Source organism: Microbulbifer maximicatervae (SeqCode), assembly GCF_052467305.1.
Genome location: NZ_CP174306.1, coordinates 1,672,663 through 2,134,035, shown reverse-complemented (window position 1 = coordinate 2,134,035; position 461,373 = coordinate 1,672,663). Strand labels below are relative to the sequence as shown.

Here is a 461,373-nt window from a genome sequence, read left to right as displayed (position 1 = left end):
TTGGTACCGGTAGCGCCACTGTCTTCGCGATCAGCCCCTACGGCCAAGGTAAGGCCATCGGCGCTTAGGCTGATAGAGAATCCAAAATTGTTAACTGAGCCGGTATTGCTGGCTTTAAAGTAGCCAATGCTCGCTACTAGGCTGTCGCTGACAGAGAGCAGGTCTGAGTCACTACACTGTTCTTTCTCTCCGTCGCTGTTGCAAGCCCTCAGTAGATATTGTGCATTGGTGCGGGCGAAGAGGGGAACTTCCAAAGCTAGGGTTCCGTTGCCCTGGGGGATATTCTCAGCGACCGGGCTAAAGCCTGAACTCCCATCGGGGTTTTCCAGCAGGTGGTAATGGGTAGCCCCTTCCGCGTCGGTCCAATCAAAGCGGAAAATCTTGGCCGCCTCGAAGCTCAGGGTGAAATCCTGCACTATGCCAGGGGCGGCAGGTGGATCTTCCGCAGGTGGATCTTCCGCAGGTGGATCTTCTGCAGGCGACTCTGTTGCAGCCGGTTCTTCGTCGACAGTCTCTTTATCACTGGAACCTCCGCTACATCCAGAAAGGATCGAGAGAAGCAGCAGCATTAGTAGAACTTTGTAATATTGAATGGTCATTTTTGTTGGCTATTCGGAGTGGATTAGAAAAGTTGATTATCCTAATAGCCGATTTATTTTCTTTAATTTTCGGGCTTCTATTTTTAGGTTTTAGGCATTATTAGCGAGTAGTTGGTGCTGCTATCACGAGAGGAGTTTAATTGATAAAGCTGCGTGGTGATGTAAGTTGAACCAAGCTGTTGCGTTAATAGGTTTGTCGCCTTGAGGAAGTGCCCTTTTCAGCTTTGCTGACGTGCAGTGTTTCGAAGCCAGGTAGCTGATAAAGTTGCGATTGTTGGTATTTGTAAATTTAAGAATAGGGTGGGAGGGATAAAATCCTTGTATGGAACTAGGGAGTCTCTGAATAACTCCGTGATACCTCTGGCATGCAGAGCGGTTCACAATCAAGGCGCGGCTTCGCAGGAATGTCTAGACCTTTCAAGAAGTCGCAACGCGGAGTGTGAATCGCTCTGCAAGCCCCGAAGGGCGGGCCTTGAAGGCCACAGCTGCTGCGTTGCAGCTCTTGCAAAGGGCTACGGCCATTCGCGGCAAGCTGCGCCTTACATCTGCACCCTTCAAGACCCGCAGAGGCATTTCGGAGTTATTCAGAGGCTCCCTAGCAAGCCGAAATCCGGATTTGTTGCAATATAGGCACCTCGCTAGCCTGGCAGATGAGAGTTACTAATTATAATCATGGTTATGGCTGTTTCTTTTGGAAAAATACAGGTACGCTATTTAGAGTAAACCCCTCCATCCATAGCTGAAATGTATCGGCTGCGAAAGATTACCTCGCCCCGAATTAACCTTCTATATCTTTTAAGAGCCGGTCTTAATACTAAGAAGCCTCTTAATTATTTTGGAGTTGCTCTGCTGTAGATGTTAGTGCAGCTTGCCGTGATTACTCTCATTATCGTTCCCATAAAAATCTGGTGTAGATAAATGGCTCTATTAATCTCATTGATTGCTGATTTAAGCCTTAAAGGCGACCTTGCAGACTGCGCCTTTGCTGGGGGGAGATAAAAGTCTCAGCAAATGGGCTCTCAAAGTAACGATCTATTTCAGGATAGAAAATTCAACAAAAAAAAGCCCAAAAGCTAAAGAGAGAAGATGGGAGAAACCAGATAATGCCGGCATATGGTGAAATCTACAAGAGTTTATGAAAGTGATCATTCAGGCATATAAGGCCATTATTATGGCTGTATTTCTCTCCACCTTTGCTGGCTGTGATGGCGGGTCTAATAAAGACGATACTAGTGGCGAGGATACTGCTGTCGCAGAGTCACCTGCAGAAGACCCACCCGCAGAAGATCCACCTGCAGAAGATCCACCTGCAGAAGATCCACCTGCAGAAGATCCACCCGTAGGGGACCCACCTGCTGCCCCTGGTGTAGTTCAGGGTTTCACCCTGAGCTTTGAGGCGACTAAGATTTTCCGCTTTGATTGGGCCGACGCGGAAGGGGCTACTCATTACCATTTACTGGAAAATCCTGATGGGGTTTCCGGTTTCACACGTTTAGTTGAGAATATTCCCCAGGGTAGTGAGACCCTTGCGGTGCAAGTGCCTCTGCACGCCCAAACAAATGCGCAATATATTCTGCAAGCTTGTAACAAAGCGGGGGAGCAAGATCTCTGCACTGATTCAGACCCCCTCTCTGTGAACGACGCCTTGGTGGAGAGCATTGGTTACTTTAAGGCCAGTAATACTGGCGCTGGCGATATCTTCGGAGTATCAGTCGCTATCAGTGCTGATGGCCACACCTTGGCAGTAGGCGCTATCAGGGAGCAAAGCGATGCGGTCGGTATCAATGGCGACCAGGACAACGATGATGGCATCGGCCCGGCCGGTGCGGTCTATGTGTTTGTACGGATAGATAATAGATGGGTACAAGAGGCCTATATCAAGGCCAGTAATAACAATAGAGGGAATCTTTTCGGTGTTGTCGCTCTGAGTGGAGACGGCAATACTTTAGCCGTTGGTGCACCCTCTGAGAGCAGTAGCACAACAGGAATCAATGGCGATCAAGATAATACAGATGCTACAAGTTCCGGTGCTGTCTATACCTTTACACGTACAGATGGCAACTGGACGCAAGATGCTTATATCAAAGCGAGTAATACAGGTTCCTATGATAGGTTTGGTCGCTCTTTAAGTCTCAGTGATGACGGCCGCATTCTAGCGGTAGGTGCACCCTATGAAGATGGTGGTGCTACTGGTATCAATGGTGATCAAACCGATCCCACTGTTATTCTGACACTCCCTGGAGAAGGTGGTACTTTGCTGGTAGATGCTAGTGGTGATGGTAATAATGAGGATCAGGGAACTAGTGATACTTCGGACTCAGGAGCGGTCTATGTTTTTTCCCATGTTGATGGCTCCTGGGTACAGGAAGCGTATGTTAAAGCGAGCAATACCGGCGCCAATGATGAATTCGGAATTGCCGTCAGCCTGAGCGGCGATGGTTCTACGATGGCCGTTGGCGCAATTGGAGAGGGCAGTAGTGCTATCGGTATTGATGGTGAGCAAAGTAATAATGACGCCGGACAGGCTGGCGCTTGTTATGTTTTCTCCCGTACGGATGGTAATTGGGCACAGCAGGCGTATATTAAAGCCAGCAACACTGATTCAGAGGATTTTTTCGGCCAATCGGTTACCCTAAGCGCTAGTGGTGATATTTTGGCTGTTGGTGCCAACAGTGAAGACAGTAATGCAGTAGGCACTGATGGCGATCAAAGCAATGATGAAGCCAAAGACTCTGGTGCTGCTTATGTCTTTGCTCGCACAGATAATAGATGGGCGCAGCAGGCCTACCTCAAGGCCAGTAATTCAGATGCCTCTGACGCTTTTGGTGAGTCTGTAAGCTTGGCTGCCGATGGTCGAACTCTGGTAGTGGGGGCACCTAAAGAGGACAGCAGCGCAAAGGGAATAGGGGGAGACCAAAATAATAACAATGTTGAAAATGCTGGTGCAGCTTATATGTTTACTCAGGTTGATGGGACCTGGTTGCAAAAAGCCTATTTAAAAGCAAATAATAGCGATGTAGATGATAACTTCGGATATTCCACCAAACTCAGTGCGGATGGATATACTCTAGTCGTAGGTGCAACAAATGAAAGCAGTAGCTCTACCGGGATTAATAGTGAGCCTGATAATAACCAAGCTGAACTTTCCGGCGCGGTTTACATGTACTGATTGGAGTTTAACATTCGGTAAAATCCCATTTTATCTATTTGAAAGGGGTTTTTGTGGAGCTTACATAGTCAATTGGACTCCAGGGGCTTTCAAAAATTATTGCATTCTTAGAGCTCACTGATAAATATGGCTATCTAAGCAGTCCCAACCTAAAGTGTGGCATCACAGTCAAGCACAGATCTTTCAATAGGTCGCAAGGCAGAGCGTGAATCGCTCTGTCTTATTGGGCTCACTTGAAATAAAGTTTACAAAAGAACCCATTTTATTGACTCGCTGCATATCCTTCGTTGGTAAAACCACTGCGACAAGTCCCTTGCCTTCCTAAAACCCCTGATAAGTATTATCATAGTCCTGATAGGCACGTAGGAATGTGGTTTTATGAGTTAACACTTGGTTTCATGAAATCGACACCAAAATCTGATCTAAATCGCTCTTGTAAACGTGATGAGATCTCTCACACCCTGGTGATCCATATTTTGTAAAATCCAGTCTCCTAGGCCATTACGTAATTTCAAAACCTGATCTTCAGGTTCTTCTCTCGCCTTACATACGGCAGAGAATAAACAGTTTCCGTCCGCATCGACATCAACTAGCTGTAGAGATTTTGATTTAAACAGTTGATTAAGCTGCTTGGGATCGGTTGTTTTATTTTCTATCAATTGGAAGTGGTCATCCTTAAGCAATAAGTTAATTGTTTGTGAATCATTATTACTATACTCGTTGCCGAACTTCTGAGTAGTATTCATATTTGCGCAGACTACATTGATTGGGACCTTAAGGAAATGAGAAAGTAATCCTGGAAATAGATCTCCACTTTTCCCAGCCCAAGCTCCGTCAGTTTTGATATAGGTCACGAGATTTTGAATCCATTCTTCCTGTGATAATTCAGGATTATCAATCCACTCCGCGTCAGATAATCCGCAATTCTGATCAATCGTCTGAAATACCGAATGTGGTTGCCCTTTTGCAGGAGTGTTAGGCCAATTGGGTCTGGTAAGAGCCTCCCCTTTACATATTGAATTTGGGAGTTGAGCCTCGAAAGTGTCTGATAGTTTGTAATTTTCCTGCTGTGGCGACAAAATATATTTTGAAGCCTTATAAGCCATGTGGGCTAGCATTTTAGTCTTTTGGAAACTGCTGGAAATTTTTGAGGTTGACTCACCCACATCAGTTTTTTGGATCTTATTAATTGTTGGTAACTTAGGTATTTTAAAAGAAAAAAATGACACGGTTAAAATCCCAGGAAGTTCATTGATGGAATATGGAGGTGAGCTGATTATAATATCTGCAGCATGACAAATTCAAAATTTCAATTGAAAATAGTGGATAGAAGTGCTTAAGCTTTTAATCAATCCATCTATATTTCAGCTAGTGTTTTCTCCGCTCTTTGTATGGCCGTGTTAACAATATTTATTTTCTGATCAATACTTGCAGAGCGATCGTCTCCTATGACTTGGGTAAGGTAATCCATAAGGTCAATAAAAGTCTGTTTAAGGGGGGCTGAATTCATGGTGGGATCTATGTTGCTAATAGACTTTGGGGCATCTGCAAATATATCTCTTGTGCTGCCGTTAACCGTAGTCTGAGAACATTCTTGCAGGTGAGTAGAGTTGCTTACATTTGCCTGAGAGAGTTTTAAAGAGACTTGCGTGTTATCAATGTCTGGATTTTCTCCGATTAAATCACTATTATCTTTTGTGGTTGCAATTTTAGACATATTAAAAATTATTAACCTCAGTACGCTGTTTAATATTGACAAATGTCAGTTTTTTAGATGTGTTTCGGTTTAAGCGGAAATACCTTCTTGATCCCTACTAAACACAAATACATTTTCAAGTCGACCAATCGCAATTTATAGCTAGATACCACTTAAGTCTTCCCATTATATTTATACAGCTTTAGCTGAATAACCCAGATTATTATCTAAGGTTAGCGTGTTTAAAAGTGAATCGCTTTAGATTTTAGCTTCTTTTTTTGATTATTAGTCATTTTTTGTTGTGGTAGCTGTTAGGTGAAGAATCTCTTCCACAAAGAGGTAAGACGGATGCCTAACCATATGATTCCAGTAAATAGTGAGCACAGCATTCAAGGAAAATCTTGTGCTTCCTATAGGTTTCCCACAGAATATTTGAAGCCTCCAACGGCATTGATGATTTTGGGGGTATAGTAAATGGGGCAGGTGGCTTCTTTTGACTTTAGTGGCGAAGGACAAGAAAAGCCCACGCTTGAGCCAGGCTGGGAATAGATTCCTCTATGTTCGTAAATATATACGGTCCCGATTGGGGTCTACTCTTTCCTTCCACACATTTAATGTGACTCTACTATCCTCTCGCACGGCGATGAGCTTTTATCTTTAAGTTTTATAGATCAAGCTTGCTAATTATAAATCCCTAAGAGGAATATCCAGATTTTAAGTGGAAGACTTAATACATATCGGTCTACAGGCTATGTGAATAGAGTGGCCGGCCTCAGATAAGGGTAGGGGAAGAGAGATGAGTGTTGAATCTACTTTAAGAAGATTTTTGATCCATATCTAAACATATATGGAGCTCAAGGTACATTTGGTTTCATATGTAACTTTAATTGATGCTGATACCTTTAGAGTGTGCCAACTCTACAACCGCTTGATATATATCAAATTTCATCAAAATTTTGAGCTAGAAGAGTTCAAACGGTGGTTCAAACGGTAGTCGTATTTAATAGTCTCGACTGTTGGGGTTACCGCTTATATCTAGTGGTGCTGAAGTGAATAACCATAGGTTGCTTGATGGATAATTCTACCTTATGGGCTGGAAATAGAAGTTTAAACTTAGTTTTACCCCCTGGGCAGCTTAAAAGTTTGTGGAGTAGCGCGCTGTATGCCGATGCGGGTAGGCTAAAAGCCAATCAATCTAATAACTATCGTACAGCAAGGTTCAAACCTTTGGGCCTGGATTGCAAGCTATGCTCGCAGTTGTAATGAAACCTAAGTGGTCTGGTCGATTACCATAGTTCAAGATAATGCGGTTAACGATTTACAAAAAAATGCCTGAAATCAAAAAAAAACCATGAGAAATCTAAAGCGATAAGTTTATAGCTACGTACTATTGATGCTAGATCAGATAGTAATTGATAGTTGGGAAGGTGGCTCTCTAATAGAGTCCAGTGCTGTTGAGCTTGGCGGATACATAAATTTACTGATCATGCTGAAAATTGCCTGGGTATAAATAAGAAAGGAAAATGAGATGGAAGATAGTCTGGTGTCAGTAAACTCGATTATTCCCAGCAGTACTTTATCGAGTGATTCACTGACAAAAACTGTCAGTAATTCAGCTGTAAATGTAGGTGGCTCTGATTCATGGATGTTTGGGTCCTCTAACTTGCGCTTAGATGATAACGGGGAGATCAGACTTGCTACAACAGAAGAGCTTCTGAGTGAGACGAGAAGTTCTCCGTCAGCAATGGTTCAGGTGCTCTCAACTGGAGCGGACTTGTTACGCTTTGATGCGAATGGCTATTACCAGGAAGAGGTTGATGCAATTGCAGCATTGCATGCCCAATCGGACAAAACTCCCGAGGAAATAGCGAATGATGTTCAGCAAGCTACGGTAGCTTTGCGCAATAAGATGAGAGAAGACATTAAATACGGTGTATTTACCGTTAATGATTCTGGTCAGGTGTTCCACAACGGAGTAGAGATTCCGCCGGAAAGTGTTGGCTTTGAACTCAATGCACTACTGATAGAGTCACTTACTGACAAAGTCTCAGAGCTCACTGCACTAAAAAGTCAGATTGTATCTGTCGACGGGTGGCTTCAGGAGGCACTTGCTGAAAGTGGTGAAGATGAGATAACAGCCACCTATGAGTTCATGCAAAGGATATATGTTGAAGAAAAACGGACATGGGAGAATGGAACACAGGTTCCGGGGGCTGGTGATTGGGAGCGATCAGAAGTAATAATGGCATCGGAGTCGATGTGTGTATATAAAGTAGCAGACGGCAGAACAGATTTTGATGACTTTGCTCTCGACAACTTTCCAGAATTATTCGATAACTTACACACCGATAGACCCGGTGAAGCATTGATGGATGAACTATGGTACGACTATGAGCAGCTAATGTCCGATTCAGATTTAAATCTACCAGCCTGGTGGACTGAAGGAGAAGGCTCAGAATTTTTTTCTAGTGATATGATAAGAGGTGAGGATTTATTGGCCGAGGCAAACATTGCCAATAAAAACCTTTACTGGGAGACAAGGGATGACGGCCTTGCTGGTGGATATAAGTATCGATGCTGGGTGCAGACCTCAACCTTTGATAGACGAGTACTAAATTCCACCTCATTTTCGGCGGCAAAAGAAAATATCAATTCGCGAGTGTCAACTCTGTCAACTTTAACCGAACAGTTGGGCACAAACATGACTGTTGATAACACCAGATTCAATAACCTAATAGAGGCAATGAACAACTACAATAAATCTGTACTAGATTCATTGAAGAGGTTTTCTGTAATTTAAGCATGCTGAGAATGATATTCCTAAGGTGAAAGAAAGTGTCTTTTAATAAAAGCCCTAAGAGCAAAGTAAAGTTTGAATCAGAGGCAGGACTACATCGTTGCCAGCAAATATTAAGTGAAGTAAAAAACGCGATAAATTATAGTGATCTCCTTGAAGCCGGATTAACACGTTCGTTAGGGTGTTCCCGCCATCAATGGGCGCAGAGAATACGGGATACTTATGGTGAGCCAGGCCTAGACGAGAAGCATATAGCAAGAAAGTTAGTGGAAGAGCATATATATAAGAAGGATCCGGAATCAATCGTTCCAAAGCCGAGAACCTTTGTTGTAGCTAATCCAGTATAAATAGAGCAAGCAGATGTTACAGCAAAGTAAAGTCCCATCTTTGTTAGACGAAATATCCACGAAAGATTGGAATAACTTTTTGGAGCAAGGTGGAACGCTAGCAGACGCTCTTGAGATGACTCGTGAAGAGCTTAAAACAATATATGCCCTAGCTTATCAGAAATATCAAAATTGTAACTATCAAGAAGCACTACCTCTTTTCCAGCTTCTATGCCAATGTAATCATATGGAGTCTAAGTATTTACTAGGGCTAGGAGCCACTAGGCAGGCTTTATCTCAGTTTGAATTAGCTGGTGAAGCATATAGCCTGGCCGCAATCTTAAATCCATTCGACCCAAGACCTTCATTCCATGCGGCTGAGTGTCATTTGGCGTTGGAGAATTGGATGCAGGCTGGCAGTGGTTTTGAAATGACAATGTTGAGGTGTGAGGGTAAGCCTGAATTTGAAACCTTGAATAAAAGAGCTGTGAAAAAATTTTCTTCTGTTAAGGAGAAGTTAGGGATAGAAGATAGCAAAGAGGAAAAAAATAATGATACTAAATAATATAAATCCACAAGTTCTCAATAAAGGCAGTCAGAGTACAAGCGTTCAGGATTTGTCACAACAGAGCTTGGAGATTGCACAGCGTGAAAAATCAAAGCTAGAAATGGGGGCCTTGGCGCCTATTGCTAGGAGTGCTGTAGTTGGTAATTCTCAACAAGTCGAACTGGATATTCCAGATTCAGACGAGGACAAAGGTAGTTTTTATTCAACATTAACCGATGCACTATCAAGATTGGCGGGGCTGATGGGAGACATGGCGGACACCGTCCAGTTCGAACTCCAGTTTAAACGACAGGAAATTAAGAGAGTTCTTGAAGAGAAACTGAGAGACATCAAAGAAAATGCTGAGCTTGAGCAGGAACGAAAGAAAAACGAAGAAGAACTAGCAAGGCAAAAGAAAATACTAAAAATATGTGGGGCTGTATGTAATTTTTTCATGGGTGCTGCGGAAATGGTTGCCGGTGCTTGTATGGTTGTAGCTGGCGTTGTCAGCTTAAATCCGGCGCTGATAGCTGGAGGTGTTTGCCTAGCTGCAGCGGGTGCAGTGGAAGTTGCTGAGGGGGCGGTAAGGCTAGCCAATGGTAGCGAAGAGATGATCTCTCGCCTGTCAAACGCTTCTACAGGCCTAATGGTTGCAGGTGTCGCTCTTGTAACATTCGGTGCGGCGGCACCGGCTGCTAGTGCTATGGTTGGTGCCAAAAAGGGTATTAAAGAGGGGGCTGAAAAAGGTGTTGAATCAGCAGTTAAGAAGGGAGTAAAAGAGGGCGCTGAAAAAGGAGCCACGGAAGCAGCAGAAAAAACGGGCAAGCAGAGCATTGAAAAAAGTGCTAAAGAGTCTGTGCAGGACACTGCCGAGGAAGCTGGTAAAACAATGGCTGAAAAATTTCGGGATAGAGGAATACAAGTAGCTGCTACCTCAGGTTCTATTGCTGTTGCTGGAAATGGAGCGAAAGAGATTTATGCTGCCATAAAACAAAAGGGGTATGAGCAACGGGAAGCAGAATTAGATAATGAGATAAAAGCTTTACAAGCGCGCCTAGAAGGTATTGAAGCAAAACAGGAGTTTATCAATAAGCTTATCCAGCTGTTGCAAGAGCAGTGGACAAGGGCAATTATTAGCCCGGTTCAGGATGCGGTGAAAGTTTTAAATAATGCAATTCAAGATCGCGCTGGTGTTAACATGCGGATTGCTGCCAGTCATGGCGTTTGAGGAATTAAAAGAGCGCGCTATGTGGGATTTTTAGGGCGAATCATAGACTCAGCTGAATGTAAGATTAGGTAACAAATAGATTAGGTAAGTGTTCCTGTAACCCTAAGTAAGATCCACTGCTCATGTGTATCCCTTTATTGGAGAAAGTAATAGATCAGTGGTTGAATGAGAAGTTAACACAGCGATTACAGTTTAAATATATGTTTCTTTTCAGGCTTGCTCATTCTTAGTTTATAAGCGTGTTTTGTGCTATAGGCGATCGCTGAGTTAATGGAAGCAAGTGTGAGCATAAATAGATAGTGGTTTAGTAATAAACAGTGGAAAACAACAATACTTCCTCTTGTGGGAGGCAGAATAACTTGACATATAATGAAGCAGTTGTAGAGTGCCAACATTGTGGTGATTTATTTGAGTTGAAGACTCTGTTATTACCATCTGGCCACTCTATTTCCTTCACATTTTCACCATTTGTTAATCTGGTCATGATGGTAACGGGTTCTGCAAACATTATATCGTATCAATCGAGTTTTGAATTGACGATGGGGCAGGTATGGTTGGCTGGCTCAGAAGAAGAATATAAGTTGAGTAATAATGGAGGCGATCAGGAAGCGGTGTTAATATGCGTTGGAATCCGGGAGGCAATGCTAGCGCGATTTTATGAACGGCACGACAATGCACTACTTCGAAAAACGCAAGCGTTGAATGTTGTGAAATCCATGCTTCCAAGAGGAAAAGCACCAATTGTCTTTCCGAGTTGTGATCTAACTAAGCTAACTTTAGATTCATTTCAATTATTTAGGCAGCTGGGAGACGATCGGTTAAATGCCTTGAAGCTGGAAGAGTTACTTCTCCTGAAATTAAAAGGTGATCACGGACAAATACTTGCTAGCGAACTCCTAAATCGGGTTAATCCTGCTCAGGAAAAATTCAGACGTTTTATGGAGGCGAATGTTACTAAGAATTGGACTATTGCTACATATGCAGAACATATGGGTATGAGTCTGACTTCTTTTAAAGATATGTTTGGGCAGGTATTTAAAGAATCATCCCCGAAAATGTGGATTAATGAACGGCGACTTCGCCATGCAGATATACAATTACGCACATCAAGTAGGCGACTTATAGATATTGCTGTAGAAAGCGGCTTTTCGAGCCAGTCATATTTCACACAGCTTTATAAGTCGAAATATGGTATTGCCCCTTCGGAAGCGAGGCAAAAGAGAATTTAGATGATTTCTGAAAATTTTCAAGGTGCTTCCGATACTCGAGGTGATCCAGAATCAGTATACCAGTTCGCGGGAGCATTTAGATTCTGCAAAGGACTGTAAGGTCGAGGGTAAATTACTCTGAAAACCTAACTACGGGGGGCTTGAAGCCCTCAGTTCATGTATGGAACAGCCCAAGTCAATCGCTGCTAACTGTGCCTTTAGCCTACAACTTTGACCTGCAGAATTGTTGAGAGGCCCATTAAGGTGAGTATCCGCTCTACCATCAAAAATTCTTTAAATTCTATGGGGCGCGATAACTAGACGCAAATGCTAGTGGTATTTAAATAGTGATTAACACTACGAAAAATGATGCACGAATTCACTTTTGTCTGAGCAGAATGCAAATTAATGTGCTATATGATACTGAAGCTATGCGGAGTTTCGTCGGATAGACTTTGGGCAGTTCAATTCTAGCTACGACATCAATTCTTGGCTACCAAAGCTCATTGGGAGTCATCCAACTAAACTGAGTTTAGTACTGATCGAAAGAATCAATGGGCATCCCACAGAGAGTTTTATGGCACTGAATATGGCTGCCACTGCCAATGCCTATACTATCTTTGCTCCATTATTAACTAATAATAAACATAAAGAGTGTGACCCTAATTGCATAAAACCATACAAGTAATCGGTGGTATTTGGATATGAAAATTAATATCGGCATGAATGATACCATTGGGTTCAGCCAGACTATCGATTCAATAGATGCTTATTTATATTACCATACTTCAACAGGTAATTTTCTATATGGAAAAAAATAGATGGGAAGGGTTTGAAATTAAAGATGTGAATTTGCATGTTGCAAAGAACTGAACTTGCTTGAAGAATCGCCAAGGCCTTACTGAACTATGAGAGGCAGATAGATTATAGGTGTAGTTTAGGGGAAGTAGAGTATCCATTCCGATATATAAAACTATCTTAGGGTCGTGAAAAGCGCCTACCTGGGTTTAGATGAAGTATTTATCGGTCCTCCCTTCTGACCACCTTAATAACTTATGAATTGGGAAAAAGTATATTCCGATATAGGGGCAGTGCACCTTAAGATTGCTAACTACGGATTTAAAGCGGTGAAAGTGGAGGTAATCAATTATGGAAAATTTATAGTCGAGCACAAAATATCTATTTGTATTTATGTGAGCTGCGATACAGTGAAATAAAATTAATTAAAACCCGCCTGGGAATATGTAAATATGAAGACTATCTATCAAGCCATAAAGACTTGTGAGAGAAGGGGCGTTGAAGAACTGCAGATCGACAAAGTTAATAAGCCGAAAAGCACTATAGGAAAAATATGTGCAAGAATAACGAACATTTTTAGTAAATTACCATCCCCTAGAAGTCACCCTCCTAAGCCAGATAGTATTACCCATTCACCTGAGGGAATGGAAGAAAAATTAATGGGGGCAAATATTCATTTTTCTGGTAAATATACAGGTGTGGCAGAGGGTGAGGTCAAGGCTCCCGATAACTTTGTGGGTAAGTGCGAAGAACATTTGAAATGCACAGAGAACCTTCTAGTTAATGATGGCATAAGGGCCTATCCGAATGTTTTATTGTCGACTTTTATGAATTTTAAAGAGAATGTAATAGAACCTTTGATATATGAGGTGGAGAAGTTAATGGAATGTAAAGAGGAATTAGGAGAAAGGCTAACTAGTGATGCAAATATTAATATAATTAATCTTGAAGGTGATATAAAGTCATTCTTAAGTAAATATAAATCAAATTCTTCGGGCAAATCAGCAGCAGATAGCTTTAAATCAAATCCTTCGGGCGAATCACCAGCAGAGATCTTTATATCAAGTATTGGACACGCAAAGAAACTTTTGGCAACTTATAAAACAATCGATGTGACTTTAAACATTGAAGAGGCTATATGAGTGGATAAATAGAATATAGTAGTCAAATACTGTGGCTCCCATTATTGAATGTAATGGGAGTTTTACTTTATAGGCTTGGTTAATTCAAGTTTTACAAGTGAATAGTATTTTCGTCATGTTGTTGTGGGAAAACAAAACGGCTGTATATGGGAAAACTTTTGAGTAGTATTTTTAATGATTGACAGACAGCCCTTAAGGTTCTGGTAGATCATTAAGGTAGGTATTTTTTAAATTCTAATATGCTTAAATGAATTTTTGTTGTCGCTCAACATTTCTGCTCTTTAGATTGATCTGCACTCAGGCAGGAATATTTCGGTGCTGTAAGAAATTAATACCTAAATTGTGAGTCTCTAAGAAAGCAAGATCTGAAGGGTGACGTTATTGTGTTACATGTCATACAAGATACAGTTGGCCCTCTAGATTCGGCATACCTAGTATTTATAATCTCCAAGAGCTACAGAAATAATATCAAATTATTTATGAATATCCAAAAAATATCGATATCAGGAGGCTGAATAAAATTTAGCTTTTTACTACTTGATCAGTAGTTTATCAGAACTCCCCATATTCTGTTAATATGAGGAGTTAGCACCAAGTAATAAATATAAATAATGAACTTTGTAGGCTATAGTTCAGTTTAGAATTCAAAGGTATCTTTTTGAGGTATGTAACGATATTTCTCAGGAATTCCTAATTGATCAAAAATCATGTTAAATGCCTTTCTTCTATGTTTCCCTTCAATGCTGCTGCTATTTACTTGTTCTGGCCCACTGCCAGATTGATCTATATTGTAGTCATATCCATCCAGCACAATACTTTGGTATATTTTTTCTGTTTTAACCGATTGGGACTCAGATCCTTCAGAAATAGGGCACATCACTATATCTATGCCATCGTCTTTGTGTGGGTAGACTTCAAAAGGTAATGGTAATTTATTTCTGCTAAATATTTCCTTGTACTCATTAAGAGGAATACTGGGCACGTTCCCCTTAGATTTTCTGTAATTCACAATTTCTTGAATAGCTCTTTGTGCAGAAAGTGACATATTCGCCGGTAAATCGGTTAAAGTTATCTTTGTTTCTTTTTTAAGCTTTCTGCGTTTTGTCATAAAAGAAAGAATTGAATTTTTGTTTGGTGGGGCTTGATTCTCGCCAGGCGTTGAATCTTTTTTGTGCGATGACACTTCTTCAGAACTATTGGAAAAGTAGAAGCTTATGAGGTGATCAATTTTATTTCTAGTTTCTACACATCTATTGGTGAAATCAGATTTTATATCACATGCGCTTAGCTTGTATTTTTTTTGTGCCCATTCGATACCGCTCTCTGTGTGGGGGTAAGGGGTAGGTCGAGAAGGCGTAAAATTAAGTTTTTTTTGGAGGGTGTCTTTGTTTAAATTTACAGCTTTAGAGTTGCTAGAAATTGATTGGATATTATTGGGTCTAGAATTTATATTTGAGGTTGAAAAGGGGTTGGATAATTTTAAAAAAAAGCTTCTTGCTGTTCCACATACCGTAGAAAAAGGTCTGCATGAATTGAATCTACCAGCTGTTGCTTGAGTGTTGTGAACTTCCTGAGAGGAAGGGGAAGGCAACGACCTTGATTTGTCTATGACTGAGTTTGGCATAATTAATCTCCTTTAGCATAGAGATTTTTTCTGAACGAGAGAGTTGAATATATCACTATTGGTCATATTTTTATAAATTTATTTCTGTGGTGATTGTTGGGTATCAATATTGAAGCCTATAGCGTGGTTGCTTATTATGGCGGATATCTATATCTGGGGTTTTCGAATGATTCCGCGATGTCAAAGCGTCCATAAAAGCTGCAAACATTAGTCACAGTTCGTCTTGATTGGTCTTAACTTTTTGTAATAGCTACAAAGGGAAAGATGTAGCTTCCAAGGTCCGCTCTGCAGGGCTTTCAAAGCGATTAATGCTCCTTTTGCTAAAAAGAAGCTTATGGCTGACTGAATAACCTGATAGCTATAAGGATTTCCATGCTGTTGTTTAGGTGTTACATGAATACATGTTTGCATGCGGCGGTATCACTGTTTTATTTTTTTCTAAAAAAAAATGCCTAAAATATAAAGTTGATTTGACTTTTATTGTTTAGAGTAATAGATGACTATTTATTCTTATGTGAAGCAATCATGTTTGCTGATGTTACTGTACCAAAGTACCTTCGTTTATAAATTGGTTAGTTGCTAATATTAATCTATATGTTTTTATACAGGTTAGAAAGATGAAGTTTGAATCACCTATTGTCCCACGTGTATCACGCCAAATTATGGTGGGAAATGTACCTGTTGGTGGCGGAGCCCCGATTTCTGTGCAAAGTATGACAAACACAGAAACTTGTGATGTGACAGCTACTGCCGCACAAATTCTTCGATTACAACAAGCCGGGGCAGATATCGTAAGAGTGTCTGTACCAAGTCTTGAAGCTGCTGAAGCTTTCGGTGAAATCAGGAAGAAAGTATCCATTCCACTGGTGGCAGATATTCACTTTGACTATCGAATTGCATTGCGAGTGGCAGATTTAGGTGTCGACTGCTTGCGCATTAATCCGGGTAATATTGGTCGAGAGAAACGTATCCGCGAGGTAGTTGATAAGGCGAGCGACCTAAATATTCCGATTCGTATAGGCGTTAACGCGGGGTCATTGGAAAAAGATCTTCAAAAAAAGTATGGGGAACCAACGCCGGATGCAATGGTCGAGTCAGCCCTTCGTCATGTTGAAATCCTCGATCGGCTTAACTTTCAGAATTTTAAAGTGAGCGTCAAAGCATCTGATATTTTTATGGCCACTGCTGCCTATAGAAAACTGGCTCAATTGATTGATCAACCTCTTCACCTTGGTATTACGGAAGCAGGTGGATTACGGTCGGGTACGGTTAAGTCCGCGATCGGGTTAGGAGCGCTATTATTGGATGGAATTGGTGATACCTTAAGAGTGTCGTTGGCAGCAGATCCTGTTGAAGAAGTAAAAGTTGGGTGGGATTTGTTAAAAAGTCTAAGGTTACGCTCTAAAGGCATCAATTTTATTGCGTGTCCAAGTTGTTCACGTCAAAATTTTGATGTTGTTAAAACTATGAATGAGCTTGAAGCTCGATTGGAGGATATTACGACACCATTGGATGTTGCAGTAATTGGCTGCATTGTTAATGGACCCGGTGAGGCTAAGGAGGCAGACATCGGCTTGGCTGGCGGAACTCCGAGCCATGCAATTTATATTGATGGACTGCCAAGTAGGAAATTCAAGAATGAAAATCTTGTTGACGATTTAGAGAACTTAATTCGTGATAAGGCAAAAATGAAGGCGGAAATGGAAGACAGTATTATTGCAAAATCCTAGATACTTAGGGAGTCTCTGATAATTTAACAGCATCTATGGCGAACAATAAGTCTATAGATACTAAGTGGAGCTCACTGCGAACGGCCGTAGCCCGAGCAAGACTAAAATGAAGAAGTTATGGTCTTCAAGTGCTACGCCGTGAGTTAGCAAAGCATTAATGTTCTGCAGTGGAGCCTCTTGAAAGGCCTACATTCCTTGGAAATGAGTGTCGTTGTGGAATCCAAGGATATTATGGAGTTATTCAGAGGTTCCTTAGATCTCTTACCCGATGGGCCATACAAAGGGGACGATATTGACCTGAATTTATTTTCCAGTTAATGGTCAATTTTTGGTGATTTATTGTAATCATGATAATTTCAATAATACAAAATTACAAATCATTTTCGCCCCACGTCAACTGATATGCCAGACACTGATTCGGCCGGTGGGTGAATGTAAGGAAATTTTGTTAAGAGGAGCCCACTTTATAGAATTATCTCGGCTTCGGGCAGAGCTAGAGCAATATAGGTAACTTAAAGGAGCAATCAGTACTGGTTGATGTATTTCTTCAGTGGTAGCTGATTAATAAACGGAAAAGCAACGAAGAGATACAAGACGGTTGTCTATATCTGCCAATTCTAGGTCTTCGGAACACCCACGCTTTAGTTGATATTTGATGACATTCTGGTCTGGCAATAACGTTAGGCAAAATTCAGAGGCCGAACGGATTCGCACCATAGTAGAGAGACGTATATTCACAGCCATGATAGTACGGGTTTGGCAGCACTTGGCCGGAAGTGTTGATTAAATGTTAATCTAATTGGCTTGTATCATATTAATGCGGCAAGTGCTAGAATTAGGGGCCAGATGGGTTCAGCTTTAGTAGGTTGGCACCCGGATCAGTGCTCCATATTTATGTCGTTATTACTTCTCACCTATACTCCTACCTATCGGCGGCTAACCAATGTGATGGAGAATATAATATGCATATACCTTTAGCTTAATGAACTTAAATAGTTAATTAAGCCAGGGGTTTTGGTTGCTGTGTTCGGAGTTATAGTGAGTGTACTCACATTGATCTTGAAACTTCACTCATTTGGTTTAGAGCACTATTGTATTAATAAGTAAGTATTTAGGTTATGGGTATAACAATCCAATTACTTGGAGAACTGACCGTTTATCGTGATGGAGATCGGGTTAGTCTTCCCCGGTCTAAAAGGACACGCGCACTTCTCGCGTTCTTAGCGTTGGCCGCACGACCGCATCGTCGTGATCGATTATGTGAAATCTTCTGGGAGTTGCCTGATGATCCAAGAGCATCTCTTAGGTGGTCACTAAGCAAAATACGCCCTATTGTCAACACCCCCGACATAAACCGGCTGATTGCGGATCGTGAGAGGGTGAGTTTGGATACTGATGACATTCTAATTGATATTAGATCCATAGCTTGTCAGCTTGAGACCCCAGACCTATCAGTAGATGACCTAAAGGCCATCAACTCTGAACTAAAGGAGCCATTTCTTGAGGGGATAGATCTGCCTGACCAAGAGTTATTCCAGCAGTGGCTGCTTGCTGAGCGGGAGGAAGTAGGACGTTTGCGCGGTAAAATACTATCCCGCTTGTCGTCTCACCCTGAGATATCACTTCCCGACCAATTGAGATGGGCGCGCTACTGGGAAAGTCTTGAGCCATACAACTCTCTTGCTGCCACTCAGCTATTGACAAAGTTGGAGAGAATGGGGCTAACACAGGAACTGGCCAGAATAAGATCACAGTTGGCGGAAAGGTTTAGAAAGGCCGGAATTGCCTGGTCACCTTGTGCGCCAGCAGAGGAAGAGTCCGGCCTGCCTCCTGTCAATGAACAGCTTCTCGAGCGCAAACTTCTCACTAGTCAGAAGATTGAGTTTTGTACCGCTGCAGATGGTGCTCGAATCGCGTATGCAACGATAGGTAAGGGCGCCCCAATAGTAAAGGCGGCTAATTGGTTGAGCCACTTGGAGTATGATTGGGACTCTCCCATTTGGAGCCCCTTGTTTCGAGAGCTGTCTTTAGACCATAGGTTTATACGCTATGATGAGCGTGGGAATGGTCTTTCAGATTGGGATGTTGACAATATTACTTTTGAGTCATTCGTAACAGATCTTGAGACGGTTGTTGATGCCTGTGGCGTTGATAAGTTTACGTTGCTTGGTATTTCTCAAGGGGCTGCTGTATCTATCGAGTATGCCGTAAGGTATCCTGAAAAGGTAAAGCAACTTATACTGTTTGGTGGCTACGCAGCCGGCTGGCGTATTGGAGCTACAGAGTCTGTTGTTAAAGAGCGAGAAGCGGTAATGACTCTTACGAAAGTTGGCTGGGGACAAGATAACCCTGCATACAGGCAAATTTTCTCCTCAACATTTATGCCAAGCGCTAATGCAAACGAGCTGGCCTGGTTCAACGAGTTTCAACGCCTAACAACCTCTCCAGAAAATGCAGCTCGCTTTCTTTCAGTGTTTGGTAGCATTGATGTTCGCGATCAGCTAAGGAGAGTTACAGTTCCTACATTGGTTATTCACTCTCTAGGAGATCAGAGGATTCCGGTAAAGTCAGCATGTGATATTGCATCCAGCATACCTAACGCCAGCTTTGTTGGTCTAGAGAGTGATGGGCATTTATTGCTGGGACGTGAATCAGCCTCAAGGGTGTTTGTTGAGGAAGTGCGTAAATTTATCTCGAATAATAAATAAAGGGCTTTTTCCTATCAAAAACCTGAGGCCAGAAAGACTATTGGCCCCTAGTATGTCAAATATTTGGTGCTAAAACCAAGAAGACTATCTTTCACATGGCTAGATTTTTGCTTAAAGAAAGGTAGCTCGAAAATTAATGAGCCCATTTATAAAAGGTATGAACCTAATTCCCGAGCTTGAAGGTAGCGAATAGCTGCCTTCGCGTAATATCTAGCGCTACTATCGTGCGAATGCTTCATCAGGATGTCTTTCTGGCTTCTGTATATTTGATATTCGTCTATTTGACATATGGCAACACTTCAGATATAGAAACCGCTCCATTTGGTCCAAAATACTTCACTGGAATGCTTCCGAGGGAGGTGAATGGAGGCTTTCTTTTCTTTGAAAAATAAACCAGCCTTACTTTTCGACTTAATTCAGCAAGCTAGTTTAGCTATTGAGTATGATCGCTGGCAGTGATCTGCCATTTAAGAAAGCAATGCATAGTCTAAAACCATAGAAGCAATTGAAGGCTCCGATTAGCGAGAAACCGACCTTTTATAAATTCTTTATACCAGCATATTTTATAAAATAACTATTTTAATAGGGTTAAATGTTTGCAAATTTTATACTATTTGGCCGTCAAATATTCCACCTGAGATTTGAATATCATTAATTGCTATATGGTGTTCTTTTGCTGAATGGAAGTTGTTGGGATTCTTGCCCTAATACTTTCGACTCAAATTTTGAATTAAAGTCAATGAGAGAATTATCTTTGTATTGGTAATTCAACTGATGGGCCAGCCGAGTTGAAAGTGCGTCACTCAAATTCCTATCCCAAAATTTATCTTTCTTAATATTATTTGTTAGCTGGCTGGCAGTTCTTTTAGTTGGCAATCGGCTTTTGTTCTATTGAAACCCTAAAGGATCAAAGTCAGCATTTTCAGTTGTTTAATTTTAAATATGAAATTAGATAGAGAAAGGTCAACTGAAATCAAGCTGGAAAATGACTCCTTAAGGGTGTACCTAGGATATTTATAGCAAGGGCGCTGGCATAGCTGCGCTATAATAGCCGCCTAATAGCTATATGAAGTCTATAAGGGGTATAGGCAGTTAAGCTAATCTGACGCATTTGGCATATATCAAATAGGAATACCAAACCTGAGGGATCACCCACTGCCGCCTATCTTTCGTTCGGCCATTTGAATCATCATACTTATCTGCTTGATTTTCTCTGATGCAGAAGATGAATTATTTTCTGCAACTGTCACACTAAGTTGCTGTAGGAAATGAATAAAAGTTTGCTTTGGGTCGCCAAAATTTAAACGAGAATCTACATTGTCAATAGATTTAGGAGCAGGAAAAAAATTTTTTCTGAAGGTATCATCAGCATTAGGGCGCGCTGATTCTCGAATTTGAGCAAATTCGCTTGTAGTCTTTTGAGGACTCTTGTCTGAATGTAAAGCCCCTTTATTATCGGTACCTGGCGTTACAGTTGTATTTGCACCGTTCAACATAGTAATTTTAGGCATATGTAAATTAGCCCTTAATAATAATTTTCGGCGGTATCACCGAACTTTTGTTTCCATTTGTTAAGTTGGTCATGCGGGTCAAGGCTCTCCTATCTAATAGGATGTAGCTTAGAATCATCGCATTCTTAAAGACCAATCCTCTCTAGCTCTAATTTTTTAGATACTATACTGCTACTTAATTGTCATGTAGGTTTTTACTGCTTAATTGAGTAGGCTAGTAGTATTATATAAGGCTAGCTGATATGGAAGTGTTAAATTTTAGATTTTTAAGAAATTTTATAAGTATTGGTCATTTTTATCTTTAGGGTATAAATTCAGGCCTTATTTCTTTTAAATTTAGACCCCAATTGTTTCTGTATGGCTATTATCAATCGGGGATTTCTGGGGCTCAAGCATACCTTTATAGGGCAGTAAGATATGATAATTGCACCACTTTACTTCTTATTGTGATGAATCTGAGGAAGTGTAATTGTAAATTAAAATTATAAAGTGAAATTTGCTGAAATTTCCGCAGGATCTTCACGATCTAGCAGTAACACATGGAAAGATAGTGTCCGGTAGTAACTGCAAAAACCAAGCACAGTAAACACTTTAACTGATTAAATGCTCAGTTGAGCGATAATTTTGAGCCGATTTGCAATTGAGCCAAACTGTATGTCGGTATGAAATTTGATCTACTTGAGGTGGCGTCAGAAATACCGACTAAATGCAAAATTTTGAAAATAATCGTGCAGGAGTAATCGGTAACCTGGAGTGCACAAGGGTAAAGCAGTCTTTACTCACGAAGTTCTGAGTTAGCAAATAGTCGACTTCCATATCATAAAATACCTTACAGCTATCTGTTTATCGTCAGTGAATTCCAGGGCTACAGCAAGTTGACCGAAAGTGCGACTCCCCACTGGAGGGGAGTACCGCTATGTTCATCCGATATTTTTGTCTGCTATTGGGAGGGTAGGTCGTGGGTAATCGCCTCTATTGACCATCAGGTAGCTGGAAGACCCTTATGCCTTTTCAAATGTTCCTTCCCTCTAATCTACGAGTTCGACTACAGTCTTTCTATGGCGCTCTAGGTAGATATCTTAGGCTAGCTTCTCACCTTTTATGGTGCACTGAAATTGGCCATGAGCTCCACAAAAGAGCCCTGTTCATCCTTGGTGTTGACACTTGATGGAAAATGGGATTAGCAGTTTTGCTGAAGGTTGTTTTGCACGCTGAGCGTAAGCTTACCGCGGCATCACTCGCTAGCTATGCCACCCCCTATGAGACGCGCTCCTCCTGAGACAGGGAAGGGAAGCACCTCAATTTGAACCCGGGTCTCGGACAGTGACATAGATCAAGCCAGGATATCACCCATTGTATGCCTATCTACTTCCCTTGCAGCCAGAGCTACACAGTCGACTAAGTGTCGATCCTGGGGAGGGCTCGGAAATGAATGGCTCTCTAGGTATCGAGTAACAGTTCTGAATCAAGTAGCTTTGTTGCCAGTCACCTCAGGTTAAGGTCAAACAGCTCCTCGCTCCTTTGACTATCTGCCTACCAATGTAGGTAGAGACAGGAATCAACCTGGTTCCAAACATGCACTGGGTAATATCTGAACGACCTGTGATCACTCCGGAGCCAGACTTTACAAGATGATGAGAACACCTGAGCAGAGTAGATAAGTAGACCTTACCTCACTACTGAATAATTCAGAGGGCCACTAGCAACTCGGGGCGAAAGAATGAGTACGCTGGACGTGGGGCTGTATGAGTCATGGCTGACGGTTGAGAGTTCATAGGCATGTAATCAGTGCAGGTCTCGAACTGTGACAATCCTATTCTGTCGACTGGAACGTTACTGGCCTCACTTCACTACTTGGTGGTGAGAAAACGGTAATTCCAACGGTAGTTCAAACGGTGGCCCAAACGGTAATCAGTTTTACTAGCGAAAAGCTGGACTGGCCGAGGATAGTTAACGACTGAAGACCAATGATAAATCGATTTAACGGGTAACACTATATTTAACTATAAGCCTGAAAATTACGAAACTAAAATGCAAGAAGTAAGATATTGACAGAATTATATTCTTAGAGTGCTAGTAGTCAAAGGTAAAAAGGTATGGATACCATCACGTTTGCGAACTGGTTCTAGCTGTGGATGAGTTCGAATTTACTCTTAGATGGCGTTCACATTTTTGGCTTTTAGCGCTGATCAAAAGAGTTGCCTAATAAGTTCAATAATGAAGTAGTAAGCGAGTTCTGTGGCAAATCTGATACCACATCCGGGAAATATATTTCCGACGAAAAAAATGCCTAAAATCTAAAAAATGTGCAAGAAATCTAAAGCATCAAGTTCACGACTACGTACCATAGGTGAACAATGAGCAATCCAAATAATTGCGCTTAGATGAGTAATAAAGCACTAATCTGATAATTGAGACTAATGTCTTTGTAGTTACTAAAGCCTCTCAGAGCTATGAGTACAATGAAAGTTAGTTGTGTTGAATTACATCACAAGGGTTTAAGTAAAGAGAAAAATATGGCTGGCAATATGTTTGGATTCAAAGTCGGCGTCAGAGTTGATATTTCAACAGCCGAATTGACCTCGCCAAAGGAAATCAGGCCGAGTAATTTTTTGGTGAGCGGAGAATTACAGATATCTGCTTATTCAAGATTTTGATCAGGCAAAATGGAAGAATGTGCAGTGCTTCTCAAGGGTAACTCCTAGACAAAGCAAAAAATATTTCTTCTTCAAATTTGGTGTGGTTTCCGCAGGGCTAGCGGAAAAGGAATAGGTTAAACAATATATATAGTGATAACTGAAGCTACCATAAAAAGTTCCGCAGTGGTAGTGGATGATCGGACCAAAGAAGATACTAAAGAGCAGGAAGTCAACTTTCTAATAGCGGCAAATTTGATAGGTTTAAATATTTCAGTTGTTTAAGGAGGAAAATTATGAGTTCAGTAGATGGTAATGTTAGTTTCGGTCCCGGTATTACTTTTCGCTCAACAAAGATCGACTCCAATGGAGAGGTTGAGGGACCCCCTCAAGAGGCAAAGGCGTCAATAACCAAAGCTGAAGATGCTATTGATATCTACCAGCCGGTGCTCGATGAATCAGATGATGTACAAAAGTTTCTTAATGCTTTCTCTCACAACAACCATATCTACGGCCTGATAAATACGCTTAATAATAATCTTAAGTCTGTCTTTCGAGAGATGAGGGAAAGTGAGACTTCGATTCGTATCAAGAAATATATTGATCAATTTGACACTGCATTGGCGAAGCGTGATGAAATTATCGAAGCTGCGGAGGAAGTTAAAAATTTACGATTTCAAGCAGCGGACCTCAAAATGGGGATGGGTATCATGAGCGGCGTTATGGGGGTCGCTAGCCTAGCTGGTGGTGGTTCAGGAGGGGCGGGTAGCGGTCAACATTTAGCAGGGGCCGTGCAGAAAAATTTAGAAGCAAAAATAGATAGGCTCAATGCTGAAGCGGAGGAACTTCAAGCACTATTGCAAGCGAGGCAGGTAGAGTTGGATGCCGAAATGAATATCGACAAACAAGATGGAGAGTTAGCTAATGCGCATATTGCTTTAGTTGACAATCTGACAAGTACATTCTCATCGATGATTAATGAGCTTCATTCTCATCACAGCTCAACGATAAACGCACTATCAAAGTCGATAGTTTAGCTGATTTCCGAAGTGTAATTAAAATGAAATGTGAGCATAAATAGGTAGAGATTTCATAAAGAGAAGTGAAAGACATGAATACTCCCTCCTATAAGGGACAAGATGGATTCAGAAACAGTAGAGTGGCTATTGATTGCCAACATTGTGGTGATCTTTTTGAATTAAAAACATTCTCAATTCCACGTGGAGAATCTATCGTGCTCACATTTTCACCTTTTGTGAATTTGGTCATGATGGTGACCGGTTCTGCTGGAATTAGATACCATCAATCGAATTTTGAGCTGACAATAGGGCAGGTTTGGCTTGCTGGATCTGATGAAGATTTTGAATTAAGCAACAACCTACCAGACCAGGATATTGTTGTAATATGTGTAGGTATTCGTGCAGCAATGCTGACCAGATTCTATGAAAGGTATGATAACGCGCTGCTTCGTAAGGAGCAGGCGCTTAAAATGGTTAAATCTGTTTTACCGAAAGGCAAAGATCCGATTGTCTTTCCGAGTTGTGAGTTGACACGGCTGACATTAGATTCTTTTAGGTTGTTCAGCCGGTTAGATGATGAAGGATTGAATGCCCTCAAGTTAGAAGAGTTATTATTGCTGAAATTAAAGAGTGATCAGGGGCAAATACTCGCTGACGAACTGCTGAATCGGGTAAACCCGGTTCAGGAAAAATTTAGACGATTCATGGAGGCTAACGTCACAAAAAACTGGTGTATAGCTACTTATGCGAAGAATATCGGTATGAGTTTGACTTCGTTTAAGAATATGTTTGGTCAGGTGTTTAGTGAGTCTTCCCCAAAATCATGGATTAATGAGAGACGACTCAGGCACGCTAATATTCAATTACGTACGACAAGTAAACGGTTAGTAGATATTGCCTTGGAAAGTGGATTTTCCAGTCAGTCCTATTTCACGCAATTATATAAGTCTAAGTATGGCGTATCACCTTCAGAGGCAAGGCAGAAGTGTATTTAAGAGGTTTCATTGTTCATTTACTTAGTTTCTCTATGTTATGTGGTTGCGTAAGTGAACCAGTAAATGAGAAAGACTTGTTTCAAACCCTAAGTGTAGGTGTGCAAGCTAACAATGCCGTGACACAAAAAGCTGCAGAAATTCTATTTCCAAGTGACACATTTTTACAAGACGAAGCCCCTTTTTCTATCGAATTCCTGTCTGTTCGTGAACTCAAAAAAGAGTTGTTTTTGGGTAATTACGATATAGTGATTAGTGCTTCAAGCACCATTGAGTACGATTCGCAAGTCACCAACTGGAAATCATTTTCAATAGAAGAGTTATCTCTTCATTACCTGGCACTAACTGAGCGGAAAGGTCTCATAGATACATATAATAAGGATGTATTTTTCTCTAAAGTAAAATCGGTTGGATATATACAGCCAGAGCCTCTGCTAGCTGTCAATTCAAATTTGTTAAGCTCTCATATTTATTCGAAATCATTCATTAATTGTAGGTCAATTAATCAATGCCTTGATATGCTTAGTAGTAGAAAAATTGATGCGCTATGTATCTCTGGTATACAAATCGATCATGCCTCAAGTTATTTTCTGACGACTTATAATTTAGATGTATCTGAAGTGAAGTTCTTTGAGCTGGGGGAATTTTCTATTGGCTTGAATTCCCGAAGTCTTACTTTGAAAGAGAGAGGATTTCTAGAGAGAGCATTGAAGAAACTATTTAGTGATAGAGCTTCTACAAGTCTAATCAATGCAGGAAATAATGCAAATGCCTAACTACCACCTAATTGTTTGATAAATAAGGTATTTTGATGAATTCTCAGGGCGGTCAGTCAATCGGAGTAAATCGCATTGTCGAAAAACCCACAGCTATTGACAGTGTAAGTAGAGAAATACAGCCTGCTCAAACAGGTAAAACGATGTTTCAAACTATAAATAATAGTTTGGAGGAATTTTCTTCATTTTTACATAAGTATAAAAATTTAAACCGTAGCAGAGCAAGAGAGTCACGCCGAGACTTTGATGGCCTGGATGTAAAAAAGCTATCGAAATCAGTACTCAGCCAACATCAGGTCGACAAAGTTAGTGAAATTGCAGCAGCAATTAAACAAAATCGACATAACAAGTCGGAAGTGATTGAAGAGGTTAGAACGTTTTCTAAATCTATTTCATCAGATATAACGGAGAAAGGGATTGCTTTGCTTTCTCTCAGGGAGCAGCTTGAAAATTCTAATGGAACCGTTCCCAGTATATCTGAAATATATATTGAGATCGATAGGCAGCTAGCCCCGATATCAACGTCTTTGGAATTCAGAGCTGGTGTACTGGCCAATGGTGCTTTGGATGCCGCAAAGCAACGAGGACTGGATGAAAACCAATTAAGTGATCTGGCCAAGTCGAAGCACTCAATTAGCTTTGGTAATATTTTCAATTTACTTTGTGATCTTAGAGAAAAATTCGGAGATCACTATCTTGATCTTGGAGCTGGAGAGCTATATAAGCAGCTTTCATCACAATATCATGGAGGTGGCCGGAATATTGAGAGCTCAGAGCTCATCTCTGTAATGAGAAATATGAGCGAGTTGAAGACTCTGTTAGCATTACTTGATGCCTGCCGAGAGACTGCGAGAATACTCGAGCAACCCATGACTGGAGCAAATACTCAGAGAAGTTTAACAAGTAAGCTTCTAAATGAGGTCCTATCTTTACAAAAGAAAAGCTGGGTGGAAAGTTCCGATGTTAGTAAAATTGCGAGTAATTTAAAGATAAAAAATCTAGCGAAACTTAATATCTTAGGAGTGCAAATTAAACATATAGTAAGTCTTGTGCCTAATCACATTTATGGTAATGCTGAACAAAAAACTCAATGTATTGAAGCAATATTTAAATGTACAGATTTGTTCGCTCGGAGGGAATCAGCATATGCCTGGCTGGATTGAAGCAATACTGATACGTGTATTCTCCGCTTATAGTATAGAGATCGACAAGCGACAGCTTTCTCAGAATTATCTCCAGCTGGAATTTAATAATATTGGAAATCTTGAGTTAAACTATTTTCCTCATGATGAGTCATTGCTCATATCGTTGGGGGTAAAGCATCGGGTAGATGATGATACTATAGAGCATGTTCTAGAAGCTAACAAATATAGCAATCAGAATTCATTGTCCCCTACTGGGCATATTTATGAAGATAAAATTGTTCTCAGGCTGGTAATTCTTAGAGAAAACCTGGATTTTATCAATTTTGAAGCTGCGCTAAATAACTTCCGCCAAGTAAATCAAAGCATCTTAGGGGAGTAAGTCATGTTGTCTGACAAGACTAAGCACACGCTAAATTTCCATGGTGGAATCTCTAAGGTCTCATACCTAGAGCACGAGCCCGAAAATCTTAAAACACCATCAGCCACACGTATCATATTCTTTAACAACCACGCGGCTCCGTCGCATCTGTCTGAACTGTTCAAGCGTTCAAACGGTAAACGGCTATTGGATAAAGTATGTAGCCCTGAAAGGTCTGAATTGAAATCATTTGACGTTTGTCAGGGGGAACGACAGGCCATGGAGGCTGTGGAATGGATAAGAAATTTAGAGGACAAACTAGACACAGAACTAAGGGAGAAGTGTGAACAGATATTCATTGAGCTAGCGGAGCTGGAATTGAAAAATCAAGTTCAAAGAAATCTACTTAAAAAAGTTTGAGTCTTAAAGTGTTTACAAGTTTAATTAGACTAAGTTAGCGTTATGAGAGATTGGATACTCAAGCAAGCGCAATTGCAACTAGACTATGCTGATGTAAATAAGGCAGTCGCTCTACTGTTACTTATTGAAACTTTGTACGGAAAAAGTTTACCAACCGGGCTTATGTTGTGCAAAGCATGGATGTCTTTAAATGACCTTAAAAATCTGGAGTCAAAATCCAGAGAGCTTCTGAAGACGTGCAATCTAAGTCGGGAACAGTCAGCCGCAATATATTATTGTTTGAGTGAAGCACATTGTAAATCCGGAAACTCTGATGCCTCAAAATTAGCACGTAGAAGTTATTTGAATTTTATTAATGAAGGCCCTTCTAGTAAATGAAAAATGTATTGGTTGCGTTTAGTCGGCGAGCTGACCTTGCCCTGGCTATATTGTTGGTCGCCATCATATTTATGATGATATTGCCAATGCCAACAGGAGTGGTAGATACGTTAATAGCAATAAATTTTGCTATCGCGGTACTCCTAATGATGCTATCTGTTTATATCAAAACAGCATTGGAGTTTAGTGCATTCCCTGCAGTACTGCTTATTAGTACACTATTTCGTTTAGCGTTATCGGTCACGACGACACGATTAATTCTTATGAATGGAGATGCTGGAGATATTATTACTACATTCGGCAATTTCGTAGTTGGCGGCAACTTGGTGGTTGGGTTGGTTATTTTCCTTATCATCACTATTGTACAGTTTTTAGTGATTACGAAAGGTGCTGAACGAGTTGCTGAAGTGAGTGCTAGATTCTCCCTGGATGCCTTGCCCGGCAAGCAAATGAGTATCGATGGTGATATGCGAGCTGGGATGCTTGATATTGAAGAGGCAAGGGATCGGCGGGAATCATTAAATCGTGAGAGCCAGCTATTTGGGTCAATGGATGGCGCGATGAAATTTGTTAAAGGAGACGCAATAGCAGGTCTTATTATCATCTGTGTCAATATCATAGGTGGGATTTTAATCGGAACTACCCAGCACGGAATGTCTACTGGTGAAGCCCTGGAAATGTACTCTATTCTCACCGTAGGTGACGGGTTAATAGCACAAATTCCTGCGCTCTTTATTTCGATGACCGCTGGTATGATTGTCACACGCGTGACGTCAACAGAAGATGAGCTAGAGAGTAAAGATATAAACCTGGGCACGGTTATAGGTTCTCAAATCACAGCACACCCTCGTGCTCTCTATATGTCATCCGCACTTCTATTCGGATTGGCTTTGATACCAGGGTTTCCTACTAAAATCTTTATTGTATTGGCAATATTGATTGGAGGAGGAGGGTTCCTCTTAGCGCGATTGGCCACTAAAAATAGAATCCAGGAAGAGAATCTACCAGAAATTTTAGCAAAAGATGGCGCCTCTGCAGCGGCTGCAACGGCAGAAGCAAAACGAATTTCATCCCGAACAGCCGCTAGCAGCAGAGATGAATTCTCTATTACAGTGCCTCTTTTAGTTGACGTCTCTGTTGATCTTGAGGGTGTTTTAGATGCTACAGAATTGAATGCAGAACTAAGTCGCGTACGAAAAGCACTCTACTTGGATTTAGGGGTACCATTTCCCGGTGTTCACTTACGATTTAACGAAAATCTTAGCGAGCATGAATACTACATCTTGAATCAGGAGGTACCTGTTGGGCGTGGAAGATTGATGCCGGACTGTGTTTTGATAACTGAACCTAAAGATCAACTATCGATGTCGGGTATTGAATTTAGTGAAGAGGAAAAGTTTTTGCCTGACATCGAAAGTTTGTGGGTAAGCAATCAGCAGATTGAAATACTGGATACTAATCATCTGTCCTATTTTTCGTTCAATCGTATCATTACTTACCATTTGGCCTACATCCTTCGCCGATATGCAGAGGAGTTTATTGGGATACAGGAAACTCGTTACTTGTTGGAGCGAGTAGAGCCCCATTTTGGCGAGTTAGTCAAAGAAGTTGAGCGAGTAATGCCTATTCAGCGACTTAGTGAGGTATTCCAGAGACTGGTGTCAGAAGATATATCCATTCGAAATTTGAGGGTTATTTTAGAAGCGCTAGTTGAGTGGGGACAGAAAGAAAAGGATGTTGTTCAGTTAACTGAATACGTGCGTAGTAGTTTAAAGCGTCAGATTTGCTTTAAGTATTCTGGGGGAAATAGCACACTTCCTTGCTACCTACTGGATCAGGAGTTGGAAGATAGTGTTCGTAGTGCCATTAGACAAACTTCGGCAGGCTATTATTTAGCTCTAGATCCTTCGGTAACAAAACGATTTACCGAGAAGCTCGCTGTATACACCAGAGATAGTTTACAGATGGAGAGAAAACCTGTTTTGCTTATTGCCATGGATATACGTCGTTATGTAAGAAAGCTAATAGAAACAGAGTTCTATGAGCTTCCTGTTATATCTTTCCAGGAGTTAACAAAAGATATAAATGTTCAACCAATTGCGCGTATATCTATAAATTGAAGATACAGCTGTGAACGATTTAGATTCAAAATATAAAACCAAGCATGATATTCAGGAAACGCTGAAATCTAACTTGAGAGACACTGAAAGAAAATGGAGAGATAAAACACATAAGCTCCGGGGGCTCATCGCTGAATGTAAAAACATGAGGATGCGAGGTTGGGTAAATAATGTATCCGGAACCATAATTAAAGCCCAAGTTGTTGATGTCAAAATTGGAGAACTATGTCGACTGGTCTCACCGGATACTAATAAAACCTTGTTGGCTGAAGTGGTTGGGCTAGACAAATCTATTGCATTACTATCACCTTTGGGAGATGTGAAAGGGATTTCCAGTAAAACTGAAGTTATTCCCACCGGCCGTAGCCATGAGGTAGAAGTCGGCGATTTTTTGTTGGGAAGTGTCCTTGATGGTTTGGGAAATCCCATAAGGAAAGGAGAACGGTACGACATAGCCCCCTCTGAACGTTCACGGGTGACGGTCACTGCTGATGCTCCGGATGCAATGACTCGACAGCTAATCAGTCGACCAGTTTCCATGGGTATAAAGGCTATTGATAGTATTCTGACTTGTGGAGAAGGCCAGAGAATTGGAATTTTCGCCGCTGCAGGTGGTGGAAAAAGTACGCTACTTTCAATGATTATCCGCAATGCAGATGTTGATGTAATTGTTATTGCATTAATTGGCGAGCGTGGGCGGGAAGTTCGGGAGTTTATCGATCACGATTTAGGCCCTGGAGGTCTTACAAAAGCTGTACTGGTAGTCGCCACATCCGATAGACCGGCAATGGAGCGTGCAAAAGCTGCATTAGTAGCGACTGCTATTTCAGAGTATTTCCGGGAGCAGGGGAAGAAAGTACTATTACTTATGGATTCTGTAACGCGATATGCTCGATCTTTGCGTGAAATTGGACTAGCTGCAGGAGAGCCGCCTACCCGAAGGGGGTATCCACCATCAGTTTTCGCTGCTTTACCTCAATTGATGGAGCGCGCGGGAAATTCTGACAGGGGTTCAATTACTGCTTGCTATACCGTCCTCGTTGAGGGCGACGATATGACAGAGCCGGTTGCTGATGAAACGAGATCAATTTTAGATGGACACATTATATTGTCGCGGTCGTTAGCAGCCGCTGCTCACTTCCCTGCTGTGGATATATTGCTAAGTGCAAGTCGAGTAATGAATAATTTTGTAACACCTAAGCATAAATTAGCAGCAATGAAATTAAGAAATCTACTAGGTAAATATAAAGATGTTGAACTCCTAGTACGTATTGGCGAATACCAACGTGGCAATGATCGGATGACAGATGAAGCCGTAGATAGGATTGAAGAGATAAATGCTTTCCTTAAGCAAGGTACTCATGAATCTATTCCATTTGATGAGAGTGTAAACCAGCTCCTAAAGATGTTTCCGTAATTTATAAGGAACCGAGAAAGTCTATAACCTGAAGTTAGCTGCAAAAATCTATAAAAAAGGACTTTCTTCTAAAAAAAATTACCCAAAATATAAAGAAAGTTTTTGAGCGGCCAATACAATGTCAATCCGTCAAGATGGTGAATGATCACACATGGCTAGTCTAACTCGTGTTATGGAGATTAAGAAGAGGAAGCTCGACGTAGCCAAAAGAGAATATAGGCTAGCTGTTGAAGAGGTACAGCTTAGAGAGCGAGAGTACTCATCTGCTAAGAAGCAATATATGAGCCACAGAGAGTGGCGTATTACAGAGGAAGCGAAAAGGTACAAATCGATTATTGACCAGGTTGTCCAATCTAAGCAGTTGGATGAAATTCGTTCATCAATAGCTTCAATGTATGAAGAAGAAGCTAGCCTGAGTATGAAAGTCCTTGAAGCGCAAAAGCAGCTTGAAAAAGCACAAAAAAGAAGGGATAGCTGCCATGAGCATGTTCGGCAATGTCTAAAAAATGTTGAAAAATATGAACATATCACTGCCGAAATTTCCGCGTCTAAAAATATTGCAGTTGAGAGGGCTGCTGAAGAGACGATGGATGAATTTTCAAGTACTTTGAAGAGCTAGTATTACCGATGTCATCTGAAATTACCTCTAAAAAAAATACTATTTCGACATTTATGGAGTTATCCTCTCTATGCTCCCATTTAAGTCATAAAAGAACTATTGAAACGTCAGAAACTCAATTACATAGTAGTGGGGTGGATTTTCAGAAATATATCGATATAAATAAAGGTGATTTACAAAGTAATACCGATCCAACTAATTGGAGTAGTGAGTTAGCTAACCATATTGATGGTAATGCAAATGATTTAAATATCAATTTGGAGGACGCAAACAATTTTATTGTTATAACTGACTTATTGGTTGTTATTTCAAATAATCTATCATTGGACAGTAAAATAAATCAGAGTTACTTGCAGCACTATTTGCTGTCAATAAACAAACCGCCGGCTAATGGATCATCAAACTCTCAGATACATTGGATGAGTGGGCAAACTGTTAGACCTGTTACACTACTTGCCGAAGTATTGGATAATCCAATCAATGAGGTGTTGCACGATGGAGACAGTTTACAGCGAACTGAATTAACAGCAGCTTCTTTAAACTTTAAGCCATTTAAACACGTACATAGTTTACAGTCAGACTTGGGGAGTTCAGATCGCATTGAAGATGCAGATATAGACGTAGTCCAACAAGTCATACTACCGACTACCAATAGGATATTCGCTTCTCAGTTAAATAAGCTAAGCGATCAGAAATCGAACTCTACTCCATCGTTGCTCTATTCGCTAAATACTGAAATTGACACTGTTGTGGTTGATAAAGAAATGGTGCGCGCAGAGATTCTGATTAGATCGCTGCATGATACCAGAGTTAGCATTAGCTTGCATGAGGGTGCTCTGACAGTAAATTTTGATAGTGTCGATAAGGGATTTGATTTATCGGATTCGTCAACATTATCAGAGCTCCGAAGTATGCTGGAGCAGAAGTATTCACAGCTTCAAGTGTCGGTAACAACTTCTTGGAATGTCAGTTCTGACCTTGAGGAGGATATAAATGGTAGTTCAAGACAAAATGATGAAAATAGTTCTCAGGGTGAAAACAGTGAATCTCGGCATCAGTCTGATGATGGGTTAGACATAGAAGTTCTATTGGATGACGGTTTGAATACATGAGTATCGACGAGCTTACTTTGCCTAAATTTACCAGCCAGGTGATTGATGCACAGAACATCATTGTTAGTAGTGAAATTGGTTTTCAGCTAGATTTATCTAGTAACGCAAATCGACCGAATCTTAATGTGCGATCACGTTGTTTTACATATAGTTTACCTAAGAGAGCTTTAATCCTTGAGGTGTGTCAGCAAAACACCTCCACATACTGGGAATTCTATTTTAGTCTGGGAGATGCAAGCTTATTACTCTCAAGTTATCTCCATATAAGCCAGATATCAGAGCTGCCCATCGAATTGGTTTTTGCCGCATCTGAGCTTTTTTTTGAGCAGCTTATAAATGAGTTTGAGGAGTTTAAAAGTTGGCAGATAACCAGCGTTAAAATAGCAGATGTTGACGGAGGTAATAAAGACTATCAATACACCTATTTGTTTGAAGTAGATAAAGAAGGAAAATCAATTAGTGCCTTTTGCAAGGCAAATATTGATAGTTTGGCAACTCTGTTTGAAATATATGGTAAAAAAAGGAAGGGGCGCATGCAAATTCCTGTGCCAACCTCCTTCTTGGTGGGTCAGGTGCACCTGGATATTGAAGAACTAAGAACTCTTAGGTCGGGTGATGTAGTGCTTGTAGATAGCTCTAGTTCCTTTAAGGAAGAATGTCTCCTGCTGGTGAGCCGACAAGCAACTTGGTTGGCTCAAATAAATGAGAAAAGTATTAAATTAATAGATCGCTGGAGTGTGCAGATGGAAAGTCAATTGAAGGATTCTACCAAACCAATTAGCAAGGCAGATAATCCGGAAAGTCCAGAAGCGTACTTAACGCAATTAAATAATGTATCTTTATCTCTAAAATTTGAATTGCCCGGTAAGGAAATGACCATTGAAGAGATTCAATCTCTCACGGAAGGATATACATTCACATTAAATGATTCGGCCTCTAGCGAAATTCTAATATCCCTTAACCACTCAGTATTAGGAAAGGGGAAGTTGGTTAATATAGAGGGGCGGTTGGGCGTGCAGATTATTGGGTGGGGCAAAAATGGGGGTTAGTTTTTTAGGTGGACAATTAGACCACATATCAATAATTTTAGCCCTTGGTGCTTTAGCTTTAGTGCCTTTTCTTGCAGTAATGGGAACGTCTTTTGTAAAAATTGTAATTGTCTTTTCGCTACTTCGCAATGCTTTAGGTGTTCAACAAACACCCCCTAATATGGCACTATATGGTGTGGCACTTATTCTGACTTTGTATATTATGGCGCCCATAGGGTACGATATACAGGATTATCTGGATGCAAATACCCATCTAACTGAGTCATCAGAGAACTATAAGGAATTATTTTCAGGTGCGGTAAAGCCGTATGCTGCATTTTTACAAAAAAACACCACCGAAATTGAGAAAACCTATTTCCTAGATACAGCCAGGGAGATTTGGCCAGAGCGCCATGCCGAAAAGGTTACTGAAGATAGCTTACTGGTGCTAATGCCTGCATTTACCGTTAGCCAGGTGACAGAGGCATTCAAAATTGGATTCTTAATCTATCTTCCATTTCTGGTGATAGACTTAATTGTATCGAATATTCTTCTGGCGATGGGGATGATGATGGTGTCTCCAATGACGATCTCGCTCCCATTCAAATTATTGTTGTTTGTGGTTCTTGATGGTTGGACAACTCTAACTCATAGTCTAGTGATGGCCTATTAGTAACTTACCAAAGTTAGATATGATTAACATCGTAGCGGTGGATAATTGATAATGGATATTAGCGATCTTATGATGCTGGCTCAGGAGGCGATGATGCTTGTATTGATATTATCCCTTCCTACGATCGTAGCTGCTTCATTAGTGGGAACTTTAGTTAGTCTTATCCAGGCGTTAACACAAATTCAGGAGCAAACACTTGGGTTTGTGTTAAAGCTTGTTGCTGTGATTTTTGCGCTTCTAGCAACAGGAAGTTGGATGGGTGCTGAGTTAATTAATCTAGGGGCAACCGCGTTTAAGAGTATTTGACAAAGTGAAAAACCATAATTGATATGGATCTTGACTTGAATAGCCTGGAGAGAATGATTCAGGCATATATTTTGTCGTTACCACGTATATACCTAGTATTTACTGTTCTTCCTATGATGAGCAAAGGGTTTCTGGGAAGTTCAATGATTCGTAATGGTATATTGCTCAGTCTGGCGCTCTTTATCTTTCCTCTAACTGAAGGAAGTTTGTCCGATGACTTGGGAAAAGTGGGTTATATTTCAATACTCCTGAAAGAATCGGCTATTGGTCTGGTTATTGGTGTAGTGGTAGCAATTCCATTTTGGATAGCAGAAGGAGTAGGTTTTCTTATAGATAACCAGAGGGGGTCTACCATGTCAAATATGGTAAATCCATTATTAGGTGATGAAACTTCGCCTTTAGGGGTTTATCTTAGTCATTTGTTAAATACATTTTTTATTATGAGTGGTGCATTTTTGCTGATGATGGGTGTGATTTATCAGAGCTACGTATATTGGCCTATTGGTAAAATGTTTCCCGAGGATTTGACTGGTACTGATGTATACATATTTTCTCAGTTAGATTTTTTAACGAAGTCGATAGTTGTTTTTTCTGCTCCGATAGTAATATCTATGTTTTTAGCAGAATTCACTTTGGCTCTAATAAATCGATTCTCACCACAGCTAAATGTTTTCTTTATGGCTATGCCCATTAAGAGTGCAGTTGGGATCTTCGTTTTGGTTATATATATTCATTTGCTTTTAGGTAATATAGATAATGTGGTTGCGGACACGTTTGAAGACATGCAGTATTTTATGCAGCATGTGTTGGGAGAGGTCTAATGACATCTTCAAAGTCAGAGCCGCCAACGCCGAAGAAGATAAGAGATGCTCGTGAGAAAGGGCAGGTTGCAAAAAGTAAAGAGGTTGTTTCGCTCGTTCTTTTAGTTTCTGTTACTGGCTATTTTTGGCTTTTTGGGGAAGATATTTTCCTGAGAATTAAAAGTCTGTTTCAGGACCCTTCAAAATATATCGATCTTCCTCTTAGGCAACTATTTTTAAATGCTTCAATAGAGGCATTCTACATCGCATTCAGTGTACTGGCTCCGATATTAGTTGTCGTATTTATTTTTGCCATCATATCGAATGTTATGCAGACTGGTTGGATATTTAGTGGTGAGACCATAGCGCCAAAGTTTGAGAAGATAGGCCTGATCAATGGTGCAAAGAAAATATTCAGCGCACAGAATGCAATGGAGTTTTTAAAGTCCCTTATTAAAATTATAGTTCTCACTTACGTAGCCTGGTATGTATTAAAGGGTAATATCCAGCTATTGATGCAGATACCCGCCTGCGGTGCGGAATGCGCCATATATATCACAGGTTCACTAATGATGAAGTTGATATTGTATTGTTTGGCAGCATTTGTGTTCTTGGCGGCGGCTGATTTTGGCTTGGAAAGGTTTCTATATTTTAGGAAGCTTCGAATGTCTATCGATGAGGTTAGAAGAGAATATAAAGACACGGAAGGTAATCCTGAAATAAAGGGTAGAAGGAAAGAGATACATAGAGAATTGATGAGTGAAGAAGTTGTTAATAAAAGGGTTTCTCAAGCAGATGTTTTGATTACAAATCCAGTGCACTTTGCTGTAGGTATACGCTATGACCAACAGCTGTCACCATTGCCGTTTGTTACAATAAAAGGTGAAATGATTCTTGCTAAGAAGCTACGAAATATCGCGATTAAGAAAGGAATCCCTATCGTTGAAAATGTGCCTTTAGCAAGATCTCTCTATGCAAAAATAGACATAGATCAAAAAATAACAAATGAGTTTGTAGAGCCTATAGCTGATATTATTCGTTGGCTGCAATCTCAGGAAAGGCAGACCTAGATTGCTACTTATAAATACAAGAGTGTGAATTATGAAATTAGATTTCTCGCAGTTGATACAAGAGTTAGCGGTAAATTTACAGCAGCCGCTTATGGACCAGATTGAAGATGCATGCCGAATATCATGGGATAATATCGATATGCATATATATTATCATGAGGAGGATCAGGGTGAGCTTGTTATTATAACAATAGACATTGGTGAAATTCCCCATGGCCAAGATGAGCATTTTGCAACATTAATGTTGCAGGCGAATTACCTATGGATTGCTAGTGAATACGCAACCCTATCCCTGAATCCCGAAACACAAAAAGTGGTACTATGCGACAAAGAGAGAGCAGAGTCTATAGAAATCGAATCATTCACTAGGAGAGTAAAGTCGCTATATCAAGCTGCTATATACTGGCAGGGGGTCCTTTCTAGTAGCCCCAACGTTGAACAAACTGATCAGTCACTTGGGGCTATTGGAATGGAAAACAACTTTGGCATAAAAGTATAGAAGTATCAGCTTTCGGGTAATTTCCGGTACCTTAGATTCTTGATCTTAAATTGAGATGAAAGCAAAGGTGGAACAGGCGAGGGTGGGCGGCATTATTAGTATTTTATAAATCTAAGTATTTATGTCGCCTTTGGTAAATGGACATTTTCAAATGTCTATTTTATAAAAATAATCGGCTAATTTTGAAAGAATCTTCGTCTTATCATCGGTATGGTTATTACCCATGGCGATCTTGCTATATATGGGAAGCGACATGTCACTACGGGATAAGATATCTACATTGTGCTCGGAGATTCATATGCCTATGCCCGCTATAGACGATAATGAATCTTATACTTTGAATTTTGATTCAAAGTTTTCGATTCAATTTATTGAGCATCGAGGTGGATATGTGTTGCTAAGCTACGGATTTGGGTTGGTTGTTGAAGAACATTTACGTAAGCAGTTTCTGATGGAGGCAATGAGAAAAAGTTATGCTTGGAGTGGGCTAAATCTATCTTTGATTTCTGGAGAAGATGGCGACTTCGGTATTCAAAGCATAATGCCAAATAGCGTTTCATTTAACGTTTTTTTTGACATTACAAACTATCACTGCGGATTTTGTGATCTGCTAGTTAAACTGATACCTATTCACCAAATAACTAAGTTTGAATATCGTGAATTTATTACGCCATAATTTTATTTTACTGATGGCAATATTTTTTTCTCATCTGTTTAGTGGTGCGAATGCCCAAACCCTTATGGGGGAGTCATTTGAATTCTATGGTGAAGAGCAGCCACTTAGAGATGTTCTGACGGCGATTGCTACACATTCGCGCCTGGGGGTAGAGATAAATGAAGGGATCGATAGTGATTTTAGTGGGTACCTAATGAAGGCCAACAGCAAGGAAGCATTAGACTTCCTTGCCGGCGCATTTGATCTGGTATGGTACTTTGATGGTGCGACGTTGTATATCGATCCAATTAATGAAATGGAAAGCAAGCTTTTCTTGCTATCGAAGGTTGATTCATCCCTCTTAAAGAAGACAATGCAGGAATTGTCGATTTGGGATGAACGCTTTGAATGGCGCTCTTTAGGCGCAAATGGGATTGTTATGGTATCCGGTCCCCCTAGGTATCTCGAATTGGTCGATAAGACAGTGGAAATGCTAAATGAACGAGTTTCCGCTGAGATAAATGATGAATTAGTCATTCAAATTTATGGATTAAAATACGCATCCGCTATAGATCGAAAAGTTACCGCTAGAGATCAAGAACTTGTGCTGCCTGGGGTTGCAACTCTTCTAAGAGGTTTGATTGGTTCCGACTCGGCACTAGAGGCTACAACTGGTAGAAGCGCTTCTGCACATCGACGTGATGAAACACTAACCGACAGTGAATTAACCGCTAGTAAGTCTTTAAATCTCCGTGCGGGCGATATTTTACAAGAAAGCCGATCAGGCTATTCTAGCGGTGCTTCCCACCCACATGCAACGGTCTACCCGGACCCCAGTACCAATTCAGTTATTGTTCAGGATTACGCGTCAAGGCTTCTTTTATATGAAAATCTCATTACTCAATTAGACAGGCCTCGGGAACAGCTGGAAATCAGCCTGGTTATCATTGATCTTACAACCAATTCATTACGAGAGCTGGGTGTTCATTGGAATGTTGATGCCGTTAGTAAAGGGAGCGGCCTCTTAGATTTGATTTTGCCCGGGGATTCACTAACTGGTGATAGCTTGTTCACTGAGACAAATGCTGACTTTTTGGCAACGGTAAGAGCTTTAGAATCTGAGGGTAAAGCTCGTGTTACTTCTCGGCCCGCAGTGGTAACTGAAAATGGTACGGAAGCACTACTTGATAATAGTGAGACATTTTTTGTTCGAATTCAAGGTGAGCGTGTTGCGACTCTTGAGCAAATTACCTTTGGTACGCTATTAAAAGTCGTACCTCGTGTGGTTGAAGGTGCGTCCGTAATGGGAGATAGGGCCCTGATTAGCCTTGACGTGCAAATTGAAGATGCTAATCGATTAGCGGATGGTGGAGTAGATTCGATACCATCTATTAGAAATACGCTAATTAACACAAGATCGTCAGTTCCAAATGGCGGATCTCTACTTATTGGTGGTTACTACCGAGAAGCGACAACGAGTAATACTGAAGGTGTGCCTTTTTTGGCTGGGTTACCATTACTTGGGGGGCTATTTAAGCGAAACGATGATACTCAGTCTCAATTAGTAAGGCTCTTTATGTTGAGTCCAAGAATTTTACCAAATGCGCTTTTCGAGTCCTCATTTTCGCAGAAAAAGGAGAGCCTTGAGGACGATCACAGGCTTAATAAATTTGCTAACGTATCTAACTATAACCCGGATATACACAAATTAGGTTTGACCGGGCTTTGTGAATCAGCTTTAGAAGCAAGGCAAAGACGTAACAGCTTTAGATCCGTAAAGTTATCCACGCGTATCGTTCCATGTGAGGATACCGATGGGGAATCTTATCGTGTGGTAACGGTAAATTAATCTTAAACTGGAATATGGCGCAGTATAATGAATCGGTGGAAGCTAAGATTTTTAAATAGCGAGCATTATGGTGCTGAAGTACCGCTTCATGAAAATATGGTGGTGGGTAGTGATGAAGAACTCTCAGATTTGGTTGTTAAACCTAATCTGGCAACCGATCAGTTTGTTATCCTTAAGCCCGATGACACCGGTGTAAAATTAGAAGTTTGCGAAGCTACTATATCGGTTTTAATTGATGAAAATATATTTTCTCTCGATGATTATCTGCCAGAACAGAAGGTTATCTTTGCTGGTGATTTGTGCTTTGCCGTGAGAGCTGAGTCAGATGATTGGGAAGAAAAGATCTTAACGTTTAAAGTTGATGGTTCCGAAACTCTAAGCCCCACATCGGAGATTAAGAATTTAGCCAAAGAGGCATCTAAGATTTCTGGAAGGAAATTGTTGGCTCAAGTGGCTATCGGTGTAGGCCTAATATCCTTTGGGGCTTATTATTTTGTTGGCCAGAAAAGGGTCGACTCTAATGTGATGTCTGCAGATTTTTTCGTGGGACAAGCGGGCGAAGGTAGAGACATAGCTGTGGCGAGTCCACACTTTGGACCTATATCTGAGGAAAGTAGGAAGTTATCTGAGCTCCTCTTACTAAGTGAGTACAAGGAACTTTCGATTAAAGGTAATATTAAATCTGGAAATTTATTGGTTTCGGGATATGTAAAAGATGATATCCTTTTAGCAAGGCTACATTCTCAGCTTGAGCAGATTTCTTCAGCAATATCCATGGATGTTTTTAGTATCGAAAAGATGCAACATTCAGCACGTTTGATACTTTCGAATTTGGGGCTGGCTGCAGAAGATATTAAACAAGGGAGTAAACCTGGACACTTGATAGCAATAACCGATGGAGATTTCGCAAAATCTTGGGAGCAAGCCGAGAAAGTACTGCTCTCAGATATCCCAGGATTGAAAAATTGGGAAGCTATTTCAATTCGGGAATCTCAGCCTCTCGAACGTATTAAGAAACTACTTTCAAGTTACTCGTTTTCTGCTTCATTAATTTATGAAGATAAAGGTGATGAGATAAAAATTGTTGGCAGGCTGAACTCAGAGGAAAGGCGACTGCTTGAAACTGTCATGTCTGACTTTCGCGCAAGAGTGGGTGAAAGTCCTAGGCTGGCATATGTTAGTCCTGGAACCCAGAAGCAATCAAGAACACTATCAGACTTTGGAATTTCTGCCGTTCGTTCGGGTTCCACACCTTATTTAGTGTATAAAAATGGTAAGCGGTATTTGGTAGGAGCCAGGCTACCTAATGGGGTTAACTTACAATCTTTTTCCGAAGGCCAGGTTACATTGATCCGCGGTCAAAGATCCTATACGTTAAGTTATGAAGATTATATGACAAAAAGTCCAAGTGCTGAATATAGCTTTTTAACAAATTGATCTGGTTTTAATGATGATAGATTCAGATATATATAGACACAGATATGCAAATGCACCCAGTAGCTGTATTTTGGATTATTTAAATGATCAGCATTGTTATTGGGAGAACCAATTAAGATTACCCCAAGCACCAGCTGATTTTCAATCTATAAGAAATCGACTAATTGCAATAAAAAGTGCCCAGGCTATTGTTAAAAGGCTGGGTATCGAGTATTTGACGCAGTAGAAAATTTACAATAATTCTATAATTTATAGTAATTAAAAATTAAATGAGGAAATTATAATGGCTTATACACCAATCGATACCAGTTTTTCTATTGAATCTGCTTCAGCTGTGTTATCTCCAGCCGCCAGTCAGGTAAGTACAGAAATGAATACGCAATCGGCAACTTTGGCTGCAAATCCAGATGATCCGGCAGCGCTGGCGAATTTTAATGCGTCTGTTGCAAAGTGGTCGGTTGTTATGAATGTTGTGTCCACTATAAATAAAGTAGTCAAAGATGCATCTATGTCTATAGTTCAAAAAATGTGAAAAAGGAAATGGAATTAAATAAAGCGTTGGCTGAGATCGCAGTTAGTGGTCTCTTGGAGGGCATGATTGGCGAAGCTGAAAGCATTATAAGTATGTTGGAGGCTGAATCCATCAGTGATATTTCCAAGCTGAGCTTGCGTTCATTACTGTTTATTTACAGTGATAATATTAAGTCAGCGATAGATTTACTTGAGCCCTGGTGTAAAGCGCATAACGATCAATTAGATATCCCCCATGGTTATCTAGCGCTAGCTTTGTGGCGATTCGGCAAGATCGATGACGCTGAAAGGCTTTGTCATCGACTGATAGAATCCTCTGCTGATTGCGCAAGCAAAAAATTAGCTAACGAAATTTGTGCACAAATAGGAAAATAGTAAGGTATTGATATGGATGCAATTTCTGGTGTTCAGCCAGTCGCATTTGACTCGCCCCTTTCAGATCCGGGTGGATTTTCTCAAAATCAAGAAGATGTTTTGGCCTCGGATGTAACTCTTGGGGATAAGTTTTTTCAGATTATTTCAGATACTAAGCAGGAAATTGGAGCTAAGACGAATGAAATTGAGTCTGCACTAAGTGTCGATGAAATTAAGCCCGTCGATTTGCTTAGATTACAGTTTGAGATTGCAGAAATTACTATCCAACAAGAGCTAATTAGCAAAGGTATCTCAAAAAGTACACAGAATGTCGATACCCTGCTCAAGGCACAGTAATGTTTAATCTGAGAATTTTATTAATTGTTGTATGTGTTTTGGTCTCTTCATGTAAGGTTGACTTGTATACCGGCCTGGAGGAGCAAGAGGGTAATGAAATGCTTGCTTTGTTATTGTCTGAGGGAGTCTCAGCCAGTAAGGCCGCGGGCAAAGGGGGGAGTATTACTTTGTTGGTTGAGGAGTCTCAGCTTACCCAAGCAGTAGAGTTGCTATCTAGGCACTCATTTCCTCGAAAGAAGTACGCAACTATTAATGAGGTTTTCCCTCAGGGGGGGTTGATACAGTCACCAATGGCGGATAGTGCTCGTTATACATTCGCCATGTCCCAGGATATTGCTTCTACTTTGTCGAATATTGACGGTGTTCTTACCGCCAAGGTGCATTTGGTACTTCCAGCTGAGGATGGAAGTAAAAACTCTAAATCTAACACTAAAACTATGGTTAAGGCTTCTGTGTTTATCAAATATGATAGCAGGGTAGCAATGAAGTCTTATATCCCACAGATAAAGGCAATGGTTGCGAATTCCGTAGATCAGCTTGACTATGAAAATGTGGCAGTCGTTATCTTCCCTGGCACCTCTAATTATTCCGATATTTAATATTGATATTTGATGGAAACTATAAGTAAGAAAGAATACAAGAAGGAACTACAAAATCCGATTTTTTTGATGTGGCTCAGAATGACCTATTGCCCAGTCCAGTGGGTGCATGCCAGTCGCTTGGGAAGTTTGTTTGAAGAAACACCTGTTGAGCTTCTTAATAGACAATGTTCACAGGTACTGATCAGGCGTCATTTGGGGATAAGAAATCTCGATTGGTCATTTTTTAACGTCCCGCTAACGAAGCTCTTGTTTGCTTCGCCAGAGGCTCTGAAACGTATCATGTTGATGATGGGCTATTTGTGTCTTGATATGAAGTTGGATCATATTATTGAGCGGGCAACAAGGCATGACTTATTCACCCGATTATCTCATAATACTTTACGGAATCTAGAAGATTTATCACCTTTTCTCTTGCACAGTCGTCCATCAGTTTTTGATCAAATCAAATCAAAAGTTGACATGCCCAGTATTTCCAGATCGAAATCTGATGTTTGTATTGAGGTGGGTGAAGTAATTTTTTTCAATACCTTGCTATACATGATATCTCACTTTTACAAACTGCCGGATACTAATTTTTTGGAAAACTGGAAGACTCTTTATAGAGTGAGATTTCCAGAACAAGAATCACACGAATTAGTGGAAGAGTGGCAGTTGGATCCGTTAATCGATAGTCAGACATGTCTTTTAACAAGTAAGTTAGTGAAATATTTGGAGCCTGAATGCACAGCTTTGTTAAAATAATCCCCGGTTCTATTTGTACTCAAGCGGATCAGAGGATTATCAAAAAAGAGGATTATGCTGTATATCAAAAGTCTCAGGATATTCTTGCCCATGCTGAAGCATCTGCTTCTGAGATAATTGCCAATTCAGAGGCGTCAATAAAAGCGGGGTATGATCAAGGTTATAGAGATGGATTTGAGGCGGCGCTTTCTGAGCAAAGCGAAGCAATGTTATTAACGCTTCAGCTTTGTAGGAAGTTTTTGGATTCTCAACAAGATGAGATACTGCAGCTTGTTAAACTTGTACTTCAGAAAGTTCTTGGAGATCTGGATAATGATACGCAGCTGATTAAGCTTATCGAAAGCTCTGTAGCGGTTTATTATAATGTTGATAGCGCTAAGTTGCTTGTTGCGCCTGCCCAGTTTGAGCAAGCAAATCAGAAAATTATTGAACTTTTAAAAGACTATCCAACCCTGACTAACTTCGAAGTTGTTTCAGATGAAAAAGTTGCTCTCGGTAGTTGTATCCTTGAAACGCCAATAGGAATACTTAACTTGTCATTGGAATCTCAGTTATCTGTAATTCAGCGCTCACTTGGGTCGCATGTAGACTTTATGTAGGCTGTATTTTTAGATTCTTTTTTAATGTCTGTTTACAATGCCGGCTTGATGAATTAGTGTCAATTTTCTGATGCCACTACTATCTTAAGTTGTAGTTCATTAGTTTATAGTTGAGAGTTAATGGATAGTTAATACTCCATTTTCGGCCCAAATTAAGAAAAAATCCTACTTCCTCTTGGGTGGAAATATTATGTTCACATAAGTATTAGATACTATATTTAGTGTCGGGACTTCTCTCTATTGAGCGGAGTCGATGTTAATTTTTGTATCTTAAGAGTGGCATGATGCATAGTAATATCGTTGATTATATATCTGAGCTGGGACGTAGGATAGGTATTAACGATCTTGTGTTAGATGAGAATTTGCAGTGTGGACTTGCTACACCTCACGGCATGCTTATCACTATTACAGCTGATCAAGATAGTGATATCGTTATTTTTGAAGTCGATATTATGAATTTGGATTCTCCGGGAACGGCACGTGAAAATCATTTGCTTAAAATATGTATGTGGAACTATGTAAATTTTTCTCCGGGCCATCCTGTTCTATTGGCGAATGGAATTACCGAGATTGTAAATTTGGTGGGGATGTTTGATTGTTCTAAGGATGATTACGATAATTTTGAGGTCGTGTTAAGTCGATATATAGATCTTGCAGAAAGTTGCCGTAGTGAACTCTTATCGGCAGATTCGTTGCCTAATTCATCTTTGCAGCAAGATGATTACGCCTTACTCGAAAAAGGACTTTTATTGAAGGCTTAATAATCTAGGTGTCATTTTATGTGCGGTCCCGGTTCTGTATCCAGTAAAAAAAACAATGAGAGTTCTCGATCTGATAAAGTGTCAGAAAACCCTCTACCACCTAATTTGAGAAAGCTAGGTAAGAAAACGAGTAAGACGAATTCTACCTTATACCGATCTGAAAAAGTGGTTAAGACTCTGAAAGAACGCCATGGATCACTGGTTAGACAGCTTAAGCCTGTTGATACTAAAGGTTCTTTTTGGTCTGATCGAGGTAGAGTTAATTCCAAAAGGTTAGCTGAAATATTACCGCTATTGCCTGGGCGTGGTATTGATTTAAAAGATTATACAATTACTAGTATTGCTAGCTATGGAAAAAGTAATTCTCAAGACGTTCATGAAGAGATAAACTCTCAAGAGGTTCGGGTAATTATGCCTCGCAGTAGCAGGGTTTCAAAGCTTCGCAATCGTGTTTTGAAATGCTTTGCTATATTTAAATCTGATACTATAAAGAATGCTGCTAAAATTAATCAGAATATGATGCGCGGGGGTAAAGTTTCAGGTTCGAAGAGTGAGGTTGAAGGTAAAGTTGAAGATCAGATTAATACCGCTCTCAATGAAAAGGTAGTGCCCTCAAGCGTTGATAGCGCGACTACTAGTGTGGGGATTGTTGAATATCTTGCCGGCATAAGAAGTTGCATTAAACTACTAAGGGAGAATGCCTCTGAAAAGCTAGGAAAGGCCAAGTCGATACTGGTTCTGGATAGATTGGTTAAACGAGCGGATGCCTTGTTAAATCGAAAGCTAGAATTACTTAAAGAATTGGAAGTGTATGAACAGGCAACTCAGCAATATCAGTCAATTCAGAAGCAATTGGGCGGATTGGATGAGAAGTTAAAGGATATTTCTCTAAGAATAATATCGTTAAAAAATCGTATCGATAACTCCGATGTGGAACTTGTAGGGAGTACAGAAGATGCCATTGCTCGGGTAAAAATAGTTAGGTATTGCTTCAGTATTATTGGAGCATCTCTATCTGTTGCTGCAAAACTCACGCCTGAGGGTAATGCAGTTATGGTTGCAGCTTCTGCGTTTGGGGTATCCGGGGGGGCGCAGACACTTGCGGGTGTTTTAGATGTAATTTCTTTGAAGTCTGCGTTTAAATCTTCCATGCGTTCTGAACGTCTGAATTCAAGTTTAACCAATAAGATACGTAACCTTAATAATGAACTGAAGGAAGAACGCCAGGCTATTTCTGTTAAGAAGAAGGCACTGGAGGCAGCTGTGAAGCGGCTTTCGAAGGATGATTCTAGTACTGAAAAGACCATTTATCAGCTATTGAGTGGCCGTATTGTTACAGAATCCTCTGCTGATGCGATCGAAAATATATTAAGTGTCCCGGATTTCAATACCGTGAAAAATCTATTTAGAGATTTGATGTGTCTTTTCACGGCAATGGGGCGAAGGCAGGACCAGATTGAACTGCTGCAGGCGATTCTTAGAAAACAACCTGGTTTTACCAGTAATCTTTTAAAGCCCTATTCGAAAGTAATGACTACTGCAGGATATATGTCAGGCGCGGTTGCAGGTTCTGCTTCTCTCGCAATGGTATTAGGGGCCAGTGGAGCCGTTGGTGTTGTAGCCGTTGCCTCACCTGTTGGTCTTGTGTTTGCGGCAACTGGCGCAGCAGCAGCTTTGGGTATAACAGGATTAAATTCTTCTATTCAATTTGTGGATAATAGAAGAGTCTCCGTTGTTATCAATAATTTTGTGGGTAAAGGCAGAAAGATCAAGCAGAAATTGAAAGCAAGGGTGCCAGAGAAGACTCAGACTCAAAATTTGGTACGGGGCTCGCAGAGTACTTCTAATTCGGAAGAGGTATCTCGTTCTTCGAAAGGCGAGGTTCCAGGAAATGCTGCTGAAGAAGCAATCGCAGATAAAGGGGCAAGACTTATTCAGAGTGACTATGGTTTGGCTCATCAGGACTTATTTAGCTCGATAACTGAGTCAAACATTTTACCAAAGGTAATATCGGCTTCACCTAGGGGTGTTTTAGATAGAGTTTTTGATCAGCTCTGCTTAGAGTTTAGTGATATTCTTGATGACGATAAATATCTACCGGATATCAGTATTCCAAATAATCGATTGGCAGCTATTAGGATCAACAATCCAATTAAACAGCATGAAGACTATGAGGAAATTTGGCAAAAATCTTTGACGGTAAAACTCTTGAGAGATGTACTGAGCCCCATAATGAAAGATGAGACATTCGAGCAGACGATTGAAGGTGTTTTAGAGGCAACTCGAGTGTGCCAGGTCGATGTGGCAAAGGGCATTTTGGCGAAGCTTATCAATGTCAAATAATTTGGAATAGTTTAAGTAAAACCTGAAATATTCTCCTGAATATCGGGCCAATAAAACCGTACAGGTAAAAAATACCGATTGACCCCGAATCGGTCAAGCACCTTATAAAGTACTTTTCGCTGCTAAATACAAAAGGGCAGGGCGGTAGTATTACCGCTCCTCCTTTACCCGCTTACTCCGCCCACTTTCATGTCGCTCCCGCATATCAGAATCAATATAGCGATCGGTAGTGGCCATACTTGCATGACCCGCGTCATCGCGCACATGCTCGCGGGGACGGTACTTCACATCTTCAGAAATACCCGTATGGCGTAGCCAGTGAACAGTAGCTGCCTTGAGATCTTCAGCATCTTCCCCTAAGCCCTCTTCAACCATCCGTTGGTGGGCAGCATCAAAGCAGTTTTGAACAATCAGGCGAACCTGTCGGGTACTGGTAACCGGTCCCTTGCCACGGGACTTGTGCACCAGAGGTGTCTGCTCGTTAATACTGGGCAGAGCAGGGAGCTGCAAATAATTTCTGTAGCGCTTCAAGGCCTTCAACATTTGGTCGCAAACAGTGATCGCCCGGCCTTTGTTACCTTTACCCGTAACGTGAAACCACCAGTTTCCGTCGCGATCTTTCTTGAAATCACCCATAACTGGTGCCGATCTTTCATCCGCAACCAACTCAGAGATTCGCAAATACATAGCGAATAGGGCGTTCATAATGAATAAAGTTCGCTCGTGATCAGTTGGTGATGTCTCGGCCATGATCTCAGCAGTCTCCAGGACATAGTCCCACTGCAAGTTGCTGATTCGGCGCACAACCTGGCTTTGTTGCTCACGTCGAACAAACTTACTTTTCTGGCGAATCAGTGCCACAGGATTGGCTGGAACCAAGCCTTCTTGATAGAGAAAATCGAAGAAGGATGATAATGCAGTAAAGGTGCATTTGATCGCTGCCTGGGATGGCCGGAACTCCTTGGGAGAAGCCGTTTTACCAGCACGAAATTCAACTTTGGACACACTGACTACGAATGGCCGCCAATCGGCATTCACAACGCGCTCGCCATTTTGTGTTTTGAACCTGGCAACATTTTTAGTTCCGATCCAGGCAATTGGTGGCTCAATGCAAAACTGCACAAACTCCTCAATGTGTTCGCGCTTCAGAGTCATTATTGAAACTTCTTCAATGCGCCAAGCCCATTGCAGCAAGCGCTCAAGTTCACGGCGGTAGCTGTTAAACGTGGCCTGGCTGCCGTTATAGCTGTAAAGAAACTTAAGCGTGAACTCCAGATCGGTATCAGCACCAGGAATCTGCTTGCTGAGATAGCGGCTAGCTGAAAAGCTGGTGCAGCGGAATGGATTCTCAAGATTACTCAGGTTGTCGATAATTGGTGCTGGTGGCCGGTTGGAAGCAGACATAGAAATATGGAGTTGTTGTTGGAATGCGGCAAATTATACGGAAAATTGCCCATTTATAAAATATCCGATATTCACAAATATCGGAAATAATGGGAGCCCTGGTGGAGCCTAGGTTTGAATTTTTTGGACGTCCAACTAATGAATCTACCTATGAAATTCACTGGCGACCTCACGTGGATAAAACTGATCAAAAAAGAAGCTGTGAGATTGTACTCATACTCATAGCGTTCGCTCGTATTGGCCTGCTTCTTCAGTTCCCCATAATCTGTATATTCGTAGGTCCAGTAGCCTTTATCTGGACCATCCATGGTGAACCGACGACTTATATCGTCAGCGTCAGGTCGAATATGCTATGCGCCCACTAGTGCACTAACTACTAACGGTTAACGCTTCTAGATGTTCGGAGTCACCAAAAAACTCACTGAGAGACAATGAAGATTCAATAGCTGGCCTAACCGCCGAACAATCCGACAAAAAATTTATCACATTATCATCCGTTCCACTTTTCTCATAACTGAAAGGTAGCTCAAAATCATCAAGTTAAAGACTCTGAATTTTGAGAAGATCAAAAAAGAAAACTTTTCTATCCCTATTTTAATTGCGGATCCGCCAATTAAATAGCACGGTGAGCAAATTGACGTAGTCGAGCCTGTAGTCACAGGATTATTAACGTTCAGGTATTAGAATTAAAATTATAAGCTGTCGTACTATCTACGCTGACTGTATTACCAAACGGCCCTACTCCAACGGTAACTGGGTCACCATTTTCATCAAAATAGGTTCCTGGCACTGGAGAAAAATTACCGTTCGGCCCCTTTTGTGCAAGAGAATTACCTATTGATCACCTTAGTTGAGCCAACATATACAACTGAGCAGGAAAACAACGTTAGAGTAAACCCTACCAAAAAGGTTGTAATTCCATAAAGTAAACCGCTGCTACCGCCATATTCTGACATCGAGTTAGTAACCAAGCCCGACCATAAAAGGAGCACCCCAAAAATTAAAGAGGTAATAATTGATATAGCTATACCTCTTCCTCGTGATCGAACAATTACAACCGAGGCAATGAAAGACAACAAAATGACCGCCAGTGATCTAATTAATATGTGGATAACATCTAAATGCCCACTTTCATCAATATAACCAGTGCCGGCTTGAGAAAAGCCAAACCATGAGACCATTGCCAAATTTAGGGTAATTAGAGTCCAACGGAAACCTAATTTGTAATTCATTGTTGTTATCCTAGTCGATCGGTTAAAATTTGTGCGGTTAAGAGCTTTAGTTGACCAAAGTTATGGTAACTTATTGATTAATAACGGACTTTTATGAATACTGATTAATTGCTTTACTTGGCAGTCCACTTTTTCTTCGCGGTTTTTTTTCCGATATTCACGTGTCCCCTTGCTGTGGGAATGCCTGGTTGCGGTGTTCAGGTCGAATCTGGATGCAATCCAGTTCGCAGATGATTTCCTGTAGCGCTCCCATGACACTCTCCGTTTGTTTTGGGTCCTGGTTAACCAGGTCGGTATTTATGCTCGCGAGGAGCTACCGGAGCGGCTGAACTTCGTTAGTAAATATCGTTAGCTGCAAATCAAACATGGCTGGATTATCTACCAAAATTCCAGCTCCTGCACATCCGTCACAAATTCTCCATTGTTGATCAATGCCTGCCCCTGTACACGTACTACAAAGCCTCACAGAACCAGGACCATCATCAACCTTGGTCTTGATTTGAATCATTTCGATATTGCTAACTTTAGAGGGAACTTCATTGGAGAGGGTCAAAATATATTAATAGAGTATATTTGGCGTGTGAGGCTCACAAGGAAATATCAAATTAAAGGGGCCATTCTTTCAGTATATCATTAGTAATATACAGGTCAGGCTCATACTTACTTAGAAATCTCTTGAAATCCATCCCAAGCTTTCCCGGCGAGGATTTGGACATCGAATCTAAGTCTTTCAGTACAAAGCCTACCTTCACAGCCCCCTCGATATTAGCTTGGTACTTAGTCAGCACTGCATTCCAGAGGAAGGAAATAGGACGAGCCCATTCTCGCAAATTGCCGCTATAAGATAAAGGTACAAACTTCCCGCTAGAGTCTAGTATCCAACCATCTTTTGCTTTTGATCGCCGATTCTCCATAGTGACAAATGTCTTCTCGTCCAAAAAACGAGCCCCTAATGCTTTGAAGCTACTCTTTGTGTGCACTGTAATTTTTCCATTTAAAAAGCACACTACAGGAAATTTAATAACAGGACCCATTTATTATCCTCAACTAATTGCCCTTTCCAATGCACACTTAAATTCGAATGAGCCACTTTGCCGTTGAGTCTCATGCGTTTGGGTGGGTCGTGCCTTCCCTATTTCATTATGAGCTATTTGACACTGCGTTACAGTCGATTGTCCTCTAGGTACTTTAGCGCAACACTTAATGCTTCATCAGGCTTTGTATTGATATCTGGCTGGATTTTATATACTAGCTCGCCACGTATCTAGGTTGACAACCCTATTGGCAGCGCAATAATTCCCATTCCTCAGAAATTTGTAAGGTCTCCAAGTTTGATACAGGTGCTGAATCTAATCATTGCAGGAGGAAAAGCTCAGGATCTCATTGTATTAGCAAATAAAGTTTTATTAGCTGTAAAGGGTTCATTTGTACTAATTTATTGCGGTATATGTTGATAAAATATTAATCGGAACCGGGATTAAATTCTCATTTGATGTATCAGGGTGGAATTTAAATATTACTTCGACGCCACATGATAAAGGTCTTATGACATGGAATATCATCATATTAAATATGAGCAAAATGGCCCTGTAACCATCGTTACTTTTAACCGTCCAGAGGTTAAGAACTGCATTGGTACCCGCGCTCACCGTGAGCTGGTGGATGCATTCGATCGCTTCCGTACCGATGACGGAGCTAAAGTTGCGGTAATCACCGGCGCTGGCGATTCTGCATTTTGTGCAGGGGGTGATTTGAAAAGCAATCTTGCTGCAACCGAACCTACCAACCACCCCGATCCTGACGTGGCTGTTCTATGCCCTGTAGAACCCGCTGATATTGCCCGACATAATCGAGGTGAAGCTCCAGGCATTATAGGTCCATCCCGCTGGACCGATATTTATAAGCCTATCATTGCGGCTGTGAACGGAATCGCTTATGCGGGTGGCTTTGAGTGGGCATGTTTTGCCGATATGCGGATTGTAGAAGAACACGCATCCTTTGGAATGACTTGTCGTCGTTGGAATATCGGCTTAGCCGATGGTGGTACTCAGCGTTTGCCGCGTATTGTTGGTATGGGACGAGCGCTGGAGTTAATCATCACGGGAAAAGTTATCAATGCTGAAGAAGCTTATCGCATTGGGTTGGCCAACGAAGTGGTGCCAAAGGGAACCGCATTAGACCGTGCCATTGAGTTAGCACAGTATATCTCTACCCTTCCCCAGCCAGCGATTCACTCTGATAAAGAAGCCGCCATTCGTGGTTATGGAAAGGATCTTGATGAAGGTCTACGAATTGAGGCTGAGTGTTTTAACCGATTGTTCAGCGACTCTGAATCCAAAGCAGAGTTGTCTGAAGGCTTGAGACGCTTTAATGAGCGCGATCATCCTGACCGAGTACGGGGACAAGCCAAAACACCCGGCATTATTCGTAGCGAAATGGAGTAATTGTGATAAGCCAAAAGAAGGCTGTATTCAAGAGGATGTATTGTTTAGGGGCTTAGATACCACGAATATCTCGGACAATATAGTAGAGGCCCATAGTGGCTATATGGGCCTCATTACTTTGGTGAATCAGTGGGGTTCTTATCGTCACTTTTATGATCTGGACAGGCGCCCTCTTCCCAAGGCCCAGTCTTTATTAGACGCATGAATCGGATGCATGTTTTTTATTTGCTGTTACGCTCAACCATTCGAATCCATATCCTTACTCCAGGCCATTGGCAAAAACGCATCATCGAGACTGACATTCAGATTGTGGGTAGAGTAATTCGAGAGTACTTTTAGACTGGTTCCAACTATCACCTCTAGAACTGTCTCTTTCGTATAACCTACTGCAAGAAACGCCTCAACCTCCTCTTCTGTAGCCCATCCACGTTTCTCATTGATAATGACACTGAATGCTCGGAGCGCTTCGAGTTTAGGATCATCGAGTTTTTTGCCACTACGCAGCGCCTTGATGAGATTTTCATCTACACCGGCCATTTTGCAAACTGCGGTATGCGCAGCCATGCAGTAGGTGCAACCGTTTAGGCGGCTGTTTGTCATCAGGATTATCTCTCGCTCCGTTTCGCTCAAGCGAGATTTATCAAATATTCCCATAAGTGTTAGGTAGCTCTCTACCATTACAGGTGATTCGGCCATGGTTGCCATTAGATTGGGTACAAATCCCATTTTCTTTTTAGCGGCTTCTAGAGTGGGCTTAGAGGCTTCTGGTGCTGTTTCAATTGTGTAACGTGTAAAATTGACCATGAGTCTTACCATATAAGTTGGGTTTTACGGTGCTCGATATCGATTTACATTGAGTGCTTCCACCTCTTTGGCGCTAGTCAGCGCTAAAGAGGTGGAGGTGTTTACATACTATGCAGTTGTAGACTGACTCAGCTTTTCAAGTACGGGAAATAAGTCGCTGGGTTCGGGGCGACGTGTATAGTCAGGATTCACCTCCGCATATGCGATTGTTCCATCGGTATCTATGACATACCTTGCGGGCATAGGTAAGTTCCATTCGCCGTCACGATGGATAGTCGGGAGTTCGACTTTGAACATCTTGTGGAACTCAATTACATAAGGTTGTAATGTCCAGCGGATACCAAACTCTTCAGCAAGCTTTCCACTTTGATCAGTCAGAATTGGGAAGCTTAGCTTGTTATCCCTCTGAGATTTGCGGCTTTCAGCGGGCCCTTGCATGGAAATAGCAACCAGGGTTGCGCCACGCGCTTTGATCTCTGCAGCAACTTCTTCTAACGCTTGCAGCTCAATATTGCAGTAAGGGCACCACACGCCTCGATAGAACGTTAGAATAACGGGCCCTTTGGCTAGGAGTTCTTCCAGGACAAGGTCGTTACCTTCTGAATCTGGCAATGTAAAGTATGGGACTTTCTCCCCTACTTTAATCGAACGTTCAACTTGGCCACTAGCAGCCAACTCCTTGGATGATCTGGCAAAGGCTTCAAATGCTCCTTCCGGGGCCTGTTGCTTAAATACTTCTTTGAAAGCATCTAGTTTGTCTTGAAGAGACATAACCTATTCCTCTAATGGTTTAAAGTTTGGAAGCTCGAGCTTTGGGTAAGCCTTCGATGTGACCTGGCTAATTCTCCAATTGGTCTCTATGCAGGTACTTACGCCAAACCACTATTGGGAAGATTAGTTGCTTTGATTTGCGCTATAAACATGCTATTTTGATACTCATTGTATCCATTAGGGACACAATCTGTGTTTCAACAAGCCCATTTGAACGAAATAGTTGTATTTATTGCCGTTGCCGAACATGGAAGCTTTACAAAAGCGGCGGCATCATTGAACTCAACCAAATCAGGCGCTGGTAAGGCAGTGAAGAAGCTTGAGGAGGAATTGGGTCTTAAGCTATTCAACAGAACCACACGAAGTATCAGGCTGACAGAAGAAGGCAAAATATTTCTAGATGCCGCAAAACATGCGTTAGAAACAATCAATGAGGCCAGGCTTTTGCTGCATGCCAGGAAGGATGAGCCTGCTGGACGATTGCGTATCAATTTGCCAATAGGCATAGGCCGAACTATTGTCAGTGCTTTGAAGGGGTTCACGCAGTTGCATCCCAAGGTTACGGTCGAGGTCTCTCTTTCAGACAGTCTAGAGGACGCTATTAGAGGTGAATGGGATGTCGTCGTGAGGATTGGTGAACTGGAAGATAGTTCTTTTATCGCAAAAAAAATATGTGAAACCAGACGTATCCTGTGCGCTTCACCTGAATATCTTTCACAAAAGGGTATGCCAAAGACTTTGGAAGATTTAAAGGAGCATGATTCTCTTGTTTTCCGTGCACCTACAGGAAAATTGAGAGGCTGGTTGTTCCAAGAAGATGGAGGCCCAATTACTGAGTTTTCCCCCTCACCGCTAGCAATATTCAGAGACGGACGAACTCTGATTGACGCAGTGGTAGCCGGTATGGGAATAGCTCAGGTATATGATAAAGCGCTTGGCTTTTCTATTCAAAATAGTGAAGTTGTTGAGTTATTCCCAGAGAAAGTAGTTCCAGGACCGCCTGTTAGCGCACTGATTCCCAGTGGTCGAGCGATGCCGGCAAAGACCAGAGTCTTTATCGAGTTTCTAAAAAAGGAACTGAGTTAAGCCCCGGATTACTAGGTGGACTAGGAGCAACCTAAATTCCATCTAGTGCTGTTTCTATTGTTCTTTACAGTCCAGCTCTCGATAGTTGACGGTTCTTTACTGTTGCAAGGCTTTAAAGTTCGATATTACTTTCTGTAACATCCGATATTAATTAATGTATCTTTGAACCCAGGCTCCAATAACATTACCGACATATTCAGCATCTGATTTTTTCATAAGCAAATGATCGGCTTTGTCTAAAGAAATAAAACTTTTAGGATGGTTCGCAGCAGCGAATATTTTCGCCGCATGCTCAATTGAAACAGTGCTGTCTAGTGGTGAATGCATTACGAGCAGCGCTTTCCTTAATTCCTTAAGGTTAACCAAGACGTCTGCTTCATTTATATCATCAATGAACTGCTTCTTTAGCGTAAACTCTCGGCCAGCCAGAACCACTCTTGCCTGACCTGTTTTATTGATGCTATCGAGTTCATCTTTAAACATATGCTGGATGTGTTTAACATCACTTGGAGCAGCTATAGTAACAACAGCTTTAGCTGTCTTTATCATGCCAGCGGCTTTCAAAACGGCAGCACCTCCAAAACTATGCCCAATTAACAATTTTGGTGCCTCGAAGCGGTTTTCGATTTCACTGTAAGCACTAAGTAAATCTTCAACATTGGATGAAAAATTAGTATTGGAAAAATCTCCATCACTATTACCCAATCCAGTGAAGTCAAACCTTAATACTGATATTCCTTTGCTGGTTAATGATTTACAAATATTGCTTGCTGCAATAATATCTTTTGAGCAAGTAAAGCAATGTGCAAAAATTGCATAAGCCTTTGGGATTCCAGCAGATTCTTCTAACTTACCCTTTAATTCTACGCCATCACGATTTGGGAAGTTAAACTCCATGACGTTCTCCAATTTCAATTACTTATAGAATACTCTAATCTCAACAAGGAAAAACCCCTGTCTATCATAGAAAGGGGTATGTGAATATGTGATAGTTTTTTATATGTCAACTGATATAAGGTAGACCTGTATTTGCTTAGGCATCGATAGAATCTTCAGGCTTTATATAATCCATATTGGTTGTTCTAAGGCATTTACTTAATCCTGGTTCAGGCCTGCGACAATATTGCTAGCTAGACAGTTATCTTTCACTCTTCATGGGCCTATCGATAAGCTCTATGAGAGATTGATATTTTACCTCACTAGGCGGTACCTTTGAGAGTTGGGTTAGCATCTAAAGTCTGCGGCTTTGAGCTTTCAAAAACATGCAGAAACGTTGTCGGGTCTGGGCGTCTCCGATAATTGTCGGTCTCATCACCGAATATAACCGTACCATCTTCATTCAGTGCTATCACTGTGGCCATAACGGTATCCTTAGGGTACCCAGGCATTCCTGCAGGGGAACCACCAATATCTTCAATGCCTAGGGCTTTAGCACCCATTAAGTTGTCATCTTGAAGAATTTCAAAATGACCAGGTAGGTCAAGCTTGTCGGCTAACTTCCTTGAGTTGTCGTAGCCTTGGTTAGAGATAAACTTTACCTTCACATCATATTGCTTAAGTGTCTCAGCATACTTCTTCACTTCTTTTAACTGGTTCATACAAAATGGGCACCAGTTGGCTCTAAAGAACACTAATAGTGTTTTAGATTCGTCAAAAGAGGTGGAAGACACAGCCGATTTATCTAATCGATTAAAATTCATTTCAGGCAGTTTTTGGCCTTTTGATATGGCCTTGCTCTTTCTGCGGTTGTAAACGGAGAATGACCAGACATACCAATGAAGGGATACGAAGCCCAGGGCAGCAGCTGCAATAGGAACGTACTGAGACAAGGACATTGGAGCCTGGTTTGAATAAGTTGAATAAGCAACCAGTGCAACTCCTAAAAAGTTAACGGCTTGAATAACTGGCAGCCTTTCTGATGTTCTTGAAATGCTGAACACATTTGTCAGAACCATCAAGAAAAATGGTAAAGGCAAGGTCGCTAAAAGTGCGCCGACCCAAACCGGATCGCCGCCAGACATATAGATCATGATGCCGGACCCTACTCCGCCAAGCATGTTTAATAGAATCATTGGTAAAATAAGTTTTGCTTTCATTTCAAGCTCCTGAAGCGTTGGGTTAATGTCCAAAACTTGCGATCTATCCTAGTACATCACATTGACTCAATAATTAGTTCAAATAGAGAAACAATGTTGCGAAAACGGATACAATTGGATTTATTTTATCGATCTATTAGTAGTGGCTGGCATGAGTAACTTACACTCAGCTCTAGCAGGAATTTAGAATTTCTTAGCAAATAAAGGAGCTAGTAAGCTGGAAGAAGGTGTAAAGATGTAGACAAGATCAGACCACGATCTGACAGATCGTCTTGAATAAGAAGGGTTTACCGGTTTTGATGGAAGTGCCTAAACCTAAAAGCAAAACCAAGGATAAACCCCATGATCCATACTAATGATCGCATCATCAAACATTAACTGCTAGGTGATTTCGATTGCAATACCACTCCAAACGTAACTATGCCTTCCTGCGTTTTGATGACGCAACGTTCGCCATCCAATATCAGCCCTCCAAACTGGTTGATCTTCATTCGGGTTATAATATTTGACTGTGGTCCCATCCTTGGCAACCAGGATATTATGGAAACCCATTTCATGAGCAGACCCAGGGGAAGGGCCTCGAAACATCATAAAAGCGCAATTGTAATAGGTGTCGGTAAGCAAGTTCCTCGGCATTCCCCCATTACTAGCTGGCTGTATGAGATTTGTAAACAACGCATTATAATTAACTCTATTGCCCGGCTGCGCGAATTGAAGGCACATGTCTTTCTGGGTCGCGTCATATAAAATCCGACCGGTACGCCCAGGGCACTGGGTATTCACATAGTTTCGCACACGAATCGGTGAACTATTGTTGGCCGCCACTAAGGGATGGTCGGCACCGTTTGGCATCGGAGGTAGGTCCCCATTCTGCCATTTGATAGCGCGCCACAGAGTGTCTTCCACAAAACTCTGTGGCCTTGGCGCACGGAGATCAAATCCTGACACTGCGATCTCGGTGCAGTGAGCGGCGCAAGAATTACCGTTCTGACTCGGTAAAGTTTTAAGATTCAACATCAAAATTTCCTTTTTCGTTGTGCTTGACAGTGAGAGTAGTGAGTCCAATGTACCAATTTGATAGGCAGTAATATATAAAATGGAGTGAAAAATAAGATTACGAGTTATTACGTAACCAGCAGTAAAACCGCGTACTTCCCTTTCCTGATTTAAGGGCCATTTTTTCAATGCCACTTTCAAAGGACTTCGAGACTGAAGCAGCTCTGTCTGAGTGACAACACAGAGATATAAATTCTTAAATCAATCGCTATAGCAGTTCTACGGTCGTTAGTAACTATAGAAATTTTATTAATAAAAAAGGATAATGTTTTTAGTCAGCGTTTTAACCTCCACATCCTTGGCATAATCGTATAAATTTAATAATGCCGTTAGGAAGGGCTATAGATGTTTGATGTGGTCCCATACACTCCAAACTATTTTTTTATTTATAGATAACGCAGAAGACAGGCCCTTAACTTTCCGGGCCATCCTAATCTTCCATCTATGACAGTTACCAGCTGGAGAATAGCCTCATAAGGACGAGGTTTTCAGGAGTGTAAACTCGCTTTCCGTCAGTGCCTTCACTCTACCAATAACCTATTATTTTCTATCATACTCATTCCAGAGTTTTTATGAACGTGCTTTACTAGTGTAAAAAGTTCGGTTATTCCCTGAGCCTCTTTATCCAGCATCACAGGTTATTGGCGGTAGTTCTTTTTGAGAATCTAATTGTTCTAACTTTACTGGTTGCTCCACCAGATCCACCAGATCCATAGTTCTGCTTATCCTCCGTTAGGCTCCGTTTGCCCAAAATGCGTTTATCTCTGTTAGTGATCAGCGTATCTATCACAAGAACTTTTATGCCTTTCTGATAGTCAAAGTTTACCAACTAAACTCTGGAAAGTTTTTGAATAGGTGTTGATTGCCATGGAACGACGTGATTTCACAAAATTATTTCTTGGAGCTACCTCTGTATTTGCTGTCCCTCGACCACTCATCGCTTTAGATGCTTTATCAAGTCAACCGGTGAATGATGATGATGAGTTTCAACGTCTCATTCGCCATCGTATTCTTAAGCAACACGCGGCACATGCAGCAGTTGCAGGTATCCTAAATTTTTCTGATCGTAAAATTTTTACTGTCCGAGTGCCTGAATCCAAGGATACTTATCAACTAGGGGACGATACGATTTTTGAAATTGCGTCGTTGACTAAGATATTTACGGCCTTGCTATTGGCTGTTGAAGTTGTAAATAAGAGAGTGAAACTCGATGATCCTCTCCAGGATTACGTACCAGCCGGTGTAAAAGCTCCAACTTTTGAAGGGCAACAAATCACTCTCGCCGACCTGGCTACCCATGCTGCTTCTCTTCCTCTAAGACCAAATAATCTTACTGTATCGGCACCCGATGCGCCCAATAAGTACGCTGGTTATTCCTTTGAGCAGCTCTATGGTGGCTTGCCAAGCTATCATCTGAAAGCTAGCCCGGGTACTCAATTCAGCTATTCAAACCTGGCTTTTGGGCTCTTAGGTCAAGGACTTGCTTTGAAGGAAGGCCGCTCTTTTGCAACGATATTGCGAGAGCGTGTGACGGGACCTTTAGGGCTAAGTGATACCACTTTAGAGGATGATCCCAAGAAGTCTGCTCGGCGAGCTCAAGGCCATGACTTCTATCTCAGCCCGATCGGCCCAACAAGCGATGGGGTGCTCTCGCCGGCTGGCGGTTTACGATCTACAGCTAGCGACCTCCTCACACTTCTCGACTTGTTTATCAACGGTCGAGGCCCTAAGGATTTGGTTGCAGCATCGCGACTAATGCTGTCAATTGATAGGCCGGGAGGCAGTGATATCACTCGTATGGCCCTGGGTTGGCGCAGGACAACCACCAATGGAGAGACTTACTATTGGTCCAATGGCAGCAGTGACGGATCGCGTACATTTATGGGTTTTAACCCAGTGCGGAGAGCGGGTGTTGTTGCCTTGGCAGATACTGCCAGCGGTCAAGGGCTGGATGATATTGGTCATCACTTCTTGAACCCCGAGCAGACAGTATCTACTAAGGTTGTCCCTGTCCCAGACTTCATCACTTTATCAGAGGAGGTGCTTTTGAGAGGTGTCGGGCGCTATGGGCACGGAACAGATGATATTGTCGAAATCAGCCGCGGCTATACAGGTCTTATAGTTTCAGCGGAATATGGAGAGTTCGTAATTCGACCGCAATCGTCCACAATCTATGCATCGAAGATGGTTCCAGGGTTGACTATTGAGTTTGAGGAGGCCAATACGAGCCCTGCCCGCTCGTTTATTCTTCGTCAAGGCGGAAAAGCTTATTCCTATAAACGACTGCCCTAGTTTGAATGGTCAGTTAGTTAATACTGGGGTGGAAGGAAAGAATACATCGCACTCGAGACACGCTGAGAATACATCCTTGTAAGCTCCTAATCGGCACCCATGCCTCATAGGGTCCGAAGCGCGGTGTATCTTTCCCTTCTCCCTTTTTAGTAAGTGCAGCCTAGGGGAATATTGGACGAAACAGTTTTAACTTATTGATAAATTGAGATTTTTTATGTCAGTCAGATCATTGCTGCAAATTGATTTATTAATACCACATCTTAATTGGGCTGGATTAGGCAGGGTTTCGTAGTGGCCGACGTTCAGTAATTACTAGCCCAGTTAAAAATCAGTAAAAATCAGCAAAAATCAGTTAAAGTGACTCAAAATACTGCGAACTACCCCAATCCCTCCACAATATTAATCTATGAGTAATCTCCAGAAGAATTATTGCAAGACACATTAGGAAATTTTAATCCGAGGTGGATTGTTAAGAAGTGCTATTCCTGAATGATTTCAAGAATATTAATGTACAGTCGTGCTAAGTAATATTATATATTCTATTTTGCTCTGGTTTGGCATCAGAGCAAAAACAGTGGATTCCATCGCTGAAAGTAGCAGGAAAAGGCAGGAGAATAATTATGACAAAAATAGTGAGCCGCAGTATCAACCGGGAAGTGAGTTTTACTGTGTTGGTAGAGGATAATTCGCCGATACTTTTTCAAACGAAGGTCAAAAAATCACTCGAAAACTGGCTGGATGAAGCACAGACTATCTTAAAACGAGCGATAGATATGTGCACTGTAGCGATTACATACCCTGATAAGGTTCCTGATAAGTTTAAAAATTTAGTCTCCTACTACTTCGGCCTTCCTATGGATTGCCCGCCACAAAGATATTCAAATTGCGTAAATGCGATACTTCAAAAACTCAGTAAAACCCAGATAGGCTTGAGTGGTGATGTGGAGTGTGCGGATGTAAAAATGATGCCCACCTTGTGCAAGGTTCAATGCTCTACCATATCGACGATAGGATATCCATTTGGTATTGAGGACCCTTCGAAAAATGCGGCCGGGTTTGTGTTTGTGCCCTTTACGGAAAGTTGGGGCAGATCAATTTCAAACTTCTGTAAGTTGTCATGGGCTGGTGGAGGGCAACTTAAGGGGGGGAGCTTTATGGAGCCCAATCAAAACCCTATCTGCTTGAGTTTTAGTAAAATTTGGGAGAAAGGTGAGGTATTCTGCATTGTTACTCTGATTCATGAAGGAACACATAAATATGCGCAAACCGTGGATCATAAATATTTCAATGATGAAGGCATCGCGGATAAATTGGATAAAGCTATTAGTGAAGGTGGCGCTATATGGATGAAGTTCCATCAGGACAGTGGTAAAACCCATGAACAAGCATTCAAGCTTGTTGTACAGCAGGCATTCAATCAGTTACGCGGACAAGATGCAGCGGCAACACTTATGGCAGAGCTCACTGAAGTCAAAGCGGTGGAAAATGCAGACTCAGTGGCATGGTTCGCGTATGACGTAGCACAGCTTCCCTCTGAGCAGGAAGTTGGGAGAATTGTTACCGGGATGGTAGGTAAACGAAAAGTGCACCCAAGCCTACTTAATCATTAGAGGAAAACCCAGGGGGCAGTCTAATTAATTGAGACGATTACGTTTCCTGCAATTTGGGGTCCTATCCCGAAATCAGAGAACTGTCCCCAGGGCCCAAGGATTTCTATATTTGGGGTGTAGATGCTCGGGCCAATGCGTGAGTGGTGAAGGATTGGTTGATACTGGTCACCACTTCCCGTACGCCGAGTACACGGTAACAATTTACACTGTTACTACCTAGGATTTTATCGCTGGAATTGGAGAGGTACTTTAGGGAGTTGGCTAACGCGTGCGATGCAGTTGTTACCATCAAAATCAGTCGTGACCATGCCAACCCTATTGTTTCAACGGGATTTGGAACTTCGTAATTCGGCGGCAATCGTCCACAATTTATGCATCGAAGGTCGTATCAGCGCTAACTATTGAGTCCAAGTGAGGGGACATGAAGGCTCGCTGTTCGCTTACTCTTATAAGTGTGTATCTCTATTTGGATAAATGCGGCTCGCTAATCGCTAATACCTTGAAAGGAAAGATCAATGCCCTATCCAGAAGTTACGATGTCTAGTAACACAATCCACAACCCGAAAGAACCCCGACACCTTATGCGCGCCAAGATTGTGCCTAGGACAGTGCGTGTGCGTCGTGGTGGCAAGGTGATTGCCGAGAGTAGTAATGCTTTGAGAGTTACAGAACTCGCAAAAGATATGCTCGACCCCGTATTCTATTTCCCAAAAGAAGATGTTCTTGCTCCCCTCTCCCTTATAGAGGGAAAGACAAGCTATTGCCCACTGAAAGGCGATGCCAGCTACTTCTCAATCGATGATAGCGGAGAAGCTATTGCATGGGCCTATGAAGCTGCTTTTGACTTTGCCGGGGTGATCAACGGGCGTATTGCCTTTTATCCGGATCAAGTGGCAATCGAAGAAGTTGGAACTTCATCATGACCCTCTTCCCATAGACTCTTTTAGGTTAATGATACAAACCATGCCTAGAACCTGGTTGCAATAACACTCCGCCCTTTTATAGGCACTTGTAGCGAAGGACCACTCCGCCCATTTCAAGGGTATCTGCCCGCATCAGCTCAAAATTTTTCTGGATGCCGTCAGGCTTGAAGAGAGGTGAACCAGCTCCAAGTACGATAGGTGCTAGGCATATCCGGTACTCGTCTACTAGACCCTCTCTGAGCAGAGTAGCTACAAGATTCGAACTACCAAATACGAAGATATCCCTCTTCCCGGTCTCTTTTTTCAGCGCGCGAACATGTTCGGCCGCCTCGCCTTTCAGTAGACGAGTATTTGACCAATTGGCGGCTTCTAGCGTGCGAGAGATGACGGCTTTTTCAAGCGAGTTCATCATGTCCGCAATCGCTCCAGTTTCGTTTTGCCAATAATCGGCCATCCCTTTATAGGTGCGACATCCGAATAGCAAGGTGCCGATTTCATCACCCTGTCGAAGAGAGAAGGCTTCTAATTCGTCGCCCCACACTGTTGCGCTAAGTTTTATACACAAGTTTTTTCAGTTTTATTATAAAAATCAATGAGTTACAGTTTGTACGTTATAGGGGCTACAAATTTGGCTGGATAATTATGCAGGACTGGGTCAGGGACGAAGTGAAAAATCAGGTTATGGGTGATACACGATTGAATAAGCGCTTGTCCAATATTCTCAGTAATTTAAGTTCCGACCCAAAGGGTAGCATTCCCTGTGCAAACAAGTCTTGGGCAGAAACCTTTGCAGCCTATCGATTTATCGAAAATGATAAAGTCAGCTTTGACTCCATTATGAGTGGCCATAAATCAGCCACTCTTGAAAGAATCAAGGTTCAGCCAGTTGTTCTTATCCCTCAGGATACCACTTTCCTAAATTTTGCTACCGATTTAGAAAGCAAAGAAATGGGAACACTCCGACGCAAAGAGACTAATCAGCAGCTCCTACATACGTCTATCGCTATAACACCATCCAGAGATAATCTGGGCATTATTGAGGGTAGCATGTGGCAGCGAGATAAAGAATCTAGTGCTAATTCTCGCTATACCAAGTCGATACAAGATAAAGAGAGTCGACGCTGGTTAGACCATTATGAATCAGCTTGTGAGATACAAGAGCGCTGCCCTGAAACCACGATTGTGAGCATCGCGGATAGAGAGGGGGATATTCATGAGTGGTTTCAATTAGCTGAAGATCAAAATGAACAGCGGCGTGCAAGCTATATTGTTCGAGCCAAGGCTAATCGTAGTTTAGAGATCGAAGGAGAAGATACGACTTTACTTTGGGACTATATGACCAAGCAGAAGTCCATCGGGAAATACTCAGTAGGTATCCCCAAAAGGAATGGACAGCCAGAAAGGGAAGCTAAGGTCAGTGTATCCATTGCAGAAGTAAGATTGCAGGGAAAAGGAAAATCAAAGCGACCTCTTTCTCTCTACGCAGTCTTTGCTAAGGAATTAAGCCCACCAGAAGGGGAAAAAGGTATTGAATGGATGCTGCTGACCGATCTTGCAGTTGAGGACTTTAAGCAAGCGAGGATCATTATTGAGTGGTATCGAAGTCGATGGGAAATTGAAACCTATTTCCGAGTGGTGAAAGGCGGATGCCAGATAGAAAGTAATCGCTTTAGAACCGAGCAGCGAATGCTGAACTGTATTGCAATCTATATGATTATTGGGTGGCGTCTACACTCCATGACAACACGGGCACGAACGCTTCCTGATACGTCGTGTACGGAAGTCTACTCTGAAAAAGAGTGGCGTATGATATGGATAATGCAAGCTAAAACCTCCCCACCAAATGAAGCTCCAAGTATGAGAGCTATAACGCGTATGCTGGCAGGACTTGGAGGCTTTCTGGGGCGGAGCGGCGATGGTGAGCCTGGAGTTAAAACCGTTTGGCAGGGGTACACTAAACTTCTCCATTATATGGAGGCAGCAGAGGCTTTAAATGGACTTAAATGATGTGTATAAAACACAGCTGTTGCGTGATGGTCCAATGACCACGGAGCGGTACCTTCAAAGCAGCCGTCCAACGACATCACATTCCAAACCACTAACCGTCTCACAATCTGATCCTCATGTATTTGTCTCTTGTATTGTCTGTTGGGACTGAGCTTGATGAGGGCAGTGTCACTCAGCTTGTTAAGGCCTTGCGCTAGTAGCTCTGGGCTTCCGAGGCGGTTTGGCCATGCGTAGTTTAAATACTCTTTCGCGATATCTATCTGTTACTTCAAACCGAATTTGTCGCAGCTTGAATTGTCGCAATATCGATCTTTCTCATGGTCATCATCGCGGTAAAGGCGCGTTTTGCCTTGTTACGGTCGGGGTTCGTTGTAAGATCGAGTAGCAGTTTTGGCGTAATTTGCCATGAGTGGCCCCAGCGATCCTTACACCAACCGCAGGCGCTCTCTTGCCCACCGTTATCAACAATCGCATTCCAGTAGCGGTCAGTTTCCTCCTGGTTTTCGGTAATAACCATAAAACTGACCGATTCATTCGGAGTAAAATTTGGGCCACCGTTCAGACCTATAAACTTGCGCCCGAGGACAGTCAACTCAACAGTTAGCTTACTACCCTCATGGCCACCGGGGTAGTCGACGGCGGCCGCATTAACGCGGTCGACATGGCTGTTAGGAAAAGTTGCTGCATAGAATTCCGCCGCTTTCTTTGCTTCGCCGTAGTCGAACCAAAGACAGGTAACGAGTTCTGTCATTTTGATATCTCCTCGGGATTTAAACGGGTCGAATACTTACTCTGCTGAAAGGCTCTGGCATTGATAGTTATGTCGGGACATCTGGTGGGCGTTCCAGATCTGATCTTACTGCCGAGCGTATCGGCATAATGTGCCATCGCTTCTAGGCAGCTTCTCTTGAATACCAAGTCAGTGATGGGCTCCATAACTTTCGAGTTCCTATCTCTGCTTATCTATCCCAAATTGCGCTTAGACTGCCGGCCCTACTCTCGTTGCAGGGAGAAATCTCCAGTCGTGATACTTCCGCCTCGAACATAGGTCACACAAATTACACCGCTATCTGTCGTCATGGCTTGCTGTACATGGAACGCTGTAGGGATCACACCTGAACCGAAAAGACGTTTCCCGTTACTCAGGACCAAAGGAAAAATCAGTAATTTAAACTGATCAATTAAGTCCGCTTTGAGTAGAGTTTGAATAAAGTCAGCACTGCCTGGAACCAACAAATCAGGGCCATTGCTAGCCTTGATTGCACGAAGCCTTGAGATTGGGTCATCCCCCAGCCACTCGCTGCCTTCCCAGGTAAACTCAGGTTTCGTGCGAGAAGCCACGTATCGTGTTGTACCGTCGATTTTTTTGGCCAGCTGGATTTCACTTTCATCAACACCCTCAGGCGGAGGGTCAGCAGCAACTTTTGGCCAATGTGCAGCGAAAATATTGTGAGTCCGATGGCCAAGTAGTAACTCAAATGGCGCTGCGAACACATTGCCCATGAATTCACCAACACCTTCATCAAAATAGGAAGCTACCCATCCACCAAGCTCAAAGCCCCCTGAAGAGTCCTCTTCCGGGCCGCCAGGGGCCTGCATCACACCATCCAGGCTAATAAACGTGTTTACAATTATTTTTCGCACAAGTTCTTCCCTGTTGGTTCTATTGGCCCAAATGATGCTGCGGGTTGTACTTGGACTGTTACTCAATGGCTATTGAAGCCCGAAGAGAAGCAATATTGCCCTTTTCTATTCGGCTTCTACTTTTCTTGCTTCCATGTATGCAGTCAGATTAGAAAGAGCGCACTGCCATCCATTACGAGTTCCCTCGATAATTCCCGAGCCGGCCAGGGAGGCGATTTGTATCGTTACCTTGAGTTCTGTCACGCTTTCACTATTGCCGATCTCCACGCTAATCAAAGAGATACTCAGTGGAGAGCCATCCGTAGTTACACGTTCGGTGAACAATAGCCGGTATGGCCTTCTGATTTCGTAATAGTGTGTTTCAACCCTGAATCGCAGATCGTTACTTTGGCCGCATCGATGTACGTCAATGCCTCCTTCGCGAAAGTCGTTTTCGAGAAATTCGATTGTTTCATCTTCAGAGGGAGGCCCCCATATCGAGCGGGCTTGCGGGTCTTCCCATGCGGAAAATACCCGCTCTCTCGGTGCTTTGATCCTTCTACTGATCGATATGGTGTCGTGGGATAAATCTTGGCTCATGCGAATCCCTCTGCGATGTTTGCAAAGCGTGAACAGCCGAGTGCAAAAAATAACAATAGTTAGCTTTTTGGATAACTATAGTTAACAGTAATTGTTAGGTCAATGGATAACCGGCGAATGGCTCCGTGCGGTTAAAACTTCAACTCTAGGCGGGATGGAGGGCGAGAAATTGGCTTATGCCTATGGGATCCGTATTGTTGGGGCATCTACCCCTTTTGTACTAAGTCATCCTGCTCTTCTGCATCGAGCGTTTCGACATAGCTCGCCATTCGAGCCATCCGGCCTTCCCATATGGCCGTTTGTGTATTGATCCATTTTTGTGCCGCTGTCAGTTGCTTGGATTTTATCTCACAGGTTCGCACGCGACCGGTTTTCTTGGAGCGAATCAAGCCCGCATCCTCCAGCACACCAATATGCTTCATGAACGAAGGGAGTGCCATCTCAAATGGTTCTGCGAGCTCGGTGACCGACGCTGGTCCGTTTATCAAATGCTGAATGACAGCGCGTCGTGTTGGATCAGCCAGAGCTTGGAAAACAGTATTCAGGTTGTCGTGATTTTCTTCCATCTGAATAAGTATATCGGTGAAAAATTGTTAGGCAATGGCTACCGGGTGTAGCTACGTATTAAAAGCAGCTTAAGGTTACTTGGAAACCGCTTATTTAGTCATTCGATTAGTCTTGCCGCTTCAACGATAATGGATATGCTCTAGAGCGTCTGCAAGCGCTGGTTTGGCTCCCTACTATGATCATAGAGTCAGGTGGAGTCGATTAAATGGTGTTATAGGACAAAGATAAAATGTTTCAGTGTTAACAGGCTACTGGAATCCCCCTACTTAAAAGAATAAGGTGCAACAGTGATCGATTTTACTTTTCAAAAGGATGTTCGAATCGAACCGATCTCTTATACAGTCCGGGCAATGCCAGAGAAGGTCTTCGATGCCTGGATCATACCCAACATGGTTGAAAAATGGTGGGGGCCTGACGATTTCACGACACGTGTACTCAACCTCACTGCCAAGGTTGGTGGGTGCTTTGCTTTTGAGATGACTGCTCCAAACGGCAGTTCCTGCATTATGTCTGGTGTGTATCGCAGCGTTGACAGGCCAAAGCGATTAGTTTTTGAAGTCCACGAGCATTGCAATCTTAATCTGCCAAACAGCACCGAGCCGCAAGAGAATGCATCTTTGGTCGAAGTTGTTTTCAGGGGCAGTGAGCTTGGTACCATCGTTACTCTGACACATACGCTTCTCAACACTGACTACGCAAAACTGGCAAAAGTCAGTTGGACTCAATCAATTTGCCAAATGGAAGCTGTACTTACCGAATCTATCACGAGCTAGTGTTTTCTCTAATGGGCTGGATTAATGAGTTAATGTAAATTTTCTTTGGATCAACAATATAATCCAGCTAGCGATAACAAATGGTGCGGTTAATACAATAATATCAGCGCTCATAAAAGCTATTGCGATTGGAACGGTTAATATGCTCCCTACAATTGGGGCTAGCCATCGCTTACGACCATTTGATAATGCAATAGCGCTCAAAGATGCATTGTAACCGAAGAGCCCGGCAAGAATTAAGTTTTGCGGCATAGTTAAGAACATCGCCACCAATGTGGCAAGTGTCCCACCAATTATGCTCCAAAGCGCATGAGATTTGTTCGATATAAGAATCCCAATTAAAAATAAGATGCCGCTAATAGCATTATCTTGAAAAATAATTTGGCCTATACCTTCCATTATCCCCCAGGTTGAAATGTTTTCACTCATGGATATTGTAGCTGGTGCTAGATCCAGGTCAGGAGCCAATATCCATACACCCCATATCACTATAATGTATGGTGCAGTATAAGGCGGAAGGAAAAAATTGAGCATTAGGAAGCGTATGATCAAGACCGTAAGGATGCTTCCGATAATAATTAAGCAAACAGTAAGCGGAGATGGGGCATATAATAAGAACATAACTATGCCGATCAAAGCTCCATTGTATCCAAATAGGCCCTCTTCAATTTCTTTATTAGGATAATGCAAAATGCCTGCACAAGAAGTTGCGATAATAACACCAAGTATGGCCCCAACAGCCATGGTAACTGGGTTGACTGCTATTCCGAGTAAGAATAGAAAACCACTAACTGCATTCTTTTGAAGGATGACTTGACCAACTCCACGGAAGAGACTGACAAGGCAAAATCTGGTCTTCGCTATTGTCGGCTTCATCATGATGCTAACTATTTACATCAACCCAAAGCTTTTTTATAGAATTCGCTATATGCGAAGCAGCTTATCTGTAATGTTGTCCAGTCATAGTTTGCCGGACGGATTCAAGCTGTCTGTTTCTTTCATCTGTCCTCGGTGGTCGCCTATGGCGACAGTTGATCCGAGGTAGCCCCGATGTGTAAAACCTATGACATCTATAGTGTGGAATCTATGGATGTCCAGAAATATTGCTACACCCAGTAAAATTAGGCTAGTAGGCAGAAGGTACATTTCTTCTACCAATCTGTCCAAAAGAGTTGTTCCGACGCTTGCCGGAAGTGGATTTCGCTACAAATCCAATGCAATCATTAACATGACGGATACTCTTACCAAGGTGTACCCCCAAGGCGTTTTTTCGCTCAGCTGAGGTGTAATCCAGAGCACAGTAGAGGCCTCGACCTCCGCAAGCAATAACAATCGCTCTAACCACTCCCGGGATTACCCCTTTCACTGCCCGCTGCATCATATAGAGACGATAGCGCTAGTGTAAGCTTGGGTCGACCTGAGTAGCCTCTATTTACCAGGCCCCAATTATGGGATGGTGGTTAAAGCAAATGGGCATTTGCCCCTTTTGGTGGTTGGCTAGAATGATGGTACCTCAGTCGCCCCCCTCTCTTATCTACGGGCATGGTAGTTGAGGAGTCCCTTACTACCTAATCTCAGGTAGACCTGAACAAAATATCTTGCGACAGCATCTTCTATACCAGTTATTCATCTGTAGGTTAGCTCAGTGTCTCATGAGGAAATTAAGGACAATGTAATGTTATATGTGTTGTTCATAATATTTCTGCTAATAGATTAATATGATTTCCGGTAATGTGATATTTTTAGGCTGAAAACACTAATACATAAGTATGACTAAGGAGATTGGTTACATATTTTAATGTGAAAATTCAAGTGCAAATATATTATTAAGTGGCCATTGATAACCCTAAAAGGTAGAATTCTTGTGGTCAATCTAATGTATGGAAGGGGTTGGCAAGTTTTTCTGTATAGCCCAATAGAGCACAACACATTGAATTTGGATTGCAAGTTAGAGTTAGCAGGTTAATTGGTAAGTTAGTGCTGCTAATTTTTATTAGAAATCAAAATGATTACCTGAATGTCGTCTCTCGTTGCGGCTAAATTTGTCATTAATTAAATGGAATGAGGACGTAGCTTTGGGTGCGCCAAATGAATTTCTTATCGGGGGGCCAGATTTTTGGGCCGAAATGAATAACAGTAAGAATCTGAATGGTTATACCTTTTGCAAGGATGGTGGTATTCACTATGTGATTTTTGACGATACGGTAAAGATGGAGCCCTTTGTGAGATCTGAAGAGATCATGTTTGATGTTCTTGCTAGGTCAATGGCGAGAGATAAAGATTACTTGGCGATTATTAATGCTCAATTTTATGACCTAACCCCTCAAGGCTATGCCGACTATGCTATTGGCAATGACGCGGTAACTCCGAAAGGTATTGAGGTTGAGGGGTATACTGTATTTGGTAAGGAGATTATAGCAGGGAGGCCAGCTCCAAAGAATTTTCATATCGCCAATCATTCCAGCCACCCTAAGAAATATACATTTGGATTTGGACAAGCACCCACTAATGCTGATGCTGCAATTGGAGGTGCGGGCCCTATTATAATAAACGGACTGCCCTATGGCCCAACAAACCTCTATAAGAAAGGTGCCCCAAAAGGTAAGCTTGTAGGGCAGCCGAGCAAAGAGAATGCCCCAAACCTTATTCGTAGAAGTAATGCCACTTTTAAAGCATTTAGTAATCATAAGTCTGCTCCAAAGACAGGAATGACTGTTGTTGCTCACCATTCAACTCATAAAAAGCTGGGCTTATTTGTTAAACCAGATGGTAGAAGTAACACCACCCTTGAAAAGATGAAAAATAAGCTTGTCAATTGCGGTTTTGATAATGCAATATTTTTGGATGGTAGTAACTCTTCAATGTTAATGGTCGAGGGGGAATTCTATGCGAGGCAAGGAGTGAGTAAAAACAAAACTAATGTTGTAGGCATTGGGTTTAAATATTAAATCATGAAGATTAAAATATTCTCTGTTTTATGTGTTGGGCTCTTTCTGTCTTTGCTGATGGCTAGTATTCATAACACCTTCCTTTTAGCCGGAGGCAGTGAGGTTTTAGATGTGAATGAGATACCTAGCCCAGCTACACAGATAATAACAGTTACTTTGTTTTTAGCGTTTGCATTAGTAGTGGTGGTTTTTGGGGCTAAGTTAAGTAATGGGCAGTACCTTTCCGTCATTTTTATTCTGCTGATTTGTTTTCTGCTCATTATTGTTAGTGGTCATACTTTCACGATCTCAGGAAAGAAGCATGCAATGCTTGACAAATGGTATCACCTGACACTGCAAGAGTTACCATTTGACCCAAATGGTGACTTTGGAGCGATGCATTATAGGGAAACTTCTTTCGGAGTTATTATATCAAATGAAAATTCTGAGATATTTATTCTTACTTTTCCGCGTTTCGTTGGCACTAAAAAGGATGAAGTTATCAGAGTCATTGAGGATTTTGGTGTGCAAAAAAAAATAACTGAAAAGCCTTTGGGTAACTGATTCAACCGGTTTTGCGTTGTTTTATTAGACTGTGATACTACCAAATTGACTAGCGGGTACTGACCCTAAACTCTCTTTTAGTTACTAGATTTGAATTGGTCTATTCTGCCTGCAGCATGTAATTCTTCTGAAACCATCTACAATTCAACACACCACTTAAGCGCCGTGGGTAGTACTTTAAGCTCTTCCGGTGTATATGGTTAAACGATACTTTCGGTAGTGAGGTAGCAAGCATGTTTAACAACGTAGGTTGGATTATCGAGGGAAAGATAAGAAAGGGACATGAAGCGGAGTTCAAAGCTGTTGTGAATGAGATGGTCGCAGCAACTAAGAAAGAAGGTGGAACCCTGAACTACCAGTATTACGTAACCGATGATGGAAACGTGCTTATCTATGAGCATTTCAAGGATTCCAAGTCCGCTCATAAGCACATTGACTCGTGGGACAACTTCGCCGATCGCTGGATAGCGGCTGCTGAACCCACTCGCTTAGTACACCTGGGTGATATGCCACAAGAACTTCGCGAGCGTCACTCTGGCCTGAAGTCAATTCTGTATCACCCTTACGCTGGATTTGAGCGTTCAGGTGGTAAGGCTCACTAACCTTCAAGGGAAGACAGTAAAGGTGTAATACTTTCACCAGTTGAGTTGATAACTACATGTTTCAAGACAACTGGTGAAGGTTGGGTACCCTTTCATTTATAAAAAGTTACTCCAGCAGTTTTATGGAATCCCATATTTCTCAGCCAATCGATCGATTTCTGCTTGTGATCTGGAATTATCTGGACACTTCGCACCAAACCATGGATTTAGATCACTATCTGTATTTGTAGCAGGTAGCTCTTTAACATCAAAACAGCGGTCTCCAACTTGAACAAAGGTTCCTGTCGAGGTCTGGTATCTGTTTTCTGTAGGCTGATATCGACGGACTTTGTTGCGTTCCCTGGCTATTTTTCTCTCGAGAGCGGGATTGAATACAGTCGGTTGTCGCCCTGACCTTGGCGCAGTTGGGAAATCCCCGGAATGGGGCCTTGCCTCCAATGCTCCTTCCAATTTGGGGGGTGGCTCTTCTATTTTGGCTGGCTTCACCTTATTCAAACGATCAGGTATTGGCGGGCTAGTAATGGGTACTGCATCTGTCTGAGCGTTAATTTCTTGCTTTGATACTGCGCTCGGTTCTTCATCTGTTGGCGGAGACGTAGAAGGCAGAGGAGTAAATGAGGCCAGTAATTTGACTTCTAGCGACGTTTTGGTCCTAGGAGTTGGACCTGGAGCTATTGATACTGGAACAACTATCAGTGCTATATGGGTTCCAATAGCAATCAGTACTGAGACTGCAAAGCGCCAATTTTGGGTGGTTTTGATGTTGGAGAGTGAAGGTGTCGTCGTATTAAAATCCATCTACTTCGTAGACCATATCTCAATAGACCTGGCCAAAATCCTTTTCCGAAAAACTCTGTGATTAGTGCGATAACAGGTAGGACTCCCACAGATCTTATAAGTTCTTTGGAGCCTCCAACTTCACCTGGTTGTTACTTTATGGCAATGAGGCCATCGCCCTCCTCCTGTTAGCCTTCTTCGCTACTGAATACACAGAGAACAGCCCTAGGGTTCCTAATCAAACAAATCCTCTTTGCCTTACTGTAAGAATTTGCACTCCAGTACGACCAAGGTGGGTATCTAAACAGATTGTCTTCAAATTGGGGCTTATACCCTGCCACTAAGGATATGGATTGTATGAAATTTATCCGCTTAGCTCTTCGCACCTTGATCGCCGCTACATTAGTTTTTTCTATGCCATTCGCTCTAGCATCAGAGCCATTTTCCGAAGAACGATTCAAGGAGTTACAAGCCGCCAAACGACCCATTTTGATCGATGTGAGAGCAGATTGGTGCCCAACCTGTAAAAAGCAGGGCGAGATTCTGGCACAGTTTCAGAAGGACAATGCCCAGTGTGGCCTTACGATCCTGAATGTGGATTTCGACTCCCAGAAAAAGTGGGTTAAGCACTTCCGCGCTCCTCGGCAATCAACGCTACTACTGTTTAATGGGGAGCAACAGGTGTGGTTCAGTGTTGCCGAAACTCGTGCCGATGTAATTCAGGAGAATATCTTCGATTCAGTTAAGGCTTGCACTGACAATGCTTGAGCTTAGCGCCATCCCCCTGGCTTTGATCGCGGGTACTCTCAGTATTCTCTCCCCCTGCGTTTGGCCGTTGGTGCCAATGGTTGTCGGCGCATCTAATAGCGCCGGGCGCTGGGGGCCGTACGCGTTGGCGGTTGGGCTAAGCTTGTCCTTTGCATTGGCAGGTACTGTGCTGAGCTTTCTATTGGTCTCCTTAGGATTAGACCCAGAACTCTTCCGCTATATTGCCGCGATAATGTTAGTGGCGGTTGCACTCGTCTTGTTGATCAAACCACTTTCCGATTGGCTTACCTTGCGCTTATCAAAAATCACTGTAGGGGCGAGCATTACCGGTGATGGGGCTTGGGCTGGGCAGTTTGGTATTGGCTTCCTTACCGGAATCATCTGGCTGCCATGTGTCGGCCCTACCCTGGGTGCCGCTATAGCACTGGCTTCCATGGGCCAACAATTGGGACAGTCATTTATGGTGATGTTTGCTTTCGGACTAGGTACTGGTGCAGCGCTTTTAGTGGCTGGGGGGCTATCGAGGCAGATTTACACTCGACTATCACCATCAGTTGGGGCTTTCGCCATTGGAGGCAAAACAGTACTAGGTCTTATACTATTACTGCTCGGGGTACTGGTATTGAGTGGGCTTGATAAGGTAATGGAAGCCTGGGCTTTGAATTGGATTCCCGAGTGGACTTTCAGTTTTTGATGGTCTTTTAGTGGCAAGCCAAGCCATATTGGTTTTTATGGGCCGGGTATTCTTATTCGGCCTTCTTAACTTGGAATCACAAAATTAGCCTTACGACTCAATAGGTACTCGCTCCCTTCATCGGCGTGAATGCGCACTTTTCATATTGGAGGATTTACGGTGGTAGAAATCGAGTGCCTATGGGAGTGCAATGATGGGTTGGGCGAGACAACGATTTGGTTAGCGGAAGACAAGTCTATCTATTGGGCTGATCACGTTAACCCCGAACCTGATCCCACTGATGCCCGGCCTCCATCCATAAGAAGTTTCAATATCGAAACAGGCGAACGCAAGACCTGGGAGATGCCTGAACAAATAGGCTCCTTTGGCTTCCGCCGTGGAGGCGGAATGATCGGAGGTGGATGCTCCGGTTTCTTTGCGATCGACTTGGAAAACAGACGTGTCGATACAATCGTTAATCCTGAACCCGGTAGGCCTCACAGTCGTTTGAATGATGGCAAAGTGGACCGTTATGGGCGTTTCTGGTGCGGCAGTATGGATGTTCGTTTTAAAGACAAATCCTCCTATCTCTATTGTTTGGAGCCCGATCTAACCTACCGAAAGGCCGATAAGGATTTTCGCTTTGTTGTAGCCAACGGCATTGCTTTTGACCCTGAAGATACGCGAATGTACTTCGGGGATACCTTTGGACATATGGTTTACGTATTCGATCTGGATATCAATGACGGCCGGATTAGCAACCGGCGCCCTTTCTTTTCCATAGAAGACCGACAACCAGGAATTGTCGACGGTGCAACGGTAGATACGGAGGGGTTTTACTGGTTTGCGTTGAATCTTGGGGGCAAAATATTGCGAGTGGATCCCAAAGGAAGGCTTGATAGAGAGATCGACCTGCCGATTCGCAGCCCTACCTGTATCGCTTTTGGCGGTAATAATTATGAGACACTGTTTGTCACATCTCAGCAGTCATTCCTCACTAAAGAGGAACTGGCTCGACATCCTCAACCGGGCTGTATCTTAGCCGTTCACGGGCTTGGAGTTCAGGGGCTTCCTGAGCCAAAGTTCGGCAGTTAACTAGCTCTTAATTGCAACTCTTCAAATAGGCATCCCTATTCTTGCGTTCTGTCGGGCTAGAATCTTTGTGTGATAAATCTGAATCGCCAATTGGACAAGAGAGGTGTCAGTTGCGTATCCCTGCCATCCCACCAGAAGAGCTCAGCGAAGAACAGAAACCTCTTTACGAAGATATGAGTAATGAGATGAAGGGGTATTTCACAGGTTTCATCAAGAAGCGCAAGGATGGCGCTTTACTGGGGCCCTGGGCACCAGCACTGCAATATCCCAGGTTTGGAAAGCCCTGGTGGGACAATATCAAGGCTATTGCAGACAAACCCACGCTTCCTAAGGCTGCTCGGGAGGTTGCGATTCTAATCACCGCAGCTCATTTTAAAGCGGGTTATGAGCTGTACTCCCATACGGTTATTGGTGAGAAAAGTGAGTTGGCAAGGAGCAAAATTGCCACTATCGCAGCGGGCCAGCGCCCAATAGACCTAACTTTTGAGGAAACCGCTGCTTATGATGTCGCCGCATCACTTGCAGCTGGAGGCCGCCTGCCAAAGGCTACTTGGGAGATGGCCGTGAGTGCTTTCGGTAACGAGGGTGCCGCCGAACTGGTCTTTCTCGTGGCTGGCTATCATCAGGTCTCTGCCATTTTAAATGGTTTTGATATTTCCATACCTGGTGACGGGAGTTAAGGAAAATCTCGGTTCGGGAGGGGGCAAGAATGTTCTGGGTTTATCCAGCCCAACGACACACTCATCCCATATGTAAGTTGTGAAAAAAGTAGTGTCCTCTGAATGCTTGAAAGCAAATACCACTCTCTTCGAGGGTAATTGAGTGGAAGGTAAAGTGTGTAGTTGGGATAGGTTGCAGCGCCCTATTCCAGTGCTGTACAGATTCTATTGAGGTTACGAGATGGCATTCGCCATCTCGCAGGAAATAGCCCGTTATTGGGCGGCAACTGCTTGGGGCATATCTGCAGCCAGCTTTGACTGGGATACCTGCCTATAGATATATCTGCTCGAATAGAGGCAAATGACACCCATTACCAGGGCACCCAGGTCAGTGAAGACCACTGGTAAAGTGATGGACTTCCAGGGGACTAGCAGACCATTCCCTGTTACCAGTGCGTTCAGCAGCGGGATACCGCAAAGCAGCAGGCCTGCGCAAAGTGAGAGATCTGCTAATGCAGGTTTTATCTGGCGGCGTAACATCGCCCAGGCTATGGCTACTCCCCATACAGAGAGATACACCATTTCAATCCAGTGAAAGCGCTGATCGCCACCACCACCGGGAGGTAACAGCTTATTGGCATAGAAAGTGGCCGCGGTGGCGACAACCAAACCGGCACAAACCCCTACCGTGAGCAAACTGAGGAACCAGCCGGAACCTCGGGTATTAATATCACCAGAGGGGAGCTTTTGCCTCTGTGCCTTGCGAACCTGCCAGATAACGGTGCCCGTTACCATCATCAAACACAATGCCAATCCCAACACAAAGTACAGGGCTTTTATCAGGAAGCCACCGTAGAGTGCGTAGTGAAGCGGAGTCAGTGAAAAATATACCCGCATAAACGGACCTGAATCCTGCACTGGGTTATTGATGTTAACTACTTCGCCATCTTCACTACGGTATTTGACATCTACAAAGCGCACCAGCGCCTCGTTTGTTTGGCCCGAGACTTGGACAACTTGATTGCGATCCCCGTAGGCCTCCACATAAATGGCTTTGGGTTTCGCATTAGGCACTTGGTCATGGTAGCGCAGCAGCATTTGGTTATAGCTATTGGACAGCAAAGGCTCGCCAGTTATCTCAGGATGTTCCCCCACTACCGAGGCGACTGCAGCTTCCACATTACCTTCAAAAGCAGAAAATGCAGCAACCTGGATCATAATGCCATTCAGGCCAAGTATTGCGCCGGTAAAAGCAATCACTATATGGAACGGTAGCGGCCAGACCCCTAATACTTTGTGCAGGTCTGTCCATTTGAGCCGCCTGCTGCGATCCACACGGAATTTAAACATCTCTTTAAAAATTTTCTTGTGAATGATGATGCCACTTAATATGGAGAGCAGCATCACCAAGCCCATCAGTCCAACCAGGTAGCGTCCGAAAGGCCTGGGAAACAGTAGGTCAGTGTGCATATACGTCAATAGCTCAGCGAAATCAGAGCCGCTGGGCGGCAGCACTTCACCGGTATTGGGGTTTATATGGCGTACCTCGGTTTCCTCACTTTCAGCATCAGTCCAGAGCACTTCCAGCATAGGATGGTAGTAGTCTGGCATTGAGATCATAAAAAAGCTGTCCTCACCGATATTTGCCTCGGCGAGCACCGGAGCGACCAGTTGATCTACATCCACAGGCGCTTCAGCATCGAAGGCAATACGATGCTCGGGGCGTTCCCATTGGGTCAGCTCGTGGCCAAATAGTGCGACCACGCCGGAAAAGGAAATTACGAATAGCAGAATAGAAAATAACACCCCAATCCAGGAGTGAATTTCGTAAAAAAGGATATTGCTACGCTGTTGCATTTAAGTTGGCTAGACCGAAAATTATAAAAAAGAAAGAGCGCTTAGTCCGAGCATGATCAGCAACAGGGACAGTAGGTATGCCGCTGCGCGCCAAGTGGAGGCGGCGAGTAACCCCATACTCATATACCCGACCCATAAAAGTGTCGATAACATAGATCCCGCTGCCATCCGTTCTGTTGGCTCGGCGGACGGCCAGTAAATCGACAACATCACCGTGCTGGAAAACATCAAGATAATGCTCAGCACAATGGTCAGGGCGACCTGTTGCCAACTGATTTTTATTGAAGCAGCCATAGAGTTATCCGATAGTCAGAAGAGCCTGCTCTAATACCAACAAGCCCACTACTGACAGCGGAAAATGGCGAAGCAGCCAATTAGGTTTGATTGGGGCGAGCAGTGCTTGTAATAAAGCGCAGAACATCGCGACACAAAGCCAAATGGGTATCCCTACCTCCCAACCATATAGGAATCCATAAGGAATTGAACTCACCGGAAGCACCCACCAGGCAATTCTTTGTAAGCGCTTAAAACTACTGAGCTGTAGATCTTTATGTCTGGTTACAAAAATAAGTAGTACAGCCAAATAAGTAAGTAGGAAAGCCACCAGGTTAGACATTGAAGTTTTCCAGCCTTCTTTGCTTAGAGGTCGCGGATTTTTTGAACATTGCGCTTATTCTTTACAGAAATGGAGTTTCGTAGTTGCAAATATTGCCTTCAATACTGGGAAGCTTTGTATTTAGCGATCTACCGGGTTTAAATTTAAGTCACAAATAATAATCATTATCAGTTGTAGTCTATCTTAAGATACATGTTTGTTCAATTGGCTTGAAAATGCAGACAGACTGGAAGGTAGCAAGGAAGAGGTGCTAAGTTCTTTTACCTTTCTTCCATATCTTAACGTTCTTATCATGTGGATTATTGACTTCGAAGCCAGTGGCTTATCCAAGCAGAGTTACCCTATAGAAGTTGGCCTCTGCTCTGAAACAGTGGAATACCAGGCGCTAATAAAACCAATGCCACACTGGTCTTATTGGTCCGATGATGCTGAATCGATACATAACATTTCCCAATCAAAGCTGGAATCCGAGGGTATAGATCCAACTACAGTGGCTTATAGCCTAAACAGGATTCTTTCAGCGCAGATTGTCTATTGTGATGCCCTGCACTGGGACAGTTTTTGGTGCAATGCCCTTTTTTCTGATACTGGCATGCATCAGGAGTTTGAACTCAGGGATATTCAGGAGCTAATTGGTGGCTCTGAAAATCACCTAAGAGCATTCATTAAAGAGCGCGAAAAGCTGGAGGACTCTGACAAATTCACAGTTCATCGAGCGCTGGATGATGCAAAAATAATCAGGAAGGCACTAAAAGAAGCATTAGCAGGCCGACATGAGTGAGTAGCTTTAGAGCTAAGTAAAACGGTCGTCCTCCTTAGACTAACTAACAGAGAGCAGTAATTAGGGAGCCTCTGAGTAACTCCGTGATACCTCTGGCATGCAGAGCGGTTCACAATCAAGGCGCGGCTTCGCAGGAATGTCTAGACCTTTCAAGAAATCGCAACGCGGAGTGTGAATCGCTCTGCAAGCCCCGAAGGGCGGGCCTTGAAGGCCACAGCTGCTGCGTTGCAGCTCTTGCAAAGGGCTACGGCCATTCGCGGCGAGCTGCGCCTAACATCTGCAGCCTTCAAGACCCGCAGAGGCATTACGGAGTTACTCAGAGGCTCCTTAGGTCTATTACTTCTGCACCTTGTGGAGGCACTAACTCTTTGCCGCAATAAAAACACCACTTCCTATAAGCAAAGCCCCAGAGCCGTATTTTAGAGCCGGGGTCTTTCCTGATTGACTGATTGTTGACCGTGCCTTGCAGGCAAGGTACGCATAACCTGCCATCACACTGCCTACGGTTAGCGTTGCAATTGCAAATATAATTGCAATGTCCAAAGAAGCAACGCGAGTTAGATCGAGGAAGGCTGGAAAGAAGCTTACGTAGAAAAGAATAGCTTTCGGGTTACCCAGCGTGGTGACTAAGCCCAGTAGAAAACTTGAAAAGCTGCTATGGGAGTGGCTTGTTGCTATTTGGTTTTGGTCGACTTGTCTTTTCTTTGCTGAGAGAAAGAGATTCACTCCCAGCCAGATAAGATAGGCGGCTCCAGCATATTTAATAACGATGAATAAGCTCCCCAAGGTTTCAGCTAGCGTTGCTAAGCCAAGCAGAGCTAACAAAATAAAGAAATAATCACCTACAACAATTCCCACTACTGTAATTAACCCCTGGCGCAAGCCGAGTGTTACTGACCGGGAAACAACAGCTAATACTCCCGGCCCAGGTATCAGTGCTAGAACTAGCATTGAAATGAACAGAGCTAAGGATGTAGAGATTGTCATGAGGTACTCAGTGATAGTTAGAGCTTTTATGCATTGATTCTATATGCTCAAAAACTGTACGTAAATTGTGCTTTTGAGGCTTCTGGCTAGCAAATCCTTGGCAACTGCTCCCCAGGTAAACGCTGCAATAACCGACCACACCCCAAATTGTTTTTTAAAATAACCTGGGAGCTATTTCCTCCCCCAACAATACCAATAGCCGCAAAGCTGCTATCTGCGGTTGCTTTTCGAAGAATGGAAAGTGCCAACTTAACACCTGCTTCGGGGACAAAAGCCACAAAACGCCCCTCATTCGCTACATAGAGTGGGTCTAGCCCCAGTAGCTCACAAGCGCCCTGCACGGCATCACAAACAGGTATCTTGCTCTCCTCCAAGACAAAGGTCCGTCCGCAGTTTTCTGCTAGCTCCACCAATGCGGTGGCTAGCCCACCTCGTGTGAGATCTCGCAGACAATGAACTTCAATTCCGGCATTGATCATTTGTGCAACTACACCATTCAGTGGCGCACAATCGCTGACGAGATCACTTTCAAACTCGAGTCCTTCGCGGCAGGCCATTACCGCCATTCCGTGGCGGCCGAGATCGCCGGACAGGATAATAGAATCACCCTGGCAAATGCGGTTGGGATCAATGGGTTGTTCTCTTATCAGGGTACCGATGCCACTGGTATTGATATAGAGCCCATCCCCCTTCCCTTTCTCTACCACTTTGGTATCGCCGGTGACTAAGGTAATTCCTGAGTTCCGGGCAGCCTCAGCCATCGAGATCAGAACCCGTTGGAGAGTTTCCAGGGGTAACCCCTCTTCGAGAATCAAGCCGCAGCTTAGAAACTTGGGTTCCGCGCCTGCCATGGCCAAATCGTTGACGGTGCCATAAACGGCGAGCTCACCGATGTTTCCTCCGGGAAAGAAAAGCGGTGAGATGACAAAGGAGTCGGTGGTAAATACGAGCTGATCCGGCTTCCATGGAAGTGTTGCACTGTCATGAGCCTGGGATAGCCAGGGGTTAGAGAAGACAGGTTGAATATATTGATCGATCAAGCGTTGGGTCATCTCCCCACCGCTGCCATGGCCGAGGCGTACGACCTCGTCAGCGGTTGGTGGAATTGGACACTGCAGATTCATTCGATTCCACCTGGTTCTGGTAGCGATAGTAGGCCGCGCAAGCGCCTTCAGTGGAAACCATTGGCGCCCCCAGCGGTTGCTGGGGTTGGCAGGTCTTAGCGAAGTGAGGGCAGTCCCCGGGCTTCTTGAGCCCCAGCATAATATCCCCACTGATACAGCCCCTGTTTTCAGAAATGCTCAATGCTGGCAGATTGAATGTTTGTTCTGCATTAAATCCTGAGTAATCATCGCTCAATACCAGACCGCTAGCGGGAATCTCACCTATGCCGCGCCACTGTTGTGTAGCAACTTTAAAAACCTCTTTAATCAAGCCCTGGGCAATGGTATTACCTGTTTTAGTAACCGCGCGCTGATATTGGTTTTCTACTTCACTGCGACCACGCTCTAATTGATGGACACACCGGAGTACACCTTCGAGAATATCAAGGGGTTCAAAGCCTGTGATCACTATTGGAATCTGGTGTTTCTTTACCAAACTGCGGTATTGACGATATCCGGTTATTGCACAGACGTGACCTGCAGCTAGGAAACCTTGAATCCGGCAGTCTTCACGGGCACATATCGATTGAATCGCCGGTGTAACCAAAAACTGGGATATCAATGCGTAAAAGTTGTCGATTTGCTTTTGCTTGGCGAGGGACAGCGCCAGGGCATTGGCGGTAGCAGTCGTTTCAAAACCCACCGCAAAGAATACGACCTGTTTGGTAGGGTTCTGCTCTGCCACATTGAGCGCTTGCAGCGGCGAGTAGACAATACGGACATCGCCTCCGGCAGCTTTGACCTCTAGTAAATCTCGATCTGAACCGGGGACTCGCAACATGTCGCCAAAGGAGCAGAAGATAACATTGGGCATTGCAGCAATCGCAATAGCTCTATCGATGATTTCCTGAGGTGTGACACAAACCGGGCAACCGGGTCCGTGTACCAATTGAATCTCCTCGGGCAGTAATTGCTGCAAGTTATATTTTGCGATGGCATGGGTTTGCCCTCCACAGATCTCCATTAGAGTCCATGGGCGAGTAGTGACTTTCTGAATCTCTGCCGCAATTAGCTTGATGTTCTCGCCATTGCGGTATTCCTTGAGGTATTTCATTACAGGCTGACTCAACCCAGTGTTTTGAGGTACTCGAAAACCCTATTTGCTTCTTCTTCTCTCAACTTGCTGATCGCGACTCCAGCATGAACGATCACGTAGTCTCCTACTTCAGCCTCAGGTACCAGTGATAAATTTACAGCTTTACTGATACCGCCGAAGGAGATTTTTCCAGTGCGCTCCATGGCTGATTGTTGCTCTATTAATTCGATTCTTCCGGGAACTCCCAGGCACACTAGGAACTCTCCTCTCCCAATGATTGCCCAGCAGCATCCATACACTGTGCGTAGTGGATCTGGCCCAGCGATATTCCGCCATCATTTGGGGGGACCTCACTGTGGCTGTGAACGGAAAAGCCCTGGCTTTCCAGGAGCGCAGTGACGGTTTCGGTAAGCCGCTTGTTCTGGAAAACACCGCCGGACAGAAAGATATTCTTTTCACCTTGTTGCGTTGCTACTGCCAGCGCCATCTGTGCGAGTGTGTTGTGAAATGCAGCGGCCCTTTGTGGCAGTGATCGGTTTTCATCGTAGATCAAAGCACTAATACAGGGTGTCCAATCCAGTTCCAGCAGGTCCCCTTTTTGAATAAAGCTAAAGGGGTAGCTGTCTTTAGAGCTGACGCCACGGGCGCACTGTTCTAGAGCCATGGCTGCCTGCCCTTCAAAACTGGTATGCGTGGTCAGTCCGAGGAGTGCGGATACCGCATCGAATAGGCGGCCGACAGAGCTACACGGTGGACTGTTAATCTCACCTTTTAGCATGGTGACCAGGTTTTGACGCTCACCAAGGGTGAAGCAGCGCTTTAACTGTCGATTCTCCAGGGCGACAAACCCGGAGATTTCATACAAAAGTCCAGCCGCAGAGCGTCTGGGCTCCCGTACGGCCTTTTCACCGCCTGGCAACGGGAATGTGCGAAAGCTGGCGATGTGTTTGACTGGAGACTGTCCATTCCAATGAAAGAATTCCCCACCGCGAACAATGCCACTGCGGTCGTAACCAGTTCCATCCCAGCAGATTCCCAGTGCAGGTCCCGAGTGAGCGTGTTCTGCCATGCAGGAGAATAGATGGGCAATATGGTGCTGAACGCCAATACGCACAGCTCTTTGCTTCATGGCCCAGCGGTGAGAGGTATAGCCTGGATGGAGGTCGTGGATTAATTTTTTCGGGCGGCACTGCTGTAGTTTCGTGAGATCGCCAATAGTTTGGTTAAAGTGCTTCAGGGTATTGGCACTACCTAAGTCGCCAATATGTTGGCTCGGATAAGCCCACCCGGCGTGAGACAGTGCAACTGTGTTTTTCAGGTCCGCGCCCAGGGCCAGGAAGCTCTCTCGTTCACCTTCGCCCTTTGTGCCTGGAGCAGGCAAGGTGATGGGAAGTGGCGCGTAGCCCCGGGCTCGACGCAACATCAGCGGACGGTTATTGACCACCCTGAGTACAGAGTCATCCAGCGGGCGCAAAATTCGGCGATTGTGTATCAGAAAGTAGTCAGCGATTTTACCCAGGCGCTCGAACGCCTCATCATTTTCTGTACAGATAGGCTCTTCCGCAAGGTTGCCACTAGTAGCGACAAGGGGGGCTCGATACTTACGCGCAAGCAAGTAATGCAAGGGTGATGCAGGTAACATCACCCCCAAGTCGGCAAGATTTGGAGCGACCAACGGATGTATCCTGGAGTGATTGTCATCCTTTGCTTCCAATAGAACAATCGGTCTTTCTCGGGTTGATAGTAGCTGCGCCTCTTGCTCCGAGACGCAGCAATCCTGGCAGACACTTTTCAGCTCGTCATATAGAAGCGCGAACGGCTTATGCGGACGTTGTTTGCGCTGGCGCAAGTTGGCGAGCGCCTTACCATTGGAGGCGTCGGCTAACAGTTGAAAGCCGCCTACCCCTTTAAGGGCAATAATTTTCCCCTGGGCAAGGGCATCAAGGGCTTTGGATAGTGCCCGACTCATCTTCGCAATTGTAACGCCGGCAGTATTACAGAAAAGTAACTGAGGGCCGCACTGGGGGCAGGCATTGGGCTCCGCATGGAAGCGCCGATTGAGGGGGTCCCGGTACTCCCCAGAGCACTTTCCGCACAGGGGGAAGTGGTGCATGGAGGTGTTGACACGATCGTAGGGCAGTTTGTAAATGATGCTGTAGCGGGGGCCACAAAGAGTGCAGCTAATAAACGGATAGTCGTAGCGGCGATTATTGGGGTCTGACAATTCCTTGAGGCAATCATCACAGGGAGCCAGGTCTGGTAAGACGATGGTTGAGCTGCTGGCATCACGGACACTGGGTAAGATTCGAAAACCGTATTCTGCTTGAAGAGCCACCGGATAGGATTCAATGTGAGTGATGCGACTGTAGGGAGGCTTCTCTGAAGATAACTTATCGATAAACTTCTCGATTTCCCGGCTTTTGCCTTGGACTTCAATTCTCAAGCCGCCGCTATAGTTGGCCACCCAACCTTTTAATTGAAAGCTATCGGCCAAGCGATAGACAAAGGGCCGGAATCCTACTCCCTGCACCAATCCGGCGATTTCAATCCGGCGGCGTTCAGTGGCCATCGGTCTCCTCAAACTTTAAGCTCTCCAGGATTACATCCTGGGCTTCCTTGTGATTAATATCCTTAAGCTCATCAATTTCCAGCTTAATCCCCTCGAGAGAAGTCCCGAGTATCTCCCTGTCAAAATGCTCCCTCAGATGCGCTGCAGACATATGCGCCAGGGCACCCAAGCGCAAGCGAACGCCGATCGGCCTGCCGGGTTCATCAGAGGCCAGTTCCTGGATTTTATCGATCAGGTTTTTGATGAGATTCTGTTCGTGCATAGTGGTCTCCGCTGTATAGCGTTAGGTGCGCGATAATCATTTGCTCTGCTCGATGGGCTGCACTGGCCACTTTGGGCGATAACCCCTGTCCTTTTGCCAGACTTTCTGAGTTGATCGCAAAGACATCCAGATGTGCCGGCAGCGAATCAATATGCTTTCCCATGGTCAGCGCTTCGGTTAGCCCAAATCCATGGCTTGATGTATTGCACATCGATGGAGCAAGAGCACTCTCAAGCCCATCAATGGCGACGACCTCCCCGATAGGGTGCTGATCGCTTACCATGGCGTCTACGAGGCAAACCCATCGACCTTTCCATTGCGTGAGCAAATGTAAAATATCGCCACCGCTTTCGAGGTATTCCACCGCCCCTCCAAGTTTTTGGCGAAGTCGAGCGATGATATGTGGCCCTACTCCATCATCACCTCGCAGGGGGTTGCCCAGGCTTATCAGTAACCATGGATTGCTTACTTTGCGCTTGCCCATAATTCAAATGTAGCTGTAGGAAGTGAGTGGAGCAGGAAATGCAGGGGTCGTAATTCCTTATCGCCCGTTCACATAGCCCCCGTAATTTATCCTCAGGAAAGTGTATAAAGCTCGGCAACATCAAGCGGAGGTCATCTTCGATGGTCTTCTGGTTTTGTGAGGTGGGAGCGACAATTTTTGCCGTCGTAATCTTGCCTTTCTCATCAATATCATAGCGATGATACAGAAGCCCACGGGGTGCTTCGGTGGCTGCACAGCCGCTTGCGGTTCTCGGCTCTGTCTTTAAGTGAGGCTCGGCTGGGGGTTGGTATCTATCAATAATATGCAGGGCTTCTTCAAAGGCATGTAGTACCTCCAGGCTCCTAACGAGGATGCTTTGGAAGGGATTTAAACAGGGGGCGGTAAAGTTGATCTCCTCAGCTAATTGCAATGCTCGAGGCGACAGCTTGTCACGATTAAGGTTGTATCGTGCGATGGGGCCCACCAGATAGGCACCCCGCTCCCGTAAAGTACAGTGCAGCGCGGTGCTGTGAGCGACGTGCTCTTCTTCAAAGTGGTTCTCATAGTCTTGGGCGCTAATATTGAGTCCCGCACTGGAGGTGATCCTGCCCTCGTTCATTGGGTATTCTGACGGGTGCGTTAGAGCGACAAATTCGTAGTGATTATCCCTTCGCCATTCGTAGCTGGGGAAAGGCAAAGCTGCGGACCAGCGCACCAGTTGCTCGGTGAGATCCCGGGCCATTTCCAGCTGCGCTACCAAGGCTGTGAGTTCTCGAGTTTCCGGAACCTTGTAGAACCCCCCTACCCTCACATTAATCGGGTGTACTTCCCTCCCACCAATAAGACGAACCAGGGCATTGCCCGCCTTTTTAATCTCCAGCGCGTTCTTAACAATCTCTGGATGATCCTTAGCCATTGCGACTGCATTGGGGTAGCCGAGGAAATCCGGTGCATGGAGCATGCTGATATGCAGCATATGGCTCTCGATCCATTCACCGCAGTAAAGCAATCGACGAAGCATACGCAAAGCGCCGCCGGGCTTTAGGTTCAGGGCATTCTCCATGGCATGCACAGCACTCATCTGGTAGGCCACCGGGCAGATCCCACATATGCGTGCGGTGATATCTGGGGATTCCAAGTAATCGCGCCCTCTGAGAAGGGCTTCGAAGAACCTGGGGGGCTCAAAAATCTTGAGCTGTACATTTTGTACGCCGCTATCGTCGTAGTCGACTTGGAGGGCTCCCTCCCCTTCGACCCGAGCGAGATAATCTACCTTAATCGTTTTGCTGCGATCCGCCATAAAGCTCACCTGGGGGCAGATTTATCACCAATGTTTGGGGGGATTAACGCTCCCATCTTCTTGCCTATCTTCACTTTGTACTTTAAAAGAAGACGCTAGTGGATTGAAATTCCTAAGGTTTTCAACAATTAAAGTATTTTCTACATTTAGTTTTTCATCCCACCAGTGGCAAAGTGATTCGGTGTTGGGATTTTCCTTGGGACCGTAGCAAGCGTAGCAAGCGCGGTTGTAACTGGGGCAAATAGCGCCACATCCCGCGTGTGTAACAGGCCCCATACAGGGGGTGCCATGGGCAACCCAGATGCAAACATTGCCGCGCAATTTACAGTCAATACACACCGAGTGATTGGCAACCTGGGGTGCTCGCCGGTGCAGGAATGCACTGATTACTTCGAGCAGTTGATGCTTGTTGATCGGACACCCCTGCAACTCAAAGTCCACTGCTACCCTCCCTGATATTGGTGTGGATTCCTTGAGAGTGGCGATATATTCCGGGTGGGCATAGACCACATCGGTGAACTCCTGCACATCGGCAAAGTTGCGAAGTGCCTGAATCCCACCAGCTGTTGCACAGGCGCCAATACTGATTAGAAAGCGGGACTGACGTCTGACCTCAAGGATTCTCTCTTCATCTGCTGGCGTGGTAATGGAGCCTTCAACGAGAGAAATATCAAAAGGACCCTCTTTCACCTCACTGGAAGCCTCCAGGAAATAGGCGATATCTACCTGGGCTGCCAAAGAGAGAAGCTCATCCTCGCAATCCAATAGGCTCAATTGGCAACCATCACAGGAGGTGAACTTCCAGACGGCAAGCTTGGGGGTAGGATTACTACTCGCTATAGGCTGTTGATTTGAAACCATGAGCGAATATCCCGGTAGCAAAAGACAGGGCCATCTTTACAAACAAAGTTAGGTCCCCACTGGCAGTGGCCGCAGGTTCCAATGGCACACTTCATGTTGCGCTCCATGGATAGATAGATATTGGATTCAGTCACACCTTTATGGAGAAGAACCTGTATGCAAAAGCGCATCATGATCTCGGGTCCACACACAAACACTAAAGCATCATTGCACTCCAAATGAGTGACACGCAAAGGGTCGGTAATCACACCAATATGCCCGTTCCAGTCTGTGCTGGCGTGGTCCACAGATGTCACCAGTTCAAATGAGCTGCGCCAGTGACCAAGCTCTGGCTGGTAAAGCATTTCTTCGGGGCGACGCGCCCCATAGAAAACTTGTAGGCTCCTGGCCGGCAAGTGCCCGTTAAGAAAGCTGTAGATCAGGGGCCGCAAAGGCGCTAGCCCGAGTCCGCCGGTGATGATCACTAGGGGGCGATTTTCCGCCAAGTGAGTTGGCCACCCCTGCCCGAATGGTCCCCGGATGCCCAGTTGCGCTCCAACTTCCAGTTTGCAAAGCGCTTGGGTAGCAAGTCCCTGACCTTTAATCGTATGGGTAAGTGGCTCAGCGGATGTCGCACTGGGGCCACTCAAGGAGATAGCAGCTTCCCCGGCACCAAAGGCATAAAGCATATTGAATTGCCCGGGCTGAATGGGTGATGGGGTCCCAGCTACTCGCGTCAGGGATAGAGTGACAGTGCCAGGAAATTCTTCGCGCCGATGGGTAACACGCCATAATTCAGGGATCACAGCGAGGGATCCCCTGTGACGGATGTGGCCCGTAAAGGTCCAACAACTGTATTCGTGCTGCCTGCAGTCGTTCTGTAGCAACTTTGGTAAACCGTTTCATCAGCTCGAAACCGAGTCTCGGTTCTTTTTCGCACTTATCTCGGAGGCACTGCCCGCCAAGTTTAAGGCTGCGAACTGAGGTCAGGGCCCGGGCATCGAAAGCGCTCAAGTAAGGAGGATAAAGCCAGGACCAGCCGAATATATCTCCACCATGCAGTGTCATCAGGCAAAGAGGCCCATAGTTGGGGACAAAGGTTTCTACGGCGACACGTCCAGATCGAATTAAGAAGAAATGGTTAGCTGGAGTGTTTTCCCTGGCAAGGTATTCGCCTTCTTTATAGTGACTATTGCTTGTACACCCGGAGAGAAATGCCAGGTCCTTGTCTGCCAGCCCGGTAAAGAAAGGGTGCTCCTTGAGTAAAGTGGTGACAACTTTCATTTTTGTTCCTGGACGCGAATATTCTGTATCTCTTCCGTGATATCGATGCCTACCGGGCACCAGGTAATACAACGTCCACAGCCGACACAGCCAGAGCTATCAAATTGGTCGTACCAAGTGGCCAGTTTGTGAGTCATCCACTGCCGATAACGGCTGCGGGTATCCGCCCTTACCGGGCCGCCAGACAAATAGCTCAACTCAGCCGTAAAGCAGGAATCCCAACGCTCCCAGCGCTGTGCTTCATTTCCGGTTAAATCTGTTGTGTCCTCAACGGTTGAGCAGAAGCACGTTGGGCAAGCCATAGTGCAATTGGCGCAGGAGAGGCAGCGCTCCGCGACTTTATCCCAGTTGGGGTTGTCATAATTGCGATAAAGCAGCGTCTTCAGGTCAGAGCTATCAAAGCTGCGGCTACCGTTACTCACTTGATTTTCGGCTTGCTGAACGGCAGCTTGCCCCTCTTGTTTCTCCGTTTCTGAGGCATCAACAGTGGGTAGTTGCTTTAACACTCTGTTGCCTTGAGGGCTGCCGCTGCGTATGAGGAAGAAGTGGGCATCGGAGGTCAGAACTTCGGTGATTACCAGATCACTGGACAGTCGCACCTGCGGGCCTGTGTTCATTGCGGTACAGAAACAGGTATTTGCTGCTGTTGTGCACTCCACAGCAATAGTGAACAGCTGCGCTCGACGTGCCTTATAGCTGCTGTTTGCGTAATCCCCCTGTGCGAGGACACGGTCCTGGATAGCAATGGCGTGTAGCTCGCAACTGCGAACACCGAGAAACGCTAACTTGACCGGAGGCTCTTCAATTTCCAGAATCTGGACATCCTCTCCATAGCGGCTAGCGCTCCAGAGCTGGCGTTGGGGCAGCTGAAGAAACTGCTTCCAGGAATGGGGTCCAACGGCGTAGCCAAAATAAGCCTTGTCATTGCGGCGCTCCACCCGGTATTGCCCCGCCTCTTGCTGATCCGTCCATCCTTGGGGTAGATCTGTGGGAGTTTCAATCTCACCATAGGTAATAGCCCCGTTATGCAGTATCGGGCCAAAGAGCTGGTAACCTTCACTGCGAATGACCTGAATCAAAGAACCCAGGTCATTCGCTGCCAGTTTAAGTATTTCCACGAATAGCCGAGAGCCGGCTCCGAAAGAGCAGTAGTTGGTGACCTACTGATTTTTAGGTCTGTACCGGCGAATTGCACTAAGACAAAAGTGCCAAAATGCTAAGAATAAAGTTTAGAGAAAAGCTATAGCTCCGACTACTTATTGAGGTGGGGTACATCCTTTAGGCAAAGTATTTCATAACCTTCTGATACTTATATACGACATACCATCTAAGCAAGATGATTGGCGCAGTACTTGCCATCACAAGGGCTACACCTGCCCCGAGTTTGTTTAAGTTGATGGCGAGTAAAGAAAATTCAAAAATATCGATAAGCACAATAACTGGAATAAAAAAGACCCAAAGTTGTTCGAATCCTATTCTTTTGGCAAACGCTAATCCAAACAGTACGACGTAGAAAAGGGAGGAAACAACCAAGCTGATTACCAACCACCAAAAGGGGATGCCTGTGGAGCCATCGGTCAAAACCGTATATTGGGAATACAGCTCCAGTGGTAGAAGGATAAAAAAGACAATTTTCCAGCCTACACTAGGGCTATAGACGGGGGGGCGATTGTCGAGTTCGCTCTCAGGTGCTTGATAAGGATTTTGCACGCTCTGCCCTTTTATTGGCCTTTGAAATTTAAAACTGTCGGCCACTTCAATCCTATGGATTAGTGCACTTATAAGCAATTCTTGCCGGCTATTACTACAGCCAAAATGTAGAAGTAGTTTGCCGTTTATCGCTTGGCCATTGGCATTCGATTGACATCATGGCTTCACCTTGTTAACACTGCAGCAAAGCAGGTTATATTGTCACACGTATGCGATGAGCTGCCTCACATTATCGATAAACACTTGGGTCAAGTATTGACTTTGAAGCTACAGATAATATTCTCGCTGTTCAAATTTTGATAGTCACAGAGCCTAGCTGGTAAGTATTGATCATCTCTATTTAGCTCAGGGAATGGCGAGAAGTAACTTTCGGATTGGTAATTGGTGCCTATCCAGAATAGTGGTAAATAATAAGGAAGTTTCGAGATGCAGGATATGTATCAGACACCAGATAGCCCCCTTACAGACTCTATTCCACACTACAAACCCAGTGCTGGTTGGAAGGTACTCCTTTTTGTTCTCACCCCGCTGGAAGTCTATTCCCAATATCTTGGTTTCGCCGCCGATGAGTGGGACCTCCCTATTTGGTGGATGATTTTTAGCCTGCTAGTTTATATTGCATTTTTTGTTGCTTTGTTTGGATTGGCCTTCTCGAAAAGAATTGCCTTCTCAAATGCTTGGCGTATCTATTTACCTATTTTAATCTGCACTGACGTATTTGAATTTTTCTCCGTCATCCATGAGTTCAATATGTCGGTACTGGAAATCCAAATCATTACTATGATTTGGATTTCAGTGATATTTTTTACTTGGTACGTCGTGTACCGATATCAAAAGGTGATGCGATATTTTAAATAATATCTACACTGGCCTTAACCACTTTCAGTTAGTATTTTATTGGAAGGTATTGCCTACATTACCTGTCCCAGTTTGCGTGGTTAATGCGATTTCACCACTGCCAACCTGAGAGATTGTTTGAATATTGGAAGTGCCGTTTTGTGTCGCCAGAATGCTGCTACTAATACCGCTATGTTGATTAATCTGGGAAGAATTAGAATCGCCAATCTGATTTAGTATCAATGAACTGGTGAGCAAAGAACCGTCCTGCCCCTGATCTATTTGTGCTGTATTGGCTGAGCCATCTTGGATTACTAGAGTGGTACAGGAAATAAGTTCAATAGCGGCAATATTTTCGTTCCCTTGATCAAGATTTACCGTATTAGAAGAGCCAGTTTGCATTACTTCACCGCTGCTTGAGGTAATATTCTCCTGATCCACATTTGCAATGTTATTATCACCAATCTGGGTGACTATCCCAGTAGCAGCTGAAACATCAGTTTCCTGTTCTATTCTTCCGGTATTCGAATCACCTATCTGCGTTATTATTGCAGTGCTCGTCGTCGTGACTTCATCCTGCTCGATATCTAAAAAGTTGGAAGAGCCAGTCTGGCTGGCCATAGCAAAGGTAAAGGTTACATCTCTATCCTGATCTATATTGGCGAAGTTGGAGTCACCAACTTGGGTGAATATGGCGCTAGTGCTATCCACCCTTATACGCTGATCTAAAACCAGTGTGTTAGACATTCCTTGTTGAGATGCGACAAGTGTGGTGGAAGTAACATCTTCCTGTTGCCGGACTTGGATGTCGTTCAAGTCTCCAGCCTGAGTGCTGGTGAAGGCGCTGAATTGAGCATCGTCCTGCAGCAAGGTCGCTGTATTATCACTGCCATTCTGGGTCAGGGAGGACGTAGTAAGCTGCGTTGCATTCTGTTGCACTGCTGAGGCCTGATTCAAATTTCCCGTCTGCACCAGCTCAATAGTGCTTTCAGAAGTGCCTGTAGTTTGGGATGCATCCGAGTCATTGAAATCTCCGATTTGGGTCTGAACAATCAAGTTGTTATGCACAGTACCATCGGACTGATCAGAAGTTGCACTATTGCCAGTACCTTCCTGGAATACCAGGGTGACATTATTATCAGCTAGAGCAGATACGCTGGCGGCAAATAGCGCGACTGCAGTCACAGAATTTGTCACTTTCATAGAGGTAATCCCTTATTGGTTAAATCTTATGGGGCGACCGCTTATAAGCCTCGACTGCAAGCCTGGATGAGCATCAAGGGAGTTGCCATAGGAAAAAATGGCTGAATAACTAAGAAGAAAGCTTGGGATTGTTGTTTGTTCACCGGGCTAACTTGCTGTATAACCATACAGCCCCAGAGTAACCTCTGCCTCATTGTTTGCATATCACGTCATAAGGAACTGGTGTGCGGTATCGACGATAGATAGATCGAAAAACTAGCGCTTGTGCCATGACCCAACCGATAGAATTGCCAACTGGCTACTACCTGGACAACTTCAAAGCGTTGATTGAATTTGTTCGCCAACATTATTCCCGGCTTATCACCACATCTGAGCAAAATTTTTTTAAAACCTTCCAAGAGTTGGATATTTATAGCCAGCGGCTCTATGTGCGTTTGCTGTCCCGTAAAGGAGTACCCTCCTCTAGAGGATCGCTTTTCCGCCTGGAGAAGCTTAGCTATGGTGAGATAGAGAGCATTGAAAGTGCTGCAGCTGTTTTGGATCGCGTTGGACTACTTTGTTTTAATCCGGTGCTAACGGCGCAAGAATATCTACCACTATTTACCAAAGCTGAATTGCTTGCGGCAGGACCCTCGGGTATATCCAAGTCTCTCAGCCGGCCTTCCCTCGAGCAACTATTGCTTGAAGAATCCAGTTCGAGTGACTGGTTTGTGAAGTTGCTTTCTCAGCACAGGGTACTAGCCGTCCAGGGTGCTGAGCATTTCCAGACTTTCAAACTGTGTTACTTTGGCAACTTGAATCAGGATCTTACCGACTATGTATTGCGGGATCTTGGGCTTTATCGGTATGAATCCTATCCGCTGGATAAGCAAAATCTCACCTTTCAAAGCCGCTCGCAAATTGATCAGTATCTGCTTTACTACCAATGCTTGGAGCTGTTAGAAGAGCCATTACTGGAAGATGCAGAAGCCATAATAGCCTTATCTGCTCAACTGCCAGAAGGTATTGATGGTGACTCAACCCTGGCTCGTCGGCTGGACAGAATACGTCTTAAGTTGGCACGGCAGCTTGAGCGGCTCAATGCTCTTGAGCAGGCCGATGCACTATATCAACTTTGTAAAACCCCTCCCGCCCGTGAGCGCCGCGCACGCATTGCCGTAAAGCAAGGGTACGACACTCTAGCATTGGAAATATGCGAGGAAATAATAGCTTCCCCTATGGACCAGGCAGAAAGAGAGTTTGCTCTTGGCTTTGGTTACCGCACAGCCAAACGAAGTGGAGGCCTCAATAATTGGCAGGCACCTCATAAAATCCAAGCCCCCACTGAAGTGATAAGTTTGGCGCAGGGGGAAATCTGTGTTGAGCTGCTGGTGGCAGAGCACCTTGAAGGTTCTAGCGGTGGTGAGTGTTTTTATGTAGAGAACACCCTATTCACCGGTGTGTTGGGCCTCTATATTTGGGACATACTATTTGCACCTGTGCCTGGTGCTTTTTTCAATCCCTTCCAGGTAGCCCCAGCTGATTTTCGCACCGCGGATTTTTACTATTCCCGTCAAGCGCTATTCACCCAGCGATTGGCCGAAATAGAGCATGAGTCCTTGAAGTCCCGCGTCATCTCTACCTTTGCAGAGAAACAAGGTATTGCCAACCCTTTAGTTGCTTGGGAGGCTTTGTCTACAGAACTACTTGAGAAGGCGCTGGATAGAATCCCCCCAAGTCATTGGCGTTCAATTTTTACTCGCATGCTCAGTGATATCACACAGAATAGAAATGGGCTGCCAGACCTTATTTGCTTTACTCCCTCCGGTCACTATGAACTCGTGGAGGTTAAAGGTCCTGGGGATCGCTTACAAAAAAACCAAGAACGCTGGCTGGCGTTTTTTGCTGAAGAGGCGATCCCTCATCGCGTAATTCATGTGGAATGGCACTAGCTTTGGATAGCTTAGAGTCGGCTGAGACTTTGAATCTTTCTGTGGGAGAGCTAGTCGCTTTTTCCTGCCGCAGCGGAGATTTGATTCGGGAACCAACTTCAGGGCCCTCTGCCCAGGAAGGGATTCGGGCTCATCAGAAGCTACAAAATCAGCGGCCCAAAGGCGCTGAGGCAGAATACAAGCTCAAGACCCAAATAGATTGGATGGAACAGCAGGTTACTTTGAGCGGCCGGGTTGACATTTTTCACCCGAAAAGTGATTTGCATAAACCGGCTCAGCTGGATGAAATTAAGACCACTTATTTACCCCCATCGAAGTTGCCCGAAGCCGCCAAGCAATTGCATTGGGCCCAGCTAAAAATTTACGGCTATTGCCACTTGGTAAATGAAGGCGCTACAGATGGTACAGATACAGTTGCCTTGCAAGTTGTCTGGTATAACCTCAAGGAGCGCAAGGCCTATCCAGAGTGCATAGAGTACCGCTTTAGTGAGTTAGAGGCCTTCACTCTTGAGGCGCTCACAAAATATTTGTGTTGGCACAGGGCTTGGCAGGAACATCGGCAACAGCTTATTGATACTGCGAAACAGCTCGCTTTCCCTTTTCCACAATACCGCCCCGGCCAGCGCCAACTGGCAGTGGAAGCCTACCGGTGTTTCCGGGACGGTGGCGAGCTGGTGGCCGAAGCTCCAACGGGGACCGGTAAGACAATCAGCACCCTATTCCCAGCCATAAAGGCAATTGGCGAGGAAAAACTGGATCAGCTGGTTTACCTGACCGCAAAGAATTCCGGTCGGCAAATGGTGCGGGAAACCATTGAGGCACTTCAGGCGAGTGGTTTGCAGTTATCTTTACTTGAAATTCAAGCAAGGGAAAAAACCTGTGCCTGTAACCTGGGGCTTTGTACCCGTGATGATGACGGCATCTGTCCGAGAACAAGAGGGTTTTATGATCGACTTCCAGTTGCAATGGATGCCCTGCTCGGCCGGCCCCAGTTAACTCCCAAAGAAATTGCTGATGTGGCGGATCAGCAGCAAATCTGCCCCTTTGAACTCTCCCTTCAAATATTGCCTTGGGTAGACTTGGTGGTATGTGATTTCAACTATGTATTTGACCCTTTGGTACGCCTGACCAGTTTTCAGGACCAGCGCAATCGCCGCGCATTGTTAGTCGATGAAGCTCATAATTTGATCGACCGCGCCCAGGAAATGTACAGTGCAAAGTTATCCCGCCGTGATAGTCGCCGCGCAGCTAATGCTTGCAAAGGGCACTCTCCGACATTGCAGAGAAGTATCCAGTCTCTGGTTCGGGCAATTGAAAATTGGATCAAGCGATTGCGAGAAGTTGGTGTAGCTCAACGCCGCAGTACTTTTGAAGGGAGTGAAGTTTGGGTCACTGCAGCAACAGGTGAAGCAGAGCATCCAGAATCGGTTTCTCGATCCGTGCAAAAAGTGCTCTCCACAGTCAGCCAACTTATAGAAAGCTCTCAGTCGCCCCCGGAAGAAATAGCGGAGTGGTTAAGGTCTGTCTATCGTTACGCAGTTATTGAGCAGGAGCTTTGCGGTCAGCATAAAGTCGTCACACGGGTGATTGACCGGGATGCTCCCTGGCAGGAGCAGGAAATTAAGCTACTTTGTTTAAATGCTGCACAGTTTTTACAGCGATCCTATCAGCAAAACCAAGCCGCTATACTCTTCTCTGCGACTTTGCGCCCAGCCAGCTATATATATAGTCAACTGGGCGTAGAGCATGAGTCGCCCTACTTAAGACTGCCCTCGCCTTTTCAGCCGCAGCAACAGGGCGTTTTCCTGTGTCCATATATAGATACGCGCTACCAAGCCCGCGACCGCTCAATAGAGAACCTCGTCGACATTATTTCCCGTACCTTTTACAGCCGAGCAGGAAATTACCTGGTATTTTTTCCCTCTTTTCGTTACCTGGAGCAAGTTGCTGAGAGTTTTAAGGCGAGATTCCCGGAAGTGCCCTTGTTACAACAGCTGCCGGGACAGGGAGAGACAGAGCGCGCTGAGTTTTTGTCCGGATTCAACGGAGGTAACAAGAGCCTTGGGTTTGCCATTATGGGGGGCATCTTTGGTGAAGGCATTGATTATGTTGGGGAGAAGCTGGTTGGCACTATTATTGTCGGTACTGGGCTCCCGCAAGTTAATGTTGAGCGGGAGCTACAGCGCGATGCTGCGGAAACCACTGGCATCCATGGATTTGATATCGCCTACCGCTATCCAGGGATAACTCGCGTACTGCAAACCGCCGGTCGGGTTATACGTTCCGAATCTGATAAAGGTGTGATCATTCTGGTAGATAGCCGCTTTTCGGAACCTTTTTATTGGCAGCTTTTTCCCGAGCACTGGCAACCGGCGGTTTGTAGCAACACTGATCAATTAACGGGCAACTTGGAGCAGTTCTGGAGTTTAAGCTAAATCAGGTTTAGGAATTTCTCTCCCTCAACCCGAACTTTCCCAACACCCAAGCGATAAGCGTGCCGCTCAATATCCCCGCCGTATTGGCCGCGAAATCCAACCACTCACCTGTACGATTCACGTAAGGTTGGAGCAACTCTATGCCACCGCTCCACAGTACAAAAAATAATCCTATTAGCCACCAGTAACTAGGCCTGCGCAGAGCGACGGGGAACATCAGTGCACTATAGGCAATTAGGTGATTGGTTTTGTCGGTGCCGGGTATATTGGGTACTTCGGGAAGCGGAAACAGGGATAGGCTCGTAATAATGCACAAAAATACCACTGTTAGCAGAATCCAGTAGTTGTAGACGAGCCTTAAGGGAAGTTGAATTATCATTAGTTCCTACAAATTAGGGTTACATTGTTAGCCTAGTGGCACTGCATCTGCATCCAAACATCTGAGAACTTCAACTGCGCAAGGTCTTCACTGTGTATAGAGAAATACAATCTTCCTGCATCTCCCCACATAAAGCCACCAAGACTATTGAGTTCCAATAGCAACTGCCAATCTTCAGCTTTGCCTTTACCCATAACCCTTGCCGCATCTTCAGTAATACCATCGTACTGTACTGGATTGGGGTAACCAGAAATTTGGAGTAATTTTGATCCTGTAAGGTTTTCCTTCAGGGTGCAATATGCATCAAGCAAGTAATCATCTTCTTCAAATATCTTTAACTCCTCATAAGGATACTCGCCTAAATCTGGAAGGGAAAAAGAGCGCTTGAACGATATTTTACTTTCAGGATAAATCGAAGGTAGTCTCTTTGGCTTTAACAGTCCCCCAAAGCGCTTTTTATGGATACAGGGGGCTTGGTGATTCGAGAGTGCTACATCAGCTGGGATATAGATTATCCGTATAAAATCTTTCTCACCTCGCACATCCGCCCAAACTCCATCACAGTAAAAAAAGAGCAAGTAGCCAGCCGATGGCAGGATAGGTGAATTGACTTCTGCGCAATTGAGCTGAAGGAGAAACTCCAAAGGTAAACCTCGATAGAATGGCCACTCAAAGTCAGCAGGGACATCAGGGTGCCCCCCAATCTTAGATGAGCCCTGCTCAATAATATCAGAAGACAATTCAGCGGTAGTACATTCAACACACAGCGACTCTATTTCATTCAAAAAAGCTTCAAGACCGACCGCTTTAAGTTCTTTCAATAACAACGCTATATACATCCTTCAATATTCGCCCTGGCACGCTTTTCATATCTCTTATAGAAGAAATCAGTGTGATAAAGCCTCTCTTGAGACAAAAATTCCTTTAATAGTTCCCTACGTTTCTTTTTGTAAATCAATATCGGTACCAGCCGATATTCTTTACGGACTTGTTTTTCATAAGCTTCGAAAGCGCTTGTGCTGGCTCCCAGGATCGTTAGGTCAATGTCGATTATTAGCTTTTCATCAATACTAACTGGCGTGTAATTGTGGCAGGTTGCCATAATCAATTGGTACACCCTATCCACCCCTGCGGGACAATACCCGGAATCGATCAGGAACTTTTTTGCCCATAGAGCACTGTTTTCTTCATTCTTAGAGGAAAATGGCTTGTAAATCGCATCGTGAAACCAGATAGCGAGCTCGACCTCATGGGGGTGCTCGGCAAGCTCTGCAACTTTATCAAAGTGCCTCAGCATCGCATCAATGTGATGCCCCGTATGATAATACCTGTGATTCTCTGCATACGAAGAAACTAGCTTTTCGAAGCACTGAAGGGATTCAGGAAGATTGAGTGCCCCCATTAGGTTGAGCCATCTATTTTGGTTCATTGGCTAACCCTCGGAGCGTCATCTTTCCGTAAACCCGTAGCTTGTAAAATGTTTTTCCCTGCCAATACCAAATAAAGCCATGCCTTTCTCCATCGATTTCCCAATAATACGATATGAATATGCCAGCCTTTTTCCCGTCGGGCACTATAACCACTGTAAAGGAGAGTATAGGCTTCTGGGTCACCGACTAGTGATTCGGCAATGCTTCTTGCATGCTCAATGCCAAGTGAAACCATCTCACTAACCTCCTCCTTACTTGGTTCTCCCTGGGATTTTGGAAAAACCAAGAGGTGGTAATTCGGTATTAGGTCTCTACGAACCCTGATCAACCGGCAATTGTTCCCAGAGGCTAAAGTAATATTCGCGTTGTCGTTCGATGAATTGCCAAATACCCGCTGCTTCATGAATCCTCAGATACTTATTTACTTTTTGTACCATCGTACAAATTGAGAGTTGGCAAAGACGCTATTTGCGCCTATTCCGCATAGTAAATATCGGGAGGCCATTCTGACAAGCCGCTGGCCACTTCATTGGGGAGGCAAGCCAGCTTTGGCAGGCAAACTTTAAAGGCAGTTGGCCAACGTTGCGGTTAACTCCTGAGTTTTGAGGAAAGCTCGTTTAATTGAATCCCGGTGCCTTTCATCAGAAAATTCCTGGTACTCCGCATTGATTTCATGAAACTCCTCAACCCCCAAATAGTGGCTTAAGGTTCGGATATGTGGCCCCAGGTGATTCATTTGCTCACGGATTCCTCCTTGTCCAAAGCCAAACTCCCCGGCAGAGGTGATAAGCACCAGCTTTTTGCCAGACATAATAGGCTCTAAGGGGAAGTCACCACGGTCTAAATCAAAGGTGAACGTCTTGTTGATACGAACAACTTGATCGAACCAGGCCTTGAGTGCGGCAGGCATGCCGTAGTTATACATCGAAGTGGACATCACAATGATATCCGCCTGGGATAGCTCATCAATTAAGATGTCAGAAAGCGCGACCAGGGACTGCTGCTCCTTGGTGCGATCCGCTTCAGGCGTAAAAACCGAGGCAATCCAATCTTGATTAATAAAGCCTGGTGGGTTTAAACCGACATCTCTATGGATAACTTTATCTTTAGGCCTCTTTTCTAGCCAGCTGCTTACAAAACTCGCGGCAACTGCTTTGGAGATTGAGGTATGCCTGGGGATATTCGCACTTTCATGTGGTGCTACTAAGCCGCTCCACTTCTGGGCACTAGCGTCAATATGTAATAGTGTTTTCATGGTCTGGAACCTTTACTAAACCGCCTGAAGGTTCATCTATGGTGATGCTGGGGAGTATCCTTGACAAACGAGTTATTTCTTCTTATAGATGAGGAAAACTCATCTATAAGAGATTCTGATCGGTGTACCCAAACCTACCCTCCCTCAACGCCCTCAAAGTATTCGATGCCGCCGCCAGACTGGGCAGTTTCAAGAGAGCTGCGGAAGAATTCTTTATAACGCCGACAGCCGTATCACATCAGATAAAGGGTTTGGAGGAGTCCCTGGGTACAACATTATTCGAGCGCAAAACCCGTGCCGTACAGTTGACCAGTGAGGGGCGGATGCTCGCTCAAACTACCTCTCAAATTTTTCAGCAGCTCACTGAAACGGTGAGTGAAATAACAAGTTCAAAGAAAACACTGACCGTTAGTACGACTTCAAGCTTTGCTGCTATGTGGCTTGTGCCCCAGCTGGAGAATTTTTATCAGAAATTTCCAGATATCATTGTTTCAGTAGTGACCGGGGAAGAAGTGAGTGATATCGAGCGAGATAGACGCATCGACATCGCTATTCGGTACGGGAAATATGATGAAAGTACAAAAAATGCCCTCTACTTGGCCACCGAAACAATCGGTGTCTACGCTGCACCAAGCTACCTGACTCAGATTAGGGATATTTCTGAAGCTCAACTTCTGGAAACAAAATGGGTCAACTCATCACTTCCACCGCTGAACTGGCAAACTCTCCTCAAAAGAAAACTTGATGGCATTCGCGTGCGGCAGTTTGACCAGGAGCATCATGTAATCCAGGCCGCCTTAGCTGGCCAGGGTATTGCGTTAGTTAGCTCGTTTCTTGTTCAAAATGCTTTACGCAACCAATGGCTGGTCCCCTATAGAGGAGACTCCAAGCTTTCAGGAATCGAGGGATTTACCTATTCCGCATTAATACCTGGCCGCCATTCAAGAAATGGAAATGTGTTGGCTTTCGTTACCTGGCTGAAGGAAGCACTACACAATGCTCCCTATAGTTAGGTACATCCGACTGGCACTGAACTCGCCTTCGGGCTTGCCGAGAGTAGGTATGTTCCTAACCTAAGCCCACACCAAGAGCACAACATATTGTGCTCATCTATTAACCAGCACGCCATATATAGTGATCTGGATCAATTGGCATTCCTGTCTCTTCGATATGCTCTCCCCACAAATTGTGAGGAAGTCCGATGACCAGTACCGCTATACCCGACAGCGAAGCCGCACCAGCTTCAGAACAGATTTCGCAGGTAAGTTCAGATCAACGGTTGGTGCGTAAGCGAGATGGCAGGACACTGGCTTTTGATGCTCGCAGGATCACTTTGGCTCTTCTCAGTGCTGGCCAGGCAACGGAATCTTTTGATCAACAGGAAGCGGAACAACTTACCGAATCTGTCCTTAAGGTGATCAAGCACCGCTTTGATAGTGGTGAGCCCATTGATATTGAAGAGATTCAGAATATTGCTGAACAGGTATTGATCAATAACGATTACATTGATACTGCCCGCGCCTATATCGCTTATCGGGGGCGGCATGCGCAAATGCGCACTGATCGGCAAACACTGGTGGATGTCGGTGCTTCTATTGAAGAGTATTTAGAGCAAGCGGATTGGCGAGTTGCAGCCAATGCGAACCAGGGATATTCCCTAGGGGGATTGATCCTGAACAGCGCAGGTAAAATGATTGCCAACTATTGGTTAAATCATGTTTATTCCCCTGAGATCGGCGCAGCACATCGGGATGGCGATTTACACATCCACGACCTGGATATGTTGGCTGGATATTGTGCAGGTTGGTCGCTGCGCACCCTATTACATGAAGGGTTGAATGGTGTTCCGGGAAAAGTCGAATCGGCACCGCCGGCCCACTTGACCAGCGCGGTCGGACAGATTGTTAACTTTCTTGGGACACTGCAAAACGAATGGGCAGGCGCGCAAGCATTTAGCTCTTTCGATACCTATCTCGCGCCTTTTGTGCGCAAGGACCAGCTGGACTACGCGACCGTACGCCAGTGCATTCAAGAGCTGATCTTTAACCTGAATGTGCCATCCCGCTGGGGTACCCAGACCCCTTTTACTAATCTCACTTTCGATTGGGTTTGCCCCCAGGATTTGCGCGAGCAGGTGCCTGTGATTGCCGGTCAGGAAATGTCCTTCACCTATGGCGACCTGCAAGAAGAAATGGATCTAATCAACCGCGCCTATATCGAAGTCATGAGCGAGGGGGATGCGCGCGGTAGGGTATTCACCTTCCCTATTCCTACTTACAACATCAGTGAGGATTTCCCTTGGGAGAGCGAAAATGCTGAGCGGCTGTTTGCCATGACCGCTCGCTACGGTCTGCCCTATTTCCAAAACTTTATAAATTCAGACCTGAGCCCAAACATGGTTCGCTCCATGTGCTGCCGCTTACAGCTTGATCTACGCGAACTGTTAAAGCGCGGCAATGGCCTTTTTGGCTCCGCCGAACAGACAGGTTCGCTCGGCGTAGTAACTATCAACTGTGCCCGCCTTGGGTATCTCTATAAAGGAAACTGGCAGCTTCTGCTCACCCAACTGGACAAATTGCTGATACTTGCCCGTGATTCACTTGAAGTGAAACGGAAAGTCATCCAACGGCATATGGATGCAGGTCTGTTTCCCTACACTCGCCGCTACCTGGGGACTCTGCGCAATCACTTCTCCACGATCGGGGTGAACGGCATCAATGAAATGCTGAGAAACTTTAGTGGCGACAACGAAAGTGTGGTTACGGAAGATGGGAAAGAACTGGCCGAGCAATTACTCGACCATATCCGTATGCGCATGACTGAATTCCAGGAACAAACCGGGCATCTCTACAATCTGGAGGCAACTCCGGCAGAGGGCACTACTTATCGGTTTGCCCGCGAAGATCGCAAACGTTACCCGGATATTATGCAGGCAGGTAGTAGTGAAGCGCCCTACTACACCAATTCATCCCAGCTACCAGTGGGCTTTACCGATGATCCCTTCGAGGCCCTGGCCCGACAGGAATCCCTCCAATCCCGTTACACCGGTGGCACTGTGCTTCATCTTTATTTGGGCGAACAGTTGCCTGATGCCGATAGTTGCCGCCGCTTATTGCGGCGTGCTCTGGAAAACTACCGCCTGCCCTATATCACCGTGACCCCGAGCTTTTCTATTTGCCCGGTCCATGGATATCTGAGTGGCGAACACGAATTCTGCCCACGCTGCGACGAAGCTCTCCTGGCCCGTGAGCATTCCTGTTGTAGCGACTAAACCATACTTTCAAGGAGAAAGACCATGAGCCAACAAGATACTTTATTGAGAGAAGAAGATCGCACCCGCTGCGAGGTATGGAGCCGGGTAATGGGGTACCACCGCCCAGTTTCATTTTGGAATCCGGGAAAACAATCAGAGCACCGGGAGCGCCAATTCTTTGTGGCGGACAACAGCAGGAATGCACTAAAAACTTATGAGTAATAAGTTACGTGTCGGTGGATTCACGTCGTTTACGGCAATCGACTTCCCCGGCGAGTTGGCAGCGGTGGTTTTTTGCCAGGGATGTCCCTGGCGCTGCCGCTACTGCCATAACGGCGATCTACTGCCTGCGCGAGCACCCAGTGCCTATGACTGGGATCAGATCCGCACATTTTTAGACAGTCGCCGGGGCTTGCTGGATGCCGTTGTATTTTCCGGTGGGGAACCCACCGCCCAGAGTGCCCTGGAACCGGCGATTGCCCAAGTCAGGGATCTGGGATTCAAGGTCGGGCTTCATACTGCGGGAATCTACCCCCGCAGGCTCGAACGCCTGATCCAAAGTCTTGATTGGGTGGGGTTGGATATCAAAGCAATGCCGGAAAACTACCCTTCCATTACGGGTGTCGATGGCAGTGGCGTGACCCCCTGGCAGTGTGCGGAGCTTCTCGCTCAATCCAGTGTACCTTTGCAAGTGCGCCTTACCAGGCATCCGAGTCTTACAACTGATGCTGAACTGAACCAAATACGGGAGAAACTTAGCGGTATTGGTATTGAAAAGTTGGAGGTCCAGCGCTGCAATAGTGAGCAAGCTATAGATCAGACGTTGAGGTTCTTAACTTGAATGATAAAACCTAGTTTAGCTGTGCTAATGCGTCAGGAATCGGGGTTTCGCCCCCAATGAATTCAAAAACCGCACCGACCGTTTTGGGCTCATCTAGCGCAGTGGTAATTACCTCTGCAACATCGGCTCGGCTGATTTCTATGTCTGGCCCAGCAAATAAATCGCTTATGCTGATTAACCCCGTTCCCAAGGTGTCAGTTAGGGCACCAGGTCTCAATATCGTGTAATCAAGGCCACTTTCTTTTACATATTCATCCGCTATATGTTTGGCTTTTAGATAGGGTTGGAGCTTTTCAGGCCCCTGCTCTGGTCGCCCGGCAAAAATGGAACTCAATAGAATAAAGCGCGAGATACCCGCGCTTTTCGTTGCATCACAAAGATGGATAGCACCATCCCGATCCACAGACTCCAATGCTTTCCCCTTGGAGCCCGCAACAAATATGACTGCATCTTGCCCCTTTACCGCATTGTTCAGGGACTCCTTCTTTGTCAGATCTCCAAGAATGGGGCGCGCACCTGTACTAAGCAAATTATCTTGTTGGGACTCTTTGCGGACCATAGCGGTTACCTCGTGCCCTTTGTCGACAAGTTTACCCACAAGGATTTGACCGATTGCACCGTTAGCACCCGCCACAAGTACTTTCATTGCTGTGCCCACGTCTATATTGCGCTACTTAGAAGTACCGTATCAGTTTTTGATTGACAAACTCTTTAATACCTAGCTCTCCCAGCTCCCGGCCATAGCCGGATTTCTTCACTCCTCCCATAGGCATACTGGCGTAGCTTGAAGCGGCATGGTTCACGAAGGCAGTACCACATTCCAACTGTTCCGCGACACGGCGCCCCCTTTCATGGTCCTGGGTATAGACAGAACCACCCAGGCCAAAGGGGCTGTCATTAGCCAGCTTAACTGCTGCCTCCTCATCGGGAACCACCCAAACACAAGCGATGGGGCCGAATAACTCCTCTACTGCTGCCGGGGAACCAGCAGGTATTTCAGTTAATATACCCGGCTCAATAAATGCGCCATTGCGCTTACCTCCCACTAGCAATTGAGCGCCAGCCTTAACGGACTTGCTGACTTGATCCTCTAGTTGCTCAGCGGCCTTTTCAGTACATAACGGACCGTAATCTGTACTTTCTACAAGAGGGTCACCGGGTTTCAGCGCTTGGAACAGCTTGGTAGCTCGGTCTAGGAATTCTTCAGCAATGGGCTCAGTTAGAATGATTCTCTTCGCAGCCAAACATATCTGCCCGCAATTACCCAGCTTTCCCTCCGCAAATCGCTGTATCGTTAAATCCATATCCGCATCTTCGAGCACGATAAATGGATCAACACCACCCAGCTCCATAACAGTTTTCTTTACATTGCGGCCAGCTTGCTCTGCAACCATTGCACCGGCGGCATTGCTGCCAGTAAATGAGATTCCTTTGACCCTATCGTCATCAATAATTGAGGCAGCCCCACCGGATGTGATCGGTAGATTGGTATAGACTCCTTCCGGTACCCCTGCATCAAACAGCAGCTGTGCGAAGGCTTCGGCACACTGGGGAACATTAGAGGCATGTTTAGTAAGTACAACATTGCCGGCGATCAAGTTGGCGGCGGTAAAGCGAGCCGGTTGGTAGAAGGGAAAGTTCCATGGTTGGATGCCGTAGACCACTCCTAAGGGCTGGAAGACTAAAGTGCCCTCCCCTTCGCGGGTGGAAAGCTGCTGTGGAGCTAGTATTTTTTCGCCCTCTTCGGCGTAGTAGTCAAAAATTTCAGCACAAAGTGCCAATTCACCTTGACCATCACTGAGCTTCTTACCCATCTCTAACGCCATCAGGCGGGCAAGATCTTCGGATCGCTCCTCAAATAGGTTGCTTGCACGCTTTAGTATCACTGCTCGATCACTAAAACTTCGGTTTCTCCAGCTTACAAAGGCTTTGTCTGCGCGACCGATCGCCTTGTCGAGATCCTCTTGTGACATTTCGTGATAAGTCTTCAGAGTTTTACCATTCAAGGGGTTGACGGAAATCAGTGGACGTTTTGACTTTGTCATGAATAAACTTCCAACGGTTGCTTTGGGAACCGCTAAAGAACTATTTGGAATAGTACCAGTGCGGCATCTTCGAGTGTTTGCAAAAGTGTAGTTGCTGAGGTTTGGCATACCACTGCTTGATGAATCAGCTAAAGTCACATCATTCTTTCTTATAGACAGCTGATAGGCAGTAATCTTTGGTGAATAGCACTTAAAGCTAATGGAACACCATTAAGAGATTTAGGTGCTTTACGAATACCACCGTGGCATAAAGATCAACTGCGGAGCTTTTAGAACATACCGACTGCATAAAATCGAATCTGCTCAAACAAGCTGCATGATATTCATCGTTAAGTCACTAGCCCTTCTGAAACAAGCTTTAATTCACAAACTATAATCGCAGGGCTTAGTAGCTCTTACTTCCTTATCAGTGCTTGATTGCAGGTCTATGAATGTTTTCTGCTTATTAACGCCTTTGTAACAGGACCGTAAGAGCGACAGCAGCCGCTTCAAGGATCACAGTGTGGCCAAATAATCGGTTAATCTGCCATGGATAACAACGCCCTGTATAAAAAGAAACAGCTAACACCTGAAGAAGCAGTTAATTTAATCCCAGACGATAGCGTTATTTCTATCGGCATGCGCACCGCTAGCCCACCAGCCCTACTTTCAGCACTAGAGAGGCATATTCGAAATGGATTTATTACACACTTAAAAGTCTATTATATGCGTTGCGGAAAGGTCGCAACAGAAACCATTTTTCAAGAAGATCTAATGGACCGGGTTAGGCCTTACTCTTCAATGCTAACTAAAGACGAAGTTAAATTAGCAAATGCTGGATTTTCAAAAGGGGAAAAATATATTAACTATGTCCCTATATCTTTTAGTCGATATCCTCAAATAATCAGAGAGCAAGTTAAAATAGATGCTTTCCTGGTAACTGTGGCGCCGATGGATAAGCATGGTTATTTCAACTTTGGTACCAATGGTGATTATGCTATTGAGTTGTCGCGCCACGCAAATCGATTAATTGTGGAAGTGAATGAAAATATGCCACGTACAGCGGGGGCCACCTTGTTGCACATTAGTGAAGTGGATGCCATTGTTGAAAATAATATGGAATTAGCGGAGGAATCTCCAAAAGAGATTACCGATTTAGATAGAAAAATTGGTGACTACATTGTTCCGTTAATACCTGATGGCGCAACTATCCAAATGGGTATTGGTGCTATTCCGAATGCAGTTTGTGAACAACTAACTAAAAAGAAAGATCTGGGCATTCATACCGAGGTAATAACACCAGGTATGATTAAGCTTATTAAGTCTGGAGCAGTAACTAATGCCCGAAAGACAATTAACCCTCATGTGAGCGTATTCACTTTTGCAGCTGGAGACAAAGAACTATTTGACTTTATAGATGGCAATCCATCTATGTTCTGCCTGCCCGTGTCATATGTGAATGAACCCCAAATAATAGCCCAGATCGATAACATGATTTCAGTTAACTCATTTATTGAGATTGATTTCAGTGGACAGGTCAATGCGGAATTCATTGGACATCAATTCTCGGGTGTTGGCGGGCAACTGGATTTCGTGAGGGGAGTTTACTACTCAAAAAATGGGAAGACTATTCTGGCCAGTAGTTCAACGGCACAGCGTGGTAAAACCTCCAGGATAGTTCCACGTTTGAAATCTATAACCACAGACTCTCGGTTAGATATCGATTACGTGGTAACCGAGTACGGATCTTGCAGACTTATGGGGAAATCAACCACAGAGCGGACCCTTGCCTTGATTGAAATCGCACACCCTAAATTCCGTAAGAGCTTATTGGAGCAGGCCAAAGAGCAAAACTTTATTTGAGCGATAAAATGATCAATTTAAAGCTTTTCCCCGCATTGTTATTCACCCCTGGAAACCAACCGAAATGCTTTGCTAAGGCGTCTGAAGTTGGGGCGAATGGAATAATCATTGATCTTGAAGATAGCGTACCAGTGGAGGACAAAGATAGTGCCAGGGATATCGCGATCAATTTTTATTCAAGGCCAAGCTCGAATGGTGTTATAAGTGCAATTCGGATAAATAGTTTGTCAACGATCAATGGAATAAAAGATTTGGCCGAAATTATTGATAAAAAGCCATTTATAGATGTGGTGCTTTATCCGAAAACAGAATCTCAACATGATATCAACCTTATCAGTGAGCTCTTGAGCGAAGCCTATAAGGATATTTCGATTATAGCCTTAATTGAAACCGCTCAGGGAACATCCAATTTATATAATATCGTTAACTGTAGCTCTGAAAAGTTGCAAGGTTTGATGTTTGGGGCCGCTGATTATGCAGCCGATCTGAATTGTGAATGCACCCCACAAGCACTCATATGGGCGCGTATGAAAATGGTCGAAGCTGCCGCACTCAAACAGATAGCTTGCTATGACTCCCCCTGTTTTAACTTTAAGGATGAAGGTGGACTAGTTAATGAACTTAATGAGGCTCAATCGCTTGGCTTTAGTGGCAAGGCAGCTATTCACCCTAAACAGGTAGAAACTATCAAGTTATCTTTTAGGCCTACACTAGACCAGTATAAGGAAGCAAAGGAAATCGTTCGTATCTACAATGAATCCTCAGGTAAAGCCTGCCAATATGAAGGCCGAATGATAGATATCCCGATCTACTCTAAGGCCCAGCAAATAATCTCAAACTTTAATAATCTTAGCTAAAGGCTACTCCAGCGCAAATCTGCCAGTGCTCCGGGTATATCCAAGCGAACTTACAATCACTCAATCAAGGAGGCAATCTTAAATGGAATTTAACCCCTATAAACAGATTGACAACAATCGATATCGCGAAGATTTTGGCTTCTACTTCGAGGACTTTGTAGAAGGTATCATTATCGAGCACCGCCCAGGTAGGACATTGACGCGAACAGACAATACCTGGATGACCCTGTTAACTATGAATACGGCACAACTCCATTTTGATGCCCATTACGCAGAGAGCACTGAATGGAACCTTCCATTAGTAGATAGTACTCTGACATTGGCTATTGTCACGGGTATGACTGTAAATACTATTAGCAAGAAAGTTGTTGCCAATCTTGAGTGGGACAAAGTTAAACTGCTCAAACCTGTTTTTGAAGGTGACACGGTTTATGCAGAAAGTGAGGTCATTTCTAAGCGTGAGTCCAAGTCTAGACCAACACAGGGTATTGTTAGCGTAGAAACCCGTGGTATTAATCAGCGAGGAGATACTTTTATGAGCTTTCAGCGAACAGTACTGGTTTATAAGAAAGGCCACGCCCCTAATTATGAGATCAAAAAATAACCTAACAGAAGGGCTATCTCATTGGTATATATGCACTTCTTTAAGATGATGTCCGATTAGACTCACTTCAATGAAAATGAAGGTATTGATGTTGTAAAAGTAAGATTACAAAAAGTTGCAATATAAAATAACGGTTGTGCTAGATAGTTTTTACCTCCGTATATTTTTCGATTCTTGCCTCCGCAGCAAGAAGTGGATTCAGCTTTGCAATGATGGTTTTTAAGTGATCTGTATTCCAATGCTGCATTTCAGCTTCAGAAGACTCCCAAACTTCTAGTGTAGTGAAAACATTGTCTTCATCCAGTGAGGGTAAAATTTTATATGATAAACAGCCTGACTCTTGTTCTGACTTACATGCCAGCTCGATTAACAGTGCTGATGCCTGAGAAGTATATTGTGGGCGGACTGTGACTTTTGCCATAACGATTAAATTTGCCATATGCTCTCAGTACATAACGATTTGTATTGTGAAATTATGGAGCCTCTGAATAACTCCGTAATGCCTCTGCGGGTCTTGAAGGCAGCAGATGTTAGGCGCAGCTCGCCGTGAATGGCCGTAGCCCTTTGCAAGAGCTGCAACGCAGCAGCTGTGGCCTTCAAGGCCCGCCCTTCGGGGCTTGCAGAGCGATGCACACTCCGCGTTGCGACTTCTTGAAAGGTCTAGACATTCCTGCGAAGCCGCGCCTTGATTGTGAACCGCTCTGCATGCCAGAGGTATCACGGAGTTATTCAGAGGCTCCTTAATACGTGCGCTTTACTACCAACAGTACGCCAACAACCATCATGGCGAGACCGATAAGGCGCTTGGTATCCAAGCTGGTTTGCTGCGCACCCAGTAACCCAAAATGGTCGATAACGCTGATGGCGAGCAGTTGCCCCAGAAGAACGGAAGATACTGCATTACCCACACCATACCTTGGCGACACCCAAGTCACACTCAATATATAGAAAGCCACCAGAATCCCACCCAAGTAAAAGTACCAGGCAATATCTTTGCTAAAAACAGCACTGGGTAACCCCTCCGTTTTCAAGAGATAGGCTGCGGAGATTACAAGTCCAACGAGAAATAGCAGTGTAGTTGCCAGGGCTGAACTACCAAGCTTGATACCCAGTCCGCTATTTAGTGTTGCCATTACCGGTATGCCGATGCCTGCAATAAGCATTAGAGATGGGTAGATAATCGCATTTTGCACTTGGGATACCTCTACTCAGAATCGCAGCCGACCCAGGAGGGTCGGCTGCGAAGGTCACTTAGTTAGCCAGTTGCTTGACAATGGCAACGCCAACACCGTGGGCACTCGCTGGGTTCTGGCCACTAATCACCCGCCCATCTTCAATAACAAATTCCTGCCATGGCTGTACTTTGCTGTAACGTGCAGCTCCCCTTGCCAGAGATTCTTCCAGCAAAAACGGAGTATCATTAATAGTGCCGAAGTCGATCTCCTCCTCACGGGTGAAACCAGTTACGGATTTGCTGGCCAGAAGCTTCTCACCATTACTGAGAGTGATAGGCAGGAAACCGGCAGGGCCATGGCATACTGCTGCTAAGATACCGCCCTCTTCGTAGTGCTTGGCACTCAACTTTGCGAAATCTTCATTAGTTACCAAGTCAGAAAGCAGACCAAATCCGCCCGGATAAAAGACCGCATCATAGTCAGAAATATTCAATTGACTCACAGGAATGGTGTTATTGATACGATTTTGGAATTCAGAATCATTTAGTACTTTTTGATTGACATCGTCACCCTCGATATCGGTGCCATAGATTGGTGCTTTACCCCCTTCAATGGAGGCGATGTCGTAGTCGAGCCCACTCTCCATAAATACGTGAATCGCGTGAGTCAACTCAGGTGAGTAGGTGCCATTTGCCTGGTCAGTTTCACCAAGAGTGGCGTGGTTGGTCACTGGAATAAGTACTTTCTTCATGTTTCTTTCCTCTGTTGGTCAGCATTCAGTGGGGAGGGATTGTAGATTGTCCCTCTTCTGCTGATAATGCGTAAAATCTGTTAAATACCTTTGCAGAATGGCAACAATCGAGATTGAGAAACATGGAAAATTTTGACGGTATAGTCGAGTTTGTAGCGGTGGCAGAAAGCCAAGGTTTCTCAGCGGCTGCCAAGCAACTTGGCTGCAGTACTAGCCATGTGAGTAGGCAGGTCTCCCGCCTGGAGGAGCGCTTGGGTTCATCCCTTTTGGCCCGCTCAACACGTCAGGTAAGTCTGACCCAGGCTGGGACCGCCTATTACCAGCGGTGTAAAGAGTTAGTGATTGGCCTGCAACAGGCGAATGAGCAGGTTAGCCAGCAACAGTTTCAGCTCAATGGAACACTAAGAGTTAGCGGTGCTGGTATCTTTGCTGAGCAATATGTTGCCCCTGCCTTGATGGACTTTGGCTTGAAACATCCGGGGTTGAAAATCGACATGGACTTCAATAGCAGGATGGTCAATTTCGTCGAGGATGGGATTGATTTTGCCATACGCTATGGTCGCCTTGAGGATTCTGGCTTAGTTGCTCGTAAACTGGCCGACCGCCAAATGATGGCCGTCGCAAGCCCGAGTTACCTGAAAGAGAATGGTATTCCCAATCACCCCGATCAACTAAAAACGCAGAGTTGCTTGGTGGCTAACAATGATGAATGGGTTTTTGACCTGAATGGAGAGCCTGTAAGCGTAAAGGTTAGTGGGCGCTGGAGAACAAATAATGCCCATGCGATCGTGAAAGCTTGCGAGCAAGGCCTGGGTATAGCTTATATGCCCAAAAGCAGTTTCAGTGGTTCAATTCAACAGGGCTTACTGGAGCCTATCTTGGAATCTTTTTGTGGGCGCGGAGCCAGTAGCTGGATCGTGTATCAGAACCGTCGCTTTTTACCGATGCGAGCGCGAATGGCGATTGACTATTTGGTTGATTACTTTTCTGACTGGGTTGAATAGAAAGCGATTGGATTCGTTGAAAGGAATAGAAGCACTTCCCATTTCTTGCAAGCCTTCAATCCGGAGGATTAATATCCACCCTCCTCTAATCGACTGGCATTGATTATGGTCCTGACCAGGGCATTTTATCGCAGTGGTCACACTGCAACTCAGCAACGACAACCCGTTTCGTTTGTGGATGTCAGGAAGCGATTCGGCTTTCGCTCAATTGCTGTTGGCCGATGGGTCACTCGCGAAGAGCGCGATCGGGCCGCTGGGCTTTTTTATGATGCACTTGTTGATCTAATGGCCATTCTTCAAGGACCGGAAGCGTTGGTATCCCTCCGAGGTACATTGTCTTTTCAATATGGAATCGGCGGGCGCCCGGGGATGGCTGCCTTTTATGACCCTACTGCCCGGAGCTTTTCTCTTGCCAAGAATGCGGGGCCTGGCTCCATTGCCCATGAATGGTTTCATGCATTTGATCATTACTTGGCGCAAAAAGCGTTCAGTGATACGTCCAGTACCATGTATGCCTCAGAGGCCTGGTTGCGGAATGCAACTCCAGTACCCCACCCGCTCAATGACTTACTTTTTGCGTGCTTTAAAACTGTGATGCTGGATGAGAGTGGTAATAACCCCAGTGACATGGTGACTGCTTCCGTCAGTGCCGATAAAGCTAATGGTTCTGTCTATTACAGTAAGCCTGTAGAGCTGAGTGCTCGGGCTTTCGAAGCATTTATTCAGGATGCCAGTATCAACAATAATTTTTTGGTTGCTGGCTCAAAGGCTAGTCAAGAGGCAAAGTTGGGACTGTATCCACAGGGGCAGCAACGCAAAAGAATTAACCAGGCTTTCACAGCCTATTTTTCCTATTTAGGACGAAGCCTTAGGGCTTCCACAGGTGGAGACATTGACGTCAACTCTTAGAAATACCTTTCTTCTGGGCACGGGCCTTCTCGCTGGTGTAGTCGCTTGGGGATGGGCTGAACTTTCAAAAAGCTATGAATTGATTGCAATAGCCAGCGATCCCGTGCTGTCAGCGGAGCGTGGATTCATTGATGCGGAAGATGATTTTATTCATAAACGGGCTAAGTTCGTGGATGTTTATTCTCCAGGGGTTGGTCATGTAGCGCCCGGGATACTAGAAGAAGACTTGCAAGGTAAGTATGCTGAGTTCAGACCTCAGGAAACTTTTTTCTTATGTGGAACCGGCTTCCATATTGAAGATTACGCTCTGGATAGCGAGCAGCACGAACACAATAAATTTTATGCTCAAGCATACAATGCCAAGTTATTGGAGCTCATCAGCAGTTCAGCCCAGCGCTATGATTGAACAAATACTCATCTCTTCAACTAACTATATTTAGGCTTTGCTCATTGTGGTAATTTGCTCCACAACCAGTTTGCATACAGCCAATGTCTTCATGAGCCAAAAACCTTCCACACAATCCAACATCCTTATCGTTGAAGACGATCGCGGTCTCAACGACCAACTTTGCGAAATGATCCAAAGCGCAGGATACCAGGTCAACGCTTGCTTTGATGGCAATACCGCATTGCTGGAAGCTGCCAGGCAACAACCTCAATTAGTTTTGCTCGATTTGATGCTGCCGGAAATGGACGGTATTTCTCTACTCAAAATTTTACGCAAAACCAGTCAGGTTCCGGTCATCATCCTAACTGCCAAGGGCGCTGAAGAGGAGAGAATCGCCGGTTTTCGTCACGGAGCGGATGATTATGTGGCGAAGCCATTTAACAAGACCGAACTGTTACTGAGAGTTGAGGCGCTATTGCGCCGCAGTCAACCAGCGATGATGGAGGCCGTCCACCATACAGAAATCGACAACCTGCAACTCGATTTGAATGCTCAGCAAGCATTCACCGGCGATCTTGCAATTGATTTTACCGCTACCCAGTTTAAATTGTTGTGGGAGTTAGCGGTTCACCGGGGAGAGGTATTGAGCAAAGCCTATCTCTCACAGCAAGTTCTCAACCGTACTCTGGGTGCCTATGACCGCAGTTTGGACATGCACTTGAGTCGAATCAGGCGCAAGCTGACTGGAGCAGGATGGCGTGGAGACCGATTACAAACAGTGCATGGCAGAGGGTACTGTTTGAAATGAACCGCAAACTTTTTTGGAAACTATGCCTTCTGATTACTGCGGGCATTGTCTCTCTCTTTTACCTGATCAACTCCCTGACTATTCGCACCGAGGAGCAGATGAGTATGCTGGAGGCATCTCATCGAGAGGAATTGAAAGAGTGGGGAAAGGAGGCGGAAGCGCGGTTTCTCTCCGGCAACGAGGGGGAATTGGAACAGTGGTTAAAAGAATTACAGGAGAAGGAAAACACCTGGGCCACAGTTACCCAGTATGAGTTAATCCATGTAGCTGGTGCGACGGGAAATGAACATCGTTACATCGGCTATAACCTCGGCCGGGATGTGGATTGGAAGGTCCACCTGTATTTTGAAGAAAACCCGGTGATGGAAATTCCTTTTGCAACCGAGCAAACCAGCCTCTTAGTACTTCTTCCCGATAGGATGCGCCCTGGCAGCTACTGGAAAACAACGCGACTCTTGCTGCAAATACTCCTACCAATGGGAATCTTAGCTTTAGTTTCCGTGATGCTCTATCGCCATATTATGCACCCGCTGCGCAAACTAGAGCAGGCAACACGTGAGTTTAGTCGGGGAAACTTTGATGTTCGAGTGCACCGCCAATTGGGAAATCGTGACGATGAGATTTCTGAATTAGCCAAAACTTTTGATCAAATGGCAACTCGAATAGGCGAGCAAATCGTCAACCAGCGCCAGCTAATCGCGGATCTATCTCACGAACTCAGAACTCCACTCACCCGACTGGATATTGCCATAGAGGGAGCTGGAGCAAGTCACGCTGATGATAAAAATATCCAGAGGATTCAGCGGGAGTCTGCTCATATCAGGCGCCTGGTAGATGATACGCTCACCCTTGCCTGGCTGGATAACGAACAGCCTTCTATAGGTATCGAAGACTTGGATCTGGTCGACCTTATCGATGTGATTGTCGAGGATGCCCGTTTCGAATTTCCCGATCGCACTATCTGCACTCATTTGCCAGACTCGGCTGAAATAAGACAGTCTAATCACAAGGCAGTGGGACAAGCCTTGGAAAATATCTTGCGTAACGCCATGCGCTATACTCCGAAGGGACAAGCCGTTCATGTCCTTCTGGAGGGAAATACGAAAAATAAATTTGTTATTGATATTGAAGACTCTGGCCCCGGAGTTCCTGAAGCACTACTGGACAGTATCTTTAAGCCTTTCTTCCGAGCAGATCAGTCTCGCACATCAAAATCGAAAAATTTTGGGCTGGGCCTGGCGTTGGCGCGACGCCAGCTACATAGCGTGGGCGGAACCATAGAAGCCTCCAACCGCTCTGTAGGAGGATTGTGTATGAGAGTAACTCTCCCCACTCAATCTTTGGAGCCTGCATAAGGTAACTCTCCAACACACTGATGCAACTAAATGTAACAAATGCAACACTGCTGTACTTCACAGTTGCCAATAGGAATAATTCGCATTAGCAAATAGGTAACTCTGTGAAGGACAGCCAATGGCCCGCAATATTTCCCACAATAAATACGCGTTACTCCCCTTGATGGTATCCAGTGCCCTGGCCTCTGGCATCAGCCAGGCACAGGAAGTACAAAAGCAAGAAGATAACGCTGAAGCCGCGATGGAAACTGTAGTAGTTGTCGGCGTGGCGACTGATACCGAGATCACCCCAGAAGAGCTCGATAAGCAGCAGGCAAATGATCTCAGTGATGTCTTCCGCCAGATTCCGTCCGTATCTGTTGGTGGATCGGTGGGTATTGCGCAGAAAGTCTATATCCGTGGCATGGAAGACACCCTTCTCAACGTTACCGTTGATGGTGCTCCTCAAACCAGTACCCTCTTCCACCATATTGGCCGGGTATCCATAGAGCCGGAGTTGCTGCAGAAAGTTGAAGTGCAAGCTGGCGCAGGCGAAGCTACCAGCGGTGCTGGCGCTATTGGCGGTGCTATCCGCTTTGAGACCAAAGATGCGGACGACCTACTCGATGAAGGCGAGCAGTTTGGCGCAATAGTGAAAGGCTCGTTCTTTAGCAATGATGGCGAAAAAGCCAGTGCTTCAGTGTATGGAAAGATCACTGACGACTGGGGACTGCTGGGGTCATTTGTGACCGTTGATCGCGACGACATGGAGGATGGTGACGGTGACACAATCAATGGCTCAGCTTCCGAGCAGGATCTTGCCTTTATAAAATTAAGTGGCGATTTATCTGAAGATCAAAAACTGAATATCAGCTTTGAGCAGCGGGATGAGTCTGGAGAATTCAGCCGACGTCCCAACTGGCCTGTCCTTGAGGGAGATACTCTCTACCCTATCGACTCTGAACGCCAGACAGTTGTTGTAAACCACCAATTTGCTCCCAGTGCGCTGATCAATCTCGAGACAACGGTTTATCACACAAAATCAGAGATAGAACAGGACGTATTTGATATATGGGGTACATACGGTGCTTCAGTCGAAACCATTGGTTTTGATTTACGTAATACCAGTAGTATCGGCGAACATACCATTACCTACGGTATAGAGGCCCGCGAGGATGAAGTGGACAGCGGCTTTGTCTCAGGACCATTTGTCGGTATCTCGTTCAGTGAGGAAGGCCAAGTTCGCAGTGCTTACGTGCAAGACCATTGGCAGGCTACAGACGAACTATTACTGAGTTTTGGTCTGCGCTACGACGAATACGAGTTGGAACAAGTAACCCATGGCGATGAGACTGATAGCCAGGGCTTCAGCCCCAATATCGGTATGAGTTACTCTTTGACTGATGCGATCACCCTTACTCTCGGCCATGCAACAGCGATGCGTGGCAAGGAAGTTGGAGATGGGTTTACACTGGAATCGGCTGAACTTGCACCTGACCTGGATGCAGAAACCGTCGAAAATACCGAGCTGGGACTGGAATACAGCCAGGATGGCCTTGAGTTAAAAGCCGCTGTTTACCGCAGTACTATCGACGACGTTATTCTCGATCAGCTCGGAGGTGGTACTTACTACGAAAATGTCGGTGAGTTGGAAACCGACGGCTTTGAACTCAGTGCTTCTTATGCATGGGATAATTTAACGCTAAGCGCGGCTTTCAGTCACAATGATTCAGAGCTCAATGGGAATACCGTAGAGGCCTATGAACACAATGGCTTGGCGAATGCCCGTGGCGACACCTGGAACCTGAACGCCAACTATGCAATTACTCCTAAGTTAGAACTGGGCTGGAACTACACTCGTGTTGATGAACTGAGTAATATTGAGGTTTTGCACCGTGCAGTAGAAATTGAATGGATCGATAGCACCCAAACCGTAGATAAGTCTGGTTACGATGTGCACGACCTTTACTTGCACTGGGAACCTTTGGCAGATGATCGCCTGAATGTGAATTTAGCAGTTCAAAACGTGTTTAATGAGCAGTACCGGGATCACTCCAGCGTGGCCGATTATACTCATATTACTGGCTGGAAAATTGTATCTGGAGTTTATGAGGCGGGCCGGGACGTTCGACTGTCAGTAGACTACCGCTTCTAATTTGTTTTACTTGATTTACTATCAGGGCGCAATGCAGTTGCATTGCGCCCTTTGTTGCCTATGAAATCCAGATACCGTTTACTGTGGATCAAGCTCCACACCTATTTTTCCTGCTTTTTTCTACCCATTGCCATTTTGTATATCGCCACGGGCGTGCTCTATCTATTTGATATAGAGGGGGGCGTCGATGAACAATTTGAGTACACAGTTTCTCTACCCAAGGGCCTGCCCAGCAATGAGCAAGAGACTCTGGATACCATATCTCCGTTTGTTCAGCCCTCAGAAGTATCATTGCCAGCAGATTTCTATTTGGAAGATGAGTGGATTGGTTGGTATGGCTACAAACGCCAAGTCTATTTGGAGCCAAGCCAGGATAAGGAATCAGCGATACTGCATGTAAAAGAACACGATCTATGGCATCAATTTCTGCTGATTCATAAAGGTCATGCCGGTCCCCTCTTCTGGTTCTCAGCCATTATGCTTGGTGCAAGCCTGCTATTTAGCCTGATTAGTGGATTAGTGGTTGCCTTTGCGGTACCAAAATTCAGGAAGACCGCTATACAATTTACTTCTCTCGGTTTTGTTGCGCTGGTAGCTGCCTTTTTTATAGGGGGCTGAAACCCGTTACTTAAGGGAGTTTTAGTTAGGGAGCCTCTGAGTAACAATCTAGTATCTCTACAGCTCTTAAAGGTCTGCGATAAGCAACTTTAAGAGCGGGTTCATGGAATTACTCAGAGTCTCTTAGATCAAGCTTAAAAATTTTAAGCAAGTTGACAAATCTTATCTTCCAACTGCTGTTTAAATTGATAAAGATGGATGCCATCCAGAAAGCAGTGATTAACTTCAACATACATCGAGGTGACAAGGCGGCCCTCCTGGCGATGGTATTTACCCCAGAAAATAAAAGGTATTCCTGGATCACAACCTTCTTTCTGTACAGGCTTTACCTGTAGACCAGAGAAGTCACCCCAGGGGTAGCAGCTGATATTCAAGATATCATGGCGGCTGATGAAATTTTCTACGGGGAGGTACTCAGATTGTGCCTGTGAAAGTTCCCTTGCCTTGTGGACGAACTCTGTCAGATTCGTTTCCATTCTTGCCATAACGAGTTTGAATAACTCATTATCCCCTAAATCAGAAAATAAGGGGTGCAGCATGTCATGCTCAATGGGCTGGCCATTGACGATACGATGCCTGAAACCCGCTATTTCATTTCCCACCTGCGTGACAAGAAAAATAAGGCTGTAATAAAAAGGGAGTGTATTCTTTTTACAGAAAGATACCAGATTTGTCACATCGACCGGCTGGGTTAAGCCTATCCGAGTTGACCCTGCACTGCTCATAAAAAATTCAAAGTGGGCCTTTCTATTCCAGCGTTCGATATCAATAGGAGTCATGGACATATGAATATCGAGCCTTCAATGGATATTCATAGTTTAGGGTAGATTATAAGCAGCATCGGTGTTGCTAGTAGCTTTTATCTAGTTAGGACACCTGGAATATATTTAGAGGCATTAGCTACCATGCTGTAATCGCCATATCAAAACGCTCTTCCCTTCCGACTAATACCATTTTAGTAACGCTACTATTTCTCTCTTTCGCTCCTGTTTGAGGCACTAAAATAAGTCCCAACAACAGACTGTGCCACCTCATAAAAAGCGTTCATCTGTGCATAATTTGCAAAAGTGATGTTCCTGCTTATAAGTTTTAAGAAGGATAGAGCTCCCTATAATAACTTCCAGCTGTTAAAGCGAAATATCATCTAGATAACCAGGACTATTAACTATGACTACCAAGTACGAAAATGCCGTTTTGGATGATCAAGCATTGATCGAGGGACTTAAGTCTATTAACCCGGTATGGGGAGATCTAGCTGTACGAGTCGCAGGCGAGGTATGGGGAAAGCCGCTTCTGGATCAAAAAACCAAAGCACTAATCACTATCGCTATTGACCAAATGGCGCTCAATGTAAATGGTGAAGGTAACCCGTTTGGAGCCCATGTTGATATGGCACTCAAACAAGGGGCAACGTATGAAGAGATTGAGGAATTGATTGTTTTTGCCTCAATGTATACGGGCTTCAATAAAGGGGCTACCACCATGGGCGCACTGAATAAGCTTCGCCATGATCGAGGAGACATCTAATGGCTATCCCCGGACTTAAAAAAGCAGATCATATAGGATTCACCGTCCCCGATGTTGATTTGGCCGTTGAGTTCTTTAGTACACACTTTGGTTTTGAATTGGCTTATACGTTTGGGCCATTTGCCTCAGACGATACCTGGATGACGGATCACCTTAATGTAAATCCTCGTGCAGAGATCAAGAAAATTGCTGTTATGAATGCTAACAGCATCAATCTGGAAATATTCGAGTATGCCGACAACATAGATCGAAATAAGGTGGCACCAAACAATGCTGATGTTGGGGGGCATCATTTAGCATTCTATGTTGAAGATATTGATGCTGCGGTTGAATACCTCAAGAAACAGAATATAGAGGTGCTCGGCGCCCCTACGGTAATGACTGAAGGGCCAACTGAAGGAGAGACCTGGGTATATTTCATGGCTCCATGGGGCATGCAACTTGAACTCGTTTCATACCCTAATGGAAAGGCCTATGAGCATTTGACTAACGTACGCTTATTTGACCCTCGATGAATATTCTCGCCACTATTTTGGTTGTTATTGCAGGTATGGGGCTCTCCGTCGAGGCGGGATTGTTAGGGCCCTTAGGTATGCAGGTTGGTCACTTGTGGGCCACCTTAAGCATATTTGGTGTTGGGGCAGCCCTACTTTGGCTCATCAGTCTATTTGTCCCCAGTGCAAAATATATAAGCTGGCGAGAGGTTCCAAAGTGGCAGCTTTCAGGTGGCTTATTGGGACCTGTTTACGTTGTTGTTCTAACTTTAGCCACTCCTATACTTGGAGTAGCTATGACCATGATCGGGATTCTTGTGGGGCAAACAGCCAAAAGCTTCCTAATTGACTCACTGGGGTGGTTTGGGGTGCGTAAACAGCCCATTAATCTCCTGAGAGTATGTGGGGCAACATTTTTATGCCTTGCATTATATTTTACCTACTTGGGAGCCAAATTATGATTGGGCTGATGTTACTCGCAGTACTATCCGGCGTAGCGTTGAGCTCCCAGGCGGCAATTAACGGAAAATTTGGAGAAAGTGTAGGAGTTGTCCAAAGCGCCCTATTTACCTTTGGTATCGGAGCTGTAGTGATGGGCTTACTGGTGTTTTTCTTTGGAAAACACAGCGGCCCATCAATTCTTTCCGTACCTAAGTGGCAACTAACAGGTGCACTTTTTGGTATCTTCTACATGATAGTCGTAGTTGCTGTTGTTCCTAGAATTGGTGTGGCATCAACAACAATTGCAACGATTTTTGGGCAGATGAGCATGAGTTTGATTATTGATACCCAGGGATGGTTTACGAATCCGTCTATCCCGTTAAGTTCCTGGCGAATTGCCGCAATGGTTTGCGTAGTTCTAGCGTTGATCTGTAATTACCTTGCTAATCGGAGAGCGCCAGTTCGTAGTAATGAGGCACTGCAGCCCGCTATCCAAAGTTAGCTGAATATACAGGAGTAAAGCACTACTCAGAGGGGCCATAACATCACTCAACAGTTACCCACTATCGACCGCTAGCTAATGAATTACGATATATCAATATTAGAGTTAAAACTGTTCTTAATGACGGCCCAATTGGGTAACTACTCTGAGGTTTCCAGGCAGCAGGGAATGACACCGTCCTCTGTATCGCGAAAAATGGCCCAGCTAGAGGGCAAAGTGGGAACCAAACTACTGCACCGTCATACCAGGGCAATATCACTGACGGATGAAGGTACGGCCTTTGCAAAGTATTGTAGCGATATTGTTCGTCAGTATGAGCTAGTTTGCGGGCAAATTGAGCAAAGAGCCAACACACCACGGGGGGTTGTTAAAATCAGCGCCCCCGTTGCTTTTGGGCGGCTTCATATTGCTCCCTATATTCCAGATTTGTTAGAGCTTTATCCGCTGCTTAGGATCGAAATGCAGCAGACAGATAGCTTTATTGACCCTGCTAAAGAGGGTATTGACTTACTTATCAGAATTGGAGCGCTCCAAGATTCAGGCTTGAAAATGAATCGCTTTGGCAATCATAACTTTGTATTGGCAGCCAGCCCGGAATATCTGAGAGCAAATGGGGTTCCGGAAACCCCAGAGCAGTTAATTGCTCACAACTGTTTGGTATTTAAGGGAACCAATGGGCTACAGCGCTGGTTTATCGGTAAAGATGGTTTGACACCCTATGAAGTTAAGGGATCACTTTACAGCAATAATGCAGAAACGCTGGTTTCCAGTGCTATAGGGGGAGCTGGGGTTGTTATGTTCCCAACTTGGTTAATCAATGAAGAGATTCGGTTGGGCAAGCTGGTTCCTATTTTGACTGACTACCGCGCATCTTCATCGGCAGAAAACCAAACTATTAATGCGCTCTACTTACCTACGGATAACCTGGCTCCCAAAGTACGTGTTGTTATTGATTTCCTTAAGGAGAAATACGGTAGTCCCTGCTATTGGGATGCTAAATAGAGAAGCCTTCTTGCTATGACTCGGTGGGTATCGTGTACATTGTAATGCAAACAGGTTTTGGTTACAGGCTGGGGCTCCTGCCTCGGCCTGTAACTTCTGCTTGGTATTGATAAGCCGGCTAGTCTAAATAATCTACACTCATCAAATATCGTAAGAAGAGTTAAAATTTATAACTCACCATTAATGACGTACGTCTAGAGCTATCAGTGTCTACGATTGGGCTATTACTAATCTCATCGCCATACCAGGTTTGATATACGCCCCCCATAAGAATAAGGTTTGGGCTAATGTTGTATCCCACTTGTACGCCTAACCGGGTAATGATATCTGCATCTGCTTCATACGCTGCCCTATCTTGAGTTACTTCATTTAGGTCTACACCATAGTAGTAAGCCAACGCACTATCACTTTGCCAGCTAATAGTGAAGTCGGGTTTGATGATCCACTTTTGGTGCTTGTAAGGCAGACTATATCCAGCCGATAGACTGTATCCGTCGTGGGTATCACTGATATCTTGTGAGATGCCAACCTTCCAAAGGCCTACAGGGCTTTTATAGTTCATAGATAAGTTGGCAAGAATCGCCAGGTCAAGCTCTTCCATATCGCTGAGCTTATCACTGTCCCCTCTATCTCTATCGCCCGCCAAGTCACCGCCTATGCCAAACTTCACTCGAAGTTTATCGTTGTGGTACAGATCAGCCCCCAACTCAAAACCCTGAAAGTAAAAGCGCTTGTAGCGGGCTGAGATCAATGGAAATATGTTGTTTTGGTCCTCACCATCAACGTAGATTGACTCAACGCTAAAGGTTCCAATACCTACAGAAAGTGCTGTCTCATCCTGCTTTGGCGGCTTCTGGGTAACTTCATCTGCAAAAGCCAGGCTGGATAATGCCGAACCCACCAGCGCGGTGCACATACTCAAAGTTAATGGCAGAGAACTCTTATGGTTTTGATCTCGCAAACTAGACATATTGAATCCCAATTTGAACTGGTTGAAGTTCCGTTATTTCTGGAGTGGATTCTATGCCGGTAAAGGTAAACGCCAGGTAAATAAGCTCATGCCCAGGCCAGGTTAACGGTTAAGTATTGTTCATTTTTGTTGTAAGAAAAGATCCATTGCTGCTGATCGGCCACTTGCTTCAGGATATGAAGGCCTAAACCAAAACCCTGCCCTTCCCCCCTGTCAAAATGCACCTGCTGCTCCGGCAGTATGGGGTTCTGAACCCGGATTCCATTTGCATCAAAATCAATATCGATACTTCCCTCAAGGGTATGCTCAAAGGCATTTCTGAGCAGATTGGTTATAGCGATATCCAATAGCACTTGTACTTGCTTCAAGTTGACCGAACTATCCGAATTGAGATGAACCTGTACATCTCGCTGACCCAAGAGGTATTTGAGCTGCTCAACTCGAGTTTGAATCATATTGCTGAAATCAAATTCTGTTGATTCCAAATTTACCTTGCTTTGAGATAGCAGCAGAAGTGCCTGTGTCAGCTGGGTCATCTGCTCATAGGAGCGCTCAATCTGCTCCAGTTGAGTATCGATTGGCTTACCTTTTTTTTGCCTTACCTTCACCACATGCAAGGCGCTGCCAATGGTTGCCAAGGGGGTTCTCAATTCATGGCTCGCATTCTGTAGAAATTGCTTTTCCTGCTCTTGATGATTCCATACCTGCTGTAGCGACTCTTGCAGTACTCGTCCTACACGACCAAATTCATCCTTCCTTTGCTCTAAAGATTCCGGGATCGGAGTCAACTTATGCCTACTCTTTTGCGCAAATTTCTCCAGGTCTTTTAATGGCGATATCACTTGTCTTGCAAGAATAAGAGGCACACTTAATGCTAAAGTAAGGGTTAGTAAGACACCGATAAGAACCTCAATTTCTACCTTTTTGTACTTGCTGGGTATTGCAGCTTCTTCTATTTCCAGCACGTAGTAAGTTGTCTTAAGGGCGCTTTCAGCATAAGGCATAATTGCTAAATAGTAGCGGTCATTAATTAAGTCTTTGCTAAAGTGCACCCTTTTCTCTTCGCCGTCAGCTTCCTCTAACACGCGCTTTGCCGTATCTGGCAGTGAACTGTACTCATCATATGTTTGTAACTGGGCAAAAAAAGGGTCATCAATAACCCCTCCAGCCTCAATGATACGTTTTTCAGCTACAGATATTAGTGTCGCACCTAAGGCGTGCTTAACCATTTTCACTTTGGATTTCTCTACGACAACTGCACTGCACGCCACAATTGCGGCAAGAATCCAAATATAATGAAAGAAAAATTTTCTGCGAATGGATCGATCAAAGGCTTTCATCACGCTTCCCCAGGATAACGCCCTTTCCTCTGATCGTGTGCAGTAGTGGAAAACTGAACCCCTTATCGATTCCCTGCCGCAACCGATACAGATGTACTTTGATTACGTCGGATTCGGGGGAAAGAAACTGCCATAAATGCTGTTCAATTTTTTCTTTAGTAACCAGCTTTGGGCTCTGTTGCATCAAAAACACGAGCAATTCCCAACAGATTGGGGGCAGATTTATAGATTTTCCCTGTCTGGTGACTTCATGGGTCTCTAAATTAACTTCCAGGTCCTCAACTTTATACCGGGTTTGGGTAACGCGTCGTTTTATTGATAGAGACCGAATCCGCGCGACCAGCTCAAGCATTTCGAAGGGTTTAACCAGGTAGTCATCCCCTCCAGATTGGAAACCGGTGATTTTATCGTCCAATTGGTCCAGCGCGGTCAGCATCAATATTGGTGTCGAGCTTCCTTCATTGCGCAACTTAGAACTCACTTCGAAACCGCTTCTACCCGGCATCATGACATCAAGTACGATTACATCGAAGTCATGCTTTGAGGCCAGCTCAGTGGCCATTATTCCATTGTCAGCGTAGTCACATCGAATATTGTACTCTTCGAGGCTCTCAATAATATTGGACGCCAGTGCGTGATTGTCTTCAGCTAAGAGTACCAATAATGGCGTTTTGCAGTCAGGCCCCATTGATCTAGTCACTCAAAAGTTCTCGATAGCCTGGAATAATAAGGCTCAATGGGTAAACGGTAAGTAAACAAGTGTAAAAGTGATGAAATTTTAATCACCCGCATAAAGCTTGCTTGTGAGTAAGCCTGACTATAAATACGAGATCTATAGTCCCTCTTCCCAAAAGGCTATTTGATTGCTGGATTGCAATTTTGGTTAAAACTCATTTTGGGCAATAGTTGCTGCCAGCTGCTTAAGCTTTGGCTGCTGCCCCTCGATATTGGTGAGCCCAATTATTAAATGGTTTTCTTCAGGAAATATGACGATTAGGGCGCTAAAGCCATAGATTCCGCCAGATTGCGTATACACTTTTTTGCCAGCGACTGTGGAGGTAACCCAGCCAAAACCATATCCCCTCTCGACAAACACATCCTCTTTGTCAGTGGCAGAAATCAAAGAGCCTGTGGCAATGGATTCGGACCAGATTTCCAAGTCTGCCAGGTTACTGGACAAGGCCCCCGCAGAATAAGGAATCGACATATTAATATAGTTTGCCAGCTCAGCCTGGTTAGCGGTTGCATAGCCTTGAGCGTGGTTCGCTTGGGAGATTGTACTCTCGCCATATCTTGTTTGATCCAAGCCTAGCCCCTCCAGGATATGTTGGGACAAGTACTGTGTGTAGGTGTACCCGGAAATCAACTCAATAAGGTACCCCAGTAAAATATAGTTTGAGTTTGAATAGCTATATTTTTCACCAGGCTCGAACTCCAGAGGCTTAAACTTAGTCAGGTTGACCAATTCCAAAGGACTAAAAGATTCATTGTGGTCAATGCCGTAAAAAAAACTCCGGGATACCTGAGCGATGAGTGAGGAGGTGTCTAAGGGTGATCTCATCTCCTCTTGGGTAGTCCTTCACAAAGTGTGAAACAGGCATGTCGTAGCTGGGAATTTTTCCAGAGTTCTTTAGCTGTACAACCGCTAATGCCGTCAGGGTCTTGGAGAGAGAGCCAATTCGAAACTGGGTATCAATTCGGTTAGGTATCTTTTGGGCTACATTGGCAAAGCCGAACCCTTTTCTCAAAATATCGGTGCCATCACGCTTGACGAGAAATGACCCTATAAAACCTTCAGATTCAAGCAAACTTTCAGCGCTAGTGTAATCCGAGTGGGATGGATGACTGTAGGCTTGTGGAGAGAGTGCACCGAAAGAAGCGATTAACAAAACCGCAAGACAAACTGCTTTCATTCTTATATCCGTGAAACTGTAGATGAGCTGTAATCGGCTCCGGGTCGCGGGGCGAGAAATACCCTAAGTCTTTGACAAAAGCTAGTCAATTTTTTGGGGTTACTAGACCGACAGTGCGTGATAGACCTAAGAGTTGGCTGTCACTACAGAAAAGAGAGGGAGGTATGTGGTTGAGAAAGCACCTCCCCAGCACTTGTGCGGCTGGGGAAGCGGGCGGTTTCGCCCCTTGTTGGGGGCGAAGCCTAAAGTTTACAGGCAGACAATGTTTTCTGCTTGTGGGCCCTTAGCGCCCTGAGTCACGGTAAACTCTACCTTCTGGCCTTCGGCCAAGGTTTTAAAACCGCCACCGGAAATTGCGCTGAAGTGAGCAAAAACGTCGGGACCGGATTCCTGGGCGATGAAGCCAAAACCTTTCCCTTCGTCAAACCACTTAACGGTACCAGTAACTGTATTAGACATAATAGATATCCTTGATTGAACAATTGCGCTCCAATTGAATGGAGTTGTGCGGGCAAAAAGTATTATTTTAAACGAGACCGAACGAAGGATTATGACTAAAACTACGAGGTAAACTGCAATAAAAAATGGCTTTTAAACCGGCGGACGAATAGTAGCACTAGCCTGTCACCTATGTCCACTTTTGCCTAAATCTATCCCCGACATTGGTACTCAGACCGCCGTCCACTGCCGCATAAAGGCGCGATGAACCGGAGGCACTGAGGCGATACAGTGGGCCGATAGCCACAATGCTGATTTTGCCAGAGGATTGCTCGAGGAGATCAGCTTTCTCGCCAGCTCTGTCTTCTTAACCACAGACTCTCCGGCCTCATGCCGGGAGGTGGAGTAGCTATCGACCGCACCGTTAGCGATAGCAGATGCTGCGGCTATGGCATCAGCCATACCCAGATTCATCCCCTTTCCTCCCACTGGAGAGTGGCAATGGGCTGCGTCTCCAGCCAACAACACCCGGTGCTTTCGGTAAGTTTCTGCCTGTCGGATGGAGATTTTAAAGGCCGCTGTCCTCCGGATGTTGGCGATTTCTATCGGCAGCCTGAGGGTTGCCAGGGCATCTTCGGTTGATGATGCGATGCGAGCGCGGCGCCGTTCGATAGGGAGTACCAAGGTGAACTCACCTTCCCCGCCGTACAGGTCCAGGGCAATCTCTTCCGGATCGAAGTTTCCTCTCAAATCCACATCCGCAATTGACCACTTATTGGGCAGATCAATACCAGGGTACTGTATTTTCAGCTGTTGTCGCACGGCGGACTGTATGCCGTCTGCGGCAATCACCCAGTCAAAAGAGGCGCTGGTATTGTCTGAGAAATTAACGGCCGCCTTGTCTGGGGTTGTTGTGATGTTTGTGACTGAGACCCCGTACTCAACTACGACGCCCCTCTCGGCAAGAGTGTCCCTGAGGATTCCCTCGGTCCGGTTTTGCGGTAGCCCGAGAGGCACCCTATCGCGAAACTCATTTCCGCTGTTGTCGATATAAACCAGGGTTCTCTCATCGCGCAATATGTGCATTTTCCTCAGGGGCATTGCCTCTGCAAGAAAGGGATCTGCGGCGCCCAGCTCTCGAAGGGCATCAATGGTGGCTGGCATAATGCCAACAGCGCGGGAGAGTTCAGAGGGGCTGTCTTTGCGCTCAACAATACGGCACTTCAGCCCCAAGGAAGTGAGGGCGACTGCAGCAGTCAATCCGGTCGGACCGGCACCAATTACCAGGATGTCCATCGATACAACTTGTAGCCTGAAAGCTCAACCGGTCGACACAGAATGCCTCGATCGCTACAGGGAGCTTGCTGCTGCAAGCTTAGACAAATTTCTACTGCTGTAGAGGGGCGTAATGGCCACTAAATGCGTGCACAGCCCCTCTTCTCCGGTGTCGCTACTTAAGTACTTTTATCTCTGTCGGAGGAGTCGGGGATGTCACTGTAGCCCAGTGCCGTTGCGGGCTTATCCATTGAGGCACCCTGGCGATCCAGAACACCGATATCCAGCACTGGGGAAGCATCGATATGTTGAGCATCCATCATTTGGGCAACGCGCTGTAGTGAAGCAATTATCATGCTTTGCTCCCAGTCTTTTAGATCGCCAAACTGACGAGCAAACTGGTCCTGAAGCGGGATGGGGGCATCGCGCAAAGTCTCCGCGGCCTCCTCAGTAAGGTAAGCATGCACTTTGCGCTTATCAGCCTGGGAGCGCTGGCGATACACCAAGCCTCTCTTCTCCAGGCGGTCAAGAATATTGGTCACGGTTGCCTGGCTCAGGCTGACCTCGTTGGCCAGTTCGCCGATCGTCACTTCACCCTTATTGCGAATAGCTTGTAGCAACAACACCTGCGGGGCGGTTAAGCCAGTGGTTTTAGCCAGGTGTTTGGAGTGCAGGTCCGTGGCTCTTATTACCCGCCGCAGGGCCACTAGCACTTGTTCGATACTGTTCAAAGTTACCTCTCAATCATGGAGTCAGGGTGATTGCCGGAATTATATCGCCGTACCCCTCAATCACTAAGCGCTTATAACCCGACTGCGAAACATCACCCCCACAAGAGCCTCAGGCTCCATCACAAAACTGTCCATTTTATGGTCAGGCGATCTCTCAGCCGGCATGTCCAATAGAAAAATTTATCGACCTCAAAATATTATTTTTACCTGCCTATAGGCTGTATATCCCACATATCCAGGCATTTCTAGGCCAAATATTGTGACTTGATTCGCCTCAAGTATCCTGGACTTTGAATTTAATTTGTGTACGATATTTAGCGTTCAAAGCATTTTTACTAGTAATCCGGCATAAAAATGCCTCTAAGAAGCTATATTTACGCCATTTGCTCAACACTTGTGCAGGTAAATATTTAGAGGTGAAAAAATATTTAGTCGGTTGGGAAGGTTTTTTGTCTAGCTCAGAAAATATTTTGTTACGCAGCCCATTGATTGAAGATGGGATGGCCACTTACCGATTGATCAAACGTTGCCCTCCCCTGGACACAAACTCCAGCTACTGCAACCTCCTCCACTGCAGCCATTTCGCCAACACCTCAGTCGCCGCAGAGGTTGATGGAGAGCTGCTGGGCTTTATTTCCGGCTATATCATCCCCGACCGTACAGATACCCTCTTTGTCTGGCAGGTGGCCGTAGACGAGAAGGCCCGGGGGCTTGGACTGGCCTCCCGGATGATAAGTCACATCCTCGAGCGTCCTCACTGTGGTTCGGTCAGATTTATTGAGACCACGATTACAGAACACAACCTGCCGTCTTGGGCGCTCTTCCACAGTGTCGCCGATAAATTATCGGTCGATCTTCACTCCTCACCCTGGATGGACTCTCAAGCCCACTTTGACGGGCTGCACGACTCCGAAACCCTTGTCCGCATCGGGCCTTTCGCCCTCGAAGAAACACCATAAAAGAGAAAATCATGAAGATCTTTGATGAGATTGAATCAGAAGTGCAAAGCTATGCCCGCTCCTTTCCGCGAGTTTTCAATCGCGCAAAAGGCGAGCTGATGTGGGATGAGGAGGGAAATCAGTATCTGGATTTCCTGGCGGGTGCCGGCACACTCAACTACGGGCACAACAACCCGCTGTTCAAGCAAGCACTGCAAGATTACATTGAGGCCGATGGAATTACTCACGGCCTCGATATGCACACCAGGGCCAAGGGTGAATTTCTACAGGCACTGAATGAGAAAATTCTCAAGCCGCGGAATATGGAGTACGTGGTGCAGTTTACCGGTCCGACTGGGACGAATGCGGTAGAGGCGGCGATGAAAATTGCCCGCAATGTAACCGGGCAGCAGAACATCGTCACCTTTACCAACGGTTTCCATGGCGTAAGCCTTGGCTCGCTGGCCGCCACCGGCAACTCGCATCACAGGGATGCTGCCGGTGTCAGCCTCAATGGTACGCACCGCATGCCCTTTGACGACTACCTGGGCAAAAATATCGATACCACAGAATACCTCGATAAAGTCCTCTCAGATTCCAGCAGCGGTATTAATTCTCCCGCAGCAGTGATTGTTGAGACAGTTCAAGGGGAAGGCGGTATCAATGCGGCCAGTATCGAGTGGCTAAGAAACCTTCAATCCGTCTGCAAAAAACACGGCTTACTTTTTATTGTCGATGATATCCAGGCTGGCTGCGGCCGCACGGGCAACTTTTTCAGCTTTGAAGAGGCCGGTATCGAACCCGATATCATTACGCTATCCAAATCCCTCAGTGGCTATGGGCTGCCATTTGCGCTGGTGCTAATGAAACCAGAGCTGGATCAGTGGAAGCCCGGTGAGCACAACGGCACTTTCCGTGGCAACAATCTGGCTTTTGTAACTGCGAAAGCCGCTATCGATCATTACTGGTCTGACGAAGACTTCTCACGGGAGATTAAACGCAAGGGCAAATACATTTCCGAGCGTTTGAATGAAATTGTCAGCCGATATGGTGAGGGCAACTTCACCACCAAAGGCCGGGGTATGTTTCAGGGTATCGACTGCATCAGCGGCGAACTTGCAGGAAAGATCACCAAACTCGCATTCAAGCAGGGGCTGATTATTGAAACCAGCGGAGCCGATGACCAGATCGTTAAGCTCCTTTGCCCACTGATAATCACCGATCAAAACCTTAAAAAAGGGATCGACATTATTGAATCCGCTATCCGGGAAGTCTGTGCCGGAGAGCGGGATATGCCTGAGGAAAGAGTCTTTTTTGAAGCCTGCTAGACTTTAAGGGCCTCTGAAAAGGTTCACGCAAAAGATCCAACTGTGCAGGCTGCAAACTAAGAATATTGCTGACCAGCCAGACTCGAACACACACGAAACAGCGAAATACCAATGATTGTCAGAAGTTTACAGGAAGCTAACAAATCCGGCCGCCGGGTTGTTTCACCGGATAACAACTGGGAGAGCACCCGACTCCTGCTTAAAGATGATGAAATGGGTTTTTCTTTCCATATCACCACTATTTATGCCGGTGCTGATTTCCAAATGCACTATCAAAACCACTTGGAAGCGGTTTACTGCATTTCCGGCAGAGGTGAGGTAGAAACTCTTGAGGATGGCAAGAAGCATCCTATCGAACCTGGAACTATCTATATTCTCGATAAGCATGACCGGCACATTTTAAGAGCCTTTGAAGAAATGACTATGGCCTGTGTATTTAACCCCCCTTTGAATGGCAAGGAAGTACACAATGCTGAGGGAGCCTACGAACTTGAAGCTGACAAGATTGATGAATAACTAGTCAGTCATAGGGCAGTATCCATGAAGTACCTTCCAGATAGCTCAAGTGTTACCAGGGAAGACTGCTACCCCTCCCGAAAACCGGGCCTTCTGGGTGGTGCCATGGTGCGCAAAGATCCAATTGTGTATGGGGACTGCCAGCCCCTCTCCCCACTGACACCATCGAAACTCAAGCGCTACGCAGAACAGGGCTTTGTTGTACTGGAGAATTTGTTTTCCCAGGCGGAGATTAACTTTTTTACGCAAGAGTTGGCGGAGATTAAACAGCGCAGACACACTGATAAGTCGGAAGAAATTATCACCGAGCCTGAAAGTAACGAAGTGCGCTCAGTCTTTCGTATCCACAAAAGCAGCCAAATTTTTAACCGGCTTTCCAGGGATCAACGGCTATCAAGTATTGCGAAATGTATTTTGGGTGATGAGGTTTATATCCATCAGTCTCGCGCGAACTACAAACCTGGTTTTCGCGGGAAAGATTTTTATTGGCACTCCGATTTTGAAACCTGGCATGTCGAGGACGGCATGCCCCGTATGCGGGCACTCAGCATCTCCATTACCTTAACAGAGAATCATCATTTTAATGGCCCATTAATGCTGATTCCCAAGTCCCACCACCATTACATTGCTTGCGATGGGGAAACACCAAAACGGAACTACCTCAGCTCACTGAAAAAGCAAGAACTTGGTATTCCCTCAGATAGCCATTTGAGGTCCCTGGTATCCAATGGCGGAATATCAGCTGTTACAGGCAAGCCCGGCAGTATTGTTGTGTTTGACTGCAACTTAATGCATGGCTCCAGCAGCAATATCAGCCCCGACCCGAGGTCTAATTTGTTTTTTGTTTTTAATGCCCTGAGCAACAAGGTGGAGGCTCCGTTTTGCGGCTTACCTCCCAGGCCGGAATACATCTGTGCGAGGAAATCAATTTCTACTATCTGAAGCAAATCTCAATTCAAAGCACTCACCCAGTTTTTAAGAGAAAGAAGGACCAGTAAGAGACGATGCATACGATAGAAAAGATTGGCGGCACCTCTATGACGGACTACGAAGCGGTCCGGGATAATATTATCAAAGGTGACTCCAAGGGGATCTACAATCGTGTTTTTGTAGTCTCTGCCTACGGCGGTATTACTGACTTGCTTCTAGAGCACAAGAAAAGTGGTCAACCAGGTATCTATGCCCTCTTCTCCAGCAGCATTGAGGACGATAGCTGGCTGGTTAAGTTTGATGAGCTTCGGGCAGCACTGCGGCAAATCAACGAGCGTCTTTTCGGGCATGGCGATCTTCTCGCGGAAGCGAACCTGTTTTTGGATGAAAGGCTGGAGAGCGCCAAAAAATGCCTGAGAGACCTGCAAAGCCTCTGTCAGCACGGCCACTTCTCCCTCGACGCCCACTTGGGCACGGTAAGGGAGATGTTAGCCAGCCTCGGTGAGGCCCACAGCGCATGGAACACTTCAAAGCTGTTGCAGCGGGATGGTGTAAATGCCTGCTTTGTCGACCTGACTGGCTGGCGCACCAACAAGCACATTCCCCTGGATGAGCGTATCCGGGATGCCTTTGCCACTATCGATTTAAGCAGACAGCTGCCTATTGTTACCGGCTATGCCCATAGCGATAAGGGTCTGCTGATCTCGTTTGATCGGGGCTATAGCGAGATGACTTTCAGTCGTCTCGCCGTACTCACAGGGGCAAAGGAGGCGGTGATTCACAAAGAGTTCCACCTGAGCAGTGCAGACCCTCGCCTGGTGGGAGAGGGAAATGCAGTACCCATTGGCCGCACCAATTACGATGTGGCCGACCAGTTGGCCAACCTGGGAATGGAAGCGATTCACCCCAAAGCCGCCAAGGGGCTGCGCCAACAAAATATCCCTCTCAGGGTGAAAAACACTTTCGAGCCCGAGCACGCCGGCACCCTGATTACTGGTGACTACATCAGCGACTCTCCACGAGTGGAAATTATTGCCGGCTGTAAAGGGGTTTACGCCCTGGAGTTGTTTGACCAGGATATGGCGGGCAGCATCCACGATTATGATCGCGAAGTGCTACTGGTGATCAAGCGCTTCAAAGCCCACATTATTTCCAAAGACACTAATGCCAATACCCTTACCCATTTCCTCTCCACCAATCTGAAAACAATTAAGCGAATTCAGGCTGCATTGGAAGAGCATTTTCCCGAAGCCGAACTGAACCAGCGCAAAGTCGCCATAGTTTCAGCCATCGGTAGCGATATGCAAATCCCCGGCGTGCTGGCCAAAGCGGTGCAGTCGATGTCCAAAAGCAATATCCGCGTGCTCGCCATGCACCAGTCCCTGCGTCATGTAGATATGCAGTTCATCGTTAGCGAGCCAGACTATGATGCAGCCGTTCGGACACTACACGAGGCACTGGTAGAGATTTACAATCACGGGACGGCGATATGCCTCGCATCCTGAGCCTTTGTGCCCTGTTCTTTTTATTAACTTCCGCCACCTCTATTTCCCAGGAAACGGAAGAAAAGAAAAAAGACAGTGCGCAAAGCGAAGTCGACACCCTTGAGAAGCCCTTATACACACCCTTCGTCGAGCGCTATATGCTCGACGAAATTAAGCAGCTGCGAATCGATCAGGCTAATGCCAAGCAGGAATTGATTCAGCAAATTGTCGATCGTGAACACAACTCTGTCGATCGAGCCGTAGCCTACGCAACCGATACGGTTACCTACTTTTTCTACTTGATAGCCGCCGCCACTTCAATTTTGGTTTTAGTTGGTTGGCGGTCATTCCAGGATATTAAAGAGCGGGTGCACTCCCTGGCCGATGAGGAAATCTCAAAGCTGGTCCAGGAATACGAAAAGCGCTTGGAAGTTATAGAGAAGCAGCTTCAACAGAAAACACAGCATATTGAAGAAAACCGCGAGGAAATCGAGCTAACTCAGGAAGTACAGTCCCTGTGGCTGCGCGCCCAACAAGAATCCTCAGTGGCAAATAAAATTGCCATTTACGACGAGATTCTGCGCCTCCGCCACGAGGATGTAGAAGCCCTTACCTATAAAGCTGATGCAGTGCTGGAGCTTAATGAACCCCAATGGGCCGCCAATCTTTGTCACCAGGCCCTAGGTATTGACTCGGATAACAGCCATGCCTTCTACCAACTGGCATGCGCCCATACTGCCATGGGTCAATTTGATGAAGCGCTGCGTTATCTGGCTGAAGCCATCAAAAGGCGGGAAAGCTACCGCGATGAGATCCTGGTTGATAGTGCCTTACAGCCTTTAGCGGAAAGTGAAGTTTTTGAGGAACTCGACCAGGTTATTGCCAATACTCCCTCACCGCAAAGCGGTGGCAAGGGGAGCTAGAAATATTCGGATAACCTCTGAAGACCAACCCATAAAATAATACGGGATAAAAATAATAGGATTGCCGATGATCTATTCATTTCTTGGTTTTTTACTTTTGTTCACTCTGGTCGGCCTCTCTTCTGCGATGTTCAGCCGTCAAACCAAAGCCGACTATTACCTTGCCAGCAGTGGTGTCTCCCCCTGGCTGGTGGGGTTGTCTGCCGTGGCAACGAACAATAGCGGCTATATGTTTATCGGGGTTATCGGCTATACCTACACCACTGGGTTGGCCTCCATCTGGTTGATGGTGGGGTGGATTGCCGGTGATTTTCTGGCTTCCCTCTATGTACACAAGCGATTGAGGACCGCTACCAGTTCAAGTGGTGAAGTCAGCTACGCAGGTGTTCTCAGTAACTGGTACGGACAGAAGTACTCAGCCCTGCAGCGCCTGATCGGCATCATTTCCCTGCTGTTTTTACTAACTTATGCCTCTGCCCAAATGGTTGCCGGCAGCAAAGCCCTGCACGTACTGCTGGATTGGCCTCTCTGGTCCGGTGCTGTAGTTGGAGCTGTGCTTGTATGCCTCTACTGTTTAGCTGGCGGCATCCGCGCGTCCATTTGGACTGATGCGGCCCAATCCATCGTTATGATGGGGGCTATGGCAGCACTTCTAACCGTCGCCCTTGCCAACTTGGGTGGCATCACCAGTGCGGCGATACAAATGCAGGCTATTGAAGGTTTTACCCATTGGTTTCCCGAGGGGCTCGCCTTTGCGGGCTGGGGCGGGGTGATACTCTTTGTGATCAGTTGGGGGTTTGCTGGATTGTCTGTGATTGGACAACCCCACGTTATGGTTCGATTTATGACCCTGAAGGATTCCAGCAAGATGAACCGGGCAAGGGCCTGGTACTATCTGTGGTTCATCCTTTTCTATTGTATGGCCACCGGGGTCGGCCTGCTATCCAGAGTGTTTATTGCTGACACAGGGAGCTTTGATGCGGAGCTTGCTCTTCCCACCATGGCTATGGATTTGTTGCCCCCTGTTTTTGTTGGGCTGATCCTGGCTGGTATCTTTGCCGCAACCATGTCCACCGCAGACTCCCTGCTTCTCAGCTGCTCCGCAGCCATTACCCACGATATTCTTCCGCACAAGATTGAAAAAACCTGGTTTCTAAAGCTTGTCACAGTTGCGATAACCGGCGGCGCATTGCTGTTGGCGCTCGCCAACAGCCAAAGTGTGTTCAGCCTGGTTATTTTCGCTTGGTCGGGACTTGCCAGCGCATTTGGCCCTCTACTCCTGGTATTGTGTTTTGGGGGTAAGCCATCCCAGGCAACCGCTATCGCAGCAGTGATTATCGGCTTTACAGCAGCGATTACCTGGCGGCTACTGGGGTATCACGGCGTGATCTATGAGGGATTGCCGGGTATTGCAGCTGGGTTAGCAGTGCTATATCTGGCCAGCCTGAACCGCCAAACCTCCACTTTACGCGAGGCAAACAGTTAAATTCACTCAACGTAATTCTGGGGAGGTAGAGCCTCCCCGCCTGCCAGACCTTCACCAGCTAGAGCCTCCTCCCCCAAAAGCGACAAATCCCATCTCCTGCCGCCCAAAGCCCCCGCCTTTCGGGCACCTGACTTGACCCCGAGACAGCCGGGTTGAGCAAAATTCATACAGTGCTTTTTATAGAGTTCAAATGAGATTTTTGGCCCAACCCAGCCCACTTTTAACCCTTGAAAATACGGATTAACTCTGTAGTCGCTGAAAAATAAATCCTCCTACGAATCCGCCAGCTTTGTTGCATTGAGTGCTAACAATTAGAGTTCAAATTAAAAATATGTTACATTTTGTGTCATATCGCTCGATCAACGACTATCGAGCCCGGGCTGGAATCTGACGATTAGGGACAAATGTCTTCGTCAGACCGGCCCTTTTTTATGATGACTGGACCTTCACGATCGGCCCATTGCGCCCTTCAAGTCCATCGCCAACGAACAACCGACTGACCCTCTGTTAAAGCAGTATGGAGAGACAGATGTCACTGGACAAACAACGGAATTTTGTAGACGGCCGCTACCTGTCGAATGAGAGCGGCGAGTGCTTTGATGTATATAACCCGGCGACCAACGAAATCAGCTATCAGGTTGAGGTTGCCGACGAAAAGGTACTGGCAGAAACCATCGAGAGCGCCAAGCGCGGTTTTGCCCAGTGGTCAGCGATGATGCCGGTAGAACGCAGCCGCATCCTGCAGAAAGCAGTAGCGCTGTTGCGCGAGCGCAACGACGAACTGGCAGCTATCGAAGTGACTGATACCGGCAAGCCCTGGCAGGAAGCCAGTGTTGTCGACGTGGTGACTGGGGCCGACTCCATCGAATTCTTTGCCGGCCTGGCTGCAGGCATTGAAGGCAATCAGCAGCAAGTCGGTGAGGACTTCTACTACACCCGCCGCGAGCCCCTGGGCATCTGCGCCGGAATCGGTGCCTGGAACTACCCCTTACAAATCGCTTGCTGGAAAGCCGCCCCGGCCCTAGCCTGCGGTAACGCCATGATCTTCAAGCCTTCCGAAGAAACCCCCAAAGGTGCTTTGAAGTTGGCTGAAATCTTTATTGAAGCGGGCATGCCCCCGGGTGTTTTCAACGTAATCCAAGGTGATGGCGCCGTGGGTGCCTGGCTGACTAACCACCCGGATATCGCCAAGGTTTCCTTTACCGGCGAAGTGGGTACCGGCAAGAAAGTGATGGCCGCAGCGGCTTCCAACCTGAAAGAAGTTACCATGGAGCTGGGTGGCAAGTCCCCGCTGGTGATCTTTGATGATGCCGACCTGGAGCAAGCCGTTTCTGCTGCCATGCTGGGCAACTTCTACACCCAGGGCGAAATCTGCACCAACGGTACCCGGGTATTTGTACACCGCAGCATCCAAGATCAGTTCCTCGCTCGTCTGAAAGAGCGTGTTGAGCAAAATATTATTGCCGGTGATCCGATGAATCCGGACACCAACTTCGGCGCCCTGATTTCTGCCAAGCACCAGCAACTGGTAATGGACTACATCAGCAAGGGTAAAGAGGAAGGCGCGACCCTGTTCTGCGGCGGTCACACCCTTTCACCAGAAAATTCACCTAACGGTTACTTCGTTGCTCCCACCGTATTCACCGACTGTCATGACGATATGACCATCTGCCGCGAAGAGATCTTCGGCCCGGTAATGTCGGTACTGGTCTTTGATGATGAAGACGAAGTGATCCGCCGCGCTAACGATACCCGATTGGGCTTGGCCGCCGGCGTATTTACCCGCGATATCACTCGCGCCCACCGTGTGATCCACCAGATGCAAGCGGGTATCTGCTGGATCAATGCCTACGGTGCTTCCCCGGCAGAAATGCCGGTGGGCGGATACAAGTTATCCGGAATCGGACGCGAAAATGGACTTGCGACCCTGAACCACTATACCCAGCTAAAAGCGGTGTATGTGGGCCTGGCACCACTGGAAAGTCCATTTTAAGCGGTACCCTGTATGAGTGAGTTTGACTACATCATTGTCGGCGCCGGCTCTGCCGGTTGCGTTCTGGCCAACCGCCTGTCTGCCCAGGAAGATAAAAAAGTCCTCCTGGTAGAGACAGGAGGTAGCGATCGCAGCATCTTTATCCAGATGCCCACCGCGCTGTCCATCCCCATGAATACTGAGAAGTACGCCTGGCAGTTTACGACTGAACCGGAGCCCCACTTGGATAACCGCAGTATGCACTGCCCCAGGGGCAAGGTACTCGGTGGTTCCTCCTCGATTAACGGGATGGTTTACGTGCGCGGGCACGCTAAAGACTTTGATGAGTGGGCACAGCACGGCGCCGAAGGCTGGGATTACGCCCACTGCCTGCCCTACTTTAAACGCTCTGAGACCTGGGCTTTCGGCGGTGACGATTATCGTGGTGACGAAGGTCCACTGGGGGTCAATAACGGCAATGAAATGGCCAACCCCCTTTATGGAGCCTTTATCGAAGCTGGCAAAGAAGCTGGCTACGACTACACCGCAGATTACAATGGTGAGCAGCAAGAGGGCTTTGGCCCCATGCATATGACGGTAAAAGATGGTAAGCGCTGGTCTACCGCCAACGCTTACCTGAAGCCGGCAATGCAGCGCCCCAATTTGACGGTATTGACCCACGCCACTGTGCATAAGGTGATTCTGGAAGGTAAACGGGCAGTCGGAATCAAACTTGAACGCAAGGGAAAGATCCTGGAATTCAAGGCGCGGCAGGAAGTCATCCTCAGCGCAGGTCCCATCGGCTCCCCTCACCTTCTTCAGCTCTCCGGAATCGGAGATCCCGACACACTGGCAGAAGCCGGTATCGAACTCCAACACGAACTCCCCGGCGTCGGCCAAAACTTGCAGGACCACCTGGAGTTCTATTTCCAGTTCCGCTGCAACCAACCGATTTCCCTGAATGGCAAGCTCGATCCGTGGAATAAATTCCTGATCGGCGCTCGTTGGATACTGAAGAAGGATGGTCTCGGAGCCACCAACCATTTCGAGTCATGCGGTTTTATTCGCTCCAAAGAAAATGTGGAGTGGCCGGACCTGCAATATCACTTCCTGCCAGCAGCCATGCGCTATGACGGCCGCGAAGCTTTCGACGGCCACGGCTTCCAGGTGCATATCGGGCACAACAAGCCCAAGAGTCGCGGCAGAGTCAAAGTGGTGAGCAGTGATCCCAAGCAATCCCCTTCCATCCTGTTTAATTATTTACAGGAGAAAGAGGATATTGAGGGTTTCCGTGCTTGTGTGCGACTAACTCGCGAGATTATCAATCAGCCGGCTTTCGACGAGTACCGGGGCGATGAAATCCAGCCCGGCACCGATATCCAGACTGATGAACAAATTGACGCTTTCGTACGGGAATCCGTCGAGAGTGCATACCACCCATCCTGCTCCTGCAAGATGGGAACTGATGCAATGGCAGTGGTAGACCCGGAAACCCGTGTACACGGATTGCAGGGCTTGAGAGTTGTAGATTCCTCCATCTTTCCGACCATTCCCAACGGCAACCTGAATGCGCCCACCATTATGGTGGCGGAGCGGGCTGCTGACCTGATTTTAGGGCGCCCAGTATTGGCGCCCTCCGAGGCACCGGTAGCGACCAAAGCTACCAGCACTCAGCGACCTGGCCGCCCTGCGCGCTCAGTTAGCTGATTTTTCGTCGGCGCTCTGGCAGAGATTTGACTGCCCCCTTCAAACACGACGGGGATACTCAAATCTCGCACAGCAACGCCCTTGAGGGGCGCCGGCATACCAATAACTAGCTGGAGACTCAGCATGACAGCTTGGCTTTCTGCGGGATTATTATTTACCTTCACGGCAATAATTTTCTCGCTGATTAAATGGGGAAATGTGAAGATGGTCGGGGTGACCCCGGTCAAAACCTTCACTTTTATAGCGATCCTTTTCACCTCCGGCCTCGATGTAGGCCTGATCATGTTCCCCCTCACCGAGTTCGGTGGCTATGCAGACCTAGCCGCAAACCCAGAATATGGCTTCACCAACGCACTCGCGATTGAGTTTGGTTTTTGGGCCTTCCTGATCTGGGGTTTCTACTTCCTCACCTGTTTTTACTTCTGCATTATCGAGCCCAAAGTTAAATTCTTTGAGATCGGCCTGGTAAAGCTGATCAACAACGTGGTGATTATCGGTACCTGCGCGTTTACCGCCTACCTGCTGCTCAGCAACTTGCCCTGGTATCTGCCACAGGTTGGCGATGGTGAAACCATTGTTGGTACCTTCTACCTGATCGTATTTGCCGTGATCGCCGCTGCGGTCTACTCATCCACCAGCCTGCGCTATGTGCGCTTCCTCAGTCTGGCGACTACCTGGATGTTTATTGGCCTGATCGCGGTAATGTGGGTAGGCGCCTTTACCGGTGAGAACGGCAGCGTTGGAGACTTTGCTTCCACCTTTGCACTGCTCGGCGGTTACTTCGGCAATATCCACCAGTTCGTACTGCCGCTGAATGACTACCACGAGTTCTACCTGTTCTGGTGGTTTGCGTGGAGCATTATGATTGGCCAGTTTACCTCCCGCTTTGTGGGCGGTCTGCGTACTTACCAAGTGCTGGCGGCGATGCTGATCTTCCCATCCATCCCCATCGCACTGTGGTTCACCGTGCTTTACTACTACTCCAGCCAGGGCCTGGATACTACTGGCTTCTATAACCTGGCCATGATCATTGTGGGCATTACCTTCGTGATCAACTCGCTGGACTCCCTGATTCGCCTGTACACCGACAACCTGGGTATGACCGTTGCGCGTCTGGGCAAGTGGAAATACTTCGTGCTGAACCTGGCAGCGATGAGTCTGCTCACCCTGTTGTTCAAGCTCGACTTCCTACAAATCCAGTGGATCGGTGCCCTGGTAATTGGCATTTTCTTCTGCTGCCTGGGTTACATCCTGGTGAAACGCTTCAGGGCGGTAGCAGCTATCGACTCCTCGCCTAAAGAAAACAAGATCGACTTTAATAAGATCGAACTGGCGAGCTAACTGTTGAAATCCCCTGCCTGGTTTGGCGGGGGCTACAAAATATAAATAAGTGGTAATTGAACAATGAAATCAACTTTGAAACTTTCTGCACTGACCTGTGCTTCTCTGCTGGTGCTTGCCCAACAATCCCAGGCAGAGCTGTCTTCTACTGTTAACCTGACTACTGACTATACCTTTAATGGTGTCAGCCAGACTCAAAACGACCCAGCACTGCAAGCCAGTCTGGACTACGGGTTCGATAACGGCTGGTATATCGGCACCTGGGCTTCCAACGTAGACTTCGGTGAAGATGACGATACCAACCTGGAGTGGGATTTCTATGCAGGTAAGTTCATGCAGCTTACCGATAAAGTAAGCCTGGACACTGGACTCGCTTATTACACCTATCACGGTGATAGTGACCTTTCTGAAGAGTACGCTTACCCGGAAGCTTATGCCAAGCTTGGCTACAGCTCTGCTCTAGGCGAATCAGAAGTCAATGGCTGGTACAGCTGGGATTACTTTGGCCAGGGTGGCGGCCACTACATTATGATGCTGGCCCATACCTTTGAGTTTGCAGAAGGACACAACGTTCGCTTCAGTGCTGACCGCTCTACAACCGTCAATAAAGACAACTGGACCTGGGAAGGTAAAAAATCTTACAACCACTACCGAGTGGAGTATATGACTTCCCTGGAGGGTTTTGATTTCAATATTGCCGCCGAGAATACCACTCTCGACTCAGGCACTGCTGACGAGCGTATCGTCTTCTCTGTTGCCCGCACTTTTAGCCTTTAAACTATAAGTGCAGCCGGGGCTTTAGATAGCCCCGGCATATCTTACTAGTCTGCTCTTAGGGTGTTTCTTCTTTTCCGTCCTGGCCAGACTTCTCTGCAGATTTCATCACAACTTGCCCTGATTCAGTATTCCCACTCCAGGCACCTTCCTCAGTCACCCCTTCCAAAACGATTTCCCTTTCAAGGATAACAGGGTGCAAATTCAAGTCATGCCGTGCAACTTTAACCATTGAGATACACAGCAAGAGGGCAATCAGCAGCAAAGGGACACCGGCGATAATGCTTGCCGCCTGCAACGCTTCCAGCCCCCCAATGAGCAACAAGGCAATAGGCATTACTGCCAGCGCGAAGGCCCAGAAAATTCGATTCCACCGAAGCGGCTCGCCATGGACTTCTTTCTGCACAACGGCGGCAAGAATATGAGATATGGAGTCAAAAGTAATGATCGTAAAAACCAGTGCGATCAGCGTATACAGCAACACAACTAACTGGCTCGCCGGCAACTTATCCAAAACGGCAAAGATCACGGTATTGGCCCCCTGCTGATTTAGTATTTGCACCAAGTCCAGCTCGCCCGAAAAATGCAAGTAAACGCCGTAGTTGCCTAGCACCATAAAAAACAAGAAGCAGCCAAAAGTTCCAAAAAATAGTGATCCAAGAATCATCTCCTTGATAGTCCGACCTCCAGAGATACGCGCTATAAACAAACCAATACTCGGTGCAAACACCAACCACCAAGCCCAATAGAAGATGGTCCAATCTTGAGGAAAACGAGTGTTGGGGAATTGTTGAAAATGAGAGAAGGACTCAGTCCAAGTGGCCATTTGCAAGAAGTTCTGCAGCGCTCTACCCAGGGAATCCAACCCACTATTGAGCATAAATAGTGTCGGCCCTGCGATAAACACGAAGAGCAGCAAGGCAAGCGAGAGAAAAATTGTAAAGTTTGATAGAACGCTAAGGCCCTGCTTTACCCTGACAAGAGCACAATAACCAAACAATAGCGCACAAAATATCAGCACCCCGACCTGAAATCCCACCCCAGTAGGAATTCCAAATAGCTTGTGCAATCCCAAAGTAATCAGCGGCGCTGCGATACCAAGCCGTGTAGCCGCACCTCCTAGCATGCCAAATACCAGAGAAGTATCGATAAGCTTACCAATGTGCCCACTCACTCTACGATCACCCAATACTGGCGCGAGCGCTTGGCTTAACTTTAGAACCTTGCGTTTACGCACATAGTAGTAATAGGCAATTGGCAGTGCGGGGATTAGATAGATAGACCAAGCCAGTGGCCCCCAGTGAAAGATACCGTAGGAAACTGCCCATCGCGCAGCTTCAGCTGAGCTTGCTTGAACCTGGAACGGCGGCTGTTGGTAATAGTAGATCCATTCAACCATCGACCAATACAAAATAGAGGCGCCAATACCGGAAGAAAACAACATGGCAGCCCAGGATAGAGTTGAGAATTCGGGGCCCTCTTTCCCCCCTCCCAACTTTATCCTGCCAATATCACTAAAGGCGATATACAGCACAAATAACATCGCACCTAGGCCTAGCAGGAGATAAAAGACCCCCAACTTCTCTGTCACCAGATCTTTAGCTGCCAATAACCATAGAGAACCCGCCTCGGGAAAGAGGATTAAGGGCACTGTCGCCACTAGTAGCAATGCAAAAGAGCCCCAAAAGGTGGGCTTGTCTATGAGATCCTTTGTTCCCTTATTCAACAAGGGTTCCTTCTGAAAAGATGTTCTTACAAAACGGGAAGGAGTTGGGAGCTAAATTAACTACAGTCTGGCTATTTTTTGACCAGCCGGAACAAAGTTGCTGAAACTAAAGACGCCAATCTTTAAGGCGAGCACTGCACTGCCATTTACCAACCGCTGGCATGACGTGATTAGCATCCTTTTGAGTACTGATTTAACAGGCCAAATGCAATTCAAGTGTGAACAGGATGTGCATACTCAAATACTATTTGAAACGGGGCTTTCCCAAAGGAATACAGAGAAGCGATATATATAAGAAGGCTTTCGCCGCCATTGCGGGCCTGGCGCTATTTGCATGCACCAAGGACCAGGATAGGAATATCGATGTTAATGATTTTGAACCTGAAGCAAAGACAGGGATTTACGACATTTCCCAAGAAGACTGTGAGCTGATGAAGCTCCGGCAGGTTCTTCGGAACAACTCCCCTATTGGCTGTGAAAGGCTGAAGAGAGTCGTCTTCAACTATACGCCTCTCTTAGATCCGCCTGCTCAGGATAATGTTGGCATCGAAGCTGATCTATACCGCAGAGGCGCTGTTGTTGTACTTGATATCGTTGCCGAGAACGTCCTGTCTCTATTTGGCGAGATCTACCGATCTCGCTTTCCAATACAGTCAGCCATTCCTGTTGAATATTTTACTCTGCAAGAGCGAATGGCAGATGATCGAAACAACACACTGGCTTTTGATTCCCGGCCTATTACTGGCGGAAGCAGATGGTCTGAGCATGCTTATGGTGTTGCTATTGATATTAACCCCCTACAAAATCCCTACCTGTATATTGATAAACACACCCGAGCCAAAGTAATCCCTAAGGATGCAACAGAAGGATATTTAAACCGGGCAAAGTTTCGCCCGGGAAAGCCAACCCGCATGGGGATGTCTGAAGATGTAACCACAATCTTTGCCAGGCATGGCTTCGTTGTCTGGGGTGGAGACTGGAATGTCCCGATTGACTATATGCACTTCCAGGTTGGTTCCCGTCAATTCATTAACCGCCTTGTAACTTTGCCAAAGGAGAGTGCAAAACAACTATTTAACCGATATACACAGCAATTGAATCTCTGTTTTGAGGAGAGCAACTCGATAAAAAGCGCTACTCACCTCAGAAAACATTGTGTCGATAAAGTGGTATCAGAATTTGATGGAGAGCAGGAGTGAAAACGGCCTCCTCCTGCTGCCCAACTATTAAAGTCGAGACGGATGGCTTCCCGGATCGCCCTCTATATGGGGTTTGTCATCGTGGGATACGCCGTGCTCCGTCTGGGCCGGAACCTCCCAATTCCCCTCTTCTGTCCACGGATCATCCTCTGGAAACTCTTCAATATAGATTTCCTTCTCTTCATAGCTCGGCTGGTAGCGCAGGTCATAGTGAGCGGCTTTCACAATCGATATGCACAGCAGCAAAGCAACAACTAAAAGCGGCACGCCACCGATCACGCTGGCAGTTTGCAGCGTATCCAGGCCGCCCAAAAACAGCAGCGTTATCGGCATCAGTGAAAGCGCAAATGCCCAGAACAGGCGGTTCCATCTAGCTGGCTCTTCATCGACCTCTTTCTGCACAACAGCGGCAAGAATGTATGAGATGGAATCGAATGTAGTTGCAGTAAAGATGAGGGCGAGCACCGTATATACCAGAATCACCAGTTTACTGCCGGGAAGTGTCTTGAGTGTGGCAAAAATTGCAGCGGTTGCGCCCTGCTCATTTAGCATCCCCACCACATCCAGCTCACCGGAAAACTGTAAGTAGACGCCGTAATTCCCCAGCACCATAAAAAACAGGAAACAGCCTAAGGTGCCATAAAAAATGGAGCCAACCACCATGGTCTTAATGGTCCTCCCCCGTGAGATACGCGCAATAAACAAGCCGACACTGGGAGCGAAAACCAACCACCACGCCCAATAGAAGATGGTCCAGTCTTGGGGAAAATGGGTATCCGGGAACTGCTCAAACTCTGCAAATGGCTCAGTCCAGGCGGCCATATGGAAGATGTTATCCAAGACACGACCCAGGGCATCCAAGCCGGTGTTCAACATAAATAAGGTGGGGCCAACCAGGAAAACAAACAGAAGCAGTACAATAGACAGCCACATATTCAGGTTGGAAAGTGCGCGGATACCCTTCTTAAGCCCAACAAAAGCGCTATAGCCGAAGATTGCCGTGCATATCATCAGCACTACAACCTGGGTTCCCAGCCCGGTGGGCACGCCCAAGAGTTCATGAGCCCCCTGAGTGATCAGCGGCGCAGCAATTCCCAAGGTCGTAGCACCGCCGCCCAACATACCAAAGATAAACAGCACGTCGATCAGCTTGCCGAGTCCGCCCTGGGCGCGCTGCTCCCCCAAAACGGGCATCAGTGCCTCGCTAATTTTCAGCACGCTGTGATTTCTAACGTAGTAGAAGTAGGCAATTGGCAGAGCGGGAATCAGGTAGATGGACCACGCCAGCGGGCCCCAGTGAAAAATACCGTAGGCAACTGCCCAGCGCGCAGCTTCGGGGGTGCCTCCTTCAACCTGGAAAGGTGGGGTTTGGTAATAGTAGATCCACTCGACCATAGACCAATAGAGAATCGATGCACCGATGCCGGCACAAAACAGCATTGACGCCCAGGATATGGTGGAGAACTCAGGGTTTTCTTCAGGTGTTCCCAGCTTGATCTGGCCGATATCACTAAACACGATATAGACCATAAAGAGAATTGCCCCGACACCCAGTGCCAGATAGAAAACCCCCAGCTTGTCAGTGACGAAACCTTTAGCGGCTAAAACCCAGGCGGCACCAACTTCGGGGAACAGCACCAGTGGAATTGTCACTGCCAACAACAGCGCCAGCGAACCAAAAAACGTGGGTTTATCGATGATTTCTCTGAAATGATTGGACAACACTTGCCTCCCAAATGCCTTATGAACCGCGGCAAATAAAAGCAAGGGGGACTTTATATAAGGAACTTTATTATGCGGTGTTAGTGAGTAGGACTTATATAAGGATAGGTAGATCAACTACAGCTAAATTTGCTCTTACTTATCTTTAATAGTACCAGCTAGTCAAAGTATTTCAATTTGACAGTTGTCACATCTGTTTAGATGCGACAACCAATTGAACTGGGGCTATCAACTGACGACGACCCCAACCTGCCGGGTTCTGAACTACTGCTTACCCAAAGATTTTTCCAGTTGGGCAAACTGCCCTTGCAGCATTGCCTTCTCCTGTAGAAGGATACGATTCTCGTCTGACAAGGTCTCTATCCGGTCTTTTGTAGCACCCAGTTCAGCATCCAGCCTTTCCAAAGATACTTGCTGAAGCTGAATCTCCTTAGCTTGCCCTATACCGCTGCTCTGGAGGCGGGTAACCTCATCCTGTAATCGTGTAATTTCAGAAGATTGGAGGTCAGCGCTTGCTGCCTGCTCTTCAGCCTGCCGCTTGTAGTTTGCTGCTTTGGCTTGAGCGGCGCCTATATTTTCACGCAAATCCTGCTTTTCCCGATTGAGCTCAGTAATTAATGCTTGCCCCTGTTTATACAGGAGATCCTGCTCAGAAATCTTCTGTTCCGCCAGCCCAAGTTGCTCCGTCAGTGAAGCCACCTGCCCCTTAAGTTGCTCACTGGAAGATCGAAACTGATCTCGCTCATGCTGCCGGTCAGTAGACGTTCGCTGCTGGAAGTGCTCAAAGTGCTCGCGCACATCGCGATTCTCTTGCTTCATCTCTTCAATGGAGGCCTTCTGCTCCTCAATTCGAACCGAGGCCTGCCCCAGTTGAAACTCACTTTTTTCCAGTTCTGACTGAGCTTCACCCAAGGTAACTTTGAGGCGGCGCTTCTCACTTTCAGAAGCTGAAAGCTTCTGCTCCAGCTCGCGAATCAATGCGGTTTGCTTGCTACTGGTCTCTTGAGCTTCATTTAGTCTCTCTGTTATCTCCAGCTCTTTAGCTTCAAATTCCTGCTGAACCTGCTCCACTCTCTGGTCCGCATCCCCCTGGATACGCTGATGAAGCCCTTTCAGCGCCTCCACCAAATCTTTAGGTAAGCCGCTGACATCAATGCTGCTGGAACTCTCGCTTTTCCACCGTTTTAGAAGCGGCGCAATTGTACTTTTACTCCCTGTCCCCAGATGAGCGCGCACCCTATCAACTGTCGGCTCCTCGCCCCGGGCCTTAATCGCCTTTGCTGCCTCAAAAATGTCCAGATAGGTGACCCCTGTGCGCGCCATTAACCTTCCCTCAGATTATTTTGTACCAAATTACGTATTACGTAATAATACATAATATATAAAAATAAACCAATTCTTGAATTAACCTAACTAACCTTCGATAATGATTCTTATCGAAGGTTATGAAAGTAAGGAAACCCCCATTTAACGTACCCTCAGTACAAATAGTGGTTTCCGGGTGACACAGAATCCATGAGAAAACAGCCTCTAGCCTCAACCAAAACCCAACCTCAATCCCCGCTCAGCAGTACATCTACTGGGGCTGGAGCACTTCTGGCTGAGGATGACATCCAGAAGTACCTGAAAGCAGCAACTTCAGACAGCACTCGCAAAGCCTATCGGTCTGCCATTCGCCAGTTCGAGAAATGGGGAGGCCGACTCCCTACCGATAGCCATTCACTGGTTAGCTATCTATTGAGCCGGGCCAAGCAATTAAACCCACGCACCCTGGATTTGCACCTAACCGCCATAGGCCAGTGGCACCTTTATCAAGGCATTGCCAACCCAGTCGCTGAGCCGCTGGTGCAGAAAACCATGCGCGGTATTCGCCGCACCCACGGAAAGCCCAAGCAAAAAGCCAAGGCCCTGAGCCTCGAACACATTGCCACCCTCACCCGACAGTTGCGCTCTCAGCCTGATTCCAAGAAGAAGGCCCGTGACTTGGCATTGGTGCTGGTAGGCTTCTTCGGTGCCTTCCGGCGCAGTGAGCTAGTAGCGATCCAGGTTGAAGACCTGATATGGGAGGAGGAAGGCTTGATTATTCGCCTACCCAAATCAAAAACAGATCAAAGTGGTCAGGGAATGATGCGCGCCCTTCCCTACGGCACCCCTGAAATCTGCCCCGCACGAGCACTTAAGTCCTGGCTAGACGTTAGTGGTATTAGAACTGGGCCAGTATTTCGGTCAGTCAATCGCTGGGATACAGTGCAAAGTCGACAGTTAAACCCCACAGCTATCAACGATCTACTGAAAAACCTCGGGGAAGCCTGCGGTTTTGACTTTGTTGCCGAACTCAGCAGCCACAGCTTTCGCCGAGGCCTGTCTACTTCCGCTGCGCGAGAAAAAGTTGGCTTTGAGCTGATCAAGAAGCAAGGTGGGTGGAAGAGTGATGCCACTGTCTGGGAGTATATTGAGGAGGGGCAACAGTTTACCGACAACGCCTCAGCTATCTTGATGAAGAAGATGTCGGAACTGATCGATTAGTAATGACTTATGCACTATTAGCAATAGGTCTTTACCCTAAAATAAATGCAATAGTTAAAGCACTTGAGGTTACAAATACTCAAACCTCTACTTCTTAGCATGAGTATTACATCGCCACCTAGACTGGATTCAAATTCCATTGGCGGCTCTTATATCTCGCCAAGGCGGTGCCAAGAGGCTTGAAAAGCGAGCAAATTAAAAGATACGGGGCCCTATGCATGGTTAATTGATTCAACTGGGCAGACGAAAAGTCAAGCTCAAGTGTTATCCAACACTTAGTTAATAATTATTTACAATTATATACATATCAAGCGTTGCCTAAGCTAGTAAGGATTGATATTAATCGATCTATCAGTTGTCTGATTATGGAATAAAAATAGATGAAGCTAAAAAAACTAAGGTTCAACAGTAATGACTTAGCAAAAGTTTCAGGCTATCTATTTTTTATTCAGTTCATATTGTTTGTTGGGTTCATTATTTTACTGCCAAACAATATACAGTTCTTTAAGCCCAGCTCTACAATTCAAATGGGCGATTTTTTGATCGCGCTTGGCCAAACCCCAAATGAATTTCTTATCCTGAAGCTGATTTTACTCGCATTAAGGACCTGTTATGCCCTTTCGTTTGTATTTATTGCGGTCCTATTTTGGGAGAATAGTAAAGTTGCTTCAGCGGCATTGATTTCATTCACCCTGGTCTCCGTAGCTATTATCAATATTGCCCAGCTCTTGGGATTAGCACTTATACCAATAGCTAATGATTATACAAACTCCTTGGCACTAGGCGATGATATCAGGACGATCTCATTAGAAACGTCAGCTTTCGGAATTTATGTAGCTCAAGAATTATTGGATACGTTCGTAAATACGGTGACTTTTAACGGTATATTTGTATGTCTATTCGCAATCTCCTGTTACAAAGTAGAGTTAAAATATACCAAATGGCTTATCCCTATTATGATGATCCTCCCATATAACAGGTTCTTTGATTTACCTGCTGTATTGAGCTTAGTCTCAGGGTTGCTCAATGTCATTGTTACAGCAATTTACTTTCTATTGATGGGGTTTTTCTTATTAAAAATGAGCTCACCAGAAACCTCCAAATCAACTGTTTAAGTAAAATAGAGTTTAACCTGCTCAGATTGATTGAATTGCGAGTAGCCAAAAGTACATTTTCTGTCAGTTTAGCCTGAATAGAGCACATGATACTGCCCCTCTACCTGTGTAATGGTCAAATTGAGTGCCGTACAATCATTGTTGCCAGGTTGTTAGGCAGAGTCGAACTCACAAAAACTTGAGCCTCAAGCAGTACATGAGAGATCTATCACGATGGATGATCTAATGCCTGTATCCCTACTGCTTGGTATGGGTTTCATTGAAAATTGATTCCCAATCCTGATCAAAGGTCTCGGGTATCGATGAGGATGACCTCCGAAAGAACAGAACCCCAACGTGAGCTTCATGACCCTGCCCGGCAGAATGATCAGCTGTAACCTCTTCAATAAAGCCGCGCATGGTGCCACTGCCATCTAAGGTCAAATTTGTAACGCTCTCATCGGAAACATCAACAGCTACCAACTGGATTCTATTGCCACTCTTCATGTAGGCAAAGATACCGATATCCTTGGCAATAGTGGCCTCATTCACCGTCTCTTCAACCGCAGTCAGCTGGTGTTTAACATTCGGTTTCTTCGTTACCTCAAGATAACGGCCACCACCGCCTACACCTGTTTGCTTGAGAACCTTAAAGGTCCGGCAAATTTGCCCCTTCTCCAAAGTAAAGGCGTCCGGGCTGTGCTCATAGAAAATAAACGACTCTCCTTCAACCGCACACCACACCCCCTCCAGGGAATCTTTGGCTTCCGGCTGAGCATTGGCATGCATGTTCACAAGAGTCATAAGTCCTGATACGAGCAAAAGTAATAGGTGATTTTTTATTTTCATGGAGACTTCCAAGGTGGTTATCAGTCAAATATAGGTGCAGCTTTATGGTTAGTTAATCTCTGAGCAAGCTGATTCACGCCAAAAGTAACGAGCTCTAAGGATCTATAGTCCTCAAGTTGACCTCGGGCGAATAAGTCAAAACGATCCTCTTTGAAATCACGGGATTAGAACTCAGGCTATTATCTAAATTGTGGCAAGGAGGCCTTAAATGACGAAGCTAAATCAGAAGCAAATTGAAGACTGCAAGTCTAGCAAGTCGGACTTCTCCGACCTCAAGGCGCTATTCCTCAACTGCACTCTAAAGCCTACGCCTGAACTCTCCCATACAGACGGTCTAATTCGCATATCCAGGGAAATCATGGAGCGCAACAAAGTCTCAGTTGAGGTTTTACGCCCTGTTGATCACGACATCGCTTTTGGTGTTTACCCGGATATGACGGAGCATGGCTGGGACACTGATGAGTGGCCACTGCTCTATCGCCGGGTTGAAGACGCAGATATCCTGGTTATAACCACGCCGATCTGGTTGGGAGAGAAATCCTCTATCTGCACCCAAACAATAGAAAGGCTCTATGCGAACTCAGCTGATCTGAACTCTAAAGGCCAGTACGCATACTACGGCCGGGTGGGAGGTTGCCTTATCACCGGCAATGAAGATGGCGCAAAGCACTGCGCCATGAATATTCTCTACTCTCTGCAACACCTTGGCTATGTTATCCCTCCCCAGGCAGATGCGGCATGGGTGGGAGAAGCGGGCCCCGGCCCCTCGTATCTTGACCCTGGTTCCGGTGGTCCGCAAAACGACTTTACCAATCGCAACACCACCTTTATGACCTGGAACCTGATGCATATGGCGCGAATGATAAAAGATGCCGGGGGCATTCCCGCCCACGGCAACCAGCGCTCTGCCTGGGATGCCGGCTGTAAGCCCGACTTCCCTAACCCTGATTATCGATAGAAACATCCTGCATTTTTAACTTTATTGAGCTAAGCAGCCTAAAGTTGTTGCTGTTTGGCCAAGTCTATCCGTATTTACAAAATCCTATTTACAAGATGTAGCACCAGGGATAAATTCCCGCCTTCTTTGCTCCCATTAACACCCACCTACACGGCATAGCACTCTTATCTCCATAAAGGGATGCTAGGCGTTGCCATATGAATTGGTGGTCCAGTAATTCCTGTGAGGTCCCTGTCCCGAATGAAACCAGAGTTCTTAGCGCATATCCTGGATAGCAAATTATTTATCACCATATGCCTGATCTCAGTAGTGATGTTATTACGTGGCCTGCTCACGCTAGTAATAGCACGAAGTAGTTGGCAAAAAGCGGATAAGCGCCGCCGTATCAATACCGTACATAACCTTGGCAACTTATTATTGGTAGTCGGCCTGATAGCCATTTGGGTAAGCGAACTCCGGGACTTTGCCCTATCCATTGCCGCTTTCTCTGTGGCAATTGTATTGGCACTGAGAGAGGGTGTGCAGTGCCTCGTTGGTGGCTTGTATCAGGCAAACATGCGCTCGTTTACTGTAGGAGACTGGATTAAAGTCGGCAATCAATTTGGTGAAGTCACCGATAGTGACTGGCTAAGCACCACCCTTTTGGAGATCGATCCGCACGGTTTGGGCAATGGCTATACAGGAACAACTCTGTACATCCCTAACAATGCCTTCTTTACCCAACCGGTAAAGAACCTGAACTTTATGCGCCGGTATATCGAGCACACCTTTTCGATTACCCGGGAAAGCAAAGGAATGAATCCATTTGAAGCCAAGAAGTTTATCTCTGAGCGGCTTAAGGAACACTGCGAGTCCTTCCGTGAAGTTGCCGAACGCTACTGCAACCTGATTGAGAATCGCATGGGCGTTGAGCTGTCGGGGCCTGATGCCAAAGTCTGTATCACAACGAATGAACTTGGCCACGATGTAACCACGGTAACCGTCTTTTGCCCCCGAGAGGAAGCCACCAATATCGAACAGTTGGTGACTGAAGACTTCTATAACTTTTGGTTCGAGAAAACCAAGGAAGTAAAGGCAAGTTAGCGGTTTTGGCAATTCAATGAAGGTGTTGGTATATATGCTCGCCAGTGCCCAATTCACACTGTTGGAGTTAAACAATTTGTTAGCGAACCAATAAGGTACCTTTTGGGGTTTTGACAGCCAACAATTATACCATTTAGTCCCTACGTCAAGATGCGGTCCCTACTTCCAGCCACCTGCTAACAGGAAGTAGGGACCGCAACTAGTATTGAGCTATCAATAGATTTGGCTAACTCAACTTTTATCACTGAGTAATCACAGTGATAAAAGTTGGCCATGTAGCGCCATTAATCACACTCGCTCTGTTTTGATAGCTCTTGATCGCTTCAATTTGCTGTGAAACGCTCTCCTGGAAGTAAAATCGATCATTTTTACTATCTACCTTCCTCCAGTATCCCACCCCTTGGTCCAACAAGATCTTAGTGCTCTTGCCAGATTCCCATTCTAGAATAAGGACTCGACCATGGGACATGTCCCTTGGGTTTTCTTCCATAGACACATTCACATTTGCTCCAAGGTTATTGCCAAGCCACTCGGCAATAACACCGCGCTGATCATCCGGGTCGCTCCAGTTTGCATCAATAAAGGGGGATGAGGGTTGCCTTCGGACACTGAGCGTCTGAATCTCTACTTCCCCCTCCGCTAAAGGGAAGCTCGATAACATTTTTTCCAGTAGCAGTATTGTCCAAGGGGACTTCAGGTAGCGATCGCTATAGTTTATTTTCTTAACCCGATCATTGTTAAATTGTTGTTGAAGTGTGGGCACCTTTTCTTGTAGAAACTGAGCGAAGCGCGTATGAAAGTTGATCATCCGCCCATTCAACTCGCTGCTTAACTCGATAACTTGCGCCCCAGGAATATTGACACTTAACATATCACCGGGAATAGGCGTAAATTCGAATCCAGAAAACTCTTCTGTGGAGATCAATACATCCTTTGAGCTCCCTCGCAACCACCCTTCTCCCGGAGCCAATGTGCTGGGATGATGGCTCACCAAGGTAGCTACATCGCTGCCGTTTCCAACCTGAAGCCCCATATATACACTTTGCTCTTTGACAGGCGAATGCATCATGGCAATTTCAATGCCTAAGCGATGTAGCAGCTTTAAGTTATGTTTAAGCTCATCAGACAAAACAACTTTGTCCTCAAGCAACAATCTAACAGTAACTTTATCAATGACTTTCCATCCCAATATCAGGTCACGGAAATCCTTATGGCTAATATCAACCTCTTCACTAGGCACACGTACAGTCACTAGATTAGCGCCGCTTTGAAGTTTTGTCCGCATCCATTCCATCGGACTTATGGCGCAGTGCCGAGCTCCCGGAATCGGGTTAAACTCCGAAGGGATCTCAAGGTGTTCGATTAGTTTTATGGAGTTGAGCCAATCCAGCGTGCTATGGCGATCCAAACTCTCCAACTCTACGCGGCTATCTTGTCCGGTCAGGCAAGCAGAACAGACATTTTCACAATTTGCCGAGCACAACAGGCGCTTGTACGCGCCGGTCAGCAACTGCGCAATACTGCCAACCTCAGAGGTGCAGAACCCCCCACCTCCACTGACACGATCGTAAACTTGGATGACAAAACGTTCGGCGCCCTGGTCTGGGTCTCGGTCTTTTCGAAATCCAAACCCCATTTCGGTACTGTCAATCCCAAGCCTTGAAGCAATTTCATCTCGAAGGGCGACTGCAATAGTTGCGGCTATGGACTGCCCTTCATTAGTGTTAGGTAGCCACTCACCATTTGCAGGGTTCTTAAGGTAGACCTCAAGTACATCTGTCGCAGTTTGATAACCAAGATAAATATTAGGTTTTACTTTTTCGTTACTACAGGTTTTAGATTTATCCGCACCTTTTTTTCCGCCCAATGGCCGATGATAGGAGCCAGGCTGCAGCGCCTTTGGTATTTTTCCATTGGCCAACATGGATTCCGCACGCCCGCAAGCCATACAAATCGCATAACCATTCTGGTTTTCGCCAGATGAATGGTGGAACACTGTTCCCTCATGGCCATACTGGATATAACCTAATCGGCTATCCGGTAAAGTGATACGAGTACCTGTTACACTGATGCGGGGAGGTTCTACCCTAATGTATTTTTGGGAGGTAATGTCATTGGTCGTATTCTCATAAAAGTCAGTAAGGAAGCCAGCCGGCCTCAACACCAACATTTTCTCTGAATTAGCTACCGGATGGTTACAACTCCGGCAATGGATTTCATTACTATTACTAAAGGCGTTTTCCTGCACTCCTGAGTCACCGCAACGCTTACACCGCCAGGAAATATCAAACTTCTGGGCTTCGTTTAGCGCACCCCCTGAGTGCCAGTGTAAACTGACGCCTGCGCTGCGATAGACCCGCCCATCGATAACAATTTCTCCACCCGGTGCATACTCTCGAATCGCAACATCCAATCCACGACTCGGCTTTTCTTTATAGCAAAAGATATTATCTTCTCGCGAAGCATTGGTCTTCTTAGCTTTACGATTCCTGAATTCTTCATAATTATAAGTATTAATATTGACAACATCTGTCGGAAATCCATAGCCGGGCAGATAAGCTCGAGCTGCCAAGTCGCGCAGTAGGTATTCCTCTTCATGCCGCTTTAATTCTAATGTTAGAGCTTTTCTATAAGCCTCATCACTTGCCGCAGTTTGCTTTGACATCAAACTTTCGAATTCACTACTCCAGCGTTGCTGAAGTTTTTCCAACCTGGCCGTAGATTCAGAAACAAGTAACCGGGGTTCAACACCTGCAAGCACTGTACCCCACAGCAAACGCTGTATAGGTTGCTCAAGATCTGCGGGCAAAGATTTTGTCCAGGCAATATATTTTTGACACGGTGATTCTTCTTGCCCATAAAAGAACCACTTAACATTGAGTTTAGTATTATCAGTAAATGTAAGTTGGAACTTTCTTAAGAATATTCCCAACATCAAAGAGTGTACATGCCGTTGAACAATACGTTCAGAGCTGAGGGTGATTGTGGGTGCAGGAATCGCCGATACAAAAGGCCACTTGGGGTTTGAGAAGGCCCGCTGATTATGCGGATCATTCTTACAAATTGTGTAGGCAATTGCTCGCGATTCACTACGGCGACCAGCTCGGCCGGCACGCTGTAAATAGTTTGCCGGATGTGGTGGTACGTTGTTCATCACCACTGCCGATATACCTCCAATGTCTACCCCCATCTCCATGGTGGTCGAGCAATTCAATACGTTTACCTGTCCACACTTAAACAGATCCTCATAACTCTTAAGAGCGTCAGATGACTGTTGCGCAGAGTGTTCCGCCGTACGGTAATAGTACCCCCCCTCTGCAACACGATCAGATAAGTTGGACCACACGCCCTGCGCACGTAAGTCTTGCACCGCAGGGTCAGCGTTCAATAGCTGACGAACATTGTTAACCTTGTCCTTGCCACTCTCCGCAGATTCCAGCTTGGTCCACTCTGGCAATGTCAGCGGAGTGCAATGAAAACTTCCTTCTCTGTATTTTCGCGGTAAATAGGGCGTCAGGCCAACAAAGGCCGTATCCAAAAGCTTGCCAGTAACTGGACACTTCCAAGCCTGATTCGGCAGTGAGAAGTTCAATTTACGCAGTTTCAGCACATAGCCAGCACCGCTCTGCTCCAATATTCGCGCTTTTATCAGGTCTTGCCAGGCCTGTCGCAGCCATAGGTTGATTACATCCAGGTCAGCTTGTTGCGAAATATCCTTATCGGTCGCTAATTCTAATAACTTAATCAGGCGTGAACGATACGGCCCCGATTTGGCAGTGGGCCACTTTTTTACTCGAGTATTTTCTTCTATCTTTGCATCGGGTGACACCAAAGCTTTGGGGGTAAAGCGGGCTCCCATCCAGTTTCGAAGATTTTCCTCAAGTGCCAAATAGGTATTTTCACGAACTACGAAATCCAGGGCTACCTTGAGAAAGTCACGCCAATCACTGAGGTCTAGGCGACGCCTGCTCACGCCAGGCGCTTGAGTTTCTGCATCTTGCCAATATTCTGGACAATACTGAATGCTATCCAATCCCTTATAGCCAACTTTAATCATGCCCAAGGTTTCAGTACTGTTCTGATTTTTGGGGCGGCGGGCGTACTCTCTAGCTAGCAGTAGCCTCCCCATAGTGTTCGCCTCGTCGCCACTACTAAATAATTCGGGGTTGGCATAGCGGTTATAGCGAACGATGCCATTGCTAACCGCTGGGTTTTCAGCTAGTTCGCGAACCATTGAGTCAAAATCCATTAAAATTTCCGGCGTGCCTGGCTGCTTTTTTTGTAACTCCGCTTGCTTTAGAAGGGTCTGCTTCAGAGCAGGGTCAGCTATAGCTTCAGCCGCAGCTAGAAGTTCCTTATAGCTAATGGCCGCAGAAGATTTATTGGCCGACACTTCGGCCTCTGCCTGTTGATTTCGAAGTGTTTCGAATACAAGCCCACGCAAACTGGAGCGCTCAGCCTCTTGCTGCATTTTTACGGCGAGCCGCGCAGTTCCCTGGCGACTATCAGTAAAGGTAATCAACCTGCGGCCACGGCCAGGCAATTCCTCTGGTGAATAGCCCTTCAAATCATTCTTATCCGGGTCAGGACAGTACTCCAGGATTGTAGGGACAGCATTGCTAATATAAAAAGGGGCACCGAAATAAGATAAGCGATAGAATTTTCGATCAGCAAAACCCTTACTTGAACAGGCCCCGCAACCGGCCTCTTGTTCACTAGAGTATAAAAAATTAATATTTCGCTCCGCTGAGAGCATATTAACTTCCAAACTGGTGGCATCAACTCTTGCTTCGGTATAGATTTCAAGGGCCTGGTTATTTTTCCCAGCCAAACTACCTGCGGTCAAAGGCGAAGCGATCACCCATTGTGAATCCGGGGCCTGAGATTCATTCAAAAGGTTGTTCGTTTCCTCATCCTCAAATGTATGCTCGACTGATAATGCAAACTCATCTTGCACAAGTACACTGCGCTGCTGAAGAAATCCATTATTGTCCTCAGCCAGCAGATGGGGGGTTGAGCAATCGTTACAGAGAGCAACTTCATATACTGGCGCATCGCATTTACAACGGGCCCTTTCAGTAACGTACAAGTTACCAAACGGCCATCCCTTAAGATGGATGGATTTTTCTGGACAGCTGGCATCAATACAGGACCACAACCCGTGTAGCATGCGCTGAAAGAAATGGGCCCTCAGTTTCAAAAATGGCTCGCCACCATTTTCCTTTTTAGTACCGCTCATCAAGTCGATCCAAGCCAGGACTTCCCTTTGTAGGGCCTGCTGTCCCAATTCCGGTAACAACCCCTTAACCGCTGCAACTAACTCGTTGAGTGTCTGTGGTTTCTCCTCTTTATTTGACACTATTGAGTTTCGCAAACGAGAGGCAATAAGAGAGTGCGAAAGAGCCTCATAGCGGGCGGGAGACACTTCACAGTTGTGCTCGATACTACTGATGCTATCGCGCGTCGCCAACGTAGCTTCACCAGTAATCTCTAATTTCGGAATACTGCGGTGGCCGCCAATCACCACCACTTGAGACTCACTCACTCCGGCCAGGCTAGCCAAATAGGACTTCAATTTGGTTTCCGCATCCTGGTCGGCAATCGTGGCGGAGGTCGCTACAAATCGTACGTCTTTGGCTTCGCGGCCGAAAGCGTGAAGTACCCTGCGCAAAAGCAGGGACAATTCCGCAGCCTGGGAGCCGATATAGGTATGCGCCTCATCCAAAACAATCCAACGCAAAGACTGCGCATCGCGAGAGATTTCCAAGATGGGCGCATCTTCTTGTCGCACCAGCATGTATTCCAGCATGGTGGAGTTGGTCAGCATGATTGGCGCCGGTTTTTTTCGCATGCGCTCGCGTGAAAGAACCTGATTGAGTCGCTCACTCTGCTCTTTACGCACCTTGGACTCAAAATGTTCCGTATTACCGTTATACAAACAAAAACGAATGCGCTCCTGGTAGTCTCGTGTCCAGGCATCCAGGCGCTCTTGCTGAGAATTAATCAAGGCATTGAGCGGATAGAGAAATAGAGCCCTAACGCCAACTAACGGCCCCTCCTGCTTAGTCTCGCGGATTAAATCGTTAAGAATTGGAATCATAAAGCACTCGGTCTTCCCAGAGCCGGTGCCACTTGTAACTACAGCCGATTTTGGTTGATCGTCCAGGAGCGTATTCCACGCAGTCAGCTGATGCGTATAAGGATAGATATGGCCGGGCAGCCCATAACCATTGCCTGCGTTAGCAAGTGTTCCCACCAATTCCGGTTCCAGCAAACCACCAGAGAGGCTATCGAGGCTGACATCCGCAGGCGCCCAGCCGAATGTGTGCTCAAAAACAGGGGGTGCTAAAAAGCAACCTTCAGCACCCAACTCTTCTGTCATCTGACTCTCAATATGAGCTCGCCAATTTGAATCACTGATCCCCAAAATGCCAAGGGTAGACTGCTTAGCGCGACTGAGTGACTGCTCGACTAAACTCTCAAAAAATTTCATCGTACGCTCTCCCTGCTATCATTCTGTCATCAAATATGTGGTTACCGAGGCATGAGCGGGTATAAACCACCCTTGCCGATCGAAGTCCGCAATTGCCCGAATAGCGAACTTCATAAAATCCGGGCTTACCTCCAAGTCCTCAGGCTTAGCTAGCCCTGCTGTTACGTACCCAAGAAAAACGGGCAAATAAGCCAGCGCATTGGTTTCATGTGTATTCGAGTAATCGTACAGCTGAGAGTCAACTTGTTTTGCTAAAACCCACCGTCTCAAGCTTGAACCCAGATAATTGGGCCAACTATCCACTTCAGTATGGTTTCTGCGTAACTCCTGGAAGAAATGCCTTAACAGTTCACCAGTTGCTACCCTCTTCAGATCACCACAACCGCCTCCCTGGATATAAGGTAACACTTCTCTGTAGCCAGAAATAAGACTCTCAAGAATCTGGCTACGCTGTGTCAAAATAGTGTCGACGACGGTTTGTGGGACACCGCTACGCTTTATCCAATTGGTGTATCCCTGGTAGCACGTTCGCCAAGTGGACAGGGGAATATATTCCCAAATGATCGAAAGCTCCTCTTGGAATCGCAGCGCTTTCGCCTCATCCAAATTTAGCCGTAGGGTTGCGAGTGCCAGGGTGCGGAGATTCCGAGCCAACGCTTTCCAGGCCTCAAATGTGGAAAGTGGCAAGTGATCAAAGTTCTCTAACAACTCCTCCAAATAGCTCCAGCCACTGTGGGATAGATCTTCAGCCATACGCTGGATCTGACTATCAATAACAGCGGGATTATCCCTGGGGTGGAACGCTTTGGCCGCAGCGTGTAGGGAATGGATGTCCCTCTCTTGCGTATCGACTTGATTACGAGGTACAAGGACCGGGCGAAACTGGTCAGCAGCGCCGGGTTTTGGATAAATCAGCCATGGGCCATCGCTCTTTATTTTGGCAGGCAGTTCAAATGCCCCCATACCCACGCCACAGGTAGTTGTCTCTTCCAGCTCTATTGGCTTCATTGCCGGATCGGACAGCAGCATTATTTCGGCTTTGCGCGGCTCCCCTACTCGCGTAGCTCGCGCTCCTTGGAGGCGAAAACTATCGTGGCCTTCCCGTTCGAGACGACCATTAAATCGGCGTATATCAAATCGCATCAGTGGCTGTTGCGAATCGATACTAAAACGGATGTAGCTGTCTTGGTCTCCTGTGGCTCCCAGCATCTGGCGAATATCATTGGTAAAGGCAAATAGTGATAAGGTCACGGGGCGATCACATGCGATAACCGAGTAGTAGCGATGGATCTGCGCACCACTCCCCGCGAGTTGCAACTGAATATTAAATACTTGTTGCCCCATGGCCCCACTGGTCAATACCAACTGGCTGCCTAATAACTCCTCAAGCAACAGCTCTGTAGGTGTGTCTTCTTCTCCACTAGCGGAAATGAAACGAACCCCCTCATATGGAAAGTCCAGTTCTAGTTCAACTGGAGCTTCGCCATTACTGCAAAGTGACAAGTAGAATTTAGCCGGCGGATTAGTGCCGTGACATTTTAACGGTGCGGTTATGACCCCGTTATCGAATTCCCCTTTACTGGAGGCGATACCTTCACCGCTTACCCGGACCTGTAAATTTGCAGATGTTTTGACTCGAACCTGGGCCGGAGTTCTGGCATAGGCCGGGAATGAGCTGAGTGTTATATCTTCAGGCAAAACACCAAAGCGGCGCAGGAGAATCGTCTCGCCCTCACTATTGGCGACCTTATAACGGAAAGCGCCATAGCGATCCGGCGCGCTCTCACTAACCACTCGCTTACCATTGATGTAGCGTGAATATGCTGTGCTCTTGCTAGTGATCGTATCCAAAGTCAGCTGTGGCCAGCCACGGTACACACTTCCTGGCAGGGACTTGTCCAGCATTACCCGGCCCTTGAGCTGCACCGCACCAGTCTTTGAACCTGGCATCCCCGGCGCGAAACGATAAAGCTCCTCTCCCAATCGAACTCGAATACTATTCGTTACCGTGAGCCAACGCCCGTGGCTATCCTCATGTCGACAAGGAGCACCCTCACCTTCGAGCTCAGCAGTTAAAGGTACCCACAAAAGGGCTTCCTCGGCGGCGAATCGGCTTGAGCCGTCACCGCTCAAAACCCAACCCTGATCATCTCTCTCGAATAACAGCGGTACCTCAGAAAAAGCAACCGCACTTTCCGCGATGGTTTCAGCATAAATCTCTTGGCCATTTGCCAAAAATGCCAACTTCAAAGACAGAGAATACTGCCGCCGAGAGAGTCGATAGTATTGACGTGGAAAATTAACCGAAAGCTTAAAGCCCTCCTCGCCCTCGTCAATTAGTTGGCCGTATAGTGCCCCCGCTTTGTGAAGCAGAGTCTCCCCTTCATAGAAGCCCAGCTCAAGGCGGGTACTCCGCAGCGCCGGCGGATTCACTGTAAAGCACAATTCCTTGGGTAAAGTAATCTCTGTGATCAAAGCCTGGCTGTAAAAATGATCCGGGTCCAGCCAATGCCTGCACACTGTAGAGGGCTGCGCTTTTGCCTTTTGCTGGCGCTCGCCCCGGCTTCGATCGGCCCGGCGCAACCAGTCATTCACCAACCGCTTGCCATTTTCTTCCCCCAAGGGAATGGGGAAACCGTGCCGCCAAGCCTCTTCATGTTTATCGAGGTAGCTTGCCGGGTCTTCTTCATCCGTGATGGGATGGTTTTCTACCAGAGCGACTAATTGCTCAACAATCCCCGCAAGCAACTGCCGTGTTTCCGTATTGCGAAAGCTTTGGGGTAAAGATGCGAGGTAATCACCAAGGAACTCTGCGGTACTGCGGCCTGCATCGCGATTTTCATAAAAATTCTTTAGGCCCGCACGTACCGCCCGACCGAATCCATGGTGATCATGCTGTACCAATTTCCAGGGCAGGCCTCCCTCGGAAAATAGCGAACCGAGAATATCCCGGCCCGCAGCGCGCCTGCGGATGGGACGCCCCCAATACTTGACCAGCCCCTCTTCCAGGGCCTCGCTGCGTTGTGACGTCGTCAGCTCAATATCGAGCGCACGCTCAAAACCATTCCACGACCACCCCCCTTCACTCGCGTCGTAATTACGGCGAAAGGATTCGGCCACATACAAACAAAAACAAGCGTACCAATATGGCCTTTGGATAGGCCGGTGGAGATCAGCAAACCCTTCCGTCAATACTTGGGCAAGCTCGCTATACTCATCACTGGTGACCTGGTATCCAAACAAAGGGCGGCCATCGGGAATCTTTGCCCCATCGACTCTGCGGAAAATGCGAAACCTTGCCAGCCACTCTTTCGCTGGCACTGCGGCGACTACACTCATCTGAACCTCCATTTATTCCCAGTAGATTACTGTGAAATCCAAGTAATAGAATTTAACCGGAGAGCAACTAGGCAACAAACACAAACTTGTCTTTTTGTAATAGCTGCTCGCCATCAAAGCGGTAGGCGACCAACTTGCCATTTCCCGCTACCGAGTAATCGAGACAGGCCACATTATCCGCTAGGGGAGCGGGCTCACCGCGCAACCAATAATGACCGATAAAACAAGGCTTATGGGCGCTGGGATAATGAGGAATAGCAGCGGGTAGCGGCAGATTGGCCGCTAAGCCAATATCAACACCCGCTGGCAATGCAATCTCACCCAATGCTTTCGCGTGACGGCTCCACCACTGAACGCGGACGGCAGCGCGGCGGTTGCCGTCCTTATCCAGGAAACTCACCCCGTCAGGCAGATCAACCTCACACCCTTTGAGCAAAGTCTCCACCGCATTAAAGGCCTCGCTGCCCTGGCAGCTCGCTTGCAGTAACAGCTCAGGGGTTAACCTCGCACCCACCGCTCTTGCGGCCAAAAAGTTAACGCTGCTTTGATCCCAGCAAGCGTGTACGGCTCGCAGCGGACCTAGATCAAGCCACAACGGCAGTGAGCTAAAGAAATTCAGAACCCGAGCCTTTTCTGGATCACTCTTGGAGTACTCATTCAAAAAAGCCTGGTGTTGTTTGGTATTTTTATCGGTATGTGGGCGCAAGGGCTTGCCATCAACTTCCGTATGATAAGCCAGGGCGTTAAATTCGTGATTGCCCATAATCGCTTTGGCATGACCATTGTCGACCATGGCCATCACTATACTCAAAAGCTTGCGGTGCTCAACCAGTTGCTCACCCCGGTCGATAAAATCCCCAAGAAAGATAACTTTGCGCTGTGGATGTGCATAACCACTGGCGGTCGCGCGGTAACCGAGTATTTCCAGCAACTCGATCAATGCTCCTGCATGACCATGAATATCGCCAATAATATCGTAGCCACTGTGCTCCATACTGATCCTACCCTGTAAAAGCGCCTGTGAATAACTCCGCAACATCACTGGTTTGCGCAAAGATTACCGAATTACTCAAAGGTCCTAAAAACCATAAACACTGCGCGTCAAGCGCGCTATAAATACATCCCAACTATCAATAGCAACAAAATCAACTAAGCGGAAGCGTCCCCCGGCTGTGAAGCTAATGCAAGCTTCGCCATACGAATTGCCACCGCTGTCGTTACCAATCTGCAACCCGCATGGCCGGCGGCCAGGGCGAAACCCAAAGCGGCCAGCGGGAATACCGCGCCGGAAACTAACTCAAACGCAGACATCGATTCAGTCAGTAGCAGCTTTGCCAATACAAAAATTGCGGCGCACAGCAGTGAAACCGTTGCGGCGTCCCGGTAGAGCAAATAGGACTTGTGCGTAGAAGCCACCTCATCCTGGGCGGATACCGGGCGATAAAACTCTCGATACCAGTAACTATTTTGTGCCTTATGGTCCGACGAGAGGGATTCGTAGCCTGGCACTTTCTCTTTGAGCAACTGGGCATCTATGCGCGGGTCGGCCTCCGCCAGCTGAATAAAGCGATGGCCGGGGAGCACATTCCGCAGGCGCAGGAATATCAAGGTGTTCTTTAGGCCTGTGGGCAGTAAATAGCTTAGCCAGCTGGCCAAGACGCCAATAGCCAGCATCACCCCGCCGGCCTCCTTGATTGAGGTGAGTAGATTGATATCGAATGAGGCTGAATTAAAGCCGTGCACCGCCAGCAATTGCAGCAATACCAGTAGTGTCAGCGGAGCAGTATTTTGCGTTTTCAGAGAAAGGCCAGCCATGCTTAAGCTTCCTCATCTTCGTACTCGAAGTGATAGGGCTCTGGCTCAAGGTATGCCCAGCCCTCTCGCTGCGGTGCATCATGGTTAACGAGAATGGCATTGCCACGGGTTGCCAAGGCGCCTACCCCGCGATGGGTAAACGCATTCATCACCGCCTTTCTCGGGTGTTTTGGCTCGCCCTCTTTTGCCGTTGAGGCAATAGCGGTAATACCGCGAGACCCTCCCTGTATTACCGGCTCGCCAATCAAGCGGTTCAAAACCGTGGTGCCGATATTCCGCTTGCTGCCGTGATGGGGGATCTGCATCAACTTGAGTTCGGCACCGCTTGTGCAACCGTCCACTTGGTCCGCCGCCATTTCAAGCGCCTGAATCCCTGCATCCCCGGTAAACAGTAACCTGCGCCCATCGATAACCAGCTGGGTGATCACGCTGGAGTTATTTTTTGCGGAAGTTACGCCCTCGTCATCGATCTGGTCATCACCCCAGGTCGCGAAGAAGCGTTTGAGCGCGGCCACAGCCTTATCAAAAATACTCTGTGCTGCTTCGGTTACGGGGGCCCGCTCCGGCATACCTTCAAAATCGGGGATTAGAGATTCGTAATATTCGAGGGACGGGCCCAAGACTTTCAGTATGCCGCTGGTGTCCTGCTCACCGGTAAAGGGCTCGCGAATAACCACCCCCTTTGACTCGGCAAGTTGAACCAGTGACCAAGCCTTTTCCAGGTTTTGTTTTAAGCGTTCGCTAAGGCTGTTGTCGCTCACCCGGCCATCTTTGAAGTGTTGGGCCAGCCCCTGGTTGTGTTCCCAGGGCTGGTGAATCCACAACTCTTTCACATCCAGCTCATCTAACACCGTCTCCAAGCCATTAATATGGTCCTGGTCTGGGTGAGTATTGATCACAATATCCACCTGATTCGTGCCGAAATGCTCCTTGATATGCGCCACCAGCGCCGCCCCCGTATCTTTAAAGCCCCCGTCGATCACTACCACCGTCTGCTCGTCCCGGCCGCCATGCAGGTTGCCGAAGCGGATTGCAATCGCATCCCCACTTTTGGATTCATCACCCACACCGAGAAAATCAACTTCGTATCCCATAACTTTTGTCCTTTTTTGATTAAGTTATGAGATAACGATCAACTTCTATGCCAAGTTGGTTTTTGCTTATAAATCAACAGGTTAGATGTGAACTCAAAAAGATCGCCGGTAAAATGAAATAACTTAATTTATGTAGGGATAAGTTTTCTTATATTCGTTATCCAGAAGCTCACTGGAGACCACCTTTGCAGAACTTGAGTGGCTGAACCATTGCGGGGCTGCCCGGCGGATAGGGAATCATTGGCGGAGGATTTAAGATTCACAACTCAATGCGTGAAGTTGGGGCGAGCAATAAAGTATCCGCTTCCGCCCGGATAAGCTTGGCAGCGAGGAAGCTGTGTATTCAGGCAGCGGCTTAGACAGTACCCCTTTGGAGGGATGGTTCTACGGTTAGGAATGCGGGAGGGTGTCGCCTCTTGGGTATGGTTTGCAAGGAAGGCCCGTATCAAAAAATGATAGAGCACTTCCTACCAAGAGCAAAACATCACTTGATTACTTTCTTAGTGTAGTTAGCTAGCAGCGTGTTAGACCGCTACAAGCGCCTCTAGATACCAAAGGAGTATTGACAGCCTTTGCTCTAGAGGCGGGCATAGCTGCTCTCTATATTTCAATCCCGACTATTATCCAAGTTTTTAAAGCCACCGATATACTTATCTCCCTGCGCTTCGATGCGAATTGGGTCACACTGACCTTTTTTCAGAATCTGCTGCAAGTAGAACAGTGCAAGTAAAACTGTGCTTTTGCCTACACTGTTAGGCCCAAATAGGAGTGTAACGGGGGCAAAGTCGATATTCTGGCTTTTGCCAAAGGAGCGAAAGTTGGTCAGGGATAGCTTTGTTATTCTCATGAATAATTCTTATTATAGTTTTCCTGAAAAGGCTTTTTGACTTATTGCTCCAAATAGTTGCTTAATTTCTGCATCAGAATGCAACTTTTGTTCATTGTTTGCGACCAAAATTGACACAAGTGCTGAAAATTTTTTTTGAAGGGCTATATCCGGTACCGGTACATCAAGCCCTCTTAATATTTCCAAGTTGATATTTTTTTGAGCTGACTCTGGAGCAGACGCCTCTAAGGTCTTCTGAAGAAAACCAAGCCATTGCTGGATATATTCATTTGTTGTCAATTCATTTGCTGTAAACCCAACAACACTATCTGGGAAACACGCCTCAAAAGTTAAAATTCCAGTTTTCGCTATATTCGCCGCAATGGTTATGCACAATGTTCCAACAGGCCATTTCTTACTTTGGCTTAGTCCAAGGTCTGAATATGTTGAGGTATACTTTGTTATATACCCACTAGAATTAGATACATCACCAGTTTGAATCAAAGGATGCCGCCCTCCCAATAAGGCGGGATCATTTCTAGGGCGATGCTTCGACTTACCTCTATCTAAAGTACCAATTTGACCGAATTTTTTAACATCCCACCCCTTCGGATTCGTCACCGGATCACCAAACATATCCAGGAAAACGGAGCGGAGGAATTCGTCGGCGAGCTGGATGGCTTGCTGGCGTTTGCGGCGCAGGTTGTCGGCCTTATCCAGAATGGCGGCGATGCGTTTTTGTTCTTTTAGGGGTGGGAGGGGGATTTCAATAGCCTTTATACCCTTAACCGACAAGTGCTTAACCGTAACAGCAGGTGTTTCCGCATGAATTTTAGCTAAAGCTCGAGGTAAGAAATGATATAAGTAACCCTGGTCTAGTGTTTCAGGTTTTGCCGTGACTTTGCACACTCGTTGATTTAGTAGCGCTTTTCCACCAGCCCACTTTTCTCGATTGAAATCTCCATCCATTCCAATCAGAAGATCACCATCTGATAATAGATAGTCTTCAGAATATTCACCTGAGTAATAAGTTTCTGAGCTACCAGATACAACATCCCTGATTCTTACTAGAGGAAGGCCCTCGCCAGCTGTATTAAAGCTCAATGACTTAAAGGCAAAACCAGATAAAATATTTAGATGATCTCCTAGTAAGGCTAACGGCCAACTCACAACATCCCCTCCAGCTCTTTCAGCTCCTTCTGGATTTCCACTTCCAACGCCTTTAAGCGCTTTAAAATTTTCTTGGGCGGGTCGTATTGCTCCTCCTTATACACCACTTCCTTGTAGCGATTAATAGAGAGGTCGTACTTATTGCTGGCAATCTCGGCCTTATCCACCAGAAATGCCTTGGCGGTTTTATCGGTCCATTTCTTGACGGATTTGCCGGCCATGGCCTTAGCGCTGTACTTATGCCACTGGGTAATCAGGTCCGGCAGATCATTGCTGCCTTTGCCGGTGAGCGGGGTGCGCTTATCGTCCAGTGAAAAACCGTCCGCTTGCAGATCGTAGAACCAGACTTTGTCGGTCTCGCCCCCTTTGGTAAAGATCATGACTGCCGTGCTGACACCGGCATAGGGCTTAAACACCCCGCTGGGCAGGCTGATAATACCCTCCAGCTGGTTGTCTTCGATCAGGGTTTTGCGCAACTGCTGGTGAGCCTTGGAGGAGCCGAACAGCACGCCGTCGGGTACGATCACGGCGGCGCGGCCACCGACTTTAAGCATGCGCAGGATCAGGGCGACAAACAGCAGCTCGGTCTTTTTGGTTTTCACCGTGCGCAGGATTTCCGGATCGACATCCTCCTCATCCAGGCTGCCCTTAAACGGCGGGTTTGCCAGCACCAGGTCGAAGCCCTCTTTGGCCTCTTTAGGAAAGCTGTCGATAAAGCCCTGGCTCAAGGTGTCCTGATAGTGGATATCCGGTTGGGCCACGCCGTGCATCACCAGGTTCATGGCGGCGATACGCAACATGGTGGCATCGAAGTCGAAGCCGTGGAACATATCGCGGTCTACATGCCGGCGGTGCTTGGACAAAAGGTCACCGGTATAGAGGGTCTGCGCTTCTTGCTCACCTTTTTCATTGGTGACCCGCTCGGTAATGGTGCCCTCTGGCGAACTGTACTTTTGCAGGATAAATTCGTAAGTGGTGCTTAAAAAACCCGCTGTGCCGCAGGCCGGGTCGCAGATGCGGTCGGTTGCGTCGGGGTCCATCAATTCGATAATGGCGCGAATAATATGGCGCGGGGTACGGAACTGGCCATTAATACCGGCGGTGGTCAGCTTGCTTAGCAGATACTCGTAGAGGTCACCCTTGGTATCGCCCTTTTCCAGCGGCAGGTCATTGACCATATCCCGCGCGCGCACCAGCAGCGAGGGCTTCTGGATCATCAGCTGGGCGTCTTTCATAAACTCCGCAAACAGCGTGCCCTCGTTACTCTCGGCACTACTCTCCTTGAAGTAAGGGAACAGCTCATCGCGCACGGTCTCCAACAATTTGTCGGCGGACTCGATATGCATCAGCTTTTGCCAGCGCAGGTGTTGTTGCTTTCTGTTAAAGCGGCGCTTAAAAGTCTTGCCGGTACGCCGGGACCTTTTCTCGTCGGTGGTCTCGTTCATATCCAGCAGGCGTGCGTACATCAGGAAGGTGATCTGCTCGATCACGGTGAGGGGATTGGTAATCCCGCCGGTCCAAAACTCTTCCCAGAGTTTGTCGATATTGCTTTTTAGTGCGCCTGTAATCATGTTACTTCTCTTACTACTGGGTCGGAAGGAATGATCACACTGCTCTCGAGACACGCTGTGAATACATGCCTGTACGCTCGTCATCGGCATCCATGCCGCATACGGTCCCGAGTGCAGTGTGAACTTTCCTTCGCTTTTTTAGTACAACTCTAAATTACTCAACGGGCTGCGCTTGCTCTGAAGCTTTCTCTGAAGCTTGGCTTGGCACGTTGAGGTGTGATTTCTGTGTTTCTGTATCGACAGTGAAGCCGGCCACAAATTTGGCAATCAGCTCCGCTTGGTGTTCCTCGAACAGCCCGTCGATTCCATCCTGGTGCAGGCCTTTGAACGGTTGCTCGTAGAGATCTGCAACAGTCATCTGTCCTTTGCGGCAAATCTCGCTTTTCAGCAGCCCTAAAAAGCGTTGCTGGAGAGCGCTGAGATTGATGTGGTGCGCTTGCACAAACGCGGTAAATTGCCGCTCAATCGCCCCCACGTCCAGGCCGATAATAGTGCGCAGCAGCTGATCGACGCCGGTACTGGACTCCGGGTAAAACTCAGCCAATAGCTCAAGGTCGACGCTGGGGTTTTGTGTGTGCACCAATGCATTGAGGGTATCCAGCTCTGCAGCTGTGACCGGCTCTCCGGCACGGATTTTTTGCAGCACCGGGTCTTTGTCGAAAAGCGGCGTCAGTGTTTTTTCCACTTCTTGCCGGTAGATTTCGTAGTCAACAGTGCGAATATTGGTTTTGCGCTCCTCCACCTGGTAACCCGCGCTGTCCTCTTTGATATCGTAGATAGGGATCGGCGCCGTTGGTGGCACCGCGCCCTTGTCCCGCAGATGGATAACTGTGCGGAGCTGCTGGCGGCTATGTTCCAGCTTATCGAAGTCCGGAGCCGCCCAGTATTCATCTTGTTGCAGCGCGTTGACATCCGAGGCTTTGCTGCGCACCTGGTTTAAGTGCATGGATAGGCTGCGCACTTTGCTGAGCATCTGCTCTCTGACGGGCTCCAATAATTTGGGTTGGCAGAGCTGGGCATGCTGGGCCGTGGCGATATCGAGATCCCACTTTAAGGCCTCGCTCTCGCCCCGGATATTACGCCATTGCATCAAGGGGGCCATTTGTTCATAAAGCAGCGCTTTGGTGGCTGGGGCAAACTGCTGCAATACTTCGATCTGGCTCAGCTGTTGCTTGAGCTTCCAGTTATCTTTGATCGCTATAGTGTTGTTATCCAGCGTATCAATATCCTGCTTGATCAATAGGACCATTTTGCCAAAGCTTTGCATCTCGCCGCGCTTGAGGGCCTCCTCCGCATATGCCAGCCGAGCTTCAAAGAGTTTTTGGCTGAGGGATTTACTTTGGCGGGGCTCTTCCTCCTCCGGCTCCATTTCGAAGTATTCGAAATTGCCCCAGTGGTCAAAGATCAGGAATTTCTTTTTGTCATCGCTGCCATCGGTGGCGGGGCCAAAGAGATTCGGGCACAGGCGGGTGCCCCGCCCCACCATCTGCCAGAATTTCACTTTAGATTTTACCGGCTTGGCGAAAACAAGGTTGAGCACCTCGGGCACATCGATACCGGTATCGAGCATATCTACGGAGATGGCCACAGTAATTTCGGAGTCTTTACCATCGGTAGCCTTGAAATCATCGATCAGCTCTTCAGCTCGCTCGTACTTGGAGTGGATCACTCGACAGAAGTTACCCCCGTACCCTGGATACATCTCGGCAAAGAGCGTGTTGAGTAATTCCGCATGCTGAATATTGCGGGCAAACACCATGGACTTGCCCAGTGTTTGGTTGTCGGCCAGGCGCTGACCGTTCTTCATTAGGTTGCACAGGATGGCGCGGTTGGTATCTTTGTTAAAAACGGCTTTATCGATTGCAGCCGCTTTAAAATCCAGCTCATTGGGATCAAAACCTTGATCTTCCAGCTCGGCAATTTGCTCGTCACTGAGCTTGTCGCCCTGAATCCCCTCGCGCAAAAATTGGGTGGTATGGGTGACGACTTTAAAGGGGACCAGGTGCTTGTCTTCAATCGCCTGTTCCAGCGGATAGTTGGCGGTTGGCATTTTGTAATCACAACCAAACAACTGACTGGTGGAGCGGCTGATCATTTCAACCGGCGTGGCGGTGAGGCCCAGCTGAAAAGCATCAAAGTATTTGAACAGGTCACCGAACACGTTGTAGATGGAGCGGTGCGATTCGTCGGCGATAATCAGGTCGAAGTAGCCGGGATCAAACTCCTCCATGATTTTCATCATGCCGGGGTAAGTGGCTACATAGATCTGCGATTTTTTACGGTGCTCTTTCTTGCTTTTGCCGACAATGTAGAGCGGTTCGTTAGTGAACTCGTTGTAAGCCTTACCCGCCTGTTTGCGCAGCTCTTTGCGGTCGCAGAGAAACAGTACACGCTTGGCCCAGCGGGCATCAATCATACGCTTGGTGAGTGCGATAGCGACCCGGGTTTTACCGGTTCCTGTAGCCTGTACAATCAAGGCTTTGCGGTGACCCTCGCTGAATCGCTCACACACTCTTGATATGGATTCGAGCTGGTACATCCGACCCGCGATATCCGTTGCCACCGGTGTGGTATTGAGATTTTGCCGAGTGCTGCGCTGGCCCACAAGGTATTGCAGACTGCTCTTGGAATAGAAACCGTAGAGCTTGCGGGGGGAAACATCTTGCGCATCATCCCAGATAAAGATGTCGTAGCCGTTGGTATAAAAGATGACTGGGCGCTGGCTGTACTTTTTCTCTAGGGAGTCGGCGTAGAGCTTGGCTTGCTGGCGACCCTTTTCAGCTCTCTCTCGTGTGCGCTTGGCTTCGATAACTGCGAGCGGTTTTCCGTTATCGTCCCAGAGTACATAGTCACAGTAGCCGGTGCCGGTAGCGGTGGGCTGGCCGTCAACCTCTTCCTCAAAGCTCACTTCATCAGTGTTCTTGCCTTTAACAAGGTCGATATCCCAACCCCGGCTGTGCAATTCCGTATCAATCAGGCGGCGGCGTGTTTGCGCCTCGTTGAGTTCCAACTGGTTTTTGGCATTATCACTGGCTTGCTTGTGCGCATTGATTGCCGCTTCATCGAGCTGAACCTTTAGCTTGGCCGCTTCGCGCTGGGCATCAATTTCGGCTTGCTGCGTGGCTTTAAGCTCGGCCAAGACCTGCTCAAGGCGAGCTTTATGTTCAGCTTCACGTTTTTTGCTGGCCTTCAATGCTTGCACGGCGGCCTTGCTTAAGGCCTCAGCCGAAACAGTTTTGGAAGGTTCTATGAAAGACGTTGAGTCAACTTTGCTACCCTTTTTAATAGAGAGCAGTAACCAGCAACTCAGGATATGGGCTTCTTTGAGCAACCACAGGCTACTGCCTTTGCCAAACTTCCCCTCGTGCGCTGCTTTATTGCCCTCTTTGCGAATCGCGTGAAGCTTATCGATGATGGCCCGATCAACAACCGAGGCAAACGCGTGGTTTTCCAGGCGATCAATAAACTTTTCATTGGGCAAGCTGGGCAGGCGCCATTCCCGGTAGACAATACCTACCAGCTTCTCGGCAAAACAGCGAAGCTTTATCAGTGCGCTTTGCGGATCGCTATAAACGTATTGCTCAGCGTGGCCCCCTAAACTGGCTAGATCTGGCCAAAAGGGTCTTAAGTGCTCAAAATTCTTTGACTGCATAAATTCTATTATTTCCATATCCCTGCTTATGCAGGTGTCGTGCCAACAAATTTTCTTCTACTGATTTACGCCGAACTTTCCGCTCAGAAAGCCAACACCTGCGGACTCTTCAGCTTAAATGGTTGGGCCGTTTTCTTCTTTACCCCACCACTTTCGACCTCGAACACTCCGCACATTAAATACAGAAACCTCAATCATATCATTAGGTTAAAGCATAGCTCCATCGGAGTACCCCCGTTGCTTCCCAGAGCGGTTTAGATAGCACACTCCATCAATCAGCAGCTTAGGCAACCCCAAAAATATGTGGGCTTACAAGCATGGGTAACATCTAAAAAAATATGCCAAGAATAATAATATTTACCCCAACGTAAACCTATTTATCCTTGAGCCTAGACCACCCCTGCCAATGACCGATAGCTGATATCCGAAGCGCGGGCCAGCTCTGGAATTGAATATTCTCACTCCAACCCCAGGCAGGCAGCGGCTAACTAATGTTCAATTTTTTCGCCTTATTCTCAAGGGTTTGGTAGCTCTTGAACCCCAACAGCTCCGCTGCCTTAGTTTTCTTGCCTTGGGCTGCGTCGAATGCGAGGGGAATATAATGCCGCATTACATCATCACATAAGTCCTGTAAATCAATGCCTTTCGATACATCTTTATCCAGCAGTCCCGAGTTTTTTTCAGGCATCTGAAACAGTGCTTGACGTACATCCTGCGCACTAATCGTTTCCCCCTGACACCACAGCGCTGCTCGCAGCAAGCTGGACTGCAACTCCCGAACATTGCCCCGCCATGGGTGCTTGAGGATAAGGTTCATCGCACCGGGAGATAGTTTCTTGCCCCGTAAACCCACATCTTGCTCACACAGGGCTTCCAAGATTACGCCGGCCAGGAGTGAAAGATCCCCTTCTCGCTCGCGCAATGGTGGCAAGTGCAGTACGCCAACGGCAATGCGGTAGAACAGGTCTTCCCGGAAAGAGGCATTGGCAACGGCCTCCATCAGGTTGCGATGGGTTGCGCTAATCAGACGGACATCCACCCGCTTTTCCCTAGTGCCACCAACAGGAACAAAAGTACCCTCTTGGAGTACTCGCAATAGCCGTACCTGTACGCTGGGCTCCAGCTCACCAAACTCATCTAAAAACAAGGTGCCACCATGGGCCTGCTCGAACACCCCAGCCTTATCGGAGGCTGCACCGGTAAAGGCGCCCTTGGTATGGCCAAACAAAACCGAGTCCACCAGTTCCGAGGGAATCGCACCGCAGTTTAAGGGAATAAAGGGCCGACTGGCCCTATCACTGGCATTGTGGATGGCTCGGGCAAACAGCTCCTTGCCAGTGCCGGTCTCACCGTAGATCAATACCGGGACATTGCGCTGGGCCAAAACCTGGGCCTGTGCTTTCAGCCTCTGCATGTCCGGGTTGCGGGTAATGATGCTGTCAAAAGCGGCATCTACCGGCGCGACGGCTTCTGCTAGCTGGCTGATTTTTGAGCTGCTCAATTCTTTAGCTGCGGGAATATACTCCGCCGATAATTCAAAAGGCAGGGTTACCTCTTCAACGCCCTCCTCGATCGAGGCTCGATAGAAACGACTGGGATAGCGCGTTTTACCCAACAGTATCCAGATAGATTGCATAGCCGGAGTGCCGGGGCTCAGCAATATAGAGAGCTCGCAGCCTTCGTCTACAAGCCTGGCCAGGTGTTTATCGGCCGCCTCATAGATTGCCGAAAAATCCACCGGTGAGACTAGCGACTCAGGATAGGCCTCAATCGGTATTTCGACCTGCTGGGAAAGCCAGTGCAAATAGGGATTAACCTCAGCTTCCGGATAGCTGTACAGCAGTTCAACCGCATCAAATGAATGAGACTTTAGAGTGGAGGCTATAGGCCCGAGGGGCCGCCCACCTACTACACCGTTAGAGGTATTCTTCAAATCATTGGCGCCTACCCAACTGATCATGACCTGGCGTTTACTACGGCTCATCTGCGAGCTCCAACATATCGCTAATATCACACTGGAATAGGCAGCAATGCGTATCCAGGGCTTCGATGTCGATTTTTTGTACGGTTTCTTTGACTATCAACATCACGGCATTACGGTTGAAACAGATACCATGCAAGGGATCGGCAATCTTCATTTTCCACTTCTCTATCACGCGAGCGAAGTGGCAATACAGTTGGCCAAACCTATTGTGAATACAGTAAGAGCGATCATATCCAAAAAATTGAAGAAATTTCAGATGAAATGAAATATTTAAGTGGGAAGGCGGAGTAGCTGATGAATTTTTGTACGATTCTATTCAAGTTGATAGCAGAGTGACGAAGGCTTCTGCAGGCTTAAATTTTAAATAGAAGGCTATGGCCTAACATTGTAACTGGGAGCAACTTCGTTCATAAAAACCGCTAGCAGTTCTGCATAACTAGCGGCTATTGTATGAATTTGCCGCTAACTTTCCCCATCAACCCGGAAGTTGGCAACCTCCCAGGCGCGCTCACGGATAACCCGGGCATTATCTTCAAGGTTGGAGGTGCCTGTAGGGTCTCCATCTATTGTGATATCCGGGTTGGACCACTGCTGAATTCTGGGGCCGCTTCGATCCGACGGGCAATTGTAGGCCATCACACTCCTCCAAGTTGAAGGGGTGGTATTGCAGTAGCCGTGGCCATATTCAAACGGCTCCATATTCGAATCACTGTAGATAATATGTCGGGCTCCCAGTAGGTGGCCAATTTCATGGGCAAAGCTGAAGTACCCCGTTGCGCACCCTTCCCTTGCGAAAGCAAAGGCTGTTGATTCCGATGCGTAGATCGTCTTAGCCAGTCCACATGATCCGCTGTACAAATCATTGCCGGTTAAAACAATCATTACATCTGCACTATACAAGTCTCTAAGTTCGTATAGTTCTTTAGTTTCTGGATATGCGTCATTCGAAAAGTACTCGCGGTCCACATAGAAGCTACCGCTTTCTGCATAGCTGGTTCTATAAGCGTGAACAATTTCTACCGAGGTATTGACTTCACTATTGGCAAATGAAACATTGGTTTCCTCTTCCAATAAATCCATGTAGGCGGGTACATCACCGGCGTCTGCCTCAAAGGCATCGGTATAAGCAACTATAACGGTTATTTTTCCACCAGAGTCAGTAGTCGCAATTCCTGAGGTTGTGTTTAGCGCGCCAACCTTGGAAGTAAAATCCATCTCTTCGAAGTAGTTACTATCATGGTCGACAAGTGAATTGTCTGGAACCTCAGCGATTGTAACCGCGCCTTTTCCGGCAGGTCTCACTTTGTAGAGCCTACCTTCAGATTGTATTGAGCCAACAATTCTACCGTTGTTCTCGGCTAAGGTGATAAACCCTTTTCCATCCTCAGAAAATGCAGATAGTGAAGCCCTATTTTTTGTTGAGCGAATATTTTGCAAGGTAAACCGTTGCTTGCCGAGCTCACTGGGAACCTCAAGGGTACTACCGGGCTTCAAGCTAAAAATCTTATTATTTAAACTTTTTTTAGTTTTATGTGAGATTATATTTGATCTACTTTCACTCATGGAAGATTCAAAAACAACATTCACATTTTCTTCTGAATAAGCGCCAAATGTAGAAAATAGCAACACGAAAGGCGCAAGAATTTTAAAGCTTTTCACAGACATACTCCCTGTATCCGCTTCTCGGAAAATCAATTTAGAAAGATCCGCACTAAAGATAAAAATAAATCTATTAATGCAGCCTTTAAAATACTGAATAGAAATATTTATTGAAATCCACAGTGCGCGGCTACTCTATATGATTCTTAACTAAAAAAATATTCTTACGCCTACCAATAATTTAACTTCGCAAATTTTTGACAAGTTACTATCTGAAGAGCAGATAACTTTTTGGAAAATTAAATTCAAATGAAAGCTTAATCACAATCCTTTAAATGGAAACTGAAAATATTTTACTTAACCACTCAATAAATGCTCTAACCCTGGGAGATAAAAAGCGATTCTGGGTGAACACAACCGATACCGGCTCGCTGGGCGGGCGAAAATTGGGCAATATTTCAACTAAATTTCCAGCATCCAATTCTTTTTCTACATGAAACTTTGGAAATTGAGCTAATCCGAGCCCCCGCTTAACGCCATCCAAGTAACTCTCTGTCCCGGTTACCGTCAATTGCGCCGGAACTTGCAACGTCTCTACCCTATCGCCAAGACAAAAAGAGAGCGGCGTAGACTTCCCAGTCGTTATAGAGCGCAGCGCTACAACACGGTGACCATTCAGTTGTTCCAAAGAGCTTGGGTGGCCGTAGTGTTCCAGGTATTGCGGCGATGCGCATGTAAGCCGTTCCAGCATGATTAAACGCCTGGCAATCAGCTCACTATCCGCCAAGTGTCCATAGCGAATAGCACAGTCGACCCCTTCTTGGACTAAGTCCACCCATCGATCCCCCTCACTCATTACCAAAGAAATGTCAGGATACTGGGCAAAAAATTGGGGGAGTTGCGGCATAACAAAATGACGGGCAATAGTCCCTTGTACGTCTACCCGCACCTCACCGCCTGGCAATAAACCTGTAAATGCCCCTTCTGCTTCCTCTACGTCCGCAAGTATTGAAATACAGCGCTGATAATACAGTTCCCCATCCAGTGTTGCCCTTACCTTGCGAGTCGATCGCTGCAACAACCTGACTCCCAGCCGCTTCTCTAGCCGGTTGATCACCTGAGTCGATGTCGACCTCGGAATCCCAAGATCAGTAGAAGCGGCTGTAAAACTGCCCCGCTCCACAATCCGCACGTACAAGCGCATCGCATCCAGCTTATCCATATCGCCCTATTGTTTGTTTATTTGGAACAATAGGTTCTATTTTAGCCGGATTATCTACATGAATAACACGAATAGTATGGGAATACAGCCAAATCAGGGAGCTGCAAGGGCGGCTCCAGTAATCACTACGGAGATCATTATGGAGAAAGTGGCACTGGTAACAGGAGCTTCCCGTGGCATAGGCGCGGCGATCGCCTCTCGCCTGGCAAAGGATGGCTTTACCATTCTGGTGAACTTTGAAAGTAATATTTCAGCTGCCGAAAAGTTGGTAAACCGCATTGAAACAGAGGGTGGCAAGGCGGTTACTGCCCAAGCCGATATCAGTGATCAACAGGCGGTTTCACGCCTATTCAACTCGGCAGAAGTCACCTTTGGCGGAATCAATACTGTCATTAATAATGCGGGCATTATGAAACTAGCCCCTCTGGCAGAATGTGAAGAAGATGATTTCGATCGTCAGGTAGCTGTAAATCTTAAGGGCACCTTCAATGTCATGCGTGAAGCCACCGCAAGGCTTCAAGAAGGTGGCCGCATTATCAACTTATCCTCGAGTGTCGTCGACTTGTGTATGCCGAATTACAGCGTATATGCGGCGACCAAGGCAGCTGTTGAAGCTCTGACCCAGGTAGTCGCCAAGGAAATGCGGGGGAGAGATATCACTGTGAATGCCGTCGCCCCAGGGCCTACGGCTACCGAGCTCTTCCTGTCGGGAAAGACTGATGAAATGGTGAGAACTCTTGCCAAAATGTCGCCACTTGAGCGATTGGGAAGGCCTGAAGATATTGCGAATACCGTTGCCTTTTTAGTCAGTGAGCAAGGTGGCTGGATCAACGGCCAAGTTATACGAGCCAACGGTGGAATTATCTAGCTTCACAGCCAATGCCCGCTTCAACTTAACAATCTCCAACTGATCGTTATACCAGTTGGAAAGAGGACTAAAAACCAATGGTCGATCAAGCCCAAGTACCGTCGGCTAAATACATCAGGGATACCCTTATCGCTGCAACTATTGCCAGTGCAGCAGCATTCACTTGCTCTATGTTAGAACTACCACCCTGGGCTATGTTTGTTGGCTGGGTTGCTTTCTTTTCACAGCCAGGCTCTGCCTTCAGCGCAATCTCCAGTGGGATTTGTGTTGCTCTGGGAATATTGATGGGGATGACAGCAGCTATAGTTAATGCCCTATTGCTACCAATGATGGGCAATATTGCCTTCGCGGTTATAGTGTTTTCCGTTGCATTTGTGGTGGTATCACTTAGAGGACTGCCACTTGTAGGTAATATCATTGCCTGGTTTTTAGGGTTAATCACTTTCTTTGCAGCCCATCCAGCCAATGCTCTTTCTGGAGTGATTGGGCTGACAATAGTGACCGCTCTAGGCATCCTCGCTGGCTATTGCTGCTCCTACCTACAATCTCTTGCTGGAGAAACTAAAGCCAATTGATAGTCAGGGAGTCTCGGCATAATTCAACATTATCCCTGAGGGCCTTAAGAGGCTCCCTGATTAGAACTAACCCCAACATATGTTCAAAACTAGATAAATTGAGCGCTAAGTCATATCCTCTCTCAATTCACACCGCAGATATCCAATATCTTATTCATTAGATCATTATTTCTACTGCTTAACATACGCGATACAGTATAGTGGTTTTTATTTTTCAAAAGTAAATATTCGCACGAGCTTTTCGTTTGCTGTAGCTTCCCACAGTATCTTTTTGACTGATCAATAAATTCCGCAGTCTCATCATCACCTACTGCAACAATCGCTTTGGTGAAACATCTAATATCGCCAAAAATGGGACTCAAATTAGTAACGTCATCTTCTGATAAACGTAGAGATTCATTGAGATAAGATTGCCTCATCTTTGTTAAGTCATAGAGCCCGCTTAACATAATAGCGCCGCTAATTGAGCTACGGACTTCAGGTGTCCACTCAAATTCTAAAATTTTAGCCACAAGGAATGCCCCAACAGAGTGACCGCAGATCACAATATTATTGGGATTGCCATTCCAGCGATCAATATTTTTATATATCCATAAGAATGCCTTTATATTTTGCTCAATAATTTCTTTAACACTGACGGCGGGCGCCAAATCATAGTTGACCAAAGCAACTGTACACCCGGCCTCTACAAAGGGCTTGGCAATATACCGGTATTGCTTTTTATCTAGCGCCCGGAAGTACCCTCCGTGGATGAATACAAATACCGGTGCATTGGGAGATTTAGCAGGAAATATATCTAATTTCTCACCGGAATTATCTCCATAGCTGATATCCAGTGAGCTTCTTAGGGTTTGTGTAGCCAAATAGCTTTGTAGCTCATTGATTAGCAGATGGACTCTACCAAATGGGTGCCGCTTGCGCAGATTAAACTGATCATCATACTCACTCATTCTATGTTTCGACTCCGCAAGTGCTGGCATAAACTGCCTATTTTACACTAAAGGTTCTTTCTAGAGTCTAAGGAGCCTCCAAACAACTCCGTAACTCCCCTTGCTTGTGTGGCGGGCCTATTTAGCACAGAAAGCATCCTACAAAGGAAGAGACCCTATAATAATAAACACCTGTAGAGGCCTAAATATGTGTCAACTATTTCAACAACTCAGATATCGCGGATAAATGGTAGAAAGCCATCTCACTTTTGCTAGCCCAAACAGAGAAATACAATTTCTTCCAAACATTCTGATCTATATATTACGCCTATAGTTAAATTTTCAGCTTTATCCTACAAATTTTGAACTACAGATCCGCAGAGGACCAAAAGAATGTTAAAGAATTTAACCGTAGCTATTCTAAGCCTCGTAATACTATGCAGCACATCAATCGTATCATCTCAAGAAAACCCAAAACCTTTTGTTTTCACTGCCATTCCAGACCAGGACCCGGAGCGCTTACAAAAACGCTTTGGCAAAGTTGCACAGTATTTGTCCGACACGCTTGGGGTTGAAGTTAAATACTTACCGGTGAAGTCCTACAGCGATACGGTTGAAGCCTTTAAAAATAACAAGGTCCAATTGGCCTGGTTTGGCGGATTTACCGGGGTGCAAGCCCGTATTGCAGAGCCTGGCGCTAAGGCCATTGCCCAGGGAGAAGGAGATCAAAATTTCACCTCCTATTTTATTGCGAATAAAAGTACTGAACTCACTCCCTCAAAAGACTTCCCCCGTGGTATTGAAGGTATGACATTTACTTTTGGCTCAGAGCACTCCACTTCTGGACGTCTAATGCCGGAATACTATATTCGAAAAGCGTTTGGTAAGCCCCCTACCGAGGTGTTCAGCCGTGTGGGCTTTGGAGGTGACCACTCCAATACCCTGGATCTTGTGCAATCTGGGAAGTATCAGGTTGGCGCCCTAAATCACAAGGTGTGGGAAAATGAAAAGAAAGCCGGCAAAGTGGATGAAAGTAAAGTGCAAGTGATCTGGAAAACCCCAGGATATCCAGATTACAACTGGACAATTCGTGGGGATGTCGATGAAACCTGGGGCAACGGCTTCTTAGACAAGGTCCAGCAAGCGATTTTGAATATGCGGGACCCTAAATTACTTGCCGCATTTCCCCGCAAAGGGTTTATCAAAGCCGACAACTCAATGTACCAGCCAATCGTCGAGACCGCTCACGAAATTGGTTTGTTGAACAATGAGTAAGCGAATTAGGTTCAAACTGTCCCTACTAACCAGTTCACGACTTGGCTAAGAAGCCTCCAGGGGAGTTAAACTCTTCAAACGGTCCTTGATAATAGCCGCCAATCTCCGTGCGCCGGGACCGATATCGTCCCGGTTAGGGAAGATCAGGTACATAGGGACCTCCCTTTTACTTCCTCCCTGGAGGGGCAAGGGCTTCAAGCTTCCTTCAGCGAGTTCATTCAGAATTTTGTCTTCTGGTAGCCATGAAAAACCGTAGCCTTTGCAAGCGGCGCCAATCAAAGAAGACATACTACTTAGAGTCCACCGATTAGCCACTTCAACCGTGAGCGTTTTACTACCACTCTGGGGGTTCGTATCCCGAACCACCAGGTGACGATGATTGCGTAGGTCATTCATAGTTAGCGGGCGGTCCAGCTCATGCAGGGGGTGTTTGGGATGGGCCACCGGGATTAAGCGTGCAGGACCTGGCAGTAATTCACCGTTGTAGCCCAGGGGAATTCTGGGACTGATTGCAAAATCAACTCGTCCCTCACTTAAGGCCTCTAAAGTTCCACTAATCACCATCTCATGCACATCAATACGAGTTTGAGGGCTCTCTTCGCCAAAAAGTGCAAGGCAGTCCAGCAACAACCAAATTGGGAACAGCACCTCCACGGAAATCGCAATCTGGGACTCCCATCCAGCCGAGGCCCGGCTGGCGGCCTGCTCCAATGCAGAAGCATCCTCCAGTAATTGCTTTGCGTGACGGTAGAGCATCTCACCTGCGGGAGTCAGAATCGCCTTGCGCCCACTAATGGTGAAAACCGCTACAGCCAGTAGTGATTCCAACTTCTGCACCGAATAGCTTACCGACGACTGACTCTTGTGCAGAAGCTCGGCGGCCTTTGCATACCCTCCCCCTTCAACTACCGCTATCAAGCAACGCCACTGCTCAAGAGTGATCTTTGGGTTTGATAATTGCGCCAACTGTTGTTTCATGATCGAATTTTTCGATGTAAATAAGCAGATAATTCTAATTTTTAATCAACTTAATGAATGTTTCAATAGCTTCATACAAAGTTAGTTACGAGGAAGCAGTCATGGCAAAGGTACTCAACATCAAGTCCAGCCTCTTTCAAGAGAACGGTCAGTCATCTCAACTTGCGGACAATTTCATAGCGAGCTGGAAGGCTAAGAACCCGCAAGATGAAATCATCCATCGTGACTTGGTATCCGAGCCTGTACCTCATCTGAGCCTGGAGCACTTTCAAGCCCACAATACGCCAGCTGATAGCCGTTCAAACAAGCAAAGTGAAATTGCAGAACTTTCGGACAAGCTGATAGAGGAGATATCATCGGCAGATCTGCTGGTGCTAGGTATCCCGATGTATAACTTCAACGTCCCGTCTAATTTGCACACCTACTTCGACTTTATTGCACGTGCCGGGGTAACATTCCGATATACCGAAAACGGCCCTGAGGGCTTATTAAGGAACAAAAAGGCCATCATCTTCATTTCACGGGGTGGTGTTTATGGTGACGATCATCCCCAAAGTAATTACCTTCGACAGTTCTTGGGGTTTGTTGGTATTACTAATGTGGAGTTTGTCTATGCTGAAGGCTTGGCAATGGGAGAAGAAGCAAAAGAGAAGTCGTTGGCTGCTGCAGAGAAGCGTATTGCAGAGCTTATGTAAAATAGAAAGCTAACAAGTCTGTATATGAATACTTGAAGGGGGGAGGCTTCGGCTTTCCCCCCCCTCTAAGTAAAAAACTCAGATGATTATTACTTGACCCATTCTAGCTATGTAAATTCTCATTTAGATCTTCTGAAAGAAGATAGCAATGTGTTTGCAACCTCAATAGAAATCCAACGCTAGAGGAAATTTCGTCTTATTATCCGGGGACACTTGACCACTATGTAGCAAGTCCTCACAAGCCATAGTTACTCTCGCCGACTTACTAAGCTAGCTTACCAGCTACTATCAAATTCATCTTCTCCAGAAATATCGGCTTCTCGCTCCAAGGTGCCAGTAATCACCTGGCTACCCTCCTCCATTTTGGAAAGCTCTAAATTATCCATAAAATCCCACATGGGGGATTTACTGACCAGCAAAGCTTTTTCACTGGGAACATGATAAGGTGGCCAGAACTGTCTGGGCTCATATGTGATACACAGCAGGTGCTTATCGGATAAGTGAGTATATAAGTTAAAGCACCAGTTTAAAGCTCGAGTTCCGTCAACAATTTCATACCAATCCCGGCCCTTAATTTTGTACTCCTGGATCTCATCTGGGGTCCAAGCGCTAAAACGATCTTCGTGTCCCAATTCTTGTAAGTATTCTAGGTCATCTTTATGCTTTTTAAATATAAACTGCTTTAATTGGCTGCAATCAGAGAGCTTAAAGACACCAGATTTAGATGCTTCTTGTACCTGAATCACCTGAATTGAGAAATAGCCACCACCCACAATCCATGTGTCATCCGGCCCCACATGGACACTACATGTCGTCCTGATAGGGTGAAACGTAAACCAAATATAGGGGCTCTCATCATCCCACATTGGCTGTCCGCCATAGAACCTAGGGTAACTTTCTTCTTTGTCAATAGGTGTGACATATGGGGCATACTTCCTGCCCCCATAGGTTTGCTGTAATAGCTTTCCGTTAAACGAAAGATGCCATAAACCAAGGTCAAACTGGTGTAATGGCATCGTATCAAAAGGCGACCAGTAAATCTCATCAAGTTGCTCGATAATTGGGGAGTTTAAGTCCAGCGAATCCACGTAAGCCACAATCAATGACCCCAGCCACTTTTAAATTCACTTCTAACATAGTTAACTGCGTCCGCAAAGGTGCGATTGCTATCACCGCCAGCGATCAATTTATCCTGGTAATAGCGACTGCACTTCTGCAAATCTGTATCAAACCTTGTCCAAGGAGCATCTGCTACTTTTTGTAGGCCTCTCACGGCACAACTACTATCCTTTATTTGGTGCACCTTACTAGCGATATCATCCACCATCTCATGTTCGTAACTAGTCTTTTTCGTCTGCGCGCCAATAGCTTCAACTTCCTGCATCAACAAGCCTAGATTTTCTCGTGGGTTAACAAAGTAGAAACAGTGTTGCTGCAGCTTTTTTCCACCCGCTTTCTGCTTAAATATTTTTAAGGCTCGATGGAGTATTTTTGCCCCCTCTTTAAAGACGTACCAGTGGTATTTTATGGTTTGATCCCTCTCATCCCAGGACCTCTCCGATTTATTTAAAATACGAGCCAGCTCTTCAGGCCCAGCATTAGGCCCTAAGAGCTTCTGGGATTTTGTTTCCCACCCTCCAAGTTCATCAACTACAAAGCTAGGTGCATAGTAAAGTGAGAAACTATTATTCAGCAGTTTATGGCTTACCTTCCCTGAAGTCTGAAAATATTCACCATACTCCTTTGCAGTAGATAGAGCATCATAAGCGGTTTCATCAAAGACGGCTCCAATTGCCCCCACTGCTGTAGGAATAGCTTCGTCCATAATCGGTGTCAAAGCCCATTCCGTTCTCTTATAATCTGATTGGTAAAAGCCCGCAGGTAGAGCTGCTGAGCCCGAGTTTCCATTGGCCCGCCTTATTTTTTTGATATAAACCCCTGCCCCCCTGTTCTCAGGACCCCCTTGCTGAACCACCTCGTAAAGAACCTCTACAACACCCATTACTTCGCGGTGTACACCTGCTGTTTTTAGGTTGCTGTCAGCAGTAATTCCCCCTGCGGCCCCTCTAAGCTCGATCAACTTACTTGCAGTTCTTTTGCCTTCAGCAGAGTCTATATCTACTAAATCAATAAACCTGGGGAGTAAGTTCGGGTCGATAAAAACAGCCCTACCATCTTGCATCCCTGTTGTTTTTGGATGAAAAAAAATAAAGTTCTTGTAGCCACTCATGAATACTCATCCCTGAAACTATCCGACATAATCTTACAAGGATATTACCATAGAAAAACTAGACATCGATGACCCCACCCCCCCTCTTAAATGCATTCCTCTGTGACCTATCTCGCAAAAATGAGCCTTTTGAATCACTTTCAAGTCGCCACTTTTTATTTGAGACTTGTGTTTTAATTACGCCAATTGTTGGTTCTATATTCTCGGCAAAACAGAAACTATCGTTCCAACCACCAATGAAACATCAACTAAAACCTGGCCACATCAATTCAGCGCTAAACCCAGTAATATCTTTTCAAAAACGCCATTTTCACTACCCATTTGTCAAACAGGAGCTATTTGTAATAGCAAGCAAAAAACCACCCGAGAAATACTATATCTTTTTCTCAAAGCCAACCACTGGATTACAATTTGACCTCCAAGGCCGCAGGTTATGCTAGATTAAAAGTATGAGGGGGATAGAAAATACATGTCGCGCCCAGGGATCTATATAGCTTTGCCGCCAATTATAAACTTACAAGCACGACATGTATTAATTCGTAGAATTTTAAACTAAGTCTATTGGGAGGAAGGTACGAACTGTGAAAATGCTTACCGTCTCTTTACACTTTTTTGAAATAGAGTGTTACCCCAAGCGCACCGCCATGATCTGTAAAATCCAAATAGCAATGTGACATAGCCTCCCGTTGAATTTGGGAAAGCAACTTATTTAAATCATAGTTATTCATCTGCATTCTTGGAGCCATAAAAGGCTCGCCTTTAAGAAGGTTAAGGATATTCCCTGAAAAAGGCACAGTACTACTCAAAAATGAAGTCAACCTTTTTAGTTTTGAAGTTTTGGCATATGAAAAATGGGCAACGCAAACCCCGCCCGATTCTAACTTATCAAGCAGAAGACTAAATAGTCTTTGCCCTTTTTTAACAGGGATATGTTGAAACACTATAAAGGAGTGGATGAAGTTGAATTTCCCTTGAACTAGAGAGAGCTTCTCATCAGCTTTCACAAATTCAATATTCTTTAAGCCTTGCTCATGACTATTTTTTTTAGCCTCCACAAGCATCGAATCAGATATGTCAACACCTGTAACATCTTCAGTAATATACGCTAAAGGGATCGCTACTCTTCCAACTCCACAGCCAAAATCAAGCGCCCTCTTGACGACAAAGCCATCATCTACATGTTGTTTCACTTTTGTCAGTATATTGTGAACATGGCTTTGTCCCGTTTTAAAGAAATCTTGCTTTGCGCTATCTGTTAAGTTTTCCTTCCTAAATTTTTCTTCGGTTAGAACACCGTAATAAGCATCTTCTTTGCCAAACTTTTCCCACTCTTTGTCAGAGTCAGCAATAAACATCGACATTCTCCCGCTACTACCTCACTCACTCCAAATCTAAGGCCATTTGAAATAAGCAATTCCATTTCACCACGAATACGAGACGATTGTATCAAGAAATGTCTTTCCAAAACGAATATTTATAGGGTACCGGTGTACCACTTCATCCTCAGGGAACTCAAAGCATATTGACGGCCTTGGCAAGTCAGCTCTATTCAGGTTAAGTATTTCTTACAGAGACCCCAATCCTGTTTAGCTGCAACTTGATTCCACAATATATGGTTGATAGATAAGTATAAGCAATCCACCAAGGCACTGCATTTTGCCAACTGAACTATCAGAAATAGTGAGCTTTTACTAAACGAATAGAGTTGCCTTCTCGATATAATTCAATGCGTTGAGCCCCTGCAACTCTATTTAGGGGCTATAAGTTTGAGACGGTTATCACATAAAAGGATATTTGTTTTTGAAATGTAGTAAAAAGGCTATTGTTAGCTATTCACCGCATCATCCATATACTTCACTGCCTCTCCTATAGAAATAGTGAACACGCCAGCATTGCCATTAATATACTCTCGTTTCCATGAATTGTAGCCGTCCTCATAATCAGGTATCTCACATTCCCCCATTAGTTCAGATATGCTTGCCCCTAGTGCCTCAATTGAAAACGGCATATGAGTAATTTCCTCAATGACCTCTCCACTATTAGGGTTATAAATTTTAATGCCTGAAATCTGAGCATGTACCACCATTGAATCGTCCTTAGACTCTTCAATTTTTAATATGATAACCCGCGAATTCTCCTCGCCCTCTCGATTATCATATTTCCACACTTGACCTTCTTTAACTTTTAAATCCATCCCGACTCTTCACTTTAAATTATCTGCTAATAACATTTATGCAATATCGGTGCTTCCTTGCATGCCCCATAGAAGTAATAATCTATAACGTCTATATCAGGCTTCTATACTGCGCTCTATCTAGCTTGGAAGTGAGGCTCAATCATGTATGGATAGTTACTCACCTTGCCTGGGATTAGCATTTTGACTCCAAACACTATTCGGCTTCTTGATTTAAATCATTGCTGATGCTTCATTACTTCAGCGAATAATTTAAAACGATGACATGTTGGTGGAGCTGGAACTAAAGAGGTTCACTTTGTATCTTGAGACTGGCAGTAGCACCCTATTCAGGGATCTTGTGGCTTATGGGGGCCAGAAAGTAAAAAGCCAGGCCCATTAACCTGGCCTGGCTTTATTTACTTTATAGTTAAAGCTCTGTTAAAGCGCTTCGGCCGCTTCTGGTCTCTCATTTTTTTCTGACGAAATGTCTTGTTTAGCCAGCTCCACTTCCTGCTTATGCACTCTCTTGCCAAACAACCGCTGCACCACAACAAAGAACAGTGGGATAAAGAAAATTCCCAGTAGAGTTCCAACAATCATGCCGCCGAACACACCGGTACCGATTGCCCGTTGGGCACCTGAGCCAGCTCCGGTTGCTATGGCTAAGGGCAACACCCCCAAACCAAAAGCGAGAGATGTCATTAAAATCGGGCGTAACCTGTCCCGTACAGCTCGCATCGTGGCATCTACCAGTTCCATACCGTCTTCCAGATTCTGTTTGGCAAACTCCACAATCAGGATGGCATTTTTACTGGTTAGCCCCACTGTAGTCAGCATCGCGACTTGGAAGTAAATGTCGCGCTCCATGCCCCTTAGGCTATTGGCCAGTACTGCACCCAGGATTCCCAAAGGAGCCATCAATAGTACTGCTGTCGGTACGGTCCAGCTTTCATAGAGAGCAGCCAAACACAAGAACACGATCAAAAGGGACAAGGTATACAGCAATGGAGTTTGTGCTCCAGCAGAGCGCTCTTGATATGAGAGACCACTCCACTCCATACCAATACCTGCGGGTAGTTGCGCCACTAGGCGCTCAACCTCTTCCATTGCCTCACCAGAGCTGACTCCGGGTGCAGCCTGCCCATTAACCTGCATTGAGGGAACGCCGTTATAGCGCTCCAAGCGGGGGGAACCGTACTCCCAGCCAAAACTGGCAAAGGATGATAGCGGTACCATATCGCCCTTATCGTTGCGCACTGACCACAACTGGAAGTCTTCCGGGACCATCCTAAAGGGAGCATCAGCCTGCATATACACGCGTTTTACCCGCCCGCGATCGATAAAGTCATCAATATATGAACCGCCCCATGCTGTACTCAAAGCGCTGTTAATACCGTCGATAGACAAGCCAAGCGCAGCTGCTTTTGCATTATCAATTTTTACACGGAATTGCGGGGTATCTTCTTGGCCATTGGGGCGAACATTAGCCAAAAGTTCACTCTGCCCGGCCATTCCCAGAAACTGGTTCCTGGCTGCAGTTAAAGCCTCATGACCCAAACTGCCATTATCCTGAAGATAAAAGTTGAAACCACCAGAAGAACCCAACTCGGGGAGCGGCGGAGGTGCGAAAGCGAAAGCCATCGCATCTTTAATTTGCATCAAGGCACCCATCGCGCGCATAGCGACAGACCCAGCGCTCTGTGACTCTTCTTCGCGCTGGGACCAATCCTCCAAATTTACAAAAGCAATACCGGTATTTTGCCCACTGCCGGCAAAGCTGAACCCCTGTACCGAGAATACTGATTTCACGATACCCTGCTCATTGTTCAGGAACTGGTCCTCTACTTTTCGGATAGAGTTCATAGTGCGCTCCTGGGTTGCCCCCACCGGCGCCTGCACCATGGAGAACAGCACACCCTGATCCTCATCCGGCAGGAATGAACTGGGCAATCGCAGGAATAGGAAGGCCATGACTACGGAAAGCGCAACAAACAACAGCATAAAGCGACCGCTGCGCTTCAAAATACCTTGCACTCCACCTTGATAGCGCTGGCTACCTCGATCAAAGTTGCGATTGAACCAGCCAAAAAAGCCCTTCTCCCCATGCCCCTCCCCTTTGGATATTGGCTTCAGCAAGGTCGCACAAAGCGCTGGTGTCAGGATAATCGCCACCAACACTGACAACGCCATAGCGGCAACAATCGTGGCGGAGAACTGGCGGTAGATCACGCCGGTGGCGCCATCCATAAATGCCATAGGCACAAACACTGCCGACAAAACTACGCCAATGCCAATCAGTGCCGCAGTAATCTGGTGCATCGACTTCTTAGTGGCTTCTTTAGGGGAGAGCCCCTCTTCCCGCATTACGCGCTCGACATTCTCCACCACCACAATGGCGTCATCCACAAGCAGGCCAATAGCAAGCACCATGGCAAACATCGTGAGCATATTGACTGAGAATCCCAGCGACGCGAGTACAGCAAAAGTACCCATTAGCACTACTGGTACCGCAATCGTCGGAATCAACGTGGCACGGAAGTTCTGAAGAAACAGATACATCACCAGAAATACCAGGACGATCGCTTCAATCAAGGTAGAGATAACACCCTTAATAGATGCCTCAACAAACGGTGTTGTATCGAATGGTACTACGGAAGTCAGGCCACGGGGAAAGTAAGCCTCCAGCTCCTTCAACTTGGCTTTCACTCCCTCAGCCGTTTCCAAGGCATTGGCCCCAGTCGCCAAGTTGATCGCGATGCCGGTTGCGGGCTGGCGGTTGTAACGGGAAATAAACTCGTAATTCTCTGCACCTAGCTCGACTCGAGCTACATCTCCCAGGCGCAAAAGCGAGCCGTCATCATTGGCTCGGACAATAATGTCCCTGAACTGCTCAGGGGTTTGCAGACGTTCCTGGGAAGTAATTGCCGCATTTAACTGTTGCCCCGGAATAGAGGGAGCAGCACCGAGGCTTCCAACCGTAACTTGTGCATTTTGGGCCCGCACTGCGTCGGTAACATCACCAGGGGTAAGTTCATAGGTGGTGAGCTTATTGGGATCGAGCCAAATCCGCATCGCGTACTTGGAACCAAATACCTGCACATTGCCCACGCCTGGCACCCTGCTGATCGGGTCAACAATGGCCGAATTGATATAGTCAGCAATATCATTGCGGTTCATGCTGCCGTCTTCAGACACAAAGCCGGCAACCATTAAGAAGCCACCTCGAGACTTACTAACATTTACTCCTTGTACCTGGACCTCCTGTGGCAGCAGCGGCATCGCCAGTTGCACTTTGTTTTGCACCTGGACCTGGGCCGTATCCGGGTCAGTTCCGTTCTCGAAAGTTAAAGAGATTGAAACGCCACCGTTGGATTGACTGGTGGCGGACATATAAAGGAGACCATCGAGGCCCTTCATGTTGCGTTCAAGGATTTGAGTAACCGAATCTTCAACCACCTTGGCGGAAGCGCCCGGGTAATTTGCCTCAATATTGATCGACGGTGGCGCAATATTTGGATAGCGCTCAACTGCCAGCTCGCCGATAGACAACACACCTGCCAGTATCGTGATAATTGCCAGCACCCAGGCAAAGATGGGCCGATTGATAAAAAAACTTGCCATAACCCCTACCCTTAAGACCCCTGCTGTGCAGGCGCTTCGCCAGCTTGTTGATCGCCTTCAGCCGCCGGCAGCTGCTCATTTTCGCGCTCGCTGGCCTGTACCGGGGCTCCCGGGCGAATTTTCTGCAGCCCGGCGACTACGACCCGGTCCCCGGCCTCGAGCCCATCTTCCACTAGCCAGCGATTGCCAATCGTACGACTAACCCGCACAGATCGCTGGGCAACCACATTTTCCTCATTCACTACCATGGCTGAGGTGTTGCCCTTAGGGTCCCGCGCAATTCCCTGCTGAGGTACCAGAATTGCATCTTCACGGACACCACTACCGACAATTGCGCGCACATACATACCTGGCAAAAGCATGGTGTCCGGGTTTGGGACAACTACTCGCAACAATACGCTGCCCGTTGAGGGGTCGACACTGGCTTCGGCAAACTCCAGCTTGCCCTGGTGTTCAAATTCGCTGCCATCTTCTAATAGGATTGTCACAGGTAGATGAGTGGCGTCGGCCAGTGTTCCCGCTTGAAGCGCTCGACGGAGGCTAACAAGCTCAGCTGCCGACTGGGTAACCTCAACATAGATCGGATCTAGTTGCTGCACAGTAGCCAAAGTTCCGGCCTGATTGGCCGTTACCAGAGCGCCTTGAGTAACTGTAGATTTGCCAATTCGGCCTGTAATCGGAGAAGTGACCCGCGCATATTCCAACTGGATTTCAGCCCTGTGCAGCTCCGCCTGAGCTGCGGCTACATCGGCTCGGGCCTCCTGAAGATCGGCTTCCGCAGCATCATTTTCCTGCGTGCTAACAGCACCATTACCCACCAGGTTCGCGGTACGCTCGGCTTTGAGGCGAGCGATGTTCATAGCCGCCTTTGCGCCTTGCAAACTTGCTCTGGCACTATCGACGTCAGCACGATAAAGAGCGTCATCTAGCTGGTAAAGCGGCTGATTTGCACTAACTTGGCCACCTTCACGGAACAATTGGCGTTTTATGATGCCATTAACCTGCGGGCGAACCTCGGCCACTTTAAAAGGTGAAGTCCGCCCCGGCAGCTCCCTGGTAAGGGTGACGGATTCCGGCTGAAGTGTGACTACGGTCACTTCGGGGGCCATTCCCGGTGGAGCCGAAGCTTCCTCGTTACATCCCGCCAACAATGCGGAAACGACCAAAAGGCTGGTGAGAGCGCGGGCTTTTAACATGGTTACCTCTAAAAGTGACTGCGCGGACAAAATACTGGCAGTTAGCGGAATTTTTAAGTGACAAGGAAATCTGAGTAAAGTAGCGTGGCATTTTATGAGTACGTAGGAAACAGGATCAACTGTTCATAATCGTGCAATTTTCATCTAACATGCACTTTCACCCAGTATATTCAAGGGTTTGCACATAAAACCCCTTTGCACACTTGCGGTTAAACGCTGCAAAAATGAGCCAGAGTGAAACTAATAATTGAATAAAGAAGCCGCTGTTCCTTATGACCAAACGCAGAGATGAGCAAATTTTGACCACCCGTGAGCGTATATTAAACGCCGCGCTCAATGTGTTTCATGAATATGGAGTGTGTCGCCCTTCCCTTTCCGAAGTCGCAAAGCTGGCTGGAGTTAGTTGCGGTGCTGTTGCCGACCACTTTCACAGCAAAACCGGTTTGCTACTCGCTCTGACAGAACGCATGGTACTACCCGGCGAACAACTTTGTAATAACGCCGGCGAGCAACTCAACGCCAATCCCCTCGGTACACTGCGAACCCGCTGGGTGTGGCTGTTTCAGGAAATTGCTTGTAACCCAGAGTGGCAGCAGGTACTTGAGATTATCTTCCATCCCTGTGAAGAAAAGGTTACCGAGAACAATGAAGCCCACTTGCGTATGAAGCAAGGGCGCACCCGCGGGCTTGAGCGAATGGCACAACTGATTGCCCTCGCAGTATCCGAGCGCCAACTGCCCGAAGATCTTGATACAGACCTCGCGATGCAGATGTTACACGGTGGCCTGTTCGGTGTGATTGAAACTTGGCTCTTATCCTCAAGAATTGAAGATATCGGCGAACTCGGTGAACGCTATATCGACTCTCTAATCGATATGATCCGCTTCTCCCCCACCATGCGCTTAAGTTCACGGTTGGTCCACACCCTGCACTAACGCACCTTATCAATGTCGGTGGGGCATACTCCCTTACAGTGCTCGCCTCACCATAGATACCTTTTCTCTTTCACTATTTATAGGAAAGCCCCCACTCGTTATCTTGACCCTTAAATCATTGGTTACAGCGAAGTCAAAGCGCTCTTATCTAACAAAAACACTTAACTATTACCCATTAAACCAATTTTGTTGAATCAGAAGGCAAGTACTCAACAGGAAAACAAGCATGTTCTCCCTCACCAATAGCCATAAAGAAGACCATGGCACTGTCTTTATCCAACTTCAGCAGACTCTCAAACTCTTCATCGTAAAAAGCGCCCGCTATAAATACGTCTTGCTTAAGAGAGTGTGCATAGAGAAATATATTCTCAGATAGATGGCCGGCTTCAAGGTAAGCCATCCGATAGATACGGGAATGACGATACTTGGACCAGAACCGATTAAATTTGCAGACAAAGCAAATATTAACTGCGGCACCCTCGGCATAGGGCTGACCGACCAGCAAGCGGCGGATCTTATCATGGCTAACAGGACCTCCGACTTTGGTCAATCCATGATCAATTGGATTGTAAAGGTAAATACCAGGATCAATCCCCTGTACCGAATGCACTATCAGGTAAATATCTGTAGCTTGTAAGGCGCCGCCAGCAGGGCTGCTGCGAAAATATCCAAAATAATTTATTTTGTCTGAGTGGGCCTTATAAAACTTTTCAACAAACGGAGAAGTACGAAATTTTACACAATGAAAAAGTATTTTTTCCAAAAGCTCACGTTTTAAAGTGGTACCCGGTACAAATTTTCGTGAAGAAAACCGGGTCCCAAACACAGACTCCAACTGATTGGTGGTAGGAAAGCTATTCAGTGGAATATCCACTTCTGGATAATTGTACTTGCCTTTAGCCTTTTCCGGCACCTGTTTACAGTAGTCAACATACTGTCCTACCCAAGATACCCTGGGATCTTCACTAGCCCCTTCTTTGCCCTCAGTCGAGGGCGGTAACGAAAGCTTGGTGCCATAATGGTAAAACCAGGATAGTACATCCCAACCCCATTGTTTCCGAGCTAAATCACCACTGATGAAGGCTCCATTACTTTGAAGGAAATCTGCTGCCTTAGTTTCTCCTGTCTGCACATCGGAATAAAATTTATCCAGAATATTTATGAGGGTTTCTTTATCCAAAGCCCACTGATCGTGATGAACAACATCCCACAAGATGACTTCATTTTCACTGAAATAGAGAAAGAAATTATCTAATAAAGCAACGCCTTTCATCATCGCTTAACCATCATATTTACTAGAAGTGGTAAAAAAACTAGAAAGGCAGAATCGCTAAATTCTTGATTTGTCTGTATTAGCCTTAAGTGAGAGGTCCCTCATTTTCAAGGGCCATCTCACTTTTTGTGAAAAACTACCTTCTATTAACAGGTAGTGTAGACTGTGACACAAACTCCCAGAGCATAGGGTGTTGCGTCTTCTATATATACTTTAAACATGACAAATCCCTCCATTCAAACTACTTTAAATTACTCCTCCACTTGAGTACTAGTATAAAATGCACACATTTCCTAGATCGAATTGATATATGAGAGCTAATAAAATACTCAATTGCGCCTAAACTGAGTACGCTGATATGAAATTAAAAATTTTCAGAAAGGTGCGGACACGTCCCTGTGTCCGCGTGACTGGGTGGCAATCAGGTTAGAAGCTATAAGTCAGCCCCATATAAGCTCGTCGGCCTGAATATGAGGAGCCCCAAACTCTATTTTCCTCGCCCCAATATCTATCCACTTTCTCTTCGGTAAGATTGATTATGGAGGCGGTCAATGTCAGGTTATCCATCAAACGATAAGACGCATTAACATCCAACTGATCGTATTCATCAGTGAAAGTGTTCATGCCATTGTGAAAACCGTCTGCATAGTCACTGCGATAATTGTAAGAAGCGCGAATGCTAAAGTCGGTATTTTCATAGTAGAGGGACAGGTTGTACTGGTCCTTCGAAGTGCCGGCAATTTCTGTCTTGGTTTTGATACCTTCAGAGTCGATCTCTGCCAGCTCTGTATCTGTAAACGTATAGTTTGCATAGACTCCAAAGCCATTATCAAAGGCATACTGTACAAACAGCTCTACACCTTGCGCTGTAGCGTCAGTGCCATTTACCGGCATAGACATAGACACTGTCCGTGTAACGCCATCAATATCCCTTGTCACCATGGAACTGCCGTTGATTACAAACGAAGCAATATCCTTTCTGAACAAGGTCAGTCCTGCAGCAGAGGCATCATCGAAATACCACTCCAGACCCAAATCAAACTGATCAGCTTTATAAGGCTCCAATTCAGAATTGCCCGCATACCCCTGACTGACTGTTGAGCCGGGCAAAGGAGCGTGGATCACTTCAGAACCACCGAGATTATCGTATTCCACTCTCGCTACGACTCTAGCGAGAGCTGCGCGCATAACCAGTTCATCGGAGATATCCCAAGCGATATTAGCACTAGGTAAAATATCAGTATTGCTGCTGTCACGAATATTGGGTTCGTCTTGTAAGACCCCATCAATATTGTCGTAGGTGCTCGCATACTGCCTGGTCTGGACTGCTCGAATGCCAAAGTTTCCGCGCAGGACTGCCGAGGCAAAATTCTGCTGTACATAAGCAGCCGTAATTTCCTCACCAACCCGGTAAACCTGATTTTTCTCGACGATTACCGTAGGGTCACCAAAGGTTGCGTATAGAAACTCTTTTAACTTATCAAACTCCAGATAAGCGAAATTTGGCACATTCACACCGCCGATAATATTATCGAGAGGGCCGTTTGAAAGGATATCGATTGTGTCGGGCACACCATCGGGGTCAGTGTGGAATGAATCACTTGGCCACCAGGGGTAACAAGCTCCATCAACATCACCCCAGTTAATCGTTGGACAGGGAGGATTATCATCATCCCAGGATTGTTTGGTGATGCGGCGGTTTATCTCATGGTCCCGGTACTTAACCCCAACATCCAGGGAGGTAAGCCAGGCATAATCCATATCGATGGAAACGTCCAGCTGGTAGTAACTCTCCTCGTCCTCGCTGCTGGTCCAATGGGATGAGAACCAGTCATATAAAGGATAAGTGTTGGGATCTCCCAGATCTGCACTGGTATCAATTTCAGCAGTACCACTGCTGAGATCCCAGCTCCAATCGGTTGCAGTGCCATAACGGGAATTGACTGATGCAAACAATTTCTCAGAGGGGCCGCCCTCTGCACTGGTATTACCGACTACCAGACGAGCACTATACCCATCTCCCTCGTAACTGATATTGAAATCCAGTGTATCCGAAACATATTCCGCTCGAGTGTAGTCACCAGCTACCTGTGGAGACTGTAACTCTGCCTGGCCCCGATCGAGCATACCAATGCCGAGAAGAGTATCACCATCTTCATCAAACTTGAGACTGCCCGGCGCTATTGCATCCCCGTAGTTCCACTCAGGAAATACGATACGATAATTCTCTGAGTTGCCGCCCAGCTCAAAGCGGAAATAATTGACACCGAATTCCAGCTGTTCTACCGGACGCCATTGGGCACTTAGCTGCATTCCATCCCGGGTCCGTTCCTCTTCCAAGACACTACCGACAACGGCTCGCGGCGCATAGAAATCCCGGTATTCATTACCATCGATATCCACCATCGGCCCCCTGGCCTCTACGCCAGCCTGGGGAGACTCATCTCCCTGCCAACCCCAGTTTTCTACCGAGGTGCTAATTACCCGGTTCTGACGATCCTGCTTTGAGTATCCAAACAATACACCAAAGGTTTCCTGATCATTTTTCCATGAGTAAAAACCGGTGTACTGAGGTTCGTACTCCCCAGTAACATCAGCATAAGTACTCTCAATGGATAGCATACCCTCCCCGGAATCCAGGTCCAGTGGCTTGCGGGTGTGTAAAATTACAGTACCACCTATCCCGCCTTCATCCAGTTTTGCTTCTGGACTTTTATACACATCCGCTCGGGAGATCATCGCTGAGGGTAGCAACGCGTAGGAAAATGATCGGGATGGATCATCGCCGGGAGTGGCTATATAGTTTCCATTTAGCTGGGTAAAAGTGAGCTCAGGTGCAGTTCCTCGGATACTTACCTCGGCACCCTCGCCGCCGCTTCGAACGATGGATACTCCCGGAACCCTCTGCAAAGAGTCTGCAACATTCTTATCGGGGAATTTACCCATATCTTCAGCGGTGATTGAGTCTACCACCGCATTGGAAAAACGCTTTACATCGAGATTTTTCTCCATGCTCCGGCGAATACCCAATACCTCTACTTCCTCTAGCACCAGACTCTCTGTATCAGATTCACTGGTGCTCTGGGCATTTGCCATACCTACAACACTGCACAACACTAGAACACTTACAGACGTCCTCAATAGATCTAGCTGGCGATTTGTATTTAAGGGTATCTCTCTCATTGCTCAAATTTCTCTTTTATTATTTTTTTCTAGCTTTCCGTTCACCCTAAAAGCCCGACATATCATTTGCCGGGCCACCGGAATATGCCCTACTCTTATCGATCCAATTCTGTCTCGATATTTTTATATGTGCGTATAGCGCTAAAGCAAAAAGCGTTTTTAGCTATCCAAGCCAAGTCGCTTGAGAACTTCAGGGGGTGCTCCAGGGAAACTCGCCATTGGTCGGTTACCCACATAACCAATATCCGCCATACCTTCCTCGGTGGTATAGAAAGCGGTGGACACGAGAACTCGAACTTTGGCAAAGAAACGAGCACCAGCCTGGAACTCAGGCTTCGCCGTGCGAGTCCACTTGATATCCTCGCAGATGGCTACTTTTTGAGGTTCATTCAGATCGACAAAGGAACCTCCAAACCTACGCTTGGACTCACCCTCCAGCCAAACAACCCCTCCCCGAATCGTGACAAGATCTGCTTTATTATTGGAATATGGGGCGCTGACATATTCGTTGATGTAGTGATGGGCCCCTACTGAAGAGGCACTCGGAGAAGTTTCATCTGCGGGAATAATGACGTCGCAAAGTGCTGCCAATACCGCTAACTCACCCATTTCAAGCTGCATCTCCCAAGGCACAACGGGATTAAGGAGATCCGGATCTGTCGGCGTGCCCCTGGCAAGAGTCTGCTTCGGGGCGTCCAGGTTCTTTACTGCCGGTTCAGCCGCTGGCACCTCCTCTTTCACTACAACTTTTTGCGCTACTTTCTCAGAACAGCCAATGACTGGAACTGCAGCAGCGGTGGTAGCAATCAAACGCAGGGCGTTGCGCCGACCCAGGTTGGTTTTTTCCTCGCTCATATCAGATATTCCTCTTCTTGAACTGGTCCACGATGTAGTCGCAGGTGCGCCAGGCCAGCGCCATAATGGTCAGGGTTGGATTCTTATCGGCATTGGAGACAAAGGGTGCGCCGTCAGTAAGGAAGAGATTCGGTACTTCCCAGGACTGGCAGTATGGATTGAGCACGGAATCTTTCGGATTTGAGCCCATGCGCGCCGTGCCGACTTCGTGAATAATCGCACCGCCGTTGATAATTGCCTTGGCACCGTCGGTTTGCACGGTAGAGGTGACCTTACCGCCCATACCTTCAATGATTTCAGCAAAGGTTTTGTGCATATGGGCAGCCTGGTTCAGTTCCTGGTCACTCCACTTCCAATGGAACTTCAGCACAGGGATGCCCCACTGATCTACCTGGCCCTTATCAATTTCACAGTAGCTGTCCTCGTTGGGAATCATTTCCCCGCGACCGTCAAACCATACAAAGGAGCCGTAATAACGCCGGCAGGCCTCTTTCAAATCTTTGCCATAAGCACCACTGGTAAAGTCGCCCATACCGCCGAAGGCACCGGCACCCGGCATACTGCGACCACCGCCAAATTCGATGTGATAACCGCGGGCAAAATCCAGATCTCCTCGCAACTGCTCTTTGTACAGCCACCAGGGCATATACATATGCATCGCCGATGCGCCATCCTCATTATGGGCAGGCATACTTTCCAAAGCAGGGATCTGCCCACCAATACCGGCACCCACCGTATCCATCAGGTATTTACCTACGGTACCGCTGCCATTGGCGATACCATCTGGGAACAAAGTACTTTTGGAGTTAAGGAGGATGCGCGAAGTTTCAGCGGCACTGGCTGCAACAACCACAGCTCGGGCACTGGCAAATTTTTCCTGACGGGTATCTTTATCAATATAGATAACCCCGTTAGCCTTACCTTTTTTGTCAACGGTAACTTCACGCACCATGGCATCAGTAATGATATCCAGGTTGCCCGTCGCTAATGCCGGTGGCAGCAGTACAGTCGTGGACTGGAAATTCGCCTTGATAGAGCAACCGCGACCACAAGGCGTGGCCCAAAAACAGGCTGCACGAGATTTCATCGATTCCCGGGTAACGTCCTGGGCAAGTTTATTTTCCGGGAATAGTTTCTGCGGAATATTTTCGTGATCTAGGCGCTCACTGAGAATAGCCAGGTGAGAGGGAATTACAGGGATCCCCAGTCTATCGCACGCTTTTTTGGCCAGGAGTTCATAGGCACGGGGCTTCGGCGGCGGCAGCAACACACCCGCAGAAGAGTCGGGAGTATTCTCTAACCCCTCATTGGTGCCATAGACACCAATGAGCATCTCGGTTTTATCGTAGTACGGGGCGAGATCGTTATAACTGATCGGCCAGTCAAAACCGAGTCCGTCCCTTGAATAGGGTTTAAAATCATACTCACCCATTCGCAGGGAAATCCGTCCCCAGTGGTTCGTGCGACCACCCAGCATACGGGCACGCCACCAATCGAAACGGCGGCCTCTTTCCCTGGAGCCCTGAGTGTAAGGTTCACCAGGTACCTGCCAACCTCCATCAACCGTTGCATCATAGAAACCGAACGGCTTTTCCGGTGTGCTACCCCCACGCAAAGGCGCATCTTTTGGGAGGTTAAACATTGGGGTTTCCTTGACTGGGTCATAGGATCTCCCCGCCTCCAGCAATAGAACCTTTAGCCCTGCAGTGGCTAGTACATAGGCAGCCATACCGCCGCCAGCACCAGACCCAACAATCAGTGCGTCATACTCTTTCTTCTCGAAGTCATCATTCGGCATCGCCTCTCTCCTACTTCATCAATTATTTTTGTTTTACTCGTTTAATTTTAAATAATCTATAAGATAAATCTGTAACCGGTTACATTTTTTGCCAAAAATTTTTACTTATCCGTTACATCTAATGTCTAACTTATGTTTTTTTAACCAAAAAGATTAATTTTTATAAACATTTTTAACGAACCTAGAAACCCCTAAATACTTTGATCAAAAAATGAGAGTAACCGGTTACATTTTTAACCAAATAATTATTATTTACTCGCCATATAGCTCACCCTGTCGCGACAAGCGCAGCAAAAGCTCTTTCGTTGCTTTGATCCCCCAGTCTTCATCGCCGGCGCCTTCATACTCAATGCCGATATACCCCTTGTAACCCGCCTTTTGAATTATCCGCAGCATCCGGGCAAAATCCGTATTGGTCTCATTTCCCCGCTTATCAAATGAAAAGCTCTTTGCACTGATTCCGCGGGCAAAGGGCATCAACTGCTCTACTCCCAAGTAGCGGTCGTAGTCACCAAAGTTTCCAAAGTCTGGCAAACTTCCACAGTTCGGCATATCCACTGACTGTAATAATTGGGATAACCAAAGCCCGTTTGAGGAATAGCCACCGTGGTTCTCCACAACAATATTGATGTCGAAATCCAAGGCAAATTCTGAGAGAGCCCGCAGCCCATCTCTACAAGCAGAACTAACCTCCCTGCTACTACCCTGTCCGCCAGCATTCACCCTGATAGAGTGGCAACCCAAATATTTGGCCGCTTCAACCCACTGGAAATGATTTTCTACCGCTAGTTGTCTTTCGCTAGCATTTGGGTTGCCAAGATCACCTTCTGCATCAACCATAATCAAAAGGCTTTTAACCCCGTGATCTATTGCACGCACTTTCAACTCTGAAAGAAAATTCTGATCCCTGGCCTTATCGGCAAAAAACTGATTGACATACTCTACCGCGTCAATTGCAAATGCCTTTCTTGCCTTAATAGGAAAATCCAATACCTTGAGAGTGCCACTTCGCAATTGCCGGTGCAGGGACCATTGGGCCAGGGAAATTTTCACAGGGCCACCTGGGGTATTGGTAATGATTCGCCCACTATTGCCAAACAAGGGTGCGGTAAAAGCAGCTGCAGCCAAGCCGGTACCAACCTGTAGCAAAGTTCTACGCTTCATTCCCGCTCCCCAGCTTGGAGTAGATTGCCAGACAAGTTACCTGGGGAATCTTCTCTAGTGCCATCCTTATCGCTTTGATGCAATGAGCGGCGGAAACCACTAATCGCTCCTCCAAGGTCTTCTCCCAGACGGCGGATCTTGCCACTACCAAAAAGTAGAACCGCTAACACAAGAACAATAAGTACCTGCCAAATACCCACGCCTGAAATACCCATGATTTACAGCTCCCGAATTCTGATATTGCGGTACCACACTTTGTCGCCGTGGTCTTGTAAAGCAATAAAGCCGCTCTCACTACGGGCAAAATCGGGGTAAGAGGAAAACTTACTGTTGGCAAGACGTGTATCCCAATCTTCAGACCAAAGTTCATAGCTGACAATCATGCTTCCATTCAGCCAATGTTCAACCCGACCATTCTCCACTCGAATACGCGTTTTATTGAATTCTCCTGCCGGCTTTACCTCATCCTCGCTGGGTGCATACAAGTCGAAGACTGATCCCGCGCTGTGGCTCAGTTTTTCCAGTTCGGGAAAAGCACTGTTATCCAGTACCTGGTATTCCATACCTGACATCCAGACTGGTGCATTGCCACCAGCTACCCGATAAATAATGCCGCTGTTTCCGCCTTCAGATATCTTCCACTCCAGTTCCAGCTCAAAATCAGAAAACTTATCTGCAGTGACGATATCCCCCGCTCCACCAGCAGTGAGCACCAGGTTGCCATCAACGACCTGCCAGGCCTCTCCTACATGAGAGCCATTGGCACCGGTCCAACCCTGCAACGTTTTACCGTCGAATAAATGCCTCCAGTCCTTATCCGCTTGTATACCGGACTTTTCCGCCATCCGTTCACAACCCCCTAGTGTGACTAGTAGTGCTGCAGAGGCCAGTAAAGACGTGCAAAATTTTGTCTCAGTGAATTTTTTCATCGTTGTTATCTCCACATGAATTGGTGTTTATCTAATCAGTTTGCCGCGATGGTTTTACATCCGCACTTTATTAATCCTGATAGCGGGCCGTACTTCCCCTTACCACTAAATCAAAGGGCAAAATAGTTCGGCTCGCTTTTAACGGTTTTCCATCAATAATGCGGCGCAAGGTTTCCATCGCATATCTGCCCAGCTTCTCTGCGGGCTGGTCAATTGTTGTCAGGGGTGGATCCGTAAATTGCGAAAACTCAATATTATCGAAGCCTGCCACCGATACATCCGCAGGCACCTGCAAACCCATTTCCTTCGCTTGATGAACAGCACCAATAGCCATTTCATCATTCATACAAAAAATGGCGGTAGGCGCACTGGCTAAAGAAAGCAGTTTTCTTGCACCCTCCGCACCAGACGGCATAGTGAATTCTCCGTTTACAACCAGGTCAGAATTCAATTCGAGACCGTGCCGTTGCATCTCCTCCTCAAAACCGACCAGGCGATCACGCACAATCGGACTATTAAGCGGGCCGGTCACTATGCCGATCCGGCGGTGACCCAGCTCGATCAAATGGCGAGCCATGGCTTGCGCCGCGCCGGAATTATCCAGTTCAACAACCGGATAGCGATCGTCTTCAGCAATGCGCTCACACGCATTTACCATTGGAATCGACGCTGCTAAAGCTGCATCTTTCTCTGCAAATGGATAGCGGCTATCCAGTTGAATAAGCCCATCTGCCTGATTCGTCAGCGCCATTCCCGCATAGAACTGCTCATGAGCTGGTTCGCCCTTGGTATCTCCCAGCAATACGGAGTAACCCTGGTCTTGGGCTGCCTTTTCTATCCCTCGGATAACTTTGGAAAAAAATGGGTTGGCGATATTTGGGACCAGAACCATCACCGCAAATGACTTACCGGAACTAAAGTTTCTCGCCAACATATTGGGCCGATAGCCGGCCTCTTCCACCGCCTTCAGCACCCGCTCCCTGGTCCGCGGAGAAACCATTTGCGGGTCTTTCAGGGCTCTGGACACGGTCGCGACGGAAACACCGGAGCGACGTGCGACTTCGCGAATGTTTGACATACTTTTCCGTTACTTTGTTGTTAGTAGTCGACTATTTTCGCACAAATGGAAAACGCCTACTGGTTGCCTACTGCAGTGACACCTTGCACTTTGCTCGCTGCCTGCCTGCGATCCCAAAACCAGATAAACGCAAAAATCGGCAGTAAGATAAGGGGAACCACGGCCAGTGACTGGAATGATTCGATAGAGGCAGTTGCCAACACAGCATCCAGTTCATCGCCCGTTAACTTTTCAAAGGCTTCCAAACCACCGGCAGCCTCAATCTTGGCGTTGTCGAAAATTTCTCCAAGTTTCGGCAGTACGAACTGAATAGACATTCCCCCAGCAAACCCCAGCAACCCCAAAAACAGTGCGCCACCGTGTACAAAACGCTCGGATACCGTAGCGAGCATGGTGGGCCACATATAGCAAACACCGATAGCCCAAACAGTCGCCGCCAGGAATGCAGTAACCGGAGTTCTTGCCATTCCCAGGCTATAAAGTCCTATTGCCGCAAGTAGACTGCTTAACCAAAGTAGTCCTGCAGGCGACAGTAACCTCGCAAGATGGCCGGCGAAATGGCGCATTACAAACATCACCATACTCACGTATACCAATAATAAGATCCCTTTCATTCCCACGACTCTTGAGAGTGTCAGGTCCACCCATTGCATGGGAGCAAGTTCCGATGCAGCTGTCAGCCACATGCAAACCCAAAGAAGAATAAACATCGGCTGCCTGAAAACTTCTTTAAACATCTCGCCATAACTGATGCCAGAGGAAACCCGTTCAGTTACCGGGAACTCCGTTCTGGACACAAGCCACGCCATGACCACAGCCGGTAGGGCCAAAACAATCAGGTTCAACTGCCAGGGAAGTTCAAGCGCAGAAATGGCTAACCCAAGTAATCCCCCCACCACAATCCCGGCAGGCCACCAGGCATGTAGTACATTTAGGCGCTGAGTTTTATTTTCAGGATCAACCGCAGCAACCATTGGGTTGCTGGCAGCCTCCACGGCCCCCCAGCCCAAACCGGTAAGTAATAATCCCGCAAGAACCAGATTCTCAACGCCCTCCCCCGGGGTTACCAAGGATGCTGCAATAATAAGCAGGCTGCCCAATACGTAGCCTATCGATGAGAGCATTAGCATCCGCTTGATACCGACCAAATCTACCAATGCGCTGCCAAATAGCAGGGTTAGCGCAAACCCTGTAAAGGTAAATCCAAGCGCTTCTCCAAGCATTGCGGTGGAGTTGGCAAGATCAATATGATCATAAATATCCGACTGTAAGTTGCCGGCGATCGAAGCCCTCACAGCAAACCCAAGGCCAATCATAAAGATTGACAGATTTCCTACCAGGAAGACGTTCCTGTGCAAAGCCTTTGTCTGTGTACTCATCTATCCAGTCTCCGCATGATTTATTGTTATTCGTTGTTCACTGGGATTGGCAAAAACTAGTCCAGCCCTAAAATCCTACGATTTCGAGCGCGATCTGTTTCAGCACCGGCAAAATCATCAAAAGCTTTGTCAGCCACGGTTATCAGGTGCTCTCGAATAAATGGCGCACCCTCGCTGGCCCCCTGCTGTTGATCCTTAATGCAACACTCCCATTCCAATACCGCCCAGCGATCGTAACCGTACTGGGTCAGTCGGCTAAAAATCCCACGAAAATCTACCTGACCATCCCCCAGAGAGCGAAAGCGACCGGGGCGGTCAATCCAGGGGGCGTAACCGCCGTATACTCCAGCCCTTCCACTCGGATGAAACTCCGCATCTTTCACATGGAAAGCCTTGATTCGCTCGTGATAGATATCGATAAAGGCCAGGTAATCCATTTGCTGTAAGAGCAAATGGCTCGGGTCATACAAGATGTTGGCTCTAGGGTGATCTTCCACCTCGTAAAGAAACCGCTCGAAGGTCAAGCCATCATGCAGGTCTTCACCGGGGTGCAGCTCATAGCAGACATCGACCCCCGCGCTGTCAAACGCATCCAATATCGGACGCCACAAACGGGCCAGTTCACGAAAACCTTCTTCAACCAACATCGCTGGGCGCTGGGGCCATGGATAAAAAGTGTGCCAGAGTAAAGCGCCGGAGAAAGTTGCATGGGATTTGAGCTTCAGGTTGGCACTAGCCCGAGCTGCAAGAACTAACTGATTGCTCGCCCACTCTGCACGGGCTTGCAAGTTTCCGCGTACTGCCTCTGGAGAAAAAATATCCAGCATTTCCTTATAGGCTGGGTGAGCTGCGACCAACTGCCCCTGCAAATGCGTAGACAATTCAGAAATCTGTACCCCAACCTCCTCACAGATTCCCAGTACATCATCACAGTAAGCTTGGCTTTTACTTGCCAGCTCAAGGTCGAAAATCCGCTTGTCCCAAGTGGGAACCTGGATGCCTTTGTACCCCAGGTCTGATGCCCAACGAGCCATAGATTCAAGCGAAGCTGGCTGTTCGCTCGATGGGAGAAACTGGGCGAGAAAAATTCCGGGCCCCTGAATTCTGGGTGCCTTCATTTATTGTTATCCTTTTTACTGCTGTACTTATTAATTCTGCAACCAACCCTTTCCAAGCGATTGGTTTGCACCTTTTGAGAAAACTCTTCAAAAGGTAACTGGCCGCAGGCCGACACCGGCACCTCCCTGTGCCGTACTAGCTGCCGGACGCCCACCCTGCCAGAGATACCTAAATTCTGTGAGGTTGGACCTAGCCGCTCACTTCCAATAAGGCGCCAGGGAAACCCATGAGGATTTTGCGCGACTGCTCTCCAGCACACCGCGCACAAATGCCATCGCGCGAACACCTGCATCAATATTGCCAACGGCAGGACTGTTCTTCGAAACTACCCCCTCGCGGCGGCCTCGGACTTGACCAGCAAAATCGCGATAGATATTGGCGAAGGCCTCTATATAACCCTCCGGGTGTCCTTGAGGTGTCCGGCAGAAAGACCTGACGTCTCCATCCAGATACTCACAATCCGCACCGGCTTTCCAAATCGCCACAGGCTGCCCCCTGCGCTTTACTTGCAATTGGTTTGGGGCTTCCTGCTCCCAAAACAGCGAACCGTCTTCACAGTAAACGCTGATATTCAGGTTGTTCCCCTCTCCTCCACAGACTTGACTGGCGGTAAGTGTTCCTCGGGCGCCCTGATCTAATTTAAATAGCGCTGCACCGTCATCATCCAACGCTCTTTCATCAACTACCGCTTGCACGTCTGCGCAGACTTCAGAGATATGCTGGCCAGTAAGAAACTCCACCAGATGATGAGCATGGGTGCCTATATCCGCAAAGCAGCCACTTTCTCCCGAACGTGCAGGATCTGTTCGCCAACTCGCCTGCTTACTTCCCGTGGAATCACCGGCTAGTGCCAGCCATCCCTGCGGATAGGCAACGGTAACTCGTCGAATAGACCCCAACTCTTTCCTGCCCAGGATTGCTCTCGCTTGCATAACCAGAGGGTAAGCAGCATAAGTGTGGGTCAAACCATAAAGATGCCCGCTTTGCTCCACTTCCTTTTTAAGCTCAAGTGTTTCTTCCAAAGTGGAGGCAGCTGGCTTGTCGGAGAGGACATGGAATCCCGCCTGCAACGCAGCAATAGAAACGGGTAAATGGAGATGGTTGGGAGTTACTACAGATACAAATTCAACTCGATCATCAGCGCTGCGACGGGATTCCTCTTGGAACATCTGTTGATAGCTTTGGTAAATCCGGTCCGGGTGTAGCCCCAGCTTTTCACCAGTTTTACGACTGCGTTCGGAATCGCCACTAAAGCAGCCGGCGACTAGCTCTATCTCACCGTCGAGAGCTGCAGCCATCCGATGGATTGCACCAATAAAAGCACCCTCTCCACCACCAACCATGCCCATTCTTATTTTTTTAACCAAACCCATCCCCTCGGGCCACTCAAAGAACCAGCTGAATAAACAGCCTATTTATTTTTATTTCCGTGTCTTGTAAGCGGACACGCTGTTTCCAGATCGCGGTTTTCGTAGCACTCCACCGTTTGAAACAGAATGTAACCGGTTACATTTCAATTTAAGATACAGAAAAAAAATGTCTTTGCAAGCGAAATACGCTGTTAATATCGCCTTGTTGGACTCATAGACTGATGGCTCGACGCTGAAATACTAAGCAAATCACCTGATTGGCAGGCCCATTTTCTGGACAAACTCAGCCCAAGAGTGCCACTTCAATTCATCGCTTTGCCATTTATTACAAATAGTTTGATGATCAACTGACTGCGGCAGCAAGCTACCTATCGCTTCAGGTTGAAGATGACGAGGCTTAGCTTTTGAGCGTACCCATTTCCCGGCCTCCTTTGCAGCCTCCACGGCGAGACCCCAGTGATTCGGCCAAACCGCCAAGAAATTGGCTATATCAAAGCTGTGGATGTGGTATGGACGCGGATAGTTTAACTGCACAAGAGCATCCCCATCCGGCCCTGGAGCGTCAGTTTTCCAACCTGCGTAAACACCCCAATGGCAGCCGGCTGCCCAATCCTCAAACCCGGTCATACAATTTGCCAATCTATCCAGGGTATCCCGGATTAACGCCCTCTCTATGGGCGGGGCCACCCTCATGTCAACCACACCAGAGCGAAATCTGGGGTGCTCTGGATTGAGGGTGAGTATCCAAAGTCCCTCTCCACTTTCCAGCGGGTGATATGCCACTACCATGTCCATCAGGAAGGCTGAGATTGGAGGGGTATTAGCCCCCTTAGCCAGCAACATATGTAGGGGCCGAACAACTTGGCTATCCCGCACACCTTGAGCTGGCACTCCAAGACTTTCGAGTATTGCTGCATTGCCCGCCCCGCATGCTGAGAGAACCAACTGGGGTTTTATTTGGTGGGAACTACCACCGATATCGGCAGAGACCTCAGTCACGCCACCACTATCTTTGTCGAATTTTCGGATACTCCCTTTCACCAACTTCTCGCTAACAGGAGCACTAAAACGACGATAGGCTTCAGCGCCGTCAAACATAAGGTCATCAGCAAATCGAAAGCACTGATGCGATGGCAAGCTAGTTGTTACCAGAGGAGCTGGTATCGGCACCTCTTCCACTGGAATACCCGCCGCAATCCAGTTGGGCTCGACAGTATCTAAAAATTCTCGGGGAAGCGCAGCATAGAAGTCTGTTATGTGGCTATCAACACCATCGCTCTCCAGTTGTGTGCGCCAAAACTGTGCGGCCTTTAAGTAAGCCTTTGCCGCACTTGGGTGTGCCGCATTCCAACCTGAGGAGAAATAGCCATGAAAGTGTAACGACTCGGCATCGTCTAACCCCTGGTCTATTGCCAGCACAGAATAATCTGTTGATAGCTCTCGCAACAATGAAATCGCTTGAATTCCGCCCCCTAATACCAGGACGTCTACGTCTACCGTTTTAGCCATGGTCAGCCTCAAACAAATCCTATCTATCACCACTTAGCAAAGGCTGGCCTTCTGTCAACTTCTAGGACCTCAGCTCATTCACCTAGGTGACACTTTTTTGAAATTCAGATTAAACACAGAACTTGGTTAATCCGTTCCAGTTATATCCCCGTAAAGAGATTGTCGCTTAGCTATGAAGCTGGCGGCCTAAAAAACTGCGAACACAAGGAGCGAGGAAATGAAGAGTTTATTGAGAGGTATAGGGATTGTACTGTTTGCACTCAGTACCCAGGCCGTTCTGGCAGATGATGAACTGGAAACGGTTCCCTATGTCGATGTGAATCAGTATCTCGGCAAGTGGTATGAGATTGCCCGGCTACCGCAAATTTTCCAGCCGGCTTGTACTGCGGTAACAGCGGACTACGGCCTCAATGATGATGGATCTATCAGCGTTTTCAATTTTTGTCGAATCTTACACCCAAAATATGGGTTCCCGATCAGTGTTCAGGGTACTGGAGTCCCCATTGATGAGACGAACAGTAAACTCGCTATCACCTTCTTTGAGGGTAAAGCTGCCGGCGACTACTGGATACTAGAGCTAGATCCTGGCTATCAGTGGTCACTCGTTGGTGATCCAGACCGCTCCAGCCTCTACCTGTTAAGCCGCACTCCCCAGCTGGATGCAGCGACTACAAGCTATCTACTAGAGCTGGCAGTTACAAAGCATGGTTACGCCATTGACCAGATCATCATGACCCGCCAACCGACCGATTAAAGAATATATACGGGTGTTGCACTCGCGACACCCTCTCTCTTTCTTGACGGATTACTTTAACTTTGCTTTATTTCTTTAAAATCAATTAGTTATAAACCCTATTAAAAATGCCTTATTAAGTTATTTGTATGCTTTCTCTTGCCTGGCCGCCCAGCTTTTACCTTAACTGACAAGTACCAATCAACTTAAGACAAGAACAACCTTACGGAGCGGTTATGAGAACCACTTTACCGTAACTGGCAAACGCCTCAGTTGCGCCAGCCAATTTCCAGCTTCCATGAAATTATTTTCTAGCTCTCAAAATGGGCGAGGATCTCGCGGAAAAACAGCCAATTTAAAATGTTCAAAAAATATACTGCAATTGCCGCCTCTGAAAGCGCGCCACTCAGACTTCAGGCTCATTTCCAGGCAGGACTAAATCTGAGTTTGCGCGCTAATAAACTTACATCTTGGGACTACCATTCTGGTAGTCTCATCAGTCAATCAATAAAATTACCCAAACATTGCTACTTACTCCTTGCAGCCCTCAACCATCCTGTACGAGACAAGCTGCTGTCACTAAATGAAAGGGCACACTTGGCATATGATTGCAGTCAATAGCCCTTTCTCTCCCACATACTTAGACACTTTTACACTTTCAAAATTCCTCTATCAGGAGGCACACTCTCCCTAAGAGCCATGCAGATCCGCTTTATAATTGAGGAGCACCTCCCAACACCATATTGCTTCAAAATTGGATAGTGACCCACAGAGCCCTAGATCACGGGGTAGACCACTGTCTCTCCTTCCGGAGTCCACTCATTGGCTGCAAAGGCACTATCCAGGGCGGTCTCGGCAATGTGATTTGTATAATTCGACATAACTTTTAAAGCGGTACCTAGAACCACTTCCAGTACGCTCTGCTGCGTGTAGCCAGCAGCAAGGAAAGCGCTAACTTGTTCCTCCGACGGCCAGCCACGGCTTTCATTCACTACCGCAGCAAATGTACGTAATGCCTCAAGCTTTTCATCTGCAATCGGTGTGTTACTACGCAATGCTTCAATAATTTCCGCTTCAACACCGGCCATTTGGGAAATGGATGTGTGAGCAGCCATACAGTAACGACACCCGTTCAGGCGGTTGTTTGTCATTAAGATGATTTGGCGCTCTGTCTCGGAAAGATTGGTTTTATCGAAAATTCCCGCCAAGGTCGTATAACCCTCAAGTAATGCGGGGGCTTCTGACATAGTTGCGAATAGATTGGGCACAAAGCCCATCGATTTCTTAGCGCCTGCAAGAAGAGGCTGAGCAGCAACAGGAGCGGATTCAATCGTGTGAGTCTTGAAAATAGCCATCATATTTCCTAACTAGATAGTTTCACTTGTTTGTAGCGATCGGTCCAAACCTGGTTAAAAAATAAGGGGAGACACCCCTGTAAACTGTATGTACCGATTGCTACAAACAATACTAATGAGTTTGTACCGATCGGTAAATATGATTTATATAACTATTTGCTATGCATTAATGCCTACTGAGAATGAACAGGAAAATATGAAGCCCTATCCAATACAAAATTGACAGGAGGATCAATGGAGGTCAGGAGAGGGAAATCACAGTGCAGCCCTGGCAACCCAAAGGACGGCGCCAAGGCCCTACGAAAAGCTTTCAACACCAGAAGAAAGATCAGGTCAACGCAGCAAGTCTAATGCCTGTACCTTAATTCTGGAGAGGCTTTCCTTATTAAAAACTCCACGTGCCAACACTCGCAAGCCGACTAAAAGAGTCAGTAAACTATTGGCGCAGACTTCCGGGTCTACTCGATCAGATATCACACCTTTCTCTATCCCCAGGCGAACCTGCCTTGCAAAAAATGACTCAGTATCCCGCAAGCCCTTTTTTACAGCATCCCCAATATCGCTATCCAGGTTAGGCATATCGAGTGCGGTATTAACCAAAAAGCAGCCCTTCTTTTCCTGATCTGCAAGGCTTTGTTCAATTAGGGAGTCGAAAAGCTGACTGATAGCGCCAATAGGATCTTCCAACGACTCAAGCCGGGCCATTACGTCGCGCCGCTGCTCTCTTTCATACTTGAGTAAACTCAGGGTAAAAAGCTGCTTCTTACTGCCAAAGGCATTATAAAAGCTCCCTTTAGTCAGCCCGGTAGCTTTGAGCAGGTCGGCCAGAGAAGTCGCTTCAAAGCCTTTTTTCCAAAAGGCTTCCGTCGCTTTATCAACTGCGCTATCGACATCGAAACTTTTCTCCCAAGGCATAAGCACCTCACCTCAAACAAATCTACTGGCCATGTTACCACTGTTTGGACCAAGTGGTAAAAACACGATTCGCAGATACAGATACTGGCACTCGCCCGATATTCGCCTATTGCTCCGAAATCAAAACACCATTTTTGCGGTCACAGTGATTATTGGAGCAACACTTCTAGCCGAGGAGCGCTCACTCGAATTAATAAAGTGGTAACTGGTGCAACTTCATGACCCTAAAAGCCTTCAAAGTCATCAAAGTGGTGCTGACCTATTAGTCAAAGTGCTTGTTTTTAACGCTTTTTTACAGTTGCAGTTACACAATAGTTATGATGACCATACATACTCAAGCCTTCAAAACGAGAAAAAATGCCTCAATTTCACACTCAATAGGAAAGCTATTTTGCTAAATACAGTGTTAAAGAAAAAGATCCATCTCTGATTAGAGGTATTTCATGCCCTTTGGAGCTTTCAGCCTTTATACTTGTCCTAAGCTATAGGTCGCCGAGCCATAAGGGCCGGACGCCTATGAAGTAGGACGTATAAAGAGACTCCCTATGCTTACCAATCGGATCGCCGCTTACTTTTCCGGCTTCTTGGTCATTGGCCTTCTTTCCACAAGCGTTCTGGCAGAGCCAGAGCGAATAGCCCCCGAAGAGGGTCAAGGTGGTACTGCACAAGAGATAGTCAGCAAGCTTGAAATGCTGCACTACAACAAAATCAAAATCGGCGACGAAATGTCCGAGAACTTGTGGAACGAGTATATCGATGCACTCGACCCCACTAAAAGTTACTTCCTCGCCTCTGATATCGATGAGTTCCGCGCGTGGGAAGCAGAGATGGATGACCAGCTTCGCGCTGGTGATGTCACCGCAGGGTTCAGTATCTACAACCGTTTCCGCCTGCGTATGGGCGACCGGCTAGATAACATCCTGTCCCAACTAGAGAAAGGCCTGCCCGCCTATGACTTTTCTCGGGAAGAGACCCTTGAGCTGGATCGGGAGGAAAGCCAGTGGCCCAACTCGATCAGCGCTGCAGATGAGCTTTGGCGTAAGCGCTTAAAGAGCAGCATCCTGAATTTGCGCCTTACCGGTAAAACCGATGAGGAAATCCAAGACCTTCTCGTACGCCGTTACAAAGGCCAAAAGAAGCGCCTCGAGCAGCAGAAGAGCGACGACGTATTTGAGCTCTATATGAACTCACTGACTCGTCTCTACGATCCACACAGCAACTACCTGTCACCGCGCTCATTGGAAAACTTTAATATGAGCATGTCCCTCTCCTTGGAGGGTATCGGTGCTGTGCTGCAGGCAGACGAGGAATACACCAAAGTTGCTCGCCTGGTACACGGTGGTCCAGCCGACCGCACCGGCAAGATCAAGCCCAACGATAAAATCGTGGGTGTTGGCCAGGATAAAGAAGGCGAAATGGTCGATGTAGTGGGCTGGCGCCTGGATGATGTTGTTGACTTGATTCGCGGCAAGGCCGGTACCTATGTTCGCCTGGAGACCATCCCCACTGGTGGCGACGGTACTCACAAGACTATCTTGATCAAGCGCAGCAAAGTTAAGCTTGAAGATCAGGCGGCCAAGAAGGCAGTGTTTGAATTCTCTGACGGCAGTAAGAGTTACAAGATCGGTGTGATTAACCTGCCGACCTTCTATATCGACTTCGATGCCTATCGCCGCCGAGACCCCAACTATAAGAGCACCACGCGAGACGTTGCCCGTCTGCTGAGTGAGCTTAAAGAGGAAAAGGTTGACGGTATTATTCTGGATCTTCGCAACAATGGCGGTGGTTCACTGCAAGAAGCCACCATGCTCACAGACTTGTTTATTGATCAGGGTCCTGTTGTACAGATCCGTCATGCCAACGAGCAGATTTCCCGCCACAATCGCTCGCGCTCCCGCGCCATGTACCGCGGGCCGCTGATGGTATTGATTAATCGCTTGTCGGCCTCAGCATCCGAGATTTTTGCCGGTGCAATCCAGGATTACAACCGAGGCCTGGTAGTAGGCAACCAATCCTTTGGTAAGGGTACTGTGCAAACTATGGCTCCCCTGAAGGAGGGCCAGTTGAAAATTACCCAGTCCAAGTTCTACCGGGTTTCCGGAGACAGCACACAGCACGCGGGTGTAAAGCCGGACATCGATATGCCACAGTTGATTGATGCCGAAAATGTGGGTGAGAGTGCTTACGATACTGCCCTGCCCTGGGACCGTATCCACGCTGTGCCTCATGCGAAGTATTTCAACTTGAAGATGCTGATCCCGAACTTGATTACCAAGCACAACAAGCGCACGGAAACAGATCCAGATTTTGTTTTCCTGCGCGATCAGTTCAAGTTCGACGCCGAGCGGGCTGACAAGAAGTATGTCTCTCTCAACGAATCAACTAGAGAGAATGAGCGCAAATCCGTTAATCAGCGATTGCTGGATATGGAAAACCGTCGCCGCAAAGCTAAAGGCCTTGAACCCTACGAGAACTTTGAGGCATACGAAGAAAGCGAATCTGAAGAGGTGGCTAACATTGGTGGTCCTGTAGAGATCAAGTTGGAAAAAGATCCAATTTTGAATGAAGCGGGCTATATAATGGCGGACTTTATCGGCCTGGCCGATAAGGCCAGCAAGGCCCCGCCCCAGGTTGCCAACTTCTAAATACTGATAGGCACTGGGCGCGGCGTGCGCCCGGTCCGCGAACTAACTCTTAGGTCGGGCTAGCCCGACCTTTTTTATTTTGGGGGAAGAGATGAAGGTTGTTTCCTTTAACGTCAATAGTATTCGCACTCGCCTGCACCAGATGCAGGCCCTGGTAGACAACCATCAGCCCGATATCATCGGCCTACAGGAAACCAAAGTCACCGACGAAGATTTTCCAGTAGATGCGATAAAAGACCTGGGCTATGAGCTGATTTATTTTGGCCAAAAAACACACTACGGCGTTGCCCTGCTCTCACGCCTGCCTTTTATTGGTCGCGAATACGGTTTCCCAACCGATGCCAGCGACGCCCAGCGCCGTATGGTTGCCGGAAAATTTGATATCGGTGGTCCTGAGCCTCTCACGGTTATCAATGGCTATTTTCCGCAAGGTGAAAATCGCGAGCACCCGGTTAAATTCCCGGCAAAGCAAAAGTACTACGCCGACCTGGACACCTACCTGCAAACCACGTGTAAGCCGGAAGCGCCTGTATTGGTTATCGGCGATATGAATATTTCACCCAGCGACCAGGATATTGGTATTGGAGAACCCAATCGCAAGCGCTGGCTGCGCGATGGCAAATGCAGCTTCCTTCCAGAAGAACGCGAGTGGCTTCAAAAAATTGAAGGCTGGGGGCTCACCGACACCTTCCGCGCACAAAACCCAGAAACAGACGATGTATTCAGCTGGTTCGACTACCGCAGCCGTGGGTTCGATCGCGAGCCCAGACGCGGCCTGCGTATCGACTTGATTCTAGCCACCAACCCTCTTCTAGAAAAATGTGTCGGGACTGGCGTGGACTACGATATTCGAGCTATGGAACGCCCATCAGACCACGCGCCTGTATGGGCCGAGTTTAAGCTCTAGGCACAGGTTACAGCCCGCTGGTTCAGTGGGCTATTTTTAAGACTATGAATATATGGTTTTCCATATATAATTGTTAAAAAGCCAAATGGAGCCCTCCAATGAAAAGGCGTGTTCTGTTTGTTTGCGCTGGGGACTCTGCCCGCTCACTGATGGCTGAGGCACTATTGCGGCATTTTGGAGGCAGCTCGTACGAAGCCGTTGGCGCCGGAACCAATGTCCATACAGTGGACCCACGCGCACTGCAAGCACTGGAGCGACTGGGGGTTTCAACAGAGGGACTCATTCCCAAAGTTGTAGAAGATGTAGCTGACCAACCTTTTGACCTGGTCATCACACTTTGCGACAAAAGCCGGGAAGAATACGTACCCTCCCCAAAAGTTGACAAGATGATTGCCTGGAATTTTAAGGAACCGACAAAGCGGCACTGCTTCTGCCCTTTTTACACCACGGCACGTGAGTTGAGCACTCGCATCAAACTACTGGTCTTGGCCCAAGCCGAGGCGGATTTACGAAAAAGAGCAGCATGAACCCAGTACAGTTTTACAAATGCCTGGCCGATGATACGCGGCTACGCACATTGCTCCTTATTGCTCACGAAGAAGAGCTTTGCGTATGCGAGCTAACTGCGGCCCTCGAATTGAGCCAGCCGAAAATTTCCAGGCACCTCGCCTTGCTGAGAAGTTCAGACCTGCTCCAGGACCGCCGCCAGGGGCAGTGGGTGTTTTACCGAATCAACCCGGACTTAAATGCCTGGGCAAAGTCTGTACTATTCGACACCTTACAGGCGAACCAGCACTTTATTACCGAAGACCTCAACAACCTGATTCAAATGGGAGACCGGCCAGAGCGCACAAGTCTGTGCTGCTGATACCGCCTGCCTACCTAAGATTTAAACTATCCAGATATATATGATTTTTCATATGTGCCTGGCAGAAACGGAGCAAAACTAACAATGACCATCAAAATTGGGATCAATGGATTTGGCCGAATTGGCCGGCTGGTATTACGCGCTGCCTGGGATTGGCCTGAAGTTGAGTTTGTCCAGATTAACGATCCTGCCGGTGATGCAGCCACTCTCGCCCACCTGCTCAACTTTGACTCTGTACACGGGCGCTGGCACAGAGAGGCGAAAGCCGTTGATGACACAATTCAGGTTGATGGCAAAACAATAACCTGTAGCCGCAATTCCGCTATTGCAGAGACTAATTGGAAAAACTGTGATCTGGTTGTAGAGGCCTCCGGTAAAATGAAAACTACCGAACTTCTTCAACCCTACCTGGATCAAGGAGTAAAGAAGGTGTTGGTCTCTGCACCAGTTAAAGAGGATGGGGTACCGAACATTGTCCTTGGAGTGAATCAACATATATACCAGCCAGACAAACACCAGATTATTACCGCCGCTTCCTGTACGACTAACTGCCTTGCTCCAGTAGTAAAAGTTATTCACGAAAACCTGGGTATTCGTCACGGTTCAATCACCACTATTCACGATATCACCAATACCCAGACTATCCTCGACGCACCCCATGGAGATCTGCGCAGAGCCCGCGCATGTGGTGCCAGCCTGATTCCCACAACAACAGGTTCAGCTACAGCTATTGCCACCATCTTTCCAGAGTTGTCCGGCCGCCTAAACGGCCACGCAGTTCGTGTTCCCCTCGCCAACGCATCCATTACCGATTGTGTTTTCGAAGTAGAAACCGCCACTACCCCAGAGGCAGTAAACCAGTTATTTAAGGACGCTGCAGAGGGTGAACTAAAAGATATCCTCGGCTATGAGGAAAGGCCCCTCGTCTCCGTGGATTACAAAACCGACCCCAGATCGAGCATTATCGATGCTCTATCGACCATGGTCGTTAACGGCACCCAGGTAAAAGTTTACGCCTGGTATGACAATGAATGGGGTTACGCCAACCGCACGGCGGAATTGGCTCGAATGATTGGCACCATGGGCTAAGCAGCCAAAGTACAACGGGGCCGGAAGGAAAGAACACACTGCACCTGAGGGGTACGCCTCTCCATGAGCTCATATTTTTTCCTCCTGCTTTTAGTAAGTAGCAGTACACAGAACAAGATCATGCAGTTTCTTCACAATTTATCGTCGCCAGTGCGCCAATACTTGCTGGTAACAGGCAATTACTGGGCATTTACTTTGACTGACGGCGCTCTGCGCATGCTGGTGCTGCTGCACTTTCACGAACTCGGCTACAGCCCTTTGCAAATAGCCTTGCTTTTCCTTTTCTACGAATTCTTTGGCGTAGTCACTAATCTTGTCGGCGGCTGGCTCGGTGCCCGGACTGGACTCAACCGGACCATGAATTTGGGACTGGCCTTACAGGTTGTTGCTCTTTCCATACTGCTGGCACCCAGTCAGTATCTCTCAGTCCCCTTGGTTATGGCTGCCCAAGCCCTCTCCGGTATCGCCAAAGACCTGAATAAAATGAGTGCGAAGAGCTCAATCAAGTTACTGGTGCCCGATCAGGCCAGTGGCACCTTGTATCGTTGGATCGCCCTCTTAACCGGCTCGAAAAACGCGCTAAAGGGCTTGGGCTTCTTCCTCGGCGGTGCCCTACTCGCCGCACTTGACTTTCAGGGCGCGATTGCATCGATGGCCCTAGCTCTTGGAATAGTTTGGATATTGAGTCTCAAATTTCTTAAGCGGGACTTAGGGAAAACCAAAGTAAAAAGCCGATTCAGAGATATCTTTTCCAAGAGTCCCGCAGTCAATATATTGTCAGCCGCGCGCTTACTCTTGTTTGCTTCCCGGGATGTTTGGTTTGTTATTGCCCTACCGATTTTCCTGGCCAGCCAGTTCGGTTGGAGCCACTGGCAGGTAGGTGCCTTCCTGGCATCCTGGGTGATCGGTTACGGCATAGTGCAAACCCAGGCCCCAAAGGTCACGACAGCACGTTCAGCCCAGGCTCCGGATGGGCGAACCGCGCTCTTCTGGGCAATAGCGCTCACTGCAGTGCCCGCTTTAATCGCAATCGCATTACACAAAGGGGTGGATCCACAGCTCGCCGTAATGGGTGGACTTTTGATGTTTGCTGTACTCTTCGCCGTAAACTCATCTTTACACAGCTACTTGATAGTTGCCTATGCTCGGGAAGATGGCGTCTCTATGGATGTGGGCTTCTACTATATGGCAAATGCCGCTGGGCGATTGCTCGGGACACTGCTCTCGGGGTGGGTATTCCAAACTCAGGGGTTGGTGGCTTGCCTGCTTATTTCCAGCGCTTTTCTGCTGTTGACCGCACTGGTTTCTCTGGGCTTGCCCAGACACAAAACCGGGGCTCAGGAGGTTGGCAGCTTAAGTAGGAGCTGATCCGATAGCAGCATGAGTGCTACTTGCCAGCGAAGGCTGGCAAGTAGGCTGCGGGACCATTTCGACCTGCGCGATTCGATACAGTTTGGACTCAGGTATGCACCCCATTTGAAATAGAATCAAAGCAAGGACCAAATACCTCATATAACACCCACCTCAAGTCCAAGTGCACAGCTCCACAGGAGCTGCAAAAACTCGAGGTTAAAATGTCTGGATTTGGCACTCAATGCCTATTTGCCACTACTTTCTGCCAAAACCATCGCAAGAACTATGACTTTTTAGTCACGGTCATTCTCAGCAAAGTCCGATCCTTTTTGATGTAGTGGTGATATAGAGCGGCCATTACATGCCCCAGGATTAAGATCCAGACCACCCACTCTCCCAGGATCTCTTTATGGATAAAATCGACCGGCTTCTCAAACTGTTCGAATGTCATCCCCATCCGATCCTGAACTATCGCCACAAAGGCTTGGGTGCTCTCAAACTTAGGAATTTCAAACAGGAAAAAGTAATCCGTATCCACACCTGTTCCGATATACCCTGTTAGCGGAGCGACGATCATAATCAAGTAGAGAAGAACATGACCGGTATGAGCGGCAAAGTGTTCCAGGGAGCTACCTGGTTCTAATGGCGGTGGCGGATTAGTGAGACGCCATACGATTCTTAAGATGACGATCACCCCAATGGTGACGCCAATAGATAGATGTAACTGCAAGGCAGTCCAATTCGCCGGTGTATCCTCTTGGGTAAACCACTGGCGGTAGTAGACTGAAATATAGGACCCCAAAAACAATAAGGCCGTTAACCAATGTAGCCACTTCGCTACTGAACCATAGCCGTTCGGATTATTTCGTAGACTCACTTTAACCACTTTTCTATATGGGCTGAATATTATTGATAATACTTATATTATCTTGTTGAGAAATATCTGTGCAACCCGATAATAAAACATGCAATACCAACAGTTTGAACGATATGATAAATGCCGTTGTAATTAAACTTCCAGATAAATTCAAATGATAATGTACCGTTTATTTGGATCAGCATTGCGACAATACTGATCAAAGCGCCTAGTGCCATTAACCAACTTCCAGGTAGATACTTCTTCTCGGCCACAGATATCGCAATATAGACAACTAAAGCTACGCTAGAAATCAACATTTGATAAATCGCAAATCCAAGAAACTTATCTTTCAAAAACATAGAGCCTATAAGTACAGCTAGGTAAATACCAAATATGACCGGAATAAAACGCTTGGAAAACCCTTCCCCTATGAAGTCGACTGCGACAGCCAACACAAATGTAGAGATAAGAAGCCCAAATAACACAAGCACGCCATACCACAAAAAATGGCGAGCACTCGGTGATAGTGAAATCCCATGATATGCAGCAGCCATTAATGAAACGATAAACATGAAGCTAAAGAAACAGATCCAAATATCCCTCTTCCAGGATGGGCCATTCACATATATCAGAAGATATAAAACACCATATATTGCAACAAAAGCCAACCCTAGATCGGTTGCCGCAGTGGTCAGTTCTATTTCATCATGCACAATTTTCATTTTGCCTAAGGGAGACCATCAGTCGGCTACGACTTCAACTTAAAGCTAATAGAAACTTTAAGCAGTCTACTTTCATATCAATATATCTCTACTATTTTAAAATTTATATTATTAAATAAATTCAGCGACCCCAAAATCTTATACCGTAAGAGAATATCCAAAGCCAACAGCCTCATTCAAATAAAAATTCTGGCGCCCAGGTTAAATTTAGCTCCTAGCTATTTGTTACTTATCGGATCATTCATCGAAACAATCACCTTACCTTTTGCTCGCCCGGAAGCAAGATATGACAATGCGTCTTTGCCCTGCTCTAAAGGGTAGACCTTGTCTATCACCGGGGAGAGAATCTTCTGCTGGTACAGATCCCCCAACTCATTCAACTGCTCTCCATTGGCTTCCATAATAACCATTCGATAGAGCGCGGATTTTCCCTTTGCTGCCTTCATTAGCTTTCGCGACTTAAGCGCCACTAGCTTGCGGAGTAACCAACCTAGCCCAAGCTCTTTAGCTGTCTGCGGATCTAAAGCCCCTTTAACAGAGACAACACGCCCACCAGTTTTCAGGACCTGAAATGCATCCAAAGCATACTGACCACCCAAAGTATCGAATACGACATCCATATCAGATAGTAATTGTCGGTAGTCATCTTTTTTATAATCAATAACAAGGTCGGCACCGAGTGCTTTCACCCACTCCACATTCGCGCTACTTGTTGTAGTCACCACATAGGCGCCTACAGACTTCGCCAATTGGATCGCCATAGAGCCAACACCACCTGAGCCTGCATGTATCAGCACTTTCTCGCCGGACTTCAGACCCGCAACTTTGATCAAAGACTGATAGGAGGTCAGCCCAACGAGCGGAATACCCGCCGCTTCACTGTGTGACAAGTTTTTGGGCTTTGCAGCCAAGTGGGAAACACTAACGGTGAGATATTCTGCAATAGTGCCCACATGATCCTCCCCCACCCTGGAAAACACCAGGTCCCCTACACTGTATCCAGCAACATTATTCCCCACTGCTACAACTTCACCACTGACATCCCGGCCAATACCAACCGGAAATACTTCCTTTCGTACCGATTTAAGCTCCCCCCGCAACATCATGTTATCAACTGGATTTATGCTAGCGGCATGCACCCGAAGCAAAACTTCACCAGCCTTGGGGGTGGGAACCTCAGCTGACTGAAACTCCAGGCTGCTATCAATATCCCCATAGCGAGTCATTTTCAAAGCTTTCATTGGTCATCCTAACAATCGGTTCAACAAACATTGAAAGCGATAGTGCCCATACTGCGAGCATAAAAACAGGTGGTAATAGGTATAAGTCTTTTGTCATTTTGGCAATAATGGGGGATATTTTGAGCCGATGACAGACAGTTAGAAGTTGATTATGGACAAAATCAGGGCATTGCGTTACTTCAAGCGGGTGGTAGAACTGAATAGCTTTACTGCAGTTGCTGAGGAATTCGAGGTTCCCGCTTCATCAATCTCTCGCCGCGTAAAAGATCTGGAGCAGTCCTTAGGAGTGGAGTTACTGCAACGCAGTACCCGCCAAGTCAAGGTTACTGAGCTCGGAAAGCTCTACTATTCGATGATAAGTAAAGCAATTCGCCAGCTTGAACAGGCTGATGAACTGGTTAGCCAGACTTTTGAAGCGCCCAACGGTCTGATACGCATCAGCTGTCTCCCAACTTATGGAGAGCAGCATTTAACCCCCCTTCTTGAGAAGTTTGCCCAACGTTACCCCAATATCGTATTCGACTTAACCTATAACGATGACCTGTCCCAGTTAGGGAAAGATCCCGTTGATATTGCGATTCGCGGAGGGTTTGCCCCAGATGAGCATGTTATTGCCAAACGCCTATCGGATAATGAGTTCACCCTCGTGGCCACACCGCAGTTTATCGACAAGTTGGAGTATAGCTTCCCCTTAAACAAGTCGGCGATTGAGTCAATTGCTACCTTGCAATACCGGGGACCGCGTGGCGTCATTGAGTGGTACATACTCAATGACGAGCACTGGGAGCCCCTGAAGTTGACTCCAAAAGTTATCAGCAATAACGGCAAAGCATTAACAGCAGCCGCCCTCAATCACCGCGGTATGTTCTGCGTACCTTCCTGGAGTATTTGTAACTATCTAGATACAGGGGAGCTTGTACAGGTACCTTGCGAGGATAAAGTCTCAGTCAGCCCCGGTGGCGATCTGGGAGTATTTCTTCTTTATGAGCGCACTAAATACCAAATTCCCAAAATAAAGCTTTGCGTAGATTTTATCTATGAAAATTTGAATGGGCGATAGAAGAAAGCTAAAACCCCTTGCTTTACTATTTAAATCATATCGATCACTAATGCTAATTTGATTAAGATCGCCATTAGAGAATCACTTTTCTCTCGCTACTATTCGAAAAGATTTATATTCGATTACAAACTTATATCCCGAGCCACCAACACACTAGACATATAACAACCTCACAGAAAAATAAAAATTGATCTATTTCAAGCTACCCGTAGATTTTCTTGGAAGCATAATGGGGGATATGCTAGGTTGAAAGATAGAAATTATGCCAAAAATATATTTATCTATGAGTAACTAAAAGGGAGAGCTAGCACCAATAAACCAAGGCAAACCACTTATATCAAAACAGCCGGCGACATAAGGATTGAGCCATGCCAAGTTATGATGACTTTATCAGCTTATTAGAAAAAGATGTTGAATTAGCTTTTAAAACCTATGAGCTCGACTTTAATACAGAGGCCTTCGACAGTAAATCAGGAGCTTACGAAATTGAGTTTGATTTTGAATTTGTAAAACCCAACAAAATCATGATGGTAAAAAGCGGAAATTCTGGCAAGAAAGCAACATATCTCACCTGGGCTCGACAAAAAGCTGTGCCTGTAACTCTAAATAGTAAAAGTCCCCCTTACTTTTTTACCTCCCATCTCAGTAATTGTCGAATGACCTTCAAGTTCCATGACGACCAGAGTAAAAGTGTAACGGTTATTCATGTTGCAGGCGATGTTTCCCAGGGGGGGACTATCAAGGGGAGCAAGCAAAGAGATGAGCTGGAGATGATGGTAAAAACTCCCGATGTAACCGGAGAGAGGCGACTTTCAATAGGCGGCCCCAAAGGAGGTAGAAAAGGAGCACAGTTCAAGAAGAAGCAAGCAAGACTTGGTACCGCATACTACGATACCTGTGCACGGGTATTCGGGGTTCGAGATGATAGTGGTCAGTGGACCTTTTACACGCAAAATATTGGTCGAAAGGACGAGCTTTTAGGCTTTTTTGAAGTTCAGCAGTTTGATTAATAATTTCGCCTACCCGAAAAATTACTATTGGAAGGTAGGCGCCCTCCAATCTCTTCACTAACATTTATAAAGCCGAAGACCAACCGAGCACAAAGTACCCATACAAAAAGTAAGCGCACAACAGAGCGGGGAGCCTGTTTTCACCTCGGATGTCTACTTAGCAATATTATCTAAAGCGGTTAACCGTGTATTCCTAGCACATCTATATCACTTGAATGACAACAGATAACCGTAAAAATAATGCTTAGCATCCACTCACGCATACCTACAGACCCAGACATAAAAAAGTGACAGAAGGTAACCAAAACGGCGAATCAGGTATTTCAACGTCATAATGATAGGTCAGCCCATAAAGGCTATCTATAGCATTCTAGGAATTCATGAAAATATTAACATATTGTTGGTATTTGGTCATTTTATTATTCCTAATATGCCTGAGGTATTTACATACCCAATTTAAGTGTTACTTGGGTGGTTAATTTTAGATACCTACTGAGTCTAGTAAGCGGCCCTAATTAGCTATCCTATCACGCCACTGAGTCGCATGTTGCTCAACACTTAATTCAAAGAAGGTGATTCTAAGTGTGACCATTAAAATATCGGCATTTAGCTCGCTATTTATCGGTTACTTAGATAAGCGCTATGAAGCAATATATAAACCCCCTTTATACTAATTCATTAACCTAGTTAATCTCTTGAGAATCGGGCCGCCTTAATTTGCCAAATTACCATAATTAGTCACAAACTAAATAATCAGCTTATTGTTTTCAACATAATTATCAGCAAGAAGTCAAAGGTCAATCAGATTCCAGCGAGCATTATTTTGGCAATCTATAATCTGTTGATCAATGGCGGCTATTCGACCCCGAATACGTTCCCAATTACTTTTCTTCATTTTCAGCTCATCAGTAATACTTGCACTGTAATCAATAGCTTGATTATCAGCTAAACTTGCCGTCCGAGAGTCATGGTGTTCTTGCCGTATAGTAATCCAAATATTGGGGTCCAGCTCCGATGTATATGTGATAGCCTGACGGAGCTTCGTGGGTACAGATTCTACTCTGACGTTTCCATTTCGATCCGTAAAGTTAAGTACTTTTTGTTTGTCCACATTGACAATATAGAAAAATTTACGATTTTGATTTAAGACCCAATTCGCAACACCTTCAAAGGAGATCATCGCAGTATTTAGACCATGACTGCCAATGATCGTATTGTAATTAGAGTAACGGCGTTCATGTAAAATACCCGCGCTTACTCCAATTAGGTGAAGCCTCTCCCAGCTGCGCCCCAGCCCAGAATCTCGATCCCCAATTATTGCTCCCAAATCACCGCTAATTAGCCCCATTGCGGAGCGAGCCATATCTCCTGGCAATGGACCTATAACTCCTGCCTGGTTATGCAGTGATCTATGCACAATCCCCTGTGGAGGATTGTAAGGCTTAGAGCTCGCAAACCATTCAATATCACCTGAAATATCATACCCCGCAGAACTAACTCTAAAGTACATTATGTCGTCCCTATAATTGAGGAAATTCCGTTAGCAACTAGTTGTCAACTTATAAACTTGGAAAGCGAGGGGAATTATCTGCCTGAAATCAGATAAGCAAATAGTTAAATTGGGGGGGGCTAACAATCCCTCCCATGCCCTGAATATAATATCAGCAATCCTGAGCACACAATCACCTGTGTACTGCGCCGTAAGAAATGACTCAAATTTTGTCCGGCGAGAACCAATTATAAACACCGCCGACACATTATTAGGTACCTATTTAGTTTGACCCAATAACTGCAATAGAGACATTATACGCCGACGTTTTCTGTAGAAATTAAAGTTCGCCCATCGACTTTAACAATGACATTCTCACTACTGATTTGGCATGCTGATCATTATCGGCCACAATAAGAATCGTGGCCGAATTTCATAGGGTTTAAAGTTCAGAGGAGTATCCAAAGTGCGGCTATTAGATTCAGTGACATCATTATAAAGTCAGTGATAAAAATAAAACGCATCACGCCTTTAACTTGCCACGGCCCTTCACCTTTTCGGTTTTGTAGGGCTACCGGGACATTGTAAATAAACTGAGTTCCGTGAGTGACAGCAAACACCAGCAACAACGTAGCGCGTTGCACCTCCGTAGCAAATACTGAGGGGCTGATTAGCAGTAGTATATTGAGTAGCGCCAACGACAGGTTAAAACCACCCAGAAATTTTCCCGATTCTGCCAAGATATTAAATACGGGGGTATCCCTTTGTTCCCTGGGTACCAGTAACTTCGCAAATATATGGTTTCTCAAAGAGAAAACGTTAAATCCCATCAGAAACCAAATCGTGTTTAACACCAAAACAACTTCATAGATCATCAATATCTCCAAGACTTGTTGTTTGCCCGCCACTAAGGTCAGTACGCCTATTAAACAAATTTGTACTTACCCCGTAGCAGGGGTTGAATCCTCAGGAATTACTCATTACCGGCCAGAGATCCACTATCTCGCCTTTGCTATAGACCGCAATATCACCAAACTGTAGGAACACGGACTCACTCTGTGTGGGCCGGAGAAAGACCCAGTCGTCTTCATTCAGCAGTACCTTTTTTGAGCCATTCAGCATTTCTTGGTTGCTGGAGCGGCCATAGATGGGGTTGATCGATAGACCTTTTGGTGATTCTGGCTCCGCCTTCCAATAGCCGCCAGATATAAAGAAGCTTTGCTCCCGATTTGGGTTCAACCAACTAAAGGGTCCGGTGAGCCCTTCTATGCCGGGTATCTGTGTCTGTGACAATTTCTTCAATACCGGACTTGCGATATACGCCGCTGGTAAATGATCGGACAGAGTGGGAATATCAAAGCCCACCGGTTTAACCAGGCACGAGCCAGCGGCAATCTCGTTACAGGGAGCCCGGTCTGCTCGGGATTTGTACAGTTGGTAGGTTGGGCTACCGGCAGCGTTCAAAGTGGCCGCCTTCGGGAATACACTTCCCAGCTGGATCTTAGCTTGCTCCACCCTGCTTTGGTAAATATCCAACCCCCGAGTGATTGCCTTTTCAGGTCCACCGAGAACACCTGGCATTTTTGCGGCGTGGGCGTCGTAACCCATAAAACCGGAAAATTCCAAATAGGGTTCCCGCTGAATGATACCGAGCATCGCGGAGAGATCTTCCGCACTGGCAATGCCACCCCGGTGTAGGCCTACATCAATCTCGATATTAATTCGCAAGGATTGTTTGAGCGATCGCGCCAGATCGGCGTATTGATTAAGTCTGCGGGGGCTGTCAACCAGCCACTGTAACTGCCGCGTAGAATCAAAATGCTCCGCCCTAGTGCTAAAATAAAAGGCCTTTGCCGCAGTAATCGGGAGAGGTTTACCCAGTAAAATATCACTCGCTGGATAAGATTTAACCAGTTGCTGTAAAAATGGCAGCTGAAATACCATGATGCGATTGGTATTTGTTCGCTGAGTAATAGCATCCAGCAGGTTTAGCGAGGGCAAAGATTTAGCCACTACCCGGTAGTCATAGTAACCCCTGAGGTGACCGGCTAATATATCGGCGTTCTTTTGCAGATTCTCCAGGTCTACGACTAAGGTGGGACCAGAAAAGCCGGCATTATCCAGAGCTTTAGAAACACTGGAGAAGTATTCGCTGTGCCCTCCCTGCCCTTGCGCTTTAGGGCGAAGAGCGGCGACACCTGCCACCGCTCCTAACGCGACCCCACCTAGTATTAGCTTTCGTCGCTTGATATCCATTGTGCTTTCCTCTTTGAGGGTTCACTGCTGAGCAGTGTTGCTCAGGTAAAAAGCGTTTTCAGATAGGGGTTTAAAAACTTGCCATTGGGGTCTAGCTCTCGGCGAACTTTAAGAAAATCCTGCCACTGAGGGTAGAGCTCGGCAAAGTCCGAGCCTTGTAGCTTATTCAACTTGCCCCAGTGCGGACGGCCCCCATATTTGCGCATAATGGGCTCAATGGCCTGGAACAGCGGTAGGTGGTCCTCTTCGAAGTAGCGGTGTATGGCGATGGATACGGAATCTTGCTTATAAAACGGGCTCAGCCAGATATCGTCAGCTTTAACGAAACGCACCTCGATAGGGAAGAAAACATCCAGATTATTTTCCTCAATCGTCCGACGTATTTCCGCGAAGGCTTTCAAACCGTCCTCACGGGGCAGGTGATACTCCATTTCATTGAAACGTACGTTTCGCTCACTGGCGTAATTCCGCCAGGAGGACTCGACAACGACTTCCCTCTCGATATCTTCCATCGCATTTTGCAGCGCAAACTGACGCAACTTCGGTGACCAACCCAGCCAGTCCCGCACAGATTTCAGGGTCATTACTGCTTCATTAGTATCCTCCCGCTCCGTAGAGAAGATTTCCTCTGTGGTCGGCTGGTGGGAATCAGCCATGCACATCCCAGAAAACGGGATATAGTAAAATTCAAAGTTCCGATTGGCCTCTGCCAGTGCTGGAGCCTGATCCAACACCTCTTCCAGGGGCGCTACCCAAGATTCACGCCGCAAACGGTAGCTGGGCTGGTTCTGCATACGCACCTTGGTCACCATACCCAGGCTGCCAAGGGATACTTGCGCTGCCGCGAACACCTCGGGGTTTTGCTCACCATCACACCAAAGCGTATCCCCGCCTGCGGTCACCAGTTCCATACCCGTTGCATAGCTGGACATACAACCCAAGCCTGCACCGGTTCCATGGGTCGCGGTTGCTAGGCAACCACCTAAAGTCTGCTCATCGATATCTGGTTGGTTAATCAGCGCTTGACCAATATCCTCTAAGGGTTGGCCAATGTCTGCTACACGGGTTCCAGCGTAGATTGTCGCCTGGACCTTGTCGGAATCGTGGTCGGCGACGCCAGTAATGCGGCCCAATGAAATAATTGTGTCGTCAGTGGGTACCAGTGCAGTGAAGGAGTGACCCGCACCTACCGCCCTGACCGTACCTTGCGCTTCCGCAATTATCGTTTGCAGTGCAGGAATATCTTTGGGTGCCAGACGATGGGCCGGCAGACACTCTTGTGAACCAGACCAGTTCCGCCATCGAACACCCGCTTTTTTTGTCGGTGGGGCTGCAGCTTGCAATAAGGTGCGTGCAACTGATGAGATGGGCGCGGCCGCTAATGATGCGGAGCCGATCGCAATAGAATTAATAAACTGGCGACGATTGAACCCCATATCCTTTACTCCGCTGTAGCCATAAAAACAATCAACTGTTCAAACTGCTCGGGGGAGCACTCAAAACAAAGGCCTAGTGGCGGCATACCCTGAAACCCATTGATCGCATTTTCCACCAACACATCCATCCCCTTCTCCATACGGGGCTTCCAGTTGGCCAAATCTCCGGTAAGGGGTGCGGCGCTGGCGCCAGTGCTGTGACAGCTGCGGCAAGTGCGAGTATATATTTCAGCGATTTCCGGATCAGCGGGCGCAAGAGACAGCGCTCTTTGGGTCAACATTGCCCGGCTTTTTTCACTATTTTGTGGAGGCTCAGAACATCCTTGAATGACATTTAGTACCAAAAAAAGAGACAAGAGCTTAAAGCTCTGGCGCAAGACTTCCAGTTCCATATGCGTACACCTACTACATTATTGTTGTTTATTTCTTTTTGGCTATTGCCAAAGCTATCGTGTACATATCGCTGGCACTATTGTTAATCATGATGACTGCTAAAACAACTACTTGAGTTGCCTGTTCTCAATTATTTCTATCGTAATTTATTTGCGTACCACTTAGAGAACCAAAGCGTATGCACATCTCGAAGTTAAAATCAGCATTTATTACAGAGATAAAATGACTCTTGTTAACAGTAGACAGGCTTTGCAAACATCAAAAAGAGCTATTTATATTTACGAATATATAGCCATAAATAGAAACCACCGACCAAAGTGCCCAGCGGAACATTTAGTACACTCACTGTTGAAAATATTAAAGCTAATTCTGGGGCATACCTTTTATCCAAAAGGACAGCAATGCCAGCAAAGACCCCCAAAATATTCAAAGACGCAAACAGTATTATCATCAACCCCATAAGACTGAATATATTGAATGGCATACTCAAAATTGAATTCCCAAAAACTGCGTATAGGAATAACAATATTGCGCTGGATATCAATAACATCAAAATTGAGTAAGTAATTATCAACCAGCCGGAAACTTTTTCCTCGGTACTAACCATGCGGTGCTCCTGTGAAGGTAAAAGCCCAAGCCTCTTTAGTGATCCTCAGAACATCAGGGCATTGAGAATGACTCTAAAGTTGCTCCGGTTTCAGTTGTCAGCTAGCTCAACGATCAGCATGACTCAATGACATTTATGACACCGATGGCGACTTTGGGCTGCCTACCCTTCTACTTTAGGCGTTGAGTATCAACAGGAACAGGAATACCCTAATGCTTTTCGATCAGGTGGGTATTCAGTGGTTAATAGAGTGCTAGCTTCTCCAAAAGGACCAGAACTGTCAGAGTTGATCCAAGGCTATTGGCGTGTGAGTGATTGGAATTTAAGCCCTCAGGAGCGCCTGACATTCCTAAAGCAACATATAGATATAGGGGTTACCACCGTAGATCATGCTGATATTTACGGAGATTACTCCTGCGAACAGTTATTCGGCGAGGCCCTTAAGCTGGATAGATCTGTTCGCAATCACATCGAGATTGTCACCAAGTGCAATATCAAATTGCTTTCTGAAAAATATCCAAACAGGAAAGTTAAGTACTATGACTCCAGCGCTGAACATATTCAGCACTCGGTTAATAACTCCTTAGCCCACCTCGGTGTAGAGCACATCGACATCCTGCTTCTTCACCGACCTGATGTTTTGATGGATGCAGATGAAATTGCCAGCACATTCGCCGAACTGCAGAAGTCCGGTAAGGTATTACATTTCGGTGTTTCCAACTTTACCTCCCAGCAATTTGATTTGTTGCAGTCCCGCCTGAGCTCACCACTGGTGACTAATCAGGTCGAGATTAATCCTATCAATTTTAGCGCTGCGGAGGATGGAACTCTCGATCAACTGCAGCAATATAGAATTCATCCTATGGCTTGGTCCTGCTTAGCTGGAGGGGAAATTTTTAGTGGATCAAGCACCCAGGCAACACGGTTACGAATCGCCCTGGAAGGTATCAAGGAGGAAATCGGGGCAGCCAGTATTGACCAGGTAATCTATGCGTGGGTACGACGCTTTCCCTCCAAGCCCCTAGCAATTATGGGGTCGGGAAAAATTGAACGCGTTCAGTCGGCGATAGAAAGCCTGAAACTCAATTTGAGTAGAGAACAGTGGTATAGAATATGGACCGCCTCTAAAGGGATTGAAGTTCCCTAGATCCAGCTTTCAGCCTAACAAATTATTGATTACTTGGCTTACGCAAAAAATAATTTATTAAGACTAATCTCTTGCTTAACAATTGGGTGGTGTAACTTTAATTCGGTTACACCACCCATCAACCAGACAAGTATATTTGTTCTACGGCCCCATCTGGCTTGACCACTGCATCAAGCGCCCCTGGGACATATTTTTATTTTTCTCATCCCCATTATTCATAAAAGATGCCAGTTCGGTTACCAGATTTGCCTTTCGCCACTCATAAAGAAAGCTTGCAAGCACATGGAAGGCAGCATCTGAACAGTTGGAAATGACTTGCAGCTGACCATTATTATTCCCCTCTAGGGAACTCAAACGCTCCATCCACTTTCCTGGGGCAAATGCATAATGGTATGAGACTCCGATATTATTGAGGTGGGGCCCGAAACCCTGGGTACCCAAAAGATCTTGCTGCAAAAAATCTCTGAAATTATCATGCTGCGTCTGGCTAACTTGCAGGCCATAATATTGAGCTGTTGGGTCTGCATTCATCCCTGTGTCATCACGCCAACGACCAGCAATAGGCCTCATACTATTGTGACGCCCGCCCACTGAGCCTTTAAATGCATCCCAAGAACTGTTGGGGTCCCAACCTACAATAGTATCGATAACACCATTGTGACCTGATATTAATGCCGTGTGACCATTCCATGTTCTACCCAGAGAACTTTCCACTCCACCATTATTCCACCACTGCGCGTAAAACCTGGAAAAAAGAGAACCGTATGACCTCAAACTGGATACAAAACAAATACCTGCAAAGTATCCTCCACACGCCCTAGGATTAAAACCTCTTCCGCTCATCGCCCACATCCTCCATAACGACTATGAAATTTTTTGCCAAAATTGTTATTTAATATTTTGACAATTCAAGAACTCTTTCAATTCATCGCTAAAGCCACTGAATTATTATTTTTATTACTCAGGACCTAATGAAAATTGACAGACTTTCTATATAACTCTAGATTATTTGATACCAAATCTGGCACTACCGTGTCAACACGGGAAATATTTCAAGCTGAAGAGAAGAGATAACTGAGAGGCAAAGTAAAATAGGAGTTATGCATCCTCTAAAATTTATCAGAGAATCGCAAACAACCCAATGGGTCCACAATAAATTCAAGATATGAAAGGATATAAAGTAGTTATTAGATATTATTTGCTTATCACCAAGTATAGTTGAATCATGAAAATTATTAGGAAATTACAAAACAACAACCATAAGAGAACTCACATACTAAAAACTCCCGCATAAAGGATTCCTTTTATAGGCATACCTGTACAAGGAAGACTCAAAAGGCTGAGGGGAAGCTACTCTAAAGATTCTTTCTCTCATCCACAATCGCCTTTAACTTTCCCTCCCCAACCTGCTCAATCGCATTACTCACGAGCTACTTGAGCTAAAGATTTCACTCCCCCCTACTTACTTGAGCAAACATTTAAATGGGGATAGTGATTGCAAATTTCAGCCATCTTTCGAAATAGATAACTTTACATATCTACAGTTCTAGGCAATTACCGACTGCTTATCGGACAAATTGATGATATTCCAATTAATTAACCAATAGACATCAAGAGAATAAAGATAAAAGAGGATAATTCGACTGGTTTTGAAACTTCACTTTTGGCTCACCACAGCAATTGCGTAGACTGAGGCGAGCCCCAAGAAAGAATTTACTTATTAGCCACATCGATCGCAGGGTTACCAAGTGCACTGTTTAGAACAGAGGCCAGGCGAACTCCCCCCTGCTGCAAACGCTTTTCAAGGGAGTCCTGACAGCGCAGAAAGTACTTTTCCCCAAGTTGTGTTTCGCTGGTATAGGCGAGACCATGGGCTAAGTGATGAGACTCCCGGGCCCAAACTTCGGCCGAGGTAGACTGCCAGATCTGCCTCTCAGCCGCACTAATTTTATCCGTTTGCTCCTGAGCGTAATCTTGCCAGTCTAAAAACAAACGGGCGACCATATGGATGTCCCAGAGCGCGTGTAAATTCGTTTCGACCCCATAGAATTGGACTTCCACATCATTACCCCCTTTATCTGAAAATAATCCGGTATGTAATGGCTGATGAAGGTCGCCAACAAAGTGGGCAATAAACATCAGTGCTTCTGCACGCTCCGTCTTGGTGCGCGAGCGATCGGCCAATACTTCCTGATATCTTTGAATCGCCTTCAATATGCATCCTGCAGCTGGGCAATCCCGCTCCTCAACATAAGCAGACCAGTCTCGAGACAAGTTTATATAGTGAAGCGGCGCAGCCCAGTTATAAGTCTCATCAGACCTAATTCGATCAGCCCAAGTTGTGGATTCAGCTAGGTGCGGCTCACCGACTTCATCAAGGAGCAACTCTATTTCGGCGGCTACCTCCGGGTCCAGGTAATGCCATGCAATTTCTCCAACGACCCTGTGACCATCATCTCCCCAAGCGTGTGCTTGTGTCATAGCTGTGAGTCCAAATAGTGCAACTGCTATACGGGCAATTATCAATCGTATGCTCATTGGGCATGTCCGCCAGAGTGAATTTGCTGCGTACTTTAACGCCAGTATGTGACAAGTTCACGGCTGTAATAATTTATTTATATGTGCACTACATAATCGCTTCAGCTCTTAGACAGTACCCAATAAAAATCACATAACAGTCCCCACTGGAACTTGGAACCTAAGTTGCAAGAGCAAAACTCGATAATTACTTGGGCCACTTGAGTTGGCAATTCTTTAGACCAGGAAAACGCTATGAAACCTTCTCTGTTCCCGCGCGTATTACTATCTGCGGCGATTTTTTCTGTTGCCAGTATGGCGCAGGTATCTCAGGCACAGGAAACTGCAGCCGGCATTCGCGGCTCTATTTCCGCAAGTAACGGTCAAGCAATTACCAATGCGACTGTAACAGTGGTTCACACCCCCTCCAATAGCCGCCGTGAAGTAGAAGTCAGCGACGCGGGGCAATTTAACCTGAGTGGCCTGCGAGTGGGTGGCCCCTACACCGTCACCATCGATTCCGAGGAAGGCCAGCGAGTTATTGAAGATATCTACCTCTCCGTTGGTGATATTCTCCCTCTGAGCCTAACCCTCGGCACTAGCAATCTGGAAGAAGTAACCGTATTAGGACAAGCGCTCAGCACCTCCCGCTTAGCTGTAGGTCCATCTTCGCACTTTAACAGTGACGACCTTGCCAGCGCCCCTTCCATTAATCGCGATATCAAGGATGTGCTACGTCTCGATCCACGAGTTTATGTGGATGAAGCCAATGTTGATGCTATCCAGTGCGCCGGCGCTAACCCTCGCTTCAATAGCCTTACGGTTGATGGCGTACGCATGAATGACAACTTCGGCCTGAATAGCAATGGCTACCCCACTGAACGTATGCCGTTCTCGTATGATGCTATCGATCATGTCGCCGTCGAACTGGCGCCGTTCGATGTTCAGTACGGCGGTTTCAGCGCTTGTAATATCAACGCAGTGACCAAGTCCGGCACCAATGAGTGGCATGGTTCATTTTTCTACGACTACACCGATGATGGTTTCCGTGGTGACTCCCTGGAAGGTGACGATATCGATGTGGCCAGCTTTGATGAGAAGCGCTACAACGCAACTCTCGGTGGAGCCATTATCGAAGATAAACTCTTTTTCTTTGCTGCCTATGAAAAGCTGGAAGGCGTTGCCACTTTTGACCGGGGGCCGGCAGGGAGTAGTTCTGCCACCGAAGTCCAGGGGGTTTCCCAGGAGCAGCTCGATGAGATTGTTCGTATTTCAAACGAAGTCTATGGCTACAATCCAGGAAGCCTACCCACCAGTATTCCAGAAGAAGACGAAAAGCTATTGGTGAAACTTGATTGGAATATCTCTGACGACCACCGCGCTGCATTTACTTACAACTACAACGACGGTTTCTCTATAGCCGAGGCCGACAGTGACCCCAATGAGCTGGAATTGTCCAACCACTACTACAAGCGCGGAGCCGAATTAAACTCCTATGTGGCACAGCTTTTCTCTGATTGGAGTGACATATTTTCTACAGAGATGAAAATTGGCTACTCCGATTTGGACAACCGCCAAAACTCCCTGGGCGGAACTGATTTTGGTGAAGTTCAAATCACCACTTACAACGATCATGACAACGACGGCAATGACTCCCGTGCGACAGTCTATCTAGGTGCTGATGATTCTCGCCATGCCAACAAGCTGAGCTATGAAAACCTGACATTTAAGCTCGCCGGTAAATTGCTGTTGGGTGAACACAACATAACCGCCGGCTATGAACATGAAAACTTCGAGGTCTACAACCTGTTTATACAGGAGGCTGCAGGAGAATACCGTTTCGATAGCATCGAAGATTTTGAAGCTGGGACTGCCAACCGTATTACTTATGAGAATGCAGCTGGCACCAACCATATTTTAGACGCCGCCGCTGAATTCAGTTACAGCATCGATACACTCTACGCACAGGACGAATACACCTTCGCAAATCTAGACCTGACAGTGGTTGCGGGACTTCGCTACGACCGCTATAGCAGTGATGACAAGCCAGTAGCTAACGCAGACATAACCTCTACTTATGGCTTTTCCAACCAGCACAATATGGATGGCCTGGACCTGTTACAGCCCCGCCTGGGCCTGAGCTGGAACCTTAACGATAGCCTGGAGTTACACGGTGGTATCGGCCTTTACTCCGGTGGGAATCCCAATGTATGGATTTCCAATAACTACTCAAATAATGGTGTTCTGCAAATCGAAGCCCAAGATAGAAGCGGCACCCCCCTATTTGATATGGACTGGACCAATAACGGCGATCCGATCTATGAAATCCCACAAGACCTCTATGATATGGTCGCAAATAGTGATGGTTCTGTAGGTGGGGTCAACCTGATGGATCCGGATTTTGAACTGCCATCCATCTGGAAGTATGCAATCGGCGGTAGCTACGAATTTGAATCCGGTTATTTAGCATCTATAGACTATTTGTACAGCGATTATCAAGATGCCGCAATTATTCAAGATATCTCTCTTGAGCAAATTGACTCGACTGCTGATGGGCGCCCGATTTACGGCAGTGCCAATGGTCGCAGCGAAGACTTCATGCTGACCAATGTGGATGGCGACTCCGGTTATTCCAGCGTACTTTCTCTCGGCCTCAGCAAGTCTTTTGATTTTGGCCTGAGTATTGCCCTTGGCTATGCCTTCACCGAAGCTGAAGATGTTAACCCCATGACCAGCTCAGTGGCTTACTCCAATTACACCAAAATCGCTACCGCTGATGCACAGAATCCAGGCACTGCAACATCAAACTATGTAGTTCCCCATCGCTTCACTTTGAAGTTGGATTACACCCAAGAGTTTTTCTCAGGCTACGAAACACGATTCACCTTGTTTGGTTCTGCCAATGAAGGCATTCCTTACAGCTACACATTTGGTGATCAGATCTTTGGTGATGCGGGCTGGGGTCGAGGCCTACTCTACGTACCCACGGGCACCGATGATGCCAATGTTGTATTTGCAGATGACTTCGATACTGAGGCCTTCTTCGCCTGGGTTGACTCTGAAGACCTGGATAGCGGGACTATGGAACGCAATTCACTTAACAGTGATTGGTGGACCAAGTTCGATTTGCGTATCGACCAACAACTACCGGGGTGGCGCGCGGAAGACCGGGTTAATGCGTACTTTGTTATTGAAAACCTGGGCAACCTACTGAATGACGAATGGGGTGTTATGTATGAGGGCGGATTCCCTCGCTATCAGTCAGCGGTAACGGCCAGTATCGATGACCAAGGGCGCTACGTATTTGAGGAATTCCTGGATCCAGCGGGGCAAACCCGAGTGACCGATGCCTCTCTATGGAGTGCTCGTATGGGAATTCGCTACGAGTTCTAACCCACACTTTGTCGAATGCCGCAGCATTTGCTGCGGCCATTCCTATTTCCCTAATCAAAAACCGTTTCTCGGTGCCGATCATTTCAATAGCGACTGATAATGAGTCTTTGGAATAGCACTTTTCCCAACTTCCAAAGCCACAAGACGCCCACCTTGAGTAAATGGGAAATAAAAAAACCGCACTGAAGTGCGGTTTTTATACTGAATATCAAAGCAGGATCTGTAAGCTAAGCACTACCCAGCCAACGCGCCAAGGTTTCCCGAAGAAGATCTTTACTCAGTGGCTTGGTCAGAAAATCATCCATTCCTGCTGCCAGGCAACGGCCCTCAAATTGCTCTTCAGTAGTACTGGTTACAGCAACAATAGGCAGGCGATCATCCGGGCGGTGCTCAGACTCCCAGCGACGCAGTATCTCGATAATCTGCGCACTATGATCCGTATTTTGCTGGCAGTCCACTAACACCAAATCATAATGACCTTCAGACAAGCGAACTAAAGCATCATCCGCATCTACCGCTATATCTACCTGGTAACCTAGGGCCTGAAGCATTTCCTCAGTCACCCATTGATGAGGCCTAGACTCCTCGACCAAGAGCAATGAGTAGTGGCGCGGCTGATCCGCCCCACCGGTAACCACTCTTCGACAGCTTCTTTTCGCACCGCCAAACAGTAATCCCACTAACGCATCGTGCAGTTCTTTACGGGTCACCGGTCGACTCAGATACTGTGCCGATGGTAAGAGTTGCTGCAAATGAGTGAACTCACTTTTCTGGCCAAAGCCGCCCAGGCATACCAGGCGACTCTCTTTATCTTTTGCCCCTTGGGACTCTTCAAAGAAAGGCGTAATGGAGTCGAAAAGAGTCGAATCCCCCATTGCCGGTGCCATCATTACCAATTGGTTGCGCTCTACCGCTTGGCGCAGCAACTGCTGGACTTCGCACTCGCAACCTTCGCACCAGCGGATGGACTTTACATCCATCCCAAAAGAACGCAGCACCTGCACCAGACCTGAAATAAACAGGCCCTTCTGGTGAATTAACAGGACTTCAATATCCTGTAATTTCCTATCCGGTGTGAGATAGGTTCGCTGATTTGGCTCTGTAGAATACTTGATCACCACCTGATAGCGGTTGCCATCCGGCGTTGAATGCAGCTGTAGATAACCGCCCATCGCTTCAGCTAAACCTTTAGCTATCGACAGCCCAAGGCCAGTAGTAACCTGGGTGGTATCCATACGGGAGAAGGCACCGAAAAGTTCGCTCTCGTCCGGCAATATCTCACCGCGCCCATCATCCATCAAAGTGATCGAGAGCTGCCCTTCTACCGTGGTGATCGGGTTATAAGATACCTCACCCCACAGCTCGCCTCTTTGGGCAATGCCAGTAGCGGAGTCCACCAGATTGCGAATCAGCTGGGCCGTTTTGCGATTATCCCCTGTCACCATCACCGGGAGATTGTCATCAATCTGGAAGTTAAATTCCAACTCCTGACTGTGGGCAGCTCTCGCTGCAAACTTGAATGATTTTTCTACAGTCTTAACTAGGTTAAACGGGCCCTGGCGCAACCGAATATCTTTGCGAGCCACCCGGGTAAACAAGCCCACATTATCAACCAGTTTGAGTTGCTGGCTACTGGCAACCTTGGCCAGCTCTACCCATTCGCGCTGACGGTCACTCAATGGCTCAGCTTCGAGCAGCGCTAAGGCACCAAGGGAATCAGACAGCTGACTGCGGAATTCCTGTCCGATATTAACTATGAACTCATTGGTCAGTTCAACTGCAGCTTCAGAGTGTTTGCGGGCTGCAGCCAGGCTACTCGCTCTCTGTTGCAGCTCCTGCATCGCAGACAGACGCTCCCAATAGTTCTCCGATTCGCGACGGCCCTGGTGGGCAGTCAGCCAAATAAAAGCGAGGGTGAGAGTCCCGTAGATGGTCCCCAGGATCATGCCCGAGAACAGTGCCATTAGCGCTGCTGGCAGTAGTGAGGTTGCGGTGAACCAAGTCAGGAAACGATGGTAGGGAGAAAATACGGTGGTGACACTGGAGCAAAAGATTACTGAGTAGATCCACAGGAAGTGGGTCTCAGGCGCAAACCCCATTAAATAGACAAAGTAAAATAAGGTAATACCCCACCAGGCTGAGCCGATAATCGAGAACAGGAAGTAACGATTGCGCCAACGATTTGGTCCCGAGCCATACAGGTGGTCGAAGCGAAAAACGTAGTAGCCCCTGATCAGGGTTAGTACTACCAGGCCGATTCCCATTGTTAATAACAGGCGCGGAGCTTCTAGGCGCATGTCGCCAATAGAGGCTGCGATCAGAAATGCAAAAAGGGAGAGCACCATGCCGCGCCGGGTATATTTGGCGATACGCATATCAGTTGCGCGGCAAATACGTCTGTCTTTTTGAACCTTGAGTTCAGGGCGATCAAATATAGACATTGCGACCTTCCCTGAGAGACTGGGTATCCGGTGCCATTGAAGCTCCCTAGCCTATCCCGAGTACTTCAACCAAAACGGTCTTTATTAGAAATCCCAGCAATCCAAGCCCCAGAGCGAGGAACAGAATAAATGTTCCAAATCTACCAGCCTTGGAGTCTTTTGCCAGGTTCCAAACAATAAACACCATAAATAGAATTAGTGCACCGATTCCCAACCACAGGGAATACTCTTCAAACTGCTCAAATGTCATGCGTGCATTCGCTTAAAAAATTGGCGCGCATTGTACAGTGCTTAAGGGCAACTGGTAAGTCATTGGCAAAATCTAGTCGACCACAGTACCATTTGGTAAAACTATAAATTCAAGCACCCTGATAGTAGTCGCCATCCTCTGAAGCGTGAGTGCCGCAACGAAGCCTGCGAACCTCTTTATCCCGGTAGCGGCTGTCATGCCAGCATCTAGGAAGTGGCTCACCAGAGAGGAAGCATAAGTCAGTTTTATCGAAGACTTCTGGGTCCTGAATCTCTTCACCCCACAAATAACGGCCTACCACAGTCAGCTCGTAGGGATTCGAAAGTGTGACAATATCAGCCACTTCTACCAAATGCTTGGTGGATATGTCTTTAAAAAGCATAGTGGCACCTTTTTCCTCATTACTAATCCAGTATAGGGCTAAAGATGACATTTCCGCCTAAAACCGCCCTCCTTCTGTGAGGGTGCACACGATTGGGAGCGCCGATGACAGAGTGCGCTAAAGAGGTGGTTACCGGGGAGAAGCAGGCTCGAGTTCTATATTCGAGCCTGTCAGTAGGGAGGTTACTAGCCTTCGATCGTCAATCGAGCGGAGACCATACCTTCATCCGCAAGGGCATCCAGATTAATCGTGCGAACAGCCATTTTCTCCTGCATTAGGCGATTCAACCAGGGTTGCAAATCCTGGTAACGGACTTCTTCAATCCACAATCGGATGCGGTTTTCACCCTCAGGCTCAAAGCGCTTAATCACAATCTGGTTTTGTTTGGCCGCACCAGTAACGCGCTGCAAAAGAGTACCTGAAGCACCACCAGCACCACCACCTGCGGGCTTTATTCGCTCCAGCGTCGGGCGCTGGCCCTCCATCCAGTTAACCAGCTCACGATTTTCTTCCGCTCGCAAGCGGGACTCATCAAAGAAGCCCTTTGCCGGGGAGTACAGGCCATAAACAATAAAAATTACGGCTCCGAATATACTCAGCAGACCCAAGGCTCTCTGGTCATTGGGCGGAAGTGCCTGCCATTTTTGGCGCCACTGTTCGATCTGTTCTTTCATTATATTGCTACCACCAATCTCTTCTTACGCCTGGCTGCTTTATGTAAACCGCTGGCTCTAACGTAAGCGAATACGGCCTGAAACGCCTTTTTTCAACTCGTTCGCACCTAACAGGTCCGCCTTGATCCCACCGCCAGATAGCTTGCTGACAAATGCATCGAGATCAGACAGGTTTTCTGCCTGAAGCTGCAACACCATTTCTCCACGCTGGCCATCAAAACGAAGGGACTGTAATTTTAATGCGCCCCCTTTGTGAGCAATCCAGACTTTGCTCAACTGCTGCATCTGGGTAGAGAAAGCACCACCCTGATTACCCGCGCCTTTCAGGAAACCTTCAAGCTGTCGGCGCATCTGGGCAGACGGTCGAGTATTCGGGAACAATTCCGTAAACATCGCCCGGGCCTGCTCTTCAGACTGGTTGCCCTTCCACTGATAAAAAGCACCGGCACCAACGAAAAACAGTAGCTGGATAACAAAACAAGCGGCAGCAACTTTAGCCGGGCGCATCCACCAAACCGCAGCGCTCTTATTACTCGATAACTGGTAATCTCCAGTTAGCAAGTTTGTTAGCAGTCCCAACTTGAACCGCTCAATAAAGACTTCTTCCGCTGAGCGCTGGTTCAACTGTAAGCCATCGCCAAACTGGGATTCCAACTCAGCAATCAGCAGCCCATCCTGCTCGCCAGCTCCCAGCAGTACTACCTGTTTGTTATCGATCGGCTCGCCGCTTTCAGAATCGTCTTCGCTTTCAGATTCATCACCTTCATCAACTAATAGCGAACCAAGAAGAGGTTGTAAAAAATCGCGATTAACAGTTAGACCCTGCCCAGCACCTTTCCAGATATGCGCTTGGCCACCATCCAGCCACAGGCGAATGTCACCTTCGATCAAGCTAAGTAATTCATACTCCGGCACTACAGCAGCCAGCGGCCACTGGAGCCGCTCCAACTGGGAGTGAAGCGCTTCTATTTTTTCAACATCAATGGCGTATACGCTGCAGAGATCACCGGTGCGGGGTCTGCAGGCAAAGTGTAAGTCCTCGACATCCTGGGCCAAATGCTCCTCAACCATGTAACCAATGGCACTTGCCTGGCGACGAGCTGCCTTAGGTATAGTTTCGAGGCCGCTCCATACCCAGTTACCAGGCACCATCAGTAGCGCTTTGGCTCCCTCAGGGAGGTTGAGCTGAGGGAATTCAGGCTGCTCTTCGACAACTTCAAATTCGGGATTAAATGCCTGAGCAAATTCTGAATCCAAGGCTACTTGTTGCCAATTACCCTCTTGCCACTGATGCAAGCGCAGAGTCAGGTCAGCAGTTTCGCTCAGCCGCAGCAGAACCAGAGACGACTGAGGAGGCGCTGTAGGGGCTTCAATCTCGTTAATGCTTTTCTTTTTAAACATACAATTTCTAACTATTCGCTCTCTTCAGTGCTTTCGTACTCGAGCAACTCCTGCATCATTTGACCAGAAAAGGCCCGGCGCTGGCGCTGGCGCACCCGAACCTTGCCATCTGTACTATTCCGAACCAGGGCGGACTCCCAATACTGCCTGTATTCGCCATCGCTTCCGAGTTGGACAGCAATTCGCGCCAGAAAGTGCTGGCTTTGAAAAGTAAAAGGCCCCGAGTTAGCGATTTCATAATCTGCATATTCACTCGAGTCACTGATATAACCGCCCGACTCGCGAAGTTGCACCAATTTGGAAACACTTGCGGAAGGCTCAATCGCCTCGATCAACTCCTCAGAAGCCGTGTTGATATTCACCAGGGTTCCTGTCTCCGGGAGGGCACAAAGGAAAGGCACAAGTTTCTCCCAGTCCTCTAATTCCATATCTACTACCGATGACAACTCAGTAATATCAGTGATCATCATGTCCGGTGTTCTGTGGGCAAGTTCCCTTCCCAGGTAGCCGTCATCCTCTGTCCCCGAGGTTCGCGGGGTATCGCCATCGTCCACCCAATCTGCAATTGACTTGGCCAGGTCAGACTTGCCGGTAACATTATTCACCAGGCGCTGGAAGATCTCGAATTGATCACTATCGCTGCTATCAGACAAATTATTCACGTTAAAACATGAGTGTAAGTCTTTGATATTCATGCGAATTTTGCCATTATCAGGATTGAACTGCAGAACTGGGAATGCCCAGGCCTCTAAGGCATGGTCTGCGGTTTCCTCCTCTTCCTGGTCTTCCTCGAAATCTTCCAACAGCGCTACCCGTGTCCAGGCCTCAGCCGCTTCAACAAACTCTGCCAACTGTGTGTTGGCCAACAGTGCACCGCTGCGGGAAATCGCAATCTGATCGCGCAAGATAGCGTGGGATACCGCCGCGATGGCAATCACCATCACCAGCAGTACAACAATCAGAGCCACCCCTTTTTGACGAGCCAGCGACCTCGGCATTTTTCTACCTTTCATCGCCTAACGCCCGTCATCATCATCGTCGTCAGCAGAGGAACTGTCTTCCGCTGCCAGTATCTGGAAGACACGACGGACCTCCCCGTACTGCCGGGTGACAATAACAAATTCAATAGCTTGCGGAAGCCGTATATCCGCTTCTGTTTGGGAACCGTCCGAGCTGATCGGTGGCCACTGGGCAACCCAGGCATCAGTGTCTGGGTCCAGGTATTGAAGACTTAAACTTTCGACTCCCATTAGCAGAGGCTCGGCGATGGGCGCAGAATCGGGAGACCGATCCAAGACCTGCCAGCGACTGCGCAGTAATAACCCACCTATATCGTCCTCGCCCCCCCGGCCAGTGCCGGTGGTCAGGGAGTCGATCTCAAGATCCTCGGCGTATCCGATGCTATAACTCAAACGCAATAGCTCGCCCCGAGGTTCCCCGGTGAGATTTGCCGCACCAAGGCGCGTAAATTCCAACTCATCTTCATCACCACGTAACGCATGCTCATAACCGCTGTAGGCATTCTTAACAGCGCGGGCAGTTACCTGGCGAAAATCATTGTCTATACGGTACATCGCCATAGAAAAGCGACGTAGCTGCTCGGCCCTCTGGTCCACCATCTCTTCCGTGTCAAAAAAGAGTCCCAACAGCGAAAAGGAACCGACACTGATAATGGCGACAAGAACTAAAACTATGAGGACTTCAATGAGGGTAAAGCCCGACTGGCTGGAAAGGCGCAAAGACATATCAGTTACTCCTCAGCAGCCCAAGCATCCAGGGTCAGAGTTGGGTACTCAGCATCCAGGTGGCCTACTTCAATAATGATATGGCGCAAGCGCTCATTACTGGTGGCCTCCACTCGGGCACTAACCTCCCACTCCCTTTGCCCCAAGACCACCTGATCTGTTTGTTCCCCTAAAGGAGGCCAAGGAGTTTGCACGCGGACTTGGGAGAGCACTTGTTGGGCAACCCAGTTTGCCGAGAGACGATCCTCCATCACCCGCTGCTGGCCAACACTGCGCTGCATTGCCTTCAGAACACTGGCGGCAATAACCCCAAAAATAACCAGGGCTATCAAGACTTCTACCAATGTAAAACCGCGCTGGGCTCTCTTAAAATTCATCGGCCTGCCACTCTAGCTGCAATCCGTTCAGGCTGGTGTAAGAAATAGTCGCACCTCGAACGTCGTCGCCATTCTCAACAAGGTACATGGCAACTTCTACGGGAAGTACCTCTCCACTGGAGAGAGCAACAAATTGCGGAACGACTCGATCTTCATTGGTCTCTTCTGCAAATTCCGTGGATTCTGTCGACGGCAGCTCCGCCTCAGTTATCACTTCAAGGCGAACGATTTCCGGCAATTCATGGGTGGCAAAACGCGCAGCACGCCTCCCCGACGCAACCGAATCTATCGGCAACCAGGTCATTGTTTCTTGCTCAAAATGCACCACGCTATAAGTGCCCTGTTCAAAAACAACGCCGTAATGCATTTTGTCAATCAGGGCTCGATCCGCAACCAACTGCAAAAGGGCCGACAAGCGCTGGGCTTCTTTTTGCCACACGCGCCCGCCGGAATTCCCCATCGATAGAGTCGCCATGCCAGCCAGAGAGGCGATGATGACAATCACTACCAACAGTTCGATCAGCGTAAAGCCACGGCTTCGACCAATGCTATACATCAAGTGCAAATTTCAGGTGTTACAGGTCAGTAACGTAGATATCAGCAGCTTCGCCCTCACCGCCCGCTTTGCCATCGGCACCGAGGGTGAATAGGTCGTAGGCACCGGCACTGCCTGGGCTGATGTACTGATATTCATAGCCCCAGGGATCTTTTGGCGCTTTCTTCAGATAGGGCTCAGTCCAGTTCTTCGCTTCGGGGAAGCCGGATGGGCGGGATACCAGTGCCATCAGGCCCTGATCAGAGCTGGGGTAGACAAAGTTATCCATGCGATAAAGGTCTAATGCAGTCTCGATAGCTTTAAGGTCAACCCTGGCCGCTTTCATTCGAGCTTCGCCGGTCTTGCCAAGAACATTAGGTACAACCAGTGCACCAAGCACCCCGAGAATTACGATCACCACCATAATTTCAATCAGGGTAAAGCCACCACTTTTACGTAGGGTTTTCATTTTTCTCTCCTAGTTCACTCTAACTCTGGGAACCCCAAGGGTCACGATACCCTTCGTGACCCCAATTATTTAAAAGTCACCAAATCAGTAAATTACACGATTCCCCAGACTAAAGCAGCAACATGCCCAGCAAAACTGCCGCTCCCAGCCCAACAAGAATCTTCGACGCCTCTAGCAGTGTAAAGCCGGCGCTGTTGCGCAAGGATTTCATACCAACCTCCTAAAGCAGCTACGCAATTTCTCTTTGACCTACATCTAATTTGAGCATTAAACAACCAATTCGTTCATGCTCAGAATCGGCATCATAATAGCCATAACGATGAACAACACGATGGCAGCCATTATCAGCAGCATCAGAGGTTCAAAGATGCTCACAAAGGCAGTTACCGCACCCTGCAAATCCTGCTCTTGCGAATCCGCCGCACGCTGAAGCATTTCATCGAGAGTGCCCGAAGATTCACCACTTGCGATCATATAGATCATCATCGGTGGGAAATAGCCTACATCTTCCAGGGCTTTACGAAGGCTCCCGCCCTCGCGCACGCTCTTTTGAGCCGCATCGAGTCGGTCTTTAAGGAAGGTATTGGTCATTACCCCACCGGCGATACCCATGGCTTGAACCAGCGGCACACTGCTGCCCGTAAGAATCGCCAGGGTCCCTACATAGCGAGCACTCTGTGTCCCTCGCATCATCCAGCCAATAATTGGCAGCTCCAGCAAACGGTGGTGGAAACGATACCGAATTGCCGGGCGCCGCAGCATCATCACAGCGCCAAAAATGAGCGCCCCAAGTGCCGGCGGCACCAGCCAGCCCCAGGCAGAAATAAAATCGCTCATGGAGACCAGGATGCGGGTAGCCAGCGGCAAAACCTGCCCGGTGCCGGTAAATACCTCGATAACATCAGGTACCACGTACACCATCAAACCGGTTACAACCAATACACAGATAAATACCAAAACAACTGGGTAGATCAGAGCCAGCTGCACCTTCTGCCGAAATTGCTGCTGCCCTTCCGTATAGTCACCAAGGCGATCCAGCACCGCATCCAAATGACCAGAGTGCTCCCCTGCTTCAACCGTAGCGCGATAGAGTTTGGGGAATGCCCGTGGAAAACTGCTCAGGGCCAAGGCGAAACTGTGCCCTTCAAGAATTTTGCCCCGAACAGCCAATACCACGCGTTTGATTTTTTGGTTGCGTGTCTGATTGGCAATGGCTCCAAGGGTTTCTTCCAGGGGAATACCCGCTCGAAGCAAAGTGGACATCTGCCGAGTTAGCAGGGCCAGGTTTTTAACACTCAGCCCAGGGCTACCAGATAGAAAGCTGGCACCGCCCTTCTCTTCTTTCTCGGTGGCTGCACTGACTTCCAGAGGCACCATACCTTTGGCGCGCAGCTGCTGCCGCGCAGCGCGCGCGCTATCCGCCTCGAGCGTACCGCGGCTCTTGCGGCCGGATGCTGCCAGCGCTGTATACTCAAAAGCTGCCACAATCAGGACTCCTGCGTAACTCGTAGTACTTCCTCAAGGGAGGTCCTACCCGCCAGTACTTTCTCTACGCCATCGTCACGGATGCTGGGGCCAAGCTTGCGGGCTTCAGCAACCAACTTGCTCTCTGAAGCGCGATCGTGGATCAATTGGCGCATCACTTCGTTGAGCGGTACCAATTCATAGATACCGATACGACCGACATAGCCACTGTGATTACACTCTTCACAGCCATTAGGCCGATAGATGATGGCTTCCTCATCGGGCCCGACGCCCAAAACCTCCCGCTCGCTGCTGTCAGCCACATGAGGTTGCTTGCATTCAGGACACAGAACTCGCACCAGACGCTGGGCAAGAACACCAATCACGCTTGACGACAGCAGGAAGGGCTCAATTCCCATATCCACCAGACGGGTTACCGAACCCAAAGCTGTGTTGGTGTGCAGGGTTGAGAGCACCAAGTGTCCGGTCAAACTCGCCTGGATTGCAATCTGCATAGTCTCCAGGTCTCGAATCTCACCGACCATCACTACATCCGGGTCCTGACGCAGGATCGCGCGAAGCCCCCGGGCGAAAGTCATATCAGCTTTGGTATTTACCTGAGTCTGCCCAACCCCTTCCAGGTTGTATTCCACCGGGTCCTCGACCGTCAGAATGTTCTTCTCACGGTTATTGATACTACCGAGGCCAGCATACAAGGTGGTGGTTTTACCGGAGCCCGTTGGTCCGGTCACCAGGATAATGCCGTGGGGATGTCCCAACAGGTCTGTCATCACGCGCAAGTCGCGATCTGCCATCCCCAGCTTACTCAGGTCCATTTTGCCCGCTTGCTTATCCAGCAAACGCATTACCACCCGCTCACCCGCCGATGACGGCATGGTGGAGACACGTACATCTACCTCTCGGCCAGCCATCAAAAGGGAGATCCGGCCATCTTGAGGCACGCGTTTCTCGGCGATATCCAGTTTTGCCATTACTTTAATACGGGATACCAGTAATGGAGCCAGAGCTCGCCGGGGTTGCAGTACTTCACGAAGTACACCATCGACCCGGAAGCGCACGACGAGGCGCTTCTCAAAGGTTTCAATATGAATATCCGAGGCGCCCTGCTTGAGCGACTCGGCAAAAATTGCGTTGATCAATTTGACGATAGGTGCATCGTCTTCCTGTTCCAACAAGTCCTCAGTCTCAGGCAGCGAATCGGCGACCGCTGCAAGATCCAGGTCTTCACCCAGGCCCTCGACTTCGGAGAGGTTGCCACCCTCCCTGTTTTCATACAGACGCTGCAAAGCACCCTGGAAAACATCTTCCTCTACAGCCTCCAAAGATACAGCCGCACCACTGATGCGCTGTACTTCGGCAACCGCTGATGGACTCAGCGGCGCCACATATTGGCAGAGGGGTTTGCCTTCCTGCTCGGTTAACAGAACCTTGTGACGCTTTGCGAAAGCGTAAGGAAGGCGGCGAATTGTTGGAGTCCCTGTTCCTGTTTCAGCCGTCATTTAGCTTCTTCTACCTCCAACACCTCAACCTCAACATCCACGTCTTCTTCGACTGATTCAATGGCAGCACCATCTATAGAACCATCTACTGGCGCAGGGCTCTCGTTGTAGGTGCCTGTTGGCGGCATCAGGTCAGGTAGTACATCACCGCGGTGCCAATCCCAGATCAGGCTGGTGCGGTCTTTCAGGAATATTTGCTTCTGCTGCATATCCATGTAGCGCTTGCGCGTCTCCTCATAGCCAGCAACCTGACTGCTGAGGATTCTGGGACGCAGGAACACCATCAGATTAGTTTTGCTAACACTCTTCTCAGTGTTTCTGAACAGGCGACCAATGCCGGGAATATCACCGAGGAGAGGCACTTTGGACACGGTTTCATTCACCTGATCCTCCATCAAACCACCCAGTACCAGGATCGCGCCATCATCGATCAATACTTTTGTGCGGATCTCACGCTTGCTGGTAACGATATCGGACGCACCTTCCGCTGCAGCCGTAGCAGAAGACAAAACGTTTTCAACCTTTTGCTCGATCTCGAGAGTTACCGAATTGTTGTTATTCACACGGGGAATCACTTTAAGAGTGGTACCCACATCCTCACGCTGGATGGTGGTAAACGGATCATCGTTACTACCAGACAGCAACTGTTCACCGGTAATAAAAGGTACGTTCTGGCCCACCAAAATCTCAGCTTCTTCATTATCCAAAGCCATAATTGTTGGTGTAGAAAGGATATTGGTATTGCTCTCTGACGCTACGGCATTAATCGCAGCACGGATATCACCGCCACTGAGGTAGCCCAGGTGCAATGCCCCAGCTCCCACCAAATCAGTCACAGGAAGTGAAAATGGGTTGGGTTCCCCATCGGAATCCGTACCTAACTGGTTATTCCAACCGGCAACAGCATTACTGCCGGAACCAGCAATCCAACTAATACCCAGTTCGCTACCTGTACCTTCAACTACCTCTACAATAATTGCCTCAATCAAAACCTGCGCTCTGCGCACGTCCAACCTGGCAATAACACCTTTCATAGTTTCAAGGAGAGCTGGAGGAGCAGTTAACACCAGTGCGTTGAGCGATTCGTTAACTTGAATGCTGACTTCAATATTCGCAGCTTGCTGGTCTTTCTCTGTGTTCTGGATACTACCGCTCATACCCTCGAGGATAGGCTTCAGATCTGCTGCATTGGCATACTGGATATAAACAACTGCGGTGTTACCTTCGCCATCCAGCGGTGCATCGAGACGACCTATTACCGTCTTAATCTGCTGGCGGGTAACAGGGTCTCCGGTCAGGAGAATACTATTGGAGCGTTCATCCACAGAAATACGCAGCGGTTGCACTTCCTTACCCGCTTTGCCTCCACTCGATTGAAGTAGATCGGTAAGAACTTGCTTTACTTCCTTCGCAGAAGCAAACATCAACGGCACCACTTCAATATCAATAGCGCCGGCGCGGTCAAGTTGCTTCACCAGGCGAATAATCTGGTCAATATTCGCAGCGCGGTCAGCAATTATCAGAGTGTTGGTATCAGCATAAGCAGCCAAGTGCCCAGTTTGCGGAATCAGCGGGCGCAACATAGCAATCAGCTGTGAAGCGGAAATATTCTCAACCCTTATAGTGCGAACAACCAAGGATTCCGCGGGAGCTCGAGTGGCCTCATCTGCGACAGGTATCGCCTGCTGCTTGGCCAGCGCATCGGGAACCACTTTCCAGGTTCCGCCCTGTTCCACCAAACTAAAGCCATTGACTTGAAGCACCGACATAAACACATCAAAGGCTTCATTGTGAGTCATTGGGTCACCGGCAACTACGGTAACCTTACCCTTAACATTCGGGTGGACAATAATATTTTTGCCAGTGAAATCAGCAGCCCAATTGATCAGATCACGAATGTCTGCATTGTCGAGAGAAAGGGTAACCCGCTCCGGGCCCTGAGCCAGCGTTGCAGTACAAACAAAAAAACTCAATCCGACCGCAAGCAGCCGTCGATAAAACATCTTCATCATTATTTATCTGGCTCTAGTAAATGTTCAAAAAATCAAAACAATCTAGGTAGATAGTTTTTATTTAGGCTCACGCTGAGCACGACGCTCGCGGGCCAATTCACGCAGCTGCTCCATTCTCTCCCGAATGTTCTGCTGGTTCTCATCTCTTTGAGCAGTTCTTCTGGAGGAGCTGGAACTTGACGTTCTCTGTCTGGAACTGCTGACGCCTCTCAATGGTACGTTTGGCCTTCCGTCCACTTCTGGGTATGTCAGTTTTTCCATCCTGCCATTACGACGAAGAACCACATGGTCAACCTCAACAGAATAAAGTTCGGCGCCACCCGGAAGCCGATCACCGACATACAAACGCTTGGAGGGTTTACCTTTCTCCGACACCAGGGCACTGGCTTTGGTTTTATTGGAGCTGTCAAAAACACCGGATAAAACAATATTCAGCTGGGTCAGAGGAATATTTTCGAGGTCGACTTCAGGGACTTCTGTAGCCTTTTTAGGTTCAGCACGTCCAAAGAACGGCGTGCTGGGAAGACTGGCAGCGCTGGGGGGAGGAGCACCTCTCGGGCTTTTACGCTCCGCGAGCAGGGATTCCTGAGGATCGCTTGGGACCAATAGGGAGCCATAGGCAAACAAATTGCCAGACAACCACAACAGGCCAATAGCTGACGCCGCCATAGTGCCACGGGAGAGACCTTTGCTCGACTCGCCCTGGGCAAACTTATTGCCAATTGAGCCAACGGCTCGCGCTAGAGGGGACATGAACATACCCACATACAAGTTCAACTTTCTGAGGTTATTGGTTTTTGACGCCTATTTTCTTGCCTCAGCCCGGGAAAGGCAACGCTCTTTCAAGTTAAACGCCGCAAACCCTCATTTCGTCCCTTAAATTGCACACTAGTTCCGCAGGTTGTCACCAAAAAACGAAAAAAGGCGGCATGACGCCGCCTTTTTCAATGCCCGCTAGTATAGCAATCGGGCATTACAGCTTTGTTTCAAGCTCTGGTACAGCTTCAAACAGGTCAGCTACCAGACCGTAGTCAGCAACAGAGAAGATCGGTGCTTCTTCGTCTTTATTGATGGCTACGATAACTTTGGAGTCTTTCATACCTGCCAAATGCTGGATTGCGCCAGAGATACCAACGGCAATATACAGGTCTGGAGCAACAATCTTACCAGTTTGACCAACCTGCATATCGTTGGGTACGAAACCTGCGTCCACGGCTGCACGGGAGGCACCTACAGCAGCGCCCAGCTTGTCAGCCAGCTTGTACAGCATTTCGAAGTTTTCGCCGTTCTGCATACCGCGGCCACCAGAAATAACTACGCTCGCAGCGGTCAGTTCAGGACGATCGGATACAGCCAACTCTTCGCCGACAAAAGAGGAAACACCAGCGTCATCCGCGATATCTACAGACTCAACCGCTGCACTTCCACCTTCAGCCGCCACGGCGTCAAAGGCAGTGGTACGTACAGAGATTACCTTGATGGCATCGGAGCTCTGTACAGTGGCAATGACGTTACCCGCATAAATCGGGCGTTTGAAAGTATCTGCACTTTCAACAGCAACGATGTCGGAAATCGGCTGTACATCCAGCAGCGCAGCAGCGCGTGGCAGCATGTTCTTGCCGGTAGTAGTGGCTGGAGCCAGGATATGACCGTAGTCTTTACCCAAGTCCGCTACCAGCTTGGCAACGTTCTCAGCCAACTGGTGCTCGTAAGCGGCATTATCTGCCAGCAGTACCTTGGAAACGCCTTCAGCTTTAGCAGCAGCCTCCGCTACAGGGCCGCAGCCAGATCCAGCAACCAATACAGCAACATCACCACCAATAGCCTTGGCAGCAGCGATGGTGTTGAGCGTAGCGCCCTTCAGTTCGGCGTTGTCGTGTTCAGCAATAACCAGAATGCTCATCAGATTACCTTCGCCTCGTTTTTCAGTTTCTCTACCAGTTCAGCAACGTCAGCAACCTTAATGCCTGCTTGACGCTCAGCCGGCGGCTCAACTTTCAGGGTTTTGGTGCGGGGAGTAATATCAACGCCCAGCTCATCCGGGGTCGTGGTATCGAGAGGCTTACGCTTTGCCTTCATGATGTTAGGCAGGGAGGCGTAACGCGGCTCATTCAGGCGCAGGTCAGTAGTAACAATGGCAGGCAGTTTCAGTTCAACAGTCTGCAGGCCGCCGTCAATTTCACGAGTTACCTTAACAGCGTCGCCTTCTACGGCAACTTCAGAGGCGAAGGTACCCTGCCCCATGCCAGTCAAAGCACCCAGCATCTGGCCGGTCTGGTTGTTATCACCATCGATGGACTGCTTGCCCAGAATTACCATTTGAGGCTCTTCTTTCTCAACAATCGCTTTCAGGCATTTGGCTACTGCCAGAGGCTGCAGCTCAGCATCGGTCTCAACCAGGATACCGCGGTCGGCACCCAGGGCCAGTGCAGTGCGGATTTGCTCTTGGCATTGCTTGGAGCCCATGGAAACGGCGACTATCTCGCTGACAACGCCTTTTTCCTTCAAGCGCACCGCCTCTTCTACTGCGATTTCGCAGAAGGGGTTGATAGACATTTTGACGTTGGCTGTATCAACGTCAGAGCCGTCCGCCTTGGGGCGAACCTTGACGTTGTAGTCAACAACGCGTTTCACAGCTACAAGAACTTTCATGGAAATCCCGTCTCAAATATGCTTTTTAACAGCCGCGACTGATAATTCACGTCGCGAACGGATACGGTGTTCTGGTCAAACAAGTGTTTGAACGGCGTGTATGGTGGCGGTTCTATAGCGCAAAATCAATAGTCAAATGGAAGTCCCTCCTGCCATTCACAAAATCTATTTCCGGGAATAAGAACCGCCTATCCACCCCCAGTAAGCCGTTGAAATACAGCGCATTTGCCATAGCAAATGAATAGTCATGCAATTGGTAGGGTTGATTAAACGCCTATATAATCCGCCAGCAATATAAATGATAAGGCCGGATTGGCCGCAAAAAAGTTGAATACAACTGCTGAGGAGAGTGCCGTGGAACGCGAATCAATGGAATACGATGTAGTGATCGTGGGTGCCGGCCCCGCTGGATTGGCCGCGGCCTGTCGTATTCGTCAGCTCAATGAAGACGTCTCTGTGTGTGTCGTGGAGAAAGGCTCAGAAGTAGGAGCTCACATCCTATCCGGTGCTGTATTTGAGCCCACAGCCCTGAATGAACTCTTCCCCGACTGGAAAGAACGTGGAGCCCCCCTCAATACTGAGGTAAAAGGCGACGACATCTACGTCCTGCGCAGCGAAGAGAACTCTATAAAAGTCCCCAACATGTTTGTGCCCAGCACCATGCACAACGAGGGCAACTACATTATCAGTCTCGGCAACCTGTGCCGTTGGCTGGCAGAACAAGCCGAAAGCCTGGGAGTGGAAATCTTCCCTGGCTTCGCCGCTGCCGAAATTTTGTACAACGAAGATGGCTCTGTAAAAGGTATCGCTACTGGCGATATGGGCATCGGCATGAACGGAGAGCAGAAAGACTCTTACATGCCGGGCATGGAGCTGCATGCCAAATACACTCTCTTCGCTGAAGGTTGTCGCGGTCACCTGGGCAAGCAGCTGATCGAACGCTTTAAGCTAGACGAAGATGCCGACCCACAACACTACGGCATCGGTATTAAAGAGATTTGGAAAGTCCCTGCGGACAAACACCAGCAAGGCCTGGTTGTTCACACTGCTGGCTGGCCGCTGGAACAAAGCTCCACCCACGGTGGCGGCTTCCTTTACCACCTCGAAGACAACCAGGTTGTTGTCGGCTTGATTACTGACCTCGCCTATAGCAACCCCCATGTGAGTCCATTTGACGAGTTCCAGCGCTATAAACACCATCCGGTAATCAAGCAGTACCTGGAAGGTGGCGAGCGCGTCGCCTACGGTGCCCGCGCCATAGTAAAAGGTGGCCTTCAATCCCAGCCGAAAATGACTTTCCCTGGCGGCCTGCTGATCGGTGATAACGCCGGCACCCTGAACTTTGCCAAGATCAAGGGCAATCACACCGCGATGAAATCCGGCATGATCGCGGCTGAGTCTGTAGTTGAAGCCCTCGCCGCTGAGCGCAATAGCGAAGAGCTGACCGACTACACCACCAAGTATCGCGATAGCTGGGCCTGGAAAGAGCTGCACATGCAGCGCAACTTCGGCCCTGCCCAGCACAAATGGGGCAACATTCTGGGATCTGCCTATGCATTTGTGGATATCAATATCTTTAAAGGCAAGCTTCCCTGGACCCTGCGCGACACCAAGGCTGATCACGCCCAGCTCAAGCCTGCTGCTGACTGCGCAAAGATTGACTATCCGAAGCCCGACGGCGTACTCAGTTTTGACAAGCTATCTTCCGTGTTTATTTCCAATACTAACCATGAAGAAGACCAGCCTTGCCACCTGACCCTGAAGGACCCAGAAGTTCCGCTGAGTCACAACCTGCCGATTTACGATGAACCCGCGCAGCGCTACTGCCCTGCCGGTGTTTATGAGGTTATTGAAGACACCAACGGTAAGCGCTTCCAGATCAACGCTCAAAACTGCGTACACTGTAAGACCTGTGACATTAAGGACCCAACCCAAAATATTGTCTGGGTAACCCCTGAAGGTGCCGGCGGCCCCAATTATCCAAATATGTAATTGGGTCTACACATAAAAAATGGCGCCGATGGCGCCATTTTTTATTGCTTGAGAACGCATATTTTCATGCACTTAATCCAAGGCACAGCCAGCTGGCCTCCCTAGAATTTGTACTGCGCGCTCAATGCGAAAGTCTGCCCAACCTCCTCTTCAAAAACGGTGACACCCTGCCTCTCAATTTCAATGGCTTCACCCAAAAGGTTCTGCACTTTCGCCTTCACCGTCACCTCATCAGTTGGATACCAGAAGTAAGTCAAATCCAGAGAGTGGAATGGCTGCTCAAATGAATCGGGATGAGGATCTCGCCCCGCTTTGTAAAGGCGCTCACCAAATACGTTGTAAACCAAGCTGGCAGAATGGTTCCCGTCCGGGCTGTCAAAACCGAGCAGCATATTAACCACATAATCAGAAGCCCCTGTCATTTCGCGGACTGCATTAGTCGGTGCATCAGCCTCATCACCGGCAACAATTTCCGAGTCTTGAAGCGTAATATTGCCCTGCAGGAAGAAGCTATCCATTGGGTCAGAGATAAAGCCAAGGCTTTTCATACCCTCTATTTCTATACCGGTAATCTCACCAGACTCAGCATTTATAATCTCTCGCGCAACATTGTCATCACTTGAGGCAGCTTCAAAAAACTCAATAGGATTAACAATATCCTTATAGAAAGCCGAAATAGTCAGGCTATCGCCGCTATCAAAAAACCACTCTGCGCGAATATCGTAGTTGTCGATCTCCGACGGCCGAACACTCGAATTCCCCCTGATCTGATCATCAGTGTGCGGATCTATATAAATAGCGTCGGTAATTTCACGTAAGTCGGGCCGAACAGCGGTCTTGGATGCACCGAATCTCAACTGGAATGTCTCCGCCCAAAATGACCCCATATAGGTCAAGGATAATGAAGGATAAATATCATCATCCGTATATACCGCTTCAGCCAACTCCTCGGGGTCATTCGTAATCTGTGGTTCACTTTGCGAGAAACTATAGGGGTTCCACTCTAAAGCAGCTTGACTATAGTCCTCCCATCGGGCCCCAGCTGAAATACGCCAGGTTTCCTCAAGAGTCCAATCGAATTTACCGTAGATCGCATCTGTCGAAGTAGCGGCCAAATAACTTTGCTTGTTACTACCAGACTTGGCAAAAACAAAATTATTCTCATCATCGGTAATATTGGTATCACTGAACACATCACCCAGAGGGTCATCAAGAATTGCGCTATCAGCAACACTGAAGATATCCAATCCGAACTCGGTTTGCTTATAGGAGCGACCTTTCTCAATCCGAGCAAATCCTCCACTCAACTCCAGCGTGGACGAGGAAAATTCAATAGGCAATGTTGCAGACCAACCGTAGTTTCGAACCTCATCCTCCAGCTCAGTAAATCGGAAGCTAGCGCTCCGCGAAGCAATATCCACTGTTGAACTGAGAACTTCACCTGTTTCCGGATCGGTTTCGGTACTCGCAATAACCTCAACTTGGTTAGGGATATCTGTCATCGCCGTTGAATCGGAGTAGAACCAGTCAACCACCAAATCCTCAGGCACCCAACTTAGGGAGCTGACGGACAGCAGGCCTTTTGTTTCTGGACCAAGAGAGTGACTTCCCTTTATTTGATGAAGCACCAGCTCCCGCTCTTCATACTTCAGGTCATAATTTCTCGATCCAGCGCCATCAGACAATAGACGATTTGAGTCAAAGTAATCCCTGATTGAAGTCTCATCGTCCGTATTCCTCAAATACAAACTGATACTCTCAACCGAATGCTCGTCCGCAAAACGTATACCGAGATTTAAATTACCGCTGATATCTATGGAGTAGGTAGACTCTGTTCGGCGATCAATTTGCTCCCGTGGATTGCCGTAGTCACGGATAGTGCGTTCACTCTCCCTCCACTTGCTCTTGTAAGAACCTCCAGCCAAGAAACCGAGCTCCCAGCCTTCCCCAAAATAGAAACGGTTGCCCACATTAGCCTTGTAGTCCTGATCAGGATCGCTAGACTCCTCTTTGATCGAGATATCGCGATTCAATCCCAAGGCCAACTCTCTGTTTAGCGCTTGAGCCGCCCTCTCCGCCTCCTGATTACTGGAATACTCATTGCCTTCAGCAATCAGGGTGTCGCGGATACCCGCAACATTAAGATTGCCCTTGAAGCGTTGCAAGGCAGCAGAAATCTCCTTCGACATCGCCCTGGTACCATCATCGGTACCCCAAGAATCATCACCTCCACCGCTATAGCTGAGCACATCACCACTGACTTCACTATTGGTACCCGTACCAACTTCGATAGAGTAGGTCAGATCATCAGGTATCCCCTTGGTGCGGATATCGACATTGCCACCACCAAACGAGGCAGACTTATCAACTGAGTAGCTCTTCTGTACCGCTAGCGATTCCACGATAGAGGTCGGGAATAGATCTAGTGGGATGACATTTCTGGTCAGATCCGGGGATGGCACCGTCGAACCATTGAGAGTTGTACTTGAATATCGCTCACCCAAGCCCCTTACGTAAACGAACTTGTCACTTACCAGGGATAATCCGGATACTCGTCGCAGCGCTGCGGCTACGGTAGAGTCCCCCACCCTGCTGATCATCTCAGCCCCGAGGATATCCGTAACTACCTCCCCCTCCAGGCGCTCGCTGATTAGGACTTCAGCAGAGTCCTTCAGCCGCCCCTGGACTACAACCTCTTCAATCCCAGGAGTGGCACTATCAACCAGTTCAGCATCCTGTGCATAAACACTAGCTGTCAAAGTAGAGCCCGCAGCTATCGCTAAAACAAGCGGCGCCCTTTGAAATTTTTCATACTTAGCCATCGAACCGGCCTCTTTTCGTTCCAAAGAATCGCGGTCTGAAATCAAAGAAGGCGCCGACTCCATCAGCGAAGGCGGCGCCTTATTTGATTGGGATTAGCCCCCCAACCGCTACCTCGACCTATTATTCAAACCAGAGAGGTTGAGCTCGGTCACCCTGGTGAAGGCCGTAGGTCCAGCCGTGGGTCCAATCGGTACCATCCTGCTCAAGCGCACCCAAATAGGCACGACCCAGTTCGGCAGAAACCGTAGGTGCAACGCCATCGATCACTTGAGCAGATGCATCAACTGTGAACATTGCAGGGGAACCGCCGAGCAAAACAAAGTCAGTATCGGCATTAGAGGTTGGATTAACTTCACCGGAGATAGTGGCAAATTGATTTCCACTATCGACGGCCCAAATCTCTACGTTGAAGCCAGCATCATCTGTTTTAGTGCGATCTTCACAGGCAAAAATGTTGGAAGTCAGAGCCACCTCAGTTCCAGCAGATGCTTCGCCGCGAGTTTGAGAGCTCTCAATACGCAGACAGTAGTTATCGCCGGCCACGCCAGTCTCATCAGCAAAGAAGGAGGCCACAACTATAGAGTTAGTGATCATTGGATAAATACCCTCGCGCAGGCGCCAGCCTGCACCGGGGTCGTGAGTACCCTCTTCTTGAGCGGAAACAATACAGGTCAGCCCGTCAATTACTGGTCGACTGTTGAGACCCTGGCTGATCAAGGTGGAATAATCAGCTCCATCACTATATGAACCGATGCCATCGGCCTCTATACAGTGATTGCCGTCAGTCTCACTTTGAATCACCAAAGCATTGGTAATACTTCCACGATAACCTTCATCAATATCAATGGAGTCATCGCGAACGTAGAGTGCAACATAATTTTCGACATCTACAGCGCCACCGAAGAACTCGATACCGTCATCGTAAGTTGAGTATGTTTGAAGGTTACGGATCGTTGTGCCATTACCTACAGCATCAAAAGCAATTCCGTTCAACTCATCACCACTAGCAACTTCTGCGCCAGTGTGTTTGACAACAACGTACAAAAGCTCTCCCGAGTTATCGGCATTGTTGTCACCGCCGTAGTAGGAAGTATTGTCATCAGTGGATCCTTCAGCAGCTACGTGACACTCGCCATCAAGAGTCAGATCACCACCACCAATAGAACCTGTATATTGGCATTTGTTCGTTACACCAAAGCCATTAATAACCATTCCACCCCACTGTGAAACATCCTCCGGACCTACAGTGCCAAGAACATCAGTTTCTGACGTAAAAGTGATGGGAGATGTTTCTGTACCGCGAGCAAAGACTTGCGATCCACGGTTTACAACCATAAATGCTGAATTATCTTTAAAAGCGATAGTGGCGCCCGCCTCAATTTCCAGTTTTACGCCGTCACCACCCTCAGAAATACCGGCTGCTGCCAGGTCAGAATCGCTGGAGTAACTTTCTCCAACAAACAAACTGCCGCTAAAGACATGAGCTCCATTGCTATCCAGCGCAGTGAGATATAAATCTTCAGTTAATGGGTTTGCAGCAGAAACAAAATCAGTTGCGTAATAGCAGTTACCACCGCTAAATTCACCTTGTACACTTGAACTTTCTATAGTGGCACATGGATTTTCATCAGTGGAACCTCCGCCAGGATTTGTCACTGAATTATCTACCGAGTTGTCCACCGAGTTATCTACTGTTTCCGGCTCGATACTCACACCGCCACCGTCACAACCCGCTAATAGCGCAGCAATCGCAGCTGCCAGTAAGAGCTTATTCTGTACTCGCTTCATGTTTCCCCCTATAGGAATTTCAATCCAAAACTTTAATTGCTTCAACTCCGCCATTTTTAAAAAAAATAAATGACAACAACCAAGCAAATAAAAACTATATTTTTTGTTTCGCCGTAGCGATTTGGACGGAGGGAAGTTTAGAAATACACTGTTGCGGATTTGTTACTTATTTAGATATTTCCGTAAATTATCGAATTAATATTCGATTCCTTTCAGAACAAATACACTTATATTTCCATAAGATTTCAAACACTATTTTTTTAATAGAAATGAAATACAGCAACACCACAAATAAATAGTACGGACATGTATGTTCCCGGGCTATTTTCCGGACTCAGGCAAGCACCGGCGCAATCAAGTATAAACCCCATAGTGCTAATCAAAATAAAGAAGTGATAGTGGCATCCACTAAACAGTTTGATACCAAAGATATAAATAAGGAAAGTTCGTCGAGAGAGTAAGGTCAGGTGCTATAGAGTCAAGCAAATACTTTCTAAACTCGAACAGTGAAGAGCAAGGCTATAAATTAAAGCCCCAGCTACAAATCAGCGCTGAGGCGCGAGGAATCCGCCAGCAGGAACCTGGAGCTATCTAATTGCAAGAACCCAGCAGGAAATCTTTTCCGTCACTTTGCACAAAAAGCTTATCGGTATCGCGACCCCCTTCAAGCGCCCAGTCTACCAACTGGTAAAAAACATCACGGGAAACGCGAGCCTGTAACCCCCCTCGAATCTCCAGATAAGGGATTGGCTGCGGCGGAGCACCAAAGTCTCTCAGTTGCCACTGCCCCTCTTCCGACAGCTCAACAACGTCGCCCACATTTGTGGTGAAAAGTAGCTGCTGATGAGTACTTCCGGGGTTGCGGGCCACCTGAGTAATTACAAATGGAACATCCTCCACTATGATTCGCAGCTTTTCGACAGGGGTGACAAGGAAGTATTCATCCCCCTCACGCTTCAAAATGCTGGCAAACAATTTCACAAGAGGGTGACGACGAATCTCTGTTCCCTCGTGGATCCAACGGCCATCAGATTTGATGACCATATCCATGTCCCCACAAAGCTCTGGGTTCCACCTTTCTACAGGTGGATGCCCATGAAATTCAGCCTGTAATTTTTGCAGCTGCTGGAACAGGGGCTCAGCCAAGGGCGGACCCCGCAGAATCGCTGTGATGGCTTGTCTGGCTTCCCTCTGGCGTTTTGCGAGAGGACATATCACCGATATGCACACCCACATCCATAATAAACTCCATCAAACCTTCCCTGTCCTCTATTACATTGGCAAAAGACTTGGAGTGATAAAGCTCTACCGCCCCTTGCACAAGCGCCCAGTATGTTGAGTAATAGAAGTATGCAGGAACGTTCTTCAGCATGCCCTGCTCCATACGGCGCTCAAAGACCCGATTGAGAGAGGTGGCATTGGAATTACGAATATTGTGGAGCTCCGCAATCATTTCTGGAGCCAGGTTCAACGCGATAATCTTCTCCTCCAGGCGCTGGAAGAGTCTATCTTTGCCAGGATCGGCCATACGAGATTCAAAATAGGCGCGGGCTGGAGCGGTGATATCACCTTGCTCGGCCAAGGCTACAGCGGTCTTGAGACGTTCAGCGAGGGATTTTTCATAATCCATCAGCAAACGCATGTAGATTTCTGTCTTGGAAATGAAGTGCTTGTAAATCGTGCCCTTACCGATATCCACACGCTCGGCAATCTGTTCGACCGTGACTTTCTCTTCACCGTGCTCCAACAGAAGCTCCAGAGCCGCATCCAGGATACGCTGCTCCCGCGCGCGGAACCGCTGAACCTTCTCTTTTGCCTTATCCATACTTCCGACCTTCTTTGCCCGTAAAAATGGGGACTGAAATTGACTATTCATTCATGAATGATAGGCAATTCAAGTCGGTTGGAAAAGTAAATCGGGGAATTAGACTGCCTAATATTAAAAATATTAGGCCATTTTGCTCAAAATTTACCCAAAATGAGCCAATTTTAAGCTGAGAGCAGACCTTTTATTTTAGCATGTGGTGACGCTTGGCGAGCCCAAGCATTGCACATAACACAGAAAATTCGACGATTGAGTGATTGCGGGGTAGTCCATTACCCCAATACTTCCGAATGAAATCAAGAACTACACCAGAACACAAGAAGCCACTATTAAACGGACTTCAGCTTTAGCTCCAACAGAGGCGCGACTACATCGTTGTCCTGCGTGCGTATCCAGAGCATTTCCTCCTCTGAGTAGAGCTCTGCAACAATCGCATTAGCTAATTCACAATCATGAGAAATCAAATGCTGCGCCAACCACTCTGCAGCAAAAGTACGTTTTTTGCCGAGCGTACCCTGTGAACGCTTGTACAGGTTTTTTACTGCCTTGCGCGCATACTCTACTGAGGCGATTCCCGGAGTCGCTTCAACCATCTTGCGATGCAACTTTTTGCTTTTCTGTTCGATGATATAAGGAAGCACTTGGCCAGAAACATAGTCGTGGGCGACCGATCCTTTACAAGGACAGCTATACGACTTCCTGTTTTCATAGATTTTTTTCAGAGCATTGAGGTGATTATTGGTCTTGTATGCGGATCGGGCCGCCAAACCAGCGTAACCAATGGACAATGCTGTTCCAGCAACAACCAAACCAATACCCGTCGCAGAAGTCGCAGCCGCTGCACCGGTAGCCAGGCCGGTTAGTGTGGCACCTGTAGCCGTCTGTGCACCCCACACCCCATAATAAGCAGCAGAGCCAACCCCTCCAGCCACAGCCTTTGCGGTACGGTGTCGACTGACAACCTTGCCGAAATTCAGTGGTGGACGTATATCAATATTGTTGTGTGGCACCTGTGGTATCTCCTACTTCTCTTATTCAATCTTTGTTGGATAACTGTAAACAAATTAGTCCAACTGTCCCAACAACTATTGGCGCTTTATACCACAGAAATAAGTAAGAATTCGACAAGTCGCAATAGTCAATAGCACAGAGTTTCAACTTGACTGAGAAAATCAGTAGCTAGTGTATGGAAAAGAGCTGGATAGCTATACGAGGTGGCACCTGTGACCAAAATGGGCCTAACGTTCAAAATATGAATGGGGTTAAAGGGATTTGCTGTTATTATCCTTTTGATTAAGAGCGCCAAGCTCCCCATCTGCAAACTCTGTTAAGTGGAATAGGTAACGGGCAAAATCCCTTATGTTGGAAAAATTAGGTAAGTTATTGGATGTTGAAGAGCTGGATCGAAATCTCTTCCGCAGTCGTCATCACGTTGAAAATTATCGTAAAGTGCTTTTTGGCGGGCAAGTTCTGGGCCAGGCACTGATGGCAGCAACTCGTACCGTTGAGCATCGCCTACCCCATTCCCTGCACGCCTACTTCCTCCGCCCTGGCTCTAGTGAGCTGCCGGTGATCTACGAAGTAGACCCAATCCGCGATGGAGGTAGCTTTACCACTCGTCGCGTAGTCGCCAAGCAGCGCGGGCGCGCGATCTTCAATATGTCCGCCTCCTTCCAAATTCGGGAACCCGGATTTGACCACCAGGCCGACCTGCCTTGTGTCGAGATTCCCTCTCCTGAGAGCCTGAAAAACACCCAGGAGCTGGCCCTGGAAGCTGGATTGGTTAGCCCGCAGTACGATCAGCGGCGCTATATGATCGATTTTCGTCCGGTAGACCCGCAAAGCTACTTTGGTGCTGAAACTCGCGAAGCCAAATGCATGTTCTGGCTGCGGGCAGAGGGCGAGATGTCGGATGACCCGATGGAGCACCGGGCAGCACTTTGCTATGCATCCGATATGGGGCTCCTGGGTACCTCCCTACAGCCGCACGACATATCCTTATTCGACCCCCAATTGATGCCCGCGAGCGTTGACCACGCGATGTGGTTCCACCGCGATTTCCGCCTGGATCAATGGCTTCTCTATGTAACGGATAGCCCTTCGGCAACCGGCGCCAGAGGCTTTACCCGCGGCCAGATTTTCACCCGCGATGGAACGCTGGTAGCCTCTACCTGCCAAGAGGGACTGATTCGACAAATAAAAAATTAAATCAGAGGTTTACAGCAGAAAAATTGCTGCTATAGTGCCGCCCCTTCGCAAATGATGCGAAACAAAAAACGGTGAGTAGCGCAGCCTGGTAGCGCACTTCGTTCGGGACGAAGGGGTCGGAGGTTCGAATCCTCTCTCACCGACCAGATTTTCAAAGCCCGCTTTTAGCGGGCTTTTTTGTGCCTGAACTCTTTAGCTTGAGCTGACGATAAGCCGTTCAGATTACCCCTCACTTTCCCCCAGTGCATCGCACCAGGAACAGTACAAGCAACGCCTACATGTTTACCTTGCCGGGCTTAATGCGGAAGCGCATTACAAAAGTTAAAAGCGATGGGGACAAATAAAGAATTAGCTTCAGAAGTACCGAAGAGGCACGAGGCTTTGAGCATGGCTGGCTTAGCTATTTACACCGATAAACAACTAAGAGATAACACCCTCAAGGCAGCTGTGTAATTGCCCGTGTAAACCTTTAAAGTAAAAGCGCTACCAGGAATGAAATCATAAACACGAAAAAGCCCGCAGAAGCGGGCTTTTTCTTTTTGTATGGTCGGTGAGAGAGGATTCGAACCTCCGACCCCTTCGTCCCGAACGAAGTGCGCTACCAGGCTGCGCTACTCACCGAGGCCGCGAATACTACTCATCCATTTTTCAAAGATCAAGTAATTTTTGGCGCGAATGTCATCATAGGTCATTTTGCCGACAGAACCGGTCTTTGAGTTGTCCTCAAAGGCAGTCTAATCCGCATTATAGCTGGACCTCCCCGGCTCCAAGCGCCTCTTTCTACACTGGAGATTCAAGCTTTACGGTTGCTAGCAATAGCCCCAACCTCCGACATATCCATTTAGTCTGTCAACTAACAACCAATCCCTTGTTCTCCCTGGGGTCGAACACTTTCCACCAATCTAGCCACTCTTTGAAACCCTCTTCACGTATACGGCAAACTGTGGTCGCCAAAAAAATACCGATATTATTTCTATCCACTTTCTTGTATTTACGTATCTTCAACGACTATCAAGTACTTTTAGTTTTGAGAGCACACGTATAAAAAAATGCAAAACTCTCCACAGAGGATGCAAGAGTTTGGAGCAGAAAAAACCAAGAAGGGCAAACAGCGCGAGGCAATAGCAAATTACATTGAAAAGCTACTAGATATCGTTTTTTGATGTTTTGATTAAGTAGACCTCTACATAAAAGCGAACTGAAAAGCTCGTTAAGCTGCTTTTCCAAGACATCGATATAAACAGTTACCTTTAAATTCCAGTTCGCTATTTACGGATATTTCTACAAGTGCCGCTATTTTTCACCGGGCACCCGAGGGGGTTTTTCCCGAGCCCTAACACCAACACAAGGGAGCAGTACCCTGCACGCCACAAGAATATTAACCACTCATTTAAGTAGCAAATCCCGAGTAAGACTTTATTTTTTAAAAAATATTCCTTTTGGGAAAATTACAAAATTTTAAGAAAAATGGTGACTACAATTGCACCCCCATTACCTTTTTGTTTCCCGCTCCATTTTTTTTCAATCTTTCCCTGTGCTTCTGAAAAGCTTCTCTATACTCAGATCAGCCGGCTGAGTGTCCGTCGCAAGATGCAACAACTCGAAAGCTCATTACCGATTTATTATCAGCAGGCTGATCCTAAAAACGGGGCTCTATCAAGCTCCAAAATTCTCACCCGTAAACCATGAAATAACCTGGGCGATAGCCCCCTATCGTCATTGGTCTACTCGAGGAGTACGTTCATGTACCAACCATATGCATATGCTCAAGGGATCTTTGGACAACCACAAAACTATGCCGTACCTCCGATTAATCCGGTCGTCGGACTCACTCCCCACCAGCCATACCTACCGCTTCAACAGTTAGCACCACAAGGATTGCTGGGAGAGTTTATTAGCCGTGCAGCCCCGGTAGTTGGTGGCATTGTCGGTGGACCACAAGGTCAATTGATCAATGCACTCGGCGGATTGGGCCAAGTACTGCCCTTCCAGGCCGCACCGCAGCTTCCACAACAGTTAGCGCCCCACATTCCTCAGCAGCTTGCTCCACAAATTCCACCTCAATTCGCTCATCAGTTTGCCCCCCAAAACTATCTCAGCGAATTGATAAATCGCGCGGCCCCAGTTTTGGCCAATTACATCAATAACCCTCAGGCACAGCTAATCAATGCAGCCGCCCAACTAGGGCAGCTCTTACCCTATCAAGCCGCCCCGCAACTGCCACCGCAAGGTCTCCTCGGTGAGTTGATTAGTCGTGCCGCACCTGCTCTTGGCAGCTACATTGGCGTGCCTCAACAAGGTCAACTCCTTAACAACTTGGCGCGCCTCAACCACCTGCTGCCCTATCAGGCCGCACCGCAATTCACGCCACACCTCGTTCCTCAGACCTACATCGGCCAACCGGTAAATCAACTGGCACCTGTGGCCCCGGAGCAGTATGGATCGGTTCCCCCGCAGGCTTTTGCACCACTGAGCCAACCGGTGCCATTCCAGGCTTTCCCGCAACCACCTCAGCAACCCCTCCAGAATTTGAGTGGCATCGGGCAGCCACTGCCCTATCAGGCAATGCCGCAACCCAACTCAGCCTTTCAGCAACAGGCTTATCTGCACTAAAAATGCAAAAAAAAGGGGCTTCAGGCCCCTTTTCCTGGGGGTGGGTTCGACCCTGCCCTATTTTGGATGGCGCAGTCACAATGAGAAGAAAATGAAGAAGTTTGAGCAATATGTAGCCGTACCCAATCGTAAGCTATCAGCTAGCACACTGGAGCTAGAGGAGCTGGTGAAGGAAGCTTCAAATTGCCCCGATGTTAAGGACGTTACTTTGCGCAAAAGCAACGTCACCCTTGTGGCTACACCCGATGCCGTCGACGACCTAAGAAAGAAATTGAGAGGCAAAGTAATTATTGATCCGGATCAACCTGTCCACCCTCTCAATTGAGATTGAAACCCACTCGATTCACCACTTTCAGACGTTTCACACGCGTACTAAATCAGTACCGCACTGAAAGCGAAGGAACATGAACATGACTGAATCCCGACAAGAAAAGGCCGCAGGAGAACCTTCGGTCGAGGTTGCAGAGAAAGTCGAGTTACTTATTTCACCCCGCCGCAGCCTGATGGCTAAATCCATGGGCGTGCAGCCATTGAGCTCGGGCTCAATGCACCATGTGATTTCCACTATTGCCAGGCAGGCAGGTTGTGAGGTACTGCGTGAAATACGCCCCGGCAGAAAACTAAAAACGCTGTCCTCAGCCGATGAGGCCACCAATATTTACAAAGTCCGTATGGATGTGGATGCTGCTGCGGCACTTTACCAGACCACTCCACCAAACGTCGCCGTTGAACTGGACTCACTTCTCTCTTACGGGCAAGCGAGTTATTCACCGACCTTTTCCGCAGTTTTTGCCCAGCAACCCGGACTATTGCGCGAATACCATGTCCAGGCTCAGCAGGTGCACTTCCGCGTTATCGGCGCAAAAGGTGAGCCCATACGCGACGCGCAAATAATTGTTGAAAGCGCGGGCTTTCCCCAGGAGGGGGTCACTAACAATAAAGGGGAAGTTGCGCTCAGTATTTTTGCGCAAAGCGGCGGCGCTCAAGTGAAATCACTTCTGATCCGTCCCGCCAAAGATTTCTGGAACAAATATATTCGCAGCCCTTCCCTGTCGCTCACCGATGTGAACCTGGTGAAACTCCAACCCCTAAGCGAAGCCATACCCAACTTCCCCAATGATGCTTCCTATGGCTGGGGGCAAAAGTACATGGGCCTGGACCAGCTACCCGATGAATACACAGGCAAAGGTATCAAAATCGCAATCATCGATTCCGGTGCGGACAATAAGCATCCGATACTGAGCCATTTAAAGAATGGTATCGATGTCACCAATAATTACGATACCGATAGCTGGGCAGAAGATATCGTCGGCCATGGAACCCACTGCGCGGGAATTATTACAGGCCAACCCTCTGGCTCCGAAGCAATACGCGGATTTGCTCCTGAAGCCGAAATCTATGTATTCAAAGTTTTCCCCGGCGGGCAATTTAGTAGCTTGATTGATGCACTCTCACATTGCATAGAGCTCGGCGTTGATGTGGTGAATATGAGCCTGGGCAGCTCTGATTCATCAGAGGCTGTTGAGCAGCAAATCGAGGAAGCGGTCCAACATGGTATCGCCTGTATAGTTGCCGCAGGCAACAATGGCGGGGCAGTCCAGTATCCAGCCAGATCCCCAAATGCTATGGCTGTAGGCGCTCTTGGAATGCTAAATGAATTCCCCAAAGATTCCTGGGAAGCGCAAACAGTAATACCCTCAACAGCATCAGCCGACGGTCTATTTGTTCCTAGGTTTAGCGCTTTCGGCCAGGAAATTTCTGTTGCCGCACCTGGTGTGGGTATCATTTCGTCTGTGCCTGACAAAGGCTTCGATGTTCAGTCAGGTACATCAATGGCCGCGCCGCATATTACCGGTTTGGCAGCACTACTACTTGCCCACCATCCATTATTTAAAGGTGCGCTCCGGCAGAAAGATGTATCCAGAGTGACCGCCTTATTCCAACTGATCCAATCCTTGGCCGCACCAATGCCCCTCGGGGCAGAGAGAGTTGGCGCAGGTGTTCCCAAGCTTTTCGGTATCAACTCAGCTTTTGAGTCCGCCAAAGAGCAAGCAAGGGCCGCGGGTACTCATGCCGCAACCGCGCAAGGCCCCTCCCCAGCCACTCCATACTCTGGGTTTACTATGAGTCCGTTACAGGGCTACCCCCCTCAAGCTACACCCAGTTGGCAGGGGCAGTTTGTGCCGGGAGGCTATTACCCTTCCGAAATAGCCGCGGTTAACCCCCAGCAACCAATGGTAAGCAGTTTTCCAGATGGATTTGCCCTGAGCGCCTACGGTATGCAGTTCGTTGATCCCCGCGCAATCAGATATTGGTAGCTCTGTCGCCATCATTAGTTAGACTGCAAAAGACCCTTCAAGACCGCAGCTATGCTGCGGTCTTGTTCTTCGTAGCGCTCAATTCCCACTTAGTCGGCATGCCTGCCCACTAACCCAGCCCTCTCAAAAGATGTTTGTGACGGCCCACCCATTTCTATCTTCTTGTTTACTTATACGGAAGATGCTTACTAGTATGTGCCACTATATGATAACGACTTTTTAAGTGTATTCTTTTTAAGTGGTGCATATCTGAAAACCAATCCAATGAAACCTGGCGGCACAAAACTGTCACCTCATAACTGGCTAGCTTGTGACCAGTTTGCTTGAAGATGACACAAGGGCACCTGTAGGCTTAGATACTGTCGAAACGACTAATTGTTGGATTTCCCGCTGAAGAAATGATGCTTAAACGATTACTAACACTGCCGCTATTACTCGCCACTCTATCCCCTGCTGTTCAGGCTTATGAGATTCTTTACAGTGCAGAGATCTCACCCAACTCCAAGCTGGCTGAGGTGGAAATGGCGCTCAGCGGTGATGATATGCCAAGTAAGCTCGTACTAAACTTGCGCTCTGGCCGCTATCAGGACCTGGAAAGTGACACCCCCCTAAAGATCGAGGGCGACAAAGCAACCTGGCACCCCGAAGGAAAGAACCCCTCGCTCAAGTACCGCTTTGTCATAGACAACCAGCGTAGCAACGGTGGCTACGACTCACGGATCACCAAAGACTGGGCAATTCTCCGCAGCGATAAATTGATTGCACCGGTATCGGCAACCAGCCGTGGCCGCTCTACCGCCCGCCTTAAGCTGGAACTTCCTGACCAATGGTATTCGGCCCTACCCTACCCTGAGATCGAAGATAACCTATACGAGTTATCTGACCCCAAGCGTAAATTTGTAAGACCCAAGGGCTGGATGATTGTAGGGAAAATTGGCAGTCGGCAGGATATGATTGCCGGCACTGAAACCCGTGTTGCAGGCCCTAAAAATGAGAATATTCGGCGGCAAGACATCCTTGCCTTCCTAAATTGGAACCTGCCAGAGCTCAAGAAAATCTTCCCCCTCTTCCCTGATCATCTATTGATCGTAACCGCTGACGACCCCATGTGGCGCGGCGGACTGTCGGGGACACGCTCTCTATATATGCATGCTGATCGGCCATTGATCAGCGGCAACCGCACCAGTAGCATGATCCACGAGTTAGTTCATGTGGGCACGGGAATTCACGGCGACGATGAGAGCGATTGGATTGTAGAGGGACTGGCTGAGTTTTACTCACTGGAGATTTTAAGGCGAACTGGTGGCATCAGTGAAACCCGCTATCAGGAAGCTATGGATAAACTGATTAAATGGGGTAAGAAGGCTCCTTCACTATTAGTCGAACGCTCGTCCGGCCCCATTACCGCCCGTGCGGCCGGGGTAATGCAGCAACTGGATAAAGAGATTCGCGAGGCCAGCAATGGCAAGGCAAGTATTGATGACGTCGCACGAGAACTGGCTCGAACACGCGGTGAAGTGACTCTGGAGAGGTTTAGATCCCTGTCTGAGAAAGCAGCCGGTAGACCCGTGGATGCATTAGCCACAGAAAACCTGACAGGCCCGGACGAAAGGCTCCTGTAAATAGCAGACAAAAAAAAGCCCTGACGACGGGGGGGGAGAGCGTCAGGGCCAAGACCATTAGGAGTGAAACTTGGAGGATTTCATCCTTGCTTCCGGGTGGCAGCCATGTGAGCCACCCTACCAGCATTACTAAACACGTTGGGGGAGATGTGTTAGCCAGATAAAGACAGTATCGAACACAGGTCACAGATTGCCAGCACACCTGAAGATTAATTTAGAACAAATGGAAATAGGTTCTTGAGCACCAGTGCTAAAAGTTATTACAGCCCTCCCCCATCATCAGAAGGTAACTTTTCCTACTTTTTTTCACTTGTTTGCAACATTGATGAAAACAATGCTTGACTAATCCTCTAGAGTCCCTAAAATGGCGCCCACTTACACAGCGAAACGCACGTAAGTATAAGAAAACGCTAGGATTTTTCAGATTTATCAGATAGAATTCTCAGCGTTCTTTTCCGCCAAAGGCGGATAAAAAAGGCTAGGTGGCAGAGTGGTCATGCAGCGGACTGCAACTCCGTGTACGCCGGTTCGATTCCGACCCTAGCCTCCATTTTCCTCTTCATTGCAGTATCCTGTTGAATGCAATGAAAGTGAGAATGAAGGGCAACTATTAAACATCGCCCTCTCTCGCAAAGGATCTGCCCGGGTGGTGGAATTGGTAGACACAGGAGACTTAAAATCTCCCGGCTTCACGGCCGTGCCGGTTCAAGTCCGGCCCCGGGCACCAATCAGATCTTTGAAATCAATAAGTTACATTCCTTTTGGTGCAAATTTGGTGCACTGATTTTTATCTCCCTCAAGCGATACAAATCTAGTTAGAAATTTTTTCCTGAGTGAAGAAAATAGAGCCTCCCTACCCCTGACACTGATCGCACCTAAACCGGGCGATGATTCCTCACAGATACTTTAACCACCCCTTCAACTAACAACTCCTGCCCTTCCCATACCGGTATCGGCTTGTATTTGCCATTGGGGACAACAGCCGGCCTCGCTTAAGATCCAAGATTTTACATGTTAGCTGGCCATCCAGAGCGACCACAAGAGCGTCACCATTCATAGGTGTCAGTGAGCGATCGGCAATGAGCACATCACGGTCAAAGATGCCCACCACTTGCATAGAGCCACCATTAGCCCTAGCCATAAATCTCGGGGGAGCATTAGTTATTAAATGCTCATCAAGGCTTTGCGGTTACTCTTTATAGTCAACTGCCGGAGAATGAAAACCGCAGCTAATGCCACTACTGTATAGAGAGAGTAGTTTCATGGTTAAGCGCACACTGTATTTTCATACAGCATGTGTAAGTAGGTACTAGTCAGGCAAGAGGAGCGCGTTGCGAGCGGCCCCCTGTGCCTTTACAAAACACTACCTCAACAGCTCGCGAAGCTGCTCCTGCCTTTCAGCAAGAGCATTCAGCTCATCCACCAAAGAGCTAACTACCCCATCCAGATTGTTGGCTTGCACTTTAAGAATGTCCCTAATTTTTGCCAGCATTACCCACTCAGTTAAGTGCCAAACAAGCAACACCTTGTATAATTTTGTTCTTGAGGCACCTGGCCTTCGCAGGCTTGAAAATCAATCGATTTCGTTCAAAATGCCCCGCATCTAAAGAAGAAACACACTAAAAATAGTTTATAGCTACTGTAAGGGGAGTCTCTTGGAGTCCAAATCCACGAGAGAAATCTATCTGGAAGCCTGTAGCACTATTGCGAAGACACTAGAAGCAGATGGATTTAAGTATGCAAAGAGCAAGCAGAAACTAACCAAAAAAATGGTGATACCACTCTGAAATTATTTTTTAGCTCCAGCATGTACAACATGAAGGGGCGAAAGGTAGAAGTTGGCCTAGGCGCTTGTATCTATTCAAAAGCGTTAAGCAAGTGGAGGTTAGGACAGCCCCAATGCAGAGATCAAAATACCATATGGAGTGATTTGGTAATTTCACCAGGAATAAAACAAATTACAAAAGGGAAAGCTACCAATTATTGGAATATTGCTGACTCTAGCTCGAGAGACTCTGTCATTGACAGCATAATTGACACCATAAGGTCGGCAGTAATCTCCTTTTTTGAAAACTTTGAAGACCCAGAAAACATAAAGAAAAGTCTGAGAGAAGGCACATTTAATGGTTGCCACGGCGACCCCTATCAACCCATTGAGTACGCTTTATGCTTCTTAAATGAGGATATTGTAAAAGAATATGCAATCAGTTACTTGAAGCAGACGATGAAGGCCAGCCGTGTTGTAGAAGGGTTAGATGATTTTATAGAAGTCTATTTAACAATGAAAAACTCTGGTATAGAAAATTATAATCCCCGTTCCGGGTGGGCTCATTTAATCGCATATTATGACTTGAAATTTGGGTGGGGCAATATCGCAAAGACTGTCTCAGACCAAGAATCAACTATACATTCAGAATAAAGAGCCCGAGGAGTTTAGCCTTTTAATCAGTCATGGAATCACACGGTTAAACTCCCCCACGATGGTACCGAATTGACGCCTTCATCACCCCCTCCACAATCAGCTCCTGCCCTTCCCAGATAGGTATCGGCCTGTAATTGCCATTGGCCGACAATAGCCGGCCTCGCTTCAAGTCCAAGATTTTGCACGTCAGCTGACCAACCAGGGCGACCACCACATCACCATTCATAGGTGTCAGCGAGCGATCGACAATGAGCACATCACGGTCAAAGATACCTAAGCCCTGCATAAAGTCTCCATTAGCTCTGGCCATGAATGTAGCCGGAGGACTGGTTATTAAATGTTCATCAAGACTGAGAGGCTGCTCTTTGTGGTCATCTGCTGGGGAGGGGAAGCCACAGCTGACGCCGCTCCTGTATAAAGGGGATAGTTTCATAGCTTGTTACTTGAACAGTTCTTTGGGCTGGGCCTGCTTCTCGTTCAGGGTGTTCAGCTCATCTACAAGGGCATTGGTTGCCGCATCCAGATTGTTAACCTGCACCTTCAGCATGTCCCTAAGCTTCGGGTCGGCAGTGTCTGCGGTCATATCAATAGTGTTCAGGCAAGCGCGAATCTCGGCTTCAACCTCTATGAATGTCATGGTCCAACACCTTCTTTCCGTCGACACAGAGGCAATCTACCAAAATACTGTATACATATACAGCGCTGATGACAAAAAGAAGACTGCGCCCACATTGGCGGGCTTAGGTAGTCAGGATATACAGGAGATGGCGGGTGCCCGAGTTGCACCCTGGAAGGTTGGTAGAAACTGGGAGGGTGCGGTTTATTCGTCCAAGAGTGCCAGAATCTGGGCTGATTCCTGCTCTAAGAACGCCAGCCCATACTTCTCCACTATCGCCATAAATCTCTGTACATAGATAGCTTGTACCGGCTCATAGGGTGGCATCCACTCATCGGGGCTTTTATCACCCTTGCTTTGGTTCCGGCCATCATCGACCAGCCATAGATTCTCAGGGTCTTCCGCAAACTGTCGTTTTAGCTCCACAGTCCAGTTGGCACCACCGTGCCCATGTGCCCAAGACAGCGGCACTATATGTTCAACATCCAGGTCAGATGCCAGATTGAAAAATTGACCAGTGTACGGGTCCAGCCAGAGGCCCGTGTCTACCGTGCACTGCTTGTCATTGGTGGAGGTTACTGGAGCCAGGGAGAACTGAACCAGTAGCTCATGACGTGTGCTCTGGCAGTCTCTATCAGTGTCGGACCATCTTGGCAGCCATTCGTGGCGGTCGTATTCGTTCGTATTGGCTACAATCAGACAGAGCGATGGATAGGATAAGGCGCATGACGACCCCTCAATATGCTTTTAAGGGATCGTACTAGAGATAAATAAGCCGGACAAATACAGTGAGGTACACTGAGATTTACTTTTCAGACAAAAAAACCCAAATAATTATGGCCGCAGATAACAGGCCTAAGGGAATTCTAATTAGCCCATTCAATTGCTCCATCCCTCTCAAGAACCTCGATTTCTTGCCAGAGTCACTTGTAAGCAGGAAACCCAAATACCAAACAAGCAAATTGAGAAATAAAACTATAACCAATAAGAAGCCTGAGGTAATCCCAAATAAGCCCCGCTGCCACCAAACTAAGTCATCAGTCGATAGAAATGTGAACCACTGACCAAGCAATATCCCGAACGTAAGACAGCCAATTGCATAGGTGTTTATCAATATTTGTCTTGAAACCAATGAGGGAGTGGAAAACTGGGGAAACATAGCAGCCACCGAAAAAGAAAGGAAGCCGAAGGCTCCGATTGCATTCCAAAGATTCGGGCCAATAGCTTCGTTAATTGCTGCTTGATAAAATTCGACTTCTGGATAATACCTATTTGCCCAAAGGACAAATAGAAAGGCTGGAACCGTCCAGGCAAGGAATATAATAATCGCCCCTCTTATGCTATCACCGGGAACAAAGTCACTTTCTTCAAAATGATGAAATTTTTGAACTATATAATCTCTCACTTCCCCTCCTTGGGTAGCGCCCACACTTGTGATAAGTAACATCCTTCCTTGATCAAACCTAACGCAACACCATGCCACAAGCAACTGAAAACAGGGAAAGGTGAATCAGAAGCTCCTTGTTTTATGCCGGTCGCCATCAGTATTAGGCCAGCGGGGAAGCCTCTGCTGGCGGTCGTGGACCTCTGACTCGGCTTCGGCTTCGGCTTCGTTGCAGCCACTAAGAACGGCGATTAAGGGAATCAATGTAAATTAACGCAAGTAAATTCTTGGCATCAAAGGCTACCGTAAATTTTCATAACAACCTTAACAAACCATTTATTCGCTAACACACTTCGCCCACAGAGGTAAGACGATAATTTCTCTTGTCTGCTGCCATTTTCAAGTAAAAACTTCTCTCATATGGATTACCATTAGTGCTTTCGCATTTTAAGGTTAGCTTTAATTTTTCTGGAAGTTTTCCGCTAACTGATGTAGTCGACCTCACTCCAAATTCCCTATCTGCATTTAAGTACGCAATGACTGGAGCCGATCTAATTTCTTCTAAAACAGGATCGGAAATAACAGATACTTCTTTGGCTGGCTTACCCGAATTTATAAACCTATATTCAAAGATAAGATTACCATCAAACCTATCTATCATTTTCGCCCACTTTAATGAAAAGTCAGGCAGATTTTCTTTTCTTGATTTTTCCTGCTCAATTTCTATAGACCTTAACTCTGCTTTAGCTTGCTCCTGAGTTGCTTTGACCAGTTCTTTATGCTGATCTACTGAATTTTTTAATTCTTCTGCTTGCAGCTCAAGCGCTCTTGTATTCTGCTGCAATTCATTTTGTTGCTGGATATAGCCAAGAATCAACCAAAAAAGCATCAACGGGCCAAAAACTCCAGCAAAAAAAATCACCTAACTCATTCAAAGGCATCGTTGCCAAATCAGGAAGGCTACTCCACCTCAACGTAAAAATTGCAGCGATATATACAATAGTTACGAACATACCAATTTTTGTCACCACCCTTCCCTTCAAGTTAGCATTTTTCAGACAATAAATTACGGCATTATGAGATCAACTTCCACAAAAGAATATGGTCAAACTTATCCAGAAGGGCAATCCCCTCAAATTTTTATTTATTTTCAACATGATTTTTTACTCCATAGCTAATTAGCTTGGTTATTCCAATGGTCCCCATCCAAAGCCTTCAACATCTGTCCAACCAACCCCGCCGGATCCGAGCTGGTACTCCCCGTAATCCGCGGCGAAATCGCCGGCCGGTTCGCCATCTGCCAGCCGCTGCCGTTGATATTCAACATTCACCCCAGCCCTACCGCTATAAGTTATTCAACCGCTCGGGATCGCCATAGCCGCAATAGAACTATGCACGGCTAGGCGGTTCGCTACTTCACCAATACAGTCAGAAACAAGGCCGGCTGCTTCATCGACCACACTGACCGGTTACTCCGCATCTGTAGTGAGTGTTTTCGTTGTCACGTAGACCTTATCCATCGGATCTCCGGCGGCATCAGTCTGAACGCTGTTCTGGTCATCAATTACGGTAATCACGCACTTAAGTACGGCTACCGCTTGGGCTTCAGCGCTTGCCGGCTCAGTCTTCTACGTAACTGAAGCCCGTACAATCGTGCCGGCGCTATGGCCATCGTCGATGGTGTAGGCAAACTGCCAGGCCTCTAGGTCCGGCATGGCTTTCGGGGAAAAGCAGGGCATTAGCACCCTCCTTTATGGTTTGATAACACCGTTGTGGGTTGCAATAATCAACTCAGGCTTGCGTCCAGCGAAGAATATGCGATTGCCGAAGTCAGGCTTTAGTGCTCGCCTCACACCAATTCTGTGGAGCTGTGAGATCGTAGATATTTGTGGGGAGCCCTCGCACAGTACATAAGCAGGTTTATCTAGCATGTCAGGGGTGATCCATCTGGTAGGTCCATTGGGGTGGACTCTGACTGCCATATCTCGGCACCTTCAGGTGTGTGTAGGCTGTAGCACTCTTCCTTCCCTTCACTCATTGCGCGGAGTGGAAATTCTCCGCGCTCGCCGGTTCGAACATCAATACAATCAACTAAATCGCCTAGTTGCAGATCCCGCACAAAGCGACCATCTGGCAACACTGTGTCATAGTCAACACAGTACGGTAGATCGGGGATTGTGGTATCCCCGCCATCGGCCGGAGTGGTGATAGCCCCTACTTGCCGTCTATCATCACCGGCAGATAGCTGCCAAATTTCAGTGGTTGCGTAGTAGGTGACACCCCCACCCGTATAAAATGGGTCATCCACGTAAACGTAATATCTAGTCGAGAAATTGAGCCCGGTGATAGAACCAGAATTATAACTGCGAGCAAACCGTCCATATTGGATCGTGTGTGCCGCTATAGATATCTTTGCCGAAGAACCATTATCCGAAGCTGACAACACATCACTACTAGTCGGTAAGCTAGCAATGGAGCTGATGTTTGTGGTAACTCCAGTTGGTTCTGGACGATCTTTCTGATTTTGAGGTTATGGGCAAATGCCGAGCCGGTTTGTCCCTCGTCAGCATTTATCTGGATATACCCTTTCGCCATTGCCCAACCAGCAGGGACAATTATCAAGGCTTCTACAAATCCATAGCCTTGGTTAGGGGTTCGCGAGATAAACCCACCCTTCAGCCAAACTCGATTAGTGCTGATGGCAATACCGGTTCCAAACTCGGAAATGTCGGAATAATGTAAACCAATATTGACATTTCCTCCGGTGCTCGAGCCTGTGTAAATATCGGCGGAGATATAGAAGCGATCACGCTCCTTTACAGGAAACCAATATCTCGCATAGCTGCCACGGTCGGAAACCTTTAAAACTTTCATCCCCTCGGGGAGGTAGGGGTAATCTGCGGTATTGGTAAAAACCTCTCCCTTGCTCCAATACAGCTCATCATCGGAGAAATCACCTTGGACCAAGTTATCGCCGGAGGCGAGTTTCGCGATCTTATCACCTGTCGCCTCAGCCACGACTATGGCTTGGTCGGCAACAGCCCTCAGTAATGCACTCTTAGCACTACCCACTGCCGTCCAGCGAGTATTCCAAGTCCCTCGCGCTATGGGTGTGGTATTTTCTAAATCACCCCAAGGCGGGTCCAAGTCTTCTAGATAGCTGGTCAGTAAATTGAGATTAGCGATATAGTTATTTTTTTCAGTAGTAATACTAAACCTATCTGCTTGAGCCTTGATATCCGCCTGCTCCGCAATCAGTTCGTTGTATTTACGAATCTCCCCCACCTTTTCAGAGGGGTGCAACTTACCATCTGCGGATATATCGAGAGTCTCTTGCAGAGCGATAGCTGCGGGCAAGAATTCTCTGCCTTTTTAAGGTGGATCGTATTGGATGATGATGACCTAAAACCAAACTTCGAACATCATATTCCGACATTAAGCTACCAACAAGAAGAAGCGACCTTAAGTTAAGCATTTGGCCTTCAATCTCACACTCGCTTTGCGGCCTCGCTAAACTCGACTGCAAAGCGAGTCCTAACTCAGTTAAGGGCAAGGCATCCTATTTCGGGAAATCCAGTATCCGAGCCAACTTTTCCGGAAAGGAGAATTTGAGACAATACATCTCCCCTATCACCATAAACCACAGAATCTAGATAGCTTAGAGGGGCGGATAAGATGACATTCACTCGTCAGCGGCTCTTTCATCTTAACTTTAATTCCGACCATTATTGGACGACCAGAGGTTCTTAGCGGTACCTCCATGCCTGTACACCCAAAAGCACAGAAAAAAGAATCAAGCCTACATCCTCAATTGCCAATGTATGCCATACGCTCATTTAACTACCCTAAACTAGAAATGAAATAAACCGACCAAGCAAGAATAAAAAAACCGGCTTGGGGGCCGGTTCAAGAAAGGATGGTTGCTGCATGAAAACCAAAGCAGCTGTAAATATATTACCCGTCATACTAGAGAGCTGTCAACATATACAGCTGTATAAATATACAGTTTTAGATGACATGTACGCCAATTTGAGAATCAGGCTTTACAGCATTTAGTTTCGAGCGTTTCCGTTCTTTTGATCGCTGCTTAAAGAGGGGCATATCACTTCCCTAATTGAGTACTCAAGTTTAGCCAAAATCCTTGCAAATCTATATTTCTACAATGAAATGTGTGTGTTGGTTTCAATTAAAAGAGATCAGTCCACTCAACACAACGCTGAAGCTCGATTGGCTTAGGGAGGGAATAGCGCACCCGAATAGCAGCGCTACCGAGTCAGTCACTCCAGAGTACTATTGTTCAATAATCCAGCAATGTTGAAAGTGGCACTCAGGTAAGCAATGGGATTGAGCTGCTCATAATACGAGAAAACTCTCGTATTCATCACTGTCACCAATGCGTACAAATTAGATACAAATTGCAGGTATAATCACCGCCCAATATACCCTTTAGCACCTTAATTCAATTAGCTCGCTCCAGCAGGTTATACTCAACTAAAGCGAAGGTGGTTACTCATAAGCTCCAATACACACTTGCTCCAGAAACCCATCTAAGTTTTTTGAGGTAATCACCAAGAACAAAAAATGATCGACCGCAAGATACACCGGCCCCAGCTTTTATGAAAAACTTACAAAAAAAGATTCCAATGAAGATAAAGACATCACCTATAAATGCATTAATTTCTGCACTTTTCACTATTACGCTTTCCAGTTTCAGCTATGCAAAGGACGCTGAGCAGGTTAAATTCCTGAACCCAACAGGATCAGTCTCAAAGCTACCATTTTCAGAGGCTGTAAAAGTTGGCAACCAGCTATTTCTTTCTGGCCAAATAGGGCTTTCACCGGAGACTAAGCGGTTAGCCCAAGGGGGATTCGCTGCGGAGACCAAACAGACTCTAGACAACATAAAGCAAACTCTGGAGCGCTACGACTACGAAATGAAAGATGTTGTTAAATGCACGGTCATTTTAACAGATATCAAGAATTTCCCTGAATTCAACAACATCTACCAGAAAGCTTTTGCCTCCCCCTACCCTGCAAGGACTACCTTTGCAGTGGAGTCCCTAGCGCTGGACGCCCAAATTGAAATTGAGTGCATCGCTGCCAAGTAGTCAATATTAAAACTGGGAGTGCCAGACTAATCCCCCTAATTGACTCATCAGGACTTTTACTGCAGTCTAAATTCTCTAGTATACGTTTGCACTTAAACTCAACGCACAGGGTCGCCTAAGCGACCCTGTGATACCTAGACAATAAAACAACCCTGCTTACTTATCTAAAAGTTGAAATCATCCAGCTTCCACCAGCAGTGCCCATCGCCAGGTATACCAAAGCCAGCTGATGTAATTCGGCCTTAAAGCGGTTGTATCCATTAAATACAAAGGAACCAAAATTGGGGTCAAAAAGTCTCCAGGTATTACCATTCTGTACTTGAATTGCAATTGCATGGCCGCTATTGGGGCCCAGGAATCCTATCAATGCAAAGCCTTGATTAAGGCGGGCCATCCCCTGCCGTATCCATCGCAAAAATGTGGAAAAAGGCTCAAATGGGTTCAACTGATGCCCACGGGCGATGCAGTGCTCGGTATACCCATCTGTCCGACAAATCGTCCTTAACCCTGACGATATACCCATCACATTTCCCTGGATCTGCTGCTGCGCGGAAATTGCCCTTTGCATTGTATAGATAGGCTGCCCAAAGGTGGTGGTCGACCCGCCAACAGCCCTTAAAAACATACCCGGAGTTGCTCTGTTAAGGGCGTTTCCAATTCCCGTATTATGGTAACGCTGTTGCAGTCCTGCCTGGAGGTGCATATTTATATGACCGCCGGGTTGCAAGCCGAGCCTCACCCACATGTAGGATAATGCGTAACAAACTCCGCGCCTTACGTCATTGTGGACACCGGGTTGGATGTAATTTGCTTGATCCAATAGAAATTCTGTTTCTGTTAGATTCGGATTGAACATGGAGGTCTCCCTATTCTTTATAGATAGTGGACTTTTGCCTATCCGCGGTATCGCGGCCCATGTTCTATTTTTCTCACCTACAGTTTTATCTCTATCAATTTTCTTGTGGCTTTTTTAGCTTTAAGTCATTTTAAAAAGTAAACCGGAATTTGATTACACTTTATTTCAATTGGCTTTTCAGGACGCTAAGGTCAAAATTTGGTAGAAAATTCCAGTTTAAATTGCGCTTGGATATGTGCAGAAAGTAAATTTATTTTTAATCATATACGAGTGCAAGTATTGCGCTGGTAATAACAAACTCATCAGAACAGTGAGCTATCAAATGCCAGCGCTAATATATCTGTTGAGAAGGCTGCGGAATCTAAATTCAACCTTCCTATATGATATTAACTGGGAAGTTGAGTAAGGAAGAAATCTCTCAGGTTCTCACCCATTACTTTACGGATCTCTTCTTCAGTAAACCCTTGCCGAAGCATTTCTGCGGTAAGCACGCCCAGTTCACTTACGTCAAATGCAACCTTTACACTGCCGTCATAGTCCGACCCCAATGCGACATGATCCACACCCAGTGTATCAATGGCATAACGAATGGATTTAACAATGCTCTTGGGGCTTGTATCGCAGACAGCACCAGGCCAGAAACCAATTCCAACCAAGCCTCCTTTACCCGCTATCTCCTTCATTAGCTCGTCACTGATATTCCGGCGTGAGTTACACGCCCCTTGAAGCCCGGTATGGGAAACAATCACTGGGCGCTCGGCAATATCCAAAACTTCGCGGACGACCTGCTCGGAGGAGTGGGCGACGTCAATCACAATAGAGCGTCTTTCCATCTCCTGCACTGCTTTCCGGCCAAATGCGCTCAAACCCTGCCCGCTTTCTCCATGCAGGGAGCCACCCAGCTCATTGTCGAAAAAGTGTTGCAACCCCATCACTCGGAAGCCAGCATCGTATAGGCGACCGATGTTTTCGATCTTCCCTTCCAAAGGATGGGCACCTTCAGTGCCAAGGAGTGCGGCCAAAACCTCTCCACCCTGCTTCCTTGCTACAAGCACCTGTTGTAAGTCTGCCGCACTTTTGACGATACGTATTTGGTCAGGCGCAGATTGCTGTAGCGCATTAACACGCTCTGCATGATAGAGCGCCCGCTCATACAGGCTGCCCCACGCCTTTACTGGCCACGCCTGAGCAATGGCCAATAAGGTTATGTTATCGCCAGCTTTGCTGGAGTTCTTCTGATAGTTCTGCCCCCGGGGAGACTTGGTAACTGATGTGAAGACCTGGATACCCAGGTTACCTTCTCGCGCCCGGGGGAGATCCAGATGACCATAGTCAGCTCGCTTCCTCAAATCCCTAGCCCACAGGAAACTATCTGCGTGGAGATCCCCTACCAATAGACTCTGGTGTAGCGCTTTAGCCTCAGGTGACAGCGCTGCAATTTTGCCCGGCTCTACTTTGTTCATCGACTTTTCAATGGCCGGAAGCAAAAGCCATTTCCAGCTGGCGAACAATATCACCACCATTGTTGTCAGAAGAATGAACCACTTGCTCATCTATTGTCTCCGTTAGTAGAAATCCATGGGGAAGTTTGCACAGAGGCAACAACCTTCTTCGATCCATCAGGATCGCAGAATGAAGCAATTCGAGCGGTTGCTCAATAAGCAAGCAAGAGAAATAAAACTGTGGTGGTCGTGGAATAAGCGCTGGGACACCAACCTCGCACTTATCAGAAGAGAGAAAAATGAAGGACAAGCAGTGATTAAACTTTTACAACTGAACTTACTCGTATTATTCGCTCTATTCATGGGTGGTTGCGCCGCTTTATCGCCCAATTTTCAGCAGCCAGAGGTTGAGATTATTGGGCTGGAGCCGCTTCCTCCTGCCGTCGGCAGCGATCTGCGCTTCAGAATCCATTTGCGCATTTTCAACCCCAACAACCAAGAGCTACCCCTCTCCGGGATCTACTACAAGCTCAGTCTTGCCGGCCACAAAGTGATGACAGGAACCTCAAACAACTTATTGCCCATTGCCCCCTATGGCCAGGATGACATCGCGGTAGACGCAACTGCGAGCTGGATGGGGTCTCTATTCGCTGCCGCTGAATTAGCGAATAGTGGGCAGCAATCAGTACCCTATGAACTTCAGGCAAAGATTGGCCTGAGCAGGTCCATTGTGCCTTCCATTACAGTGCAGCGAAGTGGCGAAGTTCGACTAAATCAGAATCTGGGCCTCTACCACTAGTCCAAGCCTACTCACTTTGGATATAGCGTTTTAATCTCCCCAGTCGCCGACCTTGTCGGCACCGGGGATTTGATACTCGAGATAGTCTTCAACAGTGAATGGCATCTCACTGATGACTGCGCGCACGCGCTCACCAATAGCCTGTGTCTCAGGGCGCGCATTGGCCAGCCCGGTATAGGGTATGCCTTTGCCGCTGGCTACGTCTGGATATTTACGTTTGAATAAACGGTGGCGAGCCACCATATGATTGAACTGGCCCTGGGTGTAAATTAACGGCACCAACTGCGGGGACTCCTCCCGGGGGTCCATATATAAATCGTAATAAGCCTCCGGCATCCCCGACCCTGCCACCTCCCCCGCTCCCAGCCAATGCCTCTTATATCGCCCCTTTACTGTTGCCCCCAATTCCTTACCCGTATAAATAAATACATAATCCCGGCGGCCATGAGTATCGCCGTTTAGGAACAGAGCGGTCTGGTCGAGGCCATCAACGACGCGATCCGTGGGAATAGCATCAGTTGCTCCACCCAAGCGAGCGAAAGTCGTATACAGGTCAGTGATATGAATAATATCTCCTGCCGTTTGTCCCGCTTCGATAGTTCCTGGCCACCAGGCAAAAGCAGGTACGCGAACGCCGCCCTCAGTAAAATCCCCTTTGCCACCCCGATACAACATGGGCAGCATTCCCCACCCCGCCGGCGGACTGTGAACCATAGGGCCATTATCCGCCATTGCAACGAACAAGGTATTTTCAGCGAGGCCTAAGCTTTTCAATTCTTGCATCAGCACCCCGACAAAGTTATCCATCGCCGGGAAAGCATCGGCAACCATCAGCCCGGCTACCGAGCGCTTGGGGTTATACATCGCCATGAAATTAAGGAGATTGGGCCAGTAGGCAACGAAAAACGGTTTCTTCTGCTCTGCACTGCGACGAATAAACGCCAGCGTTCTCTGTTCTGCTTCTGGATCAAACTTAGCGAAGCACTCGTTGGATGTTCCGCACCACTCTCGCCCGGGTTGTCCCTTTTTCCCTTCAATATTCATTACCCAGCCAGCGGGAATCAGACCAGGGCTGTCCAACCGATAGGGATCAGGTGGATAGATTTCGGGGAACATGCCCAGCACCGCATTTGCTACATTTGCCTGGGGGTTAAACAGGGAGGTAATCTGGTTCATCGGAGTGAACAACGCCTCATCGAACCCCTGATTGTGTAAATAACTCTCCTCGATATCTCCAAGGTGCCCCTTGCCGAAAAAGCCTGTCGTATAACCCGCTTGCGAAAGTACCTCGGCAATAGTGACTTCTTCTGCGCGTAGACCGGAAAACTCATGGGGCATACCCACTTCACCCATGCCATAGCGCACCGGTAGCCGTCCGGTGAGCGCAGCAGCGCGGGTTGGTGTGCATGAGGGTTCAGAGTACATGCGGGTAAAATTGATACCCTCTGAAGCCATCTGGTTTAGATTTGGCGTTGAGTAGCCAAAGTTCTTTTGTAACGCAGGAAAGCCAACAGCTCCAAATGCAGTGTCATCCCACAGCAGGAATACTATATTCGGTGGCTGTCCATATTTCTGCCGCAACTGCTGTAAGCGTTGCTCAAGCTCCGCATCCTCTTGATCCCAGCGATCGCCGTTTTGCATCTTGAGAATATAAAACTCGGCATCGTGTACAACTTGCCCCTCGACATTGAGAGTGATGCAAAGCAGCCAGATCATAATCAGGTGGCTTTTGACGGACATGAGCTTCCTATAGATCGCAGAAAAGTATCTAACAATTTAGAGGAGCGCAGGGGCTTGGAAGAGGAAGAGCGAGTTTAAGCGGGGTAAAGAGCGCCTCGTTTTCCAGCAAATGCCAGAATCGAGGCGCCAATTTCGTGAGAGAAGTAATTCTCCTCTATCTACTTATCCCGGCTGTCGGCCATAAGGGCCGGCCATGCGGCGCGCAAGTACATCACCATCGTCCACAAGGTGAGGCCGGCAGCGATATAGAGCAGCAGGTATCCAATAGTTTCCATCACCGGAAACTCCCTAACATCGAAGGCAAGCAGAACAAGAATTGCTGCCATCTGTGCGGTGGTTTTGACTTTGCCTACATAGGAAACGGCAACACTGCTGCGCTGCCCCAGCTCAGCCATCCACTCCCGCAACCCAGAGACCGCGATCTCTCGACAGATGATCACCGCCGCAGCAATCGCAAACAGCGGATTGTCATGCAGTCCCACCAGCAAGACCAATGCCGTAGCCACCATTAGCTTATCGGCAACCGGGTCCAGAAAGGCACCGAGGGCAGTACTCTGATTTAATTTTCTGGCGAGATAGCCATCAAGCCAATCGGTAATTGCGGCAACTGCAAAAATTGCAGCAGAAGCAATGTAACTCCACTTGTACGGCAAATAGAAAACCAAAACAAAAAATGGGATCAAAGCAACACGTAACAGTGTCAGTTGATTGGCGATTGTCATACTTTTCTCTATTCTTGCGGAGGGCGTACGTTATCAAGCCATCGCGCAAAATGAAACGCTTTGGAAAAAACTGGCCATTTAATCGCCAGCTCAATCCTGTTCTACTCGTGGTGTAGTGCCGAGTATATATCCTGAGCCAATTTCCGGCTGATACCATCCACGCTGGCAATCTCCGTTACTGTTGCGCGCTTTAGCTCCTGCAAACCTCCGAAATGTCGCAGCAGCGCCCTGCGGCGAGTGGGCCCTACTCCAGCGATACCTTCCAATGGAGACTCCCTGCGTTTTTTATCCCGTTTTGCCCGGTGGCCAGCGATAGCAAAGCGGTGCGCTTCGTCTCGCACTTGTTGAATTAAGTGCAGCGCTGATGAGTCGGCGGAGAGTACAAGCTCTTTGTTACTGGAAACCACATGTAATGTTTCAAAGCCCGCTTTTCGTGTAGTTCCTTTGGCAACACCAATAATTTGCACTCCGACAATGCCCAGCTCATTCAGAGCTTCGACCGCTTGTGTAACCTGGCCCTTCCCCCCGTCGATCAACAGGATATTGGGGAATTTGCCCTCGCCACCGGAAAGGCGCGTATAGCGCCGTTTTAGCGCCTGCCCCATTGCCGCATAATCATCGCCCGCCTGGATACCCTCAATATTGAATCGGCGATAATCCGACTTCACCGGGCCTCCGGTATCAAATACAACACAGGACGCAACCGTGGCCTCACCGGAAGAATGGCTGATGTCAAAGCACTCAAGCCTCTCCGGGAGCTGCTCCAGTTCTAATACTTCCTGTAGCTTCTCGAAACGGTTGTAGAGTTTTTGCTGGGCTGCAGTTCGACTAGTCAAATTCTGTTGTGCTGCCTGTTGCGCCATCTCAACCCAAGTGGCCCGCTTGCCACGCAACTTATGGGTGATACCAACATCGCGACCACACTGCTCGCTAAGAGCCTGTTGAAGTGGCTCGAGATCCTGTAAGGCCTCTGAAACCAAAATCTCACGGGGGATCTCTCGAGGACTGCCCAGGTAAAATTGCGGGACAAATGCGGAAAGTAGCTCTGGCGGTGTGAGCCCCAGGCGCTCACTGGGAAAATAACTGCGACTCCCCAGAATTCGCCCCTGCCTGACAAACAGAACGTGTACGCAACAGCTGCCGCCCTCACTGGCTATCCCCAGCACATCCACATCGCCACTTGCTCCCTCTGCTACCTGATCCGCTTGTAGACGACGTAGCGCGGAAATTTGGTCCCGCAGTCTCGCGGCTTTTTCAAATTCCAGCGCCCGGGATGCCTCATCCATTTGATCGGCCAACTCCTGGATAATGCTGTCACTTTTACCCGTGAGAAACATCTCTGCGTGGCGAACATCCTGGCGATAGTCCTCGGGAGAAATAAAATCGACACAGGGAGCGGTACAGCGCTCTATCTGATATTGAAGGCAGGGCCTTGAACGGTTGCGAAAAACACTGTCTTCACAAGAGCGGATTCGAAAAGTTTTTTGCAAAAAGTTCAGGCTGTCGCGAACCGACGATGCATTTGGAAAAGGTCCGAAGTATCGGCCTTTCTTGCGCTTGGCACCACGGTGGAATGCAATACGGGGGAAAGTGTCATTGCTGGAAAGAAAGATATAAGGGTACCCTTTATCATCCTTCAGCATCACATTGTATGGGGGCCGCTGGGACTTGATCAGGCTTTGTTCAAGCACCAGGGCTTCGGTTTCACTGCGCGTAACGGTGACTTCGATGTTTCCAATACGCTGCACCAGCGCCATGGTTTTTGTCGTTAGTCCGGAGCTCCGAAAGTAGCTCGACAACCGATTGCGAAGGTTCTTGGCTTTCCCTACGTAGAGGATTTTATTTTCGGCGTCGAACATCTGGTAGACGCCGGGTTTGCGAGTTACTGTCGCGAGGAAACGCTTGCTGTCGAACATCTGGCAACCGGCCTCAATATTTTAAGAAATCAGCCACTTTTCAATTAAAGTGCAGCATCTGGGTCGAGAATTTGGTGTTTAACAGCGAGGATCGTCAACTCTACATCACTATTAATATCCAACTTCTCAAAAATCCTGTAGCGGTAGCTATTCACCGTTTTGGGGCTTACCGAGAGAGACTTTGCAATATCCGCAACCTTGGCGCCATTGACGATCATGTCTGCAGTCTGCAATTCCCTTTTAGATAATTTTTCAAACGGAGATTGCTGATCATCCTGGCCGCTGACACTGCGCATCGCCATTTTGGTTGCCATGGAATTACTGATAAAAACACCACCTGAAATAACCGTCCGTATCGCTCGAACCATTTCTTCAAGATCCGCGCCTTTAGTCACGTAACCCATTGCCCCAGCCTGCATCAAGCGGCCCGGGAATAAATCATCATCAAGTGCACTAACGGCAACAACCTTTGCCTCCGGGCACCGCTGCAGCAGCTTTCTAGTCGCTTCAAGGCCGCCCATTCCTGGCATTTTTACATCCATCAGAATGACATCAACATTAGACCGGCGAACGAATTCCAGGGCCTCCTCGCCACAGTTTGCCTCTCCGGCGACTTCTATATCCTCAACATCACCCAGCATGCGCGAAATGCCCATTCGCACAAGATCGTGATCATCCACCACTAAGACTTTGATCAAGCTATCCCCAACTACGGATAAGTGCAGTGGCTACGCCGCGTATACATCCCCAACGCACGAGCTCTATAAACTGCGTTCTTCTTTTTAGCTCACGGTGAAACTACCCCGTGTAGGCCCCCCTGGAACCCAACCGCAACATACCAGACAAAAACGCTACTGCAAAGCAGAAGCACCGTTTCAAATGCTGCTGAACAGACATTTGGCCACAGGATCTTGCTGCCTTTATAACATTTAATTATAGCGTAAAAACGTACCAATTAATTTTTCTGCGATCAAGATGAGCACTTCCGCAAAATTTGCGATAGAAGATTCATTTTATCGCAGAAAATATTTATGAAAGAAATCGGAATATGAGAAAATGTAAGAGGTTGAATTCGTTATAACAAAATAATCGTCAACAACTAGAACAATTCTCTACTGATATTCAGGCTGAAAACTGCCAACCCCACCCAACAATTTGCACTTTTCTATTGGGTACTTGATAACTGCAATTCAGTGAAAAATAAAAGAAGGGATTGTCCGTACCCTCATGCAAACAATCTTGAATAGATTAAGGGTAATAGCGCGGCTCAGGCTCCAGGGTAACACCAAACTTAGCCTGCACATCAGAAGCGATAGCGCGAGCCAATCTTGTCACTTCATCACCCCGGCCCCGGCCGGGATTAACCAAAACCAATGCCTGCTGGTGGTGAACTCCAACCGCTTCTTGCCGCCTGCCCCGCCAACCAGCGCGATCAATTAGCCAACCTGCCGCCAGCTTCCAACCTTCACCGCTGGCATAAGCTACTAAATCGGGATGTTCCGATTTTAGGTTTTGGTAAATGTCCGCATTCACCACAGGGTTTTTAAAGAAGCTGCCAGCGTTAGGGATTTGATCGGGGAGCGGCAATTTACTGTTGCGAATATCGATAACCGCAGCGGAAATTTGTGCGGGTGTTAAAGAGTCACAATCCCAACCTTGCTGGTCAATAAATTGCTGTAGGGCCGGGTAAGCTACCTTGGGCTGCCAATCTTGTGCAAGGCTAAGGTTAACCTGGGTAATAATAAATTGATCGCGCAACTGCCCTTTAAACACACTGTCCCGGTAATCAAACTCACAGTCCGACGCGGAAAAGTTATGTAGTGCACCTGTAGAAATTTCCATGGCCTGCAAGCTGCAAAAACAGTCTCGCAACTCTACGCCATAGGCGCCGATATTTTGGATTGGGGCTGCCCCCACTTTACCTGGAATCAGCGCGAGGTTTTCCAAGCCTCCCATGCCCTGCTCGACAGTAGACATAACCAGCTGGTGCCACCCCTCCCCGGCCGCCGCCTCAATCGTACCGCCACGACCATTGGGAGTAATTGTTAGCCCTCGCAGCCCGACCTGAATTGCAAGCCCGGGAAAGTCTCCCGTTAATACGATATTACTGCCCCCACCCAACGGCAGAATCGGCAAACGCTTCTGCTGCGCAAAACTCAAAGCCTCACGCAATTCATCCAGGGTTTCCACACGCGCAAAATAAGCCGTGTTGGCTGAAATCGCCAGAGTATTGTGGGGCTGTAAATCGATATTGGCTTCAATCATTAGGTTCTACATCAGGCCAGGGTTTCTCGCATACGCTGAAGATCCTGCTCAGTATCTACGCCGCCGGGCACTTCTGCGCAGGCATCCGCTACGTGAATCTCTTGGTCGTGGTAAAGAAAACGCAGCTGCTCCAGAGCCTCGAACTTTTCTAGCGGGGCCATAGGCCAAGAGACAAACTGGCGCAATAGCGCAACACGATAAGCATAGATACCAATATGGCGACGAGGTTCCAAGCCCCTTGGCAGTTCACTGCTATCCATCGCAAAGGCATCTCTGGGCCATGGGATTGGCGCTCGTGAAAAATACCTGGCCAGCCCGGACTCTGTTGTCACTACCTTGACGATATTCGGGTTGCGAAAATCCTCCACTGAGGTGATGGGTTCCGCCAGGGTTGCAACGCCGGCTCGCTTGCTAGCCGCCAGGTTTTCAGCTACTTGATTTATCACCTCGGCGGGTATCAAAGGTTCATCGCCCTGCACATTGACCAAAATGCGGTCCTCGGCAAGGCCCAGGTTCTGAGCCACCTCCTGCAGTCGGTCAGTTCCCGAGGCATGCTCGGCAGATGTCATACACACCTCGGCGCCGAAGCCGTGAGCCACCTCCGCTACACGCATATCATCGGTGGCGATAACCACCCTCTGAGCATCGCTCTCACGGGCACGCAAATAAACATGCTCCACCATCGGCTTGCCGCCGATATCAGCCAAGGGCTTGCCTGGCAGGCGGCTGGAGCCATAGCGTGCGGGAATAATGACGTCGAAAGAAGAGTTACTTTTCATTTTCACTAAATTGTTGCAAGTGCTTGTGTACTTTTTGATAAAAAAGGTCTGGCAACTTGGCCCGCACCTCGAGCGCCCACCAGTGACTCTCCCAGAAATCACGACATTTCACCGCATCTTTCATGGTCATGATCACGGGGGTTTCCCCATCGAAGTGCAGTTCCTGGGGGCTGAATTGATGATGATCGTCAAAAGGTTGCTCTGTTACCTCGAACCCTAGCGCTTGCAGTGACCGGAAAAACCGCTTGGGATTACCGATCGCTGCCACCCCGTGGCAAGGCCCGACTTCAGGCCCTGACGGCAGGCGCAATGTGGAGGTTTGGTCGAGGTTAAACTGGTGCCAGCAGGAAGGCTCGAGCGTCATTTCAAACTCTAAAAGCCCACCGCACTGATCCCTGACTTTGGCTTCTGGCTCTCCATTACTAACCAGCATGTCGACGCTTTGCAGGCGCGTCACCGGTTCCCTCAGAGGTCCTCTGGGCAGCATATGACCATTGCCCAAACCGCGATGACCATCAACTACACAAATTTCATAGCTGCGCCACAAACTATAGTGCTGCAGCCCATCGTCAGACAAAATAACATCGCACTGGTGATAGTCGATCAGGGCCTGCGCCGCCTCGGTGCGATTGGGAGAAACCATCACCGGCACACCAGTGATCAAGTGCAGCATCAGCGGCTCATCCCCGGACTCCAGGGGGTGGGATTGGGCAGTCACCTGATAGGGATATTTTTCTGCGCGACCACCATAGCCACGGCTGATAATCCCCGGATTGCGACCCCGCTCCTTTAGCCAGCGAGCCAGCTCCGCCACCAATGGCGTTTTACCCGCACCGCCAACGGTGATGTTACCGATGACGATGACAGGAACTGATAAGGGCTCCGGTGGAGTGCGAGAACTCATTACCCGGCGCCGCTTGCTCACCCCCCCATAGAGTAATTCCAGCGGGGTGAGCAGGGAGAGCGAGCGACCTTCACCCTTTTCGGGGTACCAGCGCTTGTTAAACCAGTCTTCCAGTGACATCCAGGTGCCCTACCCCATTGTTTGCTGCTGTAACAGAGATGCGTATCGACCACCCTGGGCGAGCAGCTCTGCGTGATTCCCGCTCTCTACAATTCGACCTTTCTCCATCACCAGAATGCGATCGGCATTCTCGATCGTACTCAGGCGATGGGCGATAACAAACGTAGTGCGGTTTTTCATGACTTCAGCCAGAGCCGCCTGAATATGGCGCTCCGATTCATTATCCAGTGCTGAGGTGGCCTCATCCAAGATCAGTATGGGCGCATCCTTAAGCAGGGCACGGGCAATAGACAAGCGCTGGCGCTGGCCGCCGGAGAGCATCTGCGCATTATCCCCCAGAACCGTATTCGCCCCCTCAGGTAGCTCTTCAATAAATTGAGCTGCATGTGCCTGCTCCATAGCACGCAGAACATTTTCCTTGGGTGCATGCTCTAATTCACCGTAGGCAATATTGCGATATACAGTGTCGTTAAACAGCACGATATTTTGGGAAACCATACTGATATGGCGGCGCAACTCTTTAAGTGGCACCTTGGAAATATCAGCCCCATCGACCAAGATACGTCCACCTGTCGGCTCGTAAAACCTAGCCAGCAGACTTACCAGCGTGCTCTTGCCGGAGCCAGATGCACCCACCAGGGCCACTGTTTCTCCCGGATTTACCGCGAAACTGATGTCGGAGAGTACTTTAGGTGCTGCCGGGTCATAGCTAAACTCAAGCCCTTCAAAAGCTACTGTGCCATTCACAGGCTTAGGTAGCTGAGCTTCACCATCCTGGGGCTCTCTGGGAGCATCCATTACTTCAAAGATACTCTCCGCTGCCGCAATACCCTTCTGGATATCGGCAAAAATTTCGGAAAGGCTGCGCACCGGCTTGGCCAAGGATGCAGCCGCACCAATATAGGCGGCAAAAACCCCAGCAGTCATGGACTCAACCATACCCGGTGCCAGAGCCAGCCAGACAATAGTTGCGGTAGACAAACCAACCAGTATCTGAATTACAGAAACACTGGCATTGTTTGCTACTACGAGCTTCATAAACTGCCGACGGTTATTGTCACTGGCAGAGAGGAAGCGGGATTTCTCGTAATCCTGCCCCCCATACATCCGCACCACTTGATAGCCATTGATCGCCTCCTGGGTAACATGGGTAACGTCGCCCATGGAATTCTGGATGCGATGGCTTAATTTGCGGAAACGCTTACCCACGATGCGCACAATAAAGGCGATCAAGGGGGCAAAAAGGAAGAAGGTTAAAGTCAGCTTCCAGTTCACCAGTAACAGGTAGGTCAAGAGACCGATTACCGTAAACGACTCGCGGAAGAGTACCTTCACCGCCTTGGTGATGGAGTTGGTTACCTGCTCAACATTGTATGAAACCTTTGAGATCAGGTAAGCGCCGGTATAGCGGTCAAAATAGGAGCTGGGAAGCTGGCCAATTCTCTCAAATAGCTGTGTTCGCAACTCGTGGATCACTGCGCGGCCCACATAGGCTAAACCATAGCTGCCGACAAAATTGCCAATAGCCCTAAGGACAATAATCAGCAACATTGCAAGCGGTACAAGCCAACGAGCAGTCTCCTGGGGCATTACCCCGTCGGGGTAATAGGATGCTACAAACTTTGAGAGAAACCCGCGACTCTCTTGGATTCCAGCCCCCACTGCATCGAGCAAAAGCTCGGTCACAGCAATAAGGCTGACGCCCATGATCGAAAACAGGAAGAAGCCCAGTACCGCAACCCCGAAAATCGCCATGTGCGGGCGGGCATAAGTGAGCAATCGACGGTAAGTTTCCGCCCCATTTTGCGGTTTGCTGGGGGGCGCTTTTACTTTCTTCATACAGACCAATGAATGGACTCGCCCCAACTGGGGCGAGTGGGCACAGAAACCGAAGGTAAGTCAGCTCCCTACAGGGTTCCGCGCTAGTTTTCTTCCGGCTGCCGTGTAGTAATGCTTAGGTTGACAAAGCCTAGCTGTCCAGCGGCATCCATTGCCCGAACCACGGCTTGGTGATGAGCGGTGGCGTCGGCGGTTATCACAAGCGGGCGATTGTACTCGCCTGCGGAAACTTCCGACAGCGCAGATTTGAGGGTGTTGATCTTCTTGTTGATCAAAGCTTGTCCATCTACTGAATAGGAACCATCAGCACTGATCAAAATCTCTACAGATTTAGGTTGGTCAACAGACTGAGGACCTGCTGCTTCAGGCAGGTTCAGCTTAAGATGGCTTTCCTTGGTGAAGGTTGTAGACACCATAAAGAAAATCAACAGCAGGAATACCACATCGATAAGTGGTGTCAGGTTAACCCCTTCCTGCTCTGTGGCTTGGCGGCGGAATTGCATTGCTTGCTACCCCGCTCAGGCCGCATCTTCGATTTTACGATCGCTGTGCAGAGCATCCACAAGCTTGACAGCTTCCTGCTCCATTGCCACAACAATCGTGTCAACGCGACGCTGGAAGTATCTGTGTGCCATTAACGCAGGAATAGCGACAGTCAGGCCAGCGGCAGTGGTGATCAATGCCTGGCTAATACCACCGGCCAGTACGCCTGCATTACCGGTACCTTCCACCATAATCGCGGTAAAGACCTGGATCATACCGATCACAGTACCCAGCAAACCAATCAGCGGTGCTACGGCAGCAATCGTGCCCAGAGCACCCAGGAATCGCTCCAGTTCATGCACAACCTGGCTGGCAGTTTCCTCGATGCTATCTTTCATTACTTCGCGACCGTGGCGGGAATTGGACAGGCCCGCAGCAAAAATTTTTCCCAGTGGGCTGGAGTCGCGCAGCTCCTTCAATTTTTCCGCATTGACCTGGTTATTTTTAAGCCAGCCCCATACCTCACCTAATAAAGTACGTGGTGCAATATGCTGCGAGTGCAAAGTCCAGAAACGCTCGACACAAATAGCAATAACCGCTACAGAGCAAAACAGGATTGGCCACATCAGCAGGCCGCCGGATTTTATTATCTCAAACACTTTCTTAGCCCCAGAAAACCAGAGGGAATTTTTGGAAAATTATTACTGCGTCCTCGACGCAGAGCAGCACTTTATCACAGCTGGTGCCGGCGGCTAAGTCCTCCCACGCATCCTTATTCCCTGTTGTGACTCGCATACCAAAACCGTGGTGCCAAACGAGCCTGTAAAATTTGCGGCTCTTGTTCTCCGGCTCGCCAGAAAAATTCTACCGCTCCGCTCTCCGCAGTACTGAAAATGCTGGCACCGAAGTTTTGGTAGCGCTTCACAACATCGGTGTGAGGGTGGCCAAAGTGGTGTCGGAAACCGGCACTAAATACAACCCGTTTAGGCCTGGCCCATTCGAGCAAAGCGACCGATGAGGAAGAGCGGGAACCATGATGGGGCGCAATCAGTACGTCAACAGCGGGAAATTGTGGATACATTTTAGACAGTTGATATTCAACCTTACGACTGATATCCCCAGTAAGCAGTAAACGCACCCCCTGCCACTCAGCCAAAATTACACAGCTATGATCGTTCTCCTCACCATCCAGTAATTCCTCTCCCTGTGCCGTTAAGGAAGGCCATAACCATCGAAATGATATATCTCCCAGTTGCTCTTCCGTTCCTGCCCGACACTGCTCAGTAATCGTGGCTGGCGATAATGGTAAATTGCTAGCTAAAGTCCCTGGAGCATAGAGCTTTTTTGCCTCAATGTTTCTAAGTAAACCCTCCACGCCGCCGGCATGATCCCTATCGCCATGACTGACGATCAGCACATCGAGTTCACTACCTCCGCTACTCATCAAGTAGGGAGCCACTATCGAACCTCCCGCGCTCCAGCCCGAGGGGATTGAAGGCCCTGCGTCGTAAACAATACGGCTTTTTCCAGTGCTGATAACTACTGACAACCCCTGACCAACATCCAGCACTGAGAATTTCAAACGCTCATCTGCCGGTGCCAATGTAGAAAGCCAGGGCTGAGCAACAGGAAGAAAAAATAACCAGCCCAACTTGCGCCCTGGCAACCCTTTAGGCAGCAAAAGTAGCACCGCGCCAAGCCCGGCGATGACTATCACCAATGCAGTGGAGGCAATCGCAAACCCACGGAACCCCGGTATCGTATGATCGACAATATCGAGCGCAGTCATCAGCAGGTCCAACTGCCAACCTGCAAACTGCAGCAACCAAACACCCAGCTGAGTATCAATAAATACAGCACCTAACATAAGTGACGGCAAAATAGACAGGCCCATCCAGGGAATCGCTACAAGATTGACCAATACACCAGAAAGACTAAAGCCAGAAAAATATATTATCGATGGGATAAACAAGCCAATTGCAATCAGCCACTGGCTGCGCAACGGCTGCCATAACGATAACTGGGAAAATCGGTGCTGCCATGCGGTTACAGCACCAGGGGCCTCAGCCTTCGGCCTCCATTGCGGCTCTCGACTTAAAGCAATTCGCCCACTAAACCCCAAAAGCAGGCTCCCGACGGCCACAAAGGACAACCAAAAACCAGCACTGTAAAAAGCCAGTGGCTGCAAAGTAAGCACTATTGCCAGTGCCAATGAGAAAGCAAAACCCGCTCCCAGTCTGCGCCGCCAGTGCCACCCCAGCAATAGCACCCAGGTCATTACAAGCGCCCGTTGTGCGGATAGAGGAACGCCGGCGATCAAGGTATAAGCAAGGCTCGCCACCAAGGCGAGCCCTATCGCAATACCAAAACGGCTGGTGCCCGTAAAAAGCCCAATCCCTTTTGCCAGTACGGTGCCCATCAACAAAATACAACCGGCCACCATGCCCACATGTAAGCCGGATATGGCAATAAGGTGGCCCGTACCTGTCCTTTTAAGCAGGTCGGTATCACCTTCGCTCAACTGACTGCGATCCCCTAATAATAGCGCCGCTATCAGGTCCGGTCGTTGGATCGGTAACTGACTAATTTGGGAGCGCAATTCATCCCTTAACTCGATAATGCCATTCCCCTGCCCCAGCCACTGAGGAGGATAATCGCGGGGGCGAACATACCCTGTTGCCGTAATTCCCTCTCGCAACAGCCAGCCTTCATAGTCGAATGTATGTGGATTCACACTTCCCCTAGGGCTTCTCAATCGCACAGGCAATATCCATTGAGAGCCACCCCGCAGACGAGCCAGAGCCTCACCGTCAACTCGGTACCAGGTTAGGTTGAGAAGGCTTCCGATAGATAGCTCTGGCGGTGCTAACTGGCCACCCTCTTCACCTAAAGAACTGGAAACAATATCCACAACTCGAGCGCGAAAACGCACTGTGTGTGATTCTGAACTAGCGCCAAACCCTCCCCCCTCAGTTAATTCAGGCAGCGAGACCAGGTTCAACTGAAGTACAAAGTCCGCACCATGTGCACCGAGGGGGAGCCGGCGATCCAGCGATGCTTCATGAGAGTGGAGTGCCCAGGTCGCACCAATAAAGGAGAGAAAGATCAGAGCAAGGGGGCGCCAGCGGCGTATTACCATCCAGGCAAACAAGGCTAGAGAGAGATACAGTGCCCTCAGAGTGTTTTCAGCGGGTAATCGGGCAAAACAACCCACCGCGATAATAGAAAGCGAGTAGACCCAAAGGTATATGCTGGGCCCCGTGTAGCCGAGAATGCCTCTCGCCTTAGCCAGCAGGCGAGAAAGCCCGTAAATTCTCTCCCGAAAACTCCATAATTCCTTCCCCTGCGCCATCCCTTGCACCGCCCTTTTTGTTCAACTATTGACCACCTCTACTTAAATCAACGATGATTGCGGCCCGCCGCTTCAGGCGCCTAAAACCTTACTATAACTAGCTTACCTGCCATTCATAGCACCGGTCGGTCACATATTTTTAAGAAAAATGCCATTTTTAACATGTTTGTAATATTCAAAACGCAGAATCCGCACCAAATCGAAAGGCAGCCAACTAGGACGACACGGAAGGCACCTTTCAACCCAAAACCATAAACTGTGCGAGACGATTATGAATAAGACCGCTCTCTCTCTGGCCATCGTTGCCATGGTACCTGCTCTGGCCAACGCCCAAGATGAAGGCGATGTACTCGACTTTTACGGCAAAGCCAATGTCACTTTCCAGGCAGCTGACGAAGGTGACGATTCCGTCACCGACGTTCAGAGCAACGCTTCCCGCCTGGGCGTTAAGGGTGAAATAGCCCTGACTGAAGGCGTTAAAGGTATCTACCGTATGGAATACGAAGTAGATATGGACGGTGACGCTGACGATACTTTCTCCCAGCGCAACATCTACGCAGGTCTGGAAGGCGGCTTCGGCCAAGTCATCGCTGGTAAGTTCGATACTCCCCTGAAAGTTGCCCAGAAAAAAGTTGACCTGTTCAACGACCTCGAAGGCGATATCAAGAGCCTGATCACCAGCAGCGATAACCGCGAAGAAGACGCACTTCAGTACACTACTCCTTCTTTCGGTGGCTTCAAAGCTTCTGCGGCTTTCATCAGCAACAAAGAAGAAGTTATTGACGAAACTACCGGCGAAGAACGCAACAACGGCGTTTCCATGTCTGTCGCCTATGACAACAACGGTGTTTACCTGGCCTACGCTATGGACCAGGACGTTGAAGGTCAGGACGTTGACGTTCATCGTTTTGTAGCTCAGTACAACATCGGCCCTGTACAAGTAGGCGCCCTGTTCGAAGAGCAAGATGCTGACGGCGGCGAAACTGTCGACGGCTGGATGAGCTCTGTTGCTTACAAGCTGGACCAGTGGACTCTGAAAGCCCAGTACGGCCAGTCTGATATCAAAGAAGAAGGCGGCGAGACTTTCAGCCTGGGCGCAGACTACAAATTCAACAGCGCAGCCAAAATTTTCGGCTTCTACACCGACGAAACTGCTGACGAAGACTACGATCGCAGCTACGCCGGTATTGGTGTTGAATACAAGTTCTAATCATTCCTTAAATGTGGCGGTCCAAATTGGAAAGTGCGACTCTGCCGCTTGGGGAAGATTGAGCAATGAAAAAGGCGGCCTTTGGCCGCCTTTTTCACTCTGGGGAATTTCCTAAGGAGCCCCTAAATAACCAATAGATCCATAAAGCGATTAACTGACAACTGCTTTAACCCTTGAAGATCATTAATAGCTGCAAAAATTTTGTTAGCCCGCCCTTGAGGGAATCGCGTAGCTAAATTACTACGGAACTTATCTTCCAATAACGGAATCCCCTCCCGTCGGCGACGGCGGTGTCCCATCGGATATTCAACTTCAATCTTTTCTGATGCGTCACCACTTTTAAAAAATACTTGTACCGCACTGGCTATAGAACGCTTATCTGGGTCTAAATAATCTCTTGAGTAACCTTTATCTTCTATCACTTCAATCTTGTCCCGCAAGATATCGATCTCTTTGTGATCGCGATGAAAATCATCTTCATAAAAACCTGGCTGTAAGTCACCAAAAATAAGCGCCACTGCAACAATATATTGCAAACAGTGATCCCGATCTGCCGGATTATTTAATGGACCTGATTTAGTGATGATGCGAAGGGCTGATTCATGTGTGGTCACCACTACTTTAGTAATAGTATCGATACGGTCTGCAACCTGTGGATGTAAAATAATTGCCGCCTCACAAGCTGTTTGACCGTGAAACTCAGCCGGATAAGAAATTTTGAATAAGATATTCTCCATGACATAGGAGCCAAAACTTCTGGGGAACTGAAAATTGCGTTCTGATGGTGGTTTCAGTTGCTGCTCAGCATTTGTCTTGCTAAACAGGACATCATAAAAACCCCATTGCTTTGCTGTAAGTACTCCGGGCACTCCCATTTCTCCACTTATCGCCAAATCAGCCAAGCGAACCCCACGGGAACTGGCATCACCTGCAGCCCAGGACTTGCGTGATCCAGTATTCGGGGAGTGCCTATAGGTCCGCAATGCTCCACCATCCGCCCACGCCTGAGACACCGCCGCCATTACTTCCTCCCGCCCAGCACCTTTAAGCCAGGCAGCCACAGCGGCAGAAGCAACCCGCACCAGTAGTACATGATCGAGCCCAACCCGATTAAAGCTGTTAGACAATGCCAAGACACCTTGAATCTCGTAGGCTTTGACCATTGCTTCGAGTACCGCGCCCATTTTTATTGGGCTTCCCCCTTTAACTAATCGCCCTTGCGACAGGTGGTCACAAACGGCCAATATTGCCCCAAGATTGTCAGAGGGATGCCCCCATTCAGCCGCCAACCAAGTGTCGTTGTAATCGAGCCATCGAATTATACAGCCGATATCCCATGCAGCTTTTATCGGGTCCAAGCGAAACCGGGTGCCAGGTACCCGGGCCCCATTCGGCACCCATGTCCCCTCCACCCAGGGTCCTAACAACTTTGTACATTCAGGGAAACTCAACGCCAGAAAGGCACACCCCAAGGAGTCCATCAGGCTTAACCGTGCTGTTTCCCAAGCATCACTGGAACCCACTTTGAAATGAAGCACATAATCTGCGATATCCTGTATCACCTGATCGTAATCGGGGCGGATATTCGGAGCGGGGTCGGCAATCATGATTGAATAGCCCGTGAAATTGTCGGAGGGCAAAACAGATGGAGTAAGATTAGCTGCTTCCTAAACTTCAGATAGCTAAACAAACGACCGAAGAATTCTATATTGTTAGGAATCTCTAAAAACAGGAATCAACCCACTTGCAACGAACTAGCGACCCAATAAAAACACTTCGATTCCTCAAAGAAACGGTATTATTCCGACAAGGGGATTCTGGCCCCCAGATTTATTTTATTCATGCCGGCTACGTCCTTATCCAAAAAGTGGACTACTGCGGCAACCTAGCCATTATCGATCTCTATGGGCCCGGATCATGGTTTGGACCAGGTCTAACTGGGAAAAACCTGGACATTCAAGCAACCGCCAAATCCGGCAGTGAACTGGAAGCTACTTCCATTCAACATCTAAACGCCATGATGGCGCGCCAATCACAGACCCTCGATGAGCTGTTGCAACAACTAGCCGCAAGGGAGTCTCAGCTTCAGCAACGTCTTTTCCTCCACATCACCGCCCCCTTACCGGTCCGGTTGGCCAACCTGTTAGCACAACTATTTAATTACCGGGGACAACCCTGTGGCCATGGACATCAACTAGACATCAAGTTGACCCAGTCCGAACTGGCCGTCATGGCTGGTGGCAGCAGGCAAACAGTCAGCCAACAGCTTAAACAGTGGAAGTCTGATGGAGTTATCGACTATACGCGCCAATATATCTGCCTTCTCGATCAAACCGCGTTAAAAGGCCTGGCAGAGAACCAAATATATGCGCCAGTGTCAGCCAGCTGACAGTTTTACCCTTCCCGCCTTCATATACTTTCCAGCAGCTGAAACCCGGGTATAGCTCTCCCACATCAACAGCAATGGAAAAGGATTATGCGCAGCGCCTACTTATTTACCTCTTTAGTTCTGACACTCGTATTGGGTATTTCTGCAAAGGCCGATGAAGACCTCAATTCAACCTATAAAAGCATGGTTGATAGCCAGGGGAATATTACTTTGCCGGATAATTACCGCCGGGAATGGGTCTTCCTGGGCTCCTATCAGGTAAAGTCCTCGAGTGGCGATGGATGGGATACTCATAATGTTTATACCCAACCCGAGGCAGTAGAAGGGTATCGCAAAAAGGGGAAGTTTCCCGATGGGACAGTTTTGGTAAAGGATGTTAATAGCACCCAATCGGAGCCCTTAACCACAGGGTTGGCTTATTACTCTTCAGACCTTCAATTCACTTTTATGATGGTAAAAGACGATAACAACCGCTTCCCAGAAAACCCGGCTTGGGCCGAAGGCTGGGGATGGGCTTTATTTAAGCCAGGAATAGCCAAAAGTGAAACTGAAACCTGGAAAGGCACCGGGCTTAACAACTGTTTTGGATGTCATTTGCCTGCCAAGAATAATGACTGGGTATACACACAGGGTTATCAGCAGGTCCTGCAGAACTAAAAAGTAAACAGCAAAAATCAGAGGTTAGAGGTCTATTATTCGGCTAGAGTAACAGCATAGATTCCCTCCATAACAGCTTATCACCCCCACCCCAGCGCTAATTGATTTATATCAATTAGCGCGATCTTGAATACCGTTAACATGCGGCCGCGTCCGACTATTCCACTATGAGTTTTTCCGTGTTTAAACCTGAGTTACTGTCCCCCGCAGGGACTTTAAAAAATATGCGATATGCGTTTGCCTATGGTGCCGATGCCGTTTATGCCGGCCAGCCCCGCTACAGCTTGCGTGTGCGCAATAATGAATTTAAAAATATTGAAACCCTGCGCCTAGGCATAGAAGAAGCACACCAGCAAGGAAAACAGTTCTATATCGCCTCTAATATCGCCGCTCACAACGACAAAGTTCGCAGTTACCTGCGGGACTTGGAAGAAATTGTCGAAATGGGGCCTGACGCCCTGATTATGTCCGACCCAGGCCTGATAATGATGGTAAGGGAGCGCTGGCCTGATCTGCCAGTCCACCTATCCGTACAGGCCAATGCGGTAAACTACGCGACCGTAAAGTTCTGGCATCGCCAGGGGTTATCTCGGGTAATACTTTCCCGGGAATTATCCCTGGATGAGATTGAAGAAATTCGCCAGAAAGTGCCTGAGATGGAGTTGGAAGTCTTTGTCCACGGTGCGCTCTGTATCGCCTATTCCGGGCGCTGCTTGCTATCCGGTTATATGACCCATAGAGATGCCAACCAGGGTGCCTGCACCAACTCCTGCCGCTGGCAATACCAAGCTCATGAAGCCAAAGAGAATGAAGTTGGCGAGTTGATTCATGTGCAAACCCAGGAACCTATCCAGCAACCCACCTCCGCCAGTGACAGTACTTCCCAGGCCTTTTTACTACAGGAAGAAGGTCGCCCTGGAGAATATATGCCGGCCTACGAAGATGAGCACGGTACCTACATCATGAACTCCAAAGATCTGCGGGCCGTACAGCACGTCAAGCGCCTCTCGGAAATGGGCGTTCACTCTTTAAAAATCGAAGGTCGCACCAAATCCCACTACTATGTGGCTCGTACTGCTCAGATCTATCGTCGCGCGATAGACGATGCTGCAGCAGGAAAAGACTTTGACATGAAGATGATGGACGAATTGGAAACCCTCTCGAATAGGGGCTACACGGAAGGTTTCTACCGTCGCCATCCACCAGCAGAATACCAGCAATATGAAAAGGGGTTGATATCAACTCCGGGCCAACAGTTCGTAGGCGAGCTTATTGACGGAAGTCCTGAGTATTTGACGATTGATGTTAAAAATCGCTTTGAGCGCGGTGATCAATTGGAGTTAATGACTCCCAGCGGTAGCTTGTTCTTCCCCTTGGAGCAAATGGAGAATACGGAAGGCAAAGCGATCGATGTAGCTCCAGGATCCGGGCATATCGTGCAAATACCCCGACCAGAGGGGGTTGATGACGATCAACTTCAACAGGCGCTATTGGTCAAAGCTCTGGGATAACCCTCGGCCTGTAATTTGCACTATGGCTTATCAAGCTCTTCGTTTTGCAAATATATTTTGTTAAAGGTGTAGTGGTTTAGACAATCTACCGGATTCACTAAGCCACGACACCTTTATTCCCTCTACATCTCCACAATTTTACTTGTGAACCTATCCTCAAAATGCATTGGGTAATCGTTAAACCTCTCAAGTTACTGCCCACCTCATAATATTCAAACCGTCCTGTATTTCCCCACCATTCACCGCAAGCAACTGGTTCTTGTACCAATTTTCCTGCATTTTCAGCCTCACCTAAAACCCGTTTAAAGCCCTGAGTTTTGATCACAAAAATATGCTCGACAGTACTAATTACAAGATAAAAACCCGCCCTCCCTCGGAGTTCCAACAGGAATACACCCGTTTTAAATAGTTATGATTTTCCACCTCTAACTCGCCCCCGAATCAAGGTTTCACAGTAGAAAAGCGTGCAACGATTGCTTAACCAAGGAAATGCCGCAATATGGATATTATTAAACCTAAGAAACGCCCCCTGATTAAGCACCCTTTAATGCTGGGTGGTGCTGCTCTTGCTTTTGTGGCATTTACCAGCACCCTCCTGTTACTTCCTGACAGCGCCTATAAGGTAGAGCGGGAACAGCTGATGTTGGGTACCGTCCAACGGGGAGACCTGCAAGTTGTGGTAGATGGCTACGGTAGGCTGCGTTCAGACAAGCAGACTTTAATTACCGCCCTAACCGCAGCGAATGTTGAAAAAATCATGTTGCGTCCCGGTGCAGAAGTACAAAGTGATAGCATCATTATGCAGCTGAGTAATCCAGAGTTAATGCGCGACCTGGATGCAGCCGAAACCTCCCTGGAGCAAGAGGAAGCTAATCTGCGCCGGCTTGTTCTGAACAACCAGCGCGATGTTCTCGCGGAGGAAGCCATACTCGCGGAATTGAACTCCAATTACCAAGTGATCAAGTTGCGTCGCGAAGCTGAGGACGAGCTGGTAAAAAGTGGAGTGGTTTCCCAGCTCACCTACCAAACCACCGTCTTACGCCAGGAACAGATGAAAAAACGTGTGGACCTGCAAAAACAGCGTATCAATCACTTGCGCAAAGTCGCCGTCGAATCAGAGTTAATCCAGCGCGAGCAAATCAACCAAGCCCAAACCCAATTGCAAAGTATCCAGCAACGTACAGACCGACTGACAGTACGCGCCGGCCTGAACGGCATACTGCAACGACTACCAGTAGAGCTGGGGCAAGGTGTCGATCCCGGGCAAGAGCTGGCGCTGATCGGCAGCGAGACTGATCTTCTCGCTTTGGTTCAAGTACCACAATCCAAAGCAGAGCAACTGGAGGTTGGCCAGCCCGCTGAAATTGATACCCGCAGAGAAAAGGTCGAAGGTATGGTAACCCGTATTACTCCTGAAGTTCGGGACGGCAATATTGAAGTGGAAATTGCTTTTAGCGCGGGCGCGCCAGAGTCTGCCAGGCCACAGCTCAACGTCGATGCCCGGATATTCACTGCCACGATGGAAAATACGTTGTTCGTCGAGAGACCTATCAATGTGCAGAGGCACAGTGAGGCCAATCTCTTCCTGATTAACGAAAACGGGGAGGAAGCGGCACTCCAGCCCATCAGCTTCGGCGAGGAGTCAGGTCGATATATCCAGATCACCCAAGGCCTCAATGAAGCGGACCGCATCATCCTCTCGGATATGGCCAATTTTAATGAAGCTGAGCATATCCAGATTGTTGACTAAAGCCTGAAACCCAAAGCGAGAACAGGGAGTTCGCTATGTCCAAGCCAATCCTCCATATGGCCGGGATCACTAAGGTGTTCAGCACCGAAGAAATGGAAACTCACGCCCTGCGGGGCGTTGACCTGAGTATTTACCAGGGGGAATTTGTATCTATCTGCGGCCCCTCGGGTTGCGGTAAATCCACACTTCTCTCGATTCTCGGCCTGCTGGACCTCCCCACCAGCGGCAGCTATCAGATTGAAGGCATTGAAGTCGCTCAATTGTCGCTGAGTGAGGCGGCGACTATTCGCAACGAGAAAGTAGGCTTTATCTTCCAGTCCTTTAATCTGATTGACGAACTCTCTGTCTACGACAATATCGCCCTACCCCTGCGATACCGCCGCAATCCCATTCCCAAGCCTGAAGCCGACAAAAAAGTGAAACACTGCCTGGAGAAGGTGGGAATGAGTCACCGGGCCTCTCACAAACCTAACCAGTTATCCGGTGGCCAACAGCAGCGAATCGCCATAGCCCGCGCGCTAGTTGGCAATCCATCCCTGCTACTGGTGGACGAGCCCACCGGCAACCTGGATTCCCACAATGGCGATGCAGTAATGGAAATGCTGCGGCAACTCAATAATGAAGGTACCACCCTGTGCATGGTGACCCATGACCCTCGCTATGCAGATATGGCCAGCCGTCAATTGCATCTGCTGGATGGAAAAATCTCAACGCCGCAGCCCATACTAGAGCCCCATGAGATGGCCCTATGATCACCACAAAGGACCTGTCCATTGCCCTCCAGTCCCTCAATCGGGCGCGGAGCTACGCCACCACTATTATTCTGACCCTGGGTATCACTCTCGGCGCCCTGGTAACACTATTTAATCTCAACTACCAACTGTTAGCCGCACCCCTACCCTACCCGGACGAAGATCGGCTGTATGTCGTGAATGGTAATCTCTACCAGAACAAGCAGCTGCGGCTGGAAAACAACAGCCAATACCCTGCCCTGGTTGAAATCTATAAGAACGATAGTTTCTTCGAGTCCAGCGCCCTGGTGTACTTCTGGGAAGATGTGGTTCGCAATTTATCCGGATCACCACGGGTTAATGTTTCCTATGTCTCTCCGGAATATCTCCAGCTGGCTGGAGCACCCCTGGCCCTGGGCAGACAATTCAATGCCGATGAAGGGCTCGACAGCCGAGTCCCTGTGGCGGTTATCAGCTATCAAATCTGGGAGCAGATGTTCCGGCGCAACCCAAATGTCTTGGAGCAAAGCCTGCAATTTGGGGAGGTGGACTTTCGCATTGTCGGCGTCACCGCCAAAGACTTCATTGAACCCCAAATCTATAAGCAGGGCCGGCAAACGGCGGTCTGGCTGCCCTGGGACTTTAACGATACACAAGTAGAGCGCAGAAATAATTGGAGAGGCTTCCTGCCTTTCCGCATGCTCACAGGAAAGCTGAAGCCGGGCATTGACCCCGCCAGTGCGGGGCATGAATTGAGCACATTAATGGATGCTCAGTATCAAGCGGCCCTAGCGGGAAGATCCTCTTCGGTAGAAAGGTCCGTTGAATACCGACTCATCCCCTTCGCCAATAAAATACTTGGCGACAGCGCCACGCGAACCCTAATGGTAATGGGCGGTACACTGGTGCTTCTGTTAATTGCCTGCGCCAATGTTACCAACCTGATTCTTTCTCGCGCAGCCAAACAACAACGCAATATGGCGATACAGGCCGCGCTGGGCGCACATAAAAAACATATCTTTTTGGCCCTGCTATGTGAAATCGGCCTACTTATGTTAGGGGCTGCATTACTTTCTCTACTTTTAGCCCTGGGATCGACGGAAGTATTAAAGGTGATGGCTACGGAACAAATTCCTCGCATTCAAGAGCTCACCTTAAACTGGCAGACACTGGTTTTTGCACTGTTGTGTGCCTTACTGCTCGCCCTGTTCTTCTCAGCCATAGTCAGTCGCCAGGTTAATTACCGCGCACTGAATCAAATGCTGCGGAGCAGCGGCAAAGGTTCCGGCGTACAGATCTCGCCTCTAATCCGCAAAGTCCTCATCAGCAGCCAAGTGGCGATGACCAGTTTGCTTATCGTCGCCAGCTTGCAGATTTTCCTTCAAGCTAACCGACTGATTAACCAGCCCTTTGGCTTCCCCTTGGACAACGTTCAAGTGATGACTCTGAATATCGGCAATCTTAGGAGTGCCCCCACTGCCGAACGAGAGAGTTATCTGAAGGCCATCAGGCAAAGATTGCTGGAGCACCCTAAAGTACAAAATGCCAGCCTGAGCCTAAACACTCCTATCTCCATCAGCCGGCCACTCTGGACCACATCCCTGAGTCATTATGCCAGCCGACAAAACCCGGTGATGGCCAAGACCACAGTGGTCGACGAAAACTACCTTTCCATTTTGCGTATGCCTTTGATAGCTGGCCGCCATATCAATGCGGCTGAATTTTCCGATAACAATCGCATGATGCTCGTCAACGAAACCCTGGCCCAGCAACTGGAGCCGGATGGAGAAGTATTAGGCAATCGCTACTACTGGCGAGGTGACTTGCCCTACCAAGTGGTCGGTGTAGTACGCAACGCAAGCCTGCCCGGCAAAAAGGAACCCGCCCGCTTATTTGTGCGCGGTATCAACGTGAGCTATCCCCTACTCGTACTTAGACATAAGCCTCACCAACCGCTCAGCACCACAGAGATTAATCGGGAGTTTGCCGAAGTAAACAGGCAGTACAAAGTTTCTGAGCTATTCACCCTGGAGCAGGCGCGAGACCTACTCCTAAGCAATGACCGGGTCTCAGTTTGGGTAACCACCGCCCTGACATTACTGGCACTTAGCCTCGCTGCCATCGGTATCTTTGGGGTGCTCAGTTACAGTGTACAACTGCGGCGTACTGAGCTTGGCGTGCGCATGGCAATCGGCGCCCGCCCAGCGACGATTTTCTATCACACCCTGATCGATAGCCTGATTCCCGTCGTTATCGGTATCGCTGTAGCGACTTTGGTCCTAGTCCCTCTGGCGCTTTGGCTTGAGCAAAGCGAGTTCAGTATTGAAACCAGCCTATGGGGCTGGCTGCTACCACCATTGCTTATTATCGGCCTAACCGCCTCGGTGACCCTGCTTTCAGTATGGAAGATAATCAACAAGCCCGCGATTTACGCATTGCAAGGAACAGGATAATTACTTTCCACCTGTAGCCGCTGCTTGAGGTTGCGCGCTCATCGTGCAATCTTTACAGCAAATACAACAATAAGAAATGGAACAGCCAATGCAGCCTCAGCAGTGGTTATCAAACGGAAAGATTTTTGATTATCAAAACCACCAACTCTTCTATGTCGATAGCAACCCAAGCTGCCGACATAAACCAGTGCTGCTTTTGATTCACGGTTTTCCAACCAGTAGTTATGACTGGCAAAAGGTATGGGCCCAACTGACAGCGCACTATCGCTGTATTGCTATGGATATGCTGGGATTCGGTTACTCAGACAAACCCAAGCAGCATAACTACAGTATCCACGGGCAAGCTGATTTACATGAAGCTCTTCTGCAACATTTAAACATCAACAAGGTCCACCTGCTGGCCCATGACTATGGGGATACCGTTGCCCAGGAGTTACTCGCCAGAGCCAATAGCGGTGGTACCACGATGTATGCCTCAGCATGCCTGCTAAACGGAGGTCTATTTCCAGAAACTCATCAAGCGCGTTTCGTACAAAAACTGCTGCTCTCTCCCGCAGGCTTCCTGATCAATAAACTGATGAATTACCGGCAGTTTTGCCGCAGCTTCAGTGCCATTTTCGGACCAGAGACACAACCCTCTGACAGAGAGTTGCGAGACTTGTGGCAAATTCTCCAATATAAGAATGGCAACCGGCTCCTTTATAAACTAATCAGCTATATGCGCGACAGGCGCCAACATCGTCAGCGCTGGGTCGACGCCCTAAAGCAATACCCCGGCCCCCTATTACTAATCAATGGCTCATTAGACCCAGTTTCAGGGAAGCATATGGTGGATCGATTTCGGCAACTGATAGATCGGCCAACGGATATTGTTGAGCTGGGAACGATTGGGCATTATCCGCAGTGGGAAGCTCCTACTCTTCTAGTCTCGACATATCTAAAGTTTATTGAGGCCTATTCAAACAAAGAGTCTCAAGTCAGCCTATAAACAAAGCCTGGACTGCCAAAACCCACCCAAATTGATAAAAGGCCAGTATCAATGAAAGAATTTCCAAGAAATATAGCCCCATATAACAAAACCCCTGAATTCACTGAGGAGAATATCCCTCCAGGGCTATTGAAAGATCATACTACCAAGGAAGGCGTATGGGGGAAGATAGTGATCCTCTCCGGATCATTGGAATATACGATTCAAGAGCCCGAAGTGGAAATTATTGAACTGAGCCCTAAGAAGTTTGGCGTCGTAGAGCCAACTATAAGGCATCACATAAGACCGTTAGGGGATGTAAAATTTTATGTTGAATTCTATCGATAGAATCAAACTATCAAGTTAGCTAGACCTGGCTAACATTTTACTTCCTCAAGTTTCAGAAAGCTGATAGGCTCAGAAGGTATTTAGTGGCATACAACAAGGTGCGACCTACTATTGGTTAAGAAGGAAAGAATACACTACATTCAGGGGACGCTGTGGATACTTTTCTGTAAGCTCGTGATCGGCATCTATGCCTCATTCAAATCAAGCGTGGGGCATTCTTTCCATTCGCCTATCTACCACAAGTATCTCTGTGTAACGAATCATAATAGGTAAGGTTGATTTTAGATTACTACAGACTCGCTATCCCAGTAACACATCCTATGCCTAGCACCTTTAGCTGGATAAATTAAATCTAGCTCATCTTGAGATTTAGGGCCTTTATAGATATGTATTTTATAACCAAAGCTATCCAAAATCTTGGGTGAATAAAGGATCATAGAGGTCCCCACCGGGCAAAACTTCACCCTGTCATCAGCCTCCATTTGATCAAACAGCATCATCCAAGAGAAAAGATAAGGTTTTATTCCAGCGCCCTTCAAGAGCTCTTCTTGTTTTTTTAAGAAACTTACCTGATACCGAATAGAATCCACACGAGTATCGTTTGTGACATCATAATAATCATTACTTTTAACCTCCAAAATATTTACCAAACCTTGATAGGACGGCGCCCCATGAAAAAGAAGCAGTGCATCATCATGCACGATTCTCTTTTTGGCGGCGGCCATAATATAATTCGCACAAGCAGATGCACATAAATCAAAGCCAACAACTGTGCTTCTTAACCTTGAAATTTCCTCAGCAATATTCACTGCGGGACGACCTTCACCACCAGGGGACCTCACAACAACAGTTAAGTCGGAGCCATCTACCAAATTGGAGGTTTTAGATTTAAATTTTAGCTCGGCTTCATTGCGATGTATGGGTCCATCCATACAAATTCCACCAGAGACTTCCTTGATCTCAAACTTAGAGTCTCTTGCATTATCAAAAGAAAACTCCTTTGAATCAAACCAAGCTCCACAATGATTTACTATCTTTTTCTCTATCGCACTATAAGTCGCTTCAACAGCATGAGACTTAACTCCGCCTATACAATACAGCACCGAAAGAACAGCAATATATTTTTTAATCAACAGCGTGAATTCCAACAAAAAAGTTAGTGATGAATATTCTCACAAGCATAGAACCCTTTACTTGTATTGAGTTCAATAATTTTTCAGGCTTTCTTGCGCTGCATGCAGAAAAAACATGACAACCTCCAGCCATCAATATCCGGCCACAATTAGCCACAGGTAAAGGCTAATTTTTAATTACCCCTTTTTCCTTATACACCTATTCCTGCACCTCTCTAATAGTACTGGCGCACCATATAAAACTCCACGCTAAATTTGGAGCTTTCTCAAAACAAGCTGTAATACTCTGCATGCCGACATAATTGATATAAGCAAGCCAAGTAATGACTTTGGCTAGCTCGGCTGCAACAGCAAAGTGATAGTGTGTGAAAGACGGGGCAAAGGCAGATATTCTCCGTGGAAGTAGATTGCTTGTTTCTCCATAATTTACTAACTGAACATTCCTGCAACTACAAATCCTTTGTAACGACTTAATACCTTTCATGTGTTTATGGCATATTTATTCTTTCTCTATAATTAAGTCACGTGGTTGAATCACAAGGAATTACAGCAGCTACTTACGGCTGGTGGTCAGATCTGTAATATTTCTTAGTTTGGAAAGATCCCTGTCGGAGGTGCCCGATAGTGTGGTGAGTTCGTACCCTTGTTTCATTAAGGTCCCCTCTCTTAAATATCCAAGTAGAGTCAACTCACCACTTATCAAAAAACGAACACCTTGGTTGAATTTTACTCAGGACTACCAATTTTAGCCAAGCCTATTTGCCATCAATGACACAGGGTTTGGGCGGTCTAAGAATCATATGGTTGCCAAACTTACAAAATTTCTGGATAGTCGTTGGATATCAATAGTCATCAGAGAGCTTCTAGGTCAAAGCTCGCCGACTTTATACTCGGAAACAGTTTAACTACAGTAATAATTTGACTCAGCCATCCAAGATAGCAGTGTTCAAGCCCAAGGAAAAAATGACAACGAAATTAATATTATCTGCTCTAGTATCCCTAACTCTTACTAGTTGCGCACACCAAGAGGACACACTGAACAATGAGCTGTGGCCTGGGGATCTAAGTATGTATCAACTTAACTACTCTGAAGAGTTGCATCCTGTCAACATTCTGCCTCCTTATAGGCAGCCCAGAGTCAAAGAGCGCGATTATGAGAAACACCTTATCTCCGATCTTATAAATTGGTACATCACACCTAGATATATAAAAATCATTTTTTAGTGGCAATTATAGATTTCCACCTTACATTTTACTATTGAACGGAATTTTACTTTAGTGAATAGAACGATAGCCCTTACAGTAATCGCATTGGTTTTCCTTTGTTCGCCCTATTCGCATGCGGAAAAGTGTGATAAAAAATATTTAGAGGAGATGGAATATACAGATATTGAGTGTCAGTTCTACATGGGAACAGCTGCGTATCGACATGAAATTTATTCAGTCGCAGCCTCGCATTGGAAATATATCTTAGAGACACCTATAAAATATGCAAGAGATGCAGAGATAAAGGCAATGGCGCTAAGTACATTAACTTTTCTCACTTATAACGGCTTAGGTGTTGAGCAGGACCGGGCCGCTGCTGTCGACACATGGAAGCAAGTCGTAAAAAAAGGTGGTTTTGAAGCGCGAAGGCACCTCGGTGCTGCCTATTCAGACGACAACTTTAAATACAGAGACCCTGTTCAGGCACTGGGCTGGTATGAGTCTATATTTTTACTCTATCCAAACCATAAAGATCTCAGTGAATCCGATCAGAGTATTTATCTGGATGCGAAGAGAGAGGTTAAAAGATTGAAAGCGCTTCTGAGCTCAGAGGAACAATCAAAAGCTTTACACTTTGCAAAATCAACCATGTAAAACCAATCCGGACTTGCTATGTACCTTTCACTATTGATATATGGTTCTTAAAGAAGAGCATAAAGCAGCAGTGATAATTAATGAATATCAAGTCTGCCCTTTTTGGAGGAAGAGGAAGCTTCCCTAAAGAATTATCACACATAGAAACTACCAGTTGCCATCACTCCGATGGCCAGACGTGTAGAGTTCAATATGAAATATATCCCACTTAAATATCTATCTCTTTTTCTTGGATTTGTCGCTCATACCTCCCTCGCTGTTGAGACAGAGGAGGGTTACGATTCTCACAACGACAAAGCTACGCCGGAAAATATCCAACTAGCAGAACTATTTAACCAGGATCAAAATGCACGCAATATACCTCACAGTCAAATTGACTGGAGTTCACTCAATAAAGAAGACGAGGATCGACGAAAAAAAGTCTCAAAAATGCTAGCAGAAGGCCGAATCAGAACCTCAGAGGATTACTATAATGCGGCACTTATCTTTCAGCATGGTAATAAATCAGAAGATATAAGACTGGCCCATGCTCTTGCCACTATTGCAGCAACCCTGGCAGAGGATAAGAATAAAGCTAATTGGCTAAAAGCGGCCACTTGGGATCGCTTAATGATGAATCTTGGTCGGCCACAGTGGTACGGCACTCAGTTTGTTAAAGATGACTCTGGAAACTGGAGCCTTTATAACATTGATTCTGATATAGTTTCTGATCAGCAGCGAATAGATTGGTCCGTTCGTACACTAGAAGAATCAAAGGCCATGGAAAAGTCGCTAAATAGTAAAAAGAAAAGTAAGCATTAATAAAGCTTTACAGAGCCAGCCAGCGGGTATCTGGCTAGTCAGTTCACCACCAATCTCTGGCCAATGCTATCAACCATAGGGAGAGACAACAGTATGATACGAGCAGTTAAAGCTTCTGACTCTGCTGGGATTGCTAAAATCTACAATTACTATGTGGAGAATACCTGTATCACTTTTGAGGTAGAGCCAGTTTCTGCAGAAATTATCGCCGACCGAGTCGAAGAATGCTCAAAAAACAATCTTCCCTGGTTAGTTGCTGAGAATGAGGGCCGTTTAATTGGCTATTGTTATGCCAGTAAATGGAAAGGACGCTGTGCTTACCAGTATTCGGTGGAGGCTACCGTGTACTTGGACACAAACTATTCTTCTAAAGGCTGGGGCTCGAAGCTCTATAATGAACTGTTTAAACAGTTAAGTGAACTCAATGTCCACGCAGTAATCTGCGGCATAGCTCTACCAAATGCAGGCAGCGTAGCACTTCATGAGAAGTTTGGAATGGAAAAAGTTGCTCATTTCAGAGAAGTCGGCCGAAAATTTAACCAGTGGATAGATGTTGGTTATTGGCAGTGCTTACTCCCCTTAAGAAAGGAGAAAGCATGAAATAAGCACATCATGAGGGAGTACATTTTAAGCAACTTTTATGTACCCACATTAACCCCACTAGGGATTTTTAACCTAAATTTTACCAAATTTTCTCTAATCTAAGGTCATAACTGCGCGCTTTTGCGCAGCAAGGGCTATTACATTGAGTAGCCGAGACTTTATTGAGGGCACTGATTTCCCTCTCACATTTATACCCAAAATAAAAGTGGACAACTTATCATTGAGAGGAATGCAGCAATTAATGAATTGCATTTAATTTAGCTCTTACTCCATCAAAAGTTACTGGCCTACATGATCATTACACTTTTCACCCCGGAACCCCACCTCATTTAATGTAAGATAAAAGCTAAAATCCAGAAAAGACACGATAGCTAAAAACAAACATTCGACCACCATCAAACAATTAAATATATTCGCAAAACGGAACCAGGTTAGGGTAAGATCACCAATAGAGCCAAAAATATAGGTAATTATAATTAAGGAAATGATATGATTTTTTCAACTACAGAAACTGTACCAGGAAGAGATATATCGGAGGTGCTAGATATCGTTACGGGCAACGTTGTTCAATCAAAACATATCGGCCGTGACTTAATGGCAGGTATAAAGAGTATTGTCGGTGGAGAGATACGAGGCTATACGGAAATGCTGACCGAAGCGAGAAACAAAGCTTTTCAAAGATTGAGTGACAGTGCCCGGCAAAAAGGCGCTGATGCCGTGGTAGGAATTCGTTTTACTACAAGTGCAATTATGGATGGCTCCTCAGAAATTCTTGTTTTTGGTACAGCTGTAAAACTAAAAAAATAGGTTGGAATGCCCCTAAAGTTCTACCGCAAACTGCCCCAGTTTTCTCCGCACCGCAGGAATAGAACTGGCGGCAGCGATTAACGCTCGAAATTCAAATCTTGCTTTCAGGGATTGTCCAGTAATCATTTTCCGGCCACGCTCAGTTACTTCAATAACCTTTTTATCTTCTTGATGGCGCAATTCAGAGTAGCCTAGAAGCTGCCCCTCAGTGATTCTTTTTGCCAATTCGGCTGCATCAGCTATCCCAAGGTTCATACCTCGACCCCCAACCGGAGAGTGGCAATGGGCAGCATCCCCAGCTAGATGTATCCTGCCCTTTGAATAAGTTTCCGCTTGCCGAATTGAGATTTTAAAGGTTCCCTCCCGCCTAACCCTCTTAACATCCACCGCCATCGGAAATGCCTTAATTGCATTATCACAGCTAGCTACCAGACGGTGTCTGCCTTCTCCCAAAGGCACCGCAACAGCGACCACGCCAGATTCCATTTTGACCAAGGTAAACTTTCTTTTAGGAGGCCAATCCCCTGTATCAACATCCGCGATTGACCACACTTCTTCCAAATCAAATCCAGGATAACTGATACCTGCAGCTTCACGAACAGTACTACGAATACCATCCGCTCCTACGACCAGGTCAAATCGCTCCTCTTCACCATTATCAAAAAAAGCCACTACCCCACTCTTTTCCTCGGTAAGGGTTTTGAGTTCTTTCCTGTATTCAACTTCGACTCCCATACCAGATAAAACCTGAGCCATGAGAGCTTCAGTTCTGTCTTGAGGAAGTCCAAGAATGGCGGGGAAATAGGTCCGATTGGAATGGAGGGGAAACTCTAGTGCTAAATGCGTATTTAGGTAAATGCATGCGCTCTGAACAGCGATCCCCTCAGCAATCAATTTTTCAGAAACGCCAGAGTGTGAAAGCAACTCAAGGCTGCGAGAAGTAACTCCCACCGCTCGACTAAGGGTTGAAGCGCTATCCCGGCGGTCCACAATTCTTGGCAATAACCCTCGCCGAGCAAGCTCGACCGCTGTAGTAAGGCCAGTGGGCCCAGCCCCAACAATCAGTACTTTCACAGGCTACCTCATATAACCCCACCTAACAGTAAGATAGTACATATGAAAGAGTAAAGGTGACTATCTGGTCTGAGACTCCCGATAAAAACCTAGGCCGCTATCTGTGATCTCTTTACAGCAATACCAGTCACCGCTTGGTGAGAACGTACTTAAACTTGCGAAGTCGAAACCTCTAATATCTGGCAACGATCTACAAAAGACTCGTCTTGGCAATAAGTACCCACTGTTATATCGATATTTTTTATATTTCAGCTCTTAGGTATAATTTCTAAATGATTACACCACTTTACGATGATGTACATGAACTCGCACTTGAGATAGTCAATAAATCCGCCTCTGGGGATAAAGCTGGGTGCCAAGACTCCCTCAACTCGCTAGAGAGACTATGCGCAAAATATGCCGGAGGCGAGCTAGACCATCCCCTACAGTGGGAGGCTCTGGGTGATTTTTCAGAAAGCTGTGAGGATGCAATACAGGCATACACCCAGGGACTTAACTGCTCCATAAAATTAGATCTCCCTTTGTATTCAGCTTCAATTGCCCTGGAAATGGCTGAACGTTTTTTGAGGCTAAACAATCAAGATAAAGCCTTGAAATTTGCCCATAAAGCACGTACTTATTCTGTCAGTGCAGAGGATTACGAACTACAAAAATCCATTAACAATTTCCTTAGAAATCTTATACAGGTTTAGTTTATCCTTAAAGACCATCCAAGCTGAGTTATCATAGTTAACTAAAACAATGATTCTAAGATCACTGATTACTTCTATAATAGTCAGCCTAAGTTACACTCTGGCTGCACATTACATTTACGATAACTCTTTTGGTGAAGGTGAAATTCTGAAGCTCCAGGCCTCCATGTTGATGTTTCAGGCTTTAGTCGTTTTCATACCTACATTAACTGCCTGCTTACTAATCACATTCTGGCAAAGCAAGCTCAATAGAAAGGCAAAATAAGATATTCTGTATGCCCCCAACTTCAAGCATCATGGCTACCGCTTCAAAAATCAGCCTTTGCCTTATAGCAAGTTCAATAGCAACTCTTATTTCCATTATGGAGTACTGGCGAGGGCTTAATGGTAACGAACTGCTTCTAGCCAGAAGTGTCTCCGCTGTAACAGCTGCCGGAAATGATGGTGTTACCGAAGTTCAAGTTATCATAATGGCTCTAGGCTTATCGGCACTTTTGGCCTTAAGCTCTCTGACAGTGGTGACGATTTACAGGATCAGGCATGGCCGCCACAAACTCTATCAGCCTTTAGCGTTCTGTTCCACAGTTCTATGCCTGGGCATTATTTATGTTGGGTTTAAGTCCGGTATTCAGTATAGTCTTTGAAGTAGGATAAGCTTAGGCTAATACTGAGGCATAACAAAGGAATATCAAAGTGAAAAGAATTGCCACCGCACTGCTATTTTTATTTGCGGCGATTGCCTGCTACGCTTTCGGAGTCCCTGTGGGAGGAGTAATCTTCCTTGCTCTTGGCATTATCTTTGAAGGGATCTTCTGGATTAAGCTATTTAAACGTAAAAAGAAGCCAACATAGGTGTAGTGATACAACGTTATTTCGCTTAGATTCAATTGAACTAGTGATTATCGAATAAACTACACGCCTCAACCTGGCACCATAGAACAGGAAGGTCGCTTACTCCCTAAGCCACCTAATTGCCATCCCATCATTCTATAAATTTATTTTCCAGCCATCAGTAATCCCCACCTCACTATTGGTACACACTTGCATCAGGAATAGATACCGAGCACGGAAACCATGGAGGAAACTTGAGACATATTTAAAGACGGACTAAATTGTGCGTCGTTAAATGGATTCTATAAGGAAATACCCATGTCCCTTCACCGCTCACCACGCTGGATTGCGGTCATTCTTCTTTGTCTTATTGCTATGGCTTGCTCACAAGAAAAGTCAGAGAAGAAACTCGCTGACACCCCCAAGCTTGCGGAAGGCGGGAGCGTTGAAGAGGGTAACAACCAGGCACAAGCTCTCAGCCCCACTGAGAAAGTGCATAAAAAAGAAGCGGCCTCTTCTAGTGAAATAAGCTCGAAAGCTGATGAAGTTCGGCGCACTTCTGAAACTAATTCTACTGAGCTGACAGAGAATGATGCTACCCCTGCACAAGTCACAGCCAGTGCCAGTACTCAAATCTCCGGGGATCACTTTCTAAAGGTCCTCCATGTTGGGGAGCGGACGTTTAAAGATGCACGGGCCATCGCTGTTATCTTTTCTGAACCTTTACTGGGCAATGCCCATTTTGGCTCCTACTTGAATCTATCCCGTGACGATGGCGAGCATGTAGATGGTGGTTGGGTTCTCTCCGATAACCAGAAAATTCTCTATTTTCCTCATATTGAACCAGATACTCGCTATAAACTCACCGTGCTCCCGGGTCTGCCCGGCGAAAACGGCTTGGAGTTACAGGAAGAGAAACAGGAGAAGATTCGCACCCGACGGATTGAGCCCAGTATCAGCTTTGCCAGCAATGGAAGTATTTTTCCCGCGACGGTAACTCCCGGCCTACCTGTTACTGCAGTCAGTGTTGAAGCTGCACAGATTCACTTCCATAGAGTGAAACCTGAGCATTATTCCGAGTTCTTCAGGCTAATCAAAAGCCAGTCACTAAAATACTACTATCGCTTAAAATCCCTCAATCAAGTGGCCGATTTTGTCTATAGTGCCCAGTTCGATCTCACCAAGGAGAAATACGTCCAGCGAGATTTCGACCTCTCTATCGGGCATATAAAGCCCCTGCAACAACCAGGAATCTACGTCGCAGTTATGCAGCCGGCAGGCATTTATGACACCAATCTCTATGATGTCACCCACTTCTCTATCTCAAACTTAGGCCTTCATGCGCGGTACTATCCAAACAGTGTGGACCTCTATGTTTCATCTCTGGATGAAGGGCAGGCTCTTAAGGGCATTGAAGTTGAGCTGCTCAACAACAAAGGGGAGCTAATCCAGCAATACACAACCGACCAAGACGGCCAGGTGCGCTTTGCTCTGACACAGGAACAGGAAGACTCTCAACGCTTCTTCATCGCAAGAGATCCTGATACCGGTCACTTCTCCATGCTCGACCTGCGTGAACCTGCATTGGACCTTTCGGATTTTCAGTTGGGCCAACGCCCTTCAAGACCGATGGAATTTTTCATGTATGGCCCGCGAGATCTGTATCGCCCCAATGAATCGATCCAGGTGAGCGGGCTGCTGCGCAACTATGATGGTCGCTATATCAAAGACCTACCGATCAAGGCAGAACTCATAAAGCCGGACAATACCAGCGCGCGCGCATTCACATGGCACGCCAGCGCGCCCGGATACTACGAAAAGCTTATCCCACTTCCACAAAATGCACCTACCGGTGACTGGCGCCTGGATGTTGAGCTAGCCGATGGGCGCAAAGTGAATTATCCATTTAAGGTAGAAGAATTCCTGCCAGAGCGAATGAAGCTGGTTTTGCAAGATGGTAAAGAGCGCAGTCTGGTAGAGGGCCACAAAGAATCTTTCGAACTTCAAGTAGAAGGTAGTTATCTCTATGGTGCGCCAGCGGCAAAGAACCGCCTGGAAACTCTGGTGCAAATTAGCCACTATCGCGAGCCCTTCCCCCAGTGGAAAGGGTTCTTATTTGGGAACACTAATGAATCTTTGCCCACGCGACAGTTTCATGCCCCAACAATTGAGCTCAATGAGGAAGGGTTGAGCAATCTGACCTTGCGCTCCCGTTGGAAACGAGCGAAGAGCCCGCTGAAAATCAACTTGGTTTCCAGCCTGTTCGAATCCGGCGGCCGCCCGGTAACTCGCCAACATCCAGTCCTGGTATGGCCCAAACACCCGGTGGTAGGTATTCGCCCAAATTTTGGAGAGGAAAACCCATCGGCCAACAGCAGGCCTGAATTTGAAATAGTGGTTGCCGACGCACAGGGCGAGCCTGTTATCGGGCGGGATCTCAAAGCGGTGTTGATTTCCGAAGACCGCCAGTACTTTTGGGAGTACTCTGCAAATCGGGGCTGGCACTATGAATACTCAAGTGCTGAATTTGAAACTTTCAGTCGCCAGCTCCAATTCACCGAAGAGCAACCCCTGAAGCTCACAGTCCCAGTAGAACACGGCCACTACCGCTTAGAAGTCACTGATACCAATACGGGGGCAACCAGCAGCTTACGCTTCCACGCCGGCCGGGACTGGTATTACTGGTGGCGTAAGGACCAAGTAGCCAAAGGCCAGGCTGCGCGTCCAGATACCGTGGCCCTGTCACTGGATAAACCAAGGTACTCTTCTGGAGATCTGGCGCAACTCACCATAGTACCGCCCGCTGACGGAGAGGCGTTGGTGTTGGTGGAGAGCGACCAACTATTGTGGTCCAAACGACTACCTGTAGAAAAGTCGGGCACCAATATCGAAATCCCAATCTCTCCTGAGTGGGATCGCCACGACACCTATATTTCTGTTACTGCTCTGCGCCCTGCGGACAAGAATGAGCGTATCGCCCCCAATCGCGCTTTTGGTCTCGCCCACTTGCCCCTGGATCGCGATCCTCGGCGTCTGCCCATTTCACTAGAAGCGCCCACGAATGCCCTGCCCGGCTCGGAAATTGAAGTTACCATTTCTGCCGACGAAAATTCTATTGAACAAAACGGAAGCAAAGCCTGGGCCACCCTGGCCGCCGTCGATGTCGGCGTACTCAATATCACCCGCTTCAAAACCCCGGATCCCTTCGAGGCCTTTTTTGGCCAGCGCCGTTACGGTGTGGATGTAAGGGATATCTATCATCGCATTATTGAATCCAACAGTGGCAAACTGGTGGAGCAACGTTTTGGCGGCGATGCGGAACTGGCCCGAGGCGGCGACGAGCCCAACTCCGATGTTCAAATAGTATCTTTATTCTCAGGACCCGTTGAATTTGATACTCAGGGCCAAGCAAAGGTCGCGCTACAACTACCGGAGTTTAACGGACGGCTGCGCCTGATGGCGGTTTCTTTCAGCAAAGACCGATTCGGTAGCACCGACGGAGAAGTAACAGTCGCCTCACCGGTTGTCACCCAAGCCGCCTTGCCTCGCTTTATGGCCCCCGGTGATAGCAGTACACTGGCCCTTGACCTCAATAACTTAAGTGGCCGCTCCCAAAAACTCACTGTAAATATGCAATCAGTGGGCGCGGTAGATTTGGAAATGGGTGAGCGGATGCTGGAACTGGCGGATGGTGAACGCAAAACTTTGCGCTTCCCAATCACCGCCAAGGATGCCACCGGAGATGCGGAGTTCAAACTGGTCGTGCAGGGTGCCGTCGATAAAGATGGAAATGATATCGATATCGAACAGCAGTGGCGCCTGGGCGTGCGCCCCGCTTGGCCGGCAACCACACGCAACCAACGCAGACTCCTGTCCCAGGGAGAGAGCTTCAGTGCCGATAGCAGCTTCCTGGATTCTCTAATGCCTGGAACTGTTCAAACCCTGGTATCCCTGGACAGCCGACCGCAACTGCAGTTACAGGATCACCTATCCAACCTGCTGCAATACCCCTACGGCTGCCTGGAACAAACCTCCAGCCGGACCTTCCCACTAGTCATGGCAACGCCGCAGCGACAGCAAAAACTGGGCCTTGAACCTCTGGATGAGAATGAGCGGGCCGAACGTATCGACGCAGGTATTGAACGCATTTTCAGTATGCAAAAAGGGAACGGCAGCTTTGGCCTATGGAGTTCCGAGTCTTCCGAAAGCCAGTGGCTAACCGCCTATGTAGTCGATCTTCTATTGCGGGCCCGGGACCAGGGAATCGTATTTGACGATAACCGCCTGGAATCCGCACTCAAGCGCCTGCAGGACTATGCCCGTGGGCGCGGTGCTTTCTATCAGCAACGCTATAGCTATAGTCCCAATTTCTATGCTTATGCCTCAAGAGCTTACGCAGCCTATGTGCTCTCACGAGTACAGAAAGTGTCTCTCGGGCAACTGCGTACCCTTTATGAAAGCGGCTCGAGCCTGACCCAATCTCCCTTACCAAACCTGCATATGGCAATCGCTTTGCACACCATGGGCGATGCCACCCTGGCCCAGCAGGCCCTGCAAAAAGCGCTTAAAATCGAGCGCAAACGCCGCAGCTACTATGGCGATTATGGATCAGACCTGCGGGATACGGCCCAAATGATCTCCCTGCTCCTAGAGCACAATTTCGCAGGTGATAAAACGGAATCCCTGGTGTTCGAGCTGGCCGATCTTCTCCACGGTCGCCAATACCTCAGCACCCAGGAGCGCAATAGTGTGTTTATGGCTGGAGCACAGTTGCAACTCAATAGCAGTGCAAACTGGTCTGCGACTTTGGCCAGTATTGATGGCTTGCGCGAGCTCAATAGCGATAATCCGCACAGCGCATTATTCCGCGGGCGCGAAGCCGCCAGCGCACTTGAAGTAACTGCACAGATAGAAAAACTCTATGCAGCAATTACCATCAATGGTTACAGCAAGAAGTCACCTGAGGCGGAGATGGATAAAGGTGTCAGAATTAAACGCAGCTACCACAATTTGGATGGCACGGAAGTCATTCCCAATCAAGTTCGTGAGGGCGAGCTTTACCTGGTGCGCTTGCAAATTGACGCGGACCAACGCCTGCCCGACCTACTTGCAGTAGACCTATTGCCCGCAGGTTTTGAGCTGGAGAATCAAAACCTGGCCGACAGTGTCAAAGTGGATGAACTCGAGTTCGATGGCAAAAGTATCGCTCAATGGCAGGACACCCAGGACAATATCCAACACACTGAATATCGCGATGACCGCTTTGTAGCGGCACTGGATCAGCTGAGATACAAAACCACCAATCTCTTCTATATCGCCCGCGCAGTAACCCCCGGCAACTATCAGGTGCCCCCACCCTACGTAGAGGATATGTACAAACCGGAACGCTTCGCTATCGGTGAAAATCCCCTAACGCAAATGCGGGTAATCGGTAAACAGTGAAGCTGTTGGCCACTATCCGGAGAGCCTGGCAAAGCAGCAGTCGCAGAGTTCGCGCACTGCTGCTTGTGCCCGCCGCCCTCACAGCGGTACTGCTACTGCTCGACTTTGCTTTCCCTCCACCTCTTCCCGAAACTCAAGATTTTGCACGGGTCGTTGCAGATCGTTACGGCAAACCACTACGCTTCTTTGCCGACAGTCGCGGAGTTTGGAGATACCCAATATCTCGGGAAAATGTATCACCGCGCTTTATCGAAGCTCTTCTCAACTACGAAGACCGACACTTCTATCGGCACCCAGGCGTAAACCCGCTAGCCCTATTGCGAGCTTCAGTCCAATACCTTCGCAATGGACGAGTCGTTTCCGGCGGTTCCACTCTCACCATGCAGGTAGCGCGACTACTGGACCCACACCGCAAAACTCTGCCGGGCAAAACCAAGCAGATATTGCGTGCATTGCAATTGGAGTGGCACTTCAGCAAGAATGAAATTCTCGATCTGTACCTGAACCTCGCACCTTACGGTGGCAATATTGAAGGCGTGGAAGCAGCCAGCCGCCTATACCTGCGTAAACCAGCCTCCGACCTTACCCATGCGGAAGCTGCACTGCTAGCTGTACTGCCTCAGGCTCCGAGCCGCCTGCGGCCAGATCGGCATCCTCTAAAGGCACAAAAAGCCCGGGACAAAGTTCTGGATAGACTGCAGTCATTTACCGTCTGGAGCGCAGAGGATGTTGAGCGCGCTCAACTTGAGCAGGTCTATGCGGAACGCTTGGAATTCCCACAAAACGCCCCACACCTAGCTCGCAGACTGGTAAATACCATCAGCGATCAGGAAGTTATTCGCACCACAATCGACGGCAACATCCAGCGCGGATTGGAAGATTTTCTGCGCGATCATATGGATAGCTATCCAGCCAAAACATCTGCAGCTGTTGTAGTTTTGGAGAATTCCGATTTATCCGTGCGCGCCTACGTGGGAGCTTCTCATTTTGGTAACGGGCGCCGCTATGGCTATGTGGATATGGCCAGGGCTGTACGCTCACCGGGCTCTACGCTCAAGCCCTTTTTGTACGGACTTGCCATTGATGAGGACCTGATCCACAGCGCCTCCCTGCTCAGCGATGCGCCCCGCATCTACGGCGATTACCGCCCTGAAAATTTCCATCGAGGCTTCGCCGGCCCTGTCACCGCCACTGCCGCCCTTCAGAAATCTTTCAATGTCCCTGCAGTTCAGCTACTGGAACATTACGGCCCCGGTCGATTGGCCGCAGCCCTGGAAAATGCCGGACTAGCACTAGAGTTTCCCAGTAACGGTAGACCCAACTTGGCCATGATTTTGGGGGGCGTAGGTGCTCGTCTTGACCAGCTGACAGGTATTTATGCCGCACTGGCACGGGGAGGCCAGACTGCAGCTCCCCGCTATTTACCCGAGGAGCCCGTACGTGAAAGGCATCTGATGTCTTCTGAGGCAGCTTGGATTACATTTGAGATGCTCGCTTCCAATCGCGGAGGTTCCCGCCGTTGGCGCAATCTGGTGCGGCAAAACAAGGCAGATATCGCCTGGAAGACAGGCACCAGCTACGGCTACCGGGATGCCTGGGCGATTGGCGTAACTCCGGGCTACACCGTCGGCATTTGGGTAGGCCGACCGGATGGCACTCCCCTACCCGGTTACTATGGCTCCATTAGTGCTACACCTCTGTTGAACGCAGTTATCGCCGCATTACCAGACAACAAACAACAGCATCTGAAAAAGCCAGATTCAGTAACTCAAGAGACTGTTTGTTGGCCGCTTGGGGGCCAGAAGACGCTCACACAAACCAGCCACTGCCATCTGCAACACAACGCCTGGTTAATCCAAGGGCGCACACCCAGAACACTATCGCCGCAAGGTGAGCCTCTGCGGGCAGCACAAACCTTTAGTTTCTTTGCAAACCGGCAAGGTATGCGGGTAAAGCCCAGTTGTATGGATTCTACTACTGAAAGGCATAGCCTAGCCCTTTGGCCGAAAGAACTGGAATCCTGGCTACCTGCAAGCCAAACCCGGGCCCAACAAATTCCTCCGACGGCTCCCGAGTGTTACACCCCAACTGCAACAACAGGGACTCCACTAAAGATTATCGGAGCTGGAGATGGTAACCAGTATCGAGCTACCGGAAAAAATGCCCCACTTCCGCGCTTAACTCTAAGCGCGATTGGCGGACAGGGAAAGCGCTATTGGTTCCTAAACGGTGAACCCAAGGGCGAAACCCTCGGAAACGAAAACCTGGCACTACTTCCGGGAAGTGGTAAGCACCAAATTGCTGTACTGGATGCTAGCGGGAATGTCGATCGGATTGAGATTTTTGTAGGAAGCGACAACTGATTTTCATAAAGCAGAAGACTGCCATGTCGTTTCTCTCACAGAATATATCCCTTAGTGTCACCCTATCGGCAATCGAGTGTCAGCATTGGCGTAGAACATCGTAGTTCGGATTTAATTTTAGTAACTCCCAAAATAGGGAACACACGAATGCACAGCACACCTTAAACGCAGTATATCTTTCCGCCTTCCCCAGCAGTATCACTTACACGCTTCTACTTTTTCCAGATTAAAAGCCTCCCCGATTTTAATCCAAACAGGCAGGTTCTGCTGTTACATGAGTATTGCCAATCCAAGTATTACTTCCACTACAGGTTGGATCGGTAGGATCACGTAAATCAAATGCAGAATTATCAAGCGATGTATTCCCTACCACCACATTATTCTCATTATTGAATCCAGCGATATTGATACCGGCTGTATCAGGCGAGCCATTTGTCCCATTTTCCATTACTATGTTTTGTATTATAGAAGTACTTGATACATCTACATTGAGTTCAATCCCATTACTCGCACTGCCGGTAACAAAGTTCTGAATAACTGTTGTGTTACTTTCATTAATATCAATTCCGTTATCACCATCAGTACTACCGACAACAGTATTTAGCTGAACCAGTGTAAACACACCATTTACCGTGATTCCCTGATCACCGGCTGATTCAATATAATTATTGATAATTTGGTTTCGATCGCCTCTAACATCTATACCATCATCATTGCCAGTATCAATAATTTGATTCCCAACAATATTATTGGAGTCACTATCAATAACAATTCCCTCTCGTGGAGAGTTTAAGATCATAATTCCATCTATGGTATGAAATCCATCTCCCTCCAGGTTTAAACCATCTGGAAAGTCGGTTATCGTCCCACCATAAACGGCACCAGATAATCCATTAACTAAAATTCCAGCGATACCTTCTAGATTTGGGTTATCACAAATAATTTCCCCGCCCTCTGCCATCGTAAGACTTCCATTGGGTCCAGTTACTGTCACTGCATAGGGATTCGCCAGGCTCAGTTCACAATTCAGCGTTTCCGACAGGGTTTCAGCTGTTGTTATTACATCGCCACAATCAACAGCCATAACTAGTGGTGATGAGAATAAAGTAGCACTTGTGACGAAAACTGTGACTAACTTGTGGTAACAGGTGTTCATGGCAGGTCCCTCTCATTGATATAAGAAAATTGTAGGCATAAGCCACCCTTCACGTTTCCAATATCAATGAAAAGAATTTATTCTGAGCCTAAGGGGGCTTTCATTATATTGCTCTATCTCCCATCTATTGTTTGAGCTAGGCAAGCATAACGAAACTTTGATAACGCCAGTAAATAGACACTGTAATTGCCTTTACAATTTACCCAATTAATCCTTGAGACCTGCTAAAAGAACCTCAATAGCGATTCATCCCTATTTATCATCTCCTTAAAAGCTATTCTCGAACAGGACGTCATTTATCGACAGCTGTCCACCACGCCCATTCGCAACTTTTGCCGCTTTTCCAATCACTATCATCATCCCGATCAAATAACCTTCGGGCAAATTGATTAGCTCAGCGACTCTCTCTGGGTCAAACCCAACCATTGCACCTGTGTCATATCCCATCGACTTTGCCGCTAACATCATGGTTTGTGCCGCCAATCCGCAGCTTCGAATAGCCTCGTCCCGCTGTAGTTGCTGCTTACCCTTGTAGAACTCAGTTAGCATTGGCACTAATACATCCCGGGCCTCTTTCGGCGCATCGGCCCAGTACCGCTCCGGCCGGTCGCTCCAGGCATTAATATCTGCACAAAGTATGATCAACTCAGAAGCATCTTCTACTTGCTGTTGCCCCCAGGCTGCATCTTTAAGCTGGCTACGGAGGGAAATGTCAGTGATGCGCAGGAAACGCCAGTGCTGAATATTGTAGGAAGTCGGCGACAACATGGTCGCCTGGACCAGACGGGTGAAGTCCTCGGCAGGCATCTCTGCAGTGACATCGAAATGCTTAACCGAGCGGCGGGATTCAACAGCTTTAAACAATTCCATAAGTTTCTCTCTGACTATCGTTCGTTGATTGAATGTCGATGAGAAGAAGCTTATTGGGTTTCCCTATCGCTGATAATGGGGTTCGACGGAGACTTACTGTTGACGAAAGGTTAACAGTTTACTGATCCCAGTAAGGTGTATCGCCGCCAAAGTACTCTATTGCAAAGTCTATAAAGGCGCGGACTTTGGCTGGCATAAACTGCCGCTCAGGGAAAACCGCGTAGATAGACTTGGCAGACATCTGGTACTCCTCGAATAGAGGAATTAGCTTTCCAGCCTCAATGTCTGGTCCTGCCACGAAGGTGGGTAAGCGGCCTATCCCTACACCCTGAAGAAGAGCTTCCCTCAGTGCCTCACTATTATTTACCTGGTAGTTACCCTTCACCTCGATGGTATGTAAGTGATTGTCTTTGATAAAACCCCACTCTTTCACATCCCTGGAATAAGTAAAAATCAGGCAATTATGGGCGCTCAACTGCTCCAGTTCTGTGGGCTCCCCGAATTCCTTCAAGTAGGAAGGTGACGCACAGAGTACACTTTTCAGAGGTGCAAGTTTGCGGGCAATCAGGCTGGTATCGGGAAGGTCACCTCCACGAATAGCGATATCAAAGCCCTCCCCCACTAAATCGACAACTTTATCGTCCAGTATCATGTCGATACTAATCTCGGGGTAACGCTTCATAAATACGGGAATTAAGGGAGCCAGGTGCAATCTACCAAAGGACATAGGAGCATTGATCCGCAAGCGCCCCCGAGGCTCCCCCTGTAGCTGCAGAACTGCGTCTTGTGCATCTTTGGCCGATTTATAAGCAATGCGTGCGTGCTCATAAAAATGCTCCCCAGCCTCCGTCAGGCTCAACTTTCGCGTAGTTCTGTGCAAAAGCTTCACCCCAAGCTGCAGCTCCAACTGGGTAACCCGCTTGCTTACCGCTGATTTTGAGATGCCAAGTAACTTTGCCGCCGGGGAAAAGCCACCGGTTTCTGCCACAGTCACAAATATTGGAATCGCTGCAATTGTCTCCATAAGCAACTGTTTCCTTCTCCTCAACAGTGAGTGTCTATAATGCTGGATTATCAGTTTACCAGAAACGACATACACTTATCTCTCGCTAATAGAGGGAAGAAGCATGAGTGAGCTTACCAGGGGCATAACCCCATCAACTACAAGCCCCAACGCCTCGCTCTGGTGGGTTCACTGCCTGATGATACTTTGTACACTACTGGTTGCAGGATCATTTCCTATTGGGGAGTTAATCGCCGATTCACTCCCGGCGGATTCCATGATGTTGATTCGATTCTTAATTGCGGCGGGACTATTTGCACCCTTCATATTTTTAAAGCACGGGATTCAGCTTCCAGAACCCAAAAAACTGCTGGGATATGCTCTACTCAGCATCCCACTAGTTATCTTTTTCTGGTGTATGTTTGAAGCACTCAAATACACCACCGCAGTGAATACCGGCGCTCTTTTTACAACCGTTCCGGCGATGACAGCCATCTTTACTTTGATCATTAATGGCGAGCGAAGCAGCTCCCGCAAAGTTATCGGCCTAACCCTTGGGACTCTGGGTGCAGCCTGGATTGTATTCAAGGGGAGTATCTCAACAGCGATAATGCTAGACCTCAACAAAGGGGATTGGATATTCACCCTAGGTGCTATATCACTCAGTTTATATAACCCACTTATCAAGAAGGTTCACTCAGGGGAGCCTACAGAGGTCATGACATTCTGGGTTATTCTATTTGGTGCGCTCTGGTTACTATTGCTCTCTTTTCCAAACTTGAACCAGATAGAATGGCGAAATATACCCACCGAGACTTACGGCGGGCTATTCTATTTAGCCTTATTCTCAACTTTAATTAGTTTTTTTCTGCTGCAATTCAGCACATTAAGGATCGGGGCAACCAAAGTTGCGGCGTATAGCTTCTTGAATCCGATATTTGTACTAATAGTGGCCATAATATTGAAAATGGCAAACTTTAATATCAGCTTTATACCTGGAATAGTGCTGGTCTTTGCAGCCATGTTATTTATCCAGGCGGAAAAACCTAAGGAATAATATCTCTGAACAGCATATAAGAGATAGAATCGTACTGTCATCAACAGGTGCAATAATTCTAGTCGACAGGCTTTTCTATCTCATAAATTGCATCAGAAATATCCTCCAACTTAGAGGACACTATTACCTGAGCATCATGTAAACCCTGATTATAAAATCCGGCCCCCAACTCCTTTGCAAGGAAATCAATAAAGAACTCCGCTTCAAAACCGCCAATTTCCAGCTCAAATTCTTTAGACAGATAACCTCTAACCTTTTCGATTAGCTCTAACTTCCGTCTTTCTTCCAACTCAATTGTAGACATTATCTATTTTCCACCAATACACAGATTTAGAACAAACACCCAGACTCGAAGGAGAATAACACAAATATTGAGTCTCCCTAATGAAACCCAAATGAGCAGCATGCACACCGACGCCAACCTTAATCAGTAAACCGAACGATGCTAGATTCAAGCCTATTCGGATTAACTGAAATCAAACAGGATCCAAATGAGACTCTTTAACTACTTAATTATCCTTCTTATATTGGGCAGTAACTACGGTTGCTCAGAATCAGGCAACGAAAGTTCAGTAACCTCATGTAACAATGCTCGCGCCTCCAGTAAGGTAGTTGCAGATATTCTGTTCCCGGAACCTATTTCAGGGGGCAATCAAGGTGGGCGAGGTCAATATATTGCTCACGAACACTATTTGACAACTGAGCTACCTGCTGAAGGGGTTGAACCTGTATTCCACAAGCTCCAATTACTCTGCCAACAAGAGATGGGGAAAGAATGCACTATATTGCATTCTAGTCTCAATAATGATGAAAAGCCCTACGGAAGGATTCACTTTAGAATCCACCCCAGCGGGGTCGACAAAATCATTGATCTGGCATCAGAGCAAGGAGCAGTGATACAGCGAGAAACCAAAGCAGAAGATTTACAAGACGTCATTATCGACAACCAAAAGCGTCTTGAAATGTTACTCCAGTATCAGTCGAGGCTTGTAGAGCTGGAACAAAAATCTGCCAGTGACATTGATACTCTAATCAAGGTTGCTGAAAAGTTAGCATCGGTACAATCTGATATTGAGTATTCACAGGGGAAAAAAGCTAAACTGCTCAAGCGAACTCAGATGGATGTGGTTCAAATTGAGTTACACTCAAAATCCTACACTTCTTTCTGGGCCCCCATGTCAGACTCCCTATCTCATTTTGGTGAAAACTTGTCTGACGGGTTATCTGAAGCAATCACTGCAATCGCATACCTTTTACCTTGGACTCTTATCGCCCTATTTTTATTTTATATGATTCGCATAATTTGGCGTAAAACCAGAGCCTAGCTACTTACATAACCTCAAGATACTTGTATGTCTTAACAAGGCTATAGAACTCGTAAGAAGCTTTGATACCACACGCGAGAGATAAAAAAGCCAGACCATTTAAAATGGTCCGGCTTTTTTATTATGGAGTAGCAATAACTACTCAGAAGTTGTAGTTGAAACGTACACCATAGTTAGCTGGGGTAGAGAATGGTCCAGACACCAGTGCATCGCTACCTTCCGCGTAGTACGGAATAACTTCATCGGTCAGGTTATAACCATAAGCTTCAACATTCCACTGATCGTCGGGGCTTACGTACTTAATGGAAGCATTAATCATCCAGAACGGATCACGGCTATCATCAAATGCAGAGGTATCACCAACCGGGAAGTCATGCTTGTCAACATTCCAGAAGGTCAGGTATGACTTATCTTCCCAGTGAACACTGATGAACGGAATAATTGCGCCACCGTGAGCCAGCTCAAAGGTATGGTCGTAGTTAATAGTGAAACTGTACTGAGGCGATACCGGCAGTTCGTTACCCTTCAGGTTACGGTAGAGCTCAGGGTTGCTGTCATCATGAGCCGCAGCCCAATCAGTAATCTCAAACAGTGATGGGTTGTTATAGTTCCAGCGGTTTACGAAATCGGACGTGATCTCTGTTCGCATCCAAGTTGCAAAACCACTGATATGGCCATTTGGATACGGAGCCCAGTCAAATTCAAACTCAAATCCTTTAATTTCTGAATGCGCAGCATTCTTGGTTCGATAAATTACCGCGGGTTCTGAAGTGATTTCCCCTGTAAGTTCGCCTGCATCATCAACCTCTCTCACCAAAAACGTATAGGCAACATCTGGAGCGGCCAGCTGCATATCTTTATATTTTGAGAAAAAGAATGTACCGGCAAGATTCAAGCGACCATCGAGGAAACTACCTTTGGCCCCAAACTCCCAGGTGTCAACCGTTTCTTCATCATAGTTGGTTTTAAAAGTTTGCTCTACAACACGATTGCCATCTGCATCGAGAATATCTTCGGCAGTCTCAGGGTCCTGCGCGTATTTGTAAACAACATCACCCAAGCCACCAGACTTAAACCCGGTTGCGAAATAAGCATAGAGCATTATATCGTCAGTCAGATCGTAATCGACCCCAAGACGATAATCGACATTTTCCCAATTATCATCGACATCATTGTAAGTATCGATGGAATAAATGGAGTCATCCGCAAAGTAGTCGGAGGGTAGCTCACTGAAGGTCGGATGGTTATAAGCAGGAAAACACCCGTATTCGCCAGTTATTTCAGTATCCAGTGACCAATCACGGCGGCAACTTAGGTTATTACCCCCCTCATCACTTTTTTCATCATAAGTATAGCGAGTGCCAAATGTGAGGTGCAGAGTGTCTGTGAGGCTATAAGTCGCCTGAGCAAATGCCCCAAGTGCATCAACATTTCTCTCCGGTTGACGCCAGAAAACGGAATTATCCAGTGATGCCAAGAAATAGCCATTCAGGTCGTTAGACTCATGAAAATAGAATAGACCTGTGATCCACTCAAGGGGGCCATCATCAGTAGATTGCAGCTGTAGCTCATGAGAGTATGAGACATTTTCTGCATCAGTGATGCTCATGCTCATATCCCAACTATTGCGACCAGCATCAGCATCAATCAAGTTACTGCGATTCTGTACCGCATAACCTGTATTATATACAAACGCCATGCTGTCACTAAAATCCCAACGGAAGTTGGAACGGAATGCATCCATGGTCAGGTCAAGCTTGCCGGGAACGTTTACTGCTACTGTGTACTCGTCAGCACCAGGACCATAATAAGTTTCACAAGTTGTTTCATCTGTCCGCTTCGCGGCCTTTTCACAGTCAATGGTATTAATACCACCGGCACTTTGATCCTGATAATGTTCGACAACGGTGTACCAGGAAATATCCTCTGTTGGCTCCCACAAGGCGCCAATACGAATCGCCTGTTGATCAACATTACCGTAGAAGTCTTCAGGGTCGGCTTTTACCAGAGAAACATCCTCAGATGTCCACCAGTTATTGCTTTGAATAAATGTACGCTCAGCATCATCAGCGAGAGGGGTTGCGCCTAGACTATCCGCGCTGAAATAACGATTGTCATATTGGTTAGCATCGTAGTAACCAGTAAGGTAGGAGTCCCGTGTTTCGCTCATGGCAGATACACGAAGAGCAAAGGTGTCGGAGACGGGTATGTTGATCACCCCTCTTACCATTTCTCGATCCCAGCTACCGTATTCAACGCCGACGTTGCCTTCAAATTCGTCGATTACTGGCTTCTTGGAGAGAACGTTTATGGCACCAACGGTAGAGTTGCGTCCATATAGGGTACCCTGAGGTCCGCGCATGGCTTCAACCCGCTCGGAGTCAAACATCATTGCCATTGCAGACTGGGGACGCGCTGAGTAAATGCCGTCAAAGTGTAACCCTACCGCCGGATCACCCAATTCACTGGTGTTTGTAGAGCGTACACCACGCATGGAAATTACTGGGGAGGACTGGGAGGCATCGTAGCCGATATCCACATTGGGGATAGTGTTGCCCAGGTCCTTAATATTTTTGATACCCTGACGGTCCAGCTCTTCCTGCGTAAATGCACTGATTGCTACGGGGGTTTCCATCAGGTTGGTTTCGCGCTTGGTTGCGGTAACCGTTACTTCTTCCAGCGCCCAATCGTCATCCTGTTGGCTATCTTCCTGAGCCCAAGCCGACACTACCGCGACATTTGCCATTGCAATTGCAAAGGTAAGTGGTTTTTTAATTCTCATTGATGTCTCTCCAATCTGCTGCAAAAGGAAAGCCACATTTATTTTTTAATGAATGGCCATCCCATAGGGCCGTCGGCAGTACGGCGGCTAGGCTAAAATCTCAAAAAGAAGGGACGTAAGAAACTCAGATACGATAGAGCGGATCGCGACTAGGACAAAGAGGACTAGTTCACAATTTGTTGTCACTAGCTGCGACCAGCAAGTCAAGTAAGTACTGAAACCGTAGGATTCATATACCAGCTTTCTACGAATATTGGGAATTTTTTAGAGTCTATCTGCTTGCTCACCCAACGCCTCGCATCCCAACAGCAGGCCTTAAATATACGTGCGCTGAGCAATAAAGACTATATCTAAACAGACCTGGATGTGACTATTAAGGCAAGCCCTGTCTCACAATGATAAAAACACAGCTTTTTTCTCAGATAAAAACCTACCGGAAAACACAGGAAAACCGGAAGAAAAGTTATTGTCAGGATTACTGAGATTAATATTCGCCTACAAAATTAAATATATAGGGAATATAAAATTTCATTGGAGTAAAAATTTAAAACCGATTCCTAATTGTTTTTACAGTAGGAAAATAAAAAGGGGCCAAAAGGCCCCCTGTAAAGAAATCACCAAAGTCCTAAAAGCTATCGCCAGGTATTCGCACCCAACCTTCCATTAGGATTCGAGCGCTACGACTCATAATAGCCTTGGTAGCAGCCCACTGACCTTCGACCTCTTTGGCTTCAGCACCCACACGCAAGGTACCCGATGGGTGGCCGAAGCAAACAGAGCTGCGCTCACCCCCGCCAGCTGCAAGGTTAATCAAAGTGCCCGGGATCGCTGCAGCGGTGCCAATGGCTACTGCTGCCGTGCCCATCATGGCGTGGTGCAACTTGCCCATAGATAAGGCACGCACGAGGAGGTCGACCTCAGAAGATGCCACTGCCTTGCCACTGGATGCAGTGTAATCCTGCGGTTTAGCGACAAAAGCAACCTTAGGGGTATGGTGGCGATTGGCAGCTTCTTCAATGTTAGGAACCAATCCCATCTTTACCGCACCGTGAACGCGAATGCTCTCAAACATCGCCAGTGCTTTGCTGTCACCATTAATGGCATCCTGCAATTCAGTGCCGGTGTAGCCAATATCTTCTGCATTGACGAAAATTGTCGGAATGCCAGCATTGATCATGGTGGCCTTGAGCACACCTACATCGGGCACTTCCAGATCATCGACCAGGTTACCGGTAGGAAACATGGCACCCTCACCGTCGGCAGGGTCCATAAATTCCACTTCCACTTCAGCCGCCGGAAAAGTCACTCCGTCCAGCTCAAAGTCCCCGGTTTCCTGAACTTCACCATTGGTCATAGGTACATGGGCAACAATGGTCTTGCCAATATTGGCCTGCCAGATGCGCACGGTGCAGATGCCATTTTCTGGCACTCTGGCGGGCTCTACAAAACCGCTATTGATGGCAAAGGCACCCACGGCGGCAGTTAGATTGCCGCAGTTACCACTCCAATCAACAAACGGCTTATCGATGGAAACCTGACCAAACAGGTAGTTCACATCGTGATCGGCTTTATCGCTGGGCGATAAAATTACCGTTTTGCTGGTGCTTGAAGTAGCGCCACCCATACCGTCGGTTTGCTTACCGTAGGGGTCTGGACTACCAATCACGCGCAGCAGCAAGTTGTCACGGGCCTGCCCCGGCACTTGTGTAACTTCGGGCAGATCTTGCAAGCGGAAGAAAACGCCCTTGCTGGTTCCCCCGCGCATATAAGTCGCGGGGATTTTTATTTGAGGAGCAAACTTCATAACTCAGACCGTCGCTTCTGCTTCGAGGAAGTCTTTGGCAAAGCGCTGCAAAACACCCCCAGCCTCATAAATGGAAACTTCTTCTGCGGTATCCAATCGACAGGTAACAGGAGCCTCAATCGTCTCACCATTGGCACGGTGGATAAGCAAGGTCAGCGTGGCATGGGGAGTGCGCTCACCGATTACGTCGAAACTCTCGGTACCGTCGATACCCAGGGTTTCACGGGTAGTGCCCGGCTTAAACTCCAGCGGCAGTACACCCATACCGATCAGGTTGGTGCGGTGAATTCGCTCGAAGCCTTCGGCCACAATCGCTTCCACACCCGCAAGGCGCACACCTTTCGCAGCCCAGTCACGGGAGGAGCCCTGCCCATAATCGGCACCCGCAATGATAATCAGCGGCTGCTTGCGATCCATATAGGTCTCGATGGCTTCCCACATACGGGTAACCTGTCCTTCCGGCTCGACACGAGCCAGGGAGCCCTGACGGACCTCGCCGTTATCATCGCGCACCATTTCGTTGAGTAGCTTCGGATTGGCGAAAGTTGCACGCTGGGCAGTGAGGTGGTCGCCGCGGTGGGTCGCGTAGGAGTTAAAGTCCTCCTCCGGCAATCCCATTTTCGCCAGGTATTCACCGGCAGCACTGCTGGCCAGAATGGCATTGGACGGAGACAAGTGGTCGGTAGTGATATTGTCACCCAGCACCGCCAGAGGGCGCATGCCCTTCAAACTGCGCTCGCCTGCCAGGGCACCTTCCCAATAAGGTGGGCGGCGGATATAGGTGCTCATCGGGCGCCAGTCGTAGAGTGCGTGGCCCTGCTCTTCTGCGGCATCCCGCTCTTCAAACATGGGAATATACACATCGCGGAACTGCTGTGGCTTCACGCTCTGACGTACGATCGCATCGATCTCTTCATCGCTGGGCCAAATATCTTTCAGGGTAATCGGGTTGCCTTCCCCATCGTATCCCAGCGCATCTTTTTCGATATCGAACCGGATGGTGCCGGCAATAGCGTAGGCAACGACCAGCGGCGGCGAAGCCAGGAAAGCCTGCTTGGCATAGGGGTGGATACGACCGTCGAAGTTGCGGTTTCCGGACAGGACTGCAGTAGCATACAGATCGCGGTCGATCACTTCCTGCTGGATTTTCGGGTCCAGGGCACCGCTCATGCCGTTACAGGTGGTGCAGGCGAAAGCCACTACGCCGAAACCCATCTGCTCCAGATCCGGTAGCAGGTCGGCCTCTTCCAGATACATTTTTACCGTTTTGGAGCCCGGTGCAAGGGAGGATTTCACCCAGGGCTTACGGGTCAGGCCGAGCTTGTTCGCATTGCGGGCAATCAGGCCTGCGGCAATCATATTGCGCGGGTTGCTGGTATTGGTGCAGCTGGTAATCGCCGCAATAATCACAGCACCATCGGGCATCTCACCGGCTTTCTCTTCCCAGGCTTTAGCGATACCGCGATTAGCCAGTTCCGAGGCCGGCAGCAGCGCGTGGGGGTTGGAGGGGCCAGCAAGGTTGCGGCCGACTGTGTCCAGGTCAAACTTCAGTACCCGCTCGTATTCGGCATCCTTCAAGGTGTCGGACCAAAGGCCCGTTTCCTTGGCAAACTTCTCTACCAAAGCTACCTGCTCATCATCACGGCCGGTGAGTTTGAGGTAGTCGATGGTTTGCTCATCGATAGAGAACATGGCCGCAGTAGCGCCATACTCTGGAGTCATATTGGAAATAGTGGCGCGATCGCCCAGGGTCAGGTTGGAAGCCCCCTCACCGTAAAACTCCAGGTAGGCTCCAACCACGCGCTCGCGGCGCAGGAATTCAGTGAGAGCCAATACCAAGTCGGTACCAGTTATACCCGGCTGCAGCTTTCCGGTGAGCTCCACTCCAACAATATGCGGCAGACGCATATAAGAGGCGCGGCCAAGCATCACGCTCTCAGCTTCCAGGCCGCCAACACCCACAGAAATCACACCAAGAGCGTCTACCATCGGCGTGTGGCTGTCGGTACCGACACAGGTATCCGGGAAGGCCACACCCTCGCGCACCTGCACCACCGGAGACATTTTCTCCAGATTGATCTGGTGCATGATGCCGTTTCCGGGGGGAATCACATCGACGTTTTCAAATGCGGTTTTGGTCCAGTTGATAAAGTGGAAGCGATCTTCGTTACGACGCTCCTCTACCGCACGATTTTTTTCAAAAGCATCCTTCTCAAATCCGGGGTGCTCTACCGCGAGGGAGTGATCCACAATCAACTGGGTGGGAACCACTGGATTTACCTTGGCAGGATCACCGCCTTTATCGGCAATGGCATCGCGCAGACCGGCCAGGTCTACAAGCGCAGTTTGGCCGAGGATGTCGTGGCACACCACTCGGGCAGGAAACCAAGGGAAGTCCAACTCGCGCTTGCGCTCAATAATCTGTTTCAGGGAGTCGGTCAGTTTTGCCGGCTCGCAGCGACGCACCAGGTTTTCCGCCAGAATACGTGAGGTATACGGCAGTTTGGCATAGGCTCCGGGCTGGATCGCGTCAACAGCGGCTCGGGTATCGAAATAATCGAGGTCTGTACCGGGCAGTGATTTGCGGTAATCAGTATTCATAGCAGGTAAATCAGTCGAATCTTTTTTTAAAATCGTATCTCTTCTGAGGGTGGCTCCAGGCCACTCACCAAAGGCAACCTGGAGCCGGCACACCGGGTGTGCCTCATTTCAAAAGTGAAATGAAAATTAACCGCGCTCAGCGATTGGAGTTACTGTACGGGGTTCAACACCTACGTACTCCGCACTCGGGCGAATAATGCGGTTATCAGCGCGCTGCTCGAATACATGTGCAGCCCAGCCGGTAACGCGGGACATTACAAAAATCGGGGTAAACAATTTTGTGGGAATACCCATAAAGTGATACGCGGAAGCGTGGAAGAAGTCTGCATTACAGAACAATTTTTTCTCACGCCACATCACTTCTTCACAGCGAACAGATACCGGGTACAACACGGTATCACCAACATCTTCAGCCAACTTTTCAGACCAGCCTTTGATAATCTCATTGCGCGGGTCGGACTCGCGGTAAATGGCGTGGCCGAAGCCCATAATCTTCTCTTTGCGCTCCAGCATGCCCAGCAGTTCTTTCTCTGCTTCGTCTGGATTGGAGAAACGCTCGATCAGTTCCATTGCCGCTTCGTTGGCACCACCATGCAGAGGACCACGCAGAGTGCCGATAGCACCGGTGATGCAGCTGAACAGATCGGACAAAGTGGAGGCACAAACGCGAGCGGTAAAAGTAGATGCGTTAAATTCGTGCTCTGCATACAGAATCAGGGAAACGTTCATGACCTGCTCGTGCAGTTCATTGGGCTTCTCATCGCGCAGCATATGCAGGAAGTGGCCGCCAATGCTGTCGTCATCGGTTTCAGTTTCGATGCGCACATTGTCGTGGGTGAAACGGTACCAATAGCAGATTATGGAGGGGAATGCGGCCAGCAGGCGATTGGCTTTATCCAACTGCTGGGCGAAGGATTCTTCACCTTCCAGGTTACCCAACATGGAACAACCGGTGCGCATTACATCCATAGGATGGGCATCAGCCGGAATGCGCTCAAGCACTTCTTTTAATGCTTGCGGCAGGCCACGCTTGGCTTTCAGCAGCGCCTTGTACTCCGCCAGCTCTCCCTCAGTGGGTAATTCCCCATAGAAAATCAGGTAGGCAACTTCTTCAAACTCACAGTGCTGGGCCAGATCTTTAATATCGTAACCGCGGTAAGTCAGGCCGGAACCGGATTTGCCCACTGTAGAAAGTGCAGTTTTACCTGCTACCTGGCCGCGCAGACCAGCACCGCCCAATGCTTTCTCTACCATCTTCTTATTTCCCCTGTTGTATACACATTTGCTGTGTTCATCCAATTGAAAGCGCAGCGCCCGGCTTTCGCACCGGGCTGCTTGGGAGCCTCTGAATAACTCCGTAATGCCTACTTATTGAAAAGTTCGTCCAGCTTCTGCTCAAACTCGTGATAATTCAGGTAATTGTACAGCTCCTCACGAGTCTGCATGGTGTCGACAACCGCTTGCTGATCGCCATTTTGCAGGATACTGGTATAAACATTTTCCGCCGCGCGGTTCATCGCACGGAACGCCGACAGTGGATACAGTACGATATCTGCGCCCGCTTCGCCCAAATCTTTGGCGTTATACAGCTTGGTTTTACCAAACTCGGTAATATTCGCCAAAATCGGCACATTTAGCGCGTCTTTAAAGGCACGATAGTGCTCAAGTTCAGTAACCGCTTCCGCGAAAATGCCGTCGGCGCCAGCCTCAATACAAGCCTGGGCGCGTTCAATAGCCGCATCGAGTCCTTCCTGTGCAAGGGCATCGGTGCGAGCCATTACAAAGAAATCATCATCGGTACGGGCATCTACTGCCGCTTTGATACGGTCGACCATCTCCTGCTTGGAAACAATCTCTTTATTCGGGCGGTGGCCGCAGCGCTTCTGCGCTACCTGATCTTCGATGTGTACTGCAGCGGCTCCAGCGCGGATCATCTCTTTAATGGTGCGGGAAATGTTGAAAGCGCCACCCCAACCAGTATCGATATCCACTAAAAGCGGCAACTCACTGGCAGCAGTTATACGGCGCACATCCTCCAGTACATTATCGAGGCTGGTCATACCCAAGTCCGGCAGACCGTAGGAGGCGTTGGCAACACCGGCGCCAGACAGGTAAATCGCCTTATGACCAATACGTTCGGCCATAATGGCGGAATAGGCGTTGATGGTACCAACCACTTGCAGCGGTTGATTCTCGGCGAGTGCAGCGCGGAAACGCGCGCCAGCAGAAGGCTTTTGGCTCATGCTCTACCTCAGTTTCTTTTCAATGTTTATTCTCGAGGCGCGGATATGCCGGCGCATTAACAGCTCCGCCAGCTCACCATCCCCGGCCTCAATGGCCTCAATAATATGGTTGTGCTCGCGGAAAGCCCGCTGGGCCCGGGGACTGGCCATCCCCAATTGGTAGCGATACATACGAACACGGTAATAAAGTCGATTGCACAGGGTATCGATCAGAAGATCATTCTTTGATGCCTGCACGATGCGGAAATGAAAATCAAAATCCCCTTCCGGCTGGAAGTACGCCTTACCGGCCTGCAGCTCTTCCTGCTGCTCATGGTGGTAGAGCATTTGGCGCAGCTCGACCAGGTCTTCCTCGGTGCGCTGTTCCGCTGCCAGACGGCAAGCCATACCCTCGAGGGCTTCGCGAACTTCATAGAGTTCCAGTAAGCCGCGCTCACTTAACTCTACAACCCGGGCTCCGACATTGACCTTACGTTCCAGCAGCCCCAAAGACTCCAGGCGCATCACTGCTTCGCGCAAACTCCCGCGACTGGCATTAAAGCGGCGCGCCAGTTCCGGCTCGCTAATTTTGCTGCCAGAGGCGATTTGCCCCTCCACAATTTCAGCGCGCAAAGTCAGAAATAAGCGTTCAGCAAGGCTTTGACGCTCCTCTGAAGCTGAACCGGCAGTACCAACTACAGTCATGCAAGACCTGGATTGTCGACAATCTTAATGGGGCATGACATTAAATCACCAGCATTCTCTCGTCAACTGCAGGCATCTACGATTAAACATTAAGGATTGTTGACAATAGGGCAAAATAGGTGACTTTCAACAGAGCAGTAGTCTTGCCATGTTTAAGTGGGCATAATAGCGCCCGCGCCAGATGAGCCTGTTCGACTAACGCGAGCGCTCTATGCTTTATTTGGGGCTTAGGGAAAATCCCACAGAAAGAATATCCAGGCCTCGGAACAGCGCTTGTTTTAGGCTGCCACCACCCAGGTTACAGACAGAGTTATGCCGAAGAGTATTATCAGGCGATGGCTGCCAAGCCCCGAAGAAGTTAGAGCCAACAACGGCCTCAAATTTCTGGGGACTCTTCTCCACGACCCCAACCTTTTTCATTTGAATCGACACTCAGTCTCGGTCGCATTTGCGGTTGGCGTATTTACCAGCTTCCTCCCCTTGCCAGGGCAAATGGTTATTGCCGCCCTGCTCGCACTTTGGCTGCGCTGCAATCTACCTTTGTCGATGATTCTTGTATGGATCAGCAACCCAATCACCATGCCGGCTATTTTCTTTAGCACTTACAAGCTCGGCGCCTGGGTTCTAGGGGCGCCACCGGTGGATTTCAGCATCGAACTGTCGTGGGAATGGTTGACCAGTGAAGTCGGGAAGATCTGGCTGCCACTATTTACCGGCTCTCTGATTGCCGGGGCATTCTTTGCGACAGTGGCCTATTTTGCCATGCGTGCCCTCTGGCGCTGGCACGTTGTGAAAAGATGGAAATTGCGAATCCAAAGGCGATCAGCGGTCAGTTAATTTTTCCCACTGTAAACCCTCTGCAGGCACCAACAGGCAAAAGCCCCTGAAGCAATTGCCAGCAATGCCTGCAGGTAATACTCGGTAAGAGCACCTAGCACCAGAGCTGCAATAGCTCCAACAAATAAAGCCTTGCGGGCCACCTTAATTTTGGCAGTAGCCGCAGCCAACGCGGCCGCCCACACCACCATAAACGCTGAAAGTACCGCCCCCAGTGAAACAATCCAAATGGGCCAGATCTCCCACCCCTCTGCGTAGCAAACAGAACCACTACGCATATCAGGCGGACAAAAAACCCTTAGGTACCACCCATCCAGCATCAAGGTAAAACAAGCAGCCAGCACCCAAGCCAAAATTGCGGCGGGCACCGGCAGATATCTTCTAAAAATTGATACCCTACCCAAAAGCCCGGCCCGACTTACTCATTGCGCAAGGCCGCTGCCGGCTGAACCCGACTGGCCTTAAGCGCCGGATACAAAGTTGCCAGCAAGCTAAGCAGAAAGCCCGCCGCCACAACCAGTGCCACGTCTCCCCACACCAACTGGGACGGCAAATAATCCACGGGATAGACATCAGACTTTAGGAACTGGATGCCGAGCATTGATTCCAGGCCCGCTACCAATTTGGTCACCGTCAGCGAGCCCAACACCCCCAACGCACCACCAACTACAGCCCCCACAAGCCCGACCAGCGCCCCCTGACTCACAAAAGTCAGCAAAATCTGTCGGGTACTGGCCCCCATAGTACGGAGGATGGCGATATCAGCATGCTTATCGATAACCACCATCACCAAAGTGGAAACCACATTAAAAGCGGCAATCGCAATAATCAGGAAAACCAGTAACCCCACCAGGTTGCGGGACATCTGAATAGCCTGGTAGAGGTTGCCGTGGGTTCGGCTCCAATCAGTGCCGTAGAAATTGCCCCGTGGCAAGTCTTGCAGAAGACGCCGCATAATCCAGTTCGCCTCGAGCATTTCATTGACCCGTAACTGGACCCCTGCCCCACCGCTACCTCCAGCCAGAGCCCTGGCCTGCTGCCAGGCAACCAGGGCGAGAGATTGATCCAATACAGTGCCAGAGTGAAAAACCTGCGCCACTTTAAATCCAGCAACCCTGGCTGCCTTGCGTGCACCGGTGGCACTATCGTTATTTGGTACGATCAGGGAAAGGTAATCACCCGCCTCAACCCCCAACTTTTCAGCGAGCCCTTTACCCAGAACCACACCCGGTTCAGACGGGTCAAGCAAGGCATCGAAGGATGATGATTCAAGAAAGTCCCCGATATTGGAGACTTCAGTAATTGTCTCCGGGTTGACCCCCTGCACCAACAGCGGCGTCACTTCAGCCCCACGCCTGGCGAGCGCATTGACCTGCCACACTTCTGCCGCGGAGAGAACCGCAGGGTCGGAAACCAATTGTTGGCGCAACTGGGCCCAATCCACATCAGGGCTCCCGTTGTAAATAGTGACATGAGGCATAATTCCCAGGATTCGCTCGCGCAACTCCCGGTCAAAACCATTCATCACCGACATCACCACAATCATCAAGGCGACACCGAGGATCAAACCAATCATCGATAAACCGGAAATGAATGAGACCAAACCGGCCGAATCGTCATTTCTGCGCTGGGCACCGGCATAGCGAAGCCCAATATAAGCGGGAAGTGGCTTAAACATGATCACCCTGGTGCCAGTCAGCGGTCAGCCGCCCATCGATCAGATGCAGACAGCGATCCAGGGCCGCCGCCAGATCCGGGTCATGGGTAACGATCACAAAGCTAATTCCCATCTCCTGATTCAAGCGATCCATCAATTTGTGGATCTCTGCCCCCGTAGCCCGATCCAGATTGCCGGTGGGCTCATCCATCAAAACACAGGCGGGTCTTGTCACCAGTGCCCGGGCAATGGCCACCCGTTGCCGTTCACCGCCAGAAAGCTGTGATGGCTTGTGCCCCATGCGTTCACCCAGGCCTACCGCCGTGAGCATGGCCTCGGCCTCTTTGCGAGCTTCGGCAACTGAACGCTTGCCGATCAGTAATGGCATGGCGACATTTTCCAGGGCGGAAAACTCGTTAAGCAAATGGTGAAACTGGTATACAAAACCGAGACTGCTATTTCTCAACCAACCCCGCTCATTGGCGTTGAGTTCAGCGAGATTCTTACCCGCAACCCAGACCTCACCGGAGCTTGGGGTATCGAGGCCACCAAGCAAGTTGAGCAGTGTCGATTTACCAGAGCCCGAAGCGCCGACGATGGCCAATTTCTCGCCCCGCTTTACCTCAAGCTCAACACCACTCAGAACCTCCAGATCCCGACCTCCCTGGCGATAATGTTTGCGCAATTGCCGACAAGCCAAAACAGCACCATCCGGGGCCGGAGCTGGCTGTGCTTTTTCCGTATCTATTTCCACTCGACTGTTCATCAAACTATTCGCTGTCTCTCAACATCTATAAATCACGCCAACAACAGATCGGCCATGGATTTATATAAATTATTCGTAACGCAAAGCTTCCGCTGGCTCAATCTGTGCCGCTCGCCAGGCAGGAAATATCGTTGCCAACAGACTCATACAAATTGCTGCCGTTAACACCACTACCGCATCGCCGACGCGAAATTCAGAAGGCAGGTAACTAACAAAGAAAACACGGGGATCAAATATCTTGGCGCCTACCACCGACTCAATCCAGGTCACCATTTCAGTCAGGTTCATCGCTATCACGATACCTAAAACAGCACCGGCAAAAGCGCCGATAATGCCAATGGCACTCCCCTGAATCACAAACACCGCCATAATCTGGCGGGAGGTGAGCCCCAATGTTCGCAGCACCGCTATATCGGAGCGTTTATCCGCAACCATCAGCACTAATGCGGAGACAATATTAAATGCGGCCACGGCGACAATGATCATCAGCATCAACGTAACAACGGTCTTCTCCATTTTAACTGCCTGGAAAAGACTTCCCTGGGAGTCCCCCCAGTCTTCCCCCTGAAAACCCTCGCCCAGCTCATTTGCATAGACAGAAACAAGCCCCAACGCATTGTCCATATCGTCAAAGCGCAACTGCAGCCCCTGGACCTTACCCGTCATCCGGGTCAGGCGCGCAGCGTCTTCAATATTGATCAGCGCGACATTCTGATCCACCTGCGCACCCACAGAGAAAACACCGGCAACCGTGAAACGCTTTGTTCTGGGGAATATACCAGCGGGGGTCACGCTGACTTCTGGCAGGGTCAGTATTACCGAATCTCCGGGAATCACATTGAGCTGATGGGCAAGGATTCGCCCCAGAACCACCCCGTAGCTGCGGGGCTCGAGCAAATCCAGGTTACCCATCACCATATGCTCACCGACGGTAGACACCTTGCGCAGCGCTTGCGGTTCCACACCTTGGAACTGGGCACCGTGACTGCTGCCATGAGCACTCAAGAGGGCGTAGCCATTCACAAAAGGGCTGGTCGCTTCGACATGTGGCTGAGCTTCCAACTGCCGTGCAGGTGTCTCCCAGTCCACAAGGCCGCCTTCCCGCTCGACAAAGCCGTGAGGTACAACACTTAGTATTCGAGTTTTAAGCTCACGATCGAAGCCGTTCATAACAGAAGCGACAACAATCAACGCAAAAACACCAAGGGCCATTCCCAGTAGAGAAAAGCCATTGATAAAGGAAATAAACTGCTGCCTGCGGCGGGCAGCCACGTAGCGCAGACCAATAAATAGGGGGACAGGTTTTAACATAGGGTCGATTTAAACGGAAAAACGTCAGGAAATCCAAAGATTTAGGCAAGTTTACCGAACGTTGTAAGTCTTGAGCTGGGCCTTCAGGCGCTTCAACGCCTCTTCATCCCACTCCTCTGGCTCTGTAAGGGCGAGCCACGCCAAAGTGTATCCCCACGGGGTATACCGATGGCCAAAAGATAATGGAGCGAGTCCTACATTTAAGTCCGCCAGCAGCTGCAAGCCGGTAACTAAAGGGTACCACTGGAGATCCGGCGATACATCAGGTCCTCTGGGATGGTTCAACCAGTCGGGCCTTTCCAGCGCCCAGCGCACACTAAAGAATACTATCGGGTCACTGGCGTGCTGCAAAAATGCAATCCTGAACTCACCCCATGGCTCACGACCAATATAGCCTCCGTACTGATTACCAAAGCGCACCACCTCCCCCCCTTTGAACTCTGGCAGCCAGGCGGGAGTGCCCGGATCTCGATTTCTGACAATCCGGCTCCACATGCCTACACCGAGGGGCGGCCCAGCCCAAAGGGCTCCATCAATTGGGTCATCGATAATGTCATAGAAGTCGAAGGAGTCTTCGGAAAGTTGAGCGCCAAGACTGAGGCCAAACAAGTAAACTCGGGGCCGCTCATCTTCTGGCAACTCCGCCCAATAATCATAAATGACCTTAAACAGTGCTCGCGCCGACTCGAGCCCCTCAGAATCATCCGCCATCAGTGCTATCGGGCTGGATAGATAGGAGTACTGCGCCGCAACAGTGGCGGTATTACCTCGATACAAAAACTCTAAAGAATTTACAGCACCGGGATCAACCCAGCCGGCGCCGGTTGGAGTTGCCACTAATAAGATCTCACGCCGGAATGCACCAACCCGCTTTAACTCCTCCAGCGCCAACTGAGCGCTCTTCATGGGCGTCACAGCACTATCAAGCCCAACGAAAACCCTGATGGGCTGTACTGCAGAACCAGCCACCTCTCTTATTTCTTCATCTGTCGGCCCCAGCGTTAAGAACCGGCGCCCTTGATTGCCAATGTCATCCCACTTAATCAGCGAATTGGCGCCACCAGGAAGATTGGGGTCTGCCGGAGGGGGAATACTCTTCGCATAAGAATTATCTAGCCGCTGATAGGTCGATGAAATCACATGCAAACCTGCCTTCAATAGCACCCCATTAAAAACAGCCCAGTAAAGAAGCACAGCCGCCAATACACCCACAAGCATCGCCACTCGCTCGGGCACATGCTGCTCCACATAGCAGGCCACCAGGAGGACTATTCGCTGAAACCCTTTTCCCAGGCACCACAACACCAGGAACATGAGGAGAGATATTACAGCGATCGTAATAGGCTCTACGGATCCAACCTGCTCCATACCCATAAGGGCGCGGATAGAGTTCTGCCACTTCACTCCCTGCCAGAGAGAAACAAGAAAAAGAAGGAGACATACGGCTAATACACTTCGATCAAATAGACGTCTTTGCCATGTGGAAATCGGCAGATTGGGGATACCCAGGTATTTCCAAAGCCAACTCAGAAAGACGCCGAAAACATAGCCGACAAAGAATGCGACGCCGCCCAGTATTCCCTGCATTACATCACTGCGAGGAATAAGGGATGGCGTAAGGGAGAGCGCAAAGCAGATAGAACCAATAAGAAGGCCGAGAATTGAAAAGGTATTAACCAGCCTCATTCTTGTCCGCTCGACAAGCCAAGCATAATTAACAGCCTAGCATAGGCGCCTCGGCAATCAGCCACCCTCTGCTGCTCAATCGATTCAAAACTCGAAGTAATAACGCTGCAAGAATATAGGCGCCAACTCATTGCACCAAATATTCCAAAGAGGCGCATTTGTTTCTATTTTTGGCGCGAAAACGTGAAGAAGAACAGGAGCATTGGCGGAAATTCTGTTTTAATGGGACGGCTAATGGAACATCTACATCGGAGAACAAAAAATGTTCAGCAGACTCCGCAGCGGATTGAATTGTCTCGCTGGCTCAATGGCTCTACTTCTTACTTTTGGCGCCCAGGCGACAACCATTGAAGTACCCGTAGGCACCCAGGGTGGGGAGCTCACCATTGAAGAAGTCCGTGGGCTTAAAAAACATGATGTGACCTCACGCCTGGGAGAACCCCTTGGTATTGAAGGGCCAATTGGCGAACCCGCTATCACGCGCTGGGAATACGGCGAGTTCTACGTTTTCTTTGAACAGGACACCGTCCTACACACAGTGAAAAAACCCAGCGGCTGATCTAGCACATCCTGGCAGGCGCTCAACTGAAGCTGCCTGCCTCACCCAAAGTGAAGCACCCCACTCTAGCTGCAGCTGCAAGATAATTCAGCCCCACTCTTTTGCTGATTCGGAAATTTAAGATCACAGCAACCTGAAGCAACCACCTCCAACCGGAGTTACAAGCCGTGCGCTATATCGCCATTCTGTTTTTTGCATTAACCACTATTGCCCAGGCTGAAGTCACCCTGGTGGAAGTGATTAAGTCCGAAAACAAAATGCACTTGCTCGGTGGCGACAAGGTTATAAAGAGCTACCATGTCGCCTTCGGCGGGCAACCCCAAGGACACAAGCAGCAGGAAGGCGATGAAAAAACCCCTGAGGGACACTACACGCTGGATTACAAAAAAGAAGACTCCTCTTATTATCGGGCAATGCATATCTCCTACCCCAATGCCGAAGACCGCGCTCAAGCTGAGGCTCGGGGAGTCTCTCCAGGTGGCTTCATTATGATCCATGGCCAGCGCAATCGACTCGGCTGGTTCGCTCCAATCACCCAACGTTTTAACTGGACCGATGGTTGTATTGCCCTTACCAATGACGAGATGGATGAGTTTATGGCTCTCGTAAAAATCGGCACCCCCATTGCAATCCGCTGGTGAAACATCACCAAGATAGAGGCCATATCAGCTCTTCAAAGTCCTTAGGGAGATTTTGAAGAACTGCCCGATAGCCAAGGGACTGGATTTCCCCTCTACAACCAGTCAATATGCCCGCCGTAACTTCACCTTGGTGGGGTGGTCAACTTTTAGGCAAGCTGACAGAACACCACCTTCCGGACTAATGAGAAACCGATAGAAAATGACAGTAAAAGTCGAATCCGTAGATAGCCTATTGAAATCCAGCGGTCGCGAGGGCGAAGAAGTCCGCGTTCAAGGCTGGATCAGAACCCGCCGCGACTCCAAAGCCGGCCTCTCTTTCCTGGCCGTACATGACGGCAGCTGCTTTGATCCGATCCAGGTCGTTGCTGAGAATCACCTGCACAATTACCAGTCAGAAGTGCAGCGCCTGACTACCGGCTGCGCGGTAGATATCCTCGGTACCATCAAACCATCCGAAGGCAAGGGTCAGTCTATCGAACTGCTCGCCACCGAAGTCCAGGTTGTCGGCTGGGTGGAAGACCCGGATACCTATCCCATGTCCCCCAAGCGCCACACTATGGAGCACTTGCGCGAACACGCTCACCTGCGCCCGCGCACCAATGTCAGTGGTGCCGTAGCCCGCGTACGTAACTGTATCGCCCAAGCGATTCACCGTTTTTATCACGAGAACGGCTTCCTCTACGTGCACACCCCAATTCTCACCGCTTCTGACTGTGAAGGTGCTGGCGAGATGTTCCGGGTCAGTACCCTGGATATGGAGAACTTGCCGCGCACAGATAAGGGTGCGGTGGACTACAGCAAGGACTTCTTCGGCGAAGAGAGCTTCCTCACTGTATCCGGCCAGCTGAATGTTGAGAGCTACTGCCTGGCCATGTCCAAGGTGTACACCTTCGGCCCCACCTTCCGCGCAGAAAACTCCAATACCACTCGCCACCTGGCAGAGTTCTGGATGGTTGAGCCGGAAGTGGCCTTTGCAGACCTGGCAGATGTAGCCGACCTCTCCGAGCAAATGCTGAAGTATGTATCCAAGGCGGTACTGGAAGAGCGCGCCGATGATATGGCCTTCTTTGCCCAGCGCATCGACAAGGAGGCTATCAGCCGCCTGGAAAATATCGTTGACAACGATTTCGCCCGCATCAACTACTCCGAAGCGATTGAAATCCTGGAAAGCTGCAAAGAGAAGTTCGAGTTCCCCGTATCCTGGGGTATTGATCTGGCCTCTGAGCATGAGCGTTACCTGGCAGAGAAGCACTTCAAAAAGCCAGTTATCGTGATGAACTATCCGAAGGATATTAAAGCCTTCTACATGCGCATGAACGACGATGGTAAAACTGTTGCCGCAATGGACGTTCTGGCACCGGGAATCGGCGAAATTATCGGCGGCGCCCAACGTGAAGAGCGTTTGGAGAAGCTCGATGAGCGTATGGATGAAATGAATGTACCCAAGGAACACCTGGACTGGTACCGCGACCTCCGCCGCTACGGCACCGTGCCTCATGCGGGCTTTGGCCTGGGCTTTGATCGTATCGTGTCCTACGTGACCGGCATGGGCAACATCCGCGATGTAATCCCCTTCCCGCGCACACCGAAGAACATCTCGTTCTAAATAAAAAGCCCCGCAACGCGGGGCTTTTTATTTCACATACAAACCTTCAAGCGCTCAGTCCAGTTGCTGCAGCAATGATGTCATCGCTCGCCTTTTCACTAATCATATAAACCGGCACAACAATAAAGAAACCAGGAATTCGGGGGAACACCGAAGCATCCACTACCCTTAAATTATTGGTGCCGTGAACCCGAAATTTACTGTCGACAACTGCCATAGGATCACTGGCAGGCCCCATTTTATTGGAACAGGAAGCGTGATGCCCCCAAGCTTGGTTCTTAACAAACTCGCCAATTTGCTGATCTGATTGAACCTCATTACCGGGCAATAATTCCCTGGAGACATGCTTGCTCACAATAGGGCCCGACATAATATCCCTGGAAATTTTTACCCCCTCAACAACTGCCTGAAGGTCTTCTCCCAGAGCATCATTACCCTCACCAAAATAGTGGAAGTTGATTTCCGGTGTGTCCCTGGGATCAGCAGATTGCAGGGTCACACGCCCGGCGGTATTGTTCGTATGGCCTTTCAGTACAATCCAGGAGAAACGGTCTTTGTAGTCCCGCAACGCCTGGGAGTACCCGGGAAAGTATCCGTGGAAATCGGAGGGCACTCCGAAAATAAACAAGTCGGGATCTTCCAGCTCCGGTTTGGAACGTTTGACCAGAGACAATACTGGACCATTTCCACTGTAGGGCCCCTGATTGAACCAGCCATAGCGATAGCGATTTAAGCAGGGATCATTCCCCTCCCCCCAAGTGCAATCTTTAAGAAGGGCAAGATCCTCACTCATCTCACTAACGATTCCGACCTCATAGCGATCCTGGAGATTCTCTCCTACCCCAGGCAGATCTAGCAAGGGCTCTATGCCGTGATCTCGGAGCTCATGGGCGGGACCAATTCCCGACAACTTGAGAAGTTGCGGGCTATTGAAGGCCCCTCCAGACAAGATAACCTCGCGATTTGCCCGCACTTGCCTCAAGACTCCGGCAGTACCGCTTTCGTCATGGTAAGGATCTGCCTTATACAGGCTCGCCCCTTCTAAAAACTCCACTCCAACAGCAGTATTTCCCTCAAACAACACACGAGTTGCCAGTGAATTTGTACGAATATGAAGCAAGTTTGGGTAAACTGACTGGGTATCTAAGAGGTATTCGCGCACACTGGTACGGCGGTTTCGACTATCTGCTGCCATAGGGGCGATAAAAGGCCCTTCCTGGCCACCGGCCACGTCCCAATGATTGATATCCAAGCGAAGATTGCCGCTGATAATTTTTTCCAGGGCCCCTTCGAGCCCATACTTGGCCAGCGCAGCCTGCGCAACTTTCAAGATCGCCGGGTCTTCCAGCAATAACGCGGGGTTGCCGCGATTCGTAGGCAGCCAACCATCAAAACCGTGGCGGGATGGGTTAGAGAAAATTGGGCGGGGCACATATTCACAACGCTCTAAACGCTCAAAATATCGCCGCATATTTGCGCTATCCCAGGAAATATCCCCTGTATCCCGTGCTATGCGGTCAAAATCATTGTTATGTGGATAGACCGTAATCAGTGCGTGGTGCGTGGTACAACCACCGATAGTACTCGCCCGTGGGTAGAGGATTCCCTTCCCGGAAACATATTTTTCGTCCAGTTTCTGCTGATTGATATCCGCATAATGCTTAACAAAAAAGTCCCAGCTCAATTTGGGGTCTTCAGACGCAAAGGGGTGCCATGCTGGAATATTATGGGTGTCATCACTAGGGTCATCAGCACCAGCTTCCAACACCAAGACAGAAAATCCCGCCTTTGCTAAATTTACCGCTAATGGCCCTCCACCCGCACCGGACCCAACAATCACGTAGTCATATTGATCATAGAAATTCCGATCCAACATTGAGAGAGCGGAAACCAATCCTGTCGAAGCCGCGCTGGCAGCAATACCCAGTTGCACCGCTCCTTTAGTAAAATTTCTACGGCTAATTTTTTTGCTCGACACTTTCTTGTCAATCGAATCCTTCTCTTCCATAGTGCTTATCCATTTTTATACGTTGTATCCGAGATAAGCATTATGCACGCCAGCTTTTGCAATTCTGTCTTACAGGGATTGCTTTAATCTAAAACTCGACCTACTTACCAGCGCGAGGATGTATCACATGCCTAAAAGATATATCGACGCAAGACTTCTTAAATGAAATTAAATAAACCTCTCCCATTCCACCTGGAGACCCCAGAAGAGAAGCACCTATGAGGCATCAAATAAAAGGAAAACGAGTTTTTAAGCTAGCCAAAATCAAAGGTCACGCTTCAAAATTCAATCAGCCAGATAAACCTTCAAACACCACCTCAAAAAGGAAACATAAATAAATTTGAATAACTGCAAGGCAGTTTATTATTTTAAGCATTACGCCAACGCTTAAAATAATAAATCCCCCAGTCCGGCAAGTAACAAACTCAGATCACAACGGCGGTTTTCGTGAATTTTCTACACAATCAGTCGCTGGAATATTCTTAGCCCCCCTATTGAGAGCTTAAAACATTGCCCAAAGTATCAATCTGTCTATATGATGCAATCATCGAATTTGATTGCGATTCTTGGAATAACAACTAGATTAATAAACACTAAAAAATAAAAGCGATCCGATTCAACCCAAAATCCTCAGGAGCATCGGACACAAGTTTTAGTTGATGACCGTGAGAAGGAGATCAGAATGTCTGGAAAAGAGCTCTATATCACCTACGAAGAACTTTTAAAACTCGAGAGTTTTAGAAAACCTAACTCAACACCAAGAAAACCCCAAAACATTGATACCACCCACCTTGATGATATCGAAGTAATCATTGCCAACGGCAAAGGAATTCAAGCTCTCGATAGAGAAGCTATCAACAAACTACCACTAACAGGATGGGTTTGTAGATTTCCCGCCCACATTCACCCCCCCAAAGGGTTGAAACTCGTTCAAGTCAGCGAGCACCTATTGAATATTGCTCCGGCTAGAAATATGCCGTTGCAAAAATTTGAGGCTCTAGTCAAGGAACTCACTACCAGCGCCATCACAATATTCAAGAAGCAAGGTCGAGCCGTCTGATATATGCCCCTGATCACGGCCGACTGCAAAACGGTATGCTATTGAGCTGCCGTTTTGCTGTCTCTCCACTAAGTACCTACCCCCTAGCCTATTAATTTCTGAAATGCGATTAACTTCCTGATGTAAGCTCGCATTTCCGGAGTATCAAATTTCCCCTGATAACGATCAGGATCGTTGACTGAGCGCCCCTTAATACCGGGACAGCCGCCAAATCGTATTAGTGTGGAAAAAGCAGGCATTAACTGCAACTCTTCTACCGAAGCCTTGATTTCTAAATCCAAATGATCTGAGTACTCTTCAATATATCTGGAAACCGTCCCCATACCTGAAAGTGTTTGTGCACAAACCATATTCCCAACTGTCCCAAACTTGGGGAATCGATGAACTTCTTTAAAGTCCACCTTATCAAAGCTGGCCAATAGATTTTCCTTCAATACCAACTCGGCAAACGCCAGGTGCTCCCCCTTTTTGGGTTTCAAGCCTGTCACCTGGTAGTGGAGCGCCTCAAAGGGAACAAAAAGATTGCTCCACCCCTTTTCAATTTTTGAAATTGCATATTCCTTATAAGCAGCTTTTTCCTGATACTTATCGATAGTCTGAAAGATTGAAAGCGCCAGACCAACAACTGCCACCCCGGCTGCAACACCGCCTATCCTGGTTACCCTTTTCAGGCCAATTTGGGTTTCATCCCATGTCTTCCCATAAATTGCCAAAAGAGCCGCGATAGCTGTAAGTGCATGCCCTAAAATAGAAATAGTCAGATCCATAAGCTCCCCCAGAAAAAAATCAAATTTCAATATGCACTAAAAATCAAACCTTGGTATCACTATCTACCGATACCAGAAAATTTCAACACAGTAGATACACGCCACATTGCGAAAATCACCGCCAGGCTATCTACTTTCATTAATGGGCAGGAATAAATAGAAATATACACTTACTCAGAAAAGCTAATCAATAAGTTAAAATTACTATTTTTAGACTGGAACCTTATAAAAAAACCAAAACAAAACAATCGTACCTATTTGGATTTACCTCATCGCAAAAAATTAAATAGTAATATACGGAGCTTGTACTTTTCCCGTAAATTTAATTAGCAAGTAGGCAAAGCAATAAGGGGCAAAGGTTGATTCACAAGATAGCGGCTTACTAACCACACTATTTAAGTCAAATCTCCTGACTCCATACAATTAATAAATTTAAAGGCTTATTATAACAACCAACCCCCAACCACCTGCCAAACATCTCCGATGCGACCCAAAGGCTACTATTGGGAACCTTTTTAAAACTTGACCCTGAATAGCTAACGACTATAACTATTCACAAGGTTGTATAACTCGCAGCATCTACTGACCAACTGGTATCCATATGATACATCTATTTGTACACGCAAATGTTAAGGACTTCAACGAATGGCACAGAGCGCTAAAGGAGTTTATGCCTATAGTTGAGCAAATGGGTGCTACTGCCACATCCGTATACCGGGAAATTGATAATCACCATAATGTGACCGTGATCCATGAATTTCCTTCGAAGGAGCATGCCATTAAATTTGTCAATAGTAGTGAACTTGAAGAAGCCAAGAAGAAGGCTGGCGTGCTTGTGACTCCAAAAATTTGGTATACAGAAAAATTATAATTATTCCTTATTTTGGCATAGAAATTTATAAAGCTATCTTCACCCCCAATAGGCCTATCCATTCAAGGGGTGTATCTTGATCAATGGCTCTTCCTTTATAAATAAGCTGACGCTAGAGTATCCCTCCACTAACAGTAACCATATAACAATACTGATAACCCCTGCCTTTAAAGTAACTTCATATACTTGACTGGCACATGATCAACCAGCCACACATTATTAGCCGAGCGATAAAAATCAAAACCATCTCGATGCATGGATTTTGCCTCCACCCTTAACAGTACGGGCTTGCCATACCTGGCACCAACAGATCGAGCAACAGCCTCAGATTCTGACAAGTGAACATGATGCCTTTGCATTTTCTTCAGTCCTTGCGCGAGGATATCTTCAACAAAACGCTCTGCAGTGCCATGGAGAAGCGCACCTGGTGGTTCAAGGGGGCTTAAATGTAAATTAATATCTACAGAATGTCCCTGATTGGCTCTGATAGAAAGACCATCATCACTTATAGAAAACCGCTGCTTATCATTGGTTTCCACAACGACAGAAACCAAATCCCTGTTTAGCTCAAAGTCTACAGTTTTCTGAATCAACTCATCAACTGCCACCCATCCATTCTCATCCATAAACAAGCCGATGGCTTCAGGCTTATGCCTGAGCAGGTAGCTGAAGTATTTTGATATCCTACTCAGCTCTCTACTGAACTCAGTATCTCTATTCAATTCTAATATTCCACAACTAAGAATTTAACTCGAAATTTTATGATGGGACATTCACCTTGGCGAAAATGTACTCATCAAAATAAATACCCCCTTTTTTTACTGAGCAGCTTAAAGTCCCTTCATGCTTATACCCCGCCTTCTGTAAAACCTTCATTGATCCGACATTTCCAGAAAAGACAGAGGCATAAAGCCTGACAATATTTTGTGAAGAAAAAATCTCACGAGTAAACTGAGCCAAAGCAATAGTAGCAATTCCTCTCCCCCAAAATTCTCGCGCAACCCAATATCCAACCTCACCGGAGTGAGAATGCTCAAACAGCTGCTCGCGCATACTTATAATCCCGCAAAAGGCCCCTCTGTACTCTATTGCCTTTACAACCCCTTCCTTACTACAACCTTTATCAACCCACCAAGCAGCATCTTCCAATGTATAAGGGTGAGGAATTCTCGATGACAAATACTTAAGCACAGACTCATCATTTAAGTACTCAACCAGTAGTGCTTCATCATTCTTTTCAATGTTTCTTAATTCAATCATTCGAAAAAACCATCAATTCCCTAACCTATTACTGACACCCTTTCAATGAAAATCAATGCTTTTGAAAGCTAGGGTTCTCAGCTATCAACTCTTCCTACCTACTCTCCAATCAGCACAATAGCTTTTTATCTTCCTACGACTGCCTCACAATTATTACTACATCTCAAAAATTTCAGCCATTATCAATTATAATCGACCCTATTTGTACGGAATTCTATCAATATGTACCCTCAACAACTCAACTTGGCAGTATGGGCCTCACTAGCCCCTGCTGCGTTGGTGTCTGCCCAGGAAGTAACTCAAACGGTAGAAGAAGTTGAAGTTATTGGTAGAGCCCAACAATTTTATCTGGACTCTCATACACAAGTTGGAACGAAAACTGACGCAGACTTATTGAATATTGCAATGTCTGCTCAAGTACTAAATGAACAGCTTATTGAAGACCAGGCTGCCCGCGATATCACTGACTTGTACCGCTCTATCGCAGGAGTTAGTCAATTCAGCTATTCCGGTGTCACATTTCGGGGATTTCGAGACAATAAAAATATTTTTTACGATGGAGTCCGCGGCGATCCCTATTCGGGGTTTAGTGTTCCTCAAGTATCAAATGTAGCGCGCATCGAGGTACTAAAAGGGCCATCCTCCGCCCTCTATGGCGGCGGTGAGCCCGGAGGGATGATTAACTACACCTCCAAGAGGCCAACCTTCGATGAGCGCCGTGAATTAACAGTCACCTCCGGAAGCGAATCGCTTAAAGGAGCTTCTATCGAGCTAACAGGCAGTGTAACTGGAAATATCGCCTATCGTTTAGGAGGCTTCTATGAATCTCAAGATAGCTTTCGCAATAATGCGAACAGCGAGAACATTGAACTTGCTGGGGGACTACTATTTGACCTCTCAGAAGACACTCAACTGACAACCACCTTCGAGCACATAGAACAAAATCTAGGCGGTAACCGCCTGCGCGGCGTGCCCGTTAATGATGACGGGAAATTCTTGGTGGATCCTTCCTACAACACCAACGAAAAATCTGATTATCAAAACCTTAAAGCCTTGGTTCTTCGAACTAAAGTCAAGCATAAGGTGACAGATAGCCTGAACTTTAACGCAACAGTGCGTTACATGGAAAATGAAAGGGAGCAGGCTTATCACGAATCGCGCGGTTGGGTAGACATCAATGGTGATGGAACGGCCAATACTGAAGATGGAACCATCCGCCGTGAGTACCGCGATCAGTACCGGGCAAATGAAGAGCTGAGCCTTACTTTGGACTTTGTGTATGACACAGACATTTCAGGTATGAATCATCAGATTTTGCTTGGTGGTGACTATCATGATGTTGATACAAAATATGACTATTGGCGAGCGCGCCCTGGAGCAGACGGTGTTACAAACCTCAACATCTACGAACTCAACTACGGGATAACTGACCCGTCAACTTACAACCTTATCAATATGAATAAGGATGGTACGGCCAGCATCCGTACCAGCATTTATATCCAGGATACTGTGGAATTGACCAATCAGTGGTTCTGGATGCTAGGTGCGCGCCTTGATCAGTTCGACGAAACTGAAAAAGAAAGCGGCAATAGCTACAAAGATAATGATGCAAGCTACCGTACAGGCATCACTTATAAGCCCGTAGATACACTATCCCTCTATGCAAATTACTCCCAGAGCTTTAATCCGGTGAGCGCAGACGACTTTGAGGGCGGCGCCGAGGAGCTTGAACCCAGTACTGGCAGTCAAGTGGAGATTGGTGTGAAGAAGGAATGGCTGGATGGGCGTATCCTGACCACTCTAGCCTTCTATCAGATAAAAAAAGCAAATATGGCCCAAAGTAACCCCACCTATATCAGTGCCGATGAGACCCCGAATGAAGCCGAAATTATCAACCTCGGGCAGGTTCAAAGTGGTGGAAGCGAGTTCACCTTAGTCGGTGACATAACTGAGAGACTCAGCATAACAGCTAATTATGCGTACAACGATACGTATATCGCTGAGGGTGACTCACGCAATGTGTCAGACTCAGGTCAGTTCGTAAATGCACCCAAGCACCAAGCAGGCTTGTGGGCCCGCTATGACCTCAGTATATGGGACTCAGCATTTGCCATTGGTGCCGACTATGTGAGCGATCAAATAAGCTTCGATGATCAAAAAGTAAAGGCCTACACTGTACTCGATGCCAGCTGGGCAACTCGCTGGGATGATATTCAGCTGAGTATCAACGTAAAAAACCTTTTGAATAAAACGTATGCAGTGAGCGGTTTTAATGAGCGGCAAGGACATTTTCCCGGCCAACCACGAGAGCTAATCGCCCAGATTTCCTATGACTTTTAGCGACCTAGCAATTTATCGTCAGCGGATTTCCACTGGCGATATCATCTTGTTCTATACAGGAAGGAAGTTCTTTGGCGATACACTCATCAATATACCCCCGCAGACTTACACACCTGTTCAGCCCTTCTTCTAAACTTAGATATTATGAAAACGACACTGATCCCTCAGATTGAATTTCTATTAGCAAATATTCAATCCGAGGTGGCACCTTCAATCAAGACGAGTACAGACCGTATAAATTTCGATCGAATAACCTCCCCATGACGCTATACAGGTAGCAAACTAGTATTAATCAAGTTGGTATTCAAAGTCGTAGTAATGAACTCCACCATCCACCTGAATAGACATTTTCCCAGAGAGTCCCTCTAGTTCTCCAGTGCCAGAATCAGGCACAACTTCTAAAATAAGGAAGTCCTCTCCTTTCTTCATAGTCCCAAAGTGCTGTAAAACAAACGTGCCTCGCTTACCACCTAAAGTACCGGCAACTTGCTCTATAGCTACATACCCCGCAGATCCTTTTACGGGAGTCATTGCACTTAACATTTCTCCTCGACTTTCTCCTGAAAGATCACCGTAAAAGACTTTATTAATTGACATACGCCCCAAGCTGTTTCCTTCACTGCCTTTCGCATACGGATCCATCGGCTTTACAGTAACCTCGAACTTTCCTGAAATTTTCATATTTGCTCCTTTGCGAATCTAGATTGAAGTAGTACGTGTCTGGCTTTACCAGTAACAACTTAGGCTCTAAGAGAGTCTAAAGTGCTACTTATCGGTTTTCCATTTTAATATACAAGACTGTATATTTATACACACAAGATGGCAAAGTAAGTGACTATGGACTGAGATATTTATGAAGGTGCGCAATTAACACTCAAAATTACTAATGTCCACCAAACTGTTAAGAGACATAAGCGAGAAATATTGGAACTTACCGAGGCAGCATGGGCTTTTAGCACTTCCAATCTCCCCGAGAAGATAGTTCATTTTTATTTGGGGCCAGGTGGAAATACGCTTGTCAATTCTACAGAGAGGGAAATTAAAGAAATCGCTAAAGCGGGATTACAAGAGTCCAGTGGAGCAAAGCCGAAATGACGATGCCCCTAAAACCATTTTGGAGGCTATGAGTTATTTTTTCTACACTAATATTGGCAAAACGATAGACCGTAGATCTGTGGATTGACTAGCCCAAAACACTCTCTGCCTAACTTATTAGCACCATTATTAGGTGTAATAAGCTAGGCATATCCTAGGAAACTAGCTTCCCTTCACATAAAACGATCAACTACTTGGCGCAGTTACCATAGGCGCCGGTACTAATACGTCTTCGCCATCACTCTCTTCTTGAGGTTCAGTAAACCCAAAGTCCTCCAGTATTCCGTAGAGCGCCGGTAGCACCAGAAGGATCAGAATAGTAGAACTGCTGATACCAAATACAATACTGGTAACAAGCGGCACCAACACCTGTGCCTGCAGACTGGTTTCAAATAGCAGTGGCAACAGACCGACGATTGTGGTCAGCGAGGTAAGGAAGATTGCTCGGAAACGATCGCGACTGGCCTGACTTGCCGCGCTATGTACATCCATTCCTTCACGCACTCGCCGCTTCACAAACTCCACTAGCAAAATTGAGTCATTGACCACAATTCCGGCGAGAGAGACAAAACCCATCATACTGGGCATAGACATATTCTGGCCCATGATCAGATGCCCCCAAATAACACCAATCAGTGCCAGGGGAATAGCCACCAATACAATCAGAGGCTCCACGTAGCTACGGAACTGCATGGATAGGAGAAGGTAGATACCAATGGCACCTATTAACAGGGCCCGACCAATGGACTTACCGGTAACCTCACTATTTTTCATTTCCCCTTGCATATCAACGCGCAATCCTGGGAACTCACGGGTAAGCTCAGACAGGAACTTCTCCTGGGTATCGCCAAGTACCTGTCCAGCATTCGCTTTCTCTGTGAAAACATCAGCAAACACACTCACTACCCGCTCACCGTCAATACGTTGAATACGCGCATACTCCCGATTCATTTCTATATCGGCAACGGCAATCAGCGGAACACGTTGCTTGGTAGCTGGATGGATAATGACTAATTCATCGAAACGGCTCAGTGCACCGCGGGAATTTGCATCCATACGAACCTGAATCTCGTAGGTTTCCCCCCGATATTGAATTTCATCTATCTCCATCCCCTGGTAAGCAGCTCGTAACTGATTGGCGACATTGCTGGCGTCCAGGCCAGTGGCATAAGCGCCTTCACGCATTTTGACAGTGAGTTGCGGCTTGCCAGGACGCAAGTCATCCACCACATTCACTACGCCGTCGTATCCACGCAACCAATTCTGCAAGCGAATGGACGCTGCCTTTAGCTGATCCAACTCCAAACCGGCAAGTCGCAAGTGGATAGCACGGCCGGCAGGGCCTAAGGCCGGTTCTTTATAAAGAATAGCGATTGCCCCTGGTGTGTCGCCGGCAGCCTCACGCCAAGCATGGCGCAATTCATCCATGCTGGTATTGCGGCCTTCAGCGGCAAGCAGATCGACATTAATTGTGGCCACATGGGGCCCCGATTCAAAGGCATCTCCGTTAACACCAAAAGTGACACTCGTATGGTTTACCAAAGGTGCTCTTTCATTTTCAGAAAACTCTGAGGCAACTTGATCCAACGTCTTCAACTGCTTATCGACTAATTTCTCCATATCGACCAAAGACGTGCCTTGAGGCATTAAGATCCGAGCTTGCAATAAATCGCCCTCCAAGGTGGGAAAACCCTGAAACTTGACGATCCCCGATGTCATCAAACTAATAGTGACCAGGAACAAGCCAAATACACCCCCGACAAAGGCATAGCGATATTTAACAGCCCAATCTGCTGCGCGCCCCATATTTTCTCGCCAACCATCAAAACGTTTGGCAAAAGCCTGCTTCCAGGCAGGGGGGCGACTTTTATGCTCAAGGGCATGCCGCAAGTGTGCCGGCAAAATCAGGAAAGCTTCGATCAGGCTAATGAGCAATACAGAAATCAATACAATGGGGAGCACCTTGAGGACCTGCCCCATATCCCCCTTAATAAAGACCAGTCCTCCAAACACCATTACCGTAGTTGCGAATGAAGACAGTACTCCACGAGCCACTCGCTTGGTGCCATTGATAACCGCTTCCAACGGCGACCTTCCCTCACGGTGTTCACTGGCAATACTCTCCGATAACACAATGGCGTCATCCATCAGGATACCAATGGCAATCAGCAGTCCTACCAGACTGATCATATTAATGGACACGCCCATGGCCGTGATCAGTGCAAACGAACCCAGGAATGAAACCGGCAAGCCCATGACCACCCAAAAGACATAGCGGCCACTGAAAAACAGATAGAGAGCCAGCGCTACCAAAATCAGGCCCTGCCAGGCGTTAGCCATAATCATCTGCAAGCGATCCGCAACGATAGAGGCGCTGTCTTGGGTTAGAGTGAGTTTCATACCCTCAGGCAGATTTTCATTTTCACGGTCGACAAAGTCGCGTACGGCTTCAAGCACACGCAAGCTATCATCCACACTATTCTTCTCGACATTGAGAAGCGCTGCACGATGACCGTCAAAAGTAATTTTGTCTTCAGCCAGCTCAAAGTCATCGTAAATTTTTGCAATATCCCCAAGTCGAACTTCCGCTCCATCACCACCTTTAATCACCACCAGGTTTTCCAATTCTGCAACCGTGCGGCGCTCTTCGGTAAAACGCACCTGGTATTCTCGATCCGGCGTGGATACCTTGCCGGCGGGCATGTCGATCGCTTGCTGGTCAATAATATTGGCCAGGTCCATCACGCTGAGTCCGTACTGGCGCAAGTTATAATCTGAAACTTCAATCTGAAGCTGGTGGTCAGAAAAACCGGAAATGCGCACAATAGGAATAGCGGGATCGCGGAGTAATTCGCGGCGGTAGTGCTCCGCCAGCTGGTTTAATTGGGGCAAAGGAAGGTCAGCACTGATAGCAATACTAACCACCCCCTGAGTGCGGCCCAGTTCTTCGATCACCGGGCGCTCGCTTTCTGCAGGAAGCGAATCGATACTGTCTACTGCGGACTCCACATCAGCAACAAACTGGTCCATATCACCCGCTTCTTGCATCTTGAGGGTCATCAGGCCCAAATTATCTTTTGCCTCACACAATCGCTCATCAATAAAGCTGATTCCATCGGTGGCCTCCTCCAAGGGAAGACAAATACTATCTTCCACTTCGGCTGCCGCAGCGCCGGCATAAGGTACCGAAACCTGAACCTCAAACTTATCGATTTCCGGCATCGTTTCACGCTTCATGCTGGGCAGAACAAAAAGCCCGCTTAGCATCAGCGCAACCATCAATAAATTGGCCGCCGTTGGGTGACCGGCAAAATAACGTATCACTGCTGGGTACCTCTAGCACTCGCCGCAACGGATTGCTCATCACTGACGACGGAAACTGCCATTCCATTAATCGCAGGAATTACATCAGTCACAATAACCTGCTCACCGGGATTCAATCCCTCGCGGATCACAGTGGTGTCGCCTTGGTGGTAGTCAATCTGTACAGGGCGCACTCTTAGTTGACCATTTTGTACCAGATAAACCTTGCCTTCATGGAGGGCGCGGCGGGGTATAGCGAGTGCTGGTGCGGCGGGAGCCAATAACTCTACACGGGCATACATACCGCGAAATAGCGGTGGTTTTTCACCGGTCACCGCTTTGCCATAGGGGTCATCCACAGCTACAACAACGGAGAGTGTTCGACTGGTGCTATCCAGGGTTCCACCCAAGCGCACTACCCTCCCCTGCCACTCACTATTCCCCGGGCCACCCACCAGGGTGATCCGAGCTTCCAGCCCTAACAACATTTTGGGTAGATCATCAGGAGTCGGATTGGAATCGATGCCAGGCCTTAAATTGCGCAAAAGTGGAGCCACATGAACCATAGGAAGCTCTGCTGCAATTTCTACTTGGGCAAGGCCGCTTGCATCAAATAAACGGGCATTGCCAGCAACATATTGGTTTTCTTCAACATGAACTTCGCCAATACGAGCATTAAATGGCAGGATCACCTGGGTGCGCTCCAGGTTGTATTTACTGTCCCGTACCTGAGCTTCTGAGCGAGCTATCTGGGCTTCAATCACTTTACGGCGGGTCGGGAAAAGGGAGAGCTGGCTGCTCTGGTTCTGCACTTCCTGGCGCAAGCGCAGCATATTTTGCTCTTCAGTATCTACGGTCGAGCGGGAGACGGTTCCCTTGGCAACTAACTTTTGCTTGCGAGCGAGTTCTTTCTCACCCAATTTGAGGGTGCGCTCGGCGATGTCCAAAGAGCGTTTACTATTGGCCTCTTCCACGTCCAGCTCTTGCAAGTTAGCGCGATTTGCAGCCAAGTCACTTTCAGCCTGCGCCAGGGCAAGCTGGTAGCTGGTATCATCGATCTTCAACACCAGTGTACCGGCAGAGATAATATTTCCCCGCTCCAATTCCGGAGCTGTATACACCACCCTACCACTGACTTCTGCATTGGCTTCCAGGAAAGTACTGGGTTTCACCTCACCATATGCAATAGCTTGAGCTCGCAGCGGTAACTCCTGCACTTTAATTGCGTCTACCACCGTTATAGGAGCCTCAATAGCATCGTGTTTAGGCTCACCTTTAGTGACGACCAATGCCATAGATATAAACACCCCCGCCGCTATCAAAGCTGGTAATGCCAGCCGGCGATTCATCAGTGCTTTCATATGAGTCTTAATTTCCATTGCCGACTTCCTCGCCTTTGGTCACAGATTTATTGGAAACGCCACGGAGTAAGAGTTGAACGGTATGGTTAATCCATCTCTCCCGGTTTTCCTCCCCCAGAGCAAAGCCAAACCCCTCCTTCAAGGGGTCGCCAGCGATGAAGGGAAAGGCAATCAGACTGATAAAAGAGACTGGCATCAGGTCAATATCCAGGTCCTCTCGCAACTGGCCGCTGGATTGGAGAATTCCCAGCAACCCGCGCAGCTTTGGCACCAGTTGTGAGGCTAACCTGTCAACAAAGAGTTCGCGCATTCGACCAGATTTGGAAGCCACTTCATCAGCAATCAGGCGCGGAATCCAGGGCTCCTTGATGTATAGGCGTATCATTCGACTCATTGCTTCTTTCAGCAACTCTAAAGAGGGCTCCCCTCCATCCAGCCCTGCACTAACAAACGCGGGGCCATACTGCATGATTTGGCTCCGAACCACCTCGATAATTAGCCCCTCCTTACCGCCAAAGTGGTAACTGATCATCGCAGAATTCACCCCTGCTCCCTGAGCAATCTCCCGAATCGAAATATCACGGAAGGCCTTATTCCGAAGTAGAGAGTAGGCTGAGTGCATAAGTGCCTCACGCACCTGGGATTCACGCTCAGGATCTTTTGGGCGCCCGCGGCCTCGAGTGGATGGATTGTCAGTCACAGGCATTTATCCTTAATTAATCAGTTGATTAATTAAATAGGAATTACACCCATGCAACAACCCCAAAATCCGACCAGTCAGTCAGGTTGTGCCGGGTTAATTTCTGATTCACAAGCTAAGCATCTCGGGACGCAATACGTGCCAATGATCAAGGGTTTGACGGGGCTAGCAAAATAGGTTGTAAAATTGACCTCCTGCAAGTGGCCACCTTTACTAAATTCAGCAGTACTTACCGGGAAAATTCCAACCACTTAGATTGGTACATTTTCAGGCCAAATATCCAAATTTCTACTTAAAGCGGCCTGAATGCGAAACCAGGAAAGCCATTCAGCTAGAGCAGAAGAAAAACGTCGCAATCTCATCCTCTTCCATATCCGAACGCCAATCCCAACAAGACTTTCTGTATAAATGATGAGTGATGAATAATTTTAAGCTTTAAATAAAGCATTACTACAACCAACACCCTCCTCAATGTTAGTATTAGGCCGTTTCAATATGAATATTCTACAGACCCTATCTATTTCAAGAATAATTTAACCTTCAAAGGGCATATAACTTATGGTCAAGTATTTGGCTCTCATCTCATTTTTTCTTATGGCTACTTTCGCAAAGGCTACAGACCTTAAGAGTTCTCCCCTGGTAATTGGCGACTCAATTAGTTTTCAGTCAAAGATATTAAAGGAAAAGCGCACCTTAAATGTCTACTTACCCGAGAGCTACCATCGTGAACCTGAAAGAAACTACCCCGTAATCTATCTTTTAGATGGCTCCTTATCCGAAGACTTTATCCATATAGCGGGAGTGCTCCAATTCGGCTCATTCTCATGGATTAATATGCTTCCAGAATCCATTCTTGTAGGCATAGAAAATATTGATAGAAAACGCGACTATACATTTCCATCCAAAATAGCTTTAGATCAAAAAGAATTTCCATCATCAGGCGGATCAAAGGAATTCATTGATTTTTTGGACAAAGAGGTTCAACCCATTATTGCAAGCAATTTCCGTACAAAAGAAAAGTCCACACTGATAGGTCAGTCTCTGGGAGGACTTGTAGCTACAGAAATCCTGATAAAGCATACGGACCTTTTCGACAACTATATTATTATCAGCCCAAGCTTATGGTGGAGTGGAGAATCTCTTCTGACAAGCATCCCTGAAGACTGCTGTGAGGACAAACAGATCTATATTGGAGTTGGAAAAGAGGGGGAAGTGATGGAGCGCCTAGCGCGAACACTATACAACAAGCTAGATAATAAGAAGAGCAACACAAAAATACACTTCGGCTACTTTGAACAACTAGACCATGGTGACACTCTACATCTTGCTGTTTACGATGCGTTTGGAAAGCTGTTTTCAGACAAAGCCCCCAAAAACTAGAAACATTTTTCAACTTAGAGCTGGTTGCTTTCGTTCCAGGAAATGGAATACAAAAACCTACGGAAGCAACGCACCACTTACCTCACCATCAATCAAGTACACAATTTCCATAGAGTCACCCTCATTTCTGCGACGTTCTAAAAGAGAGGCGGTGTGATATTTACAGTAAACACCGCCAACACCCTACATTTTCTCAACCTACGTCAAGGCTGCACGACGGAAGTTGTACACAGCCACCTGGGACAGAATAAATAGTGTAAATGTCACCACCAAACCAGTCAGCATTACGGGCTCGTAGCCCTCAACCAATACAGAAATAAGCCGCGAAGAACCATTAAATAGAAAGTACATTGAGGCAGGAAGTATTAATAACCACTCTTTGCGAAAGGCACCAATTGCCGTAATAATCGCTAAGCTAAGTGTGGGGGCACCGAGAGTACGTAGGTTAGTGAAACCGTAATTAGTTGTGGCATCAAACCCAGCTGGACCATTAACAACTTCCGGGAAAAGCATGGTCACTAAGCCAGCCGAACCCAATATAAGTACGAATATACCGGAAAGAAATTGTGCGAAACGAATCATATTAAATATTCCATCTGGTTGATTAAATGAACAGAATGAGAACTCAAAGATCCCCTGAAAAATTCCTTATCATTTCTGCGAGACCTCAAGAGGCCCTTAGCCCGGATAACAGACCAAAGCAGTGCTACTAATTGACTGTATCAAGTCTCACTATTTTTGATTGCGCAGGGGGCAGAGTGATTAGCATTCAGGCTTCCAGCAAACATGAGCAAGTAATAAAAGTGACTGGTTTATAGTCTTCAGCGGTATCAGCTATAGTTTGCCCTAGGAGGGTTCTAATCAAACCACCAGGACCATAACTAATGCTCGTCGGGCTAAACGTAAAACCAACATCACCATTAGCACCAGCAATGAGCATGTATTCATTCTTTAGCCCCTCAATAACAAGAGGGTTTAAATATAACGACATATCGTTAGAAAAGTACGCTGTTAAGACAAGGACTAGATTAAGCAGTAAGCCAACACTTTACTTGGAACATCCAGTCAAGGATTTGTACAAATCCGTCAAATCGCCTTTTTACGCATTTGGGAAGGGGCTACTTGATAGTGCTGTTTGAACACCCGGGAGAAGTAACTAAGCTCATCAAAACCACACTCCAAAGCAACTTCCGTCAGGCTAAGATCGCTATTGAGAATCAGCTGCTGTGCTTTCTCCATCCGTTTCGAGGTAATATATTTCGTGGCACTACTGCCATAGACTTGCTTAAATTTACGAGTAAATGTTGACTCGCTCATATGGCATAGAAAAGCTAAATCCGCCAGCTTCAGAGAGGAGTATAAGTGAGCTTGCACCACTTCCTGAAGTTTAGGCTGTTGCCTGATGAACAACTGCCCCAACATCTTCACAACTGTTCCACTGCTATCGAGCCTAGGGATGAGCTCTACTAATTCTCGAACCTTTAATACCACCAGTGGCTCACTGAATACTTCTGGCTGCTGGATATAGTCAATTATGCTACGCATATAATTGGAGAGCAGTACAGATTCCTGCAGGCGCTCAGCCGAGGGGGGCTGATTATTGGACTTATTATCCCCCTTAACAGCAGCCCTACTTTCGCCATTATTACCAAAGACATCAGGCATACCACTTGGGTAGAGTCGCTGTAATAGCTCTGACGTTAGCCGAAAACCGATGAAATTTATTTCATTGTTTATTCCATCTTCATGCCACTGATTAATAAAATTATCTGTCTTCATTAGCACAGTAGCACCTGGACTCAAGCTGAGGGTTTCATCACCACAAACCAGGGTTGAACAGCCACTGATAACGTAAACCAGTCTTGCCTCATCAACTAAACGGTCTTGATAACTTAACGGTGCCCTGAATTTACGCTGACCAATTACCATTTTCCCTTGTATTTTAAATACAACTGATTCTTCACTATCTGGCATAAATTATTATCTTTATCAGGGACCTAGTCATTTGCAATAAAACATGAAGCATATCAACTTTTCAATCAGAGAAAACGACCAATCAGAAGTGATTGCCATAGCTTCTCTGACAGGGGGCCAAGTTAAATCCAGGGACTATAAAGAACATGCTCTACAAAGAATCTTCTAAACCTAAGAGACTCAAAAGCCTCAGAAAGAAATAAAACAACTTAAGGAGCCACTGAACAACTTCGTGATACCTCTGGCATGCAGAGCGGTACAGTCAAGGCGCTGCTTCGCAGGAATGTCTAGACCTCTCAAGAAGTTGTTACACCACCGCGTTAACTTCCACCTTATTCCCTACTGGATCAAAAAATACCAATTGCCGTACATTGCGTCCGGGCACATCCATTAAGTGATTGGCGACTCCCAACGCATCCAGACGCTGCTTAACCGGCTCAAGCGCATCTGTACGGAAAGCTATGTGATCCAGGTAGGGTTTCTCAGGCTGGTCACCACTCACCTCACCATCTATTAAATGCAAAATAGCCCTACCATTGCCATAGAGCCAAAATCCATTACGCTTGAAATTTGGCCTCTCACCCTCGGTCAGACCGAGAACCTGGGCATAGAAGTCCCGTACCCGCTTTAGGGTTTCCATAGGAGCAGTAATATTGACGTGGTCGAGTTCCATCTGTTTTCCCTAATTTACAAGGCACATCCTTGTGCCTGATTATCAGCAAGTCATCTATCTATAACTTACACAATACTCTTGTTCCGCAACTCTTCTACTTGCTCGTCACTTTTGCCAAGCAAATCTCGCAATACTTCCTCAGTGTGCTCACCCAATACTGGCGGCGCCTGAGTGTAGTCGAGTGCGGACTCGGAGAAGATTACAGGGTTGCGCACGGTCTTCACCTTTCCAGCTTCCGGATGATCCTGCTCAACCACCATACCTCGGGCCTGTACTTGAGGATCAGCAAAAACCTCCTCCAATGTATTGATAGGCCCACAGGGAACATGAGCATCACTAAGATGCTGGAGCCACCAAGCGGATTCGTGCTTACGAGTCGCAGCTTCAATCTGAGGCACCAATTCTTCACGGGCCACAACCCGCGCTGAATTAGTCCCATAGGCGGGGTTTTCTGCCAGATCCTGTACACCAGCGATTCCACAGAAGCGTTTAAACTGGTCATCATTACCCACTGCCAACATAAAATAGCCATCTTTTGAGGGGACTGCCTGGTAGGGGACTATATTGGGATGGCCGGTACCCTGTCGCTCAGGGCTTTTACCAGAAGTGAGGTAGTTTTGAGCTTGGTTAGCCAACCAGGATACTTGGGTATCCAACAAGGCGAGGTCAATATGCTGGCCAACACCCGTATGCTGTCGGTGAATAACAGCCGCCAATACAGAAGATACCGCGTACATCCCCGTCATCAGGTCCGCTACTGCCACCCCCACCTTTTGCGGGCCCGCACCCGGTTGCCCTTCCGGCACACCGGTAATACTCATCAGACCACCCATCCCCTGGATCATCGCATCATAGCCTGCTCGATTTTTGTACGGGCCAGTTTGCCCAAAACCTGTGATCGAGCAATAGATAACACCAGGATTGATCGCCTTGATGGACTCATAATCCAGGCCGTACTTTTTCAGCCCATCTACTTTGTAGTTTTCAAGAAGAATATCGCATCGGGCTGCCATCTCCTTGATCAAGGCCTGGCCATCTTCAGTAGTGATATCAACAGTAACTGATTTTTTTCCGCGATTGGCACTTAGGTAGTAAGCAGCATCAGCAGTGTCATTTCCCTTCTCATCCTTTAGGTAGGGAGGACCCCAGTGGCGAGTGTCATCCCCTCGCTCGGGGCGCTCTACTTTAATAACCTCAGCCCCAAAATCAGCAAATACCTGCCCAGCCCAGGGTCCGGCGAGAATACGACTTAAATCGAGTACCTTTAAGTGTGCGAGTGGACCTGCCATAACTTCCTCATATCGCTTACTTGCGGGTTAACCGCATATTTTTGCGGCAGCCTAACAGATAATTTGTGCCCGCGCCCTGATTGGCATCTGTAGATATTCGTCTTAAACTTAGGAGTCTCTGAATAAACCCGCGATACGGCTAGCTTACGGAGCGATTCATAGTTAAGGCGGGACCTCGCAGCAATGCCTGGACCTTGCAAGAACTCGCAACGCAGAGATATTACGGTTTTGTTCAGCGGCTCCCCTGATTGTGCAATAAAAATAAGGAGGCACAGCATGGCCGCAATAGAAGCGCAAAAATTTGAATCTTTTCGCGAGTTTTATCCATTCTACTTACAGGAACATAGCAACCTCACCTGTCGTCGGCTGCACTTCTTCGGTACCAGCCTGGTGTTCGCGACAATAATTGCGGCTGTAGTAACTTCCAATATGTTGTGGTTGGCAGTTACTCCTGTCGCCGGCTATGGATTTGCATGGATCGGGCACTTTTTCTTTGAAAACAACCGCCCGGCAACCTTTAAGTATCCGTTCTACAGTTTTATCGGGGACTTTGTTATGTTTAAAGATATGCTGATCGGACGAATCGACCGCTAAACAAACTATTTTTTATTGGCCGACAAACCGTATTTCCGCAATTTGTTGGCCACAGCGGTATGAGAAATACCCAGCTCCTTAGCCAGCTCCCTGGTTGAGGAGTGACCTTTGATAAGGTCCGCCAGCAACGCCCTCTCCAGCTGCTCCATCATTTCCTTATAGGTAAGTCCACGGCTCCAGTCCCGCCAGGGAAGTTCCGCCTTAACCATTAAATCCGGCACATCCGCACAACTGATCGACGCCGCCCCTCTAATCAAGCATTGACTGGATGCGGCCATTAAATAGTCCCTGAGGCCGTTGAAGTTATCCGGCCAGTCATGGAGTTTGATCAACTCCATCACCTCGCTATCAAAATTGAGCTCACTAGCCTCTGGAGACTCCTGGCGCATTAAAGTACTGGCATAGCGCGGCAGAACCGGTCGCATATTTCGCAACGGGGGCAAGGACATCGCTAACGACGAAAAGAGCTGCGCAAGTGGCGGCGCAATAGATTCCCTATCAATAGCGGTGGCCACCAATCTCAGCGATGCCGGCAAATTGCGGAGTTTTCTCAATAAATCAACTTGAGCTTCTGTTTTGAGAGTATGTATATCCTCAAGAATCAAAGTACCCGTTCGACGAAGGTGTGAAGGCAGCTGCATAGTGCCGTCACGGGGGATAATTCGATAGCAATCAGCCCTTGAGGCCGATGGGGAGAGGTAATGCACCGCACAGGCAAACGTTGTCTTTCCTGTGCCCCGCTCACCCAGTATCAACAGAGGTGCACTGAGTTCAGATAAGTCCTGTAACTGGAGGCAACTCCTTCGACGCAAATCAAAATCCCACAACACCATCGGTCTTGGCAGCTCAGTGACAAACTCGCTGCTATCCCAAGGCTGTAAACGCAGTACCGCCCCAGCCAGTGAGTCAACCGCTCCGGGATTTCCCTCCAGAGTGATTGGGGACCAGTCCACGCGAAAACTCTGCCCCCTTACCACCAGAGGCAGTCCGTAGCGAGGCACTGCAAAATCCCGCAGCAATTCTGCGACCTGCATAAGCGGCAGGAATCTCTGCAGCTGTAGACCGGGCACCTTGTCCAAGCTCACACCGAAGGCCCTTGCCGCTGCCAGATTGGCAGCGACCACCCTGCCCTCGCGATCCACACTAAGAACCGGATCAGTCACATGACTCAGCAAAGTGTCCAACTCGAAATGACGTCGCTCCAGGGGCAGTAGAGAGATCCTCCGCACCCGCTTAACTCCAGGAACCTGGTGCAGGGACTTCTCGATTGTCTGGTATTGAGTGGCAAGCATCCCGGGCGCTATCAGATAGACCTTATCTCCACTGTCACCCCCGAGCTCACCGGAGGTCACATTTATCCGATATTTACCGAAAATTTGCATTATTTCGTGCAAAATGCCGACACGATTCGCACAAGTAATCTCTACCCGCACAGCGTCACCTGTAAAGAAATGTTTACAGAAAGTGTAATTTGAACTCCCCGGAAGGCGCAATAGCTCGCCTCTACCTCTCCCCACCATGGGCACGCCTGGCTAAAAATAGAGGTCGAAACATAACAACAACAGGTTCAGCGGCAGGTGCTGGGCACTGGGAATCAGCGAGAGCTACCGAGCCGCAGGAGAGACATTCATGAAGAAAGAAGCAAAGAAGGCAAGCAAGTACGTTGCCCGTGAGCCCAATGAAGACGGCTTTATCGAGTATACCGACCTTGAACACCAAACTTGGCAGCGTCTGATTGAACGCCAACTGGATGTCTTACCTGGCCGCGCCTGCGATGAATATATGCACGGCCTGGAGCTGTTGGACCTACCGAAAGACCGCATACCACAGCTAGAGGAAATCTCCAGCGTGCTGCGCAGGGAAACTGGCTGGGAAGTCGCCCGGGTTCCCGCCCTTATCGGCTTCGAAACCTTTTTCGGTCTTCTAGCGGATCGCAAATTCCCAGTTGCTACCTTTATACGCACTCCCGAAGAGTTTGATTATCTGCAAGAACCGGACATCTTCCACGAGATTTTTGGCCACTGCGCCATGCTCACCAACCCAGCATTTGCAAACTTCACGCAAAAATACGGACAACTGGGCCTTAAAGCCTCGCCTAAAGAGCGCGCCTATTTAGCCCGCCTCTATTGGTTTACAGTGGAGTTCGGCCTGCTGAGCACCGACGATGGTTTGCGCATTTACGGTGGCGGCATTCTGTCTTCCCCCAAAGAGACACTCTACGCACTGAGTCACCAACCAGAGCGCTACGATTTAGACGCGGTTACCGCACTGCGCACCCCATATCGCATCGATATTGTTCAACCCATTTACTATGTCCTCAACAGCTTGCAACAGCTGCAAGAACTGACAGAAATTGACCTGATGGCCAAGGTCCGCGAGGCCATTGAGCTGGGACTATTCGAACCCCGCTTCCCACCCAAAGACGCAGCCTGATCTGCATTCAAGATTGGGCGGCCAACTTCCGCCCAATCTCACCTCTGCTAAAAAGCTCCCCCAGAAGCGTTGCACATCTAGGGAAATTCCACTACCAGCACTCTCCCCCTGAGCCTATCGTATCTGCAGTAGGTGTGATGGTAGTTCGGTGACTTTCATCCAATAGCCCCCACACCCACTCGCCCAAATACCGTTAGGGGTCGCCAGGGAGGCAATGCAAACAGCGCAAGGACACAAAACCCCTACCTTATAGGGAGCGCATAGCACTATGTCCTCACTTGACGCGATTGATAGAAAACTTCTTGCGATTCTGCAATCTGACGTCAGCCTTTCGATCGAGGAGCTGGCGGAGCGTGTGGGCCTGACAAAAACCCCATGCTGGCGCAGGGTCCAGAAACTGGAAAAGAGCGGCATCATTCGACGCAAAGTCGCCTTGCTTAATGCCGAGATTTTAGGACTTCCGGTCTCAGTGTTTGCCCAGGTTAAAACTGACCAGCACACACCGGAGTGGGCCGACAACTTTGCCGAACATATGGCACAGTTGCCAGAGGTTGTGGCTTGCTACCGTATGGCAGGCGACTACGATTACCTGTTGCGAGTGGTAGTAAGCGATATCACGGCCTACGACCGTTTTTACAAGGAGTTAATCCGGCATGTCGGCATTAGCGATATTGTCTCCAACTTTGCCTTGGAACAGATCAAAAGCACTACCGAGTTACCGATTCCATCCGGTGAGTAAAGTCTCAGCGCAACCACTTGGTAGGCACATAGACCTTTCAGCTGTTCGCACATCTATGGATAATGGTTAAATCTCGCTCACACACAAGGATGGCCTGTGGCGGACAGCTCCCTTTTCCAATCATTCTTCTTGATCTTTAGTGGCGCAGCAATTGTTGCCTCACTGGCTCTTTTTGGACGACAACCACTTCTGGTCGCTTACATCGCTCTCGGTGTTTTACTCGGCCCATCCGGCTTTGCAGTAATCGACAACCTGCGACTTCTATCCGATATGTCCAGCGTTGGGATTATCTTCCTGCTCTTCCTATTGGGGCTGGATATGCAGCCTCAAGCGCTGGTAGCTGTATTGCGCAAAGCTACATTTGTGGGGGTTGTAAGCTGTGCGATCTTCCTCGGCCTTGGCTTTGGCATAGGCTTGCTGTTTGGATTTACTACCGTTGAATCCTGGGTAATCGGCATGGCGCTGATGTTCTCTAGCACCATTATCGGTATCAAACTGCTTCCCACGACCGTACTTCACCACAAGCACTTGGGTGAACTTATGGTGGGACTTCTTCTTTTTCAGGACTTTGTGGCAATAGTCTGCCTAATGGTACTGCTGAGTGATAACACCGGTGACGAACAGATCTGGCAATTGGCTCTCTCCTTTGGATCGCTGCCACTGCTGATACTTTTTGCTTGGCTAATAGTAAAATATATTTTATTGCCACTTTTTACCCGCTTTGACCGCTTCCACGAATACGTATTCTTAATGGCACTTGGATGGTGCATGGGAATGGCAGAGCTGGCGGAAGTTGTTGGCCTTTCAAGAGAGATCGGCGCATTTATTGGTGGTATCACGCTGGCTGCCAGCCGGATTTCACAGTACATCGCCCTCAGCCTTAAACCTCTGCGAGACTTCTTCCTGATCCTGTTCTTTTTCAGCCTCGGAGCGCAATTCAAGCTGGCCATGCTGCCCGAAATTCTACTTCCTGCCCTGGTCACAGCCGCCGCAGTTCTGGTAATAAAACCCGTTGTATTTCACTTCCTGCTTGGAAATCGCAGTGAGCACAAAGTGCTCTCGTGGGATATTGGATTTCGACTTGGGCAAATTAGTGAATTTTCCCTGTTAATCGCTCTGCTCGCTTATACGCAAAACCTGATTGGCAGCGCAGCATCACATTTAATCCAGGCAACCGCGATTCTTACATTCCTGGTGTCGTCTTACATTGTGGTGATGAACTTTCCCAACCCCATTGCAATCAAGGATGAGCTGAGAAGAGACTAAACCTCTTAGCCTCTTCCAATAGAGCAGTTAAGTTAACCACCAGAATCAACCACAGTGACAAGCAGTCGATCAAAGCTTAAACACTCTCTCTGCATTCTTATACAAGAAGAGTTCCGCAACCTCATCATCCAAATCCAGAAGGTGCATTTCCTTTAAGCACATCTCCGGTGTCAGCATGGGATAATTAGTCCCGAACATCACCTTATTCTTACCGTGAGACTTGATAAATGAAACCAACTCACGGGGGTATCTTTTTGGCTTATAAGCAGAAGTATCTATGTAGACATTGGGAAACTTGGTCGCAAAAGCAATCATTTCATTGTGCCAAGGATACCCAATATGGCCGCAGACAATCTTTAGATCGGGAAAATCGAGAGCAATCCGCTCAATATGGGCAGGACGGCCAGAATCAGAGCTACGCAACGGCCCGGTAAGGCCCACTTGCAAACAAACTGGCACCCCCAGCTCAACACAAGCCGCATATAGCGGATAATACAAAGGGTGAGTACAAGGCAACTCCCAGAGCCACTGCACAATGCGCAGCCCTTTAAAGTCATGTTCCAAAACGTACTTGCGCAGGGTTTGCACAGCCTCTACTGGCTTTCGCAAGTCCACTGATGCCAGACCGCAAAACCTGTCAGGATGAGTTAAAGTAAGATCCAGTACTTCATCATTGCTTATCAAGGCTCCGCTCGGCCCATGCCAAGCAGAAATCAATGACTTGGACACATCTGCCATATCCATAGCTGACAGGGTCCACTCAAGGGGCACTTCTTTAAAGTCCTGCCCCATCCAACGCTTCAAAGTATCAAAGAAAGGTTCAGCAAGAAAACGCTCTGTAGGATGCTGGGCCCAAACATCAATCACTTTCATGTTAGCAACTCCCTGCTATTGCAAGCCTTCCCTCTATTCTCTGGTAACACAAGTATTGCCAGTGAACAGCTACACCCTTTTAAAGAAGTGTTATTGACTACCTACTTGAGAGGCATCGCCACACTACTAAAGAAATCTCTTTCCTTAGAGAAGGAAAACGCTAAAGATGTAACTTTGCCCATAACCCTATCACGGTCAACCAAGCCCCAATATCTCGAATCCAAGCTATCGTTGCGATGATCTCCCATGACAAAGTACTTACCTTCAGGGATCTCAATAGTCTTCCCAATGTATGGCAATGTCTTATTACCACTAAGCTTGAACCGATGCTCCCTGCCATCAATGACTTCCCTACCCAGGATGTCCGAACCCACCCCACTTTCCAGGCGATACTCAAGCTGAGCCCCATTAACAAACACATTCACCCCTTCAATACGTAAGCTATCACCAGGGACGCCTATTACACGCTTCACATATAGTTGATCAGTGTGAGGTGGCAAAAAGGTAATAACATCTCCCCTGGAAGGGTTCCCCCATTGAGCAACCTGCTTATTGAAGAAAAATAAAGTTGGCCCATAGCTCGTCTTATCTACCCACAAAAAGTCACCAGGATGAATAGTAGGCTCCATAGACCCACTTGGTACTGGAGACCAATCGGCATACGCTGACTTGAAAAAGTACATAAGAAATAGAAACAATATTGCACCGCGGTTGTTTCTTACCGCACCCTTAAAACTAAACCTGCTCATTCCCTAAACTCCTTTCCCAGGGCAACGCACCACTTAAAACTGATCACTCAGAAATAACAGAACCTCTGAAAACTAAAAAATCAGCCTTTAGCTTTCATTAGGTGGGACATTATCCTTATCAGAACGTTCGAAAAGGATTACCCTATTTGCAGCACATCCGTACTAAAAAAGGGAGTCATAAATATCAAAGGGCACTCGTATTACACAGCGTTTATAAACTCGGATAAAGCTCCAAAATTTTTTCCCTTAGCCATCGATGAGCTGGGTTTGTTGTCTGCGACTTATGCCAGGTGAGCTGAAGTACTACCCTAGGAAATGCCATTGGCAGTTTGAGCATACGTATGGGAAGCTCTTTATAATAGCTTGAAATCATCATTCTTGCTGGTACAACGCCAATTAAATCGGTTGTGCAAACCACATAGGGGAAAGACGAGAGGTGTGGGACTCGTAAACAAATATTACGCTGTAACTTTCTGGGCCTGGCTAGCCTTTCCATTGGAGAGCCCATAGGGTTTCCTCTTAATAGGGATACTTGTGGCAGCGATTGGAATTTTTTTTCACTGATTGTCTCACCCACATTTTTATTATGTTTGCTGACAATAATCACAAGCTCTTCTTCTGCGATAGGCTGGTTAACATAGCTGGGGGAATTGACTGGTAGGTAGTCAATGATTAGGTCTACTTCCCCATTACTCACCATTCTGGCTGTCATTTCTGACTCATCGGGGAGTACAGTAAGCCTTATGCCGGGTGCAAATTCTCGAAGCCAATTGCAGAAGCCGGGGATCATCAGAGTTTCCACCACATCGGGCATAACGATGGAGAATTCCTGCTCTGCTTTCCGGTAATCAAAAGACGTTTGCTGGAAGCCTGAACGGACGGTGTTGAGTGCCTGGTGAATAGAGGGGTGCAGTACCAGTGCGCGTTCAGTGGGGCGCAATCCCCTAGCGGTCCGTATAAAAAGCTCATCTTCATAAGTAGCTCTCAACCGCTTGAGGGCAGCACTAACGGCCGGTTGGCTCATATGCAGTTTTACTGCAGCTCTGGTCAGGTTTCGCTCAATCATAAGTGCTTCAAAAACGGGAAGCAGATTTAAATCCAGTGATCTAAGGTGTGTAGACATTATCAACCTGATGAATAATGCATTTAATAATTATTTATTAGACGATACATGATGTCCCTAATTATATTTATCGTCAATAGCATGAAAAACCGTAAATACTATAAAAAGTCAGGTGAAATATGTCGAACATGCATAATACGGCGGCTTTCAGAGAGCAATATAGAGCCTATGCCCATAGCCGCTATAGCGGCTGGTTCCATTTAGGGAGTATTCTACTAATCAGCCTAATCGGTGCTATTTACTGTATTTTTCAGATAAGTGAGCTGAGGGCGCATGAACTGCTAATAATTCCACTGGGAATTCTTGCTTACAACGCTGTAGAGTATGCCGCCCATCGCTGGTCTGGGCATAATAAGTTGAGATTTACCAAACTGTTTTACAAGAGGCATACTGGCGATCACCACAGTTTCTTTTCTGCACCTTTGCTGTCTTTTGAGTCAACTCGTGATTGGCGTATAGTACTGTTTCCAATCTATCTAACAGCTGTTATCACTTTTTTTCTGGCTCCACTTTGTGGTTTTTTTCTATCCTGGGTGGCTTCAGGTAATATGGGATATATCACAGCGGCAACCATGATATTAAATCACCTGGCTTATGAGCTAATGCATATCGGTTATCACCAACCCAAGAGTCACTGGTTTCATAAAGTGCCAGTATTTCGTGAGTTAGCCCACTTACACAGAATTCACCATCACCGTAAACTAATGAAAATTTATAATTTCAATTTAACTTTTCCGCTATTCGACCTTTTATTAGGCACTTTCTATTGGGAGCCTCAGGATTCCTTTGACGATTTTCGCGACTGATAGTTTGTAGATTACTTGTACCTTATTACGCACTAGGTTCTGCCTTTGATCTTGATCTTCTTCCTGTAATCTTGCCAGCATTAACTCTCTGATAATTGGCACTGGCGCATTACCAAAACTTAGAAACTCCTCATGGAAGGCCTTGAGATCAAACTTTTTCCCAGGACAGCGTACCACTTAAAACTGATTACTCTATTTGCAGCACACCCGTACCAAACAAAAGGGAGCCATAAATACCAAAAAGACAATCGCATTACACAGCGTTGACTTGGCCGGCATTCTTATACCAACCAAGAAATTCAACAATAAATTCTGGGAAACTAAGAGCTGTGATAATTAAGCATTGAGTTGCTCCTACACTGGAAAAAACACCTCACCAAAAGGTGTTTCACTTTGTAGGCTTATCCAGCAATAGAGCGACCATAGAAGCTCGTACCGCTATGTATAGGCAACATTCACATCAAAGCGATTGGTAATAAATTCGGAAAGTTGCTTAACTGAACAATTTGACTGCTTGATCGTAAACTCTTCAGCAATTTTTCGCGGATACTTAACCTTCATCCTTTGATCTTTTTCTGAGCTATATTGAAACGTTATTTTCTCTACCTTATCAAGTTCTACAGTCTTCTTCATAAAGACTCCGGTATAAACCGTTAGTGTATTCCCATTAATTTCTGCAAGTGGAAGTAATCGTATCAAAGAAAGGTATATATAAACGATAACACCTAAAGAACCTAAACTCACAAAAGTCCAAAAGGTAAGATCTGACTCACCGCTCTCGGCTGAAGAGCCAAACATGCGCGTAAAGATAAGAGCAACTAGTAATGCAATACCTATGACACCAAGATTGACAGTTAAGATTTTTTTGGCAGACTCACGTGAACTGAGTCCATTTCTATAAATTTTATCCATACATACTCCTTAAAAAACACCTTTACTTACTAAAGGAATCTGCCAAGTATACTTGTTCAAAGTCGGTATCAGTAGTGGCGGCCACCCCAGAAAAAATACCAGTAGAACGAATGAAGTGATTAACCAGCAAAGTAGGATTCAAGAGGGAACTTCTATTTCCCGAAGGGTTCTATTAACAGCATCAGTTTTATCCAATAAGGACAACATCTTATCATCAGATACACCGCCCTTCTCCAAGCATTTCTCTCGAGCTTTAAGTGGAGCTGACCGTTTCAAGGGCGCAGGGATATCCAGATATTCAACATCCCGTACTTGTACAGATTCTAAACAATCAATATCAGGGCTAACACTCTGCTCAATATCGCCAAAGGGATCACTCTGTGGCATTGCTGCAGGAACTGCCGGGCTAACAAAGCTGATCTTCCTTTGCAGCATTTCAGCCTCTGACTGGATGGATGCTATCCGCTGCTCCATAATTGACTCAAATTGAGAAAACCTTTCTTTTTGATGGGTAATCTCTAACTGTAGGACTTTAATTTCCTTTTTGTGGATCAGATTGGAAATCATCCAGGATAACGCAACCCCGCCACTTAGTAACGCAAAATAAATACCTACAATATATTCCCAGTTATTAACAACACTCTTGCCTATAAATGTTATTAACTCTTCATCTGTCACGTATAGCACTCCATTTCTACACAACTCTTTATCAAGCAAATACAGCTAAGGGCCTTTAGCTCCACTCCCCCCTTGAGAGATTAAGTTTACAGCGGTAGTTGACTCAACCCTGCAGTTCGGCACCTAAATCCATTAGCCATTTACTCTTATCACCTTATCAATATGAGGCCTTGCCGATAAAATTTCTTTTACTAACTTGTATTGGCTCCGCCACTGATCTGATTCTTTAAAAAATACCACTCCCGGCATATGAGCCTCACTCTCGCAAAAATCGGAAGCGTCAACTGAGTCTTCACATTGATGGAGCTTACAAAGGTAGGCAAGAAGTCTCTCAGTTGAAAGCTGCTCAAGTTCCTCTAAGCTAAGCAGCTTAACATATCTAGGCATCATTCATCGCCCCCACACCCGCTCTATTGATCATTCCTTAATCGCTCTCACAAATGATAGAAACAGCAAAGAGGCTCGTCTGACCACGACTTATCTGCTGCTTTTACCTATAGCGATGAAACGCCCTTCATAGGCATAATCTATAACTTCTAATGCTCCAAACTCACCTGAAAGACTCTCACCCTTCAAGTTCCACCTCCAGCCCTCTTTCTGCCAATCATAAATATCTTCATCTTCGCAAGAAATCACTTGATCTTTGATCTGAGGCTTTTGGCAATAACCGGAAGCACTCCATAAGTGATGTTTTGACGGCATCAGATATCTATTTTCTCGTGTAAGCAAAAGAAATGCTCTTACCTCGCCCCTATCCTTTAAAATCAAATACGAGTGCCCCCAATAGCCATCAAAGCCACTATCTATAATTACAAAGCGATTTTCTTTCAGCTCACCTATGTCGAACCTTATCAAATGCTCACCAGCATTGGCAGGCATACTCCACGATTCTATTAGTGGCTTAAAGCTGAAACCAAAACCAACAAGAAGTAGAGATATCACTAAAGCAACTAAAACCCTCTTCCTACACATGGAGGCTCCCTCTCCCAAGAACCAACAACACTACTTACAAAAGGCACGGGAATCATTCGAAGCTTCCCGACCATCTAACCCATCCTTGTTAAACACATAGCAGAACCTGTGCTAGACCTCCCTAGCACGATCAACCCTATCGATTAAATCTACAACAATAGGACTTTTAGAGAAAAAGTTAAGCCTCATTGGGGGAATAAAAGCCAACTCCTTTCCAATATCCCCCTCCGTGCGCACTTGCAAAACAATTCTCTCGGGCGCGTTCATTTGCGCATAGTTGACATTAATAATATCTTTAAGCTGAACTCTTTGCCGCTTACTCCCTTTTTGAAAGAGCAATGATTCTCCCTCATCGTATACTTCATCAGCCAAACTCCACAACAGCTTTTTTAAAAAGAAAAAGCCAAATACAGCCATAAAAATCGGCATGACTAAAAACATAAACGAATCTTTAACTGCACCTCCAGATATAGAGGCAGCCACAAAAAGCACCAAGAAACCAAACCATATACTTGGAAAAATTTTCTTAAAATAGAATGTAGATCCTGATATCTTCTTCATGTTTCCCATACTACTCTACGCGCATTTAACTCTAAACATGATCCTACCCACCAACAACGGACACACCACTAAGCGACTAGTTGTTCCTCAAACGCCTCAGGGCTGAGATAGCCATTGGCGCTGTGTAAGCGATTTCGATTGTAGTCTATTTCTATATACTCAAATACGGTTTCCCGCATGAGGCACCTTGTAGGAAAGCGGTTACCATGGATTACTTCTACCTTAAGTGAGTGGAAGAACGTTTCTGCGCAGGCGTTATCATAGCAGTTACCTTTGGCGCTCATGCTGCACCGCAGATCATAAGCTGTAATTAAAGATTGATAATCTTTAGAGCAATATTGGCTTCCCCTGTCAGTATGCACGATAACATTTGTAGGTTTCTTACGTCGCCATAAAGCCATTTGAAGGGCGTCACAGACCAATGTAGCTGTCATCGTTTCTGACATCGCCCAACCAATAACCAGCCGACTATATAGGTCTATCACTACAGCCAGATATAACCAACCCTCTTCTGTTCGTAGGTAGGTAATATCCCCGACCCATTTCTGATTCGGCGCTTCAGTATTGAAGTTCTGCTCGAGCAGATTTGGGGCCACTGGCAGACCATGTTTTGAGTAGGTTGTGGCTTTATATCTCTTGGCGGCTTTAGCCCGTAGGCCCTGTCGACGCATGCTGGCAGCAACTGTTTTTTGATTATATTTACTCCCCTCACTGGCCAATTCCCTCGTCAGGCGAGGGGCGCCACTACGTTCTTTACTGGCTATAAAGCGCTGCTGTACCAAACCATCAAGCTCCATTTGGTACTGCTGGCGCTTGGATTGATCGGCCGATCTTGACACCCAATCGTAAAACCCACTGCGAGATACGCTCAATACCTTAGCCATCGCTTTGATGCTGAACTTATGCCTGTGCTTTAGCATGAAGGCGTACCTCATTTCAGGCTCTTTGCAAAGTACGCTGCGGCCTTTTTTAAGATCGCCAGCTCCTCTGCCTGCTCAGCCAGCTGCCGCTTAAGGCGAGCATTCTCTGTGGCCAGCTCTCTCTCGGCATCCCCTCGGCTCTGATGTAACTTAGCCTTGCTTCGCCATCCGTAAATCTGGGAAGGATGTAACCCAAGCTGTTTAGCGGCAACGCTTACCCCTACCTTGACCGCCAGTGCTAGGGCATCTTTTCTATATTCCTCTGAGTATTTTTTACGAGTGGTTTTGGTTGATTTACTTGATCGTGTCATAGGGCACCTCTGCTGCGTAGTTTATCGCTTAAGAGAGTGTCCGTCTTTGGTGGGTAGGATCAACATTATCTTTCGGTGTGGATTACGCCGTCTCCCAGCGAGCACTCACATTCGACTTAACCTCAGACAAGCCCATTTAATATTACAGGAATTTATCGTGATAAACTCTAGCAACCAAACAACTACAAACTCCACAAGGAAGTTATACAAACCTTATCATTATTACGCTTCAATCGATACAGATGATTTATCATTCGCCTCGAAAGTAAAAATAACGTGAGACATACAAGCAAAACAGCAAGTCTCAGAATAAGCTCATCCACCCCTACAACCACGCTCATACCATCGGGAGAAAATTGAAAGATTCCAACAGCTTGGCTAATGCCAAATAAACCTATAGCGGCACGTATAACTCTAATTATAATTATAATTATCATCTCACCATCCGATAGCTACCAAACAATATCCAATCAAAAAATAAGATCCCTATCGCAGCCAAACCAATAACTGAACTCTTCTAATAACACCTGCTGAATATCTTCTATCGTTTCAGTTTCATATAGGCGGTAGTAATATTGTCCCAACTTCTGACTCATATTCATCTTGATTTATCCCGAAGTTGATACCTTCTATATCATTTTCAAACAGTATTCTGGAAATACAATAGTAAAGTTTTTCATACCTGCCCGATATAGTTCGCTTATCTACTCTCATACTTATGCAGTTATTGGCTCTCTGATTCCTGCGCATGCTCACACAAACCACGTCGCACCTGCCATATCTATTTATTTATAATTGTCACCTCAGTGACTATATCGATTAGGGTCTTTTCAGGTCAAAATAACACCCACCGTAGTTAACCCTAAAATGATAAGTCTTGATTTTTTTACCACTCGGTTTTAGCTAGATATAAGCCTCCAAAGGCACCTGGAAAACATTATCAGCTCCTTCAGGACCTATCCATGCTGAGCCGCTGAAGCGAATAGCTCTCTTACCAGCAATATGTATATCTTCGAACTCAACCCCATCACACCACATGATATCAGGGCAGCATCCTGTTTTTAGCTTCCAAGTAAGTAGAAATTCAAGACTGGTCGCAAAGCGCCAATCATCAAGTGATCTTTCCTTAACCAGCAGCAGACTAAGTCTCCTTGCTGCCAGCCGCTCCATTCGCAGCACTCGTCGCTTAATTCTCAGCTTGCTGGAATAAATATACTTCCAGTACCGATCCTCTCTCGATCCAACTTCTTCCGTCATAAGTCAGGCTTCTATTCGAAGCTAGTTGAAGGGGTAATGGTTAGGCAGGTAGCTAACTCGATAAAAACAATGCTATAAGTCGATATTTATAACATTCAAAAAGTGGGCAGGCGAGGGGTAAGTGATATGAAGGGGCCAGGAGGAAAGCTGGCGATACGATACTCTTCAATCAGCAGGCAACCCCCTACCCGCTGATCCAAAAAGCCACCCCCAAACAGGAAATGACTCAGTACTAAAAAGAACGCCCCAAAATCCGCTTGGCGGCATCCATCGCAAAATCCTTATAGTCCGCCTCTACTTGCGCCATCTCCAACTCATATTTGAACTGTTCTTTACGCGGCAGCTCTTTCCAGTCTTTGAGAATTGGGATATGACTGGTTTTCTCTGCGATGGTGTAAAAGGCCACAAACTCTTCACGCACTTTATCTTCCACCTGAAGTGCATCCAAAAGAACGCGAATACGAATCGAAGCTTCGGTAAGCCCGACTCCATCATCCAATAGCGTGCGAGCAATAATCTGAATACTGTCATTTACTCTTTGTCGCTGATCCTCTGCAGCCTGCTCTAACTCAGCTAGCTGCGCGGCCTGCTTCTTCTGTGCAATCGATAATTTGCGCAGATAGTAGCCAGCTACAATCGCCAGGGAGAAGATAACTAAAGCCGCAACCATCAGCAGCCAAGTAGGAAACACAGTCATTAAATATACACCTTAAGTAACGCCAGCCCGATGCTGGCCGAAATAACAGAGAGCACTGTACTAAGACCAACAATATTGGCCGCCAATTGGCTATTACCACCCATGGTATGAGCCATCACAAAGGCCGATATAGCGCAAGGCGAGCCAGTGATCAGCATTAAATAGCCCAAATAGGTCGGACTCATACCCAGGGCCCAACCAATCAGCACTGAGAGAATTGGTACTCCTAATAACTTGAGCACTGAGGAGGTCAGCGCTGTTGGCGAGCTACGCAGTAGCTGGCCTAGCTTCATACTCGCACCAATGCAAATCAGCCCCATTGGTAAACTTGCAGAGCCCAGTATTTTAACGGTATCAAGCACCATTTGTGGCACTTTGATATCCAGCACCCGGCACAAAATTGCCAGGAATACCCCGATGATTAATGGGTTCTTTGCCAACTCCTTCAGCAACAAGCCCAGGCTGAATTTCTTCTCTTCGTTGTAAAAAACAAAAAGTATTACTGCGAACACATTGAACTGAATCGTCAACGCTGCAACCAGCACTGCCGAGTGAGAAACGCCCGACTCACCAAACGCCTTCTCAACCCAGGCGAGCCCCACAATGGCAACGTTTCCACGAAATGCACCCTGGATAAACGCACTGCGATCCTTCACAGTAACGGACCGAGCCATCAGCCAAGATATGGGGATTATCGCGAAGGTACCCAAAATTCCCGCTGTTAAAAGGGGAATCTCTTCTGAGGGTTTTGCATTCGATGAATAAATACTATCGAACAACAGTGCAGGCAGCATCACGTTGAAAACCAGCACCGTTGCGTCGTCGATAAAGGATTTATGCAACATGCCCTGCCTAGTAAGCAAGTATCCACCGATAATCATCAAAAAGATCGGGCCTGTAACTAGCAGAGCAAAGGAAATATTTTCCATAGGGAATTAGTCTTCCGCAGCAACTCCCTCTTCCTGAGGAAGCGCCATTTGTCCTGAATCCTCAGCCCTGTCACGGAGCTGGGCGGATATTTGTTTACGGGTTTTAGCACCAAGCTTACGCAGACTATCAATACGCTTCACCGCATTACCACGCCCTGTTGCCAGTCGCTTGTAGGTCTGCTGGTAGGCGTCATCCGCTTGGCGTAAGCGGTCACCAAGAACGTCCAGTGACTCCAGCACCATAGCAAACTGATCGTGCAGCTTGCCGGCTTCGTCAGCGATTTTTTCCGCGTTCTTGTTTTGTTTCTCGTAGCGCCAGATATTCTCGACGGTGCGCAGGGTCGCCATCAGGCTGGTGGGGCTCACCAGGACAATTTGCTTCTCATAAGCGAAACGGAACAGGTCCGGGTCCGCCTGCATCGCCAACATATACGCAGCCTCAATAGGCACGAAAATAAAGACGAAATCCAGGGTGCGCACACCCTCCAGCTGCTCGTAGGCTTTCTTGTTAAGGCCGGTGATATGGGCGCGCAGGGAATTCACATGCTGTTTCAGGGCTTGGGTGCGCTCCTCATCGGTTTCCGCCGAGCTGTAGCGCTCGTAATCCACCAGGGAGACCTTGGAATCGATAATCAGGTCTTTGCTTTCCGGCAGGCGCACAATCACATCCGGCTGGCGCCTGCGGCCATCGCTCGTCAGGGTTACCTGGGTTTCGTACTCGCGACCCTTCTGCAAGCCGGACTCCTCCAGCAAGCGCTCCAGCACTACTTCACCCCAGTTACCCTGGATCTTGCGATCTCCTTTCAGGGCCGAAGTCAGGTTCAGGGCCTCATCACTGATGCGCTGGGTTTGCTCGCGCAACGCTTTAATCTGCCCAAGCAGACTGTTGCGCTCGGCATTTTCGCGATCGTAGACATGCTCCACTCGTTTACGGAAATCCCCCAGCTGACGCTCCAACGGATCGAGACTTTTGCGCAAACTGTCCTCACTGCGGCGCACGAAGCTCTGCTGCTTCTCTTCAAAAATCCGGTTGGCCAGATTCTCGAACTGCTCACCCATGGCAATACGCATTTGCTCCATCAGCTTGCGCTGCTCCGCCAGGGCCGCCTCCCCTTTTTCTACCAGCACCTGGCTTCTCGTGAGCTGTTGCAGCTTGTCCGCCAGCTCGGTACGCAGGGATTCCACCTCAACCCCAAGCTGGGATTCCCGCTCGCGGCTGCTATCGATACGCGCCTGAGCCACCTGCAAAGCGGCTTCGCTTTGCAATAAAGCGCGGCGGCTACTGGCTCGCGCCAACCAAAACACCAAGCCCAACAGAAACAAGATGGCAACAGCCGCCATCACCGCATGATCGGCATTCAATTGCAGCGGGAACGCTGGCATAGAGTGGTACTCCCAGACCTGGAAAGAGATGGATAAATCAGAATTTTGCCAGGGGCCTTGCCCGCTGGCCTGCCCGGGAAATAGCCCAGGCGAAGGCGCCATTCTACCAGCTTGCCTCTGGAAAGTACCCCGCGCCAGCCCGGCCGATAACCTCAGTATCAAGGGATAGGTTTGCGCCCGAGAAGACCCAGCGGGAATTTTTACGGGGTTTTAGGTATTCTTGGAGGATTGGTTTCGATGTTGGTACTCCAGAACGCATGCACAAACACAGCGCCCACCCAGATAGCCCTGCCCCCAGCGCCCTGATCTTTGATTCCGGCGTGGGCGCCATCAGCATTGCGCGGGAAATCCGCCGCCTGATGCCGGGCCTGACCTTGCACCTGGGTGTGGACAACGGCTTTTACCCCTACGGCAATAAAAGCGAAGAGGAACTACGCCCCCGGATCGTCCAGCAGGCCCAAGCCATGATGGAGCACTGCGGAGCTGATATTTTGGTGGTGGGCTGCAATACCGCCAGCACCCTGGCCCTACCCCAGTTGCGCGAATCTCTGAAGAAACCCGTAGTGGGTGTTGTGCCCGCGGTGAAACCCGCCGCTGCCGCCAGCCGTTCCCGCACTATTGCCCTGATTGCCACCGAAGGCACCGTAAACCGCCGCTACACCCGCGAACTGATCGAGCAATTTGCCAACGGCAACCGGGTAATTAATGTGCCCGCACCGGAGTTAGTGCATCTGGCGGAAAGCAAACTGCGCGGCGACGCTATCACCGCAGAGGATTTGGAGCCGGTATTACACCGCATATTCCACACCGCCGGTGGCGACCAAGTGGATATTGCCGTATTGGCCTGCACTCACTTTCCCCTGCTGCGAGAAGAATTGGACCAGTTCGCCCCACGCTCAATCCAATGGCTGGATTCCGGTGAAGCCATCGCCCGGCGAGTGCGCTGGTGGCTGGAAGAACTTGAGCTGATGCTGCCGGATGCCCCAAATACTGGCCGCCTGATCACCAGCACGGTTGACCTAACCGGCAATATAGAACGGGCCTTCAGCGAGTTCGCCCCAGTTGCCGAACCCCTCGAATCCAACCCTTAGGATCATCAAAATAGTGACAACTGCTCGTCAAGGTTGACAGCTCCGTCACAAACCGCGACCGTTCCCCGAATAACAAGCCCTAACCGGTACCCTAATTCATGCTGAAGCCGGCATTTCCCGCTCTCGAAATATTTGCGCAGCTGCCCCCCGGCGGACTGCTGCTCACCCCCAACAACCGTTTGCGCAACCGCTGCCAACAGGTGTTTGCCGCGCAGCAGTCGCCCGGTGCCTGCTGGATGCCGCCGCCGGTGGAATCCCTGCGCAGCTGGCTGGACAAGCTCTGGTTCCAGCTGCAACAGCGCAACTGGCAGCCCGCCTTGCAACAGGTATTGAATCGCGAGCAACGGCAGTTACTCTGGCAGCGCGCCCTGGATGAATCCCTGGACCGGCAACTGCTCAACAGCCAGCAATTGTGCCGGGATGCCGATAGTGCCCTGGCGCAGCTGCTCCAATGGCAGCTGATCTCCGACCTCTCGCAAATAGATGAAGCGCTAACTCCCCTGCTGGAACAGTTCGCACTCTCTATGCGCAGCGACGAACTGCCGCTGTGCGCCATGATCAAGGCCTTTGCCTCTGAGCTTCAGGCCCACAGCGCCATCACGCCAGACCAGCGCGATCAATTGATCCTGCGCGCATTCCAGGAAGGCATTCTGGAACCCATCGCGCAAATTGATACCGCCGGCTTTGCCCAGATTTCGCCCCTCGCCAATGCCCTGATTCACGCAGGTTCAATAGCCGTTAATGAAAGTCCAGGACTTACCCAGCAGAGCGAATTATCCGTAGCCGCCTGCGCCGATTTGGATGAAGAACTCTATCAGGCAGCCCTTTGGGCCGGGCAGAAACTCGCTGAAAACCCCGGCCACAGCGTCGGCATAGTGGTGAATAATCTGGGCCAGTGCCGCACCCAGGTGGAAGCGGTATTTTCCCGCGTGCTCGAACCCCAATACCTGGACCCCCAGCAACCGCGCTACACACTGCCGTTTAACTTCTCTGCCGGTACGCCGCTGGCGCAAACACCAGTCGGCAGCGCCGCCTTACAATTGCTATCGCTACTGCAAGACGAATGGGATTACCCCCAATTGCAAAATATCCTGTTCAGCCCCTTCTGGGGTGACGACAGTGAAACCTGGCTGCGCAGCGCCCTATTCCGCCGTTTACAAAAACTGGAACTTCGCCGCATCGACGGCGCCACCCTGCGCTACTGGGCCGAGCGCACCGCAGAAGTGCTCCACCTGGAATCGCCGCAACTACCCCGCCAGCTGGAACAAATGGCCGAACGCGCCCGGCGCTGGCAGCGAGCCCCCGCAGAAATTTGGGCTGCGCGTTTTTCCGAAACACTTAGCGCATTAAATTGGCCCGGCAACCGCAACCCAGACAGCCAGGAATACCAGCAGCTGATGCAGTGGGAATCCATCCTGGAAGAGTTCGCCGCACTCAGCACCTGCGGTGGCAACCTTACCCTCACCCAGGCCCTGCAATTGCTGCGTCAAATTGCCAGCCGCACCCCCTTCCAAGCGGAAACCCGCGATGGCCCCCTGCAAATTCTCGGGGTACTGGAAGCCGGCGGCCTCGCTTTCGATCACCTGCGCCTGGTCGGCTTCGGCCAACAGCAATGGCCGCCGGCACCCGCACCCAATCCGCTGTTGCCGATTCAATGGCAAAAACACTGGAAGATGCCCCGCGCCAGCGCCGAGCGGGAATTGGAACTGGCCCGCGAACTCACCGCCGACCTGCAGAATGCCAGCGGCGATATCGTCGTGAGTTACACCTGTGAAGAAGACGGTGTGCAGCTGGGGCTGAGCAGCTTGTTTGAAAGCCCGCAACAAGCCCAACACTTTGCCGAAGGCGCCCTGCACAATCACTACAGCCAACTGGCGCAAGCCTGCCAACTGGAAAAAATCGAAGACAAAAAGCTACCGCCACTCACCCCCGCCGAATACGAACGGGTGCGCGGCGGTGCCTCGGTGCTCAAGGCCCAGGCCCTGTCCCCATTAAATGCGCAGTTGCGCTTCCGCCTCGGCGCCAGCAGTTTTACCCAACCGGATATCGGCCTCGGTCCTGCCGAGCGAGGTAATGTGGTGCACCAGGTGCTGGCGGAATTCTGGCAACAGTGCGGCACCCTCCCACAACTACAAGCCATGGACGACGAGCAACGCCAAGCGCAAATCGAGCGCGCGGTGGAACGGTCCCTCGGCAGTGTGCGCAAAAAATATAATCACCTGCCGATCGGATTTTGGGCCATGGAAAAGCAGCGCCTGGAGCGCCTGCTGCAACAATGGCTGTCCGTGGAACTGGACAGGCCCAATTTCTCCGTAGAGAAAGTCGAATGGGAACAAGCCGTGGAAATCGGCGGGCTGCACTTTAACCTGCGCCTGGACCGACTGGACCAACTCGCCAGCGGCGAACAACTGGTAATCGATTACAAAACCGGCGTCCCCAGTATTCGCGACTGGCTAACTCAGCGCATCCGCGAACCCCAGCTGCCGCTCTACGCTCTATTCCAACCGGACGCCCACGCCATCGCCTTCGGCCAAGTGCGCAACGGCGACTGCAAATGGAATGGCTGCGGAGACCTGGAGCACCCCATTACCGGCATTAAAGCCGTGGGCGATACGGAAAAAGAATCCCCCTACGGCACCTGGAGCAATCTGGTGGAGCACTGGCGCTACAGCCTGGAATCCCTCGCCACCGAATATCGCAGTGGTGTAGCCACCCTCGCCTTTGATCGCCCCACCGACAACAACAGTGAACTCTGGCCCCTAAACCGCTGGCCGGAAAGGGAGTAAATAACCGAATGAACGAAGTCGTGACCACTCCCGCCCTGCGCCGCCCCATCGATGCCGACGCCCGCAGCCAAGCCCTGGATATCAGCCGCAGCTTTGCCGTTTCTGCCCCGGCGGGCTCCGGTAAAACCGGCCTGCTCACCCAGCGCGTATTAAAGTTGCTCGCCGCCTGCCAGCAACCGGAAGAAGTGCTGGCCATTACCTTCACCCGCAAAGCCGCCGGTGAAATGCGCGAACGCCTGATCGACGCCCTGCACAGCGCCCGCGACCAAGCCCGGCCAGATAACCCCCACGATGCCATCACCTGGGATTTAGCCCGCGCCCTGCTGGAGCGGGATCGCGAACTGGAATGGGAACTGCTGCAAACACCCCAGCGCCTGCGTATTCAAACTATCGACGGCCTCTGCCGCAGCCTCGCCAGCCAACTGCCGATCGAGAGCGGCCTGGGCGCACCGGGCGAACCCCTGGAGCGCACCCAAATTGCCTTCGAACTGGCCGTAGTGAACCTGCTCAAACACCTCGATGGCGAAACCCCAGACGCAGACCTACAGCAACTGCTGCTCCACCTGGACAACGACCTGGGCCAGCTCAATAAGCTGCTGCGTATTTTGTTGGACAAGCGCGAGCAATGGCTCGGCCCACTTTTGAGCGTCAACTTCGACGGCGCCCAGGATTATTTTCATTTTGTTATCGACGAACTGGTGGCAGAAAAGCTGCAAGACCTCACCACAGCCCTCGGCAGTTATGCCGGGGAACTGCTGGAGCTGGCCAGCTATGCCGGCGGCAATTTACAAAAGGAAAACCCCAGCCACGGCCTGTGCCTCTTCGCCGAATTGGACGATTTCCCCAGCACAGATAGCAGCGGCTTGCCCGCCTGGCTCGCCCTCGGCAGCCTGCTTCTCACCACCACCGGTGATCTGCGCAAAGGCGGCGGTATCAATAAAAAACTCGGTTTTGGCCTGCCAGATAAAAAAGATCCCGAGCGCCCCATCGCCGAAAAATACAAACAGCGCATGAAAGACCTGCTGGCAGAACTGGCCGGCAACGAACCACTGCTCTCCGCCCTGCGAGAAGTGGGCAAGCTTCCCAGCGGGCTGCAACAGAGCCAATGGCAACTGCTGCAAGGGCTCGCCCAGGTACTGCCCAAGTTAGTCGCAGAATTAAAGCTGGTTTTCCAACAGCTGGGTGCCACCGACTATACCGAAGTGGCCCAAGCCGCGCTGATCGCCCTGGGCGATAGCGATAACCCCACAGACCTGGCGCTAAAACTGGACCTGCAAACCCAGCATATTCTGGTGGACGAGTTCCAGGACACCTCCCACACCCAGCTACAACTGCTGGAAAAACTCACTGCCGGCTGGCAGCAGGGAGACGGCCGCACCCTATTTATTGTCGGCGATGGCATGCAGTCCTGTTACGGCTTCCGCAATGCCAACGTGGGTATTTTCCTGGATGCGCGCGAACGCGGTATCGGTGAAGTGCCCCTGGAAACCCTCGACCTCCAGGTAAATTTCCGCTCCGAAAGCGCAGTGGTGAACTGGGTCAACGAGACTTTCCAGAGAGCTTTTCCGCAAGCGGACAATATCGGGCGCGGCGCCGTGCGCTATCTGCAATCCGAAGCGTTTAAAGGCAGCAAATGGGCCGAGCCCTCGGTCAATTTTTACGGCTGCATCGATGACGAAGACCGCAACCGCGAAGCCGCTCAAGCGGTTGAACTGGTGCAGCAATTACAAGCGCAAGATCCGGAGAGCCGCATCGCCATTCTGGTGCGCAAGAAAAAACACCTGCAAAAGATTTTGCCGGCCCTAAGCGCCGCCAATATCGCCTTCCAGGCTCCAGAGCTGGCGCCACTCGCCAGTAAAATGGTGGTGCTGGATTTACTCAGCCTCACCCGCGCCCTGCTCGACCCCAGCGACCGTATCAGCTGGCTGGCCGTACTCCGCGCCCCCTGGTGCGGACTGCAACTACCAGACCTTTACACCCTGGCCAACTGGGGCAATGGGGATATCACCGTAACCGATACCAGCGCGCGCCCACTATTAATGGCCTTGCAGGAAGTGGAAGATATCGCCCTACTCAGCGATGAAGGGCGCACGCGCTTGGCCCAAGTGGCCTCCAAACTGCTACACGCCTGGCAACAGCGCGGCCGCAAACCCCTGCGCACCTGGATTGAAGGCCTCTGGCTGGAACTGGGCGGCCCCGCCACCGTTGCGCAAAAATCCGACCTGAATAATGTGCAGGATTTTCTGCAATTATTAGAAGCCTTCGATACCGGCGGCGCCATTACCGACTGGCAACAGTTCACCCTGGCCCTGGAACAGCTCTACGCCCGCCCCGCCCAGGATGCCAAAGTGCAGGTGATGACCATTCACAAATCCAAAGGGCTGGAGTTCGAACACGTACTGATCCCAGGCCTGGATCAAGGCGGCAAACCCGGCAGCGATCAACTGCTGCGCTGGAGCGAATGGCTTAGCCGTGAAGGCGAAAGCCGCTTCCTGCTCGCTCCCAAAAATGCGCGCGGCGGCCGCGACCCGGTTTTTGAATACCTGAAGCACGACAACAGCGAGCGCGAACGCCTGGAAGGCACCCGCCTGTTGTATGTAGGTTGCACCCGCGCCATCCGCTCGCTGCATCTTTTAGCCTGCATCAATCGGGATGAAAAGAAGGGCCACCTAAAAGCCCCCGGCAGCGCCGCCCTACTCACCGGCATTTGGCCCAGTGTTTTGCACCACCAGGAAAGCGACTGGTGCCGCTGGCTGGAAGCAGAAGAACCCCTGCTCAACCAGGACGAAGCCAGCAGAGATCACGACTACCTACTGCGCCTGCCCAACCAATGGCAACCCCAGGCCATGCCCCGGCAGGAATGGCTGGCCCAATACCGCATGCCAGACTACCAACCCAAAACTGAGGAAGAAGACAATATTCCCGAACTGGGCCAGGTAGCCCTGCGCTGGTTAAAACATGCCGGCACCGTAGCCCACGAAACCCTCGCCACCATTGCCGAGACCAATATCAACGACTGGACACCCAGCAAACTGGAAGCCCAACGCCCCCTATGGCAACTGCGCCTGAAACAATTAGGGCTATCCGTCACTAGCCTGGACCGCGCCGCCGAGAAAGTGGAAATCGCCGTACGCAACAGCCTCAACTGCCCCACCGGCCGCTGGCTATTGGATGGCTCACTAAGGGAATCCGCCTGCGAACTGGAACTCCACAGCGGCGGCCGGCAGTTACGGCGCTCTATTGTGGACCGTACTTTTATCGACAATGAAGGAACTCGCTGGATTGTCGATTTCAAAACCGCAGAGCCCAGTGGCGAGGAAAACCAGGAAGAGTTTATTGCGGCTCAGCTGGAGCAGTATCGGAATCAGTTGGAAAATTACCGCAAGCTCTTTTATGCGCGGGGGGAGCGGAATATTCGGTGTGCGCTGTACTTTCCGTTGATGCAGAGGTTGGTGGAGTTGGATTAGGGGAAGATGGGTATAGCTCCGAAATTCATATCAATTATTTAAGAGAACAGTACTAGGTATGTAAAGGACAAGAGAAGTCCAATCTCCATATTTTAAAGTAGCTCAATGTGATGCGATTAAGTAAACAAAATATAGTTACATCACATCGAGCCAGCTCTAGGGGCTAAGTAATACGGAAGAGGACCGGTAATTCAGTCAAAAAGTGAAAGGAATCTCATCCAAGCATTATCCCAAAAGAGGTTTTGGGGTTTACTGGGTAAGCCCACAACAAATACAACTTGACCCAATATAGCTGGCAGTACAAAGCATCTTAGACAGAGAGACTAATTCCTACTTCGACCAGAGCCTACGGTCAACCACCTTATTGATTTTAGTAAAATAAAAACACGGATCATTTAACAATTCATAATTACTGAACTTGTTTTTTGGCGCATCATCAAATCGCAATACGGGCATTTTTTCACTGAAGTTCCGAAGACCAGATTCCGACAATGCTTTAATTTCTTCTGCAATCGAATCAGTTAATACAATCTCAACACTATTCAATATAAAGTTTGAAATTTCTTTGAATAATCCGAAAGCACCAGAATCATAATCATCAGTTGTGGCTCTAAATGAGAAAACCAATTCATGCTCAGATGAAATTGCAGCACGAACATAATATTTGATTAGATCACCTTCCTGGCAGCTTAAATCTTGAACAGCGTAGGCAACCCATTGAACACCATTCGTATTAGGTAGCTTGAAGGTTTGCCAGAACAGCGGGAAAAGATAGAGCCATTCCTGGAAAACAGACCCAGTACCTGGGGAGTAATAGGCTTTAATATCACTATCAACCCAATGCTCATAGTCACTGGCTTTAAGTAGATTTAAGTCATTGCCTATCTTCCTAAGTGAGGCAGTAAATTCCATCCCTCCAACATCAGGATTAATGAACGGCGGGCCATGATATTTATACCGCTCCTCTGCAAGCAGTATGCCCCATGCACTGTTACGAATTTCATTAAAACTATCTAAGGAGTAGATATTCTCATTGAAAGCTAATGGCAAACCAGCACTTGGCGCTTCACCACTAATTTTTGAGGCGTTGCTTAAGGGCTTTAAAAAAGTAAGCTTGATACCGGAAAGATTACATCTTACCGATACCGACTTTCTTAAATTAGGCCCTTTAGGGCTTTGTGTAGTACCAAATAGCATCAATATTTACAAGCTGTTTTCAAATTAGCTATTTAGGTTAGCACGAAATGCCTATATTGATCCAAAATGTCTGAACCAGCTTACCCTCCAGAGCGAAATCTATGAGTGGAGAATCCACACGCCCCTCCACCCTTCTAGTAAGTTGCAGACTCTTTTCAGGCAGTACATGTTCAATTATTGAGTGAATACATCAAAACAAGAAACACAATAACTTGGCTTCTATTTCCCACAAATCTTAATTTGTCATCTTTTACCAACTATTTCAATGTAGTCGTCATATTTTGGATACACAGAGTAGTCAGGCCCCTTATCTTCATACATCTACTTAAGCTTTTTACCCAAATTTTCAGCCTGAACTACAATTTCACCAGCATTGTTTCGAGTTTCTGCATCTTCAGACTCTAATTCTTTATATGTTTTTTGTAACTCGATTTCATTCAGGCGTATCAAGTTTAAGATATCGGCTATATCAAGCATAATAATACCTTCTGTGAACATTCTGCTAGTTTGTCAAGCAACATACAAAACTTGGAACAGGCATGTTCCAACTTAGTCGAATCGAGCAATTAAAACACTAACTACCCAATTGGAAATTGATAGTTCCAATACGAACACATAGAAAAATATAGGCGTCAAAATTATCTTATTAAAATTTATTAGGTTTTTCTAGGTATCAATTCTGCGTAAAATTGAGTGATAAATATCAGAATTTGGGGCTGAGGGTAGGCAAACTCTGTAAAACCTACCCTAAAGATAGACCCAGGAATTTTCTAAAAAGAGTCACCTCTTCAACAGGAGAACGGCAGCGTGAAGTAAGAATAGAGAAAAGGCGCTGACCCAAGGTGCTGCAACACCAGGGGCCAGCTAACCAAATTGATAAACCAAGTATCAAGATGGCTGTATGCATACTACGCTAGAAACCCGCTCGTCTTCAATAAAGTGGAGCACAATCAGCAGCTTGGAGCGAGTCCCCAAGCTCTCGGAGCCTAGCGCCCGCCTTTTCCTATTCTGCGCCCACCGCCCCCGCGCCCCACCCCACTCTTCCACCAAGTATCACTTACCAAGCTTCCCCACCAAGGAATACCCACCCACAACTTGAGTATCGCTAGGAAACAAACATGCTGATCCTAAAGCGCCGAACAGGCGAAAACCTAAGAATTGGAACCAATGTCTCAGTCACAGTGCTGGAAGTGAAAGGCAATCAAGTAAAAATAGGCATCCGCGCCCCTAAATCCCTTCCCGTTCATCGGGAAGAGATCTATGTGCGTATAAAAAAGAGAACGAAAAGCTGGTAATGGAGAGCGTTGAGAGTTAACCCTCCAAGGATGGAATCCGTACAAGCTTGCGCCTATCCAAATGTTTAAGCCAAGGCTAACCCTCATCAGACTACTACTTTTTAAGAATAGCTAGAGCGAAGTTGATTTACTAATAACTCACTCAGGTACCTTGTCATCATGGTTGAGCCAGGTACAGCACAATTTTTGAATCGATACTTATGATAAAAACTATATAAATCCAATCTAGATATTAAATATTAAAATATTGTGATTGGAATCACATCCGACTCAACATCTAAATCGCAAGCGCCCACTACATCATATATATTTTTCAGGATTATGAAAAAACACCCTTATCTTTTCGAAGATACAAATAGCTACGCCAACTCAATATAGCCATCGACAGTACCCTGCGGATTATGTAGATGATAATATATAGTTGGCTCTGTATAGCTATGTACTACCAGTACCCAGAAAAACTTCACCAGATATTCGCTTTCATGATGGCGTAGATCAGCTAATCAACGGATTGTAAAGTACCCTCCATATATTTTGATCAGCACTTGCTCACGAATTTTATACATAGAGAAAGAAACTCTATCTCCCTTTAAACATTCAGACCACCATCGAACTAGTTTCTGTTCAGAATTAAATAGTAAATTATATAATTTTAGCAGCTACTTTTTACCTCTTAGAGATATAACATTCCATCAAGAACAAACAAACGCACTCAGTTGATATATAGCAATACTGTAAAAATACACCACGCACACTACTTACCTTGCTTCCTTTTACGAGACATTTTGAAACCTATCGGAACAGGTTTAAATTTCTTATCATTCGCAGTCATTTTATTCGTACGCTGAAATTTACGTAGCGCTCTATAATCGATCTCCCCCATAACAAAGTAATCAGACACACCTCCTTTCAATCTAACCGAGTCTCGTCTAAATTCTTCCCGATAGGGCGCTCGAATTCTACTATCTCCGAATGCGCGATTATTTACTTGCACAACATGTGTATGAACATCGTGTGCTGTGCCCTCAACTAGAAAACCAAATGTTTTCACATCCTTATTCCACTCAAGTACATAAAGACTGTCAACTTTGCCCTGATATCGAGCTCTGTTAGCCGGATTTGTTAAATCACTACAAATTAGAACACCAAATATATAGCCACCATGATTATAGATTGGCAGACTATTAACACCGCCTGACGGAAGAAATTGTTTCTTATTGTACCTTGCAAGACTTTGCTTTTCGTTATGAGAAGGCTGCAATTTTGGCTGCATGTATATCAAATTACTAGGATAGCCTGGCCAATTTGAAGTCAAAGAGACAAGACAATCATTTCTTAAATAGTTTTTTTGTTTTTTGTGTTCATAGTACTCAATTCCGCAGAGTAATGAGATCCCTTGCTTCGCCAATTTAGACGCTATTCCAATCGCCCACCTACGAGGCACTGAACACTCTGGAAAAACAATATAATCGGGTTTTATTTGCGATCTAAGTATCTCGTTTACCAATACACATATGGTTTTATAGCGTGAAAGAGAAAGATCAGGTTTATTTTGTGCAGCCCCCTCCCAATGAGACATCTTAGTTTCTACGTTAGTAAGTGCAACAACAATCTTGTCTTTGTTTTTCTCCGAAACAGTTAAACAAGGGCCATCTTCATTATTGGATGAATCCAATTCAGGAAGCCCCACTACGCCTGCCCCCCTTAACCCCTTAATCGCAGATTTATATAATAAAGGCTCTGAAAGAACACTCGGTGAAATCAGCGCTATCTCTTGTATTGAAAGAGGTCTAGTTGGGAACGCGAGTGCTGGCCAATGCGGAACCTTTAACTCAGCTGATTGACGGAATTTTTTAATAGCACCTAACCTTATTACCCTCCTAACAGCAAGGCTTCTGGGCACATTTTTATGAGAATAATCTATATCTTGAGAATAATACCAATAGTCTTTATATGGTCTACTTCCCCAATCGGCTAGCAAAATATCATTGCTAATTTTCAACAGCGAAGGTTTTTTATTAGGCCTAGTAAACTCTCCATGTAATGAAAATAGTTTTCGCAATAATCTTCCAAGTTTAGTCCACTCAGAAAATTTTTTAGTTGTAGAGGCTTGCAGCGCCGATTGCAAAATAGCCTTTTCAAAATACGACTTACACGCAAATAGCCTCTTCTTATCACCCTTCGAATGAACAGTAGTACTCTCAATCAAACTAAAACAATCAAAGATATTCTCTAAAAATAATTTGGCATCCTCAAAGTCATAATTTGCCACCATTATCTTGAAAATTCTTGGGTAATATGAAAAAAGTTCAAATACTCCTTTAGGGGTTAGGACATGTCTTTGTATAAGTCCATAGAATTCTCGTCGCAAGCTGCTCCATTCAGATCTTGAAAGATTGGTTGAATATGCCTCCACATCTCTAACTAGCAAAGAAAACCCCAGCCTTCTAACTGAAACGACATCCGCTTTTCTTAATGCGTCGGCAGCTAAAGAAGCATCTGGGGTAGCTAGTAGTGCTTTAACCGCCATTTCTGATGCCGCCTCAGGGAGCTCAGGAAGCAATCGGTACTCACTAGAATGCTCTCGAATTTGCGCTGATATTTGATCGACCAAATCCATACCATGAGTAGAAGAAAGGCTAAAAATCTTCTGTTTACTAGGGCTAAAGAACAAGTCAGAGTCTTGTGCATAATTGAAAGATAATTTCAACTCTGGGCTCTGGTTTTTAATGTATTTTATTTTCAAACATGGAATAGAATTTGATAACCAGCGCAGGACATCAAGACCAGACTCAACGTTAGCCGGCGTCTCAATAACGATGAAAATGTCATCAACATACCTGCCATAATACAAAGGTACAAGGCCGCTTTTAGCTTCCTCATCAAATTGGTGTAACAGAACGTTGGAAATAATTTTTGATGCCGACAAGCCTACTGGTAGCGCACCCGCTTCTCTATCAGAAAAATCTGGTGTTGTTTGATACCAGGTATCAATACTACTTAAAAGTAATTTAGTGAGAAGCTTCTCATCCTTTGATATCTCCAATCCCAACTTCTTTAGAAATGATGGCTTAAGAAGGAACTTAGGACTCGAGTTATGATAGAATCCAGTTAGATCCATTGTTATTGCGGTTATAGATTTTTCGGCCTCAACTGCAGATCGCATTGATTTAAGACCATTTTCTCTCCATGATTTGTAGTCCGAAAAGTAAGGAGAAAACAGCCCAAGACTATCTTCATTAAGTTTATTCTCTCGACTGGAAAACAAATTTTGTCGTTTAGATATACGCCTAAGCCTGTGCCCATAAGACAAACGTCGATCAAGTTTTTCCTCAAACTTATGTCCAACCTTCAGTATCCAAAGTGCTGATATGATTTGAAAATTAATGCTTGGATTAATCAACAATCGATAACTTGCTCTAAGTTTTTTACTATCATTTTCTTTGAATCTCTGAATCCAGTCTATCTTAGGATCTACCGCACGGTAATGAACATTGCCATTACCTGACCATTTTGAATCATCAAGAGATTTTGGAGCATACAGATAGCCACCTATAAAATCAATGTCATGGCACCAGTCTTGGTTTTTTGCGTTTAATTTTGAAAGCAAATATTCAAGATTGTTTTTTAAATTTTTTTCATATTCAGTAAATTCAATCGCATTCGGGTGTAAACTATCATAAAAGGCTTCATGCTTTGCCTTTCTATACGCAAGATACAGATCTTTAATTCGCACGTATTCAGGTGCAAATTTTTCCTTGCTCATTACTATTTCATCCTTACACTAACAGGCTTTATCTGTTATCGCTTATTTAATGCCCTTATCATCTTTATATATTTTATAGGTCACCTAGATCGTTGTCACTATAGATATTTAATTAGAAATGAATGTTTTTAGATATCCTCACCCCATGCTGGCGACTAAACGAACAATTCTAGAGCCCCATAAAATAGAGCGCTTACACGGTAAACATTGCTTACCAACCTTTACCATCAAAGAATGCTCACCCTCGACGTTGGCATCAATAGAAAGCAAGTATGTTGATGCTTAAACGCCAGATTGGTGAGAACCTAAAAACTTGAGCCTATTCTCCAGTAAAACTACTGGAGATAAAAGCCAATCAAGTAAAGAGGTATCCACGCGCCCAAATCCCTCTTCATTCATTGGAGAGAGATCTAGGTGCGCGTTAAAAGGGAGTAATAAGTAAACAATGAAAGGAAATGAGAGCTAGAAATCTCGCACACCCGATAAATAAACGTATAAACTGTCACATAATCAGACTGACCAAGGTGGGACCCAAGAATGATTAAAACTTGGTCAATAATCTCCTATTCTGAAATCTTCAAAACCTTATATTGGCTGGTTGAACAACGTACTACTTTGTCTAGCAATAGACTCTCAGTTATTCTATACCGATCAATAAATGATCTAGGAAAAAAGCTTTTATAGTGGTCATTGGCAGAATAGTTATACCTTGCGTCATATGCTTAGTATGACAGTTACATAGAATACGCATGCTGGTAGAGTATTTATCTAATATTCGGGTTCCAATGAATTTCTCGACTTCTTTAGCTTTAGGACTGATCGCTTTTTAGCATTTTCGGCGCGCACTTTAACTGGAACAAGAGTACTTGCCGTTGGATTGGCTCGCCAAAACTGCTGTATCTTTTTCTTATCGCGTCTAAGTTGGAAATTAAGCTGATTTACTTCTTCGGAGTCTCGCTCATTTCTTGCTGGATATCGGAAACTGAGAAGTTCGCCTATCTTAAGTACAGGAAGCTTAACCGATGGGTTGCCGGTGCTATTATAAACAGCTTCAATATTAGAAATATAAAAATTTCCTCTAGTAGCATCTAGAAGTAAAGTCAGTAAGTTAGCTAAATCAAGCTTCACATTAGATACTTCTCCTTTTGTAGTGAATTCGACACTAGCGCTCTTTAAAAAAGAGGTTAATAGGGTGCGATCTAAATCGTTTTCTACAGCAAAATCTCGTATTGTTCCTTTATGAATTTTACACTTACTTATTATTTTAAAAACCTGCCAATGGAATAGGTCAATCAAAAGAAAAGCTTGTTTGTCAACTCCAGAGTTCATTCCTAGAGCTTTGATCAACATTCCTATGAATATAGCAAGTTTTATATTGCTATCGGTCGTAGAGTCGTAAAAATTTACTAAAGCGGACTCAAACCCCCTTAAACCTATCGTATCGGGAGAAGAAAAGGCAAGAATTGCGTGCCACGGGCTATGGCAAGTATCATGGCTAGATGGCTTTATCAATGAAAAGCCGATATCAAAATCTGGCTTAAACGTTTCCGCTCTAATAAACCTATAAAAAGAGGAGTTAATTTCTCCCGTAAAAGAGCATATTTGCTCCAAAAGGTGTTCTATGAATTGTCTTTTCTGACCGCTTTCTTCAATAAAATCAATGACATTTTGCCCTAATGCTCTATCAATGTCAGAAATTGAATTGGCTCCCCACTCAAGGCTTAATATATGTTGGGAGACGAGAAACTCCTGAAAAGATCGGTGGGCAAAATAAAAGAAATTATCGCCTTTAGGCTCGATAATACTTCCAATAATTAAATCCCGAAGGATGTCTCTTTTAGGCGCTTCTGGAGCTTTTAACTGAAAGTTTAATGTTTCAACATCCTCAAAAGAAAACCCTCTGTCACCACCCTTAATCCAGCGTTCCCAAGAAAGCTTGGTTATAAACTCCTTTCTCTCATCTTTGCTTATTTTATTTCTTGCTGGTCGGGAATCTTCTCGTTCTAATATTCGCTCGTAAAAAGTTTCGTATAGGTGATAAGTAGTAAAGCTCGATAGTGCTTCCGTTGTGGCAAGTGCTATAAGTGTTAACATTCTGGCATGCACTGGGCGTGAGATAAGCTCACGGTGCTTTTCATCCAGCAGCTCGTTTATCCTTTGATCACAAAAATCTTTGCTAATGAAATCGTAGGAATTTATAGGCGTCTGGCCTGCTGAATATCTGATAAATTTTGGTATGAAATCATTTAACTGCTCCTCTGTAAAAAGACCTACTTCGATTTCACAATAGTCCCTCATCTCTGCATCTTTGACTTCTTGATCCCCAATATACTTGATGCCATGTAACACACTGGCTCTTTCATTTTCAGATGTAAAGGCATTCGGTCGCCCTAGGATAACAACCTTTGACTGGTTAACAACCAGTTTGTTGAACTCCCTTATATTTGATCTAAATGCACTGAAAGACATCGCATGTTTCATTTCATCAAAGCCATCAAGGATAATAAGAAATCGTCCTAATCGATTAAACTCAAGAAATAAAGGGTAGGTAAATCCACTAACATTATATTGTGATGCAAAGTATTTACAGACTAACCCCTCAATTCCCTGCTCATTGAAAATATCCCCTAGCTTCAGATAAATTGGTATTCGCGATGTCTCTCCGTTGAGACACCGACGAGCAAATTTGGATGCAAGCATAGTTGCGAAACTGGTTTTTCCCATGCCATATCCCGCAAGTATGGCTATTGGAGAACAATCCTCGGTTAATACCCAATTATTAATTGTATTCTCGATATCGTTCCCCTCTATATCCTTAATGGGAACGTAATAATCACACAGCCCTTCATTGTTGTACATGCTCACAACTGACATGAGGTACTGTGAAAAATCCATTATCAAAGAGCTGAATTCATCAAAGGTTTTGTGAACCACTTGACGATTATTTTCGATCGTATCAAGAACCCCCGGTGTAGGTGGCAGGTCTGTAATAATAATCAAGTGGTCTATTGCATTAGAGCTAAGAGGAGAAAAATAGGTTCCTATGATGCTGTCATAGTCAGCCCGACCCAGAGCTTTTCCATAGCGCTTACACTCGACACCATATTTGATCACACTTCGCTGTAATCGGTCAGGCTCTTCGTAGTAAACATCGACAATCTTGCCTGCAACACTCTTTTCAATTGCACAGTTCAATTTTTGAGCAGTTTTTATAACACTAAAAACAGCGTCCCTTAGCTCATTACCTTTTTCCGTGGTATTAATAGTCTTATCCACTGACATAGCTCTTAACTGTTGAATTGATAACCTATTGTCCCATAATTCGGCTAGAGCCCAAAGAGCCAATAATTGTGGACACCCATCAAATAGAATGGCAAGCAGAGCAGTAGAAGCCAGATGAGAAAATAGGCATTGAAACTATAAAAATATTTTAACTTCAACAACTTATCGTAAATCACCAACTCAGAAAGACAAGCACCCATCCTGTACCACTACAGCCGCTTCCCATCTGCCAAGCTCGCCCACCAAGAGGTACCCACCCACGGGTTGAATACGACTAGAAAGTAAATAAGTTGACCCTGAAGCTCCGTGCTGGCGAAAGCCTACACACTGATACAAATGTACCAGCTACTGTACTGAAACTGAAAAGCAATCAAGAAACCCGGGCATCCACGCCCCCCCTAAATCCCTTCCCATTCATCGCGAACGGGATTTATGTGCGCTAAAAATGAACAAAAACTAAGTAATGGAAGGCGTTGAGGAAAGGCTCTCCACGGATTGAGACTACCACCTGTGCTATCACTTCTGCAGTAGCCAACCTTTTGGGCGGAGATATGTATTAGTCATCGCACCAATGCACTGCTCAGCTTCTACCTGGATGGAGGCTTCATGCGAACGCAAGCCAGAACTCAAAGCAAAACTAGGAGCCTCAGTTGGATTCGATAACATATCTGATATGACATTATCACATTAACACCAGGCTCTGAGCGGCCCGCTATATGCGCTTTTTTATGATTATACGAGCGTAAAGAGCTACATAAAAAGGTAAATATAGTCGGCAGCCTTTCAGCTGTAGTAGTTCAGAGGTTCTCTAACTTTGCTATTTTTCCACCTGTATGTGATTTTATTAAGACTTAGCATTCTTCCAATATCCAATACGCTTTTTCTAAATGAGTTAATTTAGATATCAGCTGTTCTTTAATTGATAGCAATTTTGTATCTGGAATACTCCCTTCAATCACTACCTGTATACAATGCCATTCTTCGATAAACCGAATTCTTACACCCTCAACATAGAGCCAATAGACATTGTATTCTTCCTCATCCCTCTCAATAGGCTCATGCTCAATATCAAATTCGTAAAGGTTTTTAACTAGCCTAACATCAACCTTAAAACCCATTTCACTTTCAAGTTGCTGCATCGCTTTGTCATAACTATCTTGCCACTTGGCTTCGTAGCTCCACAATGCCTGCCTGATGTCGTAGATATGATTATTCGACTTATCCTCTCTACGTAATTCCCATCGAGGCCATTTTCTTTCCGTAAGTCGTTCCCACGTTGAATTCTCTAAATTCAGCCTCCAGTCGTCTATATTCTCACGTAAAGAATACTCATCACCCCGATCAATTAATCCATTAGTAATGGTAATCGATTTTTTATCTAAGCTGAGAACAGCATTATGCTGATGAATCCAACCCGGAGATTCACCTAAGGTTTCAACTTTATTAATCTTAAAATTATTTATATCGAGGACATACACTTGGGTATCGTTAAGCCTTCTTTCTGCAGGATAGCCAAGATTGCCTATGATGAAAATTTTTTCGTCAACTAGGGTGGCAGAATGAAAGTCTGTTGGCGGAAAATCTGTATTCCTGTAACAATAGAACTCAACTCTACCTTCGGGCGTTTCAACGACAACATCGTTATAAATGTAAAAGTCAGGATCATAATGATCCTCATGCTCACCACCTATGTATACAATGCGACCATCAGGTAACTTATTTATCGATTGCCCAAATCGATCAAAACTCCAAGTTGGGCCTTCATCAAATGGCGAAGGACCATTCATTTTTTTAGTCGACGCATAACCGCTGAGCCTTGAATGAAAAAGCCACTCCCAAACATTTGAGCGCACCCTTTGAGGATTATTATCACCCAATCGAGGTGAACGCCATTCATTAAATAAAGCTGTTGTTACACCATATATTTTTGGATCTACTTCTTTTTCCATGAACCCTAACTCAATATTCTAAAGCCATGATCTGCAGATGGCCCTACAAAGCGTGAACTATTCGGTGGAGTTCGTAGTGTGCAGTAATCCTGGACACCCACCAAACAAAAGTATAACCCGCCAAAAAAGGTGTTTGAATAGGAGGGTTAATCAAAACACTAGAGGCCAACTTACCTAATTAATATGGACGTCACGAACGAGATGTGTGTTCAAGAGATTGGTGCGAGCCCCCAAACTCTGAGAACCCGACACTAGCCTTTCCTTATTCTGCATCCAACCCCACTCACCCACTATGCTTCCCTGCCAAGGAATACCCACCTACGTCTTGAGTGTCAGTATGAAATAAATATGTTAACCCTAGAGCGCCGAACTGGCGAAAACTGCAGATAGGCACTTAGGCCTCACTTACAGTACTGAAAGTGAAAGGCTATCAAATAAAGACTCCCTCAATTCCCTCCCCGCCCACCGCAACAACTCTGAACACCCATCAAATAGAGTGGCGAGTAGCATAGCAGAAGCCAGACTAGAAAATTGACATTGGTCCTACAAAAATAATTTAAATTCAACAGGTTATAGTGAAATACCAACTCAGGAAGACTAGCCCCCACCCTTCCCTATTCTGCACCACTGCGGCCACTCCCTTCTCGAAAAGCATTACTTACCAAACTCCCCTACCAAGGAATACCTACCCACGGGTTGATTGCCACTAGGAAGCAAATAGGTTGACCGTAAAGCACCAATCCAGCTAAAGCCTTCAAACTAGAACAAACGTCCTAGTTGCTGTACTGGAAGTGAGAAGCAATCAAGAAAAGATGTGTGCTCGCGCCCCCAAATCTTGCTCAACCCGTCGTAAAGAGACCTTTATTTATATCGAAAAGTAGGTAAAGAAAAGCGTTGAGAGCAGATTCTCTTAGAAAAGAGGCTCCATAGCGACACTATTGTTAGTTAGTCATCTTCGAGGTCGAGAACGGCATACTTATAAAACCCTTTCCACAACTACAACAAATCACCTCCCGACAGAAGATAAAAGGCAACGTAAATTAGAGCGAACAAGCGGCATACCTAAAATCGACGCCACACCAATTATTAAGTACACGCAGAGCTCACTTTTACTTTCTACTAATGCTCGCGTGAATAACCAGGTTTTGCTCATAACGTCTTTGCCCTCAAAAAGACTAATCATCCTTTCATCAAGACAATATTCCTTAAGATTGTCAATCAACTTACTCTGGATAAAGCTCATCAATTTTGTACCAACGTTCATCGCCGTTAGATTGCAGTTGTATTTTTGCAATCGGCTTCCTAATGTCTACTACCATTCCTATACTTGTCATGTCTCCAACTTCTAAACTTCTCCTAAACCCAGCTGCCCTCTTGACCCTATCCAAGGCAACCTTTTTCTGATAATTCTCTTCCATTTTTCTAATTCTAGCTTTTTCTTTCAATTCCTCTTCCATTTTTTGTTTTCTAGCAGAAGCCATTGCTTTCTGCCATCCTTCAAAGTCCGCCTTCCTATTAGCCATATATGATTCATTATCAATTACCTTAACCCAAAAAATATTATCAACTTTATAATATCCAAACTGGAATATTACATGCTGACCATTGACTTCACATGCTTCATAGAAAGGCTTTCTAATTGAAGATGCTTGATAGCGGCTCCTGAAAAACTGATAATACTTCTTATATGGAAACCTATATCTTTTATCTACATATTCAACTGCGGTCACATCTATGCCACCATGCTTTTTGCACAGATGTTTGAACGCCTTCTTGCTATCTTTCTCCTCGTGAAAATAGGGTCTAGGATGTACATCCCAAAACCCTTGCTTGGTATAATATTGAATATTTACACTATAAGTAACGTAATTATCCCTCACATCTAACGAAACGCCATCAACATTAGACAACCATTTGTCAAGATCTGAAAAAAGAGAAACACCTGCATTAAATTTTCGATCAATTTCAAATAAATTTTCAGCAGCAAAATTTTGTGACGCACACAACATTAAAACCAGAATTACAAAACTTCCTTTGTATTTCATATTTACATTATCCCTTATATACATTCAGTCATTAAGTTACTACCAAAAAACCATCCTGGACACCCGCTAAATAGATTGACTAGGATGGCAGCAGAAGACAGACACGGAAATCAACATTTAAAATATAAAAAAACATATAAGTTCAACAAGCTATAATGGAATTCCAACTCAGAAGACTAGCACCCTCCCTATTCAGCACCACTATGGACGCTCCTCACCTGCGTAGCATCACTCCTAAAGCTCCTACAAGAAGGGAGACCCGTAAAATAGAACCCTCGTCCAATAAACATCATCTTTTTAACCATCATCAGCAAGGAATACTCTCCCACGTCATTGGCATCAGCAGAAAACAAACACGCTCGTCCTAAAGCACCAAATACATGAGAGCCCACTTATTTGGGCACATATTCTGGTAAAACCACTGGAAGTGAAAGGTGATCGAGTAAAGATAGGTATCCATTCCCGGACTCCCTTGCCACTACAATGAAAAAATCTACGTGGATCTCAAAATAGAAAAAATTAAAGAATAGAGGGCTTTGAAAATAGATTCTTAATAGGAGGAGAATCTCCCATCCTAGCATCCAGCTTTTGCTCATGGTAATCGCGCCCATAAGGACACAACAACTCTAAGATAGATACGTCGCTATTTCAAAGCTATCTTAACATGTATAAGAAAGGTTCCCCCGCTCTTCTATAAGCCAAAAATCGACTCTAACTGGGACGATCAGCTGAGTTCTATACATTGCTAGCGTTAATACAATCTGCTTAGACTAACGTATATCAGTTACCTCCTCCCTTTAATCCTCAAAACCCAATGAACAAAATAGACCATCAGAGGATTCATAATTTACTCAGGGGTGTACTCACTATTCTCACCCTTCTTCTCATCTTGCCTATTAGACTCTCCGGCAGCGCTCTGGAAAAAGGCCATTCAGACAATATAAAAACAGATTGGTGTCCCTTTCCTTCCATTAGATATTTAATGCCTTTCGTGTACGATCTTTCAGAGATTCCCCGAACTGAATGGCATTAACTGACTTGGCTTGTGGCCAGTAAGTAATTTCTATAGAGCTTTCCTTATCAGCGACCTTTTCGACCCTAAAATCAATTACTGTAATCACACCGTTATGCATACGAGTATCCCTCATGTGATAATACATAGATGGCATAATATCGTAGTGATACTCAAAATTTTGCATCTTTGTACTTGCCAAGCTACCGAATTCTTGCTGGATTTCACTGGTTGATTGGTATTCAAATTCTCTTTTAATTTTCATGAACACCACGTCCACATTCACAGGCACGGTAAATGCGATTTTATGATTAGTAGGCTTATTGGCAGATGTATTCACCGCAGTATTGTCGGTAGTGCTTGTCTGCTCCATCTGGGATTCCTGTGCAGCTTGTTGCTGGCGAGTATTTCCATCGTGATTGATGGGGTCGCCAGTAACCGGATTATTCCAGCAGGTAAGACATTTACCGTCTGATGAGTAGATATGCTGATTAGACGCACATCCGCTCACGATAGAACCCAGGGCCAAAGAGAAAATAAGTGTTGGTAGCTTCATGAATGTTCCCCTAATGAGAGTGTTTATTTAAAAGTTACTATGAGATTCCAAGCTAGCAACCGAGCATACCGACCCCCTGTATTAACATCGAGCAAGGAGATACTTGTACACGGAAGTCTTGGAAGGATCTGTTTAGTATTGGATTATCCCGCTCTCTGTATAGAAACCAAGAAAAAATAGCTGTGGGGTTGGCCCCTTTCTAACGCTAGTACCTAAATTAAACTTTCCTTTAGAAGAGACACTGTTGCGTTTAACATTGATCAGTCGTTTTCGACGAACCCTGTTCCAGTCTAACGTTCTTAGTGACCAAATCCTTTCTGATATCATGTTCAATTTCTACGGTCCTCCCTGAATATAGATATTGATGGTTCTTTAGGTCGTTATTATGGAGCATAATACCCGGTGCGTCCGCCAGTAAATCATTATTTAAAAACCAATTTTAGAAACTCTTAAAATAAAGCACCGTGCAATATTGTTGTGGCCTAGTAAGCAAAATAACACAAAACTGTAAAAGCTTTGTGAATTCAACCACTTGTAGTGATTCCTCAAACTATAGGAACTTAGCGCCTGTGCCATTCACACTCTACTCCGTTCTACCTGTAACTTCTGAAGCAGGGAATGCCCAGCCACAACCTTAAGTATTGGCACTAAAAAATTATGATCTTAGAGCTTCCTAAAGGTGAGAGCATTAAAATCGGTACAAATGTCTCTGTTGCATTACTGGACGTAACCGGCAACCATGTAAAGCGTGGTATCTACAATACCCAAATCTCATCTCATTCACAGGGAGAAGACCTTCGTGTATTTTGATAGGAAAAGATGACTGGGGCCCTGCCACCATAGGGCCTATTAACCTTGAGAATCGCGGGGTCCCTTAATTAATAAAATGAGCCCCTCAAGAGTTAGGCTAAGCGATTTTCAAACCGCACGCCAGTAAGATCATTTTATTGAATAGACTTTTTAAGGGTATCTGCACAAAAAGCACAGGTAAAATTATTAAAAGCTGTTTTGAAAATAGCCTTTGTACCAACTTCCTCATGAGAAAAAACAATGGACTTTGATTCCATTTCTATCCCGTTTCTTACTTCCCGCTTACTTTCTTCCTCTTTGGCATGAACCACTAGGTGAGGGATATACGCAAAGTAACGACCTTTTGGAGTAGCAAAAGGTAAGAACTCACCAATTTTTTCCAAAAGGTTATTTAATACCTCTCTGGATTTTTCATTCATTACTAAAACACGATCTGTCCACACAAAAATATCAGGATATGGGTCAATATCTGACTCATCATCCATATCTTCAAACCAAGCTGTAAAATTGCCCCATTTGTCAGCAATTGGAGTGATGGAATCTCCCAGGTCAGTAAGTAGTTCGCTTCCCAGCTTACCCCACGCTTCCCTGCCAAGGAATGCCCACCTACGGCTTGAGTATCAGCATGAAATAAATATATTGATCCTAGGGCATCGAACCGGCGAAAACTGCGGATAGGCACCTAGGTCTCACTTACAGTGCTGAAAGTGAAAGGCAATCAAATAAAGATAGGCACCCACTCCCTCAATTCCCTCCCCGCCCACTGAGAAGAGATCTATATTTGCACCAAAGTGAACAAAAATTAGACAACTGAGTGCTCAGAGCAAGTTCCCCAAGCACATTTTTTGGACACACAGCGAAAGCTAATCACACCACTATATTTCTACTTCCTGAAGTGATTTTCTGCATTAAGAAATCTCCTGAACGTATACGCCATTACAGCAATGTATAGGGCAATTACTATTGCCATGGCGGAAATATCATAGACATTTATCACCCAGCTTTCTGGGTGTTGATCTCCTTGCACCAATAGCGTAGTAGTTATAAATGACACTAACAGCAGCAGTATAAATACAGCAGTTATCAATAGAAGCTTGCATGCCAGGAGTATAAATCTCTTCATAAAATAAAAACCTGGTTAGGCAATTGAGGGCAGATGCAACCTGTACCTATATTTGTTTAAATAATTATCTCAATACGTCCTCCCTACATAAGGGAGGCCTTAACTACTTTAACCTTTTTACTTTATGTCCTGACCTTTAGACTGAGGTTAAAGTGGGGCCCTTATTCTCCCACTCGTCAATCATTCTTTCGGTCAGCGCCCTCAAACGTCCCATGTACAGAATATCTTCTTGAAGCTCTTCAGCTTCTTCATCATCACATTCGTTAATATCAACATCACACAATTTTTCTTCGTAGTAAGCAAGGGCCTCTCGTATGTAGTTCAAATCTTTGTAGCTGTAATACATCACTTAACTCTCATATATTTTTATAAGGCGGCAAGCTTTTCAAAATACTCAGAAACAGGCATATCGATTTTCGCTTCAATCGAGTAGTGGGTATTGCCTTCTGCATCGGGAAACATATCTATTACAATAAACAATCCTGGTTCCAATCTCGCATCTTTGTTAATTATCCACCAAGCATCCTTTCCCTCTCTAAATGGAACTTTGTTACTGATGCCATCAAAAAGTGATACCCCACCCGATTTAGCCAAAATATACGGCTCTGAAGAGCCTGGCATCCGATAGGTTACGATATCGTTTCGTTTGGGCCTCTCTTCGCCCGCTCTCTTGTTTTTCACCATCATTGGCCGATGGTCCTCACGATACCTAACCCTATCAATTTGCGGATTATCAAGCTTCCCTTTCCTAAGCACCACATCCACATCAAATCTCTTCATATAGACTTGATTGGCACGCTTGTTTAGTTTTGCATGCCCTAGGCATCATCCCGTGTAAAGCTCAAAACATTGAGATTCATTGACTCACTCCATAAGTTTCAATCCCATGTTGATAAGCGATATTACGTCAATGCTTAACGACGAGCCACAGCCAGCCGCAAACCCGATCCCTATTGCCATTAGAGTCACAGCGAATCCAATTGGGTAACTCAGTAGCTTGAAGCCAACCCCCAATTCCCGAGTGTCTAGCCCCCCGCCTTTTACTGATCACGTCCACCACACCGAAACGACGAAAACTGAAAATTGGGACGTTGGTGTCCACAATAGTGCTAGAAGAGAAAGTCAATCAAGTAAAGATAGGCATCCGCGCCCCCAAATCCCTCCCCGTCCATCATGAAGAGATCTATGTGCGCATCAAAAGAGAACAAAAAGTAGGCAGTGAAAGACGGACGAGCACGGTTTGTCTTTCTCATCAACGGTCAAGCATGCTGTCTCAACAATGGAATTTCTAAGCAGATTTTAAGAAAAGAGAACTAAAGTTAACTGTGCCTATTGGATTATAGAAGACAGTCAGCATATCCCTTCCGGGATGAAATTTGTATAAGCCCCTGATAACCCTGCTCATTATTTACGGGCAGTGACAGAACGCATGCAAGTTGATGAACTCGTTTTCAAACTTTGATCTATATCCGATAGAATGGCCATCATGTCAGACCTGCAACTGGAGGCTTATAAAAGTGCTTAAATTTAAAGAATCTGAGTCTGATGCTAAAAGCCTCGCTCTACATTACGCTAAAGAAATGAATGATGAACTTCTTGAAGAGTTTATAAATTCAAAAATACAAATTAATTCGAACGAAATGGCAGCGTCATTGACAGAATCATTTTGGGAAATGACAGACTTAGCAATCAAAGATAATGAAGAGAAAAAAGTCATAGAGGGAATTAGTGATATAGAGTTCTGGATGCATAAGCTCTTTAACAAATTTTCTGGCTACATGCTTATTAATGCTTTTGAAGAAGTTTGGGAAAGCACATCAAGTAAGATACGTAACTAAACCTTGGCACTGCCTTGCTCCAATTTAAGGGTGTATAGGTTTTCTTACACCCCCTTGGTCTATCAGTATACAGGAAGTAACTACTCTTGTACTTGGCGATCCCCATTCGCTCTACTTTGTTTAGAGGCTAGGGTTTCCAACATGTTGGCTACTTTCTTTGCATGAATTGTGCCCGAAAATGCACCCCCATGCCCCCTATCACCAGCATCAAATATCCCTCTAACCATGACATATTTTCTATCATACTTCTCCAATTCAAGAGTAGAGTCAGTGTCTTGACCTATCGATCCCCCATATACTGTTTTTTCAGACTCCTGAACCCAAATTGAATTTTCTGTTAATCGACCTTCTGCTAAACTTTTACTTAGAAATAGAGCTCTACTTTCATTACGAATACGTAAATATCCTCTAACTAGAATTTCCTCGCCGTTAAAGCTAGATGGATTACTAATTACCTGAATCATAGAAACATGCTTTACATGACTCGAACCACAGCTAGTCAAAGTAACTAATCCAATACATACAATCATGAGTCTACGAAAATTCACTCTGAAACTTCCTTACTAAACTTAATCTTCAGTTCTAGCATATTCGTCTGGTAGAGAAATACCAAAAGGTCCAATCTCATTCGGAAACTTAAATGCTCTCTCGTAAGGCCATAATACTTGAAAAAAATCTGGGTACCTAGCAAATAAAGCGGCTCCCTAAGCACTAAACTGGCGAAAGCCTATCAACTGGTCGTATATATCGAGCACAGCGCTAGAAGTGAAAGGCTATAAAGTACAGCTTAGATTCCATGCCCTCTGGTCCCCTCCCATTCATCGCGAACAAGTCGATACTCGCATTTAAAATGAACAAAAAGTAAGCAGTGCGGACAGTTTTCTATGGAAAGAGACTCAAGCCAATCCTCCTCTATAGAGATTTGGTCTGAACGAATACCTATCAAACTATGTGTTACTTTGAACTACACATCTACCTCCTTAGGAAAACCAGCCAAATCCAGCTTCTTCCTAGATTGCCAACATAAGTGACACACGCTTGCCCGCCAGAAATTCTAGCGGTCTCAGGTAATTTAATACCTTCCTTGGGCGGGTGTTGATTCGGAATGTTGCATCATCAATACGGCTTTTGGGTATCTTGCCAATTTCTATGCCTTTCGAGAAGAAGTGCCTCAGTAGACCATTCTTGTTTTCGTTTAATCCGCGCTCCCAAGAGTGATAGGGCTGTGCAAAATAGTTTTTTTGACAGCCCAGTTTCCGCGCGATCGACTGGTGGCCTGCAAATTCATCTCCATTGTAGAGGGTTATCGTTTTACATATTACCTGATACGGCATCAGCATCCGCTTGATTACTCCACTTACAGACTTTTTACTCTTATCTGGTACCCTGCGAGTGACCAACAACCTAGAGATTTGCTCTACTAATGTCACAAGATAACTATCTTGACCATAAACCGCATCACCCTCCCAATGGCCCAGCTCAGTGTTTTTATCAATGATCGCTAGTCATCCTTCAATGTCAACATGCTCCGATAATTGATCTACAGAGGCTTTCGGCTACAGTGAAATCATCAATCTCAGACATGAGACCAAGATGATGAATAATACAACCGGTCAAACACCCAGCCGCAGACAATTTCTGAAAACAGCCGGTATGGCGGCCGTGGGATTGTCGTTAATGTACAGTCGTTGGGTTTCGGCAGTTCCCAAGCCTCAAAACGTCATGTCATCGAATGCGGCATTAAAGCGTTTGATGGAAGGCAATGAGCGTTATGTGGCTGGCAAATCCACCCTGCATGATTTTGAAAGTAAACGTGAAAAACTGGTTTACGACCAAAACCCCTTTGCGGCGATCCTATCTTGCTCGGACTCACGCATCGCGCCTGAGTATGCGTTTGACATCACACGCGGTGGCCTATTCGTGGTTCGTCTGGCGGGAAATATTGCATCGATTGATGCCATTGCCAGCCTGGAATTTGCCGTCTCAGTGTTGAATACACCGCTAATCATGGTCTTGGGCCATCAGAATTGCGGGGCGATTTCAGGATCCATATCCAATATTCAAAAGGGCCTGACATTGCCGGGCCATATCCCCCACCTTGTAGAAGAAATTTCTCCGGCTGTTGGATTGGCATTGTCAGAAAAGGGCAAGGACAAGTTGCTTGACCGATCCGTGCAGGAAAATGTGCGATTGAATGTGGCAGCCCTAAAGGCGTCACCACCCGTGCTCGGTAAACTCTATACCGAAAAAGCCATTGATGTCGTAGGTGGTATTTATAATCTGGAAACGGGCCGGGTTGATTTACTCAATTAGCATAGGACGCAGATGAGCGAGTGGCCCTCTAATCCAGGGCTTCCCCATAAACTCAGCCAAAGTAAAAATCCCCATTCTTAGAATGCGAAATTGCCCTCGGCCCCCTAAAAGGAGGCTATTGCGCCAGTCTTCTTAGATAAATTAGTTCAGACCAAATCTGGTACATCCTCTTGAAAAAGAGGGGTTTACCGGTATTGATGAAGGTGCCTAAACCTAAAAACAAAACCAAGGATAAACCCATGATCCATACTAATGATCGCATCATCAAACACAAGACCGGATTGCTAAATCTGGCAGAAGAACTCGGCAATATCTCCAAAGCTTGCAAGATGCTGGGGGTATCGAGAGACGTTTTCTATCGGTACAACGAAGCCGTTTCAAGTGGCGGTGTGGACGCCCTTCTTGAAATGTTGTGGTCAACTCCAACCGAACACTTCTTTAAGCACATTTCTTAAATTCAATAGGGGCTAGGTCTCCCAGTGTTGTATGTATTCTGCGTGAGTTGTAATAAGCAATATAGGCTCTTACATCTGCTACCGCATCCTATCTTGTCGGATAGAGGTTTCCAGTTACCTACTCCCGCTTCAAACTGCTGAAGAAACGTTCAGTCGGTGTGTTGTCCCAACAATTTCCCTTACGGCTCATTGAACACGCCATCCCATGCTGACTCAATAACGTTCGGTAGGTATGGCTGGCATACTGACTGCCACGATCAGAGTGATGTAGGACAACAATTCTGGACACACACCTAATAGTATGGCGAGAAGGACAGCAGTAGCCATATGAGAGAGTTGGTATTGAAACTAACAAGACGATGTAAGTTCAACAAGTTAATTCGGTTCGCTAGCTCCGGGGGACTAGCCCCCTATTCTGCTCCTCCACAGACCTTCTCAATCCGAAAAGCGTCACTTAACAAACTCTCCCATTAAGGAATACCACCCACGGCCTGGGAATCATCGTGAAGCAAATAGGTTAACCACAAAGCATTGAAACAGCCAAACCCAAGAATTGGAACAAGTGTCCTAGTCAGAGGGCTGGTAGTAGAAGGCAATCAAGTAAAGATAGATACATCCCCAACCCCCTCTCAATCCTAGTGAGAGGACCTATATGTGCATCAAAATTGTACAAAATACAGGCTGCGGAAGGCGTTGGTACAGATTATTCGAGAAGCGGCCCCAGGTAATTCCGAGGCTTCACATCAATACAAGGTGAGATCATATTAGACAGCTCCTGATTATCGCCATAATGTCGCTATGGAGATCTCAGGTATCATTTGATGGGATATCTAGAACCATCACAGAAGTTCTAAGACCTCCAAAGTAAACTTTCCGCTATTAAGACCTACTTTGAAATAACTACACCCTCTCTTCATTCACCTAAGAAAGGGTGTAAAAAACTACTATAGCTTGGTTGCCTGTTGTGGAGACACAGCAAGATCGCTATAAAATTTCATTATCTGCTTACCTTCTTCATCCTCATCAATAACAATATAAGTCAATGTGTTTTCAAAATAGAAGCTATTTTCAGACATCGGAATAATTTCAAATTTTGGCCCATCATTTCTATGATAATAAACTTTTTCATTTTCCATAGACAAGGTTCGGACGGTGCTTTCATCCACCCTGTAATCTCCCAGGAAGCTCTTAACTTTGCTTTCATTTAATTTGAAAGGCTCAAACTTGGGAACGTGTATATCAAGCACTTCAGCTGCCAAAAGCTTACTAATTAAGTTTGGATTACTGCCGCTGAAATTACTTAAAACAGCAATATATAGATCTTCTGATGGAATATAAAATGCATCGGTAGCAAAACCAGGAATACCACCACTATGTGTAATAATAACATGTTGGTGAATCTTTCCGATGCCTAATCCATAACCATAATTTGATACTGAGCCATCGTTTAATTTAAACGGCTCAATCATTTTTTGATAGCTAGCATTTGATACAAGCGCACCATTACGAAGTGCTGTAAACCACACATTCAGATCTTCCACAGTAGACAAAAGAGCTCCTGCGGCATGAGGCCACATCATGTCAATATACATGGCATTAACTACACCATTGGGCGACATATCATAGCCATTAGCTCTATTATGAATAATCTTAGATCCACCATAGTGACTAGATTTCATACCGATTTTCTTAAAGATATTTTCATTGATAAAATCAGCATATGACTGCCCACTAGCAACTTCGATGATTTTCCCCAGAAGAACGTAGCCCGTATTCGAATAACGCATTTGCTCGCCTGGTTTAAACTTCATTGGGTGCTTGGAAAACCGAATCAACATATCATCTATGGTGGTCGGCACCTGTATTTCTTTAGCAAAGATCTCCTCATCTTCAGTATAATTTGCAATACCAGAAGTATGAGTCAATAGGTGCTCAATAGTTACATCATTACCTTCGGTTGGAAAATCCGGTACATATTTATGAATATTATCCTTTAATGAAATTTTATTTTGCTCTTGCAGTATCATTATTGCTGCTGCAGTAAACTGCTTAGTTAAAGAGCCCAAGCGAAAAATACTGTCAGTTGTTAAAGGTATATTGTGCTCTAAGTTTGCAAGGCCACGAGCCCCCTTGAAAACCACTCGTCCATCTTTACTAACAATAACGGCCACGCCAGGCTCATCTATATCAATATTTTCTGCCAAAATAATTTCATAATTTTTTTGTTCAACTTCCAACACATCTGCAAATGATACATTTAAACTAAAAACTGACAGAACAACACCGAACATTAACTTTTTCATGTTACCTCTTATTTTTTTCGATTTTTTGGAGAATAGTCGCACAAGGGCGTCTCTCAACTATTGAATATATCACTAATTAAGACCTCTGTTTAAAGACTCACATGCTTTCATTTTAAAGATTTGAAAATTATTAGTTGACTTATCCAACATTATCAACTTTACAGGTGTGGCTTCTGAAGGGCAAAAAGGAGTAGCCGAAGGGTATTTTTATCCCTAGACTAAAAATTGATACTAGAGTCTTACTTATCGTGATAATTCTGAATACTCATCAAATGGAGAAGCGAATAAGACTTTAGTACTCATAGAAGTAAACTGTCATCAATACCTTAAAAACGGAGCAAAATCGACAATTTTTTGAGCATCTTAAGTTATGCCTCCCACCCATAACCCCTTGTCATCTATCGAGGAGACATCTACGTGCGCATCAAACATGAACAAAAAGTAGGATTAGAGAGCCCTGCTGTAGTATCTATTTGATAGATGGTACATAACTGTAAGAGTTTCTATCTCTTGGGCAAAGTATGGGCTACCTCATTCATTGCTTTAAAGGTTGAACCATGCAGAAAACTATTACGATTATTGGCGCCACAGGCTATTTAGGTCGTCAGGTAGCACGAAAACTGGATCATAAAGGTGTAAAGGTAACTGCGATCGTGAGGGACGTAATTAGTGCTCGCACTATCCTCCCAGAGAGTATCCAGCTTGTCGAAGCAGATGTCTCGGATAAAGAGAGCCTGGTGTCTGCACTAGTTGGTACCAAAACACTTTATATCACCCTGAATACCACGTCACTCGACCCGACTTTACCCTTTCATAGTGAGCGTGAAGGTGTGATTAATATCGTGGAGGCTGCAAAGGTCAATGGTGTGCAACACATCATGCAGATTGCTGGTATTGATTATCTCCACCCAGAGTTTGCGGACAAGGGACTTGAGTACAAGACCAATGTAATCCGTAAGCCAGGGATAGAGGCCATTAAAAGTTCGGGCATTGATTTCACTTTCTTCTTCTGTTCATTCTTCCTGGATTCTTTCCCCACATTCATCGAGAACGGCCAATTTTCTATCATCGGCGATCATGTCCACCCTATCTACTACACCAATACAACAGATCTGGCAGAGATGATCGGTAATGCTATCGGGAATGAGATGGCCTACAACCAGAGTTTTTCAGTTCAGGGTACTAAGGGGATGTCTTTACCAGAGGCGGCCAGAACGTTTGTAGAGGCATATTCTCCGGGAACAGAAATTGCCGTTCACCCTATCGCGGCCATTGCAGAAATGGGACTGCCCGAGGAGCAGGCAGTATTTATGGAACATATGCTGACTTACGTAGAACAGCTAAAGGAGCAACCAGTGAGTCAAAAAACTTGGCAGGTGTTAGGTAAGCCAGATACAACTATCACAGATTTTGCCCGAGATCTGTCAAACGCTTCATAGCGACTGATCCTTGTTCAGTATTGCGTCCTCTGTGCTCAGCCGCTCCATCAAGTCAGTGGCTGCAGGACCCAGTGGACGCTTACTGGACCAGATAATATCTACACCGTGTGACAGCTCTTTCTCCTGCTCAAATACCAGAGGGAGCTGTATCAGTTTTTTCGCCGCTATCCCCTTCGCAACCACGTGTAGTGGCAATACTGCCCAGCCCAAATTAGCGTCGACAAGGTCAAGTGCATCATCGAGACGTGACACACTCCACACGTCGGGAGACACCAGCCAGCGAGTTTGGCTGGATATCTCAAACTCCTGCAATAAGATTTGTCGGTATTGTTTCAGGTCTTCCCAGGTTACTTCAGTAAGTTGTGCTATCGGGTGCTCAGCACAGGCGACGCCAGTGAGCTTCAGATGGCCCAGGGCTCTGAAATCGCACCCAGTGGGCACATCTTCTTGCTGCGTGATAATCCCGAGTTGGGCAACATCCCGTTCGACCCAGGTCTGTACATCCTGAACATTTCCCGCTCTGAGCGTAATTTGAACATTTGGATATTTGGTCTCAAACTCTTGAAAGAGTCCACCCAGGTTTTTAATCCGCACATGCTGGGCAATAGCTAACGTCAACCGGGCCTCGACATCCAGAGACAACCCTTGTGCGATCGCCATCAAACGCTCGCGTTGCTCGATAAGATTCCGTGCGCGTTCCAGCAGTGACTCACCTGCGTCCGTCAATCGCGGGTATCGTTGACTACGATCAAATAGATTGACTCCCAAGTCAACCTCCAGATTCGATACCAGTGAGCTGATTACCGACTGTGCCTTTCCACATTTACGTGCAGCCGCTGAGAACGAGCCAGCCTGCTCGGTTGCTACAAATGCTTCCAGTTGCTCAATAGAAACTGCCACGCGCCCAACCTATCTGTTTAAGGTATAGTATCTAACTTATCCCACCTAAAATAACTATATATCATTCAGGCATATTTTCTCAACCAGAGTGAGTATGGCTGATGACTAAATCATTGAAGAATCGTTTATTCCATGCGGTTTCCTACGAGTTTTTTCTGCTGCTGACAGGTGGCTTACTGGTGGTGCCAGTGTTTGATCTGGAGGTACACCAATCGCTAGTACTTGCGGCTGGACTATCACTGTTTGCGCTGGTCTGGAATATGGTTTTCAATCACGCTTTTGACTGGTACTTATTGAATATACGTAAAAACCCGGAGAAGACATTTATCGTTAGAGCCATGCATGCGTTATTGTTTGAAGGGGGTATGTTGGTACTGACGTTGCCAGTAATCGCCTGGGGCTTTAATCTGACTATCCTAGAAGCATTTATGCTTGAGATAGTCATGGTGATATATATCGTGATATATACCTATGTATTCAACTATTGGTTCGATAAGCTGCATAGTTCGTTTCAAGTTACTGAACACAAACGTTAAAGGTCTTCTCCACTTTCTATTTTAGATGAAATGCAGGACCAGTTAAGATACACATCGCCGGAATCACCCGATGGGGGCAGAGATACATGCTTTTACTATGTGCTTAGCTCAATACCGATACATCTTAAATTTGTTAGCAGTTCTTTATATTGATCGGACTTGGAAGATAAGTATCGTAACTTACGATGCCTTTTAACTTCCCAATTACCAATGACAGAGTCAATTTTTGTACCGGATGCCGATGGTTCATCATCGAAACCAAACTCAAATCCGCAGCTACATATCTGAAAAGAGCCACTACCATCCTCTAAGTAAGCAGGAGCCCCCAACTCAAGGCTACCACATACAGGATAATGCCAACATCCATTAACTCTTTAACTCTTTAACTCTTTAACTCTTTAACTCTTTAACAAACTTTCTGATATACAACCGTGGACACCCATCAAGAAAAAGTATAATCCGCCAAACCTGTTGGGAAAAGGCTGAACTCTAGAAAGTACAGATTATACAGCCATAATAGTTAGAAGTTTCACGTGCAGGTTGTGGATATCTTGAATGAATTAGGCGGTTTATACTTTTCATTTAGTGAGTGTCCGCAATTCCCGCCTATTCAGTGATACTCCTTCCTATTTCAGACTTGAGTTAATAATTTCTTTTAACTGCTCACTATATGGGTGGACCCATTCATCTCTCGAAAACGCCCTCCACTCCTCATAACCATCAATAAAATCATTGGTTACCACTCTACTTTCATCCATCCTTGTCAGGCTATTTTCAAGACTAGACTCGGTTACAGCAACGGCAAGCCCCCCTGCATACGGGGCACTTAAAATTTTATGCTCTATAAAAACATAATAAATATTTTCATTGACTTCCACCTCTCCCAAACTCTTTAAAAAATATCCATATAAAATTTGTACCCGAGAATACTCTTCACCTGGGTTTGTCCTATATTCCCAAACCGTTTTTAGTTGAAATTTTGGTTTTTTTAACTTCACTATACTCTCCTCTGTAGTAGCCTAATACTTCCCCAAAAGCAATTCTGGATACCCACTAAGTAGAATAACTAGAAGAGCAGTAGTGGCCATAGAATAAAATTGGCACTGTAACCATGAAAATAGTTCAAATCCAACTAGTAACGTTAGTTCTCCAACTTAGGGAGGCTATCGCCCACACTTCCCTATTCTGCATCAATACGGCTGTTCTCCACCCTCAAAACATCATTTACCAAACCCCATCACTAAGGAATATCTAGCCACAGCTTGAGTGTGAGTATGAAACAAACAAGTGGACCACAAAGCACCAACCAACGAAAATCCATCATCAGTTGGCTCGAATCACCTGTCGTACTAGAAGTCAGAATCAATCACATAAAGTTAGGCATCTGCGCCCCAAATCCCTCCCCGTCCAAAGGGAAGAGACCTATGCCATGTCAAAATCGACCAAGAATTAGTCAATTGAACGTTAAGGGCAAGTTCCCCAAGAAAGGAGGCCCTACCCCCCCTCTGGTGAAATTAAACTTTGCTTGGTAACAAGATACGATTATCTGTACAAAAACTGCACAGCCTTGTCAGTCATGCATTAATGCTTACTCAGGCATTACTTTTGTATAAACCTGGAGCATCGATTGAACTAGGTTTGATGTTAATTCCTTTGATTAATAACCATAGCCCAAATGTGATTTCAAAAAACGCGCCTGGAAGCATGAAGTGTTTCAGTATTTGGGGCGGCTCGAGTAACAAAATATTTGAAAACCCATAAACCACCATCGACATATAAGTGAAAGCCCCCCAAAGAACCAACCACTTAGGCACGTAATTTGAAACGTAAAATAAGTACATGAAAATAGTCGCGCCTATGCCCATTATGATTAAAAGAACATCCCACATCGAACCACTCATATTCACAAATATACTCGCTAACGCATGTAGCTGCTCTTCTTGAAATGTATTCGAATATTCCTGGTTTCTTAAAACTACTATAACCGTCAATGTAATAATTGTTGCTACAAAGCCAAGAAGCCCTTCTCCAAACCTGAAAAGCAATGCCAAAAAAGCAATATTTTTATTGATTGTTTTTGTAACCAAGTACTGCGCCCAAGATGCCCAAATAACAGCGATAAACATAATTATATCTATAATCTGAGCGAACCTGAATCTCACCTCTGTCTCAGCAAAAGCCCCAAAATCATATATTCCTTTCTTGACAAGTAATGAATTGAGCATCCCTAAAACGATATAAATTAAGTATGCAGCACCTAGATGCTTCGCATATAGGCTAAGTGATGATTGTGTATTATCCATCAGTAATTATCCTTTGGCTCTCGCATACGACGAAAGTCCTAATCTTTATTTCAGGTGCGAAGCAGGCGCCACCTGAATATAGTAGTTAGAGTTCTTGCTACAGTGTGCCAATACTGCTTAAAAATGACGTTAGCTGAGTTGCGGAATCCTTTAATGACTCGGCTACGGCAGCGATCTCTGCCTTCTTTATGGTTTCATTGAAATTAGTATCACCGAGTTCTTTGCGGGCAGAGAATTCGTTACTTGACACAACCGTAAATGGCACTATACCCGACCGAACATCAAGTAAGACTACTTCCACTGAACAGTATGCCTTTGTTTCATTCGGATCAATAAACTTATACTTCTCAAAAGTACGGCAACTTGAACGGTAGGCTAATAGTAAATCAGCTTGGTAGCGTGCAGCAGCTTCTCGAAGATAAGGCACTGTACGTTGCTCTGGAACGAGCATGCTTGGTAAGAATGAAGCATCGTAAACCCTTTCAGACTCTCTCAACTGCCCTACAAAGTCCCTAGCAATAGTTTCATTTAGTTGCGTAAAATCATTAGAGTAATGGCGCCAGTAGCTATCATTGGACAACTTGAGTATTGCAATTCTATTTTGTGCAGGAAGCTTTAACTCATAGTTAAGGATGCGGTCTATGTCTATATCCCCTAACGATTCACCAGTGGAGCCAAATAGAGGCTCATTATTCGCTTCATTACCCCCAGCCTTATAGTAATCGCTTGGTCGATGAGATGTAGCTACAGTAGCGCAACCTGTAACAAGTATCGCAATTATAACTATCAAGTACTTTGTCATTTGTAATCCTTAGGTGGCAATTATTAACTCTTAATAGTTAATTCAAGTACAGCATCTATATATCACGCTTCTCTAGAATTCCAAAGCTAGCCCAATGAGATAAAATCAAGAGGAGCAAAGAATAGCCTTTAACTGGTACAAATGTTCAACACAAAATACAGATTGAGACATCCATAATCCTGAGACCACCCTACTTTATATCTTATGATGACGCTCCACGAGTTATGGAAAGACTCGTCCTATCCAAGAAACAACGGTAGCTGCGCTTATATTCTGATGATAAAACCACCTAAAAGACGTCTTTTAGCACTTCAAATATGAATTCCTTTCCTATTCCGTAACCAAGAATCACCTACTAAACCACCCCATTAAGATTATCTCATATGCCAGATTTGGAGGCTGCTATTCAGTAAACCCGATATCAGAAAAAAATAATAGAACTACAATCTATCGTTTTATAATTTTATTAAACACTTACAGAAAAGCTGCTCTTTTTCTCATCTCGTGACTGCCGTTAGATTTGGTTAAGTCAATTACGGCGAGCACATCTTCTCCATCATCATCCATTCCGACCTCAACAAAACCGAAACTAGAATAAAAAGCTTTTGCAACGGGATTATTAGGGTTATAACAAATTTCAATCTCTTGAAGTCCCGGGACGTCCCGAATTTCTCCTAAAGCAAGATCCAGAGCTATGCGACCAATACCTTTTTGTTGGTAATTTTGATCAATCATAAACCGCCAGATTGAGATTTTTTCTAAGCTTTCTTGTACCCACATTAGAAATCCAACGGCTTCATTGTCCAAGTAAATAGCACGAGTTTCATAGCCTTCGTTAAACATCGATTCAACTAGTGACCACATATTGCAGGCAACGTAATCTTCTTGATCCGGTGCAACATCAAGATCACATACTGCTTCATAATTCTGTTTGGTAATCTGACGAAGTGATACTTCCATGGTCTAACCTTAAAGATCTAATAATCAATCGACAAGTAACACCTATATATCACACTTCTCTATATTTCCTAAGCTTATCAGCCTGATCGGAAAAAAAGAGACAAATGATAAAGAAGCTACCGTTAGGTGGCACTAACAATCAAAGTAAGATGTAGAGCAGCGTCTATTGAATTTTGATATTCATATCGTAGCGTAATCAACGAAACAGCTTTTACCCATATTTTTGAGGCGTTTTAGTCCCCCCTCTAATCCACACCAGTAAACCCAGCTACTCCGTTTTCAAAAGCCGCTTTCCAAGCTTGTCTTTCAAAGATTCTGTACCCATAGATCGCATATCAGTAAAAAAATATGCTGAGCTAAGAGACCCGAACTTACGGAATCTAAGATTTGGAATCAATCTGTCAATCAAAGTACTATTGGTGGATGGATGCCAATTAAAGATAGGCATCCACGCTTCACCACCGTCATCAAACGGATAGAATCTTACTGCATGTATAAAAGAAGTATTGAGGGAACAGCCTCACCAAAGGAGGCCTAGTACAGCTTTTTCTAAAGAGGTTTAACTTTATGCGATAACAAGTAACAACGAGCTTCGATTATTTCGCTCTCGCACAGATCAGATCCGCCAAATCCTCATCTGAATTTGCTTGCTGGAGAGTCACTCCCGTATGTATAAAGCTTCAATAGTACTTTCCCCCATTGAGTTAGCCTTAACCATATAGCCAGTTAGTGCCCCTGATGCATCGCTTGGTAAATCTAGTTTCTTTGATAGCGCAAAAACCGTAAACTGATACCGATGCGCACCATGCCCTTTTGGTGGGCAAGCACCACCAAAACCTCTTACTCCATAATCATTTACTATTTGTACACTACCCTGAGGAGTGCGATTTTGCTCTGAATTTCCTGCGCCAGCTTCCAGTGAACTAATATTTTTGGGAATATTTACAATTTGCCAATGCCACCAACCACTGCCTGTTGGTGCATCAGGATCATATACAAAAACAGCAAAAGCTTCTGTCCCCTTCGGAGCATTTGCCCAAGATAATTGTGGTGAAGTATTATTACCAGTGCAACCGAACCCCTGGAATTCTTGTTCTTTACTCATATACTTTCCAGTATCTATATCATTACTCGAGAGCAAAAATGATTCTGCAGAGGCTACGCCGGATATAAGCACTGTAAAGACGGCACATTTAATTTTACTAATTAGGCCAAACATATTTACTCCAAATATATTAAAAATGATTACTTATCATAGGAGCATTATGTTCAGAGTAATATATCAAAAACAGGCAAACTTTCGCCTCAAACGTTCACTCGTGTTTTTCTCAGCTCTATAGGTGTTATACCAAAAGATCTTTTAAACTTATCTGAAAATCTAGACTGGGATTTATAGCCACATCTTTCTGATATACGGCCTACTGGCTCAAAAGTCGTTTGAAGTAAGTGCAACCCCAAGCCAAGCCTGATGTCATCTATAATGACTTTAATGCTCGTGCCTTCGCTATTTAACTTCCTTCTTAATGTTGACTCACTCATTGACAATTTTGAAGCCAACATATCCACTCTTAAGTCCGCAGCTGGATTTTCACTGATAATTTTATATAATTTTTGGCTTACACTTGTCGATTCAAAAACAGAAGCTACTTCCTGGTACCCCAAATAGAATAATGTTTGTAATATTTCCTGTCTTCGAATATGCCATAGATCAAAAGGAACGGAAGAACTCCATTCCATAAACTGATGAAGGGCTAACTCTAAAGTAGAATCTATATCTCCCGTAAAATATTTTTCTTCTTTGTTTCTTGCAGGCGTTAATCTATCGAAATCATTGTATTCAAACTCAATAAGCAATGCGAAGTATTCTGAATCACCCGGGATATTTCGCATATCAATTTTAGGGCTATTAGATAAAAATATAAACTCCCCTGTTGAGCAACTCTTTTGCCTGTCACCACCCAGCTCTTTGCATCCATCAAGCACACATATCAAGGTCGGATTAACAATAGGAACACTGAAAATATTTTGTTCTCTATATGAGGAATATACTGAAAAAGGTAAGTTCTTACTCTCCTTTAGTATCTGCTTTGCTAATTGCTTAAGTTCATGCATAAATTGATTGAGCGCCTAATAGTAAATTCAAAAGCAGAGTTTATATAGCACGATTATCAACAATTACAAAATATGCCTGCCCAATCGCACACAATAAAATCGCCCGGATCACGACCATCAAAAACGCCTTAGTAGCGATTTCGAAATGGGACCTCCCTATTCTCCGCTTACTATCTTCCAGGTACACCTATTGCATACGTACCAAGCTTGCCTGTCAAAGCAAGATCAATTGTATGCTGGAGCAGCATCCGGTATCGAATACTTTGGTACAAAGCAGCGAACTAGTAAAAGCTGAAGAGTCGGCACAAATGTATCTGTCATAGAGCAGAAAGTGAATAGAAATCAAGTAATAGTATACAACCACGCCGCACAATTCCCTGCTGGTCCAAAGTGATGAAGATATCTGCGAATGTACCAAATGAGACCAAATAATAGCTAACACGAGGCATCTGTGAACAGATGTCATATATAAGGATGTAGTCGAGACCAGGCTAGAGACTAAGTATTGCTAGACACAACTGTCCAGGTACAGGATCCCCTTTCTATCAGTAGAAAAGATTAAATAGCTCACTCCAGCCTCAAAATCATATTTGCAAGAGCAAATATTACCAGAAGTAACTAGATTCTTACCTGTGATTTTTCCCTTTATTGACTCTTCAACATCGAACAAAGTGACTACTTCTGAAACATGTCCGCCCTTACCACTACCCTCAGCGACTACTTCTTTTCCAATACTCTCAGCGCTACCTATAAAAATTATTCTGCTTCTATCAACAACAAACTCTATTTCAGAAGTACCTCTTTCACGTGAAACCGCCTTGTCATGGAATGATGTCCAACAACTCGTAGAATAGGCATCAAGTGAAATTGCCAAAGCGAATAAAGCTAGTATATATTTTATGTATTATTACTTTAACCTTCAGTAAGCTGCATGACTGACGTTAGCAACAATAAACTAAAAAGATTACTCATAAAATTTACCACGCTTGAGAAATATATTTAAAGCATACTTTGACTCAAATAGCAGATCACACCACTCTTGAGAGGACGGTTTAGAATCTGGCTGAACTCTCTCCCAGAATTTATTTACAACTAATAAAGATTCAATTTCTTCTCTCACAAATCCCTCTTTATCAAATTGAGTTATTGAATTAGCATCAAACCAATCACCCCAGAATTCAAGGTTGGCAATTGCAACATCAAATCTAAATTCATCTGAGAAAAGTTCTAGAACCTCGATGATCCTATTCCTAACTCTTTTCTCTATACAATTCTTCTCTTCAGGTTTCATATTTGGGATATCTTATTCTCGCTTTATGCATAACGTCGCGCTAAACGACAGAAGTTAAGCCGACTTGAACTCCTTTTTATATTTTAGTACTCATTAAGTATTCTGGGTGACCAGTATGCTCATCTCTTTGTTCTTTTACTACTTTAAATTCTTGAGACAAGTAAAACTGATAGCTAGAAGCGTTCTCTTTGTAAACAGAAAGTATCAGCCTATCTCTTTTCGATTTTGCATGGTTAAGGAGCTGTTTGCCTATTCCTCTTCCCTGTAGAGAGGGAGAAACAAATATAGCTGCAAGCGTATCCCCACTAAGTGAGTAAAAGCCTACTGCTTTACTTTCCACCTCATAGACATATGTCTCTGATGAAGGAATGTAAACATCTCTCATATCACTTAACTGTGACTCCCAGAAATCTGAAGGCATGAAATCATGAGCTTGAATAGAAGCTTGCAACCAAATGTCCAATATAGTAGGCAGATCGTTACGGTTATATAACCTAATCATTTTGATAAATTCGCAGTAAATTCGAAAATATTGCTTTTATTTCAACAACAATCTCAGCAAGGATAGTCGCATGAGTGAGCTTTCCATTTAACAACGCTCTTTAAATAGCCCTGCCATCCAGTGATTTGTAAAAATGCATAAAAGCCCCTGAGGGGCACTTCGCAAAATTGATGAGTTTGTATTTTGATGAAATTTCACCGCTTTCGAACAGTCGCTTCCCTTCTCCAACAACTACTGGAAACGTCCAAAGCCTAAGCTCATCTACCAAGTTATGCTTTAGAAGTGACTGCACCAACTGCCAACTTCCATGAACTTGTAGTAAAGGCCCATTCATTTTCTTAATTTTGGTTATCTCGACGACCGCATCTGCCCCCTTTAGCTTGAATGAATTATTCCATGTAAGATCATCATTACCTGATGTTACGACATACTTTTTTGCTTGATTAAGTTTGTCTGCAGTTGGATTTCCAGGTTTGGCATTTGAAAAACTTGTAGCAAATAAATTGTACGTATTACGTCCTAATAGCAGATCATAAGGTTCCGCCATGGCCTCCCTTCCGACTTGCTCCATAACTTCACCCCTATAATCCTTGGCCCAGCCTCCATGACTAAAGCCACCTGAAAAATCTTCCTCAGGCACACTCGGTGCTTGCATTACTCCGTCAAGTGTTTGAAATACTAATATGGCTAAGTTTCTCATTGGTTGATTCTCGCGAAAGAGATGAATAATTTGTGCCGAATAACGCCAATCTCAGCTATATAGGCACGAATATGCCGGAAGCGAGTATAGCTCTGGATTATAAAACCACTTACAACTTGAAAAAGAAACACGGCAAGCATTTACCATACATGAGTTCAATAGCGACATGAATCACAAACACAAGTAGTAACGCAGCGATAGCTTACCTTATACAGCTAATGTCTTAAGCCAGAGTACATTTATGCAGCACCTTGCTTTTGCTTATTAGGCCAGTTCTTTGAAAGGAAGCGAAATACAAATACCGCACCTATAAAATTGATTATACTAGCAATAAAAATACCAATCTCATCATCTACGCTCTCAGAACAGTTCTCGAAGCAACCTCCATATGAAAATGCGAGCAAAGCAGAACAAGCGGCAATTGTGATACTTAAATAAACACCAACCGAAAAACGGGCGAATTTAGAGAATTTTGACAATCCCTTCAGTCCTATCGGAGCAAAAAGCGTAGCTAACAGCAACGCTCCTAAAGACGGGAAATATATATACGAAATTATGTGGTCTAGAAATTCCTTATTCATGCGGTCCTCTTACAACTATTAACTAAAAAGCAGTATCTATATACCATGCCTACCTATAATTCTAAAGCTTCTCGTCCCTACAGTAAAAAGAGCGATAGATAAAGGAATCGTATTAAGTTGGCACCTATGTTTACCAACAAAAAAACTATTCCTCTCCAATTTTTACACATACCCACTCTTTACTTTGAGAGTAAACAAGTAAGATATATATCTTACTTAAGGAGCTAAAGCAGACCTCCCCTATGGATGTTAAAATTAAGTAAGAACAAGTTATGTGTACCACTCAGCCGTACTAACTTGGAAAGAGGCTGGAATTAAAAACCACAAAATGGAGGAATCCATATCAACCGACTGTTAACCAAGCTTCAGAAACACAAACCCTTATGATTTCCTACCTGAGGTTCGCACGATCTCATCGCTTCCATCAATCCAGCTCAGCATACCATTAATCGAGAGGAACAATGAAAACTCCACTTCTATTTCTTCACTATAAATGACAGCCCCCTAACCCAATGTATGGTATATAAAATAGAAAGTAAATATTATAAATGCAAGAGAAGCATCAACTACTTTTAGTTCTAACCGACTCTCTTCCCAGGTAACTTTTTAACCAAAAAATTTAAAAGGAATTGAGTTTTATATTGTATTTTAAATACGACAACTGATGAGAAAATTGCTACCAAAATGGCACCTAGTATATCTAAAGGATAGTGAACACCAACAAAAACTCTGGATAAGCCACTAACAACACTCAACAGGCACAAAACAGCACCGATTACCCTAGTTGATTTGTTAAATAGAAGCACTATAGCTATCGAAAAAATAAACGTAGTATGGTCTGAAGGAAATGAAGAGTCCGGCGCATGTTCTACTAATTGCGTACCGAGATTATTCACAAATGGACGAGAATGATAATAAAAAATAGAAATAATATAGCTCATTAACATACCGAGTAACACAGACAACCCGCAATTCAGGCTGGACCTTTTTCTTTCTATACTTGGATCAAACCATAGATAGAGCATCACGAGCATAAAAATATAAGGCATGACCTCTGCTGCAGCTATTAAAACAGTATCTAAAATTGCACTTTTTCCTGCAAATTGATTAATAAGAACAAAAGTTGTTTCGTTGAATTTTTCCATTTAACAACCTCTGAACTCCTTCAAAATCTTAATATTAAGCCTTTATCCAGGCGAAACAATGTGTACCCAGCATGGTACAAACGGTAGTTTTGGGCTGGAATTCATTAGTGTATGTAGCCAGCTGCTTTTATACTTGGAAGACATAGTACTGTAACAGACTTTAGTCTTTGTAGTGCTCTAGTTGCTCAATAGATTCAATCCATCCCTTATCATAGTTCAGGAGTCGACATACACCATAATTCCCCCAAACAGGAAGAATATAATTAACACTAATATTTTAAATTGGAAGCTCATTACTCATATCTATTTACCCTCAAGGTAGCAGTGTAGAGAATTTTCTACTTTTACTTATCAAGCGCTATTCTTTAACAATTTAGCACTGGAACATATGTACTTTCGCTGACTTTAAATTCGATTGGCGGGATTGTAACTTCTTCATCATTTACAAATAGAGGCGGCAGTTTTACCGTAAAATACTCCAGATTTTCAGGAGATATTACTACCTCAGGTCCCCAGAACCCATAAGACTCATCAGATGGTATTTGGTATGGCTGTTGAAAAAATGGCAGCTCAACTTGGGATTCACTACCATCAAGAAAAGTGATAGTAGCTACAGCACTTGAGAATGAGATCTCGATATGTTGGGATTTGCGTTCGGCGATTAAGCTCTCTTTAGTCTTCTTTTCTTGCTCTGAGGGAAATAATGACCAAGTGCCATTTGGCTCAGGATGTCTATACAAGACAGGCCTTACATAGGCAATTAACTTTGTACCTTCTGGGTGACGCTTTGTAGGTTGTTTGGCCAAGACTCTAAATATCAGCCAATCGTAATCAGGAAGACTGAACTCTAGTACTTTTTCAGCCCCATAACATGCCGGGTTTTCGGTGCTGTGCCATCCTATTGGAGCACTCGGTTTTAAGTATGGCCCGGTACTACAACCAGCTAAAATAAAAGCAGCACAAGAAAGTAGATTTATTCGCTTGATACTCAAATACACTCCGATGTATAACAGTTAATCCATCAGAAACTTATATATCACGCTTTTATCTAGTTTCATAGCTCATTAGTCGAATTACACAAAAAGTTCTGAGAATTAAAAGCCCGCTGTAACTGATACGGATGTTCAAGTCAAACATTGGACAAGACCCGCTATAATTCTACCCTTTCCTTTTTCTATATTTTTTAGAGATTCTAGTTTAGGTTAACGAGCTATTGAAATAGCTGCTATACATAATAAAGTATAGCCACCAATACTGCTTCCACTCTCCTCCCTCGGGTGATTAAGGACTTTATCCGCTGCCCCTTTCATATCATCTATTTCCGCGCCCACCTACTCCGCCCCAAAGAGCTAGTTTACCTACAAATTGTAACAAATCTCTCAGTCGCAGAGCTGGAACTGAAAAGAAGCCATACGTTGTTTCTGGAGAATTTACTCGGAAAGCTATCTAATGAGCTGCGGTGAAAAAAGCCATGAAGTTATCGGAAGGGTTCGCTTCAAGTCTATTTGGAATGGATCTAACAAAGCGATGCTCCACCAAAACCACTTTAACCGATGGAGCTGTTTTTGAATAAGACACCTTGAGGTTTATGGTGTTGAATGTTAGCAAAACTCGCCGGGCGTTTGTGCTACTAAATGTCCATCTCAACCGGCGGTTCTGCTGACATAGGCCATACCAGTCCAGTTCTTGTTACTAGGAGCAATAATACAAAAGACATCTCCAATGCGAGAAATATACCAATAGGGTGATTGGGAACCCCACGTATCATTAGGTAGAACAAATAGCTCGTAGTAAGCAAATTTACCGCGAGAGTAACGTTGAGGGCATAGCGACGTTCTTGCCAGAGTGGCTTACAAAGCAGGAGGTTCAACACCGCCGTGCCGGCGAGCATCACACCGGGTAACATCAACAACAAACGACGGAATAAACCGATACCATCGCTGGTTACCAACGGCCAGATGGCAACAAAGTGGCCCTGGGCTCCAAGGAAGAGAAACAGCCCCAGAACCACAGTGCCACAGGCGGCAAGGCGATAAAGTGCATTGCGTTGCAAAGCAGGCTTTGATCTAGAAGCCGACATCACGCTCCCCCACGGTGGCTAGGCCACATTCGTAGGCAAATACGACTGCCTGCGCACGATCGCGCACCTCCAATTTTGACAGCATACTGGAAACGTGGGTTTTCACGGTAGCAGGGCCAATAAATAGGGTCTCAGCAATCTCTGCATTACTCTTGCCTGCGGCGATGGCTTCCAGTACTTCACGCTCCCGGGTGGTCAGGCGCTCCAGCCGCTTTGCCAGGTTGCGCCCAGTTCCCAGTTTCTGTGCGAACTGGCTTATCAAGCGTTGGGTGATGCCCGGTGCAAGCATGGCACCGCCCTCTGCTACGGTGCGCACTGCCTGTACCAGCGCCTCTGGGGGAATATCCTTGAGCACAAAGCCACTGGCGCCAGCCCGCAGCGCACGAAACACGTATTCATCAGGATCGAACGTGGTCAAAATAATGACACGGCAAGTTGCATCACTAGCTTCCAGGATGCGCGCTGTGGATTCCAGCCCGTCCATCTCCGGCATACGGATATCCATTAGGATGATATCCGGCTGGTACACTCGCGCGGCTTCAATCGCCTCGACGCCGGTACCGGCCTCGGCGACCACCTCGATATCGGGCTGGTTATCCAGAATCAGGGCAAAACCGCGTCGCACCAAAGCCTGGTCGTCCACTACCATCACTCGCAACATTATGTTTTTACCATTCCTGTAGGTAGTTGTGCATATAACTCAAAACCGCCACCATCGACTACACCCGCATACAGATAGCCACCGAGCAGTTCCGCGCGCTCGCGCATTCCCGCGATGCCGTGCCCACCGCCTGGCTGCCCATCAATAGCTATTTCCCTCATGGGCCGCTCGCCGTGAGTATTTCCATCATCGCGCACTCGAATTGTGAGAGTGCCGTGATCTGCGCGCACACTCACTTGCACTCGCGCTGCAGCACCGACGTGCTTGATGACATTGGTGAGGGATTCCTGAACGATGCGATAGGCGGCGAGCGCGACGCTGGTTGGCACTTTCTCCAGTGCACCGTTGGCCTCATAGTCAACCTGGGTTAACACCTGTCGGACCTTTTCAATCAGATCTGGCAAATCGCCGAGTTCTGGTTGCGGAGTGAGCGCAGTGTCGTTATTAGTCGGTCGCAGTACACCGAGTAAATGACGCATTTCTGCCATGGCCTGACGGCCAGCCGCCTCTACAGAAGCCATAGCCTCATTAGCAGCTTGCGGGTTATTGCGGCTGATAGCCCTGGCGGCACCGGCCTGCACAGTCATAAGACTCACTTGGTGCGCCACCACATCATGCATCTCACGGGCGATTCGAGTGCGCTCGGCTACAACTGCGCGCTCGGATTCGGCATTGCGCTCGCGCTCCAAATACTTGGCCCTCTCTTCCAACAAGCGCAGATATTCACCGCGAAAGCGCAGCCGGCGGCCGATATACCACAGCGCCCATACCAGCATCACCGTTACTGTGCCTGCTGCAGTTGGCTGAACCGGAATACCCTGGTCAAGCGCCACAAAAACCAGCGTCGCGATAACGCCAAAAAAGCTGGCCCGGGTATTGGCCTCGTAACGACCGAGGCTATACAGCGAAATCGCCATAGCCACGATGCCATCTGCCGGCAAACCCAGCTCCAGCAATATTGTTGCGCCGAGAATAACGGCCTGTACCTGCCAAGGGTGGGTGCGACGCCACAACAGAGCGAAGGAGCCAACGAATGCACACTGGAAAGCAATAACATCCCACAGGCTCTGCATGGATAGCACTTCGGGGGAGCCGTTGCGCGACCACATCAAAAGCGTCAGCAAGAACATAAGCAACGCAATAAACAAGTCGGTCAGGTGCGGCCATCGCTCAAACGGCCCACGTAAGGGCCGCCACATAGGGAGCTTGGGCAGTTCCGTGCTGGCATTGGGCGGATTCGGCGCAGGCGTACTTAGGGACGAAGATTTCATTTCCGCATGCTAAACCAGGGGCAACCAGCTGTCATGGGACTTTCGGGGGAGATGGATACGGCAAACTCTCCACCTTTTGGAGGAGTTCGATTCCTGCCTGCGGCCGATGTGCGTAGGTCTGAAAAAGCAGAACATGTCCGGCAAGCACATTAAGACCCAATACGGACCATAATCGCCTGGAGAACCCCATGAACGACGCTGTACTCAGCCAAACACTACCGCGACCATTCGATACCCGGCGGGCTGTTAACCTGTCGGTAAAAACCTGGTTCTGCATCGCGGCTATCGGCCATGCGATCTTCTTTGCCTATATCCTGGCCGTCTTCTACCCTCCCATTGCCGAATCAGGAGTGCACGGCTTGAAAGGGCTACACCTGCCGGCAGGCTTCCGCGAGGGAGATATATTAGGCAACCTGGCTTCGGTGAGCCACGTGCTATTGGCCGCGATTGTCATCGGCGGTGGTCCACTTCAGCTAATCCCTTCGGTGCGGCGCCATGCCCCTAACTTCCACCGCTGGCTGGGACGCAGCTATCTGCTGACCGCAGTCATCGCCAGTATTGCGGGGCTCTACATGACCTGGACGCGGCACACTTTTGGCAACCTGGTGTCGCAGATCAGCATTACAATGGACGGCATACTGATTCTGTTATTTGCCTTTCTGGCAGTGCAGACTGCGATGGCCAGACGCATTGCTGAGCACCGCCGCTGGGCCTTGCGTCTTTTTATGGCAGCAAGTGCAGTGTGGTTTTTTCGTGTAGCCTTGATGGGCTGGGCAATGCTAACCGGCGGCTGGGGGATTGACTGGAAATCCTTTACCGGGCCTTTCTTATATGCACTGGGCTTCGGCCAATACCTGTTCCCACTGGCCATGCTGGAATGGTATTTTCACTGTCAAAAGCGTGGAGCCGCACAGGGTACCCAGATTGCGTTTGTCAGTACATTAGTACCGCTGACCGTGTTTATGGCCATTGGTATTTTTGCTGCTACGATGGGAATGTGGCTGCCACGGATCTAAAGCTACTTGGGTTGGTTATCGTGAACTTCTTATGGTGATTTGGCTTTAGAGGTTCACGACTTGGATATCCCGCTCTGAGCGAAGAATTAGAAACTAGAGTACTAAATTAATTTTGGCACTATGCATTTGTGTGATCCGAGGAGTTACCTCGTACTGACAGCTCGGCACCCACCTTCCCCTATTCTACACCCACAAGCTATTTTAGATGCCTGTTAGCCTGGCTCTCACTTCCATAAGTGCGAACCCTAAAAGATTAAGGCCTTTCCAATCGTTGGGATTTTCTGACGCAGAATTATCTTGGGCCAGACCAATGCCCCATATTCTATCTACTGGACTAGCCTCAACTAATACTCTGTCTTCTGTATTAAGCAAAAATTGCTTTAGCTCAGAATTTTGAGAAAACTTAGCAAAATTAGCATTTACCACAATCTCAAATCGTTTCTCATTCCATATTTCTTGCTGGAAGCCACGTACCCCGCGACCAATTGCCTTAGCCTCTCCAGGAGTGCCAGCAAGGAGAACTTTCTTGCACGCGCTGTCGTCACCAAATAACTTCGCCTTATGGTACATCATGTAATGCTCTGCAGTGATAAATTTATTTGCATCTTCTACGAACTTTGACTCATACCACTGACTAAAACAGCTCTTTGATACTTGACTTCCTTTTTCCTGGTGCCCCCAGAAAAAGATATACTTCACCCTATTGCCTTGATTTACAAAATCAACAAGTTCATCTCTAGTTGTGATCTTCACATTTACTGCCATATGCTTAATGTAATACTATTCTTAACTGTATTTTACTGAGCCGCTCACAGAGTGAGCCAAAGTGTTGAACCCTATAGGAATTTAAGGTCGTGAAAACATTTGAATTCCAAGATCTAAGTCTATTTATGTAACTCCATTGAGCCTTAATGACGACTCCACTAAGAGAGACCGTCATTAAGTTATTATAAAGCTAACGAGACTCTAATTGTTGTTGCTGAGCGCGCTCAACATAGTCTTGATATGCAGGAATTGAAACCGCAGCTAAGATTCCAATTACAGGTATTACTACAAAGAAGAGTATAAGCACTAAAACTAATGCAGAACTTCCATTTTTATGCCCATATTTATCTAACCACTTCTCGTCAGAAGTGCATAAGAACACAATTCCTTCGATAAAGGAGATTAGTCCTGGAATTCCCGTCCAGCAGAATAGAAGATAGAACAATCCCCACCACTGCCCTAGATAGAATCGATGAATACCAAAGCCACCTAAGAATATAGCCAGCAACCCTGCAGCCACCTTTCCTTTCCCGCCTACCTGCTGAGCCGCACACAACTTGGGCAAGAGGGTGCCGTTCTTGAAATCTGGGACCCGCAGTCTCTACAAAATACTAGGTTTCGTTCAAGCTCAGATGTGGGCTGTTCATAGATATTTCCATCCACATTAATACTCCTTAATCTACTTCTAAAATATAACAGTTCACTCACAAGTAGCGACTATATATCACGGTTCCCTATAATTCTAAAGGCCACCAAACTGTCGACCTCCGTACCTCCAGTTTATTCAGTCCACAAGAACCAGCTCCCAAGGCATTCTTCAAAGAATGAATACTCATATCCAGAGTTTCAGTGATAAACAACTAGGTTTCTCTTCCTAAAAGCGAATGGCAATCAAGTCAAGATAGGCATTTATACCCTCAATTCTCACATCCCCCACGAAGGAAGGAGCTACACGGAATGAAAGCGGGTAGTCGATTATCCAAAGCATCAAGCCGAATAGAGGGCCAAACTCTAAGGAAGCGCCACTACCCTTTTAGGTAGCAGCATATAAGTGTATTTACCGTACTCACCCCACCATCATTAGCATAACGTATAGTATATCGCAGACCCGTTGAAAGCCAAACAAGTGGCCAAAAAACGAGATTTATATCCTGGTTAGATGGTCCTACCTGCATGATATAGGTCAATCGCCAACTTTCTTATCTCAGCTGACATTACAATCCCCTCTCGCCAATTAACTGGAATGTTGGAGTACCCATAAAAAGCACCCGCCATCTGCCCGCAAATAGCCGCAGTTGTATCCGCATCATTACCGAGATTTGCAGCCAAAAGGATACACTCGCGAAAACTATTTCCATGATAAAAGCACCAAGCAGCCGCAATCAAACTCTCTATCACATATCCACTGCCATTTATCTCTTTATAGCCAAGTGCGGAGAAATCCTTGTTGGTTAGTGATCGAAGTTCCTCGCAATAATCAGTTGGATCTAACCCATCAAAAACTTCATCTTTACTTCCCGCCCTAAAGGCTCGATAAATCAACAATGAAAGCATCCGGCAAGAGCTTATGCAAAGATAAGACCCATGTGTTGTCCTTGAGCTTTCTCCAGCATATTTGATACAAAGCTCTTCGCTCTTACTGAAGAAAATAGGTATTGGTGCCAGCCTCATTAGCGATCCATTCCCAGATGACCGTATATCTATACTTCCAGAAAATGGGTCTCTAGTTTGAAGGTATTGCTCTAAGGGCTTGGATACTGTAATTCCGATATCAAAACATCGTCCGTTACTACTCATATACCCGTATTGATACCAATTACAGTAGCGATTCATTTGGTCTTCTGGATCAAAGTCGAGTTTGCTTAAGAGGCTATGAGCAAGGCAAAGAGCCATAGATGTGTCATCTGTCCATTCTCCACGTTGTAGCCTAAAAGGGCCGCCTCCAACCATATCTTTAATTGGCTCGAACGTACCTCGTACCTCAAACTCCAGCGTAGTACCTACAGCATCTCCGCAAGCTAACCCTACGAGAGATCCAATAATTCTATCTTCCAAACTAAATACTACCTCAATCCTTGTTTGCCAACGCCGTGATAACTACAGCTTTTTTGTTATCGTAACTGTGAGACGACAGAGAAGCCATGTACATCTGACAAATGAAAAATCCAGCCAAGTTGAACTGCCTTCTTGTCAAGAACTCCAGAAAAACCGCTAGCTTTCCTCATGTACAGATTCCTTTCCACCCCAACTCACCTTTAACAACATGATGATACCCTACTTCAGAAAAGCTTGATAACAAATGAATACAAGACTCTATAGCCGGGCTTGCAGATTATAACTTTTTACAGGTTGATAGCCTCTGTTCCGAACAAGAAAATCTTCTAGGTATATCCTATCAAAAGACACACATACCTCATTACTGTGGACTTAAGCTCTTATGGTATAGATGCCACTACGAATAGAATGAAAAAGCACTTAATGAGTTGGTATAAATACAAATTTTGGGTAGTATTAACGTCATATGTCGCTATAAAATATCTAGGGAACCTCTGATCAATGAAGCATTTTTCTAGAATTAAGCTGAATTGTTTGAAAAATTCACTTTTCTACGCAAAACGCTTAATTTTCGCGTAATAGCCCCCTAATTTTTCACATGAAATCCCCAGTTGGCGGATTTCATGCGCACCGCCCCTAGGTGGCCAAATATTTTCTCCCTATTAGTAAGTTAGTAAAGCCTGCTAGCAAGCACAGCCGCTCAGTATTCTTTAACAGTCCCCGATAGCGGACCTTGTCATAACCAAATACCCGTTTAATGTAGCGAAAGGGGTGCTCAACCTTCGCTCTTATCTGCGCCTTGATCTTTTCCGCCTTACGGAGTGCATCAAGCCCAGGAAGAGTTTTCAGCTTGCTTGGCTTCATTGCTATGTACCAATCAACCTTCCGCTCTTTCAACTCTTCACGTTTCTCCGCACCAATGTATCCGGAGTCACCCCAGACTCTTCCTTCCTCCCCGTGGAGGACTCGCTCTGTGGCTGTGACATCATGCGAATTCGCTGCTGTTGTATCGACGCTATGTATTACTCCGAGCACATCATCAACCCCGATATGCATCTTCATTCCAAAGTGCCACTGATTGCCCTTCTTTGTTTGATGCATTTCTGGATCACGCTCTTTCTTTTTATTCTTAGTTGAAGTTGGCGCAGAGATAATAGTGGCATCTACAATGGTGCCTTCACGCAGTGCCATGCCATTCTCAGCAAGATGTTTATTGATTTCATCAAAAAGGGCTGTACCTAGCTGATTCAGCTCCAGTAAGTGGCGAAAGTTAAGAATCGTTGTTTCATCAGGAATTGGGCCGCTCAAAGTCAATCCAGCAAAACTACGCATGGATTCAATTTCATACAGTGCATCCTCCATAGCGGGATCACTGAGATTGTAAAATAGCTGCATGCAATGAATACGGAGCATGACACTCAATGGATATGGCTGTCGGCCACGTTTGCCTTGTGGATAGCAAGGAGTGATCTGAGCTTCTAGTCGCTGCCATGGGACGAGGGTTTCCATTTGAGAAAGAAACTTCTCTCGGCGAGTTATACGGCGCTTTAGCTTATATTCTGCTTCGGCAAAGGTGACTTGGTGCATAATCTATCGTAGTCTTGACGGATAACTGAATACTACCAAATTGGCTCGGAATTATTCAGAGGTTCCCTAGAAAGTCATCTTACGCTCCTACCAAATATGGTTAGTTAGCTAACCAAATTGTCGAGGACTATCTATTTGGCGTAATTACTATGGTCACGTATCAATTCGCTTGCCTTGGCGTGTAAGTAAGCTAATATGTTTTAGTTATCTGGATATCGTAGCTTTTGTTTTAAATATCTCGCTAGCGCATGGTATTCCGGCATGAGCACAAACCCAAATGGTTCATTTGGGATGAGGAATGAATGAGTTACTGTCATGCAAAGCATCGCTTTCATTATCTTTGCTTGTTAATAAGAGGATGTCTAATATACCGGCTGTTATCGGTGAATCCTCAACCCCCTCCAGAATTTACAAAAGTACAGTAACAATGACTGATTCAGCTATTCATTTACATCCTGCTTATATACAACTCAGGAATATAAACAATATGTAACTATATGAAAAATAGAGACCATCCAATATCAGGCGCAAAAAACACCCTACTGGAGCGTAAAGATGTTCACAAAATCCTCTCCTCTAATTAATAAAATACTTGTCGGCAATCCCGGATGGGAGTGGTTGCCTATTTTAATTACGCGAGTATCACTGGGATTGTTTTTTTCGGTATCAGGATACAATAAGCTATTTATCCCTGAGAGGCATGCAGATCTTATTAACTTAATGAATGAAATAGGAGTTCCATTTCATGAGTTTATGGCATTTTTTTTAGCTTCTGTGGAGTTCTTCGGAGGGTTACTTTTAATGGTAGGCCTACTGTCAACACTTGTCGCCGTCGTCCTGTCTATTGTGATGATTGTTGCCATTATTACCGTTGAAATAGAAAGTGTCATCCCTAAAGATATTGGACCATTAGATTGGATGAGCTGGTTTCTCTATTTACCTCAAGTTTTATATATTATTTTATTCATATGGCTAATAATTACAGGTCCTGGAAAATTCAGTTTAGACAATCTAATCGCAAGTAAACTAGGCATTCACAGGATCAAGTAAAAATGGAATGGCTGCCTACGAAAAGATACATTGCGCTGAGGTATCATCACTATATTTATACCTAATAGTAACATGCCAATAGAGCAGAAAATGCGAAATCTAGCTCACCATATGGTGAACTTATAGAACTTCAATGTTAGTAAAGTAGGTAAAGATCTTACTTCCATATACTCTGGATGAACTGCACAGACACACCCTATCCAGTAAGTTGCTAAAACAAAGATAATACCTAACAACATCCCCATTCTAGATAAAAACCCCAATATCCTTATATACAATAAAATTCTCTTTTCCAGACAACTATTGGATTTGGTCTAAACTAATCCAGATCAGAATCACCTCTCCTCAACGGCCAGATAGTAAAGGCGTACTTTGCTTTGGGTGAGGTAAACTCATTACAGCCCACCATGGCGCTCAAGGGATACTAGATGGAAAATCAACACGCCGTAAAAAGTACCAGATTTTGGCTGTGGATTTCGATTCTTATTTTTGCTGCCTCCAACTCAGTCGTTGCAAAAATCGGGGAGTTAGGTGCCAGCCACCCCATTAATGGAAACAACCCAATCTCTTTTTGCAACCTTTTGTTCGCTGGAAATCTCTTGGCAGGTATCACTCTTTTAATAATCTATAGGAAAGATTGGCGTCTCAGCATCTTAAAGCAATATCCATTCAAAGACTGGTTTTACATGTTCGTGCTTATTTTGATGTCTGGAGTTCTTGCCCCGGCCTTCTTCTTTATTGCTCTGATGCTCACAGAAGTGACCAATGTCGTTTTAATTGCAACTCTAGATGCTCCCTTGGGGCTTTTGTTCGCTTATCTGATGTTCAGGGAAAGGCCTACTGGGTTCGCAATAGTGGGAGCCCTTGTGGTAACGGTTGGTGTTATTGCAATTTTTGTCCTACACCAATCCCCGATGGAAGATCCAATGAGTATGAAAATGCTGAACCTTGGAAATCCAGCCATGAACCAATTTCTTCAAGACCTTCCCAAAGCTGGAGAAATTTTAACCGCTGTAGCAACACTCTTAGGAGTCATTGCCGTTCAGGCGAGCCGGAAACTGCTTGATCGCGTCCCTATTGGCGTCTTTTCAACTTTCCGCATGCTTGCGGGAGCGATACTCTTTTCGGTCATTGTCCTCTCTGTATTTGGCCCCCACCACTTTGACGACCTATTCTCTCCCTTCCTCTGGGTGTGGATGCTTGTATACGGGGCAATCATTATTGTCTTTGGGCAGATCACCTGGTTTAAAGGACTCCAAGGAGGGGCGAGCTCTGCTGATATCTCTATCGCCACAGCCATTACTCCCGTAGCCGGTACTTTCTTCGCCTTTCTTATCCTGCAAGAGGTTCCCAACTTCGCTCAAATCATTGGGGGTATCATTATTATGTCCGGAATAGGTATCTCATTACTCGGCCAATATCGCGAGCAAAAAGCCATCGAAATGAAGTATGAAAAACCATGCTCTTTTAAAGGGGTATAGAGCTTAGTAGATGAAACAGATACTATAGTGGAGACTTAGGTGATGATATAGGCTTTGCAAGGCTACGTAGTGGACTTTGCGAAAATTCAAAGCTCAAAACTATCGCCTATATTGAGAGAAATCTCTGTTCGCATGGAGGTATAGCTAAAAGACATTGGTGAAAAATTTTTCTTACTCGGAAGCTAACTTACCTGAGGTTGGATTTCTGAATTAGCCACTCCTGACTAAACGGCAAAAAGCCCGAGCTATAATTTAAGCCGGTAAATACTTACAAGTACCAATTCAAATCTGACCTTCCAATTACCACTGTTGTAGAAAACACACTGCCAATCAAAATCCGAATTAATACAAGCAAGGCTCACCCTCGGGCCAACCGTAGCCAACTATCTATTAATAGGCGAGTAGCAATGTGTTTTTTTCCTAGTAAACTAATTCTCAGGAAACCAAGATGGTAATACCACAAGCCCTGAACCTGAGTTAATCTTTAGAGTGCTGTATCGACCGCTCAGGCTAACTTTACCATTATTTATTACTTTAAATTGATGTGGCCAAACGACGCCTGACTCAACCCTTCTATAATCAAACTCCTCAACATAAACACCATTTTTATAAAGTACCTTTCTAATATACCCAGTATCAGGGTCTATACCAAGTAAAGGGGTAATCCTTCCCCCTGAGACGAGCTTCCACCAGCTTTCATTTCTGTGCTCAGGCACATCAAATGGACCCTGCACTTCCATCGATGGGTCACGTAGAAAATAAAGGAAATTAAGCCATAATCCCTGAAGCAAATTATCCTTCTTATTTAAGCTAATATAGGCAGCTGACTCAGGGTCAATTGAATTGCCACCTTGAAATAGTTCGTATTGACCTTCTACTCCAAAGTGAATTACATTTTCACGATCTGAATATTCGGCGATGGATTCATTCAAGAAATTTAAATATTGAATTTTTGTACGCAACGGCTTGCTTTCTGATGATAACTCTATTGTAGATGTTAAAGATTCAATCTTATGTAATGAATCCTTCCCTCCAAAAGCACCTAAGAGACTTTCTTTAACTTGTAGTGCGGTTGGCATTTCATTCACTAGCGGCTGGTGCCTAAGTAAAACCTGTCCTAAATCTGTACTCTTTATCTCACCGTGGTACAAGGCCAACTCGCCATTAACTAATACATGAATAAAGCCTTCTGCGAACTGCTGCGGATCTTCGTAAGTTGCTCGATCATTGACCAGATCCAAATCAAAGATAGCAATATCGGCATAATATCCAGGAGCCAATCGCCCCCGATCCTGAATGCCTAAGAAACTCGCGGGCAATGCTGTCATCCCCCTAATCAAGAATGGTAAAGAAATCAGAGATTCATCAACAACAAACTGCCTTATCTTCTTAGCAAACGCTCCAAATGTTCTAGGATGTGCACGCTGGCCTGGCACAGCGTGTGAGCCACCATCCGAGCTCGTCATCATCCATTCCTGTGTTGCTAATAAGCGAATATTGTCCATATCATATAATTCAAGATTCATCACAGAAGCATCTCTTTGCTCCTGAGCAATATGAAGTACAGTATCTAAAGATGTTAGATTTAATTCCTTGGATACTTGTGCTAACGTTTTTCCATTGAGGTCTTTATTATTATCAGTAAATAATAATTTTTCCGGGCCACCACGAATGTCAAGCATCTGCCTATGCTCTGAATGCAAACGATTTAAGAGATTTTTACTTTGTAAGCGTTCAAGTAAAGATGTCATTCCTCCAGCTAAAGCCCAGTCTGGACTAGTATAAGCCAGCAATGAACTCTGCGTTGCAGTATATGGATGTTGTGCAGCAAATACCTGAGCACCATCCGCCCTGGCATTATTGATCAAATCTATCCCTACGTTAGCTCGTCCGTCGTTATGCTTACCCTGTGGAGTAAAATGGCTAAAGATAATTCTTGCATCTATTGCAGAACCAATTTTGATAGCTTCAGCAACAGAAGCATCGTATCCTATACCGTTTAGAACTGCCCCCAAATCCCTATCATGGGTATCATAAATAGCTTTATACTTATTTAAGAATGACAGGGATTCAATCACTTCTTTTGTTGAGGCATAAGAAGCCGGTCGGTAAAAAAGACCCGTTGAGCCCCCAAAAGCACCTTGCTGCATACCACTTTCAAGATACTGCGTCATTTTTGAACGCTCTTCATTACTGGCAGGTCTATCATTCATCCCCATAACGTTCAAGCGAGCCTGATTGAAACCCACGTAAGTTCCTATATTGACGCCGGTATCACTGAGCCTTTCTCTTCCCCCCTCAGCGATTTTATATTGCTTTAGAACATCATTTTTCCCAAATCCATCTACACCAACAATTACCGAGGTAACACCCTGAAAGATCTGCGGTAACATTTTTTTCCCTGCGGATCATTGAGATCTGCATGGCTATGCATGTCAATAAACCCAGGAGTAACATATAACCCCTCAGCATTAATGGTTAATTTAGCCTTGCTCCTAAGACTATCAGCGTTCCCTACAAAGACTATCTTGTCATCGACCACTCCTACATCTTGCTTTATCCATGGATTACCTGAACCATCGATAACTTTTCCATCAAGAATCAAAATGTCCAAATAATCTATTTTATTGTTCTGTGCCAGAGTTACCGCACTGTAGAAAAGGAACAATAAAATAAGGCAATACTTAACTAATAAACTCTGTGTAAATTTCACAATTACTCCCCATTAACTACATAACTCAAACCAAGAACTTCACGATACGGCGAAATAGATAATTCCACACCTTTAATACTCCATGCTTTAGAATACCGCTATTCTCAGCAAGAATTGAAACACCAAATAATATGATACCTGCGATGAGAAAATTGAGAATCGACTTGGCATTCATAATCATCCTTATCAATTTATCTTTATAGGGCACACCACAAAACACAACTAAACGGACTTAAAATTCACCTTACTCTAACCTTATCTGTTACAATCTTTGAATCAAACACTATTTATCGCTTAAACAAGACCGGCTATCGACAGAATTTCATACGGATCTCGAATTTTTCCTGGCATTGCAATACTAACGTTTAGTTAACCTTATAAATATTGATGTAACCAATGGCTTCCCAGCACTAGCAGCTTAATATCTAATTTTCCATTCTACATCTATTACTCTTTTGCCTTGCTTTACTCTTCTACCAAAGATCAATTACAAGAACCTCTACGCACTAAGCCTTTCCTTACCCAAAGTATCACTAGGAAGTAAGTTACTGATTCGACTCGGAACAAGCTAGTGAGCTGGCACCACTATTTCAGAGGCAGCCAAAATAGAAAATAATCGAATATGTGCCATTTAGGACAAAACTCCACTGCCTCGCCTCAGATTCTACCCTTATTGAAGCAGCCCATTATTAGACGAAATCACACATCAATTTCCGACTATCGCGCTTAACAGCACAGCTGCCGCATTTTCTGGGAACGACCTTGCATTTTATTCACATTCTTGGAGTATCGATAAATTGTGGTGTTTTACAGTTTACTGGGTTCCAAATAGGTTTGTAGGTCATTTTTCATGTATTCGAGCACAGAGTTATGTCGCACCATATTGAAGCCCTATTAAGTGAGTGGCAGGCATCGCCTGAGGATGATTGGGTACTTGCCGTAATCACCAAAGTTCAGGGCTCAGCTTATCGTAAGGCGGGAGCGATGATGTTGTTTCACCCACTAGGTAAGAGTATTGGTCTAGTCAGTGGTGGTTGCTTAGAGGCCGATTTAAAACGATACGCTCAACGCGCTATTCAGTATGATACTTCGATTAAAGTGATTTACGATGCCAGTGATGAGTCGGATGCTAGCTATCAATTAGGCTGTGGTGGCATTGTAGAACTAATTTTATTTCCCCTCACGCATAGGAACCAATATCTTCAGTTGCATTGCCTTTTAGAATATTTGAACTCGGGAAACTCCGCTTTCTACGAACTGGAGTTACCTATTCAAAATACCAATTCAAGAGATCTTGTTGCGAGAGTTATTGCCCCAGAAGCAATGGGCTACCAGATTGATAGCACTACCAAAGCTACCCTATCACTACAAAATGGAAAAACAGATGCTCTGCATCCGAGATTAATTATTCCCTGCCTACCCCGCTTTCATATTGCTGTTTTTGGTGGCGGGTTAGATGCTCAGCCAGTAGTCAAAATTGCTCAAGAACTAGGCTGGCACATTACGGTGATTGATGAACGCGCAAGTTTTGCCCGTCATTACGATTTCCCTGGTGCAAATATTCTAAAGAAACCCTATTCAGAGCTGACTACATCGCTGCTGAGTCAGTTTGATGCGGCGATTGTGATGCACCACAATTTGGGCTTGGATGCGAAGGTGTTACAAGCCGTAAGCCTAACGAAGCTACACTATGTTGCGCTGCTCGGCCCTCCACATAGACGTGATAAAGTTCTTGATAGAGCGGGGATAAAAGTAAGTGATTTCTATGGTGTCTTTTCCGCACCGGCAGGTTTAGCATTAGGTGGTGAGCTACCTGAGTCCATTGCTTTGAGCATCCTGGCTCAATGTCACGGAGTATTGCATCAAGCTAGATTGTTACCTCTAGACAAGGTCGCAACGTGAATAAATTTATCCGGGAGACAGCTAGACAACCTTCAAAACGGATACTGGTAGCATTGCTCGCTGCCGGGGAAAGTCGTAGATTTAATGGTATAAAATTACAAGCAACAGTAGATGTGATTGACTCAAATGGGAAGATTAAGAGTCAGCCTCTGCTGTTGCAAACGCTTGATAAACTAACCAGCCTAAACACAAAAACATCAACCGGGCTAAAAGTAGAGTTATTGGTAGTTCTGGGAGCGCATCAAGAGAAGCTGGCTAATTTGTTGTCTTCCGATGTGAACCGGCGATTTAACACTAGCTGGCAAAGTGGTATTGCAAGCTCTATTAAAGAAGCAGTTATCGAAGCCGAGGCCCTTAAGGTAGATGGTTTGCTAATTGCCTTGGCTGATCACATAGGCGTAACTTTGGATGATTATCAAAAATTAATCACTGTGTGGCAGTCATATGGGCAAACCTGCTGCGCCCAATATCAAAATAGTTTTGGCGTACCTGCAGTATTTAACTCCTCAGATTTTACTGATCTCGCATCTCTCACAGGCGATACGGGCGCAAAGCACTTATTGAAAAAGAAATCTAATCTTGATGCTTTATCAATTGTTGAGATCGAGGGTGTCGCCATAGATATAGATCGTAGAGCTGATATAGAAAAATGGCAACAAATGATTTTGGAAAATCTCAGTTAGGGCTTATTTTCAGTTTTTAGTGAGAGTATCAATTTACATAAGTACTTCCGTAAAACTAGCTCTGCGATGGTCAGATTTCCAAGTCAGAGCCAGTTAACGAAAAGAAGCGATTTCGCCACCGATACGCAATTACTAGCGGGATTATCAAGGAGCGGGTAATGTCAGATAAGAAGTTAACCTTAACCATCAACGACGAAAGTTACGCACTAGATGTTGCACCAGAGATGCCACTTTTGTGGGCAATCAGAGATTTGCTTGGACTAACAGGCACTAAATATGGTTGCGGTGCTGGATTGTGTGGAGCCTGCACAATCCACTTGGATGGAACGCCGACGCGAGCATGTTTAACGACGGTTTCGCAAGCCAAAGGCAAGAAAGTAACTACCATCGAGGGGCTGCAATTTGCTGAATTGAAGCAAGCATGGAGCGACAATAACGTTCCACAATGTGGCTATTGTCAGTCTGGCCAGCTTATGACTGCTGCCGCGCTATTGACCCAAAACCCATCACCAAGTGATGAAGAGATTAACTCTGCCATGGCTGGAAATATTTGCCGTTGTGGTACCTACACACGAATTCGAGCTGCTATTCAAGACACCGCTAAAAAGAGAACTTAATAATGAGTAGCTTTACAGCCGTAAAAAATTTCAGCCGCCGGGATGTACTTAAACTATTTGGAGCAACTGGCGGGGGCTTAGCTTTAGGTGCAAGTGGGATGAGCTGGAGTCCGATGGCCATAGCACAAGGAAAGGAGCCGAGGTTAAACCTGTTTGTTGCTGTTGGCGAAGACAATAAAGTCTATCTTACCTGTCATCGTTCAGAGATGGGCCAAGGTATTAGAACCGGGATACCTCAGATACTCGCTGATGAGCTTGAGGCTGATTGGCAACATGTCGTTGTGATTCAAGGGTTAGCCGATAAGCGCTATGGAAGCCAGAATACCGATGGGTCACGCAGTATTCGTAAGCATTATGACAAAATGCGACAAATGGGGGCAATAGCTCGGACCATGCTGGAACAAGCTGCAGCAGACTCATGGCAAGTGCCTGTCGGAGAAGTGGAAGCCAGGAATCATAAAGTTGTGCATGTAAAGTCGGGCAGAAGCTTTAGTTATGGAGAGCTAGCAGTTGCTGCTGCGAAACTGCCCATACCAGAATTGAACCGCGTGAAACTGAAGGAAAACAAGGACTTTAAACATATCGGCAAATCTCACAAGATTGTCGACATGGATAATATGCTATCCGGAAGAGCTAGATATGGCTACGACATTCAAATAGATGGCATGCTGTATGCCAGTATAAGCAGGCCCCCGGTTCTCGGTAGTGATGTAGAAAGTTTAGATGATACCCTGGCTCGCAAGGTTCCCGGGGTTGTGGATGTGATTCAATTACCTGTGCCCGAAGGACCACCTAAGTTTCAAGTTTTAGGTGGTGTAGCAGTTATTGCTACTAACACCTGGAGTGCCTTGCAAGGGCGTAAAGCATTAGAAATAACTTGGACTGCCAGTAAGAATGATAGCCACAGCAGCACAAGTTTCATGGAGTCGTTAATTCAGGGGGTCAAGGAGCCTGGTAAATTAGTTCGCCAACAAGGAGTTGAAAACACCGATTGGCCGGAGGACTCTACCAAGCAAGCCATATACACAGTGCCCTATTTGGCCCACGCACCGATGGAAGCTCCCGCTGCTGTAGCTTCAATTACACCAAATGGCTGTGAAATCTGGGCATCAACACAAACACCGCAAAGTACGCAGCAAAATGTAGCAGCAAACCTCGGGCTCAATGACGAACAAGTGAAAGTTAACGTCACGCTATTAGGGGGCGGCTTTGGAAGGAAGTCAAAGCCTGACTTTAGTGTGGAAGCGGCACTATTGTCTAAAAAGCTTGAACGGCCGGTTAAAGTTAGCTGGAGCCGCGAGGACGATATCCAAAACGGCTACATGCACGCAATTAGTGCCCAATTTTATCAAGCAAAACTTGATAGCGATCAAATGCCAACGGCAATACTACAACGTACCGCCTTTCCATCTATTAGCACTACCTTTGCCGAAAACGTGGAGTACCCGTCCGCTGGAGAGCTGGACCTTGGCTTTGTCGACATTCCATTTACTGTGCCAAGTCATCGTTGTGAAGCGGTTAAAGCATTGGCGCATACCCGTATCGGCTGGATGCGCTCAGTGAGTAATATTCAACACGCCTTTGGTATTGGTAGCTTCGTGGATGAACTGGCACACAATGCCAAAGTATCATGCCCAAAGATGTGGAAAGAAATGTTGGGCCAACCTAGGCATATCGACTTTTCCGGTCAACAGTTCAAATACGGAAACTACGGAGAGGATCTATCACGTCACCCAGTCGATGTTGGTCGCTACCATCAGGTGATTGATATTGTTGAAAGGAATATGGCTGAATTTGCACCTAACCAGCCAAATCAAGGCTGGGGCTTTGCCGTTCATCGAAGCTTTAATAGCTATGTAGCTATAGCGATTCTGGTGGAGGTGAAAAACACAAACCTTAAGGTACTGCAAGCAATTGCAGCTATTGATGCTGGACTTGTTGTTAACCCTGATAGAGTTGTCTCACAAACCGAAGGCGCGGTGATTTTTGGCTTAAGCTTGGCGATGATGGGAGAGGTAGCCTTTGAAGATGGGAAGGTTAAGCAGTCCAACTTCCATGATTACCCTGTACTTCGTATCGGGCAGTGCCCTGATATTTCGGTAACGGTAGTGAGTGCCAATTCTGCTCCAGCAGGCGTTGGTGAGCCTGGTGTGCCACCCGTAGCCCCTGCATTGACCAACGCGATATTTGCAGCAACAGGAACCAGAATTCGCAATCTGCCAGTAAATAAAAAACTTAATGTTTAAGTTATGATCACAATTGCAAAGGTAGAGCTTTATATCCCCCTACTCGTTCTTCGTGAAGGGGGATATATAAAAGAAAACAGCGTAGACAAAGACCCACAGAACTGACTGAACATAATGCAATTCCATTATTGACTCATCAAACTCGTCTCGATCTACAACTTAAAAATTAAATCGCTCAAAAGTTTCTTAATAAAAGCATGGATTGCTACGTAGCAACGGGATACAGGGTTAGAAATTTTCACTTTTCGACTTCCTCACACTGAAGTCTCATAGTTTTTGGGCCATAGCCTTTACCTTGTTGGGCAACATCAAATAAGGACAGATCTATAAAAACCTCGTTCGGCTTGCCATTATCATTATTGGGGTAGTGTAGAATACTACTCTTACTGGAAACTAAATTACTTTTTTGTTCTAACCGAATAAATTTTAGAGAAGCTTGTCGCTATATCAACTGATTCGGGAGAACATGCGGGATGCCCCCAACCACTGGCGCTAACGCCATCAACAATATCATAGACAATATTGTCATCCTTATTGGGGCTAACTCCTGAAGGCACATAATCTAGCTGGAGGTTGTGGCGCAATTTCCATGCGATATTATGATCTGCACATGAACTATCACCGCTAATCCCTAGAGCACCGATAAGCTTTCCATCCTTATTATACAGAGCTAAGCCACCACCAAATACATTAATTCCTCCGATCTTTTTACCCACCATCGGGTCATCTTCTGTGCCAATTTGATTTGATGAACCACCATAAGCGACATTTGTATCAACTGGATTGCTATGCTGTAAGCCATATAAACTACCACCAGGCTGTACAGCCGAAAAAAGGTTGGCCGTTGATAGTGATAGGTCGGGAAGACTGAATGCATTCGCCGTGTTTGCCTTTTGCGCTGAAATAACTCTGCTCCCAGGCCATTGATCACCTCGGTCCTTGCCTGAAAATGCAACTAATTTAACGACACCATCCCTGTCAACGATAGTTGCCCACATATTTAAGTTAAATCCACCATTTTTTTCGCTTACAATATCTTTAAGCACCTTCTGAAGCTCAGAATGCGTTGGGAATTTAACTGAAGCAGCGTCCATACCAACTTCTCCTTTTCTCGCTCAAGTAATTAGCATCCAATCATAGTAGCTTATTGCTTTAAATGTGCTTCAGCCAATAAAGGTCAGTAGAGCCAACCTATACTCTGCCAGCAAGTTTGAAAATTATTTTCTCGCCCACCTGATTGAAGACTGCCTCTATTGAGAGTTATGACTAGTTTACAACCAGCAAGCAGGATAGATCATATTAATCTCCATCCAACTGGTTACGAACCATCTAAATTCAACTTAACTACACGAATGATTGACGACCACCAAATAAACACCATCTAAATAAAAAGTCTATATACACAATAAACGATTTTAAGCTAGAAGAATTACTCAAATAGTAAATTACAGAAAACAATCATGTCTTTTTACAACTGACTCTTATCAATAAGCAGGGTTATAACCGGCCACCCAAAAAACATTTTCTTCACCATTTATACCTATTGTATCGAACGACTCATATACCCATAGGTCTGAATCTAAATTTCTATCTAGCTCATCAGAAAGATACTGTATATTATCTTTAATTGATACGCCCTTTGGATTAGAAGACATTATTAGAGCCAGTCCTTTTGCCGGACTACACTTGCTTAATTTATCAAAGTCACTTCTAATTTTAGGTATTTCAGGACTACCTGTTGAGCTCATCCATCTCTTCATTTCCACCACCACTTCTATTTCTGATGGCACATCTTCCCGGAAAACAACAAGATCAATTAAGTTATACTCGACCTGAATCCTTCTGGCGAAGTATCTAAAAAGGTACCTGGCAATGATGAACTGATAATATCTCTCATTGTTTATTTTCAGAATCCCAGCTTGGTCACACGAGTAGCAAGAATTATTGGAAAGTGACTCCTGAAGATACTGATCCTCCTCCTGCAGAGCCTTACATGATAAAGAAATTAAATCTTTTAATATTAAATCCACCTATCCTCCAACTCACTATTACGCACCACATTGAAGAGTTACTTTGGAAATCAAACTTTAAAATACAAAACTGTAAAGAAACATATACTCGCCACCAAGCAGCATCACTGAAGATCATGCTTCACCAATATAGATAAAACTGACTCTATTACTAAGATTTAGCTTGCCTAAGCTGAATGTGATTCCCCTCAGGATCAGCTACGTTACAAACCTTGAAAATTGGATTTGACCACTCACCTTCCATAGCCCTGCCCCCAAGTGTCTCAGCCTTATTCTTTGCATCTTCAAGACACTCCACCATGACAAATAGTTTAATTGTGTTGAAACTTCGCTCAGGGAGCTCTTTGGGCGGGACATGTACAACAATATTAAATCCGTCTTTACCTATACTAATCAACTTATCTGTTTTATGTAGTACGTAAAAATCAAACATTTTTAGATAGAACTCGGAGAGACCCTGTATATCTCTTGCATATATTACGACTCCGAACTTTGATATTTCACTCATGTTCTACCACCATTTTTTATAAGACTTCCAAGCATTTTAACCTAAACTGCACAAACAAATGTTACCCAAGTACAAAAAATTGTTAACAAGTCAAGCAACCATATATTTCCCCCTAGATTAAAGGATGCCGAACTATAGAAATACCTTTTAGTGGCATATAGCAATTGACATATCCAGTCCCTTCCCGACCCACACAAAAGAACAGTTATCAATCTAACGAAAAGACAATCTAGAGGTATACATAGCATTCCCTTATTATTATGGGACTCCTCTATCGATCATTATATCAACAGCAACTATTAAACTGCTAGATAGTGCTAAAAAGCACCTATTCCTAGGCACTTGCTTTAAGGATATTGTTAAAGTAATACACAAAGTTGCTTCTGTTAGAACTTCTAGAACACATAATTTGTACAAGTTACACCTGTGTTAGATATTAACATCTACAACTTTAACTGCCCTAGCAACAAAGTTTGAAATTATCATCTCATCCTCGCACAGAGAGCTTATCAAGCACTTGAATATAATCCTCCCCCATAGATTTCTATCACGATGATAGGGATATCGGGTAGCAGTAGATGGCATTACCGTGGATTTAAGCGTCTATTTGTTTAACCCAAAGATTACAATGTCTTGCAAGTTGTGCTCTACTCTGTAATATCACGTAGAACAAATACCAGGATTATTGTCAGAAATATCATTATGTATCAGTTTACGTATGAGCCTACCCCTAAAAATGTCCTACTGGACCTGATGGGCGTTAACAAGCGACACGAGCTTGGAACCAGTCAGCTCAGCTTTATATCTGATGCATTTGACATTTCTATCAATAGTCTACGAGTAACATTAAATAGATTGGTAAGTACCGAATTGGTCAGCCATGATGGGCGGGGGGTGTACCGTTTAACAGAAAAAGCGATCGCCAAACGTGCTTTTATCAACCGCTGGCAACATGATACTTTTCATTATGAAACTTGGGACGGTAGTTGGCTTACTTGTCACTTACCTAAAGGAATATCACGTACGGTTCGTAGAAAGTCATTATCGGTTCTCCAATGGTATGGTTTTTCCGTAGGCCTCGACCACCTGTGGGTACGACCCAACAATCTAAAACTCGCCCATTCTGAAATAATCGCTTCATTAGATACTCTTGGACTTGAGGTAGGGGCGAACTGTTTTGTATTGCATGAGGTTCCCGATTCATTAGTCTCTCAATGGGCTCACCAGCTATGGGATATCGGAAGGCTTGATAGCGAATATGACGATCTCGTACGGTCCCTTGAGAACAGCCTTAAGACTCTGTCAAATAAACCTATTTATACAACATTATCAGAAACATGCCGGTTGGGTGGTGAGGCCATTCATCGCCTAGCGATTGATCCTCTACTCCCAAAGATAATAAGACCGCAAGAGAAGTACCAAGAATTGAAGAATATCGTGCGTAAGTACGATCGTGTTGGCCGTAACATTTGGCTGGAACAGTTGAAGAAGTTAGGTGTTGACTAATAATCACAACAAGGTACTCCTCAATGAATATCCCAATTAGCAAAGAAGAACTAAAGCCTTTTCTGCAGCGTAGTGATGCCAGAGCTTGGTGGATAGTAGCAAGCGCTTGGATTGGCATCGTTAGTATTTTTGTTATTGCAGCACTATTACCGTATTGGTACGTATATATTGCAGCAGTATTCTTGCTTGCTGGGCGTCAACAGGCCTTAGCTGCAATCATGCATGAAGCCAGTCATAAAACGCTTTTCGCAACCCGGGCCTATAATAAATTCGTTGCCAAGTGGTTATCTTCACCATTTTTATTGATGGATGGTGATACCTATATTAAGAGCCATCTAAAACATCATCGAAATGCTGGCACAGATAAAGATCCGGATCTGAAGAACTACAAAGACTATCCTGTAAGTAAAAGGAGTCTAGCGAGAAAATTCATTAGAGATTTTTTGGGAATCACTGGTTTAAAGGCAAACCTATATCTTTTTTTAAGCGGTCGAGATTTGTTGAGCAGAAATAAGAGAGTTAATTATCAGTTGACACGGGGCCTGTTTGTTAACGGTATCATGTTTGCGGGGTTGTGGGCCTCTGGCTTTCCGCAGTTGTATATCCTATGGGTGATAGCCTACTTTACAGTCTATATGGCAATCATTCGAATGCGTCAAATCGCTGAGCATGCCGGGGTTAAAGATCTCTATCATCTGGAACCAAAATATAATACACGATCGGTTCCAAGGGGAATTTTAGGCTTACTCTTTGTCAGCCCCACCGATGGATTAAGCTACCATTGTGAGCATCACGCTTTTATGGGTGTGCCCACCTATAACTTAAGAGCACTCCATAAGTTTCTTAAGGCTCGCGGGTACTATGATGACGTAGAGCTGGCCGATAACTACCTTGGCGTGTTAAGGCAGGTGTTAAGATAGCAACTGAAACTGAATACTTCGCGGCAATACAGCTTAAGATAAGTATGATTCTTACGCCGTATTTTCCATACAGGCAGCAGCAAAAGCCATAATAACCTATCCGTGAAATGGTTTTTTGCTTTGCTGCCATCTAAATCCATACATTAGGGCTTCGCTTTATATGTGATAAATGCCGATCGAGCCCCCACTATTGCGCTTACTAGGAATATTCTGCACGCCCAATAGCCAACCTAATTGCTGCCTCCGCTAATAAATGATTGGAGTTCAAGGTAGGCAGAGGAGAGTTGGAGTCACTAATTATTAGTGGTATTTCTGTACACCCAAGTATAACGGCATCACAACCATTAGCCTTCAAACTTTGAATTACCTCTTGAAAGTAAGTTACTGAATCTGGCGCCGAGACACCACAGACCAATTCTTCCATAATTAAGCGGTCTATATTGTGTACCTGCTCATTTGTAGGTCGCACCCAACCAAGGTTCTGCCCTTCAATTTTCTTTGGGTAAACATCACTTTCCACCAGCCATTTGGTGCCTAAAATACCAAGCTTTTGATAACCGCGAGATTTCGCACTCTCTGCTACAACTTCAGCAATATGGAGCCAAGGTAGCGGTGATGATTCTTTTACATACACAAACGCCTGATGAATGGTATTATCTGGACAAATTAAGAAATCAGCACCCTGCGCTTTGAGCTTTTTAGCTGAAGAAAGCATTAGGTCACCAACACCCAACAAATCGCTATTATTCAATCGATCCACATAGTCTGCCAAAGAGTGAGTATGCATGGAGATTTCCGGGTGCGCATACTCCCCCAAAATTTTGGGGCTTTCAGTACATATTGTTCTGTAGCAAAGGGCGGCCCCTTCTGCGGAGCATCCAACTATACCTATATGTTTAGGCAAGGTTTTCATATTACTAAACTTCTATCTATTAGAATTAATCCGCCACTTAGAATGTCGGTCCCTTATGATACGCACTACTATCGATACTCACTTTAGAGTAACTAAAGGAGTCACTGAATAACTCCGTAATACCTCTGCGGGTCTTGAAGTCTGCAGATGTTAGGCGCAGCTCGCCGCGAATGGCCGAAGCCCTTTGCAAGAGCTGCAACGCAGCAGATGCGGCCTTCAAGGCCCGCCCTTCGGGGCTTGCAGAGCGATTCACACTCCGCGTTGTGACTTCTTGAAAGGTCTAGACATTCCTGCGAAGCCGCGCCTTGATTGTGAACCGCTCTGCATGCCAGAGGCATCACGGAGTTATTCAGAGGCTCCTAAACTTAAAACCCAAAGGCTACATCTCTACCGATATCAATATTCCCTTCACATATTTTTTTCAGCAAAAGTAATTTTGAAGACACAGCCAATCAATGTAACGCCTATCTCAAACGCTAAAGTACGCACCTTTTGATGGGGCAAATTAACTACTTGAGTATAGCGCTATTGATATCACGCTATTAGAGCGAGATACAGTATGGTTTGAAAAATCTGACAAGATAAACGGAAGGGATAATACTTGTTTTTTGGCTTTGTGGGCTAGGTGAGCGTAGATAAGACTTTCAGCAGGGAGGCCTTATCTACGCACTTGCTATCGAGTATGATTTTTAATCAGCGCAAGTTGTCTCTCTCTTCCTTCATGCGTTTACCTATCGCTAAATGCGCCGCTGGATCAAAATGGTAATAACCTGAGAGATCATCTGTTTCATGAGCCTCAACATTGTAGATGTTGTCTGCAACAGACTGTTGGGCAGACTGGATAGCTCCACTGGCATCACCATAGTGGCTTTTAGCAATAACAATGGGCAAGTCATAATCATTTAGCGCTTCCCGTAGGCCATTCACCAGACAGGTCAAATTCGCCTCATAGTTGTTTTCATTTACAGTTTGCCCTCCATCATTCCAACCCTGGAACCAGATAAAACTATCGATTTCAATCGATTTATTTTCATACTGCGGAAAGTAACCAGCCAAGACTTCAGGGTCGCGCAAGGCCTCAATCTTCTCCAACATCGCAGTGTAAAGAGACTCCTGATTTTCCTCATCTTGGGTCCACTCATTAGCGGCGGAGTCATGGCAGCCAGGGACCTTCCAGTCAACTCTCAGGTCAGTACCACCCTGAACCACTTTTAAAAGCAACAGATCGTTCTCAGTCTCGTCACCGAGGTAGTGCCCTAAAGTGAGCTCTGGTCCATAGCGGTTAGTAGACACGCCGTAATTGGGGAACAATTCACCATGGCGCTCAGAGAAGGAGAGAGAACCGGTATCATTCAATGAACCCTGATACTGCAGTACAGTAATATCGTCTCGTGTACC

The 461,373-nt window shown here is 46.6% G+C and carries 394 protein-coding genes, 4 tRNA genes and 5 pseudogenes (2 of these 403 cut by a window edge); 167 read left to right on the top strand and 236 right to left on the bottom strand.

Annotated features, from left to right (window positions below; translation table 11 throughout):
- Window positions 1-599 carry the start of a histidine kinase gene (locus ACJJI4_RS09540; protein WP_444927881.1) on the bottom strand. Its footprint begins 1,315 nt before the window's first position, so 599 of the gene's 1,914 nt are visible here — the first part of the coding sequence; it begins with the start codon at window positions 597-599; its stop codon lies off the left edge, out of view.
- A 1,135-nt stretch (window positions 600-1,734) separates the two neighbouring features.
- On the opposite strand from ACJJI4_RS09540, the gene ACJJI4_RS09535 reads away from it, so the two are divergent.
- The gene (locus ACJJI4_RS09535) at window positions 1,735-3,768 is read left to right on the top strand and encodes an FG-GAP repeat protein (RefSeq protein ID WP_444927880.1); all 2,034 of its coding nucleotides are present in this window, start codon (window positions 1,735-1,737) and stop codon (window positions 3,766-3,768) included.
- A 422-nt stretch (window positions 3,769-4,190) separates the two neighbouring features.
- Here the strand turns inward: ACJJI4_RS09535 and ACJJI4_RS09530 are convergent, their stop codons facing one another.
- Both ACJJI4_RS09530 and ACJJI4_RS09525 read right to left on the bottom strand, forming a co-directional pair.
- Window positions 4,191-4,997: an OTU domain-containing protein gene (locus ACJJI4_RS09530; RefSeq protein ID WP_413662033.1), complete on the bottom strand. Its 807-nt coding sequence runs from the start codon at window positions 4,995-4,997 to the stop codon at window positions 4,191-4,193.
- A gap of 128 nt (window positions 4,998-5,125) precedes the next feature.
- Window positions 5,126-5,485, bottom strand: a complete 360-nt coding sequence (locus tag ACJJI4_RS09525; RefSeq protein WP_444927879.1) for a hypothetical protein — start codon at window positions 5,483-5,485, stop codon at window positions 5,126-5,128.
- A gap of 1,507 nt (window positions 5,486-6,992) precedes the next feature.
- Here ACJJI4_RS09525 and ACJJI4_RS09520 point away from each other — a divergent pair.
- The 6 genes from ACJJI4_RS09520 (at window position 6,993) to ACJJI4_RS09495 (ending at window position 13,510) form a co-directional block, all read left to right on the top strand.
- Entirely contained in the window at window positions 6,993-8,264 is a 1,272-nt protein-coding gene (locus tag ACJJI4_RS09520) for a hypothetical protein (protein WP_413662031.1), read from the top strand.
- 35 nt (window positions 8,265-8,299) lie between these two features.
- On the top strand, window positions 8,300-8,608 hold the full coding sequence (locus ACJJI4_RS09515) for a hypothetical protein (RefSeq protein WP_413662030.1): 309 nt from the start codon (window positions 8,300-8,302) through the stop codon (window positions 8,606-8,608).
- 13 nt (window positions 8,609-8,621) lie between these two features.
- Window positions 8,622-9,152 carry a SycD/LcrH family type III secretion system chaperone gene (locus tag ACJJI4_RS09510; RefSeq protein ID WP_413662029.1) on the top strand — a complete coding sequence of 177 codons (531 nt, stop codon included), beginning with the start codon at window positions 8,622-8,624 and terminating at the stop codon, window positions 9,150-9,152.
- Complete coding sequence (gene sctE / locus ACJJI4_RS09505) at window positions 9,139-10,362, top strand: type III secretion system translocon subunit SseC family protein (protein ID WP_444927878.1); 1,224 nt, start codon at window positions 9,139-9,141, stop codon at window positions 10,360-10,362. The genes ACJJI4_RS09510 and sctE overlap by 14 nt, the downstream gene beginning before the upstream one ends.
- A gap of 359 nt (window positions 10,363-10,721) precedes the next feature.
- Window positions 10,722-11,591 carry a helix-turn-helix transcriptional regulator gene (locus ACJJI4_RS09500; protein WP_413662027.1) on the top strand — a complete coding sequence of 290 codons (870 nt, stop codon included), beginning with the start codon at window positions 10,722-10,724 and terminating at the stop codon, window positions 11,589-11,591.
- Between the two features lie 1,229 nt (window positions 11,592-12,820).
- The gene (locus ACJJI4_RS09495; RefSeq protein ID WP_444927877.1) at window positions 12,821-13,510 is read left to right on the top strand and encodes a hypothetical protein; all 690 of its coding nucleotides are present in this window, start codon (window positions 12,821-12,823) and stop codon (window positions 13,508-13,510) included.
- Between the two features lie 637 nt (window positions 13,511-14,147).
- Here ACJJI4_RS09495 and ACJJI4_RS09490 read toward each other — a convergent pair.
- Entirely contained in the window at window positions 14,148-15,134 is a 987-nt protein-coding gene (locus ACJJI4_RS09490) for a hypothetical protein (RefSeq protein WP_444927876.1), read from the bottom strand.
- Window positions 15,135-15,751: 617 nt separating this feature from the next.
- Here ACJJI4_RS09490 and ispG point away from each other — a divergent pair.
- Window positions 15,752-16,864, top strand: coding sequence for a flavodoxin-dependent (E)-4-hydroxy-3-methylbut-2-enyl-diphosphate synthase (gene ispG / locus ACJJI4_RS09485; protein ID WP_413662024.1), 1,113 nt, complete (start codon window positions 15,752-15,754; stop codon window positions 16,862-16,864).
- Window positions 16,865-17,982: 1,118 nt separating this feature from the next.
- Window positions 17,983-19,572, top strand: a complete 1,590-nt coding sequence (locus ACJJI4_RS09480; RefSeq protein WP_444927875.1) for a bifunctional AfsR/SARP family transcriptional regulator/alpha/beta hydrolase — start codon at window positions 17,983-17,985, stop codon at window positions 19,570-19,572.
- Window positions 19,573-20,720: 1,148 nt separating this feature from the next.
- Here ACJJI4_RS09480 and ACJJI4_RS09475 read toward each other — a convergent pair.
- Window positions 20,721-21,083, bottom strand: coding sequence for a hypothetical protein (locus ACJJI4_RS09475; RefSeq protein WP_413662022.1), 363 nt, complete (start codon window positions 21,081-21,083; stop codon window positions 20,721-20,723).
- 2,932 nt (window positions 21,084-24,015) lie between these two features.
- Between ACJJI4_RS09475 and ACJJI4_RS09470 the strand changes: the two genes are divergently transcribed.
- From ACJJI4_RS09470 to ACJJI4_RS09340, 27 genes are all read left to right on the top strand, one after another.
- Entirely contained in the window at window positions 24,016-24,756 is a 741-nt protein-coding gene (locus tag ACJJI4_RS09470) for a hypothetical protein (RefSeq protein ID WP_413662021.1), read from the top strand.
- 74 nt (window positions 24,757-24,830) lie between these two features.
- Window positions 24,831-25,733, top strand: coding sequence for a helix-turn-helix transcriptional regulator (locus ACJJI4_RS09465; RefSeq protein ID WP_444927874.1), 903 nt, complete (start codon window positions 24,831-24,833; stop codon window positions 25,731-25,733).
- 74 nt (window positions 25,734-25,807) lie between these two features.
- Window positions 25,808-26,506, top strand: a complete 699-nt coding sequence (locus ACJJI4_RS09460; protein ID WP_444927873.1) for a hypothetical protein — start codon at window positions 25,808-25,810, stop codon at window positions 26,504-26,506.
- A 35-nt stretch (window positions 26,507-26,541) separates the two neighbouring features.
- Entirely contained in the window at window positions 26,542-27,669 is a 1,128-nt protein-coding gene (locus ACJJI4_RS09455; protein WP_444927872.1) for a TyeA family type III secretion system gatekeeper subunit, read from the top strand.
- Complete coding sequence (locus ACJJI4_RS09450; RefSeq protein ID WP_444927871.1) at window positions 27,653-28,030, top strand: hypothetical protein; 378 nt, start codon at window positions 27,653-27,655, stop codon at window positions 28,028-28,030. The genes ACJJI4_RS09455 and ACJJI4_RS09450 overlap by 17 nt, the downstream gene beginning before the upstream one ends.
- 3 nt (window positions 28,031-28,033) lie before the next feature.
- Window positions 28,034-28,429, top strand: a complete 396-nt coding sequence (locus ACJJI4_RS09445; RefSeq protein WP_444927870.1) for a hypothetical protein — start codon at window positions 28,034-28,036, stop codon at window positions 28,427-28,429.
- A gap of 374 nt (window positions 28,430-28,803) precedes the next feature.
- Window positions 28,804-30,927, top strand: a complete 2,124-nt coding sequence (gene sctV, locus ACJJI4_RS09440) for a type III secretion system export apparatus subunit SctV (RefSeq protein ID WP_444927869.1) — start codon at window positions 28,804-28,806, stop codon at window positions 30,925-30,927.
- A gap of 10 nt (window positions 30,928-30,937) precedes the next feature.
- Window positions 30,938-32,344, top strand: coding sequence for a type III secretion system ATPase SctN (gene sctN / locus ACJJI4_RS09435; protein WP_444927868.1), 1,407 nt, complete (start codon window positions 30,938-30,940; stop codon window positions 32,342-32,344).
- A 151-nt stretch (window positions 32,345-32,495) separates the two neighbouring features.
- Window positions 32,496-32,963, top strand: a complete 468-nt coding sequence (gene sctO / locus ACJJI4_RS09430; protein ID WP_413662013.1) for a type III secretion system stalk subunit SctO — start codon at window positions 32,496-32,498, stop codon at window positions 32,961-32,963.
- An 8-nt stretch (window positions 32,964-32,971) separates the two neighbouring features.
- Window positions 32,972-34,075 (top strand): hypothetical protein, encoded by a 1,104-nt coding sequence (locus ACJJI4_RS09425; RefSeq protein ID WP_444927867.1) that lies wholly within the window; start codon window positions 32,972-32,974, stop codon window positions 34,073-34,075.
- Window positions 34,072-35,124, top strand: a complete 1,053-nt coding sequence (sctQ, locus tag ACJJI4_RS09420; protein WP_444927866.1) for a type III secretion system cytoplasmic ring protein SctQ — start codon at window positions 34,072-34,074, stop codon at window positions 35,122-35,124. The genes ACJJI4_RS09425 and sctQ overlap by 4 nt, the downstream gene beginning before the upstream one ends.
- The gene (gene sctR, locus ACJJI4_RS09415; protein ID WP_413662010.1) at window positions 35,114-35,776 is read left to right on the top strand and encodes a type III secretion system export apparatus subunit SctR; all 663 of its coding nucleotides are present in this window, start codon (window positions 35,114-35,116) and stop codon (window positions 35,774-35,776) included. Before sctQ ends, sctR begins: the two co-directional genes overlap by 11 nt.
- A 51-nt stretch (window positions 35,777-35,827) precedes the next feature.
- Window positions 35,828-36,082 carry a type III secretion system export apparatus subunit SctS gene (gene sctS, locus ACJJI4_RS09410; RefSeq protein ID WP_226648317.1) on the top strand — a complete coding sequence of 85 codons (255 nt, stop codon included), beginning with the start codon at window positions 35,828-35,830 and terminating at the stop codon, window positions 36,080-36,082.
- A 23-nt stretch (window positions 36,083-36,105) separates the two neighbouring features.
- Window positions 36,106-36,903 (top strand): type III secretion system export apparatus subunit SctT, encoded by a 798-nt coding sequence (gene sctT / locus ACJJI4_RS09405; protein ID WP_444927865.1) that lies wholly within the window; start codon window positions 36,106-36,108, stop codon window positions 36,901-36,903.
- A complete protein-coding gene (gene sctU, locus ACJJI4_RS09400) occupies window positions 36,903-37,952 on the top strand; it encodes a type III secretion system export apparatus subunit SctU (RefSeq protein WP_444927864.1) in 1,050 nt (349 codons plus the stop codon). Before sctT ends, sctU begins: the two co-directional genes overlap by 1 nt.
- A 31-nt stretch (window positions 37,953-37,983) precedes the next feature.
- Entirely contained in the window at window positions 37,984-38,451 is a 468-nt protein-coding gene (locus ACJJI4_RS09395; RefSeq protein WP_413662007.1) for a type III secretion system chaperone, read from the top strand.
- 298 nt (window positions 38,452-38,749) lie between these two features.
- Entirely contained in the window at window positions 38,750-39,127 is a 378-nt protein-coding gene (locus tag ACJJI4_RS09390) for a hypothetical protein (protein ID WP_413662006.1), read from the top strand.
- Entirely contained in the window at window positions 39,108-40,955 is a 1,848-nt protein-coding gene (gene sctC, locus ACJJI4_RS09385) for a type III secretion system outer membrane ring subunit SctC (protein ID WP_444927863.1), read from the top strand. The genes ACJJI4_RS09390 and sctC overlap by 20 nt, the downstream gene beginning before the upstream one ends.
- A gap of 27 nt (window positions 40,956-40,982) precedes the next feature.
- Window positions 40,983-42,392, top strand: a complete 1,410-nt coding sequence (sctD, locus tag ACJJI4_RS09380) for a type III secretion system inner membrane ring subunit SctD (RefSeq protein ID WP_444927862.1) — start codon at window positions 40,983-40,985, stop codon at window positions 42,390-42,392.
- A gap of 283 nt (window positions 42,393-42,675) precedes the next feature.
- Complete coding sequence (locus tag ACJJI4_RS09375) at window positions 42,676-42,924, top strand: EscF/YscF/HrpA family type III secretion system needle major subunit (protein ID WP_226648311.1); 249 nt, start codon at window positions 42,676-42,678, stop codon at window positions 42,922-42,924.
- 8 nt (window positions 42,925-42,932) lie between these two features.
- Complete coding sequence (locus ACJJI4_RS09370; protein ID WP_413662003.1) at window positions 42,933-43,298, top strand: hypothetical protein; 366 nt, start codon at window positions 42,933-42,935, stop codon at window positions 43,296-43,298.
- A 12-nt stretch (window positions 43,299-43,310) separates the two neighbouring features.
- A complete protein-coding gene (gene sctI, locus ACJJI4_RS09365; RefSeq protein WP_413662002.1) occupies window positions 43,311-43,634 on the top strand; it encodes a type III secretion system inner rod subunit SctI in 324 nt (107 codons plus the stop codon).
- On the top strand, window positions 43,634-44,233 hold the full coding sequence (sctJ, locus tag ACJJI4_RS09360) for a type III secretion system inner membrane ring lipoprotein SctJ (RefSeq protein WP_413662001.1): 600 nt from the start codon (window positions 43,634-43,636) through the stop codon (window positions 44,231-44,233). Before sctI ends, sctJ begins: the two co-directional genes overlap by 1 nt.
- 12 nt (window positions 44,234-44,245) lie before the next feature.
- Window positions 44,246-44,977 carry a SctK family type III secretion system sorting platform protein gene (locus ACJJI4_RS09355; protein ID WP_444927861.1) on the top strand — a complete coding sequence of 244 codons (732 nt, stop codon included), beginning with the start codon at window positions 44,246-44,248 and terminating at the stop codon, window positions 44,975-44,977.
- Entirely contained in the window at window positions 44,956-45,576 is a 621-nt protein-coding gene (sctL, locus tag ACJJI4_RS09350) for a type III secretion system stator protein SctL (RefSeq protein WP_413661999.1), read from the top strand. The genes ACJJI4_RS09355 and sctL overlap by 22 nt, the downstream gene beginning before the upstream one ends.
- 281 nt (window positions 45,577-45,857) lie before the next feature.
- Window positions 45,858-46,337 carry a CesT family type III secretion system chaperone gene (locus ACJJI4_RS09345; RefSeq protein WP_444927860.1) on the top strand — a complete coding sequence of 160 codons (480 nt, stop codon included), beginning with the start codon at window positions 45,858-45,860 and terminating at the stop codon, window positions 46,335-46,337.
- 18 nt (window positions 46,338-46,355) lie between these two features.
- Window positions 46,356-48,680, top strand: a complete 2,325-nt coding sequence (locus ACJJI4_RS09340; RefSeq protein WP_444927859.1) for a hypothetical protein — start codon at window positions 46,356-46,358, stop codon at window positions 48,678-48,680.
- A gap of 150 nt (window positions 48,681-48,830) precedes the next feature.
- Here the strand turns inward: ACJJI4_RS09340 and ACJJI4_RS09335 are convergent, their stop codons facing one another.
- The 3 genes from ACJJI4_RS09335 to ACJJI4_RS09325 all read right to left on the bottom strand — a co-directional run bounded on the left by ACJJI4_RS09335 (window position 48,831) and on the right by ACJJI4_RS09325 (window position 52,350).
- The gene (locus tag ACJJI4_RS09335) at window positions 48,831-50,084 is read right to left on the bottom strand and encodes a tyrosine-type recombinase/integrase (protein ID WP_444927858.1); all 1,254 of its coding nucleotides are present in this window, start codon (window positions 50,082-50,084) and stop codon (window positions 48,831-48,833) included.
- A gap of 830 nt (window positions 50,085-50,914) precedes the next feature.
- Entirely contained in the window at window positions 50,915-51,316 is a 402-nt protein-coding gene (locus ACJJI4_RS09330; protein ID WP_444927857.1) for a hypothetical protein, read from the bottom strand.
- A gap of 605 nt (window positions 51,317-51,921) precedes the next feature.
- The gene (locus ACJJI4_RS09325) at window positions 51,922-52,350 is read right to left on the bottom strand and encodes a hypothetical protein (protein ID WP_444927856.1); all 429 of its coding nucleotides are present in this window, start codon (window positions 52,348-52,350) and stop codon (window positions 51,922-51,924) included.
- Between the two features lie 516 nt (window positions 52,351-52,866).
- Between ACJJI4_RS09325 and ACJJI4_RS09320 the strand changes: the two genes are divergently transcribed.
- On the top strand, window positions 52,867-53,760 hold the full coding sequence (locus tag ACJJI4_RS09320) for an enoyl-CoA hydratase-related protein (RefSeq protein WP_444927855.1): 894 nt from the start codon (window positions 52,867-52,869) through the stop codon (window positions 53,758-53,760).
- Window positions 53,761-53,997: 237 nt separating this feature from the next.
- Here ACJJI4_RS09320 and ACJJI4_RS09315 read toward each other — a convergent pair whose 3' ends face one another.
- Window positions 53,998-54,564, bottom strand: a complete 567-nt coding sequence (locus ACJJI4_RS09315) for a carboxymuconolactone decarboxylase family protein (protein ID WP_444927854.1) — start codon at window positions 54,562-54,564, stop codon at window positions 53,998-54,000.
- Between the two features lie 108 nt (window positions 54,565-54,672).
- Entirely contained in the window at window positions 54,673-55,335 is a 663-nt protein-coding gene (locus ACJJI4_RS09310; RefSeq protein WP_444927853.1) for a peroxiredoxin-like family protein, read from the bottom strand.
- Window positions 55,336-55,527: 192 nt separating this feature from the next.
- Here ACJJI4_RS09310 and ACJJI4_RS09305 point away from each other — a divergent pair, with 192 nt between their 5' ends.
- A complete protein-coding gene (locus ACJJI4_RS09305) occupies window positions 55,528-56,421 on the top strand; it encodes a LysR family transcriptional regulator (RefSeq protein WP_444927852.1) in 894 nt (297 codons plus the stop codon).
- A 147-nt stretch (window positions 56,422-56,568) separates the two neighbouring features.
- Here ACJJI4_RS09305 and ACJJI4_RS09300 read toward each other — a convergent pair whose 3' ends face one another.
- The 3 genes from ACJJI4_RS09300 to ACJJI4_RS09290 all read right to left on the bottom strand — a co-directional run bounded on the left by ACJJI4_RS09300 (window position 56,569) and on the right by ACJJI4_RS09290 (window position 59,534).
- Window positions 56,569-57,318 carry an alpha/beta hydrolase family protein gene (locus ACJJI4_RS09300; RefSeq protein WP_444927851.1) on the bottom strand — a complete coding sequence of 250 codons (750 nt, stop codon included), beginning with the start codon at window positions 57,316-57,318 and terminating at the stop codon, window positions 56,569-56,571.
- Window positions 57,319-57,620: 302 nt separating this feature from the next.
- Window positions 57,621-58,517, bottom strand: a complete 897-nt coding sequence (locus ACJJI4_RS09295; RefSeq protein ID WP_444927850.1) for a peroxiredoxin family protein — start codon at window positions 58,515-58,517, stop codon at window positions 57,621-57,623.
- Window positions 58,518-58,898: 381 nt separating this feature from the next.
- Complete coding sequence (locus ACJJI4_RS09290; protein ID WP_444927849.1) at window positions 58,899-59,534, bottom strand: hypothetical protein; 636 nt, start codon at window positions 59,532-59,534, stop codon at window positions 58,899-58,901.
- 906 nt (window positions 59,535-60,440) lie between these two features.
- On the opposite strand from ACJJI4_RS09290, the gene ACJJI4_RS09285 reads away from it, so the two are divergent.
- The 3 genes from ACJJI4_RS09285 (at window position 60,441) to ACJJI4_RS09275 (ending at window position 64,398) form a co-directional block, all read left to right on the top strand.
- A complete protein-coding gene (locus ACJJI4_RS09285; RefSeq protein ID WP_444927848.1) occupies window positions 60,441-61,865 on the top strand; it encodes a serine hydrolase in 1,425 nt (474 codons plus the stop codon).
- Between the two features lie 620 nt (window positions 61,866-62,485).
- Window positions 62,486-63,475, top strand: coding sequence for a hypothetical protein (locus ACJJI4_RS09280; RefSeq protein ID WP_444927847.1), 990 nt, complete (start codon window positions 62,486-62,488; stop codon window positions 63,473-63,475).
- Window positions 63,476-63,990: 515 nt separating this feature from the next.
- Window positions 63,991-64,398, top strand: coding sequence for a DUF427 domain-containing protein (locus tag ACJJI4_RS09275; RefSeq protein ID WP_444897352.1), 408 nt, complete (start codon window positions 63,991-63,993; stop codon window positions 64,396-64,398).
- A 76-nt stretch (window positions 64,399-64,474) separates the two neighbouring features.
- Here the strand turns inward: ACJJI4_RS09275 and ACJJI4_RS09270 are convergent, their stop codons facing one another.
- Window positions 64,475-64,939: a dihydrofolate reductase family protein gene (locus ACJJI4_RS09270; protein WP_444927846.1), complete on the bottom strand. Its 465-nt coding sequence runs from the start codon at window positions 64,937-64,939 to the stop codon at window positions 64,475-64,477.
- A 101-nt stretch (window positions 64,940-65,040) separates the two neighbouring features.
- Here ACJJI4_RS09270 and ACJJI4_RS09265 point away from each other — a divergent pair, with 101 nt between their 5' ends.
- A complete protein-coding gene (locus ACJJI4_RS09265; RefSeq protein WP_444926777.1) occupies window positions 65,041-66,405 on the top strand; it encodes an IS4 family transposase in 1,365 nt (454 codons plus the stop codon).
- Window positions 66,406-66,673: 268 nt separating this feature from the next.
- On the opposite strand, the gene ACJJI4_RS09260 is transcribed toward ACJJI4_RS09265, so the two are convergent.
- From ACJJI4_RS09260 to ACJJI4_RS09245, 4 genes are all read right to left on the bottom strand, one after another.
- A complete protein-coding gene (locus ACJJI4_RS09260; protein WP_444927845.1) occupies window positions 66,674-67,156 on the bottom strand; it encodes a VOC family protein in 483 nt (160 codons plus the stop codon).
- Window positions 67,157-67,398: 242 nt separating this feature from the next.
- Window positions 67,399-68,049 (bottom strand): dihydrofolate reductase family protein, encoded by a 651-nt coding sequence (locus tag ACJJI4_RS09255; RefSeq protein WP_444927844.1) that lies wholly within the window; start codon window positions 68,047-68,049, stop codon window positions 67,399-67,401.
- Window positions 68,050-68,154: 105 nt separating this feature from the next.
- A complete protein-coding gene (locus ACJJI4_RS09250; protein ID WP_444927843.1) occupies window positions 68,155-68,628 on the bottom strand; it encodes an SRPBCC family protein in 474 nt (157 codons plus the stop codon).
- A gap of 206 nt (window positions 68,629-68,834) precedes the next feature.
- Window positions 68,835-69,194 (bottom strand): ArsR/SmtB family transcription factor, encoded by a 360-nt coding sequence (locus ACJJI4_RS09245; protein WP_444927842.1) that lies wholly within the window; start codon window positions 69,192-69,194, stop codon window positions 68,835-68,837.
- A gap of 288 nt (window positions 69,195-69,482) precedes the next feature.
- Here ACJJI4_RS09245 and ACJJI4_RS09240 point away from each other — a divergent pair, with 288 nt between their 5' ends.
- The gene (locus ACJJI4_RS09240) at window positions 69,483-69,968 is read left to right on the top strand and encodes an SRPBCC family protein (protein WP_444927841.1); all 486 of its coding nucleotides are present in this window, start codon (window positions 69,483-69,485) and stop codon (window positions 69,966-69,968) included.
- A 21-nt stretch (window positions 69,969-69,989) separates the two neighbouring features.
- Here ACJJI4_RS09240 and ACJJI4_RS09235 read toward each other — a convergent pair whose 3' ends face one another.
- The gene (locus tag ACJJI4_RS09235) at window positions 69,990-70,847 is read right to left on the bottom strand and encodes an urea transporter (RefSeq protein WP_444927840.1); all 858 of its coding nucleotides are present in this window, start codon (window positions 70,845-70,847) and stop codon (window positions 69,990-69,992) included.
- Between the two features lie 1,163 nt (window positions 70,848-72,010).
- Between ACJJI4_RS09235 and ACJJI4_RS09230 the strand changes: the two genes are divergently transcribed.
- The 3 genes from ACJJI4_RS09230 to ACJJI4_RS09220 all read left to right on the top strand — a co-directional run bounded on the left by ACJJI4_RS09230 (window position 72,011) and on the right by ACJJI4_RS09220 (window position 74,061).
- Window positions 72,011-72,916: a hypothetical protein gene (locus tag ACJJI4_RS09230; protein ID WP_444927839.1), complete on the top strand. Its 906-nt coding sequence runs from the start codon at window positions 72,011-72,013 to the stop codon at window positions 72,914-72,916.
- Between the two features lie 3 nt (window positions 72,917-72,919).
- A complete protein-coding gene (locus tag ACJJI4_RS09225) occupies window positions 72,920-73,459 on the top strand; it encodes a hypothetical protein (RefSeq protein ID WP_444927838.1) in 540 nt (179 codons plus the stop codon).
- A gap of 233 nt (window positions 73,460-73,692) precedes the next feature.
- On the top strand, window positions 73,693-74,061 hold the full coding sequence (locus ACJJI4_RS09220) for a putative quinol monooxygenase (RefSeq protein ID WP_444927837.1): 369 nt from the start codon (window positions 73,693-73,695) through the stop codon (window positions 74,059-74,061).
- Between the two features lie 120 nt (window positions 74,062-74,181).
- On the opposite strand, the gene ACJJI4_RS09215 is transcribed toward ACJJI4_RS09220, so the two are convergent.
- Entirely contained in the window at window positions 74,182-74,859 is a 678-nt protein-coding gene (locus ACJJI4_RS09215) for a hypothetical protein (RefSeq protein ID WP_444927836.1), read from the bottom strand.
- Between the two features lie 336 nt (window positions 74,860-75,195).
- On the opposite strand from ACJJI4_RS09215, the gene ACJJI4_RS09210 reads away from it, so the two are divergent.
- The 4 genes from ACJJI4_RS09210 to ACJJI4_RS09195 all read left to right on the top strand — a co-directional run bounded on the left by ACJJI4_RS09210 (window position 75,196) and on the right by ACJJI4_RS09195 (window position 78,054).
- Entirely contained in the window at window positions 75,196-75,606 is a 411-nt protein-coding gene (locus tag ACJJI4_RS09210; protein ID WP_444927835.1) for a thioredoxin family protein, read from the top strand.
- Entirely contained in the window at window positions 75,599-76,300 is a 702-nt protein-coding gene (locus ACJJI4_RS09205) for a cytochrome c biogenesis CcdA family protein (protein ID WP_444927834.1), read from the top strand. The genes ACJJI4_RS09210 and ACJJI4_RS09205 overlap by 8 nt, the downstream gene beginning before the upstream one ends.
- Window positions 76,301-76,429: 129 nt before the next feature.
- The gene (locus ACJJI4_RS09200) at window positions 76,430-77,374 is read left to right on the top strand and encodes an SMP-30/gluconolactonase/LRE family protein (protein WP_444927833.1); all 945 of its coding nucleotides are present in this window, start codon (window positions 76,430-76,432) and stop codon (window positions 77,372-77,374) included.
- Window positions 77,375-77,484: 110 nt separating this feature from the next.
- On the top strand, window positions 77,485-78,054 hold the full coding sequence (locus tag ACJJI4_RS09195) for a carboxymuconolactone decarboxylase family protein (RefSeq protein ID WP_444927832.1): 570 nt from the start codon (window positions 77,485-77,487) through the stop codon (window positions 78,052-78,054).
- Between the two features lie 252 nt (window positions 78,055-78,306).
- Here the strand turns inward: ACJJI4_RS09195 and ACJJI4_RS09190 are convergent, their stop codons facing one another.
- The 3 genes from ACJJI4_RS09190 to ACJJI4_RS09180 are packed head-to-tail and all read right to left on the bottom strand — an operon-like array spanning window position 78,307 to window position 80,506.
- Window positions 78,307-79,890, bottom strand: coding sequence for a PepSY-associated TM helix domain-containing protein (locus tag ACJJI4_RS09190; protein ID WP_444927831.1), 1,584 nt, complete (start codon window positions 79,888-79,890; stop codon window positions 78,307-78,309).
- A 21-nt stretch (window positions 79,891-79,911) separates the two neighbouring features.
- Complete coding sequence (locus ACJJI4_RS09185) at window positions 79,912-80,184, bottom strand: hypothetical protein (RefSeq protein WP_444927830.1); 273 nt, start codon at window positions 80,182-80,184, stop codon at window positions 79,912-79,914.
- A gap of 4 nt (window positions 80,185-80,188) precedes the next feature.
- The gene (locus tag ACJJI4_RS09180; protein ID WP_413661967.1) at window positions 80,189-80,506 is read right to left on the bottom strand and encodes a hypothetical protein; all 318 of its coding nucleotides are present in this window, start codon (window positions 80,504-80,506) and stop codon (window positions 80,189-80,191) included.
- 196 nt (window positions 80,507-80,702) lie between these two features.
- Here ACJJI4_RS09180 and ACJJI4_RS09175 point away from each other — a divergent pair, with 196 nt between their 5' ends.
- A complete protein-coding gene (locus ACJJI4_RS09175; protein ID WP_444927829.1) occupies window positions 80,703-81,287 on the top strand; it encodes a hypothetical protein in 585 nt (194 codons plus the stop codon).
- Between the two features lie 360 nt (window positions 81,288-81,647).
- Here the strand turns inward: ACJJI4_RS09175 and ACJJI4_RS09170 are convergent, their stop codons facing one another.
- The 13 genes from ACJJI4_RS09170 to ACJJI4_RS09110 form a co-directional block, all read right to left on the bottom strand.
- On the bottom strand, window positions 81,648-82,274 hold the full coding sequence (locus ACJJI4_RS09170; protein WP_444927828.1) for a LysE family translocator: 627 nt from the start codon (window positions 82,272-82,274) through the stop codon (window positions 81,648-81,650).
- 86 nt (window positions 82,275-82,360) lie between these two features.
- Window positions 82,361-83,398 (bottom strand): hydrogenase expression/formation protein HypE, encoded by a 1,038-nt coding sequence (gene hypE, locus ACJJI4_RS09165; RefSeq protein ID WP_444927827.1) that lies wholly within the window; start codon window positions 83,396-83,398, stop codon window positions 82,361-82,363.
- Window positions 83,364-84,491 carry a hydrogenase formation protein HypD gene (gene hypD / locus ACJJI4_RS09160; protein ID WP_444927826.1) on the bottom strand — a complete coding sequence of 376 codons (1,128 nt, stop codon included), beginning with the start codon at window positions 84,489-84,491 and terminating at the stop codon, window positions 83,364-83,366. Before hypD ends, hypE begins: the two co-directional genes overlap by 35 nt.
- 11 nt (window positions 84,492-84,502) lie before the next feature.
- Window positions 84,503-84,727 (bottom strand): HypC/HybG/HupF family hydrogenase formation chaperone, encoded by a 225-nt coding sequence (locus ACJJI4_RS09155; RefSeq protein WP_444927825.1) that lies wholly within the window; start codon window positions 84,725-84,727, stop codon window positions 84,503-84,505.
- Entirely contained in the window at window positions 84,727-87,042 is a 2,316-nt protein-coding gene (gene hypF / locus ACJJI4_RS09150) for a carbamoyltransferase HypF (RefSeq protein WP_444927824.1), read from the bottom strand. Before hypF ends, ACJJI4_RS09155 begins: the two co-directional genes overlap by 1 nt.
- Window positions 87,032-87,304, bottom strand: a complete 273-nt coding sequence (locus ACJJI4_RS09145; protein WP_282932830.1) for a hydrogenase/urease maturation nickel metallochaperone HypA — start codon at window positions 87,302-87,304, stop codon at window positions 87,032-87,034. Before ACJJI4_RS09145 ends, hypF begins: the two co-directional genes overlap by 11 nt.
- Window positions 87,267-87,788 carry a hydrogenase maturation protease gene (locus ACJJI4_RS09140; protein WP_444927823.1) on the bottom strand — a complete coding sequence of 174 codons (522 nt, stop codon included), beginning with the start codon at window positions 87,786-87,788 and terminating at the stop codon, window positions 87,267-87,269. The genes ACJJI4_RS09145 and ACJJI4_RS09140 overlap by 38 nt, the downstream gene beginning before the upstream one ends.
- Window positions 87,724-89,088 (bottom strand): Ni/Fe hydrogenase subunit alpha, encoded by a 1,365-nt coding sequence (locus ACJJI4_RS09135; protein WP_444927822.1) that lies wholly within the window; start codon window positions 89,086-89,088, stop codon window positions 87,724-87,726. The genes ACJJI4_RS09140 and ACJJI4_RS09135 overlap by 65 nt, the downstream gene beginning before the upstream one ends.
- A 24-nt stretch (window positions 89,089-89,112) precedes the next feature.
- Window positions 89,113-89,949, bottom strand: coding sequence for an NADH-quinone oxidoreductase subunit B family protein (locus tag ACJJI4_RS09130; protein WP_444927821.1), 837 nt, complete (start codon window positions 89,947-89,949; stop codon window positions 89,113-89,115).
- A complete protein-coding gene (locus tag ACJJI4_RS09125; protein ID WP_444927820.1) occupies window positions 89,925-90,734 on the bottom strand; it encodes an FAD/NAD(P)-binding protein in 810 nt (269 codons plus the stop codon). The genes ACJJI4_RS09130 and ACJJI4_RS09125 overlap by 25 nt, the downstream gene beginning before the upstream one ends.
- Window positions 90,724-91,212: a cyclic nucleotide-binding domain-containing protein gene (locus ACJJI4_RS09120; RefSeq protein ID WP_282932825.1), complete on the bottom strand. Its 489-nt coding sequence runs from the start codon at window positions 91,210-91,212 to the stop codon at window positions 90,724-90,726. Before ACJJI4_RS09120 ends, ACJJI4_RS09125 begins: the two co-directional genes overlap by 11 nt.
- Window positions 91,209-92,330: a 4Fe-4S dicluster domain-containing protein gene (locus ACJJI4_RS09115; protein WP_444927819.1), complete on the bottom strand. Its 1,122-nt coding sequence runs from the start codon at window positions 92,328-92,330 to the stop codon at window positions 91,209-91,211. Before ACJJI4_RS09115 ends, ACJJI4_RS09120 begins: the two co-directional genes overlap by 4 nt.
- Window positions 92,331-92,490: 160 nt before the next feature.
- A complete protein-coding gene (locus ACJJI4_RS09110; protein ID WP_444927818.1) occupies window positions 92,491-92,967 on the bottom strand; it encodes a hypothetical protein in 477 nt (158 codons plus the stop codon).
- A 381-nt stretch (window positions 92,968-93,348) separates the two neighbouring features.
- On the opposite strand from ACJJI4_RS09110, the gene ACJJI4_RS09105 reads away from it, so the two are divergent.
- Window positions 93,349-93,780: a hypothetical protein gene (locus ACJJI4_RS09105; RefSeq protein ID WP_444927817.1), complete on the top strand. Its 432-nt coding sequence runs from the start codon at window positions 93,349-93,351 to the stop codon at window positions 93,778-93,780.
- Window positions 93,781-93,816: 36 nt separating this feature from the next.
- On the opposite strand, the gene ACJJI4_RS09100 is transcribed toward ACJJI4_RS09105, so the two are convergent.
- Window positions 93,817-94,962, bottom strand: coding sequence for a hypothetical protein (locus ACJJI4_RS09100; RefSeq protein WP_444927816.1), 1,146 nt, complete (start codon window positions 94,960-94,962; stop codon window positions 93,817-93,819).
- A gap of 269 nt (window positions 94,963-95,231) precedes the next feature.
- On the opposite strand from ACJJI4_RS09100, the gene ACJJI4_RS09095 reads away from it, so the two are divergent.
- A complete protein-coding gene (locus ACJJI4_RS09095; protein ID WP_444927815.1) occupies window positions 95,232-96,893 on the top strand; it encodes a VRR-NUC domain-containing protein in 1,662 nt (553 codons plus the stop codon).
- Window positions 96,894-96,895: 2 nt separating this feature from the next.
- On the top strand, window positions 96,896-99,328 hold the full coding sequence (locus tag ACJJI4_RS09090) for an ATP-dependent DNA helicase (protein ID WP_444927814.1): 2,433 nt from the start codon (window positions 96,896-96,898) through the stop codon (window positions 99,326-99,328).
- A gap of 7 nt (window positions 99,329-99,335) precedes the next feature.
- Here the strand turns inward: ACJJI4_RS09090 and ACJJI4_RS09085 are convergent, their stop codons facing one another.
- The 4 genes from ACJJI4_RS09085 to ACJJI4_RS09070 form a co-directional block, all read right to left on the bottom strand.
- Window positions 99,336-99,707 carry a VanZ family protein gene (locus ACJJI4_RS09085; RefSeq protein WP_413665805.1) on the bottom strand — a complete coding sequence of 124 codons (372 nt, stop codon included), beginning with the start codon at window positions 99,705-99,707 and terminating at the stop codon, window positions 99,336-99,338.
- A gap of 32 nt (window positions 99,708-99,739) precedes the next feature.
- Window positions 99,740-100,528, bottom strand: coding sequence for a YwqG family protein (locus tag ACJJI4_RS09080; RefSeq protein ID WP_444927813.1), 789 nt, complete (start codon window positions 100,526-100,528; stop codon window positions 99,740-99,742).
- An 8-nt stretch (window positions 100,529-100,536) separates the two neighbouring features.
- Window positions 100,537-101,136 carry an HD domain-containing protein gene (locus ACJJI4_RS09075; protein ID WP_444927812.1) on the bottom strand — a complete coding sequence of 200 codons (600 nt, stop codon included), beginning with the start codon at window positions 101,134-101,136 and terminating at the stop codon, window positions 100,537-100,539.
- Between the two features lie 563 nt (window positions 101,137-101,699).
- Window positions 101,700-102,392: an FMN-dependent NADH-azoreductase gene (locus ACJJI4_RS09070; protein WP_444927811.1), complete on the bottom strand. Its 693-nt coding sequence runs from the start codon at window positions 102,390-102,392 to the stop codon at window positions 101,700-101,702.
- Window positions 102,393-102,514: 122 nt separating this feature from the next.
- Between ACJJI4_RS09070 and ACJJI4_RS09065 the strand changes: the two genes are divergently transcribed.
- The 3 genes and pseudogenes from ACJJI4_RS09065 (at window position 102,515) to ACJJI4_RS09055 (ending at window position 106,486) form a co-directional block, all read left to right on the top strand.
- Entirely contained in the window at window positions 102,515-103,405 is an 891-nt protein-coding gene (locus tag ACJJI4_RS09065; RefSeq protein ID WP_444927810.1) for a LysR substrate-binding domain-containing protein, read from the top strand.
- A gap of 188 nt (window positions 103,406-103,593) precedes the next feature.
- Window positions 103,594-105,867: pseudogene (locus ACJJI4_RS09060) on the top strand (ribonucleoside triphosphate reductase).
- Entirely contained in the window at window positions 105,860-106,486 is a 627-nt protein-coding gene (locus ACJJI4_RS09055; RefSeq protein WP_444927809.1) for an anaerobic ribonucleoside-triphosphate reductase activating protein, read from the top strand. Before ACJJI4_RS09060 ends, ACJJI4_RS09055 begins: the two are co-directional and overlap by 8 nt.
- 10 nt (window positions 106,487-106,496) lie before the next feature.
- Here the strand turns inward: ACJJI4_RS09055 and ACJJI4_RS09050 are convergent, their stop codons facing one another.
- Both ACJJI4_RS09050 and ACJJI4_RS09045 read right to left on the bottom strand, forming a co-directional pair.
- A complete protein-coding gene (locus ACJJI4_RS09050; protein ID WP_413665800.1) occupies window positions 106,497-107,132 on the bottom strand; it encodes an SDR family oxidoreductase in 636 nt (211 codons plus the stop codon).
- Window positions 107,133-107,160: 28 nt separating this feature from the next.
- Complete coding sequence (locus ACJJI4_RS09045; RefSeq protein WP_444927808.1) at window positions 107,161-108,531, bottom strand: NAD-dependent succinate-semialdehyde dehydrogenase; 1,371 nt, start codon at window positions 108,529-108,531, stop codon at window positions 107,161-107,163.
- A gap of 528 nt (window positions 108,532-109,059) precedes the next feature.
- On the opposite strand from ACJJI4_RS09045, the gene ACJJI4_RS09040 reads away from it, so the two are divergent.
- The 3 genes from ACJJI4_RS09040 (at window position 109,060) to ACJJI4_RS09030 (ending at window position 111,834) form a co-directional block, all read left to right on the top strand.
- Entirely contained in the window at window positions 109,060-110,373 is a 1,314-nt protein-coding gene (locus ACJJI4_RS09040; protein WP_444927807.1) for an acetyl-CoA hydrolase/transferase family protein, read from the top strand.
- Window positions 110,374-110,381: 8 nt separating this feature from the next.
- On the top strand, window positions 110,382-111,230 hold the full coding sequence (locus ACJJI4_RS09035; protein ID WP_444927806.1) for an HpcH/HpaI aldolase/citrate lyase family protein: 849 nt from the start codon (window positions 110,382-110,384) through the stop codon (window positions 111,228-111,230).
- A gap of 82 nt (window positions 111,231-111,312) precedes the next feature.
- Window positions 111,313-111,834, top strand: a complete 522-nt coding sequence (locus ACJJI4_RS09030) for a MaoC/PaaZ C-terminal domain-containing protein (RefSeq protein ID WP_444913061.1) — start codon at window positions 111,313-111,315, stop codon at window positions 111,832-111,834.
- Window positions 111,835-111,973: 139 nt separating this feature from the next.
- Here ACJJI4_RS09030 and ACJJI4_RS09025 read toward each other — a convergent pair whose 3' ends face one another.
- The 3 genes from ACJJI4_RS09025 to ACJJI4_RS09015 all read right to left on the bottom strand — a co-directional run bounded on the left by ACJJI4_RS09025 (window position 111,974) and on the right by ACJJI4_RS09015 (window position 113,760).
- Complete coding sequence (locus tag ACJJI4_RS09025) at window positions 111,974-112,273, bottom strand: putative quinol monooxygenase (protein ID WP_444927805.1); 300 nt, start codon at window positions 112,271-112,273, stop codon at window positions 111,974-111,976.
- A 301-nt stretch (window positions 112,274-112,574) separates the two neighbouring features.
- Complete coding sequence (locus ACJJI4_RS09020) at window positions 112,575-113,027, bottom strand: DMT family transporter (protein WP_444927804.1); 453 nt, start codon at window positions 113,025-113,027, stop codon at window positions 112,575-112,577.
- A gap of 58 nt (window positions 113,028-113,085) precedes the next feature.
- Window positions 113,086-113,760, bottom strand: coding sequence for a type 1 glutamine amidotransferase domain-containing protein (locus ACJJI4_RS09015; protein WP_444927803.1), 675 nt, complete (start codon window positions 113,758-113,760; stop codon window positions 113,086-113,088).
- Window positions 113,761-113,882: 122 nt separating this feature from the next.
- Here ACJJI4_RS09015 and ACJJI4_RS09010 point away from each other — a divergent pair, with 122 nt between their 5' ends.
- From ACJJI4_RS09010 to ACJJI4_RS08980, 7 genes are all read left to right on the top strand, one after another.
- Window positions 113,883-114,764: a LysR family transcriptional regulator gene (locus ACJJI4_RS09010; protein WP_282932808.1), complete on the top strand. Its 882-nt coding sequence runs from the start codon at window positions 113,883-113,885 to the stop codon at window positions 114,762-114,764.
- 105 nt (window positions 114,765-114,869) lie between these two features.
- Window positions 114,870-115,673: a CLCA_X family protein gene (locus tag ACJJI4_RS09005; RefSeq protein WP_444927802.1), complete on the top strand. Its 804-nt coding sequence runs from the start codon at window positions 114,870-114,872 to the stop codon at window positions 115,671-115,673.
- Window positions 115,657-116,079, top strand: a complete 423-nt coding sequence (locus tag ACJJI4_RS09000; RefSeq protein ID WP_444927801.1) for a hypothetical protein — start codon at window positions 115,657-115,659, stop codon at window positions 116,077-116,079. Before ACJJI4_RS09005 ends, ACJJI4_RS09000 begins: the two co-directional genes overlap by 17 nt.
- 91 nt (window positions 116,080-116,170) lie before the next feature.
- Entirely contained in the window at window positions 116,171-116,869 is a 699-nt protein-coding gene (locus ACJJI4_RS08995) for a response regulator transcription factor (RefSeq protein ID WP_444927800.1), read from the top strand.
- Complete coding sequence (locus ACJJI4_RS08990; RefSeq protein ID WP_444913058.1) at window positions 116,866-118,224, top strand: sensor histidine kinase; 1,359 nt, start codon at window positions 116,866-116,868, stop codon at window positions 118,222-118,224. The genes ACJJI4_RS08995 and ACJJI4_RS08990 overlap by 4 nt, the downstream gene beginning before the upstream one ends.
- A 118-nt stretch (window positions 118,225-118,342) precedes the next feature.
- Window positions 118,343-120,358: a TonB-dependent receptor gene (locus tag ACJJI4_RS08985; protein WP_444927799.1), complete on the top strand. Its 2,016-nt coding sequence runs from the start codon at window positions 118,343-118,345 to the stop codon at window positions 120,356-120,358.
- Window positions 120,359-120,418: 60 nt separating this feature from the next.
- Window positions 120,419-120,976: a PepSY-associated transmembrane domain-containing protein gene (locus ACJJI4_RS08980; RefSeq protein ID WP_444927798.1), complete on the top strand. Its 558-nt coding sequence runs from the start codon at window positions 120,419-120,421 to the stop codon at window positions 120,974-120,976.
- A 143-nt stretch (window positions 120,977-121,119) separates the two neighbouring features.
- Here the strand turns inward: ACJJI4_RS08980 and ACJJI4_RS08975 are convergent, their stop codons facing one another.
- A complete protein-coding gene (locus ACJJI4_RS08975; RefSeq protein ID WP_444927797.1) occupies window positions 121,120-121,755 on the bottom strand; it encodes a CatA-like O-acetyltransferase in 636 nt (211 codons plus the stop codon).
- A 388-nt stretch (window positions 121,756-122,143) separates the two neighbouring features.
- Between ACJJI4_RS08975 and ACJJI4_RS08970 the strand changes: the two genes are divergently transcribed.
- The 5 genes from ACJJI4_RS08970 (at window position 122,144) to ACJJI4_RS08950 (ending at window position 124,942) form a co-directional block, all read left to right on the top strand.
- The gene (locus tag ACJJI4_RS08970; RefSeq protein WP_413665785.1) at window positions 122,144-122,503 is read left to right on the top strand and encodes a carboxymuconolactone decarboxylase family protein; all 360 of its coding nucleotides are present in this window, start codon (window positions 122,144-122,146) and stop codon (window positions 122,501-122,503) included.
- The gene (locus ACJJI4_RS08965; RefSeq protein WP_444908312.1) at window positions 122,503-123,018 is read left to right on the top strand and encodes a VOC family protein; all 516 of its coding nucleotides are present in this window, start codon (window positions 122,503-122,505) and stop codon (window positions 123,016-123,018) included. Before ACJJI4_RS08970 ends, ACJJI4_RS08965 begins: the two co-directional genes overlap by 1 nt.
- Window positions 123,015-123,458 (top strand): DMT family transporter, encoded by a 444-nt coding sequence (locus ACJJI4_RS08960; RefSeq protein ID WP_444908313.1) that lies wholly within the window; start codon window positions 123,015-123,017, stop codon window positions 123,456-123,458. Before ACJJI4_RS08965 ends, ACJJI4_RS08960 begins: the two co-directional genes overlap by 4 nt.
- A complete protein-coding gene (locus ACJJI4_RS08955) occupies window positions 123,455-123,940 on the top strand; it encodes a DMT family transporter (protein WP_444908314.1) in 486 nt (161 codons plus the stop codon). Before ACJJI4_RS08960 ends, ACJJI4_RS08955 begins: the two co-directional genes overlap by 4 nt.
- 78 nt (window positions 123,941-124,018) lie before the next feature.
- Window positions 124,019-124,942: a LysR family transcriptional regulator gene (locus ACJJI4_RS08950; RefSeq protein WP_444913055.1), complete on the top strand. Its 924-nt coding sequence runs from the start codon at window positions 124,019-124,021 to the stop codon at window positions 124,940-124,942.
- Between the two features lie 160 nt (window positions 124,943-125,102).
- Here ACJJI4_RS08950 and ACJJI4_RS08945 read toward each other — a convergent pair whose 3' ends face one another.
- From ACJJI4_RS08945 to ACJJI4_RS08910, 8 genes are all read right to left on the bottom strand, one after another.
- The gene (locus ACJJI4_RS08945) at window positions 125,103-125,912 is read right to left on the bottom strand and encodes a MipA/OmpV family protein (RefSeq protein WP_444927796.1); all 810 of its coding nucleotides are present in this window, start codon (window positions 125,910-125,912) and stop codon (window positions 125,103-125,105) included.
- 86 nt (window positions 125,913-125,998) lie between these two features.
- Window positions 125,999-127,252: a sensor histidine kinase gene (locus tag ACJJI4_RS08940; RefSeq protein ID WP_444927795.1), complete on the bottom strand. Its 1,254-nt coding sequence runs from the start codon at window positions 127,250-127,252 to the stop codon at window positions 125,999-126,001.
- Window positions 127,239-127,952, bottom strand: coding sequence for a response regulator transcription factor (locus ACJJI4_RS08935; protein WP_444927794.1), 714 nt, complete (start codon window positions 127,950-127,952; stop codon window positions 127,239-127,241). Before ACJJI4_RS08935 ends, ACJJI4_RS08940 begins: the two co-directional genes overlap by 14 nt.
- A gap of 183 nt (window positions 127,953-128,135) precedes the next feature.
- Entirely contained in the window at window positions 128,136-128,813 is a 678-nt protein-coding gene (locus ACJJI4_RS08930) for a serine hydrolase domain-containing protein (protein ID WP_444927793.1), read from the bottom strand.
- Window positions 128,746-129,165 carry a serine hydrolase domain-containing protein gene (locus tag ACJJI4_RS08925; RefSeq protein ID WP_444927792.1) on the bottom strand — a complete coding sequence of 140 codons (420 nt, stop codon included), beginning with the start codon at window positions 129,163-129,165 and terminating at the stop codon, window positions 128,746-128,748. The genes ACJJI4_RS08930 and ACJJI4_RS08925 overlap by 68 nt, the downstream gene beginning before the upstream one ends.
- A 249-nt stretch (window positions 129,166-129,414) precedes the next feature.
- The gene (locus ACJJI4_RS08920; RefSeq protein ID WP_108733254.1) at window positions 129,415-129,624 is read right to left on the bottom strand and encodes a cold-shock protein; all 210 of its coding nucleotides are present in this window, start codon (window positions 129,622-129,624) and stop codon (window positions 129,415-129,417) included.
- 210 nt (window positions 129,625-129,834) lie between these two features.
- Window positions 129,835-130,899, bottom strand: coding sequence for an FAD-dependent oxidoreductase (locus tag ACJJI4_RS08915; protein WP_444927791.1), 1,065 nt, complete (start codon window positions 130,897-130,899; stop codon window positions 129,835-129,837).
- Between the two features lie 158 nt (window positions 130,900-131,057).
- Entirely contained in the window at window positions 131,058-131,609 is a 552-nt protein-coding gene (locus ACJJI4_RS08910) for a MarR family winged helix-turn-helix transcriptional regulator (protein ID WP_282932789.1), read from the bottom strand.
- Between the two features lie 449 nt (window positions 131,610-132,058).
- Here ACJJI4_RS08910 and ectA point away from each other — a divergent pair, with 449 nt between their 5' ends.
- The 11 genes from ectA (at window position 132,059) to ACJJI4_RS08855 (ending at window position 145,011) form a co-directional block, all read left to right on the top strand.
- Complete coding sequence (ectA, locus tag ACJJI4_RS08905) at window positions 132,059-132,568, top strand: diaminobutyrate acetyltransferase (RefSeq protein WP_444893869.1); 510 nt, start codon at window positions 132,059-132,061, stop codon at window positions 132,566-132,568.
- An 11-nt stretch (window positions 132,569-132,579) separates the two neighbouring features.
- Window positions 132,580-133,875: a diaminobutyrate--2-oxoglutarate transaminase gene (gene ectB / locus ACJJI4_RS08900; RefSeq protein ID WP_444927790.1), complete on the top strand. Its 1,296-nt coding sequence runs from the start codon at window positions 132,580-132,582 to the stop codon at window positions 133,873-133,875.
- Window positions 133,876-133,986: 111 nt separating this feature from the next.
- Window positions 133,987-134,391, top strand: coding sequence for an ectoine synthase (locus tag ACJJI4_RS08895; RefSeq protein ID WP_444927789.1), 405 nt, complete (start codon window positions 133,987-133,989; stop codon window positions 134,389-134,391).
- A 24-nt stretch (window positions 134,392-134,415) separates the two neighbouring features.
- The gene (gene thpD / locus ACJJI4_RS08890) at window positions 134,416-135,333 is read left to right on the top strand and encodes an ectoine hydroxylase (RefSeq protein WP_444927788.1); all 918 of its coding nucleotides are present in this window, start codon (window positions 134,416-134,418) and stop codon (window positions 135,331-135,333) included.
- A 62-nt stretch (window positions 135,334-135,395) separates the two neighbouring features.
- The gene (locus tag ACJJI4_RS08885) at window positions 135,396-136,826 is read left to right on the top strand and encodes an aspartate kinase (RefSeq protein ID WP_444927787.1); all 1,431 of its coding nucleotides are present in this window, start codon (window positions 135,396-135,398) and stop codon (window positions 136,824-136,826) included.
- A complete protein-coding gene (locus ACJJI4_RS08880; protein WP_444927786.1) occupies window positions 136,811-137,728 on the top strand; it encodes a TPR end-of-group domain-containing protein in 918 nt (305 codons plus the stop codon). Before ACJJI4_RS08885 ends, ACJJI4_RS08880 begins: the two co-directional genes overlap by 16 nt.
- A gap of 67 nt (window positions 137,729-137,795) precedes the next feature.
- Entirely contained in the window at window positions 137,796-139,214 is a 1,419-nt protein-coding gene (locus ACJJI4_RS08875) for a sodium/proline symporter (protein ID WP_444927785.1), read from the top strand.
- A gap of 529 nt (window positions 139,215-139,743) precedes the next feature.
- A complete protein-coding gene (betB, locus tag ACJJI4_RS08870) occupies window positions 139,744-141,207 on the top strand; it encodes a betaine-aldehyde dehydrogenase (protein WP_444927784.1) in 1,464 nt (487 codons plus the stop codon).
- 12 nt (window positions 141,208-141,219) lie between these two features.
- Complete coding sequence (gene betA, locus ACJJI4_RS08865) at window positions 141,220-142,893, top strand: choline dehydrogenase (RefSeq protein ID WP_444913750.1); 1,674 nt, start codon at window positions 141,220-141,222, stop codon at window positions 142,891-142,893.
- 123 nt (window positions 142,894-143,016) lie between these two features.
- A complete protein-coding gene (locus tag ACJJI4_RS08860) occupies window positions 143,017-144,234 on the top strand; it encodes a BCCT family transporter (protein ID WP_444927783.1) in 1,218 nt (405 codons plus the stop codon).
- Between the two features lie 63 nt (window positions 144,235-144,297).
- Window positions 144,298-145,011, top strand: coding sequence for a TorF family putative porin (locus ACJJI4_RS08855; RefSeq protein WP_444908330.1), 714 nt, complete (start codon window positions 144,298-144,300; stop codon window positions 145,009-145,011).
- 55 nt (window positions 145,012-145,066) lie between these two features.
- On the opposite strand, the gene ACJJI4_RS08850 is transcribed toward ACJJI4_RS08855, so the two are convergent.
- On the bottom strand, window positions 145,067-146,734 hold the full coding sequence (locus ACJJI4_RS08850; RefSeq protein WP_444927782.1) for a BCCT family transporter: 1,668 nt from the start codon (window positions 146,732-146,734) through the stop codon (window positions 145,067-145,069).
- A 227-nt stretch (window positions 146,735-146,961) separates the two neighbouring features.
- On the opposite strand from ACJJI4_RS08850, the gene ACJJI4_RS08845 reads away from it, so the two are divergent.
- Window positions 146,962-147,933 carry a M15 family metallopeptidase gene (locus ACJJI4_RS08845; RefSeq protein ID WP_413665765.1) on the top strand — a complete coding sequence of 324 codons (972 nt, stop codon included), beginning with the start codon at window positions 146,962-146,964 and terminating at the stop codon, window positions 147,931-147,933.
- Between the two features lie 27 nt (window positions 147,934-147,960).
- Here ACJJI4_RS08845 and ACJJI4_RS08840 read toward each other — a convergent pair whose 3' ends face one another.
- Both ACJJI4_RS08840 and ACJJI4_RS08835 read right to left on the bottom strand, forming a co-directional pair.
- Window positions 147,961-149,658: a BCCT family transporter gene (locus ACJJI4_RS08840; RefSeq protein WP_413665764.1), complete on the bottom strand. Its 1,698-nt coding sequence runs from the start codon at window positions 149,656-149,658 to the stop codon at window positions 147,961-147,963.
- A 261-nt stretch (window positions 149,659-149,919) separates the two neighbouring features.
- Window positions 149,920-150,978, bottom strand: a complete 1,059-nt coding sequence (locus ACJJI4_RS08835; RefSeq protein ID WP_444927781.1) for a DNA-binding protein — start codon at window positions 150,976-150,978, stop codon at window positions 149,920-149,922.
- Window positions 150,979-151,170: 192 nt separating this feature from the next.
- On the opposite strand from ACJJI4_RS08835, the gene ACJJI4_RS08830 reads away from it, so the two are divergent.
- Window positions 151,171-152,181, top strand: a complete 1,011-nt coding sequence (locus tag ACJJI4_RS08830; protein ID WP_444927780.1) for a tyrosine-type recombinase/integrase — start codon at window positions 151,171-151,173, stop codon at window positions 152,179-152,181.
- A 380-nt stretch (window positions 152,182-152,561) separates the two neighbouring features.
- Window positions 152,562-153,296: a hypothetical protein gene (locus tag ACJJI4_RS08825; protein ID WP_444927779.1), complete on the top strand. Its 735-nt coding sequence runs from the start codon at window positions 152,562-152,564 to the stop codon at window positions 153,294-153,296.
- 237 nt (window positions 153,297-153,533) lie between these two features.
- Here the strand turns inward: ACJJI4_RS08825 and ACJJI4_RS08820 are convergent, their stop codons facing one another.
- Entirely contained in the window at window positions 153,534-154,124 is a 591-nt protein-coding gene (locus ACJJI4_RS08820) for a hypothetical protein (RefSeq protein ID WP_444908337.1), read from the bottom strand.
- 208 nt (window positions 154,125-154,332) lie between these two features.
- Between ACJJI4_RS08820 and ACJJI4_RS08815 the strand changes: the two genes are divergently transcribed.
- Together ACJJI4_RS08815 and ACJJI4_RS08810 are read left to right on the top strand one after the other, a co-directional pair.
- Complete coding sequence (locus ACJJI4_RS08815; RefSeq protein ID WP_444927778.1) at window positions 154,333-155,082, top strand: flavodoxin family protein; 750 nt, start codon at window positions 154,333-154,335, stop codon at window positions 155,080-155,082.
- A gap of 240 nt (window positions 155,083-155,322) precedes the next feature.
- Window positions 155,323-156,165 carry a mechanosensitive ion channel family protein gene (locus ACJJI4_RS08810; protein WP_444927777.1) on the top strand — a complete coding sequence of 281 codons (843 nt, stop codon included), beginning with the start codon at window positions 155,323-155,325 and terminating at the stop codon, window positions 156,163-156,165.
- Between the two features lie 241 nt (window positions 156,166-156,406).
- Here ACJJI4_RS08810 and ACJJI4_RS08805 read toward each other — a convergent pair whose 3' ends face one another.
- From ACJJI4_RS08805 to ACJJI4_RS08745, 13 genes are all read right to left on the bottom strand, one after another.
- Entirely contained in the window at window positions 156,407-162,658 is a 6,252-nt protein-coding gene (locus ACJJI4_RS08805) for a DEAD/DEAH box helicase family protein (RefSeq protein WP_444927776.1), read from the bottom strand.
- An 18-nt stretch (window positions 162,659-162,676) separates the two neighbouring features.
- Window positions 162,677-165,997 carry an STY4851/ECs_5259 family protein gene (locus tag ACJJI4_RS08800; protein WP_444927775.1) on the bottom strand — a complete coding sequence of 1,107 codons (3,321 nt, stop codon included), beginning with the start codon at window positions 165,995-165,997 and terminating at the stop codon, window positions 162,677-162,679.
- A gap of 67 nt (window positions 165,998-166,064) precedes the next feature.
- Window positions 166,065-167,036: a metallophosphoesterase gene (locus ACJJI4_RS08795; RefSeq protein WP_444927774.1), complete on the bottom strand. Its 972-nt coding sequence runs from the start codon at window positions 167,034-167,036 to the stop codon at window positions 166,065-166,067.
- Window positions 167,037-167,146: 110 nt separating this feature from the next.
- Entirely contained in the window at window positions 167,147-167,812 is a 666-nt protein-coding gene (locus ACJJI4_RS08790; RefSeq protein WP_444927773.1) for a hypothetical protein, read from the bottom strand.
- Between the two features lie 2 nt (window positions 167,813-167,814).
- Window positions 167,815-168,906, bottom strand: coding sequence for a ComEC/Rec2 family competence protein (locus ACJJI4_RS08785; protein WP_444927772.1), 1,092 nt, complete (start codon window positions 168,904-168,906; stop codon window positions 167,815-167,817).
- A gap of 607 nt (window positions 168,907-169,513) precedes the next feature.
- Window positions 169,514-169,753: an AAA family ATPase gene (locus ACJJI4_RS08780; protein ID WP_444927771.1), complete on the bottom strand. Its 240-nt coding sequence runs from the start codon at window positions 169,751-169,753 to the stop codon at window positions 169,514-169,516.
- A gap of 12 nt (window positions 169,754-169,765) precedes the next feature.
- The gene (locus ACJJI4_RS08775) at window positions 169,766-170,902 is read right to left on the bottom strand and encodes a restriction endonuclease subunit S (RefSeq protein WP_444927770.1); all 1,137 of its coding nucleotides are present in this window, start codon (window positions 170,900-170,902) and stop codon (window positions 169,766-169,768) included.
- Window positions 170,899-172,473 carry a type I restriction-modification system subunit M gene (locus ACJJI4_RS08770; protein WP_444927769.1) on the bottom strand — a complete coding sequence of 525 codons (1,575 nt, stop codon included), beginning with the start codon at window positions 172,471-172,473 and terminating at the stop codon, window positions 170,899-170,901. The genes ACJJI4_RS08775 and ACJJI4_RS08770 overlap by 4 nt, the downstream gene beginning before the upstream one ends.
- A 154-nt stretch (window positions 172,474-172,627) precedes the next feature.
- On the bottom strand, window positions 172,628-176,125 hold the full coding sequence (locus ACJJI4_RS08765; protein ID WP_444927768.1) for a DEAD/DEAH box helicase family protein: 3,498 nt from the start codon (window positions 176,123-176,125) through the stop codon (window positions 172,628-172,630).
- Window positions 176,126-176,609: 484 nt separating this feature from the next.
- The gene (locus tag ACJJI4_RS08760) at window positions 176,610-178,109 is read right to left on the bottom strand and encodes a sigma-54 interaction domain-containing protein (protein ID WP_444927767.1); all 1,500 of its coding nucleotides are present in this window, start codon (window positions 178,107-178,109) and stop codon (window positions 176,610-176,612) included.
- Window positions 178,099-178,263 (bottom strand): helix-turn-helix domain-containing protein, encoded by a 165-nt coding sequence (locus tag ACJJI4_RS08755; RefSeq protein ID WP_444927766.1) that lies wholly within the window; start codon window positions 178,261-178,263, stop codon window positions 178,099-178,101. The genes ACJJI4_RS08760 and ACJJI4_RS08755 overlap by 11 nt, the downstream gene beginning before the upstream one ends.
- 308 nt (window positions 178,264-178,571) lie before the next feature.
- Window positions 178,572-179,768: a M12 family metallo-peptidase gene (locus tag ACJJI4_RS08750; protein WP_444927765.1), complete on the bottom strand. Its 1,197-nt coding sequence runs from the start codon at window positions 179,766-179,768 to the stop codon at window positions 178,572-178,574.
- 271 nt (window positions 179,769-180,039) lie between these two features.
- On the bottom strand, window positions 180,040-180,930 hold the full coding sequence (locus tag ACJJI4_RS08745; protein ID WP_444913030.1) for a LysR family transcriptional regulator: 891 nt from the start codon (window positions 180,928-180,930) through the stop codon (window positions 180,040-180,042).
- Between the two features lie 58 nt (window positions 180,931-180,988).
- Here ACJJI4_RS08745 and ACJJI4_RS08740 point away from each other — a divergent pair, with 58 nt between their 5' ends.
- A complete protein-coding gene (locus ACJJI4_RS08740; protein WP_444927764.1) occupies window positions 180,989-181,798 on the top strand; it encodes an SDR family oxidoreductase in 810 nt (269 codons plus the stop codon).
- Window positions 181,799-181,875: 77 nt separating this feature from the next.
- Complete coding sequence (locus tag ACJJI4_RS08735) at window positions 181,876-182,373, top strand: DUF1097 domain-containing protein (RefSeq protein ID WP_444927763.1); 498 nt, start codon at window positions 181,876-181,878, stop codon at window positions 182,371-182,373.
- Window positions 182,374-182,495: 122 nt separating this feature from the next.
- Here ACJJI4_RS08735 and ACJJI4_RS08730 read toward each other — a convergent pair whose 3' ends face one another.
- Window positions 182,496-183,323, bottom strand: a complete 828-nt coding sequence (locus ACJJI4_RS08730) for an alpha/beta hydrolase (protein WP_444927762.1) — start codon at window positions 183,321-183,323, stop codon at window positions 182,496-182,498.
- Between the two features lie 372 nt (window positions 183,324-183,695).
- On the opposite strand from ACJJI4_RS08730, the gene ACJJI4_RS08725 reads away from it, so the two are divergent.
- Window positions 183,696-184,577, top strand: a complete 882-nt coding sequence (locus ACJJI4_RS08725; RefSeq protein ID WP_444927761.1) for a putative selenate ABC transporter substrate-binding protein — start codon at window positions 183,696-183,698, stop codon at window positions 184,575-184,577.
- Between the two features lie 45 nt (window positions 184,578-184,622).
- Here ACJJI4_RS08725 and ACJJI4_RS08720 read toward each other — a convergent pair whose 3' ends face one another.
- Window positions 184,623-185,555: a LysR family transcriptional regulator gene (locus ACJJI4_RS08720; protein WP_444927760.1), complete on the bottom strand. Its 933-nt coding sequence runs from the start codon at window positions 185,553-185,555 to the stop codon at window positions 184,623-184,625.
- A 101-nt stretch (window positions 185,556-185,656) separates the two neighbouring features.
- Between ACJJI4_RS08720 and ACJJI4_RS08715 the strand changes: the two genes are divergently transcribed.
- Window positions 185,657-186,250 (top strand): FMN-dependent NADH-azoreductase, encoded by a 594-nt coding sequence (locus ACJJI4_RS08715; RefSeq protein ID WP_444927759.1) that lies wholly within the window; start codon window positions 185,657-185,659, stop codon window positions 186,248-186,250.
- Between the two features lie 275 nt (window positions 186,251-186,525).
- On the opposite strand, the gene ACJJI4_RS08710 is transcribed toward ACJJI4_RS08715, so the two are convergent.
- From ACJJI4_RS08710 to ACJJI4_RS08685, 6 genes are all read right to left on the bottom strand, one after another.
- Complete coding sequence (locus tag ACJJI4_RS08710; protein WP_444927758.1) at window positions 186,526-187,347, bottom strand: hypothetical protein; 822 nt, start codon at window positions 187,345-187,347, stop codon at window positions 186,526-186,528.
- Between the two features lie 2 nt (window positions 187,348-187,349).
- Window positions 187,350-188,480, bottom strand: a complete 1,131-nt coding sequence (locus ACJJI4_RS08705) for a hypothetical protein (RefSeq protein ID WP_444927757.1) — start codon at window positions 188,478-188,480, stop codon at window positions 187,350-187,352.
- A gap of 602 nt (window positions 188,481-189,082) precedes the next feature.
- Entirely contained in the window at window positions 189,083-189,835 is a 753-nt protein-coding gene (locus tag ACJJI4_RS08700; protein ID WP_444927756.1) for a class I SAM-dependent methyltransferase, read from the bottom strand.
- Between the two features lie 470 nt (window positions 189,836-190,305).
- Entirely contained in the window at window positions 190,306-190,674 is a 369-nt protein-coding gene (locus tag ACJJI4_RS08695) for a hypothetical protein (protein ID WP_413665743.1), read from the bottom strand.
- A gap of 420 nt (window positions 190,675-191,094) precedes the next feature.
- Window positions 191,095-194,277, bottom strand: coding sequence for an efflux RND transporter permease subunit (locus tag ACJJI4_RS08690; protein ID WP_444927755.1), 3,183 nt, complete (start codon window positions 194,275-194,277; stop codon window positions 191,095-191,097).
- An 11-nt stretch (window positions 194,278-194,288) separates the two neighbouring features.
- Window positions 194,289-195,473 (bottom strand): efflux RND transporter periplasmic adaptor subunit, encoded by a 1,185-nt coding sequence (locus ACJJI4_RS08685; protein ID WP_444927754.1) that lies wholly within the window; start codon window positions 195,471-195,473, stop codon window positions 194,289-194,291.
- A 272-nt stretch (window positions 195,474-195,745) separates the two neighbouring features.
- Here ACJJI4_RS08685 and ACJJI4_RS08680 point away from each other — a divergent pair, with 272 nt between their 5' ends.
- Complete coding sequence (locus tag ACJJI4_RS08680) at window positions 195,746-196,408, top strand: TetR family transcriptional regulator (RefSeq protein WP_444927753.1); 663 nt, start codon at window positions 195,746-195,748, stop codon at window positions 196,406-196,408.
- Window positions 196,409-196,583: 175 nt separating this feature from the next.
- Here ACJJI4_RS08680 and ACJJI4_RS08675 read toward each other — a convergent pair whose 3' ends face one another.
- From ACJJI4_RS08675 to ACJJI4_RS08620, 12 genes are all read right to left on the bottom strand, one after another.
- On the bottom strand, window positions 196,584-197,684 hold the full coding sequence (locus ACJJI4_RS08675) for a SagB/ThcOx family dehydrogenase (RefSeq protein WP_413665739.1): 1,101 nt from the start codon (window positions 197,682-197,684) through the stop codon (window positions 196,584-196,586).
- Between the two features lie 423 nt (window positions 197,685-198,107).
- A complete protein-coding gene (locus ACJJI4_RS08670) occupies window positions 198,108-200,777 on the bottom strand; it encodes a TonB-dependent receptor (protein ID WP_444927752.1) in 2,670 nt (889 codons plus the stop codon).
- A 246-nt stretch (window positions 200,778-201,023) separates the two neighbouring features.
- Window positions 201,024-201,719 (bottom strand): gluconate 2-dehydrogenase subunit 3 family protein, encoded by a 696-nt coding sequence (locus ACJJI4_RS08665; RefSeq protein WP_444927751.1) that lies wholly within the window; start codon window positions 201,717-201,719, stop codon window positions 201,024-201,026.
- Window position 201,720: 1 nt separating this feature from the next.
- Window positions 201,721-203,517: a GMC oxidoreductase gene (locus ACJJI4_RS08660; protein WP_444927750.1), complete on the bottom strand. Its 1,797-nt coding sequence runs from the start codon at window positions 203,515-203,517 to the stop codon at window positions 201,721-201,723.
- A 252-nt stretch (window positions 203,518-203,769) separates the two neighbouring features.
- The gene (locus ACJJI4_RS08655) at window positions 203,770-204,681 is read right to left on the bottom strand and encodes a sugar phosphate isomerase/epimerase family protein (RefSeq protein WP_444927749.1); all 912 of its coding nucleotides are present in this window, start codon (window positions 204,679-204,681) and stop codon (window positions 203,770-203,772) included.
- Window positions 204,678-204,896: a twin-arginine translocase TatA/TatE family subunit gene (locus ACJJI4_RS08650; RefSeq protein ID WP_108733294.1), complete on the bottom strand. Its 219-nt coding sequence runs from the start codon at window positions 204,894-204,896 to the stop codon at window positions 204,678-204,680. Before ACJJI4_RS08650 ends, ACJJI4_RS08655 begins: the two co-directional genes overlap by 4 nt.
- 3 nt (window positions 204,897-204,899) lie before the next feature.
- Complete coding sequence (locus tag ACJJI4_RS08645) at window positions 204,900-205,610, bottom strand: 3-keto-disaccharide hydrolase (protein WP_444927748.1); 711 nt, start codon at window positions 205,608-205,610, stop codon at window positions 204,900-204,902.
- Window positions 205,611-205,680: 70 nt separating this feature from the next.
- Window positions 205,681-206,688: a LacI family DNA-binding transcriptional regulator gene (locus tag ACJJI4_RS08640; protein ID WP_444927747.1), complete on the bottom strand. Its 1,008-nt coding sequence runs from the start codon at window positions 206,686-206,688 to the stop codon at window positions 205,681-205,683.
- Window positions 206,689-206,744: 56 nt separating this feature from the next.
- On the bottom strand, window positions 206,745-208,067 hold the full coding sequence (locus ACJJI4_RS08635) for an MFS transporter (RefSeq protein ID WP_444927746.1): 1,323 nt from the start codon (window positions 208,065-208,067) through the stop codon (window positions 206,745-206,747).
- A gap of 56 nt (window positions 208,068-208,123) precedes the next feature.
- Window positions 208,124-209,185 carry a sugar phosphate isomerase/epimerase family protein gene (locus tag ACJJI4_RS08630; protein WP_444913721.1) on the bottom strand — a complete coding sequence of 354 codons (1,062 nt, stop codon included), beginning with the start codon at window positions 209,183-209,185 and terminating at the stop codon, window positions 208,124-208,126.
- Between the two features lie 198 nt (window positions 209,186-209,383).
- Complete coding sequence (locus ACJJI4_RS08625; protein WP_444927745.1) at window positions 209,384-210,559, bottom strand: Gfo/Idh/MocA family protein; 1,176 nt, start codon at window positions 210,557-210,559, stop codon at window positions 209,384-209,386.
- 246 nt (window positions 210,560-210,805) lie between these two features.
- Window positions 210,806-212,065 (bottom strand): FAD-dependent oxidoreductase, encoded by a 1,260-nt coding sequence (locus ACJJI4_RS08620; protein ID WP_444927744.1) that lies wholly within the window; start codon window positions 212,063-212,065, stop codon window positions 210,806-210,808.
- Between the two features lie 217 nt (window positions 212,066-212,282).
- Between ACJJI4_RS08620 and ACJJI4_RS08615 the strand changes: the two genes are divergently transcribed.
- The gene (locus ACJJI4_RS08615) at window positions 212,283-212,819 is read left to right on the top strand and encodes a lipocalin family protein (RefSeq protein ID WP_444927743.1); all 537 of its coding nucleotides are present in this window, start codon (window positions 212,283-212,285) and stop codon (window positions 212,817-212,819) included.
- Window positions 212,820-213,574: 755 nt separating this feature from the next.
- Here ACJJI4_RS08615 and ACJJI4_RS08610 read toward each other — a convergent pair.
- Both ACJJI4_RS08610 and ACJJI4_RS08605 read right to left on the bottom strand, forming a co-directional pair.
- Window positions 213,575-214,156, bottom strand: a complete 582-nt coding sequence (locus tag ACJJI4_RS08610) for a carboxymuconolactone decarboxylase family protein (RefSeq protein ID WP_444927742.1) — start codon at window positions 214,154-214,156, stop codon at window positions 213,575-213,577.
- 330 nt (window positions 214,157-214,486) lie between these two features.
- Window positions 214,487-215,068, bottom strand: coding sequence for a TetR/AcrR family transcriptional regulator (locus tag ACJJI4_RS08605; RefSeq protein WP_444927741.1), 582 nt, complete (start codon window positions 215,066-215,068; stop codon window positions 214,487-214,489).
- Window positions 215,069-215,613: 545 nt separating this feature from the next.
- Here ACJJI4_RS08605 and ACJJI4_RS08600 point away from each other — a divergent pair.
- From ACJJI4_RS08600 to arsJ, 6 genes are all read left to right on the top strand, one after another.
- Window positions 215,614-217,713: a carboxy terminal-processing peptidase gene (locus ACJJI4_RS08600; protein WP_282932735.1), complete on the top strand. Its 2,100-nt coding sequence runs from the start codon at window positions 215,614-215,616 to the stop codon at window positions 217,711-217,713.
- A gap of 91 nt (window positions 217,714-217,804) precedes the next feature.
- On the top strand, window positions 217,805-218,620 hold the full coding sequence (gene xthA / locus ACJJI4_RS08595; RefSeq protein WP_444927740.1) for an exodeoxyribonuclease III: 816 nt from the start codon (window positions 217,805-217,807) through the stop codon (window positions 218,618-218,620).
- Window positions 218,621-218,718: 98 nt separating this feature from the next.
- Window positions 218,719-219,147, top strand: coding sequence for an arsenate reductase/protein-tyrosine-phosphatase family protein (locus ACJJI4_RS08590; protein ID WP_444927739.1), 429 nt, complete (start codon window positions 218,719-218,721; stop codon window positions 219,145-219,147).
- Entirely contained in the window at window positions 219,144-219,488 is a 345-nt protein-coding gene (locus ACJJI4_RS08585) for a metalloregulator ArsR/SmtB family transcription factor (RefSeq protein ID WP_282932732.1), read from the top strand. Before ACJJI4_RS08590 ends, ACJJI4_RS08585 begins: the two co-directional genes overlap by 4 nt.
- 84 nt (window positions 219,489-219,572) lie before the next feature.
- On the top strand, window positions 219,573-220,577 hold the full coding sequence (locus tag ACJJI4_RS08580) for an ArsJ-associated glyceraldehyde-3-phosphate dehydrogenase (RefSeq protein ID WP_444927738.1): 1,005 nt from the start codon (window positions 219,573-219,575) through the stop codon (window positions 220,575-220,577).
- Window positions 220,578-220,697: 120 nt separating this feature from the next.
- Window positions 220,698-221,945: an organoarsenical effux MFS transporter ArsJ gene (gene arsJ, locus ACJJI4_RS08575; RefSeq protein ID WP_444927737.1), complete on the top strand. Its 1,248-nt coding sequence runs from the start codon at window positions 220,698-220,700 to the stop codon at window positions 221,943-221,945.
- A gap of 268 nt (window positions 221,946-222,213) precedes the next feature.
- Here arsJ and ACJJI4_RS08570 read toward each other — a convergent pair whose 3' ends face one another.
- From ACJJI4_RS08570 to ACJJI4_RS08560, 3 genes are all read right to left on the bottom strand, one after another.
- Window positions 222,214-222,807: a cytochrome b gene (locus ACJJI4_RS08570; RefSeq protein WP_444927736.1), complete on the bottom strand. Its 594-nt coding sequence runs from the start codon at window positions 222,805-222,807 to the stop codon at window positions 222,214-222,216.
- A 47-nt stretch (window positions 222,808-222,854) separates the two neighbouring features.
- Window positions 222,855-223,511 (bottom strand): DUF6962 family protein, encoded by a 657-nt coding sequence (locus tag ACJJI4_RS08565; RefSeq protein WP_444927735.1) that lies wholly within the window; start codon window positions 223,509-223,511, stop codon window positions 222,855-222,857.
- A 218-nt stretch (window positions 223,512-223,729) separates the two neighbouring features.
- Complete coding sequence (locus ACJJI4_RS08560) at window positions 223,730-224,752, bottom strand: NADP-dependent oxidoreductase (RefSeq protein ID WP_444927734.1); 1,023 nt, start codon at window positions 224,750-224,752, stop codon at window positions 223,730-223,732.
- A 151-nt stretch (window positions 224,753-224,903) separates the two neighbouring features.
- On the opposite strand from ACJJI4_RS08560, the gene ACJJI4_RS08555 reads away from it, so the two are divergent.
- Both ACJJI4_RS08555 and ACJJI4_RS08550 read left to right on the top strand, forming a co-directional pair.
- Window positions 224,904-225,812 (top strand): LysR family transcriptional regulator, encoded by a 909-nt coding sequence (locus ACJJI4_RS08555; RefSeq protein ID WP_444927733.1) that lies wholly within the window; start codon window positions 224,904-224,906, stop codon window positions 225,810-225,812.
- Between the two features lie 368 nt (window positions 225,813-226,180).
- Window positions 226,181-226,822: a hypothetical protein gene (locus ACJJI4_RS08550; RefSeq protein WP_444927732.1), complete on the top strand. Its 642-nt coding sequence runs from the start codon at window positions 226,181-226,183 to the stop codon at window positions 226,820-226,822.
- A gap of 790 nt (window positions 226,823-227,612) precedes the next feature.
- Here ACJJI4_RS08550 and ACJJI4_RS08545 read toward each other — a convergent pair.
- The 6 genes from ACJJI4_RS08545 to ACJJI4_RS08520 form a co-directional block, all read right to left on the bottom strand.
- Entirely contained in the window at window positions 227,613-228,332 is a 720-nt protein-coding gene (locus ACJJI4_RS08545) for a hypothetical protein (protein ID WP_444927731.1), read from the bottom strand.
- A gap of 428 nt (window positions 228,333-228,760) precedes the next feature.
- Window positions 228,761-229,186, bottom strand: a complete 426-nt coding sequence (locus ACJJI4_RS08540) for a hypothetical protein (protein WP_413665710.1) — start codon at window positions 229,184-229,186, stop codon at window positions 228,761-228,763.
- A gap of 91 nt (window positions 229,187-229,277) precedes the next feature.
- Entirely contained in the window at window positions 229,278-230,567 is a 1,290-nt protein-coding gene (locus ACJJI4_RS08535; RefSeq protein ID WP_444927730.1) for a DSD1 family PLP-dependent enzyme, read from the bottom strand.
- Between the two features lie 41 nt (window positions 230,568-230,608).
- Window positions 230,609-232,003 (bottom strand): FAD-linked oxidoreductase, L-gulonolactone oxidase family, encoded by a 1,395-nt coding sequence (locus ACJJI4_RS08530; RefSeq protein WP_444927729.1) that lies wholly within the window; start codon window positions 232,001-232,003, stop codon window positions 230,609-230,611.
- A 5-nt stretch (window positions 232,004-232,008) separates the two neighbouring features.
- Window positions 232,009-232,395 carry a c-type cytochrome gene (locus ACJJI4_RS08525; RefSeq protein WP_444912999.1) on the bottom strand — a complete coding sequence of 129 codons (387 nt, stop codon included), beginning with the start codon at window positions 232,393-232,395 and terminating at the stop codon, window positions 232,009-232,011.
- Window positions 232,396-232,664: 269 nt separating this feature from the next.
- Window positions 232,665-233,003 carry a hypothetical protein gene (locus ACJJI4_RS08520; RefSeq protein WP_413665706.1) on the bottom strand — a complete coding sequence of 113 codons (339 nt, stop codon included), beginning with the start codon at window positions 233,001-233,003 and terminating at the stop codon, window positions 232,665-232,667.
- Between the two features lie 238 nt (window positions 233,004-233,241).
- On the opposite strand from ACJJI4_RS08520, the gene ACJJI4_RS08515 reads away from it, so the two are divergent.
- Window positions 233,242-234,150, top strand: coding sequence for an aldo/keto reductase (locus tag ACJJI4_RS08515; RefSeq protein ID WP_444927728.1), 909 nt, complete (start codon window positions 233,242-233,244; stop codon window positions 234,148-234,150).
- A gap of 141 nt (window positions 234,151-234,291) precedes the next feature.
- Here the strand turns inward: ACJJI4_RS08515 and ACJJI4_RS08510 are convergent, their stop codons facing one another.
- Together ACJJI4_RS08510 and ACJJI4_RS08505 are read right to left on the bottom strand one after the other, a co-directional pair.
- Entirely contained in the window at window positions 234,292-234,864 is a 573-nt protein-coding gene (locus ACJJI4_RS08510) for a hypothetical protein (RefSeq protein WP_444897213.1), read from the bottom strand.
- Between the two features lie 999 nt (window positions 234,865-235,863).
- A complete protein-coding gene (locus tag ACJJI4_RS08505) occupies window positions 235,864-236,688 on the bottom strand; it encodes a S1/P1 nuclease (protein ID WP_444927727.1) in 825 nt (274 codons plus the stop codon).
- 234 nt (window positions 236,689-236,922) lie between these two features.
- Between ACJJI4_RS08505 and ACJJI4_RS08500 the strand changes: the two genes are divergently transcribed.
- Complete coding sequence (locus tag ACJJI4_RS08500; protein ID WP_444927726.1) at window positions 236,923-240,060, top strand: TonB-dependent receptor; 3,138 nt, start codon at window positions 236,923-236,925, stop codon at window positions 240,058-240,060.
- Window positions 240,061-240,287: 227 nt separating this feature from the next.
- Here the strand turns inward: ACJJI4_RS08500 and ACJJI4_RS08495 are convergent, their stop codons facing one another.
- From ACJJI4_RS08495 to ACJJI4_RS08420, 16 genes are all read right to left on the bottom strand, one after another.
- Window positions 240,288-242,501, bottom strand: coding sequence for a hybrid sensor histidine kinase/response regulator (locus ACJJI4_RS08495; protein WP_444897210.1), 2,214 nt, complete (start codon window positions 242,499-242,501; stop codon window positions 240,288-240,290).
- Window positions 242,502-242,547: 46 nt separating this feature from the next.
- Window positions 242,548-242,751: a DUF2788 domain-containing protein gene (locus ACJJI4_RS08490; RefSeq protein ID WP_282932717.1), complete on the bottom strand. Its 204-nt coding sequence runs from the start codon at window positions 242,749-242,751 to the stop codon at window positions 242,548-242,550.
- A gap of 109 nt (window positions 242,752-242,860) precedes the next feature.
- Window positions 242,861-243,133 carry an acetyltransferase gene (locus ACJJI4_RS08485; protein WP_282932716.1) on the bottom strand — a complete coding sequence of 91 codons (273 nt, stop codon included), beginning with the start codon at window positions 243,131-243,133 and terminating at the stop codon, window positions 242,861-242,863.
- 185 nt (window positions 243,134-243,318) lie between these two features.
- Window positions 243,319-243,807 (bottom strand): type II secretion system protein M, encoded by a 489-nt coding sequence (locus ACJJI4_RS08480; protein WP_413665700.1) that lies wholly within the window; start codon window positions 243,805-243,807, stop codon window positions 243,319-243,321.
- Window positions 243,808-243,864: 57 nt separating this feature from the next.
- Entirely contained in the window at window positions 243,865-245,208 is a 1,344-nt protein-coding gene (gene gspL / locus ACJJI4_RS08475) for a type II secretion system protein GspL (RefSeq protein WP_444927725.1), read from the bottom strand.
- Window positions 245,209-245,219: 11 nt separating this feature from the next.
- Window positions 245,220-246,221 carry a type II secretion system minor pseudopilin GspK gene (gspK, locus tag ACJJI4_RS08470; RefSeq protein WP_444927724.1) on the bottom strand — a complete coding sequence of 334 codons (1,002 nt, stop codon included), beginning with the start codon at window positions 246,219-246,221 and terminating at the stop codon, window positions 245,220-245,222.
- A gap of 3 nt (window positions 246,222-246,224) precedes the next feature.
- The gene (locus ACJJI4_RS08465; protein WP_444927723.1) at window positions 246,225-246,953 is read right to left on the bottom strand and encodes a type II secretion system protein GspJ; all 729 of its coding nucleotides are present in this window, start codon (window positions 246,951-246,953) and stop codon (window positions 246,225-246,227) included.
- Between the two features lie 5 nt (window positions 246,954-246,958).
- Complete coding sequence (gene gspI, locus ACJJI4_RS08460) at window positions 246,959-247,330, bottom strand: type II secretion system minor pseudopilin GspI (protein ID WP_444897205.1); 372 nt, start codon at window positions 247,328-247,330, stop codon at window positions 246,959-246,961.
- Entirely contained in the window at window positions 247,320-247,886 is a 567-nt protein-coding gene (gene gspH, locus ACJJI4_RS08455; protein WP_413665863.1) for a type II secretion system minor pseudopilin GspH, read from the bottom strand. Before gspH ends, gspI begins: the two co-directional genes overlap by 11 nt.
- A 19-nt stretch (window positions 247,887-247,905) precedes the next feature.
- Window positions 247,906-248,334 carry a type II secretion system major pseudopilin GspG gene (gspG, locus tag ACJJI4_RS08450; RefSeq protein WP_282932708.1) on the bottom strand — a complete coding sequence of 143 codons (429 nt, stop codon included), beginning with the start codon at window positions 248,332-248,334 and terminating at the stop codon, window positions 247,906-247,908.
- Window positions 248,335-248,601: 267 nt separating this feature from the next.
- Window positions 248,602-249,819 carry a type II secretion system inner membrane protein GspF gene (gene gspF / locus ACJJI4_RS08445; protein ID WP_413665695.1) on the bottom strand — a complete coding sequence of 406 codons (1,218 nt, stop codon included), beginning with the start codon at window positions 249,817-249,819 and terminating at the stop codon, window positions 248,602-248,604.
- Between the two features lie 2 nt (window positions 249,820-249,821).
- Complete coding sequence (gene gspE, locus ACJJI4_RS08440) at window positions 249,822-251,318, bottom strand: type II secretion system ATPase GspE (RefSeq protein WP_444905344.1); 1,497 nt, start codon at window positions 251,316-251,318, stop codon at window positions 249,822-249,824.
- Entirely contained in the window at window positions 251,315-253,330 is a 2,016-nt protein-coding gene (gene gspD, locus ACJJI4_RS08435; protein WP_444897203.1) for a type II secretion system secretin GspD, read from the bottom strand. Before gspD ends, gspE begins: the two co-directional genes overlap by 4 nt.
- A gap of 57 nt (window positions 253,331-253,387) precedes the next feature.
- Window positions 253,388-254,083 (bottom strand): type II secretion system protein N, encoded by a 696-nt coding sequence (locus ACJJI4_RS08430; protein WP_413665692.1) that lies wholly within the window; start codon window positions 254,081-254,083, stop codon window positions 253,388-253,390.
- A gap of 220 nt (window positions 254,084-254,303) precedes the next feature.
- Window positions 254,304-255,233, bottom strand: coding sequence for an electron transfer flavoprotein subunit alpha/FixB family protein (locus tag ACJJI4_RS08425; protein ID WP_413665691.1), 930 nt, complete (start codon window positions 255,231-255,233; stop codon window positions 254,304-254,306).
- Window positions 255,233-255,982, bottom strand: coding sequence for an electron transfer flavoprotein subunit beta/FixA family protein (locus ACJJI4_RS08420; RefSeq protein ID WP_282932702.1), 750 nt, complete (start codon window positions 255,980-255,982; stop codon window positions 255,233-255,235). Before ACJJI4_RS08420 ends, ACJJI4_RS08425 begins: the two co-directional genes overlap by 1 nt.
- Window positions 255,983-256,336: 354 nt before the next feature.
- On the opposite strand from ACJJI4_RS08420, the gene ACJJI4_RS08415 reads away from it, so the two are divergent.
- On the top strand, window positions 256,337-257,974 hold the full coding sequence (locus ACJJI4_RS08415) for an electron transfer flavoprotein-ubiquinone oxidoreductase (RefSeq protein WP_413665690.1): 1,638 nt from the start codon (window positions 256,337-256,339) through the stop codon (window positions 257,972-257,974).
- Between the two features lie 101 nt (window positions 257,975-258,075).
- On the opposite strand, the gene ACJJI4_RS08410 is transcribed toward ACJJI4_RS08415, so the two are convergent.
- The 5 genes from ACJJI4_RS08410 to ACJJI4_RS08390 form a co-directional block, all read right to left on the bottom strand.
- The gene (locus tag ACJJI4_RS08410; protein WP_444927722.1) at window positions 258,076-260,796 is read right to left on the bottom strand and encodes a TonB-dependent receptor domain-containing protein; all 2,721 of its coding nucleotides are present in this window, start codon (window positions 260,794-260,796) and stop codon (window positions 258,076-258,078) included.
- A 121-nt stretch (window positions 260,797-260,917) separates the two neighbouring features.
- Window positions 260,918-262,585, bottom strand: a complete 1,668-nt coding sequence (locus ACJJI4_RS08405; protein WP_444927721.1) for a beta-helix domain-containing protein — start codon at window positions 262,583-262,585, stop codon at window positions 260,918-260,920.
- Window positions 262,586-263,176: 591 nt separating this feature from the next.
- Complete coding sequence (locus tag ACJJI4_RS08400) at window positions 263,177-263,731, bottom strand: DUF1285 domain-containing protein (RefSeq protein ID WP_444927720.1); 555 nt, start codon at window positions 263,729-263,731, stop codon at window positions 263,177-263,179.
- Window positions 263,724-264,410: a TetR/AcrR family transcriptional regulator gene (locus tag ACJJI4_RS08395; protein WP_282932697.1), complete on the bottom strand. Its 687-nt coding sequence runs from the start codon at window positions 264,408-264,410 to the stop codon at window positions 263,724-263,726. The genes ACJJI4_RS08400 and ACJJI4_RS08395 overlap by 8 nt, the downstream gene beginning before the upstream one ends.
- Before the next feature lie 329 nt (window positions 264,411-264,739).
- Window positions 264,740-265,420 carry a hypothetical protein gene (locus tag ACJJI4_RS08390; protein ID WP_413665686.1) on the bottom strand — a complete coding sequence of 227 codons (681 nt, stop codon included), beginning with the start codon at window positions 265,418-265,420 and terminating at the stop codon, window positions 264,740-264,742.
- 349 nt (window positions 265,421-265,769) lie between these two features.
- Here ACJJI4_RS08390 and ACJJI4_RS08385 point away from each other — a divergent pair, with 349 nt between their 5' ends.
- Window positions 265,770-266,618 carry an acyl-CoA thioesterase gene (locus ACJJI4_RS08385; RefSeq protein ID WP_282932695.1) on the top strand — a complete coding sequence of 283 codons (849 nt, stop codon included), beginning with the start codon at window positions 265,770-265,772 and terminating at the stop codon, window positions 266,616-266,618.
- A 69-nt stretch (window positions 266,619-266,687) separates the two neighbouring features.
- Window positions 266,688-266,764, top strand: a tRNA-Pro gene (locus ACJJI4_RS08380).
- A gap of 398 nt (window positions 266,765-267,162) precedes the next feature.
- Here the strand turns inward: ACJJI4_RS08380 and ACJJI4_RS08375 are convergent.
- Window positions 267,163-267,239, bottom strand: a tRNA-Pro gene (locus tag ACJJI4_RS08375).
- Window positions 267,240-268,361: 1,122 nt separating this feature from the next.
- Here ACJJI4_RS08375 and ACJJI4_RS08370 point away from each other — a divergent pair.
- From ACJJI4_RS08370 to ACJJI4_RS08345, 6 genes are all read left to right on the top strand, one after another.
- Window positions 268,362-269,231 (top strand): hypothetical protein, encoded by an 870-nt coding sequence (locus ACJJI4_RS08370; protein ID WP_444927719.1) that lies wholly within the window; start codon window positions 268,362-268,364, stop codon window positions 269,229-269,231.
- A gap of 91 nt (window positions 269,232-269,322) precedes the next feature.
- On the top strand, window positions 269,323-269,556 hold the full coding sequence (locus ACJJI4_RS08365) for a hypothetical protein (protein ID WP_444927718.1): 234 nt from the start codon (window positions 269,323-269,325) through the stop codon (window positions 269,554-269,556).
- Window positions 269,557-269,641: 85 nt separating this feature from the next.
- On the top strand, window positions 269,642-271,549 hold the full coding sequence (locus ACJJI4_RS08360) for a S8 family serine peptidase (protein ID WP_444927717.1): 1,908 nt from the start codon (window positions 269,642-269,644) through the stop codon (window positions 271,547-271,549).
- 398 nt (window positions 271,550-271,947) lie between these two features.
- A complete protein-coding gene (locus ACJJI4_RS08355; RefSeq protein WP_444927716.1) occupies window positions 271,948-273,171 on the top strand; it encodes a hypothetical protein in 1,224 nt (407 codons plus the stop codon).
- A gap of 476 nt (window positions 273,172-273,647) precedes the next feature.
- A tRNA-Cys gene (locus tag ACJJI4_RS08350) sits at window positions 273,648-273,721 on the top strand.
- Window positions 273,722-273,811: 90 nt separating this feature from the next.
- A tRNA-Leu gene (locus tag ACJJI4_RS08345) sits at window positions 273,812-273,898 on the top strand.
- A gap of 195 nt (window positions 273,899-274,093) precedes the next feature.
- Here the strand turns inward: ACJJI4_RS08345 and ACJJI4_RS08340 are convergent.
- Both ACJJI4_RS08340 and ACJJI4_RS08335 read right to left on the bottom strand, forming a co-directional pair.
- A complete protein-coding gene (locus tag ACJJI4_RS08340; protein ID WP_444927715.1) occupies window positions 274,094-274,312 on the bottom strand; it encodes a S24 family peptidase in 219 nt (72 codons plus the stop codon).
- A gap of 222 nt (window positions 274,313-274,534) precedes the next feature.
- The gene (locus tag ACJJI4_RS08335) at window positions 274,535-274,663 is read right to left on the bottom strand and encodes a hypothetical protein (protein WP_444927714.1); all 129 of its coding nucleotides are present in this window, start codon (window positions 274,661-274,663) and stop codon (window positions 274,535-274,537) included.
- 324 nt (window positions 274,664-274,987) lie between these two features.
- Here ACJJI4_RS08335 and ACJJI4_RS08330 point away from each other — a divergent pair, with 324 nt between their 5' ends.
- Entirely contained in the window at window positions 274,988-275,590 is a 603-nt protein-coding gene (locus tag ACJJI4_RS08330; protein ID WP_444927713.1) for a hypothetical protein, read from the top strand.
- Window positions 275,591-275,636: 46 nt separating this feature from the next.
- On the opposite strand, the gene ACJJI4_RS08325 is transcribed toward ACJJI4_RS08330, so the two are convergent.
- The 7 genes from ACJJI4_RS08325 to ACJJI4_RS08295 form a co-directional block, all read right to left on the bottom strand.
- Window positions 275,637-276,026 (bottom strand): LexA family protein, encoded by a 390-nt coding sequence (locus ACJJI4_RS08325; protein WP_444927712.1) that lies wholly within the window; start codon window positions 276,024-276,026, stop codon window positions 275,637-275,639.
- Between the two features lie 6 nt (window positions 276,027-276,032).
- Window positions 276,033-276,230, bottom strand: a complete 198-nt coding sequence (locus tag ACJJI4_RS08320) for a hypothetical protein (RefSeq protein WP_444927711.1) — start codon at window positions 276,228-276,230, stop codon at window positions 276,033-276,035.
- 183 nt (window positions 276,231-276,413) lie between these two features.
- Window positions 276,414-276,740 (bottom strand): HNH endonuclease family protein, encoded by a 327-nt coding sequence (locus tag ACJJI4_RS08315; RefSeq protein WP_444928222.1) that lies wholly within the window; start codon window positions 276,738-276,740, stop codon window positions 276,414-276,416.
- Window positions 276,741-277,014: 274 nt separating this feature from the next.
- Entirely contained in the window at window positions 277,015-277,614 is a 600-nt protein-coding gene (locus ACJJI4_RS08310; RefSeq protein ID WP_444927710.1) for a hypothetical protein, read from the bottom strand.
- A 322-nt stretch (window positions 277,615-277,936) separates the two neighbouring features.
- The gene (locus ACJJI4_RS08305) at window positions 277,937-278,515 is read right to left on the bottom strand and encodes a PilN family protein (RefSeq protein WP_444927709.1); all 579 of its coding nucleotides are present in this window, start codon (window positions 278,513-278,515) and stop codon (window positions 277,937-277,939) included.
- 1,002 nt (window positions 278,516-279,517) lie between these two features.
- Entirely contained in the window at window positions 279,518-279,901 is a 384-nt protein-coding gene (locus tag ACJJI4_RS08300) for a hypothetical protein (RefSeq protein WP_444927708.1), read from the bottom strand.
- Window positions 279,902-279,993: 92 nt separating this feature from the next.
- On the bottom strand, window positions 279,994-280,950 hold the full coding sequence (locus ACJJI4_RS08295) for a hypothetical protein (protein WP_444927707.1): 957 nt from the start codon (window positions 280,948-280,950) through the stop codon (window positions 279,994-279,996).
- A 1,259-nt stretch (window positions 280,951-282,209) separates the two neighbouring features.
- Between ACJJI4_RS08295 and ACJJI4_RS08290 the strand changes: the two genes are divergently transcribed.
- Complete coding sequence (locus ACJJI4_RS08290) at window positions 282,210-282,701, top strand: RidA family protein (protein WP_444927706.1); 492 nt, start codon at window positions 282,210-282,212, stop codon at window positions 282,699-282,701.
- 160 nt (window positions 282,702-282,861) lie between these two features.
- Here ACJJI4_RS08290 and ACJJI4_RS08285 read toward each other — a convergent pair whose 3' ends face one another.
- The gene (locus tag ACJJI4_RS08285; RefSeq protein ID WP_444927705.1) at window positions 282,862-283,557 is read right to left on the bottom strand and encodes a YopT-type cysteine protease domain-containing protein; all 696 of its coding nucleotides are present in this window, start codon (window positions 283,555-283,557) and stop codon (window positions 282,862-282,864) included.
- A gap of 386 nt (window positions 283,558-283,943) precedes the next feature.
- Window positions 283,944-285,110: a dipeptidase gene (locus ACJJI4_RS08280; protein WP_444927704.1), complete on the bottom strand. Its 1,167-nt coding sequence runs from the start codon at window positions 285,108-285,110 to the stop codon at window positions 283,944-283,946.
- A gap of 79 nt (window positions 285,111-285,189) precedes the next feature.
- On the opposite strand from ACJJI4_RS08280, the gene ACJJI4_RS08275 reads away from it, so the two are divergent.
- Entirely contained in the window at window positions 285,190-285,798 is a 609-nt protein-coding gene (locus ACJJI4_RS08275; protein WP_444917057.1) for an LEA/WHy family protein, read from the top strand.
- Window positions 285,799-285,828: 30 nt separating this feature from the next.
- Here ACJJI4_RS08275 and ACJJI4_RS08270 read toward each other — a convergent pair whose 3' ends face one another.
- The 11 genes from ACJJI4_RS08270 to ACJJI4_RS08220 form a co-directional block, all read right to left on the bottom strand.
- Window positions 285,829-287,538: a sulfatase-like hydrolase/transferase gene (locus ACJJI4_RS08270; protein WP_444927703.1), complete on the bottom strand. Its 1,710-nt coding sequence runs from the start codon at window positions 287,536-287,538 to the stop codon at window positions 285,829-285,831.
- A 158-nt stretch (window positions 287,539-287,696) separates the two neighbouring features.
- Window positions 287,697-288,260, bottom strand: coding sequence for a CDP-diacylglycerol--glycerol-3-phosphate 3-phosphatidyltransferase (gene pgsA, locus ACJJI4_RS08265; RefSeq protein ID WP_413665675.1), 564 nt, complete (start codon window positions 288,258-288,260; stop codon window positions 287,697-287,699).
- A gap of 101 nt (window positions 288,261-288,361) precedes the next feature.
- On the bottom strand, window positions 288,362-290,176 hold the full coding sequence (uvrC, locus tag ACJJI4_RS08260) for an excinuclease ABC subunit UvrC (RefSeq protein WP_444905361.1): 1,815 nt from the start codon (window positions 290,174-290,176) through the stop codon (window positions 288,362-288,364).
- A 44-nt stretch (window positions 290,177-290,220) separates the two neighbouring features.
- A complete protein-coding gene (locus ACJJI4_RS08255; protein WP_413665673.1) occupies window positions 290,221-290,874 on the bottom strand; it encodes a response regulator in 654 nt (217 codons plus the stop codon).
- Between the two features lie 550 nt (window positions 290,875-291,424).
- Window positions 291,425-292,441, bottom strand: coding sequence for a UDP-N-acetylmuramate dehydrogenase (gene murB, locus ACJJI4_RS08250; protein WP_444927702.1), 1,017 nt, complete (start codon window positions 292,439-292,441; stop codon window positions 291,425-291,427).
- Between the two features lie 11 nt (window positions 292,442-292,452).
- The gene (gene kdsB / locus ACJJI4_RS08245; RefSeq protein ID WP_444905363.1) at window positions 292,453-293,220 is read right to left on the bottom strand and encodes a 3-deoxy-manno-octulosonate cytidylyltransferase; all 768 of its coding nucleotides are present in this window, start codon (window positions 293,218-293,220) and stop codon (window positions 292,453-292,455) included.
- Complete coding sequence (gene lpxK, locus ACJJI4_RS08240) at window positions 293,210-294,244, bottom strand: tetraacyldisaccharide 4'-kinase (RefSeq protein ID WP_444912975.1); 1,035 nt, start codon at window positions 294,242-294,244, stop codon at window positions 293,210-293,212. The genes kdsB and lpxK overlap by 11 nt, the downstream gene beginning before the upstream one ends.
- Before the next feature lie 9 nt (window positions 294,245-294,253).
- On the bottom strand, window positions 294,254-296,083 hold the full coding sequence (gene msbA / locus ACJJI4_RS08235; protein ID WP_444917054.1) for a lipid A export permease/ATP-binding protein MsbA: 1,830 nt from the start codon (window positions 296,081-296,083) through the stop codon (window positions 294,254-294,256).
- An 83-nt stretch (window positions 296,084-296,166) separates the two neighbouring features.
- Window positions 296,167-296,586 carry an ExbD/TolR family protein gene (locus ACJJI4_RS08230; protein ID WP_444897173.1) on the bottom strand — a complete coding sequence of 140 codons (420 nt, stop codon included), beginning with the start codon at window positions 296,584-296,586 and terminating at the stop codon, window positions 296,167-296,169.
- A 15-nt stretch (window positions 296,587-296,601) separates the two neighbouring features.
- On the bottom strand, window positions 296,602-297,225 hold the full coding sequence (locus ACJJI4_RS08225) for a MotA/TolQ/ExbB proton channel family protein (RefSeq protein WP_413665667.1): 624 nt from the start codon (window positions 297,223-297,225) through the stop codon (window positions 296,602-296,604).
- A 113-nt stretch (window positions 297,226-297,338) separates the two neighbouring features.
- Window positions 297,339-299,918 (bottom strand): DNA internalization-related competence protein ComEC/Rec2, encoded by a 2,580-nt coding sequence (locus ACJJI4_RS08220; protein WP_444927701.1) that lies wholly within the window; start codon window positions 299,916-299,918, stop codon window positions 297,339-297,341.
- A gap of 271 nt (window positions 299,919-300,189) precedes the next feature.
- Between ACJJI4_RS08220 and ACJJI4_RS08215 the strand changes: the two genes are divergently transcribed.
- A complete protein-coding gene (locus ACJJI4_RS08215; RefSeq protein WP_282932674.1) occupies window positions 300,190-301,128 on the top strand; it encodes a porin in 939 nt (312 codons plus the stop codon).
- 122 nt (window positions 301,129-301,250) lie between these two features.
- Here the strand turns inward: ACJJI4_RS08215 and ACJJI4_RS08210 are convergent, their stop codons facing one another.
- A complete protein-coding gene (locus ACJJI4_RS08210; RefSeq protein ID WP_444927700.1) occupies window positions 301,251-302,735 on the bottom strand; it encodes a bifunctional 2-methylcitrate dehydratase/aconitate hydratase in 1,485 nt (494 codons plus the stop codon).
- A gap of 137 nt (window positions 302,736-302,872) precedes the next feature.
- Between ACJJI4_RS08210 and ACJJI4_RS08205 the strand changes: the two genes are divergently transcribed.
- The 8 genes from ACJJI4_RS08205 to ACJJI4_RS08170 all read left to right on the top strand — a co-directional run bounded on the left by ACJJI4_RS08205 (window position 302,873) and on the right by ACJJI4_RS08170 (window position 311,934).
- On the top strand, window positions 302,873-303,517 hold the full coding sequence (locus ACJJI4_RS08205) for a Crp/Fnr family transcriptional regulator (RefSeq protein WP_444927699.1): 645 nt from the start codon (window positions 302,873-302,875) through the stop codon (window positions 303,515-303,517).
- A gap of 87 nt (window positions 303,518-303,604) precedes the next feature.
- On the top strand, window positions 303,605-304,174 hold the full coding sequence (locus ACJJI4_RS08200) for a cytochrome P460 family protein (RefSeq protein WP_444927698.1): 570 nt from the start codon (window positions 303,605-303,607) through the stop codon (window positions 304,172-304,174).
- A gap of 179 nt (window positions 304,175-304,353) precedes the next feature.
- Entirely contained in the window at window positions 304,354-305,685 is a 1,332-nt protein-coding gene (trhP, locus tag ACJJI4_RS08195; RefSeq protein WP_444927697.1) for a prephenate-dependent tRNA uridine(34) hydroxylase TrhP, read from the top strand.
- Between the two features lie 499 nt (window positions 305,686-306,184).
- Complete coding sequence (locus tag ACJJI4_RS08190; protein WP_444912966.1) at window positions 306,185-307,435, top strand: efflux RND transporter periplasmic adaptor subunit; 1,251 nt, start codon at window positions 306,185-306,187, stop codon at window positions 307,433-307,435.
- Between the two features lie 35 nt (window positions 307,436-307,470).
- Entirely contained in the window at window positions 307,471-308,187 is a 717-nt protein-coding gene (locus ACJJI4_RS08185) for an ABC transporter ATP-binding protein (RefSeq protein ID WP_444927696.1), read from the top strand.
- Complete coding sequence (locus ACJJI4_RS08180) at window positions 308,184-310,619, top strand: ABC transporter permease (protein ID WP_444927695.1); 2,436 nt, start codon at window positions 308,184-308,186, stop codon at window positions 310,617-310,619. Before ACJJI4_RS08185 ends, ACJJI4_RS08180 begins: the two co-directional genes overlap by 4 nt.
- 88 nt (window positions 310,620-310,707) lie before the next feature.
- Complete coding sequence (locus ACJJI4_RS08175; protein WP_444927694.1) at window positions 310,708-311,607, top strand: alpha/beta fold hydrolase; 900 nt, start codon at window positions 310,708-310,710, stop codon at window positions 311,605-311,607.
- A 51-nt stretch (window positions 311,608-311,658) separates the two neighbouring features.
- On the top strand, window positions 311,659-311,934 hold the full coding sequence (locus ACJJI4_RS08170) for a TehB-like domain-containing protein (protein ID WP_444927693.1): 276 nt from the start codon (window positions 311,659-311,661) through the stop codon (window positions 311,932-311,934).
- A 281-nt stretch (window positions 311,935-312,215) separates the two neighbouring features.
- On the opposite strand, the gene ACJJI4_RS08165 is transcribed toward ACJJI4_RS08170, so the two are convergent.
- Window positions 312,216-313,067, bottom strand: a complete 852-nt coding sequence (locus ACJJI4_RS08165) for a hypothetical protein (protein ID WP_444927692.1) — start codon at window positions 313,065-313,067, stop codon at window positions 312,216-312,218.
- Window positions 313,068-314,345: 1,278 nt separating this feature from the next.
- On the opposite strand from ACJJI4_RS08165, the gene ACJJI4_RS08160 reads away from it, so the two are divergent.
- From ACJJI4_RS08160 to ACJJI4_RS08145, 4 genes are all read left to right on the top strand, one after another.
- The gene (locus tag ACJJI4_RS08160) at window positions 314,346-314,927 is read left to right on the top strand and encodes an SEL1-like repeat protein (protein ID WP_444927691.1); all 582 of its coding nucleotides are present in this window, start codon (window positions 314,346-314,348) and stop codon (window positions 314,925-314,927) included.
- 192 nt (window positions 314,928-315,119) lie between these two features.
- Window positions 315,120-315,728 (top strand): hypothetical protein, encoded by a 609-nt coding sequence (locus ACJJI4_RS08155; protein ID WP_444927690.1) that lies wholly within the window; start codon window positions 315,120-315,122, stop codon window positions 315,726-315,728.
- Window positions 315,729-315,821: 93 nt separating this feature from the next.
- On the top strand, window positions 315,822-316,328 hold the full coding sequence (locus ACJJI4_RS08150; protein WP_444917043.1) for an arsinothricin resistance N-acetyltransferase ArsN1 family B: 507 nt from the start codon (window positions 315,822-315,824) through the stop codon (window positions 316,326-316,328).
- A gap of 492 nt (window positions 316,329-316,820) precedes the next feature.
- On the top strand, window positions 316,821-317,138 hold the full coding sequence (locus tag ACJJI4_RS08145) for a heavy metal-binding domain-containing protein (protein ID WP_444927689.1): 318 nt from the start codon (window positions 316,821-316,823) through the stop codon (window positions 317,136-317,138).
- A 12-nt stretch (window positions 317,139-317,150) separates the two neighbouring features.
- On the opposite strand, the gene ACJJI4_RS08140 is transcribed toward ACJJI4_RS08145, so the two are convergent.
- Window positions 317,151-318,212 (bottom strand): FAD-dependent oxidoreductase, encoded by a 1,062-nt coding sequence (locus ACJJI4_RS08140; protein ID WP_444927688.1) that lies wholly within the window; start codon window positions 318,210-318,212, stop codon window positions 317,151-317,153.
- 272 nt (window positions 318,213-318,484) lie between these two features.
- Here ACJJI4_RS08140 and ACJJI4_RS08135 point away from each other — a divergent pair, with 272 nt between their 5' ends.
- Window positions 318,485-318,904, top strand: a complete 420-nt coding sequence (locus ACJJI4_RS08135; protein WP_444927687.1) for a hypothetical protein — start codon at window positions 318,485-318,487, stop codon at window positions 318,902-318,904.
- Window positions 318,905-319,124: 220 nt separating this feature from the next.
- Here the strand turns inward: ACJJI4_RS08135 and ACJJI4_RS08130 are convergent, their stop codons facing one another.
- Window positions 319,125-319,265: a hypothetical protein gene (locus tag ACJJI4_RS08130; protein WP_444927686.1), complete on the bottom strand. Its 141-nt coding sequence runs from the start codon at window positions 319,263-319,265 to the stop codon at window positions 319,125-319,127.
- Between the two features lie 332 nt (window positions 319,266-319,597).
- Between ACJJI4_RS08130 and ACJJI4_RS08125 the strand changes: the two genes are divergently transcribed.
- From ACJJI4_RS08125 to pbpC, 3 genes are all read left to right on the top strand, one after another.
- Window positions 319,598-319,756, top strand: a complete 159-nt coding sequence (locus tag ACJJI4_RS08125) for a hypothetical protein (RefSeq protein WP_282932647.1) — start codon at window positions 319,598-319,600, stop codon at window positions 319,754-319,756.
- 297 nt (window positions 319,757-320,053) lie between these two features.
- Window positions 320,054-325,177 carry an alpha-2-macroglobulin family protein gene (locus tag ACJJI4_RS08120; protein WP_444927685.1) on the top strand — a complete coding sequence of 1,708 codons (5,124 nt, stop codon included), beginning with the start codon at window positions 320,054-320,056 and terminating at the stop codon, window positions 325,175-325,177.
- On the top strand, window positions 325,174-327,540 hold the full coding sequence (gene pbpC / locus ACJJI4_RS08115; RefSeq protein ID WP_444927684.1) for a penicillin-binding protein 1C: 2,367 nt from the start codon (window positions 325,174-325,176) through the stop codon (window positions 327,538-327,540). The genes ACJJI4_RS08120 and pbpC overlap by 4 nt, the downstream gene beginning before the upstream one ends.
- A gap of 244 nt (window positions 327,541-327,784) precedes the next feature.
- On the opposite strand, the gene ACJJI4_RS08110 is transcribed toward pbpC, so the two are convergent.
- From ACJJI4_RS08110 to ACJJI4_RS08100, 3 genes are all read right to left on the bottom strand, one after another.
- Complete coding sequence (locus tag ACJJI4_RS08110; RefSeq protein WP_444927683.1) at window positions 327,785-328,696, bottom strand: right-handed parallel beta-helix repeat-containing protein; 912 nt, start codon at window positions 328,694-328,696, stop codon at window positions 327,785-327,787.
- A gap of 267 nt (window positions 328,697-328,963) precedes the next feature.
- Window positions 328,964-329,566 carry a nitroreductase family protein gene (locus ACJJI4_RS08105; RefSeq protein ID WP_444927682.1) on the bottom strand — a complete coding sequence of 201 codons (603 nt, stop codon included), beginning with the start codon at window positions 329,564-329,566 and terminating at the stop codon, window positions 328,964-328,966.
- A 118-nt stretch (window positions 329,567-329,684) separates the two neighbouring features.
- A complete protein-coding gene (locus ACJJI4_RS08100; protein ID WP_444927681.1) occupies window positions 329,685-330,590 on the bottom strand; it encodes a LysR family transcriptional regulator in 906 nt (301 codons plus the stop codon).
- Between the two features lie 103 nt (window positions 330,591-330,693).
- Here ACJJI4_RS08100 and ACJJI4_RS08095 point away from each other — a divergent pair, with 103 nt between their 5' ends.
- Complete coding sequence (locus tag ACJJI4_RS08095) at window positions 330,694-331,626, top strand: DMT family transporter (protein ID WP_444927680.1); 933 nt, start codon at window positions 330,694-330,696, stop codon at window positions 331,624-331,626.
- 58 nt (window positions 331,627-331,684) lie between these two features.
- On the opposite strand, the gene ACJJI4_RS08090 is transcribed toward ACJJI4_RS08095, so the two are convergent.
- On the bottom strand, window positions 331,685-331,930 hold the full coding sequence (locus tag ACJJI4_RS08090; protein WP_444927679.1) for a DUF2164 domain-containing protein: 246 nt from the start codon (window positions 331,928-331,930) through the stop codon (window positions 331,685-331,687).
- Between the two features lie 187 nt (window positions 331,931-332,117).
- Here ACJJI4_RS08090 and ACJJI4_RS08085 point away from each other — a divergent pair, with 187 nt between their 5' ends.
- Window positions 332,118-332,951 (top strand): DUF4349 domain-containing protein, encoded by an 834-nt coding sequence (locus ACJJI4_RS08085; RefSeq protein WP_444927678.1) that lies wholly within the window; start codon window positions 332,118-332,120, stop codon window positions 332,949-332,951.
- 142 nt (window positions 332,952-333,093) lie between these two features.
- Here the strand turns inward: ACJJI4_RS08085 and ACJJI4_RS08080 are convergent, their stop codons facing one another.
- The 6 genes from ACJJI4_RS08080 to ACJJI4_RS08055 all read right to left on the bottom strand — a co-directional run bounded on the left by ACJJI4_RS08080 (window position 333,094) and on the right by ACJJI4_RS08055 (window position 343,065).
- Entirely contained in the window at window positions 333,094-335,733 is a 2,640-nt protein-coding gene (locus tag ACJJI4_RS08080; protein ID WP_444897152.1) for a TonB-dependent receptor, read from the bottom strand.
- 625 nt (window positions 335,734-336,358) lie between these two features.
- Window positions 336,359-337,537 (bottom strand): 2-methylaconitate cis-trans isomerase PrpF, encoded by a 1,179-nt coding sequence (gene prpF, locus ACJJI4_RS08075; protein ID WP_444927677.1) that lies wholly within the window; start codon window positions 337,535-337,537, stop codon window positions 336,359-336,361.
- A 3-nt stretch (window positions 337,538-337,540) separates the two neighbouring features.
- Window positions 337,541-340,138: a Fe/S-dependent 2-methylisocitrate dehydratase AcnD gene (gene acnD, locus ACJJI4_RS08070; RefSeq protein ID WP_444897150.1), complete on the bottom strand. Its 2,598-nt coding sequence runs from the start codon at window positions 340,136-340,138 to the stop codon at window positions 337,541-337,543.
- 126 nt (window positions 340,139-340,264) lie between these two features.
- Entirely contained in the window at window positions 340,265-341,392 is a 1,128-nt protein-coding gene (prpC, locus tag ACJJI4_RS08065; RefSeq protein WP_444905390.1) for a bifunctional 2-methylcitrate synthase/citrate synthase, read from the bottom strand.
- A 110-nt stretch (window positions 341,393-341,502) separates the two neighbouring features.
- Window positions 341,503-342,381, bottom strand: coding sequence for a methylisocitrate lyase (gene prpB, locus ACJJI4_RS08060; RefSeq protein WP_444927676.1), 879 nt, complete (start codon window positions 342,379-342,381; stop codon window positions 341,503-341,505).
- Window positions 342,382-342,384: 3 nt separating this feature from the next.
- Entirely contained in the window at window positions 342,385-343,065 is a 681-nt protein-coding gene (locus ACJJI4_RS08055) for a GntR family transcriptional regulator (protein WP_282932633.1), read from the bottom strand.
- A 312-nt stretch (window positions 343,066-343,377) separates the two neighbouring features.
- On the opposite strand from ACJJI4_RS08055, the gene ACJJI4_RS08050 reads away from it, so the two are divergent.
- Complete coding sequence (locus ACJJI4_RS08050; protein WP_413665638.1) at window positions 343,378-343,902, top strand: DUF2062 domain-containing protein; 525 nt, start codon at window positions 343,378-343,380, stop codon at window positions 343,900-343,902.
- Here the strand turns inward: ACJJI4_RS08050 and ACJJI4_RS08045 are convergent.
- From ACJJI4_RS08045 to ACJJI4_RS08025, 5 genes are all read right to left on the bottom strand, one after another.
- Complete coding sequence (locus ACJJI4_RS08045) at window positions 343,899-344,270, bottom strand: hypothetical protein (RefSeq protein ID WP_444912945.1); 372 nt, start codon at window positions 344,268-344,270, stop codon at window positions 343,899-343,901. The two genes, ACJJI4_RS08050 and ACJJI4_RS08045, sit on opposite strands and share 4 nt — an antisense overlap.
- 50 nt (window positions 344,271-344,320) lie before the next feature.
- The gene (locus tag ACJJI4_RS08040; protein ID WP_444927675.1) at window positions 344,321-345,580 is read right to left on the bottom strand and encodes a lipoprotein-releasing ABC transporter permease subunit; all 1,260 of its coding nucleotides are present in this window, start codon (window positions 345,578-345,580) and stop codon (window positions 344,321-344,323) included.
- Window positions 345,573-346,325, bottom strand: coding sequence for a lipoprotein-releasing ABC transporter ATP-binding protein LolD (gene lolD, locus ACJJI4_RS08035; protein WP_413665861.1), 753 nt, complete (start codon window positions 346,323-346,325; stop codon window positions 345,573-345,575). The genes ACJJI4_RS08040 and lolD overlap by 8 nt, the downstream gene beginning before the upstream one ends.
- A 69-nt stretch (window positions 346,326-346,394) precedes the next feature.
- Window positions 346,395-347,636: a lipoprotein-releasing ABC transporter permease subunit gene (locus tag ACJJI4_RS08030; RefSeq protein WP_444927674.1), complete on the bottom strand. Its 1,242-nt coding sequence runs from the start codon at window positions 347,634-347,636 to the stop codon at window positions 346,395-346,397.
- A gap of 51 nt (window positions 347,637-347,687) precedes the next feature.
- Window positions 347,688-349,322: an alpha/beta hydrolase gene (locus tag ACJJI4_RS08025; RefSeq protein ID WP_444927673.1), complete on the bottom strand. Its 1,635-nt coding sequence runs from the start codon at window positions 349,320-349,322 to the stop codon at window positions 347,688-347,690.
- Window positions 349,323-349,584: 262 nt separating this feature from the next.
- Between ACJJI4_RS08025 and ACJJI4_RS08020 the strand changes: the two genes are divergently transcribed.
- The 3 genes from ACJJI4_RS08020 (at window position 349,585) to asnS (ending at window position 352,128) form a co-directional block, all read left to right on the top strand.
- Window positions 349,585-349,881, top strand: coding sequence for a hypothetical protein (locus ACJJI4_RS08020; protein WP_282932628.1), 297 nt, complete (start codon window positions 349,585-349,587; stop codon window positions 349,879-349,881).
- 167 nt (window positions 349,882-350,048) lie between these two features.
- A complete protein-coding gene (locus tag ACJJI4_RS08015) occupies window positions 350,049-350,522 on the top strand; it encodes a L,D-transpeptidase family protein (protein WP_444927672.1) in 474 nt (157 codons plus the stop codon).
- 199 nt (window positions 350,523-350,721) lie between these two features.
- Window positions 350,722-352,128 (top strand): asparagine--tRNA ligase, encoded by a 1,407-nt coding sequence (asnS, locus tag ACJJI4_RS08010; protein ID WP_282932626.1) that lies wholly within the window; start codon window positions 350,722-350,724, stop codon window positions 352,126-352,128.
- A 46-nt stretch (window positions 352,129-352,174) separates the two neighbouring features.
- On the opposite strand, the gene ACJJI4_RS08005 is transcribed toward asnS, so the two are convergent.
- Window positions 352,175-354,136: a GMC family oxidoreductase gene (locus tag ACJJI4_RS08005; protein ID WP_444927671.1), complete on the bottom strand. Its 1,962-nt coding sequence runs from the start codon at window positions 354,134-354,136 to the stop codon at window positions 352,175-352,177.
- Between the two features lie 682 nt (window positions 354,137-354,818).
- Between ACJJI4_RS08005 and ACJJI4_RS08000 the strand changes: the two genes are divergently transcribed.
- Window positions 354,819-355,196 (top strand): hypothetical protein, encoded by a 378-nt coding sequence (locus ACJJI4_RS08000; RefSeq protein ID WP_444927670.1) that lies wholly within the window; start codon window positions 354,819-354,821, stop codon window positions 355,194-355,196.
- 83 nt (window positions 355,197-355,279) lie between these two features.
- Here the strand turns inward: ACJJI4_RS08000 and ACJJI4_RS07995 are convergent, their stop codons facing one another.
- Window positions 355,280-355,993: a hypothetical protein gene (locus tag ACJJI4_RS07995; protein WP_444927669.1), complete on the bottom strand. Its 714-nt coding sequence runs from the start codon at window positions 355,991-355,993 to the stop codon at window positions 355,280-355,282.
- Between the two features lie 571 nt (window positions 355,994-356,564).
- Between ACJJI4_RS07995 and ACJJI4_RS07990 the strand changes: the two genes are divergently transcribed.
- Window positions 356,565-356,834 carry a DUF1330 domain-containing protein gene (locus ACJJI4_RS07990; RefSeq protein ID WP_444897134.1) on the top strand — a complete coding sequence of 90 codons (270 nt, stop codon included), beginning with the start codon at window positions 356,565-356,567 and terminating at the stop codon, window positions 356,832-356,834.
- 167 nt (window positions 356,835-357,001) lie between these two features.
- Here the strand turns inward: ACJJI4_RS07990 and ACJJI4_RS07985 are convergent, their stop codons facing one another.
- On the bottom strand, window positions 357,002-357,556 hold the full coding sequence (locus ACJJI4_RS07985; protein ID WP_444905401.1) for an RNA 2'-phosphotransferase: 555 nt from the start codon (window positions 357,554-357,556) through the stop codon (window positions 357,002-357,004).
- A gap of 37 nt (window positions 357,557-357,593) precedes the next feature.
- A complete protein-coding gene (locus ACJJI4_RS07980; RefSeq protein ID WP_444927668.1) occupies window positions 357,594-358,094 on the bottom strand; it encodes a GNAT family N-acetyltransferase in 501 nt (166 codons plus the stop codon).
- Between the two features lie 222 nt (window positions 358,095-358,316).
- Here ACJJI4_RS07980 and ACJJI4_RS07975 point away from each other — a divergent pair, with 222 nt between their 5' ends.
- On the top strand, window positions 358,317-360,434 hold the full coding sequence (locus ACJJI4_RS07975; RefSeq protein WP_444927667.1) for a TonB-dependent siderophore receptor: 2,118 nt from the start codon (window positions 358,317-358,319) through the stop codon (window positions 360,432-360,434).
- 288 nt (window positions 360,435-360,722) lie between these two features.
- On the opposite strand, the gene ACJJI4_RS07970 is transcribed toward ACJJI4_RS07975, so the two are convergent.
- From ACJJI4_RS07970 to ACJJI4_RS07955, 4 genes are all read right to left on the bottom strand, one after another.
- Window positions 360,723-361,115 (bottom strand): DUF3224 domain-containing protein, encoded by a 393-nt coding sequence (locus tag ACJJI4_RS07970; RefSeq protein WP_444927666.1) that lies wholly within the window; start codon window positions 361,113-361,115, stop codon window positions 360,723-360,725.
- Window positions 361,116-361,715: 600 nt separating this feature from the next.
- Window positions 361,716-364,853: an efflux RND transporter permease subunit gene (locus tag ACJJI4_RS07965; protein ID WP_444927665.1), complete on the bottom strand. Its 3,138-nt coding sequence runs from the start codon at window positions 364,851-364,853 to the stop codon at window positions 361,716-361,718.
- The gene (locus tag ACJJI4_RS07960; RefSeq protein WP_444905406.1) at window positions 364,850-366,211 is read right to left on the bottom strand and encodes an efflux RND transporter periplasmic adaptor subunit; all 1,362 of its coding nucleotides are present in this window, start codon (window positions 366,209-366,211) and stop codon (window positions 364,850-364,852) included. The genes ACJJI4_RS07965 and ACJJI4_RS07960 overlap by 4 nt, the downstream gene beginning before the upstream one ends.
- The gene (locus ACJJI4_RS07955) at window positions 366,201-366,893 is read right to left on the bottom strand and encodes a TetR/AcrR family transcriptional regulator (RefSeq protein ID WP_444905407.1); all 693 of its coding nucleotides are present in this window, start codon (window positions 366,891-366,893) and stop codon (window positions 366,201-366,203) included. Before ACJJI4_RS07955 ends, ACJJI4_RS07960 begins: the two co-directional genes overlap by 11 nt.
- Before the next feature lie 558 nt (window positions 366,894-367,451).
- Between ACJJI4_RS07955 and ACJJI4_RS07950 the strand changes: the two genes are divergently transcribed.
- Window positions 367,452-368,273, top strand: a complete 822-nt coding sequence (locus ACJJI4_RS07950; protein ID WP_444927664.1) for an alpha/beta hydrolase — start codon at window positions 367,452-367,454, stop codon at window positions 368,271-368,273.
- A gap of 198 nt (window positions 368,274-368,471) precedes the next feature.
- Here ACJJI4_RS07950 and ACJJI4_RS07945 read toward each other — a convergent pair whose 3' ends face one another.
- From ACJJI4_RS07945 to ACJJI4_RS07930, 4 genes are all read right to left on the bottom strand, one after another.
- Entirely contained in the window at window positions 368,472-368,855 is a 384-nt protein-coding gene (locus tag ACJJI4_RS07945) for a hypothetical protein (protein ID WP_413665620.1), read from the bottom strand.
- 504 nt (window positions 368,856-369,359) lie between these two features.
- On the bottom strand, window positions 369,360-370,247 hold the full coding sequence (locus tag ACJJI4_RS07940) for an AraC family transcriptional regulator (protein WP_444927663.1): 888 nt from the start codon (window positions 370,245-370,247) through the stop codon (window positions 369,360-369,362).
- 307 nt (window positions 370,248-370,554) lie between these two features.
- Entirely contained in the window at window positions 370,555-370,920 is a 366-nt protein-coding gene (locus ACJJI4_RS07935) for a VOC family protein (RefSeq protein ID WP_444905410.1), read from the bottom strand.
- A gap of 65 nt (window positions 370,921-370,985) precedes the next feature.
- A complete protein-coding gene (locus ACJJI4_RS07930; RefSeq protein WP_444927662.1) occupies window positions 370,986-372,209 on the bottom strand; it encodes a CaiB/BaiF CoA transferase family protein in 1,224 nt (407 codons plus the stop codon).
- Between the two features lie 276 nt (window positions 372,210-372,485).
- On the opposite strand from ACJJI4_RS07930, the gene ACJJI4_RS07925 reads away from it, so the two are divergent.
- Window positions 372,486-372,803, top strand: coding sequence for an Mpo1-like protein (locus ACJJI4_RS07925; RefSeq protein WP_282932610.1), 318 nt, complete (start codon window positions 372,486-372,488; stop codon window positions 372,801-372,803).
- Window positions 372,804-372,808: 5 nt separating this feature from the next.
- On the opposite strand, the gene ACJJI4_RS07920 is transcribed toward ACJJI4_RS07925, so the two are convergent.
- A complete protein-coding gene (locus tag ACJJI4_RS07920; protein ID WP_444927661.1) occupies window positions 372,809-374,236 on the bottom strand; it encodes a TyrR/PhhR family helix-turn-helix DNA-binding protein in 1,428 nt (475 codons plus the stop codon).
- 196 nt (window positions 374,237-374,432) lie between these two features.
- On the opposite strand from ACJJI4_RS07920, the gene phhA reads away from it, so the two are divergent.
- From phhA to ACJJI4_RS07905, 3 genes are all read left to right on the top strand, one after another.
- On the top strand, window positions 374,433-375,236 hold the full coding sequence (phhA, locus tag ACJJI4_RS07915; RefSeq protein ID WP_444927660.1) for a phenylalanine 4-monooxygenase: 804 nt from the start codon (window positions 374,433-374,435) through the stop codon (window positions 375,234-375,236).
- A 268-nt stretch (window positions 375,237-375,504) separates the two neighbouring features.
- On the top strand, window positions 375,505-375,975 hold the full coding sequence (locus tag ACJJI4_RS07910) for an Lrp/AsnC family transcriptional regulator (RefSeq protein ID WP_108733441.1): 471 nt from the start codon (window positions 375,505-375,507) through the stop codon (window positions 375,973-375,975).
- Between the two features lie 96 nt (window positions 375,976-376,071).
- Window positions 376,072-377,241, top strand: coding sequence for a cation:proton antiporter domain-containing protein (locus ACJJI4_RS07905; protein ID WP_444897120.1), 1,170 nt, complete (start codon window positions 376,072-376,074; stop codon window positions 377,239-377,241).
- A gap of 69 nt (window positions 377,242-377,310) precedes the next feature.
- Here the strand turns inward: ACJJI4_RS07905 and ACJJI4_RS07900 are convergent, their stop codons facing one another.
- From ACJJI4_RS07900 to ACJJI4_RS07890, 3 genes are all read right to left on the bottom strand, one after another.
- Window positions 377,311-378,114, bottom strand: a complete 804-nt coding sequence (locus ACJJI4_RS07900; RefSeq protein ID WP_444912928.1) for an amidohydrolase family protein — start codon at window positions 378,112-378,114, stop codon at window positions 377,311-377,313.
- 101 nt (window positions 378,115-378,215) lie between these two features.
- Window positions 378,216-378,863, bottom strand: a complete 648-nt coding sequence (gene lepB, locus ACJJI4_RS07895; protein WP_444927659.1) for a signal peptidase I — start codon at window positions 378,861-378,863, stop codon at window positions 378,216-378,218.
- A gap of 211 nt (window positions 378,864-379,074) precedes the next feature.
- Complete coding sequence (locus tag ACJJI4_RS07890) at window positions 379,075-379,986, bottom strand: LysR substrate-binding domain-containing protein (RefSeq protein WP_444927658.1); 912 nt, start codon at window positions 379,984-379,986, stop codon at window positions 379,075-379,077.
- A gap of 119 nt (window positions 379,987-380,105) precedes the next feature.
- Between ACJJI4_RS07890 and ACJJI4_RS07885 the strand changes: the two genes are divergently transcribed.
- Window positions 380,106-380,792 carry a sterol desaturase family protein gene (locus ACJJI4_RS07885; RefSeq protein ID WP_444927657.1) on the top strand — a complete coding sequence of 229 codons (687 nt, stop codon included), beginning with the start codon at window positions 380,106-380,108 and terminating at the stop codon, window positions 380,790-380,792.
- A gap of 438 nt (window positions 380,793-381,230) precedes the next feature.
- Here the strand turns inward: ACJJI4_RS07885 and ACJJI4_RS07880 are convergent, their stop codons facing one another.
- The 10 genes from ACJJI4_RS07880 to ACJJI4_RS07835 all read right to left on the bottom strand — a co-directional run bounded on the left by ACJJI4_RS07880 (window position 381,231) and on the right by ACJJI4_RS07835 (window position 389,514).
- Window positions 381,231-381,704, bottom strand: a complete 474-nt coding sequence (locus ACJJI4_RS07880; RefSeq protein WP_444927656.1) for a hypothetical protein — start codon at window positions 381,702-381,704, stop codon at window positions 381,231-381,233.
- A gap of 138 nt (window positions 381,705-381,842) precedes the next feature.
- A complete protein-coding gene (locus ACJJI4_RS07875) occupies window positions 381,843-382,382 on the bottom strand; it encodes a hypothetical protein (RefSeq protein ID WP_444927655.1) in 540 nt (179 codons plus the stop codon).
- 132 nt (window positions 382,383-382,514) lie between these two features.
- Window positions 382,515-382,772, bottom strand: a complete 258-nt coding sequence (locus ACJJI4_RS07870) for a hypothetical protein (protein WP_444905419.1) — start codon at window positions 382,770-382,772, stop codon at window positions 382,515-382,517.
- 87 nt (window positions 382,773-382,859) lie between these two features.
- Complete coding sequence (locus ACJJI4_RS07865) at window positions 382,860-383,261, bottom strand: hypothetical protein (protein WP_444927654.1); 402 nt, start codon at window positions 383,259-383,261, stop codon at window positions 382,860-382,862.
- Between the two features lie 204 nt (window positions 383,262-383,465).
- The gene (locus ACJJI4_RS07860; RefSeq protein WP_444927653.1) at window positions 383,466-383,924 is read right to left on the bottom strand and encodes a hypothetical protein; all 459 of its coding nucleotides are present in this window, start codon (window positions 383,922-383,924) and stop codon (window positions 383,466-383,468) included.
- A 59-nt stretch (window positions 383,925-383,983) separates the two neighbouring features.
- Window positions 383,984-385,146 (bottom strand): IS3 family transposase gene (locus ACJJI4_RS07855; RefSeq protein ID WP_444897071.1). Its coding sequence is split into 2 segments (ribosomal slippage): window positions 383,984-384,888 and window positions 384,888-385,146, totalling 1,164 coding nucleotides; the frame shifts between segments, so codons are not numbered across the junction.
- A 903-nt stretch (window positions 385,147-386,049) separates the two neighbouring features.
- Window positions 386,050-386,403 (bottom strand): hypothetical protein, encoded by a 354-nt coding sequence (locus ACJJI4_RS07850; protein WP_444927652.1) that lies wholly within the window; start codon window positions 386,401-386,403, stop codon window positions 386,050-386,052.
- A 232-nt stretch (window positions 386,404-386,635) separates the two neighbouring features.
- Entirely contained in the window at window positions 386,636-387,100 is a 465-nt protein-coding gene (locus ACJJI4_RS07845) for a DUF2489 domain-containing protein (protein WP_444927651.1), read from the bottom strand.
- Entirely contained in the window at window positions 387,100-388,029 is a 930-nt protein-coding gene (locus ACJJI4_RS07840) for an AEC family transporter (RefSeq protein ID WP_444927650.1), read from the bottom strand. The genes ACJJI4_RS07845 and ACJJI4_RS07840 overlap by 1 nt, the downstream gene beginning before the upstream one ends.
- Before the next feature lie 6 nt (window positions 388,030-388,035).
- Window positions 388,036-389,514 (bottom strand): DNA recombination protein RmuC, encoded by a 1,479-nt coding sequence (locus ACJJI4_RS07835; protein WP_444927649.1) that lies wholly within the window; start codon window positions 389,512-389,514, stop codon window positions 388,036-388,038.
- Between the two features lie 155 nt (window positions 389,515-389,669).
- Between ACJJI4_RS07835 and murI the strand changes: the two genes are divergently transcribed.
- The 3 genes from murI (at window position 389,670) to ACJJI4_RS07820 (ending at window position 396,756) form a co-directional block, all read left to right on the top strand.
- Window positions 389,670-390,503 carry a glutamate racemase gene (gene murI / locus ACJJI4_RS07830; RefSeq protein ID WP_444927648.1) on the top strand — a complete coding sequence of 278 codons (834 nt, stop codon included), beginning with the start codon at window positions 389,670-389,672 and terminating at the stop codon, window positions 390,501-390,503.
- A 98-nt stretch (window positions 390,504-390,601) separates the two neighbouring features.
- Complete coding sequence (locus ACJJI4_RS07825) at window positions 390,602-393,289, top strand: PD-(D/E)XK nuclease family protein (protein WP_444927647.1); 2,688 nt, start codon at window positions 390,602-390,604, stop codon at window positions 393,287-393,289.
- 8 nt (window positions 393,290-393,297) lie between these two features.
- The gene (locus tag ACJJI4_RS07820; RefSeq protein ID WP_444927646.1) at window positions 393,298-396,756 is read left to right on the top strand and encodes a UvrD-helicase domain-containing protein; all 3,459 of its coding nucleotides are present in this window, start codon (window positions 393,298-393,300) and stop codon (window positions 396,754-396,756) included.
- Between the two features lie 330 nt (window positions 396,757-397,086).
- On the opposite strand, the gene ACJJI4_RS07815 is transcribed toward ACJJI4_RS07820, so the two are convergent.
- Window positions 397,087-397,953, bottom strand: coding sequence for a hypothetical protein (locus ACJJI4_RS07815; protein WP_444927645.1), 867 nt, complete (start codon window positions 397,951-397,953; stop codon window positions 397,087-397,089).
- A gap of 321 nt (window positions 397,954-398,274) precedes the next feature.
- Window positions 398,275-398,430: a hypothetical protein gene (locus ACJJI4_RS07810; protein ID WP_444927644.1), complete on the bottom strand. Its 156-nt coding sequence runs from the start codon at window positions 398,428-398,430 to the stop codon at window positions 398,275-398,277.
- Window positions 398,431-399,071: 641 nt separating this feature from the next.
- On the opposite strand from ACJJI4_RS07810, the gene csrA reads away from it, so the two are divergent.
- The gene (gene csrA / locus ACJJI4_RS07805; protein WP_444927643.1) at window positions 399,072-399,248 is read left to right on the top strand and encodes a carbon storage regulator CsrA; all 177 of its coding nucleotides are present in this window, start codon (window positions 399,072-399,074) and stop codon (window positions 399,246-399,248) included.
- Between the two features lie 754 nt (window positions 399,249-400,002).
- Here the strand turns inward: csrA and ACJJI4_RS07800 are convergent.
- From ACJJI4_RS07800 to ACJJI4_RS07765, 8 genes are all read right to left on the bottom strand, one after another.
- Window positions 400,003-403,014 (bottom strand): RNA-directed DNA polymerase, encoded by a 3,012-nt coding sequence (locus tag ACJJI4_RS07800; protein ID WP_444927642.1) that lies wholly within the window; start codon window positions 403,012-403,014, stop codon window positions 400,003-400,005.
- A 768-nt stretch (window positions 403,015-403,782) separates the two neighbouring features.
- On the bottom strand, window positions 403,783-406,290 hold the full coding sequence (locus ACJJI4_RS07795) for an NACHT domain-containing protein (protein ID WP_444927641.1): 2,508 nt from the start codon (window positions 406,288-406,290) through the stop codon (window positions 403,783-403,785).
- Window positions 406,291-407,147: 857 nt separating this feature from the next.
- Entirely contained in the window at window positions 407,148-408,245 is a 1,098-nt protein-coding gene (locus tag ACJJI4_RS07790) for a Kelch repeat-containing protein (protein WP_444927640.1), read from the bottom strand.
- A 1,223-nt stretch (window positions 408,246-409,468) separates the two neighbouring features.
- A complete protein-coding gene (locus ACJJI4_RS07785) occupies window positions 409,469-410,290 on the bottom strand; it encodes a hypothetical protein (RefSeq protein ID WP_444927639.1) in 822 nt (273 codons plus the stop codon).
- Window positions 410,291-411,261: 971 nt separating this feature from the next.
- The gene (locus tag ACJJI4_RS07780) at window positions 411,262-411,858 is read right to left on the bottom strand and encodes a hypothetical protein (protein WP_413665585.1); all 597 of its coding nucleotides are present in this window, start codon (window positions 411,856-411,858) and stop codon (window positions 411,262-411,264) included.
- 944 nt (window positions 411,859-412,802) lie between these two features.
- Window positions 412,803-413,153, bottom strand: coding sequence for a hypothetical protein (locus ACJJI4_RS07775; protein ID WP_444927638.1), 351 nt, complete (start codon window positions 413,151-413,153; stop codon window positions 412,803-412,805).
- 774 nt (window positions 413,154-413,927) lie between these two features.
- Window positions 413,928-414,140, bottom strand: coding sequence for a hypothetical protein (locus ACJJI4_RS07770; protein WP_444927637.1), 213 nt, complete (start codon window positions 414,138-414,140; stop codon window positions 413,928-413,930).
- 17 nt (window positions 414,141-414,157) lie between these two features.
- On the bottom strand, window positions 414,158-414,571 hold the full coding sequence (locus tag ACJJI4_RS07765) for a hypothetical protein (RefSeq protein WP_444927636.1): 414 nt from the start codon (window positions 414,569-414,571) through the stop codon (window positions 414,158-414,160).
- A gap of 263 nt (window positions 414,572-414,834) precedes the next feature.
- Here ACJJI4_RS07765 and ACJJI4_RS07760 point away from each other — a divergent pair.
- Window positions 414,835-415,008 (top strand): annotated as a pseudogene (locus ACJJI4_RS07760) (carbon storage regulator); the annotation flags it as partial.
- 300 nt (window positions 415,009-415,308) lie between these two features.
- The gene (locus ACJJI4_RS07755; RefSeq protein ID WP_444927635.1) at window positions 415,309-415,629 is read left to right on the top strand and encodes a hypothetical protein; all 321 of its coding nucleotides are present in this window, start codon (window positions 415,309-415,311) and stop codon (window positions 415,627-415,629) included.
- Window positions 415,630-415,709: 80 nt separating this feature from the next.
- On the opposite strand, the gene ACJJI4_RS07750 is transcribed toward ACJJI4_RS07755, so the two are convergent.
- Window positions 415,710-416,093 (bottom strand): hypothetical protein, encoded by a 384-nt coding sequence (locus ACJJI4_RS07750; protein ID WP_444927634.1) that lies wholly within the window; start codon window positions 416,091-416,093, stop codon window positions 415,710-415,712.
- Between the two features lie 546 nt (window positions 416,094-416,639).
- Window positions 416,640-417,131 (bottom strand): annotated as a pseudogene (locus ACJJI4_RS07745) (IS30 family transposase); the annotation flags it as partial.
- Between the two features lie 91 nt (window positions 417,132-417,222).
- On the opposite strand from ACJJI4_RS07745, the gene ACJJI4_RS07740 reads away from it, so the two are divergent.
- A complete protein-coding gene (locus tag ACJJI4_RS07740) occupies window positions 417,223-417,942 on the top strand; it encodes a carbonic anhydrase (RefSeq protein WP_444927633.1) in 720 nt (239 codons plus the stop codon).
- A gap of 239 nt (window positions 417,943-418,181) precedes the next feature.
- Window positions 418,182-418,367: pseudogene (locus ACJJI4_RS07735) on the top strand (helix-turn-helix domain-containing protein); the annotation flags it as partial.
- Window positions 418,368-418,380: 13 nt separating this feature from the next.
- Here ACJJI4_RS07735 and ACJJI4_RS07730 read toward each other — a convergent pair.
- Window positions 418,381-418,668: pseudogene (locus ACJJI4_RS07730) on the bottom strand (integrase core domain-containing protein); the annotation flags it as partial.
- A gap of 673 nt (window positions 418,669-419,341) precedes the next feature.
- Window positions 419,342-420,700, bottom strand: a complete 1,359-nt coding sequence (locus ACJJI4_RS07725; protein ID WP_444927632.1) for a serine hydrolase domain-containing protein — start codon at window positions 420,698-420,700, stop codon at window positions 419,342-419,344.
- 557 nt (window positions 420,701-421,257) lie between these two features.
- On the opposite strand from ACJJI4_RS07725, the gene ACJJI4_RS07720 reads away from it, so the two are divergent.
- Window positions 421,258-422,139: an SDR family oxidoreductase gene (locus ACJJI4_RS07720; protein ID WP_444927631.1), complete on the top strand. Its 882-nt coding sequence runs from the start codon at window positions 421,258-421,260 to the stop codon at window positions 422,137-422,139.
- Here ACJJI4_RS07720 and ACJJI4_RS07715 read toward each other — a convergent pair.
- Entirely contained in the window at window positions 422,134-423,039 is a 906-nt protein-coding gene (locus ACJJI4_RS07715; RefSeq protein ID WP_444912904.1) for a LysR family transcriptional regulator, read from the bottom strand. The genes ACJJI4_RS07720 and ACJJI4_RS07715 overlap by 6 nt on opposite strands.
- 113 nt (window positions 423,040-423,152) lie before the next feature.
- Here ACJJI4_RS07715 and ACJJI4_RS07710 point away from each other — a divergent pair, with 113 nt between their 5' ends.
- Entirely contained in the window at window positions 423,153-423,575 is a 423-nt protein-coding gene (locus ACJJI4_RS07710) for a PACE efflux transporter (protein ID WP_444927630.1), read from the top strand.
- Window positions 423,576-424,201: 626 nt separating this feature from the next.
- Here the strand turns inward: ACJJI4_RS07710 and ACJJI4_RS07705 are convergent.
- From ACJJI4_RS07705 to ACJJI4_RS07630, 16 genes are all read right to left on the bottom strand, one after another.
- Window positions 424,202-424,573 carry a hypothetical protein gene (locus tag ACJJI4_RS07705; RefSeq protein WP_444897076.1) on the bottom strand — a complete coding sequence of 124 codons (372 nt, stop codon included), beginning with the start codon at window positions 424,571-424,573 and terminating at the stop codon, window positions 424,202-424,204.
- A gap of 594 nt (window positions 424,574-425,167) precedes the next feature.
- A complete protein-coding gene (locus ACJJI4_RS07700; RefSeq protein ID WP_444927629.1) occupies window positions 425,168-425,878 on the bottom strand; it encodes a DUF4386 domain-containing protein in 711 nt (236 codons plus the stop codon).
- Window positions 425,879-425,975: 97 nt separating this feature from the next.
- Entirely contained in the window at window positions 425,976-426,680 is a 705-nt protein-coding gene (locus tag ACJJI4_RS07695) for a hypothetical protein (protein ID WP_444913601.1), read from the bottom strand.
- A gap of 474 nt (window positions 426,681-427,154) precedes the next feature.
- Complete coding sequence (locus ACJJI4_RS07690; RefSeq protein ID WP_444927628.1) at window positions 427,155-427,640, bottom strand: GNAT family N-acetyltransferase; 486 nt, start codon at window positions 427,638-427,640, stop codon at window positions 427,155-427,157.
- Between the two features lie 658 nt (window positions 427,641-428,298).
- Window positions 428,299-428,859 carry a YbhB/YbcL family Raf kinase inhibitor-like protein gene (locus ACJJI4_RS07685; RefSeq protein WP_444913597.1) on the bottom strand — a complete coding sequence of 187 codons (561 nt, stop codon included), beginning with the start codon at window positions 428,857-428,859 and terminating at the stop codon, window positions 428,299-428,301.
- Window positions 428,860-428,945: 86 nt separating this feature from the next.
- A complete protein-coding gene (locus ACJJI4_RS07680; protein ID WP_444927627.1) occupies window positions 428,946-429,752 on the bottom strand; it encodes a helix-turn-helix transcriptional regulator in 807 nt (268 codons plus the stop codon).
- 508 nt (window positions 429,753-430,260) lie between these two features.
- On the bottom strand, window positions 430,261-430,626 hold the full coding sequence (locus tag ACJJI4_RS07675) for a hypothetical protein (RefSeq protein ID WP_444927626.1): 366 nt from the start codon (window positions 430,624-430,626) through the stop codon (window positions 430,261-430,263).
- Between the two features lie 90 nt (window positions 430,627-430,716).
- On the bottom strand, window positions 430,717-431,043 hold the full coding sequence (locus tag ACJJI4_RS07670; RefSeq protein WP_444927625.1) for a hypothetical protein: 327 nt from the start codon (window positions 431,041-431,043) through the stop codon (window positions 430,717-430,719).
- A 76-nt stretch (window positions 431,044-431,119) separates the two neighbouring features.
- A complete protein-coding gene (locus tag ACJJI4_RS07665; protein ID WP_444912896.1) occupies window positions 431,120-431,545 on the bottom strand; it encodes an N-acetyltransferase in 426 nt (141 codons plus the stop codon).
- A 100-nt stretch (window positions 431,546-431,645) separates the two neighbouring features.
- The gene (locus tag ACJJI4_RS07660) at window positions 431,646-432,245 is read right to left on the bottom strand and encodes a dihydrofolate reductase family protein (RefSeq protein WP_444927624.1); all 600 of its coding nucleotides are present in this window, start codon (window positions 432,243-432,245) and stop codon (window positions 431,646-431,648) included.
- 239 nt (window positions 432,246-432,484) lie between these two features.
- Window positions 432,485-432,826 carry a hypothetical protein gene (locus ACJJI4_RS07655; protein WP_413665561.1) on the bottom strand — a complete coding sequence of 114 codons (342 nt, stop codon included), beginning with the start codon at window positions 432,824-432,826 and terminating at the stop codon, window positions 432,485-432,487.
- A gap of 578 nt (window positions 432,827-433,404) precedes the next feature.
- Window positions 433,405-433,971 carry an undecaprenyl-diphosphatase gene (locus ACJJI4_RS07650; RefSeq protein ID WP_444912894.1) on the bottom strand — a complete coding sequence of 189 codons (567 nt, stop codon included), beginning with the start codon at window positions 433,969-433,971 and terminating at the stop codon, window positions 433,405-433,407.
- Window positions 433,972-434,336: 365 nt separating this feature from the next.
- Complete coding sequence (locus tag ACJJI4_RS07645; protein WP_444927623.1) at window positions 434,337-434,963, bottom strand: hypothetical protein; 627 nt, start codon at window positions 434,961-434,963, stop codon at window positions 434,337-434,339.
- 638 nt (window positions 434,964-435,601) lie between these two features.
- Window positions 435,602-436,051, bottom strand: a complete 450-nt coding sequence (locus ACJJI4_RS07640) for a hypothetical protein (protein ID WP_444913589.1) — start codon at window positions 436,049-436,051, stop codon at window positions 435,602-435,604.
- Window positions 436,038-436,712 (bottom strand): response regulator, encoded by a 675-nt coding sequence (locus ACJJI4_RS07635; RefSeq protein WP_444905472.1) that lies wholly within the window; start codon window positions 436,710-436,712, stop codon window positions 436,038-436,040. The genes ACJJI4_RS07640 and ACJJI4_RS07635 overlap by 14 nt, the downstream gene beginning before the upstream one ends.
- Window positions 436,712-437,983, bottom strand: a complete 1,272-nt coding sequence (locus ACJJI4_RS07630) for a sensor histidine kinase (protein ID WP_444927622.1) — start codon at window positions 437,981-437,983, stop codon at window positions 436,712-436,714. The genes ACJJI4_RS07635 and ACJJI4_RS07630 overlap by 1 nt, the downstream gene beginning before the upstream one ends.
- A 188-nt stretch (window positions 437,984-438,171) precedes the next feature.
- Between ACJJI4_RS07630 and ACJJI4_RS07625 the strand changes: the two genes are divergently transcribed.
- Entirely contained in the window at window positions 438,172-438,999 is an 828-nt protein-coding gene (locus tag ACJJI4_RS07625; RefSeq protein ID WP_444927621.1) for a DUF2306 domain-containing protein, read from the top strand.
- Window positions 439,000-439,200: 201 nt separating this feature from the next.
- On the opposite strand, the gene ybiA is transcribed toward ACJJI4_RS07625, so the two are convergent.
- The 4 genes from ybiA to ACJJI4_RS07605 form a co-directional block, all read right to left on the bottom strand.
- Window positions 439,201-439,752 (bottom strand): riboflavin biosynthesis intermediates N-glycosidase, encoded by a 552-nt coding sequence (gene ybiA / locus ACJJI4_RS07620; RefSeq protein WP_444927620.1) that lies wholly within the window; start codon window positions 439,750-439,752, stop codon window positions 439,201-439,203.
- 202 nt (window positions 439,753-439,954) lie between these two features.
- The gene (locus ACJJI4_RS07615; protein ID WP_444927619.1) at window positions 439,955-440,284 is read right to left on the bottom strand and encodes an NINE protein; all 330 of its coding nucleotides are present in this window, start codon (window positions 440,282-440,284) and stop codon (window positions 439,955-439,957) included.
- A 635-nt stretch (window positions 440,285-440,919) separates the two neighbouring features.
- Window positions 440,920-441,819, bottom strand: coding sequence for an ADP-ribosylglycohydrolase family protein (locus tag ACJJI4_RS07610; RefSeq protein WP_444927618.1), 900 nt, complete (start codon window positions 441,817-441,819; stop codon window positions 440,920-440,922).
- A gap of 636 nt (window positions 441,820-442,455) precedes the next feature.
- Complete coding sequence (locus ACJJI4_RS07605) at window positions 442,456-443,406, bottom strand: IS5 family transposase (protein ID WP_444927617.1); 951 nt, start codon at window positions 443,404-443,406, stop codon at window positions 442,456-442,458.
- Window positions 443,407-443,961: 555 nt separating this feature from the next.
- Here ACJJI4_RS07605 and ACJJI4_RS07600 point away from each other — a divergent pair.
- Window positions 443,962-444,456, top strand: coding sequence for a DoxX family protein (locus ACJJI4_RS07600; protein WP_444905478.1), 495 nt, complete (start codon window positions 443,962-443,964; stop codon window positions 444,454-444,456).
- A gap of 428 nt (window positions 444,457-444,884) precedes the next feature.
- The gene (locus ACJJI4_RS07595; protein WP_444905479.1) at window positions 444,885-445,937 is read left to right on the top strand and encodes a DMT family transporter; all 1,053 of its coding nucleotides are present in this window, start codon (window positions 444,885-444,887) and stop codon (window positions 445,935-445,937) included.
- 428 nt (window positions 445,938-446,365) lie between these two features.
- Here ACJJI4_RS07595 and ACJJI4_RS07590 read toward each other — a convergent pair whose 3' ends face one another.
- Together ACJJI4_RS07590 and ACJJI4_RS07585 are read right to left on the bottom strand one after the other, a co-directional pair.
- The gene (locus ACJJI4_RS07590; RefSeq protein WP_444927616.1) at window positions 446,366-448,330 is read right to left on the bottom strand and encodes an N-acyl-D-amino-acid deacylase family protein; all 1,965 of its coding nucleotides are present in this window, start codon (window positions 448,328-448,330) and stop codon (window positions 446,366-446,368) included.
- Window positions 448,294-448,650 (bottom strand): hypothetical protein, encoded by a 357-nt coding sequence (locus tag ACJJI4_RS07585; protein ID WP_444927615.1) that lies wholly within the window; start codon window positions 448,648-448,650, stop codon window positions 448,294-448,296. Before ACJJI4_RS07585 ends, ACJJI4_RS07590 begins: the two co-directional genes overlap by 37 nt.
- Before the next feature lie 870 nt (window positions 448,651-449,520).
- Between ACJJI4_RS07585 and ACJJI4_RS07580 the strand changes: the two genes are divergently transcribed.
- The 4 genes from ACJJI4_RS07580 (at window position 449,521) to ACJJI4_RS07565 (ending at window position 454,098) form a co-directional block, all read left to right on the top strand.
- Entirely contained in the window at window positions 449,521-450,552 is a 1,032-nt protein-coding gene (locus ACJJI4_RS07580) for an XdhC family protein (RefSeq protein ID WP_444927614.1), read from the top strand.
- Complete coding sequence (locus ACJJI4_RS07575) at window positions 450,549-451,235, top strand: nucleotidyltransferase family protein (protein ID WP_444927613.1); 687 nt, start codon at window positions 450,549-450,551, stop codon at window positions 451,233-451,235. Before ACJJI4_RS07580 ends, ACJJI4_RS07575 begins: the two co-directional genes overlap by 4 nt.
- 158 nt (window positions 451,236-451,393) lie before the next feature.
- Window positions 451,394-451,852, top strand: a complete 459-nt coding sequence (locus tag ACJJI4_RS07570; RefSeq protein ID WP_444912884.1) for a (2Fe-2S)-binding protein — start codon at window positions 451,394-451,396, stop codon at window positions 451,850-451,852.
- 2 nt (window positions 451,853-451,854) lie between these two features.
- A complete protein-coding gene (locus ACJJI4_RS07565; protein WP_444927612.1) occupies window positions 451,855-454,098 on the top strand; it encodes a xanthine dehydrogenase family protein molybdopterin-binding subunit in 2,244 nt (747 codons plus the stop codon).
- 398 nt (window positions 454,099-454,496) lie between these two features.
- Here the strand turns inward: ACJJI4_RS07565 and ACJJI4_RS07560 are convergent, their stop codons facing one another.
- From ACJJI4_RS07560 to ACJJI4_RS07550, 3 genes are all read right to left on the bottom strand, one after another.
- Window positions 454,497-455,192 (bottom strand): GlcG/HbpS family heme-binding protein, encoded by a 696-nt coding sequence (locus tag ACJJI4_RS07560; protein ID WP_444927611.1) that lies wholly within the window; start codon window positions 455,190-455,192, stop codon window positions 454,497-454,499.
- A 390-nt stretch (window positions 455,193-455,582) separates the two neighbouring features.
- Entirely contained in the window at window positions 455,583-456,128 is a 546-nt protein-coding gene (locus ACJJI4_RS07555; protein ID WP_444927610.1) for a hypothetical protein, read from the bottom strand.
- Window positions 456,129-456,279: 151 nt separating this feature from the next.
- A complete protein-coding gene (locus ACJJI4_RS07550; protein WP_444927609.1) occupies window positions 456,280-456,636 on the bottom strand; it encodes a VOC family protein in 357 nt (118 codons plus the stop codon).
- A 702-nt stretch (window positions 456,637-457,338) separates the two neighbouring features.
- Here ACJJI4_RS07550 and ACJJI4_RS07545 point away from each other — a divergent pair.
- Window positions 457,339-458,142, top strand: a complete 804-nt coding sequence (locus tag ACJJI4_RS07545; RefSeq protein ID WP_444897538.1) for a hypothetical protein — start codon at window positions 457,339-457,341, stop codon at window positions 458,140-458,142.
- Window positions 458,143-458,165: 23 nt separating this feature from the next.
- The gene (locus ACJJI4_RS07540; protein WP_444917350.1) at window positions 458,166-459,062 is read left to right on the top strand and encodes a fatty acid desaturase family protein; all 897 of its coding nucleotides are present in this window, start codon (window positions 458,166-458,168) and stop codon (window positions 459,060-459,062) included.
- A gap of 199 nt (window positions 459,063-459,261) precedes the next feature.
- On the opposite strand, the gene ACJJI4_RS07535 is transcribed toward ACJJI4_RS07540, so the two are convergent.
- Both ACJJI4_RS07535 and ACJJI4_RS07530 read right to left on the bottom strand, forming a co-directional pair.
- A complete protein-coding gene (locus tag ACJJI4_RS07535; protein WP_444927608.1) occupies window positions 459,262-459,975 on the bottom strand; it encodes an aspartate/glutamate racemase family protein in 714 nt (237 codons plus the stop codon).
- 693 nt (window positions 459,976-460,668) lie between these two features.
- Window positions 460,669-461,373 carry the final stretch of a sialate O-acetylesterase gene (locus ACJJI4_RS07530; protein WP_413665537.1) on the bottom strand. Its footprint extends 2,868 nt past the window's final position, so 705 of the gene's 3,573 nt are visible here — the last part of the coding sequence; its start codon lies beyond the right edge, outside the window; its stop codon occupies window positions 460,669-460,671.

Coding starts and splice junctions, on each gene's coding strand:
- ACJJI4_RS07870 (WP_444905419.1), bottom strand. CDS start 382,772: ATGATGCCTAGATATGTTAAGCTGCTTAGCTTAGAGGAACTTGAGCAG.
- ACJJI4_RS07605 (WP_444927617.1), bottom strand. CDS start 443,406: ATGCACCAAGTCACCTTTGCCGAAGCAGAATATAAGCTAAAGCGCCGT.
- ACJJI4_RS07580 (WP_444927614.1), top strand. CDS start 449,521: ATGTCGCACCATATTGAAGCCCTATTAAGTGAGTGGCAGGCATCGCCT.
- ACJJI4_RS09120 (WP_282932825.1), bottom strand. CDS start 91,212: ATGAAAGTTGTCACCACTTTACTCAAGGAGCACCCTTTCTTTACCGGG.
- ACJJI4_RS08745 (WP_444913030.1), bottom strand. CDS start 180,930: ATGGATAAGCTGGATGCGATGCGCTTGTACGTGCGGATTGTGGAGCGG.
- ACJJI4_RS09015 (WP_444927803.1), bottom strand. CDS start 113,760: ATGAAGAAAGTACTTATTCCAGTGACCAACCACGCCACTCTTGGTGAA.
- ACJJI4_RS09445 (WP_444927870.1), top strand. CDS start 28,034: ATGTTGTCTGACAAGACTAAGCACACGCTAAATTTCCATGGTGGAATC.
- ACJJI4_RS07790 (WP_444927640.1), bottom strand. CDS start 408,245: ATGGAAAAAGAAGTAGATCCAAAAATATATGGTGTAACAACAGCTTTA.
- ACJJI4_RS08830 (WP_444927780.1), top strand. CDS start 151,171: ATGAGAAAACAGCCTCTAGCCTCAACCAAAACCCAACCTCAATCCCCG.
- ACJJI4_RS09245 (WP_444927842.1), bottom strand. CDS start 69,194: ATGGAAGAAAATCACGACAACCTGAATACTGTTTTCCAAGCTCTGGCT.
- ACJJI4_RS07695 (WP_444913601.1), bottom strand. CDS start 426,680: ATGACAAAGTACTTGATAGTTATAATTGCGATACTTGTTACAGGTTGC.
- ACJJI4_RS08915 (WP_444927791.1), bottom strand. CDS start 130,899: ATGGACATCCTGGTAATTGGTGCCGGTCCGACCGGATTGACTGCTGCA.
- lepB (WP_444927659.1), bottom strand. CDS start 378,863: ATGAGCAGGTTTAGTTTTAAGGGTGCGGTAAGAAACAACCGCGGTGCA.
- ACJJI4_RS07720 (WP_444927631.1), top strand. CDS start 421,258: ATGCAGAAAACTATTACGATTATTGGCGCCACAGGCTATTTAGGTCGT.
- ACJJI4_RS08340 (WP_444927715.1), bottom strand. CDS start 274,312: ATGGCTAGGGCTAATGGTGGCTCTATGCAAGTGGTGGGCATCTTTGAC.
- ACJJI4_RS07840 (WP_444927650.1), bottom strand. CDS start 388,029: ATGGAAAATATTTCCTTTGCTCTGCTAGTTACAGGCCCGATCTTTTTG.
- ACJJI4_RS08190 (WP_444912966.1), top strand. CDS start 306,185: ATGGATATTATTAAACCTAAGAAACGCCCCCTGATTAAGCACCCTTTA.
- ACJJI4_RS08535 (WP_444927730.1), bottom strand. CDS start 230,567: ATGGATATCAAGCGACGAAAGCTAATACTAGGTGGGGTCGCGTTAGGA.
- ACJJI4_RS08565 (WP_444927735.1), bottom strand. CDS start 223,511: ATGAAAATTGTGCATGATGAAATAGAACTGACCACTGCGGCAACCGAT.
- ACJJI4_RS08990 (WP_444913058.1), top strand. CDS start 116,866: ATGAACCGCAAACTTTTTTGGAAACTATGCCTTCTGATTACTGCGGGC.
- ACJJI4_RS08960 (WP_444908313.1), top strand. CDS start 123,015: ATGAATATTCTCGCCACTATTTTGGTTGTTATTGCAGGTATGGGGCTC.
- ACJJI4_RS08490 (WP_282932717.1), bottom strand. CDS start 242,751: ATGACATTTGAGCAGTTTGAAGAGTATTCCCTGTGGTTGGGAATCGGT.
- ACJJI4_RS09260 (WP_444927845.1), bottom strand. CDS start 67,156: ATGACAGAACTCGTTACCTGTCTTTGGTTCGACTACGGCGAAGCAAAG.
- pgsA (WP_413665675.1), bottom strand. CDS start 288,260: ATGACAATCGCCAATCAACTGACACTGTTACGTGTTGCTTTGATCCCA.
- ACJJI4_RS08795 (WP_444927774.1), bottom strand. CDS start 167,036: ATGTTGCGGAGTTATTCACAGGCGCTTTTACAGGGTAGGATCAGTATG.
- ACJJI4_RS08770 (WP_444927769.1), bottom strand. CDS start 172,473: ATGATTACAGGCGCACTAAAAAGCAATATCGACAAACTCTGGGAAGAG.
- ACJJI4_RS08210 (WP_444927700.1), bottom strand. CDS start 302,735: ATGATTGCCGACCCCGCTCCGAATATCCGCCCCGATTACGATCAGGTG.
- ACJJI4_RS09145 (WP_282932830.1), bottom strand. CDS start 87,304: ATGCACGAACAGAATCTCATCAAAAACCTGATCGATAAAATCCAGGAA.
- ACJJI4_RS08725 (WP_444927761.1), top strand. CDS start 183,696: ATGTTAAAGAATTTAACCGTAGCTATTCTAAGCCTCGTAATACTATGC.
- ACJJI4_RS09250 (WP_444927843.1), bottom strand. CDS start 68,628: ATGAGCCAAGATTTATCCCACGACACCATATCGATCAGTAGAAGGATC.
- ACJJI4_RS07725 (WP_444927632.1), bottom strand. CDS start 420,700: ATGAAAAAGTTAATGTTCGGTGTTGTTCTGTCAGTTTTTAGTTTAAAT.
- ACJJI4_RS07800 (WP_444927642.1), bottom strand. CDS start 403,014: ATGAGCAAGGAAAAATTTGCACCTGAATACGTGCGAATTAAAGATCTG.
- ACJJI4_RS08815 (WP_444927778.1), top strand. CDS start 154,333: ATGACGAAGCTAAATCAGAAGCAAATTGAAGACTGCAAGTCTAGCAAG.
- ACJJI4_RS08620 (WP_444927744.1), bottom strand. CDS start 212,065: ATGGCTAAAACGGTAGACGTAGACGTCCTGGTATTAGGGGGCGGAATT.
- ACJJI4_RS09185 (WP_444927830.1), bottom strand. CDS start 80,184: ATGGCTGCTTCAATAAAAATCAGTTGGCAACAGGTCGCCCTGACCATT.
- ACJJI4_RS08955 (WP_444908314.1), top strand. CDS start 123,455: ATGATTGGGCTGATGTTACTCGCAGTACTATCCGGCGTAGCGTTGAGC.
- sctT (WP_444927865.1), top strand. CDS start 36,106: ATGGATCTTGACTTGAATAGCCTGGAGAGAATGATTCAGGCATATATT.
- ACJJI4_RS08560 (WP_444927734.1), bottom strand. CDS start 224,752: ATGAAAGCTTTGAAAATGACTCGCTATGGGGATATTGATAGCAGCCTG.
- ACJJI4_RS07960 (WP_444905406.1), bottom strand. CDS start 366,211: ATGGAAATTAAGACTCATATGAAAGCACTGATGAATCGCCGGCTGGCA.
- ACJJI4_RS09345 (WP_444927860.1), top strand. CDS start 45,858: ATGATGCATAGTAATATCGTTGATTATATATCTGAGCTGGGACGTAGG.
- ACJJI4_RS07975 (WP_444927667.1), top strand. CDS start 358,317: ATGTACCCTCAACAACTCAACTTGGCAGTATGGGCCTCACTAGCCCCT.
- ACJJI4_RS09455 (WP_444927872.1), top strand. CDS start 26,542: ATGAATTCTCAGGGCGGTCAGTCAATCGGAGTAAATCGCATTGTCGAA.
- gspG (WP_282932708.1), bottom strand. CDS start 248,334: ATGAAAACCCTACGTAAAAGTGGTGGCTTTACCCTGATTGAAATTATG.
- ACJJI4_RS08055 (WP_282932633.1), bottom strand. CDS start 343,065: ATGACTGTAGTTGGTACTGCCGGTTCAGCTTCAGAGGAGCGTCAAAGC.
- ACJJI4_RS08325 (WP_444927712.1), bottom strand. CDS start 276,026: ATGAAACTATCCCCTTTATACAGGAGCGGCGTCAGCTGTGGCTTCCCC.
- ACJJI4_RS08615 (WP_444927743.1), top strand. CDS start 212,283: ATGAAGAGTTTATTGAGAGGTATAGGGATTGTACTGTTTGCACTCAGT.
- ACJJI4_RS09170 (WP_444927828.1), bottom strand. CDS start 82,274: ATGACAATCTCTACATCCTTAGCTCTGTTCATTTCAATGCTAGTTCTA.
- sctE (WP_444927878.1), top strand. CDS start 9,139: ATGATACTAAATAATATAAATCCACAAGTTCTCAATAAAGGCAGTCAG.
- ACJJI4_RS07655 (WP_413665561.1), bottom strand. CDS start 432,826: ATGAATAAGGAATTTCTAGACCACATAATTTCGTATATATATTTCCCG.
- ACJJI4_RS08290 (WP_444927706.1), top strand. CDS start 282,210: ATGAAAAACTTACAAAAAAAGATTCCAATGAAGATAAAGACATCACCT.
- lpxK (WP_444912975.1), bottom strand. CDS start 294,244: ATGTCACTGGAAGACTGGTTTAACAAGCGCTGGTACCCCGAAAAGGGT.
- ACJJI4_RS09275 (WP_444897352.1), top strand. CDS start 63,991: ATGCCCTATCCAGAAGTTACGATGTCTAGTAACACAATCCACAACCCG.
- ACJJI4_RS08950 (WP_444913055.1), top strand. CDS start 124,019: ATGAATTACGATATATCAATATTAGAGTTAAAACTGTTCTTAATGACG.
- ACJJI4_RS08690 (WP_444927755.1), bottom strand. CDS start 194,277: ATGGCAAGTTTTTTTATCAATCGGCCCATCTTTGCCTGGGTGCTGGCA.
- ACJJI4_RS07700 (WP_444927629.1), bottom strand. CDS start 425,878: ATGGATAATACACAATCATCACTTAGCCTATATGCGAAGCATCTAGGT.
- ACJJI4_RS09475 (WP_413662022.1), bottom strand. CDS start 21,083: ATGCCTAAAATTACTATGTTGAACGGTGCAAATACAACTGTAACGCCA.
- gspI (WP_444897205.1), bottom strand. CDS start 247,330: ATGAATTTTAAGAGAGCCCAGCGCGGTTTTACATTGGTAGAAGTCTTG.
- ACJJI4_RS08720 (WP_444927760.1), bottom strand. CDS start 185,555: ATGAAACAACAGTTGGCGCAATTATCAAACCCAAAGATCACTCTTGAG.
- ACJJI4_RS08740 (WP_444927764.1), top strand. CDS start 180,989: ATGAATAACACGAATAGTATGGGAATACAGCCAAATCAGGGAGCTGCA.
- ACJJI4_RS08020 (WP_282932628.1), top strand. CDS start 349,585: ATGTTCAGCAGACTCCGCAGCGGATTGAATTGTCTCGCTGGCTCAATG.
- ACJJI4_RS08135 (WP_444927687.1), top strand. CDS start 318,485: ATGATTACACCACTTTACGATGATGTACATGAACTCGCACTTGAGATA.
- ACJJI4_RS08550 (WP_444927732.1), top strand. CDS start 226,181: ATGCCAAGTTATGATGACTTTATCAGCTTATTAGAAAAAGATGTTGAA.
- ACJJI4_RS07670 (WP_444927625.1), bottom strand. CDS start 431,043: ATGAAACCTGAAGAGAAGAATTGTATAGAGAAAAGAGTTAGGAATAGG.
- ACJJI4_RS08420 (WP_282932702.1), bottom strand. CDS start 255,982: ATGAAAGTTCTTGTAGCTGTGAAACGCGTTGTTGACTACAACGTCAAG.
- ACJJI4_RS08700 (WP_444927756.1), bottom strand. CDS start 189,835: ATGTTTATTGCTGACTCTGACAAAGAGTGGGAAAAGTTTGGCAAAGAA.
- ACJJI4_RS09330 (WP_444927857.1), bottom strand. CDS start 51,316: ATGAATTACAAATTAGGTTTCCGTTGGACTCTAATTACCCTAAATTTG.
- ACJJI4_RS08995 (WP_444927800.1), top strand. CDS start 116,171: ATGAGCCAAAAACCTTCCACACAATCCAACATCCTTATCGTTGAAGAC.
- ACJJI4_RS09095 (WP_444927815.1), top strand. CDS start 95,232: ATGACCCAACCGATAGAATTGCCAACTGGCTACTACCTGGACAACTTC.
- ACJJI4_RS08430 (WP_413665692.1), bottom strand. CDS start 254,083: ATGTCCCCTCTAGCGCGAGCCGTTGGCTCAATTGGCAATAAGTTTGCC.
- ACJJI4_RS07980 (WP_444927668.1), bottom strand. CDS start 358,094: ATGATTGAATTAAGAAACATTGAAAAGAATGATGAAGCACTACTGGTT.
- prpB (WP_444927676.1), bottom strand. CDS start 342,381: ATGAGCCAAAAGCCTTCTGCTGGCGCGCGTTTCCGCGCTGCACTCGCC.
- ACJJI4_RS08185 (WP_444927696.1), top strand. CDS start 307,471: ATGTCCAAGCCAATCCTCCATATGGCCGGGATCACTAAGGTGTTCAGC.
- ACJJI4_RS08330 (WP_444927713.1), top strand. CDS start 274,988: ATGAAGGGGCGAAAGGTAGAAGTTGGCCTAGGCGCTTGTATCTATTCA.
- ACJJI4_RS07690 (WP_444927628.1), bottom strand. CDS start 427,640: ATGGAAGTATCACTTCGTCAGATTACCAAACAGAATTATGAAGCAGTA.
- ACJJI4_RS08105 (WP_444927682.1), bottom strand. CDS start 329,566: ATGGAATTGTTTAAAGCTGTTGAATCCCGCCGCTCGGTTAAGCATTTC.
- ACJJI4_RS08820 (WP_444908337.1), bottom strand. CDS start 154,124: ATGAAAATAAAAAATCACCTATTACTTTTGCTCGTATCAGGACTTATG.
- ACJJI4_RS09280 (WP_444927847.1), top strand. CDS start 62,486: ATGACAAAAATAGTGAGCCGCAGTATCAACCGGGAAGTGAGTTTTACT.
- ACJJI4_RS08025 (WP_444927673.1), bottom strand. CDS start 349,322: ATGAGGCTGGTTAATACCTTTTCAATTCTCGGCCTTCTTATTGGTTCT.
- ACJJI4_RS08605 (WP_444927741.1), bottom strand. CDS start 215,068: ATGCCTTGGGAGAAAAGTTTCGATGTCGATAGCGCAGTTGATAAAGCG.
- ACJJI4_RS07750 (WP_444927634.1), bottom strand. CDS start 416,093: ATGATTCAGGTAATTAGTAATCCATCTAGCTTTAACGGCGAGGAAATT.
- ACJJI4_RS08090 (WP_444927679.1), bottom strand. CDS start 331,930: ATGTCTACAATTGAGTTGGAAGAAAGACGGAAGTTAGAGCTAATCGAA.
- ACJJI4_RS08200 (WP_444927698.1), top strand. CDS start 303,605: ATGCGCAGCGCCTACTTATTTACCTCTTTAGTTCTGACACTCGTATTG.
- ACJJI4_RS08855 (WP_444908330.1), top strand. CDS start 144,298: ATGAAATCAACTTTGAAACTTTCTGCACTGACCTGTGCTTCTCTGCTG.
- ACJJI4_RS07590 (WP_444927616.1), bottom strand. CDS start 448,330: ATGTTACCGCAGATCTTTCAGGGTGTTACCTCGGTAATTGTTGGTGTA.
- ACJJI4_RS08180 (WP_444927695.1), top strand. CDS start 308,184: ATGATCACCACAAAGGACCTGTCCATTGCCCTCCAGTCCCTCAATCGG.
- ACJJI4_RS07650 (WP_444912894.1), bottom strand. CDS start 433,971: ATGGAAAAATTCAACGAAACAACTTTTGTTCTTATTAATCAATTTGCA.
- ACJJI4_RS07595 (WP_444905479.1), top strand. CDS start 444,885: ATGGAAAATCAACACGCCGTAAAAAGTACCAGATTTTGGCTGTGGATT.
- ACJJI4_RS07850 (WP_444927652.1), bottom strand. CDS start 386,403: ATGACGGAAGAAGTTGGATCGAGAGAGGATCGGTACTGGAAGTATATT.
- ACJJI4_RS09535 (WP_444927880.1), top strand. CDS start 1,735: ATGAAAGTGATCATTCAGGCATATAAGGCCATTATTATGGCTGTATTT.
- ACJJI4_RS07820 (WP_444927646.1), top strand. CDS start 393,298: ATGAACGAAGTCGTGACCACTCCCGCCCTGCGCCGCCCCATCGATGCC.
- ACJJI4_RS07990 (WP_444897134.1), top strand. CDS start 356,565: ATGATACATCTATTTGTACACGCAAATGTTAAGGACTTCAACGAATGG.
- ACJJI4_RS09510 (WP_413662029.1), top strand. CDS start 8,622: ATGTTACAGCAAAGTAAAGTCCCATCTTTGTTAGACGAAATATCCACG.
- ACJJI4_RS09010 (WP_282932808.1), top strand. CDS start 113,883: ATGGAAAATTTTGACGGTATAGTCGAGTTTGTAGCGGTGGCAGAAAGC.
- ACJJI4_RS08505 (WP_444927727.1), bottom strand. CDS start 236,688: ATGAGCATACGATTGATAATTGCCCGTATAGCAGTTGCACTATTTGGA.
- ACJJI4_RS08805 (WP_444927776.1), bottom strand. CDS start 162,658: ATGAAATTTTTTGAGAGTTTAGTCGAGCAGTCACTCAGTCGCGCTAAG.
- ACJJI4_RS09425 (WP_444927867.1), top strand. CDS start 32,972: ATGTCATCTGAAATTACCTCTAAAAAAAATACTATTTCGACATTTATG.
- murI (WP_444927648.1), top strand. CDS start 389,670: ATGCACAAACACAGCGCCCACCCAGATAGCCCTGCCCCCAGCGCCCTG.
- ACJJI4_RS08940 (WP_444927795.1), bottom strand. CDS start 127,252: ATGAAAGCCTTTGATCGATCCATTCGCAGAAAATTTTTCTTTCATTAT.
- sctU (WP_444927864.1), top strand. CDS start 36,903: ATGACATCTTCAAAGTCAGAGCCGCCAACGCCGAAGAAGATAAGAGAT.
- ACJJI4_RS08685 (WP_444927754.1), bottom strand. CDS start 195,473: ATGTTAAAAGCCCGCGCTCTCACCAGCCTTTTGGTCGTTTCCGCATTG.
- ACJJI4_RS08880 (WP_444927786.1), top strand. CDS start 136,811: ATGCCTCGCATCCTGAGCCTTTGTGCCCTGTTCTTTTTATTAACTTCC.
- murB (WP_444927702.1), bottom strand. CDS start 292,441: ATGATTGAAGCCAATATCGATTTACAGCCCCACAATACTCTGGCGATT.
- gspH (WP_413665863.1), bottom strand. CDS start 247,886: ATGTATAGCATTGGTCGAAGCCGTGGCTTTACGCTGATCGAACTGTTG.
- ACJJI4_RS09135 (WP_444927822.1), bottom strand. CDS start 89,088: ATGGCGGATCGCAGCAAAACGATTAAGGTAGATTATCTCGCTCGGGTC.
- ACJJI4_RS08635 (WP_444927746.1), bottom strand. CDS start 208,067: ATGAGTACACAGACAAAGGCTTTGCACAGGAACGTCTTCCTGGTAGGA.
- ACJJI4_RS07935 (WP_444905410.1), bottom strand. CDS start 370,920: ATGGAACTCGACCACGTCAATATTACTGCTCCTATGGAAACCCTAAAG.
- ACJJI4_RS09325 (WP_444927856.1), bottom strand. CDS start 52,350: ATGGGTCCTGTTATTAAATTTCCTGTAGTGTGCTTTTTAAATGGAAAA.
- ACJJI4_RS08640 (WP_444927747.1), bottom strand. CDS start 206,688: ATGTCAAACATTCGCGAAGTCGCACGTCGCTCCGGTGTTTCCGTCGCG.
- ACJJI4_RS08885 (WP_444927787.1), top strand. CDS start 135,396: ATGCATACGATAGAAAAGATTGGCGGCACCTCTATGACGGACTACGAA.
- ACJJI4_RS07570 (WP_444912884.1), top strand. CDS start 451,394: ATGTCAGATAAGAAGTTAACCTTAACCATCAACGACGAAAGTTACGCA.
- ACJJI4_RS08655 (WP_444927749.1), bottom strand. CDS start 204,681: ATGAAGCGTAGAACTTTGCTACAGGTTGGTACCGGCTTGGCTGCAGCT.
- thpD (WP_444927788.1), top strand. CDS start 134,416: ATGAAGTACCTTCCAGATAGCTCAAGTGTTACCAGGGAAGACTGCTAC.
- ACJJI4_RS09495 (WP_444927877.1), top strand. CDS start 12,821: ATGAAGACTATCTATCAAGCCATAAAGACTTGTGAGAGAAGGGGCGTT.
- ACJJI4_RS09085 (WP_413665805.1), bottom strand. CDS start 99,707: ATGATAATTCAACTTCCCTTAAGGCTCGTCTACAACTACTGGATTCTG.
- ACJJI4_RS08580 (WP_444927738.1), top strand. CDS start 219,573: ATGACCATCAAAATTGGGATCAATGGATTTGGCCGAATTGGCCGGCTG.
- betB (WP_444927784.1), top strand. CDS start 139,744: ATGTCACTGGACAAACAACGGAATTTTGTAGACGGCCGCTACCTGTCG.
- ACJJI4_RS08670 (WP_444927752.1), bottom strand. CDS start 200,777: ATGGCAAATGCCCAGAGCACCAGTGAATCTGATACAGAGAGTCTGGTG.
- sctI (WP_413662002.1), top strand. CDS start 43,311: ATGGATGCAATTTCTGGTGTTCAGCCAGTCGCATTTGACTCGCCCCTT.
- ACJJI4_RS09480 (WP_444927875.1), top strand. CDS start 17,983: ATGGGTATAACAATCCAATTACTTGGAGAACTGACCGTTTATCGTGAT.
- ACJJI4_RS09390 (WP_413662006.1), top strand. CDS start 38,750: ATGCCTATGCCCGCTATAGACGATAATGAATCTTATACTTTGAATTTT.
- ACJJI4_RS08845 (WP_413665765.1), top strand. CDS start 146,962: ATGTGCATACTCAAATACTATTTGAAACGGGGCTTTCCCAAAGGAATA.
- ACJJI4_RS07880 (WP_444927656.1), bottom strand. CDS start 381,704: ATGGATAAAATTTATAGAAATGGACTCAGTTCACGTGAGTCTGCCAAA.
- ACJJI4_RS09190 (WP_444927831.1), bottom strand. CDS start 79,890: ATGCAACAGCGTAGCAATATCCTTTTTTACGAAATTCACTCCTGGATT.
- ACJJI4_RS08425 (WP_413665691.1), bottom strand. CDS start 255,233: ATGAGCATTCTGGTTATTGCTGAACACGACAACGCCGAACTGAAGGGC.
- ACJJI4_RS07765 (WP_444927636.1), bottom strand. CDS start 414,571: ATGAAGAGATTTGATGTGGATGTGGTGCTTAGGAAAGGGAAGCTTGAT.
- ACJJI4_RS08500 (WP_444927726.1), top strand. CDS start 236,923: ATGAAACCTTCTCTGTTCCCGCGCGTATTACTATCTGCGGCGATTTTT.
- ACJJI4_RS08270 (WP_444927703.1), bottom strand. CDS start 287,538: ATGTCCGTCAAAAGCCACCTGATTATGATCTGGCTGCTTTGCATCACT.
- ACJJI4_RS09470 (WP_413662021.1), top strand. CDS start 24,016: ATGAGTTCAGTAGATGGTAATGTTAGTTTCGGTCCCGGTATTACTTTT.
- ACJJI4_RS09320 (WP_444927855.1), top strand. CDS start 52,867: ATGGAATATCATCATATTAAATATGAGCAAAATGGCCCTGTAACCATC.
- ACJJI4_RS08645 (WP_444927748.1), bottom strand. CDS start 205,610: ATGAAAAAATTCACTGAGACAAAATTTTGCACGTCTTTACTGGCCTCT.
- ACJJI4_RS09355 (WP_444927861.1), top strand. CDS start 44,246: ATGGAAACTATAAGTAAGAAAGAATACAAGAAGGAACTACAAAATCCG.
- ACJJI4_RS09315 (WP_444927854.1), bottom strand. CDS start 54,564: ATGGTCAATTTTACACGTTACACAATTGAAACAGCACCAGAAGCCTCT.
- ACJJI4_RS08170 (WP_444927693.1), top strand. CDS start 311,659: ATGAAAGAATTTCCAAGAAATATAGCCCCATATAACAAAACCCCTGAA.
- ACJJI4_RS07885 (WP_444927657.1), top strand. CDS start 380,106: ATGTCGAACATGCATAATACGGCGGCTTTCAGAGAGCAATATAGAGCC.
- sctD (WP_444927862.1), top strand. CDS start 40,983: ATGAATCGGTGGAAGCTAAGATTTTTAAATAGCGAGCATTATGGTGCT.
- ACJJI4_RS07535 (WP_444927608.1), bottom strand. CDS start 459,975: ATGAAAACCTTGCCTAAACATATAGGTATAGTTGGATGCTCCGCAGAA.
- ACJJI4_RS08930 (WP_444927793.1), bottom strand. CDS start 128,813: ATGAGATCACCCTTAGACACCTCCTCACTCATCGCTCAGGTATCCCGG.
- ACJJI4_RS07685 (WP_444913597.1), bottom strand. CDS start 428,859: ATGTTTGGCCTAATTAGTAAAATTAAATGTGCCGTCTTTACAGTGCTT.
- betA (WP_444913750.1), top strand. CDS start 141,220: ATGAGTGAGTTTGACTACATCATTGTCGGCGCCGGCTCTGCCGGTTGC.
- ACJJI4_RS08780 (WP_444927771.1), bottom strand. CDS start 169,753: ATGAGAATAACAAAGCTATCCCTGACCAACTTTCGCTCCTTTGGCAAA.
- xthA (WP_444927740.1), top strand. CDS start 217,805: ATGAAGGTTGTTTCCTTTAACGTCAATAGTATTCGCACTCGCCTGCAC.
- ACJJI4_RS08625 (WP_444927745.1), bottom strand. CDS start 210,559: ATGGGTTTGGTTAAAAAAATAAGAATGGGCATGGTTGGTGGTGGAGAG.
- ACJJI4_RS07890 (WP_444927658.1), bottom strand. CDS start 379,986: ATGTCTACACACCTTAGATCACTGGATTTAAATCTGCTTCCCGTTTTT.
- sctV (WP_444927869.1), top strand. CDS start 28,804: ATGAAAAATGTATTGGTTGCGTTTAGTCGGCGAGCTGACCTTGCCCTG.
- sctR (WP_413662010.1), top strand. CDS start 35,114: ATGGGGGTTAGTTTTTTAGGTGGACAATTAGACCACATATCAATAATT.
- ACJJI4_RS09075 (WP_444927812.1), bottom strand. CDS start 101,136: ATGAACCAAAATAGATGGCTCAACCTAATGGGGGCACTCAATCTTCCT.
- ACJJI4_RS08730 (WP_444927762.1), bottom strand. CDS start 183,323: ATGAGTGAGTATGATGATCAGTTTAATCTGCGCAAGCGGCACCCATTT.
- uvrC (WP_444905361.1), bottom strand. CDS start 290,176: ATGTTCGACAGCAAGCGTTTCCTCGCGACAGTAACTCGCAAACCCGGC.
- ACJJI4_RS08365 (WP_444927718.1), top strand. CDS start 269,323: ATGAAGAAGTTTGAGCAATATGTAGCCGTACCCAATCGTAAGCTATCA.
- ACJJI4_RS08410 (WP_444927722.1), bottom strand. CDS start 260,796: ATGGCTAAGTATGAAAAATTTCAAAGGGCGCCGCTTGTTTTAGCGATA.
- ACJJI4_RS08555 (WP_444927733.1), top strand. CDS start 224,904: ATGGACAAAATCAGGGCATTGCGTTACTTCAAGCGGGTGGTAGAACTG.
- ACJJI4_RS08585 (WP_282932732.1), top strand. CDS start 219,144: ATGAACCCAGTACAGTTTTACAAATGCCTGGCCGATGATACGCGGCTA.
- ACJJI4_RS08650 (WP_108733294.1), bottom strand. CDS start 204,896: ATGGGTATTTCAGGCGTGGGTATTTGGCAGGTACTTATTGTTCTTGTG.
- ACJJI4_RS08130 (WP_444927686.1), bottom strand. CDS start 319,265: ATGGAAATAAGAGTTGCTATTGAACTTGCTATAAGGCAAAGGCTGATT.
- ACJJI4_RS08660 (WP_444927750.1), bottom strand. CDS start 203,517: ATGCCGAATGATGACTTCGAGAAGAAAGAGTATGACGCACTGATTGTT.
- ACJJI4_RS07600 (WP_444905478.1), top strand. CDS start 443,962: ATGTTCACAAAATCCTCTCCTCTAATTAATAAAATACTTGTCGGCAAT.
- ACJJI4_RS07540 (WP_444917350.1), top strand. CDS start 458,166: ATGAATATCCCAATTAGCAAAGAAGAACTAAAGCCTTTTCTGCAGCGT.
- kdsB (WP_444905363.1), bottom strand. CDS start 293,220: ATGAAAAGTAACTCTTCTTTCGACGTCATTATTCCCGCACGCTATGGC.
- ACJJI4_RS08715 (WP_444927759.1), top strand. CDS start 185,657: ATGGCAAAGGTACTCAACATCAAGTCCAGCCTCTTTCAAGAGAACGGT.
- prpF (WP_444927677.1), bottom strand. CDS start 337,537: ATGAAGTTTGCTCCTCAAATAAAAATCCCCGCGACTTATATGCGCGGG.
- ACJJI4_RS08545 (WP_444927731.1), bottom strand. CDS start 228,332: ATGTACTTTAGAGTTAGTTCTGCGGGGTATGATATTTCAGGTGATATT.
- ACJJI4_RS09200 (WP_444927833.1), top strand. CDS start 76,430: ATGCGCACTTTTCATATTGGAGGATTTACGGTGGTAGAAATCGAGTGC.
- ACJJI4_RS09450 (WP_444927871.1), top strand. CDS start 27,653: ATGCCTGGCTGGATTGAAGCAATACTGATACGTGTATTCTCCGCTTAT.
- ACJJI4_RS07565 (WP_444927612.1), top strand. CDS start 451,855: ATGAGTAGCTTTACAGCCGTAAAAAATTTCAGCCGCCGGGATGTACTT.
- ACJJI4_RS09050 (WP_413665800.1), bottom strand. CDS start 107,132: ATGAAAGTACTTGTGGCGGGTGCTAACGGTGCAATCGGTCAAATCCTT.
- ACJJI4_RS08220 (WP_444927701.1), bottom strand. CDS start 299,918: ATGGCGCAGGGGAAGGAATTATGGAGTTTTCGGGAGAGAATTTACGGG.
- ectB (WP_444927790.1), top strand. CDS start 132,580: ATGAAGATCTTTGATGAGATTGAATCAGAAGTGCAAAGCTATGCCCGC.
- ACJJI4_RS08925 (WP_444927792.1), bottom strand. CDS start 129,165: ATGAAAGCAGTTTGTCTTGCGGTTTTGTTAATCGCTTCTTTCGGTGCA.
- ACJJI4_RS08680 (WP_444927753.1), top strand. CDS start 195,746: ATGACCAAACGCAGAGATGAGCAAATTTTGACCACCCGTGAGCGTATA.
- ACJJI4_RS07660 (WP_444927624.1), bottom strand. CDS start 432,245: ATGAGAAACTTAGCCATATTAGTATTTCAAACACTTGACGGAGTAATG.
- ACJJI4_RS08810 (WP_444927777.1), top strand. CDS start 155,323: ATGAAACCAGAGTTCTTAGCGCATATCCTGGATAGCAAATTATTTATC.
- ACJJI4_RS08405 (WP_444927721.1), bottom strand. CDS start 262,585: ATGAAGCGAGTACAGAATAAGCTCTTACTGGCAGCTGCGATTGCTGCG.
- ACJJI4_RS08875 (WP_444927785.1), top strand. CDS start 137,796: ATGATCTATTCATTTCTTGGTTTTTTACTTTTGTTCACTCTGGTCGGC.
- ACJJI4_RS08895 (WP_444927789.1), top strand. CDS start 133,987: ATGATTGTCAGAAGTTTACAGGAAGCTAACAAATCCGGCCGCCGGGTT.
- ACJJI4_RS08095 (WP_444927680.1), top strand. CDS start 330,694: ATGAGTGAGCTTACCAGGGGCATAACCCCATCAACTACAAGCCCCAAC.
- ACJJI4_RS09215 (WP_444927836.1), bottom strand. CDS start 74,859: ATGGATTTTAATACGACGACACCTTCACTCTCCAACATCAAAACCACC.
- ACJJI4_RS08230 (WP_444897173.1), bottom strand. CDS start 296,586: ATGCAATTCCGCCGCCAAGCCACAGAGCAGGAAGGGGTTAACCTGACA.
- lolD (WP_413665861.1), bottom strand. CDS start 346,325: ATGAACAGTCGAGTGGAAATAGATACGGAAAAAGCACAGCCAGCTCCG.
- ACJJI4_RS09040 (WP_444927807.1), top strand. CDS start 109,060: ATGGATAACAACGCCCTGTATAAAAAGAAACAGCTAACACCTGAAGAA.
- ACJJI4_RS08155 (WP_444927690.1), top strand. CDS start 315,120: ATGAAATATATCCCACTTAAATATCTATCTCTTTTTCTTGGATTTGTC.
- gspE (WP_444905344.1), bottom strand. CDS start 251,318: ATGACGGCTGAAACAGGAACAGGGACTCCAACAATTCGCCGCCTTCCT.
- ACJJI4_RS08705 (WP_444927757.1), bottom strand. CDS start 188,480: ATGAGTGGCTACAAGAACTTTATTTTTTTTCATCCAAAAACAACAGGG.
- ACJJI4_RS08150 (WP_444917043.1), top strand. CDS start 315,822: ATGATACGAGCAGTTAAAGCTTCTGACTCTGCTGGGATTGCTAAAATC.
- ACJJI4_RS08665 (WP_444927751.1), bottom strand. CDS start 201,719: ATGAGCGAGGAAAAAACCAACCTGGGTCGGCGCAACGCCCTGCGTTTG.
- ACJJI4_RS09375 (WP_226648311.1), top strand. CDS start 42,676: ATGGCTTATACACCAATCGATACCAGTTTTTCTATTGAATCTGCTTCA.
- ACJJI4_RS08120 (WP_444927685.1), top strand. CDS start 320,054: ATGTCCCTTCACCGCTCACCACGCTGGATTGCGGTCATTCTTCTTTGT.
- ACJJI4_RS08280 (WP_444927704.1), bottom strand. CDS start 285,110: ATGAGCAAGTGGTTCATTCTTCTGACAACAATGGTGGTGATATTGTTC.
- ACJJI4_RS07550 (WP_444927609.1), bottom strand. CDS start 456,636: ATGAGTGAAATATCAAAGTTCGGAGTCGTAATATATGCAAGAGATATA.
- ACJJI4_RS08985 (WP_444927799.1), top strand. CDS start 118,343: ATGGCCCGCAATATTTCCCACAATAAATACGCGTTACTCCCCTTGATG.
- hypF (WP_444927824.1), bottom strand. CDS start 87,042: ATGGCCACTGAACGCCGCCGGATTGAAATCGCCGGATTGGTGCAGGGA.
- ACJJI4_RS08970 (WP_413665785.1), top strand. CDS start 122,144: ATGACTACCAAGTACGAAAATGCCGTTTTGGATGATCAAGCATTGATC.
- ACJJI4_RS09525 (WP_444927879.1), bottom strand. CDS start 5,485: ATGTCTAAAATTGCAACCACAAAAGATAATAGTGATTTAATCGGAGAA.
- ACJJI4_RS07970 (WP_444927666.1), bottom strand. CDS start 361,115: ATGAAAATTTCAGGAAAGTTCGAGGTTACTGTAAAGCCGATGGATCCG.
- ACJJI4_RS08755 (WP_444927766.1), bottom strand. CDS start 178,263: ATGAAGATTGCCGATCCCTTGCATGGTATCTGTTTCAACCGTAATGCC.
- ACJJI4_RS09070 (WP_444927811.1), bottom strand. CDS start 102,392: ATGAAAACACTATTACATATTGACGCTAGTGCCCAGAAGTGGAGCGGC.
- sctJ (WP_413662001.1), top strand. CDS start 43,634: ATGTTTAATCTGAGAATTTTATTAATTGTTGTATGTGTTTTGGTCTCT.
- ACJJI4_RS08000 (WP_444927670.1), top strand. CDS start 354,819: ATGTCTGGAAAAGAGCTCTATATCACCTACGAAGAACTTTTAAAACTC.
- ACJJI4_RS09055 (WP_444927809.1), top strand. CDS start 105,860: ATGAGTAATAAGTTACGTGTCGGTGGATTCACGTCGTTTACGGCAATC.
- ACJJI4_RS08835 (WP_444927781.1), bottom strand. CDS start 150,978: ATGGCGCGCACAGGGGTCACCTATCTGGACATTTTTGAGGCAGCAAAG.
- ACJJI4_RS08600 (WP_282932735.1), top strand. CDS start 215,614: ATGCTTACCAATCGGATCGCCGCTTACTTTTCCGGCTTCTTGGTCATT.
- ACJJI4_RS07865 (WP_444927654.1), bottom strand. CDS start 383,261: ATGCCTGCCAATGCTGGTGAGCATTTGATAAGGTTCGACATAGGTGAG.
- ACJJI4_RS08370 (WP_444927719.1), top strand. CDS start 268,362: ATGTACCAACCATATGCATATGCTCAAGGGATCTTTGGACAACCACAA.
- ACJJI4_RS09180 (WP_413661967.1), bottom strand. CDS start 80,506: ATGTCTAACCTGGTGGCTTTCCTACTTACTTATTTGGCTGTACTACTT.
- ACJJI4_RS09140 (WP_444927823.1), bottom strand. CDS start 87,788: ATGGGCAAGCGCAAAGTAAGCAATCCATGGTTACTGATAAGCCTGGGC.
- ACJJI4_RS07835 (WP_444927649.1), bottom strand. CDS start 389,514: ATGGCGCCTTCGCCTGGGCTATTTCCCGGGCAGGCCAGCGGGCAAGGC.
- ACJJI4_RS07640 (WP_444913589.1), bottom strand. CDS start 436,051: ATGTCGGCTTCTAGATCAAAGCCTGCTTTGCAACGCAATGCACTTTAT.
- ACJJI4_RS07950 (WP_444927664.1), top strand. CDS start 367,452: ATGGTCAAGTATTTGGCTCTCATCTCATTTTTTCTTATGGCTACTTTC.
- ACJJI4_RS07740 (WP_444927633.1), top strand. CDS start 417,223: ATGATGAATAATACAACCGGTCAAACACCCAGCCGCAGACAATTTCTG.
- ACJJI4_RS09105 (WP_444927817.1), top strand. CDS start 93,349: ATGCAGGATATGTATCAGACACCAGATAGCCCCCTTACAGACTCTATT.
- ACJJI4_RS08005 (WP_444927671.1), bottom strand. CDS start 354,136: ATGGAAGAGAAGGATTCGATTGACAAGAAAGTGTCGAGCAAAAAAATT.
- ispG (WP_413662024.1), top strand. CDS start 15,752: ATGAAGTTTGAATCACCTATTGTCCCACGTGTATCACGCCAAATTATG.
- acnD (WP_444897150.1), bottom strand. CDS start 340,138: ATGAATACTGATTACCGCAAATCACTGCCCGGTACAGACCTCGATTAT.
- ACJJI4_RS08080 (WP_444897152.1), bottom strand. CDS start 335,733: ATGAGAATTAAAAAACCACTTACCTTTGCAATTGCAATGGCAAATGTC.
- ACJJI4_RS09340 (WP_444927859.1), top strand. CDS start 46,356: ATGTGCGGTCCCGGTTCTGTATCCAGTAAAAAAAACAATGAGAGTTCT.
- ACJJI4_RS07560 (WP_444927611.1), bottom strand. CDS start 455,192: ATGGACGCTGCTTCAGTTAAATTCCCAACGCATTCTGAGCTTCAGAAG.
- prpC (WP_444905390.1), bottom strand. CDS start 341,392: ATGGTAGAGAAAGCATTGGGCGGTGCTGGTCTGCGCGGCCAGGTAGCA.
- ACJJI4_RS07785 (WP_444927639.1), bottom strand. CDS start 410,290: ATGAAATACAAAGGAAGTTTTGTAATTCTGGTTTTAATGTTGTGTGCG.
- ACJJI4_RS08860 (WP_444927783.1), top strand. CDS start 143,017: ATGACAGCTTGGCTTTCTGCGGGATTATTATTTACCTTCACGGCAATA.
- ACJJI4_RS08465 (WP_444927723.1), bottom strand. CDS start 246,953: ATGTCTTTGCGCCTTTCCAGCCAGTCGGGCTTTACCCTCATTGAAGTC.
- ACJJI4_RS08945 (WP_444927796.1), bottom strand. CDS start 125,912: ATGTCTAGTTTGCGAGATCAAAACCATAAGAGTTCTCTGCCATTAACT.
- ACJJI4_RS09395 (WP_413662007.1), top strand. CDS start 37,984: ATGAAATTAGATTTCTCGCAGTTGATACAAGAGTTAGCGGTAAATTTA.
- ACJJI4_RS09030 (WP_444913061.1), top strand. CDS start 111,313: ATGGAATTTAACCCCTATAAACAGATTGACAACAATCGATATCGCGAA.
- ACJJI4_RS09300 (WP_444927851.1), bottom strand. CDS start 57,318: ATGGAGTTTAACTTCCCAAATCGTGATGGCGTAGAATTAAAGGGTAAG.
- hypD (WP_444927826.1), bottom strand. CDS start 84,491: ATGAAATACCTCAAGGAATACCGCAATGGCGAGAACATCAAGCTAATT.
- ACJJI4_RS09100 (WP_444927816.1), bottom strand. CDS start 94,962: ATGAAAGTGACAAATTCTGTGACTGCAGTCGCGCTATTTGCCGCCAGC.
- ACJJI4_RS08285 (WP_444927705.1), bottom strand. CDS start 283,557: ATGTTCAATCCGAATCTAACAGAAACAGAATTTCTATTGGATCAAGCA.
- ACJJI4_RS08085 (WP_444927678.1), top strand. CDS start 332,118: ATGAGACTCTTTAACTACTTAATTATCCTTCTTATATTGGGCAGTAAC.
- ACJJI4_RS07775 (WP_444927638.1), bottom strand. CDS start 413,153: ATGGATGATGAGTCAGATATTGACCCATATCCTGATATTTTTGTGTGG.
- ACJJI4_RS09310 (WP_444927853.1), bottom strand. CDS start 55,335: ATGTCTCTTCAAGACAAACTAGATGCTTTCAAAGAAGTATTTAAGCAA.
- ACJJI4_RS08320 (WP_444927711.1), bottom strand. CDS start 276,230: ATGACATTCATAGAGGTTGAAGCCGAGATTCGCGCTTGCCTGAACACT.
- ACJJI4_RS07810 (WP_444927644.1), bottom strand. CDS start 398,430: ATGCTTGATATAGCCGATATCTTAAACTTGATACGCCTGAATGAAATC.
- ACJJI4_RS09285 (WP_444927848.1), top strand. CDS start 60,441: ATGGAACGACGTGATTTCACAAAATTATTTCTTGGAGCTACCTCTGTA.
- ACJJI4_RS08610 (WP_444927742.1), bottom strand. CDS start 214,156: ATGATGGCTATTTTCAAGACTCACACGATTGAATCCGCTCCTGTTGCT.
- ACJJI4_RS08110 (WP_444927683.1), bottom strand. CDS start 328,696: ATGAACACCTGTTACCACAAGTTAGTCACAGTTTTCGTCACAAGTGCT.
- gspD (WP_444897203.1), bottom strand. CDS start 253,330: ATGATGAAGATGTTTTATCGACGGCTGCTTGCGGTCGGATTGAGTTTT.
- ACJJI4_RS07925 (WP_282932610.1), top strand. CDS start 372,486: ATGGCCGCAATAGAAGCGCAAAAATTTGAATCTTTTCGCGAGTTTTAT.
- ACJJI4_RS08525 (WP_444912999.1), bottom strand. CDS start 232,395: ATGGAACTGGAAGTCTTGCGCCAGAGCTTTAAGCTCTTGTCTCTTTTT.
- ACJJI4_RS07665 (WP_444912896.1), bottom strand. CDS start 431,545: ATGATTAGGTTATATAACCGTAACGATCTGCCTACTATATTGGACATT.
- ACJJI4_RS09490 (WP_444927876.1), bottom strand. CDS start 15,134: ATGCCAAACTCAGTCATAGACAAATCAAGGTCGTTGCCTTCCCCTTCC.
- ACJJI4_RS08485 (WP_282932716.1), bottom strand. CDS start 243,133: ATGCTTTTTAAAGACATATCCACCAAGCATTTGGTAGAAGTGGCTGAT.
- ACJJI4_RS09130 (WP_444927821.1), bottom strand. CDS start 89,949: ATGGTTTCAAATCAACAGCCTATAGCGAGTAGTAATCCTACCCCCAAG.
- ACJJI4_RS07860 (WP_444927653.1), bottom strand. CDS start 383,924: ATGGGAAACATGAAGAAGATATCAGGATCTACATTCTATTTTAAGAAA.
- ACJJI4_RS08480 (WP_413665700.1), bottom strand. CDS start 243,807: ATGAAAGAACAGATCGAACAGTGGCGCCAAAAATGGCAGGCACTTCCG.
- ACJJI4_RS08275 (WP_444917057.1), top strand. CDS start 285,190: ATGAAGCAATTCGAGCGGTTGCTCAATAAGCAAGCAAGAGAAATAAAA.
- msbA (WP_444917054.1), bottom strand. CDS start 296,083: ATGAAGAAAGTAAAAGCGCCCCCCAGCAAACCGCAAAATGGGGCGGAA.
- sctQ (WP_444927866.1), top strand. CDS start 34,072: ATGAGTATCGACGAGCTTACTTTGCCTAAATTTACCAGCCAGGTGATT.
- ACJJI4_RS07815 (WP_444927645.1), bottom strand. CDS start 397,953: ATGCTATTTGGTACTACACAAAGCCCTAAAGGGCCTAATTTAAGAAAG.
- asnS (WP_282932626.1), top strand. CDS start 350,722: ATGACAGTAAAAGTCGAATCCGTAGATAGCCTATTGAAATCCAGCGGT.
- ACJJI4_RS09520 (WP_413662031.1), top strand. CDS start 6,993: ATGGAAGATAGTCTGGTGTCAGTAAACTCGATTATTCCCAGCAGTACT.
- ACJJI4_RS08630 (WP_444913721.1), bottom strand. CDS start 209,185: ATGAAGGCACCCAGAATTCAGGGGCCCGGAATTTTTCTCGCCCAGTTT.
- ACJJI4_RS08760 (WP_444927767.1), bottom strand. CDS start 178,109: ATGAGCCGTAGTAAACGCCAGGTCATGATCAGTTGGGTAGGCGCCAAT.
- ACJJI4_RS09295 (WP_444927850.1), bottom strand. CDS start 58,517: ATGAAAGCAAAACTTATTTTACCAATGATTCTATTAAACATGCTTGGC.
- ACJJI4_RS07625 (WP_444927621.1), top strand. CDS start 438,172: ATGAACGACGCTGTACTCAGCCAAACACTACCGCGACCATTCGATACC.
- ACJJI4_RS08530 (WP_444927729.1), bottom strand. CDS start 232,003: ATGGGGTTCAATCGTCGCCAGTTTATTAATTCTATTGCGATCGGCTCC.
- ACJJI4_RS09370 (WP_413662003.1), top strand. CDS start 42,933: ATGGAATTAAATAAAGCGTTGGCTGAGATCGCAGTTAGTGGTCTCTTG.
- ACJJI4_RS08540 (WP_413665710.1), bottom strand. CDS start 229,186: ATGATCTATGAAGTTGTTTTGGTGTTAAACACGATTTGGTTTCTGATG.
- ACJJI4_RS08590 (WP_444927739.1), top strand. CDS start 218,719: ATGAAAAGGCGTGTTCTGTTTGTTTGCGCTGGGGACTCTGCCCGCTCA.
- ACJJI4_RS08825 (WP_444927779.1), top strand. CDS start 152,562: ATGAAGCTAAAAAAACTAAGGTTCAACAGTAATGACTTAGCAAAAGTT.
- ACJJI4_RS09035 (WP_444927806.1), top strand. CDS start 110,382: ATGATCAATTTAAAGCTTTTCCCCGCATTGTTATTCACCCCTGGAAAC.
- ACJJI4_RS08050 (WP_413665638.1), top strand. CDS start 343,378: ATGCCGAAGAGTATTATCAGGCGATGGCTGCCAAGCCCCGAAGAAGTT.
- ACJJI4_RS07940 (WP_444927663.1), bottom strand. CDS start 370,247: ATGCCAGATAGTGAAGAATCAGTTGTATTTAAAATACAAGGGAAAATG.
- csrA (WP_444927643.1), top strand. CDS start 399,072: ATGCTGATCCTAAAGCGCCGAACAGGCGAAAACCTAAGAATTGGAACC.
- ACJJI4_RS07845 (WP_444927651.1), bottom strand. CDS start 387,100: ATGACTGTGTTTCCTACTTGGCTGCTGATGGTTGCGGCTTTAGTTATC.
- ACJJI4_RS08765 (WP_444927768.1), bottom strand. CDS start 176,125: ATGCAGTCAAAGAATTTTGAGCACTTAAGACCCTTTTGGCCAGATCTA.
- ACJJI4_RS08335 (WP_444927714.1), bottom strand. CDS start 274,663: ATGCTGGCAAAAATTAGGGACATTCTTAAAGTGCAAGCCAACAATCTG.
- ACJJI4_RS08675 (WP_413665739.1), bottom strand. CDS start 197,684: ATGATGAAAGGCGTTGCTTTATTAGATAATTTCTTTCTCTATTTCAGT.
- ACJJI4_RS08395 (WP_282932697.1), bottom strand. CDS start 264,410: ATGGATAAGGCAAAAGAGAAGGTTCAGCGGTTCCGCGCGCGGGAGCAG.
- arsJ (WP_444927737.1), top strand. CDS start 220,698: ATGCAGTTTCTTCACAATTTATCGTCGCCAGTGCGCCAATACTTGCTG.
- ACJJI4_RS08785 (WP_444927772.1), bottom strand. CDS start 168,906: ATGGGATACGAAGTTGATTTTCTCGGTGTGGGTGATGAATCCAAAAGT.
- ACJJI4_RS08355 (WP_444927716.1), top strand. CDS start 271,948: ATGATGCTTAAACGATTACTAACACTGCCGCTATTACTCGCCACTCTA.
- ACJJI4_RS08965 (WP_444908312.1), top strand. CDS start 122,503: ATGGCTATCCCCGGACTTAAAAAAGCAGATCATATAGGATTCACCGTC.
- ACJJI4_RS09045 (WP_444927808.1), bottom strand. CDS start 108,531: ATGACAAAGTCAAAACGTCCACTGATTTCCGTCAACCCCTTGAATGGT.
- sctS (WP_226648317.1), top strand. CDS start 35,828: ATGGATATTAGCGATCTTATGATGCTGGCTCAGGAGGCGATGATGCTT.
- ACJJI4_RS08145 (WP_444927689.1), top strand. CDS start 316,821: ATGATTTTTTCAACTACAGAAACTGTACCAGGAAGAGATATATCGGAG.
- ACJJI4_RS09005 (WP_444927802.1), top strand. CDS start 114,870: ATGGTCCTGACCAGGGCATTTTATCGCAGTGGTCACACTGCAACTCAG.
- ACJJI4_RS08215 (WP_282932674.1), top strand. CDS start 300,190: ATGAATAAGACCGCTCTCTCTCTGGCCATCGTTGCCATGGTACCTGCT.
- ACJJI4_RS09265 (WP_444926777.1), top strand. CDS start 65,041: ATGCAGGACTGGGTCAGGGACGAAGTGAAAAATCAGGTTATGGGTGAT.
- sctO (WP_413662013.1), top strand. CDS start 32,496: ATGGCTAGTCTAACTCGTGTTATGGAGATTAAGAAGAGGAAGCTCGAC.
- gspK (WP_444927724.1), bottom strand. CDS start 246,221: ATGAAAGGTAGAAAAATGCCGAGGTCGCTGGCTCGTCAAAAAGGGGTG.
- ACJJI4_RS08975 (WP_444927797.1), bottom strand. CDS start 121,755: ATGACTCCTATTGATATCGAACGCTGGAATAGAAAGGCCCACTTTGAA.
- ACJJI4_RS08790 (WP_444927773.1), bottom strand. CDS start 167,812: ATGGCTGGCCTTTCTCTGAAAACGCAAAATACTGCTCCGCTGACACTA.
- ACJJI4_RS08030 (WP_444927674.1), bottom strand. CDS start 347,636: ATGTTAAAACCTGTCCCCCTATTTATTGGTCTGCGCTACGTGGCTGCC.
- ACJJI4_RS09465 (WP_444927874.1), top strand. CDS start 24,831: ATGAATACTCCCTCCTATAAGGGACAAGATGGATTCAGAAACAGTAGA.
- ACJJI4_RS09235 (WP_444927840.1), bottom strand. CDS start 70,847: ATGATGAAGCCGACAATAGCGAAGACCAGATTTTGCCTTGTCAGTCTC.
- ACJJI4_RS07680 (WP_444927627.1), bottom strand. CDS start 429,752: ATGCATGAACTTAAGCAATTAGCAAAGCAGATACTAAAGGAGAGTAAG.
- ACJJI4_RS07825 (WP_444927647.1), top strand. CDS start 390,602: ATGCTGAAGCCGGCATTTCCCGCTCTCGAAATATTTGCGCAGCTGCCC.
- ACJJI4_RS09335 (WP_444927858.1), bottom strand. CDS start 50,084: ATGTCTGCTTCCAACCGGCCACCAGCACCAATTATCGACAACCTGAGT.
- ACJJI4_RS07900 (WP_444912928.1), bottom strand. CDS start 378,114: ATGAAAGTGATTGATGTTTGGGCCCAGCATCCTACAGAGCGTTTTCTT.
- ACJJI4_RS08520 (WP_413665706.1), bottom strand. CDS start 233,003: ATGGTTAGTACCGAGGAAAAAGTTTCCGGCTGGTTGATAATTACTTAC.
- ACJJI4_RS08385 (WP_282932695.1), top strand. CDS start 265,770: ATGTTGGAAAAATTAGGTAAGTTATTGGATGTTGAAGAGCTGGATCGA.
- phhA (WP_444927660.1), top strand. CDS start 374,433: ATGAAGAAAGAAGCAAAGAAGGCAAGCAAGTACGTTGCCCGTGAGCCC.
- ACJJI4_RS07635 (WP_444905472.1), bottom strand. CDS start 436,712: ATGTTGCGAGTGATGGTAGTGGACGACCAGGCTTTGGTGCGACGCGGT.
- ACJJI4_RS08800 (WP_444927775.1), bottom strand. CDS start 165,997: ATGAGTGTAGTCGCCGCAGTGCCAGCGAAAGAGTGGCTGGCAAGGTTT.
- ACJJI4_RS09225 (WP_444927838.1), top strand. CDS start 72,920: ATGAAGATTAAAATATTCTCTGTTTTATGTGTTGGGCTCTTTCTGTCT.
- ACJJI4_RS09025 (WP_444927805.1), bottom strand. CDS start 112,273: ATGGCAAATTTAATCGTTATGGCAAAAGTCACAGTCCGCCCACAATAT.
- ACJJI4_RS09205 (WP_444927834.1), top strand. CDS start 75,599: ATGCTTGAGCTTAGCGCCATCCCCCTGGCTTTGATCGCGGGTACTCTC.
- ACJJI4_RS08695 (WP_413665743.1), bottom strand. CDS start 190,674: ATGGATTTAAAAGTTAAAGAAGGTCAAGTGTGGAAATATGATAATCGA.
- ACJJI4_RS07630 (WP_444927622.1), bottom strand. CDS start 437,983: ATGAAATCTTCGTCCCTAAGTACGCCTGCGCCGAATCCGCCCAATGCC.
- ACJJI4_RS08040 (WP_444927675.1), bottom strand. CDS start 345,580: ATGTTTAAGCCACTTCCCGCTTATATTGGGCTTCGCTATGCCGGTGCC.
- ACJJI4_RS08175 (WP_444927694.1), top strand. CDS start 310,708: ATGCAGCCTCAGCAGTGGTTATCAAACGGAAAGATTTTTGATTATCAA.
- ACJJI4_RS09210 (WP_444927835.1), top strand. CDS start 75,196: ATGAAATTTATCCGCTTAGCTCTTCGCACCTTGATCGCCGCTACATTA.
- sctL (WP_413661999.1), top strand. CDS start 44,956: ATGCACAGCTTTGTTAAAATAATCCCCGGTTCTATTTGTACTCAAGCG.
- ACJJI4_RS07780 (WP_413665585.1), bottom strand. CDS start 411,858: ATGAAGCTACCAACACTTATTTTCTCTTTGGCCCTGGGTTCTATCGTG.
- hypE (WP_444927827.1), bottom strand. CDS start 83,398: ATGAATCTGCAGTGTCCAATTCCACCAACCGCTGACGAGGTCGTACGC.
- ACJJI4_RS08980 (WP_444927798.1), top strand. CDS start 120,419: ATGAAATCCAGATACCGTTTACTGTGGATCAAGCTCCACACCTATTTT.
- gspL (WP_444927725.1), bottom strand. CDS start 245,208: ATGTTTAAAAAGAAAAGCATTAACGAGATTGAAGCCCCTACAGCGCCT.
- ACJJI4_RS07910 (WP_108733441.1), top strand. CDS start 375,505: ATGTCCTCACTTGACGCGATTGATAGAAAACTTCTTGCGATTCTGCAA.
- ACJJI4_RS08495 (WP_444897210.1), bottom strand. CDS start 242,501: ATGTCTATATTTGATCGCCCTGAACTCAAGGTTCAAAAAGACAGACGT.
- ACJJI4_RS08735 (WP_444927763.1), top strand. CDS start 181,876: ATGGTCGATCAAGCCCAAGTACCGTCGGCTAAATACATCAGGGATACC.
- ACJJI4_RS07545 (WP_444897538.1), top strand. CDS start 457,339: ATGTATCAGTTTACGTATGAGCCTACCCCTAAAAATGTCCTACTGGAC.
- ACJJI4_RS08360 (WP_444927717.1), top strand. CDS start 269,642: ATGACTGAATCCCGACAAGAAAAGGCCGCAGGAGAACCTTCGGTCGAG.
- ACJJI4_RS07945 (WP_413665620.1), bottom strand. CDS start 368,855: ATGATTCGTTTCGCACAATTTCTTTCCGGTATATTCGTACTTATATTG.
- ACJJI4_RS09290 (WP_444927849.1), bottom strand. CDS start 59,534: ATGTTGAATCTTAAAACTTTACCGAGTCAGAACGGTAATTCTTGCGCC.
- ACJJI4_RS08100 (WP_444927681.1), bottom strand. CDS start 330,590: ATGGAGACAATTGCAGCGATTCCAATATTTGTGACTGTGGCAGAAACC.
- ACJJI4_RS08920 (WP_108733254.1), bottom strand. CDS start 129,624: ATGTCTAATACAGTTACTGGTACCGTTAAGTGGTTTGACGAAGGGAAA.
- ACJJI4_RS07930 (WP_444927662.1), bottom strand. CDS start 372,209: ATGGCAGGTCCACTCGCACACTTAAAGGTACTCGATTTAAGTCGTATT.
- ACJJI4_RS09220 (WP_444927837.1), top strand. CDS start 73,693: ATGTTTAACAACGTAGGTTGGATTATCGAGGGAAAGATAAGAAAGGGA.